Genomic DNA, 459,187 nt, shown 5'->3' with positions numbered 1-459,187 from the left:
GGAAGAAGGTCGCCCAGAGGTGTCCGTCGCCGTCAGTGAAAAAGTTGTTGTGTCCGGCGCCCACGCCGGCGGTCCAGCGCTCGGAGTACGGTCCCTCGAAACGGTCGGCGACGGCGACGACCGCGTCGTACTGGTACTGCGCCCGGCCGGTGCTCGCCACGTACGAGTAGAGGGGGCTGCCGTAGGCATCGATCGAGGTACGGTCCCACGCGGCCTGCACCAGGTAGTACTTGCGGCCGTGCTTGAAGACATAGGCACCCTCGAGATACGGCTCCGGTGTGTACGGCTTCTGTTGGAAGGCCGGGAGCTTCGTCGTCGGGACGATGTCCTCCATGTCGTCGCGGAACTTGGCGTAGAGGTTGTTGTGCAGCACCAGCCACGCGTCATCTCCTTCCGAGAAGAGGCTGCCGTCGATGTGGTAGTACGCGCCGGGCTTGATGAACGAGGGCCCGCCGATGAACGAGTCGCCGAAGGGCTTTTCGATGTTGCCTTCGGCGAGGCGGTACGGGCCGGCGACTCCGCCGTCGCTCACCAGCAGGAACGAGCCGACCTTCTGTGAGTGGTCGCCCATGCACGCCACGAGGTACCACTTACCGCGGAAGTAGTGCAGTTCGGGTGCCCACGCCTCGCCACGCTTGCCGAACTGGTCGTCGTACCAGTACTCCTGCCACGGCGCGACGACCGTGCGGCCGGGGCGGTTCTCCCCCACGAATTCGGGTGACCAGACCTTTCCGCGCTCGGCGCCGGGCCGGATGCCGGTGGTGTCGGCCAGTCGCCAGGGGCCGTGCAGGGACCGGGCCGTCCATACGAAGATGCCGTCGTTCCAGGGGCCGGCCACTGCGAGGCCGGGCACGCGGGTGGTGCCGGTGGCGACGTAGAGCGGACGGCCGTCGACGACGAAGCAGTTGACGTAGGTGTCACGCATCCAGACGCGACCCAACTCCTCGTCCCTGGAGCGGAGTTCGAGGGGAAGCACAAAGGAGTTGTCCTCGCGCGGCCACAAGTCCTGGCGGGCATCCGCGAGTCCGTACGGCTCGGGCTCGGGCCAGTTCGACGGGTAGTGAGCCGTCGGATGCGCCTGCGTGGGCGCGGGCAGTGCCTCGGCAGTGGCCGGGGGCAGCGCGGCCACTCCCATGGATCCGGCTATGCCGGCCAGCATGGACCGTCGGCCGATGTGCATTCCGTTCTCGGATCTCTTCATCAGGCTGTCTCTCTCGTGGTCAGGGGTTGCGGCGTGCTGTCGGCATGCGGTTCATGGCCGTCCAGCCTCGGAGTGGGCTTCGGGCCCGTCGGATTCGAAGGCGGAAAGTGTGGTGTCGTAGTCCGTCTCCACGTCGTACATCGGCGTCATCCAGTGGTAGAAATTGTCGCCGCGTTCGCGGAGCAGGTCGTACAGGTGCCGGATCAACGCCGTGCGTACGCCGAGCAGTTCGGGGTGGTCGTAGCGGTTGTGCAGCTCGTCGGGGTCGGCATCGAGGTCGTACAGCTCGTTGCAGGACTCGGGGTTGATCACCAGCTTGTGGTTTCTGGTGCGCAGCATCCGCTGCGGGTACGGGAAGTGGTGACCATGGAATTCGGCGAGGTGGTGCTCGTCCCACTGCGGGTGCTCACCGCGTACGAGGGGCAGCAGGCTGCGGCTGTCCACGGCCGGTCCCGTCGCGCTGCCCGCCAGGTCGAGGATGGTGGCGGTGCAGTCGGTGAGGGAGACGAACTCCTCACGCACCTGGCCCTGCGGGGCGCCGGGGACCTTCAGCAGCCCGGGGATGCGGTAGATGTCCTCGTACATGGCGGGGCCCTTGTCGTGCAGCCGGTGGGCGCCGGTGAACTCGCCGTGGTCTGCGGTGAAGAAGACTGCCGTCCGGTCGTCGAGCCCCAGTTCGCGCATGGCGTCGAGGATGCGGCCGATCTGCTCGTCGACGAGCGTGACGTAGCCCCAGTAGACGGCGATCAGCTTCCGCGACTCCTCCAGCGCCATCGTGTCGAAGGCCCACAGCTTGCTGTAGTTCTGCTGGACGGTTGGTTTCGCCGCGAAGGTCTCACTCACGGAGGCGGGCAGCTCGACCAGCCCGGGGTCGTACATGTCGTAGTACGCGTCCGGGAGGATGTACGGCAGATGCGGGCCGAAGAAGTGGGTGGCCAGGAAGAACGGCGCCCCGTCGCCCTGGTCCTCCTGCTCGGCGAAGCGGTGGAGCATCTCGATGGTGCGCGTGGCGAGGTAGTACTCGAAGGTGGCTTCGACCGGCTGGTGGAGGCGGGCGGCAAGGAGGTTTCCTGGGCTGCCGTTGGGCGTGGTGCCCCGCACCGGATCCGTGATGCGGTACGGCGGCAGGCCGTTCTCCTCCAGGTACGCGAGGTAGTCGGGGTGGTCCACGGGGTTGTGCCAGCCGGCCAGGTCAGGTCCCTCGAAGCCGTAGTCGGCGGCGGTGCGCCGTACGCCGCCGTGCCACTTGCCGAGCAGGCCCAGGTTGTAGCCCTCGGAGCGCAGTTGCTCGGAGAAGGTGAACTGGCCGTCGGAGAGATCCTCAAGATAGCCGACGTTACGCTCATAGTTGGCCAGCAGCTTGTGCCGGAAGGGAGCCGCCCCGGTGAGCAGGCTGGCGCGCGCCGGGGTACAGATCGCGGTAGGGGTGTAGAAGCTGTCGAACCGCGTTCCCTCGTCCGCGAGGCGGTCGAGGTTCGGGGTGTGCGTGTGCGGGTTGCCGTACGCGCCCAGGGTGTCCACCCGGTGTTGGTCGGTCATCAGGAAGAGCATGTTGCGGCGCACGGAGGGCCTTTCGGGTCGGTCCGCCTCGCACGTCGGCCAGGACGGGCGGACGCATCGGACGTCGGCATTTCGGGCACGCCGCCATGACGCCTCGACATATGCCGCTTCGGGGTGGCCGATGCGGCGTCCGGTGCGTGCTCGGCGGTGCCGTGCGACGCATGTTCCGGCCCGGCCATGATTTAAGTCAAGAGGGTGGACGCAAATCGCACGGAGGCACCCCGGCAAGGTGCGCGTCCACCGGTCCGTGTTGCTGAGCAGCCACCGGGCGGGGTGCCGGACACGTCTGCACCGTACTTGTCGGCTGGTCAGGGGTGGCCCGGGGCAGGAGCTGTTGCCACACATCGTTCATATGAAGAATTTGTTTCGGGTTATTGACGAAAATGCCCGGCACTCACATGCTGTCCTGCATGCACGAACACGACGGTCCGCTGACGCGCCTTCGCCGCAGCCATGAGCAAGCGGTTCTTGGGCTGCTCCGCCGGCACGGACCACTGAGCCGCGCCGAGTTGGGTGATCGCAGCGGGCTGTCCCGCACCACGCTCCACGACATCGTCGCCGGCCTGGTGGGCAATGGCTCCGTGGTCACCGGCACACCGCACGTCGAGGTACGCAAGCGCGGCCGGCCGGTCGAGAAGCTCAGCCTCAACCCGGCAGCGGGCGAGGCGGTCGGCATCGACTTCGCACGCCGCTCCGTGCATGTCGCGGCCGTCAACTTCGCCCATGAGGTCGTCGGTTCGGCGAGCGAGGCGCATGCCGCAGACCTGTCCTGGCCCGAGCGGATCGATATCGCCGGACGTCTACTCGCCACGTCGGCCAACGTCCAGCTCGACGCACTCAGCGCGATCGGCGTCGGTGTCGTCGGACCGATCACCGACCCCGGCAGTGGAAACGCCCGCGCGCAGGGCATCGACGGCCTGCCGGACCTGCTGCGCAAGCAGTTCGGTGTGCCGGTGCTCCTTGACAACAACACCCGGCTCGCGGCGCTCGCCGAGGCAGTGTGGGGTGCGGCGGCGGACAGCAGCGACGTCCTCTACCTGCGGTTGTCACACGGCGTCGGGGGCGGACTGGTCGTGGGCGGCGCGCTGCACCGCGGCCGCAACGGCCTGTCCGGCGAGTTCGGGCACATCACCGTGGACCCGGCCGGCAGACCGTGCGACTGCGGCGGGACCGGCTGTCTGGAGACCCGTGCCTCGCTCGACGCGGTTCTGCACCGCTACCGCGAAGCCGGCGGCCGGGCCGATGGCCTCGCCGGGTTCCTCGACGCCGCGGCTGCCGGCGAACCGTCCGCCCTGAGGGTGCTGGAGCGCGTCGGCAACGACGTCGGCGGGGTGCTGGCCGCGGTCTGTCATGCCGTCGGCCCGGGCGTCATCGTCGTCGGCGGCGAGCTGGCGGAAGCCGGCCCCGCGCTGCTCGACCCGGTCGAACGGGCGCTGCGCCAGCACCTGATGCCGATGGCCCGCCCCCACGTGGACGTACGGCGCGCGACGCTCGGCGACGCGGGCAGCGCGCTGGGCGGCATCGCCCTCGTTCTTCATGAATCCCCCCTGCTCTCCCACTACCCGCAGCCCGTCCCCGAGGAGAACGCGTGAAGCCACCAGCGAGGAACCCATGGCTGTGATCGCCCCTGTCGAGAAATCCGCTGCCGAAGGCCGGCAGCAGCAACCGCGCCGTTCCCGGCACCGGCCCCTGCTCCTCAACGTCGTCGCAGTGGTGGCAGGCATCGCCGTCTGGGCCGTCGTGGCCGCGCTCGGGCTGGTCGAGAACCTGCCCGCGCCGCTCGGGGTGGCGGAGAAGGCCGGCACCATGATCTCCGACGGCACCCTGGCGTCCGATACGTTCGCCAGCCTGCGCCGGGTCTTCCTCGGCTACGCCCTCGGCGTGGCGGTGGCAGTCCCGGTCGGCTTCCTCATGGGCTGGTACCCCACCGCGCGCGCCCTGATCGAACCGTACATCCAGTTCTTCCGCACGATCCCGCCGCTCGCGCTCATTCCGCTCGCGGTCGTACTGCTGGGGATCGGCGAGGTGCCGAAGATCGCCGTGATCTTCCTGGCCTCGTTCATGTCCTGCGTCCTCTCCTCCTTCCAGGGCGTCATCGACGTCGACAGGACACTCATCAACGCGGCCCGGGTGCTCGGCGCCTCGGACCGCACCATCTTCGCCAAAGTGGTCGTCCCGGCCTCCACTCCTTTCATCCTGGTCGGCATGCGGATCGGCCTCGGCGCGTCCTGGGCCACCGTGGTCGCCGCCGAACTCATCGGCGCGCAAGAGGGTTTGGGCTACCGGATGCAGAAGGCGTCCACCTGGTTCGACATGGACGCGGTCTTCGTGTCCCTGATCACGATCGGCGTACTCGGGCTCGTCATGGACCGGCTGCTGCTGCTGGCCGAGCGACGCCTCACCGGCTGGCAGGAGCGACGATGAACAGCAAGATCACCTTTCGTGACGTGGTGAAGACCTTCCCGCTGAAGGGCACGTCCTTCACCGCGCTCGGCGGGGTGAGCCTGGACATCGCGGACCAGGAGTTCGTCACTGTCGTGGGTCCGTCCGGGTGCGGCAAGTCCACCTTGATGAGCATGGCCGCAGGGTTGCAGGAGCCCGACTCGGGCAGTGTCCTGGTCGACGGAACGCCGGTGTCAGGACCCGGCCCCGACCGGGGGGTGATCTTCCAGCAGTACGCCCTCTTCCCCTGGCTGACCGTGCGTCAGAACGTGGAGTTCGGGCTCAAGATCGCCTCGGTGCCCCCCGCCGAGCGGCACCGGCGCACCGAGCAGGCCATCAGCCTCGTCGGCCTGAACGAGTTCGCCGAGGCCCTGCCCAAGACGCTCTCCGGAGGAATGAAGCAGCGCTGCGCCATCGCCCGCGCGTACGCCGTCGATCCCCAAGTACTGCTGATGGACGAGCCGTTCGGGGCGCTCGACGCCCTGACCCGGGTGCAGCTGCAGGACCAGCTGCTGCAGACCTGGAGCCAGGAGAAGCGCACGGTGCTGTTCATCACTCACGACGTGGACGAAGCCGTCTACCTCGCCAGCCGGGTCGTCGTCATGGCCGCCAGGCCCGGCCGCATCCACAGCGTCATCGACGTGGATCTGCCCTATCCCCGCACCGAGGAAATCCGGCTCTCCCCCGAGTTCCTGCACATCCGCAACAGGGTGTGGACTGCCGTGTACCACCAGGAAGCCGCGCCCCGGGCGGCCTGACCCGTCATCCCAGGGCACTGGCCCTGAGCCCTCGTACCAGGAACTTCGCAGAACCGGTCCGCGCACCACCCCGAGAGGAAATTTCCGCATGCCCAGGAAGTCGATCAGGCACGCCGTCACGGCGCTGCCCCTCGCGTTCATGCTCTCGCTGTCCCTCAGCGCCTGCTCCAACAGCGCTTCCGAGGACAACAGCACGGTTCGGTTCGGCTACATCGGCGACTACAACGGGGCCAGCCTGCTGGCGATCGCCGACAAGCAGGGGCTGTGGAAGAAGGCGGGCCTGACCGCACACGTGAAGTCGTTCAACAACGGTCCCGTGCAGGTCCAGGCGCTCAGCGCCGGCGACCTCGATTACGGATACATCGGTCCCGGCGCGATGTGGCTACCGGCCTCCGGCAAGGCCAAAGTCATCGCCATCGACACCCTCACGCACGCGGACCGGGTCATCGGCCAGCCCGGCATGACGTCCATGAAGGACCTCAAGGGCAAGCGGGTCGCCGTACCCGAGGGCACCTCCGGCGACATGGTCCTCAACATCGCCCTGGCGAAGGCCGGGATGACCGCGAAGGACATCAACAAGGTCAACATGGACCCGTCCACCATCGTCTCCGCCTTCTCCTCGGGAAAGATCGACGGCGCCGGCTTCTTCTACCCCGCCATCGACACCATCAAGAAGAAGGTTCCGGGCCTCGTGGAGATAGCCAGTACCAAGGACACCGGAGACGCCTTCCCCACCGCGTTCGTCGCCGGCAACAAGGTGCCCAGGGCGAAGAACAGCAAGGTGATCAAGGTGCTGCAGCAAGCCAACGACTGGCGCAAGCAACACCCGGACGAGTCCATCGCACTGGCCGCCAAGATGCTCCAGGTCACCGACGCCCAGGCCAAGTCGGACGCCTCACATGTGGAGACCCTCTCCACCGCGGACCTAGCAGCGAAGACCAAGAGCGGTGAGGTGAACCAGTGGCTGAAGAAGCTGGGGGAGTTCTTCGTCCGCAACAAGCAGCTGGATCACAACCCGGACCCCAGTGACTACTACGAGGGCGATCTCTACGGGCAGAGCTACGGCAAGTAGTCCCCGACCACGAATCGGTCTCCCTCCGCGGGTCACGGGCCTCCCCCGCCACCGACCCGGGCCCTATCGTCGACCGGTGTATCAGCCCTGGAGGGCTCGCAGGGTGGCCTCGACGACGGTGGTGCGGGGCTGGTTGTGAGGGACTTCGGCGAGGGCGGCGGCCATGCCGCAGGTGTCGGTGGCGGCGGACAGCCAGCACGCGGGACGCCGGCGGGTGCCGGCGGCGAGGCCGAAGACGACGAGGGACCTGCGGCGAGGCGGACCCGGCGTTCCATGGGCCAGGGGGCCTGTGCGTTTTCGGAGCGGTGGAGGGTGTGGCCCTCGCCGGCCCAGGCGGTGGTGCCGCCGTATGCCCAGCCCGGACACTGGCTGTCGCTCAGCGGAGTCGCAGCAGCACCGCCGTGGTCCCCTGGGTCGGCACCGCGACCGGCACAGAGCCGTCAGGGTCACGCTCCAGCCGCGTGCCCGTGGCCCCCAGGTAGTCGGCGGCTGCTGTCTCCGCCACCGGGAACCCCGGCGTGATCCGGCAGGTGACCGGCTCCTGCGCGTACGACTGGAGTCTGACCAGTACCCGCCCGTGAGCGGGCACGGTGAGACCCACTATCCGGACCCGTGGGTCGCTGACCGCCAGCAGTCCGTACGAGGCCCTCGGCTCCTCGGTCACCTCGCCCTTCGCGCGCACCGCCAGCAGGGGACGGCTGCCGGGGGACGCCGTCCGCATGCCCAGTTCAGGGCCGGCGCAGTCGGTTGAGGAAGCAACGCCCACGCTGTACCGGAAGACATGGTCGAAGGCCTGCTCCGAGGGGAAGTTGGTGTCCCAGATGTTGTTGTGCACCCAAGAGAAAAGGGTGCCGGGCTCCTCCTGGGCGAGGGACTGCGGGTAGGGGACGTAGGGAATCGCGATTCCGCCGATCTGCACCAGCGGGGCGTCCTGAGTGGCCACGGCGGCAACCGTCGTCCCCTCCTGGAAACTGACCCAGCGCCGCACCGCGCGCATGTGCCGCGCCGACCCCGGCACCGTCGGAAGACCGGTGCCCGTCATGCCACCGGTGGCCTCCATCCGGAGGACAGGGGCCTCCATCGCGAAGGGAAACACGAAAAACGCGCTTTCCTTGGTCAGGGTCGCGCTCTTCGCGATCCGGTTCTCCAGATCGATGCGGGCCTCGCCGTGCGGGAGATGGACCCGGACACGCAGTCGCTCGGTGCCTGCTGGTGCGCACTCGTAGACGAGCGTCTGGCCGGTCGCGTCGGAGAAGCGGTCCACCAGCGCAGCCGGCGGGGCCGTGGTGCGCGATGCGAGCAGATGCATGGAGTCCGTGGCCGTGGTCTTGCTCGACTGGTGGTTGAAGCCGCCGGCCGTGGCGTACTCGTCGTACACATAGCCGTTCAGGCCGGCCGTCGCGTCCTGGCGGACCAGTTCCCGGCCCGTCCGCTTGTCGGTGACTGATCCGATCCAGGCCGAGCGCAGATCGATCCGCACCCGCAGGAACTCGTTCTCCAGGACGGTGGAGTCTCCTGCGTCCGCTGCGGCTGGAGGAGCCGTATCGGCGGGTACGACGTCCACCCGCACCGCACCGTGCGCGGGCACGTCCCCGAGCCGGAAGAGCAGGAAGCGGCCGGCGGCCCGGTGCAGTTCGTTTGTCTGGGCCTCTTCGGTGTGCTCCAGCGGAGAGCCGTCTCGCGCGTCGATCAGGCGGACATGGTCCTCCAGCGGGACCGTGCTCTCCGGAAGGAACAGCCGGACCGTCTCGGACCGCTGCCAGCTGCAGGTGTTGGTGACGTAGTAGCCGGCGAGTGTGCCCTCGCGCGGCGAGAGCCGGGTGCCGAGCGCGGCGCCCGCGCCGTCGAGAAGAGTCCTCGCGTCGTCGTGGGCCCGCAGCGCCTGGGCGTACTTCCAGTGCCACTGCCGCTCGCCTGAGGCATGGCCGTGGTCGCCGTGCGTCCATGGGTCGCCGCCTCCCCAGGTGTGCTCGTTGAACAACGAGGCGGCCCGGTAGACCGCGGGCGCGGAGGCGGTGATCTCCGCGCCGCCGTGAGCGCCGAGGATCTCCGCGTGCCCGGCCACCGTTTGGGCGTCGGCCAGCGCCGCCTGACCGTCGCGGGTGGCGGCCAGCGGGACGGCGCCTGCCCCGACGCCGTCCACCCACCAGTCACTCCAGTCGCCCTCGAAGGTCTCCAGTCGGTCACCGAGGCGCGCCTCGGCGTCGAGGAAGAAGTCCTCGTTGCGCGACGTGCGCAGGACCGGGAAGGCCCACTCTTCGTTCCATCGGCGCACGGTGTCCGCGATGATGCGGCGCGGCGGACCGTTGTCCGCGAACTTGCCCAGCACGCGCAGGTGCAGGATGTCCCAGGGATAGGGGTCACCCTTGAACTCCTCGTCCAGTACGGGGAACCCGGGGATGCCGCGCCCTGCGTGCGGGTACTGGTGGGCGGCCAGCGCCGAGAGGTAGTTCGGCAGCAGGTCGTCGACGCGGGCGAAGGACTCGTCGAAGCCGAGGATCGAGCCCTCCATGTATGCGAGCCCGTGCGGGGTGTCGGTGCGCCACACCAGCACACTGCGCCCGCTGGGTGCCTTCCAGCGGAACAGCCGGGGCAGTTGCCCGCCGCCGACGTGGTGCGGCACGGCGCGTCCGGCCCAGTTGTGCGCGACCGAGAGGTAGCGGATGCCGCTGTCGGCGAGGACGTCGGGCAGCCCGACGACCTGCCCGGGTACGTCCGTCTGCATGGCCGTGGTGATGTCGATGCCGTGCTGATCACGCAGGTCTCGTACCGGGCGCAGCAGTTCGTGGAGTTCATCGGTGGAGCACGTCTCGGTGTGCAGGTTGAACGGCATCGCGGCGAGCTCTATGCGGCCCTCACGCACCCGCTCCAGGAACTCCGCGACCTGTTCCGCCGGACGGTTGGCCGACCAGTTCTCGTAGCTGAAGAACCCCTCGACGGCCCAGCGGAACCTGGACTCCTGAGGCCAGTCGTCCGTCGTGCGGCACAGTTCCAGGAGGGAGTCGAGGTACTTGCGTCCCTCGGCGAGTACGGTGCCCTGCGGGTCGGTGTAGCCGATGTCGAGATGGGCGTGCTGGACCAGATGCAGGGTCCAGTGACGCTGGGGGGTCAGTTGTACTTCGATGCTCTCGCCCTCGGCCAGCTCGGGCAGTTCGATGAGGATCCGGACCGGGGACTCCACCTCGGGGACCAGCAGACGGGTGGCGCCGTCGGGCCCGGGGACCAGGTCGCAGCGCAGGACGCTCCCGGACACGGTGGTGACGCGGGCGGTGGTGACGGGGCGGTCGGTGCGTACCCGTACGGACTGGAGCAGACCACCGTCACCGTCGTGGCGCAACAGCGGCTCGCAGGAGAGCCGGACGGGGTGTCCGCCGAGGACTCCGGAGGAGCTGACACCGCGGTCGCGCAGGATGTCGCGGGCTATGTCGGAGTCCCACCAGGAGGGGCGGGACAGATCTGGGCGGGGCATGGAGAGGGTTCTCCGCTCTGGCGTGGTGCCGGTTCGGTGCGTACGGCGGTCGGGTGGTGAGGGTCAGGAGTGCTGGGTGGCGAGGCCGGCGAAGATCTGGACCATGGCGGACTGTTCCAGGGTTTCGGCGGGTGCGGTGGGGTCGTAGTCGCCGCCGCCCGATGGCTGGAACCGGAAGAGCCCGGTCGAGGGGTCCCGGTTCTCCTTCCAGGTCTGCTCCGCGTAGGCGCTCTCCGCCTGGCGGTAGGCGGGGTCGGGCCGTACGCCGTTCAGGATCCGCAGGTTGTCGAAGTAGATGGCGTTGAAGATCGCCGGCTGGTCGTGCAGCCGGTCCCCCTGCTTCCAGTACGCGAGCGAGGCGTCGGCGTCCTGGACGGCGCGCTTCAGGTAGGAGCGGTCGCCGGTGGCTCGGTAGAGCGTGGTGGCAGTACCGACCATGGCCCCGGAGTTGTACGTCCAGAGCGTGGTGTTGACGGTCCCGTCGTCGCCACGGCTGTTCTGGTAGAGCCCCGGAGACTGGCGCAGACAGGACCAGTTCCACTCGTACCACTTCTTCGCGCTCGCCAGATACCGGTCATCGGATGTCATCTGGTAGAGCCGCGCGGCCAGTTCGGCGGCGAGCCCCGTGACGTTGGCGGCGCGCATGGTGTTGCTGGTGGAGTCGACCCAGTCCATGCCTCCGGGACAGGACTTGGCCGGGTCGTCGTCCCAGCCGCGGCTGACGATGTCGAAGGTCTGCGCGGCCCGGCCGAGGTAGGTGGCCTCCCCGGTGGCGCGGTACTGGTCGAGGAGGGAGAGTCCGACCACCGAGTTGTCGTCGTAGAAGACGTCCCCGCCCTGGCCGAGGGGCGCGGGGAGGTAGGAGTCGTAACCGGGCCGTCCGTCGCGGGGGTCGAAGTAGAGCTCAAGGGTGCGGAAGCGTTCGGCTGCGTCCGCCGTGTAGGAGGTTCCGGACTTGGGGAGGCCGGCCATGTCGACGGCGGCCGCCGTGGCCTCACGCAGGGGCCAGAGGTAGGAGTGGGCGTTGTCGGTGCTCTGCCGCGGGGTCCTCTCCTGGTAGAGCCCGTGGTTGTCCGTCCCCTGGTAGAGGTTCTTCTGGAGTGCGTCGTAGGTGTCTTCGGCGCGGCCGGTCCACGGGGTCGCGGCCGGCCCTGCGGCGGCGAAGGCCGGCGCGGTGCACAGAGCGGCGGCGAGCAGTGGGACGGCGGTGAGGGTGAGAGCGGCGCGGGCAGAGATCTTCACCGGGGTGTGCCTTTCGGGGGATCGGCTCATGGCGTGGGGGCTCGCGAGAAAGAGCCCTGTTGGTGATGCGTCTCGGCGTCGGGGTCAGCTGAGCTTGAGGCTGCTGACGAAGAAGCGCTGGGCGGAGAAGAACAGGACGACGGTCGGCAGCGAGACGAGAAGGGCGCCGCCGAGGACGACCGGAGGGCCGACGTTGGAGTAGTTGCCCTGGAGTTCGGCGAGTGCGGCCATCACGGGACGGATGTTCCGGCTGGTGGAGAGGGTGATGCCGAAGAGGAGGTCGTTCCAGACGGCCACGAACTGGAACACGAAGGCGGCGACCATCGCCGACTTCGACAGCGGTACGTGGATCTGCCAGAAGATCCGCCACCAGGACGCGCCGTCCAGCCGTGCCGCCTCGATCACCTCACCGGGCAGGGTCCGGGCGAAGTTGCGCATGATGAAGTACGCGAAGGGGATCGCCACCGCGACGTACACCAGGAACAGCCCCGCCTGGGCGTCGTAGAGACCGGTGTTCGCATAGGCCAGGAAGAGCGGCCGCAGGAAGACCTGGAGCGGCAGCAGCGTGCCCGAGTAGATCAGCCAGAACCACAGGGTCCTGCGTTTCACCGGCATGATGACCGTCGCGAAGGCGGCGGTGGTGGCCACGAGGATCGCCGCGGCCGCACTGGTCACCGCGTACAGCAGGCTGTTGCCCATGGCGGGCCCCAGCCTGGCCCGGGCCCACGCCTGGGACATGTTGTCGAAGAGCCCGAAGCCGCCGTGCGGCCACCAGTGGGGGCTGCCGCCGTACTGGGCGGCCGGCACGAGCGCGTTGACCAGGAGCAGCCAGGTCGGCACGGCCCAGAGCAGGGAGATGACCACCAGGGCCGTCTTACGGAGGGCGGCGCCCGCGGAGATTCGGCGGTTGGACATGGTCAGGCGCCTTTCGGGGTCAGCTGGCGCCGCAGATAGAGCCAGGAGGCCAGCAGCACGATGACGGTGAGGACGACCGCGACGGCCGCGCCGGCGCCGGGACGCAGCGCAAGGAACGTCTCCTGGTACATCGAGACCGCGAGCGTCTCGGAGTTGCGGCCGGGACCGCCCTGGGTGAGTACCCAGATCAGGTCGAAGGACTTCAGACCGTTGACGAGGCTGCTGCCGACGACGATCACGGAGACCGTCCTCAGCTGGGGCAGGATGACGTACCAGAATTTGCTCCAGCCGGTGGCGCCGTCCAGAGACGCCGCCTCCAGGGTCTCCGGCGGGATGGTCTGCAGGCCGACCAGAAAGAGGATCACGGCCACACCGGTCGACTGCCAGGTGTTGGCGACGATCATCACCAGGGTGTTGCCCGGCCATTCGAGCAGCCAGCCCTGGGCGAAGGAGCCCAGACCGAGCGCCTTGAGCGCCTGGTTGGCGGCGCCGTCAGTCGTGAGGATGAAGTTCCAGACGACCGCAACGGCGGAGCCGGAGATCGCGTAGGGAAGGACGACCAGCAGCCGTGCCAACCGCGACCACCGGGCGCCGTCGGTCATGACCGCGATCCCCAGGCCGAGGACCAGCGGAAGGGCGACCGTGCCGACCACCCACATCAGGGTGTTCTCGATCGACTTGGCGAGCACCGGGTCGGTGAAGAACAGCCCGTAGTTGGTGAACCAGGTGAAGCCCGAGACGCGGCCGTCACTGAAGAACCCCCGGTAGAGGGTCGCCGCGAACGGGGCCAGCAGCAGTGCGGAGACGAGCAGAACGGCGGGCGCCAGGAACCCCGCACCCACGAGCCGGTCCCTGAGTCTGCGGGGATGCCTGCGGGTCGGCGCGGGGGGCAACGGGCCGACGGCGGGGGAACCGGGCGCCGTGGGCCGCCGGTCGAGTGCCGATGTCATGACTCGTCCTTGTTCCAGGCGGCCCACTCCTTGGACGCCCGGCTCGCCATGCTGCGCAGCAGGGCCTCCGGGGACATGGCCTGTGTCATGAAGGCTCCCAGGTCGTCGGTGTTTCCCTGAATGAGGTTGGGCGGCCCGGACTGCCCGTACCGGGGAAGCTCGGTCCAGTGCTCGCGCCGGGCCTTTTCCCTGATGCGGGCGAGTACCGGGTTGCCGGTGACCGCCTTCGGGTTGGCCGAGCCGTCCTGGAGGAAGCCGGTCCATACTCGCTGGACCGAAGGGTCCAGCCAGTGCGCGGCGTTGGCCATGGCGGCGTCGTGCGACACGGCCTTCTCCGGTACGGCGAGGACGCCGGCTTCGGTGACGACGGACCTCTTGGTCGAGGCGTCCACCGGGGGCAGGACGAAGGCGTCGAAGCCTTCGCCGGGCTTCATTCCGGCGGCGGCCAGACCCTGGGACTGCCACGAGCCGTGCAGGAACATGCCGACCTTGCCGGTCTTCAGCGCGGCGGGACCGTTGTTCTGGTCGAAGTCGGCCGGCGTCATCCAGCCCTTCTTCATGAAGTCCTGCCAGATCTGCAGAGCCTTCTTCGCCTGCGGATCGGTGTAGTTGGCCCGGCCCGCGATCAGATCGGCGTAGTACTGCGGATCGACCTTGCTGAGGAGTTCCTCGAACCACTCGTACGCGGGCCAGTTGCCGTTCTGCGTGGCGACGAACGGCGTGACGCCTGACTTCTTGAGGACTTCGGCGTTGTGCAGCAGCTCCTCCCAGGTGTCCGGGGCCCGGAGTCCGTGCTTGTCGAAGACCTCGGTGTTGTAGAACAGCACGTAGTACGACTGGTACAGCGGGATCCCGTACACGGCGCCGCGGTAGGACATCGCGTCACGGAGGGTCTTCGTCACCCAGCCTTTTCGCTCGTACGCCTCCCACATCTGTGTCAGGTCGCTGAGGCTGCCCGTGCGGGCGAGCTGCTTCAGGTTGTAGCCCGACTGCCACTTGATCAGGTCCGTCGCCTTGGTCGTCTGCAGAGAGATCTGGGTGACCTGCGTGTAGGCGGTGGGGTTCGGGTTGGACAAGGGGCGCAGTGCGTAGCCGGTGAGCTTCTTCAGCTCGCGGCCGGCTGTGACGTACCCCTGGTCCCAGGTGGCGTTGTCGTTGGCCAGGGACGTGGTGCCCGGCATCGCTGCCGTGCTGTCGCCCCGTGCGCAGCCGCTCGCCAGTGCGGCCGCGGCGCCGGCCCCCAGACCGGCCAGCACGGTTCGGCGTCGGAACGGGTGAGCCGACGGCTGCGTCGCCTCGCCGGTTGATCTCATGGGCTCCTGCCCTTCCCTCTGGATCCCGGCGGGGGATCCCTGGTTCTGGGGTGCGGTGTGGGAGATCGCACCGGAGCGCACCACTCGTGTTCTGTGCTCCGGGTTGCCTGGATGTTAACGACACCATGAGCCTGAAACAAGAGGCGCCCTTGGAATTCACGTCAGGGTGCGTGCCTGTCAGCAGAAAGCCCGTACGGCGGGACCACCCATCTTGTCCACGTCGAATGTTATCGATACCATTCAGCCGGTTGCCGGACTACGTCTTTCAGGAGCACCTGTGCACCAGCCCCGCCCTTACGAACGCGACCCGCGATACTCCCCCACCGGTGGCACCGTCGTCACCGGCTGGGCCGCAGCGGTCGCGGACGTGCCCACCACCCCCACCGTGCTCGCACTCGACGGACCCGCCGGCCTGGACTGGCCGGCGGCCTCCGACGGCCTCGCCGCCGCCCTGCGGTCCCGGGGCACAGAGGTTGCCCTGCTCGACATCCGCCGGCTCTGGTCGGCGGAGGCCGTCGAGCGGCTCTGCGTGCCCGGCCCGGACGCCGACCCCTTCTTTCTGCCGCTCGCCGAGTTCTCCATGAGCGACCTCTTCGAGACGCCCCCCGACCAGGAACGTCCGCACAACGGCGTCCTGCTCGTCTTCGGCCCCGGCGCGGCCCTGTGCCGGCCCGACCTGCTGTGGTGGGCCGATCTGCCCAAGCGGTACGCCGAACGGGCCGTCACCCGCGGCAAGTTGCCCATCGCCGCCAATCTCGGCCGCCCGGACGTGCCCGGCGAGCTGCGAAGCCTCTTCTACACCGACTGGCCGGTCTGCGACCGTCACCGCGACAGCCTCGCCCACCGGATCGACCGCTGGATCGACGTGCAGAGCGAGCAGGGCCCCGCCTCGCTGGACGGCGCCGCGGTACGGGCCACCCTCGCCGAGCTCGCCACCGGGCCCGTGCGCACCAGGCCCTACTTCAACTCCACACCGTGGGGCGGCCAGTGGGGGGTGCGCGAGCTCGGGTTCGTACCGCAGAACGGCAATACCGCTCTCGGCTACGAACTCATCGCCCCCGAAGCCGGCGTCCTGGTCGGGCAGGACGAGGCCGCCCAGGTCGAGCTCCCCTTCCAGCTCCTGTGCGAACTCCACCCCCGGGAGTTCCTGGGCCCCGAGGTCCACCGCCGCTACGGCACGTCGTTCCCCATCCGCTTCGATTACCTCGACACCGTCGGCGGCGGCAACCTCTCTCTGCATCTCCACCCACAGGAGCAGTACATGCGGGAGACGTTCGGCTGGCCCTACACCCAGCACGAGACGTACTACGTGACGGCCACCGAACCCGGGGCGCAGGTCTACCTCGGACTGCGGGACAGTACTGATGTGGAGGTCATGCGCGAGGAGGTCGAGGCGGCGGCCACGGACGGTGTTCCGCTGCAGGTGGCGAACCATGTGCAGAAGCACCCGGCGGAAGCCGGACAGCTCTTCATGATCCCTGCCGGGACCCCGCACGCCTCAGGTGAAGGCAATCTGGTCCTTGAGGTCAGCGCCACTCCGTACCTCTACTCGCTGCGCTTCTACGACTGGCTGCGCAAGGGGGTGTCAGGCGCTCCCAGGCCCCTCTCCCACGAGCACGGGTTCGCCAATCTCGACACCGCGCGGCGCGGGGACGACGTGATCAAGGACCTGGTGCAGCAGCCGCGCACCCTGCGGAAGGGGCGGGGCTGGCGCGAGGAGGTCATCGGCGCGCTGCCGGAGATGTTCTACGCCGTGCACCGCTTCGTGATCGAGGGACCGGAGGCCGCCGAGGACGACACCGCGGGACGCTTCCACATCCTCAATGTGTCGGCCGGTGACGGCGTCGTGGTGGAGACCGCCGACGGCCACCGCCACGACCTGGCGTTCGCGGAGACCCTCACGGTGCCCGCCGCAGTAGGTGCCTACCGGCTCCAGGCGGTGGGCGACCGTCCGGTGCACGTCGTGAAGTCGCTGGTGACACAGGTATGAGCCACATTCCGGTCCTGGAGATCGGGGGTACGCACGTGACGGCGGCCGTCATCGACACCGACGCCGGGCTCCCACTCCCCCGCACGGTCGTGCGGCAGCCGGTCGCAGCCGATGCGGCGGCCGGGGAACTGCTCGACGCGATCGCCGGTGCCGCGAACCGCGTCGATGTGTGCGAAGGGGCCCACTGGGGTGTGGCCATACCCGGCCCCTTCGACTACGCCGCCGGAGTCGGCCGCTTCCGGGGCATCGGCAAGTTCGAGTCGCTGCACGGTGTCGACGTACGCGCGGAACTGCTGGGTCGGCTCCCGGCTCGCCCACGCGGCATCAGCTTCATCAACGATGCCGACGCCTTCGCTGTGGGCGAGTACCGGGCAGGCGCGGCGGCAGGCCACGCAAGGGCGGTGTGCATCACGCTCGGTACCGGGGTCGGCTCCTCGTTCCTGGCCGCCGGACAGCCGGTCGGCGAGGGCCCCGATGTCCCGCCCGATGGCAGGGCACACCGGCTCATGGTCGACGGGCTCCCCCTGGAGGAGGCCGTCTCCCGCCGGGCGATCCGCACGTACTACAAGGAGCTCGCGGGAGGGGCGCATGAACTCTGTGCACCGGACGTGCACGACATCGCCGTACTGGCTCGCGACGGCGATCCGAACGCACAGCGGACAATTGGGCACTGCTTCGGCGCCCTGGGCCGGGTATTGGCGCCGTGGTGCGAGCGGTTCGGAGCGAGTCTGATGGTCGTCGGCGGATCGATGACCGGCTCCTGGGACCTCGTAGGACCCGCCCTCCGGGCAGGTCTCCAGGCGGGGAGCCCCGGGATGGCACCACCGCTCGCCACCGCCCTTCGTCCCGTTGACGCGCCACTGATCGGCGCCGCCCACTGGATCCTGCACCGGTCAGCCGGTGCCGCTTCCGTACGGACCTAGAATGACGGCGTCCTTGATCCACCGGCCGTACGACGACGACTGCGCAGGAGGCAAGCCCATGGCCCAGCACCGAGCGGGTGACGCCGGTGCGCCGACGATGCGCGATGTCGCTGCCCGCGCGGGGGTGAGCGCCATGACCGTCTCCCGGGTACTCAAGGACGACGCCCGGGTCAGCGGCACCACCCGGGAACGGGTCCTGGCCGCCGTCGAGGCACTGGGCTACCGGCGCAATGAGACGGCACGCAGCCTTCGTCTGGGTGGCAGCGGGATGATCGGACTGGTCGTCACCAACCTCGCCAACCCGTTCTACTCGCGCCTGGCGCTCGGTGTGCAGGAGGTGGCGTCCGAGCACGGTCTGCGAGTCCTTCTCAGCAACACGGCCGAACAGGCCGACCGGGAAAGGGGACTTGTGGAGGACCTGGCGTCCCGTCAGGTCGACGGCCTGATCGTCGTGCCCGCGGGCAGCAGTCACCGCCACCTGGCGCCCGCCGCCCTTCGGGGCATGCCCATCGTCCTGGCCTCCCGCCCCCCGGCCGGCATGGACGCGGACTGTGTCCTGGTCGACGACTTCGGAGGAGCCGAACAGGCCACCGGTCAACTCGTCACCGACGGCCACCGCAGGATCGGCTTCCTCGGCAACCCACCCGCGCTCTACACCGGTGCCGAGCGGTTCCGCGGCTACTGGGCCGCCCATGAAGCGGCCGGAATCGAACCGGATGAGAACCATGTGCGGCGCGGACTGACCGACGTGGCCACCGCCGAGAGCGCCGCACGTTCGCTCCTGCAGGCACCCGACGCCCCGACCGCGCTCTTCTGCACCAACAACCGCCTCACCCAGGGCGCCATCCGCGCCGTGCGCGCCCTCGGCACCTCGGTGGCCCTGGCCGGTTTCGACGACTTCGACCTGGCGGATGTCCTCGGACTGCCCCTGACGATCGTGTCGTACGACGCGGACGAGATCGGCCGCCGGGCCGGCCAGATGCTCATCGACCGGATCAACCGTTCGTCAGCGGAGCCGATCCCCGCGCGCAGGACCGTCGTCCCCACCCACGTCATCCGCTACGGGACGCACTGACCAGAGCCCTGGGCGGCTCTCTTCGCGGCACCGGCCTGCCCTCTCCCCCCGGCCTGCCCACTCCCCCGGCCTGCCCTCCGCCACCCGGAATTCCTCACGGAGCACCCATGCATCACGACCGCACCGTCACCGAACGCCGACTCGACCGTGTGCTCAACCAGCGGCTACTGCCCGCCGTTCACGGCCGCCGTGCCCCTCTCGACGTGGCGATATGGAACGTCACCGGCGAACCCGTACCCGTGCCCGAGGGGCTCGACGCTCCGTACGAGAAGGTCCGCACCGGCGCGCTGTGGGGCCCTGCATGGTCCACCAGCTGGTTCCGGATCAGCGGTACCGTCCCCGCCGAGTGGGCAGGGCAGCGGGTCGAGGCTGTCCTCGACCTCGGCTTCGGCACGACCCAGCCCGGCTTCTCCGCCGAGGGCCTCGTATACCGCGTGGACGGCTCCCCGGTGAAGGCTCTGAACCCCCGTAACACCTGGCTCGCGATAGCCGAACAGGCCGTCGGCGGGGAGGAGTTCACGTACTTCATTGAGGCAGCGGCAAACCCGGTGATCTTCGACTCCGGCGCGGAGGGCGACCCCTTCGTCCCCACCAGGTCCGGGGGGCTCGCCCCCTGGCTGCGCGGCGGCGAGGCCCCAGGCGAGCCGCTGTACCGGTTGAACCGGATGGACCTCGCCGTCTTCGATGCCCCCGTCTGGGAACTCGTACAGGACCTGGACGTCCTCTCGGGTCTGATGCACCAACTGGCCGAGGACTCCACAAGGCGCTGGCAGTTGGTGCACGCGGTGGACCGGGCCCTGGACGCCGTCGATCTCCAGGACATCAGTGGTACGGCTGCCGCCGCGCGTGCCGTCCTCGCCCCGGCGCTCGCTGCGCCCGCGAACGCCGGGGCCCACCGCATCTCCGCCGTGGGCCACGCGCACATCGACACCGCCTGGCTGTGGCCCGTACGGGAAACCGTCCGCAAGGCGGCACGCACTGTTTCCAACGTCACCGCGCTGATGGACGACCATCCGAAATTCCGTTTCGTGATGTCCCAGGCACAGCAACTCGCCTGGCTCAAGGAGCAGCGGCCCGAGGTGTTCGCCCGCGTGGTGGAGAAGGTGAAGAGCGGCCAGTTCCTTCCGACCGGGAGCCTGTGGATCGAACCCGACACCAATCTCTCCGGCGGGGAGTCCCTGGTCCGGCAGTTCGTCCACGGGAAGCGGTTCTACCTCGATGAGTTCGGGATCGAGACCGAGGACATGTGGCTGCCGGACACCTTCGGCTACAACGCGGCCCTGCCCCAGCTGATGAAACTCGCCGGCATCAAGTGGTTCCTCACCCAGAAGATCTCCTGGAACACCACCAACGCCTTCCCGCACCACACCTTCTGGTGGGAGGGCATCGACGGCACCCGGATCTTCAGCCACTTTCCGCCCGTCGACTCCTACAACGGCGACCTCTCCGGCGCCGACATCGGTCACACCGAACGGAACTTCCGCGACAAGGGCGCCGCCAACCGGTCTCTCATTCCCTTCGGATACGGAGACGGCGGGGGCGGGCCCACCCGCGAGATGCTGGCCCGTGCGCAACGGCTGGAGAATCTGGAGGGCTCGGCCCGCCTGGAGATGGAGGGCCCGTCCGATTTCTTCACCAAGGCCGAGGAGGAGTACGCCGACGCGCCCGTCTGGGTCGGCGAGCTCTACCTTGAGCTGCACCGCGGCACGCTCACCAGCCAGCTCGCCACCAAGCAGGGCAACCGGCGAAGCGAACACCTGCTGCGTGAAGCCGAGTTGTGGTCGGCGACGGCCGCACAGCGCACCGGAGCGCCCTACCCGTACGAACTGCTGGACCGGGTGTGGAAGACGGTGCTGCTCCATCAGTTCCACGACATCCTGCCCGGCTCGTCCATCGCCTGGGTGCACCGCGAGGCCGAGGAGACGTACGCGGAGGTCGCAAGGGAACTCGGCGCCGTCATCGACACGGCTCTGCGCGCCCTCGCGGGAGGTGAGGACGAGCGGGCGGGCGAGATCGTCTTCAACGCGGCACCGCATGCCCGCGACGGCGTCCCCGCGCTCGGTGGGGCACCGCGTCGGCGTCCGGCCCGCCCCGTCACCCCACAGGCCGGACAGGATGGTGATCTCGTCCTGGACAACGGACTCGTACGGATCGCCGTCGACGCCCGCGGTCTGGTCACCTCCGCCCGCGATCTGACGGCCGGCCGTGAGGCGCTCGCTCCCGGGACGGTCGGCAACCTGCTCCAGCTCCACCAGGACTTCCCCAACCAGTGGGACGCCTGGGACATCGACGAGTTCTACCGCAACACCGTCCGCGATCTGACCGAGGCGGACGAGGTCACCGCGACAGCCGACGGCATCCGGGTCGTACGGAGCGTCAACGCCTCCCGCATCACCCAGGTGCTCTCCCTCGTCGAGGGCAGCCGCCGTCTCGACATCGACACCATCATCGACTGGCAGGAGTGCGAGAAGATCCTCAAGGCGGCCTTCCCGCTCGACGTCCGGGCTGCGGAGTCCAGCGCCGAGATCCCCTTCGGCCATGTCCGGCGGCCCACGCACACCAACACCAGCTGGGACGGCGCACGGTTCGAGATCTGCGCCCACCGCTATCTGCACCTCACGGAGCCCGGCTGGGGCGCGGCCCTCGTCAACGACTCCAGTTACGGCCACGACGTCTCTCGGGACGTACGCCCCGACGGCGGTACCACCACCACGGCACGGATCTCCCTGCTGCGTGCTCCGCTCTTCCCCGACCCGGACTCCGACCGGGGCGAGCACCGCCTGCGGTACGCACTCGTACTCGGCGCGGATGTCCAGGACGCGGTCCGTGAGGGCTACCACTTCAATCTGCCCGAGCGTGCCGTGCCCGGCCGCTCGGCCGTCGACCCGCTGGTGCGGGTCGAGGGTGAGGGTGTCGTGATCGAGGCGGTCAAGCTCGCCGACGACCGCTCGGGCGATGTGGTCGTCCGTCTCTACGAGTCGGCCGGCGGGCGGGCGCGCACCACGCTCTCGGCAGGCTTCTCCCTCGCCGGGGCGAGGATCACGGACCTGCTGGAGCGTCCTCTCCACGACGAACCCACACTGTCCTGTGCGGGTACTGGGGTGGCATTGTCGCTGCGGCCCTTCCAGATCCTTACGGTCCGTCTGACCCCCGCGGGCTGACCGGCGGGGAAGCCGGACGGGCCGGTGACAGATGGCCACGCAACCGAGAGAGCTCAGCCGGAAGCGCCCGCGCCACCGGTGAGATGCGAGCGGGCTACTTCCCGGAAGTGCGTGACCAGGCTGTTGCGCTCCCGGGCGCCGGTCGCGATCACGTGCAGGAGCTGGAAGCCGTAGCCGAACTCCTCGCGGACGGCGGCCAAGTACGTCGGCACGAAGTCCAGGTAGGCGCCGGTGTCCCAGACCTCCTCGGTGGGGAGGGCGCCGTCGGCCGGCTCGTACGTCGCGCCGTCTCCCTTACGCATGCCGTAGACCCGCTCCAGGCCCGGCACCGCCGCCTGCGCGCGCACCGCGCGGAAGCCCCTGTCGATGAAGGGCCTTACGTCGTCGAGGAGTTCGGGGATCGTGTTGCCGCTCGTATGGCCGTAGACGGTGACGCCGTCGCGGGCCGCGCCACCGAGCAGCTGGTACACGGGCAGGCCCGCGACCTTGCCCTTGATGTCCCAAAGGGCGACGTCCACGGCGGCGATGGCGGTCATGGTGACCGGCCCGCGCCGCCAGTAGGCACCCTTGTACAGGTACTGCCACAGGTGCTCGATGCGTGCCGGGTCCTTGCCGATGAGGGTCGGGCAGACGTGGCCGCCCAGGTAGGAGGCGACGGACAGCTCACGGCCGTTAGGGTCGCGTCGCCGATGCCGGTGACACCGTCCGGTACCGGAACAAGTCGCGCCAGCGCACCTGCGTAGTGGCCGTGCTCTCGGCGGCCGCCTCCTCGACGCAGGCGCCGCCCGCTTCGATATAGGCGCGTTCCTCACCGGAGATCCAATCGAACCACCCGGAACTCTTCACCGAGCCACACGGCGGGACGCTGCCTGCCCGCCCCCGCGTCCACCCTGGACTACGAGCCTGACGACAGGCCCCCCGAGCGGGGCCACGGCGGGGGAACACTCCCAGGCACCCAGCCACGTACGGTCCGTCACAGAAACATCTGAGACAGGAGCTTGCGGGAACAGCGTTTCAGGTGCGCAACCGTTTGCTGCGGGCAGATGTCATGGAGCGTGACGACTACGCCCTCGCCGATCTCCCTGGTCCTGCGCGGCCGCGATGCCACCGCCCGTTTCGGGGACGGGCCGAATCAGACCGGGAGTGGGAGAAAAGCGGGCGCACGCTGCGCATCCCGCTGGAGGCCGTGGAGGAGGCCCTCGCACCGGTCGGTTCAGGAGGCTGTCGCTGGAACCAGGTGGTCGAGTCCCTGCGCGCTGGCCGTCGCGGCCTCGATCGAGCGCGGCAGCATGATGCTCTCGTAGGCGCGGACCGCGGCGCCGACGCCGGGTTCGGTAACAAGGGCGTGGGCGAGGTCGGAGCCGTCGAGCATGGCGAGGTTGGCGCCCAGCCCAACCGGCGGCATCAGGTGCGCGGCGTCGCCGAGCAGCGTGACGCCGGGAACGTGCTCCCAGGTGTGTGGGGCGGGAAGGACGAACAGGGAGCGGTTGATGAATCCGTTGTCGCTGTTCCGCAGGATGTAGCGCAGGCTCTCGTCCCAGCCGTCGAACATCCTCAGCAGGTTCCTCCGCACGGCCTCCTGGTCGCCGAGGTCGATACCGGCGGCCACATGCCAGTCCTGCGGCGCGCGGAGCGCGATGTAGGCGCGGATGTGGCCGTTGCTGTTGCGCTGGGCGACCAAGGACCTGCCGGCCCCCTTCACCAGCATCGATCCGTTGCCGACCAGTCGCGCGAGGTCGGGGTGGCGGGCGTCGCAGTGGTCGAATCCGGTCTCGACGAAGGTGACACCGGTGTAGCCGGGTGCGGCGTGCGACAGGGCCGGGCGGACGCGTGACCAGGCACCGTCGGCACCGACCACCAGGTCGAAGTCCTCGGCGGTGCCATCACCGAAGAGCAGCCGGCAGGCGCCGTCCACCAGTGGGGTGGCCCCAATGACGACGCGGTCCCACCGCACCGTGCCCTCGGCGATCGAGTCCAGGAGCAGGTTGCGCAGTTGACCCCGGTCGATCTCCGGGCGGCCACCGGCCGCGGAAGGCCCCTGCTGCGCCTGGAGGGCGGCGGTGGCGAAGTCGAGCACGCGCCACTCATCTCCTTCCGGGCGGGCGAGGGCGTGGAATCGGTCGAGGAGCCCCGCCGAACGCAGGGCGGCCTGGCCGGTCTCGGCATGCATGTCGAGGGTGCCGCCCTGCGGACGGGCGTCGGCGGACGCCTCACGTTCGAAGACGGTGACGGAGCGGCCGTGTTGCTGCAGGACTCGGGCGCAGGTGAGGCCGCCGAGACCGGCGCCGACAATCGCGATGCGGGGATCACGAGCAGAGTTCATGGGAGTGTCCCTCGGGAGGTGGGGGTGGGCCGCCGGGAGGCCCACTTCACCAAGAAAGCACATCCACTAGATAAGTGCAATGACTACACTTTCTTAGTGGATGCGGTTCGCGGTATGGTGGGTGAGTGACCGAACCGACCGGGCGCCGCGAGCGCAAGAAGGCCCAGACCCGCCAGTCCCTGGCCGACGCTGCTCTTGAGCTCTTCCTTGAGCGTGGCTACGACCAGGTCGGCGTCAAAGACATCGCCGATTCCGCCGACGTCTCGGTGACCACCTTGTTCAAGCACTTCTCCGGCAAGGAGGCCCTGGTCTTCGATCAGGACGACGACCTGGAAGCAGCACTCATCGCCGCCGTGCGCGAGCGCACCCCGGGCCAGTCGATCCCGCAGGCGCTGCGCGAGCACCTCCTGCTGAAGCAGACCGAGTTCGCCGTCCATGCCGCGGACCCACGGTTCGCCGACTTCACGCGCCTGGTGCAGGAGACCCCCGCGCTGCGCGACTACGCCCACCGCATGTGGACGCGCCATGAAGCGGCCCTGGCGAAGGCCATCGCCGAGGCGGTAGGCGCACCCGCCGACGACGTCAGCTGCGCCGCCCTGGCCCGTTTCGCCCTTGAGGCCCGCAGTCTCATACTGCAGCATGCCGAACCGCGCCAAGCGGCCGATGAGGCTTTCGCGCTGCTCGAACACGGCTGGGCAGCCTCCCATCCGGGCAACTGAGCGGCCCGTGAGGAGCGCCGGTGTACGCGGCTGAGGGTTCACGCTCTCGGGAGTATCAGCATGACCGGCCGACGGCAGGCCGGTCCTGCGTATAACCGGGTTCGTTCTGCGTGGAACCGGGTTCGTCCCGCCAGATCTCCCGCCGACCCCCGAGGAGGCCGCCAGCGCCTCCCCCGGCCCGTGAGTTGTCAGGGCGTCGATGGCTCGGCCCCGCGGGGTGCCGACGGTGAGACCGGATCATCAACCAAGGGCCAGGGGCTGTGGGTGGCGCAATCCCAGCGCCTCAACTGTCCTGTGCCAGTACCGGTTTGGTCGACCACCAGCCGCCCGCGTCCGCTTCACGGTGTCCTGTGGCGGTGAGTTGGAGGCCGTTCGTCTCCGGTGCCCACATCAGGGCCGTGATGCCGCCGACAAGAGAGACCACCGCCATGAAGACCATGGACCAGCTCAGGCCGAGGTGGTCCAGGGAGACCGGAAGGAGGAATGTGCCGATCGCCGCGCCGATACGGCTGGCGGCCGACGCCAGGCCGACTCCGGAGGTGCGGATCGAAGTGGGGAAGACCTCGTCCGGATAGATACCGGGAAGGATGCTCATGATCCCGTACGAGAAGAGGTATCCGAAGAAGCACACGGTGGCCAGCCACACCGGCAGCACATGCCCCAGGCTCACCAGGAACAGGGCAAGCGCGCAGCCGAACATCGGCCAGACGAGGATCGTGCGGCGGCCGACCCGGTCGACGAGCCCCCAGCCGGTGGCCGCACCTGTCAGGGCGACGATCGTCCCGATCAGCGCGCCGGCCAGCGCACTGCCTCCCAGGCCGATGGCGCGCAGGACGGCAGGCTGGAAGAACGTGAGCGCGAAGTACGGCAGCACGATGCAGATCCAGAATGTGCACACGAACACGGTGCGACGCAGGTACGCGCCCGAGAACAACTCCCGATAACGCGTCCGTTCGATCTCTTCGGAACCGAAGTCCTCACTGTCCAGGGTGGTCCCGAGGTCGCGCTCGATGACGGCAACGGCCTCGTCCCTGCGGCCTTTGGAGATCAGCCAGCGCGGTGACTCGGGCAGGCCGTGGCGGATCAGCAGACAGAACACCGCGGGGACAGCGCTGGCGGCCAGCGTGATGTGCCAGGCACCCGGCCAGGTGGTGTTGATGATGTAGCCAAGGAGGTAGGCGACCACGTAGCCGACGTTCCAGAGGATCTCCAGGATCCCCAGATAGTGGCCGCGTTTCTCGCTCGGTGCGAACTCGGCGAGAAGCGGAGAGCCGATCGAGTAGTCCGCCCCCACCGCGAGGCCCATGACGAGACCGAGCGCGAAAACCATCCAGGGGGATGTGACGACCAGCATCAGCAGGGCAGACGCCAGGAAGACCGAGAGATCGATCGTGAACATCGGGCGCCGGCCGAGCCTGTCCGTGACATAGCCGAGCAGCAGGCCGCCGAAGAACGTGCCGATCAGTGTCGAAGAGGAGATCAGTGAGTTCCACGTCGAGGTGACGCCGATATCGCGAGCCATCGCGCTGCCGGCGAGGGCAGAAGCCACCGAGGCGAAGACGAAGCCGTCGACGAACATTCCGCCACCTGTAGCGACGGTCAGCCGCCGCAGAAAGCGGCGGGTGTGATGGCTGGGTCCTGCGGTTGTCGGCGGTATCGCGGCAGCTGTGCTCACGGGTGGGCCCTTTCGTACTCTTCGGTTGTTCCCGCAGGTCACCGGCGGGTCAGCTGCGGCTCTCGCCGCACCCGCAAGTGACCGGGTGTCACGACACCATGACGAGTCGCGGCGCGCTTGCCAGGCTCCGCGACTTTGCCGGCGCCACTGCCGACACGGCTGCGAATCCACCGCGTGAGCAGGCCCGCATCAAGGCGCAGCACACTGCAAGCCGCTCCACAGCCCGTCGCACACCAGGTCGTTTCCGACCGTGCGGGCGAACATGTGAACGTGCACCTGCCCACTGCCCCGTTCTTTCATGCCACCCGCTTTTCCTGCCTGCCTCACCTTGCCCGCTGCGCCAGCACCCGCCTGAACCGCCCGCTCGCTCTCGTCTGCCATGCACGGGCTCTACGGACCTCTCCCCTCACCCCGCCACAGCGAACAAGAGTGACAACTCTGCCCGCATGGGCGGACCTTCCGTGAGTGCCGTGGCGGCCAGTAAGCCACACGGCAGGATGTCGTACGACAGGACACCATGGCCGTCCGCCATCGTTTGACCGCCTCACTTTCGACGGCCCCATCATCAAAAACGGCACCGGCTCCTACCGCCTTGCCGCTACCCGCGCACGAACCGAACGGCACGCCGTAGTCCGCTGATTGAGCCCGGCGATTCGATGTCGTGCCGCAGGGGGTTCACCCGTGGTATCCGAGGAAAACCGTTGGGCTGCCCGACCTGCCTTCAGGCATGATCGGCCCGTGGACACCTACCTGGAGACCGAGCGCCTGGCCCTGCGCCGCTTCACTGCCGATGACGCGGACCTGCTGATCGAGCTGGACAGCGACCCGGCGGTGATGCGCTACCTGACCGGCGGTAATCCGACCGCGTCGGAAGTCGTCCGCGAGCAGTACCTGCCGAACATCCTCGCCGGCTACGAGAGGTGGGGCGGCGACCTCGGACTGTTCGCCGCGCACGAGAAGGACAGCGGCGCGTTCATCGGCTGGTTCATCCTGCGTCCCGAGCCGGAGGGCCCGCTGGACGAAGTCGAACTCGGCTACCGGCTCCGGCAGGCGGCTTGGGGCAAGGGTTATGCCACCGAGGGATCGCGGGCCTTGCTGGGCAAGGCGTTCACGGCGCTCGGTGTGCGCGTTGTCTGGGCGGAGACGATGTCCGTGAACCACGGTTCGCGCAACATCATGGAGAAGCTCGAAATGACGCTCGCGGACACCATCCCCACTCCCCCCGACATGGAGATGATCGAGGGCTCCGAGCATGGAGGCGTACGGTACGAGATCACCAAGGAGCAGTGGGCTCAGCAGTAGCCACCGGTGCGACCGGCCGCACTGCACCCACGCCGCCAGGCTTGTCGAGGACGGCCAACTCCTCCTCGGTCAGGCGCAGGCTTCCGGCGGCGATGTTCTCTGCCAGGTGTACCGGGTTCGTGGTGCCGGGAATGGCCAGCACGTGGGGACCACGGTGAAGGGTCCAGGCGAGCCGTATCTGGGCCGGCGTCGCATTGTGGGCGCGGGCGACGGAGTGGACGCGCACGTCATGCTCCTGGTCTGCGGCTGCCTCACGCCGCAGACCAGAGACCGCGAAGAATGGGACGAAGGCGATGCCCTGCCCACCGCACAGGTCCACCAGCCCGCTCTCGTCGGCACGACGCCAGTCCAGGCCGTAGGAGTTCTGCACGCAGACCACCGGTGCGATCGTCTGGGCCTCGGCCACGTGCTCAGGCCGGACACCGGAGAGCCCGAGGTACCGGACCAGGCCGGCCTCGCGCAGCTCAGCGAGGGCGCCGAAGTGCTCGGCGATCGAGGCCGTGCGGGGGCCGCCGGCGCGCAGGTTCACCACGTCCAGGTAGTCACGGCCAAGCTGTCGCAAGTTCTCCTCGACCTGGCCACGCAACTGGTCGGGGCGGATCGTATGGAGCCACTCGCCGGAGGGATCGCGCCCCGGGCGACCTTGGTCACCACGACCACGTCCCCGTACCAGGACGAGAGGGCGCGGTTGATGAGCTCGTTGGCGGACCGCAGCGGCGAGAAGTAGAAGGCGGCCGTGTCGATGTGGTTGACCCCCTGCTCGAACGCGCTGTGCAGCAGCCCGACGGCGGCATCGCGGTCGATCGGCGCGCCGTCGGAGTTCCCCATCATGCCGTTGCCCGTCAGCCGCATCGCCCCGTAGCCAATGCGATTCACCTCCAGGTCCCCCAGCTTCCAGGTCCCTGCTGCCGCCGCTGCGCTCACCGTGCTCCTTCGTCCGTCCGCCGGTTCGTCAGGTCCTGGAGTATGGCGCCGTCAGGTGTGCTGCGACAGCTCAAGGGGCTGGGCGAAACGTCACATTTCTATCGGGAACTATCCGACGCCGTACAACCGTTGGACCTGTCGAGAGAGCGTCGGGCAGGAGGAAGTTGCAGGCCTTGTGCTGTACCCGCCGAAGAAGCCCCCGAAGCCCCACGTCCCATCTCGGGGCGCTCGGCCCGCTCTCGTCGTGCGGCAGGAACAGCGGACCTGACGGACGCCTCATCTGGGCGTCCATCGACCTCTGACGACGCGGGGCTCTCCCACTCCCGGGCGGCAGGCCCGCCTCAGCCGATCTGTTCGGCCAGGGCGACGATGACGCCCGCAGGGCCGCGGAGGTAGCAGAGCCGGAAGATGCTCTCGTACTGTGCGACTTCGCCGAGGAGTTCGGCGCCGTGGGCGCGTAGGCGGGCGATCGTGTCGTCGATGTCATCGACGGCGAACATGACGCGGTGCAGGCCCAGCGTGTTGGGCGGAGGGTTCTCCGGCTCGGCGCGGTTCACCGCAGGGGCGTGGTACTTGGTCAGCTCCAGCTTGCTGTGGCCGTCCGGGGTACGCATCATCGCGATCTCGCTCCGGATGCCGTCGAGTCCGACGGTGCGGTCAGCCCACCGGCCTTCGATCTCCCCCTTTCCTTCCAGCTCCATGCCGAGCTCGGTGAAGAACGCGACAGCTGCGTCCAGGTCATCGACGACAATGGCGACGTTGTCCATCCGCTGAATAGTCACGGTTCAGAGCATAAGGAACGCGGCCACGGAGCGGACGCAGATCGAGGCCGTCTCCCTTCGTTCAGGTGGCCGGGAGGTGACGAGCCGACGGGGCTTGAGAGCTTGAAGCAATGGCGCGGCATCGCCACCCGCTACGAAAGACCACCGAGTCCGACCAAGCAGCCGTTGACCTCGCATCGCTCCTGATGCGGGCAGGTATTTGAAGACGACTCCTAGCGGCGTACCGCCGAGATCAGCCCGCCCGGGCCCTCGTCCCGCTGCGGCGGGGTGCTGAACGGGCGGCCGTAGACGGCAGCGCGTTCGCGCAGGGTGAAGGCCTCCGCGTCCCAGCCGAGGCCGGAGAGCCAGCCCACCGGGTCCTCGGGCATCTCCCAGACCCACATGGAGGCCACCGAGCCCGGTGCGGCCTCGTCGGCGAAGCGTGCGAGCACACCGCGCGAACCCAGGGTCAGGCCCATCCGGCTGCCCGCCGCGGACAGTCGGCCAACCCGGTCGAACAGCAGTTTCACCGCGTCCTCGGGCAGGTAGATCAGCAGTCCCTCGGCGATCCACACCGTCGGCAGCGCCGGGTCGTGCCCGGCGGCGGCCAGCGCGCCCGGCCAGTCCTCGCGGAGGTCCACCGCGACGGTGATCCGCTCGCAGCCGGGTACAGCGCCCTCCTGGCGCAGCACCGAGGCCTTGAAGCCCAGCGGCTCGGCGGTGTCGACCTCGAACAGCCTGGTGGCCGCGGGCCAGCCCATCCGGAAGGCTCTGCTGTCCATTCCGGCGCCGAGCAGAACGACCTGCCGGATGCCGGCCTCGGTGGCCCGGTCCAGCAGGTCGTCCAGGAACTTCGTTCTGATGATGATCGAGGAGGCAACCCCGAGCCAGCGCCGCCGCTCGGCCTCGTTGCCGCGCTCGGGCAGCGGCGAACCCGGACCGCGTCCCCCGGCAGCAGCGAACGCGAGCGCCAGCGGATCCCGGAACAGCGGGTCCTCCCGAGCCGTCTCCATGGCCCTCACCCGCGCCACACCCACAGCCGTCGCCCATACACCGGACGGCTTCACCCGTCCCCGTGCCTCAGTCATACAGGCAGCCTAACCTGCACCGAGCAGCCGACTTCGGCTGGTGACAGCTGCGGCTGGTGGTGCGCGGACGACACGACGGTTGCTGGATCGAGCGCCTGCTGACGAAGGTGCGGAACTCCAATCCCGTCGCCCGCGGCAGCAGGAACGTCGCCGCGCACAGGACCGCGCCCGCCGTGCTGGAGACGACGGCCACGGAGAAGACGATGAAGCCCCCGGCCTACCACCAACGGCCCGGTGCACGGGCGGTCAGGCCCACCGCCACCGCCACACCGGCAAACGCCAGCATCACGATGCCGGCCCGCCACCAATACCTCTGCCGATCAGCAGAGGTGAAGCCGATCCACACATCGGGCATGGTCATGATGCTACCCACGCGAACTCGAACACCAGGACGCCCAACTTGACGAGTTAGACGCCCGAGGTGTGTTTCGATCACGCCGGGTACTGACATTCGGCCGCCGAATCTCGCGGGTCAGCAGGCCAGAAAGACTGCGTGGTCGATGCCCTCGCCGAGGAAGTCGGTGCGGCGAGCGACGGTCTGAGGGACGACGACCGGGGAAGGGGTCCAATCCGTCCACGCGCACAGCGATGGCGCCGGGCAGTCACAGCCGATCTTGATCGTTTCCGACATAACGCCCAACTGCCAAGCACCACAACAAACTTCTCTCTGAAACGATCAGGACGCTGCCTGTTTCTGAACCGGCGGAACATCAGGCGCGGTAGTGTGGGAAGCGTCGCGTGCCGGTGGCAGACCGTGTCAGGCATGGAGGCGTCCGACCGAAGGAAAACCGATGACGCACTGTCGCACCCCTTCCCCTCTCGCGTGACTGAGCGCGAGACGACCAGGCTCGTCGCCTGGAGCCAAGAACTCCGTCAGGTGCACCGCCGACTACGCGAAGCGCTGTCCGTGACCCGCGCCTCCCTTATCGACGGCACCCCCGGCGAGGCGGCCACCCGTGAACTGCTGCTGTATTGCCACGGCTTCTGCTCGGCTCTCGACGGCCACCACCAGGGAGAAGACCGCACCTTGTTCCCGGCCATCGCAGCTGCGCACCCTGAACTGCGCCCGGTGCTGCGCTCGCTCGAGCAGGATCATTCGATGATCGCCCACCTGCTCAGCGGCCTCCGTGCCGCGGTCGACCGGGCCGCGCCGCCTGAGGAGCTTGACCATCACCTCGAAGGCATCGCCGCGCTTATGGAGAACCACTTCCGCTATGAGGAGCGGCAACTGCTCACCGTGCTCGAAACACTTGAGCTGGAAGCCGCAACCCGCGAAGCGCTGGGCCCGCTCTGATCCCGGACCGGGCCGGACCGTGGGCGGCGGTGGGACCGGCACCTTCGGAATGATCAGTGCCGTTGCACCTCGCGAGATGCAGGTTGCCCGCTTCTGCGCCAGGTGCGGCGGAGTCGCACGGCCGACCAGAGTGAAGCGAACTGCCTTGCCACCGCGACAGGCCTATAGGGTCTGTCCGGCTCATGGCGGTTGGTGCCGGCCTCGGTGCTGCGCTCCCGGAGGTTGCGGATGCGGATCATCTCGATGAGGCGGGGTCCAGCTGCTGTTCGTAAGGACATCGAGCTTCAGGAAGGGGAGATGGAGACCACGGGTGCCATCCGGTATCCCTCACCTTCTGGGGGCTACTCACCGAGGCTGCTCAACCGATGATGCTGGACCGCAGCCGTCGTTGGTGCGAGTGGCGGTCCTGGCAACTCAAGCACGCCACCATCCGCGCGCCACTGACTGACTCTGCTGGGAGCCGACGAGGGCGGACGCCAGGGCGCCTTCTCAGGGGCGGCCGTCTCAGATCTCCGTGGGACATCGTTAACCGCACCGCGGACGGAGCGATGGGTACGGCGAACAACAAGGGCGAGTCACCGAAGAAGCGCGACGCAGGCCGATTGTCGCCCGGTCGGACCCGGTTCCTGGGCGTCTTGTTGATCCTGCTGTCCCTGATCTCGGCGGTGCTTTGCTTCCTCGCATTCGCCGCATGGCTGCCCTCCGACGGGGAGCGCTACCGGGACTACCAGGCCGCTGAGCCATGCCCTGCTCAAGCGACCGAGCACGTCCGGGCCGAGAAGGACTGCCTGAGTACCTGGCGATACGTTGTCGAGAAGACGGTGGTCAAGAGCGGTGGGAAGAACTCCACCTATCGGGCAACCCTGAAGGGCGGAGCTTCCTGGCGAAGGATCGTGGACTTCGGTGACCCGGGGCCGCTCCTGGAGAAGCTGGAGCCGGGCGATCAGGTGACCGGCACCATCTGGCGCCGCACCATCGTGGCGCTCAGCAAGGACGGCCTCCGGCAAAACACCTCCGAGGCGCCCCGCAACGAGCTTCAGATGAACGCCGCCTTCGGCCTGATGGCCGGGCTCCTCGCCGCCCTGGCGTTCGTCTTCGGCGCGGTGCGTCTGGTCAGGACCCGCACCCCCGAGCCCTTCACCTGGGGTCCGTACGGCAGGCGGATGCTCATCACCATCGTCTCCGTCTGCTTCGGGGCTGGGCTCCTGACGGTGTGGACCGGGATCCCCTGGCCGGCCGTGCCCGCCGTGGTCGTACCCGTCGTGGCATACGTGGCGGGAGTGATGTACGTCCGCCTGCGGCGGGGCGCCGCAGGCAGGATGTGACGGCACTGCGACACCCAGCAGCACGTTCCACCACGGTGAACCAGGGACGAAAGCCTTCGACGGGCTGAGCTCCGGGGCGGCCGGCTGAAGCGCTCGGTGGCCAACTGGGACGCTCAGCCACAAGTGGTGGCCCGGAGTTCAGGCGTTTCAGAACCGGTGGGTGAGATCGCCGTTGTGGTGGTGCGCTCGCGGCCGTCGTCCGAGGTGCCCCTTGCGAGCGAATCCGGAGCAGGCTAGGGCCGTCACCTCCGCCATCCATGCCGCTGGGCCCCGGTGGCCTGATCCTGATCTGGTGCCCAAGTGCGTTTCCCTGCGGGGTGTTAACACGGCAGCGTGGCCGGGAAATCTGGCGTGTCAGCGGGCCAGGAGAGTCTGCACTCGGGAAACGTGCTGGTCGAGCGCATGGACGCTGCCGCAGCCCCCAGGGTTCATCGACCGGATCTGTCCGGCCCTGCACGCGGGATTACCCTGGCAGGAACTGGGTGGCACGCTCCTCCGTGCCGCGTGGGCAGCCACAGTCTCCCTCGTCCGGCGCCGTCGCCGGCGGGGGTCTGGACCTCACCTGAGATCGCGAGCAGGCATGAACGAGCATGAGCAAACAGTGGTCATCCGAGAAGAACGAAGCACCAGGTGAGTACCCCCCGCACAGTCGTGAGCGACGAGGCCGGCGAGGTCCGCGGCTTCTGGACCGGGCTCGGTCTGCCCGGGCTGATCGACGTCCACACCCACTTCATGCCCGAACGGGTCCTGCACAAGGTATGGGACTACTTCGACACCAGCGGGCCCATGATCGGAAGCCTGAAGTGGCCGATCACCTACCGGGAAGAGGAGGCGAAACGCACGGCCCTACTGCGCGAGTTCGGCGTCAGGGCCTTCACCTCCATGCTCTACCCTCACAAACCCGGCATGGCCCGGTGGCTGAACAGCTGGGCGGCCGACTTCGCCCGCCGCACCCCCGGTTGCCTGCACACCGCGACCCTCTACCCGGAACCCGACGTCACGACCTACGTCCGCGAATCCCTCGAAGCCGGAGCCCGGGTCTTCAAGGCCCACGTGCAGGTGGGGGCGTACGACCCGGCCGACGAACAGCTCCAGGCGGCATGGGGGCTGCTGGCCGAGGCCGGAACTCCCGTGGTGATGCACTGCGGCTCCGGGCCCGCGCCCGGCAAGCACACCGGCCCGGGCCCCGTCGCCCGGGTACTCGCGCGACACCCGAGACTGCGCCTGATCGTCGCGCACATGGGCATGCCCGAATACCTGGAGTTCCTCGACCTCGCCGAGCGTTACGACCAGATACGCCTCGACACGACGATGACGTTCACCGACTTCACCGAAGACTTCATGCCCTTCCCTCGCCAGGCATTGCCCCGCCTCGCCGACCTCGGCGACCGCATCCTGCTCGGGACCGACTTCCCCAACATCCCTTACCCGTACCTCCATCAACTCCAGGCCCTGGAGCGGCTGGACCTGGGGCCCGACTGGCTCCGGGCCGTATGTCATCACAATGGAGCCGGTCTGTTCGGCCTCTGACAACTATCTGTGCGTCAGCGTGCTCGGCTTACGACTGCGACAGGCAGTCTGATTCGGGGACATCGTCGCCTCCAGGCGTTGCTGACCACTCGCCGGCACGGCATCGACTTCTCCTCGGACCGCTCCCCGTGTGGTAATCCGCCTCAGCGCGGTGGCCAGCCACTTATCTCAAGTTGGATGAGGCGAACCGCCGGCGTCAATGCGGTGCGAAATGCGCCAGGCACTCCTGCGTTCGACCAGTACCACTGAAGAACCTTCTTCGGTGGTGTGAGTAGCATCCACACCACACCCGTTCACACCCAACGAAGAAGAGGCATTCATGACGAAGACAAACCCAGCGGCCGGCGTGCAGGCTGAGTACGCGCAGAAGGTCGCCGATGACCTTGCTGCCAATCAGCGTGAGCAGGACCGTGTCCGTGGTGAACTAACGCGCCTGCGGGACGAGTTGGTTCAGCTGGAGGAGAGCGGTCAGGTCCTCGTGAAGATGCAGGGCGTTCTGGGTACTTCCTCCAAGCCGGCCGCCAAGTCCGGCAAGAAGGGCGTCAAGGTGCCCGCGGCTCGCAGCCCGAAGAGCGAAGCGGCAGCCAAGAAGACCCCGAAGACAGGACGCTCCGCGAAGACCGCGGCAGCGCCCTCGCCCCGTGGGAAGACCGGCGCCAAGAAGGCTGCCACTGAGCAGCGTGCGAGCGGGCCGTCCTGGATCGAGCTGATCGGTGCCTACCTCGCCGGCCAGAGCGAGCCGAAGTCGTCCACCGAAATCGCCGCCGGTGTGGCCGAGGCCAACCCCCAGCGTGGTGTGCAGGTGACCGTCGTACGCAACACCCTGGAACAGGGCGTCGCGCGTGGCGTCATCGAGCGCTCCAAGCAGGGCCGCTCCGTCTACTACCAGGCGGTCCCCGCCAGCACCGAGGCAGCGGACGGCAGCAAGGAAACCGTGGCCTGACCGGTAGTTTCAGAGTGCGGGTGGGACGGTCGCTCGCCGTCGGGTCGCTGGAGATCCGACCAGGCCCGCTGGGGCGAGCAGAACGTCGATCACCGGATCATGTTCGCTGACACCCGGGCTCCCGGACCGACATCGGTCCATGGGCAAGGATGTCGCACATGACCTTTGCGGGCGGACGGCCGTCCCCGTGCTCGGTGCGCAGGGTCGGCCTGTCCCGTCCGGCCGAACTCCGCGACTTTACTGATGGGAGGCGTTTTGGAACTGTGAAGGCCACAGCGGCACCGCACGGATGGGAAGCAATGGGCATGGACATCGAAGCGCTCCGTCAGGACACTCCGGGCACCGCGAACCGGATTCACCTCAACAACGCGGGGGCGGGTCTGCTGTCGCGGCAGACGCTCAGGGCCGTGATCTCCCACCTGGAGCTGGAGGCGGCGGTCGGTGGCTACGAGGCCGCTGACCAGGAACGCGACCGTGTCGACTCCACCTACGGGCACATCGCCAGGCTGGTTGGCGGCCGGGCGGACGAGATCGCGCTGTCCGACAACTCCACCCATGCCTGGAACACCGCGTTCTGCTCCATGACGTTCAAGCCGGGCGACCGCATACTCACTGGCCGGGCCGAGTACGGCAGCAACGTCCTCGCCTACCTTCAGACAGCCCAGCGCACCGGAGCCGAGGTCGTCGTCGTCCCCAACGACGAGTCCGGCCGGCTCGACACCGTCGCCCTGGCGAACCTGATCGACGACCGCACCAAGCTGGTGGGCATCACCCATGTCCCCACCAGCGGCGGCCTGGTCAACCCGGCCGCCGAGATCGGACGCATCACCCGCGCCGCCGGTGTTCCCTTCCTCCTCGACGCCACTCAGTCCATCGGCCAGTTCCCCGTGGACGTCGCCGAACTCGGCTGCGACATGCTCACCGCCACCGGCCGCAAGTTCTTGCGCGGCCCGCGCGGCACTGGCTTCCTCTGGGTGCGCTCCGAGGCACTCGCGTATCTGGAGCCGCGCGTGATCGAGATCGCCGCCGCCACCTGGGACGGCAAGCGCGGCTTCACCTGGAACGACGGCGCGCGGCGTTTCGAGACATGGGAGGTCAGTTACGCCAATGTCCTGGGCTTGGACGCCGCCATCCAGCAGTGCCTGGCCCTCGGCATGGACGAGATCGGCCGACGGACTCTCGCCCTCGGCGCCCGTCTGCGCGACCAGTTGGACGCCGTGCCCGGCATCACCACCCACGATCTCGGCCGGGACCGGTGCGGGATCGTGACCTGCAAGGCCGAGAACATGCCGACGACTGATGTCGCGGCCGTCCTCGCCGGACACGGCATCAACGTCAGCACCACCGATCCGGTGCAGACCCAGTTCGACGCCGAGGACCGGGACGTCCACCCGCTGGTACGGCTGTCGCCGCATTACTACAACACCGAGACGGAGATCGACCGCGCTGTCGAAGTTCTCGCCGAACTCACCGCGGCCCGCTAGCCATTGGCCACTTGGGGCCGCTCGTCGCCGCCGCGCGCAGGACCGGTATGTCGGCTCGCGCCGGCGACGGCGGCAATCGCCGGCCTCACCGGTGACGAGGAGGGCCGACCGATACGGATCAGGGATTGCTGACACGCCAGGCATAGTCTGATGACGTGAAGGAGGCCCGCAGGTTGGCGCAGTCGAAGATGGCACCGGAGGCGGAGACCGTGGAGTCGCTGCTGCTCAAGAGCTTCCAGCTGCCACCCTCCTGCTGTTGCATGCCGGTGGCCGTGAAGGAGTGGCCCGCGGTGTCGGCGCAGATGTAGGGGCGGCCGGTGGATGGGTCGGTGGCGGAGTAGACCTCGAAGGCATCCCAGCCGTTGACGTCGGTGCCGGTGGTGTTGTTGTTGGGGTCGTAGCCGGAGGACGTGTAGTACGTGTCCCATTGAGACGTCGTGTAGTTGTAGAGCCGCATCTGCCAGGTGTTCTCGGTGGCGTCGGTCTTGGCGATCCAGACCTGGTAGCCGCCGCTGCGGACGTAGGTGGACTGGAAGGAGGAGTCCATCAGCGTGTACTTGCCGACGGTCTGGCCATTGCACCAGTCCCAGGCCCAGATCTCGGCCTTGTCATGGAAGTAGGCAGTGGTGTTCTCGATGCAGGAGTTACCCGCGGGGTAGAGGGTGGGCGCGTAGATGACGTCGCCGGCGCGTGAGGTGCGCAGGGCCGGAGATACCGAGTGGGTGGCGAAGGCCCCGGTGGGGGCGCTGGCGCCGGTGGGGTAGACAGCCCAGAACTTGTGGTCGTCGGTCAGTTGCGCCACGGGCGGGGCGGCGGGCCGGACGGCGGCGTGGTGTGTGCTTCGGCGGTCGGCGAGTTGAGCCTGCGTCAGCTGGTGCGCGGCGGCACGGCCGGTCGTGCCCGGGACGGCATGACCGGAGAGTGCGCCGGCGTGCGCGGGGCCGGTCGTGGCATGGGGCGGAGCCGGGGCGGCGTGGGCCGGGACGATGGCCAGGAGTACGAGGGCTGCGACGGCGATCGCGGCGGCCGGTACGACACGCAGCTTCGACAGACGGGGATGTTCAAAGATGCCCAATTCAAGCTCCCTCAAAGCAGAAACAGGCAGGACGGGGGTGGCGCGAACACAATAGCGACGCACTGGCAGTTGCACCATGCGCATGACAGGTTCCTTTTCGAGGCAGTTGGTCAAACTCGACTGCTCGACTGCTTGACTCCGGCCGCACGCGCCGGAGGCGGATCAAGCCGTAGTGGCCAGTTCGACGAGGAGCCGGGCCGTGCGGGCGGGATCGACGATCTGATGGAGGTGTGCGCCGGGCAGGTGTGCCACCCGCCAGCCACGTTGGCGCGCCTCGGCGGCAACGTCGTCATACGGAGGGCCGAACAGTACATAGGAGCAGGGATGGTCATCCCACCCGTCGGCGACAGGAATGCTCTGCTCGTAGTAGGACAGTGGCAGGGTGGGCTGCTCCTCAATGACTTTCTGTCGCACCGCCGGATCAGTGAACATGGGTGCGATGTCCGCCTCGTCCCACCAATCGGTCCAGCGCGGAAGTCGGCCGTTCACAGCCATCGGCCTGAGGAACTCCAGCAGCTCGGGTGCGGCGACAGGGGTCGGTCCGATCCGGGCCGGGAGCGCGGCATCGACGAAGATCGAGCGGGCCACCGGACGGCCGAGGCCCGAGCGAATAGCCGGGAGAAGCAAACCTGCGTTGCTGTGTGCCACCAGGATGACTGGTCCGCCGGCCGGGACCTGCCGGAGGCTGTCGCGGACCGCGTGGACGACGCGGGGCCAGAAGGGCGGAGCGCCGACGCCGATGTGCAGCAGCGACGGCACCCGTACCTGATATCCCGCAGTTGTCAGATGTTCGGCCACGGGGTCCCAGGTCGAGGGGCCTACGGACGGACTGTGCACGAGAACGAAGATCGGCTGCATGCCACGATTCTGCCGCCCGTGTCACCGGAGCCGCGACAGTATCGCCCGACAGCAGAACGCCTTGCCGCGAGGTGACCCCCGATAAGCGTGCCGGCCAGTCACCGCAGCGAAACCCGCTCGACGCGGTAACTGCCGGAAGAGATCCTATGAGCATGGAGTTCCTCTGTTACCACCGTGACCGGCTCGGCTCTGGGGCGCTGCGCGACGAGTTGGCGGAAGACCATTGGTCCTACATGGACCGGTACGCGAAAGAGATGATCGCCCGGGGCCCGACCCTCACCGACGACGGCGACACCCCCACCGGAAGCGTGCACATCGTCGACCTGCCCGATCCCGCCGCTGCCCGCGCGTTCGCCTTCGACGAGCCGAACTACCAGGCCGGCGTGTACCGGGACGTGCTGCTGCGACGGTGGCACAACGTACTGGGGCGCACCATGTGGGACTTCCCCGGCGGCCGGACCGGCGGCAACCGGTACCTGGTGCTCGGCCTCGGCACGCGGCGGGGCGCCGATGTCGCGCTGCCGGCCGACCGGGACGAGCTGATCGCCTACGGGCCCCTGCTGTCCGACAACGGCTCCATCCTGCTGGGCACGGCGGCGTTGGTCCGGGCACCGGACCCGGACACGGCACGCGCGATCCTGACCCCGGACCTGTACGCCGATGTCGAGGTGCACAACTGGCAGTTCGGCGGGCGCCCGTTGTGATCCGAGAACATCCGGCCGCTCTTGAGGGCGACAAAGATTCCCGGACAGCCCCCGCTGTGTTTGCGGGTGTCGTCTGCCCGAGTCAGCGTTCCACGGTGCCCGTTAGCCGGCCGCGGGCGAGGACGGGTGTGGAGATGGAGGACAGGAGAACGCGGGGCCTTGCCCGGTCCGGCGGGGTCCCGCCTGGGGGCGTGCCGAGGGGGGCGGCGAGGGCGAAGAGCTGGAAGGTGTAGTGGTGGGGTCCGTGACCCTTGATGGGTGCGGGGCCGTGGTACCCGCGACCGACGGTGGAGCGCAGCACCGTTACACCGGTGGCGGGCCGGCCGGCGGCGAGGGCTCCGGGAGCGAGGTCGCAGACCGCCGGGTCGATGAGGCCAAGGCAGTGGACGGCGGGCTTGGCCAGGGGGACGTCGGTGTCCTCGACTACCAGGAGGAGCTGGGCAGTGTCCGGCGGCGGCGGATTCCACGCAAGGTGGGGGGACAGGTTCTGGCCGCCGATGTTCTTGGCGCGGTGGTCCAGCGGGATGGAGCCGCCCTCGTCGAAGTGCTCGCTGCTGAGGTTCAGCAATTGGGGTCCGTGCAGGTTAGGCAGATTCCACGCCGCGTGGGTCTCGCCTGATCTGCGGTTCTTCAGGAGCTGGCCCAGCAGGGTCATCGCGTTGCCTCCAGCATGTCGAGGATTTCGCCAGTGGTAGCGGTTTCGCCCAGCTGGGGAACACGCGTCCGAGGCTGTGACGGTGCGCCTCGGCGTCCGGGTCGGTGATGGCGTCGGTGGCGAGAACGACATGGTAGCCATGGTCGGCAGCCGAGCGTGCGGTCGATTCGACGCCAGAACTGGTGGAGATGCCGGTGAGGACGACCTGTGTGGCGCCGAGGTCACGCAGGAGAGTTGTCGAGGCCGGTGTCGTGGAAAGCGCTGCGCCGCCGCTGGCTGATCAGATGGTCCGTCGGCTGCGTGTCGAGTTCGTCGATCAGATCGGTCCAGCCGGTCGGAAACGTGGCCGTGGCGCCGGCCCGGCCGCTTTCGGTACGCCCTGGAGCGCGCCCGGTGACGTTGACCAGGATCACGGGCAGGCCGTGCCTGCGGAACGCCGCCGCCAGGTCTGCCGACCGGCCCCGGACGCTGCGCGACGTGCGCGAGCGAATGGCTTACGCACAGCACAGAGGTGAGCCGGCCGCTGAGGCACTCGTACGGCGTGATCTGCCGTGACCGTTCACTCAGATTTCATGGTCCACCCACCGTCCTCAACTGGTGCCTCGCGCTCAGCTCCATGCCGGATCATGCACAACCGCGGCCACCGGTCGAGGCCGTGAGCCGCCTCCCGCGCTCGGATCTCCCGCAGGCCATGGCCGAGCTCATTCTCATCGAGGGGCCGGAAGCCGCAGCGGGCGTAGTACGGAGCGTTCCACGGAACGTCAGCGAACGTGGTGAGCGTCAGGGCGGAGATTCCGTCAGCCGCCGCCCGGTCCGCCACATGGTCCATCAGTGAGCGTCCGATGCCACGCCGGGCGCTGTCCGGATGCACCGACACCTGCTGGATGTGGAAGTTGCCGCCGACGCGGTCGGCGATGAGATACGCCACCGGGGAATTGGCTTCATTCACCGCGACCCAGGCCAGCCCGGCCCGCTGGTAGCGGGCCAGTTCGTCCAGGGACAGCGGCTCGTCATCGGCGATTTCCGGCATACCGATGTCGCGGAAGCACCGCCCCGCGGCCCTCTCGATGTCCTGGAGGATCGGCAGGTCGTCGGCATGGGCTGTTCGGACAGTCATTCACCTATTGTCCCTGGCAGTCCTGGCCAGTGCGATGCGATGCCGGGGCCCCGGCGCGCGGGCTCGTGGGAAAGGCGGGGAGCCGCCGGAAGTACGTACCTCCTCGGGCGTCCATGATTCGCACCGCACGCCGGTCGCGTTTCCCATAAAGTGCTGGCTGATGCCGGAAATCCGCCATGAGCCCATCGCACCGACCCGGACGCAGAGCCTGGCGGCCGGGGCGGAGGTCGACGCGCACCGGCACGACGACCATCAGATCGTGTACGCGGGCCAGGGTGTGCTGAGTGTGACGGCCAGCACGGGGACCTGGGTCGCACCCGCCACCCGCGCCATCTGGATTCCCGCCGGAACCGTCCATGCCCACCAGGCCCACGGAGATCTGGATATGCACCTGATCGGCCTGGAGACGGGGGACGACCCGATCGGTCTTGAGAAGCCAACTGTGCTCGCCGTCGGGCCCCTCCTGCGTGAACTCATCCTCGCCTACACCGCCGCCCCCCTCGACGACAGCCCCCAACGTACCCGGCTCCGCGCCGTGTTGCTGGACCAGCTGCGCGCCTCGCCCCATCAGCCCCTTCACCTGCCGACGCCCACTGTTCCCCAACTCAAGGAGCTGTGCGGCCTGTTGAAGTCCGACCCCGGCGACAACCGCACGCTCACCCAGCTCGGCCGGCACATCGGCGCCAGCAGCCGCACGCTGTCACGGCTGTTCCGGACCGATCTGAACATGACCTTCCCCCAGTGGCGCACCCAACTGCGCCTCCACCACGCCCTCGTGCTCCTCGCCGACAACACCCCGGTCACCACAACGGCCCATCAGTGCGGCTGGTCGTCCGCCAGCGCGTTCATCGATGTCTTCCACCGGACCTTCGGACACACCCCCGGAGCACACCCCGGCCCGGCCCGCGGTCAGCCGTAGACCTGGCGGCCCAGCCACTGGCCGCCGTCGATCACCATCGTCGTACCGGTGATGTAGCGCGAGCGTTCCTCCAGCAGGAAGAGGGCGGCCTCCGCGACCTCCTCCGGGGTGGTGAAGCGCCCGGCCGGCACACTGTCCAGCACCCGCGCACGGACCTCCGGCGTGGGCCACAGCGCGGCGCCGGCACCTTCGGTCTCCGTCGGGCCGGGAGCGATGCAGTTGACCCGCACCCCGCGCGCCCCCCACTCGGCGGCGAGGGTACGGGTCATCGCCAGTACCCCGCCCTTGGCCGCCGCGCTGTGGACGGTGCCGGGGTGGCCGTGCCAGGCGTAGCTGGCGATCACGTTGACGATCGCCCCGTCCCCCGCACCGAGCATGTGCTGCGCGGCAGCCCGGGTGGCGAAGAACGTACCGTTGAGGACGATGTCGACGACCGCGCGCCAGCCGTTCGGGGACAGGTCTTCGGCGGGCACGACGAAGTTGCCGGCGGCGTTGTTGACCAGGGCGTCCAGGCGCCCGTGCCGCGCGGCGACCGCGTCGATCGCGGCCGTCAGCGCGTCGGCGTCGCGGACATCGACGGAGGCCGTTTCCACTGTGCCGCCGGACTCCCGCGCGAGGCGCGCGGTCTCCTCCAGTGCCTCGGGGTGACGGCCGAGCACCGCGACGGTTCCGCCTGCTGCGGCATAGCGCAGAGCGATCGCACGGCCGATTCCGGAACCGCCGCCGGTGACGACGGCGACCCGGCCCGCGAGTTCAGCGGGGGGATTCTTCGTGGCGGGAGTGTTGGCGGGGGAAGTACTCACGGGGCAGTGCTCCTTGGGTGCGGGTTTCACCGGTGGAGATGGCGCCCGGCAGGGGCGGCACCGGTGAGGGTGATCAGTGCGTCGACGGCCAGGAGGCCGTCCGGGGCGACGCGGACGGGGTTGAGCTCGATCTCCGGCAGGTCGGGCCGCGCGGCGGCCAGCCGGGAGAGCCGGACGACCGTGTCGGCGAGCGCCCCGATGTCGGCCGGAGGGCGTCCACGCCAGCCGTCCAGCAGCGGAGCGCAGCGCAGCCGCGCGATCAGGGTGAGCGCGTCCTGGTGGGTGCACGGTGCGAGAGCCAGGGCGCTGTCGCGCCGGAGTTCCGTTTCGGTGCCGCCCGCACCGACCACGACCACCGGTCCGAAGGACGGGTCGCGGCGGGTGGCGACCACCATTTCGACAACGTGCGGGCGGCGGTCCAGTTCTTCGACGACGTACCGGCCTGGGCCGAGGCGCAGGGACATCTCCATGTAGGCGGCCTCCAGTGCGGTGGCGTCGCCCAGGCCGACCGCCACACCGCCGTGCTCGCTCTTGTGCTCCAGCCAGTCCGCTTTGAGGACGTACGGGGCCGTCAACCGGTCCGCCGCACCTCTGAGTTCGTCCAGGTCGGTGACCGGGACGGCGGGCGGGAACGCGACGCCGGCACCGGCGAGCAGAGCACGGGCGGAGAGGTATCCGAAGGCGGTCGGCGGGGCGGCGGAGGTACGCACACCCGTGCCCGCGGCCCGGGGTGTACGCACTTCCGCTGCGGGAGGTGTCCGTACATCCGCGACAGGAGGGGTGTCTGCTTCCCCCGCATGGGGTGTCCGTTCATCGCCCGCCACATCCTCCGGCCCCACCCGCTCCCGCGCGCCTCGTTCGGCGAGGCGGGCTGCCGTGCCCAGTGCGCCGACGGCAGTCTCGATGTCCTCGTAGGTGGGCACACCCGCCGCGCGCAGAGCCTCGGTGGTCGTGGTGGACCGGGCCATCGAGTGCACCAGCACCGGCAGTCCGTGCCGGATGGCCGAGCGGGCCAGCTCCAGGGCTACTTCGGTCTCGAGTTCCTGCTGGGCCGGGATGTCGCGGCCGTAACTGCCGAAGTATCCGCTCATCAGGACGGCGTCAGCGCCGCCCGAAGCAGCCACCAGGTCCACGACCCTTCCGTACGCACGCAGGTCCTGTTCGCCGCCGCCGGCCAGGTCGACCGGGTTGGCGGTGGCGGCCTGCGGTGGAAGGCCGGTCGCGACCGCGTGCCGGGTCGGCTGTGGCAGTGGCTCCACCAGCAGTCCGGCGCGCGAGGCCAGGTCGGCGGCGAGTGCGCCCTGTCCGCCGCTGTCGGTCACGACGACGACGCGCCGCCCGGTGGGGCGCGGCGCCCGGACGAGGAGCTGCGCTGCGGCGATCAGACGCGCGGGCGTCTCGGCCCGTACCGCGCCGGCTGTCTCGCACGCGGCGTCCACGATGTCCGTGGCGGTGGTCATCGCCCCGGTGTGCGACCGGGCGGCCTGCCGACCGGCGTCGCTGGCGCCGACGGTCAGCAGCAGTACGGGTTTTCCGGCCCGGCGCAGTGCGGTGAGGGCGGCGATCAGCGCGTGTCCGTCGCCGAAACTCTCCAGGTAGAGGGCGACGACGCGGGTGGCGTCGTGGCCGGCGAGGTCGGTGAGGACTTCGTGGGCCGTTACGTCCGCCTGACTGCCCACGGAGACGAACCGGGAGATCCCAAGACCGGCGTCGGCGGCAAGGCCGGCGAGTTCCAGTCCGAGCTGGCCGCTCTGCGAGACGATCGCGAGCGAGCCGGGCCTGAACTGCCCCCAGACCAGATAGAGTTCAGCGGATGCGTCATAGATGCCGAGGCAGTTGGGGCCGATCAGCCGGGCGCCGGCCCCGCGGACACGGGCGGCGAGCACGCGCTCGTCCTCGACTCCGGCGGTGATGGCCAGCAGGCCGCGTGCGCCCAGCGCCAGTGCCTCGTCCACGGCGGCGCCGAGTGCGGGGCCCGGCACGGCGAAGGCGACGAGTTCGGGGGCGCCGGGCAGTTCTCGCAGCGAACGCGCCGTTCGCTGTCCGAGTACGGCCCCTCCCCGGGCGTTCACCAGGTGGACGGTGCGCCGCGCGATTCCGGTCAGGGCGCCCCTGGCGAGCCAGTAACCCCACTTCGTAGGCGTAGCGCTGGCACCGACCACGGCGATGGACGCCGGGTCACGGAAGGCGTCAAGGCCGGTCACCGGTCCGCCCGCTGTCCCGGTCCGTCCGCCTTCGCCAGCGAGCGGGAGACGACCAGCCGCTGGATGTCGGATGTGCCTTCCTCGATCTCTTCGAGCTTGGCGTCGCGCATCCACTTCTCGACGAGGTACTCCTGCGAGTAGCCCCAGCCGCCCAGGGTCTGCACCGCGGACCAGGTGTTGGCCATGGCGTTCTCCGAACCGACCAGTTTCGCCATGGCGGCCTCGGAGGTGACCCGCTCGCCCCGGTCGAACAGGCGGGCCGCCCTGACCGCGAAGAGATGCGCCGCGTCGGTACGTACGGCCATGTCGGCGAGCCGGAAGGCCACCGCCTGGTGCTCGATGATCGGTACGCCGAACTGCACCCGGTCACGGGCGTAGCCGGTGGCGTAGTCGAGGGCGGCCCTGCACAGCCCCGCGCAGGAGGCGGCGATGAGGATGCGGGAGGCGTCGAAGGTCCGCATCAGGCCGAAGAAACCCTGTCCCTCGTCGCCCAGCCGGTCCGCGACCGGGACCCGTACGTCCGCCAGGAACACCTCGGCATTGACGATCGCCCGCTGGCCCATCTTGCGCATCGGCTTACCGACGGTCAGGCCGGGGGTATCCCGTTCTACCACGAACGCGGTCACGCCCTTGGCGCCCAGCGAGGGATCGACGGTGGCGAAGACGACGAAGCGCTGGGCGTACGGGGCGTTGGAGATCCACGCCTTCTGCCCGTTGAGCACATAGTGTCCGTCCGCCCCGGTGCCCGTGCGCACCGCGCGGGCACGGATACCGGCGGCGTCGGAGCCGTGGCCCGGTTCGGTGACCGCCAGCGCCGTCAGCGGCGGAGCGTCGCCGCACAGCGGGCTCAGCCAGCGCTGCTTCTGCTCGTCGGTGCCCAGCTCCAGGATGGGGTCGGCGAAGAACCCGGAGGAGGTCAGCAGGTTGCCGATCGCGATGTCGCCGTGGCACAGCTCCTCCTGCACCAGCACCTGGGTGAGCATGTCGGTGATGCCGCCACCGCCGTACTGCGCGGGAATCATGAAGGAAGCCAGGCCGATCCCGGCCGCCTTGGCCCACAGGTCGAGCGGCGACTCGGTCTGGGCGTCGTCGACCTCGCGGGCCCGGGGCCGGATCTCCTTCGCCGCGAATTCGCGGCTGAGCTGGAGGATCTGCCGCTGCTCGGTGCTGAGTTCGAGGACGTCGCGGATCTCGAAAGGCATGAATGCTCCCTGCGGTACGGATTACGGGTGCGGGTACTGGGCGGGTCGGTACGGGGATGTGGTGCGTGAGCCGAGTGCGGTCGGCCGGAAGGGCCGGCGGTCAGCTGCGGCCGGCGGCAGCGGGCGCGGGCTCGTCCATGGCGTCCGTCGACGTGGGAGCCGACAGCTTGGTGGCGAAGAAGGACGGCGCGCGGCGCTGCTGGACGAGCATCACCACGAGGCCCACGGCCAGTGCGCCGACACCGATGAGGAAGACACCGCCAATGTGCCAGTGCGGCGCGAAGGGAAGCGTCCAGGAGGTAACGCCGGAGTCCGGGTTCCAGTCGTTGCGCAGACTCCAGACCCCGGCTGCCACGAGGGTCAGCCCGCCGATGGCAGGCAGGACCCCCCGCAGCCACAGTTCGCCGGCGCTCCGGCGGACCGCACGGCGGTGGGCCCAGGCCGAGGTGATCCCGGTGAGGCCGTAGTAGAGGGCGATCATCAGTCCGCAGGAGGAGACGGCGTCACCGATCACATGCCCGTGGGCCAGGAAGTTCATCACCAGGTAGACCACTCCGCCGGCCACACCGGTGGCGACCGTCCCGGCCTTCGGCACGGAGAAGCGGGGGTGCACGGTGCCGAGGGAACCGGGCAGCGCCCGGTGCCTCGCCATGGCCAGCATGGTGCGCCCGAGGGTGAGTACGGTCGTCTCGGTCGACGCGGCAGCGGAGGACAGCACCATCAGGACCATGAGGTGCCACATCACCGAGCCGAAACCGGTGGTGCCGAACACGGCACCCCCCAGGGCGGAGAAGACGTCGCCCGAGTGGTCAGGATTGGCCAGGCCGCTGCCGGTCGTGCCGATACCGGCGAACGAGACGGTCGCGTACGTGGCGCCGAGGTAGAGCGCCAGCAGCAACAGCGTCGACAGTGTGGCGGCCCGGCCCGGCGTCCGACGGCGGTCGGCCGTCTCCTCATTGACCGTCAGGGCGGTCTCCCAGCCCCAGTAGATGAACAGCATCAGCACCAGGCCGCTGGCGAAGGCGCTCGGTGAGGAGATCGCGAACGGGTCGAGCCACGACAGCCGCGGATGCCGGGCACCCGCGCCCGCGTGGCCTGTGTAGACACGGACGAGCGCGACGATGGAGAAGATCACCAGCATGGCGAACTCCAGGAAGAGCAGCGCTCGCTGGACGGCGGCCGCGACCTCGATGCCCCGATAGCAGACAGCGGTCATCAGGGCGATCCAGCCCAGACCGACGGCCAGCACCCAGGGGCTCGACGGGTCCTCGCCGATGCCCTGCGCGCCGAACAGCAGGAACACGTACTGGCCTGCCACCTGCGCGAGGCTGCCCATGACCAGGACGAACGAGGCGATGATCGCCCAGCCGCCCATGAAGCCGGTGCGCGGGCCCAGCGAGCGGCTGGCCCAGGTGAAGATCGTTCCGCAGTCGGGGTCGGAGCGGTTGAGCGCCGCGTAGCCGAAGGACACGAACAGGATCGGGACGAAGGCCAGCACCACGACCGCCGGCGCCTGGAAGCCGACGGCTGCGACGACGAAGGCGAGTGTGGCGGCGAGGCTGTAGGCGGGGGCGGCCGATGCCGTCGCCAGAATCAGGCTGGTGACCATGGACAGCGCCCCGGGCCGCAGCCCCTTGGACTGGGCTTCGGCCGAGCCGGTCGGCTCGGACTGTTCGGTGGTTGCCATGGATGCTCCTCTTGCTCACGGAGTGGAGGGCCGGCCGGGATGTACAGCAGCGCGCAGGAGCACCCGGGGCGGGCCTTCGCGGCAGGGGTGGAGTCGTGGATTCGCAGTGCCGCGGGTCCGCAGGGTCACGGGAACGCTGTGTCGCTGTGTCGCTGGCGTCACCGAGTCGCAATACTGATTGGTGCGTCACCATTGCTGATGCCGGAACCACAGTCAAGGGGAGCGGACAAAGTTGATCGCAATAGTTGACTGATGGTTCAGTCTTGCTCCACGCTCGTCCCCATGAGGTCACAGACCGAACCCGAGCAGACCGAGCCCACACCGGCCCCCACGTCGGCTCCGCCCGCCCCGGCGCACCGCGCACCGGACGAACGCGTGCCGACCGACCCGGCCGGAGCCCGGCCCGTCATGACGGACGTTGTCGTCGTCGGCGCCGGCTACGCGGGGCTCAGCGCCGCGCTCCGGCTGTGCGAACAGGGCCTCGATGTCGTCGTACTGGAGGCATCCTCCCGCGTCGGCGGCCGGGTGCTGAGCGAGGAGCGCCCATCGGGCGCAGTGGTGGACCACGGCGGCCAGTGGGCGGGCCCGACGCAGAAGCACCTGCTGGCGCTGGCCGAACGCTTCGGCTGCCGGACCTTCCCCACCTGGGAGTCCGGACAGCACATCGAGGTCTGGCACGACGGGTCACGCGTCGGATACGCGGGGGCCGCACCGGCCTCCGGCCCCGGAATCGCCGAGTACCACCGGATCACCGCGCTGCTGGACGACCTGGCACTGACCGTCGACCCCGAACAGCCCTGGCTGACACCGCACTTCACGGAGTGGGACGGTCTGAGCGCAGAGTCGTTCTTCCGCGAGCAGACCGCCGACCCGGATGCCCTGGTCCGCCTGGGCCTCGCCGTACAGGGCGTGTGGTGTGCCGAACCGCGCGAGATCTCACTGTTCCACGTGCTGTTCTACATACGGTCCGCGGGAAGTTACGAGCAGCTCATGGAGACCCGGGACTGTGCCCAGGACCGGCGGTTCGCCAGGGGCGCGGCCGGCCCCGCGCGTGCCGTCGCCGAGCTGCTCGGCGACCGGGTCCGGCTGGGCGAGCGGGTGTGCGGCCTGGAGCAGCAGGGGGCCGGGGTCCGGGTGCGCACCGCTGCCGGTACGGTCGTACGGGCCCGCCGCGCGGTCGTGGCCCTGCCACCGCCGGCGGCCCGCTCCATCGTGTTCAGCCCCGCACTGCCGGAGCCCCGCTCAGGCTGGATCGCGCACACTCCCATGGGGCGGGTGGCCAAGGTCCATGCCGTGTACCCCGAACCGTTCTGGCGGGCGGACGGTCTGTCCGGCATCGCGACGCTCTACGGTCCGCTGCCGGTCGGTGTCGTCTTCGACAACTCCCCCGAGGACGGGTCGACGGGCGTCCTCGTGGCCTTCGTCTACGGAGACCGGGCCGGCTCCTGGGCCGGACTGGACCGGGAGCAGCGCCGCACGGCCGTACTCGGCAGTCTCCGCGCCGTCGTGGGAGAGCGTGCGGAACGGCCGGTCGACTACACCGAAACCCTGTGGGAGGACGACGAGTTCGCCCGGGGCGGCTACGCGGCCTATGTGGCCCCCGGCGGCTGGAGCGGTTACGGAGAGCACGGCTGGCGGGAGCCGACCGGTGCGGTGCACTGGGCCGGAACCGAGACCGCGACGGTCTGGAACGGCTACATCGACGGTGCCATCGCGTCCGGCTACCGCGCCGCCGACGAGATCGCCGAGGCCCTCACCGCTCCCACCGCCGTCCTTGCGCACAAGCACGGCTGACGTCCCGGCCCGGCATACCGCCGGGGGCGGCCGGTCGAGCATAATGGGCCCGCCATGGCGAAGGAGACTCAGACAACCGCGAATCCGTCCGGCTCAGGGGGTCAGGAACCTGACCGGCCCCCGGAGACCGCGGCCGACCGGGCGCGCCGGGTGGTACTCGCCGCCGACGTCAGCCAGCGCGAGTTCGCCGGCCTCATCGGGATGGACCCCACAGCGCTGTCGAAGGCGCTGCGCGGCACCCGCAGGCTCCAGGACCACGAACTCGCCGCCATCGCCCGCGTCGGCAAGGTGCCGGTGCGGTATCTGGTGACGGGCAGCGGCCGCGAACCGGTGGCCCTGGCGCGTGCCGCCGCGGGGGGCGCACGGCGGCGGGCCGAGTCCCTGGACGCCGATGTGCGCCGGGTCCAGATCCTCGAAGCCACCGCGCGGCTGATCGCCCGCCGGGGCATCCACGCCGTCCGGGTCGCCGACATCGCCCGGGAGTGCGGCACCAGCACCGGCACCGTGCATTACCACTTCCCGGCGAAGAACGGCGCCCTGCGCGCCGCGCTCAGCTACTGCGCCGACCGGCTGCACGCCCGGCTGCGGAGCGAGTTCGAGCAGGTCGGCGACCCCGTGGAGATGCTGCGCAGGCTGGTCGAGGTCCAACTGCCCAGCAGCAGGGAGGATATCGACGAGTGGTCGGTGTGGATCCAGTCGTGGACGGCCGCCATGCTGGAGCCCTCGCTGCGCGACGCACAGCGGGCGGCCTACTCGCGCTGGCGTGAGACCGTTCTGAGCCTCATCCGGCACTGTCAGCGTGAGGGCCTGGCACCCGATGCCGACCCTGAAGCCCTGACCAGCCGTTTCACCAGCCTGGTGGACGGGCTGGCGATCCAGATGCTGTCGGGCAGCGCCGAGATGCCGGTGGAGCGCATGCGCGAACTGCTCCTGGACGCCTTCGAACCGCACATCACACTGCGCCACTTCGGCTGACCCACCCGGGCAGGTCCCGGCCCCGCCACCAGCGCGCACCACTGGGGACAGGACCGGGACCGGTGAAGACCGCCGTACAGCACCGCGGCGCTCGCCGCTATGTCGGTTTGACCACCTGCAGCTTGGCCCGGCGTACGACCTGGGGGCCCACCTCGGCCGCTCGGGCCACCAGCGCGTGGCCGTCCCAGTCCTGCGGCCAGCCGTCCCACAGCCGCAGCCTGCCGTCCACGACTACCGCGGTGATCTGGTCCCGGTTCGAGAGGCGGACCAGCTCCCAGCGCAGGTCGTACGACGGCGTGAGTTCCGGGACGTTCACGTCCACGACGAGGAAGTCCGCTGCCTTGCCGACGGCGATCTCACCGGTCACCCGGCTCAGCCCGACGGCGTCGGCACTCAGTCTCGTGGCATGGTCGAGCCAGAGCCGTCCGGCGCCGCACGAGGAGTCTCCCGTCGCCAGACCGGACGTCAGCCGCTGCGCGGACTCCGCCGCGTCGACCAGCCGGAACCCGTCGCCACGGGTGCCGTCCGTCCCCGTACCGAACCGCACGTCCATCGCGGCCATCATGGTTGCCTGCGCGACGGCGTTGCCCTTCCAGGCGCTGGCCACCGGGTTGTAGCTGATGGCCGCGCCGGAGTCCGCGAGCTGACGCATCTCGGTGGGGGTGGTCAGAGTGGCGTGCGCGCCGAGGAGGTGCGGGCCGAGCGCGCCGATGTGGTGCAGGTAGTCGATGGGGCGCCGGCCCACACTCTTCAACGAGCGTTCCACGGAGGCGAGATGTTCGTTGACATGGATCTGGAACACCGCACCGGCCTCCGCGCACATGTCCGCGGTCCTCTTGATGACCGCGGCCGTCGCGTCCTCGGGGACGGCGATGGCCAGGGAGGGGTGGATCAGCGGGTGGCCGCCCCACCGTCCGAGGTGTTCGGGGCCGCCCTTCCCGTCGGAGACGATCTTGGAGAGCACACAGCGGATCCCGGCTTCCTCGGTGGCCTTGGCCAGCGGCCCGACATCGACCGGGGCGCGGGTCCCCGCGTCCGCGACGGTGGTGAAGCCGCCGCGCAGCGCTTCCAGCGCGGCCAGCTTCGTCGAGAGGTAGGCGGTGTCCTCGTCCAGCGCGTGTTCCAGCGGTTCCCAGACGGTCTTGAAGATCTCCGAAGGCTGTCCGAACGACTTGGCCTTGCCGAAGCTCTGGGTCAGATGGTGGTGGGCGTCGATGAAGCCCGGCATCAGCAAGTGCCCGTCAAGACGGACGGGGTGCAGGTCCCGGTGGGCGGCGATGAGCCGCTCGGCCGGACCGATCTCCCGGAATTTCCCGGCCTCCACCAGGACGGCCTGTCCCCGTACCGGCCCGTCCGCGAGAAGCAGCAGTTCGGGTACGAGCAGCATGCGCTTGCCCGACAACTGGTCAGACCGGAACGTGCGCGTGCCGCCGGCCCGGGCGTCCGCGCTGTGTGCCGCCGCGGGGGCGGCGTAAGCCGCGCCCCCTGCGTGGATGTTGCCGGGAGGCTCGGCGGCGGCGCTCGGACCGGCCGCCACGGACGCTCCGAGGAGCCCGCCCGCGCCGGTCAGTCCGACCTTGGCGAGGAACCCGCGCCGCCCGACACCGCCCTGGCCCCCGCCCCGCCCTGCGGCCGGTCCCCGGCCCTGCTGCCCGCCGGACCGTTCCTGTACTGGATTCCGCTGGTCCCCGTTGGAGGGATCCCGCTGCCCGTCGTTCGCCAACCCGCTCGCCTGCTTTCCGTCCGTGCCCGACTGACCGTTCGTACAGAGGCATCCGCGCACGGGCAGCAGCGGGTGTGCCGCGCACATGACGGAGCCGGAGATCACCGGCGTACGAGGTCGACCGCGCCGGGTGGCCCGACCCTAGAACCATGCCAAGAAGCGGAACAAGCCTTCCGACATACGGGATTTGGCTGGTCGGAGCGGGGGCGGCGGAATGAATCCCCGACAGTGCCCAACCCCTGGCCAGAGCACTGTGGGACGGGCGGGGGGTGGCGTAACCTCGCGGAAACATTCGCGGACCCCTGCGGCTCACTCCCCCACGAGGCCGTCCACCGATTCCCTGATGAGGTCGGCATGGCCGATGTGGCGGGCGTACTCCTCGATCAGGTCCAGCAGGATCCGCCGCAGGTTGGGTGAATCGCCCGCGGAGGTGGTGAAGCGGCCGAGCTGTTCCGGACCGCCGCGGGTGAGCGCATCGGCCACCAGGAAGCGCGAGCGGGCAGCGGCGCCCTTCCAGAGGGCCAGCAGTTCGCCTGGGTTGTCCTGGGCGGCCGACTTCCACTCCCAGTCGGGCTCGGCGTCCCAGTCCACCGCACCCCACGGCGCCCCCGCCGGCTGCGCGAGCAGGAGCCGGGCGACATGGGTGTCCTCGACGTTGGCCATGTGCTTGAGGAGTCCGCCCAGCGTCACGGAGGAGACACCGACCGTGGCCCACATGCCTGCCGCGTCCAGGCCGCCGCACTTCCACGCCAGCGTCGCGCGCTGGCGCTCCAGGGAACCCAGGAGAGCAGCGGCCTCGTCACCGGCGAGGGGCGGCTAAGGGCTGTCCCGCAATTCCTGGTGGATCAGCGCGCGGCGTCAGATGCGGTGCATCGCAAGGCGGAGGGACGTCCGCATACTGGATGTATGTGGACGTTCCGACAACGCGGCGAGGTGCCGTAGCTGTCGTCGCGCGCCCGCCGGGAATTGCGGGACAGCCCTTAGGCGGTTCTGTCCGTCGATGTCAGTCATGGGCGGAGCCTAGTGGGAGGCCCGTTGCCGGACCAGAGAATCATCCCGGGCCCGCCTACGCGATCACGCTCTCGATGAAGGCCATCACGTTGTTCCGGGTCCTGGCGACCTTCTCGTCCACGGACAGGGTCTCCTTGAATGCCCACCCGGCGCCGGTCGGCTTCTTGCCCCGTACATAGAGCGAGCAAGCCAGATCGGTGCAGAGGTACTGGCCGACCGTGTTGCCCTGGCGGCCGGCCTCGCCGGGGCGGCGCGCGGTCATCAGCACCACCCTGCCGCTGGTATGGGTCGTGAGGCAGAGCGAGCACATGCTGCGGGAGGTGAAGCCGCGACTGGCCCCGCTCGGCGCGCGCAGCACGAGGCCGAGCAGACGGCCGTCGTCCTCGGCGACGAGATAGGCGCGGTCGGGGGCGCCGGGGTCGCGCCAGCCGAGGAAGTCGAGGTCGCCCCACGGGAGCTCCTCCAGATCCCTGGGGATGTTCACCCGCTTGGCCTCGCCCTTGGAACAGTTCATAAAAGAGTTACGGATGTCAGTCTCACTGAGGTGTCTCACATCAGTCGACGCTAGCTGGCCTAATATATTTAGGCAAACACTTTATTCCATTAGCTTGCGGAGGACGCATGGCACGACCGGGCATCACCCCCGAACGCCTCACCAGGACGGCGGCGGAGCTCGCGGACGAGATCGGCTTCGACAACCTGACTCTCACGGCGGTGGCACGCAGGCTCGGCGTCAAGGACCCGAGCCTGTACGCGCACATCCGCAACGTGCGCGAACTGAAGACGCGAGTCGCGCTGCTGGCCCTTGAGGAACTGGCCGACGCGGCGGGCGCCGCACTGGCCGGGCGTGCGGGCAAGGACGCGCTGGTGGCGTTCGCCAACGCGTACCGGGACTACGCCAAGGCGCATCCCGGCCGCTACGCCGCGGCCCAGTTCGAAATCGACAAGGAGGCGGCCCTCAACAGCGCGGCGCCCCGGCAGTCGCAGATGACCCGGGCGCTCCTGCGCGCCTACGGCCTGCCGGAGCCCGACGAGACCGACGCGGTGCGGTTCCTGCACAGCACATTCCACGGGTACGTGAGCCTCGAGAGAGTGGGCGGCTTCAGCCACACCCCGCGTGACGCGGACGCCTCCTGGGCCTATGCCCTGGACAGCCTCGACTTCGCCCTGCGCAACCGGCCGGCAGGCTGACCGGCCGCGGCGCCCCGCCGCCCCCACGGCCGGGGGCCGGCGACCCACGAACGCCCCCTTGACCCCGGTGGCGCGGCACCGCAGCACCACTGCACCACCGCAGCGCCGTTCGTGAGCCGCCCCGTTTCCCTGCGGTCAGCCGCTGACGCTCGGCGCCCCGGTCTCGATGTGGCCGGTGTACCGGCGCGACCAGGTGCTGTCGCAGTCGGCCGTGACGGTGAAGTCGTACCAGCCCTTCGAGAGGGACACCGCGTTGAAGTAGTCCTCGGCAGTGCCTCCCGCCGGCACCGTGTAGGTCCACGGCCCGTCCGTACGGTAGTTGGCGGCCGTGACGGTGAACTTGACGGCCGCCGATGACGTGTTGGTGAAGGTGAACCAGATGGCCTGCTTGCCGGTGTTCGGCGCCACCGCGTATCTGGCCGCCACCTCCACGGCCTTCCCCGCCTTCGACGCGTCGCCGGCGAACCGGCGCTGGAAGCGGTTGGGGCCCATCAGCGTGAAGTCGTACTTCCCCGAGCCGTACCCCGCGCCGACATTGAAGTAGTCAGTCGCCGAGCCGCCGGGGGCGACGGTGTACTGCCATGGTTCCGTCGACCGGTAGGCGTTGGGGTGGATGGAGAAGTGCGCGGCGCTCTTCGCCGGGGCGCCCACGTTGGACATGCCGAACCAGGCCAGGATCTTTCCGGCCGAACCGAATTCCAGCCGGTCCAGATTCGCGTTCGGCTGGTACGGAAGCGCACGGGCCGGCCGGGTGCCGCTCTCCTGCGCGGGAAGGGCGTTGGTCTGTGGAGCCGGGTTCGGCAGCGATGTACAACTGTCGATCCCGATCACCTTCGCGGTGGACGGGAGGCCGGAAGGCACTCCGTACACCGGTGCGGTGAAGTCGAAGACCCCCGTGAGGTCGCCGGTTACCCTGCGCCGCCAGGCGCTGATGTTCGGGCAGGCGGCCGGGGTGCCGAGGGCCGTGGTCCAGGTCTCCAGGAAGCGGAGCACCGACGTGTGGTCGAAGACCTCCGACGACACCCAGCCGCCCCGGGTCCAGGGCGACATCACGACCATCGGCACCCGGAAGCCGAGTCCGAACGGGACCCCGTTCAGGAACTCGCCCGGCTCGTCGGCGGGTGGTGACGGCGGGGGTACGTGGTCGAAGAAGCCGTCGTTCTCGTCGTAGTTGAGGAAGAGGACCGTCGAGTCGAACACGTCCTGGTCGGCCGCGAGCGCCCGGTAGACCAGGTTGACGAAGTGCGCGCCGTCGCCGGGCGGGGCGTACGGGTGCTCCGAGAACCCCTGGTTCGGGACCACCCACGACACCTGCGGGAGCGTGCCCGCCAGGACGTCGGCCTTGATGGCCGCGGCGATGTCGTCGGGGGTGGACCCGGTGGTGGCCGGTACGGAGGCCATGCCCCGGTCGTGGAGCGGGTCGCCCGCAGCGGCATTGGTGAACTTGGTGAAGTACGCGAGGCCGTTGTCGCCGAAGTTGTCCTCGGCGTTCTGGTAGAGCTTCCAGCTCACCCCGGCCCGCTGCAGCGCCTCGGCGTAGGTCTCCCAGGTCAGCCCGGACTCGTCGCCGCCGTCGTTGCTGGAGGAGTCGACCTTGCCGCTCCAGAGGTACGTACGGTTGGGGCCGGTCGCACTGAGAGTGGACGAGAAGTACCCGTCGCACACGGTGTAGTTGTCGGCCAGCGCGTAGTGGAAGGGCATGTCGCCGCGGTCGAGGTAGCCGAGCGTACGGACGTTGCCGACCCCCGAAACCCAGTTGTCCAGGCGGCCCTTGTTCCAGGCGGAGTGCTGCGAGGACCAGCTGTGCGGCAGATCGCCGTTGCACTGGGCGAGGGTCTCGCCGTCGACCCCGCCGGCCGCCGGGGTGGAGCTGAGCTTCCACGGGTACTGGCGCCCGAGGCCGTTCGGCTGGTTGAACACGGACTGCCCGCCGGACAGCGATATACCGCTGCGGTCGTCAAAGCCCCGGACCCCCTTGAGCCGCCCGAAGTAGTGGTCGAAGCTGCGGTTCTCCTGCATCAGGACAACGACGTGCTTGACGTCCCTGACCGTTCCGGTCGCGGCGGCCGCCCGGTTCGCGGCCTCGGCGCGGTTTCCCGTGCCCATCGGAACGACGGCACCGGCAACCGCCCCCGCGCCGAGCGCCACGAAGCCTCTTCGACTGATCGGTGTCATCCGCCCTGCCCTCGCCTAGGAATCAGTTGCGCATATGTGACTGCGATTGCGCTATATCGCGCACAAGGGTGCAGGATTCACGGGCCGACAGCTAGACCCATGCCACCTGCACTCTGTGAAAATCCGCTGAACACCACGCTCCGCGCCCGGGGCCGGGCGGGGCCGTGCGGATGAACCGGCCGAACGGTAGGAGCCCGCCGGGCCGTAAGAGGGGCATTTTGCCCCTTCCGTGGACGTGGACCTGGGTGCGACGAACTCGCACACATCCGCGCTGCGTGCTCCGCCAGAAATCACTGCTTCAGGGATCGGTCCCGGGATCCCGCCGGATGGTGCGTCACCGGTGTGCTGGGTGCGTCATACCGGCGGGGGTGGTTGTGCCGGGGGTGCGACCAAGCGGGACTCCCCGGTTTGCACTGGTGGGATACGCGAGGACGAGAGCGATGGCGACGGCTGTCGCGATCAGCCACAGGATGTTGCGAACCATGGGGCGTTGCCTCCGGACGTTCGAAGTCAGAATGCGAAGCGTTCGAGGTGGATGTGTTTGGCTGGGGCTCCCGCGCGACGGGCAGCGTCGGCCGCAGACCGCCCCCAGGCGTCGGGACCGCAGATATAGATGTCGTGCTCGCTGATGTCCGGCACAAGCTCCTGAAGTGCGATGTGGTCCTCCTCACCGGCGTGCTCCGTCTGCCATGAGGCGCGTCCTCGGGCGCGGTGTCCGGGTAGGTAGACGATGCGAACGCCGCGCTCCTGCGCCAGTTCGTCGAGCTCCCGCCGGAGGACGAAGTCGTTCTCGCTGGAGGCTCGATACAGAAGCACCGCCTCATCTGCTGCGTAGTCGAGGTCCTTCAGGAGCGCGCACAGCGGAGTGATACCGATCCCGCAGGCCATCGCAGTGAGTTTGCGCCCATGCCTGGACTCCCCGGTGAACCTGCCATAAGGGCCTTCGAAGAGCACCCTGGTGCCGGGCCGGAGCATGCGCAAACGGCTGCTGTTGACCCCGACCTCCTTCGCGGTGATCCGCAGCACATCACCGCGAGGTGGCGCCGAAAGCGCATATGGATTCCCTCGCGTCCAGCCTCGCCCGTCGCGGAATCGCCAGATGAAGAACTGGCCCGCCTGTGCCCGAAGTTTGTCGAGACCACGGCCACGGAGGTGCACCGACACATTGCCAGGGGCATCCTCGACCACCCGCTCCACGACAATCCGGTGGCGCATCGAGCGCAGCACAGGCACGGCCACGCGGAAGACCAGCAGGCTGCCGAGCGTCACCACGTAGAGGCCGACGATGCACACCTGAGTCCATGGCCGCTTGAATTCGCTGCCGGCCCAGACCATGTGCGGAACGACCAGTCCGATACCGAGAAAGGTGTACAGGTGAAGAAGATGCCACGAGTGGTACCGCAGGCGCTTTCTGGCGGCCCGGCTGGATGTGATTCCCACGATAACCAGCAGTACCGTGCCGAGAGTTGCCAGCATCATGCCTCGCCACTCGGCGATCATCCACCACAGCGACCCGAGCATGGAACGACCATCGCGGACCACGTAACTGGTTGTCAGTAGCACGATGTGTGCCAACATCAGGTTCAACGAGGCGAAGCCACTCAACCGGTGGATGCGGACGAGCCGATCCCGGCCGACCGAGCGTTCGATGCACGGGATGCGTGCCATCAGTACAACCTGAACGAACATAAGGTCGGCGGAGATCAGGCCGGTGAGCGTGCCGGGATATTTAAGCGGCCCCTCGGGCTTTGCCACCAGGTTCACGATGGCGCCATCGTGAACCCACAGATAGACAAAGAACAGCAGGCCGGCACAGAAGGCGACCGCGCACAGGCAGCGCACCAGGGCAGCGTTCAGTCTCTGTTTTTTGAACGGTGAGCCGGAAGGAATTTCTCGGCTGACGCCGAACGCGGGCGGTGAAATGTTCGGGATCTGCTCGGTCATGCGGGAGCCTCCTCGCGGGGGTATACAAGAAGCGAGCGGGGGGATGCATGACTTTTCCTTCATAAGAGAGGGAAAGGAAAGTCACGCAAATTCTGGGTTCTCACAGTGGCCCGAGTGGTCGACGCCAAGTCATTCCGAGTGCCACTTGGACGCCTCGACCGTGAAAAGAGTGGGAAGACCCCGCTTGCGGGCTGGATCATCGGCCATCGGAATAGCAGGCCCGGCACTGGCCGAATCGTGAACGAAGTGCGCCGTCATAATGTCTCCGATATCCAGGCCAGCGAATTCATATTCCCTATGGCTTGAATGTATAGACGGCAGGCGTGACCGTGGTAGCCCTCTGCGCGTTCTGTTCATTTTGTTCATAGGCTGAGAGGACGCGCGGGAGCCGGACCCTGCGGTGGCCAGGTGCTGCACACTGCCCACACATCCGGGCCTCTTGACCCGGGGAGCCGGCGGGTCCTACCTTCCCCTCGGGAAAGCGCTTTCCCCCTGGGAGGGGATTGGCGTTCTGGTGATCCTCACCGGATTCCCGCAGCCGCGAGAGGACTCTGGGATGCGCCTCGGACGAACGAACCGCCCTGCCCTGCGTGTTGTCAGGACCGCTCCGAGGAAACGGGGGCGGGGCTGGGCGGCCGTCTCCCTCTCCCTCGCCGTCGCCGCGCTGACGGTCTGCGCCCCCACGGCTTCCGCCGGCTCCGGCTTCACCGTCTTCACCAATGAGCGGGGCGTGGACACACCCGGCCTCCAGCAGTACGGCGCCGTCAAGTCCACCGTCGTCTATGACTCCTACGCGCTGACCTGTGACGCCGCCGGGTGCTACTCGAACGGCGGGGCGCTGCCGACCGAAGCCGCCTACGAGAGCAAGGTCAAGGAGTACATGGGCGCCGGCCAGTTCGGCGGTGGCGCCACCGCCCCGGTCGTGCTCGACTTCGAGAACATCGTGCTCACGGCGGAGGCCGGTCCGGCGGCGACCAACGCCTTGAACCTCTGGAAGCAGCTCATCACCTGGACCCACAGAGCCGCGCCGTCCGCCCCGGTCGGCATGTACGGCTACGACTCGTCGACCACCAACAACAGCCTCACCCAGCAGTTGCACCAGAACGGCCTGCTCGACTTCTTCGCACCCCGCGCCTACCGCGGCAGCTCCCAGACGGATGCCGGATGGAGCAGCACGCTCGACGCGGCCGTCGCCAACGACCACTCCCTCGCACCGGGGCAGCCCATCTACCCGTACATTTCGCCGAGTTGGGACGGCAGCCCCGGTGGCACCTATATGTCGGGCACCACCTGGGGCTACACCATCGACCAGCTCAAGGCGAAGACCGACGGCGCGGTCGTCTGGGAGCCTTCCGCCAACAGCGCATCGGCCTGCAACTGGGTAGCGGAGAACGCGTACGAGATGGGCGTCCTCACCGGTACGCCGAGCAGCGGACCACTGACCGCCACCGCGACCCCGCCCAGCGGCAACTGCACGGTGCCGCGCGGGAGCACCACCGCCGTGCCCGTCACCGTCACCAACACCTCGGGCTCCACCACCGTGGCGACCCAGATGCAGTCCTTCACGGACGGGTCAGGATTCAGCGGCAGCTGGCAGTACTGGAACGTGCCGTCCCTCGCGCCGGGTGCGTCGTTCCGTACGTCGCTGCCGCTGGCAGTCGCCTCCTCGCAGTCCACCAGCACGGCACTGCTCCACATCCGGACCGGGCAGAGTGACACGCGATGGACGGTCGTCGTGAAGTAGGCGCGTGAGGCCCGGCGAGGGGGGCCGGACGGTCTCTCAGAACACGGGTGGGCCCTGCTCGATACGGCGCATGACCGGCGCGAACCGGTCGAGTCCTTCGCCGGTCTGCAGTTGTCGTTCGTCCCACCAGGTGGCGCCGGCCTCGATGAGCGGTCCGATCACGTCGTGTGCCCGGGCGGCGTCAGTGGGGCTGGCGCCGCCCAGGACGATCTCGAAGGGAGCGTCGTCCTGAGCGTCGGCGCGCAGATGGTGCAGGTAGGCGACCAGCTCGCGCACTTCGTCGACGGGCGGGATCTGTCCGTGTCTGGCCGATGCGAACAGGGGAACCGCGCCGTTCCAGCGGGCGGCGCGGCGCATCGGCGGACGATTGGGCCAGAATCCGCCGACCCACACCGGTGGGTGGGGGCGCTGCACCGTGGCGGGCAGCAAGGTCACGTCCCGGACCGTGTAGTGCTGTCCTTCAGAGGTGACGGGCTCGCCCGTCCAGTAGCGCCGCAGCAGCTCCAGGCCTTCGTCCAGGCGTCCGGCGAGCACTCGCGGTTCGGTCGGCTCGCCGAAGCTTCCGTACTCGTCCTCGATGGGACCGCCAAGCCCCGCGCCGAAGATCACCCTGCCGCCGCTGACCGCATCGAGGGTGGCCACCTGGCGGGCGAGCTGCTCCGGGCGCCGCCGGGCGACCGGGGTGACCAGCGTGCCCAGCCTGAGTCCGGTGGTCGCGAGCGCCGCGGCGGTCAGGAGCATCCACGGGTCCCCGAAGGGCACGCCCTGCCGCTCGCGCTTGTCGTGCACCACGTGGTCCCAGACGAACAGTCCGTCCCAGCCCGCCTGTTCGGCGGCTGCGGCCACTTCTGCCACGGTTCTGGGATCTGCGAAATCACCGAAGTTCGGAATGTTGACCGAGAAGAGCATTCCCGCATCCTGCTTCATAGCGACGAGGCGGGCAATCGAACAGCCGGGGCTGCTCACCGCTCGGCCGGCAGTGGCAGCGCCCGGAGTTCCCGCTATCGGCTGGCTGCTGCGGCGGCGGCATTGCCCCGCACTGTGACCTGCCGGCCCCGCCCGGTGCTCTGCGATGTGGTGCTCAGGCAGCTGCCCGACGCCGGGTCGCTGACGGTGGGGAGGCTCCCCACATGGTCCGTACCCGCCTCCGTGCCGACCGGCTTCCCGTAGGTCACGGTGACCTGCTGGCTGCAGCCGGCCGTGAGATACGGCTCGATGAAGCCCTGGTCGGCGCTTTTGAACCGGCCCGATGCCGACGGAAGGCTGAAGCTTCCGATGTGCGCCACGGAAGCACCGGTCGCGGTCTGGACGACGTCTCCCGACATCAGCTGAGTGTCGCCGGTGACACTCGCGCGCTTGAGGACGAGCGAGTACATCGTGCCCGGCGTGTAGGCGAACTGGACCGCGCAGCTCACTCCGGCGCCGCCGTCCGCGCCGTAGTTGCAGTGGCTGTCGGCCGTGGTGGCGTCCGCGTTGAAGGAGCTGAAGACCGCCTGGAGCGTGTGGTGCCCGTTCGCGTCCACGGGCTTCGGCTGGAACCCGGCGTACGGCCGGGTGCCGCTCTCCAGCGTCGTGTAGTAGGCGAAGTAGATGCCGGACGCGTCAGGGGCGGAGTCCACGGACATCGGCAGCTTCAGCGTGGTGACCGGCGTGGGCGCGTCCGTCGACCAGCGCAATATGGGGGTGGACGCCCACGACTGCCCGGCCGCGCCGATGGCCAGGAGGGCGGTGGCGCCGAGGACGATGCCGGACCTGGCGAGACGGCGCCTCGACTTTCTGATGGGCGATGCCGTGGTGGTCGGGCGGGTGGTGGATGGACCCGGTCCGGAAAGACCCATGACGGATGGACCCGTCACGGACGGACCCCTGTTGGTGGACCTGGACCCCGCGATGAATGGCGTGCGCATGTCATCTCCTGATGGCCGGTGTTCGGGTTGGGCGTCAGCATGTAAGCGATTGCTGTCGCACCGCAAGAGGGTTCGCCATGTTTCTGTCTTTTACTATGGCCAGAGCCCATGCTTGCAGTAGTAACCGGTCACCTTCCGGGGCCAATTGACCCGCTCCAGCGCCCCGCGACTACTGCCCACGGCCCGTACGGCGCCCAGCCCGACGCCGTCCGTCAGCGGCTGGACCGGACGCGTCAGAGCTCCGGTCGCACGGGGATGAAGCCGCTGTCGAGCAGCCGGGGCAGATAGTTCCTGACCGCGGCGACCGTCTGCGACCGGTTCCCGCCGCCGTCGTGGCAGAGCACGATCGCGCCGTCCTTGATGTCGCGCAGCACGGAGTTGGTGATGCTGCGCGTCCCCGGCCGCGCCCAGTCGTTGGTGTCGATCGACCAGCCCAGCGGCTCCATGCCCAGGTCGGCGCAGATCCCGAGGGTGACCGGGTTCCAGTCGCCGTACGGTGCGCGGGCCCACTGGGGCGGAGCGCCGAGCACGTTCTCGATCAGATCGCTGGTCCGGGAGAGTTCGGACCGGGCGGCGGCCGGCTTCAACTTGGTGAGCTGGGGGTGGGTCCAGGAGTGGTTGGCGACGGCGTGTCCGCCGTTCGCGATGTCGTGCAGCAACTGGGGGTACTGGGCGGCGTTCTCGCCGATGACGCAGAACGTCGCCTGCACGTTGTACCGGGCCAGGATGCGCAGCACTTGGGGGGTGTAAAGGGGGTCGGGGCCGTCGTCGAAGGTGAGCGCGATCCTGCGGCCGCTCTCCTCCATCGAGTACACCGCATGGGTGCGGACCGCCGGGTTGTGGGCTGGGGCGCCCATCGACGTCTCGCCCGCGAAGGGCTGTAGTCGGTAGGTGGGGGGACGGGCGGCGGCTGCGGCCGCAGGTGGTCCGGCGGCCGGTGGGGGCTGGACGTGGTGTGGGGGTGGGGCACCGGCCGGTGCATGTGAAGGATGCGAGGCCGCCGCCGGGCCGGTGCCGCCGGAGGGGCCGTACGCGCGGGAGAACACCCCCCCGACAGCCAAGGCGCCCAGGCCGACCGCGGCGCGCACGAATCTGCGGCGCCCTTGCGTATTAGTGTGATTTTCAGACTGCATGGCACCGTACTGCCACACACCGAGGCGATTACCCGGCCGACAGCGCCGGACGCGCGTCCGATTCCACTCGGTCGGACCATCCGCCGCCCGCCCCGTCCGCGGCGCGCCACGGTTTTCCCGGGCCGAGCGGGGCCGGGGCGCCGGAGCGCCCCGGTCCGCCACCGCGGGCGGCGCCGGTTCAGCCGCTGTCAGCGGCGCGGACCGCCCACCTCTCCTCCACCTTCGCGATACGCCAGTACGCCAGCGCCGCTGCCCACACCACGACGAAGAGTCCGACGATGAGGTAGCCGACGTTCCCGAGATCGAGGCCCGCTATCCAGCCGGTCACCGAGTCCTGGAGGGACAGCTTGTCGTGCAGCACGCTGATCAGCTCGATCGTGCCGATGAGGAACGCGACGGCGATGGACAGGCCGGTGATGGCGAGGTTGTAGAACACCTTGCGCACCGGGTTGGCGAAGGCCCACTGGTACGCGAAGTTCATGAAGGTGCCGTCGAGTGTGTCGAAGAGACTCATTCCGGCCGCGAAGAGCAGGGGCAGGCAGAGGACGGCGTACCAGGGCAGGCCGGCGGCGGCGCCGCTTCCGGCCATCACCATGAGGGTGACTTCGGTCGCGGTGTCGAAGCCCAGGCCGAAGAGGAAGCCCAGCGGGTACATCTGGCCGGGCCTGCTGATGGACTTGGTGAACCGGCCGAGGATGCGGTTCATGAAGCCGCGCGAATTCAGGTGTGATTCGAGTTCGGCCTCGTCGTAGCGTCCGGCGCGCATCTCCCTGAACACCCGCAGAATGCCGACGAGGGCAACCAGGTTGAGCGCCGCGATGAGGTAGAGGAACGAGCCCGAGACGCTCGTTCCGACGACGCCGAGCACCTGGTGGGTGTGCGAGCCCTCGTTCATGAGGATTCCCGCGAGCCGGGCACCGCCGGCGACCAGCGCCGCCATGGCCACCACCACACTGGAGTGCCCCAGCGCGAACCAGAAGCCGACCGAGACCGGGCGCTTCCCGTCCGCCATGAGTTTGCGCGTGGTGTTGTCGATGGCGGCGATGTGGTCGGCGTCGAAGGCGTGCCGCATCCCCAGCGTGTACGCGGTGATGCCGAGGCCCACCCCGAACGCCTTGGACCCGACCTCGTAGTGGCCTGGTTCCACCAGCAGGAACAGAACGCCGAACGCGACGGCGTGGAGGGCTGCTATCACCCCCAGCAGCCCGGCGGTTCGTACGGTGTCCTCGCGCCGCCAGGCGAACGCGGCGGATTCGGGCAGGGTCATGCGGATCACGCTCCAGCACCTCGTGGATCACTTCGTGAGATGCCGTGGCCGGTCTCCTGGCTGACGGGTTCGCTGACGCTCGCCTCCGGCCCTGCCTTCCCGGCCCGCGGACGCGGCCAGTGGCTTCGACGGGACGGAGACTCCCCGATCACAGTGGCGAGGGCCGCTCCGGTCTGAGGCCCCGAGGGGGCTTTCACCGGTCTTCCCGAACACCACGGCCCGTTCACCCTAGGTTCTGGCCGCCGGTGGCAGCAAGTGCGCCCATCCGGGCAGGTATTGCCTCTCACATCCGCCCATGCCGAGGGATCCGCTGCCGTACACCGGTGCGGGGAGAGCCCGGCTCTCACCCGTCGCACCGGCGGCAGCGGACCACCGCGGGGAGACCTGCTCAGGTCAGTCCTCGCCCTCCAGGTTCCCCTCGGTCTCCAGGTACACCTGGCGCAGCGCTTCGAGCGTCGCGGGGTCGGGTTCGGCCCACATGCCCCGGGACTCCGCCTCAAGGAGCCGTTCCGCGATCCCGTGCAGGGCCCAGGGGTTGGCCTGCTGGAGGAAGTCGCGGTTCACCGGGTCGAGTACGTACGTCTCGGTGAGCTTGTCGTACATCCAGTCGGCGACGACACCGGTGGTGGCGTCGTACCCGAAGAGGTAGTCGACGGTGGCGGCGAGTTCGAAGGCTCCCTTGTAACCGTGCCGGCGCATCGCCTCGATCCAGCGGGGGTTGACCACCCGCGCGCGGAAGACCCGTGAGGTCTCCTCGACGAGCGTGCGGGTACGGACGGTCTCGGGGCGGGTGGAGTCGCCGATGTACGCCGCGGGGGCGCTCCCGCGCAGCGCCCGGACGGTGGCGACCATGCCGCCGTGGTACTGGAAGTAGTCGTCGGAGTCCGCGATGTCGTGCTCGCGGGTGTCGGTGTTCTTCGCGGCGACCGTGATCCGTTTGTACGCGGTCTCCATCTCGGCGCGGGCCGGGCGGCCGTCCAGCTCCCGGCCGTAGGCGTAGCCGCCCCACACCGTGTACACCTCGGCGAGGTCCGCGTCGGTGCGCCAGTCGCGGCTGTCGATGAGCTGGAGGATGCCCGCGCCGTAGGTGCCTGGGCGGGAGCCGAAGATCCGGGTGGTGGCCCGGCGTTCGTCGCCGTGCTCGGCCAGGTCGGCCCGGGTGTGGGCGCGTACGAAGTTCCGCTCGTCGGGCTCGTCCAGGGACGCGGCCAGCCGTACCGCGTCGTCCAGCAGGCCGATGGTGTGCGGGAAGGCGTCACGGAAGAAACCCGAGATGCGCAGGGTGACGTCGATACGGGGGCGGCCGAGCTCGTCGAGCGGCACCGGCTCCAGACCGGTGACCCGGCGTGAGGCGTCGTCCCACACCGGGCGGACACCGAGCAGCGCGAGGGCTTCGGCCACGTCGTCCCCCGATGTGCGCATCGCGCTGGTGCCCCACAGGGAGAGCCCCACGGAGGTGGGCCACTCGCCGTTGTCGGTGCGGTAGCGCTCCAGGAGTGAGTCGGCGAGCAGCCGGCCGGTCTCCCAGGCGAGCCGGGACGGAATGGCCTTGGGGTCGACGGAGTAGAAATTGCGGCCGGTCGGCAGGACGTTGACCAGGCCGCGCAGCGGTGATCCGGAGGGTCCTGCGGGGACGAATCCGCCGCTCAGCGCGTGCAGGGCGTGGTCGATCTCGTCCGTGGTGGAGGCGAGCCGCGGGACGACCTCGCGGGCCGCGAAGCCGAGGATGTCGGCGACCGCCTGCGGGTGGCCGTCGGCCACCTTGACGGCGGCGTCCGGATCCCAGTCCGCCGCTTCCATCGCCTCGACGAGGACACGTGCCTGTTCCTCGGCCGTGTCGGCGGCGGTGCGGGTGGCGTTGGCCTCGTCCAGGCCGAGTGCCTCGCGCAGCCCCGGCAGTGAGGCGGTGCCGCCCCAGATCTGGCGGGCGCGCAGGATGGCGAGTACCAGATTGACCCGGTCCCCGCCGGCTGGCGGGTTGCCGAGGACATGCAGTCCGTCACGGATCTGCGCGTCCTTGATCTCGCACAGCCAGCCGTCGACGTGAAAGATGAAGTCGTCGAAGCCCTCGTCGTCGGGCCGGTTCTCCAGACCCAGATCGTGGTCGAGCTTGGCGGCCTGGATGAGCGTCCAGATCTGAGCCCGGATGGCGGGGAGTTTCGCCGGGTCCATGGAGGCGATCTGGGCGTACTCGTCGAGGAGTTGCTCCAGGCGTGCGATGTCGCCGTACGAGTCGGCGCGGGCCATCGGCGGCACCAGGTGGTCGACCAGCGTGGCGTGGACACGGCGCTTGGCCTGGGTCCCCTCGCCCGGGTCGTTCACCAGGAACGGGTAGATGAGCGGAAGGTCGCCCAGGGCCGCATCAGGGGCGCACGCGGCGGACAGGCCGGCGTTCTTGCCCGGCAGCCACTCCAGGTTGCCGTGCTTGCCGAGATGGATCATGGCGTCCGCGCCGAAGCCGCCGTCGTCCGCGGAGGCGGCGATCCAGCGATATGCGGCCAAGTAGTGGTGCGAGGGCGGCAGATCCGGGTCGTGGTAGATCGCGATCGGGTTCTCGCCGAATCCGCGCGGCGGCTGGATGAGGACCAGCAGATTACCGTGGCGCAGGGCGGCGAGGACGATGTCGCCCTCGGGGTTGCGGCTGCGGTCGATGAACATCTCGCCCGGCGGCGGGCCCCAGTGCTCCTCCACGTCCGTGCGCAGCGCGGCGGGGAGCGTGGCGTACCAGCGCCGGTAGTCGGCGGCGGGGATACGGACGGGGTTGCGGGCGAGCTGCTCATCGGTGAGCCACTCCTGGTCGTGGCCGCCGGCCTCGATCAGGGCGCGGATCAGTTCGTCGCCGTCACCGGACGCGAGACCGGGAACGTCCTGCGGGCCGAAGTCGTAGCCCTGGTCGCGGAGCCTGCGCAGCAGGGCGACGGCGCTCGCGGGGGTGTCCAGGCCGACGGCGTTGCCGATCCTGGAGTGCTTGGTGGGGTACGCGGAGAGCACCAGGGCCAGCCGCTTGTCGGCGGGGGCTATGTGCCGCAGCCGCGCGTGGCGCACGGCGATCCCGGCGACCCGGGCGGCCCGTTCGGGGTCCACGACGTAGGCGGGGAGCCCGTCCTGGTCGATCTCCTTGAACGAGAAGGGCACCGTGATCAGCCGGCCGTCGAACTCCGGCACGGCGATCTGGCTGGCCGCGTCCAGCGGGGACACACCCTCGTCGTTCTCCTCCCAGGCGGCCCGTGAACCCGTCAGGCACAGCGCCTGGAGGATGGGGACGTCCAGGGCGGTGAGCGCGCCCGCGTCCCACGATTCGTCGTCGCCCCCGGCGGACGCCTGGGCGGGCTTCGTTCCGCCCGCGGCCAGCACGGTGGTGACGATGACGTCCGCCGCGCGCAGCGTTTCGATGAGTTCCGGTTCGGGGGCGCGCAGCGAGGCGACGTAGAGCGGGAGGGGCCGGCCCCCGAGGTCCTCGACGGCTTCGCAGAGGGCGTCCACGAAAGCGGTGTTGCCGCTCATGTGGTGGGCCCGGTAGTAGAGCACCGCGACGGTCGGTCCGTCCGTGGTACGCGCGGTGCGTTCCAGCGGGCCCCAGCTGGGCGCGGGCGCCGGGGGCTCGAAGCCGTGGCCGGTGAGGAGCACGGTGTCGGAGAGGAAGCGGGCGAGCTGGTCGAGGTTGGCGGGCCCGCCGTGTGCCAGATAGGCGTGGGCCTCCGCGGCGATTCCGACCGGGACGGTCGAAGTCTCCATCAACTGGGCGTCGGGGGCCTGCTCGCCGGTCAGGACGACGACCGGGCGCCCGTCGGCCAGGAGCAGATCAAGGCCCTCCTGCCAGGCGCGGACGCCGCCGAGGAGGCGTACGACGACCAGGTCGGCGCCTTCGAGGAGGGCGGGCAGGTCGGTGAGCTGGAGCCGGGACGGGTTGGCGAAGCGGTACGCGACGGGGCCGTCCGCGGCACGGGCGCTGAGCAGGTCGGTGTCGGACGTCGACAGAAGCAGGAGCATGCGGCGGCAGGCCTTCCTCGGGGTATCCACGCCCCGGGTTGTGTAGGAATGGGTCTCCCTCGCTCAGGCGGAAGCCGGGAGCGTGGGAGAGGGAGTTCCTGACTCACCCGGCTCGGGAGCCGGGCTCACAGTGGCGGGACCGCGCCGGAATCTCACCGGGCTTCCTCCCCTGTCGCCGTCGTAGGCGATTGCGGACCGTAAGGCCCGTCGCCAAGCATAGTAACGGCCTTGACGGGCGGCGGGCAGTGGGCCTGGGAGCCGCCACCGGCGCACCCGGTCCGTTCGAGCCATCGCATCGGTGCAGGACATGGGCCCTGTGGACCGGTCGGTATGCTCGCCGCCATGCCCCACTCCTCCGCACCTCCGCCCCCTCGGGAGCCCGCCGCCCGGCGTGACCGCGGTGACGCGTGTCCGGGCAGCCTGCGCCTGCACACGGCGGACGACGGCGCGCTGGCACGGGTCCGGATTCCGGCAGGCGTACTGACAGTTCCGCAGGCCAGGGCGGTGCTGGACGTGGCGCTGCGGCTGGGCGACGGGGCACTTCATCTGACGTCCCGCGGCAATGTGCAGCTGCGCGGGCTGGCCCAGGACGACGGCCGGGAACTCGCCGGTGTGTTGGCGGACGCCGGGCTGCTGCCTTCCGTACGCCATGAGCGGGCCCGCAATGTCGTGGCCTCCCCGCTGTGCGGGCTCGACGGGCGGGGAGCAGCCGATGTGCAGGGCTGGGCAAGGGAGTTGGACGCTCTGCTCTGTGGCTGCGAGGCGGCCACCGGGTTGTCCGGCCGGTTTCTGTTCGCGTTCGACGACGGCCGCCGCGATGTGGCCGGTCTCGGCGCCGATGTGACGTTGATCGCTTCTCCTGGCGCCGGTGCGCTGCTGTGCACCGGCGAGGCGCCGGAGATGCTGGCCGTTCCGGCCGAACACGCGGCCCGCAGCGCCCTGCTGGCGGCCGAGACCTTTCTGAGCGCCGCCCGGGACGCCGGGACCGGGGCCTGGCGGGTGGCGGAACTTCCCGGCGGAACAGCCGCGTTCGTCCGCGCGGTCGCGGAGCGGCTGGCAGCCGCCGGTGTTCCGGCTGTTGCCCGGGACCGGGCAGAACCACTGCCGGCCGGGACGGGCCCCGCGCCCGGCACCGTACCGGCCCCGGACGGGCGGGCGGCGGCGCTCTCCGTCGAGGCGCCGCTCGGCCTCATCACCTCCGCCCAGTGGCGCCTGCTGACGGACACGGCGCTGCACGACGGCAGCGGTGAGCTGCGGCTGACTCCCTGGCGGGGCGTGGTGCTCCCCGGTCTCGGCCCGGACACCGCTGCTGCCCGGATCGCCGGTCTTTCGGCCGCGGGGCTGATCACAGGACCGGACTCCCCCTGGCACGGGGTCGGGGCGTGCATCGGGCGCCCCGGCTGCGCGAAGTCCCTTGCCGATGTACGCGCCGACGCCGCACTGGCAACCGGCGCCGGCCGCGGCCTGCCCGTGTACTGGTCGGGGTGCGCACGGCGCTGCGGCCACCCCCACGGCGACCGGGTGGACGTGGTCGCCACGGCCGCCGGTTACGAGGTCTCCGTACGCGGCGAACGGCTGCCCGGCACCATGAACGACCCCTCAGAGTTCGCCGCCACCGTGGCGGAAGCCCGGACCACCACGCCCCTCACGCAGTGACGAAATGAGCGAGAAGACAGTGTTCGACTACGAGAAGGACGGCCCGGCGATCTACCGCCAGTCGTTTGCGACCATCCGCGCAGAGGCGGACCTCTCGGGCCTTCCCGCCGATGTCAGCCAGGTCGCGGTCCGGATGATCCACGCCTGCGGCATGGTCGACCTGGTACGCGATCTCGCCTACACGCCGCAGGTGGTGGCGCGTGCCCGTGAGGCGCTGCGCGCCGGGGCCCCCGTGCTGTGCGACGTGGCGATGGTCGCCAGCGGAGTGACCCGCAAGCGGCTGCCCGCGAACAACGAGGTGGTGTGCACGCTGTCCGACCCGTCCGTGCCCGGCCTCGCGGCAGAGCTCGGCACGACGCGGACCGCCGCGGCGCTGGAGCTGTGGCGCGACCGTATGGAGGGCGCGGTGGTGGCCGTGGGCAACGCGCCGACCGCGCTGTTCCGGCTGCTCGAGATGGTCCGCGATGGCGCGCCGCGTCCCGCGGCGGTCATCGGGGTGCCGGTCGGTTTCGTCGGTGCGGCCGAGTCCAAGGACGCGCTGGCCGAGGACGTCGAGGGGCTGGACCACCTGGTGGTGCGCGGGCGCCGCGGCGGCAGCGCCATCGCAGCGGCCGCGGTCAACGCCATTGCTAGCGAGGAGGAATGAACACCAGCATGAGCGAGCAGAGCACCGGTCGGCTGTACGGAGTCGGGCTCGGCCCCGGTGACCCTTCCCTGATGACGGTACGCGCCGTGGAGGTCATCGCCCAGGCCGACGTCATCGCTTTTCACAGTGCCCGGCACGGCCGGTCCATAGCCAGGTCCATCGCGGCTGGGCACATCCGCACCGACCACATCGAGGAGGCGCTGGTCTATCCGGTGACCACCGAGACCACCGACCACCCCGGCGGGTACCGGGGCGCGATGGAGGAGTTCTACGCCGAGGCGGCGGCCCGGCTGGCCGCGCACCTCGACGCGGGCCGCACGGTGGCGGTGCTCGCGGAGGGCGATCCGCTCTTCTACGGCTCGTACATGCATATGCACAAGCGGCTGGCGGACCGCTATCCGACCGAGGTGATCCCGGGGGTGACCTCGGTGAGCGCGGCAGCCGCCCGGCTCGGTGTGCCGCTGGTCGAGGGCGAGGAGGTGCTGACGATCCTGCCGGGCACGCTCCCCGAGGAGGAGCTGACGGCGCGTCTGGCGTCGACGGACTCCGCGGTGGTCATGAAGCTGGGCCGCACCTTCCCCGCGGTGCACCGGGCGGTCGGGCGGTCGGGCCGGATGGCCGAGGCCCGCTATGTGGAGCGCGCCACGATGCCCGGCGAGCGCACCGGCGAACTGGCCGACGTGGAGGCCGGATCCGTGCCGTACTTCTCGGTAGCGGTGCTGCCGAGCCGCGTCGGCGCGCCGGGTCCGGTACGGGAGCACGGTGACGTCGTGGTGGTCGGCACCGGCCCCGCGGGCCCGCTCTGGCTCACCCCGGAGACCCGGGGCGCGCTGGCGGCCGCGGACGACCTGGTGGGCTACACCACGTATCTGGACCGGGTCCCGGTCCGGGCGGGGCAGCGGCGGCACGGCTCCGACAACAAGGTGGAGTCGGAGCGCGCCGAGTTCGCTCTCGATCTGGCCAGGCGCGGGCGCAAGGTCGCCGTGGTGTCCGGCGGTGATCCCGGCGTGTTCGCGATGGCCACCGCCGTACTGGAGGTCGCGGCCCAGGACGGCTACCGCGATGTTCCGGTACGGGTGCTGCCCGGGGTGACCGCCGCCAACGCGGCTGCCGCCCGCGCGGGTGCGCCGCTCGGCCACGACTACGCCACGATCTCCCTCTCGGACCGGCTCAAGCCGTGGGAGGTGATCGCGGAGCGGCTGCGCGGCGCAGCGGCGGCCGACCTGGTGCTCGCGCTGTACAACCCGGGCTCCCGCAGCCGGACCTGGCAGGTCGGCAAGGCCCGTGACCTGCTCCTTGAGCACCGTTCACCGGACACGCCCGTGGTGCTCGGCAGGGACATCGGCGGACCCGGCGAGAGCGTCCGGATCGTACGGCTCGCGGCGCTCGATCCGGCCGAGGTCGACATGCGCACGATCCTGCTCGTCGGCTCGTCCCGGACACGGACCGTGCGGCGGGGCGACGGTGAGGAGATCGTCTGGACTCCCCGGACTTATCCCGAGGGGTGACCGGGGGCGCCTCCTGGTCCGGTGGCCACTGGCCCGGCTCAGGCGGTGCCCTGGATGTCCCGTACCCAGCGGACGGCTTCCTCGGGGGTACCCGCGACCTGTACGCCTCCGGGGACGGCGGGGCGGCGGACCACGACGACCGGTAGCCCGGCCTCCCGTGCCGCGGTGAGCTTGGCGGCGGTGGCCGGTCCTCCGCTGTCCTTGGTGACCAGCACGTCGATCCGGTGGTCACGCAGCAGCGCACGCTCGCCGTCCAGGGTGAAGGGCCCCCGGTCGAGCAGGGTCTCCATGTGCAGCGGGTACGGGGGCTGCGGGGCGTCGACCGACCGCACCAGGAACCAGAGTCCGTCCAGTGCCGCGAACGCGGCGAGGCCCATCCGTCCGGTGGTGAGGAAGATCCGCTGTCCCAGCGCCGGGAGCATCCCGGCGGCCTGCTCCAGGGAGTCCGCCGGGTGCCAGTCGTCGCCCTCCCCCGCCACCCACCCGGGCCTGCGCACGGCGAGCAGGGGAACATGGGCGGTGACAGCGGCCGAAGCCGCGTTGAAACTGATGGTTCCGGCGAAAGGATGGGTCGCGTCGATGAGAGCGTCGGCCTCGTGCTCGCGCAGCCACTGCGCCAGTCCCCCGGCTCCGCCGAACCCGCCGATACGGATCTCGCCGGGCGGCAGCACGGGCCGTGCGACCCGCCCGGCCAGGGAACTGGTGACGCGGACCCCGGGGTGCAGGCCGGCGGCGACCCGCCGGGCCTCGGTGGTGCCGCCGAGTATCAGTACGTGCATCGGAGCCTTTCGTGGCTGAGGGGGGCGGTGGCCGCAGCGCCCAACTCAAGCACACCGGGCTGCGGCCCGGCTGGACGACCGGCGCCTGCGCGACGGCTGCCGCCACGGCCGCCTACACCGCGCTGCTGAGCGGCGAGTTCCCTGACCCGGTGACGGTCACCCTGCCCAAGGGTCAGACGCCGTCGTTCGCGCTGGCTGTCGAGGAGTTGGGCGACGGATGTGCGACAGCGGGTGTCGTGAAGGACGCGGGGGACGATCCGGACGTCACCCATGGCGCACTGGTCCGGGTCACCGTCCGGCGGCTGCCGCCGGGTTCGGGGGTGGTGTTCAGGGCGGGCCCGGGTGTCGGCACCGTCACCCGCCCCGGGCTGCCGCTGGAGGTGGGCGAGCCCGCCGTCAATCCGGTGCCCCGCCAGATGATGCGCGAGCACATGGCGCGCGTCGCCGCGCACCACGGTGCGGGGGCGGACGCCGAGCTCACCGTCTCCGTCGACCACGGTGAGGAGATCGCCCGCTCCACCTGGAACCCCCGGCTGGGCATCCTGGGCGGCCTCTCCATCCTGGGGACGACGGGCATTGTGGTGCCTTACTCGTGCTCGGCGTGGATCGACTCGATCCGGCGCGGCGTCGATGTGGCGCGGGCGGCCGGACGTACGCATCTGGCCGGGTGCACCGGGTCCACCTCGGAGCGGACGGTCGTCGCCGAGTACGGGCTCGCCGAGGACGCGCTGCTCGACATGGGGGACTTCGCGGGGGCCGTGCTCAAGTACGTGCGCCGCCACCCGGTGGACCGGCTCACCGTCTGCGGCGGTTTCGCCAAGCTCTCGAAGCTGGCGGCCGGGCACCTCGATCTGCACTCGGCCCGTTCTCAGGTGGACAAGGGCTTCCTGGCGGGCCTGGCCCGGCGGGGCGGCGCCGGCGAAGAACTGGCCGCTGAGGTGGCCGGGGCCAATACCGGGCTGGCCGCCCTGCAGTTGTGCGGGGCGGCGGGGATTCCGCTGGGCGACTTGGTGGCCGTGGCCGCCCGCGACCAGGCGCTGGCAGTGCTGCGGGGCGCGCCCGTCGCGGTCGACGTCATCTGTATCGACCGCGCGGGCAATGTCGTGGGCCGCAGCACCGTCGGGGGGTAGCAGGCCCGGTGCGTCGTGGACGACGGCCGGCAGTTGCCCGGGCGACCTCTGCGCGGGAGCTGAAAGCGCGGTGGAGCGGGCGGACCGGCCGTCCGGAGACCGGCGGCGGAAGCCCCCGGTCCGCGGCGTGACGTGCGGGACCGGGGGCGGCTGTGACGAGGCTTGCAGCCTCAGTCCAAATAGGTGTCGTACTGCTCGACGTCACCGGGCTTCAGCTGCATCTTCGGGTCGGTCTTGATGCTGGAGAGTTCCGTGCCCAGGATGCGTCCGGTGTGCTCGTCGAGGATGATCGTCCACCGCACCGTTCCCTTGAAGTCCGCGCCGTACGCCTGGCCCTGGCGCCCCGCACGGTCCTTGACCGGACCGAGGGCCCGCAGGCCGGACCGCTCGGCGAGCAGGCCGTCGATCGCGGCCGTCTGGGCGGGGCCGGGCGTCCAATCACGCAGCAGCCCCTCCACGGAGTCCATCGTCCAGTACGCGCTGCCGCGGATGTCGGGGTTGTCCTTCGCCAGGTAGTCGGCGAAGCCGCGGACGGTGGTCGGGGGCGTGCTCCGGAATCCGGCGAGCTTCTCCCATGACCCGGCCGGCAGGTGCGTGCGGTGGACGACCCGGCCGTCCTTGATGTCCTGCGCCTCACCGCTGCCGTCGGCGTTCCAGCGGTCGCGGGTCTCGATCACCGGCATCTGCTCCGGCTTGTGCTTGCCGTCGTCCCACATGCCCAGTGCCCACTCCCGGCGGTGGGTCCCGCGGTGCGCGGTGCCGTGGGAGCCGGCCAGGGCGGCAGCCCGCTTCGCGACGGTGGCGAGCGGCACGGTGGCCCGGAAGTTCTCCACCTTGAGCGGGGCGGGCGCGGCGACGGCCGTCTGACCACTGCTGCCGGTGATGGCGAACCCCGCCACGGTCGCCGCGACGACGGCGGCAGCCGCCCCGAGGGACATCGACCGGCCGGGCGTCAGCCAGCCGAAGGCCGAGGTGCGGTCGGCGGCTGAGCGCCACTTCGCGGCGCCGGACGTGGCGGCCGTGTCGTTGATCTCGTTCATCAGGTGTGCTTCAAGCTCCGAGTGACGGGTGGGCGAGAGCCGGGCGGCGGCGGGCGGCGGGACCATTTCGCGCAGAGCGGCGAGCTCGGTGCGGTCGCGGGCCTCCCGCCACTCCCGGTTCCCCTCCTCGTGGACTGGGTCCGCCGGACGGGAGGACGGGGTGGCGGCGCCAGAACGGTTCCGGAACAGGGCGTTCATGCGAGGTTCTCCTGGGTGGTTCGAGCCGGAATGCTGTCTACACGCTGTATCTGTCCGCTGCCTCCGCGGAGTTCCCGGCCGGGTGCGCTCTGTGTGTCGTCGCGCCGGGTGGCCGGGTGCCCTACGGAGTCGCGCAACTTGGCGCGGGCGCGGGACAGCCGGGAGCGCACGGTGCCGACGGGTATGCCCAGGGCCTCGGCGGCGGACGCGTAGTCCAGCCCGCCCCAGACGCACAGGGTGAACACCTCGCGCTCGGTGCGCCGCAGCCCCTCCAGCGCCGCCCGGGCCGCCGCCAGTTGTTCGGCGTCCGCCAGCCGCCCGGTCACCTCGTCGGCGAAGTCCGGGACGGTGTCCGCGTCGCGTGGCATCCGGGCCAGGGCTCTCTGGTGCCGCCGGGCCGAACGGGCCGTGTTGCGCAGGACGTTGGTGGCGATGCCCAGCAGCCACGGGCGCAGACTGCCGGTCTCCTCCGGGCGCAGCCGCTCGCGCGAGCGCCACGCCTCCAGGTAGGTGAGGGAGACGACGTCCTGGGCCGTGGCCCAGTTTCCCGTGGACCACAGGGCATGGCGGTACACGGCGTCCGCGTGCTCCCGGAACGCCTCGGCGAGCGCGGCCGGGTCACCTTCGCGGAGACGGGCGTGGGTTGAATGAGTCACGTGGAGTACTGTCCGACCGGCCTGCCGGGTTCCTGTGATGTGCGTCACGGGCCCCAGGGTGGAGATGCGCTGGGCCGGACTCGAACCGAACCGGAGGCGCCTGACAGGACCAAGTCTCCACGCTGTCCTGCCGTCCCCACCGCCCCGGCCCCCTTCGACAACTACGGCGCCGGCAGCGCCCACTGCCCGTCCATGGGATCTCCCCGCCCCATGAACCGTGATCATTCACAGCCCAAGGTCCACCTGCGATACCCAGCCTAAGAGATCCCGCGGGTAGGGGCGCCGTCACGAGCGCCGCGATACCGCCGCCCGGACCAACGGAATCTCGTAGCGGTCGAGTGATGATCGGTCGTAGCGACGGACCCGCGAGGGCGGTTTGCCGTCGGGAGGGCTGAGTAGTGCCCCACGCGCTCGGCCGAGAATTGACAGTCTGTTACTCGCTACTGCTGGGTTCTCTGGTACGTCTGGCCGAGCCTGACGGGGCGCGGCATGCCCCACGCCTCCGAATTTGCGTTGGAGCGCACTCCAACTCCTAGGTTCCGAAGTATGCGATACATCAAACTCGGAACGACCGGACTGGAAGTCTCCGCCATCACCCTCGGCTGTATGAGCTTCGGCGAGCCGGACCGGGGCGGCGAGCCCTGGTCGCTGGGCGCGGACGCCAGCCGGGACATCATCAAGCAGGCCCTTGAGAGCGGTGTCAACTTCCTCGACACGGCCAATGGGTACAGCGCAGGAAGCAGCGAGGAGATCGTCGGCCAGGCGGTCAAGGACTTCACCCGGCGCGAGGAGGTCGTTCTCTCCACCAAGGTCTGGATGCGGATGCGCCCCGGCCCGAACGGCGCCGGGCTGTCCCGCAAGGCGATCTTCGCCGAGCTCGACGCCTCCCTGAAGCGGCTGGGGACCGACTACATCGACCTGTACCAGATCCACCGCTGGGACTACGACACCCCGATCGAGGAATCCCTCGAGGCGCTGCACGACGCGGTCAAGTCCGGGAAGGTCCGCTACATCGGAGCCTCTTCCATGTACGCCTGGCAGTTCGCCAAGGCCCTGTACCTGGCTGACCTGAACGGCTGGACCCGGTTCGTGTCGATGCAGGACCACTACAACCTCATCCACCGAGAAGCAGAGCGGGAGATGCTCCCGCTCTGCGCCGACCAGGGCATCGGCGTGATCCCGTGGAGCCCGCTGGCGCGGGGCAGGCTGACGCGGGCCCGGGACACCGCCACGGCGCGTGCCGAGACCGACGAGGGCGGCAAGATCCTCTACCGCGACGGGGACCATGCAGTGGCCGAGCGCGTCCACGAGATCGCGGGCAAGCGGGGTCTGTCCCCGGCCCAGGTCGCCCTGGCCTGGGTCATGCGCAACCCGGCGGTGACCTCGCCCATCGTCGGGGTCACCAAGCCGGCCCAGCTGGCCGACGCGGTCGCTGCGGTGGACGTCGAACTCGACGAAGACGAGGCTGCCTACCTGGAGGAGCCCTACCGGCCGCACGAAACAGCCTACCTGGAGGAGTCCTTCTACAAGTCGCGCCCTGCGGCGGCCTCCCGGTAGTCCGGGCTGCCTCCGGGCCTTCGACGAGTCCTTGGCCCCGGTTTTCACAGCCCTGCGATCGGCCCGGCGATGCGTGCGGGCGGTCGCGCGCAGGGAAATCACCGATTGACCGGGGAAAACTCGGGATCAAGTGGTCGCGGATGACCGACGGACGCGGGATTCCGCTGGGCTGTGTCGTGACCGGGGCGAACCGGCACGACTCCCCGTTCCTGCGTCCGACGCTGTAGAAGCTCGGGCGTTTCGAGCTCGCGTTGCCTGAGCAGATCACGGTGCACCTTGACGCAGGCTACGACTCCACGGTCACCCGTAAACTGCTGACCGAGCTCGGCTGCGAGTGGCGGATCCAGCCCAAGGGCGTCGGGATCCCGATCAACCACACGCGCCGCTGGGTCGTCGAGCGCACCCACTCCTGGTACAGCCGGGGCTTCAACTTCACCCTGTCCTGCACGGAACGTCGAGCGGTCGTCGTCAACTCACTGCTCGCGTTGATGACCGCGATCATCGTGATCCGACGCCTCATCCGCGAAGCCTGGACCAGCCAACGCTGGGCCGCACGGCCAGCCCGTCGACCAAGACGCCTTGCCCTCTACCCGCGGAATCTCTAAGCCTGGGCGGCGGGCAGTTCGGCGGCGAACTCGACGTTCCGGGACCTGCGCAGCACCCGGACGGCCTCGCGCCGCACCTTCCCCGATTCGGTGCGCGGCAAGTCGTCCACGAACTCCAGGAACCGCACCAGCTTCGCCGCGGGAAGCCGGTCCCGCAGGTGCGCGAAAAGCACCTCGGCGGTGGCCCGGCTGGCGTTCCACCCGGCCGCGAGTACGACGTACGCCTTGGGTACCAGTGCCTGCCCCTCGGAGACCGGTACGACGGAGAGTTCGGCCACGGCGGGGTGCAGCACCAGCACATGCTCCAGTTCGAGGGGAGCGATCGCCGCCCCGTCCGGCCCCTCGAACATGTCCTTGCGCCGTCCGAGGTAGACCAGGGACCCGTCCCCGTCCTCCCACCGGGCCAGGTCACCCGTGCGGTAGAGGCCGCCCGGGGTATGGCTCCCGGCGTTGTCTTCCGGGTCCAGGTAGCCCCTCATCATGCCGACGGGTCTGTTGGACAGGTCCAGGCACAGCTCGCCTTCCCGAGCCGGCTCGTCGGTGCCGGGCCTGACCACCACCGGTTCGTAGCCCGGCAGTGGGCGGCCCATGGAGACCGGGTCAGCCGGTGAGGAGGCGGTGACTCCGGCCATGGCGGTGACCTCGGACTGCCCGAACCCGTTGCGGACGGTCACCCCGGCCAGGGAGCGGGCCTGCTCGACGATGTCACCCATGAGGGGCTCACCGACACTGACCGCGTGCCGCAACCCGGGCAGGCCGTCCGGCAGCCCGGTCCGGATCAGTGCCCGCCAGATACTGGGCGGTGCGCAGAAGCTGGTGACCGTCCCGGTGCGCAGTACGTCGAGCAGCCGCTCCGGGGTCGCGCCGGCGCTGTCCATGGACACCACGGTGGCTTCGGCGTTCCAGGGCGCGAACAGTGAGCTCCATGGGTACTTCGCCCAGGCCGGGGCGGAGACATTGAGGTGCACATCCCCTGGCTTCAGCCCGTTCCAGTACATGCTCGCCAGATGCCCGATCGCGTAACTGACGTGGGTGTGCACCACCAGTTTCGGCCGTGAGGTGGAGCCGGATGTGAAGTAGTAGAACAGCGGTTCGTCAGCCTCGGTCGGGCCCTCAGGTACGAAGCGGTGCCCGTGTCCGGCCGAGGTGGCGAAGCCGGTCCAGCCCTCGTGCTCCCCACCCACGGCGATCTTCGCCCGGAGGCCGTCCACCGGGAGTCCCGGCACGATCCGGTGGTCGGCGATCACATGCCGGGCTCCGGTTCTGCCGATCCTGGTGCGCAGCTCATCGGGCGAGATGGTGATGAAGGCCGGCGCGACGACGGCCCGTATCTTGATCAGTGCGAGCATCAGCTCCCACAGCTCGGTCCGGTTGTCCATCAGCAGCATCACGACTTCGCCCCGGCGCACCCCCTGCGACAGCAGCCAGGAGGCTGCCCGGTCGGAGCGCCGGGAGAGCTCCTGGAAGGTCAGCTCCCCCTGCCCGACGATGCGCAGGGCCACCCGGTCGTTGCCTTCGGCGATCCGGTCGAACCAGTCGATCGCCCAGTTGAACTGCCGTGGCCGCGGCCACCGGAACGCCTTGCGTGCGGCGTCCTGGTCATCGGCGTGGTGCAGCAGGAGGTCCCGCGCGGCACGGAACTCCCGGTACGCGTCTTCTTGCCCGGACACGTTGTCCCCGATCACTGGAAGGCGTTGGACTTGGCCCGGCGGAGCACACTCAGTGCGATCACGTCGGCGTCCCTGGAGAACGAGGTGTGCACACCCGGCCGGCCGTTGCCGATCTGGGTGAACCAGCACGCCCCCTCGGTCGGTATGCCCAGTGCGTAGACGGCCCGGTGCGGTCGGCCATCGGCGGTGATCACCCGGCGTTCGGCCGGGGTGATGTGCAGGGCGCCGGTCTCGAACATGTCGTCTGCGTCGTCGTGTACGAACCCGACGGCCATCCGCTCGTCGGCCAGCTGCCGCATCAGCGGATCGGTGTTGCGGATCAGGCCGGCGGACGGGATCCGCGAGTCGATCAGGACGTCGCAGTGTCTGCGTGAGTCCTCGACGGCCGGGGACTCCAGGAAGAACCGGTCCTGCTCGGCGTCGCATCCGTGCAGCACGTTCGGACCCACCACGTCGAGTACGCCGGCGTCGATCAACGCCAGGAACTGCGCGGTGCGTTCCAGCGGCGGACCGGTGAACAGCGCCGAGGTCCGTGTGACGAACCGGCCGAGGAAGTCGGTCCGGTGGGACCCGGGGGTCAGACCGCCGAAGTCGACGGCGTGCCGCAGCACTTCCCGGGAGTCCCGGATGGCGTCGAGGGCGGCCTTGAGCGGGCTGTCCATGTTGCCCTGGCCGGCCTCCGCGATGTCGGCGAGCAGGATGCGCCGCACCTCGGCGACGAGACCTGCCCCCGACCCGAAACGCTGGGCGTGCAGCGGTCTGGACAGCCGGTCCAGGTCGACCGGCTCCACGTCCTTGAGCCCGTGGCACAGCGCCACCTCGCGCCAGCTCTCCAACTCCGGCCCGAGCGCGTGCAGTTCGGCCGCGATGACCTCGGCCTGCTCCGGCCCGTACTGGGTCCTGGCCTGGGTGGTGTAGTACACATGGTTGATCTCCGCCTGCAGCAGGGTCAGTACGTCATGCTCGAAGTCCAGGGCCGGGCTGCCCCGGTGCACCATGTTGCGCTCGCGCAGTCGGCCGACGGCGGCCGATGTGAGGAACTTCGGTGCCGAGCGGGCGGTCACCTGCTTCTGGTTGCGGCCCCGCGAACGGATCGGCAACCCGCTGCGCGAGCCCGCGACCACCCGGGGCTCCTTGCCGCTGGGTAGGTAGGACAGCTCCCCGTCGGCGCTCTCCTCGAACGTCCCGCCGCGGCCGAGGGTGAAGGACATCAGGATGTCGTAGAAGGAGAGGCCGAGGCCCACAACACCGACAGCGGCGCCCGGCACGATCGAGGACAGGTCCAGGTCAGCGGCCGAATCCCCGCTGAGATAACGCAGTCCTGGCCTATCCCCGGCGAACCGCGCCAGCTCGGGCTGGTGCTCGGAGAGCTCCGCCGGGGCGTGTCCGGTGGTGATCACCACCGCGTCGGCCGGGACGGTGAACTCCTTGTCCGCAGTGGACACCCGCAGTTCGTAACCGGCCCCGTTCTCCCGTAGCGAGGTCACTCTGCCGACCGTCTCGACGACTTCACCGACCCCGGACATGCCGCGTACCACCGCGCTGTACACGTACCGCAGATACCTGCCGTACGCGTACCTCGGGGCATAGTCGTCGTGGCCCAGTCCGGACAGCGCCGGGTCCGGCTGCGATTGCAGCCACTGGTGGAAGGACAGGCCGGCGCCTGGCCGGCACGGCTCACCGTCGGAGACCCCGGAGAACATACTGATCTCACCGACCACGGTGTTCATCAGGAAGCATCTCTCCTGGTCGGTCCGCCAGATCCGGCCCGACCCCAGTTCCACCGCGTCGATCAGCCGGATTCTGATGTTCCGCGGCTCCGGCTCGGCCGTCAGATTGGCCGCGATCCGCTCGAACACCGAGATCCCGCGCGGACCGGTGCCCACGATCGCCACGTCCAGCACCTCATCGTTCAGGTGTCGCACGGCCTGTCACCCCCTCCGTAGAGCCCGTTCTCAGCGCGCTTCCGCGCCCAGATCGGCCATGGCCGGCAGACGGCCGAGGGATGCGGCGATCAGCTCGTCCGATGCCGCCATGTCGGTCATGTTGCCGCTGAGGAACTGCTCGTAGGCCGACAGATCGAGCAATCCGTGGCCGCTGAGGTTGAACAGGATGACCCGCTCCCTGCCCTCCTTCTTCGCCAGCAGTGCCTCCTCGATCGCGGCCCGGATGGCGTGCGCCGACTCGGGGGCCGGGATGATGCCTTCCTCATGGGCGAAGGTGATACCGGCCTCGAACACCGGGCGTTGCGGATAGGCCACCGCCTCGATCAGCTTCTGGTGGTACATCGCGCTCACCAAGGGGGCAGCGCCGTGATAGCGCAGGCCGCCGGCGTGGATGCCGGGCGAGACGAAGGTGTGCCCGAGGGTGTACATCTTGGTCATCGGTGTGATGCCGGTGTAGTCGTTGTAGTCCCATGCGTACCGGCCCTTGGTCAGCTTCGGGCAGGCCTCCGGTTCCACCGCGACGAACCGGGTGTCCAGGCCCCGGCGCACCTTCTCGTGGAAGAAGGGCAGGGAGATGCCGGAGAAGTTACTGCCCGCGCCGACCGAGCCGATCACCACATCCGGGAAGTCGCCGATCGCCTGAAACTGCCGGACGGCCTCCTGTCCGATCACGGTCTGGTGCAGCAGGACGTGGTTCTCACCACTGCCCACCGAGAGGTTGCAGCGTTCCACCTGGCGGGCGTGCTCGAAAGCCTCCGCGTTGGCGATGGACAGGCTGCCGTCGGTGTTCGGGTCGCGGGCCAGCGCGGCGCGACCGGCCTCGGAGTTCTTGTTGGGGCTGGAAATGACCTCGGCCCCGTTCATCTCCATCATGATCCGGCGGTACGGCTTCTGCTCGTAGCTCACCCGGACCATGTACACCGTGCACTTGAGGCCGAAGATGCGGCAGGCGACGGCGAGGGCCGAGCCCCACTGGCCGGCCCCGGTGCCGGTGGTCAGGCCGGTGATGCCGGCCTGCTTGTAGTAATAGGCCTGGGCCAGCGCGGTGTTGAGCTTGTGGCTGCCCGTGGTGTTGGTGCCCTCGTACTTGTAGTAGATGCGGGCGGGGGTGTCGAGGAGCCGCTCAAGCCCGCGGGCCCGCTTGAGCGGGGTCGGCCGCCAGCGCAGGTATTCCTCGCGCACCGGCTGCGGGATCTCCACGAAACGTTCCCGGCCCATGCTCTGCCGGTACATCGACAGCGGGATCTGCGGGGTGACCGCGCCGCCGTCCTTGCGGGTCTCCGGCCTTGCCTGGCGCAGCTTCGCCGCGTCCTCGACACCGTTGAGGTCGGACAGCACGTTGTACCAGTGCGTGGGAACGATTTCTTCAGCGGTCAGCGAGGCTTCTGCCGAATTCACCATTGGTTTCCGATCCTTGTTTCTAGGAGTTTCCGACGTGCGACTGGGACAGCTTCACGAGATCGCCGACCCGCCGCAGCGCGGCCTCGAATATCTCGCTGTCGCCGATCGTGATGCCGCATTCCTGCTCGACCCGGACGACGATTTCAAGAATCGTCAACGATTCGATGCCGAGTTCGTGCAGCTCGTCATCAAGCCCGATCTCGGCCGGGGCTGACGGGCCTAGTGCGGCTCTGATGATCCCGCACACCTGAGTTTCAACTTTCTCAGGAGACGTCAAGACAATCCCTCTTCCCTGGACAGTACTTCGCTTTTCCGGCCGTACCCCTGGCCGTTCCGCTCACCGTTCCGCTAGGCCATGGGGCCCGTCATCACCGCGGTGCGCAGTCCGAGCAGCAGCAGGACCGCGCCGCTCACCCAGGCCAGCCCCACCCGTACCTTCGGCATGACCAGCAGCCGTCTCGCCAGACCGACGAGGGCGACCACCACCACGTACCAGCCGGCGCTGATCATGATCTGCACGGCGGTCAGCGTGACGACGTCGGCGGGCGATCCACCGCCGACGGGCAGGAACTGCGGGATCAACGCCAGGTAGACGGTGGCCATTTTGGGGTTGGCGACACTTGTCACCAGCCCTGTCCGGTAGGACCGCCACAGACCAGCCGTGCCGTGCTCATCGGGCACTTCCTCCGGCTGGTGGCCGAAGTCACGCCGGTTGCGCACCGTCATCACCGCGAGGTAGCAGAGGTAGGCGGCGCCCGCCAGCTTGAAGACGGTGAACACCAACTCGGAGGTCTGCGTCAGCGCGGCAAGGCCGAGGGCGGAGGCCGCCGCCCACATGAGCAGCCCGGTGCTGCTGCCGATAATGGTCACAAGACCCGCGCCGCGGCCACGGCGCAGCGTCTCATTCACCAACACCATGAATGACGGACCGGGTGCGGCCACCATCGCGAAAACCGTTGCGATGAAAACCCCGTTCACCATGGGGCCGCCACGGTTTCGATCGCCATTCGCCCGGGGTGCCGCACTAACGCATACGCGTCCAATCGAAATTCCCCCTCAGAGATCCCGTGCCCCCCATGCTCTTGATCGCAACCGAGTGGCACGCCTGGCTCCTTCAGGTGCGCGGTACAGGTGGGACTGGTGGTGCAGGCGGTGTTGGCGGGAAGTAGAGACCCACCGGCTCCCGATGCCACCATGCCCCGCTCTCCCGCAGCTCCCGCCAGGTGGTGAACCGGTAGCGGAACAGCCGAGCCCGGATATGCGCCGGTGGTGCGTCCGGGAAAGGGTTGTGCCGCAGCAGCCGCAGCGTGTCACGGTCGTTCTCCAGCAGCCGCTCCATGAACGGTCCGAACCACGGAGCCGCGTGGGCCGGGGAGAGGGCCGCGAACCACATCAGCCAGTCCAGCCGCAGGTGGTACGGAGCGAACTGCCGGGAAAGCCGGCGTACGTCACCCGGTTTGCCCTTGAAGCCGTACTCCTGCCACCGGACAGCGTCGGTGAGCTCGGTCTCCGCGGTGCCCTCGACCACCACTTCGTACCTGACGCGGGTAATGGTGCCGAACGCCCCGTACGCGTTGACCAGGTGCAGCGGGTCGAAGGACGTGTTCATCAGCTGCCGCCGCGAGACCAGGTTGCGAGCCGGCCGGTAGCTCCGCAGGAGAACGAACACCGTCATCGCCGACACCAGCACCGCGAACCACAGCGGCCCCGCCGCGGCCCGCGGTGTGACCAGGTGTCCGGCGCCCAGGACGGACGCGTCGACGGCGGAAATCGCCAGGATGATCGTCAGCCAGTTCAGCCAGGCGAAATTACCCGAGAGCACCAGCCACAGCTGAGTGACCACGATCACCACCGCAGCCCAGGTCGCCACCGGTTGCGGGGTGAACAGCAGTACGGGCACGAGCAGTTGGGCCACGTGGTTGGCGCCGGTCTCGACCCGGTGGAGCGGCCTGGGCAGCCGGTGGAAGAACCAGCTGAGCGGCCCCGGCATCGGCTGCGTCTCGTGGTGGTAGCAGAGGCAGGTCAGATCGCGCCAGCAGCGGTCGCCGCGCATCTTGATCAGACCCGCGCCGAATTCCACCCGGAAGAGCACCCAGCGCAACAACCAGACCACCAGCACCGGCGGCGCGGTCCGGGCGTTGCCCAGGAAGACGGCCAGGGAGCCGGTCTCCAGCAGCAGCGATTCCCAGCCGAAGCCGTACCAGATCTGACCCACGTTCACGATCGACAGGTACATGACCCACAGCGCCGCCCACCACACCATCGCGGCCCACAGGGGTACGGCGTCGGCGGCGCCCGCCGCGACGGCCGCCGCAAGCAGCGCTCCCAGCCAGGCCCACCCGGCGAAGAAGCGGTCCGAGTAGTGGAGGTGGAAGACGCCCGGCGCGCGCCGGAAGGGCGCCCGTGCCAGAAACCGCGGTGCCGGCAGTAAGCCGTACTCCCCGGTCAGGGCCCGGAACTGCCGGGCCGCCGCCACGAACGCGATCAGGTAGACCACTGCCAGCGCCCGCTGGAAGACCAGCCGGCTCAGTGTGTACTCCGGTGCCCAGAACCACTCCACGCGACCATGCATAGCATCGCTCAGGCCCGCGCTCCGGCACCGCGCCGGTGTGCACGCGGGGCTGCTCGCACACCACAGTTGTGCTGACAGGGCCTCCGAACCGGATCACTGGCAGGAGTGGCGCTCCCGCTCCCGCGAGTAGAGGTGGCTGTCGCCGAACTGTTCGGCGGCGAGCGTGCGGCCGGCCATGATGACCGCCGTGCGCAGGATGCCCGCCTCCGCGACCTGTCCCGCGATGGTGTCGAGGGTGCCCCGCAGGACGACTTCGCCGGGCCGGCTGGCCAGCGCCACCACAGCGGCCGGGCAGTCGGCGCCGTAGTGCGGCAGCAGCTCCGCCACGACCCGCTCGGTGTGCTGCACTGCCAGGTGCAGCACCATCAGCGCGCCGCTGCGGCCGAGTGTGGCGAGATCCTCGCCGTCCGGCATCGCGGTGGCGCGCTGGGCGACGCGGGTGAGGATCACGGTCTGGCCCACGGTGGGGACCGTCAGTTCGCGCTTCAGCGCCGCGGCCGCCGCGGCGAAGGCGGGAACGCCGGGCACCACCTCGTAGTTCACCCCCGCCGCGTCGAGCCGGCGCATCTGCTCGGCCATCGCGCTGAAGACCGAGGGGTCCCCGGAGTGCAGGCGGGCCACATCCTGGCCCTCCTGGTCGGCGCGTATCAGCTCGGCGGTGATCTCATCGAGGTTGAGCTGCGCGGTGTCGGTCAGCCTGGCGTCCGCCGGGCATTCGGCCAGCAGCTCACGCGGTACCAGGCTGCCCGCGTAGAGGCAGACACCGCAGGACGCGAGCAGACGGGCGCCGCGCACCGTGATGAGGTCCGCGGCGCCGGGCCCGGCGCCGATGAAGTACACGGTCATCTGTCTTCTCCAGGATGGGGAGGGTACGGGTTCTTCTCGACGGCCCACTGCTTCTCAACGGCCCACTGGGTGACCGGCATGGCCTGCCGCCAGCCGGTGAAGCCTCCGACGGGCACGGCATGCGCGACGGCGAGGCGTACCAGGTCGCCGCCGTGTCTGCGGTAGCGGTCGGCGAGCAGCGCCTCGGACTCCAGCGTCACCGTGTTGGCGACGAGCCGCCCGCCGTCGGGCAGGGCGTCCCAGCACGCGTCCAGCAGGCCCGGGGCGGTCAGTCCTCCCCCGACGAACACCGCGTCCGGCGCGGGCAGTCCGGCCAGTGCGTCCGGGGCGGCGCCGGTGACGACGCGCAGCGCGGGGGCGCCGAGCCGGGCGGCGTTGCGGGCGATGCGCTCGGCCCGCACCGGGTCGCGCTCGACGGTGATGGCGCGGCAGGACGGGTGCGTGCGCATCCACTCGATGGCGATGGACCCGGAGCCGCCCCCGATGTCCCAGAGCAGTTCGCCGGGGGCGGGGGCGAGCGCGCCCAGGGTGGCGGCGCGCACATGGCGCTTGGTGAGCTGGCCGTCGTGTTCGTACGCTTCGTCGGGCAGCCCGGGGACGACTCCGGTCCGCAAGGTGCCGGGGGCGCGGCGGCAGTCGACCGCGATCACGTTCAGCGGGTCGCCGGGCGGATGCGGCCAAGTCGCGGCGGTGCCATCGGTGACGTTCTCCCGCTCGCCGCCGAGCTGTTCGAGCACCCGCATCCGGCTCGCTCCGAAGCCGTGACCGGTCAGGTGCGCCGCCACCTCGGCGGGTGTGGCGGCTCCCGCGCTGAGCACCAGGATCCGGCGGCGGTCGTGCAGCGCGGCGGCCAGCCGGGCGGTGGGCCGGCCGACGAGGGTGACGACCTCCGTGTCCTCGACCGGCCAGCCCAGCCGGGCGCACGCGTACGAGACGGACGAGGGATACGGCAGTACCCGGATCTCGCCCTCGCCCCCGCCGAGCACCTCGGTCAGCGTCCGCCCGATGCCGTAGAGCATGGGGTCGCCACTGGCCAGTACGGAGATACGGCGTCCGGCGTGTGCGGCGAGGATCCCCGGGACGGCGGGACGCAGCGGTGAGGGCCACTCGACCCGCTCACCCGGGCACAGCGGTGGGAGCAAGTCCAGTTGGCGGGCGCCGCCGATGAGGACCTGGGCGTTCAGCAGGGCCTGCTGTGACGCGGCGGGAAGTCCGTCCCAGCCGTCGGCTCCGATTCCGACGACGGTGACGGGCGCCGGGGCGGGGCGCGGGGACGGTGCGGGGGCCACAGCCGGATTCCTCACGGGTCGGATCGGATCGGTTTGGATCGGATCGGTCTGGATCAGGTCGGATCGGTACGGAGTCGCATTCTGGTCGCACGTCTGTGACATGCACAAATTCCCGGCGGTAGCGCCTGCGGGTACGCGGTGCCGCTGCACCGCGCCCCCGCCGGCGCCTCAGCGTCCCGCTGCGTCCGAACGTCCTGGGCCGTCCCCCGCACGGCGCCCGCGTTCGTAACTACGCAGCACATGGACCACGCGCACCACCGCGAGCAGTCCGGCGGCCCCGGCCCCGGTCAGCACCAGGGCCGTCGAGACACGGTGTGGCAGACTCCACACGGCGGCCGGGCCGGCGATCACGCCGAACACCAGAGCGCCGAGGAAGCCCGCGCTGACCAGGGCGTAGCCGATCTCCACGGTCCTGGCGTCACGGTCGGCCTGGTTCCCTCCGCTCATCAGCCGGCGTTCCTTCCCCGCGTGCTCATCAGCCGGTGCTCTTTCCCAGCGTGTAGTGGCCTGCGACCCGCGCGGCGCTGAGCACCCCGGGGTAGACGGCCGTCTCGTCCAGCTCCCCCTTGAAGAAGTCGCTGGCGGGCCGTGAGGGCCAGCCGGTCAGCGTGTCGCCGCCCACCCGCCAGTACCCGCTGGAACTCTCGCTCTTCGTCACGGTGTTGCTCGCCAGGAGGTGGCCGTCGACATAGAGGCACATACCGGTCGGGCCCTGCGTAGCGACGGCCTGGTGCCATTTGCCGTCGTTGTACGCCTTGGGGCTCACCAGCGTCTTGAATCCACTGCCGCTCACTCCGAAGACGAGCTTGCCCGCATTGGTCATGTACACCTGCTTGTCGTACTTCTTGCTGGCGGCTGTCGTGTTGTCGCCGAAGCCGATCAGCTTGCCGCCCGACGTGCTGGTCGTGCTGAACCAGGTCTCCAGGCTGTACTTGGCGGGTGCGGCGTACCGGCGGTCGCTGTATATCCACTGGTCGGTGCCGTTGAACCCGATCGCCGTGGACGGGCCGCCGACCGCTGCCGGGGTCCGGCGCAGCGAGGGGGCGTTGACGTCCACCCCGGAGCGGTTTCCGCTCGACATGTCCGCCACGAACGGCTGCGTGTGGTCGTCGTAGCGCCAGTACAGCGAGGCGCCGTCGCCGAGGACCGCCGCCGGGTAGCGCTCCTCCGCGGCCGTGGCGGTGGCGGTGGCGGTGACGGCCGCCGACTTGGCGCTGGTGTTGCCGGCCGCGTCGGATGCGGTGATCCGGTAGCTGTAGGTCTTGCCCTTGGTGACCGAGGTGTCCTTGACGGACACCTGGGGCCGGGCCCACATCAGCGAATCGGCCTGCACGGTCGCCATGGGCGTGCTGGACCCGTCGCGGTAGACCCTGTACGTCAGCTTCGAGTCGTCAGTGTCGAAGCTGGCTCGCCAGCTGACCTGCACCTCTCCCGGCTTGGTACTGACCGCGGCGCCCACCGGAACGGTCGGTGCGCCCTTGTCGCCGGTGGACGCGAACCGGGTGAGGCTCTGTGCCGCGCCACGGTTGACGGTGGTGAACTCGCCGCCGGACCAGAGGTACTGGGAGGTGCCGGCTGTCGCGATGGTCAGCGCGCGTGGCCCGATCCCCTCGCCGTTGCCGTCATTGGTGTCCGGGAACCAGCCGAGCTTGCCGGTACCCGTGGTGGGCTCCGCCAGGAAGTGGTGGCGCGGCCCATTGGGGAACTCGCCGACGCTGGAGCAGTCGTGGGCGTGCGAGGCGCTGTAGAGCACGCCCTTGTACGACTTCACGGACTGGGTGGCGCCCAGGCAGGTGTCGCGCCAGCGCTGGTTCAGACTGCCGGCGTCGAGGGCGATCCGGCCGTCGAACACACCGAAACCGGTGCCCTCGTTGCCGGTGTAGATCCCGGTGGTGTCCGTATCGAGAGTCTTGACCACCGAGTTGGTCTCGATGAAGCCCGGGTACGCCTTCGCCACCTTGCCCGTCCCGGCGTCCACCACCGCCAGGGCGTGCGACGTCGTTCCGTTGACCTTGAAGAAGTCGCCGCCGAGAACGGCGTCCTTGCCGTCCGGGGTCAGCGCGAGAGCGCGGCCCGGCTCGTCGGCGTTGGCGGTGAAGGGCAGAACGGCCCCGTCGGAGGCCTTGACCGCGGCGAAGCGCTGACGCTTCTGGCCGCTGACGGTGCCGAAGTCGCCCCCCGCGTACACCGTGTCCTTGGTCACGGTCAGCGCCCGCACGGTGGCGGCGAAGGCCGGCCGGAACGAGGTCCTGGCCTTGCAGGTGGCGATGTCGATGGCCGCCAGCGAGGACACCTGGGTTCCGTTGACCGCGCCGAAGTAACCGCCCGCGTAGAGCGTCTTCTTGTCGGGCGAGACCGCCAGGGCCCGCACGGTGGCGGTACCGCTGCCGACCGTGAAGGAGAGTGTGCAGCTGGTGGGCGCGCCGGTGGCGGCGTTGAAGGCGGCGAAGTTCACCGCGGACCGCTCCTTGCCGGAGGCGCCGGCCGGGGGCCGCAGCGCGGAGAACGTACCGCCTGCGAACACCACGCCGTTGCTCTGGGCGAGCGCCCAGACGATCCCGTTGGTCTGCCAGGTCGGCAGCGCGTCCGCCGTGAACGCCACCGGCGGCGTGATCGCGGACGCCCCGGGTGCCGCGATCACCCCCAGACCGGCGGTGGCGAACGACATGGCGAGAGCGACCGACAGCGTCCTTGATCTCTGCATGAACCCCCCAGAAGAAGAACCGGGCTCCGTCCGGAGAACGGCGGAACGTCCGGAATACGACGGATCGGGTACGAGCGAGCGGACCGCCCGTCCCAACCACCCCGGATCTCACCGTACTTGCCGGAAGACGGTTGTACCCGCCACTCCCCCTGGGTAGCCGGAACCGAGGACGCAGCTCCGCCGGCCGGACGTGTCACGGTCCGGCCGGCGGAGCGTGAATGCCCAGATTTGTACGGGCTTGTTCGGCCTTGTGCAGGGTGGAGCCCCGTATGTCAGCTCCGCACGGTGAAGCCGTCCACGATCATGTACTGCCCGCTCTTCATCGTTCCGCTGAGGGTGTGCACGCCGGCCGGGAGACCGCTGACCGAGTAGAGCTTCTGCTGGTACTGGCGGGAGCCGCTGGTGGCGTCGACGGTCTGCCGGTGGACCCCGTCGACGGCGATGTCGATCGTTCCCTCGTCCGCGTTCAGCTCGGTGAGGAAGTCCGCTCCGGTGCCGTTGAAGGTGAAGGTGAAGGAGTCACCGATGGCGGTGGTGGCGTCGATGTCGTTCTGGTACGAGTCCTGGCCGCCGGTCCTGGCGCCGCGCCAGCCCCAGCCGTTTCCGGTGTAGGTCACGCCCGCGGTGTTGTTGTACAGCTGCGGTTCGGTGGGCTTGACCAGGCTGACCGTGGTGGCGGCCTGCGCGCGCCAGACGCTCAGGGTGACGGTGCTCCCGGGGGCGAGGTTGTTGTAGACGGCCCAGAAGCTGGCGCGGTCCGTCACGCCGGTGCCGTTCACGGACCGGATCACGTCGAGGGGGCGCAGACCTTGTCCGTAGGCGTAGGAGGTGGCGGGGACGCTCTGGAGGTAGAGCCCGTTGAAGTCGCCCAGTCCGACGGCCGACTGGGTGGCCTTGTCGTAGACCTGGCGGGCGGTGGCGCCCATCAGCGGCTCGGGCTGGGTCTCGATCACCGTGTCCGGTTCGGGTGCGGCAGGCCAGCCGACCGCGGGGGGTGTGGCCTCGCCCGGCCTTCCGGTGCCGAACCGGTTCATCGGGAAGTCGACGAATCCCAGGGCCTTCGCGGGTGAGTCCGCGGCCGACGTGTAGTCCGTCATTCCGGGTGAGTCCCAGGGTGATCCCCCGGCGAAGCGGGGATCCGCGGTGACCGAGTGGGTGTCCAGACCGGCGGCGTTCCAGACGCCGGGCAGGGCAACCGGCCGGCCGTTGTCCCAGAACAGGTTGTTGTCGGCCGTGTACTGGGCGGCGGCGGGATCGCTGCCGGTGAGTGAGTAGGGCGAGTCCGCCAGGATGATGTTCCTGGTGATGGCGTCGCCGTTGTCGCGGTGCGAGATCTGCTCGTAGACTGATCCGCCCACCAGGATGTTGTTGGTGACCGTCCGCTTGAATCCGTCACGCAGTTTGATTCCGGCCCCGAGCAGCAGGTTGTTCCTGACGACGTAGTTGCTCGATCCGTCGTCCAGGTCGACGGCCCATTCGCTGTTGTGCCAGATCCGGTTGTCGCTGATCGTGATCGGCCGGACGACGTCGAGCAGCGAGTAGCTCTTCTGCAGGGCGTCGGACTCCGCGCTGGGGTTGATGCTGGGCCCGGCGATGGGCCAGTACCTGTCCCGGCCCCAGGCGTTGACCGGCCCGTGGTCCGACGTCTCCTTCACGCAGTCGAAGATGTCGTTGTACTGGATCAGGTGTCCGCCCCAGGTGCCGTCGTTGACGTTGACGCAGGACCGCGGGCTGCCGTGGATGGTGTTGTGGGCGACGGTGACGCGGCTGCTCATCGAGATGTTGACACCGGCGCTCTGCTTCTCGAACCGGCCCATGTCCGCCATGCTGTTGTAGCTGACGTCGATGTCGCGGGGGTAGTCCTCGGTCCTGGGGCCGGGGGTCAGGTCCGTGGGCGGGTCGACCATGTGCGTCCAGGTCGACGGGTTGCGGACGGCCTGGGTCGACCCCACCACCTGCACGTCACTCGCGCCGGATCCTGTGAAGGTGTTCCCGGTGACGGCGTCGTCCTTGTTGTAGCCGTCGATGAAGACGCCGTTGCCGCCGACCTGGGTGAAGGAGGAGCGGGAGACGGTGATGTTCCTGGCGTTCTTGATGTGGACGGCTCCGGCCCGCGCCACCGCCCAGTCGCCGAGTTGCAGCGGCTCGTACGGGGTGTCGAAGAGGGTCCGGTGGGAGGCGGTGTAGGTGAACCCGTCGAACGTGAGGTCATGGACGGGGCGGGAGGCGGACGTGCCCCCGACCCGGACGAGTTCGTCCAGTTCGGCGGTGTCCACCGGGGTCTTCGACAGATCGGTACCGGCCGGCGGGATCATGTAGAGCTTCCCGGCGTCCTGGTCGTAGAACCACTCGCCGGGCGCGTCGAGTTCCTCGAACACGCCCTCCGCCACGACGTGTGAGGTGTCCACATCGCCGCCGCGGTTGTTGTCTCCGACCCACTTGAGCTTGAGGCCCGAGTCGTCGCGCCCGGTGATCGTGTAGTCGTTGCCGCCCCAGTGGGAGGAGTGCAGCCCGCGGATGTCGCCGGTGGTCGGGTTCTCCCACTGCGCCGACCGGGCGTTGAGGGTGGCCATGGTGGTCGAGCCGTTGAGTACGGCGGTGGCCGGGTCGAAGTTCGGGTAGCGGGCGAGGACTTGCCGGGCTCCGCCCACGAACAACCCGTCGATCTTCCGGTGCGCCCCGATGTCCGCGACCTGGATCGCGCTGTTGTCCGGGTCGGTGGTCCACGCGGCCGACACCCTGCGGCCCCCGCTGAGCACGGCCCGCTCGCCTGGGTACGAGGAGTAGGTCACCGGGGCGGACGCGCTGCCCGAGTCCGCGGCGCCGAACTCCAGGGTGGCGGTGAGGTGGTAGGTACCACCGCGTACCCACACATGGACCGGGCGCCCTGCCCTGGACGCCTTTCTCGCGGAGATCTGCGCTGCCGCCAGGGTCAGCAGGGGCCTGCGGGTGGACTCCCCGGAGTTCCGGTCGCTGCCGGACGCCGACACGTAGATGTTCCTGCCCGCCGGGGCCCGGGCCGCGGCCGCGGTGCCCGCGGTGAGCGCGGGCACCATGCCCACGGTCAGGGCGGTGAGGACCGCCGCCATGGCGAGCCGCCGTTCAGGGGCGGCTCTGCCTCCTGGTGTGTCGTCCGGTCTGCGGTGCACGTCTGACTCCCTGACACGGTAGGGGCGGGCTCTGTCCAGCAGATTCGTCCAGTTCCTCTGCCGTAACGAGCTTTCATCGGATGTATCGATGAATTCAACGAACGGGCGGAACTCTGCTATCCGCTTCGGCCAGGTGTCAAGAGGTCCGACGGTGAGTCAACAGCCTGACTCGGCGGCCCAGTTATCCGATGTATAAGGCATCAGGTATCAGCAAGCATGCCGGAGGGGGCGGTCGTGTCGACCGCCCCCTCCGGTGTGGCATCCCGTACAGCGAAGGTCACTGCCGGGGCACGCCCTTGAGTTCCCGCGCGATGTCCCCCACGGCCGCCCAGCTGAATGCCATGGCGGGGCCGATCGTCGCCCCCGGGCCGGGATAGGTCTCGCCCATCACCGCCGCCGACACATTGCCCGAGGCGTACAGCCCCTCGATGACGGTGCCGTCCTCGCGCAGGACCCGCGCGGACCCGTCGGCCACCAGGCCGCCCTTGGTGCCGATGTCCCCCGGGTGGACGGGGATGGCGTAGTACGGCGCCTTGTCGAGCGGGGCGAGGTTGGGGTTGGGCAGCGTCGGGTCGCCGTAGTACCGGTCGTAGACGCTCTCGCCCCGCTGGAAGTCCTCATCACGGCCCGCCCGCGCGAAGCCGTTGAACCGCTCGACGGTGGCGCCCAGCCGCTCCGGCGCCGCGCCGATGAGGGCGGCCAGTCCGGACAGTGTCTGCGCCTTCTTGACGAAGCCGCTCGCGAGCCACTCCTTGGGGAAGGGCTGGCCCGGGAAGAGGCCCACGAAGATGTAGCGCGCCTTGGACCGGGCGTCGAGGATCAGCCAGGACGGCACCGCGGAGGCGTCCGGCCGGTGGTTGGCGTACATCTCGTCGACGAACTGGTGGTACGGCGCAGCCTCGTTGGCGTACCGCTCCCCCGCGCCGTTGACGATGATCATGCTGGGGATACCGCGGTCGGCGACGAGGAAGAACGGCTTCTCGTCCGGGCCCGGCGGTACGACGGACGGGGCGCCCCACATCTTGTCGAGCAGGTCCGTCGCGGCGCCGGCCTCGACGCCGAGCCGCAGCGCGTCGCCGGTCTGCCCGTCCGATGACGAGGTCCAGGCCGTCGAGGTGGGCGCGGGCAGGTACTTCTCGCGCAGCTGCTGGTCGTGCGAGAAGCCGCCGGAGGCCAGGACGACGCCGCCGTGCGCCTGGATGGTGACGGGCGACCCGTCGCGCTCGGCTCGTACGCCGGCGATCCGGCCGTCCTCCTCCACCAGGCCGGTGAGCGGGGTGGAGAGCCACAGCTCGCCGCCGAGTGCGTCGAGCGACTGGCGCATACGGGCGATGAGGGCCTGGCCGAGAGCGATGGGTTTCGCACCCCTGGCCAGCGCCCCGACCGCCTGCATACCGACCTTCAGCGAGGCCTTCCGGCCCGCCCAGGTGCGGGCGACCATGTTGAGGTAGCGGAAGTCGTACGAGGTGATGGTGAGCCCGTACGTGGGCAGGCCGGACTTGCGCATGGTGGCGCGGCGGTCGGCCGGGAGCTTCTTGAAGTCGAAGACCAGCGGCTCGATGGAGCGGCCCTGCGGGTAGCCGCCGAGTGCCTCGGGGAAGTAGTCGGAGTAGCCGGGCGTGTAGGCGAACCGGACCGTGGTGCGGTCGTGGAACTCGCGGACCATGCGCGGGCCGTGCTCCAGATAGGCGTCCTTGCGTTCGGCGGGCACCCGGTCGCCGACGGTCGCGTCGAGGTAGGCGCGCGCCTTGGCCGGGGTGTCACCGAGGCCGGCGGCGTCCAGATGGAAGTTGCCCGGTACCCAGATCGCGCCGCCCGACAGGGCGGTGGAGCCGCCGTACAGCTCCGTCTTCTCGATCACCAGGGCGGTCAGGCCGCGCAGCCGCGCGGTGATGGCTGCCGCGAGTCCGGCTGCGCCGGATCCGACGACGACCACGTCGTAACTGTGGTCCCAGCGGGTGTTCATGGGGCGGTCCTCTCCGGCCGGGCGCCGGTCGGCGCCCGGTAACGTTTCACGGCTGGGGTCGGCGGCGGCGCGGGGCGGCTGCCGGGCCTCCCCGCGCCGCCGCTGCGCACGCCGGGGTTCATCGGAAGTCGCCCGCGACGTAGGCGCTGCCGAAGTAGAGCAGCGGCGATCCGTCCGGCCTGGCGGCGAGGTCGAGTACCTCACCGGTGACGACGAGGTGGTCGCCCGCCTCCTGGACGTCGTGCAGCGCGCAGTCCACCGTGGCCAGGGCGCCGTCGATCCGTACGGTGCCGTGCTCCGACACCGTCCAGCCGACGCCGTCGAACTTGTCGCCCCCGCGCCCGCCGAGGGCGGCGCAGACCTCGCGCTGCTCCTCGGCGAGGACGCTGACGGTGAATCGCCCGGTGCGCGCGACGTGCGGCCAGCTGGTCGACGACTTGCCGACACAGAGCATGACCAGCGGCGGGTCGAGGGAGAGCGAGGCGAAGGACTGACAGGCGAGGCCCACCGGCCTGCCGTCGCCGTCGGCGGACGCGACGACCGTGATGCCGCTCGCGAACCGGCCGAGCACCTCCCGGAAGACGGCCGGGGAGATCTGCTCCGTCAGCCGTTCCACTTGTGGCCCCAGAAGCTGTCGGCTGTCATCTCCTTGGCGACCCAGGTGGTGTCGTCCACGAGGCGGCCCTCGGTGCCGTACTCGACCTGGAAGCCGCCGGGGGCCTGCGCGTAGAAGGACACCATCAGATCGTTGGTGTGGCGGCCGAGGGTGGAGGCGACGGGGATGTTGGCCTCGTGGATGCGGTCGAGCCCGCGGCCCACGTCGTCGAGTGTGGCCACCTCGACCATGAAGTGCACGATGCCGGGCTCCATCAGGCCCGGGAACAGGCCCAGGCTGTGGTGGCGGGGGTTGCACCCCATGAAGTGCATCCAGTGGTAGTCGCGGTCGGCGGCGCCGCCGGGCACGATCGCGGAGGGCAGCCGCATCGAGTCGCGCAGTGTGAAGCCGAACAGCCCTTCGTAGAAGTCGTACGCCTCCTCCATGTTCGGGGCGGGGAGCACCACATGGCCGAGGCCCAGGTCGCCGGTGACGAAGCGGTTGCCGTACGGGGTGACGGCCGGGGTGTGGTCCTGGGCCTGGCCCCAGAAGATCTCCAGCTGGTTGCCGGCCGGGTCCTGGCAGTGGAACATGCCCTGCACCCGCCGCTCGGCGAGCTCGTCGGGCTTGGCGTCCTCGACCTCGACCCCGACCGCCGTGAGTTCGGTACGGGCGGCCGCGAGGGCGGCGGCGTCGCGTACCTCCCAGCCGGCGGCGAGGAGCCGGTCGGTGGCGCCGCGCGTGACGGTGATGCGGTGCGAGCGGTCGTCGAGGCGCAGCCGCAGGGTGTCCTCGGTCGAGCCGGGCGCCTCGATCATGCCGAGGACGTCGAGCGTGAAGGCACGCCACTCATCGAACTTGGCGGTTTCCAGTCGCAGATAGCCCAGTGCGCGAATATCCATGAACCTGGTGCCTCTCAGTGCGTGAAGAAGTCGACGGCGAGCCGGTTGAACTCGTCGGCCTGTTCGGTCTGCGCCCAGTGGCCGCAGTGCGGGAAGACATGGAGCCGGGCGTCGGGGATCGCCTTGAGCGCCACCAGGGCCCCGTCGAGCGGGTTGGCCCGGTCCTCGCGGCCCCAGGTGAGCAGCACGGGGGCGGTGATGCGGTGGGCCTCGCGCCACAGCATGGTGTCCTGCTGCCAGGCCGGGTTGGCGAAGGAGGCGGCCATCCGCGCGCTGCCGAGCTTGGCGCCGGGGCCGATGGCCTGGGCCCAGCGCTCCTCGATCAGCTCGTCGGTGACGATGGCCGGGTCGTAGGCGAGTGTGGTGAGGAAGGTGCGCAGGTGTTCCTTGGTCGGCTCGGCGGCCGCGCTGAACTCGAAGAGCCGCTTGATGCCTTCGGTGGGGTCGGCGGCGAAGACGTTGAGGGAGATCCCGCCGGGGCCCATCAGCAGGAGCTTGTCCACCTTGTCCGGGTGGTTCAGCGCCATCCGCACGGAAGTGCCGCCGCCGAGCGAGTTGCCGATGAAGTGGGCCCGGGCGATGCCCAGTTCGTCCATCAGGGCGGCCACGGCGTCCGCGCTGTAGCTGAAGAAGTCCTTGTCGAGTTCGGGCTTGTCGGAGCCTCCGAAGCAGGGCTGGTCGACGAGGAGGGTACGGAAGTGCTCGGCGAAGACCGGCAGGTTGCCGCCGAAGTTGGACCAGCCGGACGCGCCGGGGCCACCGCCGTGCAGCATGATCACGACGGGTGCGCCGGGGCCCGCGGGTCCCGCCTCGTGGTAGTGGATGGTGAGTCCGCCGGCCTTGGCGGTACGCGAGGTGGAGGCGTGGTCGATCACAGCATCGTGTCCTGGGTGTCGAGGCCGAGGGCTCCGCGGCCGAAGAGGACGAGCGCGCGCTCGGGGTCGTTGGCGGCGTGACCGCGGGCGTTGTGGGCGTCGCGCCAGGCACGCTGGATCGCGTTGTCGCCGGTGCGCATGGCGCTGCCGCCGGCGTTCTCCATCAGCAGGTCGACGGCTGCGACCGCGCGCTCGGTGGCGAGCACCTGGTCGCGGCGGGTGCGGGTGCGCAGCGCGGTCGGGAACTCCTCACCCCGTTCGGCGTACTCGTACAGGTCCGAGATGTTCCGGATGAGCTGCAGCCAGGAGGCGTCGATGTCGCTGGCGGCGCGGGCGATGCGCACCTGCGCGAAGGGGTCCTCGGCGACCTGCTGCCCGTACGAGACACGGATGCGCTCACGGGTGGCGGCGACATAGCTGTCGTAGGCGCCTTCGGCGATGCCGATCACCGGGGTCGAGATGGTGGTGGTGAAGACCGAGGCGTACGGCAGCCGGTAGAGCGGCTCGGGGTTGTGCTCCTGCCCGGGCGACTGCAGGGCGGTGACCGGTCCGAAGCTGAGGGCTCGGTAGTCGGGGACGTAGGCGTCCTCGATGATGATGTCGTTGCTGCCGCTGCCGCGGAGTCCGACGGTGTCCCAGACGTCGTCGATGCGGTAGTCGGAGCGCGGCACCAGGAAGGTGCGCATGTCGACGGGCTTGCCGTCGGCGTCGTTGATGATGCCGCCGAGCAGCGCCCAGTCGGTGTGGTCGCAGCCGGATGAGAAGCGCCAGCGCCCGGAGATCCGGAAGCCGTCACCCTCGGCGGTGGGGGTGACCTTGCCGGTCGGGGCGTACGAGGAGCAGATGCGGACCCGGTTGTCCTGGCCCCACACCTCCTCCTGGGCGCGCTGGTCGTACAGCCCGACGTGCCAGGGGTGGACGCCGACGACGGAGGCGACCCAGCCGGTGGACCCGCAGGCCCTGGCGATCTCTCTGACGGCGCTGTAGAAGACTGCGGGGTGTGCGGCGAAGCCGCCGTAAGCCTTGGGCTGGAGAAGCCGGAAGAAGCCGGTATCGGCGAGTTCCTTGATGGAAGTGTCCGGCACGCGGCGCAGCGCCTCGGTCTCGGCGGCGCGCTCGCGCAGGGTCGGGGCAAGGGCCCGCACTGCGGCGAGAACCTCGTCGGCACTCATGCGCATCCCCTCTCGGTCGTCCTGGATGGGTGCGAGGAACCTACGCTTTTACTATTCCGAAACGAAATACCTTCTTCCCGCTGAGCGGGAACCGTGGAAGCCTCACGACATGGCAGAGCAGCCGCCCTCATTGTTGGAGAAGGCCGCGCTGGTACTGGGCGCGTTCGAAGGCCCGGCACCCCGGCTGACGCTGACCGAAGTGATCCACCGCTCGGGTCTTCCGCGCTCGTCGGTGCACCGCATACTCGATCAGCTCGTACGTCTGCGCTGGCTGGACCGGGAGGGCCGGGACTACCGGCTCGGGATGCGGATGCTGGAGCTGGGAGCCCTGGCCTCGCACCACAACCGGCTGCGCAGAGCGGCGCTGCCGCATCTGCACGCGCTGCACGAGTCGACCGGGCATGTGGCGCACCTCGCCGTGCTCGACGGGCCCGAGGTGGTGTATCTGGAGCGGATCGGCGGGGCCCAGGACGGGAGCGTGCCTTCACGGGTGGGCGGCCGGCAGCCGGCGTACTGCACGGGCACGGGCAAGGCGATCCTCGCGTTCAGCGAGGTCGCGCTCGTCGCCGAGGTCGTGCGGGCGGGGCTGCGGCCGCGCACGGCCCGCACGATCACCCGTCCTGTGGCGTTCCGCGAGGAGCTGCGGCGGATCGGGGAGCGGGGCGTGGCGTTCGATGTCGAGGAGGCGTTCCGGGGGGTGTCGTGCGTGGCGGCGCCGCTGCGGGGCTCGGGCCGCGCGATCGCGTCGGTGTCGATCTGCGGCAATGGCACGCACCGTGAGCTGGAGCGGCTGGCGCCGGTGGTGCTGGCCACGTCCCGCGCGGTGTGGCGCTCGCTCTTCGGCCCGGGGCGCGCCGAGGCCCGGACGCGGACATCCGCGGCCCCCGCTCCCGCCCCGGCGGTGGCCTCGCCCATCGATCCGGCGGAGATGGACAACATGATGTCGTGGATGCGGTTCGCCGACTGGATGTGAGGCGGGGTCCCCGGCGTATCAGGGGACCCCGGCGTACGGCTGGTCACGGGTCAGGAGTGGGGCCGGTCCGCAGGGGCGGACGGCGGGGCAGGTCAGGAGTAGCTGATACTGATCCGCTCGCTGGCCGGCAGCGCCTGGCAGGCCAGGATGTAGCCTTCCGCGCGGTCCTCGTCGTCCAGGACGTCGTCGTGGGCCACCGAGACCTCTCCTTCGATGACCCGGCAGGCGCAGGCGGCGCAGGCGCCTTCACGGCAGGAGTACGGGGCATCGACTCCTGCGGCGAGCAGGGCGTCGAGCAGCGGGGTGGTGGCGCCCCAGGCCACCCGGTGGGTCTCGCCGTCCAGCTCGACCACCGCCTCGGCGCCTTCACCCTCCGGCCCCGCGGGCTCCCCCGCGGGCTCCCCCGCGGGCCTGGCCGGGACCGTGCGGAAGACGTCCCCGCTGAGGGAGAAGAACCGTTCCCGGTGGATGGCGGCGGGGGCGGCCCCCGCCGCGCGCAGGGCGGCGTCCACCGCGTCCATGAAGGGCGCGGGCCCGCAGAGGTATGCGTGGTGGCCGGCGTAGGGGTCCAGGAGTCCGGTGAGCCGGTCCACGGTCGGCAGGCCGTCGAGCGTCTCCAGCCAGTGCAGGACGACAAGCCGCTGCGGATGGTCCCCGGCGAGGTTCCGGAGTTCGTCCCGGAAGATCACCGAGTTCGCGTCGCGGTTGGCGTACAGGAGCACGACGCGCCCCTGGCCCTGGGCCAGCGCCGCCTTGGCGAGTGAGATCACCGGGGTGACGCCGCTGCCCGCGGCCGCCAGCAGCAGATCGCCGTCCAGCGGACCCGAGCCGAAGGTGCCGGCCGGGGCCAGCACCTCCAGTTCGTCGCCCTCGCCGATGTGGTCGCAGAGCCAGTTGGAGCCGTGGCCCCCCGCCACCCGCTTCACCGTGATCTTCATCGGTTCGCCGGAGTGCGGGGAGCTGGCGAGGGAGTAGCACCGTGCGGCCACTCCCCCGTCCGGCCCCGGCAGTCTCAGCGTCAGGAACTGGCCCGGCCGGTAGGCGAGTGCGCCGTCTGCCGGGTCCAGTACAAAGGAGCGCGCGTCCGCCGTCTCGGCCACCACAGCGGTGACCCGGACCCGGTGCGTCCGGGCCCCCGGCACCTGGGGCAGCTCAGGCATCCGCCACCGCCAAACGCCCGGCGCCGACGGCCTCGTCGATGCTGTCGCGCAGGGCGGAGCAGGTGCGCATCGGATCCCGGTACTCGGCACAGACCTCCGCGGCGTCGGCCGTCCACTGCACGGAGGTGTGGGCCATGCTGAACTTCTCGCACAGGACCTGGTTGCCGCAGGCCGCGCACTCGACCGGTGTCATGTCAGCCCTCGCTCCGGTGCCGCGCCACGTTCTCGTCGACCTCGCGCTGCCAAGCCTCGGTGGCGCGGGCGGTGTCGATCTCGAACTCGAAGCGCTGTGTCATCTCGTCCTTGACGTCGGCTGCGTCCACATAGAACTGCGCGTACCAGCGGCGCAGTTGGTAGACCGGACCGTCCTCCTCCGAGAGGAGGGGGTTGTCGATGCGGGTCTTGTTCTTCCAGATGTGCACGTCCTGCTCGAAGCCGACGGCCAGCCCCTCCGATGTGAGCCGGGCCGCGTCCGCCGCCTGCTCGTCCGTCATACCGGGCAGCTTCTTGACGACCGCTCCGTACATCAGCATGAAGCTGTCGGAGTCGATCGGGTAGTGGCAGTTGATCAGCACGCTCTCCATCTCCACCTCCGCGCCGACGTCGCTCCACATGTAGTCGATCATGTAGGAGGGGCCGTGGTACGAGGCGTCGGAGCGGAGCACGCCCTCGGTGCTGAGGGTGCCGAGGTCGACGTCGCCGCGGGGCGAGCTCTCCATGTACTGGGTGGCGGTGTGCCCTTCGAAGACGTTCTTGAAGTACGTCGGGAAGCAGTAGTGGACGTAGAAGAAGTGCGCCATGTCGACGACGTTGTCCACGATCTCCCGGCAGTTGGAGTTCTCCACCCGCAGGGCCTTCCAGCTCCAGTCGCTCCACTCGTCACTGAAGGCCCCTTCGATCCGCGGGACGGTGACTCCGGGCGGCGGCGGGTTCCCCTCGGGGTCGTTCCACACGAAGAGCTGCTTGTTCTCCTCCACGGTGGTCCAGGCCCGGGTGCGGGCCCGGGGCGGCACCCGTCGCGCGTAGGGGATCCCCGCGCAGCGGCCGTTGCCGGACCAGCGCCAGTCGTGGAAGGGGCAGGCGACGGCGTCGCCCTTGACCGTGCCCTGGGCGAGGTTGCCGCCCATGTGCGGGCAGTAGGCGTTGAGGACGTGCAGGTCGCCGTCGTTTTCGCCCTGGAAGACCACGAGCCGGGTCCCGAACGCCTCGATCTCGTGCGGCTTCCCGTCCTTGAAGGAGTCGGCGAGGCCAATGCAGTGCCAGCCCCGCGCGAAGCGGGTGGGCGGCGCGGCCGCCTCGATCACGCGGACTTCTTCGCTTGCTGCGGTCATCATGTGCCTCCTTGGTGGTGGTGACGCGTCGGGGCGGGCTCCGTGGGGGGTGGGGTCAGCGGCCGGCCGAGAGTTCGAGCGCGATATCGATGAGCTGGTCCTCCTGGCCGCCGACGAGCCTGCGCTCGCCCGCGCGCAGCAGGATCTGGGCGCCGGACACTCCGTACCGCTCGGCCTGGCGGTAGGCGTGCTTGAGGAAGCTGGAGTAGACCCCCGCGTGCCCCATCAGCAGAGCGAGCCGGTCGAGCCGGCAATCGTCGTCCATCACGGGGCGTACGGCGTCCTCGGCCGCGTCGATGATCTTGAGTACGTCGATGCCGGTGCGGATGCCCATCTTGGCGCAGACGGCGACGAGCGCCTCCACGGCAGTGTTGCCGGCTCCGGCGCCGAGCCGCCGTGTCGAGCCGTCGATCTGGAGCGCTCCGGCCTGTATCGCGGCGATCGAGTTGCCGGTGCCGAGTGCGAGGTTCTCGTGGCCGTGGAAGCCGACCTGGGCGTCGTCGCCGAGTTCGGCGACGAGTGCGGCGACCCGGTCGGTCACGTCGTCCATGACCATGGCGCCGGCCGAGTCGACCACATACACGCACTGGCAGCCGGCGTCGGCCATGACGCGGCCCTGACTTGCCAGCACTTCGGGGGTGGTGGAGTGCGCCATCATCAGGAAGCCGACGGTCTCCAGGCCCATCTCGCGGGCCAGTCCGAAGTGCTGGACGGAGATGTCCGCCTCCGTGCAGTGCGTGGCGATGCGGCAGATGGCGGCGCCGTTGGCGTGGGCGGCGCGGATGTCGTCCTTGACGCCGAGCCCGGGAAGCATCAGGAAGGCGATGCGGGCCTGCTCCGCCGTCTCCACCGCGGTCTTGATCAGGTCCTGTTCGGGAGTGTTGGAGAAGCCGTAGTTGAAGGAGGAGCCGCCGAGTCCGTCGCCGTGTGTGACCTCGATGACCGGGACCCCGGCGCCGTCGAGTGCGGTGACGATCGACCGTACGTGCTCCACGGTGAACTGGTGGCGCATGGCGTGCGATCCGTCACGCAGGGAGGAGTCGGTGACGCGGATGTCGAGCGTGTCCGAGTAGGGCATTGGTTACTCCTCAGCGGCCGGGCGCGAGGAGCGCCTTGGCGAACTCCTCGCCGACCTTGGTGGCGGCGGCGGTCATGATGTCGAGGTTTCCGGCGTACGGCGGGAGGTAGTCGCCCGCGCCCTCCACCTCCAGGAAGACCGCGACGCGGGCCATGCCGCCGCTCTCCGGGGTGGGGTCGTCGAACTGCGGCTCGGAGCGCAGCCGGTAGCCCGGCACGTACGAGGCGACGTCCTCGGCCACCTGCTTGACGGAGAGGGCGATGGCGTCGCGGTCGGCGTCCTCGGGGATGGCGCAGAAGACGGTGTCCCGCATCATCACGGGCGGGTCGGCCGGGTTCAGGATGATGATGGCCTTGCCTCGGTCCGCGCCGCCGATGTCCTCGATGCCGCGGGCGGTGGTCCGGGTGAACTCGTCGATGTTGGCGCGGGTTCCCGGTCCTGCCGAAACGGAGGAGACGGACGCAACGATCTCGGCGTACCGGACGGGGACGATCCGCGAGACGGCGTACACCATGGGAATCGTGGCCTGACCGCCGCACGTGATCATGTTGACGTTCGGCTGGTCGAGATGGGCGAGCAGGTTCGCGGGCGGTACGACGGCCGGGCCGACGGCGGCCGGGGTGAGGTCGATGGCGCGGATGCCGAGTTCGGCGTAGCGCGGGGCGTTGGCCCGGTGCACGGCTGCCGAGGTCGCCTCGAAGACGAGGTCGGGCTTCTCGTCCCCGTCGAGCAGCGCTCCGACTCCGTCGGGGCTGGCCTCGATTCCGGCGGCGCGGGCGCGGGCGAGCCCTTCGCTGGCCGGATCGACGCCGATCATCCAGCGGGGTTCGATGTACGGGGACCGCTGGAGCTTGTAGAGCAGGTCGGTCCCGATGTTGCCGGAGCCGACGATGGCGGCGGTCGCCTTGGTCCTGTTGGTCATCATCACCTCAGATGAAGGAGAGCGAGACCGGGCCGAGCCCGGTGAAATCGGCTGTGTAGGTCTGGCCCGCCTCGACGTCGACGGCCCTGGTGCAGGACCCGGGCAGCACCAGATGGCCCTTCTTCAGCGGGACGCCGAAGCGGGCCACGGTGCGGGCCAGCCAGGCGACGGAGGCGGCGGGGTCGCCGAGTACGGCGTCGCTGCGGCCGGCGGCGATCTGTTCGGGGCCGCGGCGCAGCACGGCGTCAATGGCCTTGAGGTCCAGTTCGCGCGGGTCGCGGCCGTCGCCGGTGACGTATCCGGCGGACGAGGCGTTGTCGGCGACGGTGTCGGCGATGGAGATGCGCCAGTCGGCGATCCGGCTGTCGATCAGCTCGATGGCGGGGACGACGCGTTCGGTGGCGGCGAGTACGTCCGCCGTGGTGCAGCCCTCGCCGGGCAGGTCGTCGCCCAGGACGAAGCCGACCTCGACCTCGATCCGGGGCGCGCAGTACCGGTCCACGGGGACCGGCCGGTCATCCGACAACCGCATGTCGTCCAGGAGGTGGCCGTAGTCGGGTTCGTCGACGCCCACCATGCGCTGCATGACGGGCGAGGAGAGACCGACCTTGTGACCGTGCACGGCTGCCCCGCCGGCGACCCTGCGGCCGATGCCGAGCAGCTGGATCTCGTAGGCGTCCTCGGTGCCGATTCCCGGGAACAGCTCGGTCAGCGGGGCGATGGGCCGCCGGTCGCGCTCGGCCGCGCCGAGCGCGTCCGCGGCGGTCTGCCGTTCACTGGCCGTGAGCATGGGCGGTCCTCCGCAAGGGTGGTGGGACTGAAGGGTGGTGGGACGGGGGGGTAGTTCGACTCGGGGGTCGTGCAACACGAGTGATGCAACACGGTGGTGAAGCACGGGTGGGGCAACACGGTGGTGCGACACCGGTCGTGCCGCAGGTGGTGCAACACCGGTCGTGCCGCAGAGGTGGTGCAACACCGGTCGTGCCACACAGGTGGTGCAACACCGGTAGTGCCACACGGAAAGTGGGACTGCGCCGAGGCTAGGCCGCAGGCCCCGGCGCGGCCGAGCGGCTGCTCCCGCTCAGTGGGAAACCCGTGCGGTCCGGTCGGTGTCCCGGGGCGGCGGACGTCGCCGGGGCCGCTGGTGTTCCCGCAGGCCGCGGGCGTATGACGGCTCTGTGGGGGCTTCGGCCGTCGCGGCCGGGGCAGGGTCGCGGGCGCGCCGCGCGACAACCCCACCGGCAGCACCTCCCCCGTTGAGCGGATCCGCTGCTACCTTCCCGTCCAGCATCCGTCCACCGCACCGGACGGAGCAGCGGAGACGCCTGTTCACCCCCCTCCGGACTGACGTCGGCCACCGCTGCCCGAGCGGGACTTCACCGTTCACGGATGCGGCCCCCGGCCGCCGGAGCCATGGACGGCCCCGGGCGGCTCCGGAGGCCGCCGCCCACAACGGGGCGCGGCCCGGCCGCACTGCCCGACGCGGCCGGGGCCCGGCTCCGGTCTCCGGCCGGATCCCTCACACGTATCCCTGCCCACGCCCTCTGGGAGTTGTTCCGATGCGCCGTACCCGAAACCCGGACCGAAACCGGGCCATGACCCGCGTCGCCACCGTCGTGCTCAGCACGGCCCTGGTGCTCACCGGGTGTTCCCACCCGTCCCACACAGCCCACCCGTCGCACACCGCGCGCCCGGGATCCACCCAGGCCGCCGGAGCCGCGGCGCCGACGGCACCGGACGCCCGGCACATCGCGCTCAAGGGCGCGGTCAACGTCCGTGACCTGGGCGGATACTGGACCAGCGACGGCAAACAGCTGCGCTACGGGGCCGTGTTCCGCGGTGACGCACTCGGTAAGCTCACCCCGGCGGACCTCGCCGTGACAGCGAAGCTCGGTCTGAAGTCGGTCGTGGACTTCCGGCTCCCCGTCGAAGTCAGGACCGACGGCGCCGACCGGCTCCCCAAGGGGGCGGCCGCCATCACGCTGCCGATCGACGACACCGGACTCTACGAGCAGACGACGGCAGCCATCGGCAGCAAAGACCCGGCCGAGCAGCAGAAGGCGCTGGGCGACGGGAAGGGAGCGGAGACGATGCGGCGGATCTACCGCACGTTCGTCGCCGAGGCGGGGGCCCGCCAGCAGTTCGCCAAGGTGCTCCGGACCATCGCGGACGGCAGGGGGCTGCCGCTGCTCTACCACTGCACGTCCGGCAAGGACCGTACCGGGTGGATGAGTTACGTCCTGCTGCGCGCGGTAGGTGTGCCCGCCAGTACGGCCGAGGCGGACTATCTGCTCTCCAACGACATCCGCAGGACCGCCGACCTCAGGACCCGCGATGGTCTGAAGAAAGCGGGGATCATGCGGGACCCTCGGCTGATCGTTCCGCTGCAGGAGGTCCGCAAGGACTATCTCGGCGCCGCGCTCACCGAGGCGGACCACCGGTACGGCGGTTTCGACGCCTATCTCTCGAAGGGGCTCGGCCTGGATGCCGGGACGCTGCACAAGCTCCGTACGAGGCTGCTGAAGTAACGACCGCCCCGCCGGATCGCGGCGCCCGGCACCCCGTGCCGGTCAGGCCCTTGCTTCCTTCGGCAGGCCGAGGACCCGCTCCGCGATGATGTTGCGCTGGATCTCGTTCGAGCCGGCGTAGATCGTGTCGGCGCGGGAGAAGAGGAACAACCGCTGCCAGTCGTCGAGATCGTACGGTGCGCCATCCGCAAGCATCCCGTCGGCGCCGCAGACGTCCATCGCCACCTCACCGAGCTCCCGGTGCCAGGTCGCCCAGTAGATCTTGCCGATGGATGCCTCGGGCCCGGGAGCTCCGGCGGCCGCGCCGTCGAGCATCCGCAGCGCGTTGAACCGGATGATCTCCAGACCGGTCCAGGCCCGGGCGAGCCGGTCGCGGAGGAGGGGGTCGTCGGCGGCGCCGTTGCGGCGCGCCAGACCGATCAGCGCTTCCAGCTCACGCCGGAATCCGACCTGCTGGCCGAGGGTGGAGACGCCGCGCTCGAAGCCGAGGGTGGCCATGGCCACCTTCCAGCCGTCGCCGGGTTCGCCGACGACGTTGTCCGCGCCGGTGCGGGCCGCGTCGAAGAAGACCTCGTTGAATTCGCTGGTGCCGGTCAGCTGGGCGATGGGCCGGACCTCGACCCCCGGCTGGTCCATGGGCACCAGCAGATACGAGAGACCCTCGTGCCGCCGCTTACCCTGCCCGGTGCGGGCGACCAGGAAGCACCACTGGGACTCATGGGCCAGCGAGGTCCAGATCTTCTGCCCGGTGACCGACCAGCCGTCCGCGTCCCGCTCGGCGCGGGTACGGACGTTGGCCAGGTCCGAACCCGCATCGGGTTCGCTGTAACCCTGGCACCACAGCTCATCGACGGACCTGATCCCCGGAAGGAAGCGGGCCCGCTGTGCGTCCGTACCGAAGGCGATGAGGGTGGGGCCGAGCAGCTGTTCGCCGATGTGCCCCACCCGGGCGGGGGCGTCGGCCAGTGCGTACTCCTCGTGAAAGGCGACCTGTTCCTCCAGGGTCGCGCCGCGTCCGCCGAACTCCCGCGGCCAGCCGACGCAGGTCCAGCCCGCGGCGGCCATGTGCCGTTCCCAGGCGAGCCGTTCGGCGAACGCCTCGTGCTCCCGGCCGGGTCCGCCGCGGCCCTTGAGCGCGGCGAACTCTCCGGTGAGCCCGGACCGCAGCCATGTACGGAACTCCGAGCGGAACTTCTCGGTACTGCTCATGACACCTGCACCTGCCAAACGATCGCTGGGGAGAAGGGGGCCGGCCACCGACCGGTGCCGCGCCCGTGCTCGGGTGGGCCGGCTGCGCCGACGTCAGGCAAGGCGCTCCGCCCCGGGCCCGCGCGGTCCGACCACCGCCCCGGCGATACGGTCGCGGTGCCCGGCCGGTGAGCCGAAGAGCTGGGACGAGCCGTGGGCCCGCTTGAAGTAGCGGTGGGCGTCGTGCTCCCAGGTGATGCCGATCCCGCCGTGGAGTTGGATCATGTCCCCGGCCACCGCCGAGAACGCCTCGGAGCACGCGGACTTGGCGACGGCCGCGTACCTGGACAGGTCCGGTGAGCCGACCGCCGCCGCCCAGGAGGCGCCGAGGGCGGCGGAACGGGCGGACTCGACGCGTACGAAGGCGTCGGCGAGCCGGTGCTTCACGGCCTGGAACGAGCCGATCGACCGGCCGAACTGCACCCGGTCCCGCACATGGGCGACGGTGAGTTCGAGACAGCGTTCCGCCGCGCCGACCTGTTCCGCGGCGAGCGCGGTACAGGCCAGGTCTCGTACGTGGGCGAGGATCCGGTCACCGTCCGCACCGACGGCGCGGGCCTCGGCTCCGGCGAAGGTCAGCCTCGCCTGCGGCCGGGTCAGGTCCATAGTGGTGTGCGCCTCGCGGCTGACACCGTCAGCTCCGGACGGGACGTGGAACAGTGCGAGTCCGGCTTCGGTACGGGCGGCGACCAGCAGCACACCGGCACCGCCACTGCCACCGGCCCCGTCCAGGACATGGTCCTTGACGCCGGTGATCCGCCAGCCGCCGGCGCCGCGTACGGCACGGGCCCGCACGGCTTCCGGCCGCCATGACCCGTTCTCCGCCCAGGCGAGCGCCCCGGTGGTGCTGCCGTCCGCCAGTGCGGGCAGCAGTCCGGTGTCGCCCGCGGCCAGCAGCGCCTGGGTGGCGAGGACCGCGGATCCCAGATACGGGACCGGGGCGAGCGTCCGTCCCAGCTCCTCCATGACCACATGGACCTCGACAGGACCGCACCCCGCTCCGCCGTACTCCTCAGGAACGGCGAGCCCCGCCACTCCGATCTGCTGGGTCAGCGGCCCCCAGGCCGCGGCCCCTTCGTGCCGGGCCAGCAGCGACCGTACGGCCGTGCGCAGTTCCTGGTGCTCTTCGCCGAATCTCATCGGCTCTCCCCTTCCGGCTGACCCTTCGCGCCGGTCTGTTGGACGTGCCGCGCGGCGCGGGGTGCGGCCTGGCCGTCGTGTACTGCCTCGCCGTCGCGGACTCCCCGGCCGTCACGACCTGCCTGCCCGTCCTCCTTGGCCGCGCGCCGCAGTTCGGCCTTGAGGATCTTGCCGCCGGCGTTGCGCGGCAGCTCCGGTACGACGTGGAAGCGGCGCGGGACCTTGAAGTTGGCGAGCCGCTCCCGTGTCCACGCGGTGAGTTCGGCCGGGTCGGGGTGCTGCCCGTCCTCAGTGACGAGATAGGCGACGCCGACCTCGCCGAGCCGTTCGTCGGGGGCGCCGACCACCGCGGCCTCACTGATGAGTTCGTGGCCGCGCAGGACGTTCTCGACCTCGGCGGGGTAGGCGTTGAAGCCGCCGACGACGTACATGTCCTTGAGCCGGTCGGTGATCGAGAGGTAGCCGCGTTCGTCGAGTACGCCGATGTCGCCGGTGTACAGCCAGCCGTCGCCGTCCAGGATGCGGGCGGTGGCCTCCGGATCGTCGAGGTATCCGAGCATGACCTGGGGGCCGCGCACGGCGATCTCCCCCGCACATCCCGGGGGCAGGGCGCCGTCGTCCGGTCCGCCGGGGCCGATGATGCGGATCTCGGTTCCGGGCAGCGGCAGGCCGACGGAGTGCGAGACGCTCCACGCGTCGGCGTCGACGGGGCAGACCGCGACGACGCCCATGCACTCGGTGAGCCCGTAGGCCGTGAACACGCCCGGCGCGCCCAGCCGTTCGCGTATCTCGTCGACGAGCGCGACCGGTACGACGGAGGCCCCGGTGCCCGCCAGGCGCAGCGCGTCGAGGTCGTGATCGCCGAGGTGCGGATGGCGGACCAGCCCGTGGAAGACGGTGGGCGGGGCGAGGAGCACACTGATCTGCTCGTCGGCGATCAGGCGCAGCACCCGGTCCACGTCGTAGACCGCCTCGGGGACCATGGCGACGCCGCGCAGCAGACAGGCGACGAAGCCGGCCTTGTAACCGAAGGTGTGGAAGAAGGGGTTGACCAGCAGGTAGCGGTCGCCGGGGCGCAGTGTGACGGCACGGGACCAGGCCTCGATCCCGGCGAGCACCTGCCGGTGGGTGCTCATGACGCCCTTGGGGCTGCCGGTGGTGCCGGAGGTGTAGAGGATGTCCGCGAGGTCGTCGGGTCCGACGGCCGCGGCGCGGGCCGCTCGCCGGGCCTCGGGGACGTCCCGGCCGCGCGCGAGGCAGTCGTCCCAGCTCACCGCGGATCCGGTCGCCCCGCCCCGGAGTACGACGACGGATTCGAGAGCGCCGAGGTCCTCCCCGGATTCACGCAGCATGGCCACGTAGTCGATGCCGAGGAAGCCGCGTTCGGTGAGCAGGGCGCGGGCACCGCTGCGACGGATGATGTCGGCGGCCTCGGCTGCTTTGTAGCGGGTGTTGAGGGGAACGAGCACGGCCCCGGCGGAGAGCGTGCCGAGGGCAGCCGTGATCCATTCGCGGCTGTTGGAGGCCCATACCGCCACCCGGTCGCCCGGCTCCAGTCCGTGCGCGATCACGGCGCGCGCCGCGGCGTGGACCGCCTCGCTCAGCTGTCCGAAATTCCAGCGGACCTCTCCGTCGGCAAGGGCGTCGAGACCCCCGTGCGCGCGGGCCGCGAAGTCCGCCAGCTGCGCGAGGGTGGTGGGTGGTGGCACCTGGTGTGCGCTGATGATGACCCTCCCTACTTGACGTGCGAGCGTGGCCGGTATCCAATCACACGTGTTTCGGTTAGGCATACACCTAGTAGGAACATTGGAGGCAACATGCCAACCCTCACCCCTCACCCCACCCCGGGATTCGACGACTCCATGCGGGAGGTTCTCAGCCGTTTCTGCACCGGCGTCGCGGTCATCACCGCGATCCAGGCCGACGGCCGCCCCACCGGTATGGCGGTCCAGTCCTTCTCGTCGGCCTCACTGGAGCCGCCGCTGATCTGTTTCTGCCCGGCCCTCGCCTCGACGACCTGGCCGCACATCCGCGAGGCCGGCCGGTTCGCCGTGAACATCCTGGCCGCCGAACAGCAGCCCCTGTGCAGGCAGTTCGCGGTAACCGGCCAGGAGAAGTTCCAGGACGCCGGGTGGCGGCCGGGCGCCAACGGCGCACCTCTGCTCGACGGGGCACTGGCCACCGTCGAGTGCGATCTAGAGGGCACCTTCCCCGGCGGCGACCATCTGATCGCGCTCGGCCGGGTCACCGCGCTGGAGCGGCACGGTGACGCCGAGCCGCTGCTTTACTTCAGGCGGGGCTACGGCCGCCTGCGCTCCAACTCCTCCAGGTCCGCGAGCATCGAGTCGGCCAGGTCACGCTCCGACGCGTAGTACCGCTCGGCCCACTTGAGGGTGAGCGTGGGATACAGCCACGCCTCCTCCGACTTCGCCCCTGCGATGTCGACCTCGGCGCGCTGCCGCATCTTCTCCGCGTACTCGCGGTGGGTGCCGAGGACATCGCGCATCTGCTGGGTCTCCAGCAGGTGGCCGAGCCAGATCCGCAGCATGACGCCGTGCTTGAGCACGGGGGGCTCGACGGGCGCCTCGCGCGCCCAGGTCTGCACCGCGTCCATCCCCTCAGGGGTGATCGCGTAGATGCGCTTGTCCCGGTTGCCGGTCTCCTGCGCGACCATCCGGGAGGTCACGTAGCCGACCTTCTCCAGCCGCTTGAGCTCACCGTAGATCTGCGAGAACGACGGGCTCCAGTAGAAGAACCTCAGCGACCAGTCCGACCACTTCTTGAGGTCGTACCCGGACAGCTCCTCACCGAAGGAGAGCAACCCGAGCACGGCCCAGCTGGTCGCCGGGAGCGCCGGCCTGCCGGGCTCAGAGCCCTGCTGACCGCCTCGTTCGCCGCCCTGTTCACTGCTCGTCCGCTTCTCCGTCACGCCCGGCAGTCTACGGTCCGGCCACGTCCGGCCGGACCCCTGCGGCCTTTCCAGCCACCGTCCCACCCCCACCCCTTCCGTCGGTCATTTATGCCTGATAGAAGTATTCCTAATCGAAATACTCCGGAGGCATCCCGTGAAGTTCTCCATGATCTTCGAGGCACAGCTCTCGAACCCGACCCCAGAGCGTGAACGCCAGGTCATCAACGACTGCGTCGATCAGGCCGTGTATGCGGAGGAGATGGGCTTCGACCGGATCTGGGCCGTCGAGCACCACTCGCTCTCGCAGTACGCGCACATGAGCGCGTCCGAGATCTTCCTGACCTGGGTCGCCGCGCGGACCTCCCGCATCCGTATCGGCCACGGCGTCGTCACGATGCCCTTCGGCTACCAGCACCCGGTCCGGGTCGCCGAGCGCGCGGCCATGCTCGACGTGCTCTCCGGCGGGCGGGTCGACATCGGCTCCGGGCGCGGCGCCACGCAGCAGGAGATGTCCATGTACGGGGTACGCCCCGAGGACACCTATCCGCAGATGGAGGAGGCGCTGCGGATCTTCTCCAGCGCCTGGCGCGAAGAGCAGTTCGAGTGGCACGGCTCGATCGACATCGGCCCGGGCGCCGTCCTGCCCCGCCCGGTGCAGGACCCCCACCCGCCCCTCTTCATGGCGTGCAGCAAGCACGACACCCTCAAGCTCGCGGCCGAACTGGGCATCGGCGCCCTGGTGATGGGCTTCGCCGGGGCCGACGACGTGCGCACGATGCGCGCGGTGTACGACGAGGCCATCGCCGCCAGGAGCGGCGAGCAGTGCGTGTCGACCGAGGTCAACGACCACTTCTCGGCGCTCTGCCCGACGATCGTCCTCGACGACGCGGAGCGTGCGCTGCGCATCGGCACCCGGGGCCAGCGCTTCTTCGCCGAGTCCATCGCGCACTGGTACGGGAACTCGCCCGCACCCACCGGCGACGACGAGGACGAGGACCACGTGGCGCTGATGGCGCGCGACCGGGAGGAGCTGGTCGCCAGGCTGCACGACGCCAACATCCCGGCCCGCCCCGTCGACACCGGCACCTTCAACGCGGACCACGCCTACGGCACCGCCGACACAGCCATCGCCTATGTCGAGAAGCTCCGCCGGATCGGGGTGGACGAGGTGATGTGCCTCATCCAGATGGGCACGGTGCCGCAGGAGGCGTGCATGGAGACAATCCGCCAGTGGGGCGAGACGGTCATCCCGCACTTCCGGGCCCTGGACGGCGAGAAGTGACCGCCCCCACAGCCGCGGGCGCGGCAGCGGACGGCGTACGACTGGACGGCAAGGTGGCGCTGATCACCGGGGCCGGCCGGGGCCAGGGAGCTGTCGAGGCACGGCTGTTCGCCGAATCCGGCGCACGGGTCGTGATCACCGACGTCCGGGAGGAAGAGGGCCGCGAGGTCACCGCCGGGCTGGGCGAGGCGGCAGTGTTCGTCCCGCACGACGTGACGGACGCGGCGAGCTGGGAGACGGCGGTCGCCACGGCCGTACGGAGTTTCGGGCGGCTGGACATCCTCGTCAACAACGCCGCCCTGTGGCGGACGGCGCCGGTCGACACCGAGACGCAGGAGACTTTCGAGCTGCTGTTCCGGGTGAATCTGCTGGGCCCCTTCCTGGGCATCAAGGCGGTGATCCCGGCCCTGCGGAACGCGGGTGGCGGGTCCATCGTCAACATCTCGTCGACCGCGGGTCTGGTGGGCATCGCCCAGCACGCGGCCTACGGATCGAGCAAGTTCGGGCTGCGCGGACTCAGCAAGCACGTCGCCCTCGACCTCGCGTCCGACCGCATCCGGGTCAACTCGGTGCACCCGGGGATGGTCGACACCCCGATGGTCGCGCGGGCGCTGGGCGAGGACGCCGGGCAGCGGGAGCACCCGCGGGTGCCGCTGCGGCGCATGGGCCGGCCGGACGAGGTCGCCGAGCTGGTCCGCTTCCTGGCCTCCGACGCCGCCTCCTACATCACCGGCGCCGAGTTCACCGTGGACGGGGGGCTGACCACCGGATGAGCCTCACTCCTGCCGCACGCCGCTTCGCCGACGCGCTGGCCCATGGTTTTCCCGACCCGGCGGACGGCCCGCTCGACGTCGCAGCCCTGCGCAGAGCCTCGTCGGCAGGACCGGCGCGCGGGCTCCCGGAGATCGCGCGGGTGAGCGACGCGTCCGTACCGGGGCCGCCGGGCGCCCCGCCGGTACCCGTACGGATCTACGAACCCGATCCGCAGGGCGCGGACGGCGACCGGCCGCTCATCGTCTTCTGCCACGGCGGCGGCTGGGTGATGTGCGGCCTGGACACGCACGACGGACTCTGCCGTGAACTCGCCTCGCGCACCGGCGCGTTGGTGGTTTCGGTCGACTACCGGCGCGCACCGGAGCACCGCTTCCCCTGTGCGCCGCTCGACGCGTACGCCGTCACGGAATGGGCGGCCGGGCGCGCCCGTGAACTCCGCTGCGACCCGTCACGGCTGGTCGTCGCCGGAGACTCGAGCGGGGGCAATCTGGCAGCGGCCGTCGCCCTGATGGCACGGGACGCGGACGGGCCGGCCATCGCCGCCCAGCTCCTGGTCTACCCGGTACTCGACGACCGGCTGGAGACCGCTTCCGCCACCGAGTACGCCGCCGGGTTCTTCCACACCACCGCCCATATGCGCTGGTACTGGGACCAATACCTCGGACCGGACGGCGACGGCGCGGACCCCCGCGCCTCGCCGGCGCGCGCCGCCGACCTGGGCGGGCTGCCCCCCGCGCTGCTGATCCTGCCCGAGTGCGACCCGCTGCGCGACGAGGGCCGGGCCTACGCGGAGCGGCTGCGTGAGGCGGGCGTTCCGGCCGAAGTGCGGGTGGAGCGCGGTATGTTCCACGGCTTCCTCGGTGCGGCCGGTGTCCTGCCGGAGGCGGACGCGGCGCTCGGCGCGGCGGCCCGGTGGCTGCTGGCGGTCTGACAGGTCCGGACCGCCGCGACGCCTCCCCACCGGAAAAACAGGGAGGCGTCGCGGCGGGGCCCGGCCTGCTGACTGCCGGAGGACGGACTGCGCCGCCCGCCTGCCCGCTGCGGCTCGGGCCTTCCGTTCGGATCAGGCCGGATCAGCGAGCGGGGTCTGATGCACTGCGCTCGCTTCGCTCACTTCGTCTCGAGAGGGTAGGGGAAGGGCACGCAGCGTGAACCGGTGCTTCGGCGGGTGCGGCTTTGGCATTCTGGGGGAACGGACGAGGGTGGGCACGGATGGGGGGCGGTGATGACGGATGGGCCCGGACGAGTTACAGGAAGCGCCTGAGGGCGGCGATCGGCCGATGAAGGTCTTCGTGAGCTACTCGCGGCGTGACTTCCATTCCGCGGAAGCGGTGACCGCGGCGCTGTGGGCGCACGAACCGTTGGATCCCTGGTTCGATCTGCAGCGGCTGCGCCCGGGGATGGACTGGGAGGTAGCGTGGGACGACGCGCTGGAGACGGCCGATGCGCTCCTGCTGCTGGCCTCGCCCTCGGCGATTGCCTCCGAGTACGTTCGCATGGAGTGGGGCAGGGCGCTGGAGCGCGGGATCCCGGTGTACGTCGGCGTGACTGCGGGCACCGATGTGCCGCCGGAGCTAGACGCTTCTCCCGTGCACGACCTGCGCGTCCGTTTCTGGCAGCGGATGCACGCGCTCGGCGAGGAGATTGTCAGAACCGGGGCACAGTGTGGCAGTGAGCCGGCTGGCGACGAGTCCAGGCCGGGGCGGCCGGTGCCGCAGCGACCGTCGCAGCGATTGCCGCGACTTCGGGTGCCCGCCTCGATAGCCGGGTTCGTGGTCTGCGCCGCGACCATGGGCGTCGCCCTGGTGTGGGCGAGTGTGCTCATGATGAGGCTGGACATCTCGGTGGGGCATCTTGCCGGGAGCCCTTTCGGCGAGCCGTCCCGGCTGTTGCACAGCAACTCGCTGAACGGGCTTCGCCTGCGCCACTGGCACCAAACGCAATACCGCCTCCTCACGCTGACCGCGATGATGGCCCCGTTCGGGCCGGCGGTGCTGGCTGTAGCGGTCGGCCTCGCGCGGCGGAGCTGCGGCTGGGTCTCGCTCGTGGTTACGGTCGGTTGCGCCGTGACTGTGTTGGCGGCGTGCGGCTACAGCGTCAGGGCACTCCTCTCCCCGCCGGACATCGGTGATCCCACGGTGGCGAGGCAGATCTGGCCCACTCCGGCGGCGGTGACCGAAGAGGCAGCCGCCGTGACCCGGCTCCTGACCGTTGCAGCCGTGGCCGCGGCGGTCTGCCTGGGCTGCGCGTTGTGGTCCCGGTGGTTCTACCTTTGGCTGCCCGCCGGACTGGGCGTCGCCTACCAGCGCCGCCGCGCCACCGAGGTCCCGTATGCAGCTTCGGGACCCAGGCGGAGTCCCCTCCGTCCGAGTCGGAACCCGGGACTACGGCCCAGGTGGCGGGAGATCCGGCAGTCAGTTCGTGAGCCCCAGCCGGGAGTGCAGTGGCGCGGCAAGAACTGGCGGTTCCTTCTGGAGTGGCTGGTGCTGTGCAGGCGGAACGGGGTCGGACGGGGCCGACCGGTCGGGAATGTTGTCCTGCAGGTGCAGTGCCTGGCGCGTGCCGACGAGCCCATAGCTGAACTCCTGCGCACGGCCCTCCAGCTGGCAGGCGTCGGGGCGAGCTCTGAGACGGGCGCTGACACGCGCACTGAGACCGTCGCACCGAGCGCGGGCTGGTCGTTTGTTCTCGTCAGCTCACATGTGGACTGGGTGGATGTGGCGGAGGCCACCAGGGAAGGGGCACCGCGTACGATCTGCGTGCTGCTGGACCAGGTGGACGTACCCGACGACACCAAGGAGCTGAGGCGCTATCAGTGGCTGGATTTCCGTGAACAGCGACCGGAGCATCTCTACGCCCTGGTCGCCGCGGTGAGCCGGCCCGACTCCGAGCCAGGTATGGCGGACCCCGTGCCCGTCCCTGTCGTCGCCGACCGGTTCCGGGCCCCGCTTCCGGCGCGTGGGCTCGTTTCCATGTTCCGGATGGCCGCGGCGTTCGCTCCGGGGTTCGCCCTGGCGCGACTGTTCTTCGCGCCGACGAGTCCTCAGAGCGCGGCCCTGACTGTTCTGGCTGTGGCTTCGGCGGCGGTACTTCTCCGGATGGCCGGCCGACTGGCCGCCCGGCGCCTGACGCCCGCCCAGCTCACCCGTTCTCATACGGTTGCTTTGACACTGGCGGTGCTCTGGTGCGCGACGGGCGCCTCGATTCTATGGACCCCGGTTCTGCTCCCAGGAGGCGTCGCCCAGACTTTCCTGCCCAAGGACCAGCCCGGTGCGGGGCTGCTCGTCGTCGGCCTCGTGGCATTGCTGTGCGGGTACATTGTTGCCCTCGTCCTGGCGCCGCTCCCGTTTCTTTCTCCCACTCACAGTTCCTGGCTCCCCAGGGCCAAGGCGATGCGGCCCCGGCGACCGCTGGGTGCGGCACTTACTTCCTGGGATGGTTACACCCTGCTGCTGGCCTGGCTCCTCTTCTCGTTCGGTACGTTGCTCTATATGAACTATGTGCAGGTCAATGTCGATTTGTAGGGCGGCACGCGACGTGGACGGCGTACTGACGGATCCCGCGTTCGACTACGAAGCGATGCCGGAGCACGCGCCGTAGGTCCTCGCCTGCGAAAAACCGGCTCGAACGGCCCAGCTCACCAACGTAAAGCGTCAACACGGCCTCCCGTCAGTAGACTTGAGCCGCACAGATCCGCCCACACAGCTCCATACGCTGTGTGCTCATCGAGTCACCTCCGAAAGATCGGTGACCGTCAGGGCGGAGCATCGTGCTGAAGAACCTCGGACGCACGCTTTCCGAGCTCGGCCGTTTCGCGGCAGCGACCGACTACCTGACTGCAGCGCTCGCCGTCTGCCGCGAGTTCGACGATCCGATCCGCGCAGCGGAGGCGCTACGGCACGCGATGAGGGCCCCCATCGCCCAAAGACGCCCGCCGGCCCCGACAGCTGACCGGCCCACCATCACCACTTACGGCTCCACGGTTGGTACGTGCTCATCCACGCTGTCATGGCAGCGGCGCGGAACCTGCGGTTTCTATTTCCCGGCAGTCCGCACGAGCCGTGATCGTGGCAGGCTTCGGGGGACGGAGCGGTCCAGGGGAGGAACTTGTATGAGGGTCCTGGTGGACCGACGTGACGCAGGTCGGGCCATACCGGATGCTGGCCGAACTGGGCCGGGGCGGGATGGGCCGGGTTCTGCTCGGCAGCGCTCCGGACGGTCGGCTTGTCGCGGTCAAGGCCGTCCACGACAGCTTGGCCGAGGATGAAGGGTTCCGGGAGAGATGCCGCCGTGAGGTGGCGGCGTCCCGCAGGGTGTCCGGCGCCTACACCGCGCCGGTCGTCGACGCCGACGCTGATGCGCCGACGCCCTGGCTGGCCTCGGCGTTTGTGGCCGGGCCGTCGTTGCAGCGAGCCGTCGACGAGGGCGGCCCGCTGCAGGAGGAGGCGGTGCTGAGGCTGGCAGCCGGGCTGGTCACGGCGCTCGGCGAAGTCCACGGGGCCGGCTTGGTGCACCGGGACCTCAAACCCGCCAATGTGCTGCTCGCCGAGGACGGCCCCAGAATGATCGACTTCGGCATCGCCCGAGCCTTCGACGTGGCGACGGGCGGCAATCGGCTCACGCAAACCGGATGGCTGATCGGCTCCCCACCGTACATGTCCCCGGAACAGGCCGAGGGGCGCGAACTCAGCCCGTCCGGCGACGTGTTCTCGCTCGGTGCCGTGCTGGTCATGGCCTGCACCGGTGCGAGCCCGTTCGCCGCGGCCTCTGTTCCGCAGGAGTTGTACCGCGTGGTGCACGCCGAGCCCGACCTGGCCACGCTGCCGTCGCGCGTACGCCAGATCGCGGCTGCGTGTCTGGCCAAGGCCCCGGGCGCCCGGCCCGACCTGGCCGGGTTACGCGAGATGATCGGTGAGCTCACTCCCTCCGCGCGGCCCTGGCCTGCCACGGTGTGTGCCCTGGCCGACGACCAGCGCGCCGAGATCGACCGTTTGCTCAGCTGGGCGCAACGGGCAAGCGACGGCGCCGCCGAACAGGTCGCCGTCCAGACAGCCGACATGCCGACCCCGGCCGGCACACGAGTCCTCACTGGCCCGCCGCTCGCACCGGACGATCCTGGCAACCCCCGCGACTCCGAGGATCAACTTGCCGCTGCCGCGCCCCCGGTACCGGGAACCCCCGGGCGGGCCCGGCGCACTGCGGCCGTGGGTGCGCTGGTCTGTCTGGTCCTGCTCGCCGGGATCGTGCTGTGGACGCAGTGGCCCTCGTCCCGGGCCTGCGCGGCGGCCATGGCCGGCCACTGCGCAGGTCACGCGACCGGCCCGACGGGCTCAGCCGACGATACGGCCTCACCCAGCTCCACGGCCACGACCGGCACCGCGACGGCCAGCACCAGCCCCGCACCTGGGCCCTCGTCCTACGACAGCAGCGGCACCGACCGGACCTCGTTCACCGAAGACGCCTTGCTGCCCCGGCAGTTCACTGACGACAAGGGCATCACCTTCGCCCGAGTGGAGGGCGGGGCACGGCCCTGCGACCAGGCAGCGTCCGGCCAGGGCCCACTCAAAGGCAGCGACGTCGTGAAGGAGTTGACGGCCCACGGATGTACCCAGGTGATGACGGGGGTCTACCTTGAGCAGCCTGGCCCCAACTCCAACGCCGGCAACCCCGTTCTGGTGTCGATTCAGGTCTTCCCGTTCCCTGACGTTGCAACGGCCGGGGACATGTCCAACTACCTCAACGGCGGGGCACGCTGGAATCTCACCACATGGTGCACTCAGAGCGGCGCAGGAGCCAAGCCGTGTATCCCCGGAATCTCCCATGGTTACCGTTACGAGTCCCACCGTATGTCCCACTGCTACGTGATCGCTGCAATGGCCAACCGCACCGACCTCAGCAATGACGGCTCCATCGGCCCCTGGCTCAGCTCTGCGGTGGCCGAGGCAGCCGACTCGGCCGGCCCGCAGAACCAGGGCGGCCAGTGAGCGGACGCCTCAGCACCGGTCCCGGTTCGGCATCGTCGCAACTGGGGCCCCTCGAAGGCACCTGCCGCCACCCCACTGGTGCTCCTCGACGGGACCACGGGACAGCGGCCTACGAGCGATAACGCGGCACCCATGGTGGGAGGACTACCGAAGCCGCCTGGAGCGGGCGGCCAAGGAGGCGACCCACGCTCGTAGATCAAGCGACATGGCACTGTCACTACATGCGGCGCGGTCACACGTTCGCGGGACGGTCCGTCAGGACCGCCCCGCACCCGGACCCACCCCGTTACACTCCCCAGACCCAGACCAGTAATGGAGAAGTACGGCTGGAGTACTACGGCCGTGGGCCGATGGGCTTCTCCCCGTCGTGGACCGTGATGGCCATCGCCGGACAGATGTCCGCCGCGTCCAGGGCCCGCTCGTCCTCGGCGATGTCGCTGTTGAGGGCGCGGGCACGGTCGTGGTCGAGGGCGAACAGGTCGGGGGCGGCTCCCGCGCACATCCCCGATGCCATGCACTGGCTTCGGTCCACCTCCACATGCCATGTCATCGGCTCACCACCCGACCGGCATGACACGGGGGCCGCGGACCAGCATCTCGTCCTTCCAGACGATGTCGCCCGCGAGCCGGAGATCCGGGAAGCGGGCGGTGAGCGCGCCCAGCGCCTCCTGGAGTTCGAGCCGGGCGAGCGGGGCGCCCAGGCAGTGGTGGACCCCATGGCCGAAACCGAGGTGCTGGTTGGTGGCGCGGGAGAGGTCCAGCTTGCCCGGGGCCGAGAAACGCAGCGCGTCCCGGTTCGCCGCTCCCACCGCGACCAGGACGGGAGAGCCGGCGCGCACCAGCGTGCCGCCCACCTCTATGTCCTCCTTCGCGTACCGGGGCTGGCCCGCGCCGCTGCCCAGCGGTATGAAGCGGAGCAGTTCCTCCACCGCGCTGTCGATGAGACCCGGGCCGGACCCCAGCCGCTGCCACTCACCGGGGTGGTCCAGCAGAGTATGGACGAAGTTGGGAATCTGGCTGGCGGTGGTCTCGTGCCCGGCGACCAGGATGCCGACGCAGAGGTCGACCAGTTCGAGCTCGGACAGCCGGTCGCCGCCGTCCCTCGCCTCGATCAGCGCCGTCATCAGGTCGTCACGCGGCTCGGCGCGGTGCTGAGCGATCAATCCGGCCATATAGGCCCGGAGTTCCTCGCGGTTGGCATCGAACTCCTCGGCCGTGAGCGAACTCGTCGAGAGCGCGGCGTCACTCCAGATCCGGAACTTCGGCCGGTCCTCCTCCGGTACGCCCAGCATCCGGCAGATCACGGCGACCGGGATCGGCAGCGCGTACTCCTCTACCAGGTCGACCGGCGGTCCGGCGGCCTCCATCCTGTCCAGCAGTCCCGCGGTCAGCTCCCGTACCTGGGGGCGCAGTTTCTCGACCTGGCGCACCGTGAACGCCTTGGCCACCAGCGAGCGCAGCCGGGTGTGGTCGGGCGGGTCCATGCCCAGGATGCCGCTGTCCCTGCGTCCTTCGCCCTGGCGGGGCTCGTCGTGCTTGTACCCGTCGGCCCGGCTGAAGCGCAGGTCGCCCAGGACCAGGCGGGCCTCCTCGTAACGGGTGACGAGCCAGGCCGGTTCGCCGTAGGCCATCCGGACCTGCAGCAGTCCCGGCCGGTTGCGTACCTGTTCGTACTCCTCGGCCAGGGCGAGGCCCTCGGCTGTGTTGAAGGGATAGGCGAGAGGTTCCGTGCTGGCTGTGGTCACACTGCTCTCCTCCTTGTAAGCACTTGCTTACATACGCTAGGTCTGCATCAGGGCACCGTCAACGGCGGTATACGGCCGTTATGCTGTCGCCTCACCGAGGAGGAGCCGATCATGGAGGAACGCCCCAGCAGCGGGTCCGCCGAGCGGCGCCGTGACGCCCAGGGGACCCGGCGGCTGCTCCTCGACGCGGCGGCGAAACTGTTCGCCGAGCGGGGATACGAGGCTGCGACGGTGCGCGACATCGCCGCGGTGGCGGGGGTCAACCAGGCTCTGCTTTTCAGGTACTTCGGCTCGAAGCAGGCGCTGCTCACCGAGGTGATCGCGTCCGGGGGCCAGGAGCAGGTGCGCACGACGGCGCCGGAGCGGCTGTTCGCCACAGCGCTGCGCGGGATGCTCGCCGGTGGCGGAAAAGAGGCGGCGGACCTGCCGCTGGCCGTCTATCTGCGGTCGATCGGGACCGGTGGAGAAGCGGGCGACATGGTGAGGGCGCTGGGTGACGAGTACTCCGCGGCGCTGTCCACCCTGTCCGGCGAGGAGGACAGCCTCCTGCGTGCGGATCTCGCCATGGCGTGGCTGCTGGGGATCGGCCTGATGCGGGTCGTCGTGGCCAAGGAGCCCCTGGCCGGGGCCGCCCCGGAAGAGATCTCCCGGCTGGTGCTCAGCGCACTGGGGAGTCTGCTGGAGGACCTGGCACCCGCCGAGGACTGAGGGCCGACGACGTCAGCCGGTGCCGCCCGGCGCCGCGTGCGGACAGCCTCGCGGGGCGGTCCCCAGGGACCGCCCCGCGAGGAGTGGACGCAACGGATGTCAGCCCTTGAAGGCCGCGGTTCCGTTGGGGGTGCCCAGACCGCTCGGGCCGTCATAGCCAGCCTTGCCGGTGCACAGGTACGACGAGCCGCAGCTGCCGTTCGAGCCGCTGGTGACGTCGTAGAGCGAACCGGTGTGCGCGTACGGGAACGACGCCGGGGTGGAGCCGGACGACGGGGTGCCCGCGAGTGCGTAGACCGCTGCGATCAGCGGCGAGGACGCGCTGGTGCCGCCGAAGACCATCCAGCCGGTGCCCGGGCTGTACGAGTCGTACACGGCGACGCCCGTGTTGGGGTCGGCGACCGCTGAGACATCGGCGACCGTGCGCTTGGCGCAGCCGGTGTCCTTCTGCCACGACGGCTTCGCGTCATAGCCCGAGCAGCCCGAACCGGCTCCGCTCCACACGGACTCCGCCCAGCCGCGGCTGGTGGAGGCGGTCCTGAGCGACGTACCGCCGACGGCGGTGACGTAGCGGGAAGAGGCCGGGTACTCGGCGCCGTAGCCGCCGTCACCCGAGCTCACGGTGATGGCCACGCCGGGGTGGTTGAAGTACGAGGTGTCGTACGAGCTGTCGGAGGAGGACTCGCCGCCGCCGTAGCTGTTGGAGACGTACTTGGCGCCGAGCTTGACGGCCGTGTTCACCGCGGTGCCCAGGTTGGTCATCGTCGGCGTCTTGGCCTCCACCAGGAGGATGTGGCAGTTGGGGCAGGCCGCGCTGACCATGTCGAGGTCGAGGGATATCTCCTCGGCCCAGCCGCCGTCCGCCGAGGGCAGGGTGGAGGTGCCGGCCTGGCCGACCTTCTTGAAGCAGCCGTTGGCGGTGGTGCACGCCGGGAGCCCGTACTGCGCGCGGTACGTCCCGAGGTCGGACTCGGCCTTCGGGTCGTCATACGCGTCGACGATCGCCACGGTCGCACCCGAACCCGCGGTCGCGGAAGGGAGTTTGTACGCCGCCTGGAGCGAGGACGGGCCGAGGCCGGAGGGCGCGGCGGCGGCCGTGATGCCGCGTTCGGTGTTGGCCGTCACCGGTGTACCCGACGTGACATGGAGTGCGTTGCACGCCATCTCGTTCTTCTTCGTCGGCTCGGCACATGAGCGGGCCACCTTGACGCCCTGGGCCGATGAGCCCGAATGGGCGGGCGCCGCCTGGCCGATGGGTGCAGCCAGCGCGAGCGCGGCGGCGGCCATACCGGCCACCGCCGTGAGGGAGAGGGATCTGCGCAACAACGTTCTGCCTCCGTCTTGTGGGGGAACGAGGAGCTGTGCAAGTGCGCTTGCAGCCCGGGCCGACGGGGTTACGCGGCAGGGCGGCCACAACCTACGGTCGTCAGGAACACGTCAACAAGATGCAAAGGGGCGTCTGTACCCGCGTTTTACTCTTGAGGACTACCGATGGGGATCCCATGGCCAAAGGCTTGCCTGCAAGGGGGAGTGAACAGTCGTGACGGGGGTGACGGCTAACCGCACCTGAGCACTGGGGTGTTGGGAGCTGGTGCCGTGGAGCCCGCCGGAGGTGCTGCCCCGGTTCCATCTGATGCGGCGTCGGCCAGCGGGAGCCGTACACACAGAACAGCCGCCCGGCCGGAAGGCAGGACGGCTGACGGCTGACGGCTGACGGTCAGAGAGGTGGCCGGCGTTCAGGGCGGCCGGGGCCGGGGCGGTCGGTGGTCAGGGCGGATCGGGCGCGGTGGGAAAGATGTACTGCGCCGGTTCCTGCACGGCCCCTGCTCGGTACTCGGCTATGAGTCGGCCGGCCCCGGTGACAGGCGGGCGCCCATATCCCCAGGACGCATCGGGGTCACGGTGAACAGACCGCCGTCCGGGTCGCGCAGTGTCGCCTCCGCACCGGATGGTGTCGTCTGGCGGGCGACGAGAGTCCCGCCCCGGGCGAGCGCCGCCTCCACGCAGGCCGGCACGTCAGGCACCGGGAAGTGCACCTGCCAGTGCGGCCGGACCGCCGGGTCACTCGCCGCCTCCAGCGCCCCGGAACTGAGCCGGGCGACCACATGGCCGCCACTGCGCAGGACGACTTCCTCCTGCTCGTACTCGACCTCGCAGCTCCCCGGAAGTCCGCTGGCCCAGTCCAGCACTCCCCCGTAGAAGATCGCCGCTTCGAAGGCGTCACGGGTGCGCAGCCGCAGCCAGGCGGGCGTGCTGTCGCGCCACGCCGCCCAGCCGGACAGGAGCTGCCCCTCCCAGATCCCGAAAACCGCCCCGTCCCGGTCCGCGGCCAGCGCGCCGCGCCCCGATACGAGGGAGACCGGCCCGATGGCCACCGTGCCGCTGCGCTCCCTGATCCGTGCGGTGGCCACATCCGCGTCGGCGACAGCGAAGAACGGAGTCCAGGCGACGGCGACCTGCAGAGCGGGCGCGAGCGCACCGATCCCGGCGACCGGCGCCCCGTCCAGCAGGGCGACACTGAACTCCTCACCGAGTTTCGCGGGCCGGAACTCCCAGGACATCACCGAGGCGTAGAAGTCCTGGGCCGCGGCCAGATCCCGTGCGGTCAGGTTGACCCAACAGGGGGCCCCGGACACCGCGTCGCTCCACTCCACGCCTGCGGCATCCACCGGGATCTCCTCCTCGTCCGCCGGGAACCGTCCGCTTCCACCGCACCACGCGGGCCGCGTGTCGTCACTGCGGCGGGGCGGAAGGGCAGGGCGCCGCGACGGCGCCTCGTCCGGTCACTCCAGTCTGCCCAAACAGGACGGCCACCGCTCGTCGATCACCCGGCGGAGGGGTTCCGGAGGGGTGATCGGCGGGTGGTGGCCGCCGCAGTCGCGGGGAGGAGCGGGTCAGGCGTGCGTACCGCCGTCGATACGGAGCTCGGTGCCCGTGACGAACGCGCCGTCGTCGGATGCGAGCATGGCGATCACGCCCGCCACCGTCTCCGGCCCGGCGAAGCCCTGTCCGATGGCCGGGGAGAGCTTCGCGAGCAGGCTGAAGTCGGCGTCCGCGGGCAGGCCCGGGTCGCTGGTCATGCCCGAGGCGATCGAGCCCGGCGCGACGCACACCGCGCGCAGCCCCTGCTTGGCGTACTCGATGGCGATGGCGTGGGTGAACGACTGGATGCCGCCCTTCGTCGCCGCGTAGGCCGCCATGTACGGGTGCGCGAAGGACGCCGAGGTCGAGCTGAAGTTGACCACCACGCCCCTGCCGTTCGCCAGCAGCGCGGGCAGCGCCTCGCGCGTGACCAGGAAGGTGCCGGTGAGGTTCACCGCGAGCATCCTGTTCCAGAATTCCAGGGTCGTGTCGGCGGTGTGCGAGGACCGCAGGATGCCCGCCGCGTTGACCAGCGCGTCCAGGCCGCCCAGGTCGCTGATGGCGCCGCCGATGGCGGAGTGCACCGACGACTCGTCCGAGATGTCCGCCACGACCGTCGCGAGCCGGCTCTCGGTTCCCGCCGCGCGCGCCTGCTCACGGGTGGCGTCGAGGCCGGCCTCGACGATGTCGACGGCGACGACGGTGCCGCCCTCGGCGAGGATGCGGGCCACGGTGGCCTGCCCGATGCCCGAGCCACCACCGGTGACCAGTACGCGGCGTCCGTCAAAGCGGTTCATTGTCCCTGTCTCCGTTCCGGACTCGCCTTCGAGCCCTTCCCTTGCACGGTACGCCTTGTTGGCATGATGTGCCACACAGGCAGATCGAGCGGACCGAGGGCACCGGGACATACCCTTTGGACATGCCAGACACGTCCCGGACAGCCACCACCCGGCCCTCACTGACCGAGCGCCGCAAGGCGGCGACCCAGCTGGAGATCGCCCGCACCGCCGCCGCCCTCTTCGCCGAACGGGGCGCCGACAGCACCACCGCCGAGGACATCGCTCACGCGTCGGGGGTCGCGCTTCGCACCTTCTACCGGTACTTCCGGACGAAGGAGGACGCGGTCGCTCCGCTGCTGTCCAGCGGAGTGAAGCAGTGGATCGCCGATCTGCGCGACAGCCCGGACGATCTGCCCGTGCCCCGGGCGCTCGAACGGGCCGCACTGCGGTCGCTCACCCCCACCGACGAGGCCGAGACCCAGGCGCTGCACTGGACGCGGGGACTGATCCGCGCGATGGACACCCATCCGGCCCTGCTCTCGGTCTGGCTGCGTGTGACACACGACGCCGAGGAGGAACTCACCCCGGTACTCGCCGCGTTGGCGGGCCGTGAGGTGGACCCGCTGGAGATCCGGCTGGCCTCCGCCGCCGCCAACACCGCGATGCGTGTCGCCGTGGAGGTCTGGGCCACGACGGACGCGGCGGACCACGGCCCCGGTGGACCCGCCGAACTCGCGGCACGCTGTGTCCACGGGCTGACCGCGGGTCTGCGGCTGTGGGACGGGCCGGGCGGAGCGGCGCTCGCGGACTGACCGGGAATGAGGGTCCGGCGCGTCCCTCGCCGGGGCCCGGCCCGCCGCCGTCTCCGGCGAGTCCGTACGCACACCCGCCCGACTCCCCTCGTGCGCGCACCTTGACCGGCTGTCAGCATCTGCGCCTAAGATCCCCGCCCAGTGATCCAGTCCGCCCCACTGCCGCTAGGGAGTCGCCCCATGGACATCGGCCGACGCACGATCATCACCGCTCTCGGCGCCACCGCCGCACTCGGCGTCACGCACGGCAGCACGGCGGCGGTGCAGCGGCCGGCGGCCGCCCGGGCGCTGGCCCGGCTCCTCCCCCGCCACTGCGACCAGGTCACCTTCCGCACGGTGCCGGCCAGGGACGGCGCAGACGCCTTCCGGGTGTCCGGGACGACCGGGCGGATCCTGGTCGAGGGCACCACCCCCGCCGTGCAGCTCACCGGGGTGCACCATTATCTGAGATCGACGGCGTACGCCCACTTCTCGTGGAACGGTGAGCAGACCGGTCTGCCCCGCCGACTGCCCGGTCTGCGGAAGCCGCTGGTCAAGTCCGCGAACGTCGCTCACCGGTTTGCCTTCAACGACACCAACGACGGCTACACGGGCCCCTACAGCGGCTGGGACTACTGGGAGCACGAACTCGACGTGCTGGCCCTGCACGGCTACAACGAGGTCCTGGTCTACGCGGGCGCGGACACCGTCTACCACCGCACGTTCCAGGAGTTCGGATACGGCGACGCCGAGCTGCGGGCCTGGGTACCGGGCCCGGCCCACCAGCCGTGGTGGCTCCTGCAGAACATGTCGGGCTTCGGCGGACCGGTGTCCCAGCAGCTCCTGGACCGGCGGATGCGCCTCGCGCAGCGCATCGTCGCGCGGGTGCGCGAACTGGGCATGACGCCGGTCCTCCCCGGCTACTTCGGCACGGTCCCGCCCGGCTTCGCCGACCGCAACCAGGGCGCACATGTCGTACCGCAGGGCGACTGGGCCGGTTTCGCCCGGCCCGACTGGCTGGATCCCCGCACCGCTGTCTTCGGGCGGGTCGCCGAGACCTTCTACCGGAACCAGAGCGACCTCCTCGGCGATTCGGACATGTACAAGGCCGACCTTCTGCACGAGGGCGGCGACCCCGGGGACGTACCGGTGGGCGAAGCCGCGAGGGCGGTGGAGAAGGCCCTGCGCACCGCGCATCCCGGGGCCGTCTGGACCGTGCTCGGCTGGCAGACCAACCCCCGGCGCGAGATCATCGACGCCGCCGACCGGTCGAAACTGTTCATCGTGGACGGTCTCTCGGACCGCTTCCCGACCGTCACCGACCGCGAGAAGGACTGGGCCGGAACGCCGTACGCCTTCGGTTCGATCTGGAACTTCGGCGGACACACCACCATGGGGGCCAATACCCCCGACTGGGCGGCCCTCTACGAGCAGTGGCGCACCAGGCAGGGCAGCGCGCTCAGCGGTATCGCGCTGATGCCCGAAGGCGCCGACAACAACCCCGCCGCCTTCGCTCTCTTCAGCGATCTGCCCTGGACCGAGGGGCCGGTCTCCCTCACCGCCTGGTTCGACCAGTGGTCGGCCGAACGGTACGGGGCGCCCGACCGGCACGCGGCAGCGGCCTGGGACATCCTGCGCCGCACCGCGTACGGGACCACCCGCCGGGACAGCTGGAGCGAGGCGCCGGACGGCCTCTTCGGCGCCCGCCCCTCGCTGACCGCGCGGAGCGCCGCGGCCTGGTCGCCCGGCGGCCTCCGCTACGACACAGCCGAGTTCGCCCGTGCGCTGCCCGAACTCCTGTCGGTACCGGCCGCGTTGCGGCGCAGCAGCGCCTACCGGTACGACCTGCTCGATGTCACCCGACAGACCGTCTCCAACCACAGCCGCACCCTCCTCCCGCGGATCAAGGCCGCGTACGACGGCGCCGACAGGGCCACGTTCCGGCGGCTCACCGCTGAGTGGTTCGAGTGGATGGGGCTGCTGGAGGAGACCGTGGCCACCGACCGCCGGTTCCTGCTCGGACGCTGGATCTCCGACGCCCGGTCGTGGGGCGCGGACAGCACCGAGAAGGACCGGCTCGCCCAGGACGCGGTGTCGCTCCTGACCGTCTGGGGCGACCGCGGCGCGGCCGACGACGGCGGGCTGCGCGACTACGCGAACCGTGAGTGGGCCGGGCTGGTCGGCGGGCTCTACACGCTGCGCTGGAAGACATACTTCCAGGAGCTGGACTCGGCGCTGGCCGAGAAGCGGGCACCCAGGGACATCGACTGGTACGCGATCGAGGACGGCTGGATCCGCGACCATCCCCCGTACCGCGCGGAGCCGGCCGGCGACATCGTGCGCACCGCCCGCCGGGTCGCCGACGCCGGCCTGCGCTGAGGCGTTCCGCGGCGGCGGCCACCGCGCAAACGGAGGTCCAAGTGCCCTGCACGTATGTCCATGGCCGGGGCGGCAGGGCGCTGGCTACCGTCCGGCCATGCCCAGAGAACTGCTGCGAACGAAGGCCGTACTGACCATGCTGGCGGCCGCCGTCGCCGGTCTGGCGCCCACCGCTGCCGCCGCCCAGCACCACACGGGCACCACCTATTACGTGGACTGCCGCGACGGCAGCGACAGCGCCCCGGGCACCGGCGCGGCCCGCGCCTGGCACAGCCTCGCCAAGGCCTCCCGGGCCTATGTCCCCGGGGACCAGCTGCTGCTGCGGCGCGGGCGCAGCTGCACGGGGTCGCTCGCCCCCACCGGCTCGGGCACGGCCGCCGAGCCCATCAGGCTCGGCGCGTACGGCACCGGGGCCAAGCCGCACATCGAGGGGGCCGGCGCACGCGCCGCGGTCCTGCTGCGCGACTCCGAGGGCTGGGAGGTGCGCGACCTCGACCTCTCCGACACGGGCCCGGCGACGACCACGGACCGCCGGGCCGGACTGCTCGTCCTGCTACGGGACTTCGGCGTCGGCCACCACTACGTCGTCGACGGCGTGGACGTCCATGACGTCAACGGCTCGGACAGCAAGGACCCGGACCCCAGCGGCGGAATCCTCTTCGTGGTGCAGGGCACCGATGTGCCGACCCGCTTCGACGGCGTACGGATCACGAATTCGACCGTCCGGCACACCGACCGCACCGGCATCGGAACGTCCTCGACGTGGAGCCACCGGGCCGAGAACCCGGACGGGACCGGCAGCAGCTGGCAGGCCATCGCCGGTCTGGTGATCGACCGGAACAAGGTCTCGGACGCGGGCGGCGACGGGATCGTCGTGCAGAACGCGCGCGGGGCGCTGGTCGAGCACAACCGCGTCGACGGCTTCAACATGCGCTCCGCCGCCTACAACGCCGGTGTGTGGGCCTGGAATTCGGACGATGTGCTCTACCAGTACAACGAGGTGAGCGGAGGCCACGGGACCCGGGACTCCATGGCGTACGACATCGACGGCGCCAACACCGGCGACGTCTACCGCTACAACTACAGCCATGACAACGAGGGCGGCTTCCTGCTGGTCTGCAACGGTGCGACCACGACCACGGCCGGCAACCGGGTGCACGACAACATCAGCATCAACGACCGCAACACCTCGGCTCCCTACGGGGTGATCTCGGTGGTCTGCGGCAGCACCACCGACACCCGCGTCTACCGCAACACCGTGGTCACCGACCGGCCGGACACCGCGATGGTCTCCGACAACGGCCAGACCGGGGTGACGTTCTCGGACAATGTCTTCGTCGGCGCCGGGGGCGGCTCACCGGTCATGGACACCCTCAGTACGTACTCCGGCAACCTGTACTGGAACACCGCACAGCCCCGCGACCCCGCCGCTGTCGACGCGGACCCGCTGCTGCGCTCCGCGCACCCCACGGCGCCGGACGATGTCCGCCTGCGCCCCGGCTCCCCCGCGCTCGGCGCGGGCACCCCGGTGGACGACGGAACGGTCCTCGACTACTTCGGGCACCGGATCCCCGTCCGCCCCAGCCTGGGCGCGGACCAGGGGCGGTGAATAATCCGTCCCCCGGCAAGACCCTGCGGCGCTTCCACGTCCCGGCCCGGCAGGCCCTCCGCCCGGACCCCGGCCGCGTACGATGACCTGCGGCGAGCGGCGCTCCCGCGCATCCGCCGCCGACCGGAACCGGCAGCGAAGGCCGGCCCCTCCTTACGGGTCTTACGGGCAGGAGAAGTGAGTCGTGAGCGCAGTGCCGGGGAGCGGCCGGGACCAGGATTCGTACGTCGTCGGCGTGGACTTCGGCACCCTGTCGGGACGTGCGGTGGTGGTCCGCGTACGGGACGGCGCCGAGCTGGGCGCTGCCGAGCACCTCTACCCGCACGGCGTGCTCGACGAGGCGCTCCCCCATGGCGGCCCGCGGCTGCCGCCCGAGTGGGCGCTCCAGGTTCCCTCCGACTACCTGGGGGTACTGCGCTACGCCGTACCGCAGGCGCTGGAGGCGAGCGGGGTCGCGGCGGAGCGGGTGGTCGCGGTGGGGACCGACTTCACGTCGTGCACGATGATCCCGGTGACGGCCGACGGCACACCCCTCTGCGAGCTGCCGCAGTACAAGCAGCGGCCGCACGCGTACGTCAAGCTCTGGAAGCACCACTCGGCGCAGGCCCAGGCCGACCGGATCAGCGCCCTGGCGGCCGAGCGGGCCGAGCCGTGGCTGGACCGCTACGGGGGCCGGGTCTCGTCGGAGGGCCAGTTCGCCAAGGGGCTCCAGCTCCTGGAGGAGGACCCGGAGCTGTACGCCCTGACGGACCACTGGGTCGAGGCGACGGACTGGATCGTCTGGCAGCTGTGCGGCCGTTATGTCCGCAGCGCCTGCGCCGCCGGTTACAAGGGCCTGCTGCAGGACGGCGCCCACCCGTCCGACGGGTTCCTCGCCGGGCTCAACCCCGGGTTCCGGGACTTCGTGAGCGGCAAGGTCGAGCACCCCACCGGCGCGCTCGGGACCCGGGCGGGCGGTCTGACGGCGCGGGCGGCCGGCTGGACCGGGCTGCCCGAAGGGATCGCGGTGTGTGTCGGGAACATCGACGCGCATGTGACCGTGCCCGCGACGGGTGCGGCCGGGGCGGGCCGGATGGTCCTGATCATGGGGACCTCCGCCTGCCACATGGTGAGCGCGCCGGACCCGAGCCCGGTACCGGGCGTGTCCGGGGTGGTCGACGGCGGCATCGTGCCGGGCCTGTGGGGTTACGAGGCCGGGCAGAGCGGTGTCGGCGACATCTTCGCCTGGTTCGTGCGGACCGGGGTCCCGGAGTCCTGCGCGCAGGAGGCACGGCGGCTGGGCCGCACGCTCCACGATCATCTGACCCGGCTGGGCGCAGCGCAGGCCGTCGGGGAGCACGGTCTGGTGGCCCTGGACTGGCACAGCGGCAACCGGTCGGTGCTCGTAGATCACGAGCTCAGCGGCACCGTCGTGGGGCTGACGCTGGCCACCCGGCCCGAGGATGTCTACCGCGCCCTGCTGGAGGCGACGGCCTTCGGTACCCGCCGGATCATCGAGTCCTTTGAGGAGGCCGGGGTGCCGGTCACCGGCATCACGCTCGCCGGCGGTCTGCTGGAGAACACCTTTCTGAGCCAGCTGTACGCCGATGTCGCCCGGCGGCCGCTGAGTCTGATCCGCTCGGCCCGGGGTCCGGCGCTCGGCTCGGCGATGCACGCGGCAGTCGCTGCGGGCGCGTACCCGGACATCCACGCGGCGGCATCGGCGATGGGCGGGACCGGGCCCACCGTGTACGAGCCGGATCCGGCCAGGTCGGCGTCGTACGACCTCCTCTATGCCGAGTACTGCCGGTTGCACGACTATTTCGGCCGGGGCGCGAATGACGTGATGCACCGGCTCCGGGACCTCCGCCGCGCGGCGGTGACGTCTTCGGCACAGTCCGTGACCGGCGGTGCGCTGCCCGTGTCTCCGGGGCCCTGATCCGCTCCCGGCCGCTCCCCCGCACTGTCTCCTTATATGACCCGATTACATGGCCCGGCTTCTATACGGCCCCGGCTCTCTATGGCCCGGTGAGGGCCCCTATACGCCGGTGGCCCCGTGGAGCATGTACTGGTCGAGGAGCTTCGCACGGGCTACCTCCAGGCGGGTGGCGAGGACCTCGGCGACCGAGCGGGCCAGCGCCAGGCCCAGCTCGGGATCGGACTCGCACACTTCCCTGGCGGTGACCGCGTCGAACTCGTGCGCCCGGACCGGACTGAATGCCTCCGCGCCGAAGTGCCACCGGTGCGGAGGGAAGAGCCAGGACCAGCCGAGCAGGTCCCCGACCTCCAGGGTGTCGACCATCACCCTGCCCCGCTGCGGTACGTGCAGGTCGAGTGCCACGGTGCCGGTATGGATGATCCAGAACTTGTCCGCGGGCGACTCCTCCTCAAAGATCCGCGCGTCCTGAGGGAAGAAGACGTCGCGGGCCAGGTCCATCAGGCGTTCGCGGTGGAATGCGGGAAGAACGTGCATCAGCCGTGTCGTGGAAGTCATCGTGGGGAACCTCCTCGCTGAGTGTCCCGCGCGCCACGGCCCTCATATCGCCGGATAACGGACGGGGCATCCCCTTGATACGAGGGTATCTCCGGCGCCGCCGTTGCTTCCGGCTCAGGCTCTTCCGCCGCGCCTGCTCCCCCATTGAGTCCGGGCCCTTTTACTAGCGCCCGCTCCTCCTCTTCATCGGCGCCCCCTCTCTTCTTTTATTGACGCCCGCTCTTCTCTATTGGCGCCCGCTCCTCTTCCGGCTCCAGCCCTCATCGGGTGCCGTGCCCACGCCGACGACGGCCCGGCAGGCCGCGTCCGCCGGAGGTGGCGCATACGCATACCCGTCGAAGCGGCGCTGAATCACCGAAAAGCGCCCCAACCCCTGTGACCCACACAACTTTCAGGGCATTTTCGGGCGCTCGGCGAGGTGACACCAGCCACAGGACCTATGTCACTTACGAACCCTGATAGTCGGTCCCGACCCCCGTCTCCCACGGAATAACAGCCATGATTTCGGTCATTTCACCTCATCTCACGATGAGGGGTAGTACAGAGGGTCATTGCCACCACCAGAATCGGGCGCTAACCATAGATCTCGCCAAGCACCGAGAACGAGCCAGCGACCAACGCCAGTCGGCGAACGCGGCCAAGACCCTCGGTTCACATCCACAGCGCCGCCGAAGGCCGCACGTCACGTTCCCCACCTGGAAGAGGCCAGCATGCCCAGCATCTCCCTGCCCCGCACCACCCGTACGCACAAGATCGCCGCCGCCGTCCTCGTGACCGTGGGAGCCAGCACCGCCCTGGCCGCCACCGCCGAGCCGAGCAGCGCCCAGATACCCGCGCACACCGTCGCCTCGGTCAAGCCCGTCTCCGCCAACGGCCTTCCCACGAAGGACGCGCCGAAGAAGGACGCGGCCAAGCCCGCCGCGAAGAGCGACAAGGACGAGAAGGCGGCGAAGGCCAAGGCCGCCAAGGCCAAGGCAGCCAAGGCGGCGAAGGCCAAGGCCGCTGCCAAGAAGAGCGCCGCGAAGCACAAGGCAGCCGCGCCCAAGATCTACAAGAACAACCTCGACGGCTGGATCAAGGAATCGCTGGCCATCATGAAGGCCCACCACATTCCCGGCACCTACGAGGGCCTGCACCGCAACATCATGCGTGAGTCCAGCGGCAACCCCAACGCCGTCAACAACTGGGACATCAACGCCCAGAACGGCATCCCCTCAAAGGGTCTGCTCCAGGTGATCCAGCCCACCTTCGACACGTACCACGTCCCCGGAACCGCGGACAAGCTGACCGACCCGGTCGCGAACCTGACGGCCGCCGCCAACTACGCGGCCCACCGTTACGGCTCCATCGACAACGTCAACTCCGCGTACTGAGCCGGAGATCCAGGACGTGGACCGGTCTGACGCGGGTGAGCGAAAGCCCCGGATGAACGGCGGACACGAGCCCCGGTGACAGCGGATCCCCCCAACGGACCGCGCCCACCGGCGGGCTCGTGCCGTTCCTCCCCCGCACAGCCCGCCCCCGGCCGGCACACCGGGCCGGCGAACCACACCGGACGCAACACCCCTTGAAACACAGGCCCGTTGAGCGCTCGCAACCGCACTGACGGGCCCAGCCACTCAGCACAAGGCAGCCCACGACAGCCCCGAGCCTGCAAGGCCGGTCCCACATCCTCGCTGCCGTCCTCGGCGTCCCCGCTGCCCCACCGCCCCGACTGCGCCCGCAGCCGGGGCGCTGCCGTCGGCCGCGCCGCCCCCGTACGACCGCCGAGCGGGATGCTCAGCCGGACTCCGCCCAAAACGCCGCCCCACGGGTTGACCGATCTCGCGGGTCGAAGGCCACACACTCAGCAGGTAACGGCTCCATCCGTCGCGCTGAAAGGCCCATCTCCGTGAATAGCCCCGGCGTCCACGACGCCGCTGCCGCTGTCGCTGTCGTCGTACTGGTCCGGCTGCTCGCCCGCCCGCTCACCTCGCGACCACTGGGCGAGAAGTCGCGCCCCGCCGCGGTGTCCCTGACCGTCGTCGCCTCCCTCCTGGCCGGGGCGGTCGCGTGCAGCGGCGGGACGGGGCAACGTACGGCGGCGACCGCGGGCATGTCCGGCGGGGCGGGGCCGAGGTGGGGCGCCTGCCCCGCGGCGGACGCCGGTGCTGGAGTCGGCGCCCCGGTGAAACGTGATCCGCGCCAGCAGTGCACGACGGTCCGCGTACCACTCGACTACCGTGCCCCCGGCGGCCGCAGGCTCACCATCGAGGTGTCCCGGATCCGCTCCGGGGCGCCCCACCCGAAGTCTCTGATGACAGGCCAGGGCGGCCCCGGCGGCAGCGGGCTCGACCTGCCGTCGCAGGACGTGTCGGCACTGCCCGCACGAGTCACCCGGACCACCGACCTGTACGGGCTCGACTACCGGGGTATCGGCCACAGCGACCCGCTGCATTGCGGCATCGCACCCTCCGACCGCACCACGGCCACCGGCATCTCCTATCCGGCGGCCGACGGCAGCATCGATGCCAATGTCGCGTGGGCCCGGCGCGTCGCGAGGGCCTGCACTCAGCACGCGGGCTCCGCACTGCCGTTCTTCAACACGGTGAACATCGCCCGCGACATCAACAGGATCCGGATCGCCCTGGGGCTGCGGACACTGTCCTACACGGGCACCTCGTACGGGACGTTCGTCGGGCAGGTCTACGCCTCGCTGTACCCCGCGACCTCGGGGCGGGTGCTGCTGGACAGCGTCGTACCGCCGGGCGGGGTGAAGGCGGTCATCCAGAACAAGGGGCGTGGGGTCGAGGACGCCTTCGGCGGCTTCGCGCGGTGGGCGGCGGCCCGGGACAGCACCTACCGGCTGGGCCGTTCGGCGCCGGCCGTACGGCGGACGGTCCTGTCCACCGTGCGGGAGCTCAACGGGACACCGCTGCCGCTGATGACCGGCAAGAGCCTCAGCGGGAATCTGCTGCTGGAGGCCACGGAAGCGCTGCTCGAACAGCAGGGTTACTTTCCGGGGCTCGCGGAGCTGCTCGGTGCGGCGCACGCCGGTTCGATCCCTGCCGATGTGACGTCGAAGCTCCAGTTCGAGAGCGTGTTCCCGGACAACTTCTTCAGCGCGCAGGACGCCATCGTCTGCAACGACAGCGTCTGGCCGAAGGATGTCGCGGGCTACCGGAGGGCGGTCACCCGCAGCGCCGCGCTGTTCCCTCTGACGGCAGGATCACCCGCGAACATCTGGCCGTGCGCCTTCTGGCCCAAGGCCGGTTCCGACCACCCGCCGAAGCCGGTCCCGCACGGTCCGCACAACCTCCTCATGGCGCAGAACACCCAGGACCCGTCGACTCCGCTGAGCGAAGCCCGCCGGACACTGCGCGCGTTCGGCGGGCGGGCCGCCATGGTCACCGTCGAGGCGACCGGTCACGGAGTGGCCATGGCGAAGGGGTGCGCGGCCGACGCGGTGGCGGACTTCCTGCTGAGCGAGTCGCCGGCGCGGTCACGGCACTGCCCGGCGGCGCGGTGAGGACGGGGGCCGCCGATGGCTCCAGTGCGCAATTGGGTGCGAAATCGGGCGATACCCCCGCAACCGTCCTACCGTGAGCTGGCCAGCTATCCAGCTGGCCGGCTATCCGCATCGCACAAGGAGCAGTAATGGGCGACGACAGCGCCATGGACAAGATCAAGGGCAAGGCCAAGGAAGCGGCCGGGAAGGCCACCGGCGACAAGCGCCAGGAGGCCGAGGGCAGGACCGACCAGACGAAGGGCAAGTCCAAGGGCGCCCTCAATGACGCGAAGGACCGCGCCCAGGGCATGAAGGACTCGCTCGAGGACTGAGCGACCGCGCGCGGCGGGCCCCTGCCGGGAGGCGGGGACCCGCCACATGTGTGAACAAGTCTCTCATGATCTTCAGCACCGACGGCCATTCACTCGCTTTGTGCCAGTTATTTGTTCACGTACAAGAATTCGTTTCACATCTGTCTCAAAGTCTTGTCGCTTCAGGACCCCGCTCCTACGCTGTGCGCAGCCTTGACCGGCTCAAGTTCTGCTCGATCTGCCATTCAGCGCGAAATGGGAGTGAGTGATGTGAAGAGGTACCGATGGGCCGCCGGTCTCGCGGCCGTCTGCGGACTGCTCATGGCCGCCCCCCAGGCGAACGCCGAGGTCGAACCCGGCGGCTGGACGCCTCAGTCACCGGGCTACAAGGTCCAGGAGAAGGGGTGCGGCCATGTCGACGGCCTGACGTTCAGCCTCACCTGCGGCGACACCAGCGGTGAGCAGCGTGGTGAGCGGCGCTACGACACGTACACCGGCGGAACGCACCAGTTCGAGGGGTACTTCCGCATCTCCAGCATGGGCGGCAGCCGCATCTCGCTCAAGCAGACCTTCCGGGACACCAGCGGTTCCCAGGGGCCGTACTTCCTGCTCGCCGTGGAGAACGGCGGCCGCCTCTACACGGTAGAGGGGGGCACGACGGTGTCCAACGCCGGCACCGTCGGCGCGACGGTCAGGGTCAACACCGTCAACCAGGTCGGCAAGACCCATCGCACCTACATCAACGGCTCGCTGGCCAACACGGTGAACAGCCCGTCCGGCAGCTACTACGACAAGTTCGGCGCGTACCGCACCAGCAGCGGGAACGGCCCGATCACTGTCACCTGGAGCAACGTGAAGTTCTGGAGCAAGTGAGCGCCGGACCGCCCCGGGCTGCTCGTGCCCGCGTTCCGGGGCGGTCCCTCCCGGCCGACCGCAGCCGCGCCGGCCGTGCCCGCCGGCCGCCGACCCTCCACAAGGCTCCCCTTGAATGTTCGCGTCCGCCCCCTGCTCCACTGCCTGGCCGCACTCGTCATCTGCGCCGCCCCGGTGGGCTGTTCGGTCCAGACCCGGGGTACGGCGGCTTCCGCCACGCCGTCCGCGCCGACCCGCGTGACCCTGCACGCCGCGCTCGCTTCGCCGGTCGACGCCACGCTTAGCTGGGGCGGAGGCGACCGGGGCGCAGCCGGACACGCCGTCGAGTTCGCCACCGCGCCGGGCGGTCCGTACACGCTGCTGCAGTACCTCCCGGCCGCACACCACGCGTACCGCCACTCCAGGCTGATGCCGCAGACGCCCTTCTACTACCGGCTCCGCCCCTACTACGGGCCGGCCTCCTCCGCTGTCGAGGTCAACCTGCCCCCTGGCGGCCTGAGTTCGAAGGACAAGAAGGACGACAACGTCTGGGCGGCGCCGCGGACCGTCCGTTCCGGACACGCGCCCGCCGCCGGTCCACTCCGGGTGCCGGGCGCCGGGACCCCGACGGGCCTCCGGGCAACGGCCGTGCGGGCGAACGGCATCAGGTTCACCTGGACCGATCACGCCCGTGACGAACAGGGCTGGCTGCTGGAGCTCAGGACGCGCCGCAACAGCACCTACCGGGTGGTCGCAGTACTGGCCCCGGACATCAACTCCTTCGGCCTGAGCACACTGCCGGACGAGAAGCACGCCTTCTACCGGGTCAGGGCGTTCTACTACGGCGTACGCTCCAACATCGCTCACGTGACGACCGGAAAAGCCCCCGACGGTTCGTGAGCCGGCCTGCCGCAACGGCTTGAACCGGGGCGCTACGGGCCGGTACGCGGGGCCGTCGGAGCACGAGTTCCTCCGTCCGTCCGCGCAGGAGCAGCAGGGCGATGACGAGTGACGCCGCTGAGCCGCCGCCGCAGACGACCGGGCCGACGGAGAAGCCGTGGGCCAGGGCGGCCGTGGCGACGGGAGCGGCCTTGGTGCCGGCAGTGAGCGGAACGGAGATGATCGCCAGCGGGCCGCCGGGCGGGGCGAGGTCGGCCGGGCCGTCGTCGTCCTGCATCCCGGAGCCTCCGCCCGTGCCGAGGCCCATGGCCGTCAACTACGGGCTCAGCAAAGTCCGCTTTCCCTCCCCCGTCCGCGTCGGCGCGAAGATCCGCGCCAGAGGTACGGTCGCATCCGGCACGGAGGTCAAGGGCGGCATCGAGGTCACTGTCGACCTGGCCGTCGAGACCGACGGCAGCGACAAGCCCGCCTGCGTCACCCAGGCGGTCTACTGCTTCTGCGCCCGAGTCGGCCAACTCCGTCCTGTCACTCAACCACTGGTGGGTCCAGACGAGTTGACCGGCAGACGGCTCGGCTGACGGCGGACAGGACCCCGGTGGACTACCGGGGCCCGTCCGTCGGAGGCAACGCCTGTGAGCGGTTGTTACCGGTTCAGCAGGCTGTCGAGCAGCTCGGCCAGTCCGCCGACCGCGGGCGACCGCAACATGGTGTGGTGACTGCCCGCCACCGCCCGGGCGGTGGCCTCCCCGGTGGTGAACCGACGCCAGCCGGACAGCCGTTCCGCTGCCGCCTCGGCGTCCCCGGCCACCATGAGGGTCAACGGGCCGTCATAGCGGGCCGGTTGCCATACGGCGGCGGCCGAGACCACCGCGCCGAAGACTCCCAGCCGGGCGGCCACCTCGGGCATCGCCTCCTCCGTCACCAGCCCGGCCGAGCGGATCACGGACAGCACGGCCTGGCGCCGGGCGGCCGGGCCTGACTCCCTCAGTTGCTCGACGTCGAGCTGTGGTGCCGGACGGCCGACCAGCCCCGCCAGGTCTCTCAGGAACAGCCACAGCAGGTCGGCCTGGTCCGGCGGAGAGGAAAGCCTCGGTGGCACCGACGGGTCGAGCAGGACCAGCGCGGCGACGTCTTCACCCGCCGCCCTGAGCTGGGCGGCCATCTCGTGGGCGACCGCCGAGCCGGTCGACCAACCACCGAGCCGGTAGGGGCCGTTCGGCTGCTGGGCGCGCACCTGAGCCAGATAGTGCGCGGCAAGAGCGGCTACCGAGGCCAGCTCCGGGCCATCCGGTGCCAGCCCTTCAGCGTCCAGGGCGAAGAACGGCCTGGGGCTGGGGAGCGCGGTGGCGAGCGTCGCGTAGGGGGCGGCGGAGCCGTTGCTGGCATGTACGCAGAAGAAGGGCGGCAGGTCGCCGTCCGCGCGCAGCGCCACCAGCGCGGCGGCCCCCTGGCCCGGCACCGCTGTGGCCCCGGAGGGTTCCGCATCGCTCAGTACCCGGGCCAGGGCCCGGATGGTGCGGTGGGTGTAGATCGACCGGGGCGTCAGCGCGATTCCGTCGCGCCGGGCCCGGGCCACCAGCTGCAGGGCGAGGATGGAGTCACCGCCGAGTTCGAAGAAGTCGTCGGTCACGCCGAGGGCGGTGGTGTCGAAGACCTCCGACCACCGGGCCGCAAGCCGTTCTTCGAGCTCCGTGGCTGCCGCCACCCGGTCGGTCCCGGGACGGCCGGGCAGCCCGGCCGTCCTCAGTGCCAGCCGGTCGATCTTGCCGCCGGCGGTGCGCGGCAGGGCGCCGTGGACCACGGTGAGCCCAGGACGCAGCGCGTCGGGCAGCCCGGTCAGGCCGTCGAGCACCTCGTCGGGCGTCAGGCCGACGCCCTCGCGGGGCGCCACATGGGCCACCAGATGCACGCCACCGCGGTGTGTGGTGTGTGCGACCACCGCGGCCTCCGCCAGCCGCCCGTCCGCGTACAGAACGGCCTCGATCTCGCCCGGCTCCACCCGTACGCCGTTCACCTGGACCTGGTCGTCGGTGCGGCCGAGGAATTCCAGCGCGCCGTCCGGCAGCAGCCGGGCCAGGTCCCCGGTCCGGTACATCCGGGCACCCGGGGCCTCCGAGTACGGGTCGGGCAGAAACACTTCGGCGGTGCGGGCCGGCTGGCTGTGGTACCCGCGGGCGGGCGCCTCTCCGCCGATGAACATCTCGCCTACGCAGCCGGGCGGCACCGGGACGAGGTTCTCACCGAGCAGGTGGACCGAGACGTTGTTGATCGGCCGTCCGATCGGCACAGTGGCCGGCCCGCTGGTCGGCCCGGTGCCCGGCCGGCCGGGCTGCCCGGAGTCTGCCGGCCCGGCCCGGTGGAACGTGGCGTCGATCGTCGCCTCCGCCGGTCCGTACTGGTTGATCACCTCGCATCGGAGCTGCCCGCGGAGCTCCGCCAGCAGGGGGGCGGGGAACGCCTCGCCGCCCACGAGCAGCAACCGCAGTTCGTTGCCCTCGGCCAGCGCGGGATCGCTCACCAGCCCGCCCAGCAGCGACGGCACGACATGTGCGACCGTCGCCCGGGTGCTGCGCAGCAGCTCGGCGAGGCTGCTGTCGGTGTCCGTGAGTTCGGGGGCCTCGACCAGGCAGGCGCCGGCCAGCAGCGGGCCGAACACTTCCCAGACGGCGAAGTCGAACACGGGAGAGGCCAGGGCGAGAAGCCGGTCATCGGGCCGCAGCGGGTAGGTCTGTTGCGCCCACTCGACCCGGTTGGCCAGTGCGCGGTGCGAGACCGCCACCGGCTTCGGGCGGCCGGTGCTGCCCGAGGTGAACACCAGGTAGGCCAGCTGCTCCGGGTGCGGATCGGCATCCAGGCCCGGCGTGCCGGAGCCGCTCAGCCCGCCCGGCGTACGGCAGGACACGCCCTCGGGCACGGCTCCCCCGAGCCGGTCCGGTTCGGCGGCGACGATCAGACCGGCCCCGGCGTCCAGGAGCATGTCCCGCAGCCGCTCGGCCCGCCGGCCCGGGTCGCAGACCACGAATGGCACACCGGCCAGCAGACAGCCGACGGCAGCGGTTACCAGTGCCACGCCGCGCGGCAGCAGCAGGGCGACGACCGGCTCCCCGCCGGTCGCGGAGGCGGCCAGCTCGGTACGGGCCGCAGCGCCGAACGCCCTTGCCGCATCGAGTAGTTCCCGGTGGCTGAGGGACCCGTCGGGCGCCTCGACTGCCGTACGGTCACCGGCCGCCGTGAGCGCGGCTGCCAGCCCCGGCACCAGGCTGCCTGCGGTCGGCGCCGTCCTCGCGCCGTGCGCGGTGGCGGTGAGGCGGAGCCGTTCGGCTTCCGACAGCAGCGGGTCCGCCGTGTGCGGCAGTTCCGGTGCCGCGACGACCGCGTCCAGCGCCGAGCGGTACCGGTCGGCCATCGCCTCGATGAACTCCGGGCGGTAGAGGGAGGGGTCGAAGGCGATCGACAGCTCGATCCGGCCGCTGACCGGGTCCTGGATGAAGTCCGTCATCAGCGGCAGGTTGGTGTCACCGTGGAATGCGGCCTCCAGCACCTCCAGCCCGCCGCGGGTGGACAGTTCGCCGTAGCGGTGGAAGTGCACGTAGTTGAACGCGGCCTCGAACAGTGAGTCCGCCGCCCGGGCCTGCCGGATCCGGCTCATCGGGTACCACCGGTGCGGGAGCATCGCCCGCTCCTCCGCGAAGACATGCCCGATGAGGTCGAGCCAGCTGCCCCCGGGCAGCGCGGTCCGCAGCGGCAGGGTGTTGAGGAAGAGCCCGAGCATCGCGTCGGAGCCCTCCTCGTCCTCGGGGCGGCCGTTGGTGACCAGACCGGTCACCACGTCGTCGCGTCCGGTCATCACCGCCAGCACCTTGAGGTGGACGGCCAGCAGCACGCTCTTGACCGGTACACCGGCCTGCCCGGCGACCCGCTGCAGTGCCTCACAGACCTCCGGCACGAGCTCCGCTCCCAGCCGCTGCTCGCCGGCGCCGTCGGCCAGGCCGCTGCCGCCGAGCCGGCCGATCGGCAGATCCTCCGTCCGACGGGCCCACCAGTCGCCGTCCGGTCCTTCGAGCGCCGCCTGTTCCAGGGCGAGGAAACGTCCGTAGGAGGCTGCGGGAGCCGGTGGCGGCGCGGGTGCGGCCGGATCCGCCGCGTGCTGGTAGCAGTCCATCAGCTCGGTCAGCAGGACGGTGACGCTCCAGCCGTCGAGCACCGCGTGGTGCACGGCGAGGGTCAGCTGGAACTCGTCCTCGCCGAGCAGATGGAGGACGAAGCGCAGCAACGGGGCCTGCTCCAGAACGAACGGGGTCGCCCGCTCGCGCTCGACGTCGGCATCCACCTGGGAACGCTGCCGGCCGGCGGGGGCGGAGCGCAGGTCGACCACGCGCATCGGGGCCGGGACGCTCCGGTGCACCAGCTGGAGCGGCCCGGCGGGGTGGGCCAGGTCGATCGAAACCCGCAGCATGGCATGGCGGCGGCAGAGCTCGGCGACGGCCGACTCGAAGGCCGGCACGTCGAGCGTCGAGCGCAGCCGCAGCGTCGTGACGTCGTGGTAGAGCAGCCGTTCACCGCGCTCGAAGGCGGTGTGGAAGAGCATGCCCGCCTGGAGGCTGGAGAGCGGCCAGGCGTTCTCCACCTCGTCCGGCAACCCGGCACGCACGGCGTCGGGCAGCAGCTCGGTCGCGCTCGGGGACGGCCCGTCGCCGCCGTCCTCGACGGCGGTCGCCAGCGGGGCGAGCGCCGCGATGGTGGGATGCCGCATCAGGTCGGTGACCTGGATGAGCACTCCGCGCCTGCGGGCCTGCGAGCGCACCTGGACCACCCGGATCGAATCGCCGCCAAGGTCGAAGAAGTTGTCCTCGACACCCACACGTTCGCACCCCAGCACCTGCTGCCAGGCCTCCGCGAGGGCCTGCTCGACCGGCGTGCGCGGCGCGACGTACACGGCCGAGGCCCGGATCGGCGCGAGCTTCCGGAGAGCGGCGTGGTCGACCTTGCCGTTGGGCAGGGCCGGCAGCTCGGGCAGCGCGTCGATGGCGGGCAGCATGTAGGCGGGAAGCGCGCGTCCGGCCGCCGCCCGCACCGAATCGGCGGTTGCCGGGGCCCGCAGCACCACGTAGGCCGCGAGCCGGGTCGAGCCCGACTCGTCGGTGCGGTCGACCACGGCCGCCGCGGTGACTCCGGGCTGGGCCGCCAGCCGGCTCTCGATCTCCTCCAGCTCGACCCGGAAGCCGCGGATCTTGACCTGGCGGTCGGTGCGGCCGAGGAACTCCAGCACCCCGCCGGGCCGGTAGCGCACGAGGTCACCGGTGCGGTAGACGCGGGCGCCGGGCCCGGGGGCGAACGGGTCGTCGAGGAAGCGCCCGGCGGTGAGTTCCGGACTGCCGACGTAGCCGGCCGCCACGCTCGGGCCACCGATCCAGAGTTCACCGCGGGCGCCGTAGGGCACCTGCGCGCCGTCCGGTCCGACCACGTACAGCTGGACGCCCGGCCGGGGGCGGCCGATGGGCACCCGCTCGGAGCGCTCCGGGCTCACCTGGTGGACCGTGCACCAGACGGTGGCCTCGGTCGGCCCGTACTCGTTGAACAGCAGCACGGTGGGCAGCGCCTCGTGGTGACGGCCCGCCAGCACCATGGGGAACTCCTCGCCCGCGACCACGGCACGCCGTAGCCGTACCCCCTCGCGGGCGGCGAGCTCCTCCAGCAGCGGGCGGTACAGCGAGGGGACGCAGAGCAGATCGGTCACCCCCTGCTCGACGGCCAGCTGGGCCAGCGCGCCCGGGTCGCCCGACTCCTTCTCGCCCGGCACCACGAGGCAGCCGCCCGCGCACAGCGTGCCGAACAGCACGGCGACGGAACTGTCGAAGGCGATCGTGGGGATCAGCAGTGCGGCGCTGTCCGGCTCGGGCCGGTAGACGCTCAACCGCGCCCGGGTCGAGTGGGCCAGATTGCGGTGGGTGATCTCGACGCCCTTCGGGCGCCCGGTGGAACCCGAGGTGAAGATCACGTAGGCCGACCGCTCCGGCGTGCCCGGCACCGTGGTCCCGTCCGCGGGGGTGGTCCACGCCGCGGCCGGGTCCACCACCGGCAGGCCGGGGTCCGCGTCCGCCAGGGCCTGCTGTCCCGTCTCGTCGGCCAGCAGCACGGTGGCCCCGGAGTCCGCGACCATACCGGCCAGGCGTTCGGCCGGATTGCGGCTGTCCAGCGGCACATAGGCCGCTCCGCAGCGCAGGATCGCGAGCACCGCCACGGGGATCAGCACGCCGCGGTCGAGGCAGAGCGCGACCCGGTCCCCCGGCGCGCAGCCGGCCGCGCGCAGCGCGGTTGCCAGCGAGTCGGCCGCCGCGTCGAGTCCGGCGTAGTCGAGCCGGCCGTCGTGCGACACCACGGCCGGGGCGTCCGGGCGGGCGAGTACGTGCTCACGGATCACGTCGAGCACCGTGTTGTCCGTGCCCGTGTCCGTGGGAGTCTCGCCGGTGCCGTACCGCCGGGACAGTTCAGCGTCCCGCCCGGTGCTCAGCACGACGTCGCCGAGTGGGATCCCCGGCTCGGCGCAGAACCCCGTCAGCGCGGCGGCCGTCCGGGCCACGAGCAGCTCGGCGGTCTGCGGATCGCAGCGGTCGGCGTCGTAGTCGAGGCGCAGTTCGAGCCGGTCCTGCGCGTGCCGGACCACCAGCAGCCGCAGATCGTGGCGGTCCGCCCGGTCGGTCACGGCCAGGCCGCGAACCGTGTCGCCCGTGACCAGCGCGGAGACGTCCAGATGTCCGGCCGAGAAGCGGCAGTACGGTTCGTGGTCGCCGGTCGCGACGACGGTGTCCCACCGGAAGACGTCGCTGTCCTCGGTGGCCTGCCGGATCGCGGTGTCCACCGCCCGGGCCAGCGAGGAGGTGTCCGCGCCGCCCGGGAACGTTATCGGCACGGTGCGGTCGTACGGGCCCGGGGCGCGCTGGAGCTCCGGGGCGGTACGGCCGTTCACGGTCACCCCGAGTGTCAGCGGCTCTCCGTTCCCGCCGCCGCCGAGCGCCACGCCCCATGCCGCAGTGGTCAACGCGCCTTCGCTGATGCCGAGTCCGGCGGCCCGTGCGGCGATGTCGCGGGACGGGCCCTGGGCGAGGACGAGGGCGGTGGTCTCGGGGCGGTAGTCCGTCGGGGCTGCCGGGCGGAGCGGCAGGTCGGGCTCGGCCGCATCGGCCGCCAGTACCCGTCGCCAGCGGTCCTGCGCGGCTGCGGTCTCCGGTTCGTCGAGCAGCTGATGGAACCACTCGGCTACGTCCGCGTACTGGACCGGCTCCTCCTCGTCGTCCCCGCCCGCCCGGCCGAGTGCGGCCGAGAGCAGTCCCGTCAGGGTGGTCGGGTCGGCCACCCCCGGATCGGCGGCGAGGGTCAGCCGGCGGGTGCCGCCGGCGGATTCGCCGATGCTGAACCGGACCGGGAGAGCACCGTCAGCGGTGTCGGGCTCGCCGGTGCCGATCCCGGGTTCGTCCGCGATGACCTGCACCGGGATGCCGACGCCCGGGGCCGCCATCACCTGGGTGCGCAGGATCTCGTGGCGGGCCGTCTCGGTGAGCAGGGCCTGACGCAGCCGCTCCGGGTCGACGTTGCCCGGCAGCTCCGCGTCGAGGCGCACGACGAACGGGGCGGCCCCGGTGAGTGCCGACCTGAGCCGGTGCAGATGGTGCTGAGCCGGGGAGACCCGGAAGCCCGCGATGTCGTCGCTCATCACGCCTCCTCGCCATCGGCCGCGACGGCCGGACCGTACTGCGCGGCATCCCCGCCGCTGACGGGATCGGTCATCGCGACCACGATCTTGCGGTCGCCCTCGTAGGGACGACGGGCGTGCGCCATTGTCATGTTGTCAAGCAGCATCACGTCGCCCACCTCCCAGCGGAAGGCGATCTCCCCCGCGCGATAAGCCTCGTTGATGGCTCGCACGTCCTCGTCGGCGATCGGTGAGCCGTCGCCGTGGGTGGTGGTCGTCGGCAGTCCGTCCTCGCCCAGTGCTTCGACGAGCGCCTCCCGCATCTGCGGGTCGCGGCTCGATATGTGGAAGAACCCGGCGTGGTTGAACCAGAGCTTCTCGCCGGTCACCGGGTGGGTGCGCACGGCCGGACGGATCTGCACGGTCCGCAGGCGGTCGCCCTCCAGCCACTCGGTGACCGTGCCGTTGGCCGCTGCGTAGCGGTCGACGTCCTCACGGGAGTCGGTCTGGTAGCCCTCCTGCCAGGTGAGGCCGAAACCGCTGTTGTAGTTGCGCACGTAACGTACGCCGAGCCGCTCAAGCCGCTCCCGGACGGCGACCGGGATCCGCTCGATGACCTTGCGGTTGTCGATGACCGGGGTCTCGCCTCCGACGGGCGGAGCCGTCAGGCAGCAGAAGAACAGCTTCTGCGGCCAGGTCGACCAGTAGGTGCCTTCGTTGTGCGGCTCGATCCGCTCGGCCGCGGGGTAGGTGGTGGAGAGGTAGACGTTCTGGCCCACCTCGTCACGCGGGGTGGAGCGGTCCCGGTACTGCAGCGGCTCACCGTCGGAGACCGCGGCGACGAACCTCTGGAAGCCCGGGGCGTCCGCCACCGGCCAGCCGCGGAACAGCAGCGCGCGATGTTCCAGGAGCGTGTCGCACACCCACTCCTTGCTCGCGGCGGCCCAGGTCGCCAGGTCGGTGCCGGCTTCCTTCGGGCGCACCACCATCGGCGGGTTGCCGTCGGCGGTCAACGGCTCGATCGTGACGGCGTCGGGGCCGGCCGCGGACCGGAATGCCCTGCGGACCGTCCCCGCGCGTGAGAACTGCGCACTCATGACTCATCTCCTTGCTTGACGTGGCCGTGCTGGTCGGGGCTGTCGGCCTGGGTGGCCGGCCGGGAAGAGGCGCGACGGGAGACCGAGCGGAGCCCGCGCCTGGGCCGCCGGGCTACGGGGGTGGCGGGGACTGCGGCGAGCAGCTCGCTCAGGGCGGTCCCCGGGGTGGCCGAAGTGGCCGTCAGGATCGCGAGGAAACCGTCGGCCACTCGCTGCGGCAGTTCCTCGCCCAGGACCTCCGCGGCGGAGTCCCACCAGCAGACGAACTCGTCACCGGTGTCGGTCACATCCAGCGCCAGCCGGAACTTGCTGGTGGTGAGGGGTTGCGGCACCGGCTCGACGGCCGTACCGCCGGGACCCGAGCGGGCCAACGGGGTGTTCTGCAGCACGAACCAGGCGTGGAAGAGGTCCGGACGGTGGTCGGCGGCGTCCGCCGATACCGAACCGTGCTCCAGCGCGGCCACCAGATGGTCCTGGACCTCCCGTACGGCCTCGGCGAAGGTCGCCGCCCGGTCGGCCGACGGCAGCACGGCCGTGCGGATGAAGCAGCCGACCACGCCCTCGTCCTCCGCGGTGCGGCCCGCGGTCGGGAAGCCGAGCACCGGGGCCTCGACCCCCACAGCGGACAGTGCCAACTGGTAGGCGGTGGCCAGGTGGACGAAGGGCGTCACGCCCAGCTGGCGGCAGGACGCCATCACCCCGGCGCGCAGCTCCGTGGGCAGGGTCATGGTGCGCCGGCTCGCCCGGAACGGGCCGCGCTCGGGAGCGCCGGGCAGGGCGGGCAGCGGCGCGGTGGCCCGGTGCCGGTCCAGCTGCTGCCGCCACCAGTCCAGGTCGGCCGCCGCCTCTCCGGACTCCCGCCGGGCCCGCGAGCGGGCAGCCGCCTCGCGGTAGCCGGGGGCCGGCAGCGTACGGACGCCGTCGGAGCCGTACGCCGCCGAGAGCTCGTCCAGCAGCACGCCCAGCGACCAGCCGTCGCAGATCAGGTGGTGGACGACCAGCACCAGGGTGTGCTCCTGCCCTCCCGACGGCACCAGTGCGGCGCGCAGCAGCGGTGGCTGCTCCAGGTCGAAGGGGCGGGCCATTTCCAGCTCGTACAGATCGGCGACGAACGCGTCGTGGTCCGTGCCCGCGGGCGGGTACAGCACGGTCAGCGGTGCCGGTCCTGCGTCGGCCGGCCGCATCCGGATGCCGTCGACGGTGTCGACGAAGCCGACCCGCAGCGCGTCCTGCCGGGCCATGACCCGGGTGAACGCCTGCCGCAGCCGGTCCGGTTCGAGTGCGCCGTGCAGCCGCAGCACCGCTCCGATGTGGAAAGCGGCGGTGCCGGGCGTCAGTTGCTCGGCCAGATAGATGCCTTCCTGCTCCGGGGAGAGCGGGGACGGCGTGACCGGGTCGGTGAGTGGCCGGCCGGCCGGCTCCTGCGGACCGTCGGCCGTGGACAGGGCGGCCTCGATCCGCCGGGCCACCGCGGCGGGGGTCGGCTCCTCGAACAGCGCCCGCAGCGGCAGGTCGACGCCGAAGCGCCGGGACAGGCGGTTGTTGACGCGGACGGCCGAGAGCGAGTTGCCGCCGACCTCGAAGAAGACCTCGTCGACGCCGACCGATGACAGCCCGAGCACCTCGCACCAGACCTCGCAGACCTCCTTCTCCAGCAAGGTCTCAGCGACGCGCGAGGCGGGCGACTGCCGGCTCGGTCCGGGCAGCGCCGCCCGGTCGATCTTGCCGTTCGCCGTGAGCGGGATCTCCGCGATCGGCACCAGGTGCGCGGGCACCATGTACTCCGGCAGCCGGGAACGCAGGAACTCCCGCAGCTCGGTGTCGGTCGGCCGCTCGGCGCCGGGCAGCGGCACCGGATAGCCGACCAGCTCCGTTCCGCCGTCGGGCGCGGTGGCGGCGACGACCACCGCACCTGTCAGCGCCGGGTGCCGGGCGAGCACGGTCTGTACCTCTCCCGGCTCGACCCGGAAACCGCGGATCTGCACCTGATGGTCGGCGCGGCCCAGGTAGTACAGCTCGCCGTCGCCGTCGTACCGGGCCAGGTCGCCCGAGCGGTACAGCAGGGCCCCGGGCTCCGGGTCGAACGGGTCGGGGACGAAACGCTCCGCGGTCAGCTCGGGCAGGTTGACGTACCGCGCGGCCAGACCCGCGCCGCCGACGCAGATCTCCCCGCGCACGCCGATCGGAACCAGCGCACCGTCCGGGCCCAGCAGCCGGATCCGCAGGTCGGGCAGGGCCGCCCCGACGGGCGTGCCGACCGAAGGACGTACGTCGGCGGCCGTTATGCGGCGGTACGTCACATGCACGGTGGTCTCGGTGATCCCGTACATGTTGACGATCGAAGGTTGCTGGTCACCGTGGCGGTCGAACCAGGGGACGAGGGTGCCGATGTCCAGGTTCTCGCCGGCCAGCACGACCGCGCGCAGCGAGAGTGGGCAGTCTGTCGACCGTGCTTCGGCCTCGATCAGCGAGTGGAAGGACGACGGGGTCTGGTTGAGTACCGTGACGCGCCGTTCGGCCAGCAGCCGCACCAGGGCGTCGGGGTCGCGGCTGGTCCAGTACGGCACTGTGACCAGGGTGGCGCCGTGGCAGAGGGCGCCGAAGACTTCCCACACCGAGACGTCGAAGGCGTGCGAGAAGAACTGCGCGAACACGTCATCGGGGCCGAATCCGAACGACGCCTGGGAGACCCTCAGCAGGCGTACCACGTTGTGGTGCGTCACCTCGACGCCCTTGGGGCGCCCGGTCGAGCCGGAGGTGTAGATGACGTACGCGGGACTCCCCGGGTCCACCGGGGACGGAATGAAGTCCGCTGTCGCGGAACGCACTTCGGGTCCGTCGACGACTACCGTGCGGGCATCGCCGGCAGGCTGCCGGTCCGCCAGGGACCGCTGGGTCAGCACCAGCCGGACACCGCTGTCGGCGGCGGCGAGGCCGAGCCGTTCGGCCGGGTGCGTCGGGTCGAGCGGGACATAGGCGGCGCCCGTTTTCAGTACGCCGAAGATCGCGGCGATCAGGTCCGCACCGCGATCGAGCAGGATGCCGATCCGGTCGCCGGGGGCCGCCCCCTGCGCGGTGAGGGCGGTGGCGATCCGGTCCGAGGCCCGGTCGAGCTCCCGGTAGGACCAGGTCATATCGCCGTCGATCACCGCGGGCCGGTCCGGGCCCGCGGCCACCGAGGCGGTGAACAGGTCGACCAGCGACGCGTCCGCCGGCAACTGCCCCGCACCGGTGTTCCACACCTCGGTCAGCAGCCGGTGCACCGCGTCCGGCACCCGTACCAGCTCGGACAGCCCCTGGTCCGGTACGTCCACGGCGCGGCGCAGCACCTCAAGGAAGTGGTCCCCGAGCCGCGCCACCGTGTCCGGCAGGAACAGGTCCTTGTCGTACTCGAACCAGCCCGCGAGGCCCTCCTCCTGCTCCTGGAGGTGGAGTGCGAGGTCGAACTGGGCGGTCCCCGGGTCGAGGTCGACCGGTGACAGCTCCAGACCGGCCAGCCGTACGTCCTCGTTGACCCGGTTCTCCAGGGTGAACAGCACCTGGGCGAGCGGATTGCGGTCCAACTGCCGTCCGGCACCGGCCAGCTGGACGACCTGGTCGAAGGGCACGTCCGGGTTACTGAGGGCCTTGAGGGCGCTGTCACGTACCCGGTCGACCAGTTCGACAGCGGTGCGGGCACCCTCGAACCGCGCGCGCACCACAACGGTGTTCACCAGGTAGCCGACGATGCCTTCGAGTTCGGCCCGGTCGCGCCCCGCCACCGGCGTCGCCACGAGCAGGTCCTGGCTGCCGGTGTGGGCGTGCAGGACCGCGGAGAAGAGAGCCAGCAGCGTGGTGAACGGGGTCGTGCCCCGGGAAGCGCCCAGCGCGGCCAGCCGCCGGGTGAGGTCCGCGGGCACCTGGATCCGGTGGCGGCAGCCACGGTGGCGCTGGACGGCCGGGCGCGGCCGGTCGAGCGGCAGTGGCAGCGCGGCCGGGGCGTCCGTGAGGTACTCCGTCCAGAACGCGGTCTGCTCGGCGAGGTGGTCGCCCGTCACCAGGGCGCGCTGCCATGCGGCGTGGTCGGCCGCCTGCAGCGGGGCGGGCGGCAGCTGCGGCGCCCGGCCGGTGGTGAACGCGTCGTACATCTCCACGAGTTCGCGGGTCAGCACGAGGAAGGACCAGCCGTCGGTGACCAGGTGGTGCATGGTCACCACCAGCAGGTGCCGCTCGGGTGCCAGCCGGATCAGCGCCGCTCGGAGCAGCGGACCGGCCAGCAGGTCGAACGGACGCCGGAGCTCGGCCAGTGCCATCTCCCGCGCCTCGGTTTCGGCGTCTCCCGTGGCACCGCTGGGCAGCAGGAGCGGCACTGTGACCTCGTACGGCTCGCCGACGAGCTGCACCGGTGCGTCGCCGTCCATCCCCATCCGGGTGCGCAGGGCCTCGTGCCGGGCGACCAGCGCGGTGAAGGTCCGCTCCAGTGCGGCCTGGTCGAGCACGCCGTCCAGCATCAGGGTCTGCGGCACGTTGTAGGCGTTGCCTCCGGGCTCCAGCTGTTCGATGAACCAGAGCCGTTCCTGCGCGGGCGAGAGTGTCAGCGCGCCTGAGCGGTCCGCCTGCCGGACCGGCAGGTCGGGCCGGGACGCGCCACGCAGAGCCTCGGCGGCGACTGCGATCGCCAGCTCGCGCGGGGTCGGATGGTCGAAGATCAACTGAAGCGGGAGCCGGACCTTGACCAACTGGGATATACGGGACAGCAGTTGGACGGCGACCAGGGACTGGCCCCCCTGGTCGAAGAAGTTGTCCTCGGGCTGCGGGGCGGCGCCGAGCAGCACCTCGGCCCAGGCCCGGTCGACCGCGCCCCGCACCGCGTCGGTATCGGTGGCGGTGTCAGCACCGGGGTCGTCGCCTGCACGGTCCCTGTCGTTCACGGCCTCCGCGAGGGGGCCGGGCTGCGGTGCCCCGGCCATGCCCCCGTCAGCCCGGTGCTGCGGCGCGTCGATCCAGTGACGGCGGCGCTGGAACGGGTATCCGGGCAGCGAAACCCGGCGGCCGGGCACGCCGTTCACAGCGGTGAGGTCCACCGCGACACCCGCGTCCCAGAGCAGACCGGCCGCATCGAGCACCGCGCGGCGCTCGTCGCCGCCGGGCCTCGGGAGGGTACCGGCGACGACATGCCCGGCGTTGAGGTCCAGGGCGAGCCGGGCCAGCGCTCCGAGCGACTGTCCCGGCCCGGCCTCCAGCAGGACGGCCCGCGGCCCGGCGGCGGTCAGCAGGGCCTGGTGCCAGCGCACCGGTGCCACCAGCTGGTCGGCCCAGTAGCCGGGGTCGGTCGCCTGTTCAGCGGTGATCAGGGCGCCGGTGACGGAGGAGACGTACGGTCGGCGCGGCGGGTTCAGCCGCACCTGCGCGACGGCCTGCCGGAACGGCTCCACGGCGTCCGCGACGAGCGGCGAGTGAAAAGCGTGCGAGGTGTGCAGGGCGGTGACCCGCACCCCCTCGGCGGAAAGCTCGGCCGTGAGCGCTTCCAGCTCCGTGTGCGGACCGGCGACCGTGCACTGCCTGGGTGCGTTGACCGCCGCGATCACCGAACCCGGCGGCAGCCGTCGGCGCAACTCCTCCTCGGCCAGCGCGGCCGACAGCATGCCGCCGGCCGGCTGAGCCGCCAGCAGCCTGCCCCGCAGGGCGACGAGATGGACGGCGTCAGGGAGGCTGAGCACACCGGCGATGCAGGCGGCGGCGTACTCGCCGACGCTGTGACCCACCATCAGGTCCGGCTGCACACCCCAGCTCTGCCACAGCCGCGCCAGCGCGTACTCCACGGTGAACAGGGCCGGCTGGGTGTACTCGGTGCGATCGAGCCGCGCGGCCGCATCGGCCGCCCGGCCCGGCCCGTCCCCGGGGAAGAGCAGCTCGCGCAGGTCCCGGCCGAGCTCGTGCCGGAGCAGTCCGGCGCACTCGTCGACCGCCTCGCGCACCACGGGCTGGGACCGGTAGAGCGACTCGGCCATCCCGGGGTGCTGGGCGCCCTGGCCGGGGAACATCATCACCAGCGGGCGCGCTGCCGTGCCCCCGGCCGGTGGTACGACGGGCGTGCGCAGGGCCGCGGCGGCCTCCGCTGCGGTCGCGGCGACCACATGGGTACGGGAGGTGAACTCCGCACGGCCGGTGACCAGGGTGTGCGCGACATCCGCCACCAGCAGGCCGGCGCCGGCCCGCTCCAGGTGGCCGGCGAGCCGCTCCGCCGCCTGCGCGACGGCGGCATCGGTACGCGCCGACAACGGCAGCACCAGAGGCGGAGCGTCCGCGCCGGCCTCCGGACGGTCCGGCCGCTCCGGTGCCTGCTCCAGCACCAAGTGCGCGTTGGTGCCGCCGATCCCCAGGGAGCTGACACCGGCGCGCCGGGGCCCGGTGTCCACCGGCCAGCCGATGGCCTCGGAGTTGACGAAGAACCGGTTGTCCTCCGCGCCCAGCGCGGGGCCGGGCCGCCGGAAGTTCAGGGTCGGCGGCACCGTTCCGTGCTTGACGGCGAGGGCCGCCTTGATCAGTCCTGCCACCCCGGAGGCCGCGTCGAGGTGCCCGATCGAGGCCTTGACCGAGCCCAGCGCGCAGCGGCCCGGAACGCCTTCGAATGCCTGGCGGAGCGCCTCGACCTCGACCATGTCTCCGAGGGTGGTTCCGGTGCCGTGGGCCTCGATGAAGCCGATCGAGGCAGGTTCGACCTCGGCGAGCTGGTGCGCCAGGGCGATCACCTCGGCCTGCGCGCCCACCGATGGCGCGGTGAAGCCTGCCTTGGCCGAACCGTCGTTGTTGACCGCCCAGCCGCGGATCACGGCGTGCACGGTGTCCCCGTCCGCGAGCGCGTCCTCAAGCCGTTTGAGGACCACGACCGCGGCTCCGCTCCCCCGCACGGTGCCGTTGGCGTCGGCGTCGAAGGGCCGGCAGACGCCGTCCGGGGAGGCGATCCCGCTCTCCTGGTACAGGTAGCCGGTGCGGTGCGGTACGACGACCGCTGACCCGCCGGCGAGGGCCAGGTCGCACTGGTAGTCCAGCAGGCTCTGGCAGGCCATGGCTGTCGCGACCAGCGAGGTGGAGCAGGCCGTCTGCACCGTGATGCTCGGACCGGACAGTCCGAGCTTGTAGGAGGTACGGGAGGCCAGATAGTCCTTGTCGTTGCCGAGGATCACCGAGTACTCGTGCGCCGGGTCGCGGAGCCACGCGTGCGGCGCCAGGTTGTACAGCAGATAGCCGTTGGCGCCGGTGCCGCCGAAGACGGCGGCCGGGAGCCCGGCGCCGGCCCGGTTACCTGAGTCCTCCAGGGCGTGCCAGGCACACTCCAGGAAGAGCCGTTGCTGCGGGTCCATCAACTGGGCCTCGCGGGGCGTCAGTCCGAAGAACTGCGCGTCGAACTCCTCGATCCCTTCGAGCGCACCCGCGGCCCGCACATAGGCCGGGTCCGTGCGCACCTGGGGCGGCACCCCGGCCGCGTCGAGATCCTGGTCCGTCGGGGTGACCGTACCGCTGAGGCCGGCCAGCAGGTTCGCCCAGAAGGCCTGGACGTCGGCGGCGCCGGGAAACCGTCCCGACATTCCGACGATGGCGATGGCGTTGTCGTTGGTGTTGTCGTTGTCCATTGCCGTCGTTCCCTTACCTCAGTCGGCGCGGCGCGGTGAACGCCGTCGCTGCATGGCCTGCTTCTGGCGCTCGGCGCGGTCCTGGGTCCGGTCGGCCGCCGATCCGGTGTCCGCAAGGCCGTCGACCATCCGGGCCAGGCCCTCGATCGTCGGGTTCTCGAAGAGATGGACGAGCTGGAGCTGCCCGCCGCAGCGCTCCTGGAGCCGGGCATGGATCTCGGCCAGACGCAGCGAGTTGCCGCCCAGGTCGAAGATGTTGTCGCGGCTGCCGGGCCGCTCCACCCCGAGCACCTGGCTCCACACCTCGGCGATGGACTGTTCGGTCCCGGTCCGCGGGCTGGCGAAGTCCGCTCCCGCGGAGCCGAGGACCGGGGCCGGAAGCGCGCGCCGGTCGAGCTTGCCGTTGGCTGTCACCGGGAGCCGCTCCAACTGGACCAGATGGCTCGGAACCATGTATCCGGGCAACCGGGCGCGCAGTTCCTTGTTCAACTGCCCCTCGTCGAGGCTGTGCCCGTCGCTGGGGACGGCGTAGCCCACCAGGCAGCGCCCGCCCGGCAGATCGTCGCGCACGGCGACGGTCGCCTCGCGGACGTCCGCGCAGCGGCGCAGCGCGGCCTCAACCTCCCCGGGCTCGACCCGGAAGCCGCGGATCTTCACTTGCTGGTCCGAACGCCCGAGCAGCTCCAGGTTCCCGTCCCGCCGGTAGCGCGCCAGGTCGCCGGTGCGGTACAGGCGCTCACCGGCCCGGCCGCTGTGAGGGTCAGGTACGAACCGCTGCGCGGTGATCTTCGGGTCGACGTAGCCGAGGGCCAGGCAGGCGCCGCCGATGTACAGGTCGCCGGGGACCCCGACCGGGCAGGGCTGCATCCAGCGGTCCAGCACGTGGTACCGGGCGTTCTGGATCGGACGGCCGTACGGGATGCTGATCCAGGACGGGTCGACGCGTTCCACGGGGAAGTGGTTGGACCAGATCGCCGCCTCGGTGGCCCCGCCGAGTGACCGGACATGGACGCCGGGCAGCAGCTCGCGCAACCGGTCCGGCATGGTCACCGGGATCCAGTCACCGCTGAGCATGACCAGGCGTACCGCCGGACTGGCAGGCCGCGCCGCACGCCGCTCCAGGGCCGGCAGCAGCCGCTGCAGCGCGGCCGGCGCCGAGTCCCAGACGGTGACCTCGCCGGCCAGCAGCAGCTCCGCCAGGCAGGACGGCTCGGCGAGTTCCTCCTCCTGGGCGATCCTGATCCGGCCGCCCGACGCGAGGGTGCCGAAGATGTCGAAGACCGAGAGGTCGAAGCAGAGCGAGGTGACCCACAGCAGCCGGTCGGACGGACTGAACCCGAGGGTGTCGATGACCCAGCGCAACGTGTTGACCACCGCCGCGTGCTGGAGCACGACTCCCTGCGGGATGCCCGTGGACCCGGAGGTGAAGATCGTGTACGCGACCGACTCCGGTGCCACCGGCGGCAGTTCGGCCGCATCGTGCACCGGCGTCAGTGTGGCGTCGGCGTCGACCAGCACCACCCGCATCCCCGGCCGGCCTGCCGCCAGTTCTTCGGCCTGCGCGAGGTGCTCCGGGTCGGCGAGCAGGCAGACGGCGCCGCAGATGTCCAGGATTCCGGCGATCCGGCCGGCCGGGAAGGCGGGGTCGACCGGCACGTACGCCTTGCCCGCCTTCAGTACGCCCAGCACCGCGGCCACCGCCGCGGCAGAGCGGCCCATCAGCACGGCCACGTCCCTGCCCGGCAAGGGCAGCAGTTCCCGGGCCACCTGCTCCGACCTGCCGCGCAGTTCGTGGTACGTCCAGCTGCGGCTGAGGTCGCACACCGCCACCGCGTCCGGGGCCGCGGCCTCCTGATCGTCGAAGAGGGTGTGAATCGCGACGGGCCGCTGCGGCACCGCGGTGTCGTTCCACTCTCGCAGGATGCGCCTCGTCTGCGTGGCGTCGAGCAGCGGGATCCGGGAGACCGGCCCCCCGGCATCGCGCACGACCTCCTCCAGGACCGCCTCCAGATGGGCGGTCAGCTCCTGCGCCGTGGCCCGGTCGAAGATCTCCTCGTTGAACTCCAGCGCGCCGGACAGGCCTGCCGGACCGTCGGAGAGGGCGAGCAGCAGGTCGAACCTGGCGGTGTCACGTGGTACGTCGAGGCGCTCGCTGCTCATGCCCGGCAGGTCGAGTCCGCCCAGCGGGTCGTCCTGCAGCGAGACCATGGTCTGGAACACCGGGGTGCGGCTGAGGTCGCGGGCCAGTCCGAGTTCGCCCACCAGGGTCTCGAAGGGCAACGCGCCGTGTGCGTAAGCCTCCAGCGCCCGCTCCCTGGTGCGGTCGAGCAGCGCCGCGAAGGACGGGTCGCCGGAGAGGTCCAGCCTGATCGGGACCGTGTTGGTGAACGGGCCCATGACGTCGTCGAGTTCGGGCAGCGGCCGCTCGGCGATCGGCGTACCCACCGCGAAGTCTTCCTGCCCGCTGTGGCGCGTGAGTACGGTGGCGAACGCCGAGAGCACCACCATGAACAGGGTCGCGTCCCGGCCGGTCCCCAGCGCCGCCAGCCGGTCACGCAGCCCACGGCCGAACCGGACCGGGACGCTGCCGCCGCGGAAGCCCATCACCGATGGCCGGGGCCGGTCGGCCGGAACGGCCAGCGCCGGGAGACCGTCGAGCCGTTCGGTCCACCAGGAGAGCAGTTCCTGCTTGACGGGTACCAGTGAGGCCCGCTGCCAGGCCGCGAAATCGGCGTACTGGACGCCCGGTTCGGGCAGGACGGACCCCTCCTCGCCGGAGAGCGAACGGTAGGCGAGTGCGAGGTGGCGGAAGAACACCCCCGACGACCAGCCGTCCATCACCGCGAGATGGCTGACCAGCCCGACCAGGTGCTCGTCGGCGGCCAGTCGGAGTACGACGAGCCGGACCGGCCTGCTGCCGCCCAGGTCGACGGGGACGGCGGCCTCCTCGGCCATCCGCCGCACCGCAGCCGCCGTCCGCGCGGGCTCCGGCAGCTCCGCGAGGTCCTCCTCGATCCAGCCGAAGTCGGGTTCGTCACCGATCACTTGCCGGACGCCGCCGTCGCCGGGCATCAGCCGGGTGCGCAGCACCTCGTGGCGGCGGCCCGCCTCCTGCAGGGCGCGGCGCAGCAGTCCGGTGTCGAGCGGACCCCGCACGCGGACGGCGCCCGCGACGCTGTAGGCGGTGTTGCCGGGCATCATCTGCTGCATCAGCCACATCCGCTCCTGCGCCGACGACGGCGCCGGAGCCGGATCCCGGGGAACCGGTAGGAGCGGGACCGCGGCGGCGCCCTGGTCGGCCGCGGCTGCGACCAGCGGCGCGAGAGCGCTCACGCGGGGGTGCTCGAAGACCGCCCGCATGGGCAGGGCGACGCCGAACGCGCGCCGGATCCGGGTGATCAGGCGGGCCACAAGCAGCGAGTGGCCGCCGAGGTCGAAGAAGCTGTCCTCGACGCCGAAGTCCTGCCGGGCCAGCAGCTCGGTGAAGATCTCCAGCAGTCGCTGCTCGACCGGCCCGCTCGGGGCGGCCGTGCCCGCGGCTGCGGCGAGTGCCGGCGTGACCAGCGCACGCTTGTCGAGCTTGCCGTTCGGGGTCTGCGGCAGCCGCTCGACCACCGCGATGGCCGAAGGCACCATGTAGGGCGGTAGCTGGGCGCGGGCGAACGCCTGCACCTGGCCGGGCTCAAGCGTGCTGCCGGTGGCCGGAACCAGCCAGGCGCACAGCACCCGGCCGGCACCCGGGACTTCGCGCGGCAGCACCGCGGCTTCGGCGACCGCGGGGTGGCGGCGCAGCGCCACCGCGCACTCTCCCGGCTCGATCCGGAAGCCGCGGATCTTCACCTGGTCGTCGGAGCGGCCCAGATAGCGCAACTGCCCCTCGGCGTCCACCCGGACCACGTCGCCTGTGCGGTACATCCGCTCTCCGGGCCGGGACAGGTCGGGCAGGAAGCGGTCTGCGGTCAGCGCGGGGTCGTTCAGATAGCCGCGGGCCAGGCCGGGCCCGCCCAGGTAAAGCTCACCGGGCACGCCCGGGGCCACCGGGCGCAGCCGGCTGTCGAGCACATAGGCGTGGGTGCCGGAGATCGGGCGGCCGATGGGCGGCTCGCCCGGTTCGTCAGCCCGGATCAGTGCCTCGCAGGCGTAGGTGGTCGCCTCGGTCGGGCCGTAGAGGTTCATCAGCCGGTCGACCGACGGGTGGCCGAGTACGGCGTCGGCCAGCGGCCGGGGCAGCGGCTCACCGGCCAGGTTCACGGTGCGGACTCCCTGCGGGAGCCGTCCCGAACGCAGCAGCTCGGCGAGGGGCGAGGGGACGGTGTTCACCAGCGCGACCGGTGCCGGCAGTGCGTCCTCGGCCAGCACGAGTACGTCCCGGGCCAGGACGACGGTGCCGCCGCTGGTGAGCGGGCCGAAGATCTCGAAGACGCTCAGGTCGAAGGAGAACGAGGTGGCGGCGAGCACCGCGATCAGGTCCGCGGCGAACCGCTCCCGCGCCCAGGCGAGGAAGGAGACCGCGTTCCGGTGGGTGAGCGCGACGCCCTTCGGACGGCCGGTCGAGCCGGAGGTGAACAGGACGTAAGCGAGGTCGCCCGGACGCACCGGAACGTTCGGCAGCGGCGGCAGATCCTGAGCCGGTTCCGCCGGTACCACGGGTATGTCCCCCGGCAGGTCACGCGCCTCGCCCGCGGCGACCACCATCGACACCCGTGCCTGGCCGAGGATCCACTGGAGCCGGTCGTCGGGCAGCGAGGGGTCGAGCGGCAGATAGGCGGCGCCGGCCTTGAGTACGCCGAGGAGCGCGATCACGGACCTGGCGTCCCGGCCGGTGAGCACGCCGACCACGGACTCCGCGCCCGCTCCGCGGCCGGCCAGCTCGGTGGCCAGCCGGCCTGCGGCCTGGTCGAGTTCGCGGTAGGTGAGGGTGCGCCGCCCGTCGGTCAGCGCCGTGGCCTCCGGAGTGCGCCGGGCCCACTCGTCGAACAGGCCGGGCAGGCTCGTCTCGTCGTACGCCCCGGCGGCCGCGGGCGTTTCGAGTGCCGGGAGAGCCGTCGCCAGCGGTGTGCCGGACAGGCTCAGGCCGGCGACCGGCTGTGCGGGGTCGGCCAGCGCGGAGCGGAGCAGGCCCAGGTAGCAGTCGAAGAACTGACGCACGTCCCCGGCTGCGAACAGGTCCGCGCGGTACTCCACGTTGCCGAGCAGCTCGGCTCCGGAGTCCGCCAGGTTCATGGTGAGGTCGAAGGCGTTGTCCCGGCGGGACAGCGGCACCGGCAGCATGGTGAGTCCGCCGACCCGGACCGGCAGCCGCGGGTCCTCAAGGGCGATCCGGGCGATGTCCGCCGTGTGCTCGGACTGGATGCTCTGATAGGCGACGAGCACGTTGCACCGGTCGGTGGGCCGGTCGGTGGCCTGCAGGATCGCGGCGTACGGCAGCTCACCGTGCTCCAGGGCGTCGGCGAGGGCGTGTTGCAGTCGCGCGGCCGCGTCCGTGAAGCAGGTCTCCGGGCCGTGGGTGCTGGCCAGCGGCAGCACATTGACGAAGTAGCCGACCACGTCCAGCTGGTCCCGGCGGCCGCGGTTGGCGGATGGCGTGCCGACGGCGATCCGCTCCTCGCCGGTGAGGCGGTGCAGCAACACATGCAGGGCGGCCTGCAGTACGGCGTTGACCGTCAGCCGGTGGGTCCGCGCGAAGTCGTGTACCTGCGCGGACAGGTCGGCGGGGACCACGAAGCGCTCCACCGCGCCACGCGCGGATCCCATCGCGGCACGGGCCATCGGCAACCGGATCTCCAGCGGGACACCGCTCAGCTCTGCCTTCCAGTGCTTTCGCAGCCGGTCGTCGTCGCCGGTCCCGACCAGGCGGCGCTGCCCGGCCGCGAAAGCACCGTACGCCGCGTCGTGGGCCTCTTCGTGGGCCCTGGACGCCACTTCGTCCGGCACGGCGGTGTCGGCGGACCGGTATGCGTCGGCGACCTCCAGCAGCAGCAGTCCGAGCGAGCGCAGATCGCAGACCGCGTGGTGGACGGCGAAGACCACGACCGTCTCGGTCTCGGCTGTACGGATGACGGTGGTCCTGACCAGTGGGCCGGTGGCCGGGTCCATAGGCCGGCAGGCCGCGTCCTCCAGCAGCGCCGTCAGCACGGCCCCGTCCTGCCCCCGGGCGTCGTGCACGGCCAGCTCCGGCGGGAGTTCGGGGTGCAGTACCCGCGCCAGTGCCTCGTCGCCCGGGACGAACGAGGTCCGCAGCGCCGGATGGCGGGCCACCACGGTCCGTACCGCCGTCAGGAAGTCGTCCACACGGAACGCGCCGAGCACCTTGACCGCACGGCCGACCACGTACGGGGAGTCGTCACCGGCGAGGTCATCAGCGAGGAGCAGCGCCTCCTGGCCCGGCGAAGCCCCGGAGTAGGCGGCTTCGGCCCGCTCCGGCCCGGCGAGGATCCGGGGTGCCGCCGCGACGGCGGCCGCCAGCTCGGCGACGGTCGGCCCGGCGAGCAGGTCGGACAGTGACAGCTCGACCCCCAGCTCGGCCAGGACGCGCAACCTCAGGTCGACCACGCCCAGCGAGTCCAGGCCCAGGTCGAAGATGCACGCGGAGTCGTCCAGCGCGTCCGGCGAGAGCCGCGCCACGGCAGCCAGCACAGCGCGGAGACCGGCGCTCTCCTCGCCGGAAGGGGCCGCAGTGCCCGGCGCGTCACCACCGAGGCGCGGCAGTTCGCCGCGCAGCCACTGTTCCCGGCACGCCTGCCGGCGGATCTTGCCGCTGGTGGTACGCGGGACGCCGCCGCGCCGGGTGAAGACGACGGCGCCGACCGCGACGCCGAGCTCGGCGGTGGCCGCCTTCCGTACGCCGTCCGCAGCGGAGGCCAGCTGACCGGCGGAGGTGTGCCGGTCCACTTCGAGGACGATCCCCAGGGCTTCGGCGCCGTTCTCCTCGTAGCCGAAGGCGGCGGCCGCGTCCGGATCGAGTCCGGGGTGGCCGGCTGCGGCGATCCGCTCGGCGTCCTGCGGATGGACGTTGCGTCCGCGGACCACGATCAGGTCCTTGATACGTCCGGTGACGTAGAGCTCGCCCTCGTGGCGGAATCCGAGGTCGCCGGTGCGGAGGAAGGAGCCTTCCACGTCGGCCACCCGTGCGCCGAAGGTGGCCGCGGTCGCCTCCGGGGCATCGAGATAGCCGGCCGCCACGCTCGGCCCGCTGACCCATATCTCGCCGACGCCGCCGTCGCCGACCTGGCACCCGCGGTCCGGATCGACGATCAGGACTTGGTGGCCGGCCGCAGGTGCACCACAGCTGACGAGCCGACGGCCGCAGCCCTCCGCAGCTGGCACCACCCGTCCGTGTAAGGCGAGTTGGTCGCCATCGACGGCAAGTACCCGGGCACCTTCGCCTCGGTCGGCACCGGAGACCAGCAGGGTGGCCTCGGCGATCCCGTAGCAGGCCGCAAAGGCGCGGGGATCGAAGCCCTGCGCCGCGAAGGCCTCCGCGAAGCTGTCCTGGCTCTCCGCGCGGATCGGCTCCGCGCCGTTGAACGCCACCCGCCAGCTACTGAGGTCGAGTCCGGCCGTACGCTCGGCGTCGATGTGCCGGACGCAGTGCGCGTATCCGAAATTGGGGCCGCCGCTGACGGTCGCCCGGTGTTCGGAGATCGCCTCCAGCCAGCTGCCGGGGTCGCGCATCAGCGCCTGGGGAGACATCAGCAGCGCGGGGAAACCGGTGTGGACGGGCTGGAGGATGCCGCCGATCAGGCCCATGTCATGGAACGGCGGGAGCCAGATCACCGACGAATCCCGTGCGGTGAGAGCGAACTTCTCCCTGATCGCTTCGGAGTTGGCCATCAGGTTGTGGTGGGTGACCATGACGCCGCGAGGAGCGCCGGTCGAGCCCGAGGTGTACTGCAGGAAGGCGAGGTCGGCGGGGGCCGGGCGGCGTCCGGACCAGTCCTCGGCCCGGTGGGTGGGCGCGCCGTCGGTGGTGAGCACCGCGCCCGGACCGCCACCGGCGTTCGCCGCATGCTCGTCGAGCATCTTCCGGGAGGCGGAGACCGTCAGCCAGGCGGCCACCCGGGCGTCGTCGGCTGCGGCCAGCTGGCGTTGAGCGCGCTTGCGACTGGTCGGCAGGGGCATCGGAACCGCCACCATGCCCGCGTACAGACAGGCGAAGAACGCGACGACGAAGTCGAGGCCGGGCGGATAGAGCAGCAACAGGCGGCTGCCGGCCAGGTGTTCGGCCTCCAGGCGCGCCGCCAGCGCACGCACCCGCCGGTCCAGTTCGGCGTAGGTCAGCTCCTCGGCCACTTCCCCCGTGGCCCGGAGGAAGCCGAAGGCCCGGCACCGCGGTTGGGCTTCGGCGCGGTGGCTGAGCACGTCAACCAGCGTGCTCACGTCCGTGGACGGTGTCATGTCGATGGCGTGGCTCACGGACTTCCCCCAGAGATGACGAGCAGAACGGGATTTGCTTGTGGTTCGGCAGGCGCACCGCGGTGCCCCCGGCACGGCGTCACGCGGCAGGCCGGCGCGGCCGGCCGACGGGCGGATCATGCGGCGGAGCGGGCCCCGCTCCTCAGAGGACGTCCGACAACAGGGCGGTGACGTATGTGGGTTCGGTGTCCACGAAGAAGTGCCCGCCGGCCACTGTGCGCAGGGTGAACGACGCACTGGTCTGCCGGGCCCAGCCCGACATCCGGTCCGCCGCCGCACGCTGGTCACGGGTGCCCGCCAGGGCCAGGACCGGCACCTCGAGAGGCGCCTCGTCCAGGTAGCGGTAGGACTCGACGATCGCGAAGTCCCCCCGGAGTGACGGCATCAGGAGCGCCATCAACTCCGGCTGCCGCAAGACAGCTTGGGGCGTGCCGCCGAGGTCACGCAGGGCCTCGGTGAAATCGGCGTCCGGCAGACCGCTGATCGGCCGCTCGGTCCACGGCAGGTCCGGCGCCTGGCGTCCGGAGACCACCAGGGAGGCAGGCGGGCGGAACCCGATCCGGCGGACCTCCCGGCACAGCTCGAAGGCCACCGTGGCCCCCAGGCTGTGCCCGAACAGTGTGTACGGGCCGTCCAGGGCGGCTGCCAACTCCCGTGCCAGCGGCTCCACCAGTGACGGGATGTCGCGGCAGAGGGGCTCGGCGAACCGGCGGCCACGGCCCGGAGGCGTCACCGCGAGCACGGAGGTAGCCGCCGGCAACGATGTCTCCCAGCCCTGATAGGTCTGCGGCCCTCCACCGGCGTACGGAAGACAGACCAGTGTCATCCCGGCGGCTGGGCCGGGCTGTCCGGTCCACCACCGGGAGGACGGGGAGGGGGTGGTGCCAGTGCCGACCACCGCGGCACTCCTTCCGGGAACAGGCGCGGCCGGATCAGCCACGCAGGCTGAGTGGACGCATGTCGGTCCAGACCCGTTCCACGTGCGCGAGGCACTCTTCGCGAGTGCCTCTGACGCCCTCCTGCCGCCATCCCGCAGGAAGGTCGATGTCGGCCGGCCAGATGGAGTACTGCTCCTCGCCGTTGACGACGACTCGGAAATCTGTCGATGAATCGTGGTGGAACACTTTTGCCTCAAACCTATGAGTACGCATACGCAGGAAAGGGGACGCGAGCGCGCCTACGGCTGCGCTCGAAGCACGAAACAGAAAGAGAAATACATCGACGAGAGTCTTGGAATCCCCCGTCGCCCCCTGAGAGAGAACCGGTCATAGCCCGCTCCCGAATCCAAACATTAACACGATGAAACACGGTGACGCGATCTTGGGAAAGCCCGGATTTCGCCGCCAGGGCATCAATACGGTGTGCCGGGGGCACCCGTGCGGCATGCCGGGGCATCAGCGCGGCGCGTCAGGGGCACCACCGCCATGGGCCGCACAACAGGTATAAGTTATCAAAACTAGTCAATAGGCAAGGTCCCGGTAAATCGGGCATTGCGGGAGCTTTCTCGGCGCAATTACCCTCCCAAAACGGCACTATTCGGACGGGCCGATAGGTCCGGCGTAAGGCTCCAAGGAGGGCAGGGAGTCCGCCGAGGACGGCCGGTCGGCGCACGCTCCAGCCTCGGCAAGCGCGGCCCCGGTGGACCCGTACCACTGCCCGAACGGGCACCTGCCCGACGGCAGAAGAGCCCCGGCGGGAAAGCTTGCGCGCCGGCCGCTGGAAATCAGTCGGCCGGGTCGGATTCCGGCGACAACTCCCGAAGGTCAGGAATCCGGCAGTTCTTGACCGTCGAAGTCGACGCATCTAGGATCCCCGAATCGGGGGATGAACGGGCTTGAGTATTTCCTCGCGGCGCGATTCCGCCCGCCGGTCTCCGATACCCACTTCCGAGAGTGTCTACGGCCGTACCGCGCGCAGCCCGCCGGTCGCCGGGACCGGGAGAACCACCGAACCTTCAGCTCTCTGCCGGAAGGAAACACCGCCAGCATGCGGTCATTCGCCTCTCTGTTACCTGCCCGCGGGGCGACGCGTCCTCTGTCGGTCAACTACCTCGTCGACTCGCTCGGGACGGGGCTTTTCCTCACCGGTGGCGTGGCCTTCTTCGTGCGCGTGGTCGGGCTGACGCCCGCTCAGGTCGGCGCCGGGTTCTCACTCGCGGGGCTGATCACACTCGGGGCTTCGGTGCCCACCGGGTGGCTCGCGGACCGCATGGACACCCGCCGGCTGCTGATCGTGCTGCACCTGGCGGAGGCCGTGCTCTTCTGCCTCTATCCGCTGGTGCACTCCTTCCTCGGCTTCGTCGTCGTGGCCTGCGCGACCTCGCTGGCGATCCGGGCCACCAGTACCGTTCGGGCCGCGCTGATCGGCGCCGTACTGGAGCCCGACCGGCTGGTGGCCGGACGGGCCTATCTGCGCGCGGTGTTCAACGGCGGCTTCGCCGGTGGATCCGCGCTGGCCGCCTGGGCGCTGGCGGACGGTTCGCATCTCGCCTGCGAGCTGGTGATCCTCGGGAACGCGGCCACCTACGTCCTCGCCGCCCTCACCCTGATCCCGGTGCCCTCCATGCCGCCCGGGCAGCGTCCCGCGGGCGCGAGCAAGGCGCCCGCCCTCAAGGACATCCCGTTCGTCCTGCTCACTCTGATGAACGGTCTGCTCGGCATCAACGGGCTCATCCTCACGCTGGCACTGCCACTGCTGATCGTCTCCGGGCAAGGCATCCCGAAGGCCCTGGCCGGTCTCTTCGTCACCGTCAACACCGTACTGATCGTGGTCTTCCAGGTGCGGTTGAGCCGTGGTGCCGACACGCTGGAGGGGGGCGCCCGGGCCCAGCGCCGGTCCGGCGTCCTGCTGGCGCTCTCCTGTGTGGGGATCGCCGCCGCGGTGGCGGTCCACGGCACGGCTCTGAAGATCTTCTTCCTGAGTCTGGCGGTACTGGTGCTGACCGCCGGCGAACTCCTCGCCATGGCGGGGAGTTGGGGGATCTCCTACGGCCTGGCCCCGGTCCACGCACGCGGCGAGTACCTCGGTGTCTACGCGCTCGGCGCGGCCTTCGCCGAGACGGTCGGACCGGCCGCGACGGCCTTCCTCGGTGTCGGCGAGGGCCCACCTGGCTGGCTGGTCATCGCGGCGGTGTTCCTGTTGTCCGGGCTCGCCGTGGTGCCGCTGGTGGCCCGCGCGCAGACGAAGCGTGCCGCGTCGGCCGGCGGCGCCGCTGCGGGGGACGCCGAGGATCTCGCTGCTTCCACGGGCGGTGCCTCATGAGCCGAAGCTGGCTGGGATATCTGCCCGGTTGGGGTGACATCCGGCGTCAGATCGTCGACACCACCGGCGAACTCCGAAGGCGGCGGCCTGCGTTCGACCCGCAGCTGGCTGCGGCGCTCTCCGGCATCACGGCGGCCGGAGTGGAGCGGCACATCACCGCGTTGACGGCCGGCGGGCCGCGCTGGCGTGAGGACGAGGAGAACGTACGGCGAACCCTCCGCCACCTCCGCGACGAGCTGTCCGGTTACGGCTACCCGGTGGTGGAGAAGCAGTACGGCGAAGCGCCGCACCAGGTCAACCTGTTCGCCACCCTGCCGGGCCGCGACAGCGGCGCACCGCTGGTGGAGGTCGGCGCCCACTGGGACTCCGTGCAGGGCAGCCCCGGAGCCGACGACAATGCCAGCGGGGTGGCCGGGCTGCTCGAAGCGGCCCGCGCCCTGCACGCACTCGGGCCGCGTCAACGCGGCATCCGGTTCTGCCTCTTCGGCGAGGAGGAGGAGTGGATGCTGGGGAGCCGCGAGCATGTGGCAGACATCGAGGCCGCCGGCGAGGCGGTGGAGGGCCTGATCGTGCTGGAGATGATCGGCTTCCGGGACGCGCGCCCCGGCGCTCAGCGCACTCCGGTGCGCATTCCGGGGGTGTTCTCGCCGCCGACGACCGGGGACTTCATCGCGGTCGTCGGCGACCTGCGCTCTCTGCCGTTCGCCAACGCGGTGCAGCGCAGCGCCCGGCAGTACGTTCCGGGCCTGCGGCTCTACCCGGTCAAGCGGCTCGGGGGCCTGCTCAGGGAAGCCGCGCGCAGCGACCACCTGCCGTACTGGCGCAGCGGTCGCCGCGGGCTGCTCGTCACCGATACGGCCAACCTGCGCAATCCGAATTACCACAAGGCGACCGACACCCTCGGGACGCTCGACCTGGAGTTCGCGGCCGAGGTCACCCGTGCGGTCGCGGGCGCCGTGGCCCAGCTGGCCGACCGCGCGACCGGCTGAGGCCGGCCGCGCCCCGGCCGGCCTGGCCCGAACGAGAGGCCCTATGCCTGGTGACGGGCCTCGAATGCGGCGCGCTCGGTCTCGTAGCGCCACTGGAGACTCGCCTTGGGGCTGGCGTTCAGCAGCTCGCGGCAGCTCTCGGTGGTCCTGCCGGTACGGGGGTCGCTGGTGGCGCAGGCGGCAGTGGGCCGGTGGTCGCCCACCGCGCGCCAGAGGCTACGGCCCTGGATGAAGGCGTACTCCAGCGAGTTACGGGCACTGTCGCGCAGCTGACGGTACGACAGGTGGTGCCCGGTGACGGCGCGTGCGTACTCGACGGTGATGTCGGTGCCCGACACGCCCTGGTCGTCGGTCGACAGCGCCACCGGGACACCGGCGGCCAGGTAGCGGTTGACCGGGTGGTCGGCGCCGCAGACTTCGAGGATCTGGCAGTTGCTGGTCAGCGGCACCTCCACCGCGATGTGCCGGCGTGCCATGCTCCGCAGGAGTTGCTGCGGCCGATCCTCGCCCATGATGTCCACCCCGTGGCCGATACGCTCGGCGCCCGCTGTCTCGACGGCGTCGCGGACATGGAACCTGAGGTCGTCGCGCGGGGCGACCTTGCTGGTCAGCTCACCGGCGTGCAGCGTGACATGCGCCGTACGGTAGACGGACCGCAGGTACTTGATCATGCGCATCTGCAGGTGGTAGTCGCGCAGCGCGACGGGGGCGTCCTCCGCCTGCACCAGGTTGACGCCCACATAACGGGGGTCCTTGTCGGCCATCGCGAAACCGGCGAGGAGCTGAGTGAAGACGTACTGCGGCTCGGCCGCGCGGCCCACCTGAAAGTCGAAGCGCACCTGCACCTCGCAGGCGGGCTGCGGATCGGAGGCGTCGCAACCGAGGGTGGCGCGCTGCTCGGCCATCTCCCGGGCGGTCTCGGTCTTCGCGGCGTCGAGGACGCGGTTCAGCTTCCCGTCGGCGAGGAGGGAGTGGCGCATCCCCCCGAAGTCACCGGTCCACTGAAGGCCGGCCCCCAGTTTCTGCAGGGCGGCGCCCTGTGGGGTGAAGAGCGGTTCCACATAGTCCTGGTGGTTGGCGGCGGCCACCTTCGTCACCTCGGCGACGAGTCTGCCGCGGTGCGACCCGGTGACGGCCTTGAACTTCCCGAAGGTGGCGAAGAAGTGGTCGTGTCCGCTCTCGGCGGGCGTCTCCTTGAAGTCCTCCATGGACCAGGCGTGGATGACGTCCTGCCGGAAGTCGTGGTCGGACACGGCGTCCTGGGCGGGCCGGGTCCCGGGCCCGCACGGCGGTGCGGAGGCCGCCAGCGTGGCCTCGTCAATGCACAGCCCGTCGTCGGCCGCGAAGCCGATCAGCGCCTCGACCGGCACAGCGCCCGACAGGTGGGTGTGCAGGTCCCCGCCCTTGGGCATAGGCCGCAGAAAGGCCCTGAGCCGGTCCGGGTTGTCCCGCACGCTGTCGAGGTACCGCTGGGTCCCGGCGGCTCCGTCCCGCCAAGAACGTTCTGCTGAGGGCCTGTTCGGGGATGCGGCGGCCGATGCGCCGGGCACCGTGGCGGCCAGTACGGCCGTGGCGGCGGCGAGCAGCGCGGTACCGGCGCGCAGGCCGGAGAGGGAACGGGACCGGCGGGCGCGGCCGGGGGCACGGGAGGCACGGGAGGAGGAAGCGGATCGGAAGGTTCCATCTTTGTCCATGCGCACAGGAATACCGGATCTTGATCCACTTTACGGCGAGATCCGCTGGATCATGCCGGTAAGAGTGATGAGGGCCCCCCGCCGGGCTGCCGGGTGTCCGGCGGGGACGCGACGGGAACCCCGGTCACTCCGTCCGCCTCGTCCTCCTCGGCCGACACCGACCACGCCGCACAGCCACCGGTCGCGTCCGCCCCGCTGCGTTCAGCGACGCCTCCCGGTTCAGGACAGGAACAGGGCGGGCAGCTCGGTGCCCGCGGCCGGTGCCGCGCCGCAGGCGGAGTCCATCAGCATCCGGTACGCGGAGACAGCCGCGCGGTCATGGGTGACGGCGGCCTCGCCGCCCGGGCCTCCGACGACGGCGTGATCCGGGACCTCAGGGACCGGAAGCCGCAGCAGCTCCAGCGGTGGGGCGCCGGTCAGCGCGTGCGGCCCGGCCGTCAGGGGGACCACCTGAAGCGTGATGTTCGGGCGCGCGGTCGCCTGCCGCAGGGCGTCCAGCTGCTCCCGCATGACATCCGGGGAACCGACACAGGTATGCAGTGCGGCCTCCGGGATCAGCCCCCACAGGACCGCGCCCCGCTCGCGGAACCGATCCTGCCGGGCCCGCAGGAACTCCGTACGCCGGGCCCGTACCGCGGGCGGCGCCTCCGGATGCCGGGCCGCCTCGACGGCCGCGGCGTAACCGGGGGTCCGCAGCAGGTCCGGGACCAGCGCCGGGTGCCAGATCCGGATCACTCCGGCCGACGACTCGATACCGATGACGTCGCGCTGCCAGGCGGGCAGGACGTCACGCCAGCGGTGCCACCATCCGGGCTCGTTCGCCCTGGCCAGGCTGGCCCTGATCCGCCGGGCGTCGTCCTCGGGGTGGTTGTAGTACTCCAGGAGATCCCGGACCTGCCCGGCGTCCAGCGCGGTCTCCGCCCGCTCGATGCGCCGCACAGTGGCCTCGGACAGGTCCAGCGCGGCGGCGACCGCCGCGAGGCCGCAACCGGCGCGTTCCCGGGCCAGGCGGAGCTGTTCCGCGACGACTCGGTGCTCCAGGGTCGGGCCTGAGCGGGCTCTCACGGTGGCCATCTCCTTCGCGGTGAAACCAGGCAGCCGTCGTGTCACATTCTGTGTGATTCACACTCTGACAGTTGCAGAGTATGCCGAACATGCCGATAGTGCATATATGTCTGAATTCGATGGTGATGCCACTGCCGCGCACTCCGACGACAGGGACGACTCCGCCTACCGCTGGTCGACGCCGCGCATACCCGAGGGGGTCACCGACTCCCGGCAGCGCGTCCGCGACGCCATGCTGGCCTGGGGCGAGCCGGAGGAGCGGACCGAGACAGCCGTCCTGCTGGTCTCCGAACTCGTCACCAACTCCGTCCGTTACAGTGCCCGGTCCGCTACGGTGCGCTGCTGCCTGCGGCGCACCTTGTCCCGGATAAGGATCCAGGTGTGGGACGCGGGCGGCGACGGCATCCCGGCCCAGCGCCGGCCGCCGGCGTACGAGACCGAGCTGGACGACACCGCCGGTACCGGTCTGTCGGAACGCGGCCGCGGTCTGCTCATCGTCACCGCCCTGGCCGACGCCTGGGGCACCCGCCAGGACGGCGGCGGCCGGCTGGTCTGGGCCGACGTCTGATCCCTGCGGCGGCGTTTCAGGGAGCGGTACGGGAGCGGTCGGCCCGGCCGAGGAGACAGGGCTGGGATGTCCCAGGTGCCGGTCCGCGGGAGTGGCTCAGTTACCCAGGGGCAGGGGCTGCCAGCTCCAGTCGGCCACCTCGGGGAGGTCGGTGCCGTGCTCGCGGATCCACGCGTGGTGCCTGAGACGGGCGTCCTCCATGGTCTGGCGGGCATGGGTGGCGCGCACCGCGAGACCGGGGACGCGGTCGATGACGTCCAGGACCAGCCGGTAGCGGTCCAGGTCGTTGCGGACCACCATGTCGAAGGGGGTGGTCGTGGTCCCGGACTCCTTGTAACCGCGTACGTGCAGATTCGCATGACCGGCCTGGCGGTAGGCGAGACGGTGGATCAGCCACGGATAGCCGTGGTACGCGAAGATCACCGGCTTGTCCCGGGTGAAGAGCGCGTCGTACTCCATGCCGGTCAGCCCGTGCGGGTGCTCCGATGCGGGGAGCAGCCGGGCCAGGTCGACCACGTTGACCACGCGCACCGCGAGACCTGGCAGGTGACGGCGGATCAGCAGGGCGGCAGCCAGCACCTCCTGGGTGGGTACGTCGCCCGCGCAGGCCAGCACGACATCGGGTTCCTCCCCCTCCCGTTCGGTACCTGCCCACTCCCAGGCCCCGGCCCCGCGCGCGCAGTGCGCACGTGCCTCGTCGAGGGTGAGCCAGTCGAAGCACGGCTGCTTGCCGGCCACGATGACATTCACGTACTCCCGGCTGTGCAGGACGTGTTCGGCGACGGAGAGCAGCGTGTTGGCGTCCGGCGGGAGATAGACGCGTACGACTTCCGGGGACTTGTTGAGTACGTGGTCGACGAAACCGGGGTCCTGGTGGGAGAAGCCGTTGTGGTCCTGGCGCCAGACGTGCGACGTGAGCAGGTAGTTGAGGGAGGCGATGGGACGGCGCCACGGCAGGGTGCGGGACACCTTCAGCCACTTGATGTGCTGGTTGACCATCGAGTCGACGATGTGGACGAAGGCTTCGTAGCAGGAGAAGAGACCGTGCCGCCCGGTGAGGAGATAGCCCTCCAGCCAGCCCTGGCAGGTGTGTTCGGAGAGGATCTCCATCACCCGGCCGTGCCGGTCCAGGTGCTCGTCCACCCCGAGCGCCTCCGCCTGCCAGGCCTTGCCGGTGGCCCCGTACAGAGCCTGGAGCCGGTTGGACGCGGTCTCGTCGGGCCCCACCACCCGGAAGTCGCGGCGCTCCGCGGTGGCCGCCATGACCGCCTCCAGCAGATCGCCGAGTACGCGAGTCGGTTCGTGCAGGGTCGCCCCCGGCCGTGCGACATCCACGGCGTACTCCTCCAGGGGCGGTACGGGCAGGTCGAGCAGGCGCAGCCCGCCGTTGGTGTGCGGGTTGGCGCCGAGGCGCAGTGGCCCGTCGGGGACACAGGCCAGGACCTCGGCGCGGGGCCGCCCCGCGAGGTCGAAGAGGTCCTCGGGACGGTAGGAGCGCAGCCACATCTCCAGCTGCCTGAGGTGTTCCGGGTTCTCCCGGACACCGGGCAGCGGCACCTGGTGGGCCCGCCAGGTGCTCTCGACCGGCAGCCCGTCGACGCTCACGGGGCCGGTCCAGCCCTTGGGCGTACGCAGCACGATCATGGGCCAGCGCGGGCGCACGGTGCTGCCCTCCTCGCGGGCGGCACGCTGGATGAGGCCGATACGGTCCAGTGCGGTGTCCATCGCCTCGGCCATGGCCCGGTGCACGGTGTCCGGATCGGCGCCGGTGACGTGCAGGACGTCATGGCCGTAGCCGCGGAGCAGTTCGTCCAGCTCCGCTTCGGGAATACGCGCCAGCACCGCCGGATTGGCGATCTTGTATCCGTTCAGGTGCAGGACCGGCAGGACGGCGCCGTCGTGCACCGGGTCGAGGAACTTGTTGGAGTGCCACGACGCGGCGAGCGGACCGGTCTCCGCCTCGCCGTCGCCGATGACACAGGCGACCAGCAGGTCCGGGTTGTCGAAAGCCGCGCCGTACGCGTGGGACAGCGAGTAACCCAGCTCCCCGCCCTCGTGGATCGAGCCCGGTGTCTCGGGCGCGACGTGGCTGGGCACACCGCCGGGGAAGGAGAACTGGCGGAAGAGCCGGGCCATGCCCTCGGCGTCGCGGCCGATGTCCGGGTACGTCTCGGAGTAGCTGCCCTCCAGCCACGAGTTGGCCAGTACGGCCGGGCCGCCGTGCCCGGGCCCCCAGACGCACATGGTGTCCTGGCCGCGCGCCTTGACGACACGGTTCAGGTGCGTGTGGACCAGGTTCAGTCCGGGCGATGTGCCCCAGTGGCCGAGCAGCCGGGGTTTGATGTGTTCCGGCCGCAGCGGCTCGGTGAGCAGCGGATTGTCAAGGAGGTAGATCTGGCCCACCGCCAGGTAGTTGGCGGCCCGCCAGTGGGCGACCAGTGACGCGAGTTCCTCGTCGGTGACCACGGCCGGTGCTTCCGTACTGGTCTCGCGCATGGCGCTCGCTGCCTCCTGGGTCATACCTGTCTGCTTGCCGGACTGTGGCGGCTCAGTCATGTCTGCTTCAGACGTGCTGCTTCAGGCGTGGATGATGCGGTCGTGTCTGCCTCAGTCGTGCGGGACGACCGCCACCGGGCACGGCGCGTGGTGCACGGCCGAGGACAGGGCGTGGCCGACCGGCGGCGACAGCGCGGGCCGGTTTCTGCGACGCCCCACGACCAGCAGTCCCGCGCCCGTGGCACCCCGTACGACGGCGTGGGCCGGGCTCTCCATGCGTACCCGGTCGGACGTACGGACCTGCGGGTACCTCTCCCGCCAGGGCCGCAGCGCTTCACTGAGCTCCAGCTGGGCGCGCTCGGTCGTCCGCCCGGATACCCGCGAATCGACTCCGCTCCGGCTGTAGGCGTGCTCCGGAAGGCTTCTGCCATGCACCGCCCGCAGCATGACGCCACGCCTGGCAGCGGTGTCGAAGGCGAACTCGCACAGCGCCTCGCACGGCCCGTGCAGCGAAAGGCCCAGCACCACGGCGCCGTCCTCCGCCGCCGGCCCGGTGGCTTCCCGCGCCCGGACCAGGACGACCGGGGCGTCGGCACGCGCCACCACCCGCAGGCCGATGTCGCCCAGGTAGTAACTGGCCAGCGGCGCCATGTCCCGGGAACCGAGCACCACCGCCAGCGAATCGTCCGCTGCCTCCAGCAGGGATGCCACCGGATCGCCTTCCCTGAGCTCCTCGGTGACGGGCAGCCCGGGACAGCGCTCGTCCACGACAATGCGCGCCCGCTCCACGATCCACTGGGGCAGGCCGTTCTGACCGTCCCCGTCCGCCGGCGGGTCGGGACCGTCGGAACGCGCCGCCCGTGCGTGCAGGATGCGCAGTACCGCGCCGCGCGACTGCGCCTCGCGCGCGGCCCAGCGGGCCGTGGAGAGCGACTCGGCCCTGCTGTCCAGGCCCACGGTGACAATCGGCTTCATGGCCGTGCTCCGTTCTCGGCGCGGATCCGACCGGCTGTGTCCGATTCTGGGCGTGAGTGACACACCCCCGCAAACGCAGCAGCCGTCCGCGGAGCCGTCGCGCGCGGGGGCTGCCCCATGCACGCCCTCAGGCCGGCCATCAGCTCAGCTCAGGTCAGGTCAGGTCAGGTCAGGTCAGGTCAGGTCAGGTCAGGTCAGGTCAGGTCAGGTCATCGAAGGATCGCCCTTGATCAGCGCGAACACCGCGCCCTCCGGGTCCCGGAGCATCGCCAGCCGCCCGACTCCCGGGGCGTTGCTCGGCGGCATCAGGGCCGTGGCGCCCCGTCCGGTCGCCGCCGCGAACGTGGCGTCGCAGTCCTCGACGCCGAAGTACGGGTGCCACTCCGACCCCGCCCCGGCATCGGCGTTCTCCTTCGGGAGCTGCATGATGCCGCCGTGGCCGGTGTCGTCGCCCTTGCCGCCGCCAGGCGTGGACACGACGGTGTAGACCATGCCGTCCCCCATGGACATGTCCTGGTAGTCCCACGAGAAGACCGAACGGTAGAAGTCCTTGGCCGCTGCCGCGTCCGTGGTGTGCAGCTCGGTCCAGCACATCGTGTCCGGCTCCATGACGGTTTCCAGACCCTGTACGTCGCCCGGCTGCCAGACGGCAAAGTCGGCGCCTGTCGAGTCGGTGAAGGCCGCCATACGGCCGGCGGTGAAGACGTCCGTCGCCGGGACGCGCACGGTTCCGCCGGCCTGTTCGACCGCGCGCCCGGTGGCATCGGCGTCGGACGTGTGGAAATAGACCGTCCAGGCCGGACTCGCGCCCTTCTCCGTCAGCGGGCCGACGGCTCCGACGGTTTTGCCGCCCTTCTGGAAGAAGCCGTAGCCCCCTGCATCGGGGCCCGCCGACTGGAAGGTCCAGCCGAACACGCCGGTGTAGAAGGCGACAGCTGCGTCGATGTCGGTGGCGCCGAGGTCGAGCCAGTTCGGCGCGCCTGGGACGAAGTGGGTCGTCAGCACGGGAGATCCTCCGGTGTACGCGTGGTGGTGGGGCCGGCCGTTCACGGCCCTGGAATCCCTGGGGGATCCCCCTCGCCCCCGATGGGCACGGCAGCCACTGACTGTTGTCCCCATGGGTACCGGAGTCGCCCGGCCGCCGAAACAGGAACGGCGTCCAAGCCCTGCGGACGGCTCCCGGCCCCCACCCGTACGGCCCAGCCCGGCGGCCGGCCGCGGACCCTGTACGGACCACGGCCGGCCAGCACCGGCGGCCGGGGCCGGGACCGGCCGGCGGCCTCCTACGCCGGGCTCAGCCGGTACGCGTAGGTGTAGGTGCGCCCCGCGTGCAGCAGGTACGCGGCGAGCGGCGGCGCGCCCCACGAGTCGTTGCCGCCGACACCCATCTGCCGGTGGTTGACCCCGAGCAGGGTCTCGTCGCGCCGCTTCAGCTCGTACGGATGCTTCGGACCCTCCAGATCGAACGGCGAGTAGTGCAGCGCACTGGTCTCCAGCACCGGCTCTCCGTCCGCCGGGTCGGCCCGCACGGTCAGCCCGGCCCCGGAACGCTCCGTCAGCGACAGCGTGCGTACGTCGGTCATGTTCCCGGTCTGCTCGGGGCGGACGTAGGGCGCCACCTGTGCGTCGACGGTGGAGCTGTAACGGCCCACGAAGGCACCGGAGTTGCGGTCCCAGTAATTCTCCTGCGGACCCCGGCCGTACCAGTCGATCCGCTCGAATCCGGGTGGGATCGTCAGCAGGGCGCCCACCACCGGCAGGTCCGGGAGCCCGTCGGCCGCCGTCAGGGTGTGCCTGACGCGCACCTCCCCGTCGCCCCGGACGGTGAACTCGGTGGCCCAGGTGGACGTCTTCGGCTCGGTGGGCAGGGTGCACTCCACGGTGATGGTGACCACGCCCCGCGACGGCTGCGCGGTGCTGACGGAGGTCACCGTGCGCTTGGTGCCCGCGTCCCGCCAGGTCCGCAGGGCGTTCTGGGCGCCCCGCCCGATGTCGTTGTCGGTCGGGCCGCGCCAGAAGTTCGGCACCGGGCCGCCGGACAGCAGGACGCGGCCCTTCCACCGGTAGGAGCTGAACGTCCCGGTGGTCTTGTCGAGTACCGCCTCGACATCGCGCCCTGTGACGCTGACGTCCCTGCCGGTCTCCTCCAGGGTGAGCGCGGGTAGCCCCGCCGTGCCGGGGCCGGGCGGCGCGGGCGTGTGCCAGTCCAGTGCGAACTGCTCACCGGCCACGGTGTGACCGGCATCGGCCCAGCTGGTGGCCGAGGCCAGCACGAAGGAGAGGTTCAGCCAGTACTCCGCGCCGGGCTCCGGCGTCCCCGGCTTGTGCCAGGGGATGCGGAGGGTCGCCTCGCCCCCGGGCGCGGCCTTCGGCGCGGGCAGTGTGCCGTGCTGCACGGTCCGTCCGTCGCAAGTCACCGTCCACCGCACCTGGTATGCGTCCAGGCCGCTGAACAGGTGTTTGTTCCGCACCTTCACCGTCCCGGCGGCGAGATCGGCGGCGCTGACCGCCACCGGCTGGTAGACCTTCTTCAGCTCCAGGAGCCCGGGGTGCGGGGTGCGGTCCGCCGCCATCAGTCCGTTGCAGCAGAAGTTGGCGTCGGTGGGGTATCCCGGGTGCCAGTCTCCCCCGTACGAGAGATAGGTGTGCCGGGGGTCGCCCGGTACGGGCAGCCGGATGGCCTGGTCCACCCAGTCCCATACGAAGGCGCCGTGGAGGTTCGGGTAGCGCTCGAAGATCTCCCAGTACTCCTTGAGGTTTCCGCTGCTGTTGCCCATGGCGTGGGCGTACTCGCAGAGGATGAAGGGGGTTTCACTGCCCGACTTGCCGTACGCCTCGACATCGGCGGGCACGGTGTACATCTGGCTGTGCAGGTCCGCGACCGCGTTCATGCCTTCGTAGTGGACCGGGCGGGAGTCGTCGCGGGCGTGCGCCCAGTCGGCCATGGTCTGGAAGTTGGAGCCCTGCCCGGCCTCGTTGCCCAGTGACCAGACGACGACGCTGGGATGGTTCTTGTCGCGCTCGACCAGGGAGCGGAGCCGGTCCACGCAGGCGTCGGTCCATTCGGGCAGTGAGGCGGGCAGCCTCTCGCGCACCCCGTGCGACTCCAGGTTCGTCTCGCCGATGACGTACAGGCCGTATTCGTCGCACAGTTCGAGCCAGCGGGGGTGGTTCGGATAGTGCGAGGTGCGGACGGCGTTGATGTTGTGCTGCTTCATCAACCGGATGTCCTGGATCATCCGGTCCTCGCGGATGGCCTGGCCGTGGTCGGGGTCGGTCTCGTGGCGGTTGGTGCCGCGGAACATGACCGGCTTGCCATTCACGGTGAACTTGCCCGGCCCGTAGGCCACTTCGCGGAAACCGAGTGTGGTGCGCTGGATGTCGGCCACTCTGCCCCGGCCGTCGGTGAGGGTGACGACCAGCGTGTAGAGGTCCGGGCGCTCCGCCGACCAGAGGGCCGGAGCGGTGACATCGGCGGTGAGCCGCACCTCGGCGTCCTGGGTGCCGGGGGTGGCCACGCCGCGCAGCGGGCTGCCGATGCGCCGGCGGCGGGCGTCGTACAGCACGGCCTCGACCCGGTGTTCGCCTGCCGTTGCCCCGCCCCGGTTCCGTACGGTCGCGGTCACGGTGAGAACCGCGTCACGGTACGCGTCGTCCAGCGCGGTCCGTACGGACAGGTCCTGCACATGGACCGGCGGGACCGAGTAGACATAGACGTCCCGGAAGATCCCGGAGAGGTCGATCATGTCCTGGTCCTCCAGCCAGCTGCCGTCGGACCAGCGGTAGACCTCCACTGCAAGGCTGTTGTCACCGCCGTGCACATGGTCGGTGATGTCGAACTCGGCCGGGGTGTAGCTGTCCTCGCTGTAGCCGACGCGTTTGCCGTTGACCCAGACGAAGAAGGCGGACTTGACGCCCTGGAAGGAGATCAGGGTGCGGCGGCCGGACCATCCGCGGGGCACGGTGAAAGTGCGGCGGTAGGAGCCGACCGGGTTGAACTCGTGCGGGACGTTCGGCGGTTCGGGCTTCTCGTAGCCGGTCCACGGGTACGGGATGTTGAGGTAGATGGGCTCCTGGTAGCCCTCGATCTCCCAGTTCGACGGGACGGCGATGCGGTCCCAGCCGTTGTCGTCGTAACCGGGGGCGTGGAATCCGGTGGGCCGCTGGTCGGGGTTCTTCGACCAGCGGAACCGCCAGGTCCCGTTCAGGGAGCGGAAGTAGGGGGACTTCGCGAAGTCACCGCGCAGCGCGTCGGACTCGGTCGCGTACGGCACGAGCCTGGCGCGCGCCTCTTCTCTGCCGATCTGGAAGACCTTCGGTTCCCCGTCCCACTCCGCCGCGCCCGTCGCGCCCGCCGTATCCGCGGCGAAGGCCAGTTTCTGCGCGGAGAAGGCGGCCCACCCCGCGAGGGCGGCTCCGGTGACGAGGACGGAACGGCGGCTTACTCGGCGTGCGCTCATACGGTAGCTCCGAACGTAAGAGAACAAGAACCGCCAGCATCAGACAGAAACACTCAACACACAAGACGGCCGACACACCTGCGCGGAGGTGTGTCGGCCGCAGCCGCCATACCACCGGCCCCACGGACCGACGGCATGACGCTCTGTCACTTCTTGCCCGGGAACCACTTCTTCCAGATGTCCGGGTTCTGGTCCACCCAGCGCTTGGCCGCCTCGTCGGCCGAGAGACCCTGCGAGGCGATCATCGCGGAGACCTTGTTCTGGTCGTTCTTCGTCCACTTGAACTTCTTCAGGAAGGCCGCGGCGGCGCCGCCCGTCCTGGTGAAATCGGTGTTGAAGTACTTCTGCAGGGGCGTCGACGGATAGGCGCAGTCGATGGACTTCGGGTCCTTGACCCCCTTGTCCGCGCACTTCGCGGTGTACGGAGGGAGCTTGACCTCCTTCATCGGTACCTGGTTGAAGAGCCACTGCGGCTCGTACCAGTAGGAGAGGAAGGGCTTCTTCTCCTTGGCGAACTGCTGGATCTGGGTGATCTGCGCGGCTTCGGACCCCGCGAAGACCACGTCGTAGTTCAGCTTGAGGTTCTTCACCAGGGCCTTGTCATTGGTGACATAGGACGGCGAACCGTCCATGAGCTGGCCCTTGCTGCCGCTCTCCGCCGTACGCAGCTGACTGGCGTACTCGTTGAGGTTCTTCCAGTCGGTGACATCCGGGTGCTTGTCCGCCCAGTACTTGGGGACGAACCAGCCGATGTGCCCGGTGACCCCGAGGTCGCCGCCCGCGGTGATCGTCTTCTTGTCCTTGACGTACCGCTTCTCCTGGTCGGGGTGGCCCCAGTCCTCCAGGATCGCGTCGACGCGGCCCTGGCTGAGCGCGTCCCAGGCGGGGATCTCGTCCACCTGGACGGTGTCGACGCGGTAGCCAAGCTGGTGTTCGAGCAGATACTTGGCGACAGCCACGTTCGCCTGTGCGCCGACCCAGCTCTGCACGGAGAGCGTGACGGACTTGGCACCCTTGGCCGCGGCGAACGGCGAGGCCTGCTTCGTCATGTCGGCGGCTCCGCAGCCGCTGAGCGTGACCAGCAGGGCGCCGGACGCCAGGGCGGCGAGGGCGGTCGTGGCGCGGCGTGCGCCACGGGTGCGGGTACGGGTCACGGCTCAGGCCCCCTTCCGGGTGCGGCGTTCGGTGGGCTGGGTGACGCGGTCGAGCATCAGGCCGAGGCAGACGATGGCCACACCCGCGACGAGGCCGATGGCGAGGTCGCCGGTGGCCAGGCCGGTGACGACGTCGTAGCCGAGGGCTCCGCCGCCCACCAGGCCACCGATGATGACCACGGCGAGTACGAGGACCACGCCCTGGTTGACAGCGAGCAGCAGCGCCGGACGGGCCAGCGGCAGCTGGACCTGGCGCAGCGTCTGCAGCCGGGTCGCGCCGAGCGACCGGGCGGCCTCCACCGCTGCCGGGTCGACCTGGCGCAGGCCCTGGGTGGTGATGCGGATGACGGCGGGGAGCGCGTAGACGACCGCCGCGGCGGCGGCCGGAGCGCGGCCCACGGCGAAGAGGGCGACCACCGGGATGAGGTACACGAACTGCGGCATGGTCTGCATGACGTCGAGGACCGGGCGCAGCACGGCCTCGGCGCGGCGGCTGCCCGCTGCGAGGATCCCGGCGGCGAACCCGATGACGAGGGTGACGACCAGCGCGGCCAGGACCTGGGAAAGCGTGTCCATGGACGGCTTCCACATGCCGAGGACGCCGATGGCGCAGAGCGCGAGTACCGCGGTCAGGGCGGTCTGCCAGGTTCCGATCAGCCAGGCCAGCGCGGCGACGATCAGCAGGGCGCCCCACCAGGGCAGCCCGGTCAGCCCGTCCCTGAGCGGGTCCAGGATCCAGGAGGTGAAATGCGCCGCCCAGTCGGCGGTGCCGCCGACGACGGGGACTCCGGAGTAGAGGTGGTTGACCATCCACTCCTTGAAGTCGTTGACGGGCCGCGCGATGGCCACGGTGGTTCCGGCGGGCCAGAGCGTGGACCCGGCCAGCCGGCCGGCCACCGCCACGACAGCGGTGCCGACGGCCGCGACAGCCCAGCCGCGCCAGCCGCGCAGGGCGGCGGGCCCGGCGGGCTCGGTGCCGAGGCGGGCGCCGGCCGCGGCGGTGGTGCGGTCCATCACGATGGCGAGGAGCACGATCGGGATGGCCGCGGCCAGCGCCCCGCCGACGTCGACGGAGGCCAGCGCCTGGTAGACGCGGTCCCCGAGACCGGCGGCTCCGATGAGTGAGGCGATGACGACCATCGAGAGCGCCATCATGATGGTCTGGTTGAGGCCGAGGAGCAGTTCCTTGCGGGCCAGCGGCAGCCGGGCGGTGACCAGCCGCTGGCGCGCGGTGGAGCCGAGCGAGGCGACGGCCTCCAGGACTCCGACGTCGGCGCCGCGCAGCCCGAGCGCCGTGAGCCGCGCCATCGGCGGCGCCGCGTAGACGACGGTGGCGAGCAGAGCGGCCGGGACACCGATGCCGAACACCAGGACCACCGGCAGCAGATACGCGAAGGCCGGCAGCACCTGCATGGTGTCGAGCACCGGGCGCAGAATGCGGAACAGCCGGTCGGAGAGACCGCCCGCCAGACCCAGCACCGCTCCGACGACGGCGGACACGATGACAGCCACCACCATCAGCGCGAGCGTCTGCATGGTCGGCACCCACATGTCCAGCACGCCGCCGACCAGGAGGGAGACCAGTGCGGTCGCGGCGATGCGCCATCCGGCCACCCGCCAGGCCACCAGGGTGACTCCGGCGGTGACTCCGGTCCAGCCGAGGGCGAGCAGCACCAGGTAGACGGCGCGTACGGCGATGACCACGGCGTTGCTCAGATAGCCGAGGAAGTACAGGAACAGAGGGTGGGTGTCGCGGTTGTCGATGATCCAGTCGCTGACGTGGCCCAGCGGTGCCGAGACGTCCACGGTGAGGGCACCGGGCCACAGCCCGCTGGACCAGACGGAGTTCGCGATCGGTACCAGGACGGCGGCGGCGACGGCGAGCACGAGGAGCTTGCCCGGGCCCCGGTGGAGCAGCGCGGCGCGGAGCCTGTCGGCTCTGCCGGGTGCAGCCGGGCTGTCGGCGCTGAGGGGCGCGGTGGTGGCGGTCGTCATGCGCGCCTCCGGGTGGCCGGGCGGAGCAGACGCGCGGGCGCGTGGTGCGTACGCATCAGGCGGCCACTCCGCTCTCGTCGAGACGGGCCACGACGGCGAGCAGGCTGGCGTGGTCCACGATGCCCAGGCAGCGGTCCCCCTCGACGACGCGGACGGCGCCTCCGGAGCGTACGACGGTGTCGATGGCGTCGGATATGAGCGTGCCGGACGGCACCGACTCGCCCTCGGCGGCCTCGGCGCCCTGCACCGGGCGCATCGCCCGGCGTACGGTCAGCACCTGCTCGCGCGGCACATCGCGTACGAAGTCGCGTACGTAGTCGTCGGCCGGTGAGCCGACGATCTCCTCGGGCGTGCCGAGCTGCACGATCCGGCCGTCGCGCATCAGCGCGATGCGGTCGCCCAGGGTCAGCGCCTCGGACAGGTCGTGGGTGATGAAGACCATGGTGCGGCCCTCGTCCTTGTGCAGCCGGACTACCTCCTGCTGCATGTCCCGCCGGATGAGCGGGTCGAGCGCGCTGAACGGCTCGTCGAAGAGCAGGACTTCGGGGTCCACGGCGAGCGCGCGGGCCAGGCCGACCCGCTGCTGCTGGCCGCCGGAGAGTTCGCTCGGCCGCCGGTGCTCCAGGCCCGTCAATCCGACCTTCTCGATGAACTCGGCTGCCTTGGTGCGGCGTTCGGCCCGGCCGAGGCCCTGGATCTCAAGACCGTAGGCGACGTTGTCCAGGACCGTGCGGTGCGGGAGCAGGCCGAAGTGCTGGAAGACCATGGCGGCGCGGTGGCGGCGCAGTTCGCGCAGCTTGGTCCTGTCCATGGCGCGAACGTCCTCGCCGTCCATGGTGAGGTCGCCGCTGGTGGGCTCGATGAGCCGGGTCAGACAGCGCACCAGCGTCGACTTGCCGGAGCCGGACAGGCCCATGACGACGAAGACCTCGCCGTCGTGGACGTCGAAGGAGACATCGCGCACGGCGGCGGTGCAGCCGGTGCGCCGGCGCAGCTCCTCGCCGGTCAGCCCGGTCAGCGAGCTGTCACCAGGAATCCGGTCGGCGCGGGGGCCGAAGACCTTCCACAGATTGCGTACGGAGAAGACGGTGCCGCGCTTCTCGTCGGCCGGTGCGGGTGCGGGTGCGGCAGCGGCGTCGAATGCGGGCGCGCCGTTGTGCCGTTCGCCGGCGCCCGAGGCCGCTGGGGTGCCGGTCGCTGTCATGCCGTACCTCCCTGGGCGGGGGTCGCGGCCAGTAGTTCGGCGCACTTCTCGCCGACCATGAGGACTCCGATCATGGGGTTGACCGACGGCATCGTCGGGAAGACGGAAGCGTCCGCGATACGGATGCCGGACAGGCCGCGGATCCGCAGCTCGGGGTCGACCACGGCGAGTGCGTCGTCGGGGGCGCCCATCCTGCAGGTGCCCGCCGGGTGGTAGACGGTGTGCGCGACCTTGCGGGCGTACTCGCTGATGTCCTCGTCGGTCGTGACTTCGGGGCCCGGGCAGACCTCGCGCTTGAGCCAGTGGGCGAGCGGTTCGGTCTTCGCGATCTCGCGGGCGAGGCGGATGCCGTCGACCAGCGTCCGGCCGTCGTAGTCCTCCTCGTCGGTGAAGTACTGGAAGTCCAGGGCCGGTTTGACCTCGGGGTCGGCGCTGGTGAGGTAGAGGCGGCCACGGCTGCGCGGCTTGGGGATGTTGGGTGTCATCGACACTCCGTGCTCGGGCTTCTCGTAGCCCAGCCGCTCCGGGTTCCCGGTGAAGGGGATCTGGTAGAAGTGGAACATCAGGTCCGGGCCGCGCGATCCGGGGTCGCGGCGGACGAAGAGTCCGGCGTCGGAGTCCATCGCCGAGTTCTCCGGGATGGGCCCGTCGGTCTCCCACACGATGACGGACTCGGGGTGGTCGAGGAGGTTCTCGCCGACGCCCGGCAGGTCGTGCACGACGGGGATGCCGAGGGCTTCCAGGTCCTGCTTCGGGCCGATGCCCGACAGCATCAGCAGCCGCGGTGTGTCCACCGCGCCCGCGCAGACCAGCACTTCGCGGCCGGCCCGCAGCAGGACCTCTTCGCCGTCCTTGGTACGCACGTGCACGCCGGTGGCGCGGTTGCCGTCCATGTCGAGCCGGTGGGCCCAGGTCTCCAGCATGATGGTGAGGTTGGGCCGGTCACCTGCCTCGATGTGCGGGTGTAGGTAGGCAACCGACGCGGAGGAGCGCTTGTTGTTCTCCGAGTGGTAGGCGAGGTCGAAGAAGCCGACGCCCTCGTGGAAGGGCTCCTTGTTGAAGCCCTCCACGCGCGGGACACCGGCCGCCTGCTGGGCCGCTGTCACGAAGTCGGATGCGATGGCGTTCCGGTCCTTCTCGTCCACCGCGACGATGTTGTTGCGGAGCTTGGAGAAGTACGGGTCCATGGACTTCGCGTCCCAGCCGGCCGCGCCGTGCTCGGACCACTCGTCCCAGTCGCCGGGCAGCGGTTTGAACGAGATCAGGGTGTTGTGCGAGGAACAGCCGCCGAGCACCTTGGCACGGCTGTGCAGGATGTGTGAATTGCCGCGCGGCTGCTCGGTGGTGGGGTACGCGTAGTCCAGGTCACCGCCGAGCAGACCGAGCCAGCGGCGGAGGGTGAGGACGTCGTCGCGGTCGATGTCGGTCGGGCCGCCCTCGACGACGACGACGCTGATGTTCGGGTCCTCGGTGAGCCGGGATGCGATCACCGAACCCGCGGTCCCGCCGCCGACAATGACGTAGTCGGCGGCGACCGTGGAGATCTCCGGAGGCATGAGGCGTTGCTCCTTCTGCAAAGTGCTGACGGTTGTTAGCGGTGCTGCGAACAGACGGGCAGTCAGCCCGTGAACCAGCGGACCGGTGCGGGCCGGAGGTTCTCGTAGATGTGCTTGGACTCGCGGTACTCGTCCAGGCCGGCGGGGCCCAGCTCACGGCCGATGCCGGACTTGCCGAAGCCGCCCCACTCCGCCTGCGGGAGGTACGGGTGGTAGTCGTTGATCCAGACGGTGCCGTGCCGCAGCCGGGCGGCGACGCGGCGAGCGCGGGCGGTGTCGGCCGACCAGACGGCGCCGGCCAGTCCGTACTCGGTGTCGTTGGCCAGTGTCACCGCCTCCTCCTCGTCGCGGAAGGTCTCGACGGTCAGGATCGGGCCGAAGGTCTCCTCGCGGACGACCTTCATGCCGCGGTGGCAGCCGTCCAGGACGGTGGGCGCGTAGAAGTAACCGCTGGCGGGCCGCTCGTCGGACGGGCCGGGTCGCTGCCCTCCGCAGCGCAGCTGCGCCCCTTCGGCCAGGGCCGACGCCACGTAGGCCTCGACCTTGTCCAACTGCTGCTGGGAGACCAGCGGCCCGCACTCGACGCCTTCGGCGGTGCCGCGGCCGAGCTTGATCCGCTCCGCGCGGCGGGCCAGTTCGGCGACAAAACGGTCCCGGACCGATTCCTCGATGATGAGCCTGGCACCGGCCGAGCAGACCTGACCGCTGTGGATGAAGGCGGCGTTCAGCGCCTGGTCCACGGCGGTGTCGAAGCCCTCCTCGGTGGCACAGGCGTCGGCGAAGACGACATTGGGGTTCTTGCCGCCCAGCTCCAGGGCGATCTTCTTCGCACCGGCGACGGCCGAACTCGCGGCCGCGGTGCCGCTGGCCAGCCCCCCGGTGAAGGAGAACAGATCCACCTGCGGGTGTTCGGCGAGCCTGGCCCCCACGGGGACTCCCGGGCCGGTGACGACGTTGGCCACTCCGGCGGGCAGACCGGCCTCCACCAGGAGCTTCACCAGGTGGACGGTGGAGAGCGGAGTGACCTCACTGGGCTTGACGACGAAGGTGTTGCCCGCGGCGAGCGCCGGTGCGATCTTCCAACTGGCTTGCAGCAGCGGGTAGTTCCAGGGCGTGATCAGCGCGCAGACGCCGACCGGCTCATGGACGACGACGCTGTGAACGTCGGGCGAGCCGGCGTCCACGACCCGGCCGCCGCTCTCGTTCATCACCAGGTCGGCGAAGTACCGGAAGGCGTTGGTGACGTCGTCGACGTCGACCCGGCCCTCCTCCAGGGTCTTGCCTGTGTCGCGGCTCTCGATGAGCGCGATCTCCTCACGGTCGCGCTGGAGCAGCCCGGCGACCCGGCGCAGCAGCGCGGCGCGCTCGGCCACCGGCGTCAGCGGCCAGTCGCCCCGGCCGCCCGCGAAGGCGGTGTGCGCGGCCTGTACGGCGGCGTCCGCGTCCTCCGCGCCGCCTTCGGCGACGACTTGCAGGGTCTTCGCGTCGGCGGGGTCGAGGACCTCCCGTGTGGCGCCGGATGCGGCGCCCCGCCACATCCCGTCTACATGAATGGTCTCGCTTGCCGACACGTGTGTTCTGCCTTTCCTCACCGAACTGATTCCACTGGTTCACACCAGTGGTCCGGTCACCTCCCCGATTGGCCTTTACCTATGCCTGAACATCAACAGAAAGTGACCCGGCTCACTCACCGTGCACTTACTGTCCTTCTGCTGGTGCGGTCAGACGCTGAACCCGGCCCGCCCGCCGGACACCACTGAGCGGCCGCCGCCGAGCAGTTCGAAGCGCAGTTCCGCGGGCGCGGTTCCGGGCTCGGGCGGTTCCATACCCGCGGATTCCCAGGCGCGTGCCGTGAGGTGGTCCCCGGGGAACACCGGAGCCGCGAACCGTCCTTCGAGGCGGACCAGACCGGCCGGATGAGCACCCGCCGCCCGCGCCAGGGGCAGCGTCGCGCCCGCCATCGAGCACAGCCCGTGCAGGAACGGCCTCGGCTGTCCGGCCGCCCGTGCGGCATCCGGGTCGATATGCATGGCGTGGCGGTCACCGAGCAGCCGGTAGAGCGCCGCCTGGTTCGGGGCGGTCGCCACCTCGGCCAGGTGGTCGGGCGGTTCCGGCGGGGCGGACGGCGCCGACGGGCCGCGTTCACCGCCGAAGCCGCCGCATCCCGGGGCGAAGAGCGACCAGGTGGCGACGGAGCAGTCGCTGACCACCACGACCTCGAACACGGCGGCCGACCCCTTGTCCCACACCTCGCTCACGTACGCCCGCATGGACAGCTTCCCGGAGCGTGGCAGCGGGGACATCACCTCAAGGCGCTGGGCCCCGTGGACCGCGGTACGGATGTCGAACGCGCCCAGCGAACCGAGTGCGTCGGGCGCCCACTGGGCGAGGGTGAGCGCGAAGGTGGGCAGCACCCGCAGCCGTTCCTCGAAGACCAGGTCGAGGTCGGTCGCGTCGGCGCCGATCGCGAGGGCGTAGAGGATCGCGTCCCGGTCGTCGTAGCTGACGGTGCGCTCCCCCAGTTCCCGGCCGCGCCAGGCACCCGCCGGGGTGCGCGGCGGCTCGCTCACGCCCCGGGTCCCGGTGCGCCGGCGAACTTCCCCGGTGAACTCCGGCTGTCCTTCCGCCTCTTGACGGTATACATCGCGGTCAGCTCCTGTCCAAGGCGGCCTTGAGGACCTTCCCCATGGCGTTGCGCGGGAGCCGGTCGAGCACCACGACCTCGCGCGGCACCTTGAAGTTCGCCAGCCGCTCCCGGCAGAAGGCGATCACCTCCACGGGATCCGGCCGCTCGCCCGGCCGGGCCGTGACATAGGCGCGGCCCACCTCGCCCAGCCTCGGGTCCGGTATCCCGACGACGGCCGCCTCGGAGATCTGCGCGTGGCGCGCGAGCAGTTGCGCGACCTCGGCCGGGTACACATTGAAGCCGCCGACCAGGAACATGTCCTTCAGCCGTCCGGTGACGGTGAGGTTGCCGTCCGCGTCGAGACACCCGACGTCGCCGGTGTGGAGACGGCCCAGGGCGTCGACCGCCTCGGCGGTCGCGGCGGGGTCCTCGAAGTACCCGCGCATCACGTTGTATCCGCCCACCACGATCTCGCCGTTCTCGCCGGGGCCGAGCGGGTTGCCGGCCGCGTCGACCACGGAGAGGTCCACGCCGTCGACGGCCCGGCCGGAGGTCCCGGCGACGGTCCGCGCGTCGTCGGCGGCGGTGCACATGGAGACCATGCCGCACGACTCGGTGAGCCCGTACGCGGTGAGTACGGTCAGCCTCAGCTCCTCCCGCATCCGCTCGACCAGCGCGACGGGCACGACGGAAGCGCCGGTGACGGCCAGGCGCAGGGACGAGGTGTCGTACGCGTGGCGGTCCGGATGTTCGAGGATCGACGTGTAGATGGCGGGCGGACCGGGCAGCACGGTCACCTTCTCCTCGCTCACCAGCCGCAGTGTCTCCCGTACGTCGAAGACCGGCTGGAGGACCATCGTGGCCGCCCGGCCCAGACAGGCGAGGACTCCGGCCTTGTAACCGAAGGTGTGGAAGAGGGGATTGACGATGAGGTACCGGTCGCCGTGGCGCAGCCCGGCCCGCTCGCTCCAGGCCTCGAAGGCGCGGATGTTCTGGCCGTGCGCCGTCAGGGCGCCCTTGGGTCTGCCGGTGGTGCCCGAGGTGAAGAACATGTCGCAGGCGTCCTCTTCGCCGGCTTCGGCCGCCCGTGCGTCGGCTGCCGCGTCCGACACGGACCCACCCGCGGCCAGGAACTCCTGCCAGCCGCGCGCACCGGGGGCCGCGTCGCCCCCGATGAGCACCACGTCGCGCAGACCGGGCAGCGCGGGTACCGGCCCAGGGCCGCGTACGGCGGTGCCGGGGACGCCGGGCAGTCCACCGAGGTAGCCGAGGTAGTCATGGCCCAGGAAGTCGTTGTCGACGAAGAGGGTCCTGGCCCCGCTCCTGGCCAGCAGCCGCCCGCCGCCTCACCCTTGTAGCGGGTGTTGACCGGCACCAGCACGGCGCCCGCGCCGAGCGCCCCGAGTGCGGCCACCACCCAGTGGTGCCCGTTGGGGGCCCATACGGCCACCCGGTCACCGGGGACGACGCCCGACGCCATCATGGCGGCGGTGGCGCGCCGCGCCCGCAGGGCCAGTTCGCCGTACGTCAGCCGGGTCGCGCCGTCGACGAGCGCCTCGGTGTCCGGGTGGCTCCGGGCCGTCGCGGCCAGCACGCCGGGAACGGTGCGGGCCCGCTCGCCCTGTGTCATGGAGACCCCTCGTCGGTCGGAATTCCCGGTTGAGTGTTCGGAAGGAACGCTCGGTGTCCTGTGCACTCTAGTTCACCTACCTAACGCTTGGTAGGTTGATATCGCACCAGCTCCCGGCCGTCCAAGGCACAGCCGGGCCCGGACGGCACGGAGGCAGCTCATGACCATCAGAAACCCGGCGGACTTCACTGGACGGGCAGTTGTCGTCACGGGCGGCACCAAAGGGATCGGATACGCGATCGCCGAGGCGTTCCTCGGCGCGGGGGCCGATGTCCTCGTGTGCGGCCGTGGTGAACCGGATTCCCTGCCCGCCGCGGGCGGGCGCACCGCGGCCTTCCTCGCGGCGGATGTACGCGACCCCGAGGCGGCGGCCGGCCTCATCGAGCACGCGGCGGCCCGGTTCGGCCGACTGGACACGCTCGTCAACAACGCGGGGGGCTCGCCCGACTCGGACGCCGCCACCGTCTCACCGCGGTTCGTCGAGCGGATCGTCGCACTCAATCTGCTGGCGCCCTTCTACACGGCCCAGGCGGCCAACCTCGTCATGCGGACGCAGGACGAGGGCGGCTCGGTCGTGAACATCGGCAGCGTCTCGGGCCACGACCCGCAGCCGGGCACGGCCGCCTACTCGGCCGCCAAGGCCGGACTGCTCGGCCTGACCCGCGCTCTGGCCCTGGAGTGGGCGCCGCGAGTCCGCGTCAACCACATCACCACCGGGCTGATCCGCACCGCGAACGCGGCGGCCGTCTACGGCAACGACGGAGGCGCGGCGGTGGCGCGGACCATCCCCATGGGGCGGATGGCAGTGCCGTCCGACGTGGCCGACGCCTGCCTGTACCTGGCGGGCCGTCAGGCGTCGTACGTGAACGGCGCCGATCTGGCGGTCCACGGGGGCGGCGACGTCCCGGGCCGCTACCTCGCGGCCCGCCCCGGCGACGCGGCCACCGGCTGACGGGCCACCGGCCGGCCGGCTGAGGGGCTCCACTCCCCCGCGACCGGACGGCCGTTTCCGCGCCGGTGTCCGGACCGGTGTCCGGACCGGACGGCCCGCCGCCGGGCCGACCGCCGTGCGGCCAACCCCCCGTGCGGGCACCCGTTCACGGCGCCCGCACGGGGGCGCTCACTGCGCGCCGTACACCGGCTGCGGCGCCTCAGCGGCGGCGAGCAGCCGCAGCGCCGCCTCGCCCGCCTCGGCCGGCGTCCAGCGCGCCCCCTTGTCGGCACCCGGGCCGGGCCGCCACCCCTCCATGACGGTGATCCGCCCGGCCTCCGCCTCGAAGACCCGGCCGGTGACTCCGCCGGACGCCCCGGACGCCAGCCAGACCACGAGTGGCGAGACGTTCCCGGGAGCCATCGCGTCGAATCCGCCGTCGCCGGACGCGGCCATGGCGTCGGCGAAGACCGTCTCCGTCATCCGGGTGCGGGCCGCGGGAGCGATGGCGTTGACCTGGACGCCGTAGCGCCCCAGTTCAGCGGCGGCGACCAGGGTGAGCCCAAGGATCCCGGCCTTGGCCGCCGCGTAGTTGCCCTGCCCCACACTGCCGAGCAGTCCGGCGCCCGAACTGGTGTTGATCACCCGGGCCTGCGGCGTCCGCCCCGCCTTGGCCTCCGCGCGCCAGTGCGCCCCGGCGTGCTTGAGCGCCAGGAAGTGCCCCTTGAGGTGGACCCGCATGACCGCGTCCCAGCTCTCCTCGTCGAGGTTGACGAGCATTTTGTCCCGCAGGAACCCGGCGTTGTTCACCAGGATGTCCAGCCGCCCGAAGGCGTCCAGCGCGGCGGTGACCAACGAGGCCGCGCCGTCCGTCGTGGCGATGTCCCCGCCGTGCGCGACGGCCTCGCCGCCCGCGGCGACGATCTCGTCCACGACGTCCTGCGCGGGGCCCGCCGAGCCGCCCCCGCCGTCGAGCCCGACCCCCAGGTCGTTGACGACGACCCGGGCGCCCTCGGCGGCCAGGGCGTGCGCGTGGGCGCGCCCCAGGCCCCGGCCCGCACCGGTGACGACGGCGACCCGCCCCGCGCAGATTCCCCCGCCGCTTCCGGCCGTGCCGTCCGTCGTGCCTTGCGCGTTCTGTGACGTCATCCCACTTCTCCTCTTCACTTGGCGCCTTCTTCAGCCTGTCCGGCACTCGTACGGGCAAGGACGCCGGGCGCCCCCTCCCGCCGTACGCGAACCACTGCTACCTTCTCACCTAACAAATGTTTGGTGGAAAGGTAGCTGATCTGCTCATGGGTGTCTCCACCTCAAGCCCGCTCAGCGGCGTCACCGTGGTCACCGTCGACTTCCCTCCGGTCAACGCCCTGCCCGTGCGGGGCTGGTACGACCTGGCAGCGGCCGTACGCGCCGCGGGCAGTGACCCGTCCGTGCGCTGTGTGGTGCTCGCCGCGGCCGGGCGCGGATTCAACGCCGGAGTCGACATCAAGGAAATGCAGCGCACCGACGGCCATGAGGCACTGGTGGGCGCCAACGGCGGCTGCGCCGAGGCGTTCGCCGCGGTGTACGAGTGCGAGGTCCCGGTGGTCGCGGCCGTGGCGGGCTTCTGTCTGGGCGGCGGTATCGGCCTGGTGGGCAACGCGGACGCCATCGTGGCGAGCGACGACGCCACCTTCGGCCTCCCCGAACTGGACCGGGGCGCGCTCGGCGCCGCGACCCACCTGGCCCGCCTGGTCCCGCAGCACCTGATGCGCACCCTGTACTACACCTCGCGCACCGCCACCGCGCAGGAACTGCACCACCACGGCTCGGTGTGGGAGATCGTCCCGCGTGCGGAGCTGCTGGACGCGGCCGTACGGCTGGCGGCCGAGATCGCCGCCAAGGACGGCACTCTGATCCGCCTCGCGAAGGCGGCCATCAACGGGATCGACCCGGTGGACGTCCGCCGCAGCTACCGCTTCGAGCAGGGCTTCACCTTCGAGGCCAACCTGCTCGGCGTCGCCGACCGGGTCCGTGACACCTTCGGAAGCAAGGAGAAGTCGTGACCAGCGACACACCTGGCGAGACCGGGCAGACCGGAAAGATCATGACGCCGGACGAGGTCGCCGGCCGGCTGCGCAGCGGCATGACGATCGGGATCGGCGGCTGGGGCTCCCGGCGCAAGCCGATGGCGCTCGTCCGGGCCCTGCTGCGGTCGGACGTCACCGACCTGACCGTCATCTCGTACGGCGGCCCCGACGTGGGCCTGCTGGCCGCCGCCGGGAAGATCCGCAAGCTGGTGGCCGCCTTCGCCACGCTCGACTCCATCCCGCTGGAACCGCACTTCCGTGCGGCGCGCCAGCGCGGTGACTTCGAGCTGACCGAGCTGGACGAGTCGATGTTCATGTGGGGGCTGACCGCGGCCACCCACCGGCTGCCGTTCCTACCGGTACGGGCCGGTCTCGGCTCGGACGTGATGCGGGTCAACCCGGAGCTGCGCACGGTCACTTCGCCGTACGCGGACGGCGAGGAACTGGTCGCCGTGCCGGCCCTGCGGATGGACGCCGCGCTCGTCCACGTCAACCGGGCCGACGCGCGGGGCAACGGCCAGTACCTGGGCCCCGACCCGTACTTCGACGACCTCTTCTGCGACGCGGCGACCGATGCGTACGTCTCCTGTGAACGCATCGTGCCCAGTACGGAGTTCACCGCTGCGGGTGCGCCGCAGACCCTGCTGGTCGGGCGGCAGTCGGTGACCGGGGTCGTCGAGACCCCGAACGGGGCGCACTTCACCTCCTGCGTGCCGGACTACGGACGCGACGAGCCGTTCCAGGCCGCGTACGCCAAGGCCGCCGCGGACCCGGACGCCTGGCGGGAGTTCACCGCCCGCTTCCTGTCCGGGGACGAGGACACCTATCAGGCCGCGGTCGCGGCGTTCGCCGAGGAGGGCGCATGAGTACACAGGACGCCACCGCCGATGAGCGGAGCGATGTCACCCGCGCCGAGTACTGCGTCATCGCCTGCGCCGAGGCCTGGCGGGGGGACGGCGAGATCCTGGCCAGCCCGATGGGTACCGTGCCCTCCGTCGGTGCCCGGCTCGCCCGGCTGACCTTCTCCCCCGATCTGCTGCTCACCGACGGCGAGGCGCTGGTGATCGGCGATGTCCCCGCCATCGGCGCCACGCCGGAGGTCATCGAGGGCTGGCTGCCCTACCGGCGGCACCTCTCCATGGTGACCGGCGGCAAGCGGCACGTGATGATGGGCGCCAGCCAGCTCGACCGGCACGGCAACCAGAACATCAGCTGCATCGGCGACTGGAAGCAGCCCACCAGGCAGCTGCTCGGTGTGCGCGGCGGCCCGGTCAACACCATCAACAACCCGACGAGTTACTGGGTGCCGCGGCACTCCACCCGGGTGTTCGTCGACAAGGTCGACATGGTCAGCGGTGTCGGCTACGACCGTGCCGCCGCAGCGGGCCCTTCGGCCACCCGTTTCCACCAGCTGCGCCGCGTCGTCACCGATCTGGCCGTGCTGGACTTCGAGACGCCGGACCGGACGCTGCGCGTACGCTCGCTGCACCCCGGGGTGAGCGCGGCACAGGTGCGCGAGGCCACCGGGTTCCCGCTCGCGGTCGCCGACGACGTGCCCCGTACCCGCGAGCCGAGCGCGGAGGAACTCCGGCTGATCCGTACGGTCATCGACCCTGCGGGACTTCGCGACCGCGAGGTGCGGACGTGACCGGGGACAGCGGCGGTACGGGCCCGGCCGCCACGCTCTCCACCCCGCTCACCGAGCTGGTCGGCGTGCGCCATCCGGTCGTGCAGACCGGCATGGGGTGGGTGGCGGGGCCCCGTCTGGTGTCGGCGTCGGCCAACGCGGGGGCGCTGGGCATCCTGGCCTCCGCGACCATGACGCTGGAGCAGCTGCGCGCGGCGGTGCGCGAGGTCAGATCGCGTACGGACCAGCCCTTCGGCGTCAATCTCCGGGCCGACGCGGGCGACGCAGCGGACCGGGTGGCCCTCATCATCGAGGAGGGCGTGCGGGTGGCGTCCTTCGCGCTCGCCCCTTCCGAGACGCTGATCGGCAGGCTGAAGGACGCGGGCGTCGTGGTGATCCCGTCCATCGGTGCGCGCCGGCACGCCGAGAAGGTGGCCGCGTGGGGCGCCGACGCGGTCATCGTGCAGGGCGGCGAGGGCGGCGGGCACACCGGTGAGGTCGCCACCACGGTGCTGCTTCCGCAGGTCGTCGACGCGGTGGACATCCCGGTCGTGGCGGCGGGCGGTTTCCGTGACGGCCGCGGTCTGGTGGCCGCGCTCGCCCAGGGCGCGGCGGGCGTCGCCATGGGCACCCGTTTCCTGCTCACTTCGGACAGCACGGTGCCGGACGCGGTGAAGGCGGAGTATCTCGCGGCGGGCGTCAAGGACATCACCGTCACCACCAAGGTCGACGGGCTGCCGCACCGGATGCTCCGTACCCCGCTGGTCGCCTCGCTGGAACGCTCGGGGCGGCCCGCGGCGCTGCTGCGGGCGCTGCGGCACGCCGCCGGGTTCAAGGCGCACTCCGGTCTCGGCTGGGTGGAGATGGTCCGCGACGGTCTGGCCATGAAGCACGGCAAGGACCTGACCTGGAGTCAGGTTCTGCTGGCCGCCAACACGCCGATGATGCTCAAGGCGTCGATGGTGGACGGCCGCCCCGATCTGGGGGTGATGGCGTCCGGCCAGGTCGCCGGTCTGATCGACGATCTGCCGTCCTGCGCCGAACTCGTCGGCCGGATCATGTCCGAGGCCCACGGGACACTCCGGTCGCTGGCCGCCCTGGAGGCGGGAGTCGCCGTCCCGGGGGCGTCCGCCGTGAGCGGCTGAGAACGCCGGGACGCACAACGGCCGTGCCGTTCCCGGCACTCCCAGGTGTCGGGAACGGCACGGCCGTTGTGCGGAAGACCTGTCAGAGGCGCTCGATGACGGTGACGTTGGCCTGGCCGCCGCCCTCGCACATGGTCTGGAGGCCGTAGCGCCCGCCGGTGCGCTCCAGTTCGTGCAGGAGCGTCGTCATCAGCTTGGTGCCGGTCGCCCCGAGCGGGTGGCCCAGTGCGATGGCGCCGCCGTTGACGTTGACCTTCTCCGGATCTGCGCCGGTCTCCTTCAGCCAGGCCAGCACCACCGGCGCGAACGCCTCGTTGATCTCGACGAGGTCGATGTCGTCGATGGACATGCCCGCCTTCTTCAGCGCGTACGCCGTCGCCGGGATGGGCGCGGACAGCATCCGGATCGGGTCCTCACCGCGTACCGAGAGGTGGTGGATCCGGGCCCGGGGCGTCAGCCCGTGTTCGCGTACGGCCCGTTCGGATGCGAGCAGCATGGCCGACGCCCCGTCGGAGACCTGGGACGAGACGCCCGCGGTGAGCCGGCCTCCTTCGACAACCGGCTTCAGTCCGGCCATCTTCTCCAGCGAGGTGTCCCGGCGCGGCCCCTCGTCGGTGGTGACGTCCCCGTAGGCGACCGTCTCGCGTGCGAAGCGCCCTTCGTCGATGGCCCGGAGCGCGCGCTGGTGCGAGCGGAGCGCGAACTCCTCCATGTCGGTACGGGAGATGCCCCACTTCTCGGCGATCAGCTCGGCGCCGTGGAACTGGTTGACCGGCTGCTCACCGTAGCGAGCCCGCCAGCCCTCCGAACCGGCGTACGGTCCTTCGGTCAGCCCCAGCGGCTCGGCTGCCTGCCGGCTGGCGAAGGCGATGGGGATCATCGACATGTTCTGGGTGCCGCCCGCGACGACGAGGTCCTGGGTGCCGGACAGCACCCCCTGGGCGGCGAAGTGCACGGCCTGCTGGGAGGAGCCGCACTGCCGGTCGACGGTCACCCCGGGCACCTCCTCGGGGAGCCCGGCGGCCAGCCAGCTCGTCCGGGCGATGTCCCCGGCCTGCGGGCCGACCGTGTCCAGGCAGCCGAACACGACGTCCTCGACGGCGGACGGGTCGATACCGGAGCGCTCGACGAGCGCCCGGAGCACATGCGCGCCGAGGTCGGCCGGGTGGACGGCGCTGAGCCCGCCCTTGCGCCGCCCGACCGGGGTGCGTACCGCTTCGACTATGTAGGCCTCGGCCATGACTGCTCCTCCATGGGGAACCTGCTGGGGTTCCGACCGTCCGGCAACCGGCGGTCGGTCTACGTTTGCTGGTGCGGCCCGGACGCGATGCCTTCCAGCACCATCGCGAGGTACTGGCGGGCGATCTCCTCCGGGCTGTGCTGTCCGCCCGGCCGGTACCAGCTCGCGGCGACCCAGACGGTGTCGCGCACGAAGCGGTAGGTGAGGCGGACGTCGAGGTCGCTGCGGAAGACCCCCTCGGAGACGCCGCGTTCGAGCGTTCCGAGCCAGGCCTTCTCGTACTTCTCCTGCGAGTCGGCGAGATAGCCGAAGCGCGGCTGCACGGAGAGGTACTTGGATTCCTTCTGGTAGATGGCGACTGCGGCACGGTGCCGGTCGATCTCCCGGAAGGACTCGGTCACAAGGGCTTCGATGGTCTCCCTGGGGCCGAGACCGGAGGCGAGTACGGAGTCGTAGCGCGCCCACAGCTCGTCCAGGAACGTGGTCAGGATTTCATCGAGCATCGACTCCTTGGAGTCGAAGTGGTAGTAGAGGCTGCCGGCCAGGATCCCGGCCTCGTCCGCGATCTTCCGCACCGTGGTGGCGTTGTAGCCCTGGGCCGCGAACACCTCGGCGGCGGTGGCGAGCAGTTCCCTGCGCCGCGCGGGCGAGGGACTCATCGCGGTCTTCTTCTTGGCTGCGGTCGCGTTCTGGGCCGGCGCGTTGTCGGCCGGCGCGTTCTTGGCTGTAGGCACAGACCCATTGTCGTTCCCCGCTCACGCGTGCTGGCTGCTGACCGACACGGTCTCGCCGGTCATGTACGAGGAGTAGCCGCTGGCCAGGAAGACGATGACGTTGGCGATCTCCCACGGCTCGGCGTACCGGCCGAAAGCCTCGGCCTCGGTGAGCTGTTCGAGCAGCTCGGGCGTGGTGACCTTCACCAGGTGCGGGTGCATGGCCAGGCTGGGTGAGACGGCATTGACGCGTACGCCGTACTCGGCGGCCTCCACGGCGGCGCAGCGGGTGAGCGCCATCACGCCGGCCTTCGCGGCCGCGTAGTGGGCCTGTCCGCGCTGGGCGCGCCAGCCGACGACGGAGGCGTTGTTGACGACGACTCCTCCGCCGCCGGAGGCCTTCATCCGGCGCAGTGCGGCGCGGGTGCACCGGAAGGTCCCGTTCAGGGTGACGTCGATGACCTTGTCCCACTGGGCGTCGGTCATCTCGGTCAGCTCGGCCGTTCCGCCGAGCCCCGCGTTGTTGACGACGAGATCGAGCCGGCCGTGCCGTTCCTCGGCCAGGTCGAGGAGGGCGCCCACCTGCTCCTCGTCGGTGACGTCGCACGCGGCGCCGGCGACCCGGTCCGCGCCGAACTCCTCCGCCAGCGCCCCGACGGTCTCGTCCAGGCGGCGGGCGTGGCTGTCGCCGAGTACGACGCGGGCGTCCTCCTCCAGGAACCGGCGCGCGGTGGCGCCGCCGATCCCCGCGCCGGCGGCCGCGGTGATCACTGCGGTGCGGCCGGCGAGCAGCTGGTGCCCGGGGAGGTACTGCGGGGGCTTGTTCACGGTTGTCCACCTCGCGATGCGGTCCGCTGCCGGGTGGTCCCGGTGCCGGATTCCTCGACGCTGCTCATGGCCTTAGGTTAACCTACCAAACACTTGTTAGGGAAGAATCGTCGCTAGAGAGGGAGCCGTCGATGACCGCCGACCACGAAGAGCCCGTGGTGCGCTACGAGCGGCAGGGCCCCGTAGCCCTCGTCACCATGAACCGCCCTGACTACCGCAACGCCCAGAACTCCGCGATGACCCACGCGCTCGACCGCGCCTTCTACCGCGCGGCCGACGACAGCGAGGTCAAGGCCGTTGTCCTGGCGGGTGCCGGCCGGCACTTCTCCGCGGGGCACGACATCGGGACCCCGGAGCGCGACGCGCACCTCCCCTTCGACCGCAGAGCGGGACTCTGGTGGGACCACTCGGACAAGACGGGCGCCGAGAGCCGTTTCGCCCGGGAGTCCGAGGTCTATCTGGGTATGTGCCGGCGGTGGCGCGAGCTGCCGAAGCCGCTGATCGCCTCCGTGCAGGGCGCGTGTGTGGCGGGCGGGCTGATGCTCGCCTGGATCTGCGACCTCATCGTCGCCGCCGACGACGCGTTCTTCGCTGATCCGGTCGTACGGATGGGGATCCCCGGTGTCGAGTACTTCGCCCACCCCTGGGTGATGCCCCCGCGGATCGCCAAGGAGTTCCTCTTCACCGGTGACCGGATGAGCGCGCAGCGCGCCTACGAGGTCGGCATGGTCAACCGCGTCGTCCCCGCCGCCGAGCTCACCGACCGTACCCGTGAACTCGCCGTCCGTATCGCCGAGATGCCCCGGATGGGACTGGCCCTGACTAAGCGCGCGGTCAACCAGGCCGAGGATCTGCAGGGCCTGCACACCGGTCTCGACTCGGTGTTCGGCCTCCACCATCTCGCCCACGCGCACAACGCCGAGACGGCGGCGGACTCTCTCGGCGGGATGGACATCGGCGCGATGAAGAAGGCAGGACGCTGATGGATCTCGACTTCACCGCCGCCGAGGACGCCTTCCGCGCCGAGGCGCGCGACTGGCTCGCCGCGCACATTCCCGCCTCGCCCCTGCCATCGCTGGAGACCGCCGAGGGCTTCGCGGCCCACCGCGCCTGGGAACGCACCCTGTCGGCCGACCGCTGGTCGGTGGTCTCCTGGCCCGCCCGGCACGGCGGCCGGGATGCCTCGATCCTGCAGTGGCTGATCTTCGAGGAGGAGTACTTCGCGGCGGGCGCGCCCGGCCGCGTCAGCCAGAACGGCATCAACCTCCTCGCCCCCACCCTCTTCGAGCACGGCACCCCCGAGCAGTGCGGCCGGATCCTGCCCGCCATGGCGAGCGGTGAGGTGATCTGGGCGCAGGCCTGGTCCGAGCCGGAGTCCGGGTCCGATCTGGCCTCGCTGCGCTCCACCGCGACCCGGACGGCGGACGGCTGGCTGCTCAACGGGCAGAAGGCGTGGTCGTCGCGGGCCGCCTTCGCCGACCGGGCCTTCGGGCTCTTCCGCAGCGACCCGGACGCGGACCGGCCGCACCGCGGTCTCACGTATCTGATGTTCCCGCTGGACGCCGACGGCGTGACCGTACGGCCCGTCGGACGCCTGGACGGCAAACCGGCCTTCGCCGAGCTCTTCCTCGACGACGTCTTCGTGCCCGACGCCGACGTCATCGGTGAGCCGGGCTGCGGCTGGCAGGCCGCGATGAGCACCGCGGGCAACGAACGCGGCCTGACGCTGCGCAGCCCGGGACGCTTCACCGCGGCGGCCGAACGGCTCACCGCGCTGTGGCGCGCCGAGGCCGGCCCGGACGACACCACGCTGCGCGACCGGGTCGCCGACGCCGTGATCCGCTCGCGCGCCTATCAGCTGTTCACGTACGCCAACGCCTCACGGATCGCGGCCGGCGGCTCCATCGGTGCCGAGTCCAGCCTGAACAAGGTCTTCTGGTCGGAGCTGGACATCGGCCTGCACGAGACGGCGCTCGACCTGCTCGGCCCGCGCGGCGAGCTGTCGGACGAGGCGGCGGACGCACCCGCCGAGGGCGGCTGGGCCGACGGCTACATCTTCTCGCTGGCGGGACCCATCTACGCGGGGACCAACGAGATCCAGCGCGACATCATCGCCGAGCGGCTGCTGGGCCTGCCGAAGGGACGCCGGTCATGAAATTCCTTCTCGACGACGAACAGGCCGAGTTCGGCCGGACGTTGGACCGGATGCTCACATCGGCCGGCGCCCCGGCTGCGGTGCGGGCCTGGGGCGGGGGCGACACCGGTCCCGGCCGCGCGCTGTGGAAGCGGATCGCCGACGCGGGGGTCTTCGCCCTTGCCGTACCCGAGGAGTACGAGGGCATGGGCCCGCTGCCCGTGGAACTCGCCGTGTCCTTCATCGAGCTGGGGCGGCACGCCGTGCCGGGACCGCTGGTGGAGACCGTAGCGGCGGCCGTGCTTCTCGGCGGGCCGGCGGAGTGCCTGGACACCTCGGCCGCGCAGCGGTGGCTGCCGCGGCTGGCGTCGGGACAGGCGATGGCGTCGCTGGCCATGCCGGCGGGCGGGCCGTACGCCCTGGACATGGACACCGCCGACGTCACCTTCGTGGTGGGACAGGGAGAGACGGAGCTGCACACGGCGTCCGGACACGGCACCGTCCAGCCCTCGATCGATCCGGCCCGGCGGCTGGCGGTCCCGCACATCGCCGGTGGCGTCCCGCTCGTATCTGGCGCGGACGTCGGCGCGGCCACCCGTACGGCCGCCGACTGGGCGGCGTTCGCAACCGCGGCCCAGGCACTGGGAGTCGGCCTCGCACTGGTCGAGCGGACCGTGGCCTACGCCAAGCAGCGCACGCAGTTCTCCACCACCATCGGTGCTTTCCAGGCCGTGAAGCACCGGCTGGCCGACGCTCTGATCGGGCTGGAGTTCGCGCGCCCGCTGGTGCACGGTGCGGCGGTGGCCCTGGCGGGCAAGTCGCCGGACGCGGGGGCCGAGGTCGCGGCTGCGAAGGTGGCGGCGGGCGATGCGGCTTACGCGGCGGCCCGTACCGCACTGCAGCTGCACGGCGCCATCGGCTACACCGCCGAGTACGACCTGTCGCTGTGGATCCGCAAGGCCCGCGCCCTGCGCTCGGCCTGGGGCTCACCGTCCGCCTGCCGGGCACGGGTGCTGGCCGCGCCGGGTGGGTGAAGCCTCAGAAGGCACGACCGGAGTCCGGGGCTCCGCGACCGCTCGCAGTGGCGGCGGTGGCGGAAGCACCCGGACATCTCCGGCCCATGCCCGAAAAGGCCCCGAAAAGATCCAGGAAGGGACCCCGTGGGGCTTACTTCTCGACGACTCCGGAAGCCGCGATCTCGATCTTCGCGCTGGTGCCGCCGGAGCGGGACCCCAGCGACTCGATCTTCTTCACGAGGTCCTGGCCCTCGATGACCTCGCCGAAGACGACGTGCTTGCCGTCCAGCCACGGGGTCACCACGGTGGTGATGAAGAACTGCGAGCCGTTGGTGTTCGGGCCGGCGTTGGCCATCGACAGCAGGTACGGACGCTCGTGCTTCAGCGTGAAGTTCTCGTCGGCGAACTTCTCGCCGTAGATGCTCTTGCCGCCGGTGCCGTCACCCCTGGTGAAGTCACCGCCCTGGAGCATGAAGTCCGGGATGACGCGGTGGAAGGCGGAGCCGGCGTAGCCGAAGCCGTGCTCGCCGGTGGCGAGCTCGCGGAAGTTCTGCGCGGTCTTGGGAACGACGCCGTCGAAGAGCTCGAAGACGATCCTTCCCGCGGCCTCGCCCTTGATGGTGATGTCGAAGAAAACGTTGGTAGACATGGAGACATCCTGTCACGTCCACCCCGGAGCCCCAGGCCACAGGTCCGTCGGTCCGCCGGACGGCCGTCAGACGGCCTAAGGTCCACACAGCTGAGTTCACCGTCGGGGCGCGGTCTCGCACGACGGCTCCGGCTCATATGGGGGGGATGTCCGAGCACGGCGGTCACGACCACTGACCCGCGCGAAAGGCGGACCGGACCTGCCGGGCCCGGTCCGCCTTCTCCCCCCTCATCCCGTCAGTTTTGCGAGGGCCAATGCCGTGTGCTGCGCGGCGAGTTGCTGTGGCAGACTGCGCCGACAAGGCGCTGGTCGGCCGGGGTGCGGTGGACTGCGGCAGTGCGGCAGTCGCCTCTCCCCCGACCGCACCCAGGGGCCTGCCCCGTCCACTCCTCGCACAACGGAGCCCGCCATGACGGCAGCCGCACCCGCCCCCCGGATCGACACGAGCAAGCCGCACCCCGCGCGGGTCTACGACTGGCTGCTGGGCGGCAAGGACAACTACCCCGTCGACCAGCAGGTCGGCGAGAGCCTTCCGCCCGAGGCGAAGGACGCCGCCCGGCAGAACCGCGCGTTCATGAACCGCGCCGCCGCGTGGCTGGCGGGCAGCGGCATCGACCAGTTCCTCGACATAGGCACCGGCATCCCGACCCGGCCCAACCTGCACCAGATCGTCCAGCAGTCCGTGCCGTCGGCGCGGATCGTCTACACGGACAACGACCCCATCGTCCTGCGGCACGCGGAAGCTCTGCTGGTCAGCAGCCCGGAGGGCGCGACCGACTACATCCAGGCGGATGTGCGCGAGCCTCGGACGATCATCGATCACGCCAGGAAGTTCCTGGACTTCGACCGGCCGATCGCGCTCTCCCTGATCGCTCTGATGCACTTCGTGCCCGACGACCAGGACCCGTACGGCATCGTCGGCTCCCTGGTGGAGACACTGCCGCCGGGCAGCTGCCTGGTGCTGTCCCACGCCGCTTCGGACCGGTACGAGGAACTGGCGGCCATGGTCACGGCGCAGTACGCGAAGGGCGGCATCCGGCTCGGCTTCCGCACCCGGGCCGAGGTGGCCCGGTTCTTCGACGGAATCGATCTCGTCGAGCCCGGCCTGGTGACCGCGACCGAGTGGTTCAAGGGCACGGCCGCCCCGGAAGCGGAGGACAGCGGGATCTACGCCGCGGTGGGACGCATCCGCTAGGGCCTCGGCCCGCTGGGAGCTCGTCTCGTTCCCGCCCCCTTGGGGAGCCCCGTCCGGATCTGGCCGGAAGCCGCGCGGGCGGAGCACACTGGGTGGTACAGGATCCGTGTGATCAGGTGCGCGGCCGCCCGCGTTCCCGGTGGCCGCAGCCGGGAAGGGGTTCCTCATGTCCCACCGTGCCGCGCTGGGCGCAGGCCACGGCGGACCCGCCCCGCACTCGCATTCAGTGTTCTCGGGCCCCCACTGGGTCAGGACCGGGACCGAACCGCTGACCGCCTACAGCGCACTGGGCGCCCGTCTGGTGCTCTCCGTCATCGCCCTTCCGCTGTTCGCCGCGGGGGCGGCGCTCCTTTCGCTGTGGGCGGCCTCCGCGCGCCCCGCGGGATCTCCGGGCACAGCCGTGCTGGTGGTTCTCGCGGCCATCTGCGCTCTCTTCACCGCCGTGTCGGCCGTCGACATAGCCGTCATCCGGCGCCGCCGCGCCGAGCGGCGGTGAGGTCCGGCCAGCCCTTCCACTCCGCGCGCCGCACCGATCGTGCGGGTGGGCAGGGCCGGAAGCGGGCACACGACGGATGCGGATACCTCGTGCATCGCCCGCGCTCGCGGAGGGCATGGACCTCATGTCCCGCGTGAGGGCGCAAGGTGTCATTAGAGTCGCATCGCGGAGCATTCCGCAGACACTGGAGGCGGAGAGACTTGAACCGTGACGTCATGCTGGCCCTGGTCCCCGACGAACAGGGCGTGCTGCATGTGGCAGCCGCCGACGTGAGCCACATGCTGCGGACGCTCGGGGCGGGCTGGCTCCAGGCAGTACGCGACGACGCGTCGAACGCCGACGAGGACACCGTGGCCGCTCTCACCATCGAACTGGCGAAACTCGCCGACCAGATCGACGTCGAGTGCATCGCCCACACCTCCAAGGGAGACGGAGACGGGGAGAGCCCCCTGAACCCCTGAGCCCGGAGCCTTCTGAACCCCTGAGCCCCGGCCCGCCTCGGAAGCGGTACGGCGGAGGGTGGCCCCAGGACCCGGGCTCGCCCTCCGCACGAGACGCGTCTACCAGATCGAGTCGACCCACTCGGGGTGGTCGATGAACGGGTTGCGGTTGTGCTGGTAGTCGCTGTAGATCACGTCGTTGCGGTGCTTCTCGAACGCGTCGGGCGGGTCCTCGTCGCTCCACTTCGTGAGCACGCTGATCCGGCCGATGGCCGGCGCCGATCCGTTGTCGACCTTGTCGTTCGGCTCCAGGTCCGGGAACCCGTCACCGCCGTCGTACCGCACGGCCATGTAGAGGATCATTCGGGCGACATCCCCCTTGACCGCGTCGCGGGGCTCGAAGGAGTCCGAGTCGGTGTAGTTGCCGGGGGCTCCGGCGACCGCCGTGCCGCCGTCGTCGAAGTCCTTGTTCCCCCGGACACCGTTCACCGCGACGTCCGCGGGCCGCAGATGGTGGAGATCGGTGCCCGGTCCGGTGGCCGTACCGAAGTCCCCGTGCGACTTGGCCCATACGTGCTCGCGGTTCCAGTCCCCCGCGCTGCCGCCGCTGCTCGACTTGGGTACGGACTTCCCGGTGTACAGCTCGATCACGTCGGAGGAGTCGGCCGGGTCCTGGTCGGTGACCTCCAGCGCGTTCCAGACCTGGGCGTAGCTGACCGTCGACTGCTTGCTGATGATCGTGTGGAGCGCGCTCTTCAGCGCCGCACCGGTCTTGCCCTCGGCGCCCGTGTAGTACGAATCGTCCAGCACCCGGGAGGCCGTCGCAGCCGGGGAGGGGACCGGGCCGTGAGCCGGGCGGGCTGCCGCCGGCGCGGGGGGTGCCACGCTCAGTGCGGCGACCGCCGCGAGGGCCGCGGCGGTCATCCATCTCGTCGCTGTAAGACGGGACATGTGGGGTGTCCTCTCCAACTGGCGCGCGGTAGCACGTGGTTGATGTCATGAACGGTTCACAGGACACTGCCACGGCCCCCGGTCCGGCGTGTGAAGAAGACGGAACGAGCGTGTGCGGATCCGCTGAACGCCCCGGCCCTGGACAATGGGTGTATGCAGCTCCGTATCGAAGCCTCCGGCCTCCCCGGCCGCACCAGTTCCGCCTTCGCCGACGCAGTCGACATCCACGTCGGCGTCCAGGCCAAGGACCGCCCCCAGGAAGTGGCGGCCCCGCACGTCGGCGACCTGCCGTCGGCCCGGTGGACGCTGGAGTGCACGACGGAGCCGGGGCCCGACGGCACCGTCGTCTCCGGTCCGTACATCCAGGACCGCTTCGGCGGACGCTTCGTCTATCTGTCCTGGACGACCGCGGACGAGGACGGCACCGCCACCATGTTCCGGCGCGCCAAACTGATGCTGGACGCCGTCAGCCCCCAAGTGCTCGACGCGGCGGTACGGTCCGGCCGTCTCACCGCCCGGCTGCGGCTCACGGACGGCCAGGGGCAGCCGCTCTGCGGTTCGGTGCGGCCCCCGCTGGTCTCCTGGACCGCCGAGCCCGCCGATTAGCGGCGGCCGGGCGCGCGGCTACGTCACATTCCGGCCATCGGCGCGGAACTGCCGGGCCGCTGTGGTGCGTTCGTACGGGCATCCGGTCTACGCTTCGCCTCCCGCTGCCGAACCGACGGAGGATCAGTGCCCATCAAGACGCTCCGCGTTGCCGCCGTTCTGACGGGTGCCATAGCGCTCTCCGTCGCGTTCCTGCCCAGCGCGACCGCCTCCCCGGGCGGCTGGACCGAGTCGGGCACCTCCTACACCGGCTCACTGACCGGAGGCGAGGGCATCGCCAGCCGGGCGGAAGGCTCGCTGCTCTTCCGCGGGCTCGCGTCGGTGCCGCTGGATCTGCGCGCCAAGGGCTGGAACCATGTGGGCGACCCGGACATCGCCGACGGTGATGTCTTCGACGCCTACCAGGGCGGGGACGACGCGACATCGAAGATGTACGCGGTGACGACCCCCGGCGGGAAGCGGTACGAGTACGTCCACCAGCTCGACCCGGGCGAGAAGCTCAACAACTCCTTCGCCGCGGTCTCTCCGGACTCGCAGTGGATGGTCTCCGGGGAGTGGGGGGACCAGGACCGCCTCCAGGTCTTCCCGGCTCCGCTGCTGAATCACGCCACTCCGCCCACGGGCGGGGCGCTCCCGCAGGCCGGGCAGATCTCACTGGACCGCACGGTGAGCGACATCCAGGGCTGCGACTTCGTGTCGGACACCCGGCTGGTGTGCGTCTCCGACGACGAGGCCAAGGACCTGCTCCAGGTCGACCTCCCGCACGCGCTGGACGGCACGGCGGTCACCGGCCGGGTGACGACGCTGCTCCAGCTCCCCCGGCGCAGCATCTGCTCCGGGACCTTCGAGTCCGAGGGCGTCGACTACGACCCGAGGACGTCCGTCCTGCGCGCGGAGGTGGTCCAGCCGGGCGCCTGCATCGTGTCAACGACGGTCTACTCGTACTCGCCCGCCGGCTGAACCGGACGGCCGGTCCGGACGGCTGGGCACGGCGGTTCGCGGCCGGGCGGTCGCGGGCGGGGGCTGCCCGATGAGTCCTACGCTCCGGCGCCGTCCGCCGTGCGGCAGTCGGGGTGGCCCCAGCCGTCCGCGTTCTTGGCGATGGGCTCACCGGTCGCGTAGGAGCGCCCACAGCGGCAGCGGCCGGGGAACTTCGCGTTCAGCGTCCGCGATGAGGTGCGCTTCGCCGACGGTCCGGCCTTCGTGGCGCTCCCGGGCGGACGCCGGGACGCCCCGCCGGTACGGACGGCGTCGGGCGCGGCGGGCGGCTGCGGGGAGCCGAGGTGGCTGCCCGCGGCCTGCTGCACGATCGCGGCCTGGCTGGCGGCCCGGTCGGCGAAGTCGTTGAGCGGGTCACCGTTGACCTGGTGCGCGGGGACGTAGCGGAACTCGACGGTACGGCCGGTGAGCAGCTCGTCGATCCGCATCACGAGTTCCTGGTTCGCGACCGGTTTGCCGGCCGACGTCTTCCAGCCCTTGCGCTTCCAGCCGGGCAGCCAGGTCGTGACCGCCTTCATCGCGTACTGGGAGTCCATCCGGATCTCCATCCCGACGCCGGGGTCCACTGCGGCCAACAGGCTCTCCAGAGCCGTCAGTTCGGCCACGTTGTTGGTCGCCGTGCCCAGCGGACCCGCCTCCCAGCGGACCGGTACCCCCGCCTCGTCGGCAATGACCCAGGCCCATGCGGCAGGTCCCGGATTTCCTTTCGACGCCCCGTCACACGCGGCGATAACGCGTTCAGCCATGCCCCCGATCATGCCAGCAACAACGGCGGGTCCGGCACCGCACCCTCACCGGACGGCCTCGGCCAGGGCGCCGGCGGAGAGCGCGGTCACCGGTCCCACCTCCCTGACAATCGGGCATAAAAGCCAGGAATTACCCCATAAAGGTCGCGCTATTTACCATTACTTGACCTGCGCTAGAGTATGAGCAGAGCTACCGGCCGCCCACCGGACCGAGTCCGCCGAGACCGAGCGCGGTCGTACCGCGCCTTCGGCGACCGTCCCGCACACCACCCCTGAATGCCTTGATGGAGCCTTCCATGGAACCCGCCGCCCGCATCCGGAAAACCGGCCTGCCCGGAGTCGGAACCAGGTACGACCTCAACACCGATGCCGGACAGCACATTTCGGTCGTGGCACATCAGGACGGCCGGCGCATCCTCGCGTTCCACGACCCCGAGGACGACGACAGCTGCCGCAGCTCGACGCCGCTCGCCTCGCACGAAGCGGCCGCGCTGTCCCGGCTCCTCACACCGGCGCCGGTGGCCCAGCTGTACGAGCACCTGGAGATCGACCTGGTGAGCGAACGCATCGCGATCACCAAGAAGTCCCCGTACGCGGGGCGCGTCCTCGGCTCCACTCAGGCGCGCACCAGGACCGGCGCCTCCATCGTCGCCGTGCTGCGGCGGACCACCGCATTCCCCTCCCCCACCCCGGACTTCCGCTTCGCCAGTGGCGACATCCTCGTTGTCGTCGGCACCCGCGAAGACGTGGACGCCGTCGCGGAACTGATCACCGGAGGATAGACGCCTGTGCACGACATGTCCGCGCTGCTCATCGAACTCGGGGCGGTCATCCTTGCCCTGGGCCTCCTGGGCCGCTTCGCCGGCCGCATCGGCTTCTCCCCCATTCCGCTGTACCTGCTGGCCGGACTCGCATTCGGCCACGGCGGCCTCATACCGCTGGACGCCAGCGAGGAGTTCACCGCCACCGGCGCCGAGATCGGCGTCATCCTGCTGCTGCTCCTGCTGGGGCTTGAGTACAGCGCCTCCGAACTCGTCACGAACCTCAAGACGCAGTACCCCTCCGGAATCGTCGACTTCGTACTGAACGCGACCCCGGGCGCCGCCGCCGCGCTCATCCTCGGCTGGGGCCCGGTCGCCGCCGTCGCGCTGGCCGGTGTCACCTGGATCTCCTCATCGGGAGTGATCGCCAAGGTGCTGGGGGATCTCGGCCGCCTCGGCAATCGGGAGACACCGGTCGTCCTCGGCGTGCTGGTCATCGAAGACCTGGCGATGGCCGTCTATCTGCCGCTGCTCACCGCACTGCTCGCCGGCCTCAGCCTGGCCGGGGGCAGCCTTACCCTGCTGATCTCTCTCGGCACGGTCGGCGCGGTCCTCTATGTGGCGCTGCGCCACGGCCGGTTCATCAGCCGGGCGGTCTCGTCCGACAACCCGGAGATGCTGCTCCTCGTGGTCCTCGGGCTGACGCTGTTCGTCGCCGGGATCGCGCAGCAGCTCCAGGTCTCAGCGGCGGTCGGTGCGTTCCTGGTGGGCATCGCACTCTCCGGTGAGGTCGCCGAAGGCGCGCACAACCTGCTGACTCCGCTGCGGGACCTCTTCGCAGCCGTCTTCTTCGTCTTCTTCGGGCTGAGCACCAACCCGGCCGACATTCCGCCGGTACTCGTCCCCGCGCTGCTCCTCGCGATCGTGACGGTGCTGACGAAGATCGCCACCGGCTGGTACGCGGCCCGCCGGGCCGGGATCAGAACCGCGGGACGGTGGCGGGCCGGCGGCACGCTGGTGGCGCGCGGTGAGTTCTCCATCGTGATCGCGGGTCTGGCGGTCGGCGTCGAGCCGCGCGTCGGCCCGCTGGCCACGGCGTACGTCCTGATCCTGGTCATCGTCGGCCCGCTGACCGCCCGCTGGACCGAGCCGCTGGCACGCCGGCTCCGCCGCGGCACGCCGGACACCGCTCCGCCGGCCCCGCGGACGACCGACACGGCGGATGCGGCGGACGCGGCCGGCACGGCGGGCTCCCGCGGCTGATCGCCTCGGCCGGGCACCACCCCTACTGCTGAGCCCAGGGCCCCGCGTTGTACTGGACGGTCTCCGCCGTGACTCCGCCCCCGCTGCGGACCGCCTCGACGACGATCTGGTGGAGTTCGCGGCTGGCTCGCTCCGAGCCGCAGGGCACCGGGCTGCCGACCAGGGTGAACCAGTCCGACGACCCGCTGTACTGCACGGCGAAGGACGCCTGATCCTCCGACCACGTGGTGTGCACCGTCAGGTCGCCGGTCAGCACACCGACCTCTTCCGTACGGACTCCGCCCGGTCCCGCGAAGATTCCGCTGGTGGTCCACGAAGCCCAGGTCATGGCACGTCGTCCTTTCGGACAGGGACAGCCGTTCGAGTGAACATTTCCGAGTATGGCACCGCCGCCCGGGCTGCGCACGACAGGTGCCGCACACACTCTGGGCGGGTACCGCGTACCCATGACGAAGGGGACCGGAATGGACCGTACAGCGCTCGACGTACTCAGCAGCACCACGGCCGAGCTCGCTCCGGGCGCCGCGGACAACCGGCTCGTCCCGTTGATCGCAGCGGGTACCGCGGACCTCCGCGCGCTGTCGGCGCTCACCCTGGAGCAGCACCACATCATCGCGAGCGACCGGGGCTCCTTCGCGTATCTGGCCGAGCGGTCGGCCGCTCGCCGGGAGGACGCCTGTGCCGTATTCTTCGCCGGCCTCGCGGGCGGGGAGAACTCCGCGGCCGAGCGGCTCGAAGCGCTGACCGCCGCGTGCGGACTCGACAGCGCGGACGTGGCGGCGTACGAACCGACGGCCGGCTGCCAGGCCTATCCCTCATACGTGGCGAGGCTGGCGCTGACCGGTGCGCCGGCGGAGACCGCCCTCGCACTCACCGCCAACTTCGCCGCCTGGGGTGGCTACTGCGCGACGATCGCGGAGAGGCTGCGCACCCACTACGGCTTCGACGACGAGGGCTGCGGGTTCTTCGACTTCTTCGGCGAGCCCGCGCCCGGTCTCGAAGCGCAGGCAGCGGACGCCATCCAGGCCGGGCTCGACGGCGGTCTCGACATCGCGTCCGCCCGCCGGCACGGGCGGCTGCTGCAGAGCTACGAGCTGATGTTCTGGAACACGCTCGCAGAACTGGCCTGACGAACACGGCCTGACGACGGCCTGACGGACTGGCCTGACCCTGACGAACACGGCCTGACGGACACGGTCTGGCGGACATGACCGCTCAGTGTTCGGACTCCCGGTCGTCGAACTCCTCAGGAAAGGGGCAGTCCGTCCCCTGGGGCGGCTCGGGCCCGTACTCCGTCATGACCACGGTCTGCTCGACGCGCACAATGCGGTAGACCCTCTCCCCGAGGACGACCTGGTCCGCACCGTTCTCGACGGCGTCGGCCGCCTGCGCGTAGCGGACCGCCGCCACCTGCGGGTGCTCGGTGGTACCGCGCAGGACCGCGGCCAGATCGAGCCGCGCCTCGTCCTCGCTCGGCTGGGCCGGGAACATCTGCCGCCAGCCCGCACCTTCGAGGACCATCGCCGCGTACGCGGTGTACGGCGCCATCCGGGTCCGCTCGAAGGACGTCGATTCGATCGGGTAGCGGCGGCGCAGCTTCTCCTCGCGTGCGCCCGTCGCGAGGACCTGTCGTGCCTCCTCGTCGAAAGCGCTCCGGCTGCCCGGGGTCTCGTCGTGATCGCTCATGGGGCCATCATCCTGCCCAGGTCCGGGTCGCCGTAAGACGTCAGCGCGGTGTCCGGAACGCGGCGGTCCTCCTGGTGCACAGGGAGGACGGAACAGCGAGGGCAACGGCCGCAAAGAACTCGTCTGATGTCTGATGTCTGATGGCTGGTAACGTATGAAGGGCAGCTGGGACAAGGAGAGGGGTCAAGGGGTGGAGAGCCGACAAATCCTGGAAGGTCGCCGGGGGCGTTCGCTGCTGAGGCAGGAGGTCAGCGAGGGAATCAAGCGGTACATCCTGGAGAACAAACTTCGCCCGGGAGACCCGCTGCCCACCGAGAGCGAACTGAGCGCCACCCTCGGCGCGAGCCGGTCGAGTGTGCGCGAGGCGGTCAAGACCCTCGACGCGCTGGACATCGTCGAGGTGCGGCACGGCCACGGCACCTATGTCGGCAGGCTCAGTCTCTCCGCGCTGGTGGAGGGGCTCACCTTCCGTGGACTGCTCAGCCGCGACGACGACTTCAAGGTCATGTCGGATCTGGTGGATGTACGCGAACTGTTCGAGCGCGGGATGGCGGAGCGCATCCTCACCTCCCTGGGCAGCGACCACCTACGCACCCTCTACCGCATCGTGGACGACATGGAGCGGTCAGGAAACGCCGGCGGCACGGGCTTCGTCGAAGCCGACCGGGCCTTCCACGCCCTGCTGGTCGAACCGCTCGGCAACGAGCTGATCGGGCAGCTGTCGCTCGCGTTCTGGGACGTCTACACGATCGTCGTGCCGCATCTCGGGGTGTTCACCAGCAAGGACGAGGCCGAGACCGTGGCCAACCACCGCAGGATCGTGGACACCGCCCGCGCCGGCGATGTCGACGCCTTCACCCGCGCCATCACGGAGCACTACGCACCGGTCAGGCGGCGGGTACAGGAGGCACGTGCGGCGGCCCCGGCCACCTGAACCGCCTCTCCGGCGCTCCGCGCCCGGCCCCTCGGCCTGCCTCGGCGCCCACCACTCGTACGCCGGTCCGAAGCAGGCCGGGGCCGGTCGGTCAGGACTGCCGTGCCCAGCCGGGGGTGAAGCTGCTGAAGACGATGCCACCGGTGTCGCCGATCTCGAAGAGGTCGCCGATCACACCGTTGCCGAGGACCGCCGTGGTCGAGTAGCCGGCCGCTCCCGACTTGATCAGCACCTGGTGTGGCCACGTCACGCCGTCGTCCTCACTCACCCGCACCGTCAGCTCACTGCGGTCGGCCGACGCGTTGTTGCTCTGCACCGTGACGGGGGTCCGGGTGGGATATCCGCCAGCGCCGACGTCGGTGGGCCTGAGGTACGAGATCTCATCGGCGTTGCAACCGGGGTCGATCAGGCCGGAGTTCCAGGCGGGCCCGTAGGCGCCTGCGACGTTCCGGCCGGTGGCCGTGTCCGCGGCGGTGGCATACCAGCGGTTGCCTCCGCCGTCCGACCTGAGGTTCTGCACCACCTGGCCGCTGTCGCGCTGCACCGCCTTGTTCTCGTTGACGCCGGTCGCCGCCGGGGCGCCGGCGTGCCAGGTGGCGCCGTGGTCGTCGGAGTAGATGTTGCCCGCGTGGTCGGCCCCGTCCTGCTTGTAGACGATCGGCTGGACGAGACGGCCGTCGGAGAGCTGGATGCCATGGCCCGAAGAGGCGAACATACCGGCCCACCTGACGTTCTTGACCTGCGGATTCAGATCCACCGGCCGGCTCCAGGTGGCGCCGTCGTCAGTGGAGGAGATCACCCTGATGTGCATGGCGGTGCTGTCGGTCGCCGAGTTCGAGCCCGCCGACGAGCCCGCGTAGCTGACGCCGGGCGCGGGCGAGTAGTTGACGAACGCGTACACCGTGCCGCCCGGGCCGGCCGAACGGTCCACCAGGAGGCTGCTGTCGCCGTACCCCTCGCTGGTGGTGGCCGCGTGCGCGACGGTCGATGCGCCGGTCCAGGTGGCGCCGCCGTCGGTGCTGCGGCGCATCGCCACCTGGATGTTGTTGCTGCTGCCGCCCAGGTCGCCCGAGCTGTCGATGCGGGCGTCGGCCATGGCGATGACCGTGCCGTCGTTGGTGACGGCCATCGCCGGGATACGGACCGACGCGGCGGTGCCGGTGTAGGTCTCGTAGCCGCTGCCGTCCGCCTTGGCCCGGTTCAGCCCCGCGATCTGGGTTCCGGCGCTGGTGGATGTATGCGCCGCGAAGAGAGTCTGGGTGTTCATGCCGGGCGTACCCGCGGACAGCCCGCAGCGCACGGTCCCGCTCTCGGTGCGGTCGAAGCCGGGGGCAGAAGTCCTGATTTGGTACGGGGTTCCGTCGGACGCCGTCCAGGACAGCGTGTCGTCCGTGCCGTGGGCCGCCACGGTACGGGTCCAGGGGGAGCCGGGGCGTCCCGCCCACGCAACGGTGAAGGTCTTCGACATGTCGGACCGGTTGACCAGGGTGAGCTTCAGCCGGTGGGTCGCGGGCAGCGAACCGTCCGCGCCGCGCGGGCACTCCGCGCTGATCTGCGCGGCCATGGACCGGCCACAGTCCAGCGTGCCTGTTGTGGTCCTGTCCAGCCCCTGGGGCGTGGTGGTGCGGAACGAGTAGTCCGTGCCACTGGGCTTGGAGAAGTACAGATCGGTACGGTCACCGGCGGCCACCGCGCGGGTCCAGGTGCCGTCGCCTGGCCAGGTGACCGTGAAGGTGGTGGCCACGGTGGTGGGGTTGAGCAGCGATACACGGATCCGGCTGCTGGTGCAGTCCTGGCTGACCACGGCCGACTGGGTGCCGTCCGCCGCCACAGCCTGGCCCGTCGTCGCAACGGTGGCGGCGGCCAGGATCGCCACCACTGCAAGCAGCGTAACGGCCAGTCTCCGCAGGGGCGTTGGTGCTCTCCACGTCAATGCCATCTGCTCGAACGCTCCTCGGTGCGATGGGGAGATTAAGGACAACGTGGGTTAAAGGGGTCAAGTGATGTGCGATGCATGACATCAGACGTCATGCGTCCAGTGGTTCGAGACCTTAGGAGCGGGCGGACAGAAACGCAATGGGCGGTCGCTGGAGGCGAGTTCACCAGAACAACGGCGACGGCCCCGCGGACTGGGCCGCGGGGCCGTCGAAAAGGTGGGAATCGCCTGTTCGGAGCAGGCGGACTCAGAGGTGGCTCAGAGGTACGGGGTCAGGGGGCAGCGGTACGGAGCCGACGGGACGCCGTCCGTCAGCCGAGGGAGAAGGCCGACGCCAGCTCGCGCCACTCGGCGCGCGGCAGGCCGCTGTGCCGGTCGTCCTCCGTCAGTACCTGGAGCGCCACGTGGTCGGCGCCCGCCGCGCGGTACTCGTCCACCCGGGCCCGCGCCGTCTCCAGGTCACCCAGTGCGAACAGCGCGTCAAGGAGCCGGTTGCTGCCGCCATCGGCGAAGTCCGCATCCTCGAAACCGAGCCGCAACAGATTGCTGGTGTAGTTGGGGAGTTGCAGATACATCGCGAGCGTGCCCCGTGCGACGGTGCGCGCCCGGTCGAGATCGGTGTCGAGTACGACCTTCAGCTCGGGAGCGAGCAGGGCGTCGGGGCCGAGGGCGTCGCGCGCCTGCGCCGTGTGCTCGGCGGTGACCAGATAGGGATGGGCACCCACGGCACGTTCGGCCGCCAGCGTCAGCATCTTCGGGCCGAGCGCGGCCAGCACCCGGCGCGAGGCGGGCACCGGGTCGGGCGCGGTGTCCAGGGCGTCGAGGTAGGCGACCATCTCCGAGTACGGGCGGGCGTACTGGGGGGTGAGCGCGTCGTGGCTGACGCCGAGCCCGAGCACGAACCGGCCGGGGTGGCGCTTCTCGATCCGCGCGGCCTGCTCCGCGACATCGGTGGCGCTGTGCTGCCAGATGCTCAGGATGCCGGTCGCGACGGTGATGCGCCGCCCCGCGTCGACGACGGGCACCACGTCCTCCATGGACGGGCTGCCACCGATCCACAGGGTGCCGTAGCCGAGCTCGTCCAGCTCGGCCACGGCGTCGGACACCTCGCTGCGGCGGCCGGCATCCTCGGGGTGCAGGGCTCCACTCCAAATGCCGATGGTGCCGAAACGAGCGTGCTGGTCAGAGATCTCAGAGGTCATGGAGGCTCCAACCACCCTCGGCCCGGCCCCTATTCCGCCGCCCGGCACCTTCCCCCGATCGGCCCAGCACACCGCAGCCTCTGACTCCGGCGTACAGGGTCAGCCGGCGCGGAGACCGGCCAGCTGCTCCGCGAAGGGCACCACGTCCTCGTAGGCATCCCCCGCCCCGGCCGGCGCGGACCGGGCCGCCATCAGCGCGGCCAGTTCCCGGCCGGCCCGCTCGATGCGGGCCGGAAGACTCCCGGTGTCGCCGTCGCCGTCCGATCCCCAGTCCTCGGACGCGGCGTAGACGGCGGTGGGGACGACCAGTGCCCGCAGATAGGCGAAGAGCGGGCGCATCGCGTGTTCCAGTACGAGCGAGTGGCGCGCGGTGCCGCCGGTCGCGGCGATGAGCACCGGGGTACCGGCCAGTGCCGTGTTGTCGACCAGGTCGAAGAACGACTTGAAGAGCCCGCTGTACGAGGCGGTGAAGACCGGCGTCACCGCGATCACGCCGTCGGCCTCGGTCACCGCGTCGATGGCATCGCGCAGGGCTGGGTTCGGGAACCCGGCCACCAGGTGGTTGGCGATGGCGGTCGCCAGATCGCGGATCTCGACCACCCGGACCTCGACGTCGTTTTCGTCGAGCGCGCGGGCCGTGGCCTCCGCCAGCCGGTCGGCCAGCAGCCTGGTCGACGACGGCCGACCGAGACCGGCCGAAACGGCCACCAGTTTCAACGCGGTCATACCACTGCCTCCTCGGTCCCGGCCCGCAGGCCTCGGTCACGCTCGGCCACGAGAGCCGCGTGGGTGGGGCCGTCCGGCACCTCCGCCGGCCGGTTCTTCGCGAACTCCCTCCGCAGCACCGGCACAACCTCCTCGCCGAGGATGTCGAGCTGTTCGAGGACGGTCTTCAGCGGCAGCCCCGCGTGGTCCATCAGGAACAACTGGCGCTGGTAGTCGCCGAAGGAGTCCCGGAACGTCAGAGTCTTCTCGATGACCTCCTGCGGGCTCCCCACGGTCAGCGGTGTCTGCTCGGTGAACTCCTCCAGCGAGGGCCCGTGTCCGTACACCGGCGCGTTGTCGAAGTACGGCCGGAACTCGCGTACGGCGTCCTGCGAGTTCTTCCGCATGAACACCTGCCCGCCGAGGCCCACCGTCGCCTGCTGTGGGGTTCCGTGCCCGTAGAAGGCGAAGCGCTCCCGGTAGAACGTGATCAGCCGTTTGAAGTGGTCCTTCGGCCAGAAGATGTTGTTGGCGAAGAAGCCGTCGCCGTAGTACGCCGCCTGCTCGGCGATCTCCGGACTGCGGATCGAACCGTGCCAGACGAACGGCGGCACCCCGTCGAGCGGGCGGGGGGTGGCGGTGAAACTCTGCAGCGGCGTACGGAACTTGCCCTCCCAGTCCACGACGTCGTTGCGCCACAGTTCGTGCAGCAGTGCGTAGTTCTCCACTGCGAGCGGGATCCCCTGCCGGATGTCCTGACCGAACCACGGGTAGACCGGTCCGGTGTTCCCGCGTCCCATCATCAGATCGACGCGGCCGTCGGCCAGATGCTGGAGCATCGCGTAGTCCTCGGCGATCTTCACCGGGTCGTTCGTCGTGATGAGGGTGGTGGAGGTGGAGAGGATGATGTTCTCGGTGCGGGCCGCGATATGACCGAGCAGCGTGGTGGGCGACGACGGCACGAACGGCGGGTTGTGGTGCTCGCCGGTCGCGAAGACGTCCAGGCCGACCTCCTCCGCCTTGAGCGCGATGGCGACCATCGCCTTGATCCGCTCATGCTCGGACGGCGCCTTCCCCGTGGTCGGGTCGGTCGTGACGTCGCCGACGGTGAAGATTCCGAACTGCATCGCGCTCACCTCTCGAAGCTGTGACTGCTCGATTATTAGTAGTTGAATGTTGAACTGAATCGTACAACGGCCGACCCCCCATCCGTATTCCGGTACGGCGCCCAGCACCGCTGCCGGGCGCCCGCCCGCGCAACGGGGACTCGCGCTCGGTGTGTTCGGTATGGGCATGGGCGGAGTCGCCCTCTCCGGCTGCTTCACGACGCGGATCGCCGAGCACGGGGTCAACCTGCCGTTCATCGCGATGGCCGTCGCACTGGCCGTGTTCGCCGTGCTCGGCACGTTGCTGATCACCGACCATCCGGACCGGCAGGTACCCACCACCCCACTGGCCACCCGGCTCGGCAGCGCCGGACGGCTGCGGGTGACGTGGGAGCTGTCGGCTCTGTACGCGATCGGGTTCGGCGGAGTCGTGGCGTTCGGCGTCTATCTGCCCACGTATCTGAATACCTGGTACAGCCTCTCCCCGACCGACGCGGGTACCAAGGCCGCCGGTTTCGCGCTGGTCACCGTCATCTTCCGGCCCGTCGGCGGACGCCTCGCCGACCTGATCCATCCCGCCGTCGTCACCGCGGGCGCCTTCGCCCTGGTCGCGCTGATGGCGATCATCCAGGCCTTCGATCCGCCGCTCAACCCCACCGGCACCGTCTGCCTCATCGTCATGGCGGCGGGCCTCGGCTCGGCGAGCGGCAGTGTGTTCGCCCTGGTCTCCCAGGTCATCCCTCGGACGGGGGTGGGCAGCGTGACCGGGATCGTCGGGGCGGCGGGATGCCTGGGCGGCTTCGTACCGCCGCTGGTCATGGGTGCGGTCCACGGCGCAAAGGGCACCTACTCGATCGCCTTCATGCTGCTATCCGACCTGGCGCTGGGCGGGTGCGTCTACGCGTTCGGCCGGATGCGGACGATCAGACCGTCCACCGCCGGACCGTGCACTGGCGGATCCACCGCCGCATCGGCCACTGCCGGAGCCACCGCCGAACCGCGATCAGACGGAAGCGTGGTCACCCCGCACCCCGATCGGTCCGGACTCTGATCAGCCCGGACCATGATCAGCCGAACCGTGATCAGTCCGACCGTGGCCCGTCCGCCGGGCCCCCCGGCGGGGCCGTCGACGCCCGGCGGTGGAGCACGGTCGGCAGCTCGGTCACGACGGTCCTGCGGCTGCCCGCGCAGACCTCAAGGAGACGGGTCACCGCGAGCGCTCCCGCCTCACCGACGGGGACACCCAGCGCGGTGACGGCCGGGGAGGTCGCCCCGAGCGCCGTGAGGTCGTCGGCCGCGGCCAGGCTCATATCCTCGGGAACGCGGACACCGGCCGCCTTCAGGCCGTGCAGCAGGCCGAGCGCCAGATAGCTGTTGTACGCGATCACCGCGGTGGCCCCGGACGGCAGCGCCGCGGCGGCCCCGATCCCCGCGTCGAAGGTGGGCGGCAGCGGCCCGAGCACCACCAGCCGCGCCCCGGCGGCCCCGGCCTGCTCCGCCATGGCCTCGCGCCGCCGCGCGTCGGCCCAGGAACCGGCAGGACCCGACACATACGCGATGTCACGGTGCCCCAGGTCGAGCAGATGCCGGACCAGGGCGGAGGTGCCGGATGCCGTGTCGAGGACAACGGCGGGCAGCCGGCCGGAGCGGCGGTCGACCAGGACCAGCGGGCGGCGGCGGGCCCGCTCGCGCAGCGCCGCGTCCGGGCCGACGGGCGCGACCATGATCAGGCCGTCGACCTGCTCGGAGATCCGGTCGACGAGCACCGCCTCACGTTCGGCGCTGTACTCGGAGACGGTGAGCAGCAGATGGCTGTCGGTCTCCTCGGCTGCCTGCTGGGCGCCCAGGACCAGCGGTGCGAAGAAGGGGTTGGCGAGGGTCGGTACGATCAGTCCGATCATGCCGGTACGCCCGGTGGTCAGGGCGCGGGCGGCCGGATTCGGGTGGAAGCCGAGACGTTCAGCGGCGCCGCGCACCCGCTGGAGGGTGGACTCGGCGACCATCTCCGGACGCATCAGCGCACGGGAGGCCGTGGCCTTGGACACGCCTGCCGCGCGGGCCACATCAGCCAGTGTCGCCATCGTCGGATCCCCCTCCGTCGCCGCCGTACGGGCCGGCCCTCGGCACGCCCCCTGCGGACCATGTGACCGCAGTGTGACCGATCACGGGGTTCACGTGGCGGCCCGGTCGTGCCATCCTATCCGCAACCGGCCTCTGCAACCGGTTACAGAGACCGGTTGCAGAAGTCCCGGCGGCGCGGCCCAGCGGAGTCGCGCCGGAGATGCCCAACAGATCCGGAACGCCGGCCTCGCCCTCTCATCCTGCCGAGGTACTCATGCACCGACCCGACGTGTCCGACGTACAGGACGCGCCCGACCTGGCCCCCGGGCCACGCTCCTCGCCGCTGGAACGGGTGTTCCACATCAGCGAGCGCGGCAGCACGCCACGCACCGAGGCCGTCGCGGGCCTCTCCATGTTCGTGGCGGCCGCCTACGCGGCGGTGGTCGTGCCCGGCCAGCTGGCGAAGGCGGGTCTCCCGCTCGGCCCGGTCACCACCGCCGTGATCATCGCGATCGTGCTGGCCACGCTCGCGATGGGCCTGTTCGCGAACCTGCCGTTCGTCCTCGCCCCCGGTCTCGGCGGGGTGGCACTGCTCGCTGTCACCATCGTCGGCCAGGACGGGGTCCCCTGGAGCTCCGCACTGGGCATGGTGTTCTGGTCCGGTGTGGCGTTCCTGGTGCTCACCGCCCTGGGCATCCGCGACCTGATCACCCGGCTGATGCCGCTCAACCTCAAGTACGCGATCAGCGGCGGCCTCGGGCTCTTCATCGCGCTGCTGGGCTTCCGCGACAGCGGGCTGGTGATCGCGAAGCCCGCCGGCAACTCCCTGAGCATCGGCGACCTCTCACAGCCGGCGGCCCTGCTCGCGCTCGGCGGCCTGGTGCTGCTGACGGCGCTGGTGACCCGGAAGGTGCCCGGCGCGTTCCTGATCACCATGGCCGTGGTGACCCTGGCGGGCATCCCGTGCGGTGTGACCGAGCTGCCCGGCCACTTCTTCGGGGCGCCCGCCGGCCCGGGATCCGTCGTGTTCCACGTCGACATCCTGGGCGCGCTGAAGCCCGCGTACTTCCCGTACATCTTCGCCTTCTTCGTCTCGGAGTTCTTCTCCATGACGGGCACCCTGCTGGCCGTGGCCGGCCGGGCCGGTCTGACCGACAAGGACGGCAATGTCCCGGGCATCCGGCGGCCGTTCTACGTCGACTCGGGCGCGGTGATCGGCGGCGCCGGACTCGGTGCGCCGAGCATGACGGCGTACCTGGAGTCGTCGGCGGGCGCGGACAGCGGCGGCCGCACGGGGCTCACATCGGTGTACGCGGCACTCGGCTTCGCGGCGCTGCTGCTCGTCACGCCGTTCGCCACCCTGATCCCGTCGGCGGCGACCGCTCCGGTGCTGATGTACATCGGCCTGAGCATGCTCGGCGCGCTGCGCAACGTCGACTTCCGGGACCCGACGGACGCGATCCCGGCCGCGCTGGTGGTCGCGACGACCATCTTCTTCGGCAACTTCGGCACCGGGATCGCCGTCGGCCTCGCCGCCCACGTGCTGGTCAAAGCCGCCGCGGGCCGGTTCCGGGAGATCCCGCTCGGGCTGTGGATCGTGATGATCCCGCTCGGCTACTACTTCTACACACTCGTCCCCTGACCCCGCCGCCCCGAGGTTCGGGGACCGCTGTCCGGGACTCCGACGGCTCGCTGAGGAGCACTACCGCATGACCACTGACCAGCAGCACCTGCCGGAACCGCACGACGTCCGCATCAGCGGCGGCCGGGTGGTGTCCACGTTCACGGGTGAGGAGTTCGCAGCCGACGTCCTGCTGCGCGGCAACCGCATCACCGGTGTGCTGCCGCCCGGCGCGCCCGGCGAAGCGCGGGAGCAGGTGGACGCCACCGGGATGCTCATCGTGCCCGGCTTCGTCGACGCGCACATGCACATCGAGAGCTCGTTCCTCACCCCGCAGACCTTCGCCGGCCTGACTCTCGCACGCGGTACGACGACAGTCCTGGCCGACCCGCACGAGATCGTCAATGTCGCGGGCGCCGAGGCGATGCGCTGGATGACCGAGGCCGGACAGGGGACCCCGCAGACCCAGCTCTGGGGGGTGCCGTCCTGCGTTCCCGCGCTCGAGGGCCTGGAGCACGCGGGCGCCAGCCTCTCCGCCGGTGACATCGACGCGATGCTCCAGTGGCCGGGCGTCATCGCGCTGGGCGAGGTCATGGACTACCGGGCGGTGGTGGCCGACGAACCCCGGATGCGGGGCATCGTGGGCGCGGCCCGCGAGCGCGGGGTCATCCTCGACGGCCACTGCCCGAATCTCAGCGGGGCCGAACTCAGCGCGTACATGGCCACCGGTGTCGACTCGGACCACACCAAGAACCGCACCGAAGTCGTCCTGGAGAAGGCCAGGATGGGCATGCTGATGATGCTCCAGGAGAAGTGTCTGCTCCCCGAGGTAGTCGAGGCGCTCCTTGCACTGCCGCAGCTGCCGCCGCTGTGCCTGGTCACCGACGATCTGGCCGCCGACCACATCCTCTCCACCGGCCACCTCGACCACATCGCGCGCGTCGCGGTCCTGGCCGGGCTGCCCGCGGTCGACGTGCTGCGCGCCCTGACCTGGAACCCGGCGCAGCGGCTGCGGCTGTACGACCGCGGGGTGGTCGCTCCGGGCAAGCGGGCCGACCTGGTCCTGCTCCGCGGCGAGCTGACCGCCTTCGACCCGGCCCTGGTGATCGCGGGCGGCCGGACCGTGGCACGGGACGGGAAACCGGTGTACGCGGCGGAGCCGGTGGCCGGCGCGCTGTCCGGCACCTTCGACGTCGAGCCGCAGACCCCGGAGGGCTTCCGCTGGCGGGTGGGGCTGCCCGACGGTGTGCACCGCTTCCGGGCCATGCGGGTCAACTCGCGCGACACGTACACCGAGCCCACGGAGGCCGAACTGCCGGTCCGCGACGGCGAGGTGCAGTGGGAGGGCCGGGTGACCCTGGTCCGGGTACGCAACCGCTACGGCCGCTCCGGTACGGTCTTCGCCCCGCTGCTGGGCCGTGACCTCGGTGCGGGCGCGGTCGCGACGACGTACGCCCACGACAGCCACAACCTGGTGACCGTGGGGACGACCAGGACCGCGATGGCGAAGGCCGCGGCCGCGGTGCTCGCCGACGGCGGCGGGGTCGCCGTCGTGCACGGCGACGCGGTGGCGGCCCGGCTGCCGCTGCCGGTCGGAGGCGTGATGTCCCCGGCACCGGCCGAGGAGATCGCCGCGCAGTCGGGCGCGGTGCGGACCGCGCTGACGGAGTGGGGCTGGGACCACCTCAACCCGTTCATGAGCGTGTCGACGCTCACGCTCGCGGTGTCGCCCAGCCTCAAGATCACGGATCTGTCGCTGGTGGACGTGGTCCGCAGGGAGCCGGTGGGGGCGACGGCGCCCGCTTCTTCCTGAGCGTGGCGGCGGCCCGGAACCGCTTCCGGCTGTGCGGTGCGGGCGAACAGTGTCAGCCTGGAAGTGTCGCGTGGTTCCCGCGGGTCCGTGGACGGATACGGGGGCCGCGGCGGGACAGGCGTACGTACGGGGCTGTCCTCCGGCGTACGGACGGGACGGGACACCAGGCAACCGCACACCCGGCACCGCACACCGGGCACGGCCAACGGGAAGGACCACGGTGATGAACCAGCCCACCGAGAGCGCCGACAGCGGCGACGACGACGGCAACTCCGGATACGGCAGGAAGCCGTTCAAGCGGTCGAAGAGCCACTTCGCCGACCGCATCACGGCCGACGGCCGCGACGGCTGGCCGGCCGAGGCCGGGCGGTACCGGCTGGTGGTCAGCAGGGCCTGCCCGTGGGCGAGCCGCGCGCTGGTGTCACGGCGGCTGCTCGGCCTGGAGGACGCGCTGTCGCTGAGCGTCACCGACCCGGTCCAGGACGACCGCAGCTGGCGCTTCACCCTCGACCCCGGCGGCCGGGACCCGGTGCTCGGCATCCGCTTCCTCAGCGAGGCCTACGACGCGCGGGAGTCGGGCTACCCGGGCGGTGTCAGTGTCCCCGCGATCGTCGACGTACCCAGCGGGCAGCTGGTCACCAACGACTTCCAGCAGATCACGCTGGACCTCGCCACCGAATGGTCCGCGCTGCACCGGCCCGGTGCGCCCGAGCTGTATCCGGAGCGGCTGCGCGACGAGATCGACGAGGTCATGGAGGGGATCTACCGCGACGTCAACAACGGGGTGTATCGGGCCGGGTTCGCCTCGGAGCAGGGCGAGTACGACGACGCGTACCGCGATGTGTTCCAGCGGCTCGACCTGGTGTCCGAGCGGCTGACCGGGCAGCGCTATCTGGTGGGGGACACGGTCACCGAGGCGGACATCCGGCTCTTCACCACACTGGTGCGGTTCGACGCCGTCTACCACGGCCACTTCAAGTGCAACCGGTCGAAGCTGACCGAGGACCCGGTGCTCTGGGCGTACGCCAGGGACTTGTTCCAGACACCCGGCTTCGGTGACACGGTCGATTTCGACCACATCAAGCGGCACTACTACCAGGTGCACACGGGCATCAACCCGACCGGCATCGTGCCGCTGGGCCCGGACCTGAGCGGCTGGTTCACCCCCCACTACCGGGAGGAGCTGGGCGGCCGCCCGTTCGGGGACGGCACACCTCCGGGGCCGGTCGCACCGGCCGAGGAGGTCCCGCCGGCCGGGCGCCCGCCGGAGTACTGACCGGGGGCCGCGGGACGTCACTGCGACGTCACCCCTGCGCGTGCCTCCAGCGAGCGCGCGACCGGCCGTGCGGCCACTATGAAACGGTGACGAATTCTCAGAAGCTGGATCATCTCGCCCAGGTGACGACGGGCTGGGTCGCTCGCGATATCAGCTCTCCGCACGGCCGGCGCAGGGACGCTCTCGTCAACTGGCGCCAGGCGTTCCCGCCGTCCTTCACCACCGACTCGGCCGGTGCGAGCACCGCGCGGCTGGTGATCGCCCCGCCCGGCCCCGCGCATCCCGAGGACGCGATGCTCCTCCATCTGACGCGCGCCGAGGCGGACCGGCTGATCGGGCTGCTCCACCAGGACACCACACAGCAGCTGGACACACCCGCCGTGCCCGAGCGCATGGGCGCCGGCGGCTGAACCAGGGGCGCACCGGCGTACGTTGGACACGGGGGGTACCTGAGGATTCCGACAACAGATGGGTTCAGAGATGCTGTTCGGCAACGAGCATGTCGAGCGTTACGTCGCAACCGACGGAGCCGAAGGACATGAGTGGCAGGGAACGACGACCCTGATCCTCACCACCACCGGCCGCAAGAGCGGCCAGCAGCGCAGCACCCCGCTGATCTACCAGCCGTACGGGGACGACCTGCTGGTCGTCGCCTCCAAGGGCGGCTCCGACCAACCGCCGGCCTGGTATCTGAACCTCCAGGCGGAGCCCGAGGTCCAGGTGCAGGTGAAGGGCGACCGCTTCACGGCGCACGCGCGGACCGCGCAGCCCGGCGAGAAGCCGGACATGTGGCGGACGATGGCTGCCGCCTGGCCCCAGTACGACGAGTACCAGAGCAAGACCGAGCGTGCGATCCCCGTGGTGGTGCTCACCCGGTCCTGAGTGCGGCGGGCCGGCGCGGGCGGACGTGGCATTTCCCCCTCGCCGGCCGTACGTCCGCAGCAGGAGGATCCGTTGTCCAGCACCCCCGCCCCCGGTGTCGTCACCGACACCGCCCGCCTCGTCCGCGATGCCACCGAAGGGGACCGCGGTGCGCTCTGGCGGCTGGCCGAACCGGAGCGGCAGCTTGACTCGAACGTGATCCGGCTGACGCCGGACGCCGAGGTCGCCGGACATGTGGAACCGGATCTCGACGTGCTCGTGTGCGTGGTCGGCGGCGGCGGACAGCTGGAAACGGCCGGGGGACGGCAGCAGCTGGCACCGGGCGCGGTCATCTGGCTGCCGCACGGCGTCCGGCGCTCACTCGCCGCCGGACCGGACGGGCTCTGCTACCTCACCGTGCACCGCCGCCGCCCCGGCCTCTCCATCGCCTCCGCCGCCCCGGCATCCACCATGCCCGCCGCCCCCACCGCCCCCGTCGAGCGGGGAGGCGGCGAAGCGGCGTGTCTGCTCCATCTGGTCTGCCCCGGCTGCGGGCGCCTCGCGCAGGAGTCCGACGCGCGTTTCTGTTCCCGGTGCGGTGAGGAGCTGCCGGCCGGCTGAGGCCCCGCCGCCCCCTCCCTTCGAGCCCATTCCCCGCAGCGGCGTTCCCCAAGGATTGGCAATGGTCTAGTCCAAGTCGTTGACGCGCACCCGACAGGCACCGATTCTGGCGGCCACTCCCCCACTCAGGAGACCGTCAGATGAAACGCATTCGCATCCGTGCCCTGTTCTGTGGCGTGGCGACCGCCGCGCTGGCCGCCGCCGGGCTGGCCGCATTCAGCACCGGCCAGGCGGCCGGAGCGACCACCGGCACCAACGGGGCCACCGCACTCAGCAACCGCTGGTACGCGGCGGCCCCTTACCTCATGCCCACCGACAACAACCCGCCCGACGCCGGGGCCATCATGGACGCCACCGGACTCAAGGCCTTCCAGCTCGCGTTCATCCTTGCCCCCAACGGCGGTGGCTGCAGCCCGACTTGGGGCGGCACATCGGCCGTCTCGTCCGACACCGCGGTGAGCTCCGTCATCAGCGCGATCCGCGCCAAGGGCGGCGACGTCTCGGTCTCCATCGGCGGGTACGGCGGCACCAAGCTCGGCCAGGCCTGCTCCGACGCGGCATCGACTGCCGCCGCGTACCAGCAGGTCATCACCAAGTACCAGCTGAAGGCCATCGACTTCGACCTGGAGGAGCCGGAGTACGAGAACACCGCGGCCGTCGCGCACGAGATCGGCGCGGCGAAGATCCTCCAGCAGAGCAACCCGGGCCTGTACGTGTCGGTCACCACCGCGGGCACGGCCGACGGCACCGGCTGGTTCGGCAAGCAGATGCTGAACGAGGCCAAGTCGCAGGGGTTCACACCCAACAACTTCTCGATCATGCCCTTCGACGGGGGCTTCAGCGGAGCCGCCTCACAGACGAGCGCGCTCACCAACTTCAACACCATCCTGCAGTCGACCTTCGGCTGGAACGAGGCGACCGCCTACGCCCATGAGGGCTTCTCCGGCATGAACGGCCGCAGCGACACCGGCGAGTACTTCAAGCAGGCGGACTTCCAGACCGTCCTGGACTTCGCCACCAGCCACCACATGGACCGCTTCACCTTCTGGTCGCTCAACCGCGACCGCCAGTGCAGCCCGCCGGACAACGGCACCACGTCCGGAACCTGCAGCAGCGTGCCCCAGACGGACTGGGAGTTCGCCAAGTACGCGGTGACGTTCGCCGGGGCGACACCACCCACCACACCCCCGACCACACCACCCGTCTCCACCTCCCCCACTCCGCCCGGCGGAGCCTGCACCGCGGCGGCCTGGAGCAGCACCGCGGTCTACACGGGCGGCGACACGGTCTCCCATGGCGGCCACACCTGGCAGGCCCAGTGGTGGACCCAGAACGAGGAGCCGGGTACCACGGGCGACTGGGGCGTCTGGCGGGACAAGGGAGCGTGCTGACCGGGGACGGCCCGCAACGCCGGAACCCCCGGCCCGCCTGAGCACCCCAGCTCACCTACGCACCTACGCACCTGCGCACTCAGAAATGTCCCACTGGGCCTCGTGTCCCAGTGGGACATTTTTAGGTGTAACGTGAATGTATGAACGATGAGGGAACCACCGAGGACCGGCGGAGCCGCAAAGCCCGCCGGACCCGTGAGGCGCTCGCGGAAGCCGCCTGCACCCTCGTGTGCGACCGGGGGCTCAAGGCCGTCACGGTCGAGGACATCGCCGACCGCGCCGACGTCGCCCGCCGGACGTTCAGCCGCTATTTCTCCAGCAAGGAGGACGCGGTACTGGACTCCGTACGGGCGGACGGTGACCGGATCAACGCCGCCCTCAGTGCCCGGCCGGCCGACGAGGCCCCGCTCGTCGCCTATCGCAACGCGGTGGACGACTGGCTCACGGACGACGCGCACCCGGCCTGGCACCGGCGCCCGCGGATCTTCGAACTCATGCGGATCGCATACCGGGAGCCGACGCTGTACGCGGCCTTTCAGCACATCCGGGTGGAGGCCCAGGCGGACTCGATCCGGATCCTGGCAACCCGGATGGGCATTGACGACGAGCACGACCTGCGCCCCGCTGTTCTGGTGGGTGCGGGTGCGGGAGCCCTTGTGGCAGCCCAGGCCGCCTGGGTCCGGGGCTCGCATGAGGACGCTCTCCCCGGCATCGTTCACGCCGCGTTCGCCGCACTCAACGGCGAACTGCCCCAGGCGTGACACCACTGCGCCTGGCGCCACTGCGTCCGACACCACTGGGGCGCACAGCACGAAAGGAACACGGCACCATGAGCAACACCACCCCCACAGATGAGTTCGCCGGCCGGACCGCACTGGTCACCGGCGGCGCGTCCGGCATCGGCCTGGCCATCGCCGGCCGGCTCGCCCGCGGCGGCGCCGCGGTCGTCGTGGCCGACTACGACGAGGAAGGCGCGCGCAAGGCCGCCGCCGGTCTTGAGGCGTCCGGAGCCCGCGCCACCGCCGTCACCGTCGACGTGACCGACCCCGCATCGGTGGAGCGTGCCGTACGGCACTCCACCGACACCTTCGGCGCACTGCATCTCGCCGTGAACAACGCCGGGATCGGCGGCCCCAGCCTGCCGACCGGTGAGTACGAGGTGGCCGACTGGCAGCGTGTGATCGACACCAACCTCAACGGCGTCTTCTACTCGCTCAAGTACGAGCTGCCCGCGATGCTCGCGGCGGGCGGCGGCGCGATCGTCAACATGGCGTCGATCCTCGGCACCAACGGTTTCGCGGGGTCCCCCGCCTATGTCGCCGCCAAGCACGGCGTCGTCGGGCTGACGAAGACCGCGGCACTCGAATACGCCGCACAGAACATCCGCGTCAACGCCGTGGGGCCGGGCTTCATCGACACTCCGCTGCTGCGCGACACCGAGAACCCGATGCGGGAGCAGCTCGTCTCGCTGCACCCGGTGGGCCGTCTGGGAACGGCCGATGAAGTGGCGGAGCTGACGGCGTTCCTGCTCTCGGACCGCGCCTCGTTCATCCACGGCAGCTACCACCTCGTCGACGGCGGCTACGCCGCGCGCTGACCGATCACGGCGGTGGGCCGGTGCCGGGGGCCGGCTCACCGCCCAGCTGAGGAGCACACCATGAAAGCAGTCCAGTACCGCACCGTCGGCGCCGCACCCGAGGTAGTCACCGTCCCCGAACCCGAGCCAGGACCGGGGCAGGTCCTCCTGAAGGTCACCGCCGCGGGCGTCTGCCACTCCGACATCGCCGTGATGAGCCGGCCCGCGGAGAGCCTGCCGTACGACCTTCCGCTCACCCTCGGGCACGAGGGGGCCGGCACGGTCGCCGCGCTGGGCGCCGGTGTCACCGGGTTCGCAGAGGGTGATTCCGTCGCGGTCTACGGTCCGTGGGGCTGCGGCACCTGCGTCAAGTGCGCCGAGGGCAAGGAGAATTACTGCCTGCGCGCCGCTGAACTCGGCATCCACCCGCCCGGCCTCGGTGCCCCCGGCGCGATGGCCGAATACATGATCGTGGACAGCCCGCGCCATCTCGTACCGCTCGGCGACCTCGACCCGGTCCGCGCCGTGCCGCTCACCGATGCCGGCCTGACCCCATACCACGCCATCAAGCGCTCGCTCGCGAAGCTCACCCCCGGCTCCACGGCGGTGGTCATCGGTACCGGCGGGCTCGGGCATGTGGCCATCCAGCTGCTGCGGGCGATGTCCGCCGCGCGGGTCGTCGCGCTCGACGTCACGGATGACAAGCTCGCGCTGGCGAAGACAGTGGGCGCCCACGAGGCGGTGCTCTCCGACGAGCGCGCGGCCGGCACGGTCCGCGAGCTGACCGGCGGGCTCGGCGCCCAGGCGGTCTTCGACTTCGTGGGCGTCCCTGCCACAGTGGCGCTGGCCGGTGCGGTGGCCGGTGTCGAGGCCGATGTCGCGCTGGTCGGGATCGGTGGCGGCACGCTGCCCGTCGGCTTCGGCGCGCTCCCCTTCGAGGTGTCGGTGGCCGCGCCGTACTGGGGCTCGCGCCCGGAACTCGCCGAGGTGCTCGATCTGGCACGCGCCGGATCGGTGGACGTCCATGTGGAGACGTACTCGATCGACGAGGCCCCACTCGCCTACGAGAGGCTGCACGCCGGGAAGATCAACGGACGCGCGGTCATCCTGCCGCAGAGCTGAACACCACGGTGGAGCTGTCCAGCGTGGCGAGCAGAACGGCCCCCGAGGGAAGACCTGTCATGTGCTGATTACCGAAGCCACCGCGCCCGCTGCCCCGCGTATGCGCCGGCAGGGGGCTGCGGTGTTCCGGTATGGATTCGGCGCCCGCCGGGGCGAGCGAAGGAATTGCGCGCTGCATCCGCAGCGCGTCGACCGATTCCGCGAGCAGTTCGTACTCGGTGGTGTCGTCATTGATCGCGAATCGCATGAGACCGCCGCCGGCCAGCACTTCGGCGGCCTTGTCCTGTTGCGGCCCGCCGTCCCGCCAGGCACGGAAGGCGCCCGGTACGTCCGGGGCGTCGGCGGGCAGTTCGAAGAGCGCCCGGACCGGGAAGCAGCCACGGCCGGGGCTGGGATCCAGCCGTTCGGCGATCCAGGTCGCCCGGTCCCGCAGCCACCACAGGGCCAGCGGGAGGGTGGGGGCGCGGTAAGTGCCGAGCGGCACACCGACGCGTCGTCCACCGCAGAACCCGTACGCGGTGACATGGCACAGGAATTCGTCATGCACAGCCACTCCCCCAGGGCAGTTCGCGGCCAGAGCCCCGCTTCAGGACCGGTCGGTCCCCGGCCGGAAAGTGCGGGCCCTTCACTGGTGGATCACGGTTGGATCGAACGGAATTCAATCTTCACAGTCAACGAGTATCGTCACCGCGGGCGCATTGTCACCATAAGGTTCTGGCCATATCTCTGGCATATTCCCTGTCGGCCATGGCCGAAATGGTTCCGGTCGCACGCCGTATCGCACGCCATACGGAACGGGGCACGGCACTCCGGGATACGGCGACGGCCGGCACTCACCGCCGGACAGAGAAGAGCCCCGACTGGTCGGGGGAGGCCAGCCGGGGCGGTCTGTACGCGGGGACGGAGGGTCGGCGCCGACGCGCTCCGCTCCGTTCCCACATATAGGTGAACGACGTACCAAGCCTGGATGTTCCATCCCCCACCGGACAGAGAATGTGAGCCGCAGCACCCCGGCCCGCCGGGCCACAGCAGCCCGCCCCGGGTCTCCCCCTCCCATCGGCCTGTGGCATATGCCGGAAGCACCACCGCATCGAGTGTTGCCAATTCCCTTACGGGCTTTCGCTCCCTGTGCAACAGTCGTAACCGGTCCATCGCGCAGCCCAGGCCGCGCCGCGCCCGTATCGGAGTACGTCATGCCGTCCCATGTGTTCGCGGACCGTCCCGCCCCTCAGCCGCCCGAGCGGGGCACGGTTGACGCGCTCATCACCCGGACTCGCCTGCTGCGCGGGGACATGGACGCCGTACGACGTGACGCCGTCGCGGACGACGACGATGTGCAGGGCCGCTGGCAGCGCGCGCTGTGCGATCTGGCCGTCCACCACCTCGACGACCTGGGCACGCATCTGGGACAGCTCAAGGAAGGGCTGCCGGCCGCCGGGGTGGAGCCCCTCGCCGGTGAACCGTCCGGGCACCGCGCCCATGCCCACCCCGGGACCGGCAGCGGGCCGGCCCCCCTGCTCAGCCGCGTGGGCAGCGCCGACTGGAATCTCCTCACCGACGAGGTCAGCTGGTCGGACGAGCTGTACCAGATCTTCGGCCGGCCGCCCCGGAGCGGGCCGCTCTCCCTGGACGAACTCCCGTCCGTGGTACTGCCCGATGACCAGACGCGGCTCACCGCGATGGTCACCGACTGCCTGGTCGACGGAAAGCCGATCGACGGCGAGTTCCGGATCAGGCGCCCCGACTCGACGGTCCGAACCCTGCACATGATGGGCGAGCCCGTTCTGGACAGCGACGGCTGCACGGCGTCGATGTGGGCCGTGCTGCGCGATGTCAGTGATCTGCGGCGCAGTGAACGCACGGTGCGCGAGACGGAGGACTCCCTCCAGCGCCGGGAGCGGATCGCCCGCACGGAGCGCCAGGTCGCCGTCGAATTACAAGAAGCCGTACTGCCGCCCTGGCGCGGTCCGGTACGGCTTCCGCAGGGCGGCCCGGCGGCGCTCGACCTGGCGGCGCACTATCTGCCGTCCGCCGCGCCGTCCCGTATCGGCGGCGACTGGTACGACGCTATGGCGCTCCCCGACGGCCAGTCGCTGCTCAGCGTGGGGGACCTGACCGGCCACGGTGTGGGTGCCACCTCCGCGATGGCGATGCTGCTGGGCGCGCTGCGGGGCATGGCCGTGGCCGGGATCGCCCCCGGCGCCCTGATGGGCCACCTCAACGAACTTCTGGAAGCGTCCGCGCAGCCCGCTCTGGGCAGTTCGGTGTGCTGCCGTTACGACCCCGTCGCACGGACCCTGCTCTGGTCCCAGTCGGGACACCCCGCCCCCCTGCTCTTCCGCGGGGGTACGGGGCGCGCCCTCACGCCGCCGAGCGGAGTGCTGCTCGGAGCGATGCCGGGGACGGCGTACGGACAGGCGCAGGAGCAACTGCGGACCGGAGACGTGCTGGTCCTGCACACCGGCTGGCTGGCCGCGCACGGCGCGGACGCCCCGGGCGAGGACGGACTGCTCGCACTGGCACCGCGGTTCACCGGTGCCGGCACCGCACAGGAGTGCGTGCGGCTGATCGTCGAAGAGTACGGCCACACGGACCGCCAGGAAGACTCCTGTGTGCTGGTCGCCCGCGTCGGCACCCCGTAGGGCACCACTGCGCCCGGCCAGCCGCCTCGCTCCGCCGCTCTCCGCGCCCCTCCCCGAACCGCCTTGCTAAGCCTGGGCGTTCCTGGGCCGCTTCATCTGCTGGGGCATGGCGAGCCGGATCTCCTCCCGCAGCTCCTGGATGCTTCCGTGGCGCGCGTACTGCCCGGTGAGCCGGTACATCTCACGCAGCCGGTCCCAGGTGCGGTGCGATGAGGTCTCCCCCATCGACACCAGTGCGAGCCGGGCGTAGCGGTCGGCCTGTTCGGGGTCGTTTGCGATGAAGCAGGCCGAGGCCAGCGAGATGTAGTCGAAGATCTTCGACCGCTGGCGGCCGTTGATCCGCAGTTCGAGCGCCCGCTTGGCGTGGCCCTGGGCGATTGCGGCAGCGGACGGATCGTGGTCCGCGAGCGTGCGGTAAGCCAGCGCCTGCATCCCGTGGAGATCCGCCTCGTCGAACATCTGCATCCAGCTCGGCGCGGGCTCGTCCCCGCGGTCCGAAACGAACAGCTCCTCGGCCTCACCGAGCGTGCGCCGCATGGCCTGCCCGTGGCCCAGCGAAGCCTGCGCCCAGGCCTCGATGGTGTGCAGCATGGCGCGGGTGCGCGGCAGGTTGCGCTCACCGGAGCCGCTCTGCGCGAGCTTCATCAGATCCAGGGCTTCGTCCGGGCGGCCCAGATGGACCATCTGGCGCGCGGCGCGTGACAGGGCCTCACCGGCGCGTGGACGGTCGCCGCCTTCGCGCGCCGCGTGGGCGGCGATGACGAAGTACTTCTGGGCCGTGGGTTCGAGGCCGACGTCGTGGGACATCCAGCCCGCGAGTACGGCGAGGTTGGCTGCGACGCCCCACAGGCGCCGCTGCAGGGAGTCGGGGTGGTGGTAGGAGAGCATGCCTCCCACCTCGTTCAACTGGCCCACGACCGCCTTGCGTTGGAGCCCGCCGCCGCGTGAGGCGTCCCAGGCGCGGAAGATCTCGACGGAGTGCTCCAGCGCCTCGATCTCCTGGGACCCGATGGGTGCGGCCTCGTAGCGGTCGAAACCGGCGGGCTCGGCGTGCAGGGGGCGGTCGGTGCGTGGGGCGTCCGAAGCGAGGGCCGGATCGGTGTGGAGCCAGTCGTGCATGGCGCTGCTGAGTGCGGAGCCTGCGGCAAGCGCAGCGCCTGCGCCCACCAAGCCGCGTCGGTTGAGCATGAGGTCCATTCCCGTGAATTCGGTGAGGACCGCTGCCGTCCGTTCTGGCGCCCACGGGAGGCCGTCCGGGTTCGCTGTCTCTTCCGCGTTCCCGACGGCCTGCCGTTTCCCAGCGCGCCCAGGCCGTACGAACCCGAGGTCCTCAATGGTCACGACACGGCCGAGCCGCTCGGTGAACAGGGCTGCCAGCACCTTCGGCACCGGTTCGCGCGGGCACTCGCCCATGTCGATCCAGCGCCTGACCCGCGAGGTGTCGGTCGCCAGCTGCTGGTGGCCCATGACGGCCGCCTGCCGGTTCACCATTCTCGCGAGTTCGCCCTTGGACCAGCCGGCCAGGCCGAACAGGTCTGCCAGGCGGGTGTTGGGTTCTCCGGTCACGTCAAGCCCCCAGGTTCTCGGCTGGTTCGACATTAACCGTGTGTCAGATGCCTTGCGACTATTCGCCAGGGTTCGCCAGGGTCCGCCAGATGGTGTGCCACCCGCAGGCCGTTGTGAGGTAGGAACGCGCCACCCCGACCCGGTGGCCGGACCGTACTCCCCAGGGTACGTACCGGCCACCGGGGCGGGCAGCGCAGGTAACCCGTCGGCACACGAAGGGATCTGTATCCCCTATGTACACAGCATCGGCCTCCGTGTCCGCCCCATCCCGGCCGCACCGTTCCCTCCCTGCCGGTGGCGGACCGTACCTGGACCCCTCCCACGCCGCTGCGGCGCTGGGCACCGGGCGGATCCGGCGGGCGGCGGGACCGGGCACCCAACCGCTCAGCGGGAGGCTCGACTTGTCCGGCCCCCAGGGCGCGCAGCTGCGGATGGCGATCGCTTCGGTACAACGCATCTGCCCCGAGTTCAACCCCGTACAGATACTGCGCCGGAGCAGTCGCTCGGTCCTGCTCGTCGGAACGACCGGACGGGCGACGGCGGTTGCCAAGTGTCTGATCGACCAGTCCCCCGCCTGGGCGGAGAGTTTCCGCCACGAAATAGCTACATACCGCACGTTCGTCCGGCACCGCCCACCGGTCCGGGTGCCGCGGCTCATCGCCGCGGATCCCGAGAACTGCACACTGGTGATCGAGCGGATGGCCGGGCGGGCGGCGGCACTTCAGCGCCACCCCGTGGAAGCCCCGCCGCGTGCGGATCTGCGGGCCGTCCTGGGCGCGGTCGCCCGGGTGAACGCCTGGCGGCCGCCGGGCGGGCTGTTCGGCCAGCCCCTCGACTACGCGTCCCGGATCGCCAGGTACCACGAGCTCGGCCTCTTCACCGACCGGGACCTAGGCGATCTCCAGAAGCTGCTGCACGGCCTCGCGCACTCCGGCGGCCGGCAGGGCATGGGCCAGTTCTGCCACGGTGACGCGCTGCTCTCCAACATCCTGCTGTCACCGGCGGGCCCGGTGCTGGTCGACTGGGAGCATGCGGGCTGGTATCTGCCGGGGTACGACCTGGCGACGCTGTGGTCCGTACTGGGCGAGGCGCCGGTGGCGCGGCGCCAGATCAGCCAGCTGGCACAGGCCGCGGGCCCCGCGGCCAGGGACGCCTTCCTGGTGAACCTGATGCTGGTGCTGACCCGCGAGATCCGTACGTACGAGACGGCCGTCCAGCGCACCATCCGCGAGGCCGCGCCGGCCGGTGCGGGCCATCAGCCGCAGGCCGGTGTGCTCTCGCACGGCGAGGAGCAGCGGCTGCTGCTCAGGCGGCTGCACGACGACTGCGCCCTGGCCCGCCGTGCTGTCCGCGCGGCGGTCGGTACCCGCTGAACCGCGGGGCCCGACGCCGGGTTCGTGAGGGGTGAGGGGGAAGCACGGTGCGCGCCCAGTGCCAGACACACCGGGTGCGCACCGTGCTGTCCGCGTGCGGTCGCCGTGCTGTCATCGCCGGAGCCGGCCGCCGGCCTGAGTGGTCGTCAGCGGATGCGCACGATGTCGACGTCGGACGCCTTGACGAAGGCCACCCGGTGTCCGATCTGCACGGTCACGTACCTGGTGGCGCCGGGGAAGTACGTGTGGTCGTAGGGGTAGGAGGCGTCGATCGTCGGCGCGTAGTAGTAGCCGGTGGGCGCCTCGCCGCCGCCGGGGTAGGCCTGGCCCTGCTTGATCGTGTACTTGAGGGGCGTGCCCAGCCGGCCGGCGGTGAAGTCCGCCGGGTACTCGCCCTTGTCCGGGTAGGCCACCCCGTACACCGGCACATCGGTCCGGCCGGCCTTCGGCCTGACCACGTATCCGGACGTGGGTGTGGTGGTCCTGGTGTGCGCCGGGCTCTGGAACCAGGCCTTCTGGCCGTACCACCAGATCGCGGTCCAGCCGGGTGCGCGGCCGGCGACCACGGCCTGCTGTGATGCGCTGATCTTGCTGCCCCAGTCGGCGGCGCAGTTGGTGCCGGGCTTGCCGTCGGTGTGCAGTGCCGGGTCGGAGAAGAGCGGTGATCCGGTGGAGGGCCCGGTGTGGAGGGGCACCGCGCTCGACGCCTGCGCGGGGAGGTCCAGGTTCTTCTCGCAGTCGCGGAACTTCTGGATGTTCTCCTTGAACACCGGGCTGATGGTGACGAGTTGACTGCTGGGCGGGGCGGACGGGACGGTGGGCCTGCCCACCAGCTTCATGAAGTAGTCCCAGTCCCAGTACGGTCCGGGGTCCCAGTGCATGGCCGCCGTCCCGGAGGTGCTGGTGGGCGGGACGTTGTCGTGGCCGATGATGTGCTGGCGGTCCAGCGGGATGTCGTACTTGGCCGCGAGATAGCGCACGAGCGCGGCCGTCGAGCGGTACATCGCCGGGGTGAACCACTTGGAGCCCTCGGTCGCCACCCCTTCCTGCTCGATCCCGATGGACTGCTGGTTGATGTACCAGTTGCCCGCCTGCCAGGCGATGCCCTTGTCCTTGACCATCTGCGCCACATGACCGTCCCCGGAGCGGACCACGTAGTGGGCGGAGGTCTGGCTGTGCGGGTCCTGGAAGATCTGCAGTGTCTTGTCGAAGGTTTCCTCGGTGTCGTGCAGGACGATGTACTTGATCTTCGCGGTGTGCGGCCGGTCCGCGGTGTCGTAGTTGCCGTACGTCTCCTTGTCGGCGGGATCACCGGTCTGCTGATAGGCGGCGGGGGCCCACTCGCAGTCGAGGGTGCGGGGGCACTCCGGCCGGGTACCCGGGGAGGTCGCCTGCGCCACCGGGCTGAGCAGGGCGAGGCCGAAGGTGCTCGCGGTGGTCAGCGCGAGCGCGAGTCTGATCCGCTGCTTGGATGTCATGACGGCCCTTCTTGCCGGGAGTTGCGCCGTGGTGATCTCTCGAACGGTATGGGCGCACTCTCCGACGTGAGTGATGGCACGTCAAGAGCGCCGCACAGGGCGGCTGTTGAAACAGTTGTACAGACCACTGGCATGGCCGATGACCAGCGCGAACGTCGCGGCAACCAGGCTCTGGCGGTGCCGTGTCACCCGACTTCTGCGTACGGGGGCGCCACTCGCCCCTGCGGGCCGGGCGGCAGCGGGACCGGACTCAGCCCTGCTGGAACATCTCCGCGGGCAGCGGCTTCAGAAGGGCGTACAGGTCGTCCGTGATCGGCCGGTCCCAGCTGGCGATGGTGACCAGGACCTTGTCGCTGCGGTCGAACTGGACGCAGGAGATCCGGCTCTCCGAGAGCTTCAGGCGCCGCACGATGAGGAGGTTGTCGCCCTGCATCACCGGCATGTCCTCGGTGTCGAGCACCTCAATGGGCTCGTCGTTCTCCAGGGCCGCGAGCAGCTGCGCCACCTCGAAGGGGATCTGGCCGTCGGCGACCTCACGGGCGGGCGAGCCCTCCGGCAGATTCCCGATGATCATCGCGGGGCCACGGCCGCCGAAGAGGTCGTACCGCAGGAAGACGCCCTGGCAGGTCCCGTCGGGTGCGGGAAGGAGTCCGGCACCGAGGTTGCCGGGCCAGTCACCCGGGTCCATGGCCAGGACGTCGAAGTCCGGGCCCGCGGGAGTGGCGGCGCTGCGGCGGCGGAGGAAGGACATACAGCCATGGTACGTGGCCCCGCCGGTCCGCCGAAGCCGGGGCCGGACGGTGCGGACCGGCCCTGATCGTCCCGGCGCCGGGTACGGGGAAGCTCAGCGTAGGCCGGCGGGCACACCCTGTGCTCGGGGCGCCCAAGGGCACCGGGCGGACCGGTCCGGGCCCGGCCGCCCGGGCCCGCTGTCACGTCAGGTCGAAGTCGCCCTCCCGGGCGCCCATGACGAAGGCACGCCACTCGCCCGGATCGAAGATCAGTGACGGGCTGCCCGGCCTGCCGCTGTTGCGCATCGCGATGAAGCCCTCCACGAAGGCGATCTGCACGTCGCCCCGGCCCTGGCTCCCCGACTGCCAGTCCGCGTCGGTGAGATCGAGCTCCGGCTTGTCCCAGCCCGCAAGGGTCCGCTGAGGGGTGGTGGTGCTCTCGGCCACGTCCGTGCTCCTCCCGGTTCGTCGTCCGTGGCCACCCTAGCGATCCGTGCGGGCAACGGACAGGCCACACCTGTTCGGTGCCGTCAGCCGGTGGGCGGTTCGGCGCCCACCAGCCACATGGAGAAGAACTGCGAGCCGCCGCCGTAGGCGTGCCCGAGCGCCTTGCGTGCGCCGTCCACCTGGTGCTCCCCGGCCGCGCCGCGCACCTGGAGGGCGGCCTCGGCGAACCGGATCATGCCGGAGGCGCCGATGGGGTTGGTGGAGAGCACGCCGCCCGAGGGGTTCACCGGAAGATCGCCGTCCAGCTCGGTTGCGCCGGACTCGGTGAGTTTCCAGCCCTCGCCCTCGGCCGCGAAGCCCAGGTTCTCCAGCCACATCGGCTCGTACCAGGAGAACGGGACGTACATCTCGACGGCGTCGATCTCCCGGCGCGGGTCGGTGATCCCGGCCTGCCGGTAGACATCGGCGGCGCAGTCCTTGCCCGCCTGCGGGGAGACGAAGTCCTTGCCCGCGAAGAGGGTCGGTTCGCTGCGCATCGCGCCGCCGTGCATCCAGGCGGGCGGCCGGGGCGAACGGGCCGCCCCCGCACGGTCGGTGAGGACCATCGCACACGCTCCGTCCGACGACGGGCAGGTCTCGGAGTAGCGGACGGGGTCCCACAGCATGGGGGACGCCTGGACCTTCTCCAGGGTGATGTCCTTCTCGTGCAGATGCGCGTAGGGGTTCTTCAGCGCGTTGCGTCGGTCCTTGTACGCGACGAGCGAGCCGACCGTGTCGGGCGCCCCGGCCCTGCGCATATAGGCCCGCACATGCGGGGCGAAGAATCCGCCGGCTCCGGCGAGCAGCGGCTGCTGGAACGGGACGGGGAGGGAGAGGCCCCACATCGCGTTGGACTCGGACTGCTTCTCGAAGGCGAGGGTGAGCACTGTCCTGTGCACCCGGGACGCGACCAGGTTGGAGGCGACGAGCGTGGTCGATCCGCCCACCGAGCCCGCCGTGTGCACACGCATCATGGGTTTGCCGACGGCCCCCAGCGCGTCGGCCAGGTAGAGCTCCGGCATCATCAGGCCCTCGAAGAAGTCCGGGGCCTTGCCGATGACGACTGCGTCGATGTCCGCCCAGGTCAGCTCGGCGTCGCTCAGGGCGCGTTGGGCCGCCTCGCGGACGAGTCCGGCGATGGACACGTCGTGCCGGGCGGCGACGTGGTGGGTCTGGCCGATACCGACGACGGCCACGGGCTCCTTGCCGGTCGCACCTCGGTTGTTCGCTGGCTGGTTACTCACTGGGCCTCTCCTTCGAGGACGGCGACCAGATTCTGTTGCAGGCACGGGCCGGATGTGGCGTGCGCGAGGGCCCGGTCGGACTCGCCGCGCTGGATCCGGGCCGCGGCCTCGCCGAGCCGGATGAGCCCGGCCGCCATGACGGGGTTGGCGGCGAGGGCGCCGCCCGACGGGTTGACGCGTACGTCGTCGCCGAGCCGGAGCGCCTTGCGCAGGACGACCTCCTGGGAGGTGAAGGGCGCGTGCAGTTCGGCGGTGTCGACGGGGCGTTCGAAGGCCCCGGCCCGTTCGGCGGCCAGCCGGGCGGACGGCGAGTCCGTGAGGTCGCGTACGCCGAGGCTGTGGGCCTCGATGCGGTGGTCCATCCCCCGGATCCAGGCGGGCCGCTCGCACAGGTCGCGCGCCCGGTCGCCCGCCGCCAGCACGACGGCCACCGCGCCGTCCCCGATGGGCGGGCAGTCGCCGGTGCGCAGCGGCCGCACCAGGTAGTCGCCCTGCGGCCTGGCACCGGGCAGTTGGGCGTGCGGGTTGTCGGCCGCGTCGCCACGGCTGCGGGTGGCGACCCCGGCGAGCGCGGGCTCGTCGGTCTCGCCGGCGTCGATCAGCGCCTGCGCCTGGAGCGCGGCGAGCGCGACGGAGTCGGGCCAGAGCGGGGCGACGTAGTACGGGTCGAGCTGCCTGGTCAGTACGTCCCTCACCGACCCGGGTGAGGACTTGCCGTAGGAGTAGACGAGGGCGGTGTCGGCCTCGCCGGTCAGCAGTTTCACCCACGCCTCGTACAGCGCCCAGGCCCCGTCCATCTCCACGTGGGACTCGGAGATCGGGGGCCAGGCTCCGACGCCGTCGAGGGTCATCGTGAACGAGAAGGCCCGTCCTGCCAGATAGTCGCTCGACCCGGAGCAGGTGAAGCCGATGTCGCTGGTTTTCAGCCCGGTCTGCGCGAGCACGCTGTGCAGGACCGGCATCACCATCTCGACCTCGGAGCACTCGTCGGTGCGCCGCAGGTGGTCGCTCTGTGCGAAGGCGACGATCGCGATGTCCCGCATCAGATCAGCTCCTTGTACGTGTCGTAGTCGGCGTCGGGCTCGCCGGTGGGCCGGTAGTGGTCGGGGAAGCGGGCCCCCTCGGTCCACACCGGCTCGACGCGCAGCCCCATCCGCACCTGGTCGTACGGGATGCCGCCGATCCGGCCGTGCAGTGCGAGGCCCGCGCCGTCGAGGGCGATGTGCCCGTAGACGTAGGGCACTTCGATGTCGAGGCCGCGGGCCTTGATGTTGACGATGCAGTACGTGGTGAGGGTGCCGGCGGGGCCGACCTCGACCCGGTCGGTCGTCGCGACCCCGCAGGTGGGGCAGGCGCCGCGCGGGGGTACGTAGACCTTGGCGCAGGAGGGGCAGCGCTCGCCGACGGTCTTCCGGTCGGCGAGCGCGTTGATGTAGTCACTCTGTGCGCGGCCGGGGCTGTAGACGTAGTCGAGGCGTGCGGGGGCGGTGATGCCGGTGACGAGGTCGTCGAACAGTCCGCTGTGCGCGGGCGCGGCGGTCCCGGGCGCGGCCCCGCTCCCGCCGTCGCCATCGCCCTCGCTCTCGTACGGCTCGAAGCAGGCGATGTCCGTGATGGCTCCGGTGCGTTCGGCGGCCCAGCGGATGCGTACGCGCTGCCCGGAGTGCACGGCTCCGGGCCCCGGGGCGTCGAGAACGTGCAGCAGGGCGGTGTCGGCGCCGTCGAGTTTCACCAGGACCCAGGCGAAGGGTGTCGTGAGTGGCTGGCCGCGGCGCGGGGACGCCTCCCAGGCCCAGGTGGTGACGGTGCCGGTGGGGGCGACCTCGACCAGGTCGCGTATCTCGTCGGCGGTGGCGGGGTCGTACTCGACCGGTGGGACGAGGACCGTGCCGTCGCCGGTCCGCACCCCCAGTACGGTGCGCTCGCGCAGCCCGGTGAGGAAGGCGCTCTGCACGGGTCCGAGGGAGCGGGTGAAGGGGAACTCGACGACGAGGGGGGCGCGGAGCACCTCCGGTGAGGGAGCGGCTGTCATGGGTGGGCTCCAAATTCTCCGCTGCGGGCGGGGGCTCGTCCGGCGGGGGCCGGAGCGTCGGAAGGGGGCCGGTGCCGGCCGGGGGCCGGCGCGGGATGTGTTCGCGCGGTCAGGCCCTGCGGAAGACGGGCGGCCGCTTCTCGGCGAAGGCGCGTGAGCCCTCCTTGGCGTCCGCGGTGTCGAATACGGGCCAGCCGCGGTCCAGTTCGGACTTCAGCCCTTCGGTCTCGGTCAGTTCGGCCGTCTCGTAGACCGAGGCCTTGACGGCTTCCACGGCGAGCGGCCCGCAGGCGTTGATCTGCCCGGCGATCTCCAGGGCCTTCTCCAGCGCGGTCCCGTCGGGCACCACATGACCGATGAGGCCGACGGCCGCCGCCTCGGCCGCGGTGTACGGGCGACCGGTGAGCAGCATCTCCAGTGCGTGGGTGCGGGGAATCTGGCGTTGCAGGCGCACCGTGGAGCCGCCGATCGGGAACAGACCGCGTTTTACCTCGAAGAGGCCGAAGGTGGCGCTCTCGGCGCCGACCCGGATGTCGGTGCCCTGGAGGATCTCGGTGCCTCCGGCGACGCAGTACCCCTCGACCGCGGCGATCACCGGTTTACGGGGGCGGTGGTGGCGCAGCATCGCCTTCCAGTGCAGATCGGGGTCGGCCTTGAGCCGGTCGCGGTACTGCTCGCCCTCCATTCCCGCGCCGGCCAGGGCCTTGAGGTCCATGCCCGCGCAGAAGGCGCCGCCTGCTCCGGTGAGCACCACCGAGCGGACCTCGTCGTCCTCGTCCGCCGCCAGCCAGCCGTCGTAGAGCCCCACCAGCATCGGCAGCGAGAGTGCGTTCTTCGCCTCCGGCCTGTTCAGAGTGAGCACCAGCGTGGCGCCTTCGCGCCGCACGGTGAGGTGTTCCGTACCACCCATGGCCGTCCTCCCGTTTCAAGATCTGGGCGCCTGTGAGGATCTGAGCCGGATCGGCGAGCGGCGCGTAGACAGGTTGCAGCAGGCGGGGTTGCAGTTCAATAGTTTTCTGACAGGCAGTCAGATTTCTTCGTGGGGGCCTTCCCACTTTCCGCGCACGGCGCTGTAATGACGCCGGGTCACTGGACGCCGGCGTCAGGAGATGTGGTGGAGTACAACCTTGCCGACCTGTTCGAGTCCGTCGTCGACGCGGTCCCGGACCGCGAGGCGCTCGTGTTCATCGACCATCCCGGTACGGGGGCGGAGCGCAGACTCACGTACGCCGCACTGGACACCGCGGCCAACCGCATCGCGCACCATCTGGCCGGCAGCGGAATCCGCCCGGGTGAGCACCTGGGGCTGCACCTCTACAACGGGGTGGAGTATCTGCAGACCGTACTCGCCTGCCTCAAGGCGCGTATCGTGCCGGTGAATGTCAACTACCGTTATGTCGAAGAGGAGTTGATCTACCTCTACCGGGACGCGGATCTGGCGGCGCTGGTCTTCGACGGCGAGTTCACCGAGCGGGTCGCGGCGGCGCTGCCGAAGACCGAGAAGCTGCGCCACCTGATACGGGTCGGCGAGCCCCCCGAGGGGGCGCCGGAGCCCGGCATCCGGCCCGTGGCGTACGCCGACGCGGAGGCGGCCGGGTCCCCGGAGCGCGGCTTCGGACCCCGGTCGGCCGACGACCAGTTCATCATCTACACCGGCGGCACCACCGGGATGCCGAAGGGCGTGATGTGGCGTGCGGAGGACCTGTTCTTCTCCGGCCTCGGCGGCGGCGCCCCCACCGGCGAGCCGGTCGGCGCGCCGGAGGAACTGGCCGAGCGGGTCGCGGCGGGCGGCGACGGGATCACCTTCTTCCCCACTCCCCCGCTGATGCACGGCACGTCAACGCTGACCGCCTTCATCGCGTTCAACTTCGGCCAGCGGGTCGTGATCCACCGGAAGTTCGCCCCGGAGGAGGTGCTCCGCACCATCGAGAAGGAGAAGGTCACCAGTGTGTCGCTGGTCGGCGACGCGATGCTGCGACCGCTGATCGACGCGCTCAGCGGGCCGCTCAGCGGCACCGACTGCTCCTCGCTGTTCAGCGTCTCCAGTTCGGGCGCCATCATGTCGGAGACGGTGCGCGCACAGTTCCAGGAGCTGGTGCCGACGGCGACGCTGCTGAACAACTTCGGCTCGTCGGAGTCCGGGTTCAATGGCACGGCGACCCCCGACTCGGGCCCCGACAAGGGGTTCAGGCTGCGGATGAACTCCCGTACGGCGGTGGTCGATCCGGCCACCTACCGGCAGGTGGCCGTCGGCGAGGTGGGCCGGATCGCACAGCGCGGACATGTCCCGCTCGGCTACTACAACGACCCGGAGAAGACGGCCGAGACCTTCTTCCGGACCGACGGCGAGCGATGGGTGCTGCTCGGCGACATGGCGACCGTCGACGAGGAGGGCATCGTCACCGTCCTGGGGCGCGGCTCGCAGTGCATCAACACCGGTGGCGAGAAGGTGTATCCGGAGGAGGTCGAACAGGCCCTCAAGTCCCACCCCGATGTGTACGACGCCCTGGTCGCCGGGGTGCCGGACGCCCGGTGGGGCAACCATGTGGCGGCCGTGGTGCAGGTACGCCCCGGGGCGCAGGAACCCAGCCTGGACGACATCCAGGCGCACTGCCGCAGCAGGATCGCCGGGTACAAGGTGCCCAGGCAGCTGGTGATAGCACCGGAGATCCAGCGCTCGCCGAGCGGCAAGGCCGACTACCGCTGGGCGCGTGGGGTGGCGGTCGCCGCCGACTGATTTGCCGGCGGCTGAACCGGGTCCGGGCGGTCAGGCCGGGCGGAACCGCGGAAAGTGGCACGGTAGGCGCTCGGGGAGACCCCGAGCGCCTCGTGCAGATGGTTACGGAAGGACGCCGCGGTCCCGAACCCGGCGTCCGCCGCCACCCGGTCGACCGGCAGGTCGGTCTCCTCCAGGAGCTGTCTGGCCAGGTCGACCCGGCGCTGGGTGAGCCACTGGACGGGGGTGAGGCCGACCTCCTGGCAGAAGCGGCGCGAGAAGGTGCGGGTGCTCATCGCGGCACGGGCCGCCAGCTCGTCCAGGGTGATGCGCTCCCCCAGGTGCTCCAGCGCCCAGGCGCGCGCCGCGCCGGTCGGCAGCGGTGCGGGGGCAGGAACCGGGCAAGGCACGAACTGCGCCTGGCCGCCCTCGCGGTGGGGCGGGACCACCGTGGCGCGGGCCACCGCGTTGGCGACGGCGGCGCCGTGGTCGCTGCGGATCATGTGCAGGCAGAGATCGATGCCCGAGGCCACACCGGCCGAGGTGAGGACGCCCCGGTCGTCGGTGTAGAGCACATCGGGATCGACCTCCACCGCCGGGTGGAGCCGCCGCAGGTCGGCGGCCGAGCGCCAGTGGGTGGTGGCGCGCCTGCCGTCCAGGAATCCGGCCGCGGCCAGCACGAAGGAGCCGGTGCAGATGGAGGCGAGTCGGGTCCCCGGGCGGATCCGCGCGAAGGCGTCGGCGAGCGCGGGCGGCAGATACGGGGCTTCGCGCGGGCAGTAGTCCTCGTCCGATGCGGGAACGACCACGGTGTCCGCCTCGGTGAGCAGTTCGGGCCCGAGGGTGACATTGACGGTCACATCGGCCTCGGTCCGGATCTCCCCGGGCTCAACCGTGCAGGTCAGAACTGTGTACAGCGGCTCGCCCGCCGCTGATACGGCGCCTCTGAACAGCCGGTGGACGATGCCGAGTTCCATGGGGAGCAGCCCGTGGCGCACGAGTACGGCCACCCGGTGGCGGCGGCCGGGGCCTGCTGTGTCACCGAAGAGGGTCATGGCGAGATCCTTGCACATCATGTCTATCTCGCCACTGGTACCGGTCTCGGCTGGGGCGCAGGGTCGGTGCATGGCTGATATCGCGACGAAGTACACGGGCGGCCCGACGGGGCGCGGGCGGCTGCATCCCGCCTGGCGGGTGGCGGCGGTGGCGGCGCTGGCGATCGTGGCCGCGGGAGCTTTCACCACGATGGCGGGACTGTTCACGGAGCCGCTGCACCGGGAGTTCGGCTGGTCGCACGGGTCGATCGGCCTGGCGGCCTCGGTGAACATGGTGGTGTACGGGGTCGTCGCCCCGTTCTCGGCCGCGCTGATGGACCGGTTCGGGCTGCGGCGCGTGGTGGGCGCGGCGCTGGCCGCCGTCGCCGCGGGTGCTCTGCTCAGCACGGCGATGAGCGCTCCCTGGCAGTACGTACTGACCTGGGGCCTGCTGATCGGGTTCGGCTCGGGCGCGATGGCGCTGACCTTCGCAGCGACCGTCACGCAACGCTGGTTCGTCCGGCGGCGCGGGCTGGTCAGCGGGGTACTCACGGCCGCCGGGGTCTTCGGGCAGTTCGTCTTCCTTCCGGTGCTTTCGTGGGTGGTCGCGGATCACGGGTGGCGGACGGCCGCGGTGCTGCTGACGCTGGTCGCGTGCGCCGCACTGCCCCTGGCGCTGATGCTGCTGCGGGACCACCCCGCCGACGCGGGCGTACGGGCTTACGGCGCTCAGCGGTTCACCCCGAAGCCGGCGGCCCTGCCGGGTGCGGCCGCCCGTACGGTGCGGGTCCTTGGCACGGTGGCGCGCGGCGCCCCGTTCTGGCTGCTCGCGGCCACCTTCGCGATCTGCGGCGCCTCGACCAACGGCGTGATGTGGACGCACTTCACCCCGGCCGCCCACGACCACGGGATGCCCGCGACCACGGCGTCCTCGCTGCTCGCACTGGTCGGTGTCTTCAATGTCGCGGGCACGGTCCTCTCCGGCTGGCTGACCGACCGTCTGGATCCGCGGAGGCTGCTCGCCGTGTACTACGCGCTGCGCGGTCTGACGCTGCTCTGCCTGCCGGTGCTGATGTCCGCCACGGTCCGGCCGCCGATGGTCGCCTTCGTGGTGGTGTTCGGGCTGCTCGACGTGGCCACCGTGCCGCCGACTCTCGCGCTCTGCAGGGAGCTGTACGGGGCGGACAGCGCGATCGTCTTCGGCTGGGTGGCCGCCGCGCACCAACTGGGCGCCGGTCTCGCCGCGTTCCTCGGCGGGGCGGCACGGGACGCGTTCGGCTCGTACGACCCGCTGTGGATCGCGATCGGCGCGGTCTGCGGCGCCGGGGCGCTGCTCGCGCTGCTGATCGCGCGGCCCGCCGGCCGGTGCGGCACGGTGGCGGGTCCGGGTCTCCGCTGACCGTGACCCGGTGCGGCGTCGTGGCGGCTCGGGTGGCCGGGAGGTCCGCCGGGGGCTGTACGAGCGCCCCCGGCGGACGACGCGAATCAGACGGCTCCGGCTTCCTGCAGGGCGAGTGCCTCCGCCCATGGCGTGCGGGCCGCGACCAGGGGCCGCAGGGCGCGCAGCGGACGGGTCATGTTCACACCGACCGCACCGCAGACCTGTCCCGCGCGGGCGAACAGAGCGGTGAACTTCCGCTCGGCGAGGCTCCCTTCGACGATGTGCACCAGGTCGGCGCCACGGGTCCTGCCGTGGATCTGGACCTTGAGGTCGTACTGGTCCGACCAGACGAAGGGCACGGTGGTGAAGGCGGTGGCCGCCTCTCCGGCGAGGATGTTGCGGGCGACCGCGCGGCCCTGTTCCGATGCGTTGGTGCGGTGCTCGATCCGCAGCCGCTCCCCGGTCACCGGGTCGGGCCAGGACGCCACGTCTCCGGCGGCCCAGATGTGCTCGGCGGCGCGGAGAGTGGCGTCGCACTCGACGCCGTTGCCGAGGCGGAGCCCGCTTCCCGCGAGCCATTCGGTGTTGGGCCGCGACCCGATGCCGACGAGTACGGAGTCCGCCGCGAGGGTGCGGCCGTCGGAGAGACGTACGCCCGTCGCACGGCTGCCGTCGGTGACGATGTTCTCGACGAGGGCGCTGGTCACCGTCCGTACGCCGTGTTCCTGGTGCAGGTCCGTCAGCATGCTCCCGATGTCGTGGCCGACCGCGTCGGCGAGCGGCACCGCCCGGTCGGTCACCAGCGTGACCTCGCAGCCGGCCTCCCGGGCGACGGCGGCAGCCTCGGCGCCGATGAAGCCGCCGCCGACGATCACCAGATGCGGCCGGCCGGCGAGCGACTCGCGCAGGGCCGTCGCGTCGTCCAGCGTGCGCAGGACATGGACTCCCGCGATACCGTCCATGCCCGGCAGCACCCGGGGCCGGACTCCGGTGGCGACGACGAGCGCGTCATAGCCGATGGTGCCGCCGTCGCCGGTGTCCATCTCCCGGGCGGCCGGATCCAGGGCCCGCGCCCGGGTGCCGGAGCGCAGCTCGATGTCCAGGTCGGCCAGCGCCCCGGCGCTCCGCAGCAGGACCCGGTCGGCTGCCCACTCACCGGCGAGCAACTGCTTGGAGAGCGGCGGCCGGTCGTACGGAAGGTGCTCCTCCTCGCCCACGAGCACGAGCCCGCCGTCGTAACCGGACCGGCGCAGCCCCTCCGCCGCGGCGAGGCCGGCGGCGGACGCGCCGACGACTACGACCCGGCGCGGACCGCTCACGAGAGGGCCCCGGGCAGTCCGGCGCCGTGGCGCCCGTCCGCTTCGGTGGTGATGCGCATGGCCGCTCCGATGGTCACGGTGCCCGGCGCCGCGCCGCACACCACGGTGAAGTGAACGTCCGAAAATTTACACCCGGGTACTCACCTCGCCCCTCCCACCCCGCACGCCTGCGTACGAGTTGACGGTCCGGGACCGCAGGCGGCCCGTCGGTGCCGCTGCCCCTGCGGGGGGATGGAGGGGCAGACGGGCAGCACACAGCTCTTGACGGTCCGGCCTGCTCCTGAATTACTGATCGGACACATGTCGACCGAATGATCGGTCGGCTGGTTTGCCGGTCGGGACACCGGGACGGGAGTGACCACATGACAGCCCTGCTGGACGCGGCTGAACGGCTCAACCGCGACGAGCTCGAAGCGCTTCAGACCGAGCGGCTGCGCGCGACGCTCCGGCACGCGTACGAGAACGTGCCCTTCTACCGCGAGTCCTTCGACAAGGCGGGGCTGCGCCCCGAAAACTGCCGCACCCTCGCCGACCTGGCCCGCTTCCCGTTCACCGTCAAGGCCGATCTGCGCGACCAGTACCCGTTCGGGATGTTCGCCGTACCGGAGTCCGAGGTACGGCGCATCCACGCCTCCAGTGGCACGACGGGCCGCCCGACGGTCGTCGGCTACACCGAACGCGACCTGTCCACCTGGGCGGACGTGGTGGCCCGGTCCATCCGCGCGGCGGGCGGCAGGCCCGGCGACAAGGTCCATGTGGCGTACGGATACGGACTGTTCACCGGCGGCCTCGGGGCTCACTACGGCGCCGAACGCCTCGGCTGCACGGTAATCCCCGCGTCCGGCGGAATGACGGCCCGTCAGGTGCAGCTGATCCAGGACTTCCACCCCGACATCATCATGGTGACGCCGACCTACATGCTCACCCTGCTCGACGAGTTCGAGCGCCAGGGCATCGACCCCAGGTCCACCTCACTGCGGGTCGGCATCTTCGGCGCCGAACCATGGACCGATGAGATGCGGCGCGAGATCGAGGAGCGGTTCGCGATCGACGCCGTCGACATCTACGGGCTCTCCGAGGTCATGGGGCCCGGTGTGGCCCAGGAGTGCGTCGAGACCAAGGACGGCCTCACGATCTGGGAGGACCACTTTTTCCCAGAAGTGGTCGATCCGGTCACGGGTGAGGTCCTGCCGGACGGCGAGCAGGGGGAGTTGGTCTTCACCTCGCTCACCAAGGAGGCCATGCCGGTGATCCGCTACCGGACCAGGGACCTGACCCGGCTGCTGCCGGGCACCGCCAGAGAGTTCCGGCGGATGGAGCGGATCAGCGGGCGCAGCGACGACCTGGTCATCGTGCGCGGGGTGAACCTCTTCCCCACCCAGGTCGAGGAGATCGTGCTGCGGACACCCGGCCTCGCCCCGCACTTCCAGCTGCGGCTCACCCGGGAGGGCCGGATGGACGCGCTGACCGTACGGGCGGAGGCCAGGCCCGACACCTCGCCGGAGGTACGGGATGCGGCGGCCCGGTCGGTCGCCGCGCGCATCAAGGACTCCATCGGGATCTCGGTCTGCATGGAGGTCGTCGACCCCGAGACGCTGGAGCGGTCGGTGGGCAAGTTCAAGCGGATCGTGGACTTGCGAAGCGATCCCGTGAAGTCACCGCGCGACGCGTGAAGTCGATCGGCAGGCGGGTGGCACGCCAGGCTCCGCAGCAGCCGTGTCCGCTGATCTCACGGCGTGGCCCCGGTACAGAAGACTTCCGGGCCTTCTGTACCGGGGCTCCTCCACACTCTGCGGCCGGAACTGACGGTTCAGCAGGGGTGCAGGGCCGACCCCAGTGTGGGGCCATCACACGGGGTGCGAAGTTCAGAGGGTGGAGCGCCAGCCTCCTCGGGCAAGCCGTGTCCGGCCGTCCGGAGTGATCAGCACATGGGCGCCGCGCACGGGCAGCTCGCCGTGCTGAAGCCAGTACGAACGGATCTCATCCAGAACGTCCCACAGGTGGCGTGGACCGCTCTGGTGTACGACAGGATCGCCCCCCTCCGTGCTGGTGGCTCGGGCCCATGAGCCGTCCGGGTGGGCGAGCCACGTTGTGCGCTGCTGCCCGGTCTCCTCGTAGCCGTAGACGACGCCGGGTACCTCGATGCCGAGCATGGACGACAGGTCCCATGCCTGTTCGACGTCGACCACCGGATATCGGCTGACCGTGACGAACTCCCCCCTTTCGGCGCAAGCCGTCTCGACCAGACCGTCCAAGAGTGGCGGGTAGTCGGCACTGTGGCGGGCGTGCATGAACCCGGCGCGGTCCCACTCGACTCGTCCCCGGGCGGTGCCGTCCTCCTGCTTGTCCGCGGTGACAATGAGCGTCGTGCCCGCGATGTTGGTCACCAGCCGCCCGCCCGGCTTGAGTGCCGTCAGCCAACTGGTGGGCACAGGCCGGACCCCGACCGTGGCCACGATGCGGTCGTAGTGCTCTGGCAGCTCGCCGCTCGCATCCAGGGTGTAGAGCTGGGGCCCCAGTCCGACCTGGGTGAGCCGCTGGCCTGCTGCTTCGGTGAGGTAGGGGTCCACGTCGATACTGGTGACCCGATGGTCACCCAGGCGTACGCAGGCCAGCGCGGTGCCGTATCCCGAGCCGGTGCCGACATCCAGCAGGGTGTCTCCGTCGCTGAGCCGGGCGTGCTGGAACATCCGCACCAGCAGACTCGGCAGCGTTGCCGACGACGTTGGCCGGCCTGCCGGCCGATCGCCGGGCTGCGCCTGGTCCGCGTGTGTGCTTCCGACCCGGGTTACGAGCGAGTCGTCCGCGTACGCGGCAGTCAGCCAAGCTTCCTCGTCGTCCGCCCCTGCGCGCAGGGACCAACTGTCCTGGCCCGCCCACCAGCAAGGGATGAACAGGTGGCGCGGGAGCAACGCAACAGGGGCGCGCCACCGCGACCCCGACGGGACCGCACCGGCAGCGAGGGCTGCGGCGTGGGGCTTCCAGTTCACCGGCATCTCCTAGAACTTGGGGTTGCAGGCGGGGGTGCTGGCCGGACTGCAATCCCCGCCATCATTGGGCGGGCACGCGTTCGTCGCCGCCTTCGGCACAGCGGATCGGGCATCAGCCCACCGAGAACCGGACAGGACGTCCCGCAGGGGGGTGTTGCGCACGTTCCCCGTTCGCAGATGCCGGGACAGGATGCAGCCGTACACGTCACCGTCCGGGGAGACAGCGACGCGCTCGTGGAAGCACCGCCCGCATAGCTCGCTCACACCGGGGATGGTGGCGGAGTCCGCTGCCGCGCGTCCAATCGCCCGCACCTGGTCCACCCTGATGTTCTGCACTCCGAGTGAACGCAGTTGGGCTTCGGCTTCGCCATGGGCGTGTGCGGTTGCCGGCTGCGCGTGCCGGGCGGGGTCAGATCGTGTCGGCGATCTTGCTCAACAGGGCTGCGCTGGCCGGGATGTCGTGGTTGAGCCGGACCGCACGGTGTGGCAGTTCGGCGAGACGGGCCGCCACCTCGGCGCGGGCGCTCTTCCGGCCGCCGCCGTCGACGCCCTGGGCCAGGCCGAAGACGTCCGGGTAACGGTCCTCTGTCGCCCCCGACATGAAGTCGGCCTCGCCCAGCGTGCGTCTGCCGTCGATGACGTCGGGTGCTGCGTCTGCGTCGACCTGGGGGAAGACCAGACCGGCGGCGTGCCCGCGGGTGGCCAGGGGGACGTTGAACATGTCCGGGAACTGGTCGGGGAATACCTGGACCTTGCGCTCCCGCTTCTTGGCGTCCCACAGCGGGGTGTGGTCTGCGGCGAGCAGCGCATCGGTCACGGATTCGTGCTGGGTCGGGTGGAAGCTGTCGCCGCCCTGCAGGTGCTCGCGCGCTGTGGCGTCCCAGCCGAGCGAGTGCAGCAGGCCGACGCCGAGCGCGGCGGCGGACGGCCAGGGCACCACGTCTACATCGGCTTCGCCGGTGGGCCGGACGAGGACCCGGTCCTTGGCGAGGAGCTGCCAGCCGTGCGAGGCGAGCAGCAGGGCCGTGGTCGTCTTGCCGGCGCCCTTGTCACCGAAGGTGAGGAGCATTGCGCCGTCGTCCGGCCGTACGACTGCGGAGGAGTGGAGCACAGCCCAGCCGTCCCGCAGGGGCCGGCCACGGACCGCTTCCCGTGCGAGGCGCGCGGCGGCCAGGGCGAGAGGCTGTACGTGGGTGCCGGCGAGGACGAGACGACCGGAGGACGGCGTGCTGCGGTACACGATCCCTTCAACCAGCGACGTGGCGATGATGTCCTCACCGTCGCGTGCCACGAAAAGGGGGTGCTTCGCGTACTCCACGGCCTCCGTTGCCCGGCCATCGTTCACCAGACTGGTGATCTCCTCGTAGGCGGTCGGGTTGACGTCCGCGGTCACGACGGCTTCGGCGCACACTTCGGTGGCGTCCACGGAAGTGGCGTTCCACCACGGGCCGAAGTAGCGCAGGGCCCAGTCGGTGACTTCGGGGCGGTTGCTCAGCACGGCGACGGCAGCCGTTGCGGCGACGAGCCGGGCGGCACTGATCATGGTGCAGCAGTCAGGGACAGCCGCGCTCCGGCGGCGGCTCCAGCAGCTGTCCGCCCGTATCGCCGCTCACCCGGACTGGCGGACCCCGCCCGGGAACACGCCAGCCGCACGGATGGCGCTCCGTGAGACTGCCCGGGGCCTGACAGGCGCCCGGCAGTCTCACGGAGCGCCATGATGGACATCACCGAATCGCAGGGCCCGCATCCTGCGGGCCCGATTCGGTCGCTAAGCACGGGCGTTGCCCGACCATGCGCGAGATCGGCGACGCCGCCGGCCTGTCCAGCACGTCGTCCGTGAACTACCAGGTGCGGCGCCTACAGCCCCAGAGGCTCGCCACCCGCACCGCCCAGGAATGGCAGCCGTACGGTTAGGGCCTGCGCGATGTCGTGAATCGGTTGCCGGGTTCCGCCCTCTTCACGGGGTGGAACCCGCGTCAGCAAGCACCTCATGTCGGCCCTGGAAGAAGCCGCGCAGGAGCAGGAAACAGCCCAGCAAAAGGGACGGCACGGAGGAACAGAACGGACAGGCCGAGCGCCGACACATTCGGCGTCGACGCAAGCTCTGCCTGAAGGAAGCCACAAGACCTCACTTCGCCGCCTCGGCGATCGTCCCCAGGGACACCGCGGTGAACACCCCAGCATCCCGCCACTGTCGAAGCCGGCCGTAAACGGTAGACCAGCGCCCGAACCGTTCGGGCGCCTCCGCCACTTCGCCCCGTTCCTGAACGGCCACATGACGCCCTCGAAGTGCGTCCGCCGGTTCTCCGGGTACGGGCCGTACTCACCGACCGGCAGGAACGGGGAGATGAACTCCCACTCGGCATCCGGAAGTTGAGGGCGAGGCATCCCACCGCTCTACTCCACGAGCCGGGCCGCCCCCAGGCCGGGCCCCACGAGATCACAACTCCACACATTAATGCGTGTCGATGGTGTCGAGGGCCTCAAGGATGCCCGTCAGCGCCGCGGAGAAGCGGTCGAGGGTGTCCTCCCGCAGCGAGACGAAGCAGCGGGTGCCCTCGAAGCGGTGGAGAGTCAGACCCGCTTCTCGCAGGATCCGCATGTGGTGGCTCACCGTGGACGGCCCGAGGCTCACGGAAAAGTCCTCACGCTGGTGCTCGGCGCGGTCCGCCAGCACGGCGACGATCGCGAGCCGGGCCGGATCCCCCAGGGCAGAGAGCAGCCTTGCAAGCTGAACGTCCCCGAGATCGGGGTGATGCGGACTCTTCGGCATGAGGCAAGACTACTATTTCGAAGTTCTACATTGTTCGATGTAGTCTTCCTGGCGGCACATCGATCAAGGAGGTCCCCATGGAGTTTCTCGTGAAGGTCGACGGTTCCCGCGCCTACACGCTTCCCGCCGACGAACGCGACGATCTCATCCGCCGGGAACGGGAGCGGGGCCGTGAACTGCTGGACGAGGGAGTGATCCAGCAGTTCTGGCGGATCCCGGGCCGGCGCGGCAACGTCGGCATATGGTCTGCCATCGACGCCGACGCGCTGGAAGAGGCGCTGACCAGCCTGCCGATCTGGCCGTACGCCGACATCGAGGTCACCGCCCTGGCCACGCACCCCATGATCCGGCAACGCTGACCCGCCCGCACCGGCTGGGCGTCCGCGTCGACCCGGCCGCGCGTGAGAAACCCAGCCCGGCGAGATCAGGGTGTTGACTGCTTCCAGCCGTGTTCCGTGAGCCGACCCTTGTCGCTGTCCGTCACTCCGCGCCGTAGTACAGCCGGAGGAACTCCTCCATCGACGCGTCGACGCCGGCGCGGTCACCGGTGGCGAGCAGGTCGAGCAGTAGACCGCGGACAGTGGCGAGTCCCATTCTGGCGCGTCTCCGGGCCACGGCAGGGTCCGCTCCCGCACTGACTTCGGCGGCCACGAGCGGCTCCAGCCAGTCCTTCACAAGCCCTTCGAGCACCGGAGCCGCCTCGGGGCGGCCTCGCAGCGCCTGCCCGCAGACTTCGAAGAAGAGTCGCTCCTGACCGGCCAGCCGAGGGTCCGCCAGCTGCTGCCACAGCCGGCGCGCGAGGTCGGCGGGCGAGAGACCGGACTCCAGGCGGAGCCGGGACAGGAGGTCGCGCTGACGTCGCTCCGACGTCCGGACGATCTCGACGAACAGCCGTTCCTTGGAGCCGAAGTAGTGGATCAGCATGCGATGACTGACGCCGATCGCGGCGCCCAGGCGGCGCAGGCTCAGGTCCGCGATGCCGTGTGCCGCGACGTGATCGACGGCCGCGTCCACCAGTTGTGCGCGCCGGTCCCCGTGGGTGCCTTGCCCGGCCCTGCCGTCGGGAAGCGAGTCGTCCGTATTCACCACGGCCGCGAGTGTACCAATCGGTACATGCTGCCTGTACCGATTGGTACATGAAGTCTGTCACCGTGTCGATCCACGTACCTCAGACGTCGGAGCAGGTCTACGACTTCCTCGATGTCATGGCTCACCACGAGCGGTTCACCAACCACTATCTGACCGACTGGCGCTACAACGACCCTGCCTGCGGCATCGGACCGTGCGTAACGGTGACCGCCGCTCTGGGCGGCACCGAGACCGACGTCACCATCGAGGTCGTGGAGGGCCGACGTGCTGCGGCGCATCGTCGAACGCAACGTCAGCGGGGCCGGCCGACGCGTGGCCCACGGCACCTATGCCATGGAACCGCTGCGGACCGGTGGGACCCACATCTCGTTCACCTACAGGTGGGTGCACGCCCCCCTCGCCGACCGGCTGCTGGCCGCCGTTCGAACCATGATGCGGCGCGCCAACCGCACGGCCATGCGACGCCTGGCCACCGAGTTGGCGCACCACGTGCCCGCCGCCGGCGTTGTGGACGCAGACGAACAACACGGAGGGGATGCGTAGTCAGACAGGGGCGCGGCCTTCGTCGGCCAGGGGCGCGGGAGCGGTGAAGAAGCGGCGGGCGTACAGTGCGACGTAGACGAGGCCGATCAGTACGGGTACCTCGATGAGCGGGCCGACCACACCGGCGAGTGCCTGCCCGGACGTGGCGCCGAACGTGGCGATGGCTACCGCGATGGCCAGTTCGAAGTTGTTGCCGGCGGCGGTGAACGCGAGCGTCGTGGCACGCGGGTAGTCGAGTCCCACGGCACGGCCGACCGCCATCGATCCGGCCCACATGATCGCGAAGTACACGAGGAGCGGCAACGCGATGCGGACGACGTCGAGCGGCTGCGAGGTGATTGCGTCGCCTTGCAGCGCGAACAGGACGATGATCGTGAACAGCAGCCCGTACAGGGCGAACGGCCCGATGCGCGGGATCAGCTTCGCCTCGTACCAGGCGCGGCCCTTGGCCTTCTCGCCGATTCGGCGCGTGAGGTAGCCGGCGACGAGCGGAATACCGAGGAAGATCAGCACGCTTCGGGCGATCTCCCACACGGACACGTCGAGGCCGGCCTGCTCAAATCCGAGCCACCCGGGCAGCACGGAGAGGTAGAACCAGCCGAGGGCCGAGAACGCGATCACCTGAAACACCGAGTTCAGCGCCACCAGGACGGCGGCGGCCTCGCGGTCACCGCAGGCCAAGTCGTTCCAGATGATCACCATGGCGATGCAGCGCGCCAGCCCCACGACGATCAGACCCGTGCGGTACTCGGGCAGGCCGGGCAGGAACAGCCACGCCAACGCGAACATGAGCGCCGGTCCGACGATCCAGTTCAGCAGCAGCGAGGGCAACAGCAGGCGGCGGTCGCGGGTGACGGTGTCGAGCCGGTCGTACCGCACCTTGGCGAGGACCGGGTACATCATCACGAGCAGGCCGAGCGCGATCGGCAGCGATACCCCGGTCACCGTGACCTTGGCGAGCGTGGCCCCGAGGCCGGGCACAACGCGGCCGAGTCCGAGGCCGAGCGCCATAGCGGCGAGAATCCACACGGCGAGGTAGCGGTCAAGGAACGACAGACGGCCGGCGACCGCCTGCTCGGGTGCGGAGCTCACGCGGTCACCTCGGCGGGCGCGGGCAGGGTCTCGCCTGCGGGACGCGTCAGGACGCCTGCGAGGCGGTCGGTCATGTCGGGCAGCAGCCAGTAGTAGACCCACGTACCGCGCCGCTCACAGTCGATGAGGCCGGCCTGCCGAAGCAGCTTGAGGTGATGCGAGATCGTCGGCTGAGAGAGATCGAAGGCGGGCGTCAGGTCGCAAACGCAGACCTCTCCGCCGGCGCGCGAGGCGATCAGCGAGAGCAGGCGCAACCGCACCGGGTCGCCCAACGCCTTGAAGACCTGCGCCAGTTCGACGGCCTGCCCCTCACCGAGGGGAGCGGTCAGCAGCCCGGGGCAGCAGGCGCCGGCCTTGTCGTCAGTCTGACCGAGCACCACAAGCTCTTGTTTCGACATGCTTCTATATTGACATTTGCCTATTCACGAAGCAACCTTGAATAGACGGACATCAATGCAGTCGATCGGAGCCCTGCCATGTCCCGTGCACAGCTCGCCCTGCGCGTCAGCGACCTGGAAGCGTCGGTCAGCTTCTACTCGAAGCTGTTCGGCACCGAACCGTCCAAGCGACGTGAGGGATACGCCAACTTCGCCATTACGGAGCCGCCGCTCAAGCTCGTCTTGATCGAGGGAGAGCCCGGACAGGAAACCTGCCTGGACCACCTCGGCGTAGAGGTGGAAGCGACCGAGCAGGTGGCGGCCGCAACGACTCGCCTCAAGGATGCCGGCCTCGCCACGTTCGAGGAGAACGACACCTCGTGCTGCTACGCGCTACAGGACAAGGTGTGGGTGCACGGCCCGGGCAAGGAGCCGTGGGAGGTCTACGTTGTCAAGGCCGACACAGACCAGCTGGGCAAGAGTCCCGCCTTGCACGGCAGCGCGTGCTGCAGCAGCGAGCCCGCTCCTGCTGAATCCTCCCCTTCAGCGACTGGTTGCACATGCGGCAGCTGACTCATCGCTCTCCTGAACGAACAGCCACTGCGCCAGGTCGACGTCGGCGAGGAGGAGATGGGCCGTGTCCACCCCCCTCCCAGTGAGGCCATCTGCACTGTGACGTCGGCGGTGTCGGCGAGGTGCGGCGCTGGGCGAATGGGATGCCATCGCCGCCAGTGGGATCCCGTTCTGCCACCGGCTGCCCGTAGGGAACTCGAACGGGTCGGCCTCCGAGGCGATCGTCAGAGGGTGTTCCAGGGAAGTCGCCGACTCGAACCCTGCGTCGCCGGGGCGGGGGTGTCCGGTGCAGGGGTCACCGACGGCGGCCAGAAGGGCATCAAATCCACTCAACATCCGATGGCAGCACACGGTCGACCTTCGATGGCGCAGGCCACCGATGACTCGCGAACGAGACCGACCAGAGTGCGAGAAAATTCGAACATGTGCTCTACTCGACGACATGAGGTACAGCTTTCCCGACGATCTCCTGAGGGCCCAGGCCGACTGGTACGCCACCTACTGGCAGCTCGCGGCCCCCGCCGCGCGACAGGCCGGAACTGCCGCGCCCCGGCGACGCCTCCAGCAGCTGTCCGCGCGCATCGCCGCTCACCCGTACTGGCAGACGCCGCCCGGGAACACCCCGGCCGCGCGGATGGCGCTCCGTGAGGCCGCCCGAGGCCTGGGCCGGGCGCGGTCATGATGGACGTCACCGATCGGCAGGTGCGCATCCTGCGGTGCCTGCGGGACTCGGCGGCAGCCCACCGGCCGCTCCAGTGATCGTGGTGACCGGGCCGGAACAGATGTAGGGTGCCGGCGCCATGAACAACGAGACAGCGAGCGAGCAACTGCTGGCCATGGCCAGCACCGCCGGATACGGCGAGGCGGCCGGGGCCCTTGCCCAGCAGTACGAGAGCGTCACCTTCGCCGAGGTGCACCGCGAGGTGCTGCACCTGTTCCCCTCCTGTCCGAGCTCGGTGCTGGACATCGGGGCGGGCAGCGGGCGCGACGCGGCGGCGCTGGCCGCCAGGGGGCACCGGGTCGTCGCTGCCGAACCCACCGCCGAGCTGCGCTCGCTGGGCCGGCGCCTCCACGACGGCCGGCAGATCGAATGGGTCGACGACGCGCTGCCGGAACTGCCCGTTCTGACCGCGCGATGCCACCGCTTCGACCTGGTCCTGCTGACCGCGGTCTGGATGCACCTCGACGAACGACAACGTGCCTCGGCCATGATTCGCCTGGCCGGCCTGCTCACCACCGGCGGCCGGGTGATCCTCTCCCTTCGCCATGGCCCGGTCCCGGCGGGCCGCCGTATGTTCCCCGTTTCCGCAGAGGAGACCATCGACCTCGCCCACACGCACGGCCTGGACATCGTCCACCACGCCCAGCGCGAGGATCCGCACGGACGCCCGGGAGTGGCGTGGTCCTACCTCGGCCTCCAGCTCCATGCAGATCGCGACCTCCCCGGCCCCATCACCGAGCAGTAACCCCCGGGGCTGGGGTTCCTGACCGGTGTACCGCGCCTCGGCCTCGACGCCCGGACCGGGATCCTGGTGGAGCCCGAGGCCTGCGGCGACCGACCGGCGGCGGTCTTCGGTGTGAAGTCCCCGACCCTAAAACGCTCGAACGCTCGAACGCTCGGCGGGCAAGTTCAGACAGTGGGCAAGTTCAAACGGATCGTGGATCTGCGAAGCGGTCCCGCAACTCGCGCTTGAGGATCTTCCCGCTGGCGTTGCGCGGCAGAGAGTCCACGAACAGGACCCGCTTCGGGGCTTTGAAGTGCGGGAGGGACGCGCGGGCGTGGTCGAGCAGTTCGGCCTCGGTGACCTCGTCGCACACCACGACCACGGCCGTGACCGCCTCGATCCAGCGGTCGTCGGGCAGTCCGACGACCGCTGCCTCGGCGACCCCGGGGTGGGTGTAGAGCGCGTCCTCGACCTGGCGTGAGGCGACCAGCACGCCTCCGGAGTTGATGACGTCCTTCACCCGGTCGACCACGGTGAAGTACCCCTGCGCGTCGCGCACCGCGAGATCGCCGGAGTGGAACCACCCGTCGCGGAAGGCTTCCGCGGTCTCCTCCGGCTTGCCCCAGTAGCCCTCGCACAACTGCGGTGAGCGGTAGACGACTTCGCCCGCCGTGCCGTCGGGTACCTCGTCGCCCTTCTCGTCGACGACCGCGGCCTCCACGAAGAGAACAGGCCGGCCGCAGGAGTCCATCCGCCCCTCGTGCTCGTCCGGCCCCAGGACCATGGCGAGCGGGCCGATCTCGCTCTGGCCGAAACAGTTGTGGAAGGCCAGACCGGGCAGCCGCTCCCGGAGCCGCTCCAGGACGGGCACCGGCATGATCGACGCGCCGTAGAACGCCTTGCGGAGACCGCTCAGATCGCGGGTGGCGAAGCCGGGGTGGTGGGAGAAGCCGATCCACACGGTGGGCGGCGCGAAGAGCGTGTCCGCAAGGCCGGCCTCGACCAGCCCGAACACCTCGGCCGCGTCCGGGGCGTCCAGGATGGTGTTCTCGGCGCCCACCGCCAGATACGGCAGCAGGAAGACATGCAGCTGGGCCGAGTGGTAGAGCGGAAGCGAATGCAGCGGCCGGTCCGACTCCTGGAGGCCGAGGGCGGTGATGGCGCTGACGTACTCGTGGACGAGTGCCCGGTGCGTCATCATCGCGCCCTTGGCGAGTGCGGTGGTGCCCGAGGTGTAGAGCAGCTGCACCAGGTCCTCAGAGCCGGGCGGGCGTTCGGGGGTGAAAGGCCGCGGATTGCCGAGCGCGGTGAGCAGCGATCCGTCGCCCCCGCGCAGCAGGAGCACCGGGAACCCGTCCGGTACGGCGCCGGCGAGGCCGGGGTCGGCGAGTACCAGCGCGCTGCCCGACTGGCCCAGGATGTACGCGAGTTCGTCACCGGTGAGGTTCTGGTTCACCGGTACATGGATCAGCCCGGCACGGGCGCAGGCGAGGAAGCCGATGAGGTAGACGTCCGAGTTGTTGCCGTAGGAGGCGACCCGGTCGCCGGTCCACAGCCCGTGCCCGGTCAGGACGGCTGCCGCCGTGGTGACGGCCTCGTCGAGGGCCGCGTAGGTCCAGGCGCGGTCCCCGTACCGGACGGCGGTACGCCCTGGCACCCGCCGCGCGCTGCGGCGCAGGATCCCGTCGACCGTGCTGGCGCGTACACCTGTCGTGGCGTGTGTCGTGGCGTGGTCCTGTGTCATGGCGCGATCCTGCGGTTCGCCGGGGGTCCGGTCAAGGGAGGCGTACCGGGCAGGCGAACCGCAGGATCACGAGCGGCCGGCCGTCACCCCCGGTCGGCAGCTCCGCGCCGCGGCTCAGGGGCTGACGGCCAGGAACACGAAGGCGGCGAAGATCGCCAGGTGGATGCCGCCCTGCATCAGGGTCGCCCGGCCAGGGACGATGGTCAGGGCGCCGACCACCACGGTCAGCGCGAGCAGCACCATATGGGTGGCTCCGAGCCCGAGCAGCAGCGGTCCGGTGAGCCAGACCGAGGCCAGCGCGATGGCCGGGATCGTCAGCCCGATGCTCGCCATGGCCGAGCCGAGCCCCAGGTTGAGGCTGGTCTGGACGCGGTCGCGGCGCGCCGCCCGTACCGCCGCGAGCGTCTCGGGCAGCAGCACGAGCAGCGCGATCACCACGCCGACGACCGCGTGGGGCAGCCCTGCCGCCGCGACGCCCGACTCCAGGGTCGGCGAGATGCCCTTGGCGTCACCCACCACGGCGATCAGAGCGACAAGCAGCAGTACGAGGCTGAGCAGGGCGGCCCGCCGGCCCGGCGGTGGTGCGTGGCCGTCCTCGGTCTGGATTTCGCCCTGCTGGGTGAGGGGCAGGAAGTAGTCCCGGTGACGCACCGTCTGGACGGCTACGAACAGGCCGTACAGGCAGAGTGACGCGATGGCGGCGAAGGCAAGCTGGGGCCCGCTGAACTCCGGTCCCGGCTTCCTGGTGAACCTCGGCAGGACCAGGGTGAGGGTCGCGAGCGCCGCCACGGCGGACAGGGCCGTGCCCGATCCCTCGGCGTTGAAGACGGCGACCCCGCGGCGTACGGCGCCGATCAGCAGGGAGAGACCCACGATCCCGTTGCAGGTGATCATCACCGCGGCGAAGACGGTGTCCCGGGCGAGTGAGGAGTACTTGGAGCCGCCGTCGGCCATCAGGGTGACGATGAGCGCCACTTCGATGACGGTGACGGCGACCGCCAGCACCAGCGAGCCGAAGGGCTCTCCCACCCGGTGGGCGATCACCTCGGCGTGGTGCACGGCGGCCAGCACCGCTCCGGCCAGGCAGAGCGCCACCAGGACCACGGCGAACACCGGCAGCTCGCGGCCCCAGCTGAGGATCAGGGCCACGACAGCGACCACGGGGACCGCGGTGGTCCACTGTGCCGCCAGGGCCCGGCTCGGCGCTCTCATGGATCCACGCTGGCAGAGATGATCAGCGGCTGCCCGGCGGGCGCGCCCGGCACCGGGGCCCCGCTTCCGGATCAGGCCGGGTCGCGGGGTCCGGCCCACGTACCTGCGCTGGTGTCGTCGGTCCAGGCGGAATCAGACGGCGCGCTCGTGCCCTTCCCAGTACGGTTCGCGCAACCGCCGCTTGTAGAGCTTGCCGTTGGGGTCGCGGGGCATCGTCTCGATGAAGTCGACGCTCTTGGGGCGCTTGTACCCGGCCAGCCGGGACTCGCAGTGGGCGAGGATCTCGGCGGCGAGCGCGTCGCCGGGCTCGGCGCCGTCGGCCGGTTCGATGACGGCCTTGACCGCTTCGCCCCAGTCGCTGTGCGGGATCCCGAAGGCGGCGGCGTCGGCGACCGCGGGGTGGGTGAGCAGGGCGGACTCGATCTCGGCCGGGTAGATGTTGACCCCGCCGGAGATGATCATGTCGATCTTGCGGTCGCGGAGGAAGAGGTAGCCGTCCTCGTCGAGCAGGCCCAGGTCTCCGACGGTGAAGAAGTCGCCGATGCGGTTCTTCGCCGTTTTGGCCTCGTCCTTGTGGTAGCTGAAGCCGCCGGTGGACATCTTCATGTAGACGGTGCCGAGTTCGCCGGGCGGCAGCCGGTTGCCGTCGTCGTCGTGGATGGCGAGTTCGCTGATGGGCCAGGCCTTGCCGACGGTGCCCGGCTTCTTCAGCCAGTCCTCGGCCGTGGCGAAGGCACCGCCGCCCTCGCTGGCCGCGTAGTACTCCTCGACGCAGCGCCCCCACCACTCGATCATCGCCCGCTTGACGTGGTCGGGGCAGGGCGCGGCGCCATGGATGGCATGGCGCATCGAAGTGACGTCGTACCGCTCCTTGACCTCGTCGGGCAGGGCGAGGAGGCGGTGGAACTGGGTCGGGACCATATGTGTGTGCGTGCAACCGTGCGCGTCGATCGCGCGCAGCATCTCCTCGGGCGTCCACTTGTCCATCAGGACCAGGGGGTGGCCGATGTGCAGGGCCGCGCCGGCGAACTGGAGCACGGCGGTGTGGTAGAGCGGCGAGCAGACGAGATGAACGTTGCCGTCGAAGGGCCTGATCCCGAAGATCCCGAGGAACCCGCCGAGGTAGGTCTCCTCCGGCAGCTTGCCGGACAGCGGGCGGCGGATGCCGCGCGGCCGTCCGGTGGTGCCCGAGGTGTAGTTCATCACCCAGCCGAGGGTGCGGTCATCCGGTACGGATCCGGGCTGCCCGCCGGGGAGATCGCCGTAGGGACGGAAGCCCGGTATGGCGCCGACCGCGTACCGTTGGGTGGCGGGGAGCCCGGCTTCGTCCGCCGCCGCCGTCGCCGCTTCGGCGAACCGCTCATGGGCGATGAGGACCTTGGCCCCGGAGTCGGAGACGATCCAGGCGATCTCAGGCCCGACGAAGTGGTGGTTGACCGGGACCAGATAGAGACCGGCCTGCGAGGCGGCCAGATACGCGGTGAGGAACTCGACGCTGTTCGGCAGGACGACCGCGAAGGCGTCCCCGCGCTCCAGACCTGCGGCGCGCAGCCCGTGCACCAGCTGGTTGACGGCCGTGTGCAGCCGTCCGGCGGTCCACTCCTCGCCATCGGGTGCGATCACGACCGTGCGGCCGGGGTCGGCGGTGGCCTGGGCCCAGAAGCCGTTGGGGGTGCCGCTGTCCGTCGCTGCCATCAGTGACTCCGTCCTGCGATGCGGTTGATCCGGTCGACGGCCCGCTCGAAACCGCGGGTCAGCTCGTCGAATACCTCCTGGACACCGCGTTCGGAGTTCATCCGGCCGACGATCTGCCCCACCGGGGTGCCGAGCAGCGGGGCGACCTCGTACTTCTGGATCCGGGAGACCGCGTCGGCGACGAGCAGCCCCTGGAGGGGCATGGGGAGGGTGCCGGGTCCTGCGGGGTCGTCCCAGGCGTCGGTCCATTCGGTACGGAGCTGACGGGCCGGTTTGCCGGTGAGCGCGCGGGAGCGCACGGTGTCGCCGGAGCCCGCCTCGATGAGCTTCCGGGTGAGGGCGCGCGAGTGCATCTCGGCCTCGGTGGTGGTGAGCCAGAGCGAGCCGAGCCAGACGCCCTGGGCGCCGAGCGCGATACCGGCGGCGATCTGCTCACCGCTGCCGATCCCGCCGGCGGCCAGGACCGGCAGCGGTGACACGGCGTCGACCACGTCGGGGGTGAGCACCATGGAGGCGATGTCCCCGGTGTGGCCGCCCGCCTCGTACCCCTGGGCGACGACGATGTCGATACCGGCCTCGGCATGGCGCCGGGCGTGCTTGGCGCTGCCGGCCAGCGCCGCGACCAGGACGTCGTGGCGGTGGGCGCGTTCGATGACGTCGGCGGGCGGGGAGCCGAGTGCGTTGGCGAGCAGTTTGATCGGATAGTCGAAGGCGACGTCGAGCTGGTTGCGGGCGACCTGTTCCATCCACCCGGTGATCCGCCAGCCGGATGGTTCGCCCTCGGGCCACTCGGGGACTCCGTGTTTGGCGAGGGTCTCCTCGACGAACCGGCGGTGTCCCTGCGGGATCATCGCCTCGACCTCGGCCTCCGTCACCCCCTCCACCTTTTTCGCGGGCATGACGACGTCGAGGCCGTACGGCAGTCCGTCGGTGTGCTCCTGCATCCAGTCGAGATCACGCGCCAGTTCGTCGGGGGCGGTGTAGCGAACCGCTCCGAGTACCCCGAATCCGCCGGCCCGGGTGATGGCGGCGGCCACGGCGGGAAAGGGCGTGAAGCCGAAGATTGCGTGCTCGATCCCCAGTTTCTTGCTCAGCTCCGTCTCCATGGGGCGCAGGATGCCCCAGCGGAGCAGCCGAGGGAAGAGGTTTCCTGATGCTGTGTCAGATTCTTTGGAGCGCTGGGGACACGCGGTGCGAGGGTTGACACCCCCGTATCGATGGAAGAAAGTTTCCGCAGTCGATCGAGGCCCGAAAGATACTTTCAGGGAGTGAGTGCTGAGATGAGCGGCAACGCAGCGGGCGGGGACATCAGCCGGCGCCGGCTGGGCGGCGGAATCCTGGCCCTGGGAGGGGCGCTCGCCCTGGCCTCGCTCCCGCTGGGACCGGCCGCCGCGGCCGGGGTACCGGCTGCGGATCCGGCCGGGCACGGCGCGGACGCCGCCGTTCCGGGCTCCGGCTCCGACTCCGGCTCCAACTCGGGCTCCGGCTCCGGGCGTACGACCCTCCGGCGTGGTACCGCCGGACAGGCCGGTCTGCTGCCGGGCCAACTGCGGCAACTGGTCAGCGACGCCAGGGCGTTCCTCGGCCCCTCCCCCACCCACCCGTGGTACGCGGGCGCCGTTCTGCTCGCCGGGCGCGGCGGCACGGTGGCACTGCACGAGCCGATCGGACACGCGGTGCGCTACTCGGCGTACGACGAGAAGTCCGACACCGGTGTCGAGTTCCCCGCGGACCAGCAGATCGCGGCGGACCGGGACACCCTCTACGACCTGGCCTCCGTCTCCAAACTCTTCACGTCCCTCGTGGCGGTGCAGCAGATCGAACGGGGCGCGCTGGAGCTGACCGCGAAGGTCGCCTCGTACCTCCCCGAGTTCGGCGCGGCCGGCAAGGCGGACATGACGATCCGCCAGCTCCTCACGCACACGTCCGGCTTCCGCGCGACGCTGGCGCTGTACAAGGAGCCGACGCGGGAGGGGAGACTGCGGATGCTGTGGAACGAGGCGCCGATCAACGCCCCTGGAACCGCGTATCTCTACTCCGACCTCAACCTCATCTCGATGCAGCTGGTCCTGGAGCGGATCACCGGACGCACGCTCGACGTGCTGGTCCGTGAGGGGATCACCGCACCGCTCGGGATGCGGCGCACGCGCTACAACCCGCCCGCCACCTGGAAGCCCGAGATCGCAGCCACCGAGGACGCCAGGCCGCCCTGGTCGGGCCTCGACCGCGGGCTGGTCTGGGGTGAGGTGCACGACGAGAACGCCTACAGTTTCGGCGGGGTCGCCGGTCACGCCGGAGTCTTCTCCTGCGCCTGGGACCTGGCGGTCCTGGCCCGCACCCTGCTGAACGGCGGCGCGTACGGGCCCGCCCGCATCCTGCGGCCCGACTCCGTCGATCTGCTGTTCACCGATTTCAACACCGCGTTCCCCGGGGACAATCACGGTCTGGGCTTCGAGCTGTACCAGCACTGGTACATGGGCGCGATGGCCACTCCGCGCACCGCGGGCCACACCGGGTTCACCGGGACCAGCCTGGTGCTCGACCCGACCTCCGACTCGTTCCTGATCATGCTGGGCAACTCGGTCCACCCGGTGCGCAACTGGCGTACCGGGAGCGCGCCCCGGGTCCAGGCGGGCAACAACCTGGCGCGCGCGGTGCCGGTGCGGCCTGCGCACGGGCGTACGGCCTGGTTCTCCGGCATGGCGAGTTCGGCGACGGCCACCCTGACCCTGCCCGCCGTCGTCCCGGTCTCCGGACGGACGCGTCTCGGCGCCTCGGTGTGGTGGGACAGCGAGCCGCACGCCGACTTCCTGTTCCTGGAGGCGTCGGCGGACGCCGGTGCGGCCTGGCAGCCGGTGCCCTTCTCCACCACCGCCGACGGCCAGGGACCCAAGGCCCATCCGGCGGGCTCGGTGGACGGCTGGTCCGGGCGCGTCTGGCACCGGCTGGACGCGGATCTGGCAGCGTGGCGCGGCAAGGAAGTGCGGCTGCGCTGGCGTTACACGACCGATCAGCTGTACGTGGGCCGCGGGGCGTACGTCACCGGCATCGTGGTCGGGGACGGCCGCCGTACGGTCTTCGACGAGACCCGGACGGCCGACGCGGCCCGGATCGAGGCGACCGGCTGGGTGCGTTCCTCGGACTGAGCCTGCCGGGTGACACCGGGTCAGGGGAGCTCTAGCACACGACCGGCTCACCCGGCCCACAGAGATCTCACAGAGATCCATGTCACATGCGGGCATTCACACCTCCCTGCAACTGATCTGACCGTCGGGGCGTGATATCCGTTCATAGATCAATTACTCACGCGTAGCTCACGTACTCACGAATTCCAGGGGGCCCCACACTCATGACCACACAACTGAACCGACTGCCCCGCCGGATGGCCGCCCTCCTCGCCGTCACCGCGCTCAGCCTCGGCGCCGCCGCCTGTTCGTCGTCGTCTGACGACAAGGCCTCGGGGGGCTCCTCATCGGCCGCCTCGTCCGACGGCTCCACGTCGGGCAAGGGAGCGGCCGCCGGTTCGGACAGCTCCAGCAGCTCGGCTTCCGGTAATTCGGGCTCCGGCGGCACTGCGGCCGGCAGCGGAACGAAGGCCCCGGAGAGCTCCTCCACCGGCGGCGGGAAGGGAGCGGCGTCGGGCAGCTCCGCGGGATCGCGTTGCCACACCGCCGATCTCAAGGCGGCCTTCGCCACGGGCGGCGACGCCGTACCGGACATGAAGACCGAGAACCAGACACAGGCCTCGGTGGCATTCACCAACATCAGCAAGCGCACCTGCACGCTGACCGGCTTCCCCGGCGTCGACATGGTCGGCAACCAGGCGTCAGACGACACGTGGTCGCTGGCGCGCTCCTCGAAGCCGGTCACCACCATCCCGTTGTCGCCCGGAGGCACCACCGACTTCACCATCACGCTCGGCGCGACCACCCAGACGGGGTCGGGTACCTTCCAGCCCGGCCTGGTGCGGATCACCCCGCCCAACGAGAAGGGCCAGTTCGCGCTGAAGTGGCCGTTCGGAGGCGCTGTCACCAAGCAGGACGGCGCCACCCACCCGGCGACGTTCGTCAACCCGATCGGGTCCTGACCCCCGGGCCCTGACAGCCGGCCCTGATTCCCGGGTCCTGTCCGGTCCTTCACGGTCTACGCGATCGTCGGATGTTGTTCGCGATCGTCGGAGGTTGTTCGCGAACTTCGCGGGCCGGACAGGGTCCTGTTCTTCTTCATGCCCCGGGGCCCACACGGCCCCGGACACGACGGCTCAGAGTCCCGGCGCGCTCCGCTGCTGCCGGCGCGCGGCGACCTGGCGGTACAGCTCGGCGGCCTCGTCCCCGCAGCCCAACTGCTCCAGGCAGTGCGCCTCGTCGTTACGGCTGGCCAGCGCGTCCGGATGGTCGAGGCCGAGCACCCGCTCCCGGGCCCCGGCGACCGCCCGGTAGACGGTGAGCGCGTCCGACCAGCGGCCCAGCCAGCCCAGCCCGACAGCGATTTCGCGGCGGCTGACCAGGGTGTCCGGGTGGTCGCCGCCCAGCGCCTGTTCGCGCAGTGCGCAGATCTCGCGCGCCTCGGCGAGCGCCTCGTCCCACCGGCCGAGACGGCCCAGGTTCACCCCCAGGCCATGGCGGGCCCGCAGGGTTTCCGGGTCGGCCGGCCCCTGGACCCGGGTGCGGTCGCCGACCAGCGCGACGAACCGTTCGAGCGCCTCCGCGCTGTGGCCCAGCCGGCCCAGGCTGATGGCCACCTCGTAACGGGTGGCGAGGGTGTCGGGGTGATCGGCGCCCAGCGCCTGTTCACGGGCGGCGGCGACCTCGCGGTAGATCTCCAGCGCCTCCGGCCAGCGGCCCAACTGGCCGAGTACGTAGGCCACTTCGTACCGGGTCAGCAGAGTGTCCGGATGCGCCGCGCCGAGCACGGCGGCCCGTGCCGCGGCGACCTCGCACGCCATCAGGTAGGAGTCCTCCAGCCGCCCGAGCCTGCTCAGGTTGAAGGCGAGGTTGTGCCGGCAGCGCAGCGTGTCCGGGTGGTCAGGCCCGACAGTGCGCTCCCGGGCCGCGAGAACCGACGCGTACACCTGGTGCGCATCGAAGTGCCGGCCGAGTTGCCCCAGTACGTACGCCGTCTCCTGCCGGGCGGCGAGCGTCTCGGGATGGTCGGCGCCCAGGGCCCGCTCCCGGCCTTCGGCGACCCGCGTGAACTCCTGCAGCGCGTCGCCCGCCCGCCCGGTGCGGCTCAGCGTGAAGCCCACCTCATAGCGGCTGGCCAGGGTGTCCGGATGACCGGGGCCGAGGACGTACTCACGCTCGGCCGCCACCGCCCGGTGCACCTCCCCCGCCTCCGACCAGCGCCCCAGCCTGCTCAGACTGAGCCCGGCGTTGTGTCGGCCCGCGAGCGCGGCCACCTGGCCGGGCGGCGGGGTGGGCCGCTGCCCGGTGGACACCACGGGGACGGCCGCGGCTCCGCGCGGGGGTCCGGCGGTCGTCCACTCGCCGGTGAGCGCCGTCGCCCGGTCGGTCGGGGTTGAGGTGACCGTCCAGGTTCCGGTGGCCTTGTGGCCGGTGGTCATGGACCGGGTCCAGGGCGGCAGCGGCGGGGGCAGCTCGGGCGCGGGACCCAGCACGGCGGGCGTGGCCATCCCGGCCGCCGGCGTCTCCGGGCCGAGCAGCAGGCCGAACTCCCTGGCGTCCGCCGGGCGCTCGTCCGGGGTCTTGGCGAGCAGGTCGAGGACCGCCCGGTCGAGGAACTCCGGCAGTTCGGACCGGTGGCTGCGCGGCGGTTCCGGCACGGTGTCCCGGTGGCCGACGAGCACCGCCCAGGCGTCGTCGAGGTCGAACGGCGGCGCCCCTGTGGCGATTTCGTACAGCACGCAACCCAGCGAGTAGAGATCGCTGCGGTGGTCGATCTCCCCGCCGCCGATCTGCTCGGGCGACATGTAGTGCGGGGTCCCCATGGCGATGCCGGTGCCGGTGAGCCGGGAGGTGAAACCGATGTCGTGGCCCAGGCGCGCGATGCCGAAGTCGCAGATCTTCACCGTGCCGTCGGTGAGCCGCATGATGTTGGCGGGCTTCAGGTCCCGGTGGACGATGCCCTGTTCATGCGTGTACGCGAGGGCGGAGGCGACCTGCCGGGCGATGTCGACGACGTCCGGTACCGGCAGCGGCCGCTGCTCGTTCGCGTCGAGGAGCTGGCTCAGGTTCTTGCCGTCGAGCAGCTCCATGACGAGGTAGAGGACGCCCTCGTACTCGCCGAAGTCATGGACGACGGTGACCCCGCGGTGCTGCAGCGAAGCCGCGACCCGCGCCTCGCGTCGGAAGCGCTCGCGCAGCACCCGGGTGAATGACTGGTCGTGCTGGGGCCCCAGCGGCTTGAGGCATTTGACGGCGACCTGGCGGCCCAGTGACTCGTCACGCGCCCGCCAGACCTCGCCCATGCCGCCGCGCCCGATGGTTTCGAGCAGCCGGTACCGGCCGTGGATCAGCCTGGTGTCCGCCATCTCGTGCTGTCGCCCCCGTCGCCTCGCTGCACCGTCCCCGGCCCGTCCAGTATGGCGTCCGGTGTCCGGAGTTTGTACGGTGCCGGACGGGTGTCCGGGCCCAAGCGCGCCATTGCCCTCAGAATATGGCCAGGTGGCAGCTGCCAGCGCAGCCGGCCGGGGATGCAGCGCAGGGCGTTGCCGGCGGCGGTGAGCCGACGGTCCACGGTCTCCGGGCCGGGTGCCGGTCTCCCGTAGAGCTCATGGGCGTACGGAGGCAGAGCGGCGTACGCGAGAGCAGCCACCTGCCGCCAGAGCGCCGCGCGCGCCGGAGCGAGAACGGCGGGAACGGGGGGCTTGCGCAGGAACGCGTCGACCTCACGGGACTCCGCGGTGGCGGCGAGTTCGGGGCGTACGGACTCGAAGTACGCGGCGAGTGCGGCCCGGTCCGCGGGCACCTCCGCCGCGTCGAGCCCGACCAGCCGGGCGCTCTCGCGGTTCTCGTCGATGTAGCGGTCGGCCTGCGCGTCACTGACGGGGAAGCCGGAGCGGCGCAGGACGCTGAGGTACGAGTCGACCTCGGCGCAGTGCACCCAGAGCAGCAGCGCCGGCTCTCCGACGCCGTACCGCTCGCCGGTCGCGGGGTCGGTGGCGCCGAGGAAGCTGTGGATCCGGCGGACACGGGCGCCCGCCCGCTCGGCGGCTTCGGCGGTGCCGTAGGTGATGGTGCCGACGAAGCTCGCGGTGCGCAGCAGCCGCCCCCAGGCGTCCCGGCGGAAGTCCGAGTTCTGGATGACGCCGCGGACCGCGCGGGGGTGCAGCGCTTGGAGGTAGAGGGCGCGGACACCGGCGATCCACATGACCGGGTCCGCGTGTGCCTGCCAGGTCACGGATCCGGGGCCGAAAAGGCCGGGGTCCGGTCCGTCCGCCGTACGCGGTCCACCGCTCATGCCGCTCCGCCGCCGCTCGTTGTCCTGCCGCCTGCCGGCTGTCGCTGTTCCGGGTCCGGGGGCTCCTGGGCTACCTGTCCCCCACGTACGGGATGCCCCGGTTCGCATCACACCACTCTCCCGGACGATAGAACCCTGTCATGATCCCAACACATCCGCATATGCTCGACGTTCGGCCTGTCCGCCTGTTTCAGGAGGTTTCATGCGATCGGGCACGATGTACTGCTTCACCTGCGGCTCCGACGAAGAGCACCGCCCCCTCACCGGGAACGAGAAAACCTGGCTCAAGAACCGCACCGGCCGGAGGACGGTCGACGAGTTCTTCATGTGCGAGGCGCCGAACTGCCGCAACGTACGCAGCGGTTTCAACAAGCGCCCGTTCGAGCCCGTCATCCGCGTGCCCCTGAAGCCGACCTGACGCACTGGTGCGTGAACGGTCGAATTCGGCCGAGCGATACGGTATTCGGCGTTCGTGTCCGATCCAGGTCGAGAAGGTTGGGAGGTGAGGTTGATGACCGCGCTCAAGGCCACTGCCATGTGCTCTGCCCGGACCACCCTCACGTCCCGGGCTGTGGCCTGACCTCAGCTGGTTCAGCCTCGCTGGGAGCGTGAGCTCGCGAGGCAACACCGATACGGACCAACCATGAAACGGATCTCCATCCATCGTGAGCATCAACTGGATCACGCGCGCTGAGACCAGCGCCGACATCTCCCCCATCCGCGACTGAACCGCCCCGGTTCGAATGGAGACTCGATTTCATGTAAGGATCGAGTCATGGCACGACCTTCTCGTTACCCGCTTGAGCTCCGCCGTCGCGCGGTGCGCATGGTCGCCGAGGTAGGCGACGACTACCCGAACGAGACGGCCGCCCTGCAGGCGGTGGCCGAGAAGCTCGGCATCGGCTCCCGCGAGACGCTCCGGAACTGGGTGAAGCAGCACGAGATCGATGCGGGGACACGTCCGGGGACGACGACGGAGGAGTCCGCCCAGCTCAAGGCGTTGAAGAAGGAGAACGCCGAACTGAAGCGGGCCAACGAGATCCTGAAGGCCGCGGCGAGTTTCTTCGCGGCCGAGCTCGGCCGGCCACACACACGCTCGTAGCGTTCATCGACGAGCACCGGGACCGCTTCGGCGGCGTCGAGCCGATCTGCAGGACGCTCACCGAGCACGACTGCAAGATCGCCCCTTCCACCTACTACGCCCACAAGAAACGCCTCGAAGCTCCCTCCGCCCGTTCCGTGCGCGACGAGGAGCTCAAAGAGCGCATCCAAGAGGTCCACACGTCCAACTACCGCGTCTACGGGGCCCGGAAGATCTGGCGCGAACTGAACCGGCAGGGACATGCCGTGGCCCGCTGCACCGTCGAACGCCTGATGCGCGAACTCGGCATCACCGGCGCCGTCCGCGGCAAGAAGGTGATCACCACGCTGCCCGGCGGGCCGGCAGAACGGGCGCCGGACCTGCTGGACCGCGACTTCGTCGCTGCCGCCCCGAACCGCTGCTGGGTCGCGGACTTCACCCACGTGAAGACCTGGGCCGGAGTCGTCTACGTCGCCTTCGTCGTGGACACGTTCTCCCGCCGGATCGTCGGCTGGTCCGCGGCCACCGTGAAGGAAACGGTCTTCGTCCTGGACGCCCTGCAGATGGCCGTGTGGCAACGTGACCGCGACCAACACCCCGTTCAGCCAGGCGAGTTGATCCACCACTCGGATGCCGGGTCGCAATATACGAGTTTCCGGGTCGCCGAGCATCTGGACGCCGCCGGCATCGCCGCCTCGATCGGATCGGTCGGCGACGCCTACGACAATGCCCTGATGGAGAGCACGATCGGCCTGTACAAGACCGAGCTGATCAAGCCCCGACGGCCCTGGAAGTCTCTCTCCCAGGTCGAGTTGGCCACCGCAGAATGGGTCGACTGGTACAACCACCGCCGGCTCCACGGTGAGATAGGGCACGTTCCGCCCGTCGAGTACGAAGCCAGCCACTACATGGAATCCACGAAACCCCAGGTCACAACCATAATCTGAGATCTCTATCGAACCCGGGGCGGTTCACACTGCAGATCACCGAGAGCGATGGGGACGTCATGACCGAGGCTCAAGAGCAGCCCGCCCAGCCGCGGGACGACACCGGACTCAGTCATGCGCAGACGGTGCTGGTTACCGAGTTGACGCCGGTACAGCGGGCATTCCAGAACATCCTCGACCACACCACAGGCCGCAACGGCTCACCCGGCTGCTGCGAGTGCCGCTCAGGCGGGATGGACTGCACGATTGCCGCCCGGCTCCGTCAGGCCTGGCGCAAGGCGAAGGTTTCTGCAGCATGAGCGATATGCCGACTGGCTTCGCCGGGTACTGCTGTGCTCTCATGCCGGGCTGGCCCGGGATCCTCTTCCTGAACACGGAGTTCCCTCACCGAGGCGACCACGCCCACTGGCCCACCGGCGACCAGTCGACCAACGAAGAGCCAACCCGTAAGAACGACATGCCCCCGGGCACGCTCCTCACACAGCAGCCCGGGCAATGGGGGGCGGGTGCTCGACCGCGAGCAAGAATCGGCACCCCCACTCCACCCCTGCCCGCGCGTGATGGGCATTCGCGTATGGAGTCTCGTGTGACTGAGCGCTTCGGTTTGCGAGTGGAGCGCCTCGGCTGGTCCTCGTCGCTGTGTCTGGAGGATGGATGATGTGCGCATGCAGTCGGTAACGACTTTCCGAACGTTAGCCGGGCCGAATACTTCGGTCAGTGTCTGGTGATGATGCTCAACGCACTCCGGCAGGAGAGCGACGCGGACCCATATTCCGCGGTCATCAGCGTCGATCTGTCTGCGGAGACCGAGACCGGCCACGAAGGAATCTACGACCAGGCGCTGTCGAACGCCCTGGCCGTGATCGTCGCAGCGGAGTGGCCAGGGGAGGAAGCGAATAGGAAGGGCCGCGTGCACTCTGCGAAAGGTCTGTTGGAGGTGATCGCCGAAAAGATTCGTCCCAACCCCGCAACGGCCTGTGCGTTATACCCAATCGCGATTCCGACGCCCGCTCCCGGAGGGAGGCGGAAACCTGCCTGCCCGAAGGCTTCTGGGACACCCGGATCGACGTTGACCTCCTGACTGATGCCCTCGACGTCAGCGGTCGGGCCGCCATGGAAGCGGAGCGGGGCGCTTGCAGCACCGTCACGTCCAAGCCCTGCTTGCTCTCGATCACCACCCCACCCTGAGACTGTCCTCGAGGCCCAGTCTGACCGCGATGCCGAACAGGCTCAGGACGGGGACGCGCGGTCGGCTGATTAGGCACGCGCTCTACTAGAACTTATCGGTGATGAAGAAGCCGAGCGCCGTGCAGAGTCCGCCGAGAACCCCAACGAATACCACCCCAAGCACAATCCTGACGGTCACGATTTCGAGGAGTGCCCGGTGTGTGGATACGAGACCTTCTGCGCCCAGGGTTTGGACACGTGGGGCCGGGTCGGCTTCGGACAGTGCGTCGTCTGCTCGTACAGGCGCAGACCCCGGGTCGCTGACCAGGAAGGCTTCAGCGAGCACGTCACATGGCTGATGGGGAATGGACTGAAGCTCGGCGCTCAGGCACAGCTCGGAGACTCTTCGGGGGGTACGGCTGGCCTCTACAGCTCGAACTCCAGGTCCAGCACGTCGTTGATCTGTACTTCGTCCAGGGAGCCTGCGCGGCGGCCGTCGTCCTGGAAGTACACCTCCTTGAGTGCTTCGGCGGTGAGTTCGCGCAGCCGGTCATCGCCTTCGCCCTGCTGCTGAGCCTCGAAGAGACGGGCTGCATGCTGCGGCGGGAGGGCCACGGTGAGGTGCCGGACACGGTCCTGGTCCGTTGTCCCGATCGGCGCGGTGTAGCCGAAGCGGGCATGGACGTCGATGACGATGCCGCCGGTCGTCGCCGCCTTCTCCCTCGCCTTGGCCCGGATCTGCGGCTGCCACCGGGCCTTCACCTCGGTCTCCAGCCGGGCGGCGAGGTCCGGGCGGGGTTTTTTGATCTGGTTCTTCACGTACCGCTCGACGGTGCGCTGGGAGATCCGCAGCATCTGTGCGACCGCCTTGGTGCCCTTGAGCTGCTTGACCAGGTACCGCATCTGCGCGCCGGCTGCCTTCGGTGCGGGGCGGGTGAACGCCTTCTGCACCGCTTGGTTGAGGCCGTGTCCGAACTCCTTGGCCATCGCCTACCTACTCCCCGTTGTCTTTGTCGGTGACGGTGCCGTCCTTGATGTAGCGGGCGAGGTTGAGCCCGGGGGCCTGGAACTGCTCCCTGACGCCCTCGCCCCACAACGTGGTCTGCGTTCCCTCGTGCTTCACCAGCCCCGGGTTCACCCCGAGCTTGAAGCCGCCCGGCAGGGGCTTGCCCTCCCGGTAGGGCAGGAAGTCCAGCGGGCTCTCGCCGTCAACCGCGTAGACGACGCAGTCGGAGTTGACCGCGACGGGGTACTGGCCGGTGAACGCCGCGTGCTTGACGATCTTGCGGTGCAGGTTGACCCGCGTACGGGAGATGACCGCCGCCCGGATGTCCGGCCGCCACGTCGGACGGGAGAGCGCCCGCCACGGCTGGCCGGGCCGCCAGCCCTCGCCCCTCGGCCGCTCACGCAGCTTCCCCAGGCCGCCCTTGACCGTCGCCTTGACCGCGGACACCACGATCGCGAGCTCCGGGTCGCGGCCGCGGTAGCCGTCCATCGCCGCCAGGAACTCCTCCGGCGACAGGTCCGCTGCCACACCGAGGTCGGCCATGGTGGCGAGGTAGGCGTCGCGCAGCCGCGTGTACCAGCCGTCCAGATAGCGGCCGTTCTCACGCCGGACGTACGCCTCGACCGGCGCGACGTCGTAGCCCAGCTCCACCGCGTACGCCACGGTCGGCGTCGCATACCAGGCCGGGCCCTCGGGACGCTCGCCCTTCGGCGTGAACGGGCTGGGCAGCAGACTCGCGTCCAGCTCCGCCCACGTGTCCTTACCGGCCTTCACCCGGGACAGATCGACGTGCGAGAGGTCCACCAGCCAGCTCCCCGGGAGCTTCGGGTCGAACACCGGCTGCTTGACGTACGCGGGCTCGCCGAGGCCGACGATGAGCCCGTTGGCACCGGCGGCGAAGGCCATGTTCACGTCCAGGCCCACGAGGTTGCGGTGCATGCATTCGGCGTCGGTGAGCGGGCGCGCCCAGTCGTACGCCTCCTCGAAGAGTTTCTCTGCCGGGCCGCGGACGTGGAAGCGCGGCAGGTCAGCCAGGAGCGGGTGCCCGTCCGGGGCTTCGCACGGCGCGCAGTCCACCGGCTCCTTCCCCAGCGAGCCCGGATTGTGCTCGGAGTGCCGCTTGCCGTCGACGTCCGGTTCGGAAGCGCGGGTCGGCGGGTGCAGGGCCGTCATGAGTTCCAGGCCGGTGACGGCGGTCGAGCCGCGCGGCGTCATCACCCTCGACGCGTACGTCCCCAGCAGCCGGGCGAGCTCCGCCGGCGGCAGCTGGCCGGCGGTGTCCCAGTGCCGGGTGTCCAGCGCGTTCCACGACGGGATACACAGCTGGACGCAGGCCCGCTCCGAGCCGGTAGCGGGGCGGTAGATCCGTGCCCATGGCCCGAACCCGCGCTTCGTCAGCTTCCACTCCGCGCGGGCCAGCTGCTTGACGATCTTGTGGCCCTCGGGAATCCGCCCGGCGATCCGCTCCTCCTCCGTGAGGGCGACGGGGAGGCCATAGCGCTCCAGCGCAGCTTCGGTGAGCACCAGCAGCGGGTCGGCGTCCTTGCCCGGCCCGGCCAGCTTCGGCGCGCCCAACTTGGCCTCGCGCAGGGTCCAGTCGACCAGGGCCGGCATGGACTTGGCGGGCACGTCCAGGACCAGGCCGCCGACGCAGTACGCCAGCACCTGCCCGTCAGCGTCGATGTCGACGACCGCGAGCGGCCCGTTTGCGAAACGCGGATCGACACTGGCCGGGGCGGCGGCGGGTTTGGCCGTGGCCTTCTTCGCAGCCGGACGCCGCGACGCCGACGGCCCCCTGGTGGCGGCAGTCGTACGGGAGGCGGGAGCGCGGACGGGACGCTGCTGGACATCCGGCGCGTCGGCCAGAGCCGCAGTCTCCGGCACCGAACCCGACTCCGGGGACAGATCGGTGGCCCCGGCTTCGCGGGGAGCGGGCGCGGAGGGGCCGGTGAACGTCTCGGGCACCACGGTGTCCTGTCCGGGTGCGGCGGTGGCCGCCGGCGCGGGGTAGAGCTCCGCGAGCTGCCTGAGCAACCGCGCGTACGCCTCACGCTCCGGACCCCGCGGCTCCGTCTTGTTTTTGCTGGACTCCCAGACGCTGACGGTCGCGCGGCGCACCTTCAGCGCACCCGCCACCTGCTCCAGCGTCAGACCGTGCGCCACACGCAAACGCTTGCGCTCCTCCGGCGGCGGGAGCGCAGACGCGGACGCGACCAACGCATCGACAGCATCGAACAACTCAGACATGGAACACCTCCTGAGCCCCAACCTACCTTACGAACCGCTCAATTGCCGCTCATTCAACGAACATATCGCGCACATGTGCATCGCGTAGAATCGAATCTAGGTACGATCTGCCGCCCGACCTTCTACGTCTCCGCACACTGCGAACGTGGCACGCCACGCGGCAGCTCCATCGCAGAAGTGGAGCGCACCGAGGCGGAGGAGCGATGGCGGCAGGAACGTGCCGCGCAGCCGCCGCCGGAATGGATCGCGTAACGCGGTGCAGGCAGCGGCCCGCCGACAGCGACGGGTACGGCGGCGTGCCATCGGTGGTGCTGGGTCCGCTCAGGAGGCCGTCGGCTGCCGCCTGTTGGCCTCCACGGCCTCCCAGCACGAGTCGCAGAGCGTGCGGGCCCCAATGCCGTAGCGGCAGCAGTTTTCACGGCAGCGCGCACATGGCCCGATCTGCGCCGGGGCACAGTCCAGCAGCTGCGTTCTGCGGGGTGCGGGGATGCTCACCCTGGCGGTGTCGTTCCGCTTGTGGTGGTGAGGCCGGAACATCAATGAGGCGTCGAGCATCTGTTTATCCGCCTACATCAGAGTTGTCGAAGCTTGTCGAAGCTTGCCGGACGGTCCGGGCGAGCAGGGAGGAGTCATACCATGGGCAACAAGATTGCGGCCCTGACTGTTACGGCTCTGCTTGCCGGTGGCGCGCTCGCCGCCACGTCCTTTACGTCCATTGGCTCGCAGCACGCCTGGTCCACCTCGGATGTCGCGACGGCCGTGCCGGGGAACCAGTATCAGGACATCGCCCCGCAGGGGGTCTCCCCGGACAACTGGCACACCGAGTCCACCCCCGAAGGCTGAGTCGAGTGTCTCGCTTCTGAGCCCAGCCCCGGCTCTTGGTCTCCGTTCGAGAATGGCCAAAGTGACCGGTCCGCGAATTTCAGGTTCAGGAACAGGCAGGGTCTCAGGAGCAGATCGGTTGTAGCGGGGGCGTCGGCGAAGTACGGCGCCCCGGGCAGGCGCGTAGCAAACGTGGACCTGGCCGTCGGCCGTCAGCTCTTCGTGCCGGGGCGCCGCAGTCGGTCTGCTGCACCCACGTAGCGGCCGCGGGGCGGCGTCGTCCCCCGGCTGCTTCGACTCCGTGCAGGAGGAATCACACGGGTTCGCGGATTCTTGCATGCGGTCGCGCTGCAACCCGCGCGTCGAGTGCCGCTTGGACGGGGGTCTGCGCGCGGGTTAGCCGCTCGGGCAGTCAGGGGCGCTCTGTACCGGCATCTGCGCACCCCCGACCCGATGGTGATGAACGTGCTTCTTCACCATCTGTGGGATCTGGCAATGACATTCACCGCGCTATGGACCCGAACCGCGACCGAGCGCGCGACAGCAGCCGGAGACCCCGGACCGCTCCCGCTGCCGTCCGGCACGCGACATCAACCACGCCGATAGCTAGATCACGCACGCCGAGGGCGTGTTCGGCCCACACCCCGTCCACGGGGCGACGGCAGCTTGGTGCGGCCGCAGAGGCGGACGAGGTTGTCGATCGGGTCATCGGAGGATGCTACCAATGCTGGAACGAGGAATCGGGCATACGAGCCAAGGATGACGGCCACCCGTTTGGCCGGTCAGGACCCGTTCGCACCCGACAGACTCCTGGGGGAAACGCCGGTGGGGCGTGAGTATGGGGAGGCGGGGAGGGTGTGACCGAGCGCGCTAGGGCCGACCGTGCCGCTCCGGGCGAGACGGGGCTAGGCGTGACGGACCACGGCGTCCTGCCCGCACGCCCGGGGCCGGAGGACCAGCCGGTCGGTCGACAGTGCGGCGACGACCAACGGCAGGAAGACGGCCCAGCGCGTGGGGTGCCTCGGCACGTCGCCTGCGTGATGGACGGCAACGGCCGCTGGGCGCAGCGGCGTTCACTTCCTCGCACGGCGGGTCACCGGGCCGCGGAGACCACCGTTATCGACACTATCGAGGCCGCCCGGACCGCGGGTGTCGAGTGGCTGAGCCTGTACGCCTTCTCCACCGAGAACTGGAACCGCCCTGGCCCAGAGGTCGAATTTCTGATGCGCCTGGTCCGCCGGGTCGTGCGCAAGCACGCGCCGCTGTTGCTCGCCCGCGGCATCCGCTGCCGCTTCCTCGGGGTCACAGACCCGCGCATTCCCCGTGAACTTGCCCGGGACTTCGACGACCTGGCGACGCTGACCGCCGGCAACCGGGGGATGACGCTGACCGTCGCCTTCGACCACGGCGGACGCCGGGACATCGTCGAAGCCGCACGGTCACTGATCCGCAGCGGGACGCCCGCCGACGAGGTGACTGAGCGGCTCTTCGCCGACCACCTGCCGTTTCCCGACACCCCCGACGTGGACCTCGTCATCCGTACCTCCGGTGAGCAGCGCATCTCCAACTTCATGCTCTGGCAGGTCGCCTACGCCGAGTGGGTCTTCCCTCAAGCCCTCTGGCCTGACTTCCGGGCCCCTGACTTCCTTGCCTGCCTGCACGCCTATCGGCGCCGCGACCGACGCTTCGGCGGCGTGCCGCCCCAGACGAACGGAGACCCGTCATGACGACCGGAACCACCGCGACAGCCGATGAGGCACCCCTGTTCGGCCCGGAATCACAGTTCCGCGCCTTCTTCGACGACCCGCGCTGGGCGTTGGCCATGATCCGCGCCACCGTGCTGGAGGCCGCCCACCCGCAGATCGGTGCCGCCCTGGCCGACAACTCCACCTTCGTCGCCCATCCCTGGCGTCGGCTGCGCAACACCTTCCTCAGCATGCGGCGCATGTTCGACGCTGACCCGGCGGTACGCGAACGGGAGGCCGCCCGCCTCAACAGGCTGCACGCGCGCATGAGCGGCTCCGACTCCCGCGGCCGCGCCTACGACGCCATGGATCGGGCGGCCCGGGCCTGGGTGGTCGCCACGCTCTACGAGAGCGCCGTCACCATGTGCCGGCTGAGCGGCCAGCCACTCGACCAGGACACCATGGAGCACATGTACGCCGAGTACCGCGCGTTTCTCGCCGCGCTCGACGGCGACGCAGGGGAACTCCCCGAGGACCTGAACGACTTCTGGCGATACTTCGACCGGGTCGTCGAAAACGAGCTGGAGAACACCGAGGCGGCCCGCATCATCCTCTACCGGCTCTTCGACCACCTGCCCGCCCCGGCGCTGCTCGACGGCGCACCGACCCTGTGGGCGGCCGGCCGCGCCGTGGCAGGTCCGCTCCTCGGCGCGATCACCGTCGCCTCGCTCCCCGAGCCCTACCGGCGCCAGGCCGGCCTGCCCGAGATGCCCGGAGCCCCGACCCTCATGCAGGGCGCCTACCTCGCTGCCGGCCTGGCCCGCTTCCTGCCCGCGGGCTGGATCAACGCCGAGACCATCATCGAGACCCTCTCCCTCTCACCCGACAGCGACGACCCCCGCGCCCGGACCGTGACCGCCCTGCGAGCCCGCGTGAAGAGGGCGTCGGCCCTTCTTCGCCTCCTCACACCGCTGAGTGGCGACCCCGACACGGATCCGGCACCCTCGACGAGCACGGAAGAGGGGCGGCGCTCGGCGAAGGAGTTCTTCCGCGAAGTGTTGGACCAGACCGGCGACGGCCACCTCGACTGGCCCGACCTCGCCGCCATGGCCCGTGAACTGGCCACCCGCCTCGACCTGGACGAACCCGAGGAGACCCGGCTCTACGACGCCTTCGCCGCCTGGTGGCGCGAACTCCAGGCAGCCCTCGACACGGACGGCGACGGCCGCGTCAGCGCCGACGAGTACGCTGCCGCCGTCCCCTCCCTGGCCGGGCCAGCTCTGATCCGCGTCGCAGAGGTGCTCTTCGACGCCACCGACAAGGACGGCAGCGGCACCATCGACGCCGACGAGTACCGAACCCTCTTTCGCACCGCCTTCCACCGCGACCTTGCCACCACCAACGACACCCTCGGCCGCAGCCCCTTCGTAGGCGACTTTCTTTCCTTTATGTCGGGCCGCCGCACGAACACTCCGTATGACCCCCTCCTCGCCGACGCCTGAAGAAGCCGTGGACGAGGGCCCAGACCGTGGTCGAGAGGGCGCCCGCGTCCGCGTCGGGGAAGGTGGCGCCGACGATGGTGCGGACGTACTGCGAGATGGCCTCGGTCGCGGCGACCCGCTCCTCGCTGGTGGGGTCGCAGGGCTCCGCGAACATCGCCCGGAACAGGGCCGGGTGCTCCAGTGCGAACCGTACGTAGGCGACGGCGACCGCGGCGAGTTCGTCGGGTGTCGAGGGTGCGGGATGGGCCTGCGCCAGGGATCCGGCGAGCTCGCGGTACCCCTCGGCGGCCACGGCGGAGACTCCAGGGGTTCGCGGGGCGGGAGACGAGATGGGTCCGGGTCCGTCGGAGCACTGCCCCGGCGGACCCGGACCCAACGAATGCCTACTTGCTGTCGTCGAGGAGGTTCTTGAACACCTGCCCGTCCTTCACGATGACGACCAGGTTTCGCTCGGGGTCGGTGACGACGGACGGATCCTCCAGCGGGTCGCCGTCGATGAGCAGGACGTCGGCAAGGGCGCCGGGCTCGATCACGCCGAGGGTGCCAGGGTAGGGGTTGCGGGGCCCGGCCAGGCCGAGCATCCGGCCGTTGTTGCCGGTCGCCTGCCGCAGGGCCTCTGCCGGGTCGAACCACTTGGTCCGGTGCACGAACTCCTCGTTGATTCGCGCGAGGGTGTCCGGCGCGCTGATGATGTCCGATCCGAAGCCGATGCGATCGAACCCGCTCTTCTTCGCCAGCCCGAAAAGCGTGTCCAGCCCCTCACGGGCCTGGGCGAACTTCTTCTTCGTCGCCGGGGCGAGCCCCGGCGGGTCTTGGACGTAGACGCTGACCTGCGGACTCAGCAGCGGGCCTTGACCGAGCCGGCGCCGGTCCGCGAGAGCCTGCAGGATGCGCTGGTAGTCCGCCGACAGTGCCGACCAGGCCAGCCCCGCACGCCACACCGGCAGCACCGACTTCGGCTTCGCCGCCTCCGAAGATGCAGGCAGCGCGGGCGGTTCAGCGCGATCCGACGGCTCCTCGGCGGCGTCCGGGCCGGCGGTGTCTCCTTCGCCCGGGGACAGCACCGCCGACGCGTGAACGGGCGATGATCCACTCGTTCCACTCCCGCTCGGCCACGACCAGCCCGGCCTGGATACGGTCCGCCTCCTCCCGCAGCGCGTCCACACGACGGCGAGCGGTCAGCTCACGCTGTTCCAGCAGCCCCACGACCGACGGTATCCCGACCTCCACATGAGCGGCGACTCAACACGTCACCACTCCCCGAGACCGCCGACCCCATGCCTGAACAGCGGAAACGCAGCCCTCAAGCCCAGAAAGACAACAGCCACTTAGCTTGACTCTGTCGGGGATCTTGGAGTTTCGCGGTGCGGCAGCGCGGTGAACGGGCATGCTCGGATAGTTCCGCCGACCGATGCAGCTGTCGAGGTGCCCGTTGTCCCTTCGCCCCCGTTCCGGTGAGCAAGTACCGCCTCTGACCGCGCAGGTCGCACGCGCGAGCAACCCGGTTGGCACGACGGCGATATGGGTGCGTGACCGTCTCGATGGGCTGTGGTGTGACGAGGACTTCGCCAACTGGTACCCGCGTGACGGACGACCGGGCCTCTCGCCAGCTCAACCGGCTACCGTCTGCGTGCTGCAGTTCCTGCTCGGCCTCTCGGACCGGCAGGCCGCCGAGGCGGTCCGCTGCCGCATCGACTTCAAGTACGCGATGGCCATGGACCTGGACGACCCCGGCTTCCACCACAGCGTGCTGACTGATTTCCGCGACCGTCTCGCTGAAGACGACCGTGCTGACCGTCTCCTTGACCTTGCACTGACCCGTCTCAAAGAGGCCGGCCTGGTACGCGAGCGCACCACCCAACGCACCGACTCCACCCATGTCCTGGCCGCGGTGCGGGACCTGACCCGCCTGGAGCTGATCACCGAGGCGGTCCGCGCCGCACTGGAAGAAGTCGCGGGCATCTCTCCTCATCTGCTGGACGAGCTGGTCGATGAGGACTGGGGGCGCCGTTACGGCCGACCGGTCCGCCTGGGCAAGAATCCCACCAAGCCCAAGACCAGGATCCTCGCCACCGGGAACGACGCCGTCCAGCTCCTGGAACACCTCTACCGGCACGGCGCAGACCGCATCTCCGGCCCTCGTATCCAGGCCCTGCGCCAGATCATGGTGCAGAACTACCATCGTGACGCCGCAGGACACCTGCGCTGGCGCACCGCCGAGAAGGAAGGCGGCCCCGGGCTGCCGCCCTCGTCCCGTGCAGTCGTCTCTCCCTACGACACCTCGGCCCGCTACGCACGGCACGGACACATCATCAGCTGGAAGGGGTTCGCCGCTCACCTGACCGAGACCTGTGCTCCCGACGGCCCCAACGTGATCACGGACGTGGCCACCACCGCGGCCACCACCCACGACAGCCAGGTCCTGCCCGGCATCCACACCCGCCTGGCCCGCCGCGAACTCCTGCCCGCCGAGCACCTGGTCGACGGCGGCTACACCTCCCTGCCCCACCTGGAACAAGCCGCCCGTGAACACCAGGTCACCGTCTCCGGGCCGCTGAACAGCAACCCCACCCGGCAACACCGCCAGAATGAGGGCTTCGCCCGGGACGACTTCAACATCGACTACGACCGCCAGCAGGTCACCTGCCCTCAGGGACAGGTCAGCGCAGGTTGGCACGGCCCCTACCCGACCTCCTCGCCCTCTGCCGCCCCGCTGATCGTGGCCAGGTTCACCAAGAGCCAGTGCCGCCCCTGCCCGGCCCGCGCTCAGTGCACCACCACCGCCGACAGCGCCCGCACCGTGGGCTTTCCCTCGCGAGAACTCCGCGACCTGCAACTCCGCGTCCGCACCGAGCAGCAGACGCCCGAGTGGAAAGCCCGCTACGCGGTCCGCTCCGGAGTGGAGGGCACGGTCAACGAGTTCGCCCACGGACACGGCATACGACGCTGCCGCTACCGCGGACAGGGAAAAGCTCACATCCAGCACGTCCTGACAGCCATCGCCGTCAACATCGAGCGCCTCAGCGGACTGTCACCGGCTGAGGAAGCACCTGCACCCCGCCGACCGACAGCCTTCCAGAACTACCTTGACCAGCGCGAGCTACCCCGACCGAAATCCTGGCGAACTCTGGGCACCTGACCTCGACAGGTCCAAGATCCCCGACAGAGTCAAGCTAAGGGCTGTCCCGCAATTCCTGGTGGATCAGCGCGCGGCGTCAGATGCGGTGCATCGCAAGGGGAAGGGACGTCCGCATACTGGATGTATGTGGACGTTCCGACAACGCGGCGAGGTGCCGTAGCTGTCGTCGCGCGCCCGCCGGGAATTGCGGGACAGCCCTTAGTCAAAGCCCGCCGTGCCGGGGCCGCCACCGAGTCCCGGCACGGCGGTTCCCGGCTGCTCCCCCGCAGTGCGCCGGGTCGAGTGCAAGCCCGCTGGACGAAGAGCTCCGTCTCAATCGCGCTATCGCCGCACGCGCGGCATCCCCAGTCCGATCCAGGAGATGATCTCCCGCTGGATCTCGTTGTTGCCGCCGCCGAAGGTGAAGATGACGGCCGAGCGGTAGCCGCGCTCCAGTTCGCCGTGGAGCACCGCGCCCGCCGAGCCCTCCTTGAGCGGCCCCGCAGCGCCGATGACCTCCATCAGCCAGGCGTAGGCGTCCCTGCGGGCCTCCGATCCGTACACCTTGACCGCGGACGCGTCCTGCGGGGTGAGCGTGCCGTTCTGTACGGCGTTGACCATCTGCCAGTTCAGCAGTTTCATCGCGTCGAGCCGGGTGTGGGTGCGGGCCAGCCGGCCGCGTACCCAGCCGAGGTCGATGACCCGGCGCCCGCCGTCGGTCTCCATCTCCGCTGCCCACCGCTGGACGTTGTGCAGGGCCCGGATAGCCATGGTTCCGTGGGCTGCGAGGGTGACCCGCTCGTGATTGAGCTGGTTGGTGATCAGCCGCCAGCCCTTGTTCTCGTCACCGACCCGGCGGGAGGCGGGGACCCTGATGTTCTCGTAGTAGCTGGCTGCGGTGTCGTGCGAGGCCAGGGTGTTGATGAGGGTGCAGGAGTAGCCGGGGTCGTCCGTCGGCACCAGCAGCATGGTGATGCCCTTGTGGGCGGGGGCCGCCGGATCGGTGCGGACGGCGAGCCACACCCAGTCGGCGGTGTCCCCGTTGGTCGTCCAGATCTTCTGGCCGTTCACCGTGTAGTGGCCGGTGGTCTCGTCGCCCTCGCGCACGGCGCGGGTCTTGAGTGCGGCGAGGTCGGTCCCCGCGTCGGGCTCGCTGTAGCCGATCGCGAAGTCGATCTCGCCTTTGAGGATCTTCGGCAGAAAGTACGACTTCTGCTCGGGGGTGCCGAACTGCATGAGCGTCGGGCCGACCGTGTTGAGCGCCATCAGCGGCAGCGGCACACCGGTCTGCGCCGCCTCGTCGAAGAAGATGAACTGCTCCATCGGGGAGAGGCCGCGTCCGCCGTACTCCTTCGGCCAGCCGACACCCAGCCAGCCGTCACCGCCCAGACGGCGGACGGTCTCCCGGTAGAAGCGCTTCTGGGCCGCCGGGTCCGCGTACCGCGCGTAGGCGTTGTCCGGTACCAGGTCGGCGAAGTACGCGCGCAGCTCGGTACGCAACTGCTGCTGTTCGGGGGTGTATTCGAGGTGCACGGCCCCTCCTCGGTGCGGCGTCGGATCGAGGGGCACAGTAGAACGTGTTCCATTCTTTTGGAATGGTGATGACCGTCCCGTCTTCGCCCCGGCCCCCGCATGGGGGCAGCTGTGCCGGGCAGCCGATGCGACAGGGGGCACGCACCGTTGCACCCTGGTTCCAGGGTGCGGCGCGGGCCGTCCCCCGACCGAGGCAACATCCGGACGAGGCAAGGAATGATTGTGAACGCGGTTCCCACCATCAGCCTGAACAACGGCGTCCAGATCCCCCAGCTGGGCTTCGGTGTGTTCCAGATCGAGCCGGCCGACACTGTCGCGGCGACGCTGGCCGCCCTGGAGACCGGTTACCGGCACATCGACACCGCCCAGATGTACGGCAACGAGAAGGAGGTCGGCCAGGCGGTACGCGACTCCGGTCTGGCCCGCGAGGACATCTTCGTCACCAGCAAGCTGAACAACGGCTTCCACGCCCACGACGACGCGCTCAAGGCCTTCGACCGGACGCTCGACGAGCTCCGGTTCGACTATCTGGACCTGTTCCTGATCCACTGGCCGCTGCCCGGCGTCGGAGATTTCGTCGAGGCGTGGACGGCCCTGGAGGAGATCTACCGCTCGGGCCGCGCGAAGGCGATCGGGGTCTCCAACTTCCAGCCGCACCATCTGCGGCGGCTCCTCCAGGAGACCGAGATCGCGCCGGCCGTGAACCAGATCGAGGTCCACCCCTATCTGACGCAGGACGAGGTACGCGCGTTCGGCGCCGGGCACCGGATCGCCACCGAGGCGTGGGCGCCGATCGCCAAGGGCAAGGTCCTGGACGACCCGACGATCACCGGGATCGCCCGCCGGATCGGCCGCACCCCGGCGCAGGTCACGCTGCGCTGGCACATTCAGCGGAACGACATCGTGTTCCCGAAGTCCGTCACGCCTTCGCGCGTCAAGGAGAACTTCGCACTCTTCGACTTCGAGCTCAGCGAGGCCGACATGGCCGCCATCACCGGCCTGGACCGCGGTGAGCGCACCGGCCCCGACCCGGACACCTTCAACTACGTCCCGTAGCGCGGTGGAGCCGTGGGGGTCCGGGGTTCCCTGGAATCCCGGACTCCGGCCGCCGGACCTCCCAGGACCACCGCCACCCGGCTACGGCACCGGGGTCAGGACGACCTTTCCCGCGACCGTTCCCGACTCGGCCAGCCGCAGCGCTTCGGCCGCGCGGTCCAGCGGGAGGCGGGCCGCGACGGCGGCGGTGAGCGAGCCGTCGGCGAGCAGACTCAGCACCTGGGTCAGATCGGACCGCGTGCGCGCCCGGAACTCCGCGGCGCGCCGCTTCCCAGCCCAGATGTTGTAGAAGGCGGCGCTGCGTCGGTTGGGCAGCAGATTCCACAGGGTCAGCCGCCCGATCAGCAGGAGCACCGGCAGCCGGGAGGATCCCGGCGTGTCGCGGGTGGCCGCGGTGCCGTACGACACAAGAGTGCCGCCGGGCGCCAGCAGCCGGAACGAGTCGACGACACCGTCACCGCCGACATGGTCGAAGACGGCGTCCACCCCGTGCGGGGCGGCGGCCCGCAGCCGGTCCGCCAGACCGGGCGCCCGGTAGTCGACGGGGACGACGCCCCGGGCGCGCAGGGCCTCGTGGTGGCGGGGCGAAGCCGTACCGATGACCCGGGCCCCGGCCAGCAGGGCCAGCTGTACGAGCGTGGAGCCCACCCCGCCGTTCGCACCGTGCACCAGCACGGTCTGCCCGGCGCGGACCCGGGCGGCGCGGTGCAGCATCTGCCACGCGGTGATCCCGTTGACGACGAGGGTCTCGGCCTCGACCGGGTCGACGCCGTCGGGCACCGGGACCAGATCGGCGGCGCTGACCAGCAGACGGTCCGCCCAGCCCCCGGTCTTGAGCAGCGCGGCGAACCGGCGGCCCGTCAGCCGGGAGTCCACGCCCGGCCCCGTCCCCACGACCGTGCCCACCACGTCGTAACCGGGCACGAAGGGGTACGCCGGCTGGTCGTAGTACTTGCCGCGGCGCATCTGCTGCTCGGCAAACGAGACGCCGGTGGCCTCCATCTCCAGCAGCACCTCACCGGGCCCGGGAGCGGGCGTCGGCCGGGTCCGCACTTCCAGACCCTCCGGCTCGACGACGCCCGGCAGGACGACCTCGGTGACCGTGGCGTTACTGAGGGCGCTGGGGTTCTCGGCGTTCGTCATCACGCCACCGGCCTTTCGCTATCGCTTCATCCGTTGGTTATAGGTTCTAGCAGAAGAGTGAAGCCGTTACGAAACGGTTGTCAAGCGCCTGCGGCAGCGGGGCTGCCCGTCCGGCACAAAAGTGCTACGGACCAGGACAAGTCGTACGCGGTGTCATGCTTTGGTTCGAGGTTGAAGACCAAGGGTGAGCGGAAGTCGCTCAGGCCCGGGTGCCGGACGGCTCGAACTCGCACCAGACGGCCTTGCCGTCCCCGCGCGGTTCGACCCCCCAGCGGGCCGACACCGCGTCGATCAGCATCAGGCCGCGCCCCGAGGTCGCCGCCTCCCCGGGGATGCGGCGGCGCGGCCAGGCGCTCGACCGGTCCTGGACCCAGAGCCGGATCCGCCGCACCGGCTCGGGCAGCACTTCCAGCGTCAGGACAGCGCCGCCCTCCGTGTGCAGCAGCACGTTCACCAGGAGCTCCCCCGCGGCGAGTTCCACGTCGTCTACGAGCTCTTCCAGCCCCCAGGCCTCCAGCGCGCCGCGCAGGACGGCGCGGGCCTCGGCGAGCCCTTCCGGGTCGGCCTGGTGGATGTACTGGTGGACACGGGGTGCCTGGGGGGTCCCCGGATCGGGCACCCGGCGCAGTACCAGCAGGGCGACATCGTCGCTGGTGCCCCAGCGCTCCCAGAGCCGGGTGGCCACGTCGTCGGCGAGCGCCTCCGCCTCGTCGGGGCCCTGGCGTACCGCGTCGGCGAGCGCGTCCATCCCGACACCGATGTCGGTGCCGGGCTCCTCGACCAGGCCGTCGGTGCAGAGCAGGAGGGTCTCGCCGGGCACCAGGTCCAGCCGGGTCTCGGGGTACTCCTCCTGCCCGAACTCCGTGCCGAGGCCGAGCGGGAGGCCACCGCGCACGTTCGGCCAGCCGACCCGCCCGTCGGTGTGGCGGATCAGCGGCCCGAGGTGCCCCGCGCGGACCGCCCTGACCGCACCCGAGGCCAGATCGACCTGGGCATAGGTGCAGGTGGCGAAGCGGTCGGTGTCCAGCTCGGCGAGGAAACGGGACGCGCGCGCCAGCACACTGCCCGGAGTGTGCCCCTCCCCCGCGTACGCGCGCAGTGCGATACGGAGCTGGCCCATGATGGCCGACGCGTGTGTGTCATGGCCCTGAACGTCACCGACCACGACGCCCACCCTGCCGCGCGGCAGTGCGACGACGTCGTACCAGTCGCCGCCGACCTCCCTGCCGCTCCACGCCGAGTGGTACCGCACGGCGATCTCGGCGGACGGGAACTCGGGGATGCGCCGGGGCAGCATGGCGGACTGAAGACCGGTGGCGAACTCCCTCTCCTGGTCGAAGAGGACGGCGCGCTGCAGAGACTGGGCGACGATGGCCGCAAGCCCTACGCAGAGGTTGCGGTCCTCCGACGAGAAGCGACTGCGGCCCCGGTAGAAGAGCGCCAGACAGCCGATGGAGCGGGCCTGCGCGATCAGCGGCAGGAAGGCCGCCGCGTCGAACCCCATCCGCTCGGTGTACGGGCGCAGCCGGGGGAACTCCTCCGAGAGACCGGTCAGAGAGGTGACGAACCGGGGCTGCTGGGACAGGACCGCGGCGGCCAGTGGCAGCGAGCTGTCGAGCCGGTGGCGCCCCACGTCGTCCAGGAGATGCATCGTGTCCCCGGAGAGCGCGACGAGTTCCAGTGCCCCGCCCGCGACCAGGCCGAGCACGAGCCCGTCGGCCCCGAAGCGTTCGAGCCCGTTCTCGCCGGTCAGGACCGCCGTCACATCGTCGACGGTGACAGCACGGGAGAGCGCGTCGGTGGTGCCCTGGACCATGGTGGTCACCCGTCGGCGGCCCGCTTCGACGGGGCTGACGGTGACGAATTCGGTCAGTTCGGTCGTCGCGTTGCGCACGATTCCGATGACGCGGTACGGGGATTCCTGTTCGTCCCGCAGGATCCGGCCGCGGATGTGGGTCCACTGCCGGACCCCGTTGCGGCGCCGCAGCTGGAAGTACACCCCGTAAGAGGAACGGCCGGTCCGGATGGCCTGCGTCCGCGCCGCGTCGAGCCGGTTGCCCTCCTCGGGCGGGATGCGGCTGCTCAGGGACTCGGGGCGGCCGTCGAACTCGTCGGGGCGCAGATCGAACACGGCGAGACCGGGCTCGTCGAACTCCAACGTCCCGCTGCGCAGGTCCCAGTCGAAACTGCCCATACGGTTGAGGGCCAGTCGCTCGCCCGGCCCGATCAGGGGAAGATCTCGTCCTGCCATACGGTCGCTCCGGAGGAGGGCTGAGGTGCCCAAAGCTTAACTTTTCGCGGTTGCCCCCGCATCAGGGCCGCTGGCCCGGCCCGTGCGGCCGGGCCCCCGGAACAGGCCCGGCCGAACGGACCCGGCCCGGCCGCGCTACCGGCGTTCCAGGGCTCCCCTGACGAAGGCGGCCTGGCCCACGTGCTGCAGGTCGTCGCCGATGACGCTGACCAGCCGGACACCGAGCGTGACCGGCGGCGACCACGCCTCGTCCACCACCCGGTCGAGCGCGGCGTCGTCGAGTCCCCGGACGAAGCCCATGGTCTGCTCGTGGACCGCGTCGTAGTACCCGGTCAGCAGGGCGGCGTCGGCCCGCACCTTCGCGACCTGTCCGGCGCTCTGGCCGTAACCGGTCTCCGTTTCGGCGAAGGGCAGCTCGAACCGCCCGGCCCAGTCCTGCGCCAGCCACACCTGCTCAAGGCCGGCCGCGTCGGACACATGGTCGTCCTGGACCCGGGTCAGATGCCAGACCAGCCAGGCGATCGAGTTCGCCCCGCTGTCCAGCTGTACGCCGAGGTCCTCGGCCGTGAGGCCGTCGACGGCGTCGTGCACGGACTCCTGGATCCGGTCGAACGCGTCTGCCAGAACATCTGCGGTGTTCATCCGCTGCTCCTCGGCCGTACGAATGGGACCGCTCCGGTCGGCCGGGCCCGGATCGGTCTTGCCTGTCTGCCTGCCCACCACCTTCGCCGGTCACCGGCCCCGGCAGAGTGTTCGACACGCGCTGCGGCGCCCAACCGGCCCGGGCCCCGTCATCCGGCGTTCACCGAACGGGCCGTCCGTGTCATGTCCCGTATTTCTCTGGCGACTTATGGGCAGCGGGGCCCGGGAGGCGGTGAAGCCGGCCCCGTACAGCGCTTCGGCTCAGGGCTGTTCGCTGCCGTCGTCCGCCGCGCTCTCGGCGACCTGCTGGAGCGTTCTTCCGGTACGGACCGAGCGCGCCCGGCGGGGATCCGTCGCCCCGTGGCTCTCCCGGGCCGACGTCCGGGTCCCGCCGGTCCTGCCCCGCGCCGTGCCGGTCTTCTCCCTCGCCTTGATGAGCAGCCAGGCCTCGGGGTCGGTGCTGTCGCCGCCTCCGTGGAAACGCGTCAGCGCGTACTCACCGTGCAGTTGGGTCCCGTCCAGCCAGAAGGTCGCGTGCCCGCGCTCGATGGACTCCCCGAACGGGATGCTGTGGCCGCGGCGGTCATGGCTGAGCGGGCGGTAGGTGCCCTCGTCCCAGACGATGACCGTGCCGCCACCGTACTCGCCCTGCGGAATGACCCCCTCGAACTCCCGGTACTCCAGCGGGTGGTCCTCGGTGGGTACGGCCAGGCGCTTGTCCTTGGGCTCGGCGGACGGCCCCTTCGGCACGGCCCAGGACTTGAGCACGCCGTCCACTTCGAGCCTGAAGTCGAAGTGCATCCGGCGCGCGTCGTGGATCTGCACCACGAAGCAGGGTGCGTCCCCCTCCCCCACGGCCCCGCCGCGGGGCTCCGACGTCGTACCGAAATCCCGCTTGCCCCGGTACTTTTCCAGAGGTTCGTCGCCGCTCATGTCCGGTGTCTTCCTCGCGTTCATACGGCGGCGGCCGTCGGCGGCGCGGCCGGTCCGTCGGTGGCCGCGGGCCGTTGGGAGAGCGGGCGCGCGATGTCCTCCAGAGTCCTGCCCTCCGCGTCCACCGCGAACAGCACGGCCACCACTCCGGCGGCGACCATCAGCGCGGCACCGATACAGAACGCGATGACGGCGTCCGAGACCACACCGCTCGATGTGAGACCGGAGAAGATGAGCGGCCCGGAAATACCGCCCGCCGCCGTACCGAGCGCGTAGAACAGGGCGATCGCCAGGGCCCGGGTCTCCATCGGGAAGATCTCGCTCACCGTCAGGTAGGCCGAACTGGCCCCGGCCGACGCGAAGAACAGCACGACGCACCAGCACAGCGTCATCGTCGCCGCGTTGAGCCACCCCTCGTCGAAGAGCCAGGCGGTCACAGAGAGCAGCAGCCCCGAGAGGATGTACGTCCCCGAGATCATCTTCCTGCGCCCGACGGTGTCGAAGAGCCTGCCCAGCAGCAGCGGGCCGAGGAAGTTCCCGAACGCGATGACCGCGAAGAAGTACCCCGTCGTACCGCTGGAGACACCGAAGAACTTCACCAGGATCGAGCTGAAACCGAAGGTGATGGCGTTGTACAGGAACGCCTGGCCGATGAAGAGCGAGAAGCCGAGCGTCGCGCGCTTGGGGTACGCGCGGAAGAGCGTACGGCCGATCTCGACGAAACTGACGCTCTTGCGCTGCTCGATGGTGATGGCCCGGCCCGCTTTCGGCAGTGGCGCGCCCGTCTCCGCCTCGATCTCCTTCTCGACGCCGTCGACGATCGCGTTCGCGCCGTCGGACTGTCCGTGGATGAACATCCAGCGCGGGCTCTCGGGTACGTGCCTGCGCACCAGCAGGATCACCAGGCCGAGGACGACGCCGAGCGCGAACGTGAGGCGCCAGCCGATGTTCTCGGGGAAGATGCCAGTGTCGAGGGCCAGCACCGACAGGAGGGCGCCGCCCATCGCGCCGAGCCAGTAGCTGCCGTTGATGATCAGGTCGACCCGGCCGCGGTACTTGCTGGGAATCAGTTCATCGATGGCCGAGTTGATGGCCGCGTACTCACCGCCGATACCGAAGCCGGTGAGGAACCGGAAGAGGAAGAACCACCACGCCGAGAAGGAGAGCGCGGTCATCGCAGTCGCCGCCAGATAGACGGCGAGAGTGATGAGGAAGAGCTTCTTGCGGCCGAAGCGGTCGGTGAGCCAGCCGAAGACCAGCGCGCCCGAGCAGGCACCCGCCACATAGAGGGCAGCTCCGAGCCCGGTGACCTGGGCGTCGCTGATGGGCAGTCCGCTGCCGCTCTCCGAGAGCCGGCTGGCGATGTTGCCCACCACCGTGACTTCGAGACCGTCGAGGATCCAGACCGTCCCTAGTCCGATCACGATCATCCAGTGCCAGCGCGACCAGGGCAGCCGGTCGAGCCGCGCAGGCACCTCGGTGGTGATGGTGCCGATGGCGGGGCTTCCCGCGCTGCTCATCAGATTCCTCCTGCGTACGGCGGCTCCGGGTGCAGCCGACATTCATCCGCTGCCCAGAAGATCATCCACACAAACAGGGGAGCGCGCCTGCGGAACACGCCCGTGCGGTCCATCCCGCACCGGCGCACGCCAGCGGTGCGAACGGCCGCGTCAGGGGCGAACACACCGTGAAGATCCGGAAACGACAGTGCCCGCCTCCGGCACAGGCCGGAGGCGGGCACACCCGCCGGATCAGGCGGGGACGATGTTCTCCGCCTGCGGGCCCTTCTGGCCCTGCGTGATGTCGAAGTTCACCTTCTGGCCCTCCTGCAGCTCGCGGAAGCCCTGAGCGTTGATGTTGGAGTAGTGGGCGAAGACGTCCGGGCCCCCACCATCCTGCTCAATGAAGCCGAAACCCTTTTCCGCGTTGAACCACTTAACGGTGCCACTGGCCATGATTGCCCTCCAAGGGGACTCGAAGTCGGCTCCCGCACTTCGCGGGAGCCGGAGGTGATCGCCCTGGTCCTCGGAGACGCCGAACAGCAGACCCGCCCGTGCATGTACGCACGGGCGAGAGGTACTTCGGAACCACGACAGCTGGGTGAGACGCTACACGGCCGAACGCGCGGCGACCCCGTCGGCTCATCCGTTGAGCCCCTCCTGGCACACATCCGGCCGTTTCATTGCGTTCGATATGACGATCAATGTCCCACTCGCCCCCGCCTGCGGGCACCCGAAAGTGCGATTGAAGATCAGGACAGAAGAAATTCACGCTCCGCCGCGTCGCGCTTCGCGACGTGCCCGAACGACCAGCACGATGGACCACCCCGAAGACCTTCATTTGCCGGCATGGCCCTGATCACCGTCTTCGGCTGTGCTCCGCTGCGGCCCGCTCCGAGAGCGCGGTACCCGCTGCTTCGGAAGCTCGCCCTCCGCCGGGGGCTGCGCAATCCCGGCTCCGGAAATAAAATGCAGGTAACGGTCACCGGACCCACGGACCGTGATCGTCGGAGAGGAGAGGCCCGACGGGCCGGTACACGGCCTGACCCGCGACCCCGGGCCCCGGTCGCGGTCCGGGAACAAACGCACCGCGGAGCCGCTCATGAACCGGCGTCGTCCTCCTCGTTCCGCAAGCGCCGACGAGCTCCTCACCACGCTCCACCAGCTCACCGCCCGGGCCCGGCGGGAGGTGGAGATCCATCAGGCACGGGTGGAACTGGCCGAGGCCCTGCAGCGCGAAATGCTCCCGGCCAGCCTCCCCGGCCTGCCCGGCCTCCGTACCACGGCCCGCTACACCCCGGCCCGCAGCGGGCTGGACATCGGAGGCGACTGGTACGACGGGTTTCCGCTCCCGGACGGGTCGCTCGGGTTCGCCATCGGCGACGTACAGGGACACGACGTCGAGGCCGCCGCCTTCATGGGCCAGATCCGGATCGGAATGCGGGCCATCGCCGGGACCGCGACAGATCCGGGCGAGATCATCGGCCGGACCAACGACCTGCTGCTCTCGGTGAACTCGACGCTCTTCGCGACCTGCACCTTCCTGCGCTTCGACCCCGTCACCTGGGAGATCGAAAGCGCCCGCGCCGGGCATGTCCCGGCGGTCTGGGCCTCGGCGGACGGGCGGGCCGGCATCATCGACGACGAAGGAGGCCTGCCGCTGGGCGTCCAGCCGAACGAGCGCTACCCGGTGACCCGGCGGAAGCTGACGGAGGTGGGCGCGTTCGTACTGATCACCGACGGGGTGATCGAAGGACCGTCCTTCCCCATCGAGAAGGGGCTGGAGGCCGTCATGAACCGGGCGGTCGCCCATGCGGGCGCCGATGCCGACGTACTGGCCGACGAGATCATCAAGGCCGCGGTGCTCACGGGTCACGAGGACGACGCCGCCGTGCTCGTGCTGTGCCACGACAGCGCGCCCGGCAGAACCGCATGACAGCTGGGGCACGCGTGTCTTGCCCGGCCGGGGCCCGGGAAACGGTGTCTGATGGGCGCCGTGATCCGCAGTGAGACAGCCAGAGGCGCGACGGTGACCGCCCTGCGCATCCTCACCGTCGCCGTCGCGTACTACGTGTCCGGCCGGATCGGACTGCTGCGTCAGGTGACCGTCCACGGCGCGGTGGTCACACCCCTGTGGCCCCCGACGGGAGTCGCCCTGGGATGCCTGCTGTACTGGGGTCTCCGCATTTGGCCGGGGATCGCGGTCGGAGCTCTGCTCGCCGTCCTGTCGACGGGCGGCTCCTCGGTCGACTTCGGCGACATCGGCATCATCGCGGGCAACACGCTCGCCCCCGTGTGCGCCCTGCTGATGCTCCGCCGGGCGGACTTCCGGATGGATATGTCCAGGCTGCGGGACGGCGCCGCCCTGATCTTCCTCGGGGCGCTCGGCTCCATGCTCATCAGCGCGACGACGGGCAGCCTCATGCTGCTTTTCGAGGACAAACTGCCCAAGAGCGGCTTCTGGCCGGTCTGGTTCGCGTGGTGGGCTGGGGATGCGATGGGGGTGCTGATGGTGACCCCGCTGCTGCTGGTCCTGCGCCGGGCCCGGCTGCCCCGGCGTACGGACCGATGGGTGGAGGGCGGGGCGCTGGCGGTGATCGCCGCCGTGGTCGCCCCGTTGGCGACGGGGAGCCACTACGCCCTGCTCTTCCTGGTGTTTCCGCTGCTGATCTGGGCAGCGCTCCGCTTCGAGCTGGCCGGCAGCGCGCCCTGCGCGCTCCTGGTGGCCGTGCTGGCGGTCGTCGCGGCCACCGGGCGCGCGGGGTCCTTCACCGGCCTCTCGCTGTTCGAAGCGATGATCGGCCTCACGGCGCTCAACGGATCAGTGGCGGTGACCGCACTGCTGCTCGCCGCGGTCGTCACCGAGCACAAGAACGTCCGCCGCCGGATCGAGCGGGCCTGCGATGAGCTGGCCGACGTGGTCGACCAGCTCGCGCCCGCAGAGCAGCAGCGCGGATGGCCGTCGTCGGACACCCGCCGGCGCGACGGCCGCTGAGGAGGCGGGTTCCCGCCCGCCTGACCGCCGCCCCGCCGGGCGCGCGGCTCACCGGCCGAGGTCCGCGCCCCACTTCCCGGTGCTGACGACATCCGCCTGGCGGGGGAACACCTTTTCGGTCAGCACCCGGTGCACCTCCGGATCGGCGCACCGGAGCCGGCCGGGCCCCCGGCGCCCGCGGACCGGCCGTCCGGACCCGCCTTGTAGTGCCGGCCGCGCAGCAGCGAGGCGAGCGCGGCGACCAGTGCCATCACGGTCGCGACGCCGAAGACGGTGACGAGTCCGTGGTGGAACGGGCCTGAGACGAGTCCGGGAAAGAACTCCTTGCCGGTCAGCGTCATGACGTTGTGCGTGGGCAGCTTGTCCAGTACCCCGCTGGGTCCGAGGAGCTGGCTGATCGGGTTCTTGCCGAGGAAGGTGGCGAACAGCGTGCTCACCGGCGGCAGTCCGGCCACCTGCTGTGCCGTTCCCGCGGGGACGCCCTGCCCCTGCAGACCGCTGCTCAGCGCGTGCGGCAGCGTCCCCGCCAGGCCGGAGATCATCAGGGAGAACGAGAGACCGATCGACAGGGCGGTGCCCGAGTTCTGGAAGGTGGAGCGCATCCCGGACGCGACCCCGCGCTGCTCCGGCGGCACGCTGCCCATGATCGCCGACGTGTTCGGGGCGGAGAACATCCCCTGGCCGAGGCCGCTGAGCAGCAGCAGAGCGGCGAATGCGGGGTACGAGAAGTTCACCGGCAGGAGCAGCAGACCGATGAATCCACCGGCCACCAGAAGGAGTCCGGTGGTGGAGAACAGCCGGGCGCCGTAGCGGTCGGAGAGGATGCCGGAGACCGGTCCCGCGATGAGGAATCCGATGGTCAGCGGCAGCATGAAGATGCCCGCCCAGAGCGGGGTGCTTTCGAAGTCGTATCCGCGCAGCGGAAGCCAGATGCCCTGCAGCCAGATGATCAGCATGAACTGGAGCCCGCCTCGGGCGATGGCGGTGAGCAGGGCCGCGAGGTTCCCGGCGGCGAAGGCACGTACCCGGAACAGGCCGAGCCGGAACATCGGTTCGGCGACGCGGGTCTCGATGAGGCAGAAGGCCACCAGCAGCAGCACTCCGGCGCCGAGCCCGCCCAGCACCATGGGGTTGGTCCAGCCGGTGGGGTGGCCGCCGTACGGCTGGATTCCGTACGTGATGGCGGCGAGCAGCAGGCCAGCGCCGCCCGTGAAGGTGAGGTTGCCCGCCCAGTCGATACGGCCCGCTGTGCGGGCGCTGGTCTCACGCAGGCTGCGGTACGACCAGATCGTGCCGAACACCCCGATGGGCACGCTGACCCAGAACACCGCGCGCCAGTCGATGGTGGCCAGCAGACCGCCTGCCAGCAGACCGAGGAACTGCCCGGCCAGGGCGGTGATCTGGTTGACGCCCAGGGCCATGCCGCGCTGCCGGGCGGGGAACGCGTCGGTGAGGATGGCCGCCGAGTTCGCCGTCAGCATCGAGCCGCCGACCGCCTGCACGACACGGAATCCGATCAGCCACAAGGCGCCCGGCCCGCCCTTCAGTGGATCGAGCGAGAGGGCGAGCGAGGCGCACGCGAAGATCGCGAAGCCCATGTTGTACATCCGGACCCGGCCGAACATGTCGCCGAGCCTGCCGAGTGCGACCACCAGCACCGCGGAGACCAGCAGATAGCCGAGGATCATCCAGAGCAGGTAGCCGATGTTCCCGGGGGCGAGCGGATCGAGCCCGATGCCGCGGAAGATGGCGGGCAGGGAGATGATCACGATCGAGGCGTCCATGGTCGCGATCAGCACGCCGAGCGTGGTGTTGGAGAGCGCGATCCATTTGTAGCGCTCCCCGGCCTCGGCGCCCCCGGTCCGGCTCGGGCTCCGGCCGCCGCTCCGGCTCGCGGGCATTACAGCCGCTCCGCGAGCCGGTCGAGCAGCGGCACGACCGCGAGAAGCCGCTGCCGCTCAGCAGACGTGAACTCCCCGTCGAGGGCCTCGGTGAGCCGCTGGACGGACTCCGACCTGCGGTCGACCAGTACCTTGCGGCCGGCATCGGTCACCGCTATCAGCGCGCGGCGGCCGTCGCTGGCGTCCGGCTCGCGGCTCACGAGTCCGCGCTCCTCCAGCGCGCCCAGCGTCGATGCCATCGCCTGCGGGCGCACCCGCTCCAGTTCGGCGAGCGATCCGGGTGAATCCGCTCCGTACCGGCTCAGCCGGGAGAGCACGGACACCTCGGAGAGCGTCAGGTCGCCGACCCGGTGCGCCTGCCTGAGCCGGCGGGCGATCCGGGCCACCGCCAGCCGTATGGACGCCGCCGCCGCTGCGGCGTCGGCCGCTTCCGCGCTGTCCGCCGGTCCAGCGCTGTCCGCCATGGTCCCGGTCACGCCATCACCCCCGCTGTCGGTCCGGCCCTGTGCCGGTTCCCCGTAGTGCCGGCCCAGGCAACGCCGGCCCAGTAATAACAATAGGCTTATCAACCAACCGTAACAACTGGTCGGTTCAGGGCCTGACACCCGGGACAGCCGTTCGGCGCAATGCCGCGATGAACGGCAATCACCCCTGCCACCTGGCCTTTCGCGCCCCGGAATCGGTCCATGGCGCCAGGCGTCACAGCCCCTGATGCCGAGTCGCGTCCTAGCCTTCGAAGCACCAAGGCCCCAAGGCCACACGGCTGACGCCGGCAGAGTACGTGCGGCCCGCGCGATGACTGCCGCCGCGTTCCGGTCCGGGTTCACCATGAAGGAAGCTGCCATGGACGACGGCCCGCCCACGCCCGGCCCGGCCACCGGAACCCGTCGGCCGGTGGGAAGCCCCGTCCGGCTGCCGCGCGCGCAACGGCTGCCGGACGCGGCGCCGCCGCAGTGGCACCGCGGACTGACCGTGGTCGCGGTCGTCAGCCTGTTCATCGGCACCCGCGCCCTCTGGACCCAGGCCACCACGTCGCACCCGGGCGTCGCGGCGACCGTGACGGTCTGTTACGCGGGAATCCTGACGTGCGGTGTCCTTGCCCTCTCCGTACGCGGCCGCCGCGCCCTGGCGAAGGTGGACCTGGCCGTGCTGGGTCTCGCGATCACGCTGGTGCTCTGCCACTACTGGCTGGATCACGCCGGTTCGGACGAGGGCGTGCTGACCGCTCAGGCCGCGAACGCGATCCTGCACGGCCGGCCGGTCTACGGCCAACCGTGGCCGTGGCTCTTCGGCACGCCGAAGGTGGGGGTCACCAAAACCATGTCGGGCGGCGTCGACTACACCTACGCCTACCCGCCCCTGACCGCGCTGATCGCCGCCCCGATCCACGCCGTGGTGCACTCGACGGCCGCGGCGACCCTGGTGACCATTACGGCGCTGCTCGTCGGCACCGTCACCCTCTGGGCGCTGCTCCCCGCGCCGTGGCGTCCGGCGGTCACCACCGTCTGTCTGGGCTTCGGCCTGCTGCCCGGCTACGCGCGCTCGGGCTATCCGGCCGTCCTGGCCCTGGCCTTCCTGGTCCCGGTCGTCGTCCGGTGGCCCAACACCGGCGCGGGCGGACGTCTGGGACGGTACGGAGTGTTCCGGGCCGTCTGCCTCGGCGCGGCCTGCGCCAGTCAGCAACTGGCCTGGTTCACCGTGCCGTTCCTGCTGATCGGCATCCACGCCGTGCGCCGCGGCGAGCTGGGCGGACGAGCCGCACTCGGCGTGGTCGCCCGTTACGCGGGTACGGCCGCCCTCACCTGGGCGGCGCTGAACGCCTACTTCGCCGCCGACGATTTCCACGGCTGGCTGGAGGGCTCGCTGCTGCCCATCACGCAGGGCGCGATCCTGCACGGCCAGGGCGCCATGGGCTTCTCCTACTACTTCACCGACGGCAGCAGCCGCCTGGACTTCTACTCGTACGCGAGTGTGCTGCTGCTCCTGGGTCTGCTCGGCGCCACCCTGCTCTTCGTGCGGCGGCTGGGCCCAGCCCTCACCGTGCTGCCCTGGCTGCCCTTCTACCTCGCCACCCGTTCGCAGGACGGCTACTTCCTCCTGATGACGCCGCTGTGGCTGGCGGCCGCCGCCACCGTCCCGGCCTCCGCGCTCGCGACCGCCTGGCAGCCGCTGATCCCGCGCCTGCGCTCGCACCGGGCCAAGGCCGTAGTGGCCGCCGTACTGGTCGTACCGTCCCTGCTCTGCCTGACGGTGGCTGCCGCGAGCCCGCCGCCGCTGCGGATGAGCGTGACGCCGCGGCTCGCCGACCGGCCGCACCGGGGCATCACATCGGTGCTGGTGCACGCGGTGAACACGACGGACCACGCGCTCTCGCCGCACTTCGCCAGTCGTACCGGTCAGGGGGCGTCCAGCTGGTGGACCGTCCGCTCGGGCCCGCACACCATCGCCCCGCACGCCTCCGCCTCGTATGTCGTCAGCCCGCCGGGCGGATTCCGCAGGCTGCCCCGCAACGGCGCCCGGTTCTATCTGATCGCGGTGAGCGACAAACCGATGACCATCACCACCGCCACACTTCCCTCGGCCCCCTCCGCCGCCGTCCGGCCACCGAGCGGCTCACCGCAGCCGCCCGCGTACGCCGCCCCCGGGCGCATCGGCGGTTGCGGCACGGACCGGGCGGGGCGGGGCCTTCCCTGCCCGGCGGCCGGTGGGAGCGGGCCACTGTGAGCGGAGCGCGGGGCCCGCTGGCCCGGCCGGACCGCCAGGAGCAGGACAGCACATCCAATTCGCTGGTCTCGGTCCCCGAACTCAGCGAGGAGCAGTCGACGCTGCTGCGGCTGGTCGGGCACGAGTGGGGGCGGGTGTCCGCACCGCCCGCGGCCTGGCGCCATGCCCTGCCCGTCGATCCCGATGTGGGCAGTTTCCCGGAACCCGCGCAGATCGTGCCGGCCCGCTTCGGCCGTTTCGTGCCGGTGGCCTCGCTCGTCGGCGGGCCGGCCGGTTCGGGCGCCCGCGAGGTCGAGGTGGGCTGGGAGGAGGCGGGCGGTACAGGCCGGGCACGCGCCCGGATCCGGCGCGCGGTGCTGGGGGCGCCGCTGCGGAGTTCGGCGGTCGCACGCGAGCGGATGCGCAAGCTGGTGGCGCTGCCGGTGCTGTCGGCGGACGCGCTGTCTTCGGTGGCGTACGGCCCGGAGGCGCTGCTCGCGGTGCTGGTGCTGGCCGGCGCGCCGGGGCTCAGCTACTCGGTTCCGGTGGCGCTGGCCATCGTCTTCCTGATGCTGGCCGTCGGGGTCTCGTACCGGCAGACGATCCGCGCGTATCCCCAGGGCGGCGGTTCTTACATCGTCGCGACGGACAATCTCGGCCGGCTGCCCGGGCTGGTGGCGGCGGCCGGTCTGATGACCGACTACATCCTCACCGTCGCCGTCTCCATCTCGTCCGGTACGGCCGCCGTGACCTCCGCGCTTCCGGGGCTCGCGGACGACGCCGTACCGATCGGTGTCCTGGTCATCGCCGTGCTGCTCGCCGGGAATCTGCGCGGTGTCCGGCAGGCGGGTGCGCTCTTCGCCGCGCCGACGTACGCCTTCGTCATCGCCATCGCCGCTCTCGTCGCCTTCGGTCTGTACCACGCGGTGGGCCGGGATTTCGCCGTGGTGCCCACGCCGCCGCGGCACGCGGTCGAGGGGGTCGGCGTGCTGCTCGTGATGCGGGCGTTCGCATCGGGTTCGACGGCCATGACCGGTATCGAGGCGATCTCCAACGCCGTACCGGCCTTCCAGCCGGTCGCCTGGCGCAACGCGCGCACCACGCTCTCCTGGATGATCGGACTGCTGGTCGCCCTCTTCGCGGGGACGGTCGCCATGGTCCATCTGGAGGGCGTCGTACCGGAGTCCGGCGAGACCGTGCTCTCGCAGCTGGCCCACCGCAGTTTCGGGTCCGGCGGTATGTACGTCTTCACCCAGGCGGCGACCGCGCTGGTGCTCCTCCTCGCCGCGAACACCGCGTACAACGACTTTCCCCGGGTGCTCTTCCTGCTGGCGCGCGACCATCACGCGCCCCGGGTCTTCCTGCGGCTCGGCGACCGGCTGGCCTTCAGCAACGGGGTCATCCTGCTCTCGGTGGCTGCCGCAGTGGTCTATGTGGCCTTCGACGGCAGGACGGACTCGCTGATTCCGCTGTATGCCGTCGGGGTCTTCCTCGCCTTCACGCTCTCTCAGAGCGGCATGGTGGTGCACTGGTGGCGCGCGCGCAGCCGGCACTGGCGCAAGAGCCTGTGCTTCAACGCCACCGGGGCGCTGCTCTCCGCGGTCGTCTTCATCACGGCCGGAATCACCAAGTTCACCGAGGGCGCCTGGCTGGCGCTGGTGACCGTGGCGCTGTTCCTGCTGGTGACCACCCGGATCCGGCGCCACTACGACAGGGTGGGCGAGGCGCTGCGGCTGCACCCGCAGACGATCGAGGTCCCCAGCCGCACGATCACGCCGCGCTCCGGCAGTTCGCTGCCCGCCGTGCGGCCCGCGAGCCCGCCGGGTGAGGCGGAGCCGTGGTCCGGGGCCGCCCAGGAGGACCGGGAGTCCGAGGACTCGCCCGAGTCGATCAGCCACCTCTCCGTCGTCCTGATCGACGCACTGCACCAGGCGAGCATGCGCGCGCTCGCCTATGCCGCCTCTCTGCAGCAGCCGGTTCTCGCGCTGCACGTCAGCGCCGGTGACGAGGACGCCGAGCGGTTCCGCGAGGCCTGGCTGCTGTGGGGCGACCATCTTCCGCTGCGGATCGTGATCTCGCCGTACCGCGCGACCGTCGCTCCGCTCGTCGGCTACATCGAGTCACTGCACCACCAGCGTCCGGATCTGACCATCACGGTGATCCTGCCGGAGATCGTCGTACGCCACTGGCGGCACCGACTGCTGCACAGCCCGCTCGGCGGGCGGCTGTGGCGCGCGCTCCGGCCCCTGCCGAAGATCGTGGTGACGACGGTGCCCTTCCATATCTGAGTCCGTATCCGAGCCCCTGTCCATCTCCAGGTCCGAGCCCGTATCGGTGTCCGGTTCCAGGTCCGGTTCCACGCCCGGATCCGTGCCGCTGCCGTTGCCGTCGTGCGGGGAATACAGTGGAATCGAGATATTGATTTATCCGGTTTGTCTGCCTGGTGAGGCCGCTCCCGGCTCCCGGGACCGCGACCCAGGGAGGTTGTGCCGCCTATGAACTCCGAACGCGCCGAACGGCTGGTGACGGCGCTGCGCGCCCGCGGGGTGATGGCGCATGTCGCCGAGGTGGGTGTCTACCAGTTCGGGGTCCGCGTCGTCATCGACTGGAACATCGAGGCGCTCTGGGACACGGACGGGGCGGCTGGGCTCGACGCGCAGGTACTCAGCGACGGGATGCTCGTGGGGTTCGTCCCCCACATCGGGGGCTCCGAGGAGTTCACCGAACAGCAGCTCGTCGAGGCCATCGCGACCACGAGCTATTCGACGGAGGGCCTGCGCCCGCCGACCGGAACCGAGACCGTAGCCGGCACAGAGACAGACACAGGCACAGCTGGGACTACGGGCACGGACGCGGGCGGCGGCGTGAGCAAGCCGGATCTCCCGTCGGACTCTCCGGATGCTGCTCCCCAGCCCCCGCCGGCCGACCGGCCGCCCACCCCATCGGACCACCGCAAGCCGAAGGGCCGCTGGTGGCGCCGCTGACCGGAAGCCGGCGGAACAGCCTTACAAGCCGGGCGCGCCCCAGACCGGGAACCACCGGGCGAGGTCGGGTTCGACGCGCAGGTCATCCCCCAGGACCGCCTTGACCTGGAGTTCCAGCGCGCTGTTCCGCTTCTCCGTACCGTCCGGCATCGGTGCGAAAGGGAAGAACGTGCCCCGCTTGTACAGGTAGACCAGCGCGAGCGGCCGCTGGCCGGCGTCCTTGAACGCGACCAGCGAGCAGAGCAGCTGCGGCCCGAACCCGCCGTCCTCCAGCAGTGAGTTGACCGCGTGCAGGTCGTTGACGAGCGCCGCAGTGTCGTCGGGCGGCTGCTGGGCCAGCAGCCAGGTGTAGCCGTACGAGTCCTGACTGAACCGGACCGGGGCGCCGCCGCGCCCGGTGTCCGCGTCGAGCAGTTCCTCGACGTCCTGCTTGATCCGGGCGAAGCCCCCGCCCTCGACCCCCGCGAAGCAGACCGACCCCATCCCGGTGGGCGTGAACCCTGCGCCCGCCTGGAGGGTGAGTGCGGCGGACGGTACGGCGAACAGCTGGTCCAGATCGGGGCGGACCGGCTTGCTCCGGCCGAGGATGCTGTCGAGAAATCCCACGAGGCGTACTCCTACGGGGTCAGGACGGCCGGGAGCCGGACGCCCGCCGTTCTCCGGTCCCGGACGTGCACGGGGCCCGTACGACGAGCCGCGGTCCGGGGTGTCACGGGCGGGCGAGTTCGGTGGAGATACGCGCGAGCTGGTCCAGCCGCTGTTCGAGCGTCGGGTGCGAGGAGAACAGACGGCTCAGACTCTCCTTCGAGGAGAACGCGGGCATGAAGTAGAGGGCGTTGTACGGCTCCGCCCTCCGCAGGTCCTCGGTCGGGATGCGCGCCATCTGGCCGTTCACCTTGGTGAGGGCCGATGCGAGGGCCGACGGGCGGCCGGTGAGCAGAGCGGCGGCCCGGTCGGCGGAGAGCTCCCGGTAGCGGGAGAGCAGCCGGGTCAGCAGGAAGCTGATCACGTACACCGCGGCGCTCACCAGCGGGACGAGCACGATCGCGAGGCCGAGCGGTCCCGCGTTCCTGGCGCTGCGGGCGAGTCCGCTCCACAGGGCGACCCGGGTGATGAGTCCGGCCAGCACGCCGAGGAACGAGGCGATCGTCATCACTGCGGCGTCGCGGTGGGCGACGTGGGACATCTCGTGCGCGAGAACGCCCTCCAGCTCTTCGGGCTCCAGCCTGCGCAGCAGACCGGTCGAGGCGCAGACCAGAGCGGTGCGCTCGCTGCGGCCGGTGGCGAAGGCGTTCGGGATGTCGCTCCGGGCGATGGCCACCCGCGGTTTGTCCATGTCGGCGAGTGCGCAGATCCGGTCGATGGCGCCGTGCAGTTCAGGGGCCTCTTCGGGGGTGACCTCGTGCGCCCCCATGGTGAGAACGGCGATCTTGTCGCTGAACCAGAACTGAGCGATGAAGAGCGCACCCGCGACCGCCACGATGACCAGCCAGAAACCGTGCAGCAGAACGAGCAGCACGCCGACCAGGACGACGTACAGAAGTCCGATCAGGAACATGGTGGTCACCATGCGCGTGGTGAGACCGCGGTCGAGGGTGAAGCGGCTTCGGGTCATCTTCGTCTCCTGTAGAGGTTCTCCCCCTTCGTCAATTGTCCTCCTTCCACGTAAAGGCAGGGTATGCGGCGGGTTCAGGGAATCCTCCGTTCTGCCGGATGCCTGCCCGGGTGCGGAACTGGACCCCGGCCCCGGCTTCAGCGCCGGACCTACGCAGGGTCGCGCCGGTGCAGCGGACCGCCCCGGGTGGCGGGACGGTCCGCGGCACCGGCGGTCTCACCAGGCGACGGGCAGTTCGTGGACGCCGTAGACCGCCATGTCGGTACGGAAGTTGATCTCGTCGAGCGGGCGGGCGAGCCGCAGGCCGGGGAAGCGGCGCAGCAGAGCGGGGTAGGCGAGCTGCAGCTCGACGCGGGCGAGGTTCTGGCCGAGGCACTGGTGAGGCCCCGAGCCGAACGCGAGGTGCCTGCGGGCCTGCCGGTCGATGTCGAGCCGGCCGGGCTCCTCGAAGACCTCCGGGTCGCGGTTGGCGACATCGGTGGCACAGATGACCGCTTCACCGGCCCTGATGAGCTGCCCGCCGACCTCGATGTCCTCGGTGGCGACGCGGCGCCGCCCCAGGTGGGTGATGGACAGGTACCGGAGGAGTTCCTCGACAGCGCCGGCGACCCGCTGGGGGCTGCCGTCGCGGACCGCGGCCAGCTGACCGGGGTTCTGGAGCAGCGCGCAGGTGCCGAGGGCGATCATGTTGGCCGTGGTCTCGTGTCCGGCGACCAGCAGCAGCCGGGCCTGTTTGGCGCATTCGTCGCGGGTGCTGATCCCGGTGACCAGATAGTCCGCGGCGAGCCGGCTGAGCAGGTCGTCGCCGGGGTGCTCTGCCTTCTTCTCCACCAGGTCGCCTAGGTAGTCGACCAGTTCCTGCGAGGCGGCCAGGGCGTCCTGCGCGCTGCTGCGGGTGTCGACGATGACTGCGCTCGCCCGCTGGAAGAACCCGTGGTCCTCGTACGGGACGCCGAGCAGCTCGCAGATGACCAGCGAGGGCAGTGGCAGCGCGAAGGACGTGACCAGGTCGGCCGGCGGTCCGGCCTTCTCCATCTCGTCCAGCAGCTCGCCGATGATGCGCTCTATGCGCTCCCGCAGGGCCTGGGTCCGTTTGATGGTGAAGTCACCGGTGAACCGCTTGCGCTGCTCGTTGTGTTCCGGCTCGTCCATCGTGATGAACGTGCGGTTGTGGGCGCGGGTCGCCTCGCTGCCCGCGCTGAAGCTCGGATAGGAGGGCCGCCTGTTGTCGGCGCTGATGCGCTCGTCGCGCAGCAGCGCGACCTGGTCCGCGTGCCGGGTGACGTACCAGGCCGTGGCGCCGTTCCAGAGCGTGACCCGGGAGATCGGCTCCGAGCTGAGCAGACCGGTCATCTCCGGCGGCGGGTCGAACGGGCATCCGGCGGCGCGGCGGGTGGTGTAGGCGGGTGATGCGGTGGGGACCTCGGTCATCGTCGTCCTTCCACAGTGGGGTGTGAGGTGTCCGGGGAGCCGGGCCCTCCGGTCAGGACAGGGTGATGGCGGCGGCCGGACAGATCTGCGCGGCCTCCCGCACTGCGTCGTGCTGTTCGGCGGGCGGGCTGCTGTTCAGTACGAGGACGATCCCGTCCTCGTCCCGCTGGTCGAACACCTCGGGGGCGGCGAGTACGCACTGGCCCGCAGCACAGCACTTGTCGGTGTCCACGGTGATCTGCACGTCGTTCCTCCAGCGCTAGGGGATGAGCGCGTTACTTAACAAAAGTAACTTCTCCTCGCGGACGGTATTACTCCGTTCACGTCCCGGGGAAGCCCCACCCCATGCATAGGGCATCTTTCTGGCCACTTCCCGGACGGGCCGCCGGGACGGCCCGGGCGCGCCGCCGGTCCGGACCGGTCCGACCGAGTGGGGAGCCCGGGCGGACGGCGTACGGGATCATCGAGGCGTGGACCATCCCGAACCCGGCGGCTCCGCCGCCCAAGACCTCTACAGATCACTCGCCGACCTCGCCTACACCATGGCCGGCAACCGCGCGCACATGCGGCTGCGCGTCCAGGCCGAAGTCGCTGTCGACCGTGCCTCCCTCGCCCTGCTGCGCACCCTCACGGCGGCGTCCTCTCCGCTGCGGATGGGCGAGATCGCACAGGCCCTGCTGGTGCAGGCGCCTCATGTCACCCGGGAGATCCGCGGTCTGGAGGAGCGCGGCCTGGTGCGCACGGTCCGGGAGCCCGGTGACCACCGGGCCCGCCGTATCGCCGTCACCCAGGAGGGCCGCGAGGTCGTGGAACGGGCCGAGGAGGCCGGCCGGCGCTGGCTCGACGACGCCCTGCGGGGTTTCGCCCCGCACGAGCTGACCACGGCGGCCGCGGTGATCAGCCGTGTCGTCGAGGCGTACCGCAACCCCTGAGCGAAGGCGGCGCCGGGCGCGGACCAATGGCCCGATTACGGGGTCTCCCCCGCGCCGCGCGCCCAGGGTGCGCGCAGTACGCCCCCGGCGTCCGTGACGTCGAGGGCGTACGCGTATACGGACCCGGTGCGGGTCCCGTGGCAGAGCGGTCAGGCGCTCTGCCAGAGCCGGGTCATCACCCGTACACCGAACCGCAGTCCTTCGAGCGGCACCCGCTCGTCCACTCCGTGGAAGAGCCGCCCGTAGTTCAGGTCGTGCGGGAGCTTGAGCCCCTTGAAGCCGAAGCAGCGGATGCCCAGGTGGGTGAAGGCCTTGGCGTCCGTACCTCCCGGATTGCAGTACGGCACCGGGTGGCCGTCCGGGTCCTCGGCGCGCACCGCGTCGCACATCGCGTCCACGAGCGGGCCGTCGAACGTGGTCTCCATCGCGAGGTCGTGGTTGACCCACTCCCGGCTGACCGAGGGCAGCAGCAGGGAGTCGATGGTGTCGATCAGCTCCTGCTCGTGCCCGGGCAGGAAGCGGCCGTCGACCCGGGCAGTGGCCCGGCCGGGAATGACGTTCGTCTGGTAGCCGGCCTGGAACATCGTGGGGTTCGCCGAGTTGCGGAGCACCACCTGCATGAAGTCCGAGACCGGGCCGAGCCTGGCGAGGGTGCCCTCGATGTCCTCCTCGTCGAACTCGACCCCGTACAGCCGGGCCGCCTCGGCGAGCAGGGCCCGCACCGGCTCGATGAGACGGATGGGGAAGGTCTGGCGACCGATGCGGGTGAGCGACTCGGCGAGATCGGTGACAGCGTTCTCGTCGTTGGGCGACGAGCCGTGGCCGGCCCGGCCGGTGGCGGTCAGCTCCATCCAGGCCATCCCGCGCTGGGCGTTCTCGATCGGGTAGAGCCTGCGGGTGTCGTCGATGGCGAAGGAGAATCCGCCGCCCTCACCGATGGCCTCGGTGACCCCTTCGAACAGCTCGGGCCGGTGCTCGACGAGCCAGTGGCCGCCGAACTTGCCGCCGGCTTCCTCGTCCGCGAGGAAGGCCAGGACCAGGTCCCTGGAGGGACGGGTGCCGGTCCGGGCGAAGTGCCGGGCGGTGGCCAGCATGACGGCCACTGTGTCCTTCATGTCGATGGCGCCGCGGCCCCAGAGGTAGCCGTCGCGGATCTCTCCGGAGAACGGCGGCACCTGCCACTCGGAGGCGTCCGCCGGTACGACATCGAGGTGGCCGTGCACCATCAGCGCGCCGCGCTCGCGGTCCGCGCCCTCGATACGGGCGATGACGCTGGCCCGTCCCGGCGCGCTCTCGATGAGCTCGGACCCGATACCGACCTCGGCCAGCCGGGCCACGACCCAGTCGGCGCAGGCGCGTTCATTGCTGATGGGATTGGAGGTGTCGAAGCGGATCAGTTCGGCGCAGAGGTCGACCACCTCGCGCTGTGCCTCTTCGGAGGCGGGGACCGGTCCGGCCGCGGTCGTGTCGGGGTCAGGGGTGTTCATGCCGCTCCCACGGGGGTGTTGTTGTCGGCGACGGGGAGGTCCGGGGAGGCCTCCACCGCCGATGTGCCGTACGGCTTGATCCAGCCCAGCAGGCCGAGCGCCGCGTACAGCACGAATGCGGTGATCAGGGAGTTCAGCGCGGGTATGCCGCCGTCGTAGAACTTTCCGACGCAGAACGCCGCGATCCAGATGACCAGGGACATCGGGACCCAGGTGGGCGAGGTGGCCGGCAGGGTCTGCGCCTCGCGGGTCTCGTCCAGTGGCTTGCGCATCTTCCGGACGACCCAGTACTCGGCCACGATGATCCCGCCGATCGGCGGGATGGCCACGCCCAGCAGGGACAGGAAGTCCGTGAAGTGGGTCATGATGCCGACGGCCGACAGCAGGGTGCCCGCGAGCCCCAGCACGATGGTGACCGCGCCGCGGTGCAGGCGCTTGCCGAAGACGACCTGGAAGAAGTTGACGACGCCGAGCGAGGAGCCGTACAGGTTCCAGTCGTTGACCTTGGCGGTGGACATCAGCACCACGATCACGCCGATCGCGCCCGATGTGCTCAGCACGATGTGCGAGACCTGGTTGCTCTTGACGAGGTGGCCGAGCAGGACGCCCGTCATCCCGACGATGTACTCGGAGAGGATCATGGACGAAGCGCTCTGCAGAAAGACGTGCGAGCCCTTCTTGTTGAAGCGGGTCATCTCCGGCGCGACGATCGCACCCGTCATGAAGCCGCCCGCGATGGCGGTGGCGGCCACGGCCAGCGAGATCGGCTGGGCGGGCGCCGGCGAGTGGACCAGGTCCATGAAGGAGTGCTTGGTCAGGGTCGAGATGACCGACCAGGCGACCAGCGCGAAGAACAGCGGAGTGACGATCTTGGCGAAGACGGCCATGTACTTGAAGCCGAAGATCACCAGCAGCGTGACGGCCAGCCCGGCCAGCACGCACCACATCCAGGAGGGGCCGCCGGCCAGCGAGGAGACGCTGTCTCCGAAGATCGTGTTCTGTACGCCGAACCAGCCGACCAGGCTGACCGCGATGACGAAGCTGACCAGCGCCGAGCCGTTGCGGCCGAAGCCGACCCAGCGGGTGAGCAGGGGGGTCGCGAGACCTTCACGCATTCCGGCCAGGCCGATGGCGAAGATCACGATCTCCAGTGTGACCGCGCCGAGCGTGAAGGCGAGGAACGCGTGGCCGAAGGTCATACCGACACCGATGGTGGCGCCGAGCGTGAACTGGGAGATGGACCCCGACTGGGCCAGCCACTGGAGCAGCATGCTGCCGAAGCCGAAGCGCTTGTCGCGCGGGACCCGGGACAGTGCGTAGTCGTCGCTGCCGATGCCCGTGGTGGCTCCGTCAGCAGATGGTGAAGTTGCCATTCATGACTCCCTGGGCTGGCGGCCGAGGGTCTGCAGGTGCGACAGCGACCCATAGCGGTTGACGAGGTTGTCGAACTCCACCGTGTCGTGGAAGTCGAGTTGTCCGGCGGCGTAGACCTTGGCGGTCTCGACGGCGAAGCGGGCGGCGGACGCGATGTCCGTCTCGTGGCTCGCGCCCGTCTGGCAGCCCGGCACCGCGGCAGCCGACGTGATCGCGAGGCCGACGACCGGAGCGGCGGTCGCCGTGGCGGGCTGCAGAATCGAATTGATGTGATGCGCCCCATTACCGTACGGAGTGATGTCCTGCGTCGTCACGGGGTATGTGACCAACGGCTCACCCGTCACGACGGCGAGCAGCTCACCGAGCTGCTCGCTCACCCGCAGTACCCAGCCCTCCTTGACGGTGGGCGACAGGGCGAGGCCCTTGTGGTTGATGATGCGGTTGCCCTTGGTGGTGTCGATGGAGAGCACCGCCTCCATCTCCCCCGCCACCTCATGGCGGTTCATGGTGGCGATGTCCACCGGCGAACCCATGAACGGCACCGGGTCGTGCGGTTCGGTGGGCGCGTCCGGGCATATGTGGGTGGCGACGATCACGTCGCCGGGCAGGACATCGCCCCGGCGACGCATATCGAGCAGCTTGGCGGCCGTGGCCAGCGCGGCGGCCGCTCCGTCGGCGTCCGAGACGAGTCCCGTCACCTCGGGCCGGGCGCCCACTCCGCCGAGCCGGCCGACCACACCGAGGGTGCGGGCCGTACCCCCCGACGACCGGCCGTGGCTGCCCGGGATACGGACCTGCACGAAGTCGGTGGATCCGCGCTCACCGGCCACCGTGGTGATCCCGGCGCCCGACCCCTCGGGACCCGCTACCGCGTCGAGGTACTCGACGACGCGCTTGCCGTCGGCCGCGGGATCGTCCAGCAGATCCACGATGTCCAGGACGTACTTCAACATGAGGGGCCTTTCTCGCTGCGGCGCACCCGCTGCGTTCCGGGGGTGCTGACAGCAGATTCGGGATCCGATAGCGTTGAGCGCAACTGTTTCCCTCTATTTGCAATTCGGGTCTGGATGGTGAGATGACGATGGCCGAAATCGACCTGGACCGCCGGAAGCCCGCGGGCGCGCTGCAGACCGTCGACCGGGCGCTGCTCGTCCTGCTGGCCTTCGAGCGGACCCGGCCCGACTGGGGGGTGACCGAGGTGGCGGCCGAATTCGGCTGGGACACCTCCGTCGCCCAGCGCCTGCTTTCGACGCTGGCGGGCCGCGGCTTCCTGGTCTCCGACCCGGCCACCAGGCGCTACCGCATCGGCCCCGCCGTACTGCGGCTGAGCCGGCAGTGGGAGCGCTCGGGCTCCCTCGAACTGCTGGCGGGGCCGGTGCTGGAAGAGCTGTGCCACACCACCGGCGACACCGTGCTGTTCTGCCTGCCGGACAGCTTCCACATGCGCTGTGTGGCGGCGGAGGAGGGCGAGGCGGGACCGCTGCGGTACTACCCGCTGGTCGGCGAGCTGTATCCGGCGCACGCGGGCGCCACCAGCAAGTCCTACTACGCGTTCTTGCCGGACGACCAGCGCCACCGGCTCTTCCGCGGCCGCCCGATGGCCCGCTTCACCGACCGCACGGTCACCGACGCCGATCTGCTGGAGGAGGAGTTCCGGCGCATCCGCGCCCAGGGATACGCCTGGACGATCGGCGAGTACGACAACGGGATCGCCACGCTCGCCGTCCCGGTGTTCCTGGGCCGCGAGCCGTACGGCAGCCTCAGCCTGGGCGGCGCCGAGCAGCTCTTCCCCGACGGTCCCGAGCCCCGGCTCGACAGCCTCAGAAAGGCTGCCCAGCTCCTGGAGAAGCGGCTCACCCACCCGCCCCAGCGCACCCGGCGCCCACGCGCCTGAGAGAACCGAACCTCCCCCAGAACACCGACCGTTCACTGCCCCCTTCACCGAAAGAGCGCCACCACCGTGAATCTCCTGCTGCTGTCCAACTCCACCCAGTACGGGCGCGGATACCTGGAACACGCCCTGGACACCGTCACCGGCTTCCTGCCGCAGGGCGCCAGGCTCGCCTTCGTGCCGTACGCCCTGGCCGACCACGACACGTACACCGCACGGGTGCGCGGCGCCCTGGAACCGGCCGGGATCTCCGTGCGCGGCGTCCACGAGAACAGCGACCCGCTGGCCGAACTGGCCGCCGCGGACGCCGTGTTCATCGGCGGCGGGAACTCCTTCCGGCTGCTGAGCGCCCTGTACCGTACGGGCCTTCGCGAGGCCGTACGCGAGGCTGTGCGCGGCGGGCTCCCCTACATGGGCGCCAGCGCGGGCACCAACATGGCCGCGCCCACGCTCCGCACCTCCAACGACATGCCCATCGTGCAGCCGCCGTCCTTCGACGCACTCGGCCTTGTGCCCTTCCAGATCAACCCGCACTACCTGGACCCGGACCCGGGCAGCACGCACAAGGGCGAGACGCGCGCGGAGCGTCTGACGGAGTTCCTGGAGGAGAACGACGTGCCCGTGCTGGGCCTGCGCGAGGGCAGCTGGCTGCGGGTGGAGGGAGCGGGGGCGACGCTGGCCGGGGAACGCCCGGGTGTCCTGTTCACCCGGGGCGCGCCCGCCCGGGAGCTGCCGGTGGACACCGATGTCTCCGAGTTGCTCGGCACCGAGCCGCGGTTCGACTCACCGGCGGCTTGAGAGGCACCGCACGGTGAGGGGCCGGGCGGGGCGCGGCGCCGGCCGACCGCGCCCCGCCGGCCCCCGGCACCACCCGCCGTTCGGCCGGACGTCACCCGCTCTCCATGATTTGGCTCCCCCCGGGGCACCGTCTACAGTCCTGTAGATACATGCAGACCGTGGATGCCGCACGTCTCCCGCGGAGCGGGCAGCCCCGCCTGAGCCGAGAGTTCCCGCCTGATGACTGCTGTCTCCCCGATGCCGCTGGCCTTCAACGGCTCACACATCGACGGTTCGCTGTTCACCACCGTCACGGACTTCGCACATGACACCCGATGGCTGAACGCGCCCCTGGAATCGTGGACCAACATCGGCCTTGGCGTGTTCGCGGTCCTCATGGTCGCCGGATGGTGGCAGGCCCGGCGCCGCGACAGCGCGTCGATGGCTCTCGCTCTGGCCGTGCCGGTGAGTGTCGTGGTCGCCTTCGCCGCGGCCGAGGTGGTCAAGAAGCTCGTATCGGAGGTGCGGCCCTGCCGCTCCATGCCGCACGCGTTCATCGTCGAGACCTGCCCGGCCCCCTCCGACTTCGCCTTCCCCAGCGGCCACACCACGACGGCCGCCGCCACTGTGGCGGCCCTCTATCTGCTGAACCGGAAGCTGTGCGCCATCGCCGCGCTCTTCGCGCTCTTCGAGGGCTTCACGCGCGTCTATGTCGGCGCGCACTACCCCCACGACGTCCTCGGCTCGGCTCTTCTCGCCCTCCCCGTCGCGTTCCTGACCAGCCTGGCCCTGCGCCGCCTCGCCACCCCGCTGGTCGAGCGGCTGCGCACCGGAGCCCTGGCCCCCGTACTGACCGCAGGACCGGCCGGGGCCCACGCGGCCGGCTGACACACCGGGCTACTGGCACACCGGCCGGCAGCCCGGTGTGCCCGCGCGCGGGCGACCTCAGCCCCAGAACGCCTGGGCCAGGGACGCTCCCGCGAACGCCGCACCCAGCCCCGCCACCACACTCGCCGTGACATTGACGGCGGCCAAGAAGCGGGCTCCGTCCTGCGCCAGGCGCAGGGTCTCGTACGAGAACGTCGAGTACGTCGACAACGCCCCGCAGAGCCCCGTCCCGGCCAGCAGCTGTACCTGTGACGACGCGGCCCCGGCGGCGACCGCGCCGGTGACCAGCCCCAGGATCAGGCAGGCGGAGACGTTGACGGCGAAGGTCCCCCAGGGGAAGACGGTGTCGTGGGACGCCTGGACCCTGCGGTCGGCGAGATAGCGCAGCGGGGCGCCGACGGCGGCCCCCACGATCACGAGCAGCCAGTTCAACGTTCCTCCTCGCAGCCGGTGCGGTCGGCGTTCCCATGGATCGCCACCTTCTGCTGGATGTCAGCGGCCTCATGGATGTCGACGGCCTCACGGATGCCGGCGCTCTCACGGATGGTCGCGGTCAGGGTCACGAGCGCCTCCGTACGACGAAGCGGCGGGTCAGGGAGGCGGTGGCCCAGACGGCCGCCAGTGCGGAGAGCAGTGTCAGCGCCAGGTACGCGAGCGCGGTACGGGCGTGCCCCCCGTTGACGAGCCCCTGGATGTCCACGGCGTACGTGGAGAAGGTGGTGAAGCCGCCCAGGACCCCGGTGCCGAAGAAGGGGCGTACGAGCCGGTGGACCGACCGGGCCTCGGAGATGACCACCATGAACACCCCGATGACCGAGCAGCCCGCGGTGTTGACCACGAACGTCGTCCAGGGGAAGGCCCCGTCGGCCGTGAGCCACAGGAGCGCCGCGCCGTACCGGGCGGACGCCCCGGCCATTCCACCGAGTGACACCGCGGCCAGGACGGGCCATTGCGCCGCCCGCCGTCCAGCGGCCGGTTGTGACTGCACGGGGACGGGGAGGCCCGCACGGGGGCCGGAGCCGACGGGGTCGTCCGTCATCGGGAGCGGGGCCTCTGGCATGTGGTTCTCCTACTCGGCGGTCACCGCGCGCACCGGGGCGCACACCATCGCAAGTAGGGACCGTTGGCGGCACGGTCGCCGCAGTTCGGTTACGGCGGGCCCCACCGCCGCGCGCGAGGCCACCGGCCCCTCGCTGCTCCGGATCATACCGTGCGGTCCATGGCCCGCTCCTCGGGCCGGCGGCCCCCGTGGTGCGGAACACCGTGTCGGCTGAAAGCCTCGGACACCACGGCCCTCGACCGCTTCGGGGCCGTGAGCACACGTCGGCAGAGCGCGACGACAGCGAACGGCAGGAAGGAGACCCGGTGGGCGCGATCACGGACTGGCTGTCCGGGCTGTCGGGCGCCGCTGTCTACGCCGTCGTCGCCGGTCTGGTCTTCTGCGAGGACGCGCTGTTCTTCGGCTTCGTCATCCCCGGCGAGAGCGCTGCCGTGATCGGAGGCGTACTCGCCGCACGGCACCAGGTGTCCATCTACTGGCTCGCCGTCATCGTGGTGGCAGCGGCCGTCGCCGGAGACTCCGTCGGATATGAGATCGGCCGCAGATTCGGCCCGCGGCTGCTGACAGCGCGGTGGCTGCGCCGCCACCGGAGCGGCATCGAGTCGGCCCGGGACCTGATCCGCCGCAGAGGGCCGGTGGCCGTGTTCCTGGGCCGTTTCGTGGCGTTCTTCCGTGCGGTCATGCCGGCGCTCGCCGGTGCCTCGGGCATGCGCTACCGCACCTTTCTGCTCTTCAACGCGCTCGGCGGCCTCGTCTGGGGCGTCGGCTTCACCCTGATCGGCTACGCGGCGGGCAACGCGTACAGCAGAATCGAGCACTTCGTCGGCCGGGGCGCCGCCCTGTTGCTGGTTGCGCTGATCGTCGTCCTGCTGGCGGTCAGGCACGTCCGACGGCACCGCGGGGACAGCGGGGACGGCGGCACCGGCAACGACCACGGCGGCAGCGACACATCCGGGGAGCCGGAGGTCGGTCCCGCCGACGGCACCGGCACCGCGCACCACGACGACTGAGCACCCGCGTCCGGCGTCCTACAGCTCCGGGGGAACGCGCAGCGCCAGTACCGCGATGTCGTCGAAGTGGCCGTCCGTGAGCCGCACCAGCAGCTCGTCGCAGAAGGTCTGGAGGGGCTCGCCGGCGAGACTCGCCGTGTGCTGTCGCAGCCTGGTGAACCCCCGGTCGATGTCCTCGCCAGGGCGTTCGATGAGCCCGTCCGTGTACAGCAGCAGGGTGGAGCCCGGTTCCAGTACGGCCAGCGCGTCCTCCCGCTCGATGGCAGGGTCGACTCCGAGAACGGGGGCCAGTCCCTCCTCCAGCAGTCTGCTGCCGCCGGCGGGGCCGGTCAGCACAGGGGGCGGGTGTCCGGCGTTGGTCCAGTGCACGAACCACTGACCGGTCGGGGGCGTGTAGACGCGTGCGATGGTGCCCGTGACCAGTTCGGTGGTGCTCAGCCCCTGCATGACATTGTCCAGCCGCCGCATCACCCCGGCGGGCGAGTCTCCGCTGTCGTACGCCAGCGACCGCAGCATGTTGCGCAGCTGCCCCATGCCCACGGCAGCGGTGAGATCGTGTCCGACGACGTCACCGATGGCCAGCACGGTGGAGCCGTCGCTGAGCCTGAAGGCGTCGAACCAGTCACCCCCGACTTCGGCCCCCTCCCGGGCCGGCACATACCGTGCCGCGAGTTCCAGGTGCTCGATTCCCGACAGGTCGGGCAGGAGCGAGAGCTGCAACTGCTCAGCCGTACGCAGCTGGATCGCGTACAGCCGGGCGTTCTCGACGGCGAGCCCGGCCCGGTGCGCCAGGTCGGCCGCGAGGGAGGTCTCCTCCTCCCCGAACGGCTCGCTGGAGCCGGTACGGACGAGGCTGAGGGCGCCGAACACCTGCCTGCGCACCTGGAGCGGCATGATCAACACCGTACTGGCGTCGAGGGCACGGTAGAGCTCCAGCTGCGCGGACTGGAGGGAGCCGGCCGCCGCGTGCGCTCCGAAGCCGGTCACCGTCACCGGCCCGGCGCCGCGCAGCACCCGGGCCAGCGGTGCGGCGAACTCGTCGGACCAGGGCAGGCTTTCCGGCGCCGGTGGCAGCTCCCGTGCCGCATCGCGGTGCACGGCGGCCAGCCGGCGCACCCCGCCGTCCACGACCAGATCCACCACACACGCGTCGGCCACCTGAGGGACGATCAGCCGTGCCAGCCGGTTGAGCGCCTCGTCCGCGTCGAGAACGCTCGACAGGGCGGTACTGGCATCGGAGAGCAGCCGCAGACGGGCGGTCGCGCGCTCCAGATCCTGTCTGACCGCCGCGAGCCGGTCCTCCGCGTCGTCTGTGGCCACACCGCAAGTCTGCACGAGACCCACCACGCCACCACCTGGACGGCGCCTGGCCGCGGCCGGCTTCCCGTACGCACTCGCCGAATGCGGTACGCGGACAGCGTCCGACGCTCCCCGGAGCCCACCGTCACCAGCTGATCGTCGGATTGGAATTCGCGTCCCAGTGGTTGAGGATGCCGTCCCAGTCGTGCATCGAGCCGGTGCTGAAATCGGCGAGCGGGGGCTGCTGGTCCCAGGGAGTCTGCTGGTGGAGCGACTGGTGGTGGACAGGGTGGTACCACTGCTGGGACGGAGCGGCGGCAGCCGCCTCGGCACCGGAGCGGCGGTGGCGCCCCGAACGGTCTGCGGGAGGCGGGGTGTACACGAGGCGGCCCTGGGTCTCCAGATAGCGCGCCCTGGCGACCAGGTGGGCCAGGTCGAGACCGAGCTCGTTCGCCAGTACGGAGAGATCGACCCCGGTGCTCCAGGCACCGACGAGAACGGCGTCCACGGCAGGCGAGGCGGCGGGTTCCTGGACCAGCTCCTCGTGGACGGGAGGGACTCCGGGAACCTGAGCGGGGCGCGGCCCCGGGATGTTGGCGTGGAATGGCTGAGCGGCCTCCGGTTCCGGCTGCACCTGACCGCTGTCCGCACAGTCCACCGGAAGCGGCTCGGTATGCTCGGCCGTGTGCTCCGACAGAAGCGCCTGCGCAACCGCCCGCGCGTCGTCCTTGCCCACAGTGCGGCGGGCGAGGCGCACTTCACGCTCGGTGAGCCCCAGCAGCCCCGCGACGGTGCCGTCGCTTCCCAGCGTCACCGCGAACGCGGCGAGCGTCCGCGTACGTACCGCGTGCCCTTCGTCCAGTGCGCCCTGTGCACGGCGCACCTCTTCGTCATTCGCGCAGAACGCCTGTGCCAGGACGGCATGGCGCTCCCACAGCTCCCTTGGATCCATGCCCGCACCAACGCCGCCTTGCCCGTTTTGAAGCTACTTCAGAAGGAATTGCACTTCAAAAGGTGAAATCCCAGCTTATCGTTCTGTGCCATTCGGAGTTACCCCGGCGGGTGGCAGTCGTTACCCCCGTCATGAACGCACGCGCGCCCGCTACCACAACAGCCAGAGGCTCAGCGGTATTCATTCCGCCTCCGGCGCAGGCCCAGCGGGTACCCCCGCCGCAGCTGATGGCGCCTCAAGGTCCCCCTCCCCCACCGGGGAGGCATTCGGGGGCGCACGCATTCGGGCGAATGGATGCCCGGACGCCGCTGTACTCCGAACTGGCCGCCCAGTGGATGGCACGCGGCGCCACGGTGCCGGGTGCCCCCGACCCCGAATGGCAGCGCCTGGTCTCCTACGAAGCCCTCCTCGTCGAAGTCGAGTCGGTCCTCAGGGACCTGCGCCCCCACCGGGCCCCGGAGACACGGCTGCTGTCCGGCCGGGGAGCAGCCGGTACCTGAGCGGAGGGACAGCTGCCCCACAGCGCTGTTCCGGGCCCTCTGCGAAGAGGGCCCGGAACAGGGTTACGCGGGACTGATCACGGCGCGCCGATCAAGCGTCGGAGCCGCTCTCAAAAAGCCGGTCAGAGCCGGCCGAGGATCTTGTGCATCTTGTCGACCTCGGCCTGCTGGTTCTTCACCACGGCAACCGCGAGCTTCTTGGCCGCGGCGTTACGGCCCTTCTTCTGCTCGTCCTCTGCCATGGTGATCGCACCCTTGTGGTGACCGATCATCATCTCGGTGAACCTCTTGTCGAAGTCCTTGCCCTTGGCGGCCTTGAGTCCTGTCATGTCCTTGTCGGACATCATGCCGGGCATGGACGAGCCGCTGCCGTGGGTCATGCCCGGCATGTTGTGGTCCATGGACGGGGAGGCTGGCTTGCCCCACGACGCCAGCCAGCCCTGCATCGTGCTGATCTCAGGGCCCTGAGCCTTCTCGATGTCCGCGGCCAGGCTCTTGATCTCCTGGTCGGAGGCGCGGCCGTCGGCCAGTTCCGCCATCGACACGGCCTGCTGGTGGTGCGGGATCATCATCTGCGCGAACGTCACGTCCGCTGCGTCGAAGCTTCCCGGCGCGGAGGCGGAGGGACTGTTTCCGTGGTGCGGGGCGGACGCGGACGTGTGCTTGTCGCCGGAGCCGCAGGCGGCGAGCCCGAGAGCGAGAGACGCGACGACACCGGCGGACACGACGGTGCGACGGCGAGCGGAGGAGTGCGGGAGAACAGACATGTCAGGTCTTTCCGGATGGACGCGCCCCATGGCGCGCGGGTGAGCGGGAACCGTTGCCGGAAACCCTGGCCAGGTCGGCCGGGTCCGGCGCGGCCCTGTCACGCCCGCGCGACACACACCCGCAGCAGCAGACTTCGCCCGCTTACCGGCGGCCCTCTTCGCCCGGTCCCGCCCAGCAGCACCGCCCGGCCACGCGACGGCCGGACGGCCGGGAGCGCGAGGACGGCCGGACCGCTGAGGCCAGGTCCGAACAGGGTGCGATCGCGTGCGGGGGTCGACACACAGACCGCCCCGCGCGGCCCCGCCCCGGTCCCGGCCCGGAACGCGGGCCCCTGGTGGGCCGCGACCGGGTGTGCGGCTGCGGGCGCCATCGCGGAACCGCCGTGACCGGGGGGCATCGCGGCGTTCGCACCGCCGGGCCTCGCAGCATCCGTACCGCCGGGCATCGCGGCGTTCATCGAGGCGGAGGAGAGGAAGCCGTGACAACCGCCGGCCGCGGTGGCCGGAGCACCGTGCATGAGGAACAGGCCGAAGAGCACCGCGCACACCACGGCCAGCCGGGCCGTGGCCGGGCCGCGCGCCGCTCCGCTGCTCACCCGACTCCCCGTTCTGTGTTTCTGGGCGTTCCGGTGTTCGGACTTCCGGCCGCCGCTCGTTCCGGGCGGTTGTGGCGCCCGGCCCGACGATACCCCGGCCTGGTATCCGAGGGCCGGCCGGGCCCCGCCATCCGGTGCGGGCGAGGGGTGGGGCGGCGGTGCCGCCCGGCGCCGCGGACGCTGCGCCGGCGTGGCCGGTAACGACACTGGTAACCGACATCGATGCAGCCTTTGCACCAAGGGCCCGTACTGAGGTTCACTGCCCGTCTCCGACCACACAGGGGGCAGCACGTGAGCAGCCACGATCACGACCATCCGGGCTCGGGTGATCACGGGCACAGCCATGGCGTGGCGCAGGACGCGGACCGCCGCTGGCTGGGCGCGGCCCTCACCCTGATCGTCGCCTTCATGGCCGGGGAAGTCGTCGTCGGGCTGGCGTCGCACTCGCTGGCCCTGCTCTCCGACGCGGCCCATATGCTCACCGACGCCGCGTCCATCGTCCTGGCGCTGGTCGCGATGCGGCTCGCCGCGCGCCCCGCCAGGGGCGGCTACACCTTCGGCCTCAAGCGCGCCGAGATCCTCTCCGCCCAGGCCAACGGCATCACCCTGCTCGTACTCGCCGCATGGCTGGCCTACGAGGCGGTGCGGCGCCTGATCGACCCTCCCCCGGTCACCGGCGGGCCGGTCCTGGCCACGGCGCTCGTCGGTGTCGCCGTCAATCTGCTGGCCGCCTGGTGCATCTCCAGGGCCAACCGCACCAGCCTCAACGTCGAGGGCGCCTACCAGCACATCCTCACCGACCTGTACGGATTCATCGCCACCGCCGTAGCCGGTGTGGTCGTATTGACCACCGGCTTCGCCAGGGCCGACGCGATCGCCACCCTGGTCGTGGTGGCGCTCATGGTCCGCGCCGGTACCGGCCTTGCCCGGGCCTCGGGCCGTATCTTCCTCGAAGCCGCACCCGCGGGCACCGACCCCGACGCCCTCGGCGACCAACTCGCCGCTCAGGAAGGCGTCGTGGAGGTCCACGATCTGCATGTCTGGCAGATCAGCTCCGAGCAGACCGCCCTGTCGGCACATGTGCTGGTCACGCCCGCCGGCGACTGCCACGCCGTACGCCGGGGCCTCGAACGCCTCCTGGCGGACCAGTGGGCCATCACTCACACCACTCTCCAGGTCGACCATGCCCACACGGCCGCAGTGGGACAGGAGCTCACCATCGGCTCCGCCCCGCCGCCCGCCGGCGTCGCCGCGCACTGCGAGGACGCCCACGGCCCCACGCACCACGCGGGTCCGCACGACCACTGATCCCCCGGGGACAGCGTCCGGCGCTCTCCGCCCATCCGCTCAGCAGGGTGAGCCGACAGGAGAGGGAATACCCCCCTCGGGTATGATGTTCTCATCTTCGGGAAGACACGGAAGAACCAGTTCCGCCCGACTGCCCCACCACAGCGATCGTAAGGACGATGCGATGACCTCCCAGGCAGACCCCCGCTCCGGCGCCGCGACCGACGTTGCGGGCGGCCCCGTCACCACCACGTACCAGGTGTCGGGCATGACCTGCGGCCACTGCGAAGGAGCGGTGTCCGAGGAGATCTCGGCGATCGACGGTGTCACCTCGGTCAAGGCCGTCGCCTCCACCGGCCAGGTCACGGTCATCTCCTCCGCGGCGCTGGACGACGAAGCCGTCCGCGCCGCCGTCGACGAGGCGGGCTACGAGCTCGCCGGCCGTCTCTGACGTCCCTTCCGCCCGGGGCCGCTCCGCCCCGGGTCGCGGATCCCACGCCGGCCCGTACCGCCCCGCTCATACGGGAAGCCGTACGTACCGGCCTCCCCCCAGGAGACATGCAATGACCAGTACGGCTTACGAGGAATCGGTGGCCCCGACCGCCGAAGTCGAGCTCTCCATCGGCGGAATGACCTGTGCGTCGTGTGCGGCACGCGTAGAGAAGAAGCTCAACCGGCTGGACGGGGTCACCGCCACGGTCAACTTCGCCACGGAGAAGGCGAAGGTCTCGTACGGCGGGGCGACGGACATCGCGGACCTCATCGCCACCGTCGAGAGAACCGGCTACAGCGCCGAGGAACCCGCGCCACCGGCGACCGAGGACCGCACGGAATCCGCTCCTCCGGCCGCCGACGGTGAACCGGTCGCCCTCAGGCAGCGGCTCCTGGTCTCCCTGACACTCTCCGTACCGGTCGTCCTGATGGCGATGGTGCCGGTTCTGCAGTTCGACAACTGGCAGTGGCTCTCCCTCACGCTTGCCGCCCCCGTCGTGGTCTGGGGCGCGCTGCCGTTCCACCGGGCCGCCTGGACCAACGCCCGGCACGGCGCCGCCACCATGGACACCCTCGTGTCCATCGGCACTCTCGCCGCGCTCGGCTGGTCACTGTGGGCCCTGTTCTTCGGCACGGCCGGGATGACGGGTATGCGGCACGGGTTCGAGTTCACCGTGTCACGCGCGGACGGATCGTCCTCCATCTATCTGGAGGCCGCCGCCGGGGTGACCACGTTCATCCTCGCCGGCCGCTATCTGGAGGCGAGGTCCAAGCGGAAGGCAGGCGCCGCGCTGCGCGCGCTCCTTGAGCTGGGCGCCAAGGACGTGACCGTACTCCGGGACGGCCGCGAATCCCGTATTCCCGTCTCCGGGCTCGCGGTCGGCGACCGCTTCGTCGTACGCCCCGGGGAGAAGATCGCCGCAGACGGCACCGTGGCCGAGGGTGCGTCAGCCGTCGACGCGTCGACACTGACGGGTGAGTCGGTGCCGGTCGATGTGAAGGTGGGCGACACCGTCACCGGGGCCACCGTGAACGTCTCGGGCCGGCTGGTCGTCGAGGCCGCCCGGGTCGGCGCGGACACTCAGCTGGCCCGGATGGCGCGGCTGGTCGAGGAGGCCCAGAACGGCAAGGCCGAGGTGCAGCGCCTCGCCGACCGGATCTCCGGCATCTTCGTGCCCGTCGTCCTCGTCATCGCGCTGGGCACCCTGCTGACCTGGCTGCTGGCGACCGGAGACGCGACAGCAGCGTTCACCGCCGCAGTCGCCGTGCTGATCATCGCCTGCCCGTGCGCCCTGGGACTGGCCACACCGACCGCGCTGATGGTCGGCACGGGACGGGGCGCGCAGCTGGGCATCCTGATCAAGGGCCCCGAGGTGCTGGAGACCACCCGCCGGGTCGACACGGTCGTGCTCGACAAGACCGGCACCGTCACGACCGGCAGGATGGCTCTCCAGGACGTCTTCACCGCGCCGGGCACCGAGGACAGGGAACTGCTGCGACTGGCCGGCTCCCTGGAGCACGCGTCCGAGCATCCGATCGCCCAGGCCATCGCGGCGGGAGCCGAGGAACTCGCCGGGCCTCTGCCCGTACCCGAGACGTTCGAGAACGTCGCCGGGCTCGGCGTACAGGGCATCGTCGACGGGCACGCTGTGCTCGTCGGCCGGGAGAAACTGCTGGCCGAGTGGGCCATCGAACTGTCGCCCGAGCTGGCGCACGCGAAGGCCGCAGCGGAGGCGGAGGGCCGCACGGCGGTCGTCGTGGCCTGGAACGGCGAGATCCGGGGTGTCCTCACCGTCGCCGACGCCATCAAGGAGACCAGCGCCGAAGCGGTCGCCCAGCTGCGCGCGCTCGGTCTCACCCCCGTACTGCTGACCGGCGACAACAAGGCGGTGGCCGAGTCGGTGGGCAGGGCCGTCGGCATCGACGAGATCATTGCCGAGGTACTGCCGCAGGACAAGGTTGATGTGATCAAGCGCCTGCAGGGCGAGGGCCGTTCGGTGGCGATGGTCGGCGACGGCGTGAACGACGCGGCCGCCCTGGCCACCGCCGATCTTGGCCTGGCGATGGGCACCGGCACGGACGCGGCCATCGAGGCCGGGGACCTGACGCTGGTACGTGGCGACCTGCGCGTGGCGGCGGACGCGATCCGGCTCTCCCGCAGGACCCTCGGCACCATCCGGGGCAACCTGTTCTGGGCGTTCGGTTACAACGTGGCGGCCCTGCCACTGGCCGCCGCGGGGCTGCTGAATCCGATGATCGCAGGGGCCGCGATGGCCTTCTCGTCGGTCTTCGTGGTCACCAACAGCCTCCGGCTGCGCTCCTTCAGGTAGCCCCGGGACACCACAGCGCGCCCCCGGCCGGGAGCTGTTTCACGCGGTGGGGGCGCCGCTCCCGTGGACGGCCTCAAGGTCATACCCGCGCCCGCTCCGCGCGGGCCCGGGACGTTCCCGGGTGGCACCGGACGGCTGCCCGTCCGGTGCCGCGCCGTCCCGCATCATCACGATGCCGTACGAGCGGAGGTCCGGGCCGGTGCGCCGGCCGGCCCGGTGCGGCAGCCGGCGACTTTCAGTACCCGTCCTGCTCCGAACGCGGCTCGCCCCCGGCCGGCCGTTCCCCCCGCAGCCGTGCGATGTAGCGGTCGGCCGAGCGGCGGACGGCCGCGGCGCCGTCACCGATCACGACACGTCCCCACCAGCCGCCGTAGACGCGGTCGAAGGCGAAGCGCCCGACCCGGCGGGCGATGTCGTCCACGGTGTGCTCGTCGAGAGGGATGAAGTTGGGGAAGCTCCACATGAAACTGACCCAGCGCCGGTCCTGGACAACGGCGACGGTGTCGCCGGTCAGCAGCGCGCCTCTGCCGGCGGAACCCGCGGGCCAGTGCAGCACCGAGGCACCGTCGAAGTGGCCGCCGATCCGCGCCAGGGTGATCCCGGGGACGGGCTCGATGTCGTCGTCGAACAACTCGATGCGGGGCGAGGGCCGTTGCACCCACTGCTGGTCCGCGCGCGGGATCAGGACACGGGCATCGAAGGCCTCGGCGAACTCGATGTGGGCGCCGTAGAAGTGCGGGTGGGACATGCAGATCGCGTCGATCCCGCCCAGACCGGCGATTCGCCGCTTCGCGTCGTCGTCGAGCAGCGGGACACAGTCCCACAGCACATTGCCGTGCGGCGTACGCACGAGAAGTGCGCGCTGGCCGATCGCGACCGACGGGCTCACACCGATGCCGACGAGGTCCGGTTCCTCCTCCCGCAGTTCATTGGTGTGGTCGCGGGCCAGTTCGCCCATCGTGGTCCAGCGCTGTCCCTCCGGGCCGACGTACTGACGCTCGTCCTCGCAGACGGGGCAGTGCGCCGGCGGCTGTTCCGTGTCCGGGTACTGCACGGCACAGGTCACACAGATCCAGGCAGGCATACGGCCGGTTCTCCTCTCCGTCGGTCCCAACAGTGCCCATGGTCCTATGTCGCGCCGTCACCTTCCCGGACGCAGGCCCCGCTCGGGTGGCCACCTCCGCCCTCGGGGAACGGCTGCCCGGTTGCGCGGCCGGCCGTCCGGCGCCATACGGCGGGCGCAAGCGGGTACTCGTCGATCACGGGCTGCACCGCAGACACGCGAGCGCACAGTCCGGGAAGGCTTCGTCTCGGCGTCGACGTGCGCTGGGCGCCCGTTTAAAGAACACGGGCGAAGGTCACAGCTGCGATATCGCCCCCCACGATCGGAGAGAAAACGATGAAGGACAAGAACCCGGCGAAAGCAGTCGCGGAAAAGGTGGCTGACGCTCTCGCCGACGGCCCCGGCGCGGCCGGGGAGCTCCCCGGCAGGCCTGGACCCGTGTCACCCCCCGTCGACGAGCCCACGGAGCCCACGGCGCCGCTGCCGCCCAAGGCGGATCAGAGCGGCCCCGACACAGTGACCCCCACCGGGCAGGCCAGCGGGGCTGATCAGAAGGCCGTAGCCCAGTCGGGTGCTTATCTGACCACGGCCCAGGGCACCCGGCTGTACGACTCGGATCACTCTCTCAAAGCCGGTGAGCGCGGGCCCATTCTGCTGCAGGACCACCATCTGCGGGAGAAGATCACCCATTTCGACCACGAGCGCATCCCCGAGCGGGTCGTCCACGCACGCGGCGCCGCGGCACACGGTGTCTTCCAGGGCTACGGCACCGCGGCGGGGGTGACCAAGGCCGCGTTCCTCGCCAAGGACGTCGAGACCCCTGTCTTCGTGCGTTTCTCGACTGTTCTCGGTTCCCGGGGATCGTCGGACACCGTGCGCGACACACGTGGGTTCGCCACGAAGTTCTACACCGAAGAAGGCACGTTCGACCTGGTCGGCAACAACATCCCGGTGTTCTTCATCCAGGACGCGATCAAGTTTCCCGATGTCATCCATGCCGGCAAGCCCCATCCGGACCGGGAGATCCCGCAGGCGCAGAGCGCGCACGACACGTTCTGGGACTTCGTCACTCTGCACACCGAGGCGACGCACCACACCATCTGGAACATGTCCGACCGCGGCATCCCGCGCTCCTTCCGGATGATGGAGGGCTTCGGTATCCATACGTTCCGGCTGGTCAACGCCGAGGGCGCGACGACCCTGGTGAAGTTCCACTGGAAGCCCAAGCTCGGCGTCCACTCACTGGTGTGGGAAGAGGCGCAGATCATCAACGGCATGGACCCCGACTTCCACCGCCGGGACCTGGCCGATGCCATCGAGGCCGGCGCGTTCCCGGAGTGGGAACTGGGCATCCAGGCCTTCCCCGACAATCCTGACCAGATGTTCCAGGGTATCGACCTGCTGGATCCCACCAACATCGTCCCGGAGGAGCTGGCTCCGGTACAGCCGATCGGTCTTCTGACCCTCAACGCGAACCCGTCGAACTACTTCGCCGAGACGGAACAGGTCGCTTTCCACCCCGGTCACCTGGTCCCGGGCATCGACATCACTGACGACCCTCTGCTGACCGGCCGTCTCTTCTCCTACCTGGACACCCAGATCAGCAGGCTCGGCGGTCCCAACTTCGCGCAGATCCCCATCAATCGTACGCACGCACCCGTGAACGACATGCTGCGTGACGGTATGCACCAGACAGCCGTGCACAGCGGCGTGGCACCGTACCGGCCGAACTCGCTGGACGGCGGCTGCCCGTTCCAGGCCGGCGCGGACAGTGGTGCGTACGTCGAGGTCCCGGTCGATGTACCGGCGGGGAAGAAAGTGCGCCAGGCGCCGGCCTCGTTCGCCGACCACTTCAGCCAGCCCCGGTTGTTCTGGCTCAGCATGACGCCGGTGGAGCGCGAGCACATCATCGGCGCGTACACCTTCGAACTGGGCAAGTGCTATGAGCCGGCCATCAAGGAGCGCGGCCTGAAAGTGCTCGCGAACATCGATCCCGAGCTGTGCCGGCGCGTGGCCACCGGCCTCGGGCTCGCTGCCCCCGAGGCCACCGAGCCGCTCGCGGATCCGGCCGCGAGCCCGGCCCTTTCACAGCTGGGCCGGACGTGGCCGCTGGACGGACGCATCATCGGCATCGTGGCCGATGAGAACGGGGATCTCGCCGCTGTCCGCACGGTGCGTCAGGCCGTCCTGGACGCAGACATGGTGCCGCTGGTCATCGCTCCTGCCGGCGGGAAGCTCGACGCGGACGGTGATCCCGTCGCCGTCCAGCGCACCTTCGCCACGGCACGCTCGGTCGAGTACGACGCCATCCTGCTGGCAGGCGTACCCGGAACCGGCGCCGACGCGCACGGCGCAACGGACGCCAAAGCCGGACAGGGAGCGGTACAGCCGGACACCGCGACCGACCCGAGGGTCCTGCTCATGCTGACGGAGGCGTTCCGGCACGGTAAGGCCATCGGAGGCTGGAACGGTGCCGAGAGGGTCCTGGAAGCCGCAGGTATCCCCCGGGACGCCCCTGGCCTGGTCGTCGCAGGCGACGGCGACAGCGCATTCGAGCAGGTCACCCAGCTGCTGGGAACTCACCGGGTCTGGCAACGGTTCCAGAACCTCTGAACCGGCAGGGGAGGGCGGCCGAGCGGCGGACGGCAACGCTCAAGCCGATGCACGGCGAGGCCCGGATGCGTTGGCAGTGGCCACATCGCGCGGGTACGTCCACAGCGCGAGAAAGCCGAGCGAGGCCGCCGCGGCCAAGGGGGCCAGGCCCAGCAGAAAGGCGTCCCGCAGGTGGTCGGCCCCGGTGAAGACCGAGGCCGAGAGATAGCCGAACAGCAGGGGAGCCAGGAACTCGCCGAGGGTCCGTACGGCCGTGCGGATGGCTTCGGCCCTCCCCCACAGCCCAGGCGGCACGATGTCGAGACGCGCTGCGTCCAAAGGGGGGTTGGGCGCAGCCAGCAGCGCCGCACCCAGGGTGAGAAGCGGCACCGCTGCCCAGAGGGACGTGGTGATGAAAGCAGGAGCCAAAGCCAGCGGCGCCAGCAGCAGAGCGAGCGAAGGGACGAGGACGCGGCCATTGAGATAGCCGCGGCGCAACAGCAGGTCAGCCAGGCGCCCGCCACCGAATACGCCTGCAAGCGCTCCCGTACCGACGACAAGGGTGAGGCCGCTGGCCGCACCGGTGCTGATGGCATAGTGCCGGGTGGCGAACAGCAGCGCGAATGTCCGTACGCCCGCGAAGAAGAAGTAACCGAGTGCCGAGGCCGTGATCATCAGCAGGGCCGTGCGGATCCGCAGGACATAACGGGCGACCCGCCACAGCGACATCCGCCGAGGATCTTCGACGAGGACCTGACCCCTCACGACCGGGACGCCGCTCTCCTCTGCCAAGTGTCCGGCCGCGTCCTGGGCCTCTGGCAGCGCCTCCCCGGCAGGGCCCTGGCTTGAGGGTTTCCCGCGGTCCTTGGACCGTTCGCGTCCGGAGGTGAGTGTCTCCTGCCTCCCTCTGGACGGCTCCGGGGTGCGCCATACGACTGCGGACAGAGCCAGGGCAGGAAGAGTGAGCCAGGCGAGAGAGAACCGCCAGGACGTCAGAGCGGTGATGCCGCTGGTAATGACGTACCCCGCGCCCGTTCCCACGAGTTCGCCGGCCAGGACGTATCCGTACAGCCGTGCCCGTTCGCCCGCCGGAAAGAAATCACCGAAGAGGGAGGCGACGGTGGGGCCCGCCGTCGCGGTGACGGCTCCCAGTGCGACGCGAGCGGCCATCAGCCACCCGAACGACGGCGCCAGGCCGGATGCCAGCGAGGCCAGTGCCCACAGAGCGATGCTCGTCCCCAGCAGCCGCACCCGTGTCACCCGGTCCGTCAGCACGCCGACCGGCAGCGTGAAGAGAGCCCCGGTGAGTGAGCTGACCGAGACCAGCAGTCCGATACCGGCGTCATTGATGGAGAACGCATGCTCGATGGCGCGGGCGTTGACCGAGATGGTGGCCTTGTCCGCCCCGTCGAGCCCGACCACTGCGGCCAGCAGAGCGAGGACAGCCAACCGTGCCCGGCCACCCGCTTTTCTCTTCGCCCACTTCCATACGCGGGCCAACGGCCCCGGGGCTGAGCTGAGCGATGGGGTACTGCCGTCTGCCGGGCCGTCTCGCCCCATCACTGGTTCCTTCGGTCGGGAGGCGCGCGGCCCGGGGCCCGTCAGGGCAGAGGGGTCCCACCCGTGGCGTTGACGATCTCTGCGGTGATGTAACTGGCCTGCGGGGAGGCGAGGAAGACGTAAGCGGGGGCCATCTCAGCGGGCTGGGCGGGGCGGCCCAGGGGTGACTGTTTGCCGAATGTGGCGGTGTCCGGAAGCGTGGCGGGGATGAGAGGGGTCCACACCGGTCCGGGAGCTACGGCGTTGACCCGGATGCCGTCACCGGCCACCATCTGTGCGAGTCCCTGGGTGAACGTGACGATGGCGCCCTTGGTCATCGCGTAGTCGAGCAGGTGCGGGCTGGGTTTGTACCCCTGCACAGAAGCCGAGTTGATGATCGATCCGCCTTTGGGTATGTGAGGCAACGCCATTTTGGACAGCCAGAACATGCCGTAGAGATTGGTGCGCATCACGCGGTCGAACTGCTCCGTGGAGATCGCTTTGATCCCGTCCGGCTGGGACATCTGATAGGCGGCGTTGTTCACCAGGATGTCGATGCGGCCGAACTCGGTGACAGCGCGTTCGATGAGCTGCCGGCACTGCTCTTCTTCACGGATGTCGCAGGGCACCGGTACAGCTCGGCGGCCCGCTTCGGTCACCAGGCGGGCCGTTTCGTTCGCGTCGTCCTCCTCGGCGGGGAGATGGGTGAACAAGACGTCGGCGCCTTCCCGCGCGAAGGCCAGGGCGACGGCTCGGCCGATGCCGGAATCGCCGCCGGTCACCACGGTCTTCCGGTCTGCCAGCAGGCCATTGCCCCGGTAGGACTCCTCCCCGTGATCGGGCGGGGGATCCATCGGCCCTGTCCATCCGGGGTGCTTCTGGTCCTGTTGCTCGAATTCGGGTTGCGGATGCTTGGTGACGAGGTTGTGGGGGGCTGAACTGTCGCCTGCCACGGCAGACCTCCAAGAAGATGAAAACGGTCGGTAGGGGCCCGGCTCCGCAGCGGTGACCCGGCGGAATTCCGGCCACGAGCCAGGTCGAGGAGAACGGCGCTGACAGTGAGGAGCGTGCCCACGCCGGCGCCTTGGGGCGCAGGAAGCCGCCCGCGGGGCTCAGGGGGTGAGCACGGTTTTGATCATGCCGTCCTGTTTGGCCTGGAAGGTCTTGTAGGCCTGTGGCCCCTCTTCGAGCGGCAGAGTGTGGGTGGCGAAGTCGTCGACGCCGAGGACGTCTTCGTCGTTGAGAAGAGGCAGGATGTCGTCGACCCAGCGTTTGACGTTCGCCTGGCCCATACGGAGCTGGATCTGCTTGTCGAACATGGTGAGCATCGGGACCGGGTCGATGGCGCCTCCGTAAACACCGATCAGCGATACGGTGCCGCCCCGGCGGACGGCGTCGACCGCCGTGTTGAACGCCGTCATGCTGTCCACTCCGGCGCGGCCCATCATCTTTTCGCCGAGACCGTCGGGCAACAGGCCCGCGAACTGCTGGGCTGCCTTGGTGACCGGTGCGCCGTGGGCCTCCATGCCGACGGCCTCGATGACGGCGTCGGTGCCGCGCCCGCCGGTGAGCCGGCGAATCTCCTCGCCGACCTCCTTGCCGTGCTCGTTCAGATCGAGTGTGTGCACACCCCTGGAGCGCGCCCGGGCCAGCCGTTCGGGGACGAGATCGACACCGATGACCTGGCTCGCACCCTGGTGCAGGGCGATCCGGGCGGCCATGTCACCGATGGGCCCGAGACCGAGTACGGTGACGCTCCCCCCGCGGGGGACATCGGCGTAGGCGACGGACTGCCAAGCGGTCGGCAGGACATCGGACAGGTACACGAACCGCTGGTCCGGGGGCCCGTGCGGCACCTTGACGGGGAGCGTGTTACCGAAGGGCACCCGCAGGAGCTCCGCCTGGCCGCCCGGCACCTGGCCGTACAGCTTGGAGAAGCCGAAGAGTGAGGCCCCCATCCCCCGGCTCTTGACCTGCGTGGTCTCACACTGCGAGTGGAGGCCCTGCCCGCACATCCAGCACGTGCCGCACGAGATGTTGAACGGGACGACGACCCGGTCCCCGACCGAAAGCGCTGTGACCTCCGGTCCGATCGCCTCGACGACGCCCATCGGTTCATGGCCGAGAATGTCGCCGGGGTCGAGATAGGGGCCCAGCACCTCGTAGAGATGCAGGTCCGACCCGCAAATGCCCGTCGAGGTGATGCGCACAATGATGTCGGTCGGATCGACGATCTCCGGATCGGGGACGGTGTCCACCCGGACGTCGCGCTTGCCATGCCAGGTCAGAGCCCGCATCGCCACTCCTTATGAATCGCTGGGAAGGCCGCGGAAGCGGGAACATGTGACTCAACGGCCCTCAGTTCCCACCATGCGGCAGACCGCGCGTATTCGCAGTGCGCGGCCTTCTCTTGGGTTCATCCAATGCGTCCCGCGTCCGCAGCTCCAGGAAGGCAGGTGCCATACAGCCCAGGACCGCGGGGCAGAAACCCTGGCGGGATTCAGCGGCCGAGTGCTTTGCGCAGTTCCTGTTTATTCATGTTCGACCGGCCTTCGACGTTCTTCTTCTTCGCCTCTTCGTACAGCTGGTCCTTCGTGGGGCCCTGGGAGCCGCTGTGCGAGCGCTCGCCGCCCCGCTGGGAGGCGGACTTCGGATCACTGGTGGAGACCTTGCTGGAAGACTTGGCCTCCCCGGAACGTGCTCGCTCCTTGTTCACGGTGCGCGAGGCGATCTCCTTCGCCCGGCTCTCCGAGGTCCCCCGCTTCTCGGCGCCTTCCTTGACATGCTCGTACTGCCGCTCACGCTTGCGATTCGATCCTGCCGGCATGACCTGCTCCTCTCGGCTGTTCGGCTCTTCGCTCAGCGCCTGCCCGCCGTACTGCCGGGCAAAGCACCCGAAGCGATGCTTGCCTCCACTCCACGTGGAAATACGCTCGGGCGCGACACCGGTGGGCCGGCCGAGCCATATCGGCGGGGGCCAGAGATCAAGATTCTGCCCTCGCGCCGAACGGGTGGTGAACGCGTGGGAATCAGCGGCTGCAAAGCGGGTACGCGGCGGCCACAGGGATCCAGCAGACACAGGAATTCACAGACCGGACAGGACACAGAACAGGAAGCCCTGCCTCGTCGAGCGCCATGCCGGGCGGCCCGGCCGGGAAACAGCCGGCCCCCAATGGCCGCTTACGGAACAGGCTGCGGCCTCCACCATGAAGGCGCATTGTGGACGGTATGAGCGGGCGAGCCCCGTACAACCATCGTGCACTCAGGCTGCGCTGATGAGGCTTTCATGGCCAACACCAATAGGCGCCTTGAGTCAATTGGCAGGGCGTCGGCTTAGTAATGAGAGGGTCACGCATGTCGGGCAGTACGTTGCTTTCTGAAGTACCGGCCGGGGACGGACCAGAAGTCCCGCGGTATGACGGCATCGCGCCGGACGCCGCCCGCCGGGAGAGCGCCGCGCGGTTCGCCTCGGTGGTGGATCTCATCGCGGCGGGAGAACTGGAGTTCCCACTGCCCGGTTCCGGACGGACCGAGGCACGCTTCGCGGCCCTCCAGTCCGTCGCGGAGGAGGATCTCTGCTTGGCACGTCTGGTCGAGGGCCATGTGGACGCGCTCGCGATCCTCGCCGAGCTCGACGGTCCGGCGCCCGCGCCGGGCCGGCGGTGGGGGGTGTGGGCCGCCGAGCCGCCCGGCACCACGGTGGAGGCCACCCGTATCGGCGACGGCTGGGTCCTCAGCGGCCTCAAACCGTACTGCTCGGGCGCCCACAGCTGCACTGACGCCCTGGTCACGGCGCGGGCTGCCGACGGCCGCAGGCTCTTCTCCGTGGCGGTCGACCCTCAGACGTGTGTGCCGGTGGAAGGCAGTTGGCAGGCGGTCGGGATGGCGGGCAGCGATACGCCCGACGTGCGCTTCGACGAGGCCCCGGCGGTCGCTGTCGGGGATGTGGAGTCCTATGTGCGCCGGCCCGGGTTTCCGCACGGCGGCATCGGGGTCGCCGCGTGCTGGTACGGCGGGGCGGTCGCGGTCGCCCGCACGCTGCGGCACGCCGCCGGCAGGCGGACGGACCCGCACACTGATGCCCATCTCGGCGCGGTCGACGTCCAGTTGCACGCGGCCGGGGTGCTGCTCCAGCGGGCGGCGGCGGAGATCGACGACGACCCCGGGGACACGCGTGGGGAAGCACATATGCGCAGTCTGCGAGTGCGCGCCTTCGTGGAGTCCGTGTGCGGCGAAGTGCTGACCCGGGTGGGGCGCGCCACGGGGGCGGGGCCGCTCTGCCGCGACCTGCGTCATGCGCGCAACGCGGCCGACCTGGCCGTCTACGTGCGCCAGCACCACGGCGAACGCGACCTCGCCGAACTCGGGGGCCTCCTGGCCCGCCCCGGAGCGTCTCAGTGACGCAGCGGCAGGCGCCTGCCGGGGGTGCGGATTCCGTCAGCGCGAACGGCAGCGCGACGAACCCCATCCAGGAGCGGGGAACCGACGAGGAGCGCTGGCGAAGCTGGGGCGGGTGGGGCGCCCTGCCCGTGGCGGCCCTGCCGGTCAGCGGCCGGGTCGTGGTGGTTGCCGCGCATCCGGACGACGAGGTACTCGGCTTCGGTGGTGCGATAGCTGTACTCGCGGCGCGGGGGGTTGAGTTGACCGTCGTCTCCGTCACGGACGGCGAGCGTTCCCATCCGCACAGCCGGATCGTGACACCTGCGTCCCTGGCGCGGCGAAGGGCCCAGGAGCTCCGTGAGGCACTCGCCGAGCTCGGGGCAGGCCGGGCGCGGATCGTCCGCCTCGGGCTGCCGGACACCGGGGTGGGCCGGCACGAGGAGCGGATCGCGGCGGAGCTCGCACCTGTGGTCCGGGGTGCGGCCCTGGTCACCGCACCCTGGACCGGTGACGTGCACGGCGACCATGAGGCTGCGGGGCGCGCAGCGCTCAGGGCGGCCCACGACGCCGGTGTGCCGTGTGCGCTGTATCCGGTCTGGATGTGGCACTGGGCGCGGCCGGACGACCCGCGCGTCCCCTGGAGCCAGGTCAAGCGGATTCCGCTCCCGCTACGGGTCCAGGCTCTGAAAAAGGCGGCGATCGAGCGCTTCACCACCCAGATCCGGCCACTCGGCCCCGGACCGGAGGAAGCGGCGATCCTCCCTCCGGAGGAGATCGCCCACCATCTACGCCCCATGGAGGTCGTCTTCCAGTGAGCACCCCACCCTCCTACTTCGAGGATATGTACCGGCACACGTCCGACCCCTGGCAGTTGGCCGGGCGCTGGTACGAGCAGCGCAAGTACGACCTCACCGTCACCGCCCTCCCCCGCGCCCGGTTCCGCCGGGCCTTCGAACCTGCCTGCTCAGTGGGCGAGTTGACGCTGAGGCTGGCCGAGCGCTGTGACGAGGTGCTGGCCTGCGACCGCGTCGGCTCGGCGGCCGGGACCGCAGCCCACCGGACCCGGGACCTGCCGCACGTCGAGGTCCGCCAGCTCGCCCTGCCCGCAGAGTGGCCCGAGGGCAGCTTCGACCTCGTCGTACTGTCCGAGGTCCTGTACTACTTCGACACCCCTGAACTGACCACGGTGCTGGAGCAGTCGGTGGACTCGCTGGAACCGGGCGGCACCCTCGTCGCGGTGCACTGGAACCATCCGGTGCCGGAGCACCTGTACACCGGCGACGAACTGGCCGGCATCCTCACGTCCGTACCGGGCCTGTCGCTGACATGTGAGCACCGCGAGGACGACTTCGTACTGCAGACATTCGGCCGACGGCATCGCGACGGCACCGCCCCCCTGTCCCCCGCCGCTCACGAGGGCCTGGTGTGAGGCCCCACTCCCTTGCCGTCGTCATCCCGGCCCACAACGAGGAAGCCCTGCTCGCCAAGGCCTTGGACGCGATACGCACTGCTTCACAACACCCCGCTCTCCAGCGGGTGCGGGTGCTCACTGTGGTCGCCGCGGACAGTTGCCTGGACGGCACAGCCGCCACGGCCCGGCGGGCCGGAGCCCAGGTGGTCCCGCTCGACTGCCGCAACGCCGGGCAGGCGCGCGCCGCCGCGGCCCACCGCGCTCTGGAGATCCTGGGCGGCCCGGCGGGCAGCTGGCTCGCCTCGACCGACGCCGACAGCACGGTTCCGCCCAACTGGCTGGCCTTCCAGCACGCCCGCGCCTGCGAGGGGTGGGAGGCGATCGTCGGCACCGTCTCCGTCGCCGACTGGCCGCAGCACGTGCCCGGCCTGGCGGGCCGGCACCAGCGGCATTACAACGCCTCCCGTCCGACCCGCGGACCCTGGCTGCACCCCCATGTGCACGGCGCCAATCTCGGAGTGAGCGCCGACGCGTACGTGGCCGTCGGCGGCTTCCCGCCCGTGCCGGTGAGCGAGGACCACGGCCTCGTCGCCGCTCTCAGCGCCGGCAAACACCGCATCCTGCGTACCCAGGACTGCCCCGTCACCACCTCGGGCCGCCTGCGTCCGCGCGCCCGCGGTGGATTCGGCGACCACCTGGCCGCACTGGCCCTGGAAGAGGACTGATCACCCGCAGGGGGCAGGACCGGCAACGGGCTCGTTAGTTTCGCAGCCTCTCCTTCTGGGGCAGGACCGTGTACTTGGGGTCATTGGCCGACGCGATCCCGGCATGGAAGATGCCGAAGCGGGTGCAGGCCGACGCGGCCAGCAGCGCCGCCCCGCTGACCGCTGCGGCAGCGCGGTTACGGCGTCCGAAGAGCGCGGCACCGGCCGCACCCGCGATCGCCATGCCTTCCGCCAGGCGCATCAGACGCCCGGCTCCGCCCTGCCGGTAGGGCTCGGCGACCATGCCGAGCCGGTGCTCCATCAGCTTCACCGCACCGGCCTCCAGTACCGCACCGAATACGGCGGCGCTGACGGCCGGGCCGTTCTCGGCAACGGGGGAGGCGATCAGGGCCATGCCCGCCGCGGCGGTGGTGGCGGAGCCGGTGAAGACAAAGGGCATCTCGCGGTAGCCGTCATGCCAGGCGGGCACCGCGGTGTTGGTGGCGAGCACGGCGGTGTAGGCGGCGACAGCCGGCCCGAGCAGGGCGGCGCCGGCGGTGGCCGTACGGCCGACGCGCGGCAGTGTGCCGGTGACGTCCAGGAAGGCGGCGGCCCCGGCGGCAGGAGCGTAGGCCGACAGCAGCCAGGAACCCATGTTCATCGGTGACGTGGGACGTACGACGCGCAGCATGTTGTAGAAGCGCTCGGGCCGTCCGAGGTCGTGAATGAGGGCGGCGGTGGACCCGGTGATGGCTACGAGTGAGGAGATCTTCATGGCGCGGGCCATGAAAGGGCGCCCGGTGGCCTGGGCTCCGGCGGCCAGCACCGAGCCGGCCCCCGCCAGGCCGCCCAGGAAGAAGTACCCGGCGATGTCCAGCGGTTTCCATCGGGGCGCCTTGATCACAGGCCGGCCGTAGTAGGAGGTGAACTCGGCCTCGGGCACCATGAGTTGCTCGCCCTTGCGCCGTCGCCGGCCGCGGCGGCGGGGTCTGCCGCCGCCCCGGTCGTCGAGACCCTGCCCGATCAGGGCCTCACTGCCCGGGCGCGCGCCGTACACGCCGTCCTTGCCGACGCCTGAACTGCTCATCGAAGACCCTTCCGCTGTGCGCCGTGAGCGGCGAAGACGGTGGCGATCCCGCCCAGGACGGTTGCGGCGGCCACGCCCGCGTGGCGCCACATGGACGGCAGATCGCGCGTGGTGACGACGGGGGCCGGCGGCAGCCCGTAGACCTCGGGCTCGTCCAGCAGCAGGAAGAACGCTCCGTCGCCGCCCACTCCGTCGTCGGGGCTCTCGCCGTACAGGCGGGCGTCGGTGACGCCGGTGGCGTGCAACTGCTCCACCCGGGCCTTCGCCTTCTCCCGCAGTTCATCCAGCGGTCCGAACTGGATCGAGTCGGTCGGGCACGCCTTTGCGCAGGCAGGTTCCTGGCCTGCCCCGAGCCGGTCGTAACACATCGTGCACTTCCACACCCGGCCGTCTTCCTTGCGCTGGTCGATGACGCCGTACGGGCAGGCGGGCACGCAGTACCCACACCCGTTGCAGATGTCCTCCTGCACGACGACCGTGCCGAACTCGGTACGGAACAGTGCCCCGGTCGGACACACGTCCAGGCAGGCCGCGTGGGTGCAGTGCTTGCACACGTCGGAGGCCATCAGCCAGCGCAGCTCCGTACGGCCGTCCGCAGCGGGCGGCCCGGGGGTGGCGGGGGCGGCAGCCGCCGTCTGTGAAGGCGTCTCGGAACTCTGAGCGGCGAGCGCGAACACGTCGACGCCACTGTGGTCGACTCCTGCCTGCGCCTGGCCGAGAGGCTTGCTCTGTTCGATGAAGGCGACATGCCTCCAGGTGTCGGCGCCCAGGCCCTGAGTGTTGTCGTACGACATGCCGGTGAGCTCCAGGCCGTCCTCCGGGATGGCGTTCCACTCCTTGCACGCCACCTCGCACGCCTTGCAGCCGATGCAGACCGAGGTGTCGGTGAAGAAGCCGACCCGCTCGGGGTGGCCGGCTCCGTAGCCGGAGTCGCCGGCCGGGTCGGGCTCGGCTCCGGCGAGCAGGTTGCGGCCGATGATCGAACTCATCCCCGCACCTCGGTCCCGGTCTGCCCGGTGATGCCGGCCCGCTGCCGGTAGCCGGCGACGAGGTCCAGCAGGGCGGGACCGCGCGGGCGGCGGCCGGGCCGGATGTCAGCCGTCAACGCCTTCACCTCCTGGATATGCACGTTCGGATCGAGGGCGATGGCGGACAGCTCGTTCGCGGCGTCGCCTGTGGTGTAGCCGTTGGGGCCCCAGTGGTAGGGCAGGCCGATCTGGTGGATGGTGCGTCCGCCGGCTCTGATCGGGGTCATGCGCTCGGTGATCAGCACCCGGGCCTCGATGGCTCCGCGCGCGGTCACCAGGGTGGCCCAGCCGGCGTGTTCCAGCCCGCGCTCGGCGGCGAGCTCCGGGGAGACCTCGCAGAACATCTCCGGCTGCAGCTCGGCCAGATAGGGCGACCAGCGGGTCATGCCGCCGGCTGTGAAGTGCTCGGTGAGCCGGTACGTGGTCACCACGTACGGGTAGACGTCGGCGCCCGGTTCGCCCCCGCTCGGATGGAATCGGTTCTGTTCGCGGGAGAAGATCTGCCGGACGGGGCTTCGCTGCTGTCTGCCGTACAGCGGGTTGCGCACGGGTGAGTCCTGCGGCTCGTAGTGGGTCGGCAGGGGGCCGTCCACCAGGCCGGCGGGGGCGTACAGCCATCCTTTGCCGTCCGCCTGCATGATGAACGGGTCCACTCCGCTGAGGGCGTCGGGGCCCTTGGCGTCCTGGGGCGGCCGGTAGGACGGCGGCCGGTCGGGGATGAAGTCGGGTACGTCATGGCCGGTCCACTTGGACTGCCCGGCGTCCCACCACACCAGGGCCTTGCGGTCACTCCAGGGGTTGCCGTCCGGGTCGGCGGAACAGCGGTTGTACAGGATCCTCCGGTTGGCCGGCCAGGCCCAGCCCCACTCCAGCGCCATCCAGTTCTGCTCGGTGTGCGGCTTGCGGCGGGCGGCCTGGTTGACGCCGTCGGCGTACGAGCCGCAGTAGATCCAGCAGCCGCACGACGTCGAGCCGTCGTCCTTCAGCTCCGTGTAGGCGCTCAGCGGTTCACCGCCGGCGGCCCGGCCGTTGATCTCCGCCAGCACCGCCTCGGCGCTGGGCTCGGCGAGCGAGCCCTCGGTCGGGTAGTCCCACGTCAGGTCCTGAACGGGCCGGTCCATCGCATCGGTCGAGCCGGCCAGCCGCTGCTTGATCCGCTTGCCCAGGTGGTACATGAACCACAGGTCGCTGCGCGCCTCACCGTCCGGCTCCTTCGCGGCGAAGTGCCACTGCAGCATCCGGTTGGTGTTGGTGAACGATCCGGCCTTCTCGGTGTGAGCGGCGGCGGGGAAGAAGAACACCTCGGTTCCGATGTCCTCGGTCCGCATCTCACCGGTGGCGATCTCCGGGCCGTCCTTCCACCACGTCGCCGACTCGATCAACGAGAAGTCCCGGACCACCAGCCATTCGAGCTCGGCCATGCCGAGCCGCTGCATCTTGGCGTTCGCCGACCCGACCGCCGGGTTCTCCCCCATCAGGAAGTAGCCCCTGCACTCCCCGTCGATCTGGGCCAGCACCGTCTCGTACGTACTGTGCGACCCGGTCAGCCGGGGCAGGTGATCGAAGCAGAAGTCGTTCTCCGCACTCGCCGCCGAGCCGTAGTAGGCCTTCAGGAGGCTCACCATGTAAGAGCGCATATTGCCCCAGAAGCCCTTGTCGGTTTTCACCGCGGCGATGAAGGAGTCCAGGTCCTCGTGTGTGTGGGCGTGCGGCATCGGCAGATAGCCCGGCAGCAGATTGAACAGCGTGGGAATGTCGCTGGACCCCTGGATGCTGGCGTGACCGCGCAGCGCCTGGATACCGCCGCCGGGCCGCCCCATGTTCCCCAGCAGCAGTTGCAGCACGCACGCGGCCCGGATGTACTGCGCTCCCACCGTGTGCTGGGTCCAGCCCACCGCGTAGACGAACTCACTCGTACGGTCCCGGCCCGAGTTCTCGATCAGAGTCCGGCAGACCTGGAGGAAGGTCTCGGGCGGGATGCCGCACACCTCCTCGACCATTTCGGGGGTGTAGCGGGCGTAATGCCGCTTGAGGACCTGGTAGACGCAGCGGGGGTGCTGGAGCGTCGGATCGCGGTGGGGCTCCCCGGCGATCGCCGCGCCACCGGAGCCATGGGACTCGGAATGTCCTGAAGCGGAGACCGACTTGCCGCCCTTGGAGCGCTCCTCGTACAGCTTGTCCCGTTCCCCCGATGCCGCCTGGACCTCTGCGCCTTCGTACTGCCAGCTGTCGACGTCGTAATGCCCGGATTCCTCGTTGAGCCCGGAGAAAACGCCGTCCAGGTCCTCGGTGTCCTGGAAGTCCTCGCAGACGAGTGCGGCGGCATTGGTGTACTCCAGGACGAACTCGCGAAAGTCCGAACCCGTTTGAAGGACATGGTTGATGATGCCGCCGAGGAAGGCGATGTCGCTGCCGGCCCGGATCGGCACGTACAGGTCCGCCAGGGCACTCGTCCGGGTGAATCGCGGATCGACGTGGATCACCTTGGCACCACGTGCCTTGGCCTCCATCACCCACTGGAAACCCACCGGGTGCGCCTCGGCGAAGTTCGACCCCTCGATGACGATGCAGTCGGCGTTCTGCAGATCCTGCAGAAAGGTGGTGGCCCCGCCCCGCCCGAACGAGGTGCCCAGGCCGGCCACGGTGGAGCTGTGGCACACCCGGGCCTGGTTCTCCACCTGGACCACGCCGAGACCGGTGAAGAGTTTCTTGATCAGGTAGTTCTCCTCGTTGTCCAGCGTCGCCCCGCCCAGACTGGCGATCCCGAGCGTGCGGTTGACGGTGGCGCCGTCCTGCTCCCACTGCCAGGTCTCCCGCCGGGTGGCGACCACCCGGTCGGCGACCATGTCCATCGCCGTCTCCAGGTCCAACCGCTCCCAGTCGGTGCCGTACGGGCGCCGGTAGAGCACCTCGTACCGCCGGGCCTCGCCCGTGGTGAGCTGGAGCGTCGCCGACCCCTTGGGGCACAGCCGGCCGCGGCTTACCGGCGAATCGGGATCGCCCTCGATCTGCACGACCTTGCCGTCCTTGACGTACACGTTCTGGGCGCAGCCGACGGCACAGTACGGGCAGACGGATTTCACGACCTTGTCCGCAGTCCCGGTGCGGGCCTGGAGGCTTCTGCTGCGGGGGGACTGCGCGGCGGCGCCCCTGCCCAGCGGATCGTCACCCGTCAGCTGCCGGTACACCGGCCAGTTCTCGATCCAGGTGCGCACGCCCACGGTCGTTCCTCTCAGCCGCGATGGTTCGCCAGGACAGGCACGGGCTCGGGCCCCGCCACGGGCGTTCAATACCTGACAGCTGTGCCGAGCAGGCCGCCGCCGTATCCACCCAACACCCGATGGCAGTCAGGCGCCCGCCGGGCGTAGCACGGGGCTTACCGGCCCGCCCGGGAAAGACCCAGTCCTGCGGCCGCACAGCACCGCGCAGAGTGGGTACACGGCGGCCGGGACAACGGCCATGGACGGTGTACGGGCACTTTCCCGGCGACGTACAGAACTGCTCGCGGCGCGCCGGAAGGGTGCCGGGTGAGGCCGCGTCCCGGTGCGAGAGTTGCCGGAACAGTGCCAGTGCACAAAGCCAGAGCAGCGATTGGGCTCTCTCGGGAGGATGAATGTCGCCGACGGACAGTCCACCTGAAGCAGTACCTGATGAGAGGACGGACCGCAGAGTAGGTCAGGGCTCGGCCGTACTCCGGTGGCTCTCCACCACCGATCACAAGGTGATCGGGAACCTGTACCTGGTCACGTCCTTCGGCTTCTTCCTTTTCGCGGGCATTCTCGCGATGATCATGCGCTCCGAACTCGCTCGTCCCGGCCTTCAGGTCGTGACGAACCATGAGTACAACGAGCTGTTCACGGTCCACGGAACGATCATGATGCTGCTGTTCGCCACGCCCACGTTCACGGGATTCGCGAATGCCATTATGCCTCTGCAGATCGGAGCGCCGGACGTCGCTTTTCCGCGGCTCAATGCGTTCACTTACTGGGTGTATTTGTTCGGTGGCCTCATGGTGGTCTCCGGATTTCTGACCTCCGATGGGGCAGCATCGTTCGGCTGGTTCGCCTACGCGCCGCTCAACGGCCCAGTCCACTCCCCCGGAACCGGGCCCGACTTCTGGGCGATGGGCCTGGCCGTCGCCGGTCTCAGCACCATTCTGGGCTCAGTTAATTTCATCACCACCATCATCTGTCTTCGCGCGCCCGGCATGACCTTGTTCCGGATGCCGATTTTCACCTGGAACGTGCTGTTCACCTCGATCCTGGCGCTACTCGCCTTCCCTGTCCTCACGGCGATTCTGCTTGCTCTGGAGGCCGACAGGAAGTTCGGTACGCATATTTTCGACGCGGCCAACGGCGGGGCTCTGTTGTGGCAGCACCTCTTCTGGTTCTTCGGCCATCCCGAGGTCTACATCGTGGCACTGCCGTTCTTCGGGATCATCACCGAAATCATCCCCGTCTTCAGCCGGAAGCCGATCTTCGGATATGTATCGCTGGTGGGGGCCACGATGGCAATCACTGGCCTGTCCGCGACCGTATGGGTACACCACATGTTCGCCACCGGTGCCGTCCTGCTTCCGTTCTTCTCGCTGATGTCATTTTTGATCGCCGTACCGACCGGCGTGAAGTTTTTCAACTGGATCGGCACAATGATCAATGGCTCGCTCTCCTTCGAGACGCCGATGCTGTGGTCGATGGGGTTCCTGGTGACTTTCCTTCTCGGCGGGCTTTCGGGCGTTCTCATCGCTTCGCCGCCGCTCGACTTCCACCTGACGGACAGCTATTTCATCGTCGCCCATCTGCACTACGTACTGTTCGGGACAGTGGTCTTCTCGACCTTCGCAGGCTTCTACTTCTGGTGGCCCAAGATGACTGGCCGGATGCTCGACGAGCGACTGGGAAAGATCCATTTCTGGACGCTCTTCATCGGCTTCCAGACCACCTTCCTCGTCCAGCACTGGCTCGGCGAACAAGGGATGCCGCGCCGTTACGCCGACTATCTCGCAGCGGACGGATTCACCGCCCTCAACACGGTCTCCAGCATCGGCGCATTCCTGTTGGGGCTGTCCACGCTGCCCTTCCTCTACAACGTCTGGAAGACCCACCGGTACGGCCAGAAGGTCACCGTGGAGGACCCCTGGGGCTGGGGGCGGTCCCTGGAGTGGGCCACCAGCTGCCCGCCGCCCCGGCATAATTTCCACGCGCTGCCACGGGTCCGGTCGGAGTCGCCGGCCTTCGATCTGCATCACCCGGACGTACCCAACGATCCGCTGGCACCGCCTCGTTACACCGGGCAGGTGCCGCCGCCCGGAAAAATCAACCAGGGAAAGGCGGGACAGTGAAAGGCGAAGCGTGGATGTTCAGCGGGGTCTCGGTGTTCTTCGGAGTCACCGTGGCCCTCTACTGGTGGTTCTCCCGCGAACCGGCGGGCACCGCCGCGCTGCTGATCTCGTTTCTCATGTCCGGTCTCATCGCCGGCTTCCTCTGGCGGCAGTACGAGCGCAGAGGCCGCCGTCCTGAGGACCGCCCCCAGGCACTCGTGCAGGAAGCAGGCGGCCGACGGGCCTTCTTCCCGGCACGCAGTTACTTTCCCGTCATCAGCGCTGCCGGGGCCGCGCTGACCGCCTGCGGGGCGGTCCAGGGACTGTGGCTGAGCATCATCGGAGTCGGAGTCCTGGCCCCGGGCATTTTCGGGTTCGTCTTCCAGGAGCTCGACCACCCCGCCTGAGCGAGGAGCCCTGAGGGCGGTCCGCGATACTGCCGCCCGTGCCGAGTTCAGCTGTCGGGCCGTTCGCGTTGGGGCCCGGCCGTCACCGATGCGATCTTTTGCCGCTCCCCGGCTGTGGCCGGGTAGTCGACGCGGTCACCGTAATACCAGTAACTGAGCCCCGAGCGGGCCCTGTGCACAACCCGGCGGGCGCGGGAGCAGTCCGGCCGGATGGGAGCTGCCATCGGCAGCGGAACGTCCCTGAGGAGCATCTCGTACCGCTCGACGCGTGTGACTGCCTGGTGCTCCGGGTGATATCCGCCTGCGACCGACTGGCGGACTTCTCCGGTCGCTTCGCCTTCTGTCAGTCGCTCGCGCTTGCGTGCCTGCGCCCCCAGACAGAGCCGCTTGGTCAGCCAGAACGTCAGTACCGGAACCACGACGAAAGCAACGCGCAGGCCCCAGGTCACCGCGTGGACCGGCGTGTGGGAGAGGTAGGAGAGCACGTCCTGTGCCCCGGCCAGCAGGAGCACCGCGTAACAGCTCACCGCGGCCGCGCCCAGGCCCGTGCGTACCGGCTGATCGTGAGGGCGGTCGCACAGATGGTGCTCTCCACTGCCGACGGTGATCCATCGTTCGAAGAACGGATAGGCGTAGAGGATCAGAAACAGCAGCCCGGGCAGGACGATGCCCGGCACCAGTGGGTTCCACATGAGGGTGTGGCCCCACAGTCGCGTCTCGGTGCCCGGCATGAGCCGCAGGGCCCCCTCCAGGAAGCCCACGTACCAGTCGGGCTGCGAGCCCGTGGAGACCTGATCCGGGCGGTAAGGCCCGTACGACCAGATGGGGTTGATCTGAGCAAGGGCGCCCAGGAAGGCGAGAACGCTGAACACAAGGAAGAAAAGCCCTGTCGACTTGGCGGCGTACTGCGGGAACAGGGGCTTTCCGACCACATTGCGCCCCGTTCGGCCGGGGCCCGCCCATTGTGTGTGCTTCAAATACACGACAAGTGTGAGATGGACGGTGATCAGGGCGAAAAGGATCCCGGGGACGAGGAGAATGTGCGTCACGTAAAGCCGGGGCACAATGCGCTCACCCGGAAACTCGCCTCCGAAAAGGAAGAAGCTGAGGTACGTGCCCACGACAGGGATCGACAGCACGATGCCCTGCGCTGTGCGGAGTCCCGTTCCGGACAGCAGGTCGTCGGGGAGCGAGTAGCCCGCGAACCCTTCCAGCATCGCCAGCAGGAACAGCGTGACCCCGACCACCCAGTTGACCTCCCGCGGCCGGCGGAAGGACCCGGTGAAAAAGATACGGAGCATGTGCACGCCGATAGCGGCAACGAAGACGTCTGCCGCCCAGTGGTGGATCTGGCGGGCCAGCAGGCCGCCGCGGACGCCGAAGCTGATATCCAGTGTCGAGGCGTATGCCTGCGAGGTCAGCAGACCATCGAGGGGCCGGTAGGAACCGTGGTAGACAGTTTCGGTCATCGACGGATCGAAAAAGAGAGTGAGGTAAACGCCAGTGACGATCAGGACAATAAAACTGTAGAGCGCCAGCTCACCCAGCAAAAATGACCAATGATCCGGGAAAATCTTGCGCAGCATGGACTTGGCCGCCTCAGCGAGCGGCAGACGCGCATCCAAGCTCTCGGCACCTGCCTCCGCAGTCCGCCGCGCACTCCGTTCCAGCCGCCTCTTCTGCTTCGCCAGCACTGAACAGCCACTCCCGTCCGACCGACTCGTCACTTGCCGCTGTTTCTGGCCATGGGCCCCGTACGAATAACCAGTCCCTCTCAGTAGTCCCCCGCCGCTGGGAAACCACACGGCCGCCCACCAGCCAGGCCCCGGGGGGCCAGATGCCCGATAGGCCGAACGGCCCGTTCGCTCTGATCGCTGGTGAACTCCATCCCCACGTTCTCAGTGCGCTCCATCACGACCAGTCCCTTCGTTGCTTTGCCTCACGGGAGCGGACGTGCGGCTGTGGGCTCCGAATGGAACGCGGGATGCCCGGCAAACCGAGCATGGACCGAAGTGGCCCGCCAGCCGCCCCTCCGCGCTAACCACGCATGAAACTCACCCCGATGGCTGACGTGCTCCCGTTGAATTCAGCCGAGGGCACTACCCGTGAACAGGGGGCGCAGCAAGGCTGCCCAGCCGCAAGACGCGCAACGCGCCACGAAATTTGAGCGTCCGTGCCGGCGTCTGGTCACGGCGGGTTCAGACCAGGCACAGCCCTCGCTCCCGGGCAACAACGAGCAGACCCAGACATCCGCTGGCCGATCACGCAGCCTCACTGGTGGCGGCCCCCGCCTCCGCCGCGGTGGCCGCCACCTTGGCTCTCACGCGCGTACCCGGTCGGCAGCCAGAGCGGAAGGATGCTGAGCCAGTGGGGTGACGTCGATCGTCATGTAGGGGAAAAGGGGCAGATCCCACAGCAGCCGGTGCAGGGCCTCGTTGTCGGCGACGTCGAAGACACTGACGTTGGCGTACTGGCCGACGCACCGCCAGATGTGCACCCACTTCCCCGACTTCTGCAGGTCTTGGCAGTACGCCTTCTCGCGGGACACCAGGTCCGCCCGCTCATCCGGATCGAGGTCCCGGGGAATGTTCACGTCCATGCGCACGGCGAACAACACGATGCCTCACGCCCTGTCGAGGACGAAGTCGTAGGTGACTTCGTGGTCGTTGCCGGAACCGGCCGGCTTCGGGTCCAGGATCAGCGCGGGCTTGACCGCGGAGGCGATGTCGTCGTCGACGTGCTCGCCGCCCCTGAAGTACAGCTGCGTGGTGATGAGTCGGTGCCCGGGTGCGGACACCTTCAGGTGCAGATGGGCCGGGCGCCAGGGGTGCCAGCCCGCCGTGGCTACGAGGCTGCCGCAGGCGCCGTCGGTCGGGATCTGGTACGGCGCGGGCTGAATGGTGCGGATCTTGAAGCAGCCGGACTCGTCGGCGATCACCGTGCCGCGCAGATTCCACTGGGGCAGGTCCGGTGCGAACTGCGAGTAGTAGCCGGCAGCGTCGGCCTGCCAGATCTCCACCTTGGCCGCCGCGAGCGCACTCCCGTCCACACTGGTGACCTGCCCCTGGAAGACCAGCGGGGTGCCCGTCTCGTCCTGCCGCATGGGCAGGGCCGCCTCGGCGGGCAGGGCGGGCGCGTCCGGCACGTAGTACGGACCCTCGATGGTCCCCTTGCTGCCCTCGCGGCTCTCCCCTGCGACTTCCTCGACGACGTGCTCCACCCACACGTCCAGGAACAGGGGCCACTCGCCGTCCTCGCCGACCCGGATCAGCCAAGCTTTGAGCGCGTTGTACTCCTCGTACGTCACCTTGTGGCGGCGGATGATGTCGTGGGTGGCGGTGAGCAGTTCGGTGACCAGGGTGTCGACACGCTGAGTGTCAGCCCCCGGGACCCCGCTGCCCTGCCGGCTGCGGAACTGCTCGGTGGCGGCGGCCCCGGAGGCCGCGGCGGTGTCCGTGACGATTTCTGTCATGGCGATGCGTCCCTGTCTGTGTTGTTCCGGATCGCCGGCTCAGCGATCCAGCCGGTAACGGGCGAGCTTCTCGGGGTCGATGTCGATGCCGAGTCCATGGCCCTCACGGACGCGCAGCGTGCCGTGCTCGATGGTCAGCGGTTCGGTCAGCAAGTCGTCGGTCATGCCGAGGAAGTTCGACAACTCACCGGGGTGGCGGGCGGCGGTGCGATGGGCGGCTCCGAAGGCGACCGTGCACAAGGTGCCGATCTGGCCGTCGATCTGATTGCCCATCACGACCTCCACGCCCAGCCCTTCGCACTCGTGCAGCACACGCTGAGAGGCGGTGAATCCGGTGCGAGCGGTCTTGATGCTGATGGCGGAGGCCGAACCTGCGAGCAGCTCGCGGGTCACCTCGGCGGCGCGGGTGGCGCTATCGTCCGCGATGAACGGGACGGGGCAGCGTTCCACCAGCCACCGTCGCCCCAACACGTCGTCAGCCGGGCAGAGTTCCTCGGCGAAGAGCAGGCCGAGGTCGTCCATCTCACGCAGGGCGCGCACGGACTCGGACGGTGACCAGCCACGGTTGCCGTCGACGTACAGACTGACGTCCGGCCCCAGCGCGTCGCGCAGTGCGCGGCAGGCGGCGACATCAACGCCGTACGGCCGGCGTCCGACCTTGACCTTGAACGTGGTGATGCCGTGCACCTCGCGGATCCGCTCCGCCTCGGCGACCATCTCCGCCGCTGGGGCGAACCCCACCATGTGGCTCACCCTCATGCGGTCGGTGTAACCACCGAGCAGCCCCGACACCGGCATGACGGCGGTCTGGCCGACGATGTCCCACAACGCCATGTCGATGGCCGACTTGGCCGCAGGATTGCCGACGGTGCGGTCGAGACGTTCGTGCACGACTTCACGTTCCAGGGCCGTCAGGCCCAGGATCTGCGGCGCGAAGATCTTGTCGATGACCGCGACGATGGACTCCTGGGTCTCGCCGTAGGTGTACGGACGTGGCGGCGCCTCGGCCGTTCCGACCAGACCTTCGTCCGTGTGTACGCGCACCAGCACATGGTCAGCCGTGTGCACTTCACCGCTTGCGAACCTCAGCGGCTCGGCGTACGGGATGGCGAAGGGAATAGCCTCCACCCGGGCAATCTTCATGAGGCTCCGACTATCTTTATGAGACTCCGACTATCTTCATGAGGCTCCAAGGGGCCTGTTTTTCTGCGCCCCAGCACATGAATCGATTCCATCCGACACAAATACTTGCTTGCAAGAGATTCATATCTGACGGGTAGCGTTCCCAAAGAGTTCGCGACGGACAAGGTCCGGTGATCGCAGGCGCCCTGCCCGCCCCGGCGGGGTGAGCGCTGCTCGGGGCTGCGGAGCGTCACCGCATGTACAGGCCGCCGTTGGCGTCCCAGCATGCGCCCGTGACCGTGTCCGCGTGCTCCGACGACAGCAGAACGGCCATGTCCGCGATGAATTCCGGGCGTCCCAGTCTGCCTACCGGAATCATGGCCTCGGTCTGCGCCAGCTTGTCAGGGTCGACGGTTCGACGTACGACGGGAAGGTCCTGCGGGCCGGGTGAGATGGCATTGACCGTCACCCCCCGTGGGCCCAGGTCGCGGGCGAAGACCTTGGTCAGCGTGGCGACGCCGCCCTTGGCCGCGGCATAGTGCGCGCCTGTCGCCGTGCCGCCGTTCTGGCCCGCGAGTGAGGCGACGTTGACGATGCGTCCGTAGCCGCGCTCGGCGAAGTAGTGGCCGAATACCTGGCATCCGTAGAACGTGCCGTTGAGGTTCGTGCCGACCACGCCGGAGAAGCTCTCCGGGGTGATGTCCATCAGGGCCTCGATCTTGGAGTGTCCTGCGTTGTTCACCAGTACGTGCACGGAGCCCCACCGCGCGACCAGCTTGTCGAGCACGTTACGGAAGGCTTCCTTGTCGCGTACATCCAGGCCCAGTCCGACGGCCCTCGCGCCCGTGGGATCCAGTGCGGCGGCTGCGGCACCGGCCGCGCCGGCGTCCAGATCGGTCAGGGCGACCCGAAAGCCCCTGTCGTGAAAACGCGTGGCGATACAGCTGCCCAGTCCGCCTGCCGCACCGGTGACCAGCGCCACCTGGCGGGTGCCGCAATCAGTACTCGTACCGGCTTGCCCGGGGTTCATCGCGTCACGCCCGGCAGCGAGCGGCCGACGCGGGCCTCGATCTTCATGTACCGCCACAACCCGTACTCACCGACCTGGACGGTGCGGAAGAGGTTGCAGGCCTCGGCGACCGTGGACTGGTCCGCGACATCCGCCAGGACATAGCAGGTCCACGGCCAGGAATCGGACGGGCCGACCATGTGCTGGTCGTCGTCCATCGTGCCGAGCACGTCGACGCCCGGCAGGTCGTGCAGCTGCTTGAGCATGTTCACTGTGGCGTCCCAGACCGTCTTGTGCTGCCCCGTCGGGAGGTCGAAGAAGTTCTGGTTGACTCCGATACAGAAGAGAACACGCAGGGGGGCGCCGGCGGTTGCGGACATATTGATCGTGCCTTTCCAAGCGGTGGTGGCGGGGATGACGCGAGAAGGACTCGCTGAGGAGGTCAGAGGTATCCGGGGAAGGGCTGGGCCCCCATGAGGACAGCGCCTGCGCCGTCGTACATGCCCTCTTGGAGGAACGCGTGCTGAGGAACCACCGAGGCATCCCTCAGACAGCGCTGCATGATGCTGCCGTCGGCGATGGCGCGGATACCCGCGAGCTGATAGGCGGCCCGGACGACCTCGAACGAGGTCTTGGCAACGTGTGCCGAGGCAAGGCGCAGGAGACTGGCCTGCTGCGGGGTGGGACTGTCGCCGCGTTCGACGGTCTGCCACACCTCCTCCGTGGTGTCGTAGAAGAAGGCACGCACCGACCGCAGTTGTGCCTCGGCCTGCGCGGCTGAGATGCGGTACGAGGCGCGATCGGCGGCCACCGGCCCACCCGTGTGACTCGCCCGGCCGCCCTCGGCGATCACCTGGTCGAGGGCGGCGCGGGCCACCCCGAGGCCGACCACTGCCAGTACCTGCGCGGCGTAGGGGACCGCCGGATAGCGGTAGAGCGGCTCGTCGACGGTGGGCGCTCCGCCGCGGACGAACGTCCACTCCCCGGGGACCACCACACCGTCGACGACAAGGTCATGGCTACCGGTCCCCCGCATACCGATGACGTTCCAGTTCTCGGCGATCTCGACCTGATCGGGTCGCAGCAGCGCCGTACGCGGCCGGCCCGCCCGGTCCTCACCGGTCCTGATCCCCACGCCCAGCACGTCCGCGCCCAGGCAGCCGCTGGCGAACTTCCAGCGCCCGGAGATCTTGTGACCGCCGCTGACAGGCTCGGTCTGCTGGACGGGGAACAGGCCACCGGCGAAGGCGAGATCGGGACCATTCGCGTAGAGCTCGGCCTGGGTGTCCAGGGGAAGCGCGGCAAGATACATCAGGGACGAGCCGAAACTCGCGACCCACCCGGCGGATGCGTCGACGGCGGAGATCCGCTCGATCAGCCGGAGAAAGCGGGCCGGCGGCAGTGGTTCACCGCCGAACCTTCGTGGTGCGCCGGCCCGGTAGATCCCCGCCTTCTTGAACTCGGCGATCATGTCCCGGGGAACATGCCGTTTCTCCTCGAATTCGTCGCGCCGCTGCGCCACCAATTCAAGAACGCGGTCGAATGTCTCTTCGTTCGGCTTCTCCACCGGAGCAGCCGATGACGTGAAATTGTCCAGCGTATGCGTCATGAAAAGTCCTCTGACAACGGCCGGGCGACTCCTGCGCATCGCCTCCCCTTCAAGGTATGCACGGTCGCCAGACAGCTCAATTGGGAAGTCGGACATTCCCTGTTGGGGATTTCCCTCATACGCGGCGTCCCGGCCGTGCCGCACCGCCGGAGCCGGACGAGCGGGAACGGCATACCGGCTTCGGCCACCGCGCGACACGAGAGCTTTACGGACTTGATTCGGCCAGCGGCAGCCGGAAGCGGAAGGCCGCCCCACGGGGCGTGTTGTCTGCGGCCTCGATCTCTCCGCCGTGCCGGGTGATGATGCGGTGGCTCAGGGCGAGGCCGATGCCGTGGCCGTTGCCCTTCGAGCTGAACGCGCCGTCGAAGATCCGGTCGACGTGCAGGTCGGCCAGCCCTTTGCCGGCGTCCACGACACAGACCTCGGCGAAGTCGCCCTGCCGGTCCGTCCGGACCTCCACTGTCCGCTGTTCGGGGGGCCAGTCGGCCATCTCCTCGATGGCGTTGAACGCCAGGTTCATCACGACCTGACCGATCAGGACCGTCTCGCAGTGCACGGGGAGTGGCTCGTCCGTCCGTTCCCAGCGCAGGGTCACCGAGTGCTGGCGGGCGCGTACATCGATGAAGTAGGTGCAATCGGCCACGATGTCGTTCAGGTCGACCCGTTGCTGCGACTGCTCCAGCCGCACGACGTATGCGCGAAGGCTCCGGAGTATCTGTGCGGCGCGGTCCAGTTGGCGCGTGGCCGCCTCCAGCCCCCAGTTGAGCTGACCGTCGGCGGAGTCGTCCCTGTCGAGACGGCCCCGCACACCTGCCACGAAATTGTGCGCGGCGGAGATGGGCTGGCTGACCTCGTGCGCGATCGCCATGGCCATGTCGCCCATGGCGTTGTACCGGGCAAGGTGATTGAGGTACTGCGCATCACGGCGGTGTTCCTCCTCGGCGCGCACCGTGGCCGTGATGTCGTGGAAGAGGAGCAGCAGCCCCCGGAGGTCGTGCTGGATGTCGATGTACTGGCAGCGGACCGCGAACCAGCGGTCCGCCGTGGTGTCCTCCGCGCCGGAGATGGCCAACCGGTAGCGCCCGTCGGTGGGTTGGCCACCATGTCCTCCTGCAGTGGCGAGCAGTTCCTGGAGCACAGCCGCCGAGTCCGGTGCCAGGAAGGCAGCGAAGTCGGCTGCCGCAAGGGCTCCCGGGTCGCGGCCGAGCAGGTTGACCGCCGACTCGCTGGCGAACAGCACGCGCCCGTCGTCGTCGAGCACGACGATGCCCTCGTCCAGGTTGCGCAGAAATGCCTGGAGCCGCCCCTCCGTACGGCTCAGGTCCCGGCGTGTGGCCTTCTCCTCGGCGATGTCGCGGAACTGGACCATGACGACCGGCCCGCGCGCCAGGTCCACTCGAACGGCGCGTGCCTCGCTCCAGATGTCCTGTCCGTCTTTCGAGCGGTAGCACCACTCCACGGTGCTGACGCCCTCGTCGACTGCGCGCTGGAGCCACGCCACCCCGGTCTCCCGCCGGTAGGGACGGGCACGGGAGCTCATGTCGGGGGCCTTCAGCGGGATCAGCTCATCGAGGGTGAAACCGAGGGCCGCGCAGGCCGCCGGGTTGGCCCAGAGGATGTTCTTGGTCCGCGCGTCATGAACGAGCACGCAGTGTTCGATCGCGGTGAACAGCCGCGCCAGGTCCGCTGGCGCGAAGGCGGACACGTGGTCGAGGCGGGCCGTGCCGTGTGGCTGAGGCACCGGGTATCACACCTTGGACTGGTCGAGCCCGCAGCGCATCATGTCGCCGATGAGTGAGCCCAGGGTGTCTGCCGAGGTCTTCTCCCTGATCTTGGCCCGGTGGGCGTCCACCGTCTTGAGGCTGATGCCGAGCGCCCTGGCGATCGTCTTGCTCGGCTCTCCGGCGATGACCCGCCGGAGTATCTCGCTCTCGCGCGGGCTCAGCTGAGAGAGCCTTTCCTCTACGGCCCTGCGTTCAGCCCGCCGCGCATAGCGCTCGCTCGCCGTTCGCAGAGCCCCCTGCACGACTTCGAGCATCCGCTGGGGATCGTACGGCTTCTCCAGGAAGTCGACCGCCCCCTGCTGCAACGCCCGGACGGACATGGCGATGTCGCCGTGCGCCGACACGAACACGACGGGAAGCACGGACTCCTGGGAGTTGAGGAGTTCCTGCACCCGGAACCCGCCGGTGCCCGGCATGCGGACATCCAGTACCAGGCAGGCCGGGCGCTCCGGATCGAAGGCGGCGAGGAAGGCGTCCGCGGCGGTGAAGCACGCCGTGCTGATGTTCACCGACTCCAGCAGCCAAGCGAGCGACAGGCACAGCTGCTGGTCGTCGTCCAGCACATAGACGAGGTCGGCGGGCTCGCGTGCCGTGCCGCCCGCTCGGGACCGTTCCCCTCCGGTGTTCTGGGTGAGCGCAGTCGCGGTCATCGTTTCTCGCTTCCGAGCGGCTGGGGTCCGGCGAACACCGCACCGGACCCCGGAGGCTCCGCCACCTGGCGCTGTGGCGGTACGACGCTGAATGAGGGATTCACTGCGGTTGCGCGGCTGAGCGTGTCCCAATGTTTCACTCGAAGATGCGTCGCGTAAAGGCCTTGCATATCGGAGACGGAGACAGTAATTACCTACTGGCCAGTAACGAAAAGTCCGGAGGGGTTTACCGAATAAGGGCGCCGGTCAAGGCCGCATCAGTGCCGACACCGAGGGGAAGTCGTCAGCGAAGTCCTTGGTCAACGGCGCGATGAAGACGTTCTCCGTCCGAGTGCGGCTGATCTTCCAGGCTCCGTTTGCCCTGCGGAAGGCGTTGTCGAGCCGACTGGAGCGGAGCAGCGCGGTGCCGTCGGAGTAGAGCCAGGGCTGTATGTGGATCCATTGGCCGGTGGCCCTGTCGCCGGTGACATGGATCTGTTCCGACGTCAGGTAGTGCGCGTTGAGTACCAGGTTCGGGTCCTTCCCCTGCTCCCAGAACGCCTCGAAGTGACGCCGTACGGCCGCGTGGCCCTCAGCACGGCCGAACTGGTGGTCGTAGTACTCGCCCACGCCTTCCCAGACGGCGTCCTCGGTGTAGAGCTCCATGATCAAGTCGATGCGATGGGAGTCGTCGCGTACGCCGTACTCGGGGCACGGTGTGTCGCACAGGAACATGTAGCGGGCCTGGAGTCTGCGGATGTCGGCCTCGGCCTCCAGCGCGCCGACCCGTCGTACGAGCGCGGCGATTGTCTCCTGGTCGGTCACGGCTCTTCTCCTTCTGGTGAACTGGCGCCGGGCTGCGGCGCGGGCTGCGGGTCTCTGTCAGGCCAGCCGGCTTTCGATCCAGGTGGCGTGGGTGAGCAAGCTTCCTTCGTGGTGTGCGCGGCCGACCGCCTGGATGCCGAGCGGCAGTCCGTCGGCATCCCGCAGGCCGGGTACCGCCACGGCCGGCAGGCCCCAGGCCTGCCAGGCACGGCTCAGTACCGGATTCCCGGTGGCAGACAGCCCCTCGGGGGCGGCACCGGGCGCGGCAGGGCCGACGATCGCGTCGTACGACGTCAGGAGCTCGGCGATGCGGATGCGGGCACTTTCCACGGTCTTCCTGGCGTCGTGGTACTCGGCGTCCGGCGTTCGCGCCCCGGTACGGAGGAGGTCGGCCAGGGGTTCACTGAGCCGGTCGGCAGCCGGAAGTTCCTCGGCCCGCTCACGTGCCGCCTCGTACGCCATCACAACGGGATGTGCCGCGGTGACCTCGGCGACGAGCCGTTCCTCAGGAAAGTCGTCCACCACGGCTCCGCCGTCGGTGAGCCGCTCTCGGAGCGTCTCCAGGGCGTGGCGCATCCCGTCCTGGACCACGCCGATCGGTTCGGCCGACCACAGCAGCACGCGCGGCGGGCGCCTGGGCAAGGCGACGGGCCCGCCACCATCGAGCGCCATCCATGCGACCGCGAGATCGGCGGCGGACGCAGCGTAGACACCATGGCTGTCCAGGCTGGGGCTGAGACCGACCACTCCGTCCACGGAGAACCGTCCGTGCGTCATCACCAGCGAGGCCACACCGCAGTACGCGGCGGGGCGGGTGACGGAGCCCGCTGTCTGTGAACCGATGGCGAGCGGCACTTGGCCGGCGGCCACGGCCGCGGCCGAACCGCTGGACGAGCCGCCTGGCGTATGCGCGCTCGCGGCCGGGTTGTGCGTGGGGCCGGGGGCGAAGAACGCGAACTCTGTGGTCACGGTCTTCCCGATGACGACGGCACCGGCCCGGCGCCACGCGCTGACGATCGGTGCGTCGGCCCGGGCGGGTGGGGCATCGGCCCGCAGCGCCGAACCGCACCGGGTGGGAAGCCCCGCGACATCGATGATGTCCTTGACGCCCAGCGGTACGCCGCCCAGGACACCGGCGGACGACGCCCGGTCGGGTGCGGGGCTTCGGACGACCCAGGCAGCGACGTCGGGCTCGGTCGCGGCGATCCGGGCACGCGCCCGGTCGAGAGCCGCCTGTGGGGTGGTGGCGCCGGTGGCCAGGTCCTTGACCAGTGCGCGCAGGGACCAAGGTGCATACAGGTTCATGACTCGTCCCACTCCGCCTCGGCCTCCCAGTAGTCCATGCCGGCCGCGCTCACACGGTGGCGCCAGCCGGATGTGCGGCGCAGTGCCGGCTCCACGGACCTGGTCGCCGCGTCGGCCGCTTCAGGGCCGTCGGCGGGCACGGTCCAGTGGACCCAGTTGAGCTCCCGGCCGACTGCGTCGCGGGTGAAGAGATCCACGTGCCGCCAGCCGTAGTTGAACGTGTCGGTGTAGCAGGTGAGCGTCATGCGCGTGGCGTCCTTGTCCATCATGTTCCGCTCGTCACGCGCTCAACGGCGTGGGCACGGGGTGGAATCGGCGCCGGTAGTAGACGAGACTGCCTTCGCTGTCCTGCCCGGGTACGACCTGGTCCACCTCGACGAACATCACTGTGTGCGAACCGCGTTCCACGGTCCCGGTGACTCGCCCGAGGACCGACGCGGCGGATCCGCGCAGCAACGGCACACCGTGGGAGTGGTCCCAGACGTCGCCGGTCACGCTGAACCGCTGCTCCGCCGGTACCCGTCCGGCGAACGCCATGGCGACGTCTTCGTGCTCCGTTCCGAGCACGTTGATGCAGAGGTGTTCGTTGGCGCGGAAGATGTCGTGGCTACGGCTCGACCGGTTGACGCAGACGAGCATGGTGGGCGGTGTGTCCGTGACGGAGCACACCGCGCTCACGGTGATCCCGGCACGACCACCGGGGCCGTCCGTGGTGACGATATTGACTCCTGCGGAGAGATTGGCCATCGCATCGCGGAACAGCCTCTGTTTTGTGGTCAGTTGAGTGCGCTTCTCTGCCACCGTTCCTCCTGCCGGGAGCTGGGCGCTCCGGGTCTCGCCCGGATGTCCCGACGGTAGAGCGCCGGGCGCTGCGAGCGGTATCGAGACTTACTCCGGCGTCGTTGAGGATTTCCCCTACTCCGGTGCCGGTCTGCGGCTGCGCCCCCCGCCGGCAGCACGGTCGCACGTTCAGGCCGGCACCGGGCCGGCCCGCCTGCACCTGACTGAGGAAATCCCCTATGTCTGACGATGCCTTTCCCAATTGGCCGGTGGCCGGCGCTTGCTTAGCGTCATGTGCACCGACAGAGGAGGGCATGCGGGGCTCCGGCTCGTTCGACGTTGCCTCGTCGGCGAGGTGGAGGCCGGCCCTCCACCGTTCCCGGCCTCCCCCTGACTGCGCGCTCCCCGCGACCGGGCCCTCTCCCCGAACCTGGAGGACACTCCCATGACAGTCGAGTTCACCCCGGACAACGTCCATGGCCTGCCCCCGAGTGACCTGGTGGGCGAGGACCGCGTCGCGGGACGGATGTACACCGACCCCCGGCTCTTCGAGCTGGAAATGACGAAGGTCTTCGAGCGCACGTGGGTGTGGGTCGCCCATGAGAGCGAACTCCCGAAGGCCGGCAGCTTCAAGTCCACGTACGTGGGGCGCCAGCCGGTCATCGTGACCAAGGACCGCAAGGGCACCATCAACACCCTGCTCAACCGGTGCCGGCACCGCGGCGCCAGCCTGTGCGAGCAGCGCACCGGGCACGCCAATGGCTTCACCTGCCCCTACCACGCCTGGTCATACGGCCTGGACGGCAAGCTTCGCGGCATCCCGTACCCGGACGGCTACGAAGGCGTCCTGGAGAAAGGGGAGCTCTCGCTGCGCAGGCTGCGCACCGAGTCGTACGGGGGCATGGTGTTCGCCACCTTCAACGACTCCATCGAGTCGCTCGAGGACTCTCTGGGCGACGTGAAGGTGTGGATCGACCGCTTCATGAAGCAGGGCGGCGGCTACCCCGTCAAGGTCCTCGGCACCCATCAGTTCAGGTTCCGGGGCAACTGGAAGATCCAGTTGGAGAACACCACCGACGGGTACCACTTCCCGATCGTGCACCGATCGTGGATGGCCTCGGTCGACGCGGAGACCGCGGACATGATGTCCTTCATGACCGACCCGTCCGCGGTCACCCATAGTCTGGGCAACGGGCACAGCGTCATGCAGATGGTGCCCGGGCACTCCGACCTCGACGTCGACGACGGCAGCGAGCCGCTCCAGGCGCGTTTCGCCACTCTCGTCACGGAGCTCGAGGAGGCCGGCCTCGACGGCCCGGCGATCCGCAAGCTGGTGCGCGCCATGCACGGCACCGGTTTCAACCTGAACCTCTTCCCGAACGTGTCGATGTCGAACTCGTTTCTCCGCGTGCTGCGCCCCATCGCGGCCGACGAAACCCTCATCGAACACGTGGCTCTCGGACCGGACGGCCCGGCCGGGATCGCGGACCCGGTCAATCGTGAGCGCCTGCGCATCCACGAGCACTTCCAGGGCCCGTTCGGTTTCGGCAGCCCCGACGACGCCGAGGGCTGGGACCGGGTCCAGCGGGGCGCACAGGCCGCCCCCGACATGCCGATCCTGGTCAACCGGGGTCTGGCACGCGAGAACGCGAGCCCTGAGGGCTGGCCCACCTCCCACGTCACCGACGAGACCGGCATGCGTGCGGCGTACGACAAGTGGAAGCAGATGATGAGCGATGACTGAGACTCTCATGACCTCCTCCGGCCCCCGGCCCGGGCTGACCGACTCCCGCGTGATCCGGGCGGTCCAACTGATCTGGCGCGAGGCCGACCTCCTCGACCGGAAGCAGTACGGGGAATGGCAGAACCTCTACTGCGCCGACGGCCTGTACGTCATCCCGATCGACGCGCGGACCGAGGACTTCGCCAACAGCCTCAACATGGTCTACGACGACGCCCCCATGCGGCAGATGCGAGTGACCCGGATGACGGAGGGCTACGCGATTGCCGCAGTCGACGCCGCCCGCACCGTCCGTACGGTGTCCCGTTTCGTGGTCGAGGAGGCCGGCGACGACGAAGTGACCCTGCGCTCGGCACAGGTGCTGGTCGCCTACAAGCGCGGCAGGCACGACCTGTGGGCCGGGGAGGTCACACATCGCGTCCGGCTGGCGGATGACGGTGACCGGATCGCACTGAAGGTCGTGCGTCTGGTGGACAGCGAGGACGCCGTGCCGGCTGCCGGGTTCCTGCTGTGAGCGTCAGGGCACGGGTCTCCGACATCGTGTCGGAGACCCCGCAGATCCGTTCCCTCCGCCTGGTCAGGGAGGACGGCGTGCCCTTCACCCCGTACCGGGCCGGAGCACACGTCGATGTGACAGGCCCGACCGGAGTGCTGCGCCAGTACTCCCTGTGCGGTCCGCCGGACGACCCGTCGTCGCTGCTGATCGCGGTGAAGCGGGAGCGTCAGTCGCGTGGCGGCTCCGAGGCACTGCACCACGTCGTCAAGGGAGATCTGCTCGAAGTCGGTGCGCCTCGCAACCTGCTCGCGGTCGCGGAAGACGCCGACCGGCACATCCTGGTGGCCGGCGGCATCGGCATCACGCCGCTGCTGAGCATGGCGTACGAGCTGCACCGCCGCGGGGAGGAGTTCCAGCTGTACTACTTCGCCCGCTGCCGTGAGGAGGCCGCCTTCGTCGAACTGCTGGAGAACCGGGTGGGGTTCCGGGGCCGGGTAGAACTGAGGCTGGGTGTGCCCCGCGCTGAACAGCCCGCTGTGCTGGCTGCCCCGGCCGCCGCTGCGACTCCCGGCTCACACGTCTACACGTGCGGGCCGCGGGGTTTCATGGAGCAGGTCTCCGCTGTGTTCGCGCCCGTGATCGGCACCGGTCACATCCACATCGAGAACTTCACGGCGCAGGAGACCGACACCAGCGCCGACCAGCCCTTCACGGTCGAGTTGGACACCGGCGAGAAGTGGGAGGTCCCTGTGGGCCGCTCGATCCTTTCGGTATTGGAGGAGAACGGGATAGACGTCTTCAAGTCCTGCGAGGAAGGCATCTGCGGCTCTTGTGTCTCGGGAGTCCTGGAGGGGGTGCCCGCGCACCGTGACAACTGCCTGTCCGCAGCCGACAAGGCATCGGGCACTCAGATCGCGTTGTGCGTCTCCCGGGCCGCGACCGGGAGGCTTGTCATCGAACTGTGAGGCAGACGGATCAGCACCGGCCCCGCGGACCTCGGCGGTCCCCACCGCGAACCGCCAGGATCAATAGCTGCTGAAATCTTCTTGAACAGGGAAGATACAGCGCAGGCCTACCTGCTCGCGTGACTGGAGGACACCAATGAGAATGCTGATCAATGTCCCGGAAACCGTGGTCGCGGACGCCCTGCGCGGAATGGCCGCCGCGCATCCGGAGCTGTCCGTCGATGTCGAGAACCGTGTGATCGTACGGGGCGACGCACCCGTGGCCGGAAAGGTCGCGCTGGTCTCGGGCGGCGGGTCGGGGCACGAGCCGCTGCACGGTGGGTTCGTCGGGCGCGGGATGCTCTCCGCCGCCTGCCCCGGCGAGGTGTTCACGTCACCGGTGCCCGATCAGATGGTGCGGGCAGCGGCAGCCGTCGACAGCGGTGAAGGCGTGCTGTTCATCGTGAAGAACTACACGGGCGACGTGCTCAACTTCGACATGGCGGCCGAGCTCGCCGAGGACGAAGGCGTACGGGTCGCCAAGGTGCTGGTCAACGATGACGTGGCGGTGAGCGACAGCACGTTCACCGCCGGCCGCCGTGGCACGGGGGGCACTCTCTTCGTGGAGAAGCTGGCGGGGGCCGCGGCCGACGAGGGCGCGCCGCTGGAGCGGGTGGAGGCCGTCGCCCGGAAGGTATGTACCGGTACGCGGTCCTTCGGGGTGGCCCTGAGCGCCTGCAGTACGCCTGCCAAGGGCGGCCCCACCTTCGATCTCCCGTCCGGTCAGCTGGAGTTGGGCGTCGGGATCCACGGCGAGCCGGGTCGTGAGCGGCGCGGGATGATGACCTCGCGGGAGATCGCGGACTACGCGGTGAACGCCGTCCTGGAGGATCTGCGGCCGGATCTTCCGGTACTCGCACTGGTGAACGGGGCCGGGGCGACTCCCCTGCTGGAGCTGTACGGCTTCAATGCCGAGGTGCAGCGGGTACTGGCCGAGCGTGGCGTGGCCGTCGCCCGTACCCTCGTGGGCAACTATGTGACCTCGCTCGACATGGCAGGCTGCTCGGTGACGCTCTGCCAGGTGGACGAGGAGCTGCTGCGGTTGTGGGACGCGCCGGTGAGTACGGCCGCGCTGCGCTGGGGCTGCTGACCGTTCCGCTATACCGACTCATCAAGGAGGACCTGTGCTCGACGCCGAATTCTTCCGCCGCTGGATGGCCGGTACGGCTGCGGCCGTCGACAGGGAGGCGGACCGGCTGACCGAACTGGACTCGGCCATCGGCGACGCCGACCACGGCAGCAACCTGCGGCGCGGGTTCGCGGCCGTGCGGGACGCGCTGGAGAAGGAGGCCCCGCAGACTCCGGGCGCGGTCCTCACTCTGGCCGGACGGCAGCTCATCTCCACCGTCGGCGGAGCGTCCGGGCCGCTGTACGGGACGCTGCTGCGCCGTACCGGTAAGTCGCTGGGCGACTCCCCTTCCGTGGACCGGGAGCAGCTGTCCGCCGCGCTGAAGGCGGGGACGGAGGCGGTGGCCCGGCTCGGCGGCGCCGCCGTGGGCGACAAGACGATGCTGGACGCGCTGCTGCCCGCTGCCGACGCGCTCGGGGAGTCGTTCACCGCGGCGGCGAAGGCCGCGGATGACGGTGCGGTCGCGACCGTACCGATGCTGGCGCGCAAGGGCCGGGCGAGCTATCTCGGTGAGCGCAGCATCGGCCACCAGGACCCGGGGGCGACCTCGTCCGCGCTGCTGTTCGGCGCCCTGGCGGAGACTGCCGCATGAGCGCGCTGGTGGGGATCGTCCTGGTGTCCCACAGCGCGCCTGTCGCGGCGGCCGTGGCCGAACTGGCGACCGGACTGGCAGGCGGGGCGACGACCGCTCCGGTCGCCGCGGCGGGCGGAACCCCGGACGGCGGGCTCGGTACCAGTTCGGAGCTGATCTCGTCGGCGGCCGCGGCGGTGGACCGGGGTGCCGGTGTGGCGGTCCTCGTCGATCTCGGCAGCGCGGTGCTGACCGTGAAGGCGCTGCTGGCCGAGGGTGACGAACTCCCGGACGGTACGAGGCTGGTGGACGCGCCCTTCCTGGAGGGTTCGGTGGCGGCCATGGTCACCGCTTCGGCGGGGGGCGACCTGGACGCGGTGGAGGCCGCAGCCGTGGAGGCGTACGACTACCGCAAGGTGTGAGGGCGCCCGCCGTTTTCCTTGGCTTCGCCCCGGCGCCGGCAGGGCAGGACCCTCCGGACGGCCAGCCCGGCACCCCGAACAGAGAACTGCCGGCGCTCACCCGGAGGCGCCGGCAGTCGTGGCGGATCAGTTCTCGCTGCTGCGACGCTTGCGCGCGGCGAACATGATGCCGCCACCCGCGAGGATGACCACGGCGGCCGCACCCGCGATGAGCGGCGTGGCGCTGGAGGAACCGGTCTCGGCCAGGTCCGACGGCGCACCGGCGCTCGGCGACGGCGCGGGGGCCGCGGCTGCCGGGCTGCTGGGTGCGGAGCTCGGGGCCTTGCTCGGAACGGGGGCCGCGGAGCTCGGGGCCGCCGTCGGGGGCTGCGAGGCGGGCGGCGGCGTGGCGGGCGGCGTGGCGGCGCAGACGGGCGCCGTCTTCGTCTCGTCCCTTGAGAACTGGTCCCCGTCACCGGCCTTCACGACCAGGTGCACAGTGAGCGTCTTGGTGTGCTCACCCAGCGGCAGCGTCCTGTTGACCGACGAGCCGAACTTCTCCGTGGGAAGGATGTCCTTCCCGTCCACGCTGACGGTCACGGTGTTGGTGACGCCAGGGTTGTACGCCGTCAGGTCAAGGGTGACATCGGAGCACGAAACGCTCCACGTCGGAGTGTGTGCCTGAGCCGGGACAGCACTCAGACCGACGCCGACCACGCCTGCCGCTGCGGCTATGAAGGCCCCCCGGAGCCGCCACGATCTATTGGAAAAGGTCACAAAATCCTCCACACATGCTGCGCCGCCCGTTTGGCGGTGCGCGCGCAGGGTACCGCCCCCGTGCCACCGGTTGCGCAGGCCCCCCGCCTCTCACTCCGGTAACCAAACACCGTGGGTCACCCGGTGGTTGGCGTACGGGGTACCGGCGCCTGGCGCCCCGGTGAATTCCTGCCCCAGTCCGGACACGTTGTCAAACCCGTGCCGTACGCGCCCCTTTCAATTCCCGAACACACAACTCGGACACACGCCTCTTTTCCCTTCCATGCGTTCAGGCATGAATTCACCTTTACCCGGACTGGTACATACCAAGACCTTGACAGTCGGTTGGTTCACTTCTTAAATCTCGAAGTGAACCGCGCACCCCCCACCCCGGCCGCCACGCTCCTCCCGGCGGCCTCGTTGCGCATGTCTGTCATACTCATGTCAAACATGCCCGTTCAGTGCACCTGATCCGTGCACCGGAAGGGAGAACCATGGCCTCCACCCGCCTGACCCGGCGCCTCCTCGTCGCCACCGCCTCAGCCCTGCTCCTCGCCCCGGTCGTCGCGTCCACCGCGAGCGCCGACAACCCCTCCACCACCGGCCGTCCGGCAGCGAAGGCGGCCGCCGGAACCTTCTCCGACACTTTCGACGGTCCCGCGGGCTCCGCCGTCGACGGCGGCAAGTGGCAGACGGAGACCGGTGACAACGTCGACAACCACGAGCGCGAGTACTACACACCGGGCAGCGACAACGCCGCGCTCGACGGCCAGGGCCATCTGGTCATCACGGCGCGCAAGGAGAATCCGGGCAACTACCAGTGCTGGTACGGATCGTGCGAGTACACATCGGCGCGGCTGAACACCTCCGGCAAGTTCTCGGCCGCGTACGGCCATGTCGAGGCCCGGATGAAGATCCCCAAGGGGCAGGGCATGTGGCCCGCCTTCTGGATGCTGGGCGACGACATCGGACAGGTCGGCTGGCCCAACTCCGGTGAGATCGACGTCATGGAGAACGTCGGCTTCGAACCGTCGACCGTCCATGGCACGATCCACGGCCCGGGCTACTCGGGCTCCGCGGGCATCGGGGCCGCCTATACACTCCCGGGCGGCCAGGCGTTCTCCGACGGCTTCCACACGTTCGCCGTCGACTGGGCGCCCGACTCCATCAAGTGGTCCGTGGACGGCAACGTGTACCAGACCCGTACACCCGCCGATGTGGGCGGAAACCAGTGGGTGTTCAACAAGCCCTTCTTCCTGATCCTCAACCTGGCCGTCGGCGGATACTGGCCGGGCGACCCGGACGGCAGCACCGCCTTCCCGCAGCAGCTGGTCGTCGACGAGGTACAGGTCACCACCAGCAACACCGCACCAGCGGCCGGGACGGCCCGGCAGCACTGAGCCACCGCAGGGGCGGATGCGCGTCCGCGCGGGTCCGCCCCTGACCGGCTCGTCGCCGCGGCGGGCTTGAGCTCCTCAGTCCGCCCTGGGAGGTGGGTCGTTCACGCCCCCTGAGGACCGCCCCCGCTCGCACCAGGCGACGGCCTCCTCACGGGACGGGAACCTCTGCCAGGGCGTCAGCCGCGCCCCGCCCGGCGCACGCGGATCGACCACGACGGCCACCCGGTGCCCCTCTCCCTCCAGCCGGGCCAGCGCGGAGGCCACGAGCGAGGCGCCGGAGGGTTCCACGCTGGTCACGTCGAGCAGGTCGAGCACCACCCAGCCGCCGGACTCCGGGGCCACTTCGGACAGCCCGTGCAGCAGCCGTTCGGCCGCGGTGAAGTCCAGCGCGCCCTGTGCGGCCACCAGCCCCGTCCGAGCCCCGTGGTCCGCCTCCGTGATGGTGGGTGCGGACAGCGTGGGATGGCGCATTATATGCAGCCCGAACCGCTCGGACAGCTCACGCAGCGCCTCGATGCCGCGCACCGGAGTGCCCGTGGTGTCGAGGGGCGGGCTGTGGACGGCGACCCCGAACCGCGCCGGGCTCACCGCGATCAGCCCGCCGGACACCCCGCTCTTCGCCGGCAGGCCCACCCGCAGCAGCCACGCACCGGACGCGTCGTACATCCCGCAGGACGCCATCACCGCGAGTACCTGGCAGGCGACGGTCTCGGACACCACCTTCTCGCCGGTCACCGGGTTGACGCCCCCGTTGCCCAGGGTCGCCGCCATCACCGCGAGATCGCCGGTGGTGACCCGTACCGCACACTGCCGGAAGTAGGTGTCCACGACCGAGGGCGGACCGGGCAGCGCCCCGAGGCTGCTCATCAGGTACGCGAGCGCGCGGTTGCGGTCACCGGTCTCCCCCTCCGACGCGTGCACGGTCTCGTCGACGTCCAGCCGGCGGCCCGCGAAGCGGCTCAGGCAGTCCAGGATGCGCGCGAACCGCTCCGCGCCGGTGCGGCCGGGCACCAGCGCGGTGGTGGCGATGGCCCCCGCGTTGATCATCGCGTTGTCCGGCCGTCCCGTGTCCGGCTCCAGGCTGATCGCGTTGTAGCCCTCGCCGCTCGGTTCCGTACCCACCCACCGGGTCACTTCGTCGAGGCCCAGCAGCGAGAGTACGAGCGCGTACACGAACGGCTTCGACACCGACTGGAGGGTGAACGGCAGTTCCGCGTCGCCCGCCCGGTACCGGTGTCCGTACATGCTCACCAGTGATAGCCCGAAGGTGTCCGGGTCGGCGAGCGCCAGCTGCGGGATGTAGTCGGCGACCGCGCCGTCCCGCAGTGCGCCGAGCCGGTCATGGAGCTCCGCCAGGGCTTCCGTCACCACGTCGATTACGGGGCTGTCCTTCGCCATTCGCCATGCTAATCACGGATGCGGGCGGGCCGCGTCCGGATGCAGCCGTGCGGCGGCTGGTGGATCGTGAAGGGGCACCAGTACCAGAAAGGGAGTCATGGAAACCAACGCTCTGACGCCTGCGGTCCTGCAGATCCTGCGCAAGAAGCAGCCCCATCCGGTGGTGTCCGTGAGTATGCCGACGCACCGGCGCGAGACGGACAACGCCCAGGACGCGGTGCGGCTGCGCAATCTTGTGACCGAGGCGGGCCGCCGGATCGACAGCTGGACCAACGGCGGTGAACCGCTGCCGCGGGAGGTGCGGGCCGGGCTCAGGGCCCAGCTCGACCGGGCGCACACGGACGTCGATCTGCGGTACTCCCAGGACGGGCTGGTGATCTTCGCGAGTGCCGACACGTACCAGACGTGGGTGCTGCCGAGAGAGGTCCCGGAGCGCGTGGTGATCAGCGACAGCTACCTCACCAGGAACCTGGTCGCCGCACGGGCCCGGGCCACCCCGTACTGGGTGCTCGTCGTGGCCGCTACCCGCGCCACGCTCTGGGACGGGTCCCAGGGGAGGTTGCGCGAGCACACGGGCAACAGCTTCCCGGTCACCCCTGAGGAGCTGCAGACCGATCCGCAGCGCGAGGAGCGCATCGGTGACGTGGCCAGTACGTTCCAGGACGAGGAGACCCGGCGGTACCTGCGTGACGTGGACAGTGCGCTCGCCGCGGTCCTCGCCGCCACCCCCCGGCCGCTCTTCGTGGTGGGTCTGGCCCCCGCGCTGAGCCTCCTGGAGGACGTGGGGACCGCCACCCGGCACGCGTCGGCCAAGATCCTCACCGGTGGTCTGGTGAACGGCCCCGCACCCGAGCTGTACCGGGAGCTGGAGCCGAGCCTGCGCGAATTCCGGGAGCGGACAGCCGCACGGACGGCGGACCGGCTCGTCGCCGCGCGCGGCAGGCGGACCTTCGCAGCGGGCCTCGACGAGGTGTGGGAGTCGGTACGGGAGGGCCGCGTCGCCCTGCTGGCGGTCGAGGAGAACTTCCAGCGGACCGTGCGGGTGAAGGAGGGCCATCTGATCCCGGTCGATCCGCCGGGACCGGCGACGCCGTCTCCCGACGGCGAGGCCGTCCGTGAGGACATCGTCGATGAGCTCGTGGAGCTGGCGCTGGACACCGGGGCCGAGGTCGTCTTCGTAGCCGACGGCACGCTCGCCGACCACGACCGCATCGCGGCCGATCTGCGCTACTGACCCCGGTCGCGGCCGGCTGACCCCGGCCCGCGCTACCGGCTCCGGGGCCGGCCGTCGTCGGCCGTCCGGTCACCGACGAGGTGCACCGCGGCCTCCTCGGCGGAGGCCGCGCCGCCGTCGACGCCCACGTCCTCCGCCAGCATGTCCTTCTCGGCTTCCTCGTGCGCCCCTTCGTCCGGGGCGACCAGCCGTCCCGACCGGTTGTCGCCGACCTCGTCGTCCAGCGGCTCCCCATCGCTGTCGGACGCGTCGCCGATGCCGTCGCCGGCCGGTGCGCGGAGCAGCGCCGGGTCGGGTCGCTCCTCGGCCAGGCGCTGGTCCAGCGTCTCGCCCTCGTGCTGCTCCTCCTGGGTGGTTCCCGCGTGGTCGACGCCCAGTGGCCGTTCCGGCGGGGACCAGCCCTCGTCGTACGGATCGGAGGCACGGCCGTTGAGTGTGTCCTCGCGGTCGAGAATGCCCGAGTCCTCGGTGACTTCACTGCCGTCCGGCTGGTAGACGTCGTCACCCCTGGCGTCGTCCGCTCCCATCGCCACGGTGTGCTCCTTCGTCCGTCCCTCGGTGAGTCCGTTCGTGCCTCCGGGCCGTTCGCCCGGCAGGACCTCTCTTCCTTCCAGCGTGCTCGCATATCCGTGTCCCGACAACGTCGCAGGTCCCGGACGGCCCAACGGGCTCCTCGGCCGTACCGGCCGATACCGCCCGGCGGCACAGTGCGGGACGTGTGGTACGGTGCGATCAGCACTTGTGTACGCCCCTCGATGGGCGCCGGTGCCAGTTATCGCATTTACCGCGTATCGCGCTCTCTTGCTGCTGCGCCTTTCCTCTCATGATCGGCGATCCGGCTCACAAGCACCACCTCTCCCGGCCCGGGCTCTTCCGCCCGTCGCACGGGGCGTGCCGACACCGCCCCCCGCCGGGTCTCTCATCCGCATGCCCCGAGACGGCATGCCCGCGAAAGGACTCGCCATGACCACCACACTCGAACACCCTCCTGTCCAGCAGGACCTGTCCGTCGCCGCCTCCGGCGTCCTCGATGTCACCGGCCGGGGGCACGGCCTGCTGCGCACTCACGCCGGGCCGGGCTCCCGCCCGTCGCCCGACGATGCCCAGGTGACAGCCGACCGGATTCGCCACCTCGGCCTGCGTACAGGCGACTTCGTCGAAGGGACCTGTCCGCGGCCAGGCGCCCCGGTCCGGGTCGACCGGGTCAACGGCCGCCCGACCGAGGCCCTTCGGGGCCGCCGGCACTTCCGCGACCTGACACCTCTGCACCCGCGTGAGCGGCTGCGCCTCGAAACGGCGGGCGGCGCCGCGGCGACCCGGCTCATCGATCTGATCGCCCCGGTCGGCAAGGGGCAGCGCGGCCTGATCGTCGCGCCGCCCAGGACCGGTAAGACCGTGCTTCTCCAGCAGCTCGCGGCTGCCATCGCGGCCAACCACCCGGAGTGCCGTCTGATGGTGGTACTGCTCGACGAACGCCCCGAGGAGGTCACCGACATGCGCCGCTCCGTACGGGGCGACGTCCTCGCGTCGACCTTCGACAGGCCGGCGAAGGAGCACATCGCACTCGCCGATCTCGCGGTGGAGCGTGCCAAGCGCCTGGTCGAACAAGGCGAGGACGTCGTCATCCTGCTCGACTCCCTGACCCGGCTCTGCCGGGCGCACAACAACGCGGCATCATCGGGCGGCCGGACGCTGTCGGGTGGTGTCGACGCCGCGGCCGTGCAGGGCCCCAAGCGGCTCTTCGGCGCCGCGCGCCTCGCCGAGGAGGGCGGCTCGCTGACCATCCTCGCGACCGCGCTGGTCGACACCGGCTCCCGCGCCGACGACTACTTCTTCGAGGAGCTGAAGAGCACCGGCAACATGGAGCTCCGGCTGGACCGCGCACTGGCCGACAGGCGCGTCTTCCCGGCCGTCGACATCACGGCTTCGGGCACCCGGCGCGAGGAACTGCTTCTGGCCGAGGGCGAGTTGACCGCCGTACAGGGACTGCGCCGGGCGCTGCGCTCACGGGACGGGCAGGCGACGCTTGAAGCGCTGCTGGACCGGATCCGGCACACGCCCGACAACGCCGCCTTCCTGCGCCGGATCCACCGCACGGTCCCCGGCGCCTGACCCTCCCGGCGGACGGGTTCCCACCACGGGGCCTCAGCCGGCGAGCGCCGCCGAGACGACGGCCTTCGCCTCCTCCTGGACCTGGCCGAGATGGCCGGCCCCGAGGAAGGACTCCGCATAGATCTTGTAGACGTCCTCGGTGCCCGACGGCCGGGCCGCGAACCAGGCGTTCTCCGTGGTCACCTTGATGCCGCCGATGGGCGCGCCGTTGCCGGGCGCCTCGGTGAGCACCGCCGTGACCCGCTCCCCCGCCAGGGTGTCCGCGGTGATCTGCCCGGGCGAGAGCCTGGCGAGCACCGCCTTCTCCGTACGGTCGGCAGGGGCGTCGATCCTGGCGTAGGCGGGCGCGCCGAAACGCTCGGTGAGCGCCGTGTAGTGCTCGGACGGTGTCTTCCCGGTGACCGCGAGGATCTCGGAAGCGAGCAGGGCCAGGATGATGCCGTCCTTGTCGGTGGTCCACACCGACCCGTCGCGGCGCAGGAACGAGGCTCCCGCCGACTCCTCGCCGCCGAAGCCCAGCGAGCCGTCCACCAGGCCGTCCACGAACCACTTGAAGCCGACCGGTACTTCGACCAGTTCGCGGCCCAGACCGGCCGCCACCCGGTCGATCATCCCCGATGAGACCAGCGTCTTGCCGACGCCCGCAGCCGCGGGCCACTGCTCGCGGTGCGTGAACAGGTACGAAATCGCCGCGGCCAGATAGTGGTTGGGGTTCATCAGCCCGGCGTCCGGGGTGACGATGCCGTGCCGGTCGGCGTCGGCGTCGTTGCCGGTGGCGATCCGGTATTCGCCGGACCGCTCGATCAGGGACGCCATCGCGTACGGCGACGAGCAGTCCATCCGGATCTTCCCGTCCCAGTCCAGGGTCATGAACCGCCAGGTCGGGTCGGAGAGCGGGTTGACCACCGTCAGGTCGATCCGGTGCTGTTCGGCGATCCGGCCCCAGTACGCCACGGACGCACCGCCCAGCGGATCGGCGCCGATGCGCAGACCGGCGGCGCGCACCGCGTCCAGGTCGACCACGGACGGCAGGTCGCTCACATACGTACCGAGGAAGTCGTAGCGCCCGGTCGTGGAGGCGGTCAGCGCGCGGGTGTACGGCAGCCGGCGTACGTCCTTGAGGCCGGCGACGATGATCTCGTTGGCGCGGTCCTGGATCCAGCCGGTCGCGTCGGATCCGGCCGGGCCGCCGCTCGGCGGGTTGTACTTGAACCCGCCGTCGGCGGGCGGGTTGTGCGAGGGGGTGACCACCACGCCGTCGGCGAGCCCCGAGGTCCGGCCGCGGTTGTACGTGAGGATGGCGTGCGAGACGGCGGGGGTCGGGGTGTAGCCGTCGGCCGAGTCGATGAGCAGGGTCACCCCGTTGGCCGCGAACACCTCGACGGCGGTGACCCTGGCCGGCTCGGAGAGCGCATGGGTGTCGGCGCCGAGGAAAAGCGGGCCGTCGGTCCCCTGCCGGGCGCGGTACTCGCAGATCGCCTGGCTGGTGGCGGCGATGTGGTCCTCGTTGAACGCGGTGGCGAAGGACGAGCCGCGGTGTCCCGAGGTGCCGAACGCCACCCGCTGGGCGGGCTCTTCGGGGTCCGGGTGCAGCGCGTAGTACGAGGTCACCAGCCGGGCGACATCGGTGAGGTCCTCCGGTCGCGCCGGCTGCCCCGCTCGTTCGTGCGCCATCTGCCACTCCTCCGTATCGATCGTCGGACCCAGTTTGTCAGTTCTCCCCGGTCACGTCCGCCGGGCCACGACGAGGCGACAGCGCGGGCTGCCGTCCGGCCGACGGCCGAATTCCTCCAGCGGCAGCAGCTCCACCGAGAATCCGGCCCGGGTCAGATCGTCCCGCACCGCGCCCAGCGGGAACGTCCGGTAGTACATGACGAACCGCGGCCGCCACACCAGGTTCCGTACCCGCATCACCGAGTCGAAGCCGAGCAGCGTCCAGTACAGCGGGTCGCGGAAGGACTGCGGCGCGCCGATGGGGAAAGCGAAGACTCCGCCGGGCCGCAGCGCCCGGTGGACCCCGGCGAACAGGCCGGGGCGTTCAGCGGGCAGGAAGTGGCCGAAAGCGCCGAAACTCACGGCCAGGTCGAAGGCGCTCCGGAACGGCAGGTCCCGGGCGTCGGCCCGTACCCACTCGGCCACGGGGGCGGCCGCACCCGTCTCCGCCCGGCGGGCGGCGGTCAGCATCCCGGCGCTGAAGTCCACCCCGGTGACGCGCTCCGTGCACACGGAGCGCAGCACCCGGGCGCCCGCTCCCGTACCGCAGCAGACGTCGAGTCCCGCCCCGAACGGACCGAGCGGGCGCAGCGCTCCGCCGACCGCGTCCAGGACGCGGTCGGGCGTACGGAACGGGGTCTGGTCGAACTTCGGCGCCAGCAGGTCGTAACCCCGCTCGATCGAGGAGAGCGCCTGCACGGTCAGCTCCCTGAGGGTCGGGCCCTGCGGGGCGAACGGCCGCCGCAGGCCCGAGAGCGCGGCCCTGACGCGGGAAGCCATCAACTGCCGCCTTCCGGCTGGAGCCCTGCCTGCCGGGCCACCGCCTCGCTGTGCGCGAGATGGCTGCGTCCCGCCTCACCCAGCTGTCCGAGCACACCGGCGACGACCGTCTCCACCGTGGCCAGCGTCGGCACCAGGCTGTCGTACGGGGAGGGGGCGGCCACCTGGCTCGGCAGGACGACATCGGCGACGTTGGTCACCGGGGAGAGCCAGGCGTCGGTGAAGAGCACGATCTTGCTGCCGCGCCTCCGTGCCATCTCGCCGATGACGCTCTTGTCCGGTTCATAGCGGCGGTAGTCGAAGACGACGAGGACATCCTGCTTGCCGAGTCCGGCGAGTACGGCGGTCCGCTCCACGTCACGGTCGGGCAGGAGCACCACATCGTCGCGCAGCTGCATCAGGTGCAGAGCCAGATACTCGGCCAGCAGATGCGTGAACCGGCCGCCGACGAGGACGACACGGTGCTTGGGATGGCTGAGCAGCCCGACCGCGGCCCGAAGGTCGTGCGGCGGCAGCTCGCGCAGAGTACGGGCCACCGCGCCGCTGAATACGTCCTGCTCCGGGTCGCCCGTCCCCTGCTCGCCTCCCTGTTCCCGCACTTCCTCGCCGGGCCCGTCGCCCGGCTGCGGGAGGAGCGGACCGCTGCCGTATCCGCGCGTGCTGTACAGCTCAAGGGGCGATGCGCTGCGTTCCTCCAGCTCGTCGCGGAGCGCTGCCTGGAAGCCGGGGAACCCCTTGTAGCCGAGCCTGTTGACGAAGCGGATCACGGTGGGGGCGCTCACCCCGGCCCGTTCGGCGAGTGTGGCCACCGTCTCGAAGCCCGCCGACGGGTAGCCCGCGAGGAGTACCCGGGCCACCTTGCGCTCGGCGGGACTGAGGTCGCCGAGTCGGTGCCGGATCTCTTCGGCAAGTGAGGACATGGGCCACGCCACCTTTCAGAGGCTTCAGATTACGCAGGCGGGCCGCTCCCCGTGACATCGCGTGGGCTGGCCGCCCGGCGGCGGCCCGCTCCGCGCGGCCGATCAGCCGGGGCGTGCGTCCCCGAGCGCCACGATCAGGGCTCCCAGCAGGGCGGTCCTCGCGGGCACCGTGGTCACGTCGAGCCACTCGTCCGGGCTGTGATCGCCGCCGCCGACCGGGCCGAGACCGTCGAGGACGGGCACCCCGGTGCCGGCGATGGTGTTGGCGTCACCGACACCGCCGGTGGCAGCGGCTCCCAGGACGATCCCCAGTTCCGCTGCCGCCTCCCGTGCCTGTCCGAGCATGGCGCGGGCCCGCGCGGTGTCCTCCATCGGCGGGCAGGCGTACGTCTGCCGCACGGTGGCGGTGGTGCCCGGCACGGAAAGCCGGGCGGCGGCCGCCCCGACCGCCTCCTTCGCGCACCGGATGCCCTCGGCGGTCGGTGACCGTATCTCCACGTGCAACTCGGCTTCGGGGCAGACGATGTTGATGCGGCTGCCCGCCCTGGCGATCCCCACATTGACGGTGACATCGCTCCAGCGTCCGTTCAGCCGCTGGCAGCCGATGAGGAGGTGCGCGGCGGCCAGCGCCGCGTTCGCGCCGCGTTCCGGTTCGATACCGGCGTGGGCCGCCCGTCCCGTGACGGTGACGAGGAGGTCCACCACCCCCTTTCGGGCGATGACCAGGTCGCCGTTCTCCCGGGCGCACTCCAGCCCCAGCCCGTAGTCGATGCCCGCGCAGAGCGAAGCTGTCACCGAACGGCTGGCCGGGGAACCGGTCTCCTCGTCGGGGGTGGCGAGGAAGACGATCTCCGCGAAATCCAGCATCCGCCGGTGCACCAGGAGTTCGACCGCGGCGAGACCGGCCAGCAGACCGCCCTTGTCGTCGCTGGCGCCGGGACCGCGGGCGAATCCGCCGTCCACGGCGAAGGGCCGCTCGGCCGCCGTTCCTTCCTCGAAGACGGTGTCCATGTGCCCGGCCAGCAGGATGCGCCGCCCGCCCTGTTCCACCGGCAGCCGGCCGCGCAGCCGTCCCACCACCAGATCACCGGACTCCGGGCCGGAGCTGTCCGGGCTGTGCGGGCTGTCGGGACCGCCGGGGCTGTCGGCGGTTACGGCTATCCGGTCCGTCTCGAATCCCATGGCCGCCAGCCGGCGGACGGTCCAGGCCGCGACCCGGTTGACTCCTGCGGGGGTGTAGGAGCCTGAGTCGATCGACACGAGGTGTGCCAGATCGGCCAGATACCGGTCCTGACGGGCGACAGCGTCAGGCAGCAGCGCCCCGGCGTGCGCCGCCGCGCTGTGCTCCCCTACCCGGGCCATCACAGGACCTTCGAAAGGAAGCCGCGGGTGCGCTCGTGCCGGGGCTCGCCGAGTACCTGCCGCGGGTCTCCCGACTCGACCACGACGCCGCCGTCCATGAAGACCGCCGTGTCGGCGACTTCCCTGGCGAAACCGATCTCGTGGGTGACGACGACCATCGTCATACCGTCCGCAGCGAGTTGACGCATGACGTCGAGTACGTCACCGACCAGTTCGGGGTCCAGGGCCGATGTGGGCTCGTCGAAGAGCATCAGTCCCGGCCGCATCGCCAGCGCCCTGGCGATCGCCACACGCTGCTGCTGGCCGCCCGAGAGCCGGGACGGGTAATGGTCGGCGCGGTCGGCGAGGCCGACCCGGGCCAGGAGACGCAGCGCATCGGCGTGCGCCGCGGCCCTCGGGACGCCGACCACCCTCACGGGGGCCTCCATCACGTTCTGCACAGCCGTCATGTGCGGGAAGAGATTGAACCTCTGGAAGACCATCCCGATGTGCCGGCGCCTGAGGGCGACTTCACGCTCCCTCAGTTCATGGAGGCTGCCGCCCTGCCGGCGGTACCCCACCGGGGCTCCGTCGACGGTCAGGCTGCCGCCGTCGAGCTTCTCCAGGTGGTTGATGCAGCGCAGGAAGGTCGACTTCCCAGAGCCCGACGGGCCCAGCAGACAGCAGACCTGGCCGCGTTCCACGGTGAGGTCGATGCCCCGCAGTACGGCGGCCTTCCCGAAACTCTTTCGTACGCCGTCGGCGTGCACCATCGGTGTTCCCACAGTCATCGCTCCATCTCCGGTACGTCGGGTCGGGCGGGCCGGGCGATGAGCAGGACGGCACCCGTCAGCAGGCGCTTCACCGGACCGGCGGCCGGTGCCGCCGCGCCGCGGCCGTACCGCCGCTCCAACCAGGCCTGCGGCAGGCTCAGCGCGGTGACCAGGATCAGGTACCAGATGGCGGCGACCACGAGCATGGGCATGACCTGGTAGTTCTGGGCGTACACATCCTGGATGTCGGACATCAGGTCGTGCGCCGAGATCACGGAGACCAGAGCGGTCATCTTGAGCATGTTGATCGTCTCGTTGCCCAGCGGCGGAATGATCACCCGCATGGCCTGGGGCAGCACGATGCGCCGGGTGGTCAGGGCGGGCCCCATCCCCAGCGAGTGGGCCGCCTCCGCCTGCCCCGGATCCACCGACTGGATACCGGCCCGGACGATCTCGCTGATGTACGCGGCTTCGTTCAGCCCCAGGGCCAGCAGCGCGGCCACAGCGGGGGTCAGCACCGCGTTGGTGTCCGCGGCGAGGAAGGTGATGTGGGTGAACGGGACGCCGATCAGCACGTGGTGGTAGAGCGCGCCCGCATATCCCCAGAAGATGATCTGGACCAGGAGCGGGGTGCTGCGGAAGAACCAGACGAACGAGGTCGCCAGAACGCTCAGGACCGGATTGTGCGACAGGCGCAGTACGGCCACGAGGACACCGAGTCCCAGACCGAGCGCCATTGCGGCAGCCGTGAGCCAGAGTGTGGTGGCCAGGCCGCGGAAGACCAGGCCGTCGAACACGTAGCGTCCGACGACGGGCCAGTGCAGGTTCCTGTTTCCGGCCAGGGAGCCGGTCAGTCCGGCGAGGGCGGTGGCCGCGACCGCGGCGGCTGTCCACCGGCCCCAGTGCCGTACCGGTACGAGGGTGAGGCCCTGCGGGGCGGGCGGCGCCGGGGCGGTGGCGCTGTTCTGCGCGGCTCCTGTCGGTGTAGTGGCGCGCATATCAGGACACCGCCGGGTTCCTGGTCGCGTCCTTCAGGGCGATGGAGGCCGAGCCGTACTTCGCGCAGATCTTCCTGAGTGTGCCGTCGCCGATCAGTTCCTGAAGTGCTTTACGGATCGCGCCGGTCAGCCGGGGAAGCCGCTGGGTGACGCCGACACCGTTGGGCGTGGCGTCGTAACCGGCGCCGTGCGCCGGGTCCTTGACGAGTGCGAAGGTGTGGCCGCCGTCGGCGGTCCGCGCCGTCCATCCGGCAGCGGGTTCGGTCAGCAGATCAGCGGCGACCTTCCCGGAGCGCAGGGCGAGTTGTGCGTCGGAGTCCTTGGGGAAGCTCTGGATCGCGATGGGTCCCCTGCCGATGTGAGCACACGCGGACTGGTGCGCCTTGAGCACGTCCAGCTGATGGGCGGCGGCCTCCACACCCACCTTTCTGCCGCAGAGGTCGTCCAGGCGGGCGATCCTGTGCGGGTTCCCCCTGGTGACGAGAATCCCCGAGCCGGAAGCGGAGTAGTCCACGAAGTCGAGGACGCGCCGGCGCGCCTTGCTGTCGGTCATCGCCGAGATCACGGCATCGAACTTGCCTGCCTGGATCGCGGGCACGATGCCGTCGAACTTCTGTGGCGTGAAAGCGAATCGCACGCCGAGTTTGGCGCCGAGTGCCTGCCCGAGGTCGTAGTCGAGGCCGGTGAGCGCGGGCTCGCCGTCGGTCACGAACATGACGAACGGTGCGTAGGGCGCGTCAGTGGCCACCCGGACCGTTCCGGAGGACTTGACCGGTTCGGGCAGAGCGGCGTGCAGTGCCGCGTCGCGGGTCACGTGCACACCGGCGATGGTCGCGGTGGCCGGCTGAGCCACTCCCCCGCTTTCCCCGTGCTCGCCGCACGCGGTCAGTGAGAGGGCCGACGAGATGGACAGTGCGGTCGCCGCTGCCGCGCGACGGAATGAGCGGGTGTGCAACACAGATGCCTCCCACGGTTGTGCCGTGCGGTGGATTCACCGCCGGATGGCATCCCGCACGTTACACAGTGACGTAATAAACGCACTACTGTAATTTCTATTACATCCAGGTAACGAGCTCACGCCGAGCCGGAGGGCGGGCGGTCGCCGTGGCACTCGCGCTCTCCGACTCGACCCGCCTGCGGGCCCCGGTCACCGTCACGCCGGCGCAGCGCGGGCCGCCCGGGGGGCGGGCGGCCACAGGGCCCTTGCGAAACGCCCGCCGTGCGTCACCCGCATGGCGGGCGTAGCCTCGTCGTGTACGTCTCGCAGGCCTTGACCAGGCACATCTCAGGAGGCGACGTTGACAGGACACCGCATGGCCAAGCCACTGGCAGCAGGTGCGGCAGCAGTCGTTCTGACGATCGCCGCGGGCAGCTCAGCCGTGGCGGACGGCGGGACAGCATCGCTGCCGGCCCAGGAGATCGCCAACAAGGCACACGACGCCCTCTTCGGGACCTCGTCGCTGCACATCAGCGTCCACGGGAGGTTCGGTTCGAGGGGCACCCCCACCTCCATGGAACTCACCCTCGACCGGCAGGCCAACTGCCGGGGTTCGGTGAGTCTGGGCGGTCAGGGTTCCGTCCAGATCATCAAGCGGGGCGGCAAAATCTGGATCAAGCCGGATGCCGCGTTCTGGAAGAACCAGGTGCCGGGCGGCGACGCCGCCAGGGCGGCGCTCAACGGACGCTATCTCGAAGGTTCGTCGAGCAACTTGCCGCTGCAGGGACTCGCGCAGGTCTGCGATCTGAACTCGTTCCTCAAGTCGAGTACACAATCGGGTACTTCGGGCGGTGGTCACCTCACCAAGGGCAAGGTGACGAAGCTCCACGGAATCGACGTCGTCCCGGTCAGCGGGGTGCGCGGCGGCCATCTGGAGACCCTGTACGTGGCGACGCACGGCAAGCCCTACCCCGTCCAGGTCGCGGTGAAGGCCCAGGACAGGACCACCCTGGCGACCGTGGGCTTCTCCGGCTTCGACAAACCCGTACCGTCGAGCACCCCGTCGCCCGACCAGGCGGTGGACATCTCCAGGCTGCGGACCCAGGTCGGCCCGGCCAACTCCACCTGAGAGCGGCCGTAGCAGCCCGCTGGACAGCTGCGCGGGGGACCCGGCCTCATATGGCCCGGTCCCCCGCGTCATCCCGTACGGCTCAGGCGGCACCCCGGCCGGAGCGGCGGCGGATCGCCAGGACGACACCGGCGCCGCCGACCACCACCGCCCCCAGCACGCCGGCGGTCAGCAGGCCGGGCTCGGAACTTCCGCTCCCGGAGAGCTCCTGGATGGCGACCCCCTGCCGCTGCGGGTCGGTGATCTGCGCGGCGACCGGTGCCACGGGCCGGATCGGGCCGGCCGACTTGACGGAGCCGTCCTTGTTCAGCAGCACCTGCTTGCCGTTGGGGTGGCGGAAGTCGAGCATCCCGGCCAGCGATCCGGCCCGGGTGTCGAAGGAGTGGTCCCCGATGCGCCCGGTGTGCCAGTTCTCCTCGACGAACTTGATGATGGAGGTCTGCTCGGTCCGGGTGTGGTCGATCTTGTTGACCTTCCCGTACGGGGAGATGACCATCAGCGGCTGACGGGCGCCGGGACCGCACCGGTCGGCGTAACCGCCCGCCGCCTTCGGCCCGTTCTGGCAGGCAGGTGAGTCCAGCGTCCTGCCGTTCGTCTGCTTGGTCGTGTCCTGCGAGCCGTTGAGCGGCTTGGCGTACACGTGGTCGTACCAGCCGTCCGAGTCGTCGTAGGCGAGGACGACCGCCGTGTCCTTCCACTGCGGGGCCTGCTGGATCTTGTTGATCTGGCCGATCAGGAAATCCTGTTCGTCAACAGGGTCGGAGTATCCGGCATGCCCGTCCTGGTAGGAGGGCGCCTTGAGGAAGCTCACCGACGGCAGGTTGCCGGACTTGAGAACGGCGTCGAAGTCCGTGAGGTCGTAGTTGTGGTTGGCCTGTCCGGCGTGCCCGATCTCGGCGACCGACTTCGGGGCCACGTGGTGCGGGTTCGCGGTCGACCTGTAGTACTGGAAGGGGTCGTGGTGCGGGCTGTAGTCCACGACCTGCTCGCCGCCGACATTGGCGTGCGTGGTGCCGCCGCACTTGGCGAGATGGTCCGGCGTGCCGTCCCACGGGGTGCTCGGCCTGAAGCCGCCCTGGAACCAGCCCCAGCTGACGTTCTTCTCGTTGAGGCGGTCGCCGATGTTCTTGCCGCCCAGCTCGGCGAGGGAGGACTTGCTGGTGTGGTCGTTGCCCGAACAGTCGTCGTAGGCCGGATCCGGGTCGGTGATCATGGTGCCGACGCCGTGCGCGTCCGGCGACGCGACCGCTGCGGGATCGGGCTTGTCGGTCCGCTTCGGATTCTCGGTGGAGGACGTGGGGTCGGTTGACACCACCCCGTGCGTCTGGCCCGAGACCAGCTCGATGGCGCCGGGTGACGAAGGGCCGTACGCCGAGCCGAAGGAGTTGTCGTTGAGGGCGTAGTGCTGGGCGTAGTTCCACATCGCGGTAACGGTGTTGCCGTCGAAGTAGTCCATCGCCAGGCCGGGTTCGCCGAAGAGATTGCCCGAGCACTTGCCCGAGTCGGTGTTCTCCACGAACTTGTCGGCCTTGCCGCCGTTGTACGCGTACTGCTCGGGACCGTACGAGTGGTTCTGGTCGCAGGTCATGGCCTGGTCGGGGGTGAGCCGCTTGGGCAGGTACTGGTTGGGGTTCTTGTCGAGCAGACCGGCCGTACGGAGATTGTCGATGTCGTGGGGCGTACGCGGGGACGGGGTGAACTTCGTACCGTCGGTGTTCGCGGCGTGCGGGTAGGTCGCGAAGTAGTGGTCGAAGGAGATGTTCTCGTCGAAGAGCACCACCAGGTGTTTGACCGGCGTGGCCGTGGAACTTCCGTGGGGTGCTGTGGCGGGCGCCGTGGCCCAGACGGGTGCGGCGCCGCCGAGTACGGTCAGCGCGGCGGCGCCGGCCAGCGCTCCCCAGCGGCGCGCGCCCGCTCCTCTGCCCTTGCTGCCCATGCGTTTCCGCCTTCCGCTTCCGGCCGGTGCACCCTGTCATGCACGGCTCAACCTGCTGACACGATGCATCACCATGACACGGGAGTGAACATCTGGCATCCGGTGGGAAAACAAAATTGAGTAAACAAACTGTTGAGTCGACCGCCTGGACCACCCGCCGACCGGACGGCCCGTCAGGGCGCTGGGTCAGGGCGCCGGGTCAGGGCGCCGGGCCGGGAGAGACCGGTCCGGGTCGCCGGATCAGGGCCCCGGATCAGGACGACCGGCGTACGTCGCAGAGAGCCGCGATGCCCGCCAGCCGCTCCGCCAGTCCGCTCACGGCCGCGTTCACCTTCTCGCGCTGTACGCGGCCGAGCCGGGCGGGCGCAGTCCAGTGCCCACCGTGCTCCTGACGGTCCAGCACCGCCCCGGTCCGGTCGAGTTCACCGTCCAGCTGCTTCAGCCGCGGGTACCTTCCGGTGAGTACCGGACGCAGCCGGGAGAGGACCACCCGGGTGCCGTCGAGATTGGCGCGGGCCGTCGCGAGATTGCTGCCACTGCCGTAGTCGGTGCGGCCCGTCAGCTCGAACTGCACGGTGTTCTCCAGGATTTCGTGCGCCCGCAGCCCGAGGTCGAGGGGGTCCATCCGGGCCTGCCGCCACGTAGTGCGCAGGGCCAGTACATCCCTGACCAGCCGGCTGGCGAATGGGCGCAGAGCGGCGGCGGACTCGTCGTGCCACAGCCCGTACTCGATGCGGTGGAAGCCGGTGAAGCCCTTGTCGTGGACGCCGCCGGCCAGGCCCGCGGTCGTTCCGTTGATCGCCGTGTCGGCGTCGCCGAATGTGCCGTAGGCGGCACCCAGCCGCTCGTAATCGAGGTGCGCGGTGAGCCAGGCCTTCCGGGCCAGGGCCCGGTCACCCGCGCGGACCGCGGTGTCCAGCTTCCGTGTGGCGCCGACGAGTGAACCCATCCGGCCGGTGACCCACTTCTGGTAGCTCAGCGTCGGCGGGATCAGATCGTGCTGGCTGACGGGCACCGCCGCCGGCCCGCCGCCGCCGCTGCCGCCCCGCACCCGCACGGTGGGCCCCGTGACGGACGCGGCGTCGTCGGGGAAGCAGCCGAATGCGTAGGAACCGGCCGCGATGGTGACCCGGAGCGCCCGGGTGGTGCCGGGCCCGAGCCCATCCAGCTCGCCGTACACGGCGCCGCTCGACGAGTCCCTCAGAAACACCTCGACCGGCGTGCCCGACGTGTTGTGCACATCGAAGACCTGGGTGCCTGGGCGCGGGTCGTGCCAGCCGGTACCGCAACTCCCCGCCGACGCGACGACACCGGTGTGCGGCAGACCGTCGGAAGGCCCGGCGGCGGAGTGACCGCGACCGCTCAGCAGCCCGGCGGCTCCGGCCCCCGCGAGCGCCAGCACGGCGGCCAGCGCCGCGCCGCCCGCGATCAGCGCACGGCGCGAACGGCGTACGCCTTTCCTGTCCGGCACACCGGCCTCCTGACGCAGCAGCACGCGGAAGAACGACATCGTAGACCGTAGTGGATCAACGGCCCGGGCGCAGCCTGGATCCATCTGGATCGATCAACAGCCCTGGGCACAGCCGGGATTCACCGGCCGCCGCCCTCCCCGTCCGCCGCCCGCCCCTTTCCGGCCGGACGGGCGCGTACGTGCATCCGCTCCCCCTGCTTCCCGAACAGGCTGAGGAACTCCACGGCCTCCGGGCCCGCGCCGTCCCACGCGTGCGGGGTACGGGTGTCGAACTCGGCCACCTCACCCGGGCCGAGGACCAACTCCTGCTCACCCAGGACGAGCCGCAGCTTCCCGGACAGGACGTAGAGCCACTCGTAGCCTTCGTGCACCCGCGGTTCCAGCCGCCCCGGCCGCCGCCGTCCGGCCGGGATGATCTGCTTGTAGGCGTGCAGCCCGCCGAGGTGGCGGGTCAGCGGGATAAAGGTCATTCCGTGACGCTTGACCGGGCGGGGGTGGACACGCGGATCGCCGGTCACCGGAGCGTCGACCAGCTCGTCCAGCTGCACGCCGTACGCCTTCGCCAGCGGAAGCAACAACTCCAGCGTCGGTTTACGCCTCCCGGACTCCAGCCGCGACAGAGTGCTGACGGAGATTCCGGTCTCCTCGGCCAGCCGGGCGAGGGTGATGTCGCGCTCACGGCGCAGCGCGCGGAGCCTGGGGCCCACCGCGGTCAGCACGGATGCGAAGTCGTCGCCTGTCGTCTCTCCGGCCATGCTCTGCCCCTTCACGGTCGCCCGGTCTGCCACCCTCCCTATTTGCCATCTCGGCAAGGCGCTTTGTCAACCAGCCCGGCACGCCGTGACATGCCCCGTTGATAGCCTCCCCGGGTGACGATCGCAGCAGAAGCGGATGAACCAGCGAGGGGGGAGCCGGCAGCCGGTTCCGCGCAGCCACGGCAGTTCATCGTGACGGTGTACGGCCTGTACTCCAGGACCGAGGGCGGCTGGCTCTCGGTGGCCACTCTGATCGGGCTGCTCGCCGACCTGGGCATCGAGGCTCCCGCCGTACGGTCGTCGATCTCCAGGCTGAAGCGGCGGGGCCTCCTGCGGGCCGAACGGCGGAACGGCTCGGCCGGGTACGCACTCTCCGACGAGGGCCTTTCGGTCCTGCGCGAGGGCGACCACCGGATCTTCCGCCGGGACCGCGCGACACCGGCCGACGGGTGGCTGCTCGCGGTCTTCTCGGTACCGGAGTCCGAGCGCAGCAAGCGGCATCTGATGCGCTCCCGGCTGACCCGGCTCGGTTTCGGCACGGCCTCCGCCGGGGTCTACATCGCTCCGGCGCATCTGTACGACGCCACGGCCGAGATGCTGCGCCGCCTGGAACTGGACGGCTACGCCGACCTCTTCCGCGCCGACCACCTGGCGTTCGGCCCGCTGGACGAGAAAGTCAGGGAGTGGTGGGATCTCGACCAACTGGAGCTGCTGTACGGCGAGTTCGTCCGGAAGCACGCGGGGGTACCGGACCGCCTGCCGACCGGGGGCGAAGGCCACGACGGAACCGGCACCGTGGCTGCCGAGCGTGACGCGTTCGTGGCCTACGTCCGCGTACTGACCGACTGGCGGCAGCTCCCGTACCTCGATCCAGGCCTCCCGGCGGAGCTGCTTCCGGAGGACTGGGTCGGGATCCGGGCCGCCGAGCTGTTCTTCACGCTCCAGTCCCGGCTGGAGAACGACGCGCGCGCCTATGTCGCGAGCAGGTCCTGAGCTCAGCCTCAACGGCCTGCGCGCCGGGTGTTCCGTGCCGGCCTCGGCGAACCGCACAGATGCGGGCTGCCGTGAAACCACCGCTTCACGCCTTCAGGTGAACTTCGAGTGCTAAAACCATTATTCGTCCAACCCGGGAGGGATTTTAGGCGATTCTGGCGCCTCTGCAACGGAAGGCTTCCCCATGCGGCGTCGTGCTGTGATCGCCACTACTCTGGTTTCCCTGTCCACCATTGCCGTGTCTGCCGCTGTGGCCGCGGGGCCCGTGATGCCTGTTGCCGGGACGGTCACATGGTGCTTGTCTTCTGCGGCTGCTCAACACCTGGCGGCTGACAAGGTCGTGGTGTCGGCCGCCGCTCCGGCTGTGCTCGATTCGTCAGGGCCGGCCCCGTGCGTGCAGTGGCCGATCAAGGGCAAGATCAGTTTGGACTTGGCGGAAGGGTCCTGGACTGCCGACGGTCGCATGACCTTCACCAGGGCCTCGGACGGGCGCAGCCTGAGCTTCACCGGGGCGCACGGTGACTTGGCCCGGCGGACCCTGTCGGCAGACGCTGCTGTCGGACATGAAACCCCGCAGCCTGTTGATCTCTCCACGTACGAACTCGACATGACGAAGATGACGGTCACCATGCCGTCCTTGAGCTCGCCCGGCTCGGTCGTAGCCAAGCCGTTCGACACGATGCTGACGCAGGACGGTGCGGCGGTGTTCTCCCGGACGTACGGCGCGTCGCCGGTTCCCACTGGGAGCAGTCTGGCCACGGTCGCGGCTCGTGTCGATGTGGTCCCGGCGCTGGGTTGAGTCTCGATGCTGGGGGAATCAGGCGTCGGCGTTGCCTGTCCTGGCCTGCCGCGTGCTGCTCGGGCCGAGATCGCCGGGGCCGCGGTACTGGCGTGGGCGCGAGATCAGGGACTTGTGACCGACCCGGTTGAGGAGAAGCGTCTGGTGGCCATGCGGCTGGGCGAATTCGCCGGCGCGACCGTGCCGGGGGCGAGCGCATGGGATCTGGAGCTGACGGCTCAGTGGGCTGCCTTCATCTGCCTGGTCGACGACCGGTTCGACCGCCGCCGGGTCGATGTCCACCCGGAGGAGGTCGCGGCTCTGTTCGACGGGCTGCTGGACGTGATCACCGGCGGCGCGGCCGGGCCGGGCAGCGGGATCGAGCAGGCCCTGGACGACCTGTGGCGGCGTACGGTTCCGCGGATGTCCACACAGTGGCGGGAGCGGTTCGTTGCCGACTACCGCGACTTCGCCCTGGTGACGTGTGAAGAGGCCGCCGACCGCACGGACCGGGTCCGGCTGGGGCTCAGCGACTACATCCTGCGGCGTCGCAGGACTATTACCGCGCTGCCCATGGCAGACATTCTGGAGTGCACCGCCGGCGCGCCGTGGCCCGGACTTCCCGGCGGGGAGGACCTCATGAGTGCGCTGCGGCTGGCTGCGGCTGATGTGGCCGGCTGGACCAATGACCTGGTCTCGGCCGAGGGCGACCTGCGGGAGGACCGCGACAACCTGGTGACCGTGCTGAGCCGTGAACGCGGCTGTCCCCCGTGCTCAGCACGCGAGCAAGTCACACAGATGCGCGACGACCGACTCAAGGATTTCCACGCTCTTGCCACTTCGTTGACCGCGATGGCCGCTCCCGGAACCGAGTCGGACAGGGTACGGAGCTTTGTGGCCGCCCTCGGGTCGTTCGTGGCCGCAACGCTGTATTGGCTTGGCGTCACTGACCGCTTCGATGCCCGTTGGTCGCTCGGCCGCCGGTCCATGTGATTGCTCTCGTTCTCCCTCGCCCCCCTACCGGTTCGCACGTCACCGTGTTCGCCGTGCCCTCAAGGACTGTGTTCCCGATGAGACCCCCAGCCGCCGAGCGGCTTCCCCCGGCCTGGCCGTCGTCGTATTTCCCGGCAGCGCTGTCTGCCGGACGTAGTCGTCTGTTGGCGTATGTGCTGAACCGGGTGGGAGCGGACGGTGCCGTGCGTGACACCTGTCGAAGCCGGGTACTTGAATCCGCGCTGGCCTTGGCACTGGTGGAGCGGCGCGGATCCGGCCACGTCGACGCACGTGACCGCATGGTGCGCTACCTGGAGCGCCACCGGAGCAGCGGAGGTCTGATGGACGCGGCCGTGGCCGCTGCCGCTCTGGGCCGGGGCGGGCATCCTTCGCCTCATCAGGCCCTTGAGGGCGTCGTCAGCTGTGTACCGGACTTCGCGAGAACTCGCAAACGGGCCTTGGTGCACGCCATCTTCACGATGCTCGGTGTGGCCAACGCCTGTGATGACGGTGATTCACGTGCCTTCGATGCGAGCGCACTGCATCCGTGGGCTGCTGTGCAGGCCGTTGCCGTGAAAGCAGTCCTGGCGGCAGGCAAAGCCCCCGTCGCCCGGGACGATGTCTCCCTGCTGGTGTCCACCCAGTTCCTGGAAACGGTGTGGGAGGGAAACCTCTTCATTCACCTGTCGGTGCTGCATGCCCTGGTGGACGTGCCCGGCATGGAGAGCATCGTCGACAACGGTCTGCGCACCGCCTTCATGCACCAGCGGGAGGACGGCGGCCTGCCCTTCGTCACGGACACCGACACATGGTGCACAGTCGTCGCGGGCCTCGCCCTGTGCAGCGCCGGCGCACCGCCTGAGGCACTGCACCGCATCGCCGGGCACCTTGTGCGCGTCCAGCACGCGAACGGCGGCTGGTCCTATACCGACCGTGCTCAGCTCTCCGACACGGACTGCACCACCGTCGCTGTCGAATTCCTGCACCAGCTGGACGCGGATGCCTACCGCGACCCGATTCGGCGCGCTGTGGACGCGCTGATCGCGGTCCGTGGCGCCGACGGCGGATTCCCCACCTACGGATCAGGCACCCCCTCCGAGGCGTGCATGACCGCCGCCGCGATCAACGCGCTCAGCACCCAGGGCCGCCACCCTCACGTCATCCAGGCTGCTCTGCGCTTTCTCGCCGACCGCCAGATGCCTGACGGGTCCTTTCCCCCGGGCTGGAGCGGCAGCCGCCTGCACACCCTCTTCAGGGCGTACCTCGCCACTCGCCCTCACCACCGGCGGTCCCCGCTGGCCGTCCATGGCATGAGCAGCCGGATCGCCGGCCTGGTGCGGATCACGCAGAACGCGGACGGCGGCTTCGGACAGCAGAAGGACGCCCCGAGCGATGCCATCAGCACTGCCTACGCCCTGATCATCCTGGCCGGGCAACCCGGCCCTGCTCCCGCTGCGCGCGCCGCCCGCTACCTGCTCACCCAACAGCGTTCCGACGGCGGCATCGTCTCCGTTCCCGACATGCTCGGCCCGCGCCCCTTCCCGTACCACGTCCCTTTGCTGACCGACGCGTTCGCCCTGCTCGCCCTGGGCCACCTCACGCGACGCATCCGGCCGCCAAGCGTCATGCGGGGCCGCCGACACAGCAGTACGGAACCGTCCACCACAGCGGGCGACCCCGTCGCACCCCCCTGCCGTGCCCCCTTGAGGCAGACGGAAACCACCTCGTCGTCGACACCGACCTCGCCCGCCCACCGAGTCCCGTCCAATTCCGGTATCCCATCGCCACGCCCCGGGAAAGCGTGACCCGCCGCGGAGGCAAGAGACCCGGTGACCACCATCCGCACAGAGGGACGCGAGTAGTCCGACGTCTGGGAACGCCTCGGCGAGGTCCGGGCCCGCCGACGTCTCCTCCGCTTCACGCCCGGGACGCCGCTTGCGGATGTTCCTGCTCACCGGCCCGCCCCTGTCTCCCCATCGAACCCACCACAGCGGAGAACCCCCGTGACCGTGCCCCTTCGTCCCACCTCCATGGACTTGACCATGCACACCATGGCCCAGGCCCATCCCTCGATCTCCCAGACGATCGGAGTGATCCTCCACCTGGACGGAGACGCTCCTCCCCTGGGCGAACTCCGCCGGCATGTCGCCTCCCACCTGGAGCACGAGCCGCGCCTGACCCACTACCTCCGCGGCCCCGGACTCAAAGCCCGCTGGCACTACGACCCTTCCCCCGACCTGAACAGCCGCGTCCGCGAACAACAATGCCCATCAGGCGAGCAGAACCTCGAGACGGCCCTGACCGATCTCGTCGCGCGTCCCTTGCCCGACACGGGCCCCCTGTGGGACATCTGGCTGCTCGCCGGATACGCCCCCGGCCGGTATTCCATCTGCCTGCGGGCGCACCACAGCACCCAGGACGGCATGGGCGTGGTCGGTACCCTGACCGCTCTGTTCGGCACCGCGCCCGCGCCAACCAAGCAGCGCGCGCCCCGGGCAGGCGCAAGAGCCTACCTGGGCACCGTGCGCGACATGCTCTCCGCAAGCGCCACCCACAACGTCTGGAACAACACCGCACTGCCCCTCACCGGCAACCGTGACATCAGCTGGGCGCATGTACCCAGCCAACGATTGCGAAAAGCAGCCACCGCCCGCGGCGGCGACACAAACGACGGCTTCCTGGCAGCCCTCAGCGGGGCCCTGCGCACGTGGACTTCACAATCCTGGCCCCGGGGAGCCGACAGGCCGCTGCCCGCCATCACGATGGTCAATATGCGCCGCGCCGGGGAACAGGACCGGCCCGGAAACTACATCGCCTTCGCCCCCGCGCTCCTCCCCTGCCACGAGCCGACAGCTGAAGGCCGACTCGACCAAGTCATCGCCGCCACTCGCACCGCGAAGGACCCAAGCCGCCACAGGGCCATGCGTTCCCTGATGGACGCCGTCCCGGCACGCGCCTTCCAGGCTCTGGCGACCCGGATGACCACACCCGACCGGTCTGCCATCACCACTTCCTACCTCGCCATCCCCCGGCCCCTTCGCTACCACCTGGACCCCGTCACCCGCATCCAGCCCTTCAACTGGCTCCCAAGGCACCAGCCGGCCTCGATCGTGGCCTGCAGCTACAACGACGTCACCAGCGTCTGCTTCGTCACCGACGCCGCTCTCCCCGGGCTGGACCAGCTGGCCAGTCTCTTCCACGACGCTGTGGACGAACTCCCGCAGCCTCAAGACGACCCGCAGGCGGACAACGCGCCGGGCCAGCCTCCCCACACCGGCGTGACGTTCCCGGCACCCGCCGCTGACCGCGATGCCACACCCGTCATCGATTTCAGGCTCATCAAAGGCATTCTGGTCCGCCAGGGAAGTCTGCCGGCTGCACCGATCAATCCCCGGGCCACGCAGGCACAAGCCGGCATCGACTCCCTGGCCGTTGCCGTGCTGTCGATGACGCTTGAGGACCGTATGGGCGTCGTGATCACCGAAACCGAACTGGCCCAGGCAACCACCGTGGCCGACCTGGTCAGCCTGGTGGCCCGACGGGCAGCGTCACGTTCCGACCACGAGAGCCCGGGAGGGCAGGATCCTCACCCGCAATCGGAGCGCACGCACACGGCACCTGGGGCGTAGCCGCGCCCTCCCTTGCCAGAAGCTCCGGCCATCGCCCGCTGACACCAGCGGCCGCACACCGGCGACAGCAGGATCACCTCGGCGACCGGTCATCCGTTGCCGAAGGCAGTACCTCCGCCTTCGGCGATGCCGGCCAGCAAGCACAGAAGAGACGAATCCGTTGATCTTCACACGCAAAACCACGGCACCGTCGCCGGAACATGCTGCACAGCTGATCGGCCTGGGGTCCTACCTGCCTCCGCGCAAGGTAAGCAACGCCGACTTGATTTCACGCCTGGACACCACAGATGACTGGATCCGCACCCGTATCGGCATTGCCGAGCGACGCATCGCCGATCCAGCGACGGCCACCAGTGACCTGGCGGTAGAGGCAGGACTACGGGCGATGAGGTCGGCGAAGGTCGAACACGTCGACGCCGTCATCCTGGCCACGGCTACTCCGGACCATCACGTGCCCGGCACCGCCCCTCTGGTGGCCCACCAACTCGGCCTGCGTCAAGTCCCCGCCTTCGACATCGGCGCCGGCTGCTCGGGATTCGTCTACGCAACAACCGTCGCAGCAGGGCTCATCCACGCGGGAACCGCCGGCACCGTTCTGGTCATCGGAGCGGAGAAAATGTCGGCCGTCATCGACCCCTCCGACCGGTCCACCGCGCCGATCTTCGGAGACGGAGCAGGCGCAGTCGTGCTCACAACCGGACGCGCTGACGAACCAGGAGTCCTGGGACCAGCAGCATGGGGCAGCGACGGCGAGCACGCAGACGCCATCCACATCCCCGACGGGGGCTCCCGCCGCCCCTCACACACAACCGACGACCGGAAAAATCGGTACGTACACATGAAGGGCAATGAAGTATTCCGTCACGCGGTGCGCCGTATCACCCAGGTGACTCAAGAATCAGCTACCGCAGCTGGATGGCCCGTCCAGGACATCGACAGACTGATCATCCACCAAGCAAACGCACGCATCAGCGCAGCCGTGGCCGGCAAGCTGGGAATCCCGCCGGAGCGCGTTCCGTCCAATATCCCCCACGTCGGCAACACCTCTGCGGCCTCCATCCCCCTGCTACTGAGCCACTCCGCGCTGGACGGGCAGCTGAAAGCAGGGCAACGAGTCCTCGTGACCTCTTTCGGAGCCGGCTTCACCTGGGCGGCCACCACTCTGCTGTGGCCCGTCGGCCTTCAGGCTCTCGCCTGAGTTTCGAACGGAACAGGCTAACGCGCGGTCCATCCGCCGTCGAGCGAGAGTGAGGTACCGGTGATGAACGCGGCCTGCGGCGTGCAGAGATAGGCCACCGCCTCGGCGACCTCGTCCGGCTCGACAAGCCGTTTGAGCGCCGATTCCTTCAGCAGTACCTCGCTGACCACCTGCTCACGCGGGATCCCATGGGCGGCGGCCTGGTCGGCGATCTGCCGCTCGACCAGCGGGGTGCGCACATAGCCGGGGTTCACGCAGTTCGACGTCACACCGTGCGGGGCTCCTTCGAGCGCCGCCGTCTTGGAGAGCCCTTCGAGTCCGTGCTTGGCCGACACGTACGCGGACTTGTACGCGGAGGCCCGCAGTCCGTGCACGGACGAGAGGTTGACGATCCGGCCCCAGCCCTGTCCGTACATGTGCGGGAGGGCGCCCCTGATCAGCCGGAAGGGCGCTTCCAGCATCACGGTCAGGATGGTGTGGAAGACCTCGGGCGGGAAGTCCTCGATGGGCCGCACGAGTTGCAGGCCCGCGTTGTTGACGAGGACGTCCGTACCGGCGGCGGCCCGCTCCGCGGCGTCGAGGTCGGTCAGGTCGAGTCCGTACGCTTCGACCGTGCCCGGCAGCGCGGCGGCCCGGCCGGCGAGCGCTTGGAGCCCCGTCTCGTCGCGGTCGACGGCCCGCACCGTGGCACCGGCGGCGGCGAGGCGGAGCGCACAGGCGGCACCGATGCCGCTCGCGGCCCCGGTGACGAGTGCGGTACGGCCCACGAGATCGAGACCGAGCGGGGCAGATACGGACGCGGACGCGGGAGCGGGATGCGTGGTCATGGGGCCACAGCCTAGGCGTCGGTCCCGGGAGCGACGGTGGCCGGTTCGAACCACGTGGGGCCGTCGGCGAGGGCCCGCTTGATGCGTGTCAGCGCGAAGTCGGCCAGCTCCGGAAGAGCGTCGACGGCGAACCACCCGACGTCCAGCGACTCGTCGTCATTGACCCGGGGCACTCCCCCGGTCGCCCGGCAGAGCAGGCTGATGTCCATGAACTGGCAGTGGTCGCCGTTCGGGTACTGGATCTTCTTGAGCGCCTGGACGAGGACCACCCGCTCCACCACGCACCGTACGGCCGTCTCCTCGTGGACCTCCCGGACGGCCGTGTCGGCGGGCTGCTCACCCGGCTCCGGGATGCCGCCGATGATCGACCACTTACCGGTGTCGGCGCGCCGGTTGAGCAGCACCCGCCCCTCGTCGTCGAAGACGATGGCACTCACACCGGGCAGCAGGAGCAGCTGGTGGCCGGCGGTGGCCCGGATCTCTCGGATGAAGTCAGGAGTAGCCATGCCCCGACCCTAACCGCCGCCCGGCCTCACTCCTTCAGGGCTTGCGCCGCCGTACCGAGCGAGTGGCCGCCCAGCCGACGCCGCCGGCCGCGAGCGCGACGAGCAGCCACTCGGGGAGCGTCCCCATCCGGGTGGCCGGGGTCTCCGACGAGCGCTTCGGCACATCGGCCACCAGCGCGGCGGCGGTGAACATCTTGGTCTTCTGCGCCACTGATCCGTCCGGCCGGATGACCGCGCTCACCCCGGTGGTGACGGGGACCATCACGGCCCTGCTGTGCTCGACGGCCCGTACCCGCGACATCGCGAGCTGCTGGTACGTCATCTCGCTGCGGTCGAAGGTGGCGTTGTTGCTCGGTACCGAGATGATCTGCGCCCCCGCCTTCACCTGGTCCCGTACGGTCCAGTCGAACGCGGCCTCGTAACAGGTGACAGGCCCGACCCTGGTGCCGCCCATGTCGAAGTCGGCCGGCTTGTGGCCGGGGACGAAGTCCTTGCGGACCAGATCCACGTCGGAGCTGAAGAGCCGGAAGAACGACCGGTCGGGCATGTACTCGCCGAACGGCTGGAGCCGGCGCTTGTTGTACGTGTCGACGGGGCCCTTCTTGGGGTCCCAGAGGATCTGCTGGTTGAGCGGCGCACCCGCCCCGTTGTCCGGGGTGACGACGGCGCCGACCGAGATGGGCGCCTTGATCGCTCTGGCCGCCTCGTCGATCTCGTCGTACGCGTCGGCGTTGAGGTACGGGTCGATGTCCGACGAGTTCTCCGGCCACAGCACCAGGTCCGGCTGCTTGGCCCGGCCCGCCTTCACATCGGCTGCGAGTTTCAGCGTCTCCTTCACATGGTGGTCGAGCACCGCGCGGCGCTGGGTGGCGAAGTCGAGTCCCATCCGGGGGACGTTCCCCTGGATGAGGGCGACCGTGGCCGTGCCGTCCTGGGCGCTGTTACTGACCAGCGGCAACGCGGCGAAGCCGCCCGCGACAGGCGCGACGGCGAGGACGGCGGCGGTGAAGATCCGGCGGTCCGCGAAGCGTCGCACCGTGGCCCAGCGGCGTACCAGCTCGCCCAGGCCGAAGCCGCAGAGGACGACGGCGAAGCCGAGCAGCGGTGTCCCTCCGACGGCGGCCAGCGGCAGGAAGACGCCCTCGGGCTGCCCGAAGGCCACCTTCCCCCAGGGGAACCCGCCGAACGGCACCCGGGCGCGGGCCGCTTCGACGGCGATCCACACCGCGGCGGCCCAGAGCGGCCCGAGCGGCAGCCGGGAGACGTACGCGATGCCCGCACCCGCCACAGCGATGAAGAGCGCCTCGACCGCCGCGAGGCCCAGCCAGGGACCGGGTCCGACCTCGACGCCCGTCCAGACAAGGAGCGGCAGCAGATACCCGAGGCCCGCGAGGTAGCCGAGGCCGAGTCCGGCCCGGGCCCGGCGTCCGTGCAGGACGATCCCCAGTACGGCGAAGGCGACGGGCGCCAGCCACCACAAGGGCCGCGGCGGGAAACTGGCGTACAGCAGCAGGCCGGACGCGGCAGCGGCGGCGGGCCGTACGAGGCGGCGGACCAGCCGCCGTGCGCGCGACTCTTCTGCGGGCTGCGGGGCGAGCCGCTCGGACTCGGCCGTGGGTGTGGTGGGGGCGCTCACCAGGCGGAGTCTACGGTGGCGGGCTGTGCGTCCGGCAAGCGCGGCGCTGTACGTCCGGCAAACGCGGCCCGCAGGCAGCGGCGGCGGACGGCGCGGTCGGACCCGGAGCGGTGGTCGGCCGTCCGGCACCCCCGGACGGCCGGTCAGTCAGCCGGGCGAGAGCCGCAGCCGGTCGCGGATGATCCGGACGGCTGCCTCCGCGTCGTCGACCGTGACGGTGAAACTCCGGCCGTCCCCCAGGGTGAGTACCAGACCCTCCCCGCGGCGCACCACCACGGCGGTCCCCTTCTCGGGGCGCCACCGGTACCCCCAGCCGCCCCACTGGCGCGGGGTCACGACCGGGTCGAAGTCGGCGCACACCACATGGTCGAGCAGGATGCGGCGGCGCGGCAGACCGATGTAGCCGCACCGGACTTCGAAGGAGTGCTCGTCGACCTTCACCGAGACATGTACGAAGGCGAGCGTGCCGTAGAGCATCATCAGGCCGACCAGTACACAGCCGATCACGGCCATCAGCAGCGGCGCACGGTCCACGGTCCAGGCGGAGTCCACAGCCAGGACGATCCCGAGCGCCAGGCACGCGGCCCCGGCGAACGAGAGCAGCCACTGCACGCGGTTGGTCGCATGGCCGGTCCAGACCCGGGGGCCGGGCTCGCTGTGGTCCCTCATGCGTAGCACCCTACCCACCTTCCGCGGGAGCGGCGGTGGTCCGGCGGCGGGCGAGGCTCTCAGTACGCGGGGCTGACGGCCTGGAGCAGACGCCCTTCCGCGTACGTCAGCGCGGCGGTGGGAAGCGGTCCCTCCTGTCCGCTGAGGAGCACTGTCAGCCGGGGGCCCGGAGTGCTGCCGGACGCGGGCCCGGCCCCGATCCGGCGCAGGGCCTGGGCGGCCACGGCCCCGGCCGAGCCGTACAGCTCGACAGCCGGGCTGCCGTGGTGCCGGACGGCGTCGGCGATCCGCTCCCCGACCAGTTCGTAATGGGTGCAGCCAAGGACGACGGCCCTTACGCCGGACGGGGTGAGCGCCGCTGCCGCGGCCACGGCCTCGTCGATCGCGGCCTCGTCGGCGTGCTCGATGGCGTCGGCAAGGCCGGGGCAGGGCACCTCGGTGACGTCGGCGCCGGTGGCGAACTCGCGGATCAGCGCGCGCTGGTAGTCGCTGCCGGTGGTGGCCGGGGTCGCCCAGATCGCGACGGACCCCCCGTCGGCAGCGGCCGGCTTGATGGCGGGCACTGTGCCGATGACCGGGATCTCCGGTTCGAGCGCGGCCCGGATGGCCGGCAGGGCGTGCACGCTCGCGGTGTTGCAGGCGACGATCAGCGCGTCCGGCCGGTGAGCGGCGGCCGCGCGTGCCACCGCCAGGGCGCGGGCCGTGACGTCGTGGGGCGCACGCGGGCCCCACGGCATAGTGCCGGGGTCGCTGGACAGCACCAGATCGGCGTCGGGCTGCTGACGGCGTACCGCGGCGGCCGCCGCGAGCAGGCCGATTCCGGAGTCCATGAGCGCGATCTTCACCCGGTCACCTTAGTCGACAGCTCGTCCTGACCCGCCCCGGTGGGGCAGACTTCGGCGGATGAGCGCCATTGCCTGGATCGCCGTGTGTTCGCTGGCCGTGTGGATGTGGCTGCTGCTGGGGCAGGGGTTCTTCTGGCGGACGGACCAGCGCCTGCCACCGCGCGCCGCCCCCGCCGTCTGGCCGTCCGTCGCGGTGATCGTGCCTGCCAGGGACGAGGCCGGCGTCCTGCCGCTGAGCCTTCCCTCGCTGCTGGCCCAGGACTATCCCGGCGAAGCGGAGGTCTTCCTGGTCGACGACGGGAGCTCCGACGGCACCGGAGAGCTGGCCGCCCGGCTGTCGGCACGCCACGGCGGCCTCCCGCTGACCGTCGTCTCCCCCGGCGAGCCCGAGCCCGGCTGGACGGGGAAACTGTGGGCGCTGCGGTACGGGATCGGGCTCGCGCGTGCGCGGGAGCCGGAGTATCTGCTGCTGACGGACGCCGACATCGCCCATGAGCCGGACAGCCTGCGCGAGTTGGTGGCCGCGGCGGGTTCGGCCCGGCTCGACCTGGTGTCCCAGATGGCGCGGCTGCGCGTCGCGAGCTTCTGGGAGCGGCAGGTCGTGCCCGCGTTCGTGTACTTCTTCGCCCAGCTGTACCCGTTCCGGTGGATCAACCGGCCGGGGGCCCGTACGGCGGCCGCGGCCGGGGGCTGCGTACTGCTGCGGACCGAGGCGGCGGAGCGGGCCGGCATTCCGGAGTCCATCAGGCAGGCGGTGATCGACGACGTCTCGCTGGCCCGCGCCGTGCAGCGCAGCGGGGGCCGCATCTGGCTGGGGCTCGCCGAGCGGGTGGACAGCGTGCGCCCCTATCCGGGGCTCGGCGATCTGTGGCGGATGGTCTCGCGGAGCGCGTACGCCCAGCTCCGGCACAGCCTTCTGCTGCTCACCGGCACAGTGCTCGGCCTGGCGCTGATCTATCTCGCGCCGCCGCTCACGCTGGTTGCCGGTCTGCTGTGGCGTGATGGCCCCGCCACATGCGCGGGCGGGCTCGCCTGGCTGGTGATGGCGGGCAGCTATCTGCCGATGCTGCGGTACTACCGCCAGTCGCCGCTGCTCGCCCTGGCCCTGCCGTTCACCGCGCTGCTGTATCTGCTGATGACGGTCGACTCCGCGGTGCAGCACTACCGCGGACGCGGCGCCGCCTGGAAGGGGCGGACCTACTCCAGGCCTGAACCGGAGTCCGGGCCGGGGGCTGCCGCCGGGGCGGGGGCCGGATCCGACCTCCCGCCCGGAGCGGCGCAGGACCTCTGAGCGCCGCTCCACGGTCTCTCCGGTCCGGGGCCCAGGGGTGCTCACTTCCTGCCGGGCGTCCAGTTCATGCCCCACCCGTACGCCTGATCGATGGTGCGCTGCGGGCTGACGCCGCGGTCGGGCACCAGGTAGCGGGCTTCGCGCTGGACGACGAGATCTCCGGCGTTGTTGGTGATGAGCGCCAGCGCGCAGACCGTGGAGGGCACGGTGCACTCGTCGAGCGAGAAGTCGATGGCCGCGCCGTTCTGCGGCTGGAGCGTGACCGTCGCATGCAGATCGGCGAAGCTTCTGGCCCCTTCGTAGATCGTCACGAAGATGAGGACCCGTCTGATGTTGTTCTTCTGGTCGAGGTTGACGGTGAGGTTCTCCCCGGCCGAAACGGAGCCGGTGCGGTCGTCGCCGTCGAGATGGATGTACGGCGGCCTGCTCAGCGATCCGAACGCGTTGCCCAGGGCCTGTACGACGCCCTTGCGGCCGTCGGTCAGCTCGTAGAGCGCACAGAGATCGAGGTCGATACCCGAGCTCCCGGCGACGGCCTTGCCGAGCTTGGCCGCCCAGCCCTTGGGCTGCTGCTGGCGGGTCACCCAGTTGAGGTTGACCCGCATGGCCCCCGATGTCCCGCCCTGTTTCGCGAGGGAGACCGCCGGCGCCGCCTTCGTCAGGGTGACCTTGCTCAGCCGTACCGGGGTGGGCGGTGCGGCGGGCGGCGGCTGGGGTGCGGGAGCGCTGTACGGCGCGGCGGGAGCGGCCTGCGGGGCCGCGGGTGGAGCAGGAGGCGCCGGTGGGGCGGCCGGGCTCTGCGCGGCGGGCTTCCGCGTGTCGTCCACGGTGATCCCGAAGTCCGTGGCCAGCCCTTCGAGCCCGCTGCCGTACCCCTGCCCGACCGCACGGAACTTCCAGGCGCCCTGCCGCCGGTAGAGTTCACCGAGGAGGAAGGCCGTCTCCACCGTCGCGTCCTGGCTGTCGAACCGGGCGATCTCCGTACCGTCCGCCGCGTCGAGCACCCGTACGTAAAGCCCGGGCACCCGTCCGAAGCTGCCCCCGTCGGCCGAGGCGGCGAGGACCACCCGCTCGATGGCCGGCTCCACCAGCGTGAGGTCGACGGAGAGCGTGTCGGTCGCGGTGCCCGGTGTGGTCGTCTTGCCCTCGTGGCGTACCGCACCCGACGCGTGCTGCGGCTGGTTGTAAAAGACGAAGTCGGCGTCCGTACGGACCTTTCCCGATGCCAGCAACAAGGCCGAGGCATCGACATCCGGCACCCCCGGACCGGGCCGCCATCCCAATTCGACCCGCACGGCCTGAGCCGACACCGGAACATTGGTTCCCTTAAGCATTGACATGCTCGCCCCCAACTGGCGTCGTGAAGCCGTAGATTTCCGTACGGCCAACCTAATCCCAGCCACCGGTGAGCGCTCCCGGCGAGCACGGGAAGATCATTGCGCCATCTGACGGCAACCCATCGGTAACCGGCCGCGAGCAGGTCCCTACCCGATCAGAGTCGGGCCTGACGACCGTTTTTGGCAAGTTCGCTCGCATTGGGGATCCACAGTCACCTGCAACGCGCCAAACAACCCTCTTATCGGGCTCCCCAATCAGCACATCGTGGGCTTTACTTATGTGCCATGACGTCCCCCCGTGCGACCTACGGTGGCGGTTACTACTCCGCGCCGTCCTTCCCGGACACCCCTATCTACGATTCTCTTGTCGCAGAGCGGGGCACCCCTCAGATCGCTCCGATCCGAGTCCCTTCGGCTTACGACACCGGCAACAGCTACCTGCCGGCACTGCCATCGGCGCTTCCCGCGCTGCCTGCCGGTCCTTCGCAGCAGGTGCCGTCCTACGGCTATCCGCAGCCCATGGCGCAGCCCGCGCCGATGCAGCACGCGCCGGCCCCGTACATTCCGCAGCAGGCCACCGCGCCGCGCGGCTACCCGGGACCGCAGCAACAGCCGCAGCGGCCCGTCGGCGGCGCCGGTTACGAGGCGATGCGTCCCGCGGCTCAGCGGCCCGCGCCCTCGCCGTACGAGGATCCGTACAACCGCCCCTACCAGGGCCGCGGGTACTGACGGTCCTTCCGGCACATCAGGACCGGACGGCAGGACGACTGCCGTGTCGCAACCGGTTCCCGCAGTTCTGCACGGAATCCACATCCATCCGGTCACGTCCCTCACGGGGTGCGTCGGGTTCGGCCGCGGTCGGACCCTGGGGGCCGGCCGGAGACAATCGGTGGATGTTCGTGGACCAGGACGGTAGCGCTAGCGCCGTCGATCAACGCCGGGCTCCACGGCTGGCGTTGGCAGCAGCCGAGCCACTGCCCGGCGGCGTGGTCAGGCTGTCAGCACCGGGGCGCGAGACGCTGCCGCTGACGGCGCTCTCCTCGCCCGACGCGCCCTCAGCCCCCGCATCGGCGGGGGCGGCCCACCGGGAGAAGGTCCCCTTCCGATGGACCGGTTCCGGCCAAGTTTCGTCATGCCCTGCTCGCAGGACCGGGCCGAGGACGGCCGCGCCGGAGAACCGCCGCACCCCCGCCCTCCACCGCCGCGTGGACAATGGCCTGCTGGTCGGCCGGAATCCCGTCGCCGGGGGCGACCGGCGTCCCGCACGTCGGTGATCCGGCGCACATCCTCGGACGAGAACCGTTTCCCAGGGAACTCACAGATACGGCAGGCTCGTTGTACGGGGTGAGATCGATCTCGCCGCGCCCCGTCGCGGGCAGGCTGTGCGGTGAGGTCAGGACGGAAGCGGAAGGGGTGCGGGACGGTGCGAGCAGCAGTCGGTGTGTGGCGTTGGCGGCACAATCCTCTCCGCCGTGGAACCGACCTCGCCGAGGCGTGGGTGGCGCTCGTCGCGCTGCTGCTCATCGCCGTCGCCGCGCCGATCGTGGGGTGGCTCTGCGGCTCCCTCACCGGCAGCGCCCTCCAGGACATCGCCCGGGCCCAGCGCCGGCACCGGCATACGGCGACCGCCACGGTCGTACGTGCGCTGCCGGACCGGTCGGCACTGGCCGCGAACCCCGACGGGATCTCGGACGCCGTGCCGCGGGGCCGGGCCGCCGTCGTCTGGACCGGTGGGGACGGCAGCCGGCACACCGGGGTGCTCTCCACGTTCAAGGGCGGCAATCTGCCCGGCGACCGCTTGCGTATCTGGACCGACGACCGCGGAAACATCGTCACCAGACCCATGAGGCCCCGCACGGTGCGGGCCCGCGCGGTGCTGGCGGGGTTCGGGGCGGCCGCCGGGGCGGCGGGGCTCATCGTGGCCGGGCGCCGTCTCGTCGTATGGCGTCTGGTACGACGGCGGTACGTGAGACTCGACCGCGCCTGGAGTGAAGCCGGTCCCGACTGGGGACGCACGGGCACAGGCAGCTGAGACCGCCTCTCGCGTCAACTCCCGCGCCCCCAGCGCGCTACGGTGGGGCCACATCCGTCGGGCACACGAGGTGGGGGCACAACAGCGCCATGGCACAGGGCACGGTCCAGGTGACGTACACCGGAACATCGAGGTGGCGGCGCCGCACAGGCGAGTACGTCTCCCTCGCCGCAGCCCTGGAGGCCGCAGGCGACGGTGACATCCTCACGGTTGCTCCCGGCACGTACCGCGAGAACCTCGTCGTCCAGCACGCGATCACGCTGCGCGGCGCCGACGGTGCGGTCGGCTCGGTTCGGATCGCGCCCGCCGACGGCATCCCGCTCACCGTGCGGGCGTCCGCTGTGGTCCAGGACCTCCAGGTGGAGGGGCAGGACTCGTCAGCGCCCGCGCTGCTCGTCGAGGAGGGCACCCCCGAGCTGCTGGGGCTGCGGATCGTCACCCGCTCCGCCGTCGGCATCGAGGTGCGCGGGGCCGCCCGGCCGACCGTGCGCCGGTGCACGGTGGACAATCCGGCGGGCGTCGGAATCGGTGTACTGGACGGCGCCGGCGGGGTGTTCGAGGAGTGCGAGGTGGTCGCGGCCGGCCAGTCGGGGATCTCGGTGCACGGCGGGGCGCACCCCAGGATCGAGAGCTGCCGGGTCCACCACGCGTCCGGGGCCGGGCTGAGCGTCTCCGGCGACGGCAGCGGCCTTGAGGCCTTCGGCTGCGAGATCTACGAGGTCAAGGGCACCGGTGTGCAGGTCGCCGCGCGCGCGTCGGCCCATCTCACCGACTGCACCGTCCACCGCACATCGGCCGACGGCGTCACACTCGACACGGACGCGGTACTGACGCTGTCGGACTGCGACATCCATGACATCCCGGAGAACGCGGTCGATCTGCGGTCCCGTTCGGTGCTCACGCTGACACGCTCGACCGTCCGGCGCTTCGGGCGCAACGGGCTGTCGGTCTGGGACCCGGGCACCCGGGTCGATGCCAACCAGTGCGAGATCCACGACAGTACGGGCGACTACCCCGCCGTCTGGGTCAGCGACGGCGCGACGGTGGTGCTGGACTCCTGCCGGGTGCACGACGTGCCGGACGCGATCTTCGTACTGGACCGCGGCTCACGGGCCGACGTGGTCGACAGCGATCTCTCGCAGGTGCGGAACACGGCGGTCTCGGTGAGCGACGGCGCCACCGCCCAGCTGGACGACTGCCGCATCCGGGACGCGTCCACCGGCGCCTGGTTCCGCGACCACGGCAGCGGCGGCACGCTCAGCGGCTGCACCATCGACGCGGCCCAGACCGGTGTCATCGTCACGAAGGGCGCCGATCCGAGGATCGAGCGGTGCACCGTGACCTCGCCGGCGGAGGCGGGCTTCTATGTCTCGGCCGGGGGGCGCGGCACGTTCCACAACTGCCGGGTGTCGGGCAGCGCCGGGTACGGCTTCCATGTCATAGACGGCTGCCGCACCACCTTGACCCGCTGCCGTACGGAGCGGTGCGCGCGCAGCGGTTACGAGTTCGCCGACGGCACCCTGGGTGAGGGCGGCGCGGGCGGCCCCGTGGTGGAGGACTGCGCCAGCGACGAGAGTGCCCTGCTGACCGAGGTGCACGGGGCGCCTGCCGCAGGGGCGACCGCCGTGGCGACCGCGACGCAGACATCCGGTCTGCTCGGCACGCTGCCCGGTCCCCGGCCGGCCCAGCCCTCCGCGCAGCCGGCCTCCTCCGCCCCGGCGCCCGCGGACGAGCCCATACGCTCCTCGGTGGACGTTCTGGGTGAACTCGACACCCTGGTGGGCCTGGAGAGCGTCAAGCGCGAGGTGCGCGCCCTCACCGACATGATCGAGATCGGCCGGCGGCGCGCCGCCGCCGGCCTCAAGGCGGCGTCAGCCCGCCGCCATCTCGTGTTCACCGGCTCCCCCGGCACGGGCAAGACCACGGTGGCCCGGCTGTACGGCGAGATCCTCGCCTCGCTCGGAGTGCTGGAGCGCGGTCATCTCGTCGAGGTCTCCCGGGTCGACCTGGTGGGCGAGCACATCGGCTCGACGGCCATCCGCACCCAGGAGGCGTTCGACCGGGCCAGGGGCGGGGTGCTCTTCATCGACGAGGCGTACGCCCTCTCCCCCGAGGACTCCGGGCGGGACTTCGGCAAGGAAGCCATCGACACACTGGTCAAGCTGATGGAGGACCACCGGGACGCGGTGGTGGTGATCGTCGCCGGGTACACCGCGGAGATGGAGCGCTTCCTGGGCGTCAACCCCGGTGTGGCGTCCCGTTTCTCGCGCACCATCACCTTCGGCGACTACGCGCCCGAGGAGCTGCTGCGGATCGTCGAGCAGCAGGCGGACGAGCACGAGTACCGGCTCGGCGACGGCGCGCCGGAAGCCCTGCTGAAGTACTTCACGGTGCTGCCCAAGGGTCCGGCCTTCGGCAACGGCAGGACCGCCCGGCAGACGTTCGAGTCCATGGTGGAGCGGCACGCCGGCCGGGTGGCCCAGTTCTCCGAGGTGTCGACCGACGATCTCAGTCTGCTGTTTCCGGAGGATCTGCCAGAACTCCCGTGACCGGACCGGAACCAGCCTCTCCGGCGTCTCCCCCGGGAGGGCCCAGGTTCTGATGTGCCGCCTGGTGTGCGGCTTGGCGCGGCACCGCCGTCGCCAGCCGGTCCAGCAGCGCCCCGCGCTCCTCGGCGAACGCCGGGTCGGCCTGGTAGTCGGAGTGGCCCAGGACCGGGTCGGGCAGCGGGTGCTCGCGGGTTCTGCCGTAGGCGGCCGGATCGAGCAGTGGTCCCCGGTCGACGTCACCGTCGCGCAGCACCCAGCCCCCGATGGGGTCCGTGGCCCGCCACAGATTGCGCCAGCAGGGCACTTCCCGGTGCAGCCGGTCCAGGCAGTCGGGCCCGAAGTACGCCGGGAACCACCGCCCGTACAGCCGCTCCAGCGGTGAGCCGTAGGTGAGCAGCGCGACCCTGCTGCGGGTACGGGCGGGCAGCTGCCAGACCGCGGCCGCCGCCAGCACGCTGCCCTGTGAGTGGCCCGAGATGACGAGCCTGCCGCCGGTGCGGTCGGTCCAGGTGAACATGCGCCACGTCAGGTCGGGAACCGCGCGCTCGGCGTAGCAGGGCGGCGCGAAGGGGTGCGCCGCGCGTGGCCAGAAGGTGCCGACGTCCCAGAGGATGCCGACGCTGCGCCGCGCCGACGCGTCACGGTACGCGCGCCTGCCAAGGGTGACGAACAGTATGAAGCCGAGACCGACCAGCCAGGACCCTGCCGCCTGCGCGGCGTCGGTGGCGGCCGCGATGAAGGAGGGCGCGTCGTCGGCCGCCCGGCCCGGCACCTGCTCGCTGAGCCAGGAGCCGGTCAGCGCGCCTCCTCCGAGCAGCAGGGTGGCCGCCGAGACGATACCGACGAACGGCGGTGCGGCGTCGGTGAGCTGGGCGCGGGCCCGGATCCCGGCGATCTGCCGGGTGCGCACGGTGTCCGGTTTCTCGTGCGGGTAGTCCGTCATGAGGGTCGCCGCGATGCGGCGTTCGCGGTGCAGTGTGCGCAGGGCGTAGTAGGCGACCGGGAGCAGCAGCAGGAGCAGCAGCACCGGGATGACGGACGCCTGCCAGCTGAGCAGCACCGGCGGTCCCGCGATGGAGCTCTTCCTGCCCATCCCGGGGGTGCCGGGCCCGTCGAGCCAGTCGGCCACGCGCTGGGCGACGCCGCCGGTCATCACGCCGCCGAGCGCGCAGGCGAGCAGGGCGACCGCGGGCCCGGCCAGTCCGCGCAGTGCGGTACGGGTGTGGGGAGACCGGCGGTACATCGCCATGGCGACAGCGGTCAGCACGACGACGAGAGCGAGTTGGGCGAGGGTCAGGATGCCGAAGCTGCGGTCGCCCGGGAGGGTGCCGCTCGACTGCCAGCCGGGCCGCGACCATGCGGCGTAGAGGGCGGAGAGTCCGAGCAGGGTCAGTGCGCCGCCCGGCAGCAGGGTGACGACGGCCCGGTCGAGTTCCTCGTCGAGCCGGGTCTCGGTACGGCCCCTGCGGCAGACCACCCACACCACAACTGCGGCCGCCACGAGGAGCGTTGCCTCAAGGAGCCAGCCGATGGCCTCCAGGAGGGTCGCCGACGAGCGGCGGTCGAAGGCGGCCGTGGCGACAGTGAGCGCGGCGGCGACGGTCAGGAATCCGGCGGCGGTGTGTGCCGCGCGCAGCCGGGCCACGAGCCTGCGCCCGTACCAGAACCCGGGCCTGCCGAGCGCGGGCCCGGGGCCCCCGCCGTCGCCGTCGCCGTCGCCGTCGCCGGGATCTCCGGCATCCGCCGCACGGGCGTCGTCGCCCAGCGGCTGCTGGGACTCGTACGCGCTCCAGGTGCGGTTGGAGAGGTACCAGAGCAGCGCCGTCAGAGCCGAGGGGACGAGCGCGGCCGCGGCCAGCCTCCGGCCGGGCTGCGCCCACCAGCCGCCGTGCGCGGCGGCCAGGAACCCGAGCCAGGACTTGCCGTCGGAGCAGCCGGACGATCCGGCGCACTGCCAGGCCGTCAGATCGAGTGCCACTTCGCAGGCCGAGGCGACCAGCAGCACGGTCAGGCTGAGCGCGACGAGCCGTACCAGCACGCCGTACAGCCGGACCACACGTAACCCGCCGCGGCCGGACGGCAGCATCCAGTGGGCGAGGTTGACGACCATGAAGGGGAGCAGCAGCAGCCACAGGGCGCGGGCGCTGTTGCCGGAGGTGAGGTTGGACCAGACGTACGCCTCGGGGACCGGCCGGCCCCTGGTGTTCTGCGGGTGCGCGTCGGCGTCGGTGTCGACGGCACGGCGGTAGACGGCCGCCGTCTCGTCGCCGGTGATCCGGACGGTGTGCGCGTCACCGAGCATCCCCTGCGGGGTGGCTCCGCCGACGCCGTGAACGAGGAGTTCGAGGGCGGGGGCACCGCTCTCACCGGGGGACGGGGGTGGGGACACTGCGGTGGCTCGCTCTCGTGAAGGGGACGGTCGGCGGTGTGTCCAGAATCCCGGATGGCTGCGGCCCGCCGCACGTCTCTCACTGAATCTCCCCCCGGAAGAGGACGGACAACCAGTGGCGCGGCGGAGAACTCTGCGTGCGAGGATGGGGGATCCCCGTTGGCCAGGGGTGAGGGTCTTCTGTTCGGACCGGGCCGGACCCCGCGGGCCCCGGCCCGGTCCAGACGGAAGATCCTGGCTTCCGGCCACCGCATCGGCGCGTGGAAGGACCGGACTCTGCGGTGAGCGACAATCAGAATCTGCTCGCGGAGCAGCGTCGCGCCCTGATCCTCGACGAGGTACGGCGGCGGGGCGGAGTCCGCGTCAACGAACTCACCCGCAAGCTCAACGTCTCGGACATGACGGTCCGCCGGGATCTGGACGCGCTGGCGCGCCAGGGTGTCATCGAGAAGGTGCACGGCGGCGCGGTGCCGGTGGTCGAGGCGTCCACGCACGAGCCGGGGTTCGAGGCCAAGTCCGGTCTCGAACTGAGCGCCAAGGAGGACATCGCGCGGGCCGCGGCGGCGATGGCCGCGCCCGGCAGTGCCATCGCCCTGTCCGGCGGGACCACGACCTACGCCCTCGCCCAGCAGCTGCTGGACGTGCCGGATCTGACCGTGGTGACGAACTCGGTGCGTGTCGCCGATGTCTTCCACGCCGCTCAGCGGGTCATGGGCGGGGGCGGGCAGCGGCCGGGCGCCGCGACGGTGGTGCTGACCGGCGGGGTGCGTACGCCGTCGGACTCGCTGGTGGGCCCGGTGGCCGACCAGGCGATCAGGTCGCTCCACTTCGATGTGCTGTTCCTCGGTGTGCACGGCATATCGGCAGAGGCAGGGCTCTCCACGCCCAATCTCGCGGAGGCGGAGACGAACCGCAGGTTCGTGCAGTCCGCGCGGCGGGTGGTGGTGGTCGCCGACCACACCAAGTGGGGCACAGTCGGGCTGAGTTCGTTCGCGGCGCTGGAGGACGTGGACGCGTTCGTCACCGACTCCGGGCTGTCCGAAGAGGCGCGCGAGGAGATCACCGAGTATCTGCCGGGTCTTGTCGTGGCGGGTGGCCGCGAGGACACCGGCTGACGGGCGGACCCGGCCACGCGCTCCATGCTCCGCGGTGGGGCGATCCGAACCCCCGGCGGCCACGAAGAACCTTGCGGGGGGTTCGGACGGCGCAGCCGTACGGGCCCGCGAACCCACCGGCCAGGAAAGGAAGTCCCGCGCGTGTCCGAACGGCGCAATGACGGCGTGCAGCAGCCCGCCCTGATACTCACCAGGCCCTGCACGGCCCCGAAGGCCGCGGTGCTGCTGCTGCACGGCGGCCGGGCCGACGGTCTGCGTCCGCCGCCGCCGTGGAATCTGCCGGAGGTGCGGATGCGGCCCATCGCCTCGCGGATCGCCGGGGCCACGGCGGGGCACTCGGTGCTGCTGGGGCGGGTCCGCTACCGGTACCACGGCTGGAACGGCACCCGCGCGGACGCCGCGCACGACGCGCGGCGCGCCCTCGATGAACTCGCCGCAACCGCGGGCGACATCCCGGTGGTTCTCGTCGGGCACTCCATGGGCGGCCGTGCGGCGCTGAGCGCGGCCGCGCACCCGTCGGTACGCGCGGTGGTCGGCCTGGCCCCCTGGTGCCCGCCGGACGAGGCGGCCGGTCATCTGCACGGCCGCACGGTCGTGCTGCTGCACGGGGACCGGGACCGTACGACCGATCCCGGGGAAAGCGCCGCGTTCGTGCGCCGGGCCCGGGAATCCGGTGCCCGGGCGTGCGCCCTGACGGTCACCGGCGGGGATCACGCGATGCTCCGCAGGCCCGGACTCTGGCACGCCCTCACGGCCGGTACGGTCACGGGCCTGCTGGAACTGGCGCCGCTGCCCCGGATGGTGGACTGGGCGCTGGAATCCGGGGCGGCCCGGACGGAGTGAGCCCGGCCGCCGGACCGCGCGCCGCGACGGTGTCAGCGCGCGGCGGCGCCGCGGCGCGCGGTCCGGCTCACCTTCGACGCCCAGGCGACCAGCGGCAGTTGGAGCGGCAGGCGGGCGAGCGCCGCTGCCTTCAGCGGCGCGGGCCGGTGCCGCCAGTCGTACGCCATCTGCACGTTCGCGGGGAAGACCGCCACGAAGAAGCCGGCGGCGGCGCGCGCGCTGACCCCTCGGGTGGCGGGCAGCGCCACACCCGCCGCGAGCAGCAGCTCGACCACTCCGCTGACCTGGGTGTAGGTCCGGGCCCTGCCGGGCAGCCAGGGCGGCACCGTGGTGTCGAACGGGCGCGGAGCCAGGAAGTGAGCCGCTCCCGCACCGGCCAGGAGGGCCACCAGATACTTCGTCGGACGGTCAGCGGCCGGCATGAGCCCTCCAGAGTTCGGTGCGCTGCGGCGTACACATCGCACAGGTGCGCGTACGGAGTGATTCTTACTTGCCGGTAGCTTCCTTGGGAAGCCCGGCGTCGCGTCGTCCGCGCGGACGCCCGCCTCCCCCGGTACAGACAGCTGATAAAGCGTCAGCTATGGTATGCGGGCCTGTCCCCACCGACCTCTGGAGGTGCGGCCCGATGGCTCACCGACTCCGCCCCGTCGGCCTCGACTTCATCGAGACCGCACCGCTGCGCCTGGTCTTCGCCGCAGGAGTGTCCGCCGCCCCCGACGCCGTCTACCGGGCGCTGGCCGAGGACATCGCGGGCTGGCCGTCCTGGTTCACCGCGGTCACCATGTGCCGCGCCACCAAGGGCGGCCGCGAGGTGCGGCTCAAGGGCGGCACCCGCTTCCAGGAGTCGGTGGTCGCCGCGGAGCCCTCGACCCGGTACGCCTACCGGATCGACGAGAGCAACACCCCGGGCCTGCGGGCCCTGCTGGAGGAGTGGCGGCTCACCGCGACGGACTCCGGGACCCGCGTCCAGTGGACTTTCGCCGCGGACGGGCTCGCACCGCTGCTCACCGGGATCCGGTTGGGCCGGTCCGGTCTGGGGCGGGCCTTCCGCGACGCGACGCGCAATCTGGACGGCCGGATCGCCGCGGCCACCGCATAGACCGGGCCCTCAGCCGGACCGGCCGGACCGGATCCGCCGGACCGGCCGGACCAGATCCCCCGCCGGTCCGGACCAGGCCCTCAGTCGGTCCAGACGCCCGTGGCCAGCAGCCTCTCGATGGCCGTGGCGTACGGCGTGATGTCGAGCCCCTGCTCCTCCAGCCAGCTGTCGGAGTAGTACTTGTCCAGGTAGCGGTCGCCCGGGTCGCAGAGCAGGGTGACCACGCTGCCCGTACTCCCATCGGCCACCATCTCGGCGACGATCTTCAGCGCGCTCCACAGCCCCGTACCGGTCGATCCGCCCGCCTTGCGGCCGATGGCGCGGTCGAGGGCGCGGACGGCGGCGACGCTGGCCGCGTCCGGGACCTTCATCATCCGGTCGATGGCACCGGGCACGAAGCTCGGTTCCATCCGGGGCCTGCCGATGCCCTCGATACGTGAGCCGCAGTCACTGGTCGCGGTCGGGTCGTTCCGGGTCCAGCCGTCGAAGAAACAGGAGTTCTCCGGATCGGGGACGCAGATCCGGGTGTCGTGCTGCATGTAGTGCACATAGCGGGCGATCGTCGCGGATGTGCCGCCCGTCCCCGCGGTCGCCACGATCCAGGCGGGCTCGGGGTACCGCTCCAGCCTCAGCTGCTGGTAGATGGACTCGGCGATGTTGTTGTTGCCGCGCCAGTCCGTGGCCCGTTCCGCGTACGTGAACTGGTCGATGTAGTGGCCGCCGGTAGACGCTGCGAGCGAGGCGGCTTCCTCGTACATCTTCCTCGAGTCGTCCACGAAGTGGCACTGCCCGCGGTGGAATTCGATCAGCCGGCACTTCTCCGGGCTGGTCGTACGCGGCATGACGGTGATGAAGGGGACGCCGATGAGCTTGGCGAAGTACGCCTCGGAGACCGCTGTCGAACCGCTGGACGCCTCGATGACCGGCTTGCCGGGCCGGATCCACCCGTTGCAGAGCCCGTAGAGGAAGAGCGAGCGGGCGAGCCGGTGCTTCAGGCTGCCCGTGGGGTGGGTGGACTCGTCCTTGAGATAGAGGTCGATGCCCCACTCCTCCGGCAGCGGAAACCGCAGCAGATGGGTGTCCGCGGACCGGTTGGCATCGGCCTGGACCTTGCGGACGGCCTCCTTGAGCCAGGCCCGGTACTCCGGGTCGCTGCGGTCCACATCGGCGGTCGCCGCCGCTCCGCCCCCCGGTCCCTGTGCGCTCGTACTCACGCGTGCCGCCCCTCATGGTTTCCGCTCCGGTCTCCACCGTGACCATACCCGCCCCACCTGCACAAACGTTCACTTTGACCACCCATAGGGCTGACTTGTGGAACCGCTGGACACACCGGCACATGCCAATGCGGAGCCGTTACCCCCGGTGTACTGGTGCGCGGGCCCGAGCCCCGGCACACTTCCCGGAGGGAGACGAACAGAAGAGGGCGGGGAGCGCGATGTCGGAGGCAGAATTCACTGCGACGGGTGTACGGATCGAGCGGTGGACCCGTTCGCTCACCCGGGCCGGACAGGTACTGATCAAGGACGGCAGGCTGGCGCTGCTCACCAGCAGCGGACGCGAGATCGACAGCGCCCCGCTGACCACCGTCAGCGCGGGAAAGCCGTGGTTCGCCAAGGTCGGCCGCATGGTGGCGACCGTCAACGGCACTCGCTACCGGCTCACGATGGGCCAGCGGAACATGCCGCTCGACAGCTCCAGGTCGGTCTCCAGGTTCCTGGACGCGGTCCACAGGGGCAGCAGGCGCTGAGCCCGGCGCGAGTTGCGAAGCCCCACCCCCTGGGTGACTCTGGTGTCACATCACTAACGGTTTACCGGCAGTCACGCTGAGAACAGCTCTCCGCCGGGCCACTTCGCCTTCTTCCGGACCTCATTCGGGGAGTCGCTGCCGTGATCACCCAGCCAACCAGGCACTGCGCGGTAGAACTTCAAGCGCTGCCGTCCCGCATCGGGCAAGTCCGCAGAATCGTATCGGCGCAACTGCGCTACTGGCATCTAGATCCCCTGATCGACCAAGCAGCGCTGGGCGTCACCGAGTTACTCACCAATGTCCACCGGCACGCCCAGCCGGACAAACTGTGCACCGTGGAGATGGATCTGCTGCTCGACCGGCTCACTGTCTCCGTCCGCGACCACGACCCCCGGATGCCCATGGTGTGCGACGCCGAGCAGTTCGCCACCTGCGGGCGCGGCCTTTCGATGATCGCCGCTGTCAGCGAGTGCTGGGGCGTACGGCCGCACGGGGCGACGGGGAAGGTCGTGTGGTTCACGCTGCCGGCCGCTCCGCCCGCCACACCACTCGCCCATCGCACTCCGGTGTACGGCGCGACGACATCCGGGCCGTTCGCCGACGACCGCCCGGTGGACCGGTCGGCGCTGGTGAGCTGACCGGCGGCCGGACGGTCACGGGGGCCCGCAGCATCGCTGCGGGCCCCCACGCCGGGACGAGGTGACGGGTCAGAGGGGCCCGCCCCTGGAGACGTGGCCGAACTGCTCGTCCAGGACGGACAGCCGGCGCCAGTACTCCTCCTCGTCGATCTCTCCGGAGGCGAACCTGCGGCCGAGAATCGCGATCGGCGCGGGCTCGCCCTGGGCGGAGCTCATCCGGCCGGGGCCCTGCCACGGGCCTCGCCTGCCGCGCCACACGGTACGGCGCAGAACGGTGACGACCGTGAAGATGACCACCGCCCAGAGGAACGGGAAGAACAGGATCCACGGCCCGGGTCCTGCGAAAGCCAGCGTGTTCATGTCGGTTCAGCTCCTCGGTGGGAAAGTTCCCAACTGGTTCCCTGCTGACATCGAGCCTCTCTCGACGAGCGGCCCACGGCGTCGTACGGCCAGCGGCAGTGCGCCTGCTCCGACGGGAGTACGAGGAGGTTGGGCGGGAGTACGGGGAGGCTCTCCGGGAGTACGTGGAGTACGGCAGGCCGCCCCTGCCCGGAGCAGGGGGGCCGTGTCCGGCTCACCGCCCGGTCCGTCTCAGCTCGCGTGGACGCGCTCGCCGCCGACGTACGTGAGCGCCACGCCCGTACCGCCGATCTCCTCCGGCGGTCCGGCGAACGGGTCGCGGTCGAGCACGACCAGGTCGGCGAGGGCTCCGACGCGGATGGCACCGCCGTCGTCGAGGCCGTTCACATGGGCCGAGCCCGCCGTGTAGGCCTTCAGCGCGGTGCTGAGGCCGAGACGCTGCTCGGGCAGGAACGGCGGGCGGTTCTCGCCGTGGACGCTCCGGTTGACCGCGACATGGATGCCCTGGAGCGGGTCGGGGCTGCTCACCGGCCAGTCGCTGCCCGCGGCCAGAGTGGCCCCGGCGCGCAGCAGATCGGCGAACGGGTACTGCCGGGAGGCGAGTTCACCGCCCAGGAAGGGGATGGTGAGATCGTCCATCTGCGGCTCGTGGGTCGCCCACAACGGCTGAAGGTTGGCGATCGCGTCCAGCTGGGCGAAGCGCGGCACATCGTCCGGGTGGACGACCTGGAGGTGGGCGAGGTGGTGCCGGTTGCCGCGGCGGCCGTTGGCTGTCAGAGCCGCCTCGACGGCATCCAGGGCCTCGCGTACGGCACGGTCGCCGAGCGCATGGAAGTGGACCTGGAAGTCCAGTGCGTCCAGCGCGGTGACATGGTCACGCAGCGCGGCCGGGTCGACGAAGCTGAGACCGCTGTTGACGGTGGCGCAGCCGCAGGAGTCCAGGTAGGGGGCGGTCATGGCGGCGGTGAAGTTCTCCGTGATGCCGTCCTGCATGATCTTGACGGAGTCGGCCCGGAAGCGCCCTGCGCGCAACTTCGCACGCCGTTCCACGAGTTCGGGTATCTGCTCGGCGCCCCGCGAACGGTCCCACCACAGCGCGCCGTTGACGCGGGCGGTGAGGCGTCCGTCGCGGGCGGCGGTGGAGTAGGCGTCCGAGACGTCGGGCCCGCCGTTGAAGACGCCGAGGATGGCGTCCTGCCAGCCGGTGATTCCCAGCGAGTGCAGTACGGCCTGGGCGCGCAGCAGCCCCGTGACGCGCTCGGCGGTGGTGGTCTGCGGGACGAGGCGTGCGACCAGGCCGGTCGCGCCCTCCTGGAGCATTCCGCCGGGGGTGCCGTCGGGCTCGCGCTCGATCCGGCCGTCGGCCGGGTCGGTGGATCCGGCGGTGAGGCCGGCGAGTTCCAGGGCACGGGTGTTGGCCCAGGCGCCGTGGTGGTCCCGGTTGAAGAGCAGTACCGGGCGGTCGGCGACGACGGCGTCGATGAGCTGCCGGGTGGGCACACCGTCCGGGAAGGACTCCATCGACCAGCCGCTGCCCGTGATCCACTCGCGTTCGGGGTGGGCCACGGCGAACGCGGCGATCCGGCTCAGGTACTCCTTGAGATCGGTGGTGCCGGTGAGGTCGCACTCGCCCAGCTCGACGCCCCCGAAGACGGCATGGACATGAGCGTCGGTGAAGCCGGGGACCAGCAGCCGCCCGGCCAGGCCTATCACCTCGGTACGGGGTCCGATCAGCTCGCGCACCTCGCTCCCTCCGACGGCGACGATCCGGTCGCCGCGGACAGCCACCGTGTCCGCACAGCGGTGGGCCTGGTCGGTGGTGAAGGCGGGGCCGCCGGTGAAGACGAGATCGGCGTGGGTGGTCATGCGGTACTCCGTAAGTTGTCAGGCGGCCCGGGAGGGCCGGGTGTGGCTGATGCGGCTGGTGCGGGTAAGGCGCGTGGGCGGGTAAGGCGCGTGGTGCCGCTGTGCGGGTCGGACGGTGAAGCAGGTCGCGGTGGGGTCAGACGGGGGTGGGCCCGGGACCGAGCAGGTCGAGGGCGTCGGCGTCGGTGGCCAGGCCGGTCCTGAAGTACGGGGACTTTCGGCCCCACTTGGCCCAGGCGGCCGCCAGCACACCGGACACGACCATCAGCACCGGCACCATCAGGGCGAACCAGCCGTTGTCCGCGTTGAGCGCGAAGTGGTCGGTTGACGTGGCGTACCCCCAGCACATATAGCCGCCCAGCGCGAACAGCACCAGCGCACTCAGCACCGGGGCGACGACGGAGCCCAGCGCCTCCCCGGGGCCGCTGCGCAGCAGGCAGCGGAAGCGTACGGCTGCCGCGAGCGCGGTGAGACCGTAGTACAGGGCGACGACGATGCCTATGGCGTTGACCGCCGCGCTGATCAGGTCGCTGACCCGCGGAATGACCAGCGACGCCACGGCGACCAGCGCGGCGATCGCGCCGACCAGGAGGGTACCCAGGGCGGGTGTGCCGTACTTCGGGTCGATCCGGGTCCAGACCCGGCCCAGGGTGCGGTCGCGTCCCATGGCGAACATCCCGCGCACGGTCGGGATGACGCCGGACTGCAGTGAGGCCACGGCGGAGAACATCAGCGCGATCAGGGGGAGCGCCGCCAGCGGCTGGTGGGCCAGCCGGTTACCGAAGAAGGTGAGCCCCTCGGCGCCGTGGTCGGCCAACTCCCCGGGGGAGAGCACCCGTTGGAAGGCCGTCCCGCCGAGAAGGAACAGGGCCAGCATCGTCACCAGGGCGATCATCCCGCCCCGGGAGGCGTCGCGCGGGTCGCGGACCTCCTCCGAGACGCTGAACGCGGCATCGAACCCCCAGTAGCAGAAGACCGCCAGCACCATCCCCTGGGCGAGCCCCGAGAGGGAGGGGATGGTGAAGGGGTTGAACCAGTCGAAGGTGAAGGGATGGGTGCCCGCGAAGAGCCCGTACCCACAGAAGCCCAGCAGTACCAGGTACTCGAACACCAGCAGATAGCGCTGAATACGGGCGGCGACGTCGATGCCGGTAACCGCGGCGGCGGTGACGAGGGCCAGGACCACCATCCCGATCAGGGTGGTCTGCAGGGTGTTCCCGGGGTCAAGGACAAGTCCGGCTGCGGAGTGCAGTCCGGCCTCGCCCGCCAGTTGCAACAGCACGGAGCCGGTGACGGTGGTGGTGTACGCGAGGAAGACCACGGTGCCGACGATGTTCACCCAGCCGGACAGGAATCCCAGCCACGGGCTGAGTGAACGCCCCACCCAGACATAGCTGTTGCCGCAGTTGGGCTCGACCCGGTTGAGACGGCCGAAGGCCGCGGCGATGCCGAGGACCGGCAGGAAGGCCAGCAGCATGATGATGGGCAGATGGAGACCGACCACCCCGGCGATCAGGCCCAGACCGATGCCGATACTGGATGTGGCGGCTGTGCTGGACGCGGCGATCACCACGCCGTCCACCACGCCGAGGGACTTTCTCAGGTCTGCTGTCATCGGGCCACCGCTGCTCTCGCTAGTGCCTCGACAGACACTGCCTTCGCCTGCCGGAGCCACATGGAAGCGCGCCGCCTCTTACCAAGTCAACGATGTTGACATAAGGTCGCGGCCATGACGGACGGAAGCGGACGGCAGGTCACGACCGGAGCACGTAGGCGGCGCACCAAGCAGGGCACGGTGCTCTCGGAGAAACTGATCGTGGATACCGCGCTGCGGCTGATCCGGCAGCACGGCGCGGAGGCGCTCACCGTACGGCGGCTGGGCGCTGCCCTGGGGGCGGACCCCAGCGCGCTGTACCGCTACTTCCCGAACACCGACGGGCTGCTGCTGGCCGTCGCCGACGAGCTGATCGGCCAGTCGTTCGCGGGCTGGGCGCCGACCGGGGACTGGCGGAAGGACCTGCGTGAGCAGGGACTTCGGATGCACGCCGCGTACCAGGAGCATCCGCAGGCAGCGATGCTGGCGGCGCACCGGGTCACCGGACGGCCGCACGAGGTGAACGCGGTCGAGTCGATCCTTGGGGTGCTGCGCGATGGCGGCTTCCCGGACCCGGAGGCGGTGCGGATCTACCACAGCTTCGTCGACACCAGCCTCGCCTTCGCGGCACTGGACGCCGGCACCATGGCCCTGCCACCGCAGGCGCGGGAGGCGGAGCGGCAGGTCTGGCACCGCACCTACGCGGTGCTGCCGGCCGGCACCCATCCCCATATCGCGGCGACGGCGACGCTTCTGCTGGCGGAGATGCAGTGCACCGCCTACGCACAGAGCCTTGACCTGCTGCTGGAGGCGGCGTCCGCGCGGCTCGCCCTGCTGAACGGGACCGCTCCGCCCGGAACGGGGAGGGAACACCGGCGCTCCGGCCAGGGCACATAGCTTGAGCAGCCCGGGTAAGCCTGAGTGGCCCCGCGTGGACCTGAGTGGCCCGCGTAAGCCCGGGCGGTCCATGTAAGCAAGGTGTCCGCACGGGCTGAGCCGGGCCTCCCCCGCTCTCAGCCGATGATCGAGAGCGGGTCGTCGAGGACCGGCTGCCAGGCCAACTCGGCTGCGCCCACCAGGCTGTTGTGCTCCAGCGTGCACGGCAGGATCGGCACCCCGCCGCTGCGCCCCCACAGGCTCCGGTCGGCGACGACCGCGCGCAGCCGCTCCGGGTCCGCGTCGAGCAGTTCGCGGTGGAGCCCGCCGAGGATGATGCGGTCCGGGTTGAGGATGTTGACGAGTCCGGCCAGGCCGAGCCCGAGGCGGTCGACGATCTCCTGTGCGGCGATCCGTACCCCCGGATCGTCGTACTCCGTACGGAGGATGTCGCGGGACTGCTGGAGCAGCGAGACCTCGGGGCCCGGGGTGCGTCCGGCCGCGGTCAGGAAGGCGAGCGGGTCGGTCTCGACATCGAGGCAGCCCCGGCTTCCGCAGTAGCAGGGGCGGCCCTCCGGGTTGACGGTGACGTGCCCGACCTCCAGGGCCAGGCCCGAACTCCCGGTGTGCAGACGGCCGTCGAGGACCAGGGCGCCGCCGACCCCGCGGTGTCCGGTAGCCACACAGAGCAGGTGCTGTGCGCCGCGGCCCGCTCCGTGCCGGTGTTCGGCGAGCGCCGCCAGGTTGACGTCGTTGCCGGTGAAGGCGGGCCCCGTGATGCCTGCCGCGCGGACCCGGTCGGCGAAGATGTCGCGGACCGGGGCTCCCGCGGGCCACGCCAGGTGCAGCGGGTTGAGCGCGGTGCCCTCCGGCTCGGCGACGGCCGACGGCACCGCCAGTCCCGCTCCGACGCAGCGCAGACCGCTGTCGCGCAGCAACGCGGCCCCCTCGTCGACGACCGCGCCGAGGACCTGCGCGGGGTCGGCGGAGACCGTGACACAGCCGGGCGAGGTGGCGACCGCCCGGCCGCCGAGCCCGATGAGCGCGGCGCGGAAACCGTCCGCGTGCACCTGCGCGGCGAGCACGACGGGTCCGCTGTTGTTGACGGACAGCCGGTGCGAGGGCCTGCCCTGGGAGCCGGCGGCGGCGCCGGGGCGCGAGTCGACCTGGATCAGCCCGAGCGATTCGAGCTCGGCCGCGACCGCTCCTGCGGTGGCGCGGGTGACGCCGAGCTCCGCCGTGAGCACCGCCCGGGTGGGCGCCCGGCCTGTGTGGACCAGTTCCAGCGCCGGTCCCAGCGCGCTGCGTCCACGCTCCAGTCTGGTCCGGTTGGTCGTCACCTTGCCGTTCATGGGGGCGAGTCTCCCATGATCCCGGGCGGCGGAAGACGAGCCGGTACCGCCCTTGTTCCCGGTCGGCGCTCCCCCTATGCTTCTTTTGTGCCGAATCTAAACAAAGTCGGGACGGCTCTCTCTGGGGGTCCCGGCGAAAACAGCGCCATACCCTCCCTGCTCCGTCTGCGGGTCATCCTCACCGTCTTCTTCGCCCTGGACGGCTTCGTGTTCGCCGGCTGGGTGGTCCGCATCCCCGCGATCAAGCAGCAGACCGGCGCTTCGGCGAGCGCGCTCGGCCTGGCGCTGCTGGGAGTGTCCGCGGGGGGTGTGATCACGATGATGCTCACGGGGCGGCTGTGCCGGCGCTTCGGCAGCCATCCGGTCACGGTCGCCTGCGCGGCCCTCCTCGCGCTGAGCATCGCGCTGCCGCCGCAGACGCACTCGGCGCTCGCTCTCGGCCTGGTCCTGCTGGTCTTCGGGGCCGCGTACGGTGGGCTCAACGTCGCGATGAACAGCGCCGCCGTCGATCTGGTCGCCGCGCTGCGCCGCCCGGTCATGTCCAGCTTCCACGCCGCGTTCAGCCTCGGCGGCATGGTCGGAGCGGGTGCGGGCGGACTCGTCGCGGGCCGGCTGTCGGCGGCGTCCCATCTGCTCGGCCTGACCGTCATCGGACTCCTGGTGACCTGCGCCGCCGGACGCGGCCTGCTCCGGCACCCGGTCCCGGTCCCGCCCACTGCGACAACACGGGCCCCGGTACAGGACGCGGCGCCGCTGCGCCTGGGTAGCCATACCGGGCGGCTGGTGCTGGTCTTCGGGACGATCGCCCTGTGCACCTCGTACGGGGAGGGTGCGATGGCCGACTGGAGCGCCCTGCACCTGAAGCAGGATCTCCATGCGCATCCGGGGATCGCGGCCGCCGCGTACTCGCTCTTCGCACTGGCCATGACTGTCGGCCGGCTCTCAGGCACCGCGCTCCTGGAACGTCTCGGCCAGACCCGCGCCCTCGTCGGAGGCGCGACCGTCGCGGCCGCCGGACTGCTGCTGGGGGCGCTCGCACCCACGGTCTGGCTGGTGCTGGCCGGCTTCGCGGTGGCCGGTCTTGGCCTCGCCAACAGCTTTCCCGTGGCGATCGCCCGGGCCGGCGCCCTGGCGGGTCCCGGCGGGGTCGCCACCGCGTCCACCCTGGGTTACGGGGGCATGCTCATCGGCCCGCCCGTGATCGGCTTCGTCGCGGACTGGCTGTCGCTCCCCGTCGCCCTCACCACGGTGGCGCTGCTCGCCGCGGTCGCCGCCCTGATCGGATACGCCACCCGCAACGCATCGGCTTCCGAGGCCGCCTGAGGCCCTGACACAATCGCCCGCATGGAGCCCCTGCCGACCGAGGTACTCGTCCGGGCCCTCGACCGCGAGGGCCGTCTGCTCACCACGGCGGCCGCGCGTGCGGGGACCGGGTCCACGGTGCCCACCTGCCCCGGCTGGCACGTACGGGACCTGCTCCGGCACACGGGCGCGGTGCACCGCTGGGCAACGGCCTTCATCACCGAGGGACACACCGGCTTCCGCCGGGCCGGCGCCGAGCCCTCTCTCGACGGGGACGGGCTCGTCGAGTGGTTCAGGGAAGGGCACCAGACGCTGGTGGCCGCTCTGACTGCCGCGCCGGAAAACCTGGACTGCTGGACCTTTCTGCCCGCGGCGTCCCCACTGGCGTTCTGGGCACGGCGGCAGGCGCACGAGACCGCCGTGCACCGGATGGACGCCGACACGGCGCTCGGCGCCGAACAGGGTTCGCCGGCACCGGAGTTCGCGGCGGACGGCGTCGATGAACTGCTGTGCGCGTTCCACGCGAGGTCCAGGAGCCAGGTGCGTACGGAGGTGCCGAAGGTGTTCCGGGTGCGGGCCACCGACACCGGGGACGTATGGACCGTCCGGCTCTCGGCGGGACCACCACAGGCCGAGCGCACCGGCGACGGCGCCCCCGCCGACTGCGAGCTGAGCGGGGACGCCGCGCTGCTCTACGCGACGCTCTGGAACCGCCGCCCGCTCTCTGCCGTGTCCATCGCGGGCGATGCGTCCCTGGCCCGGCTGTGGCGGGAGACCTCGGCGATCACCTGGTCCTGACGCGTTCGCGTTCGCCTCGTCCTGAGCGGGGTGGGCTGCGCATCGGTTGGGGCCGCCGGGCGGTACGGCGGCGGCCCGCGGTCAGCCCAGCCAGCCGGGGCGCACCAGCCCCGACTCGTACGCCAGGACCACGAGCTGGGCCCGGTCGCGGGCGCCGAGTTTCACCATGGCGCGGCTGACATGGGTCTTGGCGGTGAGCGGGCTCACGACGAGCCTGCGGGCGATCTCCTCGTTGGAGAGGCCGATCCCGACCAGGGCCATCACCTCCCGCTCGCGTTCGGTCAGTCCGCCGAGGCCGGCGGCTGCGGCCGGTTCCTTGGAGCGCGCCGCGAACTCGGCGATAAGCCTGCGCGTCACGCCTGGCGAGAGCAGCGCGTCGCCGTCGACCACCGCCCGTACCGCGCGCAGCAGTTCTTCCGGCTCGGTGTCCTTGACCAGGAAACCGGAGGCTCCGGAGCGGATCGCCTCGAAGACGTACTCGTCGAGCTCGAAGGTGGTGAGCATGACCACCTTGACCCCGTCGAACTCCGGCTCCGCGGTGATCTTCCGGGTGGCGGCCAGGCCGTCGAGCAGCGGCATCCGGATGTCCATCAGCACGACGTCCGGCCGCAGTTCCCGTACCAGCGCCAGCGCCTCGGCGCCGTCGGCGGCCTCGCCGGCCACCTCGATGTCCGGCTGAGCCCCGAGCAGCGCCCGGAATCCGGCTCTGACCAGGGACTGGTCGTCGGCGAGCAGGACACGGATCACGGTGACTCCTCCGGTGCGGCGGGCGGTTCGGCGGGCGGTTCGGAACGAGGCGCGGAGGCGCCGCCGGTGAACGGAATCACGGCCTCGACCCGGAACCCGCCTCCGGGACGCGGACCCGCGTCGATCGTGCCACCCAGCGCGGCCGCCCGCTCCCGCATGCCCACCAGCCCGTTACCGCTCCCTTGGGCGTCGCCGCCGGTGGCCGGCCCCTCGTCCTCGATCCGCAGGTCCAGCCGCTGCGGGGCGTAGGCGAGGGTGACACGGGCGGAACGGGACCCGGAGTGGCGCACCACATTGGTCAACGCCTCCTGGACGATACGGAAAGCGGCGAGGTCGGAGCCGGGCGGGAGCTCCTTGCGTACGCCTTCCGTCACGGTGTCCACCGTGAGGCCCGCGGCGGATGCCTGCTCCACGAGTTCGGCGAGCCGGCCGAGTCCGGGGGCCGGCGCCCTCGGGGCCGCACCGGGCGCCCGCAGGGTGTCCAGCACCTGGCGCACCTCGCCCAGCGCCTCCTTGCTCGCGGCCTTGATGGTGGTCAGCGCGGTACGGGCCTGCTCGGGGTCGGAGTCCAGGAGGGCGAGGCCGACGCCGGACTGCACATTGATGACGGAGATGCTGTGGGCCAGTACGTCATGGAGTTCACGGGCGATACGCAGCCGTTCCTCGTCGGCGCGGCGCTTCTCGGAAGCCCGGCGTTCGGCGCGTTCGCGGGCCCATTGCTCGCGCCGTGCCCGGACGAGCTCGGAGGCGGCGAGGATCGCCACCACCCAGGCGGTGACCGCGAGTTCCTGCCCCCAGGGGGCTGCGTGGTCACCGGCGGGCGGGAGCCAGCGGTAGAGCCAGTGGGCGGTCAGGACGTGCCCGGCCCAGAGCATCGCGATGGCGGACCAGGCGGCATAGCGGTGGCCTGCGACGATGGCGCCGAAGCAGCCGACGGCGACGGTGAGGAAGACCGGTCCGTACGGATATCCGGCGCCCAGATAGACCATCGCGCAGGCCGCGGTGGCGAAGGCGGTGAGGACCGGGTACTTGAGTCGGAGCAGCAGGAACGCCTGCCCGGCCAGCAGCAGCAGCCTGGCCCGGACGTCGAGCGGGGCGCGGTAGCCGGCCTGCCCGTGGGCGGCGATGGTGGTCCCCACCAGGACGATCACGGTGAGGACGAGGGTGGAGCGCCACGGCACCCGGTGTGCGGGTGCCCCTGTCCATGGCGGCTGCCACCGGCCCGGGCCGCCGTCCTCCCGCACCGGGTGCCGGAGGCCGCGCCCGCCATGCCCGCCTCGTTCGCCACGCCCTCGTGACGTACGGCCACCGCCGGTCCGGCCACGCGTCCACGGTGGTCCGCCCCTCAGGGGTCCGCGTCGCTCGTCCGTGCCGGGCTCGTCCATGGAGGCAACGCTAGACCGGCGGGGGTGCCCGGGACGTCAGCCCGGCGTGGCGGTCAGGTCTACTCCCGGCGGAGTAGCCCGACGGAGTCGGCGAGGTTCTCCGCTGCCTGCTCGAAGAAGGCGTCGCGGTCCGTCACCACCCGGTTGAACTGGCCGAAGAGCTCGAACGAGATGAGCCCGAAGAGCTGCGCCCAGGCGACGGCGAGTGCGACAGCCGCGGCGGGCGGGAGGTCCGGGGTGATGTCGGCTGCGAGGCGCTCCGCCTCGGGCCGCAGCGCGGGGGCCACCGGCGGGAGCGCGAGGCCGTCGCCGCGGTACGCGTCGCGGGCGATGGAGATCAGGGCCAGGGCGACCCTGGACGCGGGGCCGATGGTCGCGCTGGGCGCGGTGTAGCCGGGGACCGGCGACCCGTAGATCAGGGCGTACTCGTGCGGGCGGGCCAGGGCCCAGCCGCGTACCGCTCTGCAGACGGTGACCCAGCTGGTACGGGCGGAGGCCCCCGGGGCGGCTCCGGCGAGAGCCGCCTCCGCGGTCTCGCCGACCGCGTCGTAGGCGTCGACGATGAGAGCGGTGAGGAGGTCGTCACGGCTCGGGAAGTAGCGGTAGAGCGCGGAGGAGACCATGCCCAGTTCGCGGGCGACCGCACGCAGGGAGAGTTTCGCGGCTCCCTCGTCAGCGAGTTGTCTGCGCGCCTCGTCCTTGATGGCTGCGGTGATCTCGGTGCGGGCTCGTTCTCTGGCTCCTCGGACAGCGCTCATGGTCGCCAGTCTGCCAGATTTCAGATCACCGATCCATAACGAGAGCAGCGCTCTTGCTTTGGATCAGTCATCCGAGGCAGACTGCTCACGAACGAGAGCACTGCTCACACTTCACTGAAGGAGTTCCCCCATGACCACCTACGTCAGGCAGCCCGGCTGGTTCACGGTCAAGGTGCTCAACCGGATGGTCGCCTGGCTGACCAGGCGCGGTCTCAGCGTCTGGGGATCCCGGGTCCTGGCGGTGCGCGGACGCAAGAGCGGCCAGTGGCGCCGCACCCCGGTCAACCTGCTGACGCTGGAGAGCGGGCAGTATCTGGTCGCCGCGCGCGGGCACGTCCAGTGGACCCATAACATGCGCGCGGCCGGTGGCGGTGAGCTGCTGCTCGGCCGCAGATCGCAGCCCTTCCGCGCGGTCGAGGTGACCGACGAGGAGAAGCCGGAGATCCTCCGCGCCTATCTCAAGCGCTGGAAGCTGGAGGTCGGGGCCTTCTTCGACGGAGTGAGCGCCGACTCGGCCGGAGAGGAACTCAGCCGGATCGCCCCCGACCACCCCGTCTTCCGCATCACGGCGCCGAATTGAGGTCCGGCCGGGCGCACGGTCGTCGTGACAGCCTCGCAGCGGTTGTTCCCCGCCGCCCAGGGCCTGCCTCGAGTCGTGATCACGGTCGAGAAAAGGGTTGGAGGAGTGATGACCGGGGCTGGTAACTTGCAGTCGACCGCGACACCGCCCGAGGAGGTGAGACCCGTGAACGCTGTATCGACGTGGGTGCTCCCCCTTCCCGTCACGGCCGGGCGATTGACGTAGGTATCGCCGGGAGCGCCTCGACAACAAGGCACTCCCGAAAGGCAACAGCTATGCACTCTCTGCATTTCACCGCCGAGTCCTCGTCGAACGGCGTGGTCGAGCGCGACTTCACCGTGGGCGGCGTCCCCGGAGTTCTCTGGTCACCGGCCTCCGCCACCGATCGAGCGCCCCTGGTCCTGATGGGCCACGGCGGCGGCGCCCACAAGAAGCATCGGGCCATGGCGGGCCGCGCCCGCCTTCTCGTGACCGGCTGCGGCTTCCATGCCGCCGTCATCGACGCACCCGGTCACGGCGACCGACCGCGCACCGCCCACGACGAGCGGGAGATCGCCGAACTGCGCAAGGCACAGGCGGCGGGCGAGCCGGAAGGCCCGATCGTCGTACGCTACAACGCCCGCCTGGCGGAGCTCGCCGTGCCCGAATGGCAGGCGGCCCTGGACGCCCTTCAGGAACTGCCGGAGATCGGCGCCGATGGGCCGGTCGGCTACGTCGGCATCGGCTTGGGCATGGCGATCGGGGTGCCGCTGGTGGCGGTCGAGCCCAGGATCACGGCCGCGGTCTTCGGCATGATGTGGCCCGACGCCCTGATCGAGAAGGCGAAGCGGATCACCGTCCCGATCGAGTTCGACGTGCAGTGGGACAACGAGCGCATCCCGCGTGAGGCCAGTCTCGCGCTGTTCGAAGCCTTCGCATCGGAGGAGAAGACGTTGCACGCCAACGCGGGCAAGCACATGGAGATGCCCAGGTTCGAGGCCGACAGCGCGGTCCGGTTCTTCGCCCGGCATCTCGGCGGGGCGGTCTCCTCACCGGCCTGAAGGTGAGCGGTAGCGGCGTCCGGTCTGCCGACCGGGCGCCGCTACCGCGGCATGACCGGCCGGACAGCTCCTAATCGACCGGGCTGACCTGCCTGCCCGCGTCCTCGCCGCTGCCCTCGGCGGCCTCGTCCTCCGCGTCCGGGGCCGGCGCCTTCCCGGCCGTCCTCGCGGCCTCCTTGCGGTCCAGTACTCCGAGTGCGCGCTGCGCCAGCGGATGCGTACGGACCAGCTCGCCCAGGGACGTCGAACCACGGGTGATCCCGGCGAACGCCTTCCAGGCCGGCCGGAACCCGGTGATCACCGCGTGCAGCATCACCGGACGGCGCTCGAACACCTTGAGCATCCGGCGCCCGACCGCCATCTCCACACCAAGACCGGCCTTGATGGCGAAGGCGTAGTTCAGCGCCTGGCGGCGGGCGTCCACCCCGTCGTGCGCCTCGGCGACCCGGACCGCCCACTCACCGGCAAGCCGCCCCGAGCGCAGCGCGAACGAGATCCCCTCACGCGTCCACGGCTCCAGCAGGCCGGCCGCGTCCCCGCACACCAGCACCCGGCCGCGGGACAGCGGCGAGTCCTCGCTGCGGCACCGGGTGAGGTGGCCGGACGAGACCGACGGCTCGAAACCGGCCAGCCCCTGCCGGGCGATGAAGTCCTCCAGATACCGCTTGGTGGCCGCACCCTCGCCCCGCGCCGAGATCACGCCGACGGTGAGCGTGTCACCCTTGGGGAACACCCACGCGTAACTCCCCGGAATGGGGCCCCAGTCGATGAGTACCCGCCCGGCCCAGTCCTCGGCGACCGTCGGCGGGACCGGGATCTCGGCCTCAAGGCCGAGGTCCACCTGGTCCATCTTCACCCCGACATGGGCTCCTATCCGGCCCGCGCTGCCGTCGGCCCCGACGACCGCGCGCGCGAGCACCGTCTCGCCGTCGGCGAGGACGACCGCGACCGTGCGCCGGTCGGGCACGGCGGACCCGTGCTGCTCGACACGGGAGACGGCGGCGCCGGTACGGATCTCGGCACCCGCCTTCTGCGCCTCCTCGACCAGCCCCTGGTCGAACTCGGGGCGGTTGATGAGCCCGAAGAGCATCTGCTTGGACCGGCGGGTCCGCGTCATCCTGCCGTTCATCGAGAACGTCACCGCGTACACCCGGTCGCGCAGCGGCAGTTCGAATCCCGGCGGAAGCGAGTCGCGCGACGGCCCGATGATGCCTCCGCCGCATGTCTTGTAACGCGGCAACTCGGCCTTCTCCAGGAGGAGAACCCTCCGTCCCGCCACCGCCGCGGCGTACGCCGCCGAGGCCCCGGCCGGACCTGCGCCGACCACCACCACATCCCATACCTGCTGGTCGTGTTCCGTGCCCGCGTCTGCGTTCTCGCTGCTCACGATGTGCTGCTGCTCCTGATCCGACCAGTGGCCCGTGCTTGTCGACGGCATACTACGGCGCGCTGTCGGCCGACCCCGCTGTGGGAGGATCGGTCAGCCCGCAAACGAACGCATGTGTGCACACACGTACACGTACTTCAACGTCGCACCCACGAGGAGCGTGCCCATGACCGCGAATCCGATTGCCGAGGCCGTCGCCTCGCTGATGCCCCGCGCCCGGGCGGAGCTGACCGAGCTGGTGGCCTTCCAGTCGGTCGCGGATCCGGCGGTCTTCCCCAGGAGCGAGTGCGAGGCCGCAGCTGACTGGGTCGCCGGGGCGCTGCGCGCCGAGGGCTTCCAGGACGTCGCGCTCCTCGACACCCCCGACGGCTCCCAGTCCGTCTACGGTCTCCTGCCCGGCCCCGAGGCCGCGCCGACCGTGCTGCTCTACGCGCACTACGACGTCCAGCCGCCGCTCGGCGAGGACGCCTGGCTGTCCCCGCCGTTCGAGCTGACCGAGCGGAACGGCCGCTGGTACGGGCGTGGTGCGGCCGACTGCAAGGGCGGGTTCATCATGCACCTGCTCGCGCTGCGCGCCCTCAAGGCGAACGGGGGCGTCCCGGTCTCCGTGAAGGTGATCGCGGAAGGTTCGGAGGAACAGGGCACGGGCGGTCTTGAGCGGTACGCCGAGGCCCACCCCGAGCTGCTGACGGCCGACGCGGTCGTCATCGGTGACACCGGGAACTTCCGCGTCGGTCTGCCCACCGTCACCGCCACCCTGCGCGGGATGACGATGCTCCGGGTCCAGTTGGACACCCTCGAAGGCAACCTGCACTCCGGCCAGTTCGGCGGCGCGGCGCCCGACGCGCTCGCCGCGCTGATCCGGCTGCTGGACTCGCTGCGCGCCGAGGACGGTTCGACGACGGTCGACGGGCTGGAAGCGGACGCCGCGTGGGACGGACTCCAGTACCCGGAGGGCGAGTTCCGCCAGGACGCGAAGGTTCTCGACGGTGTGGAGCTGATCGGCAGCGGCACGGTGGCGGACCGCGTATGGGCGCGCCCTGCCGTCACCGTCATCGGCATCGACTGCCCGCCTGTCGTGGGCTCGACGCCTTCGGTACAGGCGAGTGCCCGGGCCCAGGTCAGCCTGCGGGTGCCGCCGGGCACCGACGCCGCCGAGGCCACCGGGCTGCTGACCGCGCACCTGAAGGCGCACACCCCGTGGGGCGCACGGCTCTCGGTGGAACCGGTCGGCCAGGGCCAGCCGTTCCGCGCCGACACCAGCAGCCCCGCGTACACGTCGATGGCCGAGGCGATGCGCGTCGCGTACCCGGGCGAGGAGATGCAGTCGGCGGGCATGGGCGGCTCGATCCCGCTCTGCAACACGCTGGCCACGCTCTACCCGGAGGCGGAGATCCTGCTGATCGGGCTGAGCGAGCCGGAGGCGCAGATCCACGCCGTCAACGAGAGCGTCTCGCCGGAGGAACTGGAGCGGCTCTCCGTCGCCGAGGCGCACTTCCTCCTCAACTACGCGCAGTCGAAGACGGCGCAGTAAGCACGGCACGGTAAGCACGTTCGCACGTGGCTAGTGCTGTGACCGGGATGGTTCACCGTGGTCGGGAGACGGCTCACGGGACGAGCGCGGTCCGCGAGGCGACTGGTATTACTGGTGCATGCAGGAAGAAACCGCGCGGTCCGCGATCGACACGTTCATCTCCGCGTTCAACGCCTCGGACGACAGCTATGTGACTGCGCTGCTCTCCCAGGCCCTCACCTCGGACGTGGTCTTCTGGGGACCGTTGGGCCGCAGTGAGGGGATCGAGGCGGTCGAGCGGTTCGTGCTGGACATCCGGCGCCACCCCGCGGGGACCGGCACGATGGTGCGCTGTTCGGCAGTGGACATGCCGGACGAGTGGGCCCGGTACCAGTGGGTCTTCACGACGCCGGATGGAGGCCCCCGCCTGGCGGGAACGGACGTCGTCCATCTGCGGCGGAGCCTCATCGACCAGGTCATCGTCTTCGCGGGGGAGATCGAGCCGTCCGCCTCCTGAGTCATTCTCCTCTGGCGCCGCCCTTCTCCTGAACCGGCCCCGTTCGGGGCTCCGGGTCTGCCCAGCCGAGATCATCTTCACAACGCTTCGGTCGTCCGCGCTTGGCCACGAGCGGACCGATGATGCGCTGTGGCTGTGTAAGTTCGCGGTTGGTCAGGCTGCGGTGTTGAGGGGGCGTCCGCCCCAACGGATGCCCTTCTCGCTTCGGATGCGGGCGCGTTCCTTGCGTTCGGCGGCCAGGACGTCGCGGTGGCGGGCGTTGGCGTTGCGCCAGCGTAGATAGGCGTGCAGGGCTCGTGTCTGCACGGGGTGGTTGGAGTTGGCGATGGTGAACTGCCTCAGCGGTCCGAAGTGGGTCTCGATGGGGTTGGCCGAAGAGGTGTAGGTCGGGGTGAAGCACAGCTCGACCTTGTGCTTTGTAGCCCAGCGGCGGATGTCGGTGCCTTTGTGGGCGGACAGGTTGTCCAGGATCGGGTCTGTCAAACGAGCGGTGTAACTCGGGTTGTTGAGGGTTACTGGCGGGCTGCGGAGAGTCGGCCGTCGAAGGTGATGTCGAAGGCGTTCAAGGCTGTCTTCCAGCGCATGGTCCAGCGGGCTTGGCCCTTGCCGGTCGGGTCGAGACCGAGGCCCATGTGACGCGCTGGTGCCACGAACGGCTAGTGAGGTGGCGGACCGGCCTTGTCGCCGAGTCCTGGAATTAGGTCGCTGCGTGGCACGCATGTGCTCGTGACCAGCGCAAACACCCGCGCCATAGGGAGGATGGCTTGATCTACTGCGGAATCGACTGGGCCGAGAGGACGCACGACGTCGCCCTGGTCGACGACTCGGGCCAGCTGCTGGCCAAACGCCACATCACCAATAATGCGGTCGGCTACAAGGTCTTGTTGGACCTGCTCGCCGAGTACGGCGACACCCAGGAACACCCGATCCCGGTGGCGATCGAGACCTCCCGTGGTCTGCTGGTCGCCGTGCTGCGGCAGGGCAAGCGGAAGGTCTTCGCGATCAACCCGATGGCCGCCGCCCGCTACCGTGACCGGCACAGTGTCCCCCGCAAGAAGTCCGACCCGGGCGACGCCCTGGTGCTCGCGAACATCCTGCGCACCGACATGCACGCCCACCGGGTCTTGCCCGATGACAGCGACCTGGCCCGCGCTATCGCTGTCCTCGCCCGCGCCCAGCAGGACGCCACCTGGAACCGCCAGCAGATTTCCAACCAGCTCCGCTCCCTGCTGCGCGAGTACTACCCAGCCGCCCTGGCGGCGTTCGAGTCCTGGAAGAACGGTCTCTGCCGCTCTGAAGCCCACGAAGTCCTCAAGCTGGCTCCAACTCCCACGCGAGCTGCTCGACTGACTCGCGCCCAGCTCCAAGCCGCCCTCAAGCGGGCTGGCCGCCAACGCGGTATCGAAGCCGAGGCCGAACGCCTCCGTGAGGTCTTCCGCGAGGACTACACCCACCAACCTGCCCTCGTCGAGGTCGCGCTCGGTAAGCAGATGCTCGCCCTCCTGGTCCAGCTCCAGGCCGCCTGCACGGCTACCGCCGAGCTCGCCCAGGCAGTGGAGGAAGCTTTCCCTCAGCATCCGGACGCTGAGATCATCCTCAGTTTCCCTGGCCTCGGCGTCCAGCTCGGCGCCCGGGTGCTCGCTGAGATCGGGGACGACCGCGGCCGTTTCGCTGACGCCCGCGGCCTGAAGGCATACGCCGGCTCCTCGCCCATCACCCGGGCTTCTGGCAAGAAGTCCAGCATCACCCGCCGCTGGGTCAAGAACGACCGCCTCAACCACGCCGGCTACCTCTGGGCCTTCTCCGCCCTCAGGGCCTCGCCCGGAGCCATGGACCACTACCGTCGCCGCCGCGACGAGCACGGGGACTGGCACGCTGCCGCCCAGCGCAACCTCTTCAACCGCATGCTCGGACAGATGTTCCACTGCCTCCAGCGACGCGAACTGTTCGAAGAGAACACCGCATTCCCAACTGCCTTGGCCGCTGCGGCTTGACGACTTGAGGTCGTGAGGTGTCTATGCGGTCACAGCACTAGCCGGCCGGCTCCGCCACGGGGCGCCGGGCGAAGACCGGGGCGTGCTCCGGGCGCGGGCCGAACGCGACCAGGCGGGTGGGGAGTTGGCGGAACCCGGGCAGGTACCGGGTGGCCAGGACAATCGAGGTGGGCGGGCCGACTCGGCGGCCGGTGAGGACCGGGGCGAAGAACCCGTCGTGCAGCATCAGCTGTACGCGTTGCATGATCACCGTGGGCCGCCACCGCCGCCGCTGGACCTTTGCCAGGTCGGCGGTGGTCAGCCGGTTCCGGCGCAGTGGTTCGGCGAGCAGCGTGGCTGCCGCGACCGCGTCCTGGATGGCGAGGTTGATCCCCATTCCGCCGGCCGGGGACATCGCGTGGGCGGCGTCGCCGATCAGCAGGAGGCCGTCGGCGTACCAGCGCGGAAGCCGGTTGAGCCGGACGTCGAGCAGGTGGACGTCGTCCATACCCGGCAGCTGGTCGACGCGGTCCGCGTACTGCGGCATCAGGTCGGCGATCCGCGCCCGGAAGCGTTCGGCGCCTTCGGTGCGCAGCCGGGCATCGGATCCCTTCGTGGTGAAGTACGCGATCTGGAAGTAGTCGTTCCTGGTGAGGCTCAGGGCGAACTCGCCGACGCGGAACGCGGCGACCTGCCGGGGCTCCTGGGCCTGCTCCGCGGCATGCCTGGGCAGCCGGAACCACCAGGTGTCGAACGGGACCGGGAACTCCTGCGGCACCAGACCGGCGTCCTGGCGCAGTGCGGAGTGGCGGCCGTCGGCCGCGACGGTGAGGGCGGCGCGGATCTCGCCCTCCTCGCCGCCCTGGGTGCGGTAGCGGACGCCGACGACCTTGCCGCCCTCCCGGATCAGCCCGGTCGCCACGGTATTCATCCGCAGGGTGAACGACGGCTCGCGCCGGGCCTCCTGGGCAAGCAGGTCGAGCAGGTCCCACTGCGGGACCATCGCGATGTAGTTGTACGGCGCCGGCAAGGCCTCGAAGGCGGTCAGCCGCATACGGCCGCCGTCCGACGTGGGCACCACCATGTTGCTGAGCTTGCTCTGCGGCAGCGAGGCGAACTCCCGACCCAGGCCCAGCTCGTCCATCAGTCGCACGGTGGACGCGTGGACGGTGTCACCGCGGAAGTCGCGCAGGAAGTCGCCGTGCTTCTCCAGCACGGTCACCTCGATTCCGCCCCGCGCCAGCAGCAGGCCCAGCATCATGCCTGCCGGTCCGCCCCCGGAGATGACGACGCTCATGGCACTCTCCCCACATTCCGAGTGGAACTCCTATAGAGAGAGTCTTTGGAACGGTGTCAGATGTCAAGTAGTACCATGTTTCACATGCAGGACCATGAGCAGATGCGGGATCTGGTGGCCGCCGCCCTGGCGGCGGGGGAGGCACGCGGCCGGGACGTCGCGGACGTCCCGCTGACAGTGATCGCTGCGGCGGCCGGCGTCTCCCGCAGCACGCTGCTGCGCCGGCTGGGCGGCTCACGGGCCGCGCTGGACGAGGCGGTCCGGCGGGCGGGCGTCGACCCCGGCGGCCGGCGGCCGGTCCGCGAGCGCGCGATCGAGGCGGCGGCGCAGCTCGTCGCCGAGCGGGGCCTCGGCGCGATGACCCTGGACGCCGTCGCGGAGCGGGCCGTGTGCTCGCTTCCCAGCTTGCACACGGTCTTCGACGGCCGCGACGGCCTGCTCGGAGCCGTCTACGAACGCTACGGCCCGCTACCCGGCCTGGAAGCCCTGACCGCCGACCCGCCGGAGCGCCTGGAGGACACGGTGCGGGCGCTCCACCGGGCCGTGATCACGGCGTTCGACCGTGAACCGCGCGTGCTCCCGGCGATCTTCGCGGACCTCTTCAGCCGACCCGACGGGCCCGCCGCGCGAGCGACGCGGGCGTATCTCCCGCGCCTGTTCGACAGCCTCGCCCGGCTCCTGCTGCCGCACGTGGAGACGGGCCGGATACGACCACTGCCGCTCCCGGTCCTGGTCCAACTCCTGCTGGGCCCGATGATCACCCACATCCTCACGCGACCGGTCCTCGAACCCATGGAGAGCCTTGACCTCCCACCCGTGAACGAAGTCTGCGAACTCTTCACCGAGGCATACCTGCGCGCGGTCACACGGCAGGAATAGCGAGGAAGAGGAATACGGGAGCCCGTCCGTACCGGGGCCGCAAGAGGCACTGCGGATGCGGCCGGGGTGCCCGTCAGCCGACCGGTACCCCGGCCTCCAGGTTGAGCACGGCTGAGCGTTCCCGGGCCCGCAGCGCCCAGCACAACCGCTGGTACCGGTTGGGCGGCAGCAGGTGCGCCGCCTCCTGTTCGCTGACGAAGCGCCAGCCGCGCAGCTCGGAGCCGGGCAGCCGCAGCCGCCCGGCTTCGGTGCTGTCGAGGCGGCCGCCGTCGAAGAGGAACCGCAGACCGCCGTAGCCCGGTGGCTTCGGCGGCTCCCAGTCGACCACCAGGAGTCTGGGCGCCTGCCCGAGGTGTATCCCTATCTCCTCGGCCACCTCCCGGATACCGGCCTGCGCCGGGGCCTCGCCGCTCTCGACCACCCCGCCGGGGAACTCCCAGCCCGGCTTGTACGTCGGGTCGACGAGCAGCACCCTGTCCTGCTCGTCGAAGAGGAGGACGCCGGCGGCGAGCGTCTCGGCGGCCGGCTCCGGGGTCTGGACGATCTCGCAGGCCCCGGCGGCCCCGGAGCGCAGCGCCTCGGCGATCCGCTCCGCGGTCTCGGCGGGGCTCAGCGCGCTGTTGTCGACGGTGTGGGCGTCAGCGGTGAGCCAGCCGAGCGCCGCCCGGTACGGCTCGATGTGCTCGTAGGACCACTGCCGGACGCGTTCGCTGCCCTCCGGGTCGTCGGGCAGCTCCACTCGCCCGGCGATCCGTTCCCGCAGGATCGTTTCCTCAGTTGCCAGCAGCACATGACAGACCGGTATCCGGCGGGAGGCGAGCCCGCCGAAGATCTCGTCGCGGTACTCCTGTCTCAGCAGCGTCATCGGCACCACGAGCACCCCGCCGACCTCGGCGAGGAGCGCGGCCGCCGTGTCGGCCACCATGCGCCGCCAGACCGGCAGGTCCTGGAAGTCGTTCACCTCGGCCAGTCTCTTCTGCGGCAGCAGGTTACGCAGCGCCCCGCCGAGCACCTCGGGGTCGTAGAAGGTGCTGTTCGGGATCAGATCGATCAGTTCCCGCGCGGTGCTGGTCTTGCCCGCACTGAACGCACCGTTGATCCAGACGATCACGGTTCCCCCTCTTCCCGGCCTGGGCCCCAGTGGTTTGCCCGCAACACCTTGCCACGGAAACCCGGTTGGGCGGCATGGTGCGTCGGACGGGCGATTCGCCGTACGGGCCGTGCGCGGGCCCCCGGGTGCGCAGCGCCCCGTGCACCGGACAGCAGGGATGCCCAGGGCGGGGCCCTGGGCATCCTGTGTCAGCGGCTGGTGCTGCCTAAGGGTCAGCGGTTGAAGGACGATCCCAGCCGGGCGTTCGCCGGGTCCGTACCGAGCGTGCCGGAGCCGAAGGTCATCGAACCGGTGGCGGTCGTGCCGGCGGTGCTGCCCGGCAGAACCCAGACGGATCCGGCGTTGCCGTTCTCGCCGGGCGAGCCGACCACGAGTTCGGCCCGGCCGTCGGCGTTGGCGTCCATCAGCGACGTCGCCCCGCCGAAGGCGTCCTTGGCCTCAGCGACGCCCTCGATGCCCGCCGTGTCCTGAGTGAAGCCCTTCGACCCGGTGGCGGTGGGTCCGGTCGCGCTGCCGCGCAGCACGATGACCTGGCCGGCCTGCGCCTTGGTGCCGAGGGCCTCACCGGGTACGCCGATCGCGATGTCGCCGTAACCGTCACCGTCGGTGTCGGCGACGGAGACCGCCTCGCCGAACCTGTCGCCCACCTCGGACGCCCCGGGGACGCCCGCGCTGTCCTGGCTGAAGGCCTTGGCCTTGGTGCCCTGGGGCCCGGACGCGCCACCGGGGATGTACATGATCATGCCGCCTTTGGCGAGCGGCAGGTCGACATCGCTGTCGTAACCCTCGACCGGACGGCCGACAACGATGTCGGCATAGCCGTCATGGTTCACATCACCCGTGGTGACGTGCTCGCCGCCCTGGACCCGGTTGCCCTTCGCGTCCTCGACGATCTTCGGCGCTGCGAAGCCGTTCGCCGTCCCGGGCAGGAAGCGCACCCGGCGGGCGTCGTACTCGTCACCGTCGTGGACCGTGCCGACCAGGTCGGTGATGCCGTCGCCCGTGATGTCGCCCGCGGCGATGTCGAGGTACCGGGTGTCCTCGGTGTCACGGACGACCGACGTGCTCTTCGCCGATCCGTCCCGCTTGAAGGGGCCGGAGAACACGCGCAGGTGCTGGTTGCCCGCGACGGTCACCACGTCCTGGCCGCCGTCGCCGTTGAAGTCGCCGACGGCCAGCTTGTCGCCGATGTCTCCGGTGTCGGTGTCCCCCTTGGCCAGCACCGCACCGCCCGAGAGGCCGGAGGGGCTCCCCCAGAGCACGGTGAGCGTGCCGAGCTTCCCGACGCCCGCTTCCTCCTTCGCGGCGCCGACGACGAGATCCGTGTAGCCGTCGCCGTCGAGGTCGGCGGAGGCGATGGCGCTGCCGAACGCGTCGCCGGACTCGGCCGGGCCCGGGACGCCTGCGGTGTTCTGGCTGATGACCTGCTTGGAGGCCTTGTTCACGCCGGACTTGGAGCCGTACATCACACCGACGTATCCGGCGCCCAGCTTGCCGCCGACGGTGGCCGACGGCGCGGTGAAGGCGGTGTCGGCATATCCGTCACCGTTGAAGTCGGCCTTCTTGACGGCTCCGGCGGCCGGTGCGGACTGCGCCGCCCGTATGGACGACGGGGACGCGGCTTGGGCTGCGGGCGCGGCGACAGCGGCGGAAACCACTGCTACGGCGATGGCCACACCTGCGCCCAGGGCTCGGGAATGCACACGAACTCCGATCTCTTGAAAACTGCTTCCCCTCCCCTGACACACAAGAGCGGGCAATGGTTGCACCCGCCAAGACTTTGCCGGAACATTCCGGTCCGCAGAGGCCGGTTTGACCCTGACCCGACGTCAGGGACCACGCTGGACACCGATCCGTTCCCACGCCGGGAGGGTCGCCGTACGGAAGGCGGTCGTCACATGGCGTACTCGGCGGACGGCCGCGGGCTTCGTACGCCAAGGTGACGCCGCCCGCTCCGGCGGCGCCCCTTCTCCGTAACCTCCGCTATCGGAGGCTCACTTGGTGGATCCGAGAGTCAGCCCGGCGATGAAGTGCCGCTGCAGAAGCAGGAACACCACAAGCGTCGGCAGGGCCACGATCACCGAACCCGCGGCGAGCAGGTTGTAGTCCGTGAAGAATTCTCCCCGCAGGTTGTTCAGTGCCGAGGTGATCGGCAGCTTGTCCCCGTCGGACATGAAGACCAGTGCCCACAGGAAGTCGTTGTACATCCAGGTGAACTCGAGGGTGCACAGCGCCGCGATGGCGGGGCGGCACAGCGGCAGGGTGATCCGCCAGAACTGGGTCCACACCCCCGCGCCGTCGACGATCGCCGCCTCCAGGATCTCCTGCGGCAGCGTCCGCATGAAGTTCGCGAGGACGAAGACGCAGAAGCCGATCTGGAAGCCGATCTGGACCAGGATGACCGCCCAGTACGAGTCGAACATGGTCATCGAGTCGGACATCCAGTAGGGCAGCGGGATGCGGTTGAACACGACGTACAGCGGGGTGACGATGACCTGCTGCGGCAGCAGGTTGCCCGCGGTGAACAGCATCAGCAGGACGATGCCGCCGCGCATCCTCAGCCGGGACACGGCGAAGGCCACGAACGACGCGAGGAAGAGCGTGACGATGACCCCGGGCACGGCGATGATCAGGGTGTTGACGAAGTATTTCGTCATCCCCGAGTCGCTGAACGCCTCTTTGTAGTAGTGGAAGGACAGATGCCGCGGCAGGGAGAAGTAACCGTACCTGGAGGTCTCCTCGTACGGCCTGAACGAGGCGTAGACCGCGAGAAGCAGGGGCGCGAGGAAGGCGATCGAGACGCCCATCAGGAAGACGTGCACGCCGATACGGCCGGGCCGCGGCCCTTTTCGGCGGACGGCGGGCGCGGACGCCGGGACCGCGGTGGGCGGCGGCGCGGTGTCGACGGTCATCGGGACTTCTCTCCTCGGATCTCCTGCACCAGATACGTCACGACGAAGCCCATGGAGACCGCCAGCAGCACCACGGCGATGGCCGAGCCGAAGCCGATCCTGCTCGCCTCGCCGATGATGTTGTCGGTGACGAGCACCGAGAGCACTTCCAGGCCGTTGCGGCCGTGGTTGACCGCGTAGACGATGTCGAAGGCACGCAGGGACTCGATGACGGTGATGACACCGACGATGACGTTGACCGGCCGCAGGGTCGGGAAGACGACCCGGAAGAAGGTCTGCGCCTCGCTCGCGCCGTCGATGGCCGCCGCCTCCTTGAGCGAGGGGTCCACGGCCTTCAGCCCGGCCAGATAGAGGATCATCACGTATCCGGTGTGCCGCCAGGCGGCGGCGAGCAGGATCATCCAGATGTTGAGCTTCGGGTCGCCGAGCCAGTCGGTGGGGTTCTTGGTGTTGCCGATGAGGGCGTTGAGCACACCCTGGTCGCGGGAGAAGACCAGCTGGGCGATGAAGCCGACGACGGCGAGCGAGAGCACCACCGGCATGTAGAGCGTCGACTGGTAGAAGCGGCTGAAGCGCACGCCCCGGTCGATCAGTACCGCGAGCAGCAGCCCGAACGGCACCGAGACGAGGCCGAGAAAACCGAGCCACAGCAGGTTGTGCCGGACCGCGGGCCAGAAGGGCGGGTAGTTGGTGAAGAGGTTCGCGTAGTTCTGCGTGCCCACCCACTTGATGGCTCCGACGCCGTCCCAGCTGGTGAAGGAGAGCACGACGGAAGCGAGGGTCGGTCCCCACACGATGGCGATGTCGAGCAGGACGGGTATGCCCAGCAGCAGCCCGAGAACGACGAGGTCGCGCCGCGTGAAGCGGCGGCGGCCTCGTCGTGCGGAGCGCCGCGCGGTGTTGAGCGCCACGGTCTGAACTCCAGGGGGCTGTTCACTCGGAAGCGAAGATGGTCTTCTTCTGCCGCTCGATGTCGTTGCACAGTCCGTCGACATCGTTCGGGGTGGAGAGGAACTTCTGGATGGCCGGGATCATCACCGTCGACGCGAAGTCCGGCCGGGTGTCACGGTCCATGAACTGCGAGATCTGCTTCGCCCCGGCGATCAGCTGGGCGGACTTCTTCTGCAGCGCGGTGTACTTCGACAGGTCGGCCCCGCTGTTGACGGCGATGTTGTTGGGATCACCTGCCAGATAGATGTCCTCGGCCCTGGGCGTGGCCAGCCACTTGAGCAGGTCCTTGGCGCTCTCCATGGACTTCTTGTTCTTGAGTTCCTTGGACTTCTTCGCCAGCAGGAACCCGTCGATGGGCGCCTCGACGGCGTCCTGGCCATGCTCTGGGTTGATCTCGGGGAAGGGGAAGAAGTCGATGTCGGACCGCTCGGCTGCGGGGAACTGCTGGCCCGGGTGGGGCATCCCGAGGACCACCATGCCGATCTCGCGCTTCTGGAGGCTCTGTCCGGTCTCCTGCCAGGTACGGCCGTTGGCGCTCGGCTGGCAGTACGGGAGGAGGCGCCGCCAGGTGTCGAAGACGTCCTTGACCCGCTTGTCGGTCCACGCCTCCTCGCCCGCCATCAGGGACTTGTGGAAGTCGTAACCGTTGGTACGCATGTTGATGTAGTCGAAGGTGCCCATCGCGGGCCACCCGTCCTTGTCGCAGGAGCCGATGGGGACGAGCTTGTCCTTCTTCATCTGCTTGGCGAGTGCGATGTACTCGTCGAGCGTTTTCGGGGCCTGGTAGCCGTGCTTGGCGAAGACGCTCTTCCGGTGGAAGACCGCCCAAGGGTAGTAATAGTAAGGCGTGAAGTACTGCTTTCCGTCCGCCCCCGTCGACTGGGCCTTGAGCGCGGGAGTGAAGCCCTTGTAGTCCTGCCAGAGGTCGCTGATGTCGTACAGCAGGCCCTTCTTGGCGAAGTACTGCATTCGGTTTCCCGCGAACCACATGAAGACCTCGTCCGGGTCGCTCTGCAGATAGCGGTTGATGTTCTCCTGGAAGCTGTTGTGGTCAACGGTGTTGACCTTGATCTTCCGCCCCCCGGACTGCTTCTCATATGCGGCGAACGCGTCCGCGAAAGCTTTCTTCGGTACCGCGTCCGAGGAGTTCGACCCCAGTTTGATGTTCTTGGGGTCACCTCCGGGGCCGCTGCTGCATGCGGTCAGGAGCGCAGGCAGCGCCACAGCGCCGGCACCGACTGCCGCGCCACGCAGAAGATTCCGACGGGACATCCGATGTCCAGCCACACTTCCGGGCACGACTGAACCGTTGTACGAAGACTGCGCCATGTCCCCCTCCTCCAAGGGTGAAACCCAACACAACCGAACGCGAGGATTGGATCTCACTCCCAAGTGACTTGCCAGTCAAGGGTTTAAGCGAGATATCGAGCAACCGTTACCGCCGCCTCTTCCAACAGACTCCAACAAGCCCTACCGTAAACGCTCGTCATGACGCGTACATGAAGACATCCGATCACGGGTACCTACGGAGGAACGTAACGATGCGTCACCTTCCCCCCATTCACTCCCGTCCCATACGTCGAAGAATCCTCGGAGCACTGGTCACCGCGCTGCTCTGCGCCGGCGGACTCGCCGCACCCGCCGCGGCGGACAGCGCGCCGGACACTGTGACGCCGAAGGCCGACAACGGCCTGGCGCTCACACCTCCGATGGGTTTCAACAACTGGAACTCCACGCACTGCCGCGCGGACTTCAACGAGGCGATGGTCGAGGGCATCGCCGACATCTTCGTGGACAAGGGCCTCAAGGCCGCCGGATACCAGTATGTGAACCTCGACGACTGCTGGGCGCTCCCCCAGCGGAACGCCGACGGGAAACTGGTGCCCGATCCGGTGCGCTTCCCCAACGGCATCAAGGCGGTTGCCGACTACGTCCACGCCAAGGGGCTCAAGCTCGGCATCTACACGAGCGCGGGCACCAGGACGTGCGACACCACCGGGCTGCCCGGAGCGCTGGGCCACGAGGTCAGCGACGCCCGGCAGTTCGCCGACTGGGGCGTCGACTACCTCAAGTACGACAACTGCAACAACCAGGGCGTGGACGCCGTACAGCGCTACACGGCCATGCGGGACGCACTCGCCGCCACCGGCCGCCCGATCGTCTACAGCATCTGCGAATGGGGCTCCAACAAACCCTGGGAGTGGGCCGGTGACATCGGGAACCTCTGGCGTACGACCGGTGACATCAGCGACAACTGGTCCTCGATGCTGTCGATCATCAAGCAGAACCTCCCACTCGCCGCGGCCGCCGGGCCCGGGCACTGGAACGACCCGGACATGCTGGAGGTCGGCAACGGCGGGATGACCGCCACCGAGTACCGCACGCACTTCTCGATGTGGTCGGTCATGGCGGCGCCGCTGCTGATCGGCACGGATCTGCGCAAGGCGTCCGACGAGACCTACGGCATCGTGACCAACAAGGAGGTCATCGCCGTCGACCAGGACCCGCTCGGCAAGCAGGGCACCGTGCTCTCGTCCGATGGCGGGCGCTGGGTGGTCGCCAAGGAGATGAGGGACGGCAGCCGCGCCGTGGCGCTCTTCAACGAGTCGGACAGCCCGCAGCGCATCTCCACGACGGCGGCCGCGGCCGGTCTGCCGAAGGCCGCCGCGTACACCGAACGGGACCTGTGGCAGCACCGGACGTACAGCACCGCGGGGACCCTCTCGGCCACCGTGCCCGCGCACGGCACGGTGCTGCTGCGCGTCGCCTCCGACCGCGAGTGGGCCAAGTACCCGCCGGCCGTCGACACCGGCATCAGCGGCCCGCTGCTGGCCGAAGCCGGCAAGGTCATCGGGGTGACCACAACGGTCACCGATCTGGGCAGCCTCCCGGCGCTCCGGGTGAGCGCCTCGCTGACCGGGCCGGCCGGCTGGACCGTGAAGGCCGTCTCCGGGGCTTCAGCGCCCGCCGTGCCGGCCGGGGAGTCGCTGCGCACCTCCTGGCAGCTCACCGCTCCCCCGGGGACGCCTGCGGGCGCGTACGGCCTGGAGCTGACTTCGGCTTACCACTCACCGGGCGGTGAACACGTCAGCTCGGGGCAGTCCGTCCCGGTCCACGTCGTCGTGGCCCCGCCGCCGGGGAGCCCGTACCTCAGCGATCTGCCGGCGGTTTCGTCCGCCAACGGCTGGGGCCCGGTGGAGAAGGACACCAGCAACGGCGAGCAACAACCGGGCGACGGAAAGCCGATCACCATCGGCGGGACCGTGTACGCCAAGGGGCTCGGGGTGCACGCGCCGAGCGCCGTCGAGTACTACACGGGCGGTGCCTGCTCCAGGGTGAGCGCCCAGGTGGGGGTCGACGACGAGAAGGGCGCCGAGGGAACGGTCACCTTCGAGATCTGGGCCGACGGCAGGAAGGCCGCGTCGACCGGCGTCCTGACCAACGCCATGCCGGCGCAGCCGCTCTCGGCCGATGTGAGCGGCGCGCGGACGGTACGTCTGGTGGTCACCGACGGCGGGGACGGGAACGACTCGGACCATGCCGACTGGGCCGGAGCACGGCTCAGCTGCTGACGCCTGCTGCCGCCCCGTCCGGTTCGCCGAGCGAGGCGGCAGCCGCCGCCCCGACCAGACCCGCGTCATTGCCCATGAGAGCGGGAGCCACCTTCAGCTGCTGCACGAAGGAGAGCGTGGCGTAGTCCCGCAGCGCGCGGCGCAGCGGCACGAAGAGGACATCGCCCGCACCCGCCACTCCCCCGCCGATCACCGCGATGTCGATCTCGACCAGGGTCGCGGTGGCGGCGATCCCGGCGGCGAGCGCCTGGGCCGCGCGCTCGAACGACGCGACGGCTGTGCTGTCGCCCGCCCGCGCAGAGGCGGCCACCGCTGCGGCTGTGACGTCGCCGTCCGGCCCGGGGCGCCAGCCGCCCGCCAGCGCCCGGCGGGCGATGTTCGGGCCGCTGGCGATGCGCTCGACGCAGCCGCGTGAACCGCACGGGCAGGCGTCCCCGTCCAGATCGACACTGATGTGGCCGATGTGCCCGGCGTTGCCGCTGGGGCCCGGCCGCAGGATACCGCCCAGAACCAGTCCGCCGCCGACGCCCGTGGAGACGACCATGCACAGCGCGTTGTCGTACCCGCGGGCCGCGCCCTGCCAGTGTTCGGCCGCGGTCATCGCGACACCGTCACCGACGAGCGTGACGGGCAGACCGCCCACCGCACCGCGGACCCGGTCGACCAGCGGGTAGTCGCGCCAGCCGGGCACGTTGACCGGGCTGACGGTGCCTGCCGACGCGTCCACGGGCCCGGCGCTGCCGATCCCGACAGCGGTCGCGCGCTCCCACCGGGGATCGGCCGCCAGCCCGTCGAGCACCTCCTTGACGGCGCCCATCACCGTGTCGCCGTCCTCCTTGGCGGGCGTCGGTGCCTGCGCGCGTACGAGAATCCGCCCCCCGCCGTCCACCAGCGCGCCGGCGATCTTTGTGCCGCCGATGTCCAGCGCGGCTACGAGGTGGTTGTGCATTGCTGTCGGATCTCCAGGTGGCAAGGGGTGATGAGGAGTGTAAGTGGCCAGTCTCCATTCCCCTGACAACGTTGTCCAGGCCCTATGCTCGACACGCATCTCTCACCGCACGCCAGCCGACGACAGGACAGCGCACCGTGGACCGGACCGCCAGCCACTCCGAGCCCCGCTACGGCAACCGGCCGACGATGAAGGACGTCGCCGCGCGTGCCGGAGTCGGCCTCAAGACAGTGTCGCGGGTGGTGAACGGCGAGGCGGGCGTCACGCCCGACACCGAGCGCCGGGTGCAGGAGGCCATCGAGGCCCTCGGGTTCCGCCGTAACGACAGCGCGCGTGTGCTGCGCAAGGGCCGCACCGCGAGCATCGGGCTGGTCCTGGAGGACCTCGCCGACCCCTTCTACGGTCCGTTGAACCGAGCCGTGGAGGAGGTGGCCCGCGCCCACGGCGCGCTGCTCATCAACGGTTCCAGCGCCGAGGACCCCGAGCGGGAACAGGAGCTGGTCCTCGCGCTCTGCGCCCGCCGGGTGGACGGGCTGATCGTGATCCCGGCCGGGGACGACCACCGTTATCTGGAGCCGGAGATCGCCGCCGGGGTCGCCACCGTCTTCGTGGACCGTCCCGCCGGGAAGATCGACGCGGACATGGTGTTCTCGGACAACTTCGGCGGCGCCCGCGACGGCGTCGCCCATCTGATCGCGGGGGGCCACCGCAGGATCGGCTTCGTCGGTGACCAGCCGCGCATCCACACGGCCACCGAGCGGCTGCGCGGCTACCACGCGGCGATGGCGGACGGCGGTCTCCAGGTGAACGACGCCTGGGTCTCGCTCGGTGTCACGGAGGCCGAACGGGTGCGTACCGCGGTGGAGACGCTGCTGGACGGGGACTCCCCGGTCACCGCGATCTTCGCGGGCAACAACCGGGTGACGGTGACCGCGGTGCGCGTCCTGGCCGAGCGGGAGCAGCAGGTGGCCCTGGTCGGGTTCGACGACATCGAGCTGGCCGATCTGCTGGGGATCACGGTGATCGCGCAGGACTCGGCTGCCCTGGGGCGTACGGCGGCGGAGACGCTCTTCCGCAGGCTGGACGGCGCGGACGACGCACCCGCGCAGAAGGTGCTGCCGACCCGGCTCATCGCGCGCGGCTCGGGCGAGATCCCGCCCGCGTAGCGGCGCGCAGGCACGGCACAGCGCTGCCCCCGCCGGTTGTCCTGGCGGGGGCAGCGCTGTCCGGGCGGCACGGCAAGGTCAACCGGGGTCCGGCCGATGCGCGAGCCGGGATGCTGCAGGGCGGTACTGATCAGGGGGCGGTGATGGTCAGGTCCGCACGCCGCGGTCCCGAGAAGCCCTCCATGTCGGCGCGGGTCAGACCGGTGAGCCGGGTGACCTCGGCGCCGTCGAGTGCGCCGCAGTCGAGGCCACGCAGCAGATATCCGCTGAGGGCCTTGGCGGTCGCCGGCTCGTCCATGACGTCACCGCCGGCCTTGGCCACGTACGCGGCGAGGCGGGCGGCGGCCGGTTCAAGGCCCTCCCGGTAGAAGGCGAAGACGGCAGCGTAGCGGGTCGGCAGGTGCGCCGGGTGCATGTCCCAGCCCTGGTAGTAGGCGCGGGCCAGCGCACGGCGTGTCAGGCCGTAGTGGAGCCGCCAGGCCTCGTGCACGTGCTCGGTCGAACCGATCGGCAGGACGTTCGTCGAGCCGTCCGAAACGCGTACGCCGGTGCCCGCAGCCGCCACCTGCATGACGGCCTTCGCGTGGTCGGCCGCCGGATGGTCGCTGGCCTGGTGGGCGGCGCTGACGCCGAGGCAGGCGCTGTAGTCGAAGGTGCCGTAGTGCAGTCCGGTGGCCCGGCCCTCAGCGGCGCCGATCATCCTGGCCACGGCCGCGGTGCCGTCAGTGGCGAGGATGGACTGGCTGGTCTCGATCTGGATCTCGAAGCCGATCCGGCCAGCCGGCAGGCTGTGTGTCTTCTCGAAGGCTTCGAGGAGCCGAACGAAGGCGGTGACCTGCTCGGGGTAGGTCACCTTGGGAAGGGTCAGGACGAGCCCCTCGGGCAGCCCGCCCGCCTGCATCAGACCGGTGAGGAAGATATCGGTGGTGCGGATGCCGCGGTCGCGGACCGCCGCCTCCATGCACTTCATCCTGATGCCCATGTACGGAGCGGCCGTGCCGTTCGCGAAGGCCTCGGAGACCAGCCGGGCGGCGCGGGCCGCGGCCTCGTCCTCCTCGGCGTCGGGGCGGGGACCGTAGCCGTCCTCGAAGTCGATACGCAGGTCCTCGACGGGCTCGCGCTCCAGCTTCGCCCGCACCCTGTCGTGGACGGCCGTCGCCAGGTCCTCGTTGATGCCGAGGACCCCGGCGAAGGAGGCGGCGTCGGGGGCATGTGTGTCGAGGGCGGCCAGCGCCTGGTCGCCCCAGGAGCGGATGGTGCCCGCGTCGAATGCGTCACCGGGGACGTACACGGTGTGGACGGGCTGGCGGGTGCCCGGGTCCCCCGGGTAGCGGCTCGCCAGCTCCTCGTCGACCGCGACCAGGGAAGCGCTGATGTCCTCGCTGACCGCGCCGGCGAGGCTCGTTGCCACCTTCTCCTGCTGACCCATCCTGCACCCTCCTATTTTCCGCTTCACGGAATCAACAATCCGCATAGCGAAGTTAACGGGCGGTCATGACCTGCGTCAATGGTTGGCCGAAACAGCAGGGGGCCGCGCGGCGAAAGTCGCCGCGCGGCCCCCTGGCGCTGAGAAGAGGCTGGTCAGCCCTTTCGGGTGGTGATCTCTTCGGTGAGCTGCGGGACGACCTGGAAGAGGTCGCCGACGATGCCGTAGTCGACGAGGTCGAAGATCGGGGCCTCGGCGTCCTTGTTCACGGCCACGATGGTCTTCGAGGTCTGCATACCGGCGCGGTGCTGGATCGCGCCGGAGATCCCGTTGGCGATGTACAGCTGCGGGGACACACTCTTACCGGTCTGCCCGACCTGGTTGGAGTGCGGGTACCAGCCCGCGTCGACCGCGGCACGCGAGGCACCGACAGCCGCACCGAGCGAGTCGGCGAGCGCCTCGATGATGTGGAAGTTCTCCGCACCGTTGACCCCACGCCCACCGGAGACCACGATCGCGGCCTCGGTCAGCTCCGGGCGCCCCGTCGACTCCCGCGCCGTACGCGAGACAACCTTGGTGCCGGTGGCGCTCTCACCGAAGGACACCGGCAGTGCCTCGACGGTGCCCGCGGCCGGGGAGGCCTCGACCGGTGCCGAGTTCGGCTTGACCGTGATCACCGGAGTACCCCGCGAGACACGGGACTTGGTCGTGAACGAGGCGGCGAACGCCGACTGCGTGGCGACCGGACCCTCCTCGCCGGCCTCCAGGTCGGTGGCGTCGGTGATGATGCCGGAGCCGATACGCACCGCGAGACGCGCGGCGATCTCCTTGCCCTCGGCAGAGGACGGGACCAGCACCGCGACAGGCGAGACCGCCCCGTACGCGGCCTGCAGCGCATCCACCTTCGGAACAACAAGGTAGTCCGCGAACTCGGGAGCATCAGCGGTCAGGACCTTCACCGCACCGTGCTCGGCGAGCGCGGCCGCGGTGTCGGCGGCGCCGGCGCCCAGCGCGACAGCGACCGGGTCACCGATCCGGCGCGCCAGCGTCAGAAGCTCCAGAGTGGGCTTACGGACCACACCATCGAGGTGATCGACATAGACAAGAACTTCAGCCATGGAATTGCTCTCCTGCGAATGCGAAGAATCTGGGGGCGATTGAGAGGCTCGGAGGCCTCAGATGAACTTCTGGCCCGCGAGGAACTCTGCGAGCTGCTTGCCGCCCTCACCCTCGTCCTTGACGATCGTGCCGGCGGTGCGGGCCGGACGCTGAGCCGCGGAGTCGACCCTGGTCCACGCGCCCTCCAGACCGACGGTGGCCGCTTCGAGGCCCAGGTCCTCCAGGTCCAGGGCCTCCACCGGCTTCTTCTTCGCGGCCATGATGCCCTTGAACGACGGGTAACGCGCCTCACCCGACTGGTCCGTCACCGACACCACCGCCGGCAGCGAAGCCTCCAACTGCTCACTCGCAGCGTCGCCGTCACGGCGGCCCCTGACCGTCGTGCCATCGACCGACACCTCCGACAACAGCGTCACCTGCGGAACACCCAGCCGCTCCGCCAGCAGCGCCGGGAGCACACCCATCGTGCCGTCCGTCGACGCCATACCGCAGACCACCAGGTCATACCCGGTCTTCTCGATCGCCTTCGCGAGCACCAGCGACGTACCCATCACATCACTGCCGTGCAGAGCATCGTCCTCGACATGAACCGCCTTGTCCGCACCCATCGACAACGCCTTGCGCAACGCGTCCTTCGCATCCTCAGGACCAACCGTCAGCACAGTGATCTCCGCGTCGTCAGCCCCGTCCGCGATCTGGAGCGCCTGCTCCACCGCGTACTCGTCGAGCTCCGACAGCAGCCCGTCGACATCCTCACGGTCCAGCGTCAGGTCATCGGCGAAATGCCGGTCACCAGTGGCATCGGGCACGTACTTCACACAGACAACGATCCTCAAGCTCACGCCGGCTCTCCTACTGCATCGTCTTTTCCGGGCTGCCTTGTTGCTCGCAGCATAGGCGCCTGATGGGGCGATTTCCGCCTGGGGGTTCCGACGCCCCCACCGAAATATTACTCGCCAGTACATCCAGAATGTACCCAGTAAGCAAGCGCTTTGAACTGTGACGTGAGCAACGCTCCGTAGCCGGAAAACCGGGGAGCTTCTCAGTCCCGCAGCGCGTTGAAGCGCCCCTGGTGGTAGAGCAGCGGGCGCCCTGCCCCCGCCGGATCACCGGTGACGACCTCGGCGATCACGATGCGGTGATCCCCGGCGGGAACCCGCGCCACCACCCGGCAGACCAGCCAGGCCAGTACGCCGTCCAGCAGCGGCACACCCTCGGGGCCGCTACGCCAGCCGGTGGGCGCGGCGAACCGGTCGGCTCCGCTGCGCGCGAAGGTGGCGGCCAGCTCCTGCTGGTGCTCGCCGAGTATGTGGACCCCGACGTGTTCGGCCCGGGCCACCACCGGCCAGCTCGACGAGCCCGTCGCGACACCGAAGGAGATCAGCGGCGGCTCGGCGGCGACGGAGTTGACCGAGGTGGCGGTGAAGCCCACCGGCCGCTCACCAGCCGCGGTGACCACTGCGACGCCGGCCGCGTGGCGGCGGAAGACCGAGCGGAGCAGTGCGGGGGCGGTGAGCGGGTCGGCAACGGAATCGGTGGAAGCCGCCGGGGCACTCCGCGCCGCGGGCGTCCTCGATGCTGATGTGCGGGTCGTCATGCAGGTGTCCTTCTCCGGTGTGAGCGAACGGGGCCGGGCATGTTCAGACACCCGGACAGCCCGTGCCGGCGTTCCGGGCGAGGTCCACAGGGACCCGGCGAGGGAGGCACCGGCCGTCAGGAGAAGAGAGCTGCGACATAGCGTCAGATTGACGATTCAAGGGACGCCCCGTCAAGGGCCTTCCGGAATGTGGGAGATCACTCACTGTGAGTCAGACCGCCTGCCCCAGGGCGGCGATGACGTCGGCCTTGCGTGGCTGCCCGGACGCCCGGCGGACGATCCGGCCCTGCGCGTCGAGCACCAGCACCGTGGGGGTCCTGAGGATGCCCAGCTCCCGTACGAGTCCGAGCCGGGCTTCGGCGTCCAGCTCGACATGGGTGACACCGTCGACCATGCCGGCCACCTCCCGCAGCGTCCGCCAGGTGGCCCGGCAGGGCCGGCAGAAGGCACTGGAGAACTGGACGAGCGTCGCCCGCTCCCCCAGCTCCTCGCCCAACTCCGCGGCCCCGATCCGCCTTTCGCCGCCCTGCTCGTGCACGTCGCACTCCGTTCCTCCGCCGCCGTACCGGCCGGAAGCCGTACGGTTCCACAGCCGCCCGCCCGGCCGCGCATACCGCCGACCACGGAAGCTGCGGCCTCCGTCCGGGTGCAGCGCTCCCGCTGCCAGGATGATTCCCGGAGCTCTGCCCGAGGCGCGCGGGTCGCGCCTAGCGGTGTAGGCGCTGCTCAGGAGCGGTGCTGGCGGTTTACGCACGACGTGACGAGGATCTCGCGGTCCCGCGTCACCAGGGGTGGCTACTCTGGTCGGCATGGGGCACGATCTGCCCCATGCCGCAAACCTACGGCAGCGTAACTTCCGCCGGGGGGCACGTCCCCGGGCACAGAAGGGTCTTCTCCAGATGGCAGAACTCGTCTATCGACCGGTCATCGGCGCTGCTCGGGGGCTCTTCAAGGCGCTCGACCTCAAGATCGATACACAGGGTTCCGAGAACATCCCCCGCTCCGGCGGAGCCGTACTCGTCAGCAACCACATCGGCTATCTGGACTTCATCTTCAACGGTCTGGCCGCACTCCCGCAGAAGCGCCTGGTGCGCTTCATGGCCAAGGAGTCGGTCTTCCGCCACAAGATCTCCGGGCCGCTGATGCGCGGCATGAAGCACATCCCAGTGGACCGCAAGCAGGGCGAGGCCGCCTACCGCCACGCCCTCACGGCCCTGCGTTCCGGCGAGATCATCGGCGTCTTCCCCGAGGCCACCATCTCGGAGTCCTTCACGCTCAAGAGCTTCAAGTCCGGCGCCGCGCGGCTGGCCCAGGACGCGGGCGTGCCGCTGATCCCCATCGCGCTGTGGGGGACCCAGCGGCTGTGGACCAAGGGCAGGCCGCGCAACCTCAAGCGCAGCCACATCCCGGTGACGGTCCGAGTCGGCGAGCCCATGGAGGCGCCCGCCGACGAGTACGCGGGAGCGATCACCCGCAGGGTCCGCGACCGTATGCAGGAGCTGCTGGAAGCGGCGCAGCGCGCCTATCCGGTACGCCCGAAGAACGCGGCGGACACCTGGTGGATCCCGGCCCATCTCGGCGGCACGGCACCGACACCCGCGCAGGTACGCGAAGCGGGAGCCGGCTGACACCGGGTCGCCGACACCGGGACCGGCCCGGCCCGCAGGACGGCCCGCCCGGCCTGGCACGGTGGACCATGAACACACGAGGTGCGACCGACCGGAATCAATCACTTTCCGGTAGGTCGCACCTTTACGCCTCTACGCGTCCGCTTTACGCCCCCGCGGATCGGCTCGACGGGGATCGGTTCAGCGGGCCAGCTCTTCCTTCAGCGCCAGCAGGAAGCCGTCCACGTCTTCCTCCGTGGTGTCGAAGGAGCACATCCAGCGGACATCGCCGGCCGGCTCGTCCCAGAAGTAGAAGCGGTAGCGCTTCTGCAGCCGCTCGCTGACGTCGTGCGGCAGCCGCGCGAACACCGCGTTGGCCTGGACGTCGTGCAGGATCTCGACCCCGTCCGTCTGGCGCACCCCCGCGGCGAGGCGCTGGGCCATGGTGTTGGCGTGGCGGGCGTTGCGCAGCCACAGGTCGCCGGTGAGCAGCGCCTCCAGCTGCACCGACACGAAGCGCATCTTGGACGCCAGCTGCATCGACATCTTCCGCACATGCTTCATGTGCCGCACGGCGTCCGGGTTGAGCACCACGACGGCCTCGCCGAAGAGCGCGCCGTTCTTCGTGCCGCCGAAGGAGAGGATGTCCACGCCCACCGCGTTGGTGAAGGCGCGCATCGGTACGTCGAGCGATGCCGCGGCGTTGGCTATCCGGGCCCCGTCGAGATGCACCTTCATCCCGTAGCCGTGGGCGTGCTCGCAGATGGCCCGGATCTCATCGGGTGTGTAGACCGTGCCGAGTTCGGTGTTCTGGGTGATCGAGACGACCTGCGGCATCGCCCGGTGCTCGTCGTCCCAGCCGAACGCCTGACGGTCGATCAGCTCAGGGGTGAGCTTGCCGTCGGGCGTGGGTACGGTGAGGAGTTTCAGCCCGGCGACCCGCTCGGGGGCGCCGCCCTCGTCCACGTTGATGTGGGCCGTCTCGGCCGCGACGACGGCGCCCCACCGGTCAGTGAGCGCCTGCAGCGCGACGACGTTGGCCCCGGTGCCGTTGAAGACCGGGAACACCTCGGCGCTCTGGCCGAAGTGGCTGTGGATCAGCCGCTGGAGGTGGTCGGTGTAGGCGTCCTCGCCGTACGCGATCTGATGCCCGCCGTTGGCGACGGCGAGCGCGGCCAGGACCTCCGGGTGCGCACCCGCGTAGTTGTCACTGGCGAACCCACGGATCTGCGGGTCGTGGTGGCGTACGGCATCGGTCCTCACGGGGCGGGTGTCAGCCACAGGCGCTTTCCGTTCACATCTCCGGCGGGCTGGTCCCAGACACCTGCGATGGCCTCGGCCAGCTGCGCGACGTCGGTGAAGCCCGAGAACTTCGCATTGGGACGCTCGGCACGCATTGCGTCGTGTACCAGAGCCTTGATCACCAGGACGGCTGCGGCCGTCCGGGGACCGTCCTCGCCACCCGCCTTACGGAAGGCGTCGCCGAGCGCCAGCGTCCAGGCCTCGGCCGCCGCCTTCGCCGCCGCGTATGCGGCATTGCCCGCGGTGGGCTTGGACGCACCGGCCGCGCTGATCAGCACGTACCGGCCGCGGTCGCTGCGCAGCAGCGCGTCGTGGAACGCCAGCGAGGTGTGCTGCACCGTTCGGATGAGCAGCTTCTCCAGCAGGTTCCAGTCGGCGATGCCGGTCTCGGAGAAGGTGGGGCTGCCGCGCCAGCCGCCCACCAAGTGCACCAGACCGTCGATACGGCCGAATTCGGCCTCCGTACGGTCGGCCCAAGCCCGCGTGGCCTCCAGATCCAGCAGATCGACCGTCTCTCCGGTGACGGTGGCGCCGCCGTGCGCGTAGCGCGCCGCGTCCACCGCCTCGGCGAGCCGGGCGACGTCGGAGTCGGCGCCGACCACTACCGCCCCGGCCTCGGCCAGCCTCAGCAACGCCGCGCGGCCCGCCGGGCCCGCCGCCCCGGCCACCGCCACCACGGCTCCGTCAAGCGATCCCTTGCTCATCGTCTCCGCCTCCTGCCCGCGGGCCCTCACGCCGCTTCCCGCTCGTGGGTGCCCGCCGCGGTGATGCCCTTTGTCGAGGCGACCACACTCTTCAGCTTCTTGGCGAGGGCCTCATAGAACATGCTGAGCGGAAACTCGTCCGCAAGCACTTCATCCACAAGTTTACGCGGCGGCTGGCTCAGATCCAGGGCGTCCGGACCCTTGGCCCAGCGCGACCCCGGGTGCGGGGCGAGATAGCGGGAGACCAGGTCGTAGGCGGCGAACCAGTGGACGAGCTTGGGGCGGTCGATACCGGCCCGGTACAGGTCCTCGATCTCCGCGCAGAGCTGGTTGGTGACCTGCGGGGCGCGCTCCCAGTCGATCTTCAGGGTGCTGTCGGTCCAGCGCACCACGTCGTGCTGGTGCAGATAGGCGAAGAGCAGCTGGCCGCCGAGTCCGTCGTAGTTGCGCACACGCTCGCCGGTCACGGGGAAGCGGAACATCCGGTCGAAGAGCACGGCGTACTGGACGTCTCGGCCCTGCCCGAAGCCATCGGCCTCAAGACGCACGGCCTCCCGGAAGGCGGTGAGGTCGCAGCGCAGCTCTTCGAGGCCGTACATCCAGAACGGCTGGCGCTGCTTGATCATGAAAGGGTCGAACGGCAGGTCGCCGTGGCTGTGGGTGCGGTCGTGGACCATGTCCCACAGCACGAAAGCCTGCTGGCAGCGCTCCTGGTCGGAGACCATCTCCTGGATGTCCTCGGGCAGTTCGAGCCGCAGGACCTTCACCGCGGCCTCCGTGACCGCCCGGAAGCGTGCCGCCTCGCGGTCGCAGAAGATGCCGCCCCAGGTGAAGCGGTCGGGGGCCTCGCGTACGGCGATGGTCTCCGGGAAGAGCACCGCGGAGTTGGTGTCGTAACCGGACGTGAAGTCCTCGAAGGTGATGCCGCAGAACAGCGGGTTGTCGTAGCGGGTGGCTTCCAGCTCGGAGAGCCAGTCCGGCCAGACCATGCGCAGCACGACAGCTTCGAGATTGCGGTCCGGGTTGCCGTTCTGCGTGTACATCGCGAAGACGACCAGGTGCTGGAGTCCGTCGGCGCGCAGGTCGGCCGGGTGGAAGGCGAGCAGCGAGTCCAGGAAGTCCGGGACGTCGAATCCGCCGGCGGCCCACTTGCGGAGGTCGGCGACGAGCGCCCGGTGGTACGCGGCGTCGTGCGGCAGGAGTGGGGAGAGCTCCTCGACAGCGTCCGTCACCCGCGCGATCGCGGCGTCGACGGCGGTACGGGACGGGGCTCCCTCGGCCTCGAAGTCGATGGAACCGTCCTTCGACTGCCAGGGCCTGATCTCCTCGACGGCGTTCTTGAGGACGGGCCAGGCCGGGTGCTCAACCACCCGCCGGGCGCCGGATATACCGCCGCCGACTGCGTCCGGCACAAGAATTTTCGTCATGTCACTTCCTCCACAGCAGAAATTGCCGTCAACCCGCCGGGACACCGTATCCGTGTTCGGAACACTCGTTCAAGGCCGCATACAGTAGATTGTCCCGCTGAACCCCCTTGATCGCAGCGAATCTTCCTGCCATCGCCCCCGAGTGAAACCGCTTCCGCCCCACTGGGCCCGGAAAAACCGCACTTCGGCAAATTCATGGTCCGGTCCGGTCCGACGGCCGGAAATCCGCCCGCCGACCGGAAACGCGGGCACTTGGCGGCATCGCGGGAGCCGGGACAGTGACGGATCCGGAACGTTAGGCTGCGGCTCTGCCAGCTGGGTAGCAATGCCACGCGAGAGCCGCCGTCGACGGAAGCGAGAGAACCTTGAGTCTCCTCATCATCGGACATCGCGGGGTCATGGGCGTCGAGCCGGAGAACACCCTGCGGTCCTTCCGCCACGCGGAACAGGCGGGTATGGACGCCATCGAGCTCGACCTGCATCTGAGCAAGGACGGCTCACTCGTCGTCATGCACGACACGGACGTGGACCGCACGACGAACGGCAAGGGAGCCATCGCCGACCGGACGCTCGCCGAGCTGCGTGAGCTCGACGCCGGCCAGGGCGAGCGGATCCCGGTCTTCGAAGAGGTGCTGGACGCGGTCCGCTCCCCGATTCAGGCCGAGATCAAGGACGCCGCCGCCGCGCGGGCGCTCGCCGAGGTGATGCTCCGGCGCGACCTGGCCGGACGGGTCGAGGTCTCGTCGTTCCACGACGAGGCGGTGCGCGAGATCGCCGCACTCGTGCCGGGCGTACGGACGGTGCTCATCGCGAGCCGCTGGGGCCCGGACATCGTGGCCCGCGCGAAGGCCGTCGGCGCCGCGACAGTGGCGCTGAACATCCGCAGGCTGACCCTGGAGACCGTCGAGAAGGCTCACGCGGAAGGCCTGAAGGTGCTCGGCTGGGTGGTGAACACTCAGGACCATCTGCGGCTGGTCCGGGCGCTGGACCTGGACGGTGCGACCACCGACTACCCGGAGATCCGGCGCACCGGGCGGTTCACGGCCTGACCGCCGTGCACGGGCGGTCACGGCCTGACCGCTGCTACTCCGTTCCCGCATACTCCGTTCCCGCGCCGGGGATCTCAGCCGGGAGCAGCTTGACCAGCAGCTCGAACTGGAGGTCGTCGCGGAGCGGGATGCCGAAGCGCTCGTCGCCGTATGGGAAGGGGAACATCCTCCCCGTACGGCGGTAGCCGCGCCGCTCGTACCAGGCGATGAGGTCGTCCCGTACCGAGATGACCGTCATATGCATCTCATCGGCGCCCCACTCCGTGGACACCCGGCGTTCGGCCTCCGCGATGATCCGCTTGCCGAGCCCCGCGCCCTGCAGAGCCGGACTCACCGCGAACATGCCGAAGTAGGCCGCGTGGCCGCGCCGCTCCAACTGGCAGCAGGCGACCGGCTCACCGTCGCGCTCCACCACCATCAGCCGGCTGGCGGGCGCGGCGATGACTGCGCGCACCCCGTCCGGGTCGGTGCGCCGGCCGTCCAGGATGTCCGCCTCCGTGGTCCAGCCGGTGCGGCTGGTGTCGCCGCGGTAGGCCGACTCGATCAAGGTGACGAGCGCCGGTACGTCGGTCTCTGCCGCGTCCCTGAAAGTGATCCGGTCGGGGGCGGTGTCCATGGGGTGATATCTCCCGTCGAAGGCGGATCCGGCCGGTCCGGACCTGTCCGGACGGTGCTGCACAGACAGTAACGCGCCTGCGACGCGCTCCCCCGTGCCCCCCTGCGCTCGCGTGCGCTCCGCCCGGCAGGGGCATCGATGCGTCGAGGGGGACGCCCGGACGGGCTGACGCGTCGAACGGGGAGGTATGCCGTGCACGGATCAGCGATGGCCGGCTGGCTGCTGATGGCACTGAGCGCGACGAGCGGGGCCTACTGCCTGCTGCGGATGCGCAGTACGTCGCAGCAGGCACGGACGGCTGCGGGGAGCGACGCGGTGATGGGGTTCGGTATGGCGGCGATGGCTCTGCCCGCGGCGGTGGCCGCTCTCCCGGAGTGGGGGTGGACGGCGCTCACCGCGGTCTTCGCTGCGGGCGGCCTCCGGGCGCTGTGGCAGCTCCGCACGAGCGCTCACCATCTGCACCATCTGGTCGGCTCGCTCGCCATGGTCTACATGGCGCTCACGATGACGCCCGGGGCAACGGGGATGGCGATGGGCGGAGCGCACGGCGGAACCATGGATCACATGTCGCACTCGGCAGGCGGGGTTCCGCTGCTCACCGGAGCGCTGCTTGTCTACTACGCCGTGTACGTCCTGCGCGCGGGCGCGACCCTGGTCCCCGCGACGGCGGTGGCCGGAGCCGCGCCGGGTGGTGCGGCGGGTGGCGGATCCGGCGGCGTCATCGGCTGGGGGGCCCGTCCGGAGCTGGCGCTCGCCTGCCGGCTGGCCATGGGAACGGCCATGTTCGCGATGCTGCTGACGATCTGACCCCGCTCGCCCGCGACGTCCGGCCGGAGCGGACCTGGCGCGGTCAACGGCCGCCCCGCCCACGGTTCTTCGCACTGTCCGGCGAAAAATTCTTCCCCCTTTCCGGCGGAACCCGACCGTGTCCTGCGTCACTTGCGGAGCCAGGCCATACCCCGGCGACACACCGACTCCATAAACTGACGACCATGGTGGTCTCCCTAGCGCTGTTGCTACTCGGAGCCGTGGCTGCTGTTGCGGCACCGCGGCTTCTGGCACGCGCGCAGTGGCCCGAGCGGGAGCCCGTGGTGGCGCTGTGGGTGTGGCAGTGCGTGGTTGCCGCCGTACTGCTCTGCTTCGCGCTGGCGATGACCTTCAGCGCGTCGGCGGCCTGGCAGCTCGTACGGGGCCACCTCTTCGCCCCCGCCCCGCACGCCGTGGTGGAGGCGTACGCCCTCGGCACGTACGCGCAGTGGTCGGCGGCGACAGCGACGGTACTGGCCGCCTGCGGTGTCTGGACGGCCGTGATGCTCACCAGGGAGATCCGCCGCGCACGGGCCGCGCGCCGGCAGAGCCACAGGGAACTGCTGGTGCGCTCCCCCGTGCTGCCCGGCGAGGAACCGGGCAGCGAGCGCCTCGTCGTACTGGAGGGCGAGCGCCCCGATGCCTGGTGGCTGCCCGGCACGGCTCCCCAGCTGGTCATCACCACGGCGGCCCTTCGGGGGCTGAAAGGCCGTCAGCTCGATGCCGTGCTCGCCCATGAGCAGGGCCATGCCCGGGCCCGCCACGACTGGCTGCTGCACTGCTCGGCCGCGCTGGCCGTGGGCTTCCCGCAGATTCCGGTCTTCGCCGCCTTCCGCAACGAGATGCACCGGCTGGTGGAACTGGCCGCCGACGATGTGGCTTCGCGCCGGTTCGGGCGGCTGACCATCGCGCTCGCGCTGGTACAACTCAACGAGCACCGCGGCGTTTTCGGCCCCTGCCCGACCCCCGACGCGGAGCTTCCGCACCGAGTCGACCGGCTGCTGAACGCGGCCCCGCGCCTCACCGCCGGCCGCAGGCTGCGGCTGACCGCCGCCGCCTCGCTGGTGCCGGTCGTGCCACTGCTGGTGGCGTTCATCCCGGGACTGCGCGCGCTCGGATAGTGGTGGCGGCCGGTGCCGGCGATGACACCGACGCCTGCGTGACAGCCGGACGACGGGAAATAATGCCCCCCATGACGATCAAGGCCGTACTCTTCGACTTCTCCGGGACGCTCTTCAGGACCGAGCCCGTCGCGACGTGGCTGCGCGCCACCCTGGACGAGGCGGGCCGCACGCTGGACCGGGATGAATTCGCCCTCCGCACAGCGGAGTTGACGGCTGCGGGCGCACAGCCCGGCGGCCCGAGCCCCGAGCGGGTACCGCCCTCGCTCGCCGCGCTGTGGGCATCCCGCGACGAGGGCGCCGAGCAGCACCGCGCCGCGTACACGGGACTCGCCCGTCAGGTCGAGCTGCCGGATCCGGCCCTGTACGACGCCCTCTACGCACGTCACATGAGAGCGGACGCCTGGAGCCCCTACCCGGACACGGCCGAGGTGCTCAGCACCCTGCACGCCCGCGGGATCGGGGTCGGCGTGGTGAGCAACATCGGCTGGGACCTCCGGCCCGTGTTCCGCGCCCACGGGGTCGATCCGTACGTGGACCACTACACCTTGTCGTACGAGCACCGCATCCAGAAACCCGACGTCCGGCTCTTCCGCGCCGCCTGCGAGGCGCTGGGCCAGGATCCCGCCGAGACCCTGATGGTCGGTGACGACCGCCGCGCCGACGGCGGTGCCCGGGAACTGGGCTGCGCGGTCCATTTCGTGGACCACCTCCCGGCCGCCGAGCGCCCGGACGCACTCCGTCCGGTCCTGGATCTCGTCGGCTGACACGACGGCGCGACCGGATCCAGCTCACCGAGGAATCACCCGAACTACCGAGAGCGGCTGCCAATCTACGGGCGGGGACAGCAGGACACCCGAAACCGGACGGTCCCCCGCGCCGCCCGGTCCGGGCGTTGCCCGCAGAACGGCCCCTGACGGGGCCCTTTGCAGGTTGCGCTGATTATAGTTGGCTGAGAGCCAGTCAACGCAGGAGTAAAGCATGTCCCCGCGCAGCCAATCGGTCAATGAGGAGTTGCGGCGGCGTTCCCGCGAGCGGCTTCTGCAGGCCACAGTGGATCTTGTCGGTGAGCGCGGATACGAGGCGACGACACTCGCGGATATCGCCGACCGCGCCGGATCCGCCCGCGGCCTCGTCTCGTACTACTTCCCGGGCAAGCGGTATCTGCTGCAGTCCGCCGTACACCGCCTGATGCACCGCACGCTCTCGGCGGCCCTGGAACGCGAGCCGCACACCGACGACGGTCAGGAGCTGCTGGCACGGGCCATCGACGCGATCCTGGGGCTGGCCGCCGACCACCCCGTACTGATGCGGACACATATGGCCGGAATCCTCCAGGAACAGGGATTCGTCCAGTGCCCCGAGCAGCAGCAGCTCGCCCGGGTCCTGCGCTCGGCCGTTGAGCGGTACGGATCACCCGACCCGGACACCGACTACCCGCTGCTGCGCGCCCAGCTGATGGGCACGGTCTTCGCCCAGTTGCTGCCGGGGGCGCCCATGCCGTACGCGCTGCTGCGGGCCGAACTGTTCCAGCGGTACGGACTCGACTGGAAGCTGGGAGCACCCCCGGACGACGGAGCCGAGGGAGTCGGAGGGCCCGGCCCGGCCGCCACGTCGCCGCGCTGACGGCAACGGAGGTTCACGCCTCCCGCGCGGCCTCGGCCGCGGCCGCGGCGAGGACACTGTCCAGCAGGCCGGGGAAAACCGCTTCCAGATCCTCCCTGCGCAGCACGTTCATCTTCGCGGTCCCCCGGTAGATCTGCCGGATCACACCGCTTTCGCGCAGCACCCTGAAGTGGTGGGTGGTGGTCGACTTGGTCACCGGGAGCACGAACCGGGAGCACGACAACTCGCCGCCGTCCGAAGCCAGTTCACGCACCACGCACATCCGCATCGGGTCGGCCAGCGCATGGAGCACCCCGTCCAGGCGGATCTCGTCACGCGCCGGATGAGCGAGTGCACGGCTGCTCGTTGCGGTCGCCACGACGACTCTCCTTCATTCGGGCCCGGGCGGGTCCGGGGACGGCTCTATTGTACGAGCTTCATCGTAGTTTGACATTCACCGTACTACGACGGATATCGTACGAGCGTCCCGACGCCGTTATGAATGGAGCCTGTCGTGAGCGCCCTTTTCGAGCCGTACACCCTGCGGTCGCTGACCTTCCCCAACCGCGTGTGGATGCCGCCCATGTGCCAGTACTCGGCGGCCACCGCGGGGCCCGGCACGGGCACCGCCGACGACTGGCACTTCGCGCACTACGCCGCGCGGGCCGCCGGAGGCGCCGGCCTGGTCATCGTCGAGGCGACCGCGGTCAGCCCCGAGGGCCGGATCACCCCCGCCGACCTGGGCATCTGGAACGACACACAGGTCGAGGCGCTCCGCCGGATCACCGGCTTCCTCAAGGGACAGGGCACGGTTCCCGGAATCCAGCTCGCCCACGCCGGACGCAAGGCGTCAACGGACCGCCCCTGGAACGGCGGCGGCCCGGTCGGAGCCGACCAGGGCGGCTGGCAGCCGGTCGCACCCAGCCCGGTCCCCTTCGACCGGGGCGAGCACGTACCGGATGAGTTGACTACCTCTCAGATACGGGACATCGTCAGCCAGTTCGCCGATGCAGCCAGGCGAGCGCTCGACGCGGGGTTCCAGGTCGCCGAGATCCACGGCGCACACGGCTATCTGGTGGGCGAGTTCCTCTCCCCGCACAGCAACCACCGCACCGACGAGTACGGCGGATCCTTCGAGAACCGCACCCGCTTCGCGCTCGAAGTCGTGGACGCCGTACGGGCGGTGTGGCCCGACGAGCTGCCGCTCTTCTTCCGCGTCTCCGCCACCGACTGGCTGGACGAGGGCGGCTGGACGGCCGACGACACGGTGCGCCTCGCGCCGCTGCTCAAGGAACGCGGCGTCGACCTGCTCGACGTGTCGACCGGCGGCAACGCGGCCGGGGTCCGCATCCCGGTCGGCCCCGGCTACCAGGTGCCCTTCGCGGCACGCGTCAAGGCCGCGACACCGCTGCCCGTCGCCGCCGTCGGCCTGATCACCGAGGTCGAACAGGCCGAGAAGATCCTGGCCAACGGCGAGGCGGACGCGGTCCTGCTCGGCCGCGAGCTGCTCCGCAACCCGTCCTGGGCCCGGCACGCGGCCCGGGAGCTCGGCGCCGACGTGCACGTACCGCAGCAGTACCACCGCTCCGTCTGAGCACTGGCCGGGAGGAAGCGCGCCGTCCTCCCGGCCGTCTCACAGGCGCGCGCTTCCGGAGTCACGGCTCTACGCGACCCGCAGATCCGCGATGGCGTCCTCGTCCCACTCGATGCCGAGACCGGGCGTCTCCGGCGGGACGACACAGCCCTCCTCGATGACCAGCTCGCTGCGCGTGATCGCACCGAGCTGCGGAATGTGCTCCACGTACATCCCGGCGGGGACCGCGCACGCCAGGCTCGCGTGCAGCTCCATCAGGAAGTGCGGTGCCACCCGCACATTGCAGGCCTCGGCGGCGTGTGCGACCTTCAGCCACGGTGTGATGCCGCCGACGCGGGCCACATCGGCCTGCACGATCCCGGCGGCGCCCGCCGACAGGTACTCGGCGAAGTGGCCGACGCTGTACATCGATTCGCCCACCGCCACCGGCACCGTGGTCGAGCGGGCCAGTCTGCGGTGCCCCGCGACGTCGTCGGCCGGCAGCGGCTCCTCGAACCACGCGATATCGAGCGGCTCGTAGGTGCGGGCCCGCCGGATCGCCTCCGCCCCGGTGAGCGACTGGTTGGCGTCGACCATGATCTCGAAGGCGGGCCCGGTCGCCTCGCGGACCGCCGCGAGCCGTTCCGCGTCCTCGACCGCGGTGGGCTTGCCGACCTTCAGTTTGGCGCCGCGCAGCCCCGAGGCCTGCGCCGCCGAGACGTTCTTGACCAGCTCGTCGGTGCTCAGATGCAGCCAGCCGCCCTCGGTGTCGTACACGGGCAGCCGGTCGTGCGCACCGCCCGCGAGCCGCCAGAGCGGTTCACCGGCGCGCAGACACCGCAGATCCCACAGGGCCGTGTCGACGGCGGCCAGCGCCAGCGAGGTGAGGAGCCCGAAGGCGGTAGCCCGGGTCGCGGCGAGCATCCGGGCCCAGACCGCCTCGACGTTACGGGCGTCGGCGCCCAGCAGAGTGGCGGCGAGGTGGTCGCGCAGCAGCGCCAGTACGGAACTGCCGCCGGTGCCGATCGTGTAGGAGTACCCGGTGCCGCTCAGCCCGTCGTCGGTCCCGACGGTGACGAGGATCGTCTCCTGGCGGACGAAGGTCTGGGTGGCGTCGGTACGCAGTGTCTCGGGTTCGATCGAGACGAGCCGGCAGTCGACGCTCGTGATTCTGCTCATGGATGTGGTCTCCCGCTGGTTCCGTCGCTCGTCCGTGGCCCCGCTGCCCGGTCCTTCACTCGGTGCTCGTGCCCTCCTCGACGAGGACGACTTCGAGGGTGCGGGGGCCGTGCACGCCTTCGACGCGGTTGAGTTCGATGTCGCTGGTGGCCGAAGGGCCCGAGATCCAGGTGAGCGGGCGCGCCGGATCGAGCCGTGGCAGGGCCTGCGGTACCGAGGCGACCACCTGCTCCGGGGCCCGTACGACGCAGATGTGGTGGTCCGGCACGAGGGTGATCCGGCGGCGCCCCTGGCCGGCGCCGCCGTCCAGGACGATGGTGCCGGTCTCGGCGATGGCCACCGCGCATCCGGTGACCACACTGTCCACGGCGTCGAGTTCCTGCGCGGTCGACGCGGGTGTGTCATCGGTCCGGGCGGCGGTGGACTCGGCCAGCCACCCGGCGGGCAGCCCGGGAGGTGCCAGTACGGTCGTCGCGCCGCGCTCGGCCAGCAGCCGGGCGAGGAGCGCGGGCAGCCCGTCCGGCCGGGTCCGGTGCACGAGGGCGCGGTAGTCCGCGAGGTTCTCGTGGAGGAGGTCCAGCACGGCCACCGGGTCGTCGGCGGTGTGTGTGGTGAGGTAGTCGCGGGTGACCTCGGGGGCCTCCGGCGCCCCGGCGACCGCGGCACGTACGCGGGCGAGGATCTGGTCGCGGGAGCTCATGTGCGGTTCTTCTTCCACCAGTCACGGAACGGTTCGGGCGGCACTTCGGGCAGGTCTCGGCTGTCGGTCCAGGCCGCCGCGCCCGGCAGCCGCCTGGGGTGCAGTGCGCGGGTCTTCGATGCCGCCTTCTCACCGGCGGCGAGTGCGGCCGGATGGTTCAGCACCCAGCCGGCCGCCTTCATGGCCGCCTTCTCAAGCCGGTGGCCCCTGCCGCCCTGGCCGGCGACCCGCTCGCGCAGGTGGACCAGGACTTCGGGGATGTCGATGGCGACCGGGCACACGTCGTAGCAGGCGCCGCAGAGCGAGGAGGCGTAGGGCAGCGAGGCGTCGATCTCGCTCTCCGTGCCCCTGAGTTGCGGGCTGAGGATGGCGCCGATGGGCCCGGGGTAGACCGAGCCGTACGCGTGGCCGCCCGCCCTTTCGTACACCGGGCACACGTTGAGGCAGGCGGAGCAGCGGATGCAGCGCAGCGCCTGGCGGCCTACCTCGTCGGCCAGGGTGTCGGTGCGGCCGTTGTCGAGGAGGACCAGATGGAAGTCCTGCGGCCCGTCGGCGTCGGTGGTGCCGGTCCAGGTGCTGGTGTACGGGTTCATCCGCTCGGCCGTCGACGAGCGCGGCAGGGTC

General features: G+C 70.4%; 381 protein-coding genes, 13 pseudogenes and 2 riboswitches (2 of these 396 running past the window's edge). Of the genes and pseudogenes, 165 read left to right on the top strand and 229 right to left on the bottom strand.

Features of this window, described 5'->3' with window-relative positions; all coding sequences use genetic code 11:
* On the bottom strand, nucleotides 1–1,201 hold the 5' portion of the coding sequence (locus OG452_RS34070; RefSeq protein WP_327299394.1) for a family 43 glycosylhydrolase. 128 nt of this gene lie to the left of the window's left edge; 1,201 of the gene's 1,329 nt are visible here — the first part of the coding sequence; its start codon is at nucleotides 1,199–1,201; its stop codon lies off the left edge, out of view.
* A gap of 51 nt (nucleotides 1,202–1,252) precedes the next feature.
* Entirely contained in the window at nucleotides 1,253–2,752 is a 1,500-nt protein-coding gene (locus tag OG452_RS34065; RefSeq protein ID WP_327299878.1) for a sulfatase-like hydrolase/transferase, read from the bottom strand.
* A gap of 407 nt (nucleotides 2,753–3,159) precedes the next feature.
* Here OG452_RS34065 and OG452_RS34060 point away from each other — a divergent pair, with 407 nt between their 5' ends.
* The 4 genes from OG452_RS34060 to OG452_RS34045 all read left to right on the top strand — a co-directional run bounded on the left by OG452_RS34060 (nucleotide 3,160) and on the right by OG452_RS34045 (nucleotide 7,033).
* Entirely contained in the window at nucleotides 3,160–4,353 is a 1,194-nt protein-coding gene (locus tag OG452_RS34060) for an ROK family transcriptional regulator (RefSeq protein WP_327299393.1), read from the top strand.
* 19 nt (nucleotides 4,354–4,372) lie between these two features.
* A complete protein-coding gene (locus OG452_RS34055) occupies nucleotides 4,373–5,185 on the top strand; it encodes an ABC transporter permease (RefSeq protein ID WP_327299392.1) in 813 nt (270 codons plus the stop codon).
* Nucleotides 5,182–5,961 carry an ABC transporter ATP-binding protein gene (locus OG452_RS34050; RefSeq protein ID WP_327299391.1) on the top strand — a complete coding sequence of 260 codons (780 nt, stop codon included), beginning with the start codon at nucleotides 5,182–5,184 and terminating at the stop codon, nucleotides 5,959–5,961. Before OG452_RS34055 ends, OG452_RS34050 begins: the two co-directional genes overlap by 4 nt.
* Nucleotides 5,962–6,049: 88 nt before the next feature.
* Complete coding sequence (locus tag OG452_RS34045) at nucleotides 6,050–7,033, top strand: aliphatic sulfonate ABC transporter substrate-binding protein (protein WP_327299390.1); 984 nt, start codon at nucleotides 6,050–6,052, stop codon at nucleotides 7,031–7,033.
* A 376-nt stretch (nucleotides 7,034–7,409) separates the two neighbouring features.
* Here the strand turns inward: OG452_RS34045 and OG452_RS34035 are convergent, their stop codons facing one another.
* The 5 genes from OG452_RS34035 to OG452_RS34015 form a co-directional block, all read right to left on the bottom strand.
* A complete protein-coding gene (locus OG452_RS34035; RefSeq protein WP_327299389.1) occupies nucleotides 7,410–10,502 on the bottom strand; it encodes an alpha-mannosidase in 3,093 nt (1,030 codons plus the stop codon).
* Between the two features lie 63 nt (nucleotides 10,503–10,565).
* The gene (locus tag OG452_RS34030) at nucleotides 10,566–11,744 is read right to left on the bottom strand and encodes a glycoside hydrolase family 76 protein (RefSeq protein WP_327299388.1); all 1,179 of its coding nucleotides are present in this window, start codon (nucleotides 11,742–11,744) and stop codon (nucleotides 10,566–10,568) included.
* Between the two features lie 84 nt (nucleotides 11,745–11,828).
* Complete coding sequence (locus OG452_RS34025) at nucleotides 11,829–12,659, bottom strand: carbohydrate ABC transporter permease (RefSeq protein ID WP_327299387.1); 831 nt, start codon at nucleotides 12,657–12,659, stop codon at nucleotides 11,829–11,831.
* A 2-nt stretch (nucleotides 12,660–12,661) separates the two neighbouring features.
* The gene (locus OG452_RS34020; RefSeq protein ID WP_327299386.1) at nucleotides 12,662–13,609 is read right to left on the bottom strand and encodes a carbohydrate ABC transporter permease; all 948 of its coding nucleotides are present in this window, start codon (nucleotides 13,607–13,609) and stop codon (nucleotides 12,662–12,664) included.
* Entirely contained in the window at nucleotides 13,606–14,922 is a 1,317-nt protein-coding gene (locus OG452_RS34015; protein WP_327299385.1) for an ABC transporter substrate-binding protein, read from the bottom strand. The genes OG452_RS34020 and OG452_RS34015 overlap by 4 nt, the downstream gene beginning before the upstream one ends.
* 277 nt (nucleotides 14,923–15,199) lie before the next feature.
* On the opposite strand from OG452_RS34015, the gene OG452_RS34010 reads away from it, so the two are divergent.
* The 4 genes from OG452_RS34010 to OG452_RS33995 all read left to right on the top strand — a co-directional run bounded on the left by OG452_RS34010 (nucleotide 15,200) and on the right by OG452_RS33995 (nucleotide 22,071).
* The gene (locus OG452_RS34010; RefSeq protein WP_327299384.1) at nucleotides 15,200–16,912 is read left to right on the top strand and encodes a class I mannose-6-phosphate isomerase; all 1,713 of its coding nucleotides are present in this window, start codon (nucleotides 15,200–15,202) and stop codon (nucleotides 16,910–16,912) included.
* Nucleotides 16,909–17,835: an ROK family protein gene (locus tag OG452_RS34005; protein WP_327299383.1), complete on the top strand. Its 927-nt coding sequence runs from the start codon at nucleotides 16,909–16,911 to the stop codon at nucleotides 17,833–17,835. The genes OG452_RS34010 and OG452_RS34005 overlap by 4 nt, the downstream gene beginning before the upstream one ends.
* 58 nt (nucleotides 17,836–17,893) lie before the next feature.
* Nucleotides 17,894–18,910 carry a LacI family DNA-binding transcriptional regulator gene (locus OG452_RS34000; RefSeq protein ID WP_327299877.1) on the top strand — a complete coding sequence of 339 codons (1,017 nt, stop codon included), beginning with the start codon at nucleotides 17,894–17,896 and terminating at the stop codon, nucleotides 18,908–18,910.
* Nucleotides 18,911–19,017: 107 nt separating this feature from the next.
* Nucleotides 19,018–22,071, top strand: a complete 3,054-nt coding sequence (locus OG452_RS33995; protein WP_327299382.1) for an alpha-mannosidase — start codon at nucleotides 19,018–19,020, stop codon at nucleotides 22,069–22,071.
* A gap of 152 nt (nucleotides 22,072–22,223) precedes the next feature.
* Here OG452_RS33995 and OG452_RS33990 read toward each other — a convergent pair.
* Together OG452_RS33990 and OG452_RS33985 are read right to left on the bottom strand one after the other, a co-directional pair.
* Nucleotides 22,224–22,801 (bottom strand): annotated as a pseudogene (locus OG452_RS33990) (bifunctional D-altronate/D-mannonate dehydratase); the annotation flags it as partial.
* A gap of 483 nt (nucleotides 22,802–23,284) precedes the next feature.
* Entirely contained in the window at nucleotides 23,285–24,394 is a 1,110-nt protein-coding gene (locus tag OG452_RS33985) for an FAD-dependent oxidoreductase (RefSeq protein ID WP_327299381.1), read from the bottom strand.
* 125 nt (nucleotides 24,395–24,519) lie between these two features.
* On the opposite strand from OG452_RS33985, the gene OG452_RS33980 reads away from it, so the two are divergent.
* Complete coding sequence (locus OG452_RS33980) at nucleotides 24,520–25,113, top strand: TetR/AcrR family transcriptional regulator (protein WP_327299380.1); 594 nt, start codon at nucleotides 24,520–24,522, stop codon at nucleotides 25,111–25,113.
* A gap of 283 nt (nucleotides 25,114–25,396) precedes the next feature.
* Here the strand turns inward: OG452_RS33980 and OG452_RS33975 are convergent, their stop codons facing one another.
* Nucleotides 25,397–26,788, bottom strand: a complete 1,392-nt coding sequence (locus OG452_RS33975) for an MFS transporter (RefSeq protein WP_327299379.1) — start codon at nucleotides 26,786–26,788, stop codon at nucleotides 25,397–25,399.
* A gap of 537 nt (nucleotides 26,789–27,325) precedes the next feature.
* On the opposite strand from OG452_RS33975, the pseudogene OG452_RS33970 reads away from it, so the two are divergent.
* A pseudogene (locus OG452_RS33970) lies at nucleotides 27,326–27,427 on the top strand (IS21-like element helper ATPase IstB); the annotation flags it as partial.
* Nucleotides 27,428–27,526: 99 nt separating this feature from the next.
* Nucleotides 27,527–28,090 carry a GNAT family N-acetyltransferase gene (locus OG452_RS33965; RefSeq protein WP_327299378.1) on the top strand — a complete coding sequence of 188 codons (564 nt, stop codon included), beginning with the start codon at nucleotides 27,527–27,529 and terminating at the stop codon, nucleotides 28,088–28,090.
* On the opposite strand, the pseudogene OG452_RS33960 reads toward OG452_RS33965, so the two are convergent.
* From OG452_RS33960 to OG452_RS33945, 4 genes and pseudogenes are all read right to left on the bottom strand, one after another.
* A pseudogene (locus OG452_RS33960) lies at nucleotides 28,062–28,918 on the bottom strand (aldo/keto reductase). The gene OG452_RS33965 and the pseudogene OG452_RS33960 sit on opposite strands and share 29 nt — an antisense overlap.
* 437 nt (nucleotides 28,919–29,355) lie before the next feature.
* On the bottom strand, nucleotides 29,356–29,796 hold the full coding sequence (locus tag OG452_RS33955) for a VOC family protein (RefSeq protein WP_327299377.1): 441 nt from the start codon (nucleotides 29,794–29,796) through the stop codon (nucleotides 29,356–29,358).
* A gap of 212 nt (nucleotides 29,797–30,008) precedes the next feature.
* Entirely contained in the window at nucleotides 30,009–30,863 is an 855-nt protein-coding gene (locus tag OG452_RS33950; RefSeq protein ID WP_327299376.1) for an SAM-dependent methyltransferase, read from the bottom strand.
* Between the two features lie 217 nt (nucleotides 30,864–31,080).
* Entirely contained in the window at nucleotides 31,081–31,218 is a 138-nt protein-coding gene (locus tag OG452_RS33945; protein ID WP_327299375.1) for a hypothetical protein, read from the bottom strand.
* A 408-nt stretch (nucleotides 31,219–31,626) separates the two neighbouring features.
* On the opposite strand from OG452_RS33945, the gene OG452_RS33940 reads away from it, so the two are divergent.
* The 5 genes from OG452_RS33940 to OG452_RS33920 all read left to right on the top strand — a co-directional run bounded on the left by OG452_RS33940 (nucleotide 31,627) and on the right by OG452_RS33920 (nucleotide 37,439).
* Nucleotides 31,627–32,157, top strand: coding sequence for a hemerythrin domain-containing protein (locus tag OG452_RS33940; RefSeq protein WP_327299374.1), 531 nt, complete (start codon nucleotides 31,627–31,629; stop codon nucleotides 32,155–32,157).
* A gap of 548 nt (nucleotides 32,158–32,705) precedes the next feature.
* Nucleotides 32,706–33,482 carry a hypothetical protein gene (locus tag OG452_RS33935; protein ID WP_327299373.1) on the top strand — a complete coding sequence of 259 codons (777 nt, stop codon included), beginning with the start codon at nucleotides 32,706–32,708 and terminating at the stop codon, nucleotides 33,480–33,482.
* Nucleotides 33,483–34,112: 630 nt separating this feature from the next.
* Nucleotides 34,113–35,012 (top strand): amidohydrolase family protein, encoded by a 900-nt coding sequence (locus OG452_RS33930; protein WP_327299372.1) that lies wholly within the window; start codon nucleotides 34,113–34,115, stop codon nucleotides 35,010–35,012.
* A gap of 319 nt (nucleotides 35,013–35,331) precedes the next feature.
* Nucleotides 35,332–35,955 (top strand): hypothetical protein, encoded by a 624-nt coding sequence (locus OG452_RS33925; protein WP_327299371.1) that lies wholly within the window; start codon nucleotides 35,332–35,334, stop codon nucleotides 35,953–35,955.
* Nucleotides 35,956–36,260: 305 nt separating this feature from the next.
* On the top strand, nucleotides 36,261–37,439 hold the full coding sequence (locus OG452_RS33920; protein ID WP_327299370.1) for an aminotransferase class V-fold PLP-dependent enzyme: 1,179 nt from the start codon (nucleotides 36,261–36,263) through the stop codon (nucleotides 37,437–37,439).
* A 118-nt stretch (nucleotides 37,440–37,557) separates the two neighbouring features.
* Here the strand turns inward: OG452_RS33920 and OG452_RS33915 are convergent, their stop codons facing one another.
* Nucleotides 37,558–38,514, bottom strand: a complete 957-nt coding sequence (locus OG452_RS33915) for a hypothetical protein (RefSeq protein ID WP_327299369.1) — start codon at nucleotides 38,512–38,514, stop codon at nucleotides 37,558–37,560.
* A 162-nt stretch (nucleotides 38,515–38,676) separates the two neighbouring features.
* Entirely contained in the window at nucleotides 38,677–39,372 is a 696-nt protein-coding gene (locus OG452_RS33910) for an alpha/beta hydrolase (protein ID WP_327299368.1), read from the bottom strand.
* Nucleotides 39,373–39,524: 152 nt separating this feature from the next.
* Between OG452_RS33910 and OG452_RS33905 the strand changes: the two genes are divergently transcribed.
* A complete protein-coding gene (locus OG452_RS33905) occupies nucleotides 39,525–40,076 on the top strand; it encodes a YciI family protein (RefSeq protein ID WP_327299876.1) in 552 nt (183 codons plus the stop codon).
* A gap of 82 nt (nucleotides 40,077–40,158) precedes the next feature.
* On the opposite strand, the gene OG452_RS33900 is transcribed toward OG452_RS33905, so the two are convergent.
* From OG452_RS33900 to OG452_RS33880, 4 genes are all read right to left on the bottom strand, one after another.
* Complete coding sequence (locus tag OG452_RS33900) at nucleotides 40,159–40,731, bottom strand: YbhB/YbcL family Raf kinase inhibitor-like protein (RefSeq protein WP_327299367.1); 573 nt, start codon at nucleotides 40,729–40,731, stop codon at nucleotides 40,159–40,161.
* Nucleotides 40,661–40,921 (bottom strand): isochorismatase family protein, encoded by a 261-nt coding sequence (locus OG452_RS33895; protein ID WP_327299875.1) that lies wholly within the window; start codon nucleotides 40,919–40,921, stop codon nucleotides 40,661–40,663. Before OG452_RS33895 ends, OG452_RS33900 begins: the two co-directional genes overlap by 71 nt.
* 31 nt (nucleotides 40,922–40,952) lie before the next feature.
* The gene (locus tag OG452_RS33890; RefSeq protein WP_327299874.1) at nucleotides 40,953–41,150 is read right to left on the bottom strand and encodes a hypothetical protein; all 198 of its coding nucleotides are present in this window, start codon (nucleotides 41,148–41,150) and stop codon (nucleotides 40,953–40,955) included.
* A gap of 140 nt (nucleotides 41,151–41,290) precedes the next feature.
* Nucleotides 41,291–41,848 (bottom strand): GNAT family N-acetyltransferase, encoded by a 558-nt coding sequence (locus OG452_RS33880; protein ID WP_327299366.1) that lies wholly within the window; start codon nucleotides 41,846–41,848, stop codon nucleotides 41,291–41,293.
* 160 nt (nucleotides 41,849–42,008) lie between these two features.
* Between OG452_RS33880 and OG452_RS33875 the strand changes: the two genes are divergently transcribed.
* Nucleotides 42,009–42,767: an AraC family transcriptional regulator gene (locus OG452_RS33875; RefSeq protein ID WP_327299365.1), complete on the top strand. Its 759-nt coding sequence runs from the start codon at nucleotides 42,009–42,011 to the stop codon at nucleotides 42,765–42,767.
* Here OG452_RS33875 and OG452_RS33870 read toward each other — a convergent pair.
* From OG452_RS33870 to OG452_RS33855, 4 genes are all read right to left on the bottom strand, one after another.
* Nucleotides 42,758–43,570, bottom strand: coding sequence for an SDR family oxidoreductase (locus tag OG452_RS33870; protein WP_327299364.1), 813 nt, complete (start codon nucleotides 43,568–43,570; stop codon nucleotides 42,758–42,760). The two genes, OG452_RS33875 and OG452_RS33870, sit on opposite strands and share 10 nt — an antisense overlap.
* A gap of 26 nt (nucleotides 43,571–43,596) precedes the next feature.
* Nucleotides 43,597–45,774 (bottom strand): acetate--CoA ligase family protein, encoded by a 2,178-nt coding sequence (locus tag OG452_RS33865; RefSeq protein ID WP_327299363.1) that lies wholly within the window; start codon nucleotides 45,772–45,774, stop codon nucleotides 43,597–43,599.
* Nucleotides 45,771–46,976 (bottom strand): acyl-CoA dehydrogenase family protein, encoded by a 1,206-nt coding sequence (locus tag OG452_RS33860; protein WP_327299362.1) that lies wholly within the window; start codon nucleotides 46,974–46,976, stop codon nucleotides 45,771–45,773. Before OG452_RS33860 ends, OG452_RS33865 begins: the two co-directional genes overlap by 4 nt.
* A 100-nt stretch (nucleotides 46,977–47,076) precedes the next feature.
* On the bottom strand, nucleotides 47,077–48,663 hold the full coding sequence (locus OG452_RS33855) for an APC family permease (protein WP_327299361.1): 1,587 nt from the start codon (nucleotides 48,661–48,663) through the stop codon (nucleotides 47,077–47,079).
* A 282-nt stretch (nucleotides 48,664–48,945) separates the two neighbouring features.
* On the opposite strand from OG452_RS33855, the gene OG452_RS33850 reads away from it, so the two are divergent.
* Nucleotides 48,946–50,457 (top strand): flavin monoamine oxidase family protein, encoded by a 1,512-nt coding sequence (locus OG452_RS33850; protein ID WP_327299360.1) that lies wholly within the window; start codon nucleotides 48,946–48,948, stop codon nucleotides 50,455–50,457.
* Nucleotides 50,458–50,511: 54 nt separating this feature from the next.
* A complete protein-coding gene (locus OG452_RS33845) occupies nucleotides 50,512–51,432 on the top strand; it encodes a TetR/AcrR family transcriptional regulator (protein WP_327299359.1) in 921 nt (306 codons plus the stop codon).
* 97 nt (nucleotides 51,433–51,529) lie between these two features.
* On the opposite strand, the gene OG452_RS33840 is transcribed toward OG452_RS33845, so the two are convergent.
* The 3 genes from OG452_RS33840 to OG452_RS33830 form a co-directional block, all read right to left on the bottom strand.
* Nucleotides 51,530–53,242: an amidohydrolase family protein gene (locus OG452_RS33840; RefSeq protein WP_327299358.1), complete on the bottom strand. Its 1,713-nt coding sequence runs from the start codon at nucleotides 53,240–53,242 to the stop codon at nucleotides 51,530–51,532.
* A 222-nt stretch (nucleotides 53,243–53,464) separates the two neighbouring features.
* Nucleotides 53,465–53,929: a mycothiol transferase gene (locus tag OG452_RS33835; RefSeq protein ID WP_327299873.1), complete on the bottom strand. Its 465-nt coding sequence runs from the start codon at nucleotides 53,927–53,929 to the stop codon at nucleotides 53,465–53,467.
* 292 nt (nucleotides 53,930–54,221) lie between these two features.
* Nucleotides 54,222–54,719, bottom strand: coding sequence for an FBP domain-containing protein (locus tag OG452_RS33830; protein WP_327299357.1), 498 nt, complete (start codon nucleotides 54,717–54,719; stop codon nucleotides 54,222–54,224).
* Between the two features lie 68 nt (nucleotides 54,720–54,787).
* On the opposite strand from OG452_RS33830, the gene OG452_RS33825 reads away from it, so the two are divergent.
* On the top strand, nucleotides 54,788–55,357 hold the full coding sequence (locus tag OG452_RS33825) for a TetR/AcrR family transcriptional regulator (protein ID WP_327299356.1): 570 nt from the start codon (nucleotides 54,788–54,790) through the stop codon (nucleotides 55,355–55,357).
* Nucleotides 55,358–55,492: 135 nt separating this feature from the next.
* On the opposite strand, the gene OG452_RS33820 is transcribed toward OG452_RS33825, so the two are convergent.
* Both OG452_RS33820 and OG452_RS33815 read right to left on the bottom strand, forming a co-directional pair.
* Entirely contained in the window at nucleotides 55,493–57,532 is a 2,040-nt protein-coding gene (locus OG452_RS33820) for a phosphocholine-specific phospholipase C (RefSeq protein ID WP_327299355.1), read from the bottom strand.
* Between the two features lie 510 nt (nucleotides 57,533–58,042).
* Nucleotides 58,043–59,476 carry a ferredoxin reductase family protein gene (locus OG452_RS33815; protein ID WP_327299354.1) on the bottom strand — a complete coding sequence of 478 codons (1,434 nt, stop codon included), beginning with the start codon at nucleotides 59,474–59,476 and terminating at the stop codon, nucleotides 58,043–58,045.
* A 556-nt stretch (nucleotides 59,477–60,032) separates the two neighbouring features.
* Here OG452_RS33815 and OG452_RS33810 point away from each other — a divergent pair.
* On the top strand, nucleotides 60,033–61,220 hold the full coding sequence (locus tag OG452_RS33810) for a hypothetical protein (RefSeq protein WP_327299353.1): 1,188 nt from the start codon (nucleotides 60,033–60,035) through the stop codon (nucleotides 61,218–61,220).
* Nucleotides 61,221–61,256: 36 nt separating this feature from the next.
* Here the strand turns inward: OG452_RS33810 and OG452_RS33805 are convergent, their stop codons facing one another.
* From OG452_RS33805 to cobN, 5 genes are all read right to left on the bottom strand, one after another.
* Nucleotides 61,257–62,129: an LLM class flavin-dependent oxidoreductase gene (locus OG452_RS33805; RefSeq protein WP_327299872.1), complete on the bottom strand. Its 873-nt coding sequence runs from the start codon at nucleotides 62,127–62,129 to the stop codon at nucleotides 61,257–61,259.
* Nucleotides 62,130–62,221: 92 nt separating this feature from the next.
* Nucleotides 62,222–63,127 carry a hypothetical protein gene (locus OG452_RS33800; RefSeq protein ID WP_327299352.1) on the bottom strand — a complete coding sequence of 302 codons (906 nt, stop codon included), beginning with the start codon at nucleotides 63,125–63,127 and terminating at the stop codon, nucleotides 62,222–62,224.
* A gap of 233 nt (nucleotides 63,128–63,360) precedes the next feature.
* The gene (locus OG452_RS33795) at nucleotides 63,361–63,984 is read right to left on the bottom strand and encodes a polysaccharide deacetylase family protein (protein ID WP_327299351.1); all 624 of its coding nucleotides are present in this window, start codon (nucleotides 63,982–63,984) and stop codon (nucleotides 63,361–63,363) included.
* 454 nt (nucleotides 63,985–64,438) lie between these two features.
* Nucleotides 64,439–65,527 (bottom strand): HoxN/HupN/NixA family nickel/cobalt transporter, encoded by a 1,089-nt coding sequence (locus OG452_RS33790; protein WP_327299350.1) that lies wholly within the window; start codon nucleotides 65,525–65,527, stop codon nucleotides 64,439–64,441.
* Between the two features lie 29 nt (nucleotides 65,528–65,556).
* Nucleotides 65,557–65,759, bottom strand: a riboswitch (cobalamin riboswitch).
* A 161-nt stretch (nucleotides 65,760–65,920) separates the two neighbouring features.
* Nucleotides 65,921–69,517 (bottom strand): cobaltochelatase subunit CobN, encoded by a 3,597-nt coding sequence (gene cobN, locus OG452_RS33785; RefSeq protein ID WP_327299349.1) that lies wholly within the window; start codon nucleotides 69,515–69,517, stop codon nucleotides 65,921–65,923.
* Between the two features lie 92 nt (nucleotides 69,518–69,609).
* A riboswitch (cobalamin riboswitch) is annotated at nucleotides 69,610–69,705 on the bottom strand.
* A gap of 142 nt (nucleotides 69,706–69,847) precedes the next feature.
* On the opposite strand from cobN, the gene cobG reads away from it, so the two are divergent.
* The 3 genes from cobG to OG452_RS33770 are packed head-to-tail and all read left to right on the top strand — an operon-like array spanning nucleotide 69,848 to nucleotide 73,327.
* Complete coding sequence (gene cobG, locus OG452_RS33780; protein ID WP_327299348.1) at nucleotides 69,848–71,173, top strand: precorrin-3B synthase; 1,326 nt, start codon at nucleotides 69,848–69,850, stop codon at nucleotides 71,171–71,173.
* Between the two features lie 19 nt (nucleotides 71,174–71,192).
* Nucleotides 71,193–71,819 carry a precorrin-8X methylmutase gene (locus OG452_RS33775; RefSeq protein WP_327299871.1) on the top strand — a complete coding sequence of 209 codons (627 nt, stop codon included), beginning with the start codon at nucleotides 71,193–71,195 and terminating at the stop codon, nucleotides 71,817–71,819.
* A gap of 8 nt (nucleotides 71,820–71,827) precedes the next feature.
* Nucleotides 71,828–73,327: a precorrin-2 C(20)-methyltransferase gene (locus OG452_RS33770; RefSeq protein WP_327299347.1), complete on the top strand. Its 1,500-nt coding sequence runs from the start codon at nucleotides 71,828–71,830 to the stop codon at nucleotides 73,325–73,327.
* A 38-nt stretch (nucleotides 73,328–73,365) separates the two neighbouring features.
* On the opposite strand, the gene OG452_RS33765 is transcribed toward OG452_RS33770, so the two are convergent.
* A complete protein-coding gene (locus tag OG452_RS33765; RefSeq protein WP_327299346.1) occupies nucleotides 73,366–74,106 on the bottom strand; it encodes a cobalt-precorrin-6A reductase in 741 nt (246 codons plus the stop codon).
* An 11-nt stretch (nucleotides 74,107–74,117) separates the two neighbouring features.
* Here OG452_RS33765 and OG452_RS33760 point away from each other — a divergent pair, with 11 nt between their 5' ends.
* Nucleotides 74,118–75,236 (top strand): cobalt-precorrin-5B (C(1))-methyltransferase, encoded by a 1,119-nt coding sequence (locus tag OG452_RS33760; RefSeq protein WP_327299345.1) that lies wholly within the window; start codon nucleotides 74,118–74,120, stop codon nucleotides 75,234–75,236.
* Between the two features lie 170 nt (nucleotides 75,237–75,406).
* Here the strand turns inward: OG452_RS33760 and OG452_RS33755 are convergent, their stop codons facing one another.
* Nucleotides 75,407–76,474, bottom strand: coding sequence for a hypothetical protein (locus OG452_RS33755; RefSeq protein WP_327299344.1), 1,068 nt, complete (start codon nucleotides 76,472–76,474; stop codon nucleotides 75,407–75,409).
* A complete protein-coding gene (locus OG452_RS33750) occupies nucleotides 76,471–77,130 on the bottom strand; it encodes an RNA polymerase sigma factor (RefSeq protein WP_327299343.1) in 660 nt (219 codons plus the stop codon). Before OG452_RS33750 ends, OG452_RS33755 begins: the two co-directional genes overlap by 4 nt.
* Nucleotides 77,131–77,676: 546 nt before the next feature.
* Between OG452_RS33750 and OG452_RS33745 the strand changes: the two genes are divergently transcribed.
* Entirely contained in the window at nucleotides 77,677–78,687 is a 1,011-nt protein-coding gene (locus OG452_RS33745; RefSeq protein WP_327299342.1) for an aldo/keto reductase, read from the top strand.
* A 74-nt stretch (nucleotides 78,688–78,761) separates the two neighbouring features.
* A pseudogene (locus OG452_RS33740) lies at nucleotides 78,762–79,292 on the top strand (transposase); the annotation flags it as partial.
* Here the strand turns inward: OG452_RS33740 and OG452_RS33735 are convergent.
* From OG452_RS33735 to hsaA, 16 genes are all read right to left on the bottom strand, one after another.
* Nucleotides 79,289–80,962, bottom strand: coding sequence for an AMP-binding protein (locus OG452_RS33735; protein ID WP_327299341.1), 1,674 nt, complete (start codon nucleotides 80,960–80,962; stop codon nucleotides 79,289–79,291). The pseudogene OG452_RS33740 and the gene OG452_RS33735 overlap by 4 nt on opposite strands.
* 11 nt (nucleotides 80,963–80,973) lie before the next feature.
* Nucleotides 80,974–82,887, bottom strand: a complete 1,914-nt coding sequence (locus OG452_RS33730) for an FAD/NAD(P)-binding protein (RefSeq protein WP_327299340.1) — start codon at nucleotides 82,885–82,887, stop codon at nucleotides 80,974–80,976.
* Between the two features lie 30 nt (nucleotides 82,888–82,917).
* Nucleotides 82,918–84,309: a TrpB-like pyridoxal phosphate-dependent enzyme gene (locus tag OG452_RS33725; RefSeq protein ID WP_327299339.1), complete on the bottom strand. Its 1,392-nt coding sequence runs from the start codon at nucleotides 84,307–84,309 to the stop codon at nucleotides 82,918–82,920.
* A gap of 19 nt (nucleotides 84,310–84,328) precedes the next feature.
* A complete protein-coding gene (locus tag OG452_RS35525; protein WP_405565211.1) occupies nucleotides 84,329–84,556 on the bottom strand; it encodes an acyl carrier protein in 228 nt (75 codons plus the stop codon).
* A 101-nt stretch (nucleotides 84,557–84,657) separates the two neighbouring features.
* Complete coding sequence (locus OG452_RS33715) at nucleotides 84,658–85,254, bottom strand: LysE family translocator (protein ID WP_327299337.1); 597 nt, start codon at nucleotides 85,252–85,254, stop codon at nucleotides 84,658–84,660.
* A 169-nt stretch (nucleotides 85,255–85,423) separates the two neighbouring features.
* The gene (locus tag OG452_RS33710) at nucleotides 85,424–86,869 is read right to left on the bottom strand and encodes a lipase maturation factor family protein (RefSeq protein WP_327299336.1); all 1,446 of its coding nucleotides are present in this window, start codon (nucleotides 86,867–86,869) and stop codon (nucleotides 85,424–85,426) included.
* A 105-nt stretch (nucleotides 86,870–86,974) separates the two neighbouring features.
* Complete coding sequence (gene cobM / locus OG452_RS33705; RefSeq protein ID WP_327299335.1) at nucleotides 86,975–87,727, bottom strand: precorrin-4 C(11)-methyltransferase; 753 nt, start codon at nucleotides 87,725–87,727, stop codon at nucleotides 86,975–86,977.
* Entirely contained in the window at nucleotides 87,724–89,016 is a 1,293-nt protein-coding gene (gene cbiE / locus OG452_RS33700) for a precorrin-6y C5,15-methyltransferase (decarboxylating) subunit CbiE (protein ID WP_327299334.1), read from the bottom strand. The genes cobM and cbiE overlap by 4 nt, the downstream gene beginning before the upstream one ends.
* Nucleotides 89,017–89,184: 168 nt before the next feature.
* Nucleotides 89,185–89,463 (bottom strand): DUF6332 family protein, encoded by a 279-nt coding sequence (locus OG452_RS33695; RefSeq protein ID WP_327299333.1) that lies wholly within the window; start codon nucleotides 89,461–89,463, stop codon nucleotides 89,185–89,187.
* Between the two features lie 28 nt (nucleotides 89,464–89,491).
* Complete coding sequence (locus OG452_RS33690; RefSeq protein ID WP_327299332.1) at nucleotides 89,492–91,720, bottom strand: LamG domain-containing protein; 2,229 nt, start codon at nucleotides 91,718–91,720, stop codon at nucleotides 89,492–89,494.
* Nucleotides 91,721–91,992: 272 nt separating this feature from the next.
* Complete coding sequence (locus OG452_RS33685) at nucleotides 91,993–94,869, bottom strand: PDZ domain-containing protein (RefSeq protein WP_327299331.1); 2,877 nt, start codon at nucleotides 94,867–94,869, stop codon at nucleotides 91,993–91,995.
* 277 nt (nucleotides 94,870–95,146) lie between these two features.
* Nucleotides 95,147–96,835 (bottom strand): FAD-dependent oxidoreductase, encoded by a 1,689-nt coding sequence (locus tag OG452_RS33680; protein ID WP_327299330.1) that lies wholly within the window; start codon nucleotides 96,833–96,835, stop codon nucleotides 95,147–95,149.
* 118 nt (nucleotides 96,836–96,953) lie between these two features.
* Nucleotides 96,954–97,451, bottom strand: a complete 498-nt coding sequence (locus tag OG452_RS33675; protein ID WP_327299329.1) for a flavin reductase family protein — start codon at nucleotides 97,449–97,451, stop codon at nucleotides 96,954–96,956.
* Nucleotides 97,439–98,332 carry a VOC family protein gene (locus OG452_RS33670; RefSeq protein WP_327299328.1) on the bottom strand — a complete coding sequence of 298 codons (894 nt, stop codon included), beginning with the start codon at nucleotides 98,330–98,332 and terminating at the stop codon, nucleotides 97,439–97,441. The genes OG452_RS33675 and OG452_RS33670 overlap by 13 nt, the downstream gene beginning before the upstream one ends.
* A gap of 14 nt (nucleotides 98,333–98,346) precedes the next feature.
* The gene (gene hsaD, locus OG452_RS33665; RefSeq protein WP_327299327.1) at nucleotides 98,347–99,207 is read right to left on the bottom strand and encodes a 4,5:9,10-diseco-3-hydroxy-5,9,17-trioxoandrosta-1(10),2-diene-4-oate hydrolase; all 861 of its coding nucleotides are present in this window, start codon (nucleotides 99,205–99,207) and stop codon (nucleotides 98,347–98,349) included.
* A complete protein-coding gene (hsaA, locus tag OG452_RS33660) occupies nucleotides 99,204–100,379 on the bottom strand; it encodes a 3-hydroxy-9,10-secoandrosta-1,3,5(10)-triene-9,17-dione monooxygenase oxygenase subunit (RefSeq protein WP_327299326.1) in 1,176 nt (391 codons plus the stop codon). The genes hsaD and hsaA overlap by 4 nt, the downstream gene beginning before the upstream one ends.
* Before the next feature lie 109 nt (nucleotides 100,380–100,488).
* On the opposite strand from hsaA, the gene OG452_RS33655 reads away from it, so the two are divergent.
* A complete protein-coding gene (locus tag OG452_RS33655; protein WP_327299325.1) occupies nucleotides 100,489–101,352 on the top strand; it encodes an IclR family transcriptional regulator in 864 nt (287 codons plus the stop codon).
* A 92-nt stretch (nucleotides 101,353–101,444) separates the two neighbouring features.
* Here the strand turns inward: OG452_RS33655 and OG452_RS33650 are convergent, their stop codons facing one another.
* From OG452_RS33650 to OG452_RS33625, 6 genes are read right to left on the bottom strand one after another with little or no spacing between them, the layout of a single operon-like run.
* Nucleotides 101,445–102,512: a ferredoxin--NADP reductase gene (locus OG452_RS33650; RefSeq protein ID WP_327299324.1), complete on the bottom strand. Its 1,068-nt coding sequence runs from the start codon at nucleotides 102,510–102,512 to the stop codon at nucleotides 101,445–101,447.
* A complete protein-coding gene (locus tag OG452_RS33645) occupies nucleotides 102,505–102,705 on the bottom strand; it encodes a ferredoxin (RefSeq protein ID WP_327299323.1) in 201 nt (66 codons plus the stop codon). Before OG452_RS33645 ends, OG452_RS33650 begins: the two co-directional genes overlap by 8 nt.
* A 1-nt stretch (nucleotide 102,706) precedes the next feature.
* On the bottom strand, nucleotides 102,707–103,843 hold the full coding sequence (locus OG452_RS33640; protein WP_327299322.1) for a Rieske 2Fe-2S domain-containing protein: 1,137 nt from the start codon (nucleotides 103,841–103,843) through the stop codon (nucleotides 102,707–102,709).
* A 55-nt stretch (nucleotides 103,844–103,898) separates the two neighbouring features.
* On the bottom strand, nucleotides 103,899–104,921 hold the full coding sequence (gene dmpG / locus OG452_RS33635; RefSeq protein ID WP_327299321.1) for a 4-hydroxy-2-oxovalerate aldolase: 1,023 nt from the start codon (nucleotides 104,919–104,921) through the stop codon (nucleotides 103,899–103,901).
* Nucleotides 104,922–104,931: 10 nt separating this feature from the next.
* Nucleotides 104,932–105,843, bottom strand: a complete 912-nt coding sequence (locus tag OG452_RS33630) for an acetaldehyde dehydrogenase (acetylating) (RefSeq protein ID WP_327299870.1) — start codon at nucleotides 105,841–105,843, stop codon at nucleotides 104,932–104,934.
* A gap of 7 nt (nucleotides 105,844–105,850) precedes the next feature.
* Nucleotides 105,851–106,633, bottom strand: a complete 783-nt coding sequence (locus OG452_RS33625; protein WP_327299320.1) for a 2-keto-4-pentenoate hydratase — start codon at nucleotides 106,631–106,633, stop codon at nucleotides 105,851–105,853.
* 769 nt (nucleotides 106,634–107,402) lie between these two features.
* Here OG452_RS33625 and OG452_RS33620 point away from each other — a divergent pair.
* A complete protein-coding gene (locus tag OG452_RS33620) occupies nucleotides 107,403–108,371 on the top strand; it encodes a tyrosine-protein phosphatase (RefSeq protein ID WP_327299319.1) in 969 nt (322 codons plus the stop codon).
* A 42-nt stretch (nucleotides 108,372–108,413) separates the two neighbouring features.
* On the opposite strand, the gene OG452_RS33615 is transcribed toward OG452_RS33620, so the two are convergent.
* The 3 genes from OG452_RS33615 to OG452_RS33605 all read right to left on the bottom strand — a co-directional run bounded on the left by OG452_RS33615 (nucleotide 108,414) and on the right by OG452_RS33605 (nucleotide 112,468).
* Complete coding sequence (locus OG452_RS33615) at nucleotides 108,414–109,580, bottom strand: acyl-CoA dehydrogenase family protein (RefSeq protein WP_327299318.1); 1,167 nt, start codon at nucleotides 109,578–109,580, stop codon at nucleotides 108,414–108,416.
* Between the two features lie 93 nt (nucleotides 109,581–109,673).
* Complete coding sequence (locus tag OG452_RS33610; protein WP_327299317.1) at nucleotides 109,674–110,759, bottom strand: acyl-CoA dehydrogenase family protein; 1,086 nt, start codon at nucleotides 110,757–110,759, stop codon at nucleotides 109,674–109,676.
* Nucleotides 110,756–112,468, bottom strand: coding sequence for a FadD3 family acyl-CoA ligase (locus OG452_RS33605; RefSeq protein ID WP_327299316.1), 1,713 nt, complete (start codon nucleotides 112,466–112,468; stop codon nucleotides 110,756–110,758). The genes OG452_RS33610 and OG452_RS33605 overlap by 4 nt, the downstream gene beginning before the upstream one ends.
* Nucleotides 112,469–112,576: 108 nt before the next feature.
* On the opposite strand from OG452_RS33605, the gene OG452_RS33600 reads away from it, so the two are divergent.
* Nucleotides 112,577–113,131 carry a flavin reductase family protein gene (locus OG452_RS33600; protein WP_327299315.1) on the top strand — a complete coding sequence of 185 codons (555 nt, stop codon included), beginning with the start codon at nucleotides 112,577–112,579 and terminating at the stop codon, nucleotides 113,129–113,131.
* Here OG452_RS33600 and OG452_RS33595 read toward each other — a convergent pair.
* On the bottom strand, nucleotides 113,059–113,589 hold the full coding sequence (locus OG452_RS33595; RefSeq protein ID WP_327299869.1) for a PadR family transcriptional regulator: 531 nt from the start codon (nucleotides 113,587–113,589) through the stop codon (nucleotides 113,059–113,061). The two genes, OG452_RS33600 and OG452_RS33595, sit on opposite strands and share 73 nt — an antisense overlap.
* 235 nt (nucleotides 113,590–113,824) lie before the next feature.
* Here OG452_RS33595 and OG452_RS33590 point away from each other — a divergent pair, with 235 nt between their 5' ends.
* The 5 genes from OG452_RS33590 to OG452_RS33570 all read left to right on the top strand — a co-directional run bounded on the left by OG452_RS33590 (nucleotide 113,825) and on the right by OG452_RS33570 (nucleotide 121,710).
* Nucleotides 113,825–114,952: an LLM class flavin-dependent oxidoreductase gene (locus OG452_RS33590; RefSeq protein ID WP_327299314.1), complete on the top strand. Its 1,128-nt coding sequence runs from the start codon at nucleotides 113,825–113,827 to the stop codon at nucleotides 114,950–114,952.
* Nucleotides 114,949–115,725: an SDR family NAD(P)-dependent oxidoreductase gene (locus OG452_RS33585; RefSeq protein WP_327299313.1), complete on the top strand. Its 777-nt coding sequence runs from the start codon at nucleotides 114,949–114,951 to the stop codon at nucleotides 115,723–115,725. The genes OG452_RS33590 and OG452_RS33585 overlap by 4 nt, the downstream gene beginning before the upstream one ends.
* Nucleotides 115,722–116,657, top strand: a complete 936-nt coding sequence (locus OG452_RS33580) for an alpha/beta hydrolase (protein WP_327299312.1) — start codon at nucleotides 115,722–115,724, stop codon at nucleotides 116,655–116,657. The genes OG452_RS33585 and OG452_RS33580 overlap by 4 nt, the downstream gene beginning before the upstream one ends.
* 301 nt (nucleotides 116,658–116,958) lie before the next feature.
* The gene (locus OG452_RS33575; protein WP_327299311.1) at nucleotides 116,959–119,250 is read left to right on the top strand and encodes a toll/interleukin-1 receptor domain-containing protein; all 2,292 of its coding nucleotides are present in this window, start codon (nucleotides 116,959–116,961) and stop codon (nucleotides 119,248–119,250) included.
* 609 nt (nucleotides 119,251–119,859) lie between these two features.
* Complete coding sequence (locus OG452_RS33570; protein ID WP_327299310.1) at nucleotides 119,860–121,710, top strand: serine/threonine-protein kinase; 1,851 nt, start codon at nucleotides 119,860–119,862, stop codon at nucleotides 121,708–121,710.
* A gap of 334 nt (nucleotides 121,711–122,044) precedes the next feature.
* On the opposite strand, the gene OG452_RS33565 is transcribed toward OG452_RS33570, so the two are convergent.
* Both OG452_RS33565 and OG452_RS33560 read right to left on the bottom strand, forming a co-directional pair.
* On the bottom strand, nucleotides 122,045–122,260 hold the full coding sequence (locus tag OG452_RS33565) for a ferredoxin (RefSeq protein WP_266860263.1): 216 nt from the start codon (nucleotides 122,258–122,260) through the stop codon (nucleotides 122,045–122,047).
* Between the two features lie 4 nt (nucleotides 122,261–122,264).
* Nucleotides 122,265–123,455, bottom strand: a complete 1,191-nt coding sequence (locus OG452_RS33560) for a cytochrome P450 (protein WP_327299309.1) — start codon at nucleotides 123,453–123,455, stop codon at nucleotides 122,265–122,267.
* 111 nt (nucleotides 123,456–123,566) lie between these two features.
* On the opposite strand from OG452_RS33560, the gene OG452_RS33555 reads away from it, so the two are divergent.
* On the top strand, nucleotides 123,567–124,163 hold the full coding sequence (locus tag OG452_RS33555) for a TetR/AcrR family transcriptional regulator (RefSeq protein WP_327299308.1): 597 nt from the start codon (nucleotides 123,567–123,569) through the stop codon (nucleotides 124,161–124,163).
* Nucleotides 124,164–124,262: 99 nt separating this feature from the next.
* On the opposite strand, the gene OG452_RS33550 is transcribed toward OG452_RS33555, so the two are convergent.
* The 3 genes from OG452_RS33550 to OG452_RS33540 all read right to left on the bottom strand — a co-directional run bounded on the left by OG452_RS33550 (nucleotide 124,263) and on the right by OG452_RS33540 (nucleotide 127,822).
* Nucleotides 124,263–125,450, bottom strand: coding sequence for a S53 family peptidase (locus OG452_RS33550; RefSeq protein ID WP_327299868.1), 1,188 nt, complete (start codon nucleotides 125,448–125,450; stop codon nucleotides 124,263–124,265).
* 551 nt (nucleotides 125,451–126,001) lie between these two features.
* Nucleotides 126,002–126,832, bottom strand: coding sequence for a VOC family protein (locus OG452_RS33545; protein WP_327299307.1), 831 nt, complete (start codon nucleotides 126,830–126,832; stop codon nucleotides 126,002–126,004).
* A 225-nt stretch (nucleotides 126,833–127,057) separates the two neighbouring features.
* Entirely contained in the window at nucleotides 127,058–127,822 is a 765-nt protein-coding gene (locus OG452_RS33540; RefSeq protein WP_327299306.1) for an SDR family NAD(P)-dependent oxidoreductase, read from the bottom strand.
* A 122-nt stretch (nucleotides 127,823–127,944) separates the two neighbouring features.
* Here OG452_RS33540 and OG452_RS33535 point away from each other — a divergent pair, with 122 nt between their 5' ends.
* The 4 genes from OG452_RS33535 to araB all read left to right on the top strand — a co-directional run bounded on the left by OG452_RS33535 (nucleotide 127,945) and on the right by araB (nucleotide 134,501).
* Nucleotides 127,945–128,616, top strand: a complete 672-nt coding sequence (locus OG452_RS33535) for a TetR family transcriptional regulator (RefSeq protein WP_327299305.1) — start codon at nucleotides 127,945–127,947, stop codon at nucleotides 128,614–128,616.
* Between the two features lie 180 nt (nucleotides 128,617–128,796).
* Nucleotides 128,797–130,974, top strand: a complete 2,178-nt coding sequence (locus tag OG452_RS33530) for an alpha-N-acetylglucosaminidase (RefSeq protein ID WP_327299304.1) — start codon at nucleotides 128,797–128,799, stop codon at nucleotides 130,972–130,974.
* Nucleotides 130,975–131,071: 97 nt separating this feature from the next.
* On the top strand, nucleotides 131,072–132,583 hold the full coding sequence (locus OG452_RS33525; RefSeq protein ID WP_327299303.1) for a right-handed parallel beta-helix repeat-containing protein: 1,512 nt from the start codon (nucleotides 131,072–131,074) through the stop codon (nucleotides 132,581–132,583).
* A 184-nt stretch (nucleotides 132,584–132,767) separates the two neighbouring features.
* Nucleotides 132,768–134,501, top strand: a complete 1,734-nt coding sequence (araB, locus tag OG452_RS33520) for a ribulokinase (RefSeq protein WP_327299302.1) — start codon at nucleotides 132,768–132,770, stop codon at nucleotides 134,499–134,501.
* A gap of 99 nt (nucleotides 134,502–134,600) precedes the next feature.
* Here araB and OG452_RS33515 read toward each other — a convergent pair whose 3' ends face one another.
* Entirely contained in the window at nucleotides 134,601–135,056 is a 456-nt protein-coding gene (locus OG452_RS33515; protein ID WP_327299301.1) for a cyclic nucleotide-binding domain-containing protein, read from the bottom strand.
* A 710-nt stretch (nucleotides 135,057–135,766) separates the two neighbouring features.
* Between OG452_RS33515 and OG452_RS33510 the strand changes: the two genes are divergently transcribed.
* The 6 genes from OG452_RS33510 (at nucleotide 135,767) to OG452_RS33485 (ending at nucleotide 141,184) form a co-directional block, all read left to right on the top strand.
* Nucleotides 135,767–136,429 carry a transglycosylase SLT domain-containing protein gene (locus tag OG452_RS33510; RefSeq protein WP_327299300.1) on the top strand — a complete coding sequence of 221 codons (663 nt, stop codon included), beginning with the start codon at nucleotides 135,767–135,769 and terminating at the stop codon, nucleotides 136,427–136,429.
* A gap of 518 nt (nucleotides 136,430–136,947) precedes the next feature.
* Nucleotides 136,948–138,564 (top strand): alpha/beta fold hydrolase, encoded by a 1,617-nt coding sequence (locus tag OG452_RS33505; RefSeq protein WP_327299299.1) that lies wholly within the window; start codon nucleotides 136,948–136,950, stop codon nucleotides 138,562–138,564.
* Between the two features lie 128 nt (nucleotides 138,565–138,692).
* Nucleotides 138,693–138,875 carry a CsbD family protein gene (locus OG452_RS33500; protein WP_327299298.1) on the top strand — a complete coding sequence of 61 codons (183 nt, stop codon included), beginning with the start codon at nucleotides 138,693–138,695 and terminating at the stop codon, nucleotides 138,873–138,875.
* 249 nt (nucleotides 138,876–139,124) lie between these two features.
* The gene (locus tag OG452_RS33495) at nucleotides 139,125–139,727 is read left to right on the top strand and encodes a hypothetical protein (RefSeq protein ID WP_327299297.1); all 603 of its coding nucleotides are present in this window, start codon (nucleotides 139,125–139,127) and stop codon (nucleotides 139,725–139,727) included.
* Between the two features lie 111 nt (nucleotides 139,728–139,838).
* A complete protein-coding gene (locus OG452_RS33490; protein WP_327299296.1) occupies nucleotides 139,839–140,606 on the top strand; it encodes a fibronectin type III domain-containing protein in 768 nt (255 codons plus the stop codon).
* Between the two features lie 101 nt (nucleotides 140,607–140,707).
* Nucleotides 140,708–141,184: a hypothetical protein gene (locus OG452_RS33485; protein WP_327299295.1), complete on the top strand. Its 477-nt coding sequence runs from the start codon at nucleotides 140,708–140,710 to the stop codon at nucleotides 141,182–141,184.
* 65 nt (nucleotides 141,185–141,249) lie between these two features.
* Here OG452_RS33485 and OG452_RS33480 read toward each other — a convergent pair whose 3' ends face one another.
* The 6 genes from OG452_RS33480 to OG452_RS33455 form a co-directional block, all read right to left on the bottom strand.
* Nucleotides 141,250–148,317 carry a non-ribosomal peptide synthetase gene (locus tag OG452_RS33480; protein ID WP_327299294.1) on the bottom strand — a complete coding sequence of 2,356 codons (7,068 nt, stop codon included), beginning with the start codon at nucleotides 148,315–148,317 and terminating at the stop codon, nucleotides 141,250–141,252.
* The gene (locus OG452_RS33475; RefSeq protein WP_327299293.1) at nucleotides 148,317–149,393 is read right to left on the bottom strand and encodes a TauD/TfdA family dioxygenase; all 1,077 of its coding nucleotides are present in this window, start codon (nucleotides 149,391–149,393) and stop codon (nucleotides 148,317–148,319) included. Before OG452_RS33475 ends, OG452_RS33480 begins: the two co-directional genes overlap by 1 nt.
* A complete protein-coding gene (locus OG452_RS33470) occupies nucleotides 149,390–157,006 on the bottom strand; it encodes a non-ribosomal peptide synthetase/type I polyketide synthase (RefSeq protein WP_327299292.1) in 7,617 nt (2,538 codons plus the stop codon). Before OG452_RS33470 ends, OG452_RS33475 begins: the two co-directional genes overlap by 4 nt.
* A gap of 18 nt (nucleotides 157,007–157,024) precedes the next feature.
* Complete coding sequence (locus OG452_RS33465) at nucleotides 157,025–165,385, bottom strand: non-ribosomal peptide synthetase (protein ID WP_327299291.1); 8,361 nt, start codon at nucleotides 165,383–165,385, stop codon at nucleotides 157,025–157,027.
* A gap of 178 nt (nucleotides 165,386–165,563) precedes the next feature.
* Nucleotides 165,564–166,319 (bottom strand): thioesterase II family protein, encoded by a 756-nt coding sequence (locus OG452_RS33460; RefSeq protein WP_327299290.1) that lies wholly within the window; start codon nucleotides 166,317–166,319, stop codon nucleotides 165,564–165,566.
* A 34-nt stretch (nucleotides 166,320–166,353) separates the two neighbouring features.
* Nucleotides 166,354–166,572, bottom strand: a complete 219-nt coding sequence (locus OG452_RS33455; protein ID WP_327299289.1) for an MbtH family protein — start codon at nucleotides 166,570–166,572, stop codon at nucleotides 166,354–166,356.
* An 835-nt stretch (nucleotides 166,573–167,407) separates the two neighbouring features.
* Here OG452_RS33455 and OG452_RS33450 point away from each other — a divergent pair.
* Entirely contained in the window at nucleotides 167,408–168,682 is a 1,275-nt protein-coding gene (locus tag OG452_RS33450) for an MFS transporter (RefSeq protein WP_327299288.1), read from the top strand.
* Entirely contained in the window at nucleotides 168,679–169,671 is a 993-nt protein-coding gene (locus OG452_RS33445) for a M20/M25/M40 family metallo-hydrolase (protein WP_327299287.1), read from the top strand. The genes OG452_RS33450 and OG452_RS33445 overlap by 4 nt, the downstream gene beginning before the upstream one ends.
* 41 nt (nucleotides 169,672–169,712) lie before the next feature.
* Here the strand turns inward: OG452_RS33445 and OG452_RS33440 are convergent, their stop codons facing one another.
* Together OG452_RS33440 and OG452_RS33435 are read right to left on the bottom strand one after the other, a co-directional pair.
* Nucleotides 169,713–171,365 carry an adenosine deaminase family protein gene (locus OG452_RS33440; protein WP_327299286.1) on the bottom strand — a complete coding sequence of 551 codons (1,653 nt, stop codon included), beginning with the start codon at nucleotides 171,363–171,365 and terminating at the stop codon, nucleotides 169,713–169,715.
* 219 nt (nucleotides 171,366–171,584) lie between these two features.
* Nucleotides 171,585–172,430, bottom strand: a complete 846-nt coding sequence (locus OG452_RS33435; protein WP_327299285.1) for a DUF5753 domain-containing protein — start codon at nucleotides 172,428–172,430, stop codon at nucleotides 171,585–171,587.
* Nucleotides 172,431–172,536: 106 nt separating this feature from the next.
* Between OG452_RS33435 and OG452_RS33430 the strand changes: the two genes are divergently transcribed.
* Nucleotides 172,537–172,998, top strand: coding sequence for an ATP-binding protein (locus OG452_RS33430; RefSeq protein ID WP_327299284.1), 462 nt, complete (start codon nucleotides 172,537–172,539; stop codon nucleotides 172,996–172,998).
* A gap of 96 nt (nucleotides 172,999–173,094) precedes the next feature.
* Here OG452_RS33430 and OG452_RS33425 read toward each other — a convergent pair whose 3' ends face one another.
* From OG452_RS33425 to OG452_RS33375, 11 genes and pseudogenes are all read right to left on the bottom strand, one after another.
* Nucleotides 173,095–175,494, bottom strand: a complete 2,400-nt coding sequence (locus OG452_RS33425) for a phosphoketolase family protein (protein ID WP_327299867.1) — start codon at nucleotides 175,492–175,494, stop codon at nucleotides 173,095–173,097.
* Nucleotides 175,495–175,605: 111 nt separating this feature from the next.
* Complete coding sequence (locus OG452_RS33420; protein ID WP_327299283.1) at nucleotides 175,606–176,469, bottom strand: universal stress protein; 864 nt, start codon at nucleotides 176,467–176,469, stop codon at nucleotides 175,606–175,608.
* Nucleotides 176,470–176,673: 204 nt separating this feature from the next.
* Nucleotides 176,674–177,474, bottom strand: a complete 801-nt coding sequence (locus tag OG452_RS33415; protein WP_327299282.1) for a VOC family protein — start codon at nucleotides 177,472–177,474, stop codon at nucleotides 176,674–176,676.
* A gap of 278 nt (nucleotides 177,475–177,752) precedes the next feature.
* Nucleotides 177,753–180,929, bottom strand: coding sequence for a glycoside hydrolase family 2 TIM barrel-domain containing protein (locus tag OG452_RS33410; protein WP_327299281.1), 3,177 nt, complete (start codon nucleotides 180,927–180,929; stop codon nucleotides 177,753–177,755).
* A 146-nt stretch (nucleotides 180,930–181,075) separates the two neighbouring features.
* Nucleotides 181,076–182,083 (bottom strand): ABC transporter substrate-binding protein, encoded by a 1,008-nt coding sequence (locus OG452_RS33405; RefSeq protein WP_327299280.1) that lies wholly within the window; start codon nucleotides 182,081–182,083, stop codon nucleotides 181,076–181,078.
* Nucleotides 182,084–182,086: 3 nt separating this feature from the next.
* Nucleotides 182,087–184,078 (bottom strand): ABC transporter permease, encoded by a 1,992-nt coding sequence (locus tag OG452_RS33400; RefSeq protein ID WP_327299279.1) that lies wholly within the window; start codon nucleotides 184,076–184,078, stop codon nucleotides 182,087–182,089.
* A 55-nt stretch (nucleotides 184,079–184,133) separates the two neighbouring features.
* The gene (locus tag OG452_RS33395; protein WP_327299278.1) at nucleotides 184,134–185,282 is read right to left on the bottom strand and encodes a quaternary amine ABC transporter ATP-binding protein; all 1,149 of its coding nucleotides are present in this window, start codon (nucleotides 185,280–185,282) and stop codon (nucleotides 184,134–184,136) included.
* Nucleotides 185,279–186,838: a GMC family oxidoreductase gene (locus tag OG452_RS33390; RefSeq protein WP_327299277.1), complete on the bottom strand. Its 1,560-nt coding sequence runs from the start codon at nucleotides 186,836–186,838 to the stop codon at nucleotides 185,279–185,281. The genes OG452_RS33395 and OG452_RS33390 overlap by 4 nt, the downstream gene beginning before the upstream one ends.
* 62 nt (nucleotides 186,839–186,900) lie before the next feature.
* Nucleotides 186,901–188,376 (bottom strand): aldehyde dehydrogenase family protein, encoded by a 1,476-nt coding sequence (locus tag OG452_RS33385; RefSeq protein ID WP_327299866.1) that lies wholly within the window; start codon nucleotides 188,374–188,376, stop codon nucleotides 186,901–186,903.
* Nucleotides 188,377–188,559: 183 nt separating this feature from the next.
* On the bottom strand, nucleotides 188,560–189,408 hold the full coding sequence (locus OG452_RS33380) for a MaoC/PaaZ C-terminal domain-containing protein (protein WP_327299276.1): 849 nt from the start codon (nucleotides 189,406–189,408) through the stop codon (nucleotides 188,560–188,562).
* Between the two features lie 79 nt (nucleotides 189,409–189,487).
* Nucleotides 189,488–191,094, bottom strand: a pseudogene (locus tag OG452_RS33375) (FadD3 family acyl-CoA ligase).
* Between the two features lie 160 nt (nucleotides 191,095–191,254).
* Between OG452_RS33375 and OG452_RS33370 the strand changes: the two are divergent.
* Nucleotides 191,255–192,046, top strand: coding sequence for an SDR family oxidoreductase (locus OG452_RS33370; protein ID WP_327299275.1), 792 nt, complete (start codon nucleotides 191,255–191,257; stop codon nucleotides 192,044–192,046).
* Nucleotides 192,047–192,214: 168 nt separating this feature from the next.
* Here the strand turns inward: OG452_RS33370 and OG452_RS33365 are convergent, their stop codons facing one another.
* On the bottom strand, nucleotides 192,215–193,174 hold the full coding sequence (locus OG452_RS33365; protein ID WP_327299274.1) for an SDR family oxidoreductase: 960 nt from the start codon (nucleotides 193,172–193,174) through the stop codon (nucleotides 192,215–192,217).
* 146 nt (nucleotides 193,175–193,320) lie between these two features.
* On the opposite strand from OG452_RS33365, the gene OG452_RS33360 reads away from it, so the two are divergent.
* The 4 genes from OG452_RS33360 to OG452_RS33345 are packed head-to-tail and all read left to right on the top strand — an operon-like array spanning nucleotide 193,321 to nucleotide 196,866.
* Entirely contained in the window at nucleotides 193,321–194,070 is a 750-nt protein-coding gene (locus tag OG452_RS33360) for an enoyl-CoA hydratase family protein (protein WP_327299273.1), read from the top strand.
* A gap of 41 nt (nucleotides 194,071–194,111) precedes the next feature.
* Nucleotides 194,112–194,960: a CoA transferase subunit A gene (locus tag OG452_RS33355; protein ID WP_327299865.1), complete on the top strand. Its 849-nt coding sequence runs from the start codon at nucleotides 194,112–194,114 to the stop codon at nucleotides 194,958–194,960.
* The gene (locus OG452_RS33350; protein WP_327299272.1) at nucleotides 194,957–195,742 is read left to right on the top strand and encodes a CoA-transferase subunit beta; all 786 of its coding nucleotides are present in this window, start codon (nucleotides 194,957–194,959) and stop codon (nucleotides 195,740–195,742) included. The genes OG452_RS33355 and OG452_RS33350 overlap by 4 nt, the downstream gene beginning before the upstream one ends.
* Complete coding sequence (locus OG452_RS33345; RefSeq protein WP_327299271.1) at nucleotides 195,739–196,866, top strand: NAD(P)H-dependent flavin oxidoreductase; 1,128 nt, start codon at nucleotides 195,739–195,741, stop codon at nucleotides 196,864–196,866. Before OG452_RS33350 ends, OG452_RS33345 begins: the two co-directional genes overlap by 4 nt.
* 82 nt (nucleotides 196,867–196,948) lie before the next feature.
* Here OG452_RS33345 and OG452_RS33340 read toward each other — a convergent pair whose 3' ends face one another.
* The 3 genes from OG452_RS33340 to OG452_RS33330 form a co-directional block, all read right to left on the bottom strand.
* Nucleotides 196,949–198,106, bottom strand: coding sequence for an acetyl-CoA C-acetyltransferase (locus OG452_RS33340; RefSeq protein WP_327299270.1), 1,158 nt, complete (start codon nucleotides 198,104–198,106; stop codon nucleotides 196,949–196,951).
* 59 nt (nucleotides 198,107–198,165) lie between these two features.
* On the bottom strand, nucleotides 198,166–198,765 hold the full coding sequence (locus OG452_RS33335; protein WP_327299864.1) for a TetR/AcrR family transcriptional regulator: 600 nt from the start codon (nucleotides 198,763–198,765) through the stop codon (nucleotides 198,166–198,168).
* 96 nt (nucleotides 198,766–198,861) lie between these two features.
* Nucleotides 198,862–199,647: an SDR family oxidoreductase gene (locus tag OG452_RS33330; RefSeq protein ID WP_327299269.1), complete on the bottom strand. Its 786-nt coding sequence runs from the start codon at nucleotides 199,645–199,647 to the stop codon at nucleotides 198,862–198,864.
* A gap of 131 nt (nucleotides 199,648–199,778) precedes the next feature.
* On the opposite strand from OG452_RS33330, the gene OG452_RS33325 reads away from it, so the two are divergent.
* From OG452_RS33325 to OG452_RS33315, 3 genes are read left to right on the top strand one after another with little or no spacing between them, the layout of a single operon-like run.
* Nucleotides 199,779–200,630 (top strand): enoyl-CoA hydratase, encoded by an 852-nt coding sequence (locus OG452_RS33325; RefSeq protein ID WP_327299268.1) that lies wholly within the window; start codon nucleotides 199,779–199,781, stop codon nucleotides 200,628–200,630.
* The gene (locus OG452_RS33320) at nucleotides 200,630–201,802 is read left to right on the top strand and encodes an acyl-CoA dehydrogenase family protein (RefSeq protein WP_327299267.1); all 1,173 of its coding nucleotides are present in this window, start codon (nucleotides 200,630–200,632) and stop codon (nucleotides 201,800–201,802) included. The genes OG452_RS33325 and OG452_RS33320 overlap by 1 nt, the downstream gene beginning before the upstream one ends.
* Complete coding sequence (locus OG452_RS33315; RefSeq protein WP_327299266.1) at nucleotides 201,799–202,815, top strand: acyl-CoA dehydrogenase family protein; 1,017 nt, start codon at nucleotides 201,799–201,801, stop codon at nucleotides 202,813–202,815. The genes OG452_RS33320 and OG452_RS33315 overlap by 4 nt, the downstream gene beginning before the upstream one ends.
* A gap of 133 nt (nucleotides 202,816–202,948) precedes the next feature.
* Here OG452_RS33315 and OG452_RS33310 read toward each other — a convergent pair whose 3' ends face one another.
* Nucleotides 202,949–203,446 carry a peptidylprolyl isomerase gene (locus OG452_RS33310; RefSeq protein ID WP_327299265.1) on the bottom strand — a complete coding sequence of 166 codons (498 nt, stop codon included), beginning with the start codon at nucleotides 203,444–203,446 and terminating at the stop codon, nucleotides 202,949–202,951.
* Between the two features lie 409 nt (nucleotides 203,447–203,855).
* Between OG452_RS33310 and OG452_RS33305 the strand changes: the two genes are divergently transcribed.
* The 3 genes from OG452_RS33305 (at nucleotide 203,856) to OG452_RS33295 (ending at nucleotide 205,598) form a co-directional block, all read left to right on the top strand.
* Nucleotides 203,856–204,641 (top strand): SAM-dependent methyltransferase, encoded by a 786-nt coding sequence (locus OG452_RS33305; RefSeq protein ID WP_327299264.1) that lies wholly within the window; start codon nucleotides 203,856–203,858, stop codon nucleotides 204,639–204,641.
* 166 nt (nucleotides 204,642–204,807) lie between these two features.
* Complete coding sequence (locus tag OG452_RS33300; RefSeq protein WP_327299263.1) at nucleotides 204,808–205,137, top strand: hypothetical protein; 330 nt, start codon at nucleotides 204,808–204,810, stop codon at nucleotides 205,135–205,137.
* A gap of 200 nt (nucleotides 205,138–205,337) precedes the next feature.
* On the top strand, nucleotides 205,338–205,598 hold the full coding sequence (locus tag OG452_RS33295; RefSeq protein ID WP_327299262.1) for a DUF6213 family protein: 261 nt from the start codon (nucleotides 205,338–205,340) through the stop codon (nucleotides 205,596–205,598).
* 99 nt (nucleotides 205,599–205,697) lie between these two features.
* Here the strand turns inward: OG452_RS33295 and OG452_RS33290 are convergent, their stop codons facing one another.
* Complete coding sequence (locus OG452_RS33290; protein WP_405559662.1) at nucleotides 205,698–206,528, bottom strand: endonuclease I family protein; 831 nt, start codon at nucleotides 206,526–206,528, stop codon at nucleotides 205,698–205,700.
* Nucleotides 206,529–206,681: 153 nt separating this feature from the next.
* Here OG452_RS33290 and OG452_RS33285 point away from each other — a divergent pair, with 153 nt between their 5' ends.
* Nucleotides 206,682–207,134, top strand: coding sequence for a DUF5990 family protein (locus tag OG452_RS33285; RefSeq protein ID WP_327299261.1), 453 nt, complete (start codon nucleotides 206,682–206,684; stop codon nucleotides 207,132–207,134).
* A 126-nt stretch (nucleotides 207,135–207,260) separates the two neighbouring features.
* Nucleotides 207,261–208,094 carry a hypothetical protein gene (locus OG452_RS33280; protein WP_327299260.1) on the top strand — a complete coding sequence of 278 codons (834 nt, stop codon included), beginning with the start codon at nucleotides 207,261–207,263 and terminating at the stop codon, nucleotides 208,092–208,094.
* 77 nt (nucleotides 208,095–208,171) lie between these two features.
* Here the strand turns inward: OG452_RS33280 and OG452_RS33275 are convergent, their stop codons facing one another.
* Nucleotides 208,172–208,891, bottom strand: a complete 720-nt coding sequence (locus OG452_RS33275; RefSeq protein WP_327299259.1) for a ribonuclease H family protein — start codon at nucleotides 208,889–208,891, stop codon at nucleotides 208,172–208,174.
* 284 nt (nucleotides 208,892–209,175) lie between these two features.
* Here OG452_RS33275 and OG452_RS33270 point away from each other — a divergent pair, with 284 nt between their 5' ends.
* Nucleotides 209,176–209,661, top strand: a complete 486-nt coding sequence (locus OG452_RS33270) for a cation:proton antiporter regulatory subunit (RefSeq protein ID WP_327299258.1) — start codon at nucleotides 209,176–209,178, stop codon at nucleotides 209,659–209,661.
* Between the two features lie 15 nt (nucleotides 209,662–209,676).
* The gene (locus OG452_RS33265) at nucleotides 209,677–210,903 is read left to right on the top strand and encodes a cation:proton antiporter (protein ID WP_405565222.1); all 1,227 of its coding nucleotides are present in this window, start codon (nucleotides 209,677–209,679) and stop codon (nucleotides 210,901–210,903) included.
* 22 nt (nucleotides 210,904–210,925) lie between these two features.
* Here the strand turns inward: OG452_RS33265 and OG452_RS33260 are convergent, their stop codons facing one another.
* Entirely contained in the window at nucleotides 210,926–211,231 is a 306-nt protein-coding gene (locus OG452_RS33260) for a hypothetical protein (protein ID WP_327299256.1), read from the bottom strand.
* A gap of 136 nt (nucleotides 211,232–211,367) precedes the next feature.
* Here OG452_RS33260 and OG452_RS33255 point away from each other — a divergent pair, with 136 nt between their 5' ends.
* A complete protein-coding gene (locus tag OG452_RS33255) occupies nucleotides 211,368–212,033 on the top strand; it encodes a transcriptional regulator (protein WP_327299255.1) in 666 nt (221 codons plus the stop codon).
* A gap of 85 nt (nucleotides 212,034–212,118) precedes the next feature.
* Here OG452_RS33255 and OG452_RS33250 read toward each other — a convergent pair whose 3' ends face one another.
* Nucleotides 212,119–212,589: a DUF5954 family protein gene (locus OG452_RS33250; protein ID WP_327299254.1), complete on the bottom strand. Its 471-nt coding sequence runs from the start codon at nucleotides 212,587–212,589 to the stop codon at nucleotides 212,119–212,121.
* Between the two features lie 208 nt (nucleotides 212,590–212,797).
* On the opposite strand from OG452_RS33250, the gene OG452_RS33245 reads away from it, so the two are divergent.
* Entirely contained in the window at nucleotides 212,798–213,523 is a 726-nt protein-coding gene (locus OG452_RS33245; RefSeq protein ID WP_327299862.1) for a FadR/GntR family transcriptional regulator, read from the top strand.
* Between the two features lie 91 nt (nucleotides 213,524–213,614).
* On the opposite strand, the gene OG452_RS33240 is transcribed toward OG452_RS33245, so the two are convergent.
* From OG452_RS33240 to OG452_RS33225, 4 genes are all read right to left on the bottom strand, one after another.
* Entirely contained in the window at nucleotides 213,615–215,402 is a 1,788-nt protein-coding gene (locus OG452_RS33240) for a sialidase family protein (RefSeq protein WP_327299253.1), read from the bottom strand.
* 368 nt (nucleotides 215,403–215,770) lie between these two features.
* Complete coding sequence (locus OG452_RS33235; RefSeq protein ID WP_327299252.1) at nucleotides 215,771–216,661, bottom strand: LLM class F420-dependent oxidoreductase; 891 nt, start codon at nucleotides 216,659–216,661, stop codon at nucleotides 215,771–215,773.
* Between the two features lie 99 nt (nucleotides 216,662–216,760).
* Entirely contained in the window at nucleotides 216,761–217,387 is a 627-nt protein-coding gene (locus OG452_RS33230; RefSeq protein ID WP_327299251.1) for an FMN reductase, read from the bottom strand.
* Entirely contained in the window at nucleotides 217,384–218,493 is a 1,110-nt protein-coding gene (locus OG452_RS33225; RefSeq protein WP_327299250.1) for an LLM class flavin-dependent oxidoreductase, read from the bottom strand. The genes OG452_RS33230 and OG452_RS33225 overlap by 4 nt, the downstream gene beginning before the upstream one ends.
* A 121-nt stretch (nucleotides 218,494–218,614) precedes the next feature.
* On the opposite strand from OG452_RS33225, the pseudogene OG452_RS33220 reads away from it, so the two are divergent.
* Nucleotides 218,615–219,400, top strand: a pseudogene (locus tag OG452_RS33220) (MFS transporter); the annotation flags it as partial.
* 154 nt (nucleotides 219,401–219,554) lie between these two features.
* Here the strand turns inward: OG452_RS33220 and OG452_RS33215 are convergent.
* On the bottom strand, nucleotides 219,555–220,553 hold the full coding sequence (locus OG452_RS33215; RefSeq protein WP_327299249.1) for a LacI family DNA-binding transcriptional regulator: 999 nt from the start codon (nucleotides 220,551–220,553) through the stop codon (nucleotides 219,555–219,557).
* 269 nt (nucleotides 220,554–220,822) lie between these two features.
* On the opposite strand from OG452_RS33215, the gene OG452_RS33210 reads away from it, so the two are divergent.
* The 10 genes from OG452_RS33210 to OG452_RS33165 all read left to right on the top strand — a co-directional run bounded on the left by OG452_RS33210 (nucleotide 220,823) and on the right by OG452_RS33165 (nucleotide 230,814).
* Entirely contained in the window at nucleotides 220,823–222,175 is a 1,353-nt protein-coding gene (locus OG452_RS33210; protein ID WP_327299248.1) for an NCS2 family permease, read from the top strand.
* 67 nt (nucleotides 222,176–222,242) lie between these two features.
* Nucleotides 222,243–223,967, top strand: a complete 1,725-nt coding sequence (locus OG452_RS33205) for an adenine deaminase C-terminal domain-containing protein (protein WP_327299247.1) — start codon at nucleotides 222,243–222,245, stop codon at nucleotides 223,965–223,967.
* 223 nt (nucleotides 223,968–224,190) lie between these two features.
* On the top strand, nucleotides 224,191–225,243 hold the full coding sequence (locus OG452_RS33200) for a glutathione S-transferase family protein (RefSeq protein WP_327299246.1): 1,053 nt from the start codon (nucleotides 224,191–224,193) through the stop codon (nucleotides 225,241–225,243).
* Between the two features lie 86 nt (nucleotides 225,244–225,329).
* Nucleotides 225,330–225,653 (top strand): hypothetical protein, encoded by a 324-nt coding sequence (locus OG452_RS33195; RefSeq protein ID WP_327299245.1) that lies wholly within the window; start codon nucleotides 225,330–225,332, stop codon nucleotides 225,651–225,653.
* Between the two features lie 58 nt (nucleotides 225,654–225,711).
* Nucleotides 225,712–226,125 (top strand): nitroreductase family deazaflavin-dependent oxidoreductase, encoded by a 414-nt coding sequence (locus tag OG452_RS33190; protein ID WP_327299244.1) that lies wholly within the window; start codon nucleotides 225,712–225,714, stop codon nucleotides 226,123–226,125.
* Between the two features lie 72 nt (nucleotides 226,126–226,197).
* A complete protein-coding gene (locus OG452_RS33185; protein WP_327299243.1) occupies nucleotides 226,198–226,725 on the top strand; it encodes a hypothetical protein in 528 nt (175 codons plus the stop codon).
* 140 nt (nucleotides 226,726–226,865) lie between these two features.
* Nucleotides 226,866–228,116, top strand: coding sequence for a chitinase (locus OG452_RS33180; RefSeq protein WP_327299242.1), 1,251 nt, complete (start codon nucleotides 226,866–226,868; stop codon nucleotides 228,114–228,116).
* 140 nt (nucleotides 228,117–228,256) lie between these two features.
* A complete protein-coding gene (locus OG452_RS33175; RefSeq protein ID WP_327299241.1) occupies nucleotides 228,257–228,877 on the top strand; it encodes a TetR family transcriptional regulator in 621 nt (206 codons plus the stop codon).
* Between the two features lie 68 nt (nucleotides 228,878–228,945).
* A complete protein-coding gene (locus tag OG452_RS33170) occupies nucleotides 228,946–229,713 on the top strand; it encodes an SDR family NAD(P)-dependent oxidoreductase (protein WP_327299240.1) in 768 nt (255 codons plus the stop codon).
* A gap of 60 nt (nucleotides 229,714–229,773) precedes the next feature.
* Nucleotides 229,774–230,814, top strand: coding sequence for an NAD(P)-dependent alcohol dehydrogenase (locus tag OG452_RS33165; RefSeq protein WP_327299239.1), 1,041 nt, complete (start codon nucleotides 229,774–229,776; stop codon nucleotides 230,812–230,814).
* A gap of 154 nt (nucleotides 230,815–230,968) precedes the next feature.
* On the opposite strand, the pseudogene OG452_RS33160 reads toward OG452_RS33165, so the two are convergent.
* Nucleotides 230,969–231,361 (bottom strand): annotated as a pseudogene (locus OG452_RS33160) (hypothetical protein); the annotation flags it as partial.
* A gap of 646 nt (nucleotides 231,362–232,007) precedes the next feature.
* Here OG452_RS33160 and OG452_RS33155 point away from each other — a divergent pair.
* Nucleotides 232,008–233,456: a PP2C family protein-serine/threonine phosphatase gene (locus tag OG452_RS33155; protein WP_327299238.1), complete on the top strand. Its 1,449-nt coding sequence runs from the start codon at nucleotides 232,008–232,010 to the stop codon at nucleotides 233,454–233,456.
* A 66-nt stretch (nucleotides 233,457–233,522) separates the two neighbouring features.
* Here OG452_RS33155 and OG452_RS33150 read toward each other — a convergent pair whose 3' ends face one another.
* Nucleotides 233,523–235,022 (bottom strand): DNA-binding protein NsdB, encoded by a 1,500-nt coding sequence (locus OG452_RS33150; RefSeq protein ID WP_327299237.1) that lies wholly within the window; start codon nucleotides 235,020–235,022, stop codon nucleotides 233,523–233,525.
* 233 nt (nucleotides 235,023–235,255) lie between these two features.
* Here OG452_RS33150 and OG452_RS33145 point away from each other — a divergent pair, with 233 nt between their 5' ends.
* Nucleotides 235,256–236,395: an aminoglycoside phosphotransferase family protein gene (locus tag OG452_RS33145; RefSeq protein WP_327299236.1), complete on the top strand. Its 1,140-nt coding sequence runs from the start codon at nucleotides 235,256–235,258 to the stop codon at nucleotides 236,393–236,395.
* A 146-nt stretch (nucleotides 236,396–236,541) separates the two neighbouring features.
* Here OG452_RS33145 and OG452_RS33140 read toward each other — a convergent pair whose 3' ends face one another.
* From OG452_RS33140 to OG452_RS33110, 7 genes are all read right to left on the bottom strand, one after another.
* Nucleotides 236,542–237,873, bottom strand: coding sequence for an N-acetylmuramoyl-L-alanine amidase (locus tag OG452_RS33140; RefSeq protein ID WP_327299235.1), 1,332 nt, complete (start codon nucleotides 237,871–237,873; stop codon nucleotides 236,542–236,544).
* 250 nt (nucleotides 237,874–238,123) lie between these two features.
* The gene (locus tag OG452_RS33135) at nucleotides 238,124–238,624 is read right to left on the bottom strand and encodes a hypothetical protein (RefSeq protein WP_164267725.1); all 501 of its coding nucleotides are present in this window, start codon (nucleotides 238,622–238,624) and stop codon (nucleotides 238,124–238,126) included.
* Nucleotides 238,625–238,805: 181 nt separating this feature from the next.
* Entirely contained in the window at nucleotides 238,806–239,051 is a 246-nt protein-coding gene (locus OG452_RS33130) for a DUF397 domain-containing protein (protein WP_327299234.1), read from the bottom strand.
* 83 nt (nucleotides 239,052–239,134) lie between these two features.
* On the bottom strand, nucleotides 239,135–240,334 hold the full coding sequence (locus OG452_RS33125) for a thiolase domain-containing protein (protein WP_327299233.1): 1,200 nt from the start codon (nucleotides 240,332–240,334) through the stop codon (nucleotides 239,135–239,137).
* Nucleotides 240,331–241,377, bottom strand: coding sequence for a thiolase domain-containing protein (locus OG452_RS33120; RefSeq protein WP_327299232.1), 1,047 nt, complete (start codon nucleotides 241,375–241,377; stop codon nucleotides 240,331–240,333). Before OG452_RS33120 ends, OG452_RS33125 begins: the two co-directional genes overlap by 4 nt.
* Nucleotides 241,377–242,366: a Zn-ribbon domain-containing OB-fold protein gene (locus OG452_RS33115; RefSeq protein ID WP_327299231.1), complete on the bottom strand. Its 990-nt coding sequence runs from the start codon at nucleotides 242,364–242,366 to the stop codon at nucleotides 241,377–241,379. The genes OG452_RS33120 and OG452_RS33115 overlap by 1 nt, the downstream gene beginning before the upstream one ends.
* Nucleotides 242,367–242,475: 109 nt before the next feature.
* Nucleotides 242,476–243,276 carry a crotonase/enoyl-CoA hydratase family protein gene (locus OG452_RS33110; protein WP_327299230.1) on the bottom strand — a complete coding sequence of 267 codons (801 nt, stop codon included), beginning with the start codon at nucleotides 243,274–243,276 and terminating at the stop codon, nucleotides 242,476–242,478.
* A 204-nt stretch (nucleotides 243,277–243,480) separates the two neighbouring features.
* Here OG452_RS33110 and OG452_RS33105 point away from each other — a divergent pair, with 204 nt between their 5' ends.
* A complete protein-coding gene (locus OG452_RS33105) occupies nucleotides 243,481–245,103 on the top strand; it encodes an acyl-CoA synthetase (RefSeq protein WP_327299229.1) in 1,623 nt (540 codons plus the stop codon).
* Here the strand turns inward: OG452_RS33105 and OG452_RS33100 are convergent.
* A complete protein-coding gene (locus OG452_RS33100; RefSeq protein ID WP_327299228.1) occupies nucleotides 245,064–246,137 on the bottom strand; it encodes a GlxA family transcriptional regulator in 1,074 nt (357 codons plus the stop codon). The two genes, OG452_RS33105 and OG452_RS33100, sit on opposite strands and share 40 nt — an antisense overlap.
* 70 nt (nucleotides 246,138–246,207) lie before the next feature.
* Between OG452_RS33100 and OG452_RS33095 the strand changes: the two genes are divergently transcribed.
* Nucleotides 246,208–247,515: an MFS transporter gene (locus tag OG452_RS33095; protein ID WP_327299227.1), complete on the top strand. Its 1,308-nt coding sequence runs from the start codon at nucleotides 246,208–246,210 to the stop codon at nucleotides 247,513–247,515.
* An 86-nt stretch (nucleotides 247,516–247,601) separates the two neighbouring features.
* Here OG452_RS33095 and OG452_RS33090 read toward each other — a convergent pair whose 3' ends face one another.
* Nucleotides 247,602–248,816 (bottom strand): NAD(P)/FAD-dependent oxidoreductase, encoded by a 1,215-nt coding sequence (locus OG452_RS33090; RefSeq protein ID WP_327299226.1) that lies wholly within the window; start codon nucleotides 248,814–248,816, stop codon nucleotides 247,602–247,604.
* A gap of 362 nt (nucleotides 248,817–249,178) precedes the next feature.
* Here OG452_RS33090 and paaK point away from each other — a divergent pair, with 362 nt between their 5' ends.
* Nucleotides 249,179–250,489 carry a phenylacetate--CoA ligase PaaK gene (gene paaK / locus OG452_RS33085; protein WP_327299225.1) on the top strand — a complete coding sequence of 437 codons (1,311 nt, stop codon included), beginning with the start codon at nucleotides 249,179–249,181 and terminating at the stop codon, nucleotides 250,487–250,489.
* A 192-nt stretch (nucleotides 250,490–250,681) separates the two neighbouring features.
* Here paaK and OG452_RS33080 read toward each other — a convergent pair whose 3' ends face one another.
* The 3 genes from OG452_RS33080 to OG452_RS33075 form a co-directional block, all read right to left on the bottom strand.
* Complete coding sequence (locus OG452_RS33080; protein WP_327299224.1) at nucleotides 250,682–251,812, bottom strand: 50S ribosomal protein L11 methyltransferase; 1,131 nt, start codon at nucleotides 251,810–251,812, stop codon at nucleotides 250,682–250,684.
* A gap of 3 nt (nucleotides 251,813–251,815) precedes the next feature.
* On the bottom strand, nucleotides 251,816–252,070 hold the full coding sequence (locus OG452_RS35520; RefSeq protein WP_442810136.1) for an SPASM domain-containing protein: 255 nt from the start codon (nucleotides 252,068–252,070) through the stop codon (nucleotides 251,816–251,818).
* 145 nt (nucleotides 252,071–252,215) lie between these two features.
* Nucleotides 252,216–253,349, bottom strand: coding sequence for a hypothetical protein (locus OG452_RS33075; protein ID WP_327299223.1), 1,134 nt, complete (start codon nucleotides 253,347–253,349; stop codon nucleotides 252,216–252,218).
* A 188-nt stretch (nucleotides 253,350–253,537) separates the two neighbouring features.
* On the opposite strand from OG452_RS33075, the gene OG452_RS33070 reads away from it, so the two are divergent.
* Entirely contained in the window at nucleotides 253,538–253,720 is a 183-nt protein-coding gene (locus tag OG452_RS33070) for a hypothetical protein (protein WP_405565225.1), read from the top strand.
* 256 nt (nucleotides 253,721–253,976) lie between these two features.
* On the opposite strand, the pseudogene OG452_RS33065 reads toward OG452_RS33070, so the two are convergent.
* From OG452_RS33065 to OG452_RS33060, 3 genes and pseudogenes are all read right to left on the bottom strand, one after another.
* Nucleotides 253,977–254,065, bottom strand: a pseudogene (locus OG452_RS33065) (transposase); the annotation flags it as partial.
* A gap of 24 nt (nucleotides 254,066–254,089) precedes the next feature.
* Nucleotides 254,090–254,194: pseudogene (locus OG452_RS35515) on the bottom strand (hypothetical protein); the annotation flags it as partial.
* 67 nt (nucleotides 254,195–254,261) lie between these two features.
* On the bottom strand, nucleotides 254,262–254,579 hold the full coding sequence (locus OG452_RS33060) for an ArsR/SmtB family transcription factor (protein ID WP_327299222.1): 318 nt from the start codon (nucleotides 254,577–254,579) through the stop codon (nucleotides 254,262–254,264).
* A gap of 77 nt (nucleotides 254,580–254,656) precedes the next feature.
* On the opposite strand from OG452_RS33060, the gene OG452_RS33055 reads away from it, so the two are divergent.
* Nucleotides 254,657–254,938, top strand: coding sequence for a muconolactone Delta-isomerase (locus tag OG452_RS33055; RefSeq protein ID WP_327299221.1), 282 nt, complete (start codon nucleotides 254,657–254,659; stop codon nucleotides 254,936–254,938).
* A gap of 121 nt (nucleotides 254,939–255,059) precedes the next feature.
* Here OG452_RS33055 and OG452_RS33050 read toward each other — a convergent pair whose 3' ends face one another.
* On the bottom strand, nucleotides 255,060–255,668 hold the full coding sequence (locus tag OG452_RS33050; protein ID WP_327299220.1) for a TetR/AcrR family transcriptional regulator: 609 nt from the start codon (nucleotides 255,666–255,668) through the stop codon (nucleotides 255,060–255,062).
* 264 nt (nucleotides 255,669–255,932) lie between these two features.
* On the opposite strand from OG452_RS33050, the gene OG452_RS33045 reads away from it, so the two are divergent.
* Nucleotides 255,933–256,211, top strand: a complete 279-nt coding sequence (locus tag OG452_RS33045) for a hypothetical protein (RefSeq protein WP_327299219.1) — start codon at nucleotides 255,933–255,935, stop codon at nucleotides 256,209–256,211.
* On the opposite strand, the gene arsB is transcribed toward OG452_RS33045, so the two are convergent.
* Both arsB and OG452_RS33035 read right to left on the bottom strand, forming a co-directional pair.
* Nucleotides 256,212–257,303 (bottom strand): ACR3 family arsenite efflux transporter, encoded by a 1,092-nt coding sequence (arsB, locus tag OG452_RS33040; RefSeq protein WP_327299218.1) that lies wholly within the window; start codon nucleotides 257,301–257,303, stop codon nucleotides 256,212–256,214.
* A complete protein-coding gene (locus OG452_RS33035) occupies nucleotides 257,300–257,701 on the bottom strand; it encodes an ArsR/SmtB family transcription factor (protein ID WP_327299217.1) in 402 nt (133 codons plus the stop codon). Before OG452_RS33035 ends, arsB begins: the two co-directional genes overlap by 4 nt.
* Nucleotides 257,702–257,779: 78 nt before the next feature.
* Between OG452_RS33035 and OG452_RS33030 the strand changes: the two genes are divergently transcribed.
* The 3 genes from OG452_RS33030 (at nucleotide 257,780) to OG452_RS33020 (ending at nucleotide 259,719) form a co-directional block, all read left to right on the top strand.
* Nucleotides 257,780–258,253 carry an ArsI/CadI family heavy metal resistance metalloenzyme gene (locus OG452_RS33030; protein WP_327299216.1) on the top strand — a complete coding sequence of 158 codons (474 nt, stop codon included), beginning with the start codon at nucleotides 257,780–257,782 and terminating at the stop codon, nucleotides 258,251–258,253.
* A 442-nt stretch (nucleotides 258,254–258,695) separates the two neighbouring features.
* Entirely contained in the window at nucleotides 258,696–258,935 is a 240-nt protein-coding gene (locus tag OG452_RS33025; protein WP_327299215.1) for a hypothetical protein, read from the top strand.
* Between the two features lie 118 nt (nucleotides 258,936–259,053).
* Nucleotides 259,054–259,719 carry a class I SAM-dependent methyltransferase gene (locus OG452_RS33020; RefSeq protein WP_327299214.1) on the top strand — a complete coding sequence of 222 codons (666 nt, stop codon included), beginning with the start codon at nucleotides 259,054–259,056 and terminating at the stop codon, nucleotides 259,717–259,719.
* A 181-nt stretch (nucleotides 259,720–259,900) separates the two neighbouring features.
* Here the strand turns inward: OG452_RS33020 and OG452_RS33015 are convergent, their stop codons facing one another.
* The 4 genes from OG452_RS33015 to OG452_RS33000 all read right to left on the bottom strand — a co-directional run bounded on the left by OG452_RS33015 (nucleotide 259,901) and on the right by OG452_RS33000 (nucleotide 265,455).
* The gene (locus OG452_RS33015) at nucleotides 259,901–261,442 is read right to left on the bottom strand and encodes a fatty acyl-CoA synthetase (protein WP_327299213.1); all 1,542 of its coding nucleotides are present in this window, start codon (nucleotides 261,440–261,442) and stop codon (nucleotides 259,901–259,903) included.
* 114 nt (nucleotides 261,443–261,556) lie between these two features.
* Nucleotides 261,557–262,654 carry a calcium:proton antiporter gene (locus tag OG452_RS33010; protein WP_327299212.1) on the bottom strand — a complete coding sequence of 366 codons (1,098 nt, stop codon included), beginning with the start codon at nucleotides 262,652–262,654 and terminating at the stop codon, nucleotides 261,557–261,559.
* Between the two features lie 132 nt (nucleotides 262,655–262,786).
* Nucleotides 262,787–264,349 (bottom strand): acyl-CoA synthetase, encoded by a 1,563-nt coding sequence (locus OG452_RS33005; protein ID WP_327299211.1) that lies wholly within the window; start codon nucleotides 264,347–264,349, stop codon nucleotides 262,787–262,789.
* The gene (locus OG452_RS33000) at nucleotides 264,349–265,455 is read right to left on the bottom strand and encodes an NAD(P)H-dependent flavin oxidoreductase (RefSeq protein ID WP_327299210.1); all 1,107 of its coding nucleotides are present in this window, start codon (nucleotides 265,453–265,455) and stop codon (nucleotides 264,349–264,351) included. The genes OG452_RS33005 and OG452_RS33000 overlap by 1 nt, the downstream gene beginning before the upstream one ends.
* Nucleotides 265,456–265,629: 174 nt before the next feature.
* On the opposite strand from OG452_RS33000, the gene OG452_RS32995 reads away from it, so the two are divergent.
* Together OG452_RS32995 and OG452_RS32990 are read left to right on the top strand one after the other, a co-directional pair.
* Nucleotides 265,630–267,495, top strand: coding sequence for a serine hydrolase (locus tag OG452_RS32995; RefSeq protein ID WP_327299209.1), 1,866 nt, complete (start codon nucleotides 265,630–265,632; stop codon nucleotides 267,493–267,495).
* A gap of 203 nt (nucleotides 267,496–267,698) precedes the next feature.
* A complete protein-coding gene (locus OG452_RS32990) occupies nucleotides 267,699–268,436 on the top strand; it encodes a DUF4232 domain-containing protein (RefSeq protein WP_327299208.1) in 738 nt (245 codons plus the stop codon).
* A gap of 174 nt (nucleotides 268,437–268,610) precedes the next feature.
* Here the strand turns inward: OG452_RS32990 and OG452_RS32985 are convergent, their stop codons facing one another.
* Together OG452_RS32985 and OG452_RS32980 are read right to left on the bottom strand one after the other, a co-directional pair.
* A complete protein-coding gene (locus tag OG452_RS32985) occupies nucleotides 268,611–270,839 on the bottom strand; it encodes a serine/threonine-protein kinase (protein ID WP_327299207.1) in 2,229 nt (742 codons plus the stop codon).
* Nucleotides 270,821–271,768 (bottom strand): oxygenase MpaB family protein, encoded by a 948-nt coding sequence (locus tag OG452_RS32980; RefSeq protein ID WP_327299206.1) that lies wholly within the window; start codon nucleotides 271,766–271,768, stop codon nucleotides 270,821–270,823. Before OG452_RS32980 ends, OG452_RS32985 begins: the two co-directional genes overlap by 19 nt.
* Before the next feature lie 202 nt (nucleotides 271,769–271,970).
* On the opposite strand from OG452_RS32980, the gene OG452_RS32975 reads away from it, so the two are divergent.
* The 4 genes from OG452_RS32975 (at nucleotide 271,971) to OG452_RS32960 (ending at nucleotide 274,877) form a co-directional block, all read left to right on the top strand.
* On the top strand, nucleotides 271,971–272,186 hold the full coding sequence (locus tag OG452_RS32975) for a hypothetical protein (RefSeq protein ID WP_327299205.1): 216 nt from the start codon (nucleotides 271,971–271,973) through the stop codon (nucleotides 272,184–272,186).
* Between the two features lie 357 nt (nucleotides 272,187–272,543).
* A protein-coding gene (locus OG452_RS32970; protein WP_327299204.1) for an IS3 family transposase occupies nucleotides 272,544–273,796 on the top strand; the annotation gives its coding sequence in 2 pieces (ribosomal slippage) (nucleotides 272,544–272,826 and nucleotides 272,826–273,796; 1,254 coding nt in all).
* Nucleotides 273,797–273,855: 59 nt separating this feature from the next.
* The gene (locus tag OG452_RS32965) at nucleotides 273,856–274,095 is read left to right on the top strand and encodes a hypothetical protein (RefSeq protein WP_327299203.1); all 240 of its coding nucleotides are present in this window, start codon (nucleotides 273,856–273,858) and stop codon (nucleotides 274,093–274,095) included.
* Between the two features lie 428 nt (nucleotides 274,096–274,523).
* Nucleotides 274,524–274,877, top strand: a complete 354-nt coding sequence (locus tag OG452_RS32960) for a hypothetical protein (protein ID WP_327299202.1) — start codon at nucleotides 274,524–274,526, stop codon at nucleotides 274,875–274,877.
* A 512-nt stretch (nucleotides 274,878–275,389) separates the two neighbouring features.
* On the opposite strand, the gene tpg is transcribed toward OG452_RS32960, so the two are convergent.
* Together tpg and tap are read right to left on the bottom strand one after the other, a co-directional pair.
* A complete protein-coding gene (gene tpg / locus OG452_RS32955) occupies nucleotides 275,390–275,950 on the bottom strand; it encodes a telomere-protecting terminal protein Tpg (RefSeq protein ID WP_327299201.1) in 561 nt (186 codons plus the stop codon).
* 7 nt (nucleotides 275,951–275,957) lie between these two features.
* Nucleotides 275,958–278,216, bottom strand: coding sequence for a telomere-associated protein Tap (gene tap / locus OG452_RS32950; RefSeq protein WP_327299200.1), 2,259 nt, complete (start codon nucleotides 278,214–278,216; stop codon nucleotides 275,958–275,960).
* Between the two features lie 636 nt (nucleotides 278,217–278,852).
* Here tap and OG452_RS32945 point away from each other — a divergent pair.
* On the top strand, nucleotides 278,853–279,059 hold the full coding sequence (locus OG452_RS32945; protein WP_327299199.1) for a hypothetical protein: 207 nt from the start codon (nucleotides 278,853–278,855) through the stop codon (nucleotides 279,057–279,059).
* An 884-nt stretch (nucleotides 279,060–279,943) separates the two neighbouring features.
* On the opposite strand, the gene OG452_RS32940 is transcribed toward OG452_RS32945, so the two are convergent.
* The gene (locus tag OG452_RS32940; protein WP_327299198.1) at nucleotides 279,944–280,066 is read right to left on the bottom strand and encodes a hypothetical protein; all 123 of its coding nucleotides are present in this window, start codon (nucleotides 280,064–280,066) and stop codon (nucleotides 279,944–279,946) included.
* Between the two features lie 12 nt (nucleotides 280,067–280,078).
* Between OG452_RS32940 and uppS the strand changes: the two genes are divergently transcribed.
* Both uppS and OG452_RS32930 read left to right on the top strand, forming a co-directional pair.
* Complete coding sequence (gene uppS, locus OG452_RS32935) at nucleotides 280,079–280,765, top strand: polyprenyl diphosphate synthase (protein WP_327299861.1); 687 nt, start codon at nucleotides 280,079–280,081, stop codon at nucleotides 280,763–280,765.
* Nucleotides 280,762–282,225 carry an oxygenase MpaB family protein gene (locus OG452_RS32930; RefSeq protein ID WP_327299197.1) on the top strand — a complete coding sequence of 488 codons (1,464 nt, stop codon included), beginning with the start codon at nucleotides 280,762–280,764 and terminating at the stop codon, nucleotides 282,223–282,225. The genes uppS and OG452_RS32930 overlap by 4 nt, the downstream gene beginning before the upstream one ends.
* A 4-nt stretch (nucleotides 282,226–282,229) precedes the next feature.
* On the opposite strand, the pseudogene OG452_RS32925 reads toward OG452_RS32930, so the two are convergent.
* A pseudogene (locus OG452_RS32925) lies at nucleotides 282,230–282,538 on the bottom strand (TetR-like C-terminal domain-containing protein); the annotation flags it as partial.
* A 511-nt stretch (nucleotides 282,539–283,049) separates the two neighbouring features.
* Nucleotides 283,050–283,443, bottom strand: a pseudogene (locus OG452_RS32920) (hypothetical protein); the annotation flags it as partial.
* A gap of 193 nt (nucleotides 283,444–283,636) precedes the next feature.
* On the opposite strand from OG452_RS32920, the gene OG452_RS32915 reads away from it, so the two are divergent.
* Entirely contained in the window at nucleotides 283,637–285,364 is a 1,728-nt protein-coding gene (locus tag OG452_RS32915; protein ID WP_327299196.1) for an IS1182 family transposase, read from the top strand.
* Between the two features lie 321 nt (nucleotides 285,365–285,685).
* Here OG452_RS32915 and OG452_RS32910 read toward each other — a convergent pair whose 3' ends face one another.
* A complete protein-coding gene (locus OG452_RS32910; protein WP_327299195.1) occupies nucleotides 285,686–286,876 on the bottom strand; it encodes an acyl-CoA dehydrogenase family protein in 1,191 nt (396 codons plus the stop codon).
* 222 nt (nucleotides 286,877–287,098) lie between these two features.
* On the opposite strand from OG452_RS32910, the gene OG452_RS32905 reads away from it, so the two are divergent.
* Complete coding sequence (locus OG452_RS32905) at nucleotides 287,099–287,932, top strand: aldo/keto reductase (RefSeq protein WP_327299194.1); 834 nt, start codon at nucleotides 287,099–287,101, stop codon at nucleotides 287,930–287,932.
* Nucleotides 287,933–288,013: 81 nt separating this feature from the next.
* On the opposite strand, the gene OG452_RS32900 is transcribed toward OG452_RS32905, so the two are convergent.
* The 6 genes from OG452_RS32900 to OG452_RS32875 all read right to left on the bottom strand — a co-directional run bounded on the left by OG452_RS32900 (nucleotide 288,014) and on the right by OG452_RS32875 (nucleotide 294,856).
* Nucleotides 288,014–289,075: a medium chain dehydrogenase/reductase family protein gene (locus tag OG452_RS32900; protein WP_327299193.1), complete on the bottom strand. Its 1,062-nt coding sequence runs from the start codon at nucleotides 289,073–289,075 to the stop codon at nucleotides 288,014–288,016.
* Between the two features lie 199 nt (nucleotides 289,076–289,274).
* Nucleotides 289,275–291,326: a SpoIIE family protein phosphatase gene (locus tag OG452_RS32895; protein ID WP_327299192.1), complete on the bottom strand. Its 2,052-nt coding sequence runs from the start codon at nucleotides 291,324–291,326 to the stop codon at nucleotides 289,275–289,277.
* A 135-nt stretch (nucleotides 291,327–291,461) separates the two neighbouring features.
* The gene (locus OG452_RS32890) at nucleotides 291,462–291,968 is read right to left on the bottom strand and encodes a mycothiol transferase (RefSeq protein ID WP_327299191.1); all 507 of its coding nucleotides are present in this window, start codon (nucleotides 291,966–291,968) and stop codon (nucleotides 291,462–291,464) included.
* Nucleotides 291,969–292,229: 261 nt separating this feature from the next.
* Nucleotides 292,230–292,901, bottom strand: coding sequence for a DNA polymerase ligase N-terminal domain-containing protein (locus OG452_RS32885; RefSeq protein WP_327299190.1), 672 nt, complete (start codon nucleotides 292,899–292,901; stop codon nucleotides 292,230–292,232).
* 20 nt (nucleotides 292,902–292,921) lie between these two features.
* Nucleotides 292,922–294,421 (bottom strand): MFS transporter, encoded by a 1,500-nt coding sequence (locus OG452_RS32880; RefSeq protein ID WP_327299189.1) that lies wholly within the window; start codon nucleotides 294,419–294,421, stop codon nucleotides 292,922–292,924.
* A 231-nt stretch (nucleotides 294,422–294,652) separates the two neighbouring features.
* Nucleotides 294,653–294,856, bottom strand: a complete 204-nt coding sequence (locus OG452_RS32875) for a cold-shock protein (RefSeq protein WP_164262258.1) — start codon at nucleotides 294,854–294,856, stop codon at nucleotides 294,653–294,655.
* A gap of 646 nt (nucleotides 294,857–295,502) precedes the next feature.
* On the opposite strand from OG452_RS32875, the gene OG452_RS32870 reads away from it, so the two are divergent.
* Entirely contained in the window at nucleotides 295,503–296,336 is an 834-nt protein-coding gene (locus tag OG452_RS32870; RefSeq protein ID WP_327299188.1) for a PP2C family protein-serine/threonine phosphatase, read from the top strand.
* Nucleotides 296,337–296,396: 60 nt separating this feature from the next.
* Nucleotides 296,397–297,395 carry an MASE1 domain-containing protein gene (locus OG452_RS32865; RefSeq protein WP_327299187.1) on the top strand — a complete coding sequence of 333 codons (999 nt, stop codon included), beginning with the start codon at nucleotides 296,397–296,399 and terminating at the stop codon, nucleotides 297,393–297,395.
* A gap of 119 nt (nucleotides 297,396–297,514) precedes the next feature.
* Here the strand turns inward: OG452_RS32865 and OG452_RS32860 are convergent, their stop codons facing one another.
* Both OG452_RS32860 and OG452_RS32855 read right to left on the bottom strand, forming a co-directional pair.
* A complete protein-coding gene (locus tag OG452_RS32860; RefSeq protein WP_327299186.1) occupies nucleotides 297,515–299,296 on the bottom strand; it encodes an MFS transporter in 1,782 nt (593 codons plus the stop codon).
* The gene (locus tag OG452_RS32855) at nucleotides 299,296–299,772 is read right to left on the bottom strand and encodes a MarR family winged helix-turn-helix transcriptional regulator (protein WP_327299185.1); all 477 of its coding nucleotides are present in this window, start codon (nucleotides 299,770–299,772) and stop codon (nucleotides 299,296–299,298) included. The genes OG452_RS32860 and OG452_RS32855 overlap by 1 nt, the downstream gene beginning before the upstream one ends.
* A gap of 367 nt (nucleotides 299,773–300,139) precedes the next feature.
* Here OG452_RS32855 and OG452_RS32850 point away from each other — a divergent pair, with 367 nt between their 5' ends.
* The 3 genes from OG452_RS32850 to OG452_RS32840 all read left to right on the top strand — a co-directional run bounded on the left by OG452_RS32850 (nucleotide 300,140) and on the right by OG452_RS32840 (nucleotide 304,983).
* Nucleotides 300,140–302,020: a hypothetical protein gene (locus tag OG452_RS32850; protein ID WP_327299184.1), complete on the top strand. Its 1,881-nt coding sequence runs from the start codon at nucleotides 300,140–300,142 to the stop codon at nucleotides 302,018–302,020.
* A 398-nt stretch (nucleotides 302,021–302,418) separates the two neighbouring features.
* Nucleotides 302,419–304,287: an APC family permease gene (locus tag OG452_RS32845; RefSeq protein WP_327299860.1), complete on the top strand. Its 1,869-nt coding sequence runs from the start codon at nucleotides 302,419–302,421 to the stop codon at nucleotides 304,285–304,287.
* A gap of 207 nt (nucleotides 304,288–304,494) precedes the next feature.
* The gene (locus tag OG452_RS32840; protein WP_327299183.1) at nucleotides 304,495–304,983 is read left to right on the top strand and encodes a hypothetical protein; all 489 of its coding nucleotides are present in this window, start codon (nucleotides 304,495–304,497) and stop codon (nucleotides 304,981–304,983) included.
* Between the two features lie 21 nt (nucleotides 304,984–305,004).
* On the opposite strand, the gene pspAB is transcribed toward OG452_RS32840, so the two are convergent.
* The 4 genes from pspAB to OG452_RS32820 form a co-directional block, all read right to left on the bottom strand.
* Nucleotides 305,005–305,589 (bottom strand): PspA-associated protein PspAB, encoded by a 585-nt coding sequence (pspAB, locus tag OG452_RS32835; protein WP_327299182.1) that lies wholly within the window; start codon nucleotides 305,587–305,589, stop codon nucleotides 305,005–305,007.
* Between the two features lie 103 nt (nucleotides 305,590–305,692).
* Nucleotides 305,693–306,598: a zinc metalloprotease HtpX gene (gene htpX / locus OG452_RS32830; RefSeq protein WP_327299181.1), complete on the bottom strand. Its 906-nt coding sequence runs from the start codon at nucleotides 306,596–306,598 to the stop codon at nucleotides 305,693–305,695.
* 216 nt (nucleotides 306,599–306,814) lie between these two features.
* Nucleotides 306,815–308,029 carry a cytochrome P450 gene (locus OG452_RS32825; protein WP_327299180.1) on the bottom strand — a complete coding sequence of 405 codons (1,215 nt, stop codon included), beginning with the start codon at nucleotides 308,027–308,029 and terminating at the stop codon, nucleotides 306,815–306,817.
* Nucleotides 308,030–308,081: 52 nt separating this feature from the next.
* On the bottom strand, nucleotides 308,082–308,273 hold the full coding sequence (locus tag OG452_RS32820) for a ferredoxin (RefSeq protein WP_327299179.1): 192 nt from the start codon (nucleotides 308,271–308,273) through the stop codon (nucleotides 308,082–308,084).
* Between the two features lie 226 nt (nucleotides 308,274–308,499).
* On the opposite strand from OG452_RS32820, the gene OG452_RS32815 reads away from it, so the two are divergent.
* Nucleotides 308,500–308,961: a MarR family winged helix-turn-helix transcriptional regulator gene (locus tag OG452_RS32815; RefSeq protein ID WP_327299178.1), complete on the top strand. Its 462-nt coding sequence runs from the start codon at nucleotides 308,500–308,502 to the stop codon at nucleotides 308,959–308,961.
* A 149-nt stretch (nucleotides 308,962–309,110) separates the two neighbouring features.
* On the opposite strand, the gene OG452_RS32810 is transcribed toward OG452_RS32815, so the two are convergent.
* Genes OG452_RS32810 through OG452_RS32800 form a run of 3 tightly spaced genes read right to left on the bottom strand, consistent with a single transcriptional unit; the run spans nucleotide 309,111 to nucleotide 312,775 of the window.
* Nucleotides 309,111–310,448 (bottom strand): M20/M25/M40 family metallo-hydrolase, encoded by a 1,338-nt coding sequence (locus OG452_RS32810; RefSeq protein WP_327299177.1) that lies wholly within the window; start codon nucleotides 310,446–310,448, stop codon nucleotides 309,111–309,113.
* The gene (locus OG452_RS32805) at nucleotides 310,445–311,821 is read right to left on the bottom strand and encodes a cytosine permease (RefSeq protein ID WP_327299176.1); all 1,377 of its coding nucleotides are present in this window, start codon (nucleotides 311,819–311,821) and stop codon (nucleotides 310,445–310,447) included. Before OG452_RS32805 ends, OG452_RS32810 begins: the two co-directional genes overlap by 4 nt.
* Nucleotides 311,822–312,775, bottom strand: coding sequence for a DUF1177 domain-containing protein (locus OG452_RS32800; RefSeq protein ID WP_327299175.1), 954 nt, complete (start codon nucleotides 312,773–312,775; stop codon nucleotides 311,822–311,824).
* Nucleotides 312,776–312,903: 128 nt separating this feature from the next.
* On the opposite strand from OG452_RS32800, the gene OG452_RS32795 reads away from it, so the two are divergent.
* From OG452_RS32795 to OG452_RS32785, 3 genes are all read left to right on the top strand, one after another.
* Nucleotides 312,904–313,716 (top strand): IclR family transcriptional regulator, encoded by an 813-nt coding sequence (locus tag OG452_RS32795; RefSeq protein WP_327299859.1) that lies wholly within the window; start codon nucleotides 312,904–312,906, stop codon nucleotides 313,714–313,716.
* 66 nt (nucleotides 313,717–313,782) lie between these two features.
* On the top strand, nucleotides 313,783–314,511 hold the full coding sequence (gene pepE / locus OG452_RS32790; RefSeq protein WP_327299174.1) for a dipeptidase PepE: 729 nt from the start codon (nucleotides 313,783–313,785) through the stop codon (nucleotides 314,509–314,511).
* 219 nt (nucleotides 314,512–314,730) lie between these two features.
* Nucleotides 314,731–315,378 (top strand): phosphatase PAP2 family protein, encoded by a 648-nt coding sequence (locus OG452_RS32785; RefSeq protein ID WP_327299173.1) that lies wholly within the window; start codon nucleotides 314,731–314,733, stop codon nucleotides 315,376–315,378.
* A 57-nt stretch (nucleotides 315,379–315,435) separates the two neighbouring features.
* On the opposite strand, the gene crcB is transcribed toward OG452_RS32785, so the two are convergent.
* From crcB to OG452_RS32770, 3 genes are read right to left on the bottom strand one after another with little or no spacing between them, the layout of a single operon-like run.
* Complete coding sequence (gene crcB, locus OG452_RS32780) at nucleotides 315,436–315,810, bottom strand: fluoride efflux transporter CrcB (protein ID WP_327299172.1); 375 nt, start codon at nucleotides 315,808–315,810, stop codon at nucleotides 315,436–315,438.
* On the bottom strand, nucleotides 315,807–315,941 hold the full coding sequence (locus OG452_RS32775) for a hypothetical protein (RefSeq protein ID WP_327299171.1): 135 nt from the start codon (nucleotides 315,939–315,941) through the stop codon (nucleotides 315,807–315,809). Before OG452_RS32775 ends, crcB begins: the two co-directional genes overlap by 4 nt.
* Nucleotides 315,938–316,438 (bottom strand): fluoride efflux transporter FluC, encoded by a 501-nt coding sequence (locus OG452_RS32770; RefSeq protein WP_327299170.1) that lies wholly within the window; start codon nucleotides 316,436–316,438, stop codon nucleotides 315,938–315,940. Before OG452_RS32770 ends, OG452_RS32775 begins: the two co-directional genes overlap by 4 nt.
* A 305-nt stretch (nucleotides 316,439–316,743) precedes the next feature.
* Between OG452_RS32770 and OG452_RS32765 the strand changes: the two genes are divergently transcribed.
* Entirely contained in the window at nucleotides 316,744–317,448 is a 705-nt protein-coding gene (locus OG452_RS32765) for a DedA family protein (RefSeq protein WP_327299169.1), read from the top strand.
* An 18-nt stretch (nucleotides 317,449–317,466) separates the two neighbouring features.
* On the opposite strand, the gene OG452_RS32760 is transcribed toward OG452_RS32765, so the two are convergent.
* Together OG452_RS32760 and OG452_RS32755 are read right to left on the bottom strand one after the other, a co-directional pair.
* Nucleotides 317,467–318,768: a PP2C family protein-serine/threonine phosphatase gene (locus tag OG452_RS32760; RefSeq protein ID WP_327299168.1), complete on the bottom strand. Its 1,302-nt coding sequence runs from the start codon at nucleotides 318,766–318,768 to the stop codon at nucleotides 317,467–317,469.
* Nucleotides 318,769–318,892: 124 nt separating this feature from the next.
* A complete protein-coding gene (locus OG452_RS32755) occupies nucleotides 318,893–319,699 on the bottom strand; it encodes a hypothetical protein (RefSeq protein ID WP_327299167.1) in 807 nt (268 codons plus the stop codon).
* Between the two features lie 290 nt (nucleotides 319,700–319,989).
* On the opposite strand from OG452_RS32755, the gene OG452_RS32750 reads away from it, so the two are divergent.
* Entirely contained in the window at nucleotides 319,990–320,199 is a 210-nt protein-coding gene (locus tag OG452_RS32750) for a hypothetical protein (RefSeq protein WP_327299166.1), read from the top strand.
* A 122-nt stretch (nucleotides 320,200–320,321) separates the two neighbouring features.
* Here OG452_RS32750 and OG452_RS32745 read toward each other — a convergent pair whose 3' ends face one another.
* Together OG452_RS32745 and OG452_RS32740 are read right to left on the bottom strand one after the other, a co-directional pair.
* Nucleotides 320,322–320,966 (bottom strand): DUF305 domain-containing protein, encoded by a 645-nt coding sequence (locus OG452_RS32745; RefSeq protein ID WP_327299165.1) that lies wholly within the window; start codon nucleotides 320,964–320,966, stop codon nucleotides 320,322–320,324.
* Between the two features lie 98 nt (nucleotides 320,967–321,064).
* Entirely contained in the window at nucleotides 321,065–321,562 is a 498-nt protein-coding gene (locus OG452_RS32740) for a hypothetical protein (RefSeq protein WP_327299164.1), read from the bottom strand.
* Nucleotides 321,563–321,853: 291 nt separating this feature from the next.
* On the opposite strand from OG452_RS32740, the gene OG452_RS32735 reads away from it, so the two are divergent.
* The 3 genes from OG452_RS32735 to OG452_RS32725 all read left to right on the top strand — a co-directional run bounded on the left by OG452_RS32735 (nucleotide 321,854) and on the right by OG452_RS32725 (nucleotide 325,671).
* Complete coding sequence (locus OG452_RS32735) at nucleotides 321,854–322,870, top strand: cation diffusion facilitator family transporter (RefSeq protein WP_327299163.1); 1,017 nt, start codon at nucleotides 321,854–321,856, stop codon at nucleotides 322,868–322,870.
* A 163-nt stretch (nucleotides 322,871–323,033) separates the two neighbouring features.
* Entirely contained in the window at nucleotides 323,034–323,300 is a 267-nt protein-coding gene (locus tag OG452_RS32730; protein WP_327299162.1) for a heavy-metal-associated domain-containing protein, read from the top strand.
* A 112-nt stretch (nucleotides 323,301–323,412) separates the two neighbouring features.
* A complete protein-coding gene (locus OG452_RS32725; RefSeq protein ID WP_327299161.1) occupies nucleotides 323,413–325,671 on the top strand; it encodes a heavy metal translocating P-type ATPase in 2,259 nt (752 codons plus the stop codon).
* Between the two features lie 235 nt (nucleotides 325,672–325,906).
* Here OG452_RS32725 and OG452_RS32720 read toward each other — a convergent pair whose 3' ends face one another.
* Nucleotides 325,907–326,755: an MBL fold metallo-hydrolase gene (locus OG452_RS32720; protein WP_327299160.1), complete on the bottom strand. Its 849-nt coding sequence runs from the start codon at nucleotides 326,753–326,755 to the stop codon at nucleotides 325,907–325,909.
* Between the two features lie 315 nt (nucleotides 326,756–327,070).
* On the opposite strand from OG452_RS32720, the gene OG452_RS32715 reads away from it, so the two are divergent.
* The gene (locus OG452_RS32715; protein WP_327299159.1) at nucleotides 327,071–329,347 is read left to right on the top strand and encodes a catalase; all 2,277 of its coding nucleotides are present in this window, start codon (nucleotides 327,071–327,073) and stop codon (nucleotides 329,345–329,347) included.
* Between the two features lie 39 nt (nucleotides 329,348–329,386).
* Here the strand turns inward: OG452_RS32715 and OG452_RS32710 are convergent, their stop codons facing one another.
* The 4 genes from OG452_RS32710 to OG452_RS32695 all read right to left on the bottom strand — a co-directional run bounded on the left by OG452_RS32710 (nucleotide 329,387) and on the right by OG452_RS32695 (nucleotide 333,692).
* Nucleotides 329,387–330,775 (bottom strand): MFS transporter, encoded by a 1,389-nt coding sequence (locus OG452_RS32710; protein WP_327299158.1) that lies wholly within the window; start codon nucleotides 330,773–330,775, stop codon nucleotides 329,387–329,389.
* A 152-nt stretch (nucleotides 330,776–330,927) separates the two neighbouring features.
* Nucleotides 330,928–331,719 (bottom strand): SDR family oxidoreductase, encoded by a 792-nt coding sequence (locus tag OG452_RS32705; protein ID WP_327299157.1) that lies wholly within the window; start codon nucleotides 331,717–331,719, stop codon nucleotides 330,928–330,930.
* A gap of 258 nt (nucleotides 331,720–331,977) precedes the next feature.
* Nucleotides 331,978–333,162 carry a zinc-dependent alcohol dehydrogenase gene (locus tag OG452_RS32700; RefSeq protein WP_327299156.1) on the bottom strand — a complete coding sequence of 395 codons (1,185 nt, stop codon included), beginning with the start codon at nucleotides 333,160–333,162 and terminating at the stop codon, nucleotides 331,978–331,980.
* Between the two features lie 203 nt (nucleotides 333,163–333,365).
* Nucleotides 333,366–333,692 (bottom strand): plasmid stabilization protein, encoded by a 327-nt coding sequence (locus OG452_RS32695; RefSeq protein WP_327299155.1) that lies wholly within the window; start codon nucleotides 333,690–333,692, stop codon nucleotides 333,366–333,368.
* A 527-nt stretch (nucleotides 333,693–334,219) separates the two neighbouring features.
* On the opposite strand from OG452_RS32695, the gene OG452_RS32690 reads away from it, so the two are divergent.
* Genes OG452_RS32690 through OG452_RS32675 form a run of 4 tightly spaced genes read left to right on the top strand, consistent with a single transcriptional unit; the run spans nucleotide 334,220 to nucleotide 337,381 of the window.
* On the top strand, nucleotides 334,220–335,266 hold the full coding sequence (locus tag OG452_RS32690) for an acyl-CoA dehydrogenase family protein (RefSeq protein WP_327299154.1): 1,047 nt from the start codon (nucleotides 334,220–334,222) through the stop codon (nucleotides 335,264–335,266).
* Complete coding sequence (locus OG452_RS32685) at nucleotides 335,263–336,060, top strand: PIG-L deacetylase family protein (protein ID WP_405559741.1); 798 nt, start codon at nucleotides 335,263–335,265, stop codon at nucleotides 336,058–336,060. Before OG452_RS32690 ends, OG452_RS32685 begins: the two co-directional genes overlap by 4 nt.
* On the top strand, nucleotides 336,057–336,674 hold the full coding sequence (locus tag OG452_RS32680; RefSeq protein WP_327299153.1) for a class I SAM-dependent methyltransferase: 618 nt from the start codon (nucleotides 336,057–336,059) through the stop codon (nucleotides 336,672–336,674). The genes OG452_RS32685 and OG452_RS32680 overlap by 4 nt, the downstream gene beginning before the upstream one ends.
* The gene (locus OG452_RS32675; RefSeq protein WP_327299152.1) at nucleotides 336,671–337,381 is read left to right on the top strand and encodes a glycosyltransferase; all 711 of its coding nucleotides are present in this window, start codon (nucleotides 336,671–336,673) and stop codon (nucleotides 337,379–337,381) included. Before OG452_RS32680 ends, OG452_RS32675 begins: the two co-directional genes overlap by 4 nt.
* 34 nt (nucleotides 337,382–337,415) lie before the next feature.
* On the opposite strand, the gene nrfD is transcribed toward OG452_RS32675, so the two are convergent.
* Genes nrfD through fdh form a run of 3 tightly spaced genes read right to left on the bottom strand, consistent with a single transcriptional unit; the run spans nucleotide 337,416 to nucleotide 342,696 of the window.
* Nucleotides 337,416–338,447, bottom strand: coding sequence for an NrfD/PsrC family molybdoenzyme membrane anchor subunit (gene nrfD, locus OG452_RS32670; protein ID WP_327299151.1), 1,032 nt, complete (start codon nucleotides 338,445–338,447; stop codon nucleotides 337,416–337,418).
* Nucleotides 338,444–339,436, bottom strand: coding sequence for a 4Fe-4S dicluster domain-containing protein (locus OG452_RS32665; protein WP_327299150.1), 993 nt, complete (start codon nucleotides 339,434–339,436; stop codon nucleotides 338,444–338,446). Before OG452_RS32665 ends, nrfD begins: the two co-directional genes overlap by 4 nt.
* Entirely contained in the window at nucleotides 339,433–342,696 is a 3,264-nt protein-coding gene (fdh, locus tag OG452_RS32660) for a formate dehydrogenase (RefSeq protein ID WP_327299149.1), read from the bottom strand. The genes OG452_RS32665 and fdh overlap by 4 nt, the downstream gene beginning before the upstream one ends.
* Nucleotides 342,697–343,088: 392 nt before the next feature.
* On the opposite strand from fdh, the gene ctaD reads away from it, so the two are divergent.
* Together ctaD and ctaF are read left to right on the top strand one after the other, a co-directional pair.
* Nucleotides 343,089–344,816, top strand: a complete 1,728-nt coding sequence (ctaD, locus tag OG452_RS32655; RefSeq protein WP_327299148.1) for an aa3-type cytochrome oxidase subunit I — start codon at nucleotides 343,089–343,091, stop codon at nucleotides 344,814–344,816.
* Complete coding sequence (gene ctaF, locus OG452_RS32650) at nucleotides 344,813–345,202, top strand: aa3-type cytochrome oxidase subunit IV (protein WP_327299147.1); 390 nt, start codon at nucleotides 344,813–344,815, stop codon at nucleotides 345,200–345,202. Before ctaD ends, ctaF begins: the two co-directional genes overlap by 4 nt.
* A 47-nt stretch (nucleotides 345,203–345,249) precedes the next feature.
* Here the strand turns inward: ctaF and qcrB are convergent, their stop codons facing one another.
* The 13 genes from qcrB to OG452_RS32585 all read right to left on the bottom strand — a co-directional run bounded on the left by qcrB (nucleotide 345,250) and on the right by OG452_RS32585 (nucleotide 357,758).
* Complete coding sequence (gene qcrB, locus OG452_RS32645; RefSeq protein ID WP_327299857.1) at nucleotides 345,250–346,788, bottom strand: cytochrome bc1 complex cytochrome b subunit; 1,539 nt, start codon at nucleotides 346,786–346,788, stop codon at nucleotides 345,250–345,252.
* Nucleotides 346,789–347,522: 734 nt separating this feature from the next.
* A complete protein-coding gene (gene catC / locus OG452_RS32640) occupies nucleotides 347,523–347,819 on the bottom strand; it encodes a muconolactone Delta-isomerase (protein ID WP_327299146.1) in 297 nt (98 codons plus the stop codon).
* 6 nt (nucleotides 347,820–347,825) lie between these two features.
* On the bottom strand, nucleotides 347,826–348,674 hold the full coding sequence (catA, locus tag OG452_RS32635) for a catechol 1,2-dioxygenase (RefSeq protein ID WP_327299145.1): 849 nt from the start codon (nucleotides 348,672–348,674) through the stop codon (nucleotides 347,826–347,828).
* Nucleotides 348,675–348,713: 39 nt separating this feature from the next.
* A complete protein-coding gene (locus OG452_RS32630; RefSeq protein WP_327299144.1) occupies nucleotides 348,714–349,817 on the bottom strand; it encodes a mandelate racemase/muconate lactonizing enzyme family protein in 1,104 nt (367 codons plus the stop codon).
* Nucleotides 349,818–350,046: 229 nt separating this feature from the next.
* Entirely contained in the window at nucleotides 350,047–350,826 is a 780-nt protein-coding gene (locus OG452_RS32625; RefSeq protein WP_327299143.1) for an SDR family NAD(P)-dependent oxidoreductase, read from the bottom strand.
* Complete coding sequence (locus OG452_RS32620; protein ID WP_327299142.1) at nucleotides 350,823–351,185, bottom strand: hypothetical protein; 363 nt, start codon at nucleotides 351,183–351,185, stop codon at nucleotides 350,823–350,825. Before OG452_RS32620 ends, OG452_RS32625 begins: the two co-directional genes overlap by 4 nt.
* Before the next feature lie 62 nt (nucleotides 351,186–351,247).
* Nucleotides 351,248–352,414, bottom strand: a complete 1,167-nt coding sequence (locus OG452_RS32615) for an acyl-CoA dehydrogenase family protein (protein WP_327299141.1) — start codon at nucleotides 352,412–352,414, stop codon at nucleotides 351,248–351,250.
* 205 nt (nucleotides 352,415–352,619) lie between these two features.
* A complete protein-coding gene (locus OG452_RS32610) occupies nucleotides 352,620–354,155 on the bottom strand; it encodes an ATP-binding protein (protein WP_327299140.1) in 1,536 nt (511 codons plus the stop codon).
* A gap of 6 nt (nucleotides 354,156–354,161) precedes the next feature.
* On the bottom strand, nucleotides 354,162–354,848 hold the full coding sequence (locus tag OG452_RS32605; protein ID WP_327299139.1) for a response regulator transcription factor: 687 nt from the start codon (nucleotides 354,846–354,848) through the stop codon (nucleotides 354,162–354,164).
* A gap of 246 nt (nucleotides 354,849–355,094) precedes the next feature.
* Nucleotides 355,095–355,652, bottom strand: a complete 558-nt coding sequence (locus OG452_RS32600) for a nuclear transport factor 2 family protein (RefSeq protein WP_327299138.1) — start codon at nucleotides 355,650–355,652, stop codon at nucleotides 355,095–355,097.
* Nucleotides 355,653–355,709: 57 nt separating this feature from the next.
* Nucleotides 355,710–356,957, bottom strand: coding sequence for an amidase (locus OG452_RS32595; protein ID WP_327299137.1), 1,248 nt, complete (start codon nucleotides 356,955–356,957; stop codon nucleotides 355,710–355,712).
* Nucleotides 356,954–357,226 carry a hypothetical protein gene (locus OG452_RS32590; protein WP_327299136.1) on the bottom strand — a complete coding sequence of 91 codons (273 nt, stop codon included), beginning with the start codon at nucleotides 357,224–357,226 and terminating at the stop codon, nucleotides 356,954–356,956. Before OG452_RS32590 ends, OG452_RS32595 begins: the two co-directional genes overlap by 4 nt.
* 10 nt (nucleotides 357,227–357,236) lie before the next feature.
* Nucleotides 357,237–357,758: a flavin reductase gene (locus tag OG452_RS32585; RefSeq protein ID WP_327299135.1), complete on the bottom strand. Its 522-nt coding sequence runs from the start codon at nucleotides 357,756–357,758 to the stop codon at nucleotides 357,237–357,239.
* 424 nt (nucleotides 357,759–358,182) lie between these two features.
* On the opposite strand from OG452_RS32585, the gene OG452_RS32580 reads away from it, so the two are divergent.
* The 6 genes from OG452_RS32580 (at nucleotide 358,183) to OG452_RS32555 (ending at nucleotide 363,100) form a co-directional block, all read left to right on the top strand.
* Entirely contained in the window at nucleotides 358,183–359,481 is a 1,299-nt protein-coding gene (locus OG452_RS32580) for an aromatic ring-hydroxylating oxygenase subunit alpha (protein WP_327299134.1), read from the top strand.
* Complete coding sequence (locus OG452_RS32575; protein WP_327299133.1) at nucleotides 359,474–359,992, top strand: aromatic-ring-hydroxylating dioxygenase subunit beta; 519 nt, start codon at nucleotides 359,474–359,476, stop codon at nucleotides 359,990–359,992. The genes OG452_RS32580 and OG452_RS32575 overlap by 8 nt, the downstream gene beginning before the upstream one ends.
* The gene (locus OG452_RS32570; RefSeq protein ID WP_327299132.1) at nucleotides 359,989–360,939 is read left to right on the top strand and encodes a PDR/VanB family oxidoreductase; all 951 of its coding nucleotides are present in this window, start codon (nucleotides 359,989–359,991) and stop codon (nucleotides 360,937–360,939) included. The genes OG452_RS32575 and OG452_RS32570 overlap by 4 nt, the downstream gene beginning before the upstream one ends.
* A 136-nt stretch (nucleotides 360,940–361,075) precedes the next feature.
* The gene (gene dhaK, locus OG452_RS32565) at nucleotides 361,076–362,068 is read left to right on the top strand and encodes a dihydroxyacetone kinase subunit DhaK (RefSeq protein WP_327299131.1); all 993 of its coding nucleotides are present in this window, start codon (nucleotides 361,076–361,078) and stop codon (nucleotides 362,066–362,068) included.
* A gap of 34 nt (nucleotides 362,069–362,102) precedes the next feature.
* Nucleotides 362,103–362,699 (top strand): dihydroxyacetone kinase subunit DhaL, encoded by a 597-nt coding sequence (gene dhaL / locus OG452_RS32560; RefSeq protein ID WP_327299130.1) that lies wholly within the window; start codon nucleotides 362,103–362,105, stop codon nucleotides 362,697–362,699.
* Nucleotides 362,696–363,100, top strand: coding sequence for a PTS-dependent dihydroxyacetone kinase phosphotransferase subunit DhaM (locus OG452_RS32555; RefSeq protein ID WP_327299129.1), 405 nt, complete (start codon nucleotides 362,696–362,698; stop codon nucleotides 363,098–363,100). Before dhaL ends, OG452_RS32555 begins: the two co-directional genes overlap by 4 nt.
* 126 nt (nucleotides 363,101–363,226) lie before the next feature.
* Here OG452_RS32555 and OG452_RS32550 read toward each other — a convergent pair whose 3' ends face one another.
* On the bottom strand, nucleotides 363,227–363,856 hold the full coding sequence (locus tag OG452_RS32550; protein WP_327299128.1) for an LAETG motif-containing sortase-dependent surface protein: 630 nt from the start codon (nucleotides 363,854–363,856) through the stop codon (nucleotides 363,227–363,229).
* A gap of 473 nt (nucleotides 363,857–364,329) precedes the next feature.
* Here OG452_RS32550 and OG452_RS32545 point away from each other — a divergent pair.
* Nucleotides 364,330–365,220, top strand: a pseudogene (locus OG452_RS32545) (glycoside hydrolase family 16 protein); the annotation flags it as partial.
* Between the two features lie 90 nt (nucleotides 365,221–365,310).
* Here the strand turns inward: OG452_RS32545 and glsA are convergent.
* Entirely contained in the window at nucleotides 365,311–366,633 is a 1,323-nt protein-coding gene (glsA, locus tag OG452_RS32540) for a glutaminase A (RefSeq protein WP_327299127.1), read from the bottom strand.
* A 97-nt stretch (nucleotides 366,634–366,730) separates the two neighbouring features.
* Here glsA and OG452_RS32535 point away from each other — a divergent pair, with 97 nt between their 5' ends.
* A complete protein-coding gene (locus OG452_RS32535; RefSeq protein ID WP_327299126.1) occupies nucleotides 366,731–367,867 on the top strand; it encodes a baeRF3 domain-containing protein in 1,137 nt (378 codons plus the stop codon).
* A 32-nt stretch (nucleotides 367,868–367,899) separates the two neighbouring features.
* Here OG452_RS32535 and OG452_RS32530 read toward each other — a convergent pair whose 3' ends face one another.
* The gene (locus OG452_RS32530; protein ID WP_327299856.1) at nucleotides 367,900–368,394 is read right to left on the bottom strand and encodes a DUF5709 domain-containing protein; all 495 of its coding nucleotides are present in this window, start codon (nucleotides 368,392–368,394) and stop codon (nucleotides 367,900–367,902) included.
* A gap of 436 nt (nucleotides 368,395–368,830) precedes the next feature.
* Here OG452_RS32530 and rho point away from each other — a divergent pair, with 436 nt between their 5' ends.
* Nucleotides 368,831–369,979 (top strand): transcription termination factor Rho, encoded by a 1,149-nt coding sequence (gene rho / locus OG452_RS32525; protein ID WP_327299125.1) that lies wholly within the window; start codon nucleotides 368,831–368,833, stop codon nucleotides 369,977–369,979.
* A 33-nt stretch (nucleotides 369,980–370,012) separates the two neighbouring features.
* On the opposite strand, the gene pgm is transcribed toward rho, so the two are convergent.
* From pgm to OG452_RS32490, 7 genes are all read right to left on the bottom strand, one after another.
* Complete coding sequence (gene pgm / locus OG452_RS32520) at nucleotides 370,013–371,653, bottom strand: phosphoglucomutase (alpha-D-glucose-1,6-bisphosphate-dependent) (protein ID WP_327299124.1); 1,641 nt, start codon at nucleotides 371,651–371,653, stop codon at nucleotides 370,013–370,015.
* Nucleotides 371,654–371,704: 51 nt separating this feature from the next.
* Complete coding sequence (locus OG452_RS32515; RefSeq protein WP_327299123.1) at nucleotides 371,705–372,472, bottom strand: class I SAM-dependent methyltransferase; 768 nt, start codon at nucleotides 372,470–372,472, stop codon at nucleotides 371,705–371,707.
* Nucleotides 372,472–373,392, bottom strand: coding sequence for a MurR/RpiR family transcriptional regulator (locus OG452_RS32510; protein WP_327299122.1), 921 nt, complete (start codon nucleotides 373,390–373,392; stop codon nucleotides 372,472–372,474). The genes OG452_RS32515 and OG452_RS32510 overlap by 1 nt, the downstream gene beginning before the upstream one ends.
* Nucleotides 373,393–373,494: 102 nt before the next feature.
* Nucleotides 373,495–374,754: a M20/M25/M40 family metallo-hydrolase gene (locus OG452_RS32505; protein WP_327299121.1), complete on the bottom strand. Its 1,260-nt coding sequence runs from the start codon at nucleotides 374,752–374,754 to the stop codon at nucleotides 373,495–373,497.
* On the bottom strand, nucleotides 374,754–375,524 hold the full coding sequence (locus tag OG452_RS32500; RefSeq protein WP_327299120.1) for an amino acid ABC transporter ATP-binding protein: 771 nt from the start codon (nucleotides 375,522–375,524) through the stop codon (nucleotides 374,754–374,756). The genes OG452_RS32505 and OG452_RS32500 overlap by 1 nt, the downstream gene beginning before the upstream one ends.
* Entirely contained in the window at nucleotides 375,521–376,504 is a 984-nt protein-coding gene (locus OG452_RS32495) for an amino acid ABC transporter permease (RefSeq protein ID WP_327299119.1), read from the bottom strand. The genes OG452_RS32500 and OG452_RS32495 overlap by 4 nt, the downstream gene beginning before the upstream one ends.
* A 1-nt stretch (nucleotide 376,505) precedes the next feature.
* Nucleotides 376,506–377,459, bottom strand: coding sequence for an ABC transporter substrate-binding protein (locus OG452_RS32490; protein WP_327299118.1), 954 nt, complete (start codon nucleotides 377,457–377,459; stop codon nucleotides 376,506–376,508).
* A 358-nt stretch (nucleotides 377,460–377,817) separates the two neighbouring features.
* On the opposite strand from OG452_RS32490, the gene OG452_RS32485 reads away from it, so the two are divergent.
* Nucleotides 377,818–378,570, top strand: a complete 753-nt coding sequence (locus OG452_RS32485; RefSeq protein ID WP_327299117.1) for a hypothetical protein — start codon at nucleotides 377,818–377,820, stop codon at nucleotides 378,568–378,570.
* Between the two features lie 82 nt (nucleotides 378,571–378,652).
* Here the strand turns inward: OG452_RS32485 and OG452_RS32480 are convergent, their stop codons facing one another.
* From OG452_RS32480 to OG452_RS32470, 3 genes are all read right to left on the bottom strand, one after another.
* Nucleotides 378,653–380,506, bottom strand: coding sequence for a phospholipase C (locus OG452_RS32480; protein ID WP_327299116.1), 1,854 nt, complete (start codon nucleotides 380,504–380,506; stop codon nucleotides 378,653–378,655).
* A gap of 253 nt (nucleotides 380,507–380,759) precedes the next feature.
* Nucleotides 380,760–382,016: an EfeM/EfeO family lipoprotein gene (locus tag OG452_RS32475; RefSeq protein WP_327299115.1), complete on the bottom strand. Its 1,257-nt coding sequence runs from the start codon at nucleotides 382,014–382,016 to the stop codon at nucleotides 380,760–380,762.
* 80 nt (nucleotides 382,017–382,096) lie between these two features.
* Entirely contained in the window at nucleotides 382,097–382,732 is a 636-nt protein-coding gene (locus tag OG452_RS32470) for a helix-turn-helix domain-containing protein (protein ID WP_327299114.1), read from the bottom strand.
* A gap of 120 nt (nucleotides 382,733–382,852) precedes the next feature.
* On the opposite strand from OG452_RS32470, the gene OG452_RS32465 reads away from it, so the two are divergent.
* From OG452_RS32465 to OG452_RS32440, 6 genes are all read left to right on the top strand, one after another.
* Nucleotides 382,853–383,725, top strand: coding sequence for a PaaX family transcriptional regulator (locus OG452_RS32465; protein ID WP_405565236.1), 873 nt, complete (start codon nucleotides 382,853–382,855; stop codon nucleotides 383,723–383,725).
* 463 nt (nucleotides 383,726–384,188) lie between these two features.
* The gene (locus OG452_RS32460; protein ID WP_327299112.1) at nucleotides 384,189–384,524 is read left to right on the top strand and encodes a hypothetical protein; all 336 of its coding nucleotides are present in this window, start codon (nucleotides 384,189–384,191) and stop codon (nucleotides 384,522–384,524) included.
* A gap of 114 nt (nucleotides 384,525–384,638) precedes the next feature.
* The gene (locus tag OG452_RS32455) at nucleotides 384,639–385,496 is read left to right on the top strand and encodes a terpene synthase family protein (RefSeq protein WP_327299111.1); all 858 of its coding nucleotides are present in this window, start codon (nucleotides 384,639–384,641) and stop codon (nucleotides 385,494–385,496) included.
* A gap of 203 nt (nucleotides 385,497–385,699) precedes the next feature.
* Nucleotides 385,700–387,301, top strand: a complete 1,602-nt coding sequence (locus tag OG452_RS32450; RefSeq protein WP_327299110.1) for a prenyltransferase/squalene oxidase repeat-containing protein — start codon at nucleotides 385,700–385,702, stop codon at nucleotides 387,299–387,301.
* 246 nt (nucleotides 387,302–387,547) lie between these two features.
* Complete coding sequence (locus OG452_RS32445) at nucleotides 387,548–389,125, top strand: wax ester/triacylglycerol synthase domain-containing protein (protein WP_327299109.1); 1,578 nt, start codon at nucleotides 387,548–387,550, stop codon at nucleotides 389,123–389,125.
* A 160-nt stretch (nucleotides 389,126–389,285) separates the two neighbouring features.
* Nucleotides 389,286–390,323: a beta-ketoacyl-ACP synthase III gene (locus tag OG452_RS32440; RefSeq protein WP_327299108.1), complete on the top strand. Its 1,038-nt coding sequence runs from the start codon at nucleotides 389,286–389,288 to the stop codon at nucleotides 390,321–390,323.
* A gap of 17 nt (nucleotides 390,324–390,340) precedes the next feature.
* Here the strand turns inward: OG452_RS32440 and OG452_RS32435 are convergent, their stop codons facing one another.
* The 5 genes from OG452_RS32435 to OG452_RS32415 all read right to left on the bottom strand — a co-directional run bounded on the left by OG452_RS32435 (nucleotide 390,341) and on the right by OG452_RS32415 (nucleotide 394,806).
* Entirely contained in the window at nucleotides 390,341–391,150 is an 810-nt protein-coding gene (locus OG452_RS32435; RefSeq protein WP_327299107.1) for a 3-hydroxybutyrate dehydrogenase, read from the bottom strand.
* Between the two features lie 11 nt (nucleotides 391,151–391,161).
* Nucleotides 391,162–391,656 carry an NUDIX hydrolase gene (locus OG452_RS32430; protein ID WP_327299106.1) on the bottom strand — a complete coding sequence of 165 codons (495 nt, stop codon included), beginning with the start codon at nucleotides 391,654–391,656 and terminating at the stop codon, nucleotides 391,162–391,164.
* A 34-nt stretch (nucleotides 391,657–391,690) separates the two neighbouring features.
* A complete protein-coding gene (gene lnt / locus OG452_RS32425) occupies nucleotides 391,691–393,292 on the bottom strand; it encodes an apolipoprotein N-acyltransferase (protein ID WP_327299105.1) in 1,602 nt (533 codons plus the stop codon).
* A 147-nt stretch (nucleotides 393,293–393,439) separates the two neighbouring features.
* The gene (locus tag OG452_RS32420) at nucleotides 393,440–393,961 is read right to left on the bottom strand and encodes a hypothetical protein (protein ID WP_327299104.1); all 522 of its coding nucleotides are present in this window, start codon (nucleotides 393,959–393,961) and stop codon (nucleotides 393,440–393,442) included.
* A 59-nt stretch (nucleotides 393,962–394,020) separates the two neighbouring features.
* Nucleotides 394,021–394,806, bottom strand: a complete 786-nt coding sequence (locus OG452_RS32415) for a glutamate racemase (protein WP_327299103.1) — start codon at nucleotides 394,804–394,806, stop codon at nucleotides 394,021–394,023.
* Nucleotides 394,807–394,864: 58 nt separating this feature from the next.
* On the opposite strand from OG452_RS32415, the gene OG452_RS32410 reads away from it, so the two are divergent.
* Nucleotides 394,865–396,097 carry a glycosyltransferase gene (locus OG452_RS32410; protein ID WP_327299102.1) on the top strand — a complete coding sequence of 411 codons (1,233 nt, stop codon included), beginning with the start codon at nucleotides 394,865–394,867 and terminating at the stop codon, nucleotides 396,095–396,097.
* A 41-nt stretch (nucleotides 396,098–396,138) separates the two neighbouring features.
* On the opposite strand, the gene OG452_RS32405 is transcribed toward OG452_RS32410, so the two are convergent.
* Complete coding sequence (locus OG452_RS32405; protein WP_327299101.1) at nucleotides 396,139–397,437, bottom strand: TerD family protein; 1,299 nt, start codon at nucleotides 397,435–397,437, stop codon at nucleotides 396,139–396,141.
* A gap of 282 nt (nucleotides 397,438–397,719) precedes the next feature.
* Between OG452_RS32405 and OG452_RS32400 the strand changes: the two genes are divergently transcribed.
* The 4 genes from OG452_RS32400 (at nucleotide 397,720) to OG452_RS32385 (ending at nucleotide 402,015) form a co-directional block, all read left to right on the top strand.
* Nucleotides 397,720–398,163 (top strand): DUF6643 family protein, encoded by a 444-nt coding sequence (locus OG452_RS32400; protein WP_327299100.1) that lies wholly within the window; start codon nucleotides 397,720–397,722, stop codon nucleotides 398,161–398,163.
* Nucleotides 398,164–398,327: 164 nt separating this feature from the next.
* The gene (locus OG452_RS35510; RefSeq protein WP_405559791.1) at nucleotides 398,328–398,708 is read left to right on the top strand and encodes a hypothetical protein; all 381 of its coding nucleotides are present in this window, start codon (nucleotides 398,328–398,330) and stop codon (nucleotides 398,706–398,708) included.
* A 149-nt stretch (nucleotides 398,709–398,857) separates the two neighbouring features.
* Nucleotides 398,858–399,466 (top strand): Rv1733c family protein, encoded by a 609-nt coding sequence (locus OG452_RS32390; protein WP_327299099.1) that lies wholly within the window; start codon nucleotides 398,858–398,860, stop codon nucleotides 399,464–399,466.
* An 89-nt stretch (nucleotides 399,467–399,555) separates the two neighbouring features.
* Entirely contained in the window at nucleotides 399,556–402,015 is a 2,460-nt protein-coding gene (locus OG452_RS32385) for a right-handed parallel beta-helix repeat-containing protein (RefSeq protein ID WP_327299098.1), read from the top strand.
* Here OG452_RS32385 and OG452_RS32380 read toward each other — a convergent pair.
* Nucleotides 401,975–404,404, bottom strand: a complete 2,430-nt coding sequence (locus OG452_RS32380) for a hypothetical protein (protein WP_327299097.1) — start codon at nucleotides 404,402–404,404, stop codon at nucleotides 401,975–401,977. The two genes, OG452_RS32385 and OG452_RS32380, sit on opposite strands and share 41 nt — an antisense overlap.
* Before the next feature lie 281 nt (nucleotides 404,405–404,685).
* Here OG452_RS32380 and OG452_RS32375 point away from each other — a divergent pair, with 281 nt between their 5' ends.
* Together OG452_RS32375 and OG452_RS32370 are read left to right on the top strand one after the other, a co-directional pair.
* Nucleotides 404,686–405,519, top strand: coding sequence for a DeoR/GlpR family DNA-binding transcription regulator (locus OG452_RS32375; RefSeq protein WP_327299096.1), 834 nt, complete (start codon nucleotides 404,686–404,688; stop codon nucleotides 405,517–405,519).
* A gap of 141 nt (nucleotides 405,520–405,660) precedes the next feature.
* A complete protein-coding gene (locus OG452_RS32370; protein WP_442810132.1) occupies nucleotides 405,661–406,362 on the top strand; it encodes an alpha/beta hydrolase in 702 nt (233 codons plus the stop codon).
* 32 nt (nucleotides 406,363–406,394) lie between these two features.
* Here OG452_RS32370 and OG452_RS32365 read toward each other — a convergent pair whose 3' ends face one another.
* Nucleotides 406,395–406,784: a DoxX family protein gene (locus tag OG452_RS32365; RefSeq protein ID WP_327299095.1), complete on the bottom strand. Its 390-nt coding sequence runs from the start codon at nucleotides 406,782–406,784 to the stop codon at nucleotides 406,395–406,397.
* Nucleotides 406,785–406,987: 203 nt separating this feature from the next.
* On the opposite strand from OG452_RS32365, the gene OG452_RS32360 reads away from it, so the two are divergent.
* Nucleotides 406,988–407,461 (top strand): SRPBCC family protein, encoded by a 474-nt coding sequence (locus OG452_RS32360; protein ID WP_327299094.1) that lies wholly within the window; start codon nucleotides 406,988–406,990, stop codon nucleotides 407,459–407,461.
* 80 nt (nucleotides 407,462–407,541) lie between these two features.
* On the opposite strand, the gene OG452_RS32355 is transcribed toward OG452_RS32360, so the two are convergent.
* Nucleotides 407,542–408,675: a PLP-dependent cysteine synthase family protein gene (locus OG452_RS32355; RefSeq protein WP_327299093.1), complete on the bottom strand. Its 1,134-nt coding sequence runs from the start codon at nucleotides 408,673–408,675 to the stop codon at nucleotides 407,542–407,544.
* Nucleotides 408,676–408,896: 221 nt separating this feature from the next.
* On the opposite strand from OG452_RS32355, the gene OG452_RS32350 reads away from it, so the two are divergent.
* Nucleotides 408,897–409,208: a hypothetical protein gene (locus OG452_RS32350; RefSeq protein ID WP_327299092.1), complete on the top strand. Its 312-nt coding sequence runs from the start codon at nucleotides 408,897–408,899 to the stop codon at nucleotides 409,206–409,208.
* Between the two features lie 140 nt (nucleotides 409,209–409,348).
* Nucleotides 409,349–409,846, top strand: a complete 498-nt coding sequence (locus tag OG452_RS32345; protein WP_327299091.1) for an ATP-binding protein — start codon at nucleotides 409,349–409,351, stop codon at nucleotides 409,844–409,846.
* Between the two features lie 69 nt (nucleotides 409,847–409,915).
* On the opposite strand, the gene OG452_RS32340 is transcribed toward OG452_RS32345, so the two are convergent.
* The 3 genes from OG452_RS32340 to OG452_RS32330 form a co-directional block, all read right to left on the bottom strand.
* Entirely contained in the window at nucleotides 409,916–410,206 is a 291-nt protein-coding gene (locus tag OG452_RS32340) for an SHOCT domain-containing protein (protein WP_327299090.1), read from the bottom strand.
* Nucleotides 410,207–410,437: 231 nt separating this feature from the next.
* Complete coding sequence (locus OG452_RS32335; RefSeq protein ID WP_327299089.1) at nucleotides 410,438–412,072, bottom strand: amidohydrolase; 1,635 nt, start codon at nucleotides 412,070–412,072, stop codon at nucleotides 410,438–410,440.
* A gap of 136 nt (nucleotides 412,073–412,208) precedes the next feature.
* Entirely contained in the window at nucleotides 412,209–413,687 is a 1,479-nt protein-coding gene (locus tag OG452_RS32330; RefSeq protein WP_327299088.1) for an APC family permease, read from the bottom strand.
* Nucleotides 413,688–413,801: 114 nt separating this feature from the next.
* Here OG452_RS32330 and OG452_RS32325 point away from each other — a divergent pair, with 114 nt between their 5' ends.
* The gene (locus tag OG452_RS32325; protein ID WP_327299087.1) at nucleotides 413,802–414,563 is read left to right on the top strand and encodes a TetR/AcrR family transcriptional regulator; all 762 of its coding nucleotides are present in this window, start codon (nucleotides 413,802–413,804) and stop codon (nucleotides 414,561–414,563) included.
* Nucleotides 414,564–414,679: 116 nt separating this feature from the next.
* Here the strand turns inward: OG452_RS32325 and OG452_RS32320 are convergent, their stop codons facing one another.
* On the bottom strand, nucleotides 414,680–415,894 hold the full coding sequence (locus tag OG452_RS32320) for an ROK family protein (protein ID WP_327299086.1): 1,215 nt from the start codon (nucleotides 415,892–415,894) through the stop codon (nucleotides 414,680–414,682).
* Between the two features lie 87 nt (nucleotides 415,895–415,981).
* Here OG452_RS32320 and OG452_RS32315 point away from each other — a divergent pair, with 87 nt between their 5' ends.
* Both OG452_RS32315 and OG452_RS32310 read left to right on the top strand, forming a co-directional pair.
* Nucleotides 415,982–417,217 (top strand): MFS transporter, encoded by a 1,236-nt coding sequence (locus OG452_RS32315; protein WP_327299085.1) that lies wholly within the window; start codon nucleotides 415,982–415,984, stop codon nucleotides 417,215–417,217.
* Nucleotides 417,218–417,238: 21 nt separating this feature from the next.
* Nucleotides 417,239–417,994, top strand: coding sequence for a maleylpyruvate isomerase family mycothiol-dependent enzyme (locus OG452_RS32310; RefSeq protein ID WP_327299084.1), 756 nt, complete (start codon nucleotides 417,239–417,241; stop codon nucleotides 417,992–417,994).
* A gap of 81 nt (nucleotides 417,995–418,075) precedes the next feature.
* On the opposite strand, the gene OG452_RS32305 is transcribed toward OG452_RS32310, so the two are convergent.
* From OG452_RS32305 to OG452_RS32295, 3 genes are read right to left on the bottom strand one after another with little or no spacing between them, the layout of a single operon-like run.
* Nucleotides 418,076–418,741: a response regulator transcription factor gene (locus OG452_RS32305; RefSeq protein ID WP_327299083.1), complete on the bottom strand. Its 666-nt coding sequence runs from the start codon at nucleotides 418,739–418,741 to the stop codon at nucleotides 418,076–418,078.
* The gene (locus OG452_RS32300; RefSeq protein WP_442810130.1) at nucleotides 418,738–420,126 is read right to left on the bottom strand and encodes a sensor histidine kinase; all 1,389 of its coding nucleotides are present in this window, start codon (nucleotides 420,124–420,126) and stop codon (nucleotides 418,738–418,740) included. The genes OG452_RS32305 and OG452_RS32300 overlap by 4 nt, the downstream gene beginning before the upstream one ends.
* Nucleotides 420,127–420,185: 59 nt before the next feature.
* Nucleotides 420,186–420,884, bottom strand: coding sequence for a TetR/AcrR family transcriptional regulator (locus OG452_RS32295; protein WP_327299081.1), 699 nt, complete (start codon nucleotides 420,882–420,884; stop codon nucleotides 420,186–420,188).
* 130 nt (nucleotides 420,885–421,014) lie between these two features.
* On the opposite strand from OG452_RS32295, the gene OG452_RS32290 reads away from it, so the two are divergent.
* Nucleotides 421,015–421,464, top strand: coding sequence for a nitroreductase family deazaflavin-dependent oxidoreductase (locus OG452_RS32290; protein WP_327299080.1), 450 nt, complete (start codon nucleotides 421,015–421,017; stop codon nucleotides 421,462–421,464).
* Between the two features lie 275 nt (nucleotides 421,465–421,739).
* A complete protein-coding gene (locus OG452_RS32285) occupies nucleotides 421,740–422,504 on the top strand; it encodes an alpha/beta hydrolase (protein WP_327299079.1) in 765 nt (254 codons plus the stop codon).
* Between the two features lie 70 nt (nucleotides 422,505–422,574).
* Here the strand turns inward: OG452_RS32285 and OG452_RS32280 are convergent, their stop codons facing one another.
* Nucleotides 422,575–423,891: a geranylgeranyl reductase family protein gene (locus OG452_RS32280; RefSeq protein ID WP_327299078.1), complete on the bottom strand. Its 1,317-nt coding sequence runs from the start codon at nucleotides 423,889–423,891 to the stop codon at nucleotides 422,575–422,577.
* A 166-nt stretch (nucleotides 423,892–424,057) separates the two neighbouring features.
* Between OG452_RS32280 and OG452_RS32275 the strand changes: the two genes are divergently transcribed.
* Together OG452_RS32275 and OG452_RS32270 are read left to right on the top strand one after the other, a co-directional pair.
* Nucleotides 424,058–425,425: a dipeptidase gene (locus OG452_RS32275; protein WP_327299077.1), complete on the top strand. Its 1,368-nt coding sequence runs from the start codon at nucleotides 424,058–424,060 to the stop codon at nucleotides 425,423–425,425.
* Nucleotides 425,426–425,543: 118 nt separating this feature from the next.
* On the top strand, nucleotides 425,544–425,921 hold the full coding sequence (locus tag OG452_RS32270; RefSeq protein ID WP_024757633.1) for a nuclear transport factor 2 family protein: 378 nt from the start codon (nucleotides 425,544–425,546) through the stop codon (nucleotides 425,919–425,921).
* Nucleotides 425,922–426,074: 153 nt separating this feature from the next.
* Here the strand turns inward: OG452_RS32270 and OG452_RS32265 are convergent.
* Nucleotides 426,075–426,392: pseudogene (locus OG452_RS32265) on the bottom strand (transposase); the annotation flags it as partial.
* A 41-nt stretch (nucleotides 426,393–426,433) separates the two neighbouring features.
* On the bottom strand, nucleotides 426,434–426,571 hold the full coding sequence (locus OG452_RS32260) for a hypothetical protein (RefSeq protein WP_327299076.1): 138 nt from the start codon (nucleotides 426,569–426,571) through the stop codon (nucleotides 426,434–426,436).
* 114 nt (nucleotides 426,572–426,685) lie between these two features.
* Between OG452_RS32260 and OG452_RS32255 the strand changes: the two genes are divergently transcribed.
* The gene (locus tag OG452_RS32255; RefSeq protein ID WP_327299075.1) at nucleotides 426,686–427,915 is read left to right on the top strand and encodes an IS110 family transposase; all 1,230 of its coding nucleotides are present in this window, start codon (nucleotides 426,686–426,688) and stop codon (nucleotides 427,913–427,915) included.
* A 37-nt stretch (nucleotides 427,916–427,952) separates the two neighbouring features.
* On the opposite strand, the gene OG452_RS32250 is transcribed toward OG452_RS32255, so the two are convergent.
* Entirely contained in the window at nucleotides 427,953–429,191 is a 1,239-nt protein-coding gene (locus OG452_RS32250; RefSeq protein ID WP_327299074.1) for an FAD-dependent oxidoreductase, read from the bottom strand.
* A gap of 84 nt (nucleotides 429,192–429,275) precedes the next feature.
* On the opposite strand from OG452_RS32250, the gene OG452_RS32245 reads away from it, so the two are divergent.
* Nucleotides 429,276–430,070, top strand: coding sequence for a TetR/AcrR family transcriptional regulator (locus OG452_RS32245; RefSeq protein WP_327299073.1), 795 nt, complete (start codon nucleotides 429,276–429,278; stop codon nucleotides 430,068–430,070).
* A gap of 73 nt (nucleotides 430,071–430,143) precedes the next feature.
* Here OG452_RS32245 and OG452_RS32240 read toward each other — a convergent pair whose 3' ends face one another.
* The 5 genes from OG452_RS32240 to OG452_RS32220 all read right to left on the bottom strand — a co-directional run bounded on the left by OG452_RS32240 (nucleotide 430,144) and on the right by OG452_RS32220 (nucleotide 436,316).
* A complete protein-coding gene (locus OG452_RS32240; RefSeq protein WP_327299072.1) occupies nucleotides 430,144–431,181 on the bottom strand; it encodes an NUDIX hydrolase in 1,038 nt (345 codons plus the stop codon).
* Nucleotides 431,182–431,393: 212 nt separating this feature from the next.
* On the bottom strand, nucleotides 431,394–432,884 hold the full coding sequence (locus OG452_RS32235) for an FG-GAP-like repeat-containing protein (protein ID WP_327299071.1): 1,491 nt from the start codon (nucleotides 432,882–432,884) through the stop codon (nucleotides 431,394–431,396).
* Between the two features lie 291 nt (nucleotides 432,885–433,175).
* Nucleotides 433,176–434,093 (bottom strand): carbohydrate ABC transporter permease, encoded by a 918-nt coding sequence (locus OG452_RS32230; protein WP_327299070.1) that lies wholly within the window; start codon nucleotides 434,091–434,093, stop codon nucleotides 433,176–433,178.
* Nucleotides 434,090–435,004, bottom strand: coding sequence for a carbohydrate ABC transporter permease (locus tag OG452_RS32225; protein WP_327299069.1), 915 nt, complete (start codon nucleotides 435,002–435,004; stop codon nucleotides 434,090–434,092). The genes OG452_RS32230 and OG452_RS32225 overlap by 4 nt, the downstream gene beginning before the upstream one ends.
* Nucleotides 435,005–435,026: 22 nt before the next feature.
* Nucleotides 435,027–436,316, bottom strand: coding sequence for an ABC transporter substrate-binding protein (locus tag OG452_RS32220; RefSeq protein WP_327299068.1), 1,290 nt, complete (start codon nucleotides 436,314–436,316; stop codon nucleotides 435,027–435,029).
* A gap of 269 nt (nucleotides 436,317–436,585) precedes the next feature.
* On the opposite strand from OG452_RS32220, the gene OG452_RS32215 reads away from it, so the two are divergent.
* Nucleotides 436,586–438,616, top strand: coding sequence for an NPCBM/NEW2 domain-containing protein (locus OG452_RS32215; protein WP_327299067.1), 2,031 nt, complete (start codon nucleotides 436,586–436,588; stop codon nucleotides 438,614–438,616).
* Here OG452_RS32215 and OG452_RS32210 read toward each other — a convergent pair.
* Entirely contained in the window at nucleotides 438,606–439,565 is a 960-nt protein-coding gene (locus tag OG452_RS32210) for an ROK family protein (RefSeq protein ID WP_327299066.1), read from the bottom strand. The genes OG452_RS32215 and OG452_RS32210 overlap by 11 nt on opposite strands.
* A gap of 137 nt (nucleotides 439,566–439,702) precedes the next feature.
* On the opposite strand from OG452_RS32210, the gene OG452_RS32205 reads away from it, so the two are divergent.
* Nucleotides 439,703–440,731 (top strand): LacI family DNA-binding transcriptional regulator, encoded by a 1,029-nt coding sequence (locus OG452_RS32205; RefSeq protein ID WP_327299065.1) that lies wholly within the window; start codon nucleotides 439,703–439,705, stop codon nucleotides 440,729–440,731.
* A gap of 130 nt (nucleotides 440,732–440,861) precedes the next feature.
* Here the strand turns inward: OG452_RS32205 and OG452_RS32200 are convergent, their stop codons facing one another.
* The 5 genes from OG452_RS32200 to OG452_RS32180 form a co-directional block, all read right to left on the bottom strand.
* Entirely contained in the window at nucleotides 440,862–442,160 is a 1,299-nt protein-coding gene (locus OG452_RS32200) for a DUF6986 family protein (protein WP_327299064.1), read from the bottom strand.
* A gap of 152 nt (nucleotides 442,161–442,312) precedes the next feature.
* Nucleotides 442,313–443,275: an electron transfer flavoprotein subunit alpha/FixB family protein gene (locus OG452_RS32195; protein ID WP_327293793.1), complete on the bottom strand. Its 963-nt coding sequence runs from the start codon at nucleotides 443,273–443,275 to the stop codon at nucleotides 442,313–442,315.
* A 57-nt stretch (nucleotides 443,276–443,332) separates the two neighbouring features.
* Nucleotides 443,333–444,118, bottom strand: coding sequence for an electron transfer flavoprotein subunit beta/FixA family protein (locus OG452_RS32190; RefSeq protein ID WP_327299063.1), 786 nt, complete (start codon nucleotides 444,116–444,118; stop codon nucleotides 443,333–443,335).
* Nucleotides 444,119–444,318: 200 nt separating this feature from the next.
* Nucleotides 444,319–444,873, bottom strand: coding sequence for a flavin reductase family protein (locus OG452_RS32185; RefSeq protein ID WP_327299062.1), 555 nt, complete (start codon nucleotides 444,871–444,873; stop codon nucleotides 444,319–444,321).
* A gap of 211 nt (nucleotides 444,874–445,084) precedes the next feature.
* Nucleotides 445,085–445,411, bottom strand: a complete 327-nt coding sequence (locus OG452_RS32180) for a TlpA family protein disulfide reductase (protein WP_327299061.1) — start codon at nucleotides 445,409–445,411, stop codon at nucleotides 445,085–445,087.
* Nucleotides 445,412–445,772: 361 nt separating this feature from the next.
* On the opposite strand from OG452_RS32180, the gene OG452_RS32175 reads away from it, so the two are divergent.
* Nucleotides 445,773–446,501, top strand: a complete 729-nt coding sequence (locus OG452_RS32175) for a lysophospholipid acyltransferase family protein (RefSeq protein ID WP_327299060.1) — start codon at nucleotides 445,773–445,775, stop codon at nucleotides 446,499–446,501.
* A 180-nt stretch (nucleotides 446,502–446,681) separates the two neighbouring features.
* Here the strand turns inward: OG452_RS32175 and OG452_RS32170 are convergent, their stop codons facing one another.
* The 3 genes from OG452_RS32170 to OG452_RS32160 are packed head-to-tail and all read right to left on the bottom strand — an operon-like array spanning nucleotide 446,682 to nucleotide 449,913.
* On the bottom strand, nucleotides 446,682–447,761 hold the full coding sequence (locus OG452_RS32170; RefSeq protein WP_405559832.1) for a threonine aldolase family protein: 1,080 nt from the start codon (nucleotides 447,759–447,761) through the stop codon (nucleotides 446,682–446,684).
* The gene (locus OG452_RS32165) at nucleotides 447,740–448,486 is read right to left on the bottom strand and encodes an SDR family NAD(P)-dependent oxidoreductase (protein ID WP_327299059.1); all 747 of its coding nucleotides are present in this window, start codon (nucleotides 448,484–448,486) and stop codon (nucleotides 447,740–447,742) included. Before OG452_RS32165 ends, OG452_RS32170 begins: the two co-directional genes overlap by 22 nt.
* Before the next feature lie 26 nt (nucleotides 448,487–448,512).
* Entirely contained in the window at nucleotides 448,513–449,913 is a 1,401-nt protein-coding gene (locus tag OG452_RS32160) for a DUF6421 family protein (protein WP_327299058.1), read from the bottom strand.
* A 398-nt stretch (nucleotides 449,914–450,311) separates the two neighbouring features.
* On the opposite strand from OG452_RS32160, the gene OG452_RS32155 reads away from it, so the two are divergent.
* Nucleotides 450,312–450,962 carry a glycerophosphodiester phosphodiesterase gene (locus OG452_RS32155; RefSeq protein WP_327299853.1) on the top strand — a complete coding sequence of 217 codons (651 nt, stop codon included), beginning with the start codon at nucleotides 450,312–450,314 and terminating at the stop codon, nucleotides 450,960–450,962.
* Nucleotides 450,963–450,996: 34 nt separating this feature from the next.
* On the opposite strand, the gene OG452_RS32150 is transcribed toward OG452_RS32155, so the two are convergent.
* A complete protein-coding gene (locus tag OG452_RS32150) occupies nucleotides 450,997–451,578 on the bottom strand; it encodes a GNAT family N-acetyltransferase (protein WP_327299057.1) in 582 nt (193 codons plus the stop codon).
* Between the two features lie 192 nt (nucleotides 451,579–451,770).
* Between OG452_RS32150 and OG452_RS32145 the strand changes: the two genes are divergently transcribed.
* From OG452_RS32145 to OG452_RS32130, 4 genes are all read left to right on the top strand, one after another.
* Nucleotides 451,771–452,385, top strand: coding sequence for a DUF5134 domain-containing protein (locus tag OG452_RS32145; protein WP_327299056.1), 615 nt, complete (start codon nucleotides 451,771–451,773; stop codon nucleotides 452,383–452,385).
* A 185-nt stretch (nucleotides 452,386–452,570) separates the two neighbouring features.
* The gene (locus tag OG452_RS32140) at nucleotides 452,571–453,506 is read left to right on the top strand and encodes a M56 family metallopeptidase (RefSeq protein ID WP_327299055.1); all 936 of its coding nucleotides are present in this window, start codon (nucleotides 452,571–452,573) and stop codon (nucleotides 453,504–453,506) included.
* A 77-nt stretch (nucleotides 453,507–453,583) separates the two neighbouring features.
* A complete protein-coding gene (locus OG452_RS32135) occupies nucleotides 453,584–454,273 on the top strand; it encodes an HAD family hydrolase (protein ID WP_327299852.1) in 690 nt (229 codons plus the stop codon).
* A gap of 214 nt (nucleotides 454,274–454,487) precedes the next feature.
* On the top strand, nucleotides 454,488–455,132 hold the full coding sequence (locus tag OG452_RS32130; RefSeq protein WP_327299054.1) for a TetR/AcrR family transcriptional regulator: 645 nt from the start codon (nucleotides 454,488–454,490) through the stop codon (nucleotides 455,130–455,132).
* 13 nt (nucleotides 455,133–455,145) lie between these two features.
* Here OG452_RS32130 and OG452_RS32125 read toward each other — a convergent pair whose 3' ends face one another.
* Nucleotides 455,146–455,490, bottom strand: a complete 345-nt coding sequence (locus OG452_RS32125; protein WP_327299053.1) for an ArsR/SmtB family transcription factor — start codon at nucleotides 455,488–455,490, stop codon at nucleotides 455,146–455,148.
* Between the two features lie 135 nt (nucleotides 455,491–455,625).
* Between OG452_RS32125 and OG452_RS32120 the strand changes: the two genes are divergently transcribed.
* On the top strand, nucleotides 455,626–456,705 hold the full coding sequence (locus tag OG452_RS32120; protein ID WP_327299052.1) for an NADH:flavin oxidoreductase/NADH oxidase: 1,080 nt from the start codon (nucleotides 455,626–455,628) through the stop codon (nucleotides 456,703–456,705).
* A gap of 69 nt (nucleotides 456,706–456,774) precedes the next feature.
* Here the strand turns inward: OG452_RS32120 and OG452_RS32115 are convergent, their stop codons facing one another.
* The 3 genes in view from OG452_RS32115 to OG452_RS32105 are tightly spaced (at most 55 nt apart) and all read right to left on the bottom strand, a layout consistent with a single transcriptional unit that may run on beyond the window.
* Complete coding sequence (locus tag OG452_RS32115) at nucleotides 456,775–457,863, bottom strand: mandelate racemase/muconate lactonizing enzyme family protein (protein WP_327299051.1); 1,089 nt, start codon at nucleotides 457,861–457,863, stop codon at nucleotides 456,775–456,777.
* Between the two features lie 55 nt (nucleotides 457,864–457,918).
* Entirely contained in the window at nucleotides 457,919–458,563 is a 645-nt protein-coding gene (locus OG452_RS32110; RefSeq protein ID WP_327299050.1) for a LutC/YkgG family protein, read from the bottom strand.
* Nucleotides 458,560–459,187 carry the final stretch of a LutB/LldF family L-lactate oxidation iron-sulfur protein gene (locus OG452_RS32105; RefSeq protein ID WP_327299049.1) on the bottom strand. Its footprint extends 791 nt past the window's final position, so the window shows 628 of its 1,419 coding nt (coding positions 792–1,419); the start codon falls outside the window, past its right edge; the stop codon is at nucleotides 458,560–458,562. The genes OG452_RS32110 and OG452_RS32105 overlap by 4 nt, the downstream gene beginning before the upstream one ends.

Origin of the sequence: Streptomyces sp. NBC_01197 (genome assembly GCF_036010505.1) — a bacterium.
Classification (GTDB): domain Bacteria; phylum Actinomycetota; class Actinomycetes; order Streptomycetales; family Streptomycetaceae; genus Streptomyces.
This window is presented reverse-complemented; position numbering and strand designations above follow the sequence as displayed.

What these genes read in the sequence shown, in the direction of transcription:
- OG452_RS32115 (WP_327299051.1), bottom strand. Translation starts at nt 457,863, where the DNA reads ATGAGCAGAATCACGAGCGTCGACTGCCGGCTCGTCTCGATCGAACCC.
- OG452_RS33670 (WP_327299328.1), bottom strand. Translation starts at nt 98,332, where the DNA reads ATGGATATTCGCGCACTGGGCTATCTGCGACTGGAAACCGCCAAGTTC.
- OG452_RS32295 (WP_327299081.1), bottom strand. Translation starts at nt 420,884, where the DNA reads ATGAGCGCTGTCCGAGGAGCCAGAGAACGAGCCCGCACCGAGATCACC.
- OG452_RS32230 (WP_327299070.1), bottom strand. Translation starts at nt 434,093, where the DNA reads ATGACCGTCGACACCGCGCCGCCGCCCACCGCGGTCCCGGCGTCCGCG.
- OG452_RS32215 (WP_327299067.1), top strand. Translation starts at nt 436,586, where the DNA reads ATGCGTCACCTTCCCCCCATTCACTCCCGTCCCATACGTCGAAGAATC.
- OG452_RS35510 (WP_405559791.1), top strand. Translation starts at nt 398,328, where the DNA reads ATGTTCGTGGACCAGGACGGTAGCGCTAGCGCCGTCGATCAACGCCGG.
- OG452_RS32270 (WP_024757633.1), top strand. Translation starts at nt 425,544, where the DNA reads ATGCAGGAAGAAACCGCGCGGTCCGCGATCGACACGTTCATCTCCGCG.
- OG452_RS33995 (WP_327299382.1), top strand. Translation starts at nt 19,018, where the DNA reads ATGCATCACGACCGCACCGTCACCGAACGCCGACTCGACCGTGTGCTC.
- OG452_RS33390 (WP_327299277.1), bottom strand. Translation starts at nt 186,838, where the DNA reads ATGCCTCCGGAGATCTCCACGGTCGCCGCCGACTACGTCATTGTCGGC.
- OG452_RS33115 (WP_327299231.1), bottom strand. Translation starts at nt 242,366, where the DNA reads ATGACAGCCGCTCCCTCACCGGAGGTGCTCCGCGCCCCCCTCGTCGTC.
- OG452_RS33945 (WP_327299375.1), bottom strand. Translation starts at nt 31,218, where the DNA reads ATGCCCGATGTGTGGATCGGCTTCACCTCTGCTGATCGGCAGAGGTAT.
- OG452_RS33600 (WP_327299315.1), top strand. Translation starts at nt 112,577, where the DNA reads ATGCCAACCCTCACCCCTCACCCCACCCCGGGATTCGACGACTCCATG.
- OG452_RS33625 (WP_327299320.1), bottom strand. Translation starts at nt 106,633, where the DNA reads ATGCTCACGGCCAGTGAACGGCAGACCGCCGCGGACGCGCTCGGCGCG.
- OG452_RS32895 (WP_327299192.1), bottom strand. Translation starts at nt 291,326, where the DNA reads ATGGCAGGACGAGATCTTCCCCTGATCGGGCCGGGCGAGCGACTGGCC.
- OG452_RS33525 (WP_327299303.1), top strand. Translation starts at nt 131,072, where the DNA reads ATGCCCAGAGAACTGCTGCGAACGAAGGCCGTACTGACCATGCTGGCG.
- OG452_RS33225 (WP_327299250.1), bottom strand. Translation starts at nt 218,493, where the DNA reads ATGCAGTTCGGAATCTTCACCGTCGGCGACGTCACGACCGACCCGACC.
- OG452_RS32300 (WP_442810130.1), bottom strand. Translation starts at nt 420,126, where the DNA reads ATGGACGAGCCCGGCACGGACGAGCGACGCGGACCCCTGAGGGGCGGA.
- OG452_RS32845 (WP_327299860.1), top strand. Translation starts at nt 302,419, where the DNA reads ATGCGCAAGCTGGTGGCGCTGCCGGTGCTGTCGGCGGACGCGCTGTCT.
- OG452_RS33025 (WP_327299215.1), top strand. Translation starts at nt 258,696, where the DNA reads ATGAGGTACAGCTTTCCCGACGATCTCCTGAGGGCCCAGGCCGACTGG.
- OG452_RS32530 (WP_327299856.1), bottom strand. Translation starts at nt 368,394, where the DNA reads ATGGGAGCGGACGACGCCAGGGGTGACGACGTCTACCAGCCGGACGGC.
- OG452_RS33425 (WP_327299867.1), bottom strand. Translation starts at nt 175,494, where the DNA reads ATGCGCGAGACCAGTACGGAAGCACCGGCCGTGGTCACCGACGAGGAA.
- OG452_RS32165 (WP_327299059.1), bottom strand. Translation starts at nt 448,486, where the DNA reads ATGAGCAAGGGATCGCTTGACGGAGCCGTGGTGGCGGTGGCCGGGGCG.
- OG452_RS32495 (WP_327299119.1), bottom strand. Translation starts at nt 376,504, where the DNA reads ATGCGCGCCACTACACCGACAGGAGCCGCGCAGAACAGCGCCACCGCC.
- OG452_RS33305 (WP_327299264.1), top strand. Translation starts at nt 203,856, where the DNA reads ATGACGGCAGCCGCACCCGCCCCCCGGATCGACACGAGCAAGCCGCAC.
- OG452_RS33690 (WP_327299332.1), bottom strand. Translation starts at nt 91,720, where the DNA reads ATGCAGAGATCAAGGACGCTGTCGGTCGCTCTCGCCATGTCGTTCGCC.
- OG452_RS33310 (WP_327299265.1), bottom strand. Translation starts at nt 203,446, where the DNA reads ATGTCTACCAACGTTTTCTTCGACATCACCATCAAGGGCGAGGCCGCG.
- OG452_RS33440 (WP_327299286.1), bottom strand. Translation starts at nt 171,365, where the DNA reads ATGGACAAAGATGGAACCTTCCGATCCGCTTCCTCCTCCCGTGCCTCC.
- OG452_RS33920 (WP_327299370.1), top strand. Translation starts at nt 36,261, where the DNA reads ATGGACATCGAAGCGCTCCGTCAGGACACTCCGGGCACCGCGAACCGG.
- OG452_RS33325 (WP_327299268.1), top strand. Translation starts at nt 199,779, where the DNA reads ATGACCGCCGACCACGAAGAGCCCGTGGTGCGCTACGAGCGGCAGGGC.
- OG452_RS32515 (WP_327299123.1), bottom strand. Translation starts at nt 372,472, where the DNA reads ATGGCTTCCCGCGTCAGGGCCGCGCTCTCGGGCCTGCGGCGGCCGTTC.
- OG452_RS33055 (WP_327299221.1), top strand. Translation starts at nt 254,657, where the DNA reads ATGGAGTTTCTCGTGAAGGTCGACGGTTCCCGCGCCTACACGCTTCCC.
- OG452_RS33015 (WP_327299213.1), bottom strand. Translation starts at nt 261,442, where the DNA reads ATGACACAGGACCACGCCACGACACACGCCACGACAGGTGTACGCGCC.
- OG452_RS33395 (WP_327299278.1), bottom strand. Translation starts at nt 185,282, where the DNA reads ATGACAGCGACCGGCACCCCAGCGGCCTCGGGCGCCGGCGAACGGCAC.
- OG452_RS32890 (WP_327299191.1), bottom strand. Translation starts at nt 291,968, where the DNA reads ATGAACACCGCAGATGTTCTGGCAGACGCGTTCGACCGGATCCAGGAG.
- OG452_RS33020 (WP_327299214.1), top strand. Translation starts at nt 259,054, where the DNA reads ATGAACAACGAGACAGCGAGCGAGCAACTGCTGGCCATGGCCAGCACC.
- ctaD (WP_327299148.1), top strand. Translation starts at nt 343,089, where the DNA reads ATGTCGCCGACGGACAGTCCACCTGAAGCAGTACCTGATGAGAGGACG.
- OG452_RS32725 (WP_327299161.1), top strand. Translation starts at nt 323,413, where the DNA reads ATGACCAGTACGGCTTACGAGGAATCGGTGGCCCCGACCGCCGAAGTC.
- OG452_RS32700 (WP_327299156.1), bottom strand. Translation starts at nt 333,162, where the DNA reads ATGCGGGCTCTGACCTGGCATGGCAAGCGCGACGTCCGGGTGGACACC.
- OG452_RS33825 (WP_327299356.1), top strand. Translation starts at nt 54,788, where the DNA reads ATGGCACGACCGGGCATCACCCCCGAACGCCTCACCAGGACGGCGGCG.
- OG452_RS33555 (WP_327299308.1), top strand. Translation starts at nt 123,567, where the DNA reads ATGGAGGAACGCCCCAGCAGCGGGTCCGCCGAGCGGCGCCGTGACGCC.
- OG452_RS33940 (WP_327299374.1), top strand. Translation starts at nt 31,627, where the DNA reads ATGGAGGCGTCCGACCGAAGGAAAACCGATGACGCACTGTCGCACCCC.
- OG452_RS33645 (WP_327299323.1), bottom strand. Translation starts at nt 102,705, where the DNA reads ATGACACCGGTCGAGTGCGCGGCCTGCGGCAACCAGGTCCTGTGCGAG.
- OG452_RS33315 (WP_327299266.1), top strand. Translation starts at nt 201,799, where the DNA reads ATGAAATTCCTTCTCGACGACGAACAGGCCGAGTTCGGCCGGACGTTG.
- OG452_RS32965 (WP_327299203.1), top strand. Translation starts at nt 273,856, where the DNA reads ATGACCGAGGCTCAAGAGCAGCCCGCCCAGCCGCGGGACGACACCGGA.
- OG452_RS33355 (WP_327299865.1), top strand. Translation starts at nt 194,112, where the DNA reads ATGACGCCGGACGAGGTCGCCGGCCGGCTGCGCAGCGGCATGACGATC.
- OG452_RS33805 (WP_327299872.1), bottom strand. Translation starts at nt 62,129, where the DNA reads ATGCTCTTCTCGGTCAACATTCCGAACTTCGGTGATTTCGCAGATCCC.
- OG452_RS33235 (WP_327299252.1), bottom strand. Translation starts at nt 216,661, where the DNA reads ATGACCTCTGAGATCTCTGACCAGCACGCTCGTTTCGGCACCATCGGC.
- OG452_RS33200 (WP_327299246.1), top strand. Translation starts at nt 224,191, where the DNA reads ATGAACCAGCCCACCGAGAGCGCCGACAGCGGCGACGACGACGGCAAC.
- OG452_RS33515 (WP_327299301.1), bottom strand. Translation starts at nt 135,056, where the DNA reads ATGACTTCCACGACACGGCTGATGCACGTTCTTCCCGCATTCCACCGC.
- paaK (WP_327299225.1), top strand. Translation starts at nt 249,179, where the DNA reads ATGACAGCCCTGCTGGACGCGGCTGAACGGCTCAACCGCGACGAGCTC.
- OG452_RS33640 (WP_327299322.1), bottom strand. Translation starts at nt 103,843, where the DNA reads ATGACCGCAGCAAGCGAAGAAGTCCGCGTGATCGAGGCGGCCGCGCCG.
- OG452_RS33365 (WP_327299274.1), bottom strand. Translation starts at nt 193,174, where the DNA reads ATGACGTCACAGAACGCGCAAGGCACGACGGACGGCACGGCCGGAAGC.
- OG452_RS33790 (WP_327299350.1), bottom strand. Translation starts at nt 65,527, where the DNA reads ATGACCCTGCCCGAATCCGCCGCGTTCGCCTGGCGGCGCGAGGACACC.
- OG452_RS33100 (WP_327299228.1), bottom strand. Translation starts at nt 246,137, where the DNA reads ATGACCCTCTTCGGTGACACAGCAGGCCCCGGCCGCCGCCACCGGGTG.
- OG452_RS33360 (WP_327299273.1), top strand. Translation starts at nt 193,321, where the DNA reads ATGGGTGTCTCCACCTCAAGCCCGCTCAGCGGCGTCACCGTGGTCACC.
- OG452_RS33230 (WP_327299251.1), bottom strand. Translation starts at nt 217,387, where the DNA reads ATGACCGCGTTGAAACTGGTGGCCGTTTCGGCCGGTCTCGGTCGGCCG.
- OG452_RS33470 (WP_327299292.1), bottom strand. Translation starts at nt 157,006, where the DNA reads ATGGACAACGACAACACCAACGACAACGCCATCGCCATCGTCGGAATG.
- OG452_RS32875 (WP_164262258.1), bottom strand. Translation starts at nt 294,856, where the DNA reads ATGGCCAGTGGCACCGTTAAGTGGTTCAACGCGGAAAAGGGTTTCGGC.
- OG452_RS32400 (WP_327299100.1), top strand. Translation starts at nt 397,720, where the DNA reads ATGACGTCCCCCCGTGCGACCTACGGTGGCGGTTACTACTCCGCGCCG.
- OG452_RS33450 (WP_327299288.1), top strand. Translation starts at nt 167,408, where the DNA reads ATGCGGTCATTCGCCTCTCTGTTACCTGCCCGCGGGGCGACGCGTCCT.
- glsA (WP_327299127.1), bottom strand. Translation starts at nt 366,633, where the DNA reads ATGGCGAAGGACAGCCCCGTAATCGACGTGGTGACGGAAGCCCTGGCG.
- OG452_RS34035 (WP_327299389.1), bottom strand. Translation starts at nt 10,502, where the DNA reads ATGCCCCGCCCAGATCTGTCCCGCCCCTCCTGGTGGGACTCCGACATA.
- OG452_RS32200 (WP_327299064.1), bottom strand. Translation starts at nt 442,160, where the DNA reads ATGGGTCAGCAGGAGAAGGTGGCAACGAGCCTCGCCGGCGCGGTCAGC.
- OG452_RS33455 (WP_327299289.1), bottom strand. Translation starts at nt 166,572, where the DNA reads ATGCGTACTCATAGGTTTGAGGCAAAAGTGTTCCACCACGATTCATCG.
- OG452_RS32220 (WP_327299068.1), bottom strand. Translation starts at nt 436,316, where the DNA reads ATGTCCCGTCGGAATCTTCTGCGTGGCGCGGCAGTCGGTGCCGGCGCT.
- OG452_RS33695 (WP_327299333.1), bottom strand. Translation starts at nt 89,463, where the DNA reads ATGAGCGGAGGGAACCAGGCCGACCGTGACGCCAGGACCGTGGAGATC.
- OG452_RS32860 (WP_327299186.1), bottom strand. Translation starts at nt 299,296, where the DNA reads ATGCCCGCGAGCCGGAGCGGCGGCCGGAGCCCGAGCCGGACCGGGGGC.
- OG452_RS33075 (WP_327299223.1), bottom strand. Translation starts at nt 253,349, where the DNA reads ATGATCAGTGCCGCCCGGCTCGTCGCCGCAACGGCTGCCGTCGCCGTG.
- OG452_RS32580 (WP_327299134.1), top strand. Translation starts at nt 358,183, where the DNA reads ATGACAGTCGAGTTCACCCCGGACAACGTCCATGGCCTGCCCCCGAGT.
- OG452_RS32325 (WP_327299087.1), top strand. Translation starts at nt 413,802, where the DNA reads ATGACGGACGGAAGCGGACGGCAGGTCACGACCGGAGCACGTAGGCGG.
- OG452_RS32430 (WP_327299106.1), bottom strand. Translation starts at nt 391,656, where the DNA reads ATGGCTACTCCTGACTTCATCCGAGAGATCCGGGCCACCGCCGGCCAC.
- OG452_RS33035 (WP_327299217.1), bottom strand. Translation starts at nt 257,701, where the DNA reads ATGTCGAAACAAGAGCTTGTGGTGCTCGGTCAGACTGACGACAAGGCC.
- OG452_RS33215 (WP_327299249.1), bottom strand. Translation starts at nt 220,553, where the DNA reads ATGGCGACACTGGCTGATGTGGCCCGCGCGGCAGGCGTGTCCAAGGCC.
- OG452_RS32605 (WP_327299139.1), bottom strand. Translation starts at nt 354,848, where the DNA reads ATGACCGCGACTGCGCTCACCCAGAACACCGGAGGGGAACGGTCCCGA.
- OG452_RS33725 (WP_327299339.1), bottom strand. Translation starts at nt 84,309, where the DNA reads ATGGTGAATTCGGCAGAAGCCTCGCTGACCGCTGAAGAAATCGTTCCC.
- OG452_RS33165 (WP_327299239.1), top strand. Translation starts at nt 229,774, where the DNA reads ATGAAAGCAGTCCAGTACCGCACCGTCGGCGCCGCACCCGAGGTAGTC.
- OG452_RS33900 (WP_327299367.1), bottom strand. Translation starts at nt 40,731, where the DNA reads ATGACCCTGCTGGGCCAGCTCCTGAAGAACCGCAGATCAGGCGAGACC.
- OG452_RS33265 (WP_405565222.1), top strand. Translation starts at nt 209,677, where the DNA reads ATGTCCGCGCTGCTCATCGAACTCGGGGCGGTCATCCTTGCCCTGGGC.
- uppS (WP_327299861.1), top strand. Translation starts at nt 280,079, where the DNA reads ATGGACGGCAACGGCCGCTGGGCGCAGCGGCGTTCACTTCCTCGCACG.
- OG452_RS32150 (WP_327299057.1), bottom strand. Translation starts at nt 451,578, where the DNA reads ATGGACACCGCCCCCGACCGGATCACTTTCAGGGACGCGGCAGAGACC.
- OG452_RS33820 (WP_327299355.1), bottom strand. Translation starts at nt 57,532, where the DNA reads ATGACACCGATCAGTCGAAGAGGCTTCGTGGCGCTCGGCGCGGGGGCG.
- OG452_RS32175 (WP_327299060.1), top strand. Translation starts at nt 445,773, where the DNA reads ATGGCAGAACTCGTCTATCGACCGGTCATCGGCGCTGCTCGGGGGCTC.
- OG452_RS32595 (WP_327299137.1), bottom strand. Translation starts at nt 356,957, where the DNA reads ATGAACCTGTATGCACCTTGGTCCCTGCGCGCACTGGTCAAGGACCTG.
- OG452_RS32840 (WP_327299183.1), top strand. Translation starts at nt 304,495, where the DNA reads ATGAACTCCGAACGCGCCGAACGGCTGGTGACGGCGCTGCGCGCCCGC.
- OG452_RS32500 (WP_327299120.1), bottom strand. Translation starts at nt 375,524, where the DNA reads ATGACTGTGGGAACACCGATGGTGCACGCCGACGGCGTACGAAAGAGT.
- OG452_RS32695 (WP_327299155.1), bottom strand. Translation starts at nt 333,692, where the DNA reads ATGCCGGCAGGATCGAATCGCAAGCGTGAGCGGCAGTACGAGCATGTC.
- htpX (WP_327299181.1), bottom strand. Translation starts at nt 306,598, where the DNA reads ATGACCCGAAGCCGCTTCACCCTCGACCGCGGTCTCACCACGCGCATG.
- OG452_RS33500 (WP_327299298.1), top strand. Translation starts at nt 138,693, where the DNA reads ATGGGCGACGACAGCGCCATGGACAAGATCAAGGGCAAGGCCAAGGAA.
- OG452_RS33855 (WP_327299361.1), bottom strand. Translation starts at nt 48,663, where the DNA reads ATGGCAACCACCGAACAGTCCGAGCCGACCGGCTCGGCCGAAGCCCAG.
- OG452_RS33550 (WP_327299868.1), bottom strand. Translation starts at nt 125,450, where the DNA reads ATGGCCGCCGCCGCGCTCGCGCTGGCTGCACCCATCGGCCAGGCGGCG.
- OG452_RS32795 (WP_327299859.1), top strand. Translation starts at nt 312,904, where the DNA reads ATGGCCGAAATCGACCTGGACCGCCGGAAGCCCGCGGGCGCGCTGCAG.
- OG452_RS32185 (WP_327299062.1), bottom strand. Translation starts at nt 444,873, where the DNA reads ATGACGACCCGCACATCAGCATCGAGGACGCCCGCGGCGCGGAGTGCC.
- OG452_RS32310 (WP_327299084.1), top strand. Translation starts at nt 417,239, where the DNA reads ATGGAGCCCCTGCCGACCGAGGTACTCGTCCGGGCCCTCGACCGCGAG.
- OG452_RS32620 (WP_327299142.1), bottom strand. Translation starts at nt 351,185, where the DNA reads ATGTCCGCAACCGCCGGCGCCCCCCTGCGTGTTCTCTTCTGTATCGGA.
- OG452_RS32980 (WP_327299206.1), bottom strand. Translation starts at nt 271,768, where the DNA reads ATGAGCGGTGGACCGCGTACGGCGGACGGACCGGACCCCGGCCTTTTC.
- OG452_RS32460 (WP_327299112.1), top strand. Translation starts at nt 384,189, where the DNA reads ATGACCTTCACCAGGGCCTCGGACGGGCGCAGCCTGAGCTTCACCGGG.
- OG452_RS33060 (WP_327299222.1), bottom strand. Translation starts at nt 254,579, where the DNA reads ATGCCGAAGAGTCCGCATCACCCCGATCTCGGGGACGTTCAGCTTGCA.
- OG452_RS33030 (WP_327299216.1), top strand. Translation starts at nt 257,780, where the DNA reads ATGTCCCGTGCACAGCTCGCCCTGCGCGTCAGCGACCTGGAAGCGTCG.
- OG452_RS32340 (WP_327299090.1), bottom strand. Translation starts at nt 410,206, where the DNA reads ATGAACACGCTGGCTTTCGCAGGACCCGGGCCGTGGATCCTGTTCTTC.
- OG452_RS32810 (WP_327299177.1), bottom strand. Translation starts at nt 310,448, where the DNA reads ATGAACACCCCTGACCCCGACACGACCGCGGCCGGACCGGTCCCCGCC.
- dmpG (WP_327299321.1), bottom strand. Translation starts at nt 104,921, where the DNA reads ATGCCCTACTCGGACACGCTCGACATCCGCGTCACCGACTCCTCCCTG.
- hsaA (WP_327299326.1), bottom strand. Translation starts at nt 100,379, where the DNA reads ATGAGTGCCGACGAGGTTCTCGCCGCAGTGCGGGCCCTTGCCCCGACC.
- OG452_RS32630 (WP_327299144.1), bottom strand. Translation starts at nt 349,817, where the DNA reads ATGAAGATTGCCCGGGTGGAGGCTATTCCCTTCGCCATCCCGTACGCC.
- OG452_RS32335 (WP_327299089.1), bottom strand. Translation starts at nt 412,072, where the DNA reads ATGACCACCCACGCCGATCTCGTCTTCACCGGCGGCCCCGCCTTCACC.
- OG452_RS32990 (WP_327299208.1), top strand. Translation starts at nt 267,699, where the DNA reads ATGACCACACAACTGAACCGACTGCCCCGCCGGATGGCCGCCCTCCTC.
- OG452_RS33410 (WP_327299281.1), bottom strand. Translation starts at nt 180,929, where the DNA reads ATGAGCGCACGCCGAGTAAGCCGCCGTTCCGTCCTCGTCACCGGAGCC.
- OG452_RS32985 (WP_327299207.1), bottom strand. Translation starts at nt 270,839, where the DNA reads ATGGCGGACACCAGGCTGATCCACGGCCGGTACCGGCTGCTCGAAACC.
- OG452_RS33770 (WP_327299347.1), top strand. Translation starts at nt 71,828, where the DNA reads ATGAGCGAGCAGAGCACCGGTCGGCTGTACGGAGTCGGGCTCGGCCCC.
- OG452_RS34045 (WP_327299390.1), top strand. Translation starts at nt 6,050, where the DNA reads ATGCCCAGGAAGTCGATCAGGCACGCCGTCACGGCGCTGCCCCTCGCG.
- OG452_RS33340 (WP_327299270.1), bottom strand. Translation starts at nt 198,106, where the DNA reads ATGGCCGAGGCCTACATAGTCGAAGCGGTACGCACCCCGGTCGGGCGG.
- OG452_RS32770 (WP_327299170.1), bottom strand. Translation starts at nt 316,438, where the DNA reads ATGCCAGAGGCCCCGCTCCCGATGACGGACGACCCCGTCGGCTCCGGC.
- OG452_RS34060 (WP_327299393.1), top strand. Translation starts at nt 3,160, where the DNA reads ATGCTGTCCTGCATGCACGAACACGACGGTCCGCTGACGCGCCTTCGC.
- OG452_RS32210 (WP_327299066.1), bottom strand. Translation starts at nt 439,565, where the DNA reads ATGCACAACCACCTCGTAGCCGCGCTGGACATCGGCGGCACAAAGATC.
- OG452_RS33205 (WP_327299247.1), top strand. Translation starts at nt 222,243, where the DNA reads ATGACCACTGACCAGCAGCACCTGCCGGAACCGCACGACGTCCGCATC.
- OG452_RS33370 (WP_327299275.1), top strand. Translation starts at nt 191,255, where the DNA reads ATGACCATCAGAAACCCGGCGGACTTCACTGGACGGGCAGTTGTCGTC.
- OG452_RS32995 (WP_327299209.1), top strand. Translation starts at nt 265,630, where the DNA reads ATGAGCGGCAACGCAGCGGGCGGGGACATCAGCCGGCGCCGGCTGGGC.
- OG452_RS32350 (WP_327299092.1), top strand. Translation starts at nt 408,897, where the DNA reads ATGTCGGAGGCAGAATTCACTGCGACGGGTGTACGGATCGAGCGGTGG.
- OG452_RS33985 (WP_327299381.1), bottom strand. Translation starts at nt 24,394, where the DNA reads ATGAACTCTGCTCGTGATCCCCGCATCGCGATTGTCGGCGCCGGTCTC.
- OG452_RS33140 (WP_327299235.1), bottom strand. Translation starts at nt 237,873, where the DNA reads ATGACATCCAAGCAGCGGATCAGACTCGCGCTCGCGCTGACCACCGCG.
- OG452_RS33385 (WP_327299866.1), bottom strand. Translation starts at nt 188,376, where the DNA reads ATGTGGCGGGGCGCCGCATCCGGCGCCACACGGGAGGTCCTCGACCCC.
- OG452_RS32435 (WP_327299107.1), bottom strand. Translation starts at nt 391,150, where the DNA reads ATGACCACGCATCCCGCTCCCGCGTCCGCGTCCGTATCTGCCCCGCTC.
- OG452_RS33905 (WP_327299876.1), top strand. Translation starts at nt 39,525, where the DNA reads ATGGAGTTCCTCTGTTACCACCGTGACCGGCTCGGCTCTGGGGCGCTG.
- OG452_RS33095 (WP_327299227.1), top strand. Translation starts at nt 246,208, where the DNA reads ATGGCTGATATCGCGACGAAGTACACGGGCGGCCCGACGGGGCGCGGG.
- OG452_RS34055 (WP_327299392.1), top strand. Translation starts at nt 4,373, where the DNA reads ATGGCTGTGATCGCCCCTGTCGAGAAATCCGCTGCCGAAGGCCGGCAG.
- OG452_RS32290 (WP_327299080.1), top strand. Translation starts at nt 421,015, where the DNA reads ATGACCACCTACGTCAGGCAGCCCGGCTGGTTCACGGTCAAGGTGCTC.
- OG452_RS32690 (WP_327299154.1), top strand. Translation starts at nt 334,220, where the DNA reads ATGTCGGGCAGTACGTTGCTTTCTGAAGTACCGGCCGGGGACGGACCA.
- OG452_RS33620 (WP_327299319.1), top strand. Translation starts at nt 107,403, where the DNA reads ATGCGCCGTACCCGAAACCCGGACCGAAACCGGGCCATGACCCGCGTC.
- OG452_RS33135 (WP_164267725.1), bottom strand. Translation starts at nt 238,624, where the DNA reads ATGTCCTTCCTCCGCCGCCGCAGCGCCGCCACTCCCGCGGGCCCGGAC.
- OG452_RS32505 (WP_327299121.1), bottom strand. Translation starts at nt 374,754, where the DNA reads ATGGCCCGGGTAGGGGAGCACAGCGCGGCGGCGCACGCCGGGGCGCTG.
- OG452_RS33000 (WP_327299210.1), bottom strand. Translation starts at nt 265,455, where the DNA reads ATGGAGACGGAGCTGAGCAAGAAACTGGGGATCGAGCACGCAATCTTC.
- OG452_RS33925 (WP_327299371.1), top strand. Translation starts at nt 35,332, where the DNA reads ATGACGAAGACAAACCCAGCGGCCGGCGTGCAGGCTGAGTACGCGCAG.
- OG452_RS33155 (WP_327299238.1), top strand. Translation starts at nt 232,008, where the DNA reads ATGCCGTCCCATGTGTTCGCGGACCGTCCCGCCCCTCAGCCGCCCGAG.
- dhaK (WP_327299131.1), top strand. Translation starts at nt 361,076, where the DNA reads ATGAGAATGCTGATCAATGTCCCGGAAACCGTGGTCGCGGACGCCCTG.
- OG452_RS33580 (WP_327299312.1), top strand. Translation starts at nt 115,722, where the DNA reads ATGAGCCTCACTCCTGCCGCACGCCGCTTCGCCGACGCGCTGGCCCAT.
- OG452_RS32470 (WP_327299114.1), bottom strand. Translation starts at nt 382,732, where the DNA reads ATGGCCGGAGAGACGACAGGCGACGACTTCGCATCCGTGCTGACCGCG.
- OG452_RS32825 (WP_327299180.1), bottom strand. Translation starts at nt 308,029, where the DNA reads ATGACCGAGGTCCCCACCGCATCACCCGCCTACACCACCCGCCGCGCC.
- OG452_RS32785 (WP_327299173.1), top strand. Translation starts at nt 314,731, where the DNA reads ATGACTGCTGTCTCCCCGATGCCGCTGGCCTTCAACGGCTCACACATC.
- OG452_RS32800 (WP_327299175.1), bottom strand. Translation starts at nt 312,775, where the DNA reads ATGTTGAAGTACGTCCTGGACATCGTGGATCTGCTGGACGATCCCGCG.
- OG452_RS32475 (WP_327299115.1), bottom strand. Translation starts at nt 382,016, where the DNA reads ATGTCGTTCTTCCGCGTGCTGCTGCGTCAGGAGGCCGGTGTGCCGGAC.
- OG452_RS32555 (WP_327299129.1), top strand. Translation starts at nt 362,696, where the DNA reads ATGAGCGCGCTGGTGGGGATCGTCCTGGTGTCCCACAGCGCGCCTGTC.
- OG452_RS33610 (WP_327299317.1), bottom strand. Translation starts at nt 110,759, where the DNA reads ATGAGATTCGGCGAAGAGCACCAGGAACTGCGCACGGCCGTACGGTCG.
- OG452_RS32930 (WP_327299197.1), top strand. Translation starts at nt 280,762, where the DNA reads ATGACGACCGGAACCACCGCGACAGCCGATGAGGCACCCCTGTTCGGC.
- OG452_RS32245 (WP_327299073.1), top strand. Translation starts at nt 429,276, where the DNA reads ATGCAGGACCATGAGCAGATGCGGGATCTGGTGGCCGCCGCCCTGGCG.
- OG452_RS33080 (WP_327299224.1), bottom strand. Translation starts at nt 251,812, where the DNA reads ATGCCGGTGAACTGGAAGCCCCACGCCGCAGCCCTCGCTGCCGGTGCG.
- OG452_RS33680 (WP_327299330.1), bottom strand. Translation starts at nt 96,835, where the DNA reads ATGAACACCCGCTGGGACCACAGTTACGACGTGGTCGTCGTCGGATCC.
- OG452_RS33655 (WP_327299325.1), top strand. Translation starts at nt 100,489, where the DNA reads ATGGCAGAGCAGCCGCCCTCATTGTTGGAGAAGGCCGCGCTGGTACTG.
- OG452_RS32510 (WP_327299122.1), bottom strand. Translation starts at nt 373,392, where the DNA reads ATGTCCTCACTTGCCGAAGAGATCCGGCACCGACTCGGCGACCTCAGT.
- OG452_RS32730 (WP_327299162.1), top strand. Translation starts at nt 323,034, where the DNA reads ATGACCTCCCAGGCAGACCCCCGCTCCGGCGCCGCGACCGACGTTGCG.
- OG452_RS32130 (WP_327299054.1), top strand. Translation starts at nt 454,488, where the DNA reads ATGTCCCCGCGCAGCCAATCGGTCAATGAGGAGTTGCGGCGGCGTTCC.
- OG452_RS34065 (WP_327299878.1), bottom strand. Translation starts at nt 2,752, where the DNA reads ATGCTCTTCCTGATGACCGACCAACACCGGGTGGACACCCTGGGCGCG.
- tap (WP_327299200.1), bottom strand. Translation starts at nt 278,216, where the DNA reads ATGTCTGAGTTGTTCGATGCTGTCGATGCGTTGGTCGCGTCCGCGTCT.
- OG452_RS32750 (WP_327299166.1), top strand. Translation starts at nt 319,990, where the DNA reads ATGGATGCCCGGACGCCGCTGTACTCCGAACTGGCCGCCCAGTGGATG.
- OG452_RS32275 (WP_327299077.1), top strand. Translation starts at nt 424,058, where the DNA reads ATGACCGCGAATCCGATTGCCGAGGCCGTCGCCTCGCTGATGCCCCGC.
- OG452_RS33285 (WP_327299261.1), top strand. Translation starts at nt 206,682, where the DNA reads ATGCAGCTCCGTATCGAAGCCTCCGGCCTCCCCGGCCGCACCAGTTCC.
- OG452_RS33765 (WP_327299346.1), bottom strand. Translation starts at nt 74,106, where the DNA reads ATGCACGTACTGATACTCGGCGGCACCACCGAGGCCCGGCGGGTCGCC.
- OG452_RS32195 (WP_327293793.1), bottom strand. Translation starts at nt 443,275, where the DNA reads ATGGCTGAAGTTCTTGTCTATGTCGATCACCTCGATGGTGTGGTCCGT.
- OG452_RS32705 (WP_327299157.1), bottom strand. Translation starts at nt 331,719, where the DNA reads ATGGATCCCCCGCCCGATCACGGGGAGGAGTCCTACCGGGGCAATGGC.
- OG452_RS32155 (WP_327299853.1), top strand. Translation starts at nt 450,312, where the DNA reads ATGGGCGTCGAGCCGGAGAACACCCTGCGGTCCTTCCGCCACGCGGAA.
- OG452_RS33320 (WP_327299267.1), top strand. Translation starts at nt 200,630, where the DNA reads ATGGATCTCGACTTCACCGCCGCCGAGGACGCCTTCCGCGCCGAGGCG.
- tpg (WP_327299201.1), bottom strand. Translation starts at nt 275,950, where the DNA reads ATGGCCAAGGAGTTCGGACACGGCCTCAACCAAGCGGTGCAGAAGGCG.
- OG452_RS33255 (WP_327299255.1), top strand. Translation starts at nt 211,368, where the DNA reads ATGGACCGTACAGCGCTCGACGTACTCAGCAGCACCACGGCCGAGCTC.
- OG452_RS33615 (WP_327299318.1), bottom strand. Translation starts at nt 109,580, where the DNA reads ATGAGCAGTACCGAGAAGTTCCGCTCGGAGTTCCGTACATGGCTGCGG.
- OG452_RS33275 (WP_327299259.1), bottom strand. Translation starts at nt 208,891, where the DNA reads ATGATCGGGGGCATGGCTGAACGCGTTATCGCCGCGTGTGACGGGGCG.
- OG452_RS32410 (WP_327299102.1), top strand. Translation starts at nt 394,865, where the DNA reads ATGAGCGCCATTGCCTGGATCGCCGTGTGTTCGCTGGCCGTGTGGATG.
- OG452_RS32615 (WP_327299141.1), bottom strand. Translation starts at nt 352,414, where the DNA reads ATGACGCATACGCTGGACAATTTCACGTCATCGGCTGCTCCGGTGGAG.
- OG452_RS33935 (WP_327299373.1), top strand. Translation starts at nt 32,706, where the DNA reads ATGGGTACGGCGAACAACAAGGGCGAGTCACCGAAGAAGCGCGACGCA.
- OG452_RS32285 (WP_327299079.1), top strand. Translation starts at nt 421,740, where the DNA reads ATGCACTCTCTGCATTTCACCGCCGAGTCCTCGTCGAACGGCGTGGTC.
- OG452_RS33565 (WP_266860263.1), bottom strand. Translation starts at nt 122,260, where the DNA reads ATGACATGGCATGTGGAGGTGGACCGAAGCCAGTGCATGGCATCGGGG.
- OG452_RS34000 (WP_327299877.1), top strand. Translation starts at nt 17,894, where the DNA reads ATGGCCCAGCACCGAGCGGGTGACGCCGGTGCGCCGACGATGCGCGAT.
- OG452_RS32330 (WP_327299088.1), bottom strand. Translation starts at nt 413,687, where the DNA reads ATGACAGCAGACCTGAGAAAGTCCCTCGGCGTGGTGGACGGCGTGGTG.
- OG452_RS33120 (WP_327299232.1), bottom strand. Translation starts at nt 241,377, where the DNA reads ATGCGGGACATCGCGATCGTCGCCTTCGCACAGAGCGACCACCTGCGG.
- OG452_RS32385 (WP_327299098.1), top strand. Translation starts at nt 399,556, where the DNA reads ATGGCACAGGGCACGGTCCAGGTGACGTACACCGGAACATCGAGGTGG.
- OG452_RS33480 (WP_327299294.1), bottom strand. Translation starts at nt 148,317, where the DNA reads ATGAGCGACGACATCGCGGGCTTCCGGGTCTCCCCGGCTCAGCACCAT.
- OG452_RS33715 (WP_327299337.1), bottom strand. Translation starts at nt 85,254, where the DNA reads ATGGTGGCCGCACCCGGTCCGTCATTCATGGTGTTGGTGAATGAGACG.
- OG452_RS32445 (WP_327299109.1), top strand. Translation starts at nt 387,548, where the DNA reads ATGGCCCAGGCCCATCCCTCGATCTCCCAGACGATCGGAGTGATCCTC.
- OG452_RS33755 (WP_327299344.1), bottom strand. Translation starts at nt 76,474, where the DNA reads ATGAACGCCCTGTTCCGGAACCGTTCTGGCGCCGCCACCCCGTCCTCC.
- OG452_RS33420 (WP_327299283.1), bottom strand. Translation starts at nt 176,469, where the DNA reads ATGAAGCCGATTGTCACCGTGGGCCTGGACAGCAGGGCCGAGTCGCTC.
- OG452_RS33745 (WP_327299342.1), top strand. Translation starts at nt 77,677, where the DNA reads ATGCGATACATCAAACTCGGAACGACCGGACTGGAAGTCTCCGCCATC.
- rho (WP_327299125.1), top strand. Translation starts at nt 368,831, where the DNA reads ATGACCACCACACTCGAACACCCTCCTGTCCAGCAGGACCTGTCCGTC.
- OG452_RS34050 (WP_327299391.1), top strand. Translation starts at nt 5,182, where the DNA reads ATGAACAGCAAGATCACCTTTCGTGACGTGGTGAAGACCTTCCCGCTG.
- pgm (WP_327299124.1), bottom strand. Translation starts at nt 371,653, where the DNA reads ATGGCGCACGAACGAGCGGGGCAGCCGGCGCGACCGGAGGACCTCACC.
- OG452_RS33010 (WP_327299212.1), bottom strand. Translation starts at nt 262,654, where the DNA reads ATGAGAGCGCCGAGCCGGGCCCTGGCGGCACAGTGGACCACCGCGGTC.
- OG452_RS32625 (WP_327299143.1), bottom strand. Translation starts at nt 350,826, where the DNA reads ATGAACCCCGGGCAAGCCGGTACGAGTACTGATTGCGGCACCCGCCAG.
- OG452_RS33860 (WP_327299362.1), bottom strand. Translation starts at nt 46,976, where the DNA reads ATGCCTTTCGAGATCCGCGACGTCCTCGAACTCAGCACCGAGCAGCGG.
- OG452_RS33400 (WP_327299279.1), bottom strand. Translation starts at nt 184,078, where the DNA reads ATGACGACCGCCACCACCGCGCCCCTCAGCGCCGACAGCCCGGCTGCA.
- OG452_RS32160 (WP_327299058.1), bottom strand. Translation starts at nt 449,913, where the DNA reads ATGACGAAAATTCTTGTGCCGGACGCAGTCGGCGGCGGTATATCCGGC.
- OG452_RS33485 (WP_327299295.1), top strand. Translation starts at nt 140,708, where the DNA reads ATGACGAGTGACGCCGCTGAGCCGCCGCCGCAGACGACCGGGCCGACG.
- OG452_RS32365 (WP_327299095.1), bottom strand. Translation starts at nt 406,784, where the DNA reads ATGCCGGCCGCTGACCGTCCGACGAAGTATCTGGTGGCCCTCCTGGCC.
- OG452_RS32880 (WP_327299189.1), bottom strand. Translation starts at nt 294,421, where the DNA reads ATGAGCAGCGCGGGAAGCCCCGCCATCGGCACCATCACCACCGAGGTG.
- OG452_RS33845 (WP_327299359.1), top strand. Translation starts at nt 50,512, where the DNA reads ATGGCGAAGGAGACTCAGACAACCGCGAATCCGTCCGGCTCAGGGGGT.
- OG452_RS32420 (WP_327299104.1), bottom strand. Translation starts at nt 393,961, where the DNA reads ATGAGGGACCACAGCGAGCCCGGCCCCCGGGTCTGGACCGGCCATGCG.
- OG452_RS33145 (WP_327299236.1), top strand. Translation starts at nt 235,256, where the DNA reads ATGTACACAGCATCGGCCTCCGTGTCCGCCCCATCCCGGCCGCACCGT.
- OG452_RS33540 (WP_327299306.1), bottom strand. Translation starts at nt 127,822, where the DNA reads ATGAACCGCTTTGACGGACGCCGCGTACTGGTCACCGGTGGTGGCTCG.
- OG452_RS32320 (WP_327299086.1), bottom strand. Translation starts at nt 415,894, where the DNA reads ATGAACGGCAAGGTGACGACCAACCGGACCAGACTGGAGCGTGGACGC.
- qcrB (WP_327299857.1), bottom strand. Translation starts at nt 346,788, where the DNA reads ATGCTGCGCAAGATTTTCCCGGATCATTGGTCATTTTTGCTGGGTGAG.
- OG452_RS32665 (WP_327299150.1), bottom strand. Translation starts at nt 339,436, where the DNA reads ATGAGTTCGATCATCGGCCGCAACCTGCTCGCCGGAGCCGAGCCCGAC.
- nrfD (WP_327299151.1), bottom strand. Translation starts at nt 338,447, where the DNA reads ATGAGCAGTTCAGGCGTCGGCAAGGACGGCGTGTACGGCGCGCGCCCG.
- OG452_RS34025 (WP_327299387.1), bottom strand. Translation starts at nt 12,659, where the DNA reads ATGTCCAACCGCCGAATCTCCGCGGGCGCCGCCCTCCGTAAGACGGCC.
- OG452_RS32885 (WP_327299190.1), bottom strand. Translation starts at nt 292,901, where the DNA reads ATGAGCGGCGACGAACCTCTGGAAAAGTACCGGGGCAAGCGGGATTTC.
- OG452_RS33350 (WP_327299272.1), top strand. Translation starts at nt 194,957, where the DNA reads ATGAGTACACAGGACGCCACCGCCGATGAGCGGAGCGATGTCACCCGC.
- OG452_RS34015 (WP_327299385.1), bottom strand. Translation starts at nt 14,922, where the DNA reads ATGAGATCAACCGGCGAGGCGACGCAGCCGTCGGCTCACCCGTTCCGA.
- OG452_RS33180 (WP_327299242.1), top strand. Translation starts at nt 226,866, where the DNA reads ATGAAACGCATTCGCATCCGTGCCCTGTTCTGTGGCGTGGCGACCGCC.
- cobG (WP_327299348.1), top strand. Translation starts at nt 69,848, where the DNA reads ATGCTCGCCGCCATGCCCCACTCCTCCGCACCTCCGCCCCCTCGGGAG.
- OG452_RS32250 (WP_327299074.1), bottom strand. Translation starts at nt 429,191, where the DNA reads ATGAGCGTCGTCATCTCCGGGGGCGGACCGGCAGGCATGATGCTGGGC.
- OG452_RS32805 (WP_327299176.1), bottom strand. Translation starts at nt 311,821, where the DNA reads ATGGCAACTTCACCATCTGCTGACGGAGCCACCACGGGCATCGGCAGC.
- OG452_RS33430 (WP_327299284.1), top strand. Translation starts at nt 172,537, where the DNA reads ATGTCTGAATTCGATGGTGATGCCACTGCCGCGCACTCCGACGACAGG.
- OG452_RS32110 (WP_327299050.1), bottom strand. Translation starts at nt 458,563, where the DNA reads ATGAGCTCCCGCGACCAGATCCTCGCCCGCGTACGTGCCGCGGTCGCC.
- OG452_RS32975 (WP_327299205.1), top strand. Translation starts at nt 271,971, where the DNA reads ATGCGATCGGGCACGATGTACTGCTTCACCTGCGGCTCCGACGAAGAG.
- OG452_RS32715 (WP_327299159.1), top strand. Translation starts at nt 327,071, where the DNA reads ATGAAGGACAAGAACCCGGCGAAAGCAGTCGCGGAAAAGGTGGCTGAC.
- OG452_RS33535 (WP_327299305.1), top strand. Translation starts at nt 127,945, where the DNA reads ATGCCAGACACGTCCCGGACAGCCACCACCCGGCCCTCACTGACCGAG.
- OG452_RS32480 (WP_327299116.1), bottom strand. Translation starts at nt 380,506, where the DNA reads ATGGGCAGCAAGGGCAGAGGAGCGGGCGCGCGCCGCTGGGGAGCGCTG.
- OG452_RS34005 (WP_327299383.1), top strand. Translation starts at nt 16,909, where the DNA reads ATGAGCCACATTCCGGTCCTGGAGATCGGGGGTACGCACGTGACGGCG.
- OG452_RS33575 (WP_327299311.1), top strand. Translation starts at nt 116,959, where the DNA reads ATGGGCCCGGACGAGTTACAGGAAGCGCCTGAGGGCGGCGATCGGCCG.
- OG452_RS33110 (WP_327299230.1), bottom strand. Translation starts at nt 243,276, where the DNA reads ATGGGTGGTACGGAACACCTCACCGTGCGGCGCGAAGGCGCCACGCTG.
- OG452_RS33300 (WP_327299263.1), top strand. Translation starts at nt 204,808, where the DNA reads ATGTCCCACCGTGCCGCGCTGGGCGCAGGCCACGGCGGACCCGCCCCG.
- OG452_RS32850 (WP_327299184.1), top strand. Translation starts at nt 300,140, where the DNA reads ATGGACGACGGCCCGCCCACGCCCGGCCCGGCCACCGGAACCCGTCGG.
- OG452_RS33475 (WP_327299293.1), bottom strand. Translation starts at nt 149,393, where the DNA reads ATGAGTGCGCAGTTCTCACGCGCGGGGACGGTCCGCAGGGCATTCCGG.
- OG452_RS32535 (WP_327299126.1), top strand. Translation starts at nt 366,731, where the DNA reads ATGGAAACCAACGCTCTGACGCCTGCGGTCCTGCAGATCCTGCGCAAG.
- cobN (WP_327299349.1), bottom strand. Translation starts at nt 69,517, where the DNA reads ATGCTCCTGCTTCTGTCGACGTCCGACACCGACCTGCTCAGCGCCCGT.
- OG452_RS33005 (WP_327299211.1), bottom strand. Translation starts at nt 264,349, where the DNA reads ATGGCAGCGACGGACAGCGGCACCCCCAACGGCTTCTGGGCCCAGGCC.
- OG452_RS33800 (WP_327299352.1), bottom strand. Translation starts at nt 63,127, where the DNA reads ATGCGCACGCCATTCATCGCGGGGTCCAGGTCCACCAACAGGGGTCCG.
- OG452_RS33630 (WP_327299870.1), bottom strand. Translation starts at nt 105,843, where the DNA reads ATGACCAACAGGACCAAGGCGACCGCCGCCATCGTCGGCTCCGGCAAC.
- OG452_RS33910 (WP_327299368.1), bottom strand. Translation starts at nt 39,372, where the DNA reads ATGCAGCCGATCTTCGTTCTCGTGCACAGTCCGTCCGTAGGCCCCTCG.
- OG452_RS33270 (WP_327299258.1), top strand. Translation starts at nt 209,176, where the DNA reads ATGGAACCCGCCGCCCGCATCCGGAAAACCGGCCTGCCCGGAGTCGGA.
- OG452_RS32745 (WP_327299165.1), bottom strand. Translation starts at nt 320,966, where the DNA reads ATGTCTGTTCTCCCGCACTCCTCCGCTCGCCGTCGCACCGTCGTGTCC.
- OG452_RS32485 (WP_327299117.1), top strand. Translation starts at nt 377,818, where the DNA reads ATGGCCAAGCCACTGGCAGCAGGTGCGGCAGCAGTCGTTCTGACGATC.
- OG452_RS32900 (WP_327299193.1), bottom strand. Translation starts at nt 289,075, where the DNA reads ATGACGAACGCCGAGAACCCCAGCGCCCTCAGTAACGCCACGGTCACC.
- OG452_RS33840 (WP_327299358.1), bottom strand. Translation starts at nt 53,242, where the DNA reads ATGTGCGCGGCACACCCGCTGCTGCCCGTGCGCGGATGCCTCTGTACG.
- OG452_RS32405 (WP_327299101.1), bottom strand. Translation starts at nt 397,437, where the DNA reads ATGTCAATGCTTAAGGGAACCAATGTTCCGGTGTCGGCTCAGGCCGTG.
- OG452_RS32870 (WP_327299188.1), top strand. Translation starts at nt 295,503, where the DNA reads ATGAACCGGCGTCGTCCTCCTCGTTCCGCAAGCGCCGACGAGCTCCTC.
- cobM (WP_327299335.1), bottom strand. Translation starts at nt 87,727, where the DNA reads ATGACCGTGTACTTCATCGGCGCCGGGCCCGGCGCCGCGGACCTCATC.
- OG452_RS32915 (WP_327299196.1), top strand. Translation starts at nt 283,637, where the DNA reads ATGCAGCTGTCGAGGTGCCCGTTGTCCCTTCGCCCCCGTTCCGGTGAG.
- OG452_RS33650 (WP_327299324.1), bottom strand. Translation starts at nt 102,512, where the DNA reads ATGCCTGAGCTGCCCCAGGTGCCGGGGGCCCGGACGCACCGGGTCCGG.
- OG452_RS33190 (WP_327299244.1), top strand. Translation starts at nt 225,712, where the DNA reads ATGGGTTCAGAGATGCTGTTCGGCAACGAGCATGTCGAGCGTTACGTC.
- OG452_RS33260 (WP_327299256.1), bottom strand. Translation starts at nt 211,231, where the DNA reads ATGACCTGGGCTTCGTGGACCACCAGCGGAATCTTCGCGGGACCGGGC.
- OG452_RS33950 (WP_327299376.1), bottom strand. Translation starts at nt 30,863, where the DNA reads ATGACTGAGGCACGGGGACGGGTGAAGCCGTCCGGTGTATGGGCGACG.
- OG452_RS33880 (WP_327299366.1), bottom strand. Translation starts at nt 41,848, where the DNA reads ATGACTGTCCGAACAGCCCATGCCGACGACCTGCCGATCCTCCAGGAC.
- OG452_RS32140 (WP_327299055.1), top strand. Translation starts at nt 452,571, where the DNA reads ATGGTGGTCTCCCTAGCGCTGTTGCTACTCGGAGCCGTGGCTGCTGTT.
- catA (WP_327299145.1), bottom strand. Translation starts at nt 348,674, where the DNA reads ATGACAGAAATCGTCACGGACACCGCCGCGGCCTCCGGGGCCGCCGCC.
- OG452_RS33875 (WP_327299365.1), top strand. Translation starts at nt 42,009, where the DNA reads ATGCCGGAAATCCGCCATGAGCCCATCGCACCGACCCGGACGCAGAGC.
- OG452_RS32590 (WP_327299136.1), bottom strand. Translation starts at nt 357,226, where the DNA reads ATGATGGACAAGGACGCCACGCGCATGACGCTCACCTGCTACACCGAC.
- OG452_RS33810 (WP_327299353.1), top strand. Translation starts at nt 60,033, where the DNA reads ATGCGCCTCGGACGAACGAACCGCCCTGCCCTGCGTGTTGTCAGGACC.
- OG452_RS32575 (WP_327299133.1), top strand. Translation starts at nt 359,474, where the DNA reads ATGACTGAGACTCTCATGACCTCCTCCGGCCCCCGGCCCGGGCTGACC.
- OG452_RS32755 (WP_327299167.1), bottom strand. Translation starts at nt 319,699, where the DNA reads ATGGATCCAAGGGAGCTGTGGGAGCGCCATGCCGTCCTGGCACAGGCG.
- OG452_RS33250 (WP_327299254.1), bottom strand. Translation starts at nt 212,589, where the DNA reads ATGAGCGATCACGACGAGACCCCGGGCAGCCGGAGCGCTTTCGACGAG.
- OG452_RS33170 (WP_327299240.1), top strand. Translation starts at nt 228,946, where the DNA reads ATGAGCAACACCACCCCCACAGATGAGTTCGCCGGCCGGACCGCACTG.
- OG452_RS33175 (WP_327299241.1), top strand. Translation starts at nt 228,257, where the DNA reads ATGAACGATGAGGGAACCACCGAGGACCGGCGGAGCCGCAAAGCCCGC.
- OG452_RS33445 (WP_327299287.1), top strand. Translation starts at nt 168,679, where the DNA reads ATGAGCCGAAGCTGGCTGGGATATCTGCCCGGTTGGGGTGACATCCGG.
- OG452_RS34020 (WP_327299386.1), bottom strand. Translation starts at nt 13,609, where the DNA reads ATGACATCGGCACTCGACCGGCGGCCCACGGCGCCCGGTTCCCCCGCC.
- OG452_RS32720 (WP_327299160.1), bottom strand. Translation starts at nt 326,755, where the DNA reads ATGCCTGCCTGGATCTGTGTGACCTGTGCCGTGCAGTACCCGGACACG.
- OG452_RS33290 (WP_405559662.1), bottom strand. Translation starts at nt 206,528, where the DNA reads ATGTCCCGTCTTACAGCGACGAGATGGATGACCGCCGCGGCCCTCGCG.
- OG452_RS33335 (WP_327299864.1), bottom strand. Translation starts at nt 198,765, where the DNA reads ATGAGTCCCTCGCCCGCGCGGCGCAGGGAACTGCTCGCCACCGCCGCC.
- OG452_RS32945 (WP_327299199.1), top strand. Translation starts at nt 278,853, where the DNA reads ATGGGCAACAAGATTGCGGCCCTGACTGTTACGGCTCTGCTTGCCGGT.
- OG452_RS33815 (WP_327299354.1), bottom strand. Translation starts at nt 59,476, where the DNA reads ATGACCGAGCAGATCCCGAACATTTCACCGCCCGCGTTCGGCGTCAGC.
- OG452_RS32360 (WP_327299094.1), top strand. Translation starts at nt 406,988, where the DNA reads ATGGCTCACCGACTCCGCCCCGTCGGCCTCGACTTCATCGAGACCGCA.
- OG452_RS33850 (WP_327299360.1), top strand. Translation starts at nt 48,946, where the DNA reads ATGAGGTCACAGACCGAACCCGAGCAGACCGAGCCCACACCGGCCCCC.
- OG452_RS33795 (WP_327299351.1), bottom strand. Translation starts at nt 63,984, where the DNA reads ATGGGCGCCCCAGCCCACAACCCGGCGGTCCGCACCCATGCGGTGTAC.
- OG452_RS33530 (WP_327299304.1), top strand. Translation starts at nt 128,797, where the DNA reads ATGGACATCGGCCGACGCACGATCATCACCGCTCTCGGCGCCACCGCC.
- OG452_RS33510 (WP_327299300.1), top strand. Translation starts at nt 135,767, where the DNA reads ATGCCCAGCATCTCCCTGCCCCGCACCACCCGTACGCACAAGATCGCC.
- OG452_RS32960 (WP_327299202.1), top strand. Translation starts at nt 274,524, where the DNA reads ATGATGCTCAACGCACTCCGGCAGGAGAGCGACGCGGACCCATATTCC.